Origin of the sequence: Azospirillum humicireducens (assembly GCF_001639105.2) — a bacterium.
GTDB classification, from domain to species: domain Bacteria; phylum Pseudomonadota; class Alphaproteobacteria; order Azospirillales; family Azospirillaceae; genus Azospirillum; species Azospirillum humicireducens.
In genome coordinates this window covers 1,825,115-2,274,170 of the sequence record NZ_CP015285.1, presented here as the reverse complement: position 1 = coordinate 2,274,170, position 449,056 = coordinate 1,825,115, and the positions used below count along the sequence as shown (strand labels likewise).

At 67.8% G+C, this 449,056-nt stretch carries 434 protein-coding genes, 9 tRNA genes and 1 other RNA gene (1 of these 444 only partly in view); 236 read left to right on the top strand and 208 right to left on the bottom strand.

Features of this window, described 5'->3' with window-relative positions:
* From A6A40_RS10605 to A6A40_RS10595, 3 genes are all read right to left on the bottom strand, one after another.
* Positions 1-180, bottom strand: the 5' end (the start) of a protein-coding gene (locus A6A40_RS10605; RefSeq protein WP_082860780.1) for an HAD family hydrolase. 567 nt of this gene lie to the left of the window's left edge; 180 of the gene's 747 nt are visible here — the first part of the coding sequence; the start codon lies at positions 178-180; its stop codon lies beyond the left edge, outside the window.
* A gap of 92 nt (positions 181-272) precedes the next feature.
* A complete protein-coding gene (locus A6A40_RS10600) occupies positions 273-671 on the bottom strand; it encodes a hypothetical protein (protein WP_063635368.1) in 399 nt (132 codons plus the stop codon).
* Between the two features lie 196 nt (positions 672-867).
* Entirely contained in the window at positions 868-1,299 is a 432-nt protein-coding gene (locus A6A40_RS10595; RefSeq protein ID WP_063636226.1) for a Fur family transcriptional regulator, read from the bottom strand.
* Positions 1,300-1,730: 431 nt separating this feature from the next.
* On the opposite strand from A6A40_RS10595, the gene A6A40_RS10590 reads away from it, so the two are divergent.
* Positions 1,731-2,885: a sensor histidine kinase gene (locus tag A6A40_RS10590; RefSeq protein ID WP_236783636.1), complete on the top strand. Its 1,155-nt coding sequence runs from the start codon at positions 1,731-1,733 to the stop codon at positions 2,883-2,885.
* A 65-nt stretch (positions 2,886-2,950) separates the two neighbouring features.
* Here the strand turns inward: A6A40_RS10590 and htpG are convergent, their stop codons facing one another.
* From htpG to A6A40_RS10555, 7 genes are all read right to left on the bottom strand, one after another.
* Positions 2,951-4,834, bottom strand: a complete 1,884-nt coding sequence (htpG, locus tag A6A40_RS10585; protein WP_063635366.1) for a molecular chaperone HtpG — start codon at positions 4,832-4,834, stop codon at positions 2,951-2,953.
* A 164-nt stretch (positions 4,835-4,998) separates the two neighbouring features.
* The gene (locus A6A40_RS10580) at positions 4,999-6,630 is read right to left on the bottom strand and encodes a hypothetical protein (RefSeq protein ID WP_063635365.1); all 1,632 of its coding nucleotides are present in this window, start codon (positions 6,628-6,630) and stop codon (positions 4,999-5,001) included.
* Between the two features lie 95 nt (positions 6,631-6,725).
* On the bottom strand, positions 6,726-7,394 hold the full coding sequence (locus A6A40_RS10575) for a glutathione S-transferase family protein (RefSeq protein WP_063635364.1): 669 nt from the start codon (positions 7,392-7,394) through the stop codon (positions 6,726-6,728).
* 133 nt (positions 7,395-7,527) lie between these two features.
* The gene (locus tag A6A40_RS10570; RefSeq protein WP_063636225.1) at positions 7,528-7,989 is read right to left on the bottom strand and encodes a GNAT family N-acetyltransferase; all 462 of its coding nucleotides are present in this window, start codon (positions 7,987-7,989) and stop codon (positions 7,528-7,530) included.
* A gap of 117 nt (positions 7,990-8,106) precedes the next feature.
* The gene (locus A6A40_RS10565; protein ID WP_236783635.1) at positions 8,107-9,267 is read right to left on the bottom strand and encodes a TAXI family TRAP transporter solute-binding subunit; all 1,161 of its coding nucleotides are present in this window, start codon (positions 9,265-9,267) and stop codon (positions 8,107-8,109) included.
* 180 nt (positions 9,268-9,447) lie between these two features.
* Positions 9,448-9,942, bottom strand: coding sequence for a HupE/UreJ family protein (locus tag A6A40_RS10560; RefSeq protein ID WP_063635362.1), 495 nt, complete (start codon positions 9,940-9,942; stop codon positions 9,448-9,450).
* A 125-nt stretch (positions 9,943-10,067) separates the two neighbouring features.
* Positions 10,068-10,622, bottom strand: coding sequence for a hypothetical protein (locus A6A40_RS10555; RefSeq protein WP_063635361.1), 555 nt, complete (start codon positions 10,620-10,622; stop codon positions 10,068-10,070).
* Between the two features lie 255 nt (positions 10,623-10,877).
* On the opposite strand from A6A40_RS10555, the gene A6A40_RS10550 reads away from it, so the two are divergent.
* Positions 10,878-12,323: a Y-family DNA polymerase gene (locus A6A40_RS10550; protein WP_063635360.1), complete on the top strand. Its 1,446-nt coding sequence runs from the start codon at positions 10,878-10,880 to the stop codon at positions 12,321-12,323.
* Between the two features lie 151 nt (positions 12,324-12,474).
* On the opposite strand, the gene A6A40_RS10545 is transcribed toward A6A40_RS10550, so the two are convergent.
* Entirely contained in the window at positions 12,475-13,431 is a 957-nt protein-coding gene (locus tag A6A40_RS10545) for an acetyl-CoA carboxylase carboxyltransferase subunit alpha (RefSeq protein WP_063635359.1), read from the bottom strand.
* 350 nt (positions 13,432-13,781) lie between these two features.
* On the bottom strand, positions 13,782-14,345 hold the full coding sequence (locus A6A40_RS10535; RefSeq protein ID WP_044550074.1) for an HNH endonuclease: 564 nt from the start codon (positions 14,343-14,345) through the stop codon (positions 13,782-13,784).
* A gap of 423 nt (positions 14,346-14,768) precedes the next feature.
* Between A6A40_RS10535 and A6A40_RS30975 the strand changes: the two genes are divergently transcribed.
* Both A6A40_RS30975 and gluQRS read left to right on the top strand, forming a co-directional pair.
* Complete coding sequence (locus A6A40_RS30975; protein WP_014248815.1) at positions 14,769-14,936, top strand: hypothetical protein; 168 nt, start codon at positions 14,769-14,771, stop codon at positions 14,934-14,936.
* Between the two features lie 60 nt (positions 14,937-14,996).
* Positions 14,997-15,839 carry a tRNA glutamyl-Q(34) synthetase GluQRS gene (gluQRS, locus tag A6A40_RS10530; RefSeq protein ID WP_063635358.1) on the top strand — a complete coding sequence of 281 codons (843 nt, stop codon included), beginning with the start codon at positions 14,997-14,999 and terminating at the stop codon, positions 15,837-15,839.
* A 6-nt stretch (positions 15,840-15,845) separates the two neighbouring features.
* On the opposite strand, the gene A6A40_RS10525 is transcribed toward gluQRS, so the two are convergent.
* The 7 genes from A6A40_RS10525 to A6A40_RS10495 form a co-directional block, all read right to left on the bottom strand.
* Positions 15,846-18,029 (bottom strand): phytoene desaturase family protein, encoded by a 2,184-nt coding sequence (locus A6A40_RS10525; RefSeq protein WP_063635357.1) that lies wholly within the window; start codon positions 18,027-18,029, stop codon positions 15,846-15,848.
* Positions 18,030-18,216: 187 nt separating this feature from the next.
* Positions 18,217-18,810, bottom strand: coding sequence for a recombination mediator RecR (gene recR, locus A6A40_RS10520; protein WP_063635356.1), 594 nt, complete (start codon positions 18,808-18,810; stop codon positions 18,217-18,219).
* A gap of 61 nt (positions 18,811-18,871) precedes the next feature.
* The gene (locus A6A40_RS10515) at positions 18,872-19,195 is read right to left on the bottom strand and encodes a YbaB/EbfC family nucleoid-associated protein (RefSeq protein ID WP_063635355.1); all 324 of its coding nucleotides are present in this window, start codon (positions 19,193-19,195) and stop codon (positions 18,872-18,874) included.
* 3 nt (positions 19,196-19,198) lie between these two features.
* Positions 19,199-21,100 (bottom strand): DNA polymerase III subunit gamma/tau, encoded by a 1,902-nt coding sequence (locus A6A40_RS10510; protein WP_063635354.1) that lies wholly within the window; start codon positions 21,098-21,100, stop codon positions 19,199-19,201.
* Between the two features lie 104 nt (positions 21,101-21,204).
* An RNA gene (ffs, locus tag A6A40_RS10505) (signal recognition particle sRNA small type) lies at positions 21,205-21,302 on the bottom strand.
* A 214-nt stretch (positions 21,303-21,516) separates the two neighbouring features.
* Positions 21,517-21,903 (bottom strand): hypothetical protein, encoded by a 387-nt coding sequence (locus tag A6A40_RS10500; RefSeq protein ID WP_063635353.1) that lies wholly within the window; start codon positions 21,901-21,903, stop codon positions 21,517-21,519.
* A 200-nt stretch (positions 21,904-22,103) separates the two neighbouring features.
* Positions 22,104-23,297: a phosphoglycerate kinase gene (locus A6A40_RS10495; protein WP_063635352.1), complete on the bottom strand. Its 1,194-nt coding sequence runs from the start codon at positions 23,295-23,297 to the stop codon at positions 22,104-22,106.
* A gap of 294 nt (positions 23,298-23,591) precedes the next feature.
* Between A6A40_RS10495 and A6A40_RS10490 the strand changes: the two genes are divergently transcribed.
* On the top strand, positions 23,592-25,196 hold the full coding sequence (locus A6A40_RS10490; RefSeq protein ID WP_063635351.1) for a CYTH and CHAD domain-containing protein: 1,605 nt from the start codon (positions 23,592-23,594) through the stop codon (positions 25,194-25,196).
* A gap of 11 nt (positions 25,197-25,207) precedes the next feature.
* Positions 25,208-25,831: a ParA family protein gene (locus A6A40_RS10485; RefSeq protein WP_063635350.1), complete on the top strand. Its 624-nt coding sequence runs from the start codon at positions 25,208-25,210 to the stop codon at positions 25,829-25,831.
* Between the two features lie 26 nt (positions 25,832-25,857).
* Here A6A40_RS10485 and A6A40_RS10480 read toward each other — a convergent pair whose 3' ends face one another.
* The 3 genes from A6A40_RS10480 to A6A40_RS10470 all read right to left on the bottom strand — a co-directional run bounded on the left by A6A40_RS10480 (position 25,858) and on the right by A6A40_RS10470 (position 28,509).
* Positions 25,858-26,640: a methyltransferase domain-containing protein gene (locus A6A40_RS10480; protein ID WP_063635349.1), complete on the bottom strand. Its 783-nt coding sequence runs from the start codon at positions 26,638-26,640 to the stop codon at positions 25,858-25,860.
* Positions 26,641-26,731: 91 nt separating this feature from the next.
* Positions 26,732-26,920 carry a hypothetical protein gene (locus A6A40_RS10475; RefSeq protein WP_063635348.1) on the bottom strand — a complete coding sequence of 63 codons (189 nt, stop codon included), beginning with the start codon at positions 26,918-26,920 and terminating at the stop codon, positions 26,732-26,734.
* A gap of 119 nt (positions 26,921-27,039) precedes the next feature.
* Positions 27,040-28,509 carry a sensor histidine kinase gene (locus tag A6A40_RS10470; protein WP_063635347.1) on the bottom strand — a complete coding sequence of 490 codons (1,470 nt, stop codon included), beginning with the start codon at positions 28,507-28,509 and terminating at the stop codon, positions 27,040-27,042.
* A gap of 159 nt (positions 28,510-28,668) precedes the next feature.
* Between A6A40_RS10470 and A6A40_RS10465 the strand changes: the two genes are divergently transcribed.
* The 4 genes from A6A40_RS10465 to A6A40_RS10450 all read left to right on the top strand — a co-directional run bounded on the left by A6A40_RS10465 (position 28,669) and on the right by A6A40_RS10450 (position 31,492).
* On the top strand, positions 28,669-29,001 hold the full coding sequence (locus A6A40_RS10465) for a hypothetical protein (protein ID WP_063635346.1): 333 nt from the start codon (positions 28,669-28,671) through the stop codon (positions 28,999-29,001).
* A gap of 86 nt (positions 29,002-29,087) precedes the next feature.
* On the top strand, positions 29,088-30,533 hold the full coding sequence (rfaE1, locus tag A6A40_RS10460) for a D-glycero-beta-D-manno-heptose-7-phosphate kinase (protein WP_063635345.1): 1,446 nt from the start codon (positions 29,088-29,090) through the stop codon (positions 30,531-30,533).
* A 197-nt stretch (positions 30,534-30,730) separates the two neighbouring features.
* Positions 30,731-30,940 carry a cold-shock protein gene (locus A6A40_RS10455; RefSeq protein WP_014248799.1) on the top strand — a complete coding sequence of 70 codons (210 nt, stop codon included), beginning with the start codon at positions 30,731-30,733 and terminating at the stop codon, positions 30,938-30,940.
* 132 nt (positions 30,941-31,072) lie between these two features.
* Positions 31,073-31,492, top strand: coding sequence for a DUF6481 family protein (locus A6A40_RS10450; protein ID WP_236783634.1), 420 nt, complete (start codon positions 31,073-31,075; stop codon positions 31,490-31,492).
* Positions 31,493-31,651: 159 nt separating this feature from the next.
* On the opposite strand, the gene A6A40_RS10445 is transcribed toward A6A40_RS10450, so the two are convergent.
* The gene (locus tag A6A40_RS10445) at positions 31,652-31,810 is read right to left on the bottom strand and encodes an entericidin A/B family lipoprotein (protein ID WP_063635343.1); all 159 of its coding nucleotides are present in this window, start codon (positions 31,808-31,810) and stop codon (positions 31,652-31,654) included.
* 264 nt (positions 31,811-32,074) lie between these two features.
* Between A6A40_RS10445 and lpdA the strand changes: the two genes are divergently transcribed.
* Positions 32,075-33,472, top strand: coding sequence for a dihydrolipoyl dehydrogenase (lpdA, locus tag A6A40_RS10440; protein ID WP_063635342.1), 1,398 nt, complete (start codon positions 32,075-32,077; stop codon positions 33,470-33,472).
* A 103-nt stretch (positions 33,473-33,575) separates the two neighbouring features.
* Here lpdA and A6A40_RS10435 read toward each other — a convergent pair whose 3' ends face one another.
* From A6A40_RS10435 to fsa, 4 genes are all read right to left on the bottom strand, one after another.
* Positions 33,576-35,723, bottom strand: coding sequence for a methyl-accepting chemotaxis protein (locus tag A6A40_RS10435; protein ID WP_472240261.1), 2,148 nt, complete (start codon positions 35,721-35,723; stop codon positions 33,576-33,578).
* A gap of 347 nt (positions 35,724-36,070) precedes the next feature.
* Positions 36,071-37,036, bottom strand: a complete 966-nt coding sequence (locus A6A40_RS10430) for a tyrosine recombinase XerC (RefSeq protein ID WP_063635340.1) — start codon at positions 37,034-37,036, stop codon at positions 36,071-36,073.
* Positions 37,033-37,755, bottom strand: coding sequence for a DUF484 family protein (locus tag A6A40_RS10425; RefSeq protein ID WP_063635339.1), 723 nt, complete (start codon positions 37,753-37,755; stop codon positions 37,033-37,035). The genes A6A40_RS10430 and A6A40_RS10425 overlap by 4 nt, the downstream gene beginning before the upstream one ends.
* A 17-nt stretch (positions 37,756-37,772) precedes the next feature.
* The gene (fsa, locus tag A6A40_RS10420; RefSeq protein WP_063635338.1) at positions 37,773-38,429 is read right to left on the bottom strand and encodes a fructose-6-phosphate aldolase; all 657 of its coding nucleotides are present in this window, start codon (positions 38,427-38,429) and stop codon (positions 37,773-37,775) included.
* A gap of 162 nt (positions 38,430-38,591) precedes the next feature.
* Between fsa and A6A40_RS10415 the strand changes: the two genes are divergently transcribed.
* Together A6A40_RS10415 and A6A40_RS10410 are read left to right on the top strand one after the other, a co-directional pair.
* Positions 38,592-40,841, top strand: a complete 2,250-nt coding sequence (locus A6A40_RS10415) for a primosomal protein N' (RefSeq protein ID WP_236783633.1) — start codon at positions 38,592-38,594, stop codon at positions 40,839-40,841.
* 196 nt (positions 40,842-41,037) lie between these two features.
* Positions 41,038-41,544 (top strand): cache domain-containing protein, encoded by a 507-nt coding sequence (locus tag A6A40_RS10410; RefSeq protein WP_236783632.1) that lies wholly within the window; start codon positions 41,038-41,040, stop codon positions 41,542-41,544.
* A gap of 130 nt (positions 41,545-41,674) precedes the next feature.
* On the opposite strand, the gene A6A40_RS10405 is transcribed toward A6A40_RS10410, so the two are convergent.
* The gene (locus tag A6A40_RS10405) at positions 41,675-42,070 is read right to left on the bottom strand and encodes a hypothetical protein (RefSeq protein WP_063635336.1); all 396 of its coding nucleotides are present in this window, start codon (positions 42,068-42,070) and stop codon (positions 41,675-41,677) included.
* A gap of 383 nt (positions 42,071-42,453) precedes the next feature.
* Here A6A40_RS10405 and A6A40_RS10400 point away from each other — a divergent pair, with 383 nt between their 5' ends.
* The 7 genes from A6A40_RS10400 (at position 42,454) to gstA (ending at position 49,372) form a co-directional block, all read left to right on the top strand.
* Entirely contained in the window at positions 42,454-43,023 is a 570-nt protein-coding gene (locus tag A6A40_RS10400; protein WP_014248785.1) for a F0F1 ATP synthase subunit delta, read from the top strand.
* A complete protein-coding gene (gene atpA / locus A6A40_RS10395) occupies positions 43,023-44,552 on the top strand; it encodes a F0F1 ATP synthase subunit alpha (protein WP_063635335.1) in 1,530 nt (509 codons plus the stop codon). The genes A6A40_RS10400 and atpA overlap by 1 nt, the downstream gene beginning before the upstream one ends.
* Before the next feature lie 87 nt (positions 44,553-44,639).
* Positions 44,640-45,527 (top strand): F0F1 ATP synthase subunit gamma, encoded by an 888-nt coding sequence (locus tag A6A40_RS10390; protein WP_063635334.1) that lies wholly within the window; start codon positions 44,640-44,642, stop codon positions 45,525-45,527.
* Positions 45,528-45,613: 86 nt separating this feature from the next.
* A complete protein-coding gene (gene atpD, locus A6A40_RS10385) occupies positions 45,614-47,035 on the top strand; it encodes a F0F1 ATP synthase subunit beta (RefSeq protein WP_063635333.1) in 1,422 nt (473 codons plus the stop codon).
* A gap of 145 nt (positions 47,036-47,180) precedes the next feature.
* The gene (locus A6A40_RS10380; protein ID WP_063635332.1) at positions 47,181-47,597 is read left to right on the top strand and encodes a F0F1 ATP synthase subunit epsilon; all 417 of its coding nucleotides are present in this window, start codon (positions 47,181-47,183) and stop codon (positions 47,595-47,597) included.
* Between the two features lie 257 nt (positions 47,598-47,854).
* The gene (locus tag A6A40_RS10375) at positions 47,855-48,679 is read left to right on the top strand and encodes an acyl-ACP desaturase (protein ID WP_063635331.1); all 825 of its coding nucleotides are present in this window, start codon (positions 47,855-47,857) and stop codon (positions 48,677-48,679) included.
* Between the two features lie 78 nt (positions 48,680-48,757).
* Entirely contained in the window at positions 48,758-49,372 is a 615-nt protein-coding gene (gene gstA / locus A6A40_RS10370) for a glutathione transferase GstA (RefSeq protein WP_063635330.1), read from the top strand.
* A gap of 85 nt (positions 49,373-49,457) precedes the next feature.
* Here the strand turns inward: gstA and A6A40_RS10365 are convergent, their stop codons facing one another.
* Positions 49,458-50,987, bottom strand: a complete 1,530-nt coding sequence (locus tag A6A40_RS10365) for a DEAD/DEAH box helicase (RefSeq protein ID WP_063635329.1) — start codon at positions 50,985-50,987, stop codon at positions 49,458-49,460.
* Positions 50,988-51,283: 296 nt separating this feature from the next.
* Entirely contained in the window at positions 51,284-51,838 is a 555-nt protein-coding gene (locus A6A40_RS10360) for a superoxide dismutase family protein (RefSeq protein ID WP_063635328.1), read from the bottom strand.
* A 142-nt stretch (positions 51,839-51,980) separates the two neighbouring features.
* Between A6A40_RS10360 and A6A40_RS10355 the strand changes: the two genes are divergently transcribed.
* The 10 genes from A6A40_RS10355 (at position 51,981) to A6A40_RS10310 (ending at position 61,390) form a co-directional block, all read left to right on the top strand.
* Positions 51,981-52,403: a Fur family transcriptional regulator gene (locus tag A6A40_RS10355; RefSeq protein ID WP_063635327.1), complete on the top strand. Its 423-nt coding sequence runs from the start codon at positions 51,981-51,983 to the stop codon at positions 52,401-52,403.
* Positions 52,400-52,624, top strand: a complete 225-nt coding sequence (locus tag A6A40_RS10350) for a hypothetical protein (protein ID WP_063635326.1) — start codon at positions 52,400-52,402, stop codon at positions 52,622-52,624. Before A6A40_RS10355 ends, A6A40_RS10350 begins: the two co-directional genes overlap by 4 nt.
* A gap of 290 nt (positions 52,625-52,914) precedes the next feature.
* A complete protein-coding gene (locus tag A6A40_RS10345; RefSeq protein WP_063635325.1) occupies positions 52,915-53,733 on the top strand; it encodes a phage capsid protein in 819 nt (272 codons plus the stop codon).
* A gap of 73 nt (positions 53,734-53,806) precedes the next feature.
* Positions 53,807-54,079, top strand: coding sequence for a hypothetical protein (locus A6A40_RS10340; protein WP_063635324.1), 273 nt, complete (start codon positions 53,807-53,809; stop codon positions 54,077-54,079).
* Positions 54,080-54,157: 78 nt separating this feature from the next.
* Positions 54,158-54,727, top strand: coding sequence for a phage connector family protein (locus A6A40_RS10335; RefSeq protein ID WP_063635323.1), 570 nt, complete (start codon positions 54,158-54,160; stop codon positions 54,725-54,727).
* A 29-nt stretch (positions 54,728-54,756) separates the two neighbouring features.
* Positions 54,757-56,652, top strand: coding sequence for a phage tail protein (locus A6A40_RS10330; RefSeq protein ID WP_063635322.1), 1,896 nt, complete (start codon positions 54,757-54,759; stop codon positions 56,650-56,652).
* A gap of 20 nt (positions 56,653-56,672) precedes the next feature.
* A complete protein-coding gene (locus A6A40_RS10325; RefSeq protein WP_146191555.1) occupies positions 56,673-57,458 on the top strand; it encodes a hypothetical protein in 786 nt (261 codons plus the stop codon).
* A 30-nt stretch (positions 57,459-57,488) separates the two neighbouring features.
* On the top strand, positions 57,489-59,519 hold the full coding sequence (locus A6A40_RS10320; protein WP_063635320.1) for a glycosyl hydrolase family 28-related protein: 2,031 nt from the start codon (positions 57,489-57,491) through the stop codon (positions 59,517-59,519).
* Entirely contained in the window at positions 59,516-61,036 is a 1,521-nt protein-coding gene (gene terL, locus A6A40_RS10315) for a phage terminase large subunit (RefSeq protein WP_063635319.1), read from the top strand. Before A6A40_RS10320 ends, terL begins: the two co-directional genes overlap by 4 nt.
* 33 nt (positions 61,037-61,069) lie before the next feature.
* Entirely contained in the window at positions 61,070-61,390 is a 321-nt protein-coding gene (locus A6A40_RS10310; protein WP_063635318.1) for a hypothetical protein, read from the top strand.
* Between the two features lie 28 nt (positions 61,391-61,418).
* On the opposite strand, the gene A6A40_RS10305 is transcribed toward A6A40_RS10310, so the two are convergent.
* On the bottom strand, positions 61,419-61,637 hold the full coding sequence (locus tag A6A40_RS10305; RefSeq protein WP_063635317.1) for a hypothetical protein: 219 nt from the start codon (positions 61,635-61,637) through the stop codon (positions 61,419-61,421).
* 356 nt (positions 61,638-61,993) lie between these two features.
* On the opposite strand from A6A40_RS10305, the gene A6A40_RS10300 reads away from it, so the two are divergent.
* The 5 genes from A6A40_RS10300 to infC all read left to right on the top strand — a co-directional run bounded on the left by A6A40_RS10300 (position 61,994) and on the right by infC (position 67,597).
* Positions 61,994-62,368, top strand: coding sequence for a DUF952 domain-containing protein (locus tag A6A40_RS10300; protein ID WP_063635316.1), 375 nt, complete (start codon positions 61,994-61,996; stop codon positions 62,366-62,368).
* Positions 62,365-63,438: a quinone-dependent dihydroorotate dehydrogenase gene (locus tag A6A40_RS10295; protein ID WP_063635315.1), complete on the top strand. Its 1,074-nt coding sequence runs from the start codon at positions 62,365-62,367 to the stop codon at positions 63,436-63,438. The genes A6A40_RS10300 and A6A40_RS10295 overlap by 4 nt, the downstream gene beginning before the upstream one ends.
* Positions 63,439-63,622: 184 nt before the next feature.
* Positions 63,623-64,834 (top strand): EAL domain-containing protein, encoded by a 1,212-nt coding sequence (locus A6A40_RS10290; protein ID WP_236783631.1) that lies wholly within the window; start codon positions 63,623-63,625, stop codon positions 64,832-64,834.
* 186 nt (positions 64,835-65,020) lie between these two features.
* Positions 65,021-66,985 carry a threonine--tRNA ligase gene (thrS, locus tag A6A40_RS10285; RefSeq protein WP_063635314.1) on the top strand — a complete coding sequence of 655 codons (1,965 nt, stop codon included), beginning with the start codon at positions 65,021-65,023 and terminating at the stop codon, positions 66,983-66,985.
* A gap of 84 nt (positions 66,986-67,069) precedes the next feature.
* The gene (gene infC / locus A6A40_RS10280) at positions 67,070-67,597 is read left to right on the top strand and encodes a translation initiation factor IF-3 (RefSeq protein WP_063636222.1); all 528 of its coding nucleotides are present in this window, start codon (positions 67,070-67,072) and stop codon (positions 67,595-67,597) included.
* Positions 67,598-67,688: 91 nt separating this feature from the next.
* Here infC and A6A40_RS10275 read toward each other — a convergent pair whose 3' ends face one another.
* The 3 genes from A6A40_RS10275 to A6A40_RS10265 form a co-directional block, all read right to left on the bottom strand.
* Positions 67,689-69,068 (bottom strand): CocE/NonD family hydrolase, encoded by a 1,380-nt coding sequence (locus tag A6A40_RS10275; RefSeq protein ID WP_063635313.1) that lies wholly within the window; start codon positions 69,066-69,068, stop codon positions 67,689-67,691.
* Between the two features lie 238 nt (positions 69,069-69,306).
* A complete protein-coding gene (locus tag A6A40_RS10270) occupies positions 69,307-69,504 on the bottom strand; it encodes a DUF2783 domain-containing protein (protein WP_063635312.1) in 198 nt (65 codons plus the stop codon).
* Between the two features lie 24 nt (positions 69,505-69,528).
* On the bottom strand, positions 69,529-71,184 hold the full coding sequence (locus tag A6A40_RS10265) for an FAD-dependent oxidoreductase (RefSeq protein ID WP_063635311.1): 1,656 nt from the start codon (positions 71,182-71,184) through the stop codon (positions 69,529-69,531).
* A 235-nt stretch (positions 71,185-71,419) separates the two neighbouring features.
* Here A6A40_RS10265 and A6A40_RS10260 point away from each other — a divergent pair, with 235 nt between their 5' ends.
* Positions 71,420-72,058, top strand: a complete 639-nt coding sequence (locus A6A40_RS10260; RefSeq protein ID WP_063635310.1) for an acyltransferase — start codon at positions 71,420-71,422, stop codon at positions 72,056-72,058.
* Between the two features lie 16 nt (positions 72,059-72,074).
* Here A6A40_RS10260 and A6A40_RS10255 read toward each other — a convergent pair whose 3' ends face one another.
* The gene (locus A6A40_RS10255; RefSeq protein ID WP_063635309.1) at positions 72,075-72,620 is read right to left on the bottom strand and encodes a MarR family winged helix-turn-helix transcriptional regulator; all 546 of its coding nucleotides are present in this window, start codon (positions 72,618-72,620) and stop codon (positions 72,075-72,077) included.
* Positions 72,621-72,779: 159 nt separating this feature from the next.
* Here A6A40_RS10255 and A6A40_RS10250 point away from each other — a divergent pair, with 159 nt between their 5' ends.
* From A6A40_RS10250 to A6A40_RS10240, 3 genes are all read left to right on the top strand, one after another.
* Positions 72,780-73,904 carry a homogentisate 1,2-dioxygenase gene (locus tag A6A40_RS10250; RefSeq protein WP_063635308.1) on the top strand — a complete coding sequence of 375 codons (1,125 nt, stop codon included), beginning with the start codon at positions 72,780-72,782 and terminating at the stop codon, positions 73,902-73,904.
* 78 nt (positions 73,905-73,982) lie between these two features.
* A complete protein-coding gene (locus A6A40_RS10245) occupies positions 73,983-74,999 on the top strand; it encodes a fumarylacetoacetate hydrolase family protein (RefSeq protein ID WP_063635307.1) in 1,017 nt (338 codons plus the stop codon).
* 384 nt (positions 75,000-75,383) lie between these two features.
* Positions 75,384-77,465 (top strand): methyl-accepting chemotaxis protein, encoded by a 2,082-nt coding sequence (locus tag A6A40_RS10240; RefSeq protein ID WP_063635306.1) that lies wholly within the window; start codon positions 75,384-75,386, stop codon positions 77,463-77,465.
* A 16-nt stretch (positions 77,466-77,481) separates the two neighbouring features.
* On the opposite strand, the gene A6A40_RS10235 is transcribed toward A6A40_RS10240, so the two are convergent.
* The 4 genes from A6A40_RS10235 to paaX all read right to left on the bottom strand — a co-directional run bounded on the left by A6A40_RS10235 (position 77,482) and on the right by paaX (position 81,549).
* Entirely contained in the window at positions 77,482-78,534 is a 1,053-nt protein-coding gene (locus A6A40_RS10235) for a 2Fe-2S iron-sulfur cluster-binding protein (RefSeq protein WP_063635305.1), read from the bottom strand.
* Positions 78,535-78,715: 181 nt separating this feature from the next.
* Positions 78,716-79,744: a hypothetical protein gene (locus A6A40_RS10230; protein ID WP_063635304.1), complete on the bottom strand. Its 1,029-nt coding sequence runs from the start codon at positions 79,742-79,744 to the stop codon at positions 78,716-78,718.
* Between the two features lie 250 nt (positions 79,745-79,994).
* Positions 79,995-80,480 (bottom strand): BLUF domain-containing protein, encoded by a 486-nt coding sequence (locus A6A40_RS10225; protein ID WP_063635303.1) that lies wholly within the window; start codon positions 80,478-80,480, stop codon positions 79,995-79,997.
* 124 nt (positions 80,481-80,604) lie between these two features.
* Positions 80,605-81,549 carry a phenylacetic acid degradation operon negative regulatory protein PaaX gene (gene paaX, locus A6A40_RS10220; RefSeq protein ID WP_063635302.1) on the bottom strand — a complete coding sequence of 315 codons (945 nt, stop codon included), beginning with the start codon at positions 81,547-81,549 and terminating at the stop codon, positions 80,605-80,607.
* Positions 81,550-81,995: 446 nt separating this feature from the next.
* On the opposite strand from paaX, the gene A6A40_RS10215 reads away from it, so the two are divergent.
* The 7 genes from A6A40_RS10215 (at position 81,996) to A6A40_RS10185 (ending at position 90,161) form a co-directional block, all read left to right on the top strand.
* Positions 81,996-83,162 carry an ABC transporter substrate-binding protein gene (locus tag A6A40_RS10215; RefSeq protein WP_063635301.1) on the top strand — a complete coding sequence of 389 codons (1,167 nt, stop codon included), beginning with the start codon at positions 81,996-81,998 and terminating at the stop codon, positions 83,160-83,162.
* Between the two features lie 191 nt (positions 83,163-83,353).
* Positions 83,354-84,229, top strand: coding sequence for a branched-chain amino acid ABC transporter permease (locus tag A6A40_RS10210; RefSeq protein ID WP_063635300.1), 876 nt, complete (start codon positions 83,354-83,356; stop codon positions 84,227-84,229).
* A 13-nt stretch (positions 84,230-84,242) separates the two neighbouring features.
* Positions 84,243-85,190, top strand: a complete 948-nt coding sequence (locus A6A40_RS10205) for a branched-chain amino acid ABC transporter permease (protein WP_063635299.1) — start codon at positions 84,243-84,245, stop codon at positions 85,188-85,190.
* Entirely contained in the window at positions 85,187-86,011 is an 825-nt protein-coding gene (locus A6A40_RS10200) for an ABC transporter ATP-binding protein (RefSeq protein ID WP_082860778.1), read from the top strand. Before A6A40_RS10205 ends, A6A40_RS10200 begins: the two co-directional genes overlap by 4 nt.
* Before the next feature lie 12 nt (positions 86,012-86,023).
* Entirely contained in the window at positions 86,024-86,728 is a 705-nt protein-coding gene (locus A6A40_RS10195; RefSeq protein WP_063635298.1) for an ABC transporter ATP-binding protein, read from the top strand.
* Positions 86,729-86,779: 51 nt separating this feature from the next.
* Positions 86,780-87,430 carry a maleylacetoacetate isomerase gene (gene maiA, locus A6A40_RS10190; RefSeq protein WP_063635297.1) on the top strand — a complete coding sequence of 217 codons (651 nt, stop codon included), beginning with the start codon at positions 86,780-86,782 and terminating at the stop codon, positions 87,428-87,430.
* Between the two features lie 148 nt (positions 87,431-87,578).
* A complete protein-coding gene (locus A6A40_RS10185) occupies positions 87,579-90,161 on the top strand; it encodes an ATP-binding protein (RefSeq protein ID WP_063635296.1) in 2,583 nt (860 codons plus the stop codon).
* A 65-nt stretch (positions 90,162-90,226) separates the two neighbouring features.
* On the opposite strand, the gene A6A40_RS10180 is transcribed toward A6A40_RS10185, so the two are convergent.
* On the bottom strand, positions 90,227-91,141 hold the full coding sequence (locus tag A6A40_RS10180) for a solute carrier family 35 transporter (RefSeq protein ID WP_082860777.1): 915 nt from the start codon (positions 91,139-91,141) through the stop codon (positions 90,227-90,229).
* A 247-nt stretch (positions 91,142-91,388) separates the two neighbouring features.
* Between A6A40_RS10180 and A6A40_RS10175 the strand changes: the two genes are divergently transcribed.
* The 3 genes from A6A40_RS10175 to A6A40_RS10165 all read left to right on the top strand — a co-directional run bounded on the left by A6A40_RS10175 (position 91,389) and on the right by A6A40_RS10165 (position 93,144).
* The gene (locus A6A40_RS10175; protein WP_063635294.1) at positions 91,389-91,955 is read left to right on the top strand and encodes a hypothetical protein; all 567 of its coding nucleotides are present in this window, start codon (positions 91,389-91,391) and stop codon (positions 91,953-91,955) included.
* A 55-nt stretch (positions 91,956-92,010) separates the two neighbouring features.
* Positions 92,011-92,208 carry a hypothetical protein gene (locus A6A40_RS10170; protein ID WP_082860776.1) on the top strand — a complete coding sequence of 66 codons (198 nt, stop codon included), beginning with the start codon at positions 92,011-92,013 and terminating at the stop codon, positions 92,206-92,208.
* Between the two features lie 174 nt (positions 92,209-92,382).
* Positions 92,383-93,144: a cold-shock protein gene (locus tag A6A40_RS10165; RefSeq protein WP_063635293.1), complete on the top strand. Its 762-nt coding sequence runs from the start codon at positions 92,383-92,385 to the stop codon at positions 93,142-93,144.
* 18 nt (positions 93,145-93,162) lie between these two features.
* On the opposite strand, the gene A6A40_RS10160 is transcribed toward A6A40_RS10165, so the two are convergent.
* The 3 genes from A6A40_RS10160 to A6A40_RS10150 form a co-directional block, all read right to left on the bottom strand.
* On the bottom strand, positions 93,163-93,429 hold the full coding sequence (locus A6A40_RS10160) for a DUF2934 domain-containing protein (RefSeq protein WP_063635292.1): 267 nt from the start codon (positions 93,427-93,429) through the stop codon (positions 93,163-93,165).
* Positions 93,430-93,464: 35 nt separating this feature from the next.
* Positions 93,465-93,899 carry a CBS domain-containing protein gene (locus A6A40_RS10155; protein WP_063635291.1) on the bottom strand — a complete coding sequence of 145 codons (435 nt, stop codon included), beginning with the start codon at positions 93,897-93,899 and terminating at the stop codon, positions 93,465-93,467.
* Between the two features lie 80 nt (positions 93,900-93,979).
* On the bottom strand, positions 93,980-94,651 hold the full coding sequence (locus tag A6A40_RS10150; RefSeq protein WP_063635290.1) for an NnrU family protein: 672 nt from the start codon (positions 94,649-94,651) through the stop codon (positions 93,980-93,982).
* A 144-nt stretch (positions 94,652-94,795) separates the two neighbouring features.
* Between A6A40_RS10150 and A6A40_RS10145 the strand changes: the two genes are divergently transcribed.
* The 4 genes from A6A40_RS10145 to A6A40_RS10130 all read left to right on the top strand — a co-directional run bounded on the left by A6A40_RS10145 (position 94,796) and on the right by A6A40_RS10130 (position 97,522).
* Positions 94,796-95,434, top strand: a complete 639-nt coding sequence (locus tag A6A40_RS10145; RefSeq protein ID WP_063635289.1) for a DedA family protein — start codon at positions 94,796-94,798, stop codon at positions 95,432-95,434.
* Positions 95,435-95,561: 127 nt separating this feature from the next.
* Positions 95,562-96,119: a DUF4398 domain-containing protein gene (locus A6A40_RS10140; protein ID WP_063635288.1), complete on the top strand. Its 558-nt coding sequence runs from the start codon at positions 95,562-95,564 to the stop codon at positions 96,117-96,119.
* Positions 96,116-96,886 carry an OmpA family protein gene (locus tag A6A40_RS10135; protein WP_063635287.1) on the top strand — a complete coding sequence of 257 codons (771 nt, stop codon included), beginning with the start codon at positions 96,116-96,118 and terminating at the stop codon, positions 96,884-96,886. Before A6A40_RS10140 ends, A6A40_RS10135 begins: the two co-directional genes overlap by 4 nt.
* 210 nt (positions 96,887-97,096) lie before the next feature.
* Positions 97,097-97,522, top strand: a complete 426-nt coding sequence (locus A6A40_RS10130) for a hypothetical protein (protein ID WP_063635286.1) — start codon at positions 97,097-97,099, stop codon at positions 97,520-97,522.
* A 172-nt stretch (positions 97,523-97,694) separates the two neighbouring features.
* On the opposite strand, the gene A6A40_RS10125 is transcribed toward A6A40_RS10130, so the two are convergent.
* Together A6A40_RS10125 and A6A40_RS10120 are read right to left on the bottom strand one after the other, a co-directional pair.
* Positions 97,695-98,471, bottom strand: a complete 777-nt coding sequence (locus A6A40_RS10125) for a gamma-glutamyl-gamma-aminobutyrate hydrolase family protein (protein WP_063635285.1) — start codon at positions 98,469-98,471, stop codon at positions 97,695-97,697.
* Between the two features lie 13 nt (positions 98,472-98,484).
* Positions 98,485-99,507, bottom strand: a complete 1,023-nt coding sequence (locus A6A40_RS10120; protein WP_063635284.1) for an amidoligase family protein — start codon at positions 99,505-99,507, stop codon at positions 98,485-98,487.
* Between the two features lie 340 nt (positions 99,508-99,847).
* Between A6A40_RS10120 and A6A40_RS10115 the strand changes: the two genes are divergently transcribed.
* Complete coding sequence (locus A6A40_RS10115; protein ID WP_063635283.1) at positions 99,848-102,943, top strand: PAS domain-containing protein; 3,096 nt, start codon at positions 99,848-99,850, stop codon at positions 102,941-102,943.
* Positions 102,944-103,028: 85 nt separating this feature from the next.
* Here A6A40_RS10115 and acnA read toward each other — a convergent pair whose 3' ends face one another.
* Both acnA and A6A40_RS10105 read right to left on the bottom strand, forming a co-directional pair.
* Positions 103,029-105,716 carry an aconitate hydratase AcnA gene (gene acnA, locus A6A40_RS10110; protein WP_108546649.1) on the bottom strand — a complete coding sequence of 896 codons (2,688 nt, stop codon included), beginning with the start codon at positions 105,714-105,716 and terminating at the stop codon, positions 103,029-103,031.
* Positions 105,717-106,061: 345 nt separating this feature from the next.
* Positions 106,062-106,922 carry an SAM-dependent methyltransferase gene (locus A6A40_RS10105; RefSeq protein WP_236783630.1) on the bottom strand — a complete coding sequence of 287 codons (861 nt, stop codon included), beginning with the start codon at positions 106,920-106,922 and terminating at the stop codon, positions 106,062-106,064.
* 454 nt (positions 106,923-107,376) lie between these two features.
* Between A6A40_RS10105 and A6A40_RS10100 the strand changes: the two genes are divergently transcribed.
* The 4 genes from A6A40_RS10100 (at position 107,377) to A6A40_RS10085 (ending at position 109,439) form a co-directional block, all read left to right on the top strand.
* Complete coding sequence (locus A6A40_RS10100; protein WP_063635280.1) at positions 107,377-107,979, top strand: NUDIX domain-containing protein; 603 nt, start codon at positions 107,377-107,379, stop codon at positions 107,977-107,979.
* A gap of 22 nt (positions 107,980-108,001) precedes the next feature.
* Complete coding sequence (locus tag A6A40_RS10095; RefSeq protein ID WP_063635279.1) at positions 108,002-108,643, top strand: 3'-5' exonuclease; 642 nt, start codon at positions 108,002-108,004, stop codon at positions 108,641-108,643.
* 74 nt (positions 108,644-108,717) lie between these two features.
* Positions 108,718-109,002 (top strand): YciI family protein, encoded by a 285-nt coding sequence (locus tag A6A40_RS10090; protein ID WP_063635278.1) that lies wholly within the window; start codon positions 108,718-108,720, stop codon positions 109,000-109,002.
* Positions 109,003-109,019: 17 nt separating this feature from the next.
* Entirely contained in the window at positions 109,020-109,439 is a 420-nt protein-coding gene (locus A6A40_RS10085) for an EVE domain-containing protein (protein WP_063635277.1), read from the top strand.
* Positions 109,440-109,526: 87 nt separating this feature from the next.
* On the opposite strand, the gene A6A40_RS10080 is transcribed toward A6A40_RS10085, so the two are convergent.
* Positions 109,527-109,751, bottom strand: coding sequence for a hypothetical protein (locus A6A40_RS10080; RefSeq protein WP_063635276.1), 225 nt, complete (start codon positions 109,749-109,751; stop codon positions 109,527-109,529).
* Between the two features lie 400 nt (positions 109,752-110,151).
* Here A6A40_RS10080 and acs point away from each other — a divergent pair, with 400 nt between their 5' ends.
* Positions 110,152-112,092, top strand: a complete 1,941-nt coding sequence (acs, locus tag A6A40_RS10075) for an acetate--CoA ligase (RefSeq protein WP_063635275.1) — start codon at positions 110,152-110,154, stop codon at positions 112,090-112,092.
* An 87-nt stretch (positions 112,093-112,179) separates the two neighbouring features.
* Here the strand turns inward: acs and A6A40_RS10070 are convergent, their stop codons facing one another.
* The 3 genes from A6A40_RS10070 to A6A40_RS10060 form a co-directional block, all read right to left on the bottom strand.
* Positions 112,180-112,674, bottom strand: coding sequence for a hypothetical protein (locus A6A40_RS10070; RefSeq protein WP_063635274.1), 495 nt, complete (start codon positions 112,672-112,674; stop codon positions 112,180-112,182).
* A complete protein-coding gene (locus A6A40_RS10065; protein ID WP_063635273.1) occupies positions 112,671-113,216 on the bottom strand; it encodes a hypothetical protein in 546 nt (181 codons plus the stop codon). Before A6A40_RS10065 ends, A6A40_RS10070 begins: the two co-directional genes overlap by 4 nt.
* 142 nt (positions 113,217-113,358) lie before the next feature.
* Entirely contained in the window at positions 113,359-114,396 is a 1,038-nt protein-coding gene (locus A6A40_RS10060; protein WP_063635272.1) for a DctP family TRAP transporter solute-binding subunit, read from the bottom strand.
* Between the two features lie 53 nt (positions 114,397-114,449).
* Between A6A40_RS10060 and A6A40_RS10055 the strand changes: the two genes are divergently transcribed.
* The 6 genes from A6A40_RS10055 (at position 114,450) to A6A40_RS10030 (ending at position 120,020) form a co-directional block, all read left to right on the top strand.
* Positions 114,450-115,166: an OmpA family protein gene (locus A6A40_RS10055; RefSeq protein ID WP_063635271.1), complete on the top strand. Its 717-nt coding sequence runs from the start codon at positions 114,450-114,452 to the stop codon at positions 115,164-115,166.
* An 89-nt stretch (positions 115,167-115,255) separates the two neighbouring features.
* The gene (locus A6A40_RS10050; protein ID WP_063635270.1) at positions 115,256-115,720 is read left to right on the top strand and encodes a cupin domain-containing protein; all 465 of its coding nucleotides are present in this window, start codon (positions 115,256-115,258) and stop codon (positions 115,718-115,720) included.
* 94 nt (positions 115,721-115,814) lie between these two features.
* Positions 115,815-116,945: a UDP-3-O-(3-hydroxymyristoyl)glucosamine N-acyltransferase gene (lpxD, locus tag A6A40_RS10045; protein ID WP_063635269.1), complete on the top strand. Its 1,131-nt coding sequence runs from the start codon at positions 115,815-115,817 to the stop codon at positions 116,943-116,945.
* Between the two features lie 157 nt (positions 116,946-117,102).
* Positions 117,103-117,885: an RNA methyltransferase gene (locus tag A6A40_RS10040; RefSeq protein ID WP_063635268.1), complete on the top strand. Its 783-nt coding sequence runs from the start codon at positions 117,103-117,105 to the stop codon at positions 117,883-117,885.
* A gap of 22 nt (positions 117,886-117,907) precedes the next feature.
* Positions 117,908-118,633 carry a LytTR family DNA-binding domain-containing protein gene (locus A6A40_RS10035; RefSeq protein ID WP_063635267.1) on the top strand — a complete coding sequence of 242 codons (726 nt, stop codon included), beginning with the start codon at positions 117,908-117,910 and terminating at the stop codon, positions 118,631-118,633.
* A 79-nt stretch (positions 118,634-118,712) separates the two neighbouring features.
* Complete coding sequence (locus tag A6A40_RS10030; RefSeq protein ID WP_063635266.1) at positions 118,713-120,020, top strand: IS701 family transposase; 1,308 nt, start codon at positions 118,713-118,715, stop codon at positions 120,018-120,020.
* A gap of 268 nt (positions 120,021-120,288) precedes the next feature.
* On the opposite strand, the gene A6A40_RS10025 is transcribed toward A6A40_RS10030, so the two are convergent.
* The gene (locus A6A40_RS10025) at positions 120,289-121,365 is read right to left on the bottom strand and encodes an IS5 family transposase (protein ID WP_063636220.1); all 1,077 of its coding nucleotides are present in this window, start codon (positions 121,363-121,365) and stop codon (positions 120,289-120,291) included.
* 229 nt (positions 121,366-121,594) lie between these two features.
* Here A6A40_RS10025 and cowN point away from each other — a divergent pair, with 229 nt between their 5' ends.
* A complete protein-coding gene (gene cowN / locus A6A40_RS10020; protein ID WP_063635265.1) occupies positions 121,595-121,891 on the top strand; it encodes a N(2)-fixation sustaining protein CowN in 297 nt (98 codons plus the stop codon).
* 28 nt (positions 121,892-121,919) lie between these two features.
* On the opposite strand, the gene A6A40_RS10015 is transcribed toward cowN, so the two are convergent.
* Positions 121,920-123,278 (bottom strand): PQQ-dependent sugar dehydrogenase, encoded by a 1,359-nt coding sequence (locus A6A40_RS10015; RefSeq protein ID WP_063635264.1) that lies wholly within the window; start codon positions 123,276-123,278, stop codon positions 121,920-121,922.
* 269 nt (positions 123,279-123,547) lie between these two features.
* On the opposite strand from A6A40_RS10015, the gene A6A40_RS10010 reads away from it, so the two are divergent.
* From A6A40_RS10010 to A6A40_RS09985, 6 genes are all read left to right on the top strand, one after another.
* On the top strand, positions 123,548-127,441 hold the full coding sequence (locus A6A40_RS10010; protein WP_063635257.1) for a response regulator: 3,894 nt from the start codon (positions 123,548-123,550) through the stop codon (positions 127,439-127,441).
* An 8-nt stretch (positions 127,442-127,449) separates the two neighbouring features.
* On the top strand, positions 127,450-128,367 hold the full coding sequence (locus A6A40_RS10005; protein ID WP_063635255.1) for a diguanylate cyclase domain-containing protein: 918 nt from the start codon (positions 127,450-127,452) through the stop codon (positions 128,365-128,367).
* Entirely contained in the window at positions 128,364-129,551 is a 1,188-nt protein-coding gene (locus A6A40_RS10000; protein ID WP_063635254.1) for a molybdopterin-binding protein, read from the top strand. The genes A6A40_RS10005 and A6A40_RS10000 overlap by 4 nt, the downstream gene beginning before the upstream one ends.
* 24 nt (positions 129,552-129,575) lie before the next feature.
* Positions 129,576-131,552, top strand: coding sequence for a molybdopterin biosynthesis protein (locus A6A40_RS09995; RefSeq protein WP_063635253.1), 1,977 nt, complete (start codon positions 129,576-129,578; stop codon positions 131,550-131,552).
* 237 nt (positions 131,553-131,789) lie between these two features.
* Positions 131,790-132,362 (top strand): sigma-70 family RNA polymerase sigma factor, encoded by a 573-nt coding sequence (locus A6A40_RS09990; RefSeq protein WP_063636219.1) that lies wholly within the window; start codon positions 131,790-131,792, stop codon positions 132,360-132,362.
* A 10-nt stretch (positions 132,363-132,372) separates the two neighbouring features.
* Positions 132,373-133,044: a ChrR family anti-sigma-E factor gene (locus A6A40_RS09985; RefSeq protein WP_063635252.1), complete on the top strand. Its 672-nt coding sequence runs from the start codon at positions 132,373-132,375 to the stop codon at positions 133,042-133,044.
* A gap of 25 nt (positions 133,045-133,069) precedes the next feature.
* Here the strand turns inward: A6A40_RS09985 and mtgA are convergent, their stop codons facing one another.
* The gene (gene mtgA, locus A6A40_RS09980; RefSeq protein WP_063635251.1) at positions 133,070-133,744 is read right to left on the bottom strand and encodes a monofunctional biosynthetic peptidoglycan transglycosylase; all 675 of its coding nucleotides are present in this window, start codon (positions 133,742-133,744) and stop codon (positions 133,070-133,072) included.
* Between the two features lie 111 nt (positions 133,745-133,855).
* On the opposite strand from mtgA, the gene A6A40_RS09975 reads away from it, so the two are divergent.
* Complete coding sequence (locus tag A6A40_RS09975; protein ID WP_063635250.1) at positions 133,856-136,621, top strand: ATP-dependent DNA helicase; 2,766 nt, start codon at positions 133,856-133,858, stop codon at positions 136,619-136,621.
* 3 nt (positions 136,622-136,624) lie between these two features.
* Here the strand turns inward: A6A40_RS09975 and A6A40_RS09970 are convergent, their stop codons facing one another.
* Together A6A40_RS09970 and A6A40_RS09965 are read right to left on the bottom strand one after the other, a co-directional pair.
* On the bottom strand, positions 136,625-138,673 hold the full coding sequence (locus tag A6A40_RS09970) for a putative bifunctional diguanylate cyclase/phosphodiesterase (RefSeq protein WP_236783629.1): 2,049 nt from the start codon (positions 138,671-138,673) through the stop codon (positions 136,625-136,627).
* Positions 138,674-139,326: 653 nt separating this feature from the next.
* Positions 139,327-140,274, bottom strand: coding sequence for an AEC family transporter (locus A6A40_RS09965; protein WP_063635248.1), 948 nt, complete (start codon positions 140,272-140,274; stop codon positions 139,327-139,329).
* 173 nt (positions 140,275-140,447) lie between these two features.
* Between A6A40_RS09965 and A6A40_RS09960 the strand changes: the two genes are divergently transcribed.
* From A6A40_RS09960 to A6A40_RS09935, 6 genes are all read left to right on the top strand, one after another.
* Positions 140,448-140,873: a tellurite resistance TerB family protein gene (locus A6A40_RS09960; protein WP_063635247.1), complete on the top strand. Its 426-nt coding sequence runs from the start codon at positions 140,448-140,450 to the stop codon at positions 140,871-140,873.
* Between the two features lie 49 nt (positions 140,874-140,922).
* Positions 140,923-141,810, top strand: a complete 888-nt coding sequence (locus A6A40_RS09955; RefSeq protein ID WP_063635246.1) for an NAD(P)-dependent oxidoreductase — start codon at positions 140,923-140,925, stop codon at positions 141,808-141,810.
* 207 nt (positions 141,811-142,017) lie between these two features.
* A complete protein-coding gene (gene cimA / locus A6A40_RS09950; RefSeq protein ID WP_063635245.1) occupies positions 142,018-143,619 on the top strand; it encodes a citramalate synthase in 1,602 nt (533 codons plus the stop codon).
* A gap of 162 nt (positions 143,620-143,781) precedes the next feature.
* Positions 143,782-144,249, top strand: coding sequence for a hypothetical protein (locus A6A40_RS09945; protein ID WP_063635244.1), 468 nt, complete (start codon positions 143,782-143,784; stop codon positions 144,247-144,249).
* Positions 144,250-144,372: 123 nt separating this feature from the next.
* Positions 144,373-144,924 carry a flagellar basal body-associated FliL family protein gene (locus A6A40_RS09940; protein WP_063635243.1) on the top strand — a complete coding sequence of 184 codons (552 nt, stop codon included), beginning with the start codon at positions 144,373-144,375 and terminating at the stop codon, positions 144,922-144,924.
* A gap of 293 nt (positions 144,925-145,217) precedes the next feature.
* A complete protein-coding gene (locus A6A40_RS09935) occupies positions 145,218-146,588 on the top strand; it encodes a DEAD/DEAH box helicase (protein ID WP_063635242.1) in 1,371 nt (456 codons plus the stop codon).
* A gap of 110 nt (positions 146,589-146,698) precedes the next feature.
* On the opposite strand, the gene A6A40_RS09930 is transcribed toward A6A40_RS09935, so the two are convergent.
* From A6A40_RS09930 to cobS, 3 genes are read right to left on the bottom strand one after another with little or no spacing between them, the layout of a single operon-like run.
* The gene (locus A6A40_RS09930; protein WP_063635241.1) at positions 146,699-147,235 is read right to left on the bottom strand and encodes a pyridoxamine 5'-phosphate oxidase family protein; all 537 of its coding nucleotides are present in this window, start codon (positions 147,233-147,235) and stop codon (positions 146,699-146,701) included.
* Between the two features lie 53 nt (positions 147,236-147,288).
* A complete protein-coding gene (locus A6A40_RS09925; protein WP_063635240.1) occupies positions 147,289-147,933 on the bottom strand; it encodes a histidine phosphatase family protein in 645 nt (214 codons plus the stop codon).
* A complete protein-coding gene (gene cobS, locus A6A40_RS09920; protein ID WP_063636218.1) occupies positions 147,930-148,730 on the bottom strand; it encodes an adenosylcobinamide-GDP ribazoletransferase in 801 nt (266 codons plus the stop codon). Before cobS ends, A6A40_RS09925 begins: the two co-directional genes overlap by 4 nt.
* A gap of 148 nt (positions 148,731-148,878) precedes the next feature.
* On the opposite strand from cobS, the gene def reads away from it, so the two are divergent.
* The 3 genes from def to truA are packed head-to-tail and all read left to right on the top strand — an operon-like array spanning position 148,879 to position 151,111.
* Entirely contained in the window at positions 148,879-149,391 is a 513-nt protein-coding gene (def, locus tag A6A40_RS09915) for a peptide deformylase (protein ID WP_063635239.1), read from the top strand.
* 32 nt (positions 149,392-149,423) lie between these two features.
* Positions 149,424-150,368, top strand: coding sequence for a methionyl-tRNA formyltransferase (gene fmt, locus A6A40_RS09910; RefSeq protein ID WP_063635238.1), 945 nt, complete (start codon positions 149,424-149,426; stop codon positions 150,366-150,368).
* Positions 150,369-150,373: 5 nt separating this feature from the next.
* Positions 150,374-151,111: a tRNA pseudouridine(38-40) synthase TruA gene (gene truA, locus A6A40_RS09905; RefSeq protein WP_063636217.1), complete on the top strand. Its 738-nt coding sequence runs from the start codon at positions 150,374-150,376 to the stop codon at positions 151,109-151,111.
* Here the strand turns inward: truA and A6A40_RS09900 are convergent.
* Positions 151,105-151,989, bottom strand: coding sequence for a LysR family transcriptional regulator (locus A6A40_RS09900; protein ID WP_063635237.1), 885 nt, complete (start codon positions 151,987-151,989; stop codon positions 151,105-151,107). The two genes, truA and A6A40_RS09900, sit on opposite strands and share 7 nt — an antisense overlap.
* An 85-nt stretch (positions 151,990-152,074) precedes the next feature.
* Between A6A40_RS09900 and A6A40_RS09895 the strand changes: the two genes are divergently transcribed.
* Complete coding sequence (locus A6A40_RS09895) at positions 152,075-152,680, top strand: cysteine hydrolase family protein (protein ID WP_063635236.1); 606 nt, start codon at positions 152,075-152,077, stop codon at positions 152,678-152,680.
* Between the two features lie 35 nt (positions 152,681-152,715).
* On the opposite strand, the gene A6A40_RS09890 is transcribed toward A6A40_RS09895, so the two are convergent.
* Entirely contained in the window at positions 152,716-154,326 is a 1,611-nt protein-coding gene (locus A6A40_RS09890; protein WP_063635235.1) for an ABC transporter substrate-binding protein, read from the bottom strand.
* Positions 154,327-154,541: 215 nt separating this feature from the next.
* On the opposite strand from A6A40_RS09890, the gene A6A40_RS09885 reads away from it, so the two are divergent.
* Both A6A40_RS09885 and A6A40_RS09880 read left to right on the top strand, forming a co-directional pair.
* Positions 154,542-155,561: an aspartate-semialdehyde dehydrogenase gene (locus tag A6A40_RS09885; protein WP_063635234.1), complete on the top strand. Its 1,020-nt coding sequence runs from the start codon at positions 154,542-154,544 to the stop codon at positions 155,559-155,561.
* Between the two features lie 222 nt (positions 155,562-155,783).
* On the top strand, positions 155,784-157,094 hold the full coding sequence (locus tag A6A40_RS09880) for a branched-chain amino acid ABC transporter permease (RefSeq protein WP_082860773.1): 1,311 nt from the start codon (positions 155,784-155,786) through the stop codon (positions 157,092-157,094).
* 137 nt (positions 157,095-157,231) lie between these two features.
* Here the strand turns inward: A6A40_RS09880 and leuC are convergent, their stop codons facing one another.
* The 3 genes from leuC to A6A40_RS09865 form a co-directional block, all read right to left on the bottom strand.
* A complete protein-coding gene (leuC, locus tag A6A40_RS09875; RefSeq protein WP_063635233.1) occupies positions 157,232-158,635 on the bottom strand; it encodes a 3-isopropylmalate dehydratase large subunit in 1,404 nt (467 codons plus the stop codon).
* A 165-nt stretch (positions 158,636-158,800) separates the two neighbouring features.
* A complete protein-coding gene (locus A6A40_RS09870) occupies positions 158,801-160,219 on the bottom strand; it encodes an FAD-binding oxidoreductase (protein ID WP_063635232.1) in 1,419 nt (472 codons plus the stop codon).
* A 110-nt stretch (positions 160,220-160,329) separates the two neighbouring features.
* Entirely contained in the window at positions 160,330-161,325 is a 996-nt protein-coding gene (locus A6A40_RS09865; protein WP_063635231.1) for an L-threonylcarbamoyladenylate synthase, read from the bottom strand.
* Between the two features lie 114 nt (positions 161,326-161,439).
* Between A6A40_RS09865 and parA the strand changes: the two genes are divergently transcribed.
* A complete protein-coding gene (gene parA, locus A6A40_RS09860; RefSeq protein ID WP_063636215.1) occupies positions 161,440-162,084 on the top strand; it encodes a ParA family partition ATPase in 645 nt (214 codons plus the stop codon).
* 37 nt (positions 162,085-162,121) lie between these two features.
* Here parA and bfr (A6A40_RS09855) read toward each other — a convergent pair whose 3' ends face one another.
* Complete coding sequence (gene bfr, locus A6A40_RS09855; protein ID WP_063635230.1) at positions 162,122-162,601, bottom strand: bacterioferritin; 480 nt, start codon at positions 162,599-162,601, stop codon at positions 162,122-162,124.
* A gap of 14 nt (positions 162,602-162,615) precedes the next feature.
* A complete protein-coding gene (bfr, locus tag A6A40_RS09850) occupies positions 162,616-163,098 on the bottom strand; it encodes a bacterioferritin (protein WP_063635229.1) in 483 nt (160 codons plus the stop codon).
* 377 nt (positions 163,099-163,475) lie between these two features.
* Between bfr (A6A40_RS09850) and tyrS the strand changes: the two genes are divergently transcribed.
* Positions 163,476-164,744, top strand: a complete 1,269-nt coding sequence (gene tyrS / locus A6A40_RS09845; protein WP_063635228.1) for a tyrosine--tRNA ligase — start codon at positions 163,476-163,478, stop codon at positions 164,742-164,744.
* A gap of 284 nt (positions 164,745-165,028) precedes the next feature.
* Here the strand turns inward: tyrS and A6A40_RS09840 are convergent, their stop codons facing one another.
* A complete protein-coding gene (locus A6A40_RS09840) occupies positions 165,029-168,742 on the bottom strand; it encodes a YhdP family protein (protein ID WP_063635227.1) in 3,714 nt (1,237 codons plus the stop codon).
* Between the two features lie 105 nt (positions 168,743-168,847).
* Here A6A40_RS09840 and A6A40_RS09835 point away from each other — a divergent pair, with 105 nt between their 5' ends.
* From A6A40_RS09835 to A6A40_RS09820, 4 genes are all read left to right on the top strand, one after another.
* Positions 168,848-171,856: a bifunctional [glutamine synthetase] adenylyltransferase/[glutamine synthetase]-adenylyl-L-tyrosine phosphorylase gene (locus tag A6A40_RS09835; protein ID WP_063635226.1), complete on the top strand. Its 3,009-nt coding sequence runs from the start codon at positions 168,848-168,850 to the stop codon at positions 171,854-171,856.
* A gap of 44 nt (positions 171,857-171,900) precedes the next feature.
* Complete coding sequence (gene bcp, locus A6A40_RS09830) at positions 171,901-172,365, top strand: thioredoxin-dependent thiol peroxidase (RefSeq protein WP_063635225.1); 465 nt, start codon at positions 171,901-171,903, stop codon at positions 172,363-172,365.
* A gap of 217 nt (positions 172,366-172,582) precedes the next feature.
* Positions 172,583-173,446 (top strand): phytanoyl-CoA dioxygenase family protein, encoded by an 864-nt coding sequence (locus tag A6A40_RS09825; protein WP_063635224.1) that lies wholly within the window; start codon positions 172,583-172,585, stop codon positions 173,444-173,446.
* Positions 173,447-173,488: 42 nt separating this feature from the next.
* On the top strand, positions 173,489-174,622 hold the full coding sequence (locus A6A40_RS09820) for an anhydro-N-acetylmuramic acid kinase (RefSeq protein ID WP_063635223.1): 1,134 nt from the start codon (positions 173,489-173,491) through the stop codon (positions 174,620-174,622).
* Between the two features lie 116 nt (positions 174,623-174,738).
* Here the strand turns inward: A6A40_RS09820 and A6A40_RS09815 are convergent, their stop codons facing one another.
* Together A6A40_RS09815 and aat are read right to left on the bottom strand one after the other, a co-directional pair.
* Positions 174,739-176,046, bottom strand: a complete 1,308-nt coding sequence (locus tag A6A40_RS09815) for an IS701-like element ISAzs1 family transposase (RefSeq protein ID WP_063635222.1) — start codon at positions 176,044-176,046, stop codon at positions 174,739-174,741.
* 79 nt (positions 176,047-176,125) lie between these two features.
* A complete protein-coding gene (aat, locus tag A6A40_RS09810) occupies positions 176,126-176,770 on the bottom strand; it encodes a leucyl/phenylalanyl-tRNA--protein transferase (RefSeq protein ID WP_063635221.1) in 645 nt (214 codons plus the stop codon).
* A gap of 167 nt (positions 176,771-176,937) precedes the next feature.
* Here aat and A6A40_RS09805 point away from each other — a divergent pair, with 167 nt between their 5' ends.
* Both A6A40_RS09805 and A6A40_RS31270 read left to right on the top strand, forming a co-directional pair.
* Entirely contained in the window at positions 176,938-177,672 is a 735-nt protein-coding gene (locus A6A40_RS09805) for a ribonuclease T2 family protein (RefSeq protein WP_063635220.1), read from the top strand.
* Between the two features lie 127 nt (positions 177,673-177,799).
* Positions 177,800-178,231: a hypothetical protein gene (locus A6A40_RS31270; RefSeq protein WP_063635219.1), complete on the top strand. Its 432-nt coding sequence runs from the start codon at positions 177,800-177,802 to the stop codon at positions 178,229-178,231.
* Here A6A40_RS31270 and A6A40_RS09795 read toward each other — a convergent pair.
* Positions 178,153-178,917, bottom strand: a complete 765-nt coding sequence (locus tag A6A40_RS09795) for a histidine phosphatase family protein (RefSeq protein WP_063635218.1) — start codon at positions 178,915-178,917, stop codon at positions 178,153-178,155. The two genes, A6A40_RS31270 and A6A40_RS09795, sit on opposite strands and share 79 nt — an antisense overlap.
* Before the next feature lie 193 nt (positions 178,918-179,110).
* Between A6A40_RS09795 and A6A40_RS09790 the strand changes: the two genes are divergently transcribed.
* The 5 genes from A6A40_RS09790 (at position 179,111) to A6A40_RS09770 (ending at position 183,553) form a co-directional block, all read left to right on the top strand.
* Positions 179,111-180,217, top strand: coding sequence for an alkene reductase (locus tag A6A40_RS09790; protein ID WP_063635217.1), 1,107 nt, complete (start codon positions 179,111-179,113; stop codon positions 180,215-180,217).
* Between the two features lie 254 nt (positions 180,218-180,471).
* Entirely contained in the window at positions 180,472-181,035 is a 564-nt protein-coding gene (locus A6A40_RS32270) for a cold-shock protein (RefSeq protein WP_014248651.1), read from the top strand.
* A gap of 380 nt (positions 181,036-181,415) precedes the next feature.
* On the top strand, positions 181,416-182,051 hold the full coding sequence (locus A6A40_RS09780) for a YgjV family protein (protein ID WP_063635216.1): 636 nt from the start codon (positions 181,416-181,418) through the stop codon (positions 182,049-182,051).
* Positions 182,051-182,758: a Crp/Fnr family transcriptional regulator gene (locus A6A40_RS09775; protein WP_063635215.1), complete on the top strand. Its 708-nt coding sequence runs from the start codon at positions 182,051-182,053 to the stop codon at positions 182,756-182,758. The genes A6A40_RS09780 and A6A40_RS09775 overlap by 1 nt, the downstream gene beginning before the upstream one ends.
* 126 nt (positions 182,759-182,884) lie before the next feature.
* Positions 182,885-183,553 carry an MT-A70 family methyltransferase gene (locus A6A40_RS09770; protein ID WP_063635214.1) on the top strand — a complete coding sequence of 223 codons (669 nt, stop codon included), beginning with the start codon at positions 182,885-182,887 and terminating at the stop codon, positions 183,551-183,553.
* 150 nt (positions 183,554-183,703) lie between these two features.
* On the opposite strand, the gene A6A40_RS09760 is transcribed toward A6A40_RS09770, so the two are convergent.
* The 4 genes from A6A40_RS09760 to A6A40_RS09745 form a co-directional block, all read right to left on the bottom strand.
* Entirely contained in the window at positions 183,704-184,333 is a 630-nt protein-coding gene (locus tag A6A40_RS09760) for an HAD family hydrolase (RefSeq protein WP_063635213.1), read from the bottom strand.
* 13 nt (positions 184,334-184,346) lie between these two features.
* Positions 184,347-185,114 carry a DsbA family protein gene (locus A6A40_RS09755; protein ID WP_063635212.1) on the bottom strand — a complete coding sequence of 256 codons (768 nt, stop codon included), beginning with the start codon at positions 185,112-185,114 and terminating at the stop codon, positions 184,347-184,349.
* Between the two features lie 124 nt (positions 185,115-185,238).
* On the bottom strand, positions 185,239-186,657 hold the full coding sequence (locus A6A40_RS09750; RefSeq protein ID WP_063635211.1) for an esterase-like activity of phytase family protein: 1,419 nt from the start codon (positions 186,655-186,657) through the stop codon (positions 185,239-185,241).
* Between the two features lie 159 nt (positions 186,658-186,816).
* On the bottom strand, positions 186,817-188,187 hold the full coding sequence (locus A6A40_RS09745; protein WP_082860871.1) for a M48 family metalloprotease: 1,371 nt from the start codon (positions 188,185-188,187) through the stop codon (positions 186,817-186,819).
* Positions 188,188-188,278: 91 nt separating this feature from the next.
* Here A6A40_RS09745 and A6A40_RS09740 point away from each other — a divergent pair, with 91 nt between their 5' ends.
* Together A6A40_RS09740 and A6A40_RS09735 are read left to right on the top strand one after the other, a co-directional pair.
* Entirely contained in the window at positions 188,279-189,580 is a 1,302-nt protein-coding gene (locus A6A40_RS09740) for a gamma-glutamyltransferase (RefSeq protein ID WP_063635210.1), read from the top strand.
* A gap of 46 nt (positions 189,581-189,626) precedes the next feature.
* Positions 189,627-190,790 (top strand): pyridoxal phosphate-dependent aminotransferase, encoded by a 1,164-nt coding sequence (locus tag A6A40_RS09735; protein WP_063635209.1) that lies wholly within the window; start codon positions 189,627-189,629, stop codon positions 190,788-190,790.
* A gap of 174 nt (positions 190,791-190,964) precedes the next feature.
* On the opposite strand, the gene A6A40_RS09730 is transcribed toward A6A40_RS09735, so the two are convergent.
* Positions 190,965-191,702, bottom strand: coding sequence for an SDR family NAD(P)-dependent oxidoreductase (locus A6A40_RS09730; RefSeq protein ID WP_063636213.1), 738 nt, complete (start codon positions 191,700-191,702; stop codon positions 190,965-190,967).
* A 267-nt stretch (positions 191,703-191,969) separates the two neighbouring features.
* Between A6A40_RS09730 and A6A40_RS09725 the strand changes: the two genes are divergently transcribed.
* Positions 191,970-193,163 carry a ChaN family lipoprotein gene (locus tag A6A40_RS09725; RefSeq protein WP_063635208.1) on the top strand — a complete coding sequence of 398 codons (1,194 nt, stop codon included), beginning with the start codon at positions 191,970-191,972 and terminating at the stop codon, positions 193,161-193,163.
* A gap of 8 nt (positions 193,164-193,171) precedes the next feature.
* On the opposite strand, the gene A6A40_RS09720 is transcribed toward A6A40_RS09725, so the two are convergent.
* Positions 193,172-193,765 (bottom strand): NUDIX hydrolase, encoded by a 594-nt coding sequence (locus tag A6A40_RS09720; RefSeq protein WP_063635207.1) that lies wholly within the window; start codon positions 193,763-193,765, stop codon positions 193,172-193,174.
* Positions 193,766-193,952: 187 nt separating this feature from the next.
* On the opposite strand from A6A40_RS09720, the gene A6A40_RS09715 reads away from it, so the two are divergent.
* The 4 genes from A6A40_RS09715 to A6A40_RS09700 all read left to right on the top strand — a co-directional run bounded on the left by A6A40_RS09715 (position 193,953) and on the right by A6A40_RS09700 (position 198,278).
* Entirely contained in the window at positions 193,953-195,407 is a 1,455-nt protein-coding gene (locus tag A6A40_RS09715) for a DNA recombination protein RmuC (protein WP_236783628.1), read from the top strand.
* Between the two features lie 152 nt (positions 195,408-195,559).
* Positions 195,560-195,748 (top strand): hypothetical protein, encoded by a 189-nt coding sequence (locus A6A40_RS09710; RefSeq protein ID WP_063635206.1) that lies wholly within the window; start codon positions 195,560-195,562, stop codon positions 195,746-195,748.
* A 173-nt stretch (positions 195,749-195,921) separates the two neighbouring features.
* Entirely contained in the window at positions 195,922-197,946 is a 2,025-nt protein-coding gene (locus tag A6A40_RS09705; RefSeq protein ID WP_236783627.1) for a methyl-accepting chemotaxis protein, read from the top strand.
* Between the two features lie 128 nt (positions 197,947-198,074).
* Positions 198,075-198,278, top strand: coding sequence for a hypothetical protein (locus A6A40_RS09700; protein WP_236783626.1), 204 nt, complete (start codon positions 198,075-198,077; stop codon positions 198,276-198,278).
* Positions 198,279-198,305: 27 nt separating this feature from the next.
* Here the strand turns inward: A6A40_RS09700 and A6A40_RS09695 are convergent, their stop codons facing one another.
* From A6A40_RS09695 to A6A40_RS09680, 4 genes are all read right to left on the bottom strand, one after another.
* A complete protein-coding gene (locus tag A6A40_RS09695; protein ID WP_063636210.1) occupies positions 198,306-199,355 on the bottom strand; it encodes a hypothetical protein in 1,050 nt (349 codons plus the stop codon).
* A 275-nt stretch (positions 199,356-199,630) separates the two neighbouring features.
* The gene (locus A6A40_RS09690; protein ID WP_063635204.1) at positions 199,631-199,852 is read right to left on the bottom strand and encodes a DUF1150 family protein; all 222 of its coding nucleotides are present in this window, start codon (positions 199,850-199,852) and stop codon (positions 199,631-199,633) included.
* A gap of 91 nt (positions 199,853-199,943) precedes the next feature.
* Positions 199,944-200,420 carry an Hsp20 family protein gene (locus tag A6A40_RS09685; protein WP_063635203.1) on the bottom strand — a complete coding sequence of 159 codons (477 nt, stop codon included), beginning with the start codon at positions 200,418-200,420 and terminating at the stop codon, positions 199,944-199,946.
* 125 nt (positions 200,421-200,545) lie between these two features.
* Positions 200,546-201,706, bottom strand: coding sequence for an NAD(P)/FAD-dependent oxidoreductase (locus tag A6A40_RS09680; RefSeq protein ID WP_063635202.1), 1,161 nt, complete (start codon positions 201,704-201,706; stop codon positions 200,546-200,548).
* Between the two features lie 254 nt (positions 201,707-201,960).
* Between A6A40_RS09680 and rpsD the strand changes: the two genes are divergently transcribed.
* A complete protein-coding gene (gene rpsD / locus A6A40_RS09675) occupies positions 201,961-202,575 on the top strand; it encodes a 30S ribosomal protein S4 (protein WP_012974917.1) in 615 nt (204 codons plus the stop codon).
* Positions 202,576-202,693: 118 nt separating this feature from the next.
* Here rpsD and A6A40_RS09670 read toward each other — a convergent pair whose 3' ends face one another.
* The 15 genes from A6A40_RS09670 to A6A40_RS09600 form a co-directional block, all read right to left on the bottom strand.
* Positions 202,694-203,896, bottom strand: coding sequence for a PP2C family protein-serine/threonine phosphatase (locus tag A6A40_RS09670; protein ID WP_063635201.1), 1,203 nt, complete (start codon positions 203,894-203,896; stop codon positions 202,694-202,696).
* A gap of 7 nt (positions 203,897-203,903) precedes the next feature.
* A complete protein-coding gene (locus A6A40_RS32265) occupies positions 203,904-205,160 on the bottom strand; it encodes a fused response regulator/phosphatase (RefSeq protein ID WP_063636209.1) in 1,257 nt (418 codons plus the stop codon).
* Between the two features lie 2 nt (positions 205,161-205,162).
* Positions 205,163-206,008, bottom strand: a complete 846-nt coding sequence (locus A6A40_RS09660) for an ATP-binding protein (RefSeq protein ID WP_063635200.1) — start codon at positions 206,006-206,008, stop codon at positions 205,163-205,165.
* 5 nt (positions 206,009-206,013) lie between these two features.
* Positions 206,014-206,319 (bottom strand): STAS domain-containing protein, encoded by a 306-nt coding sequence (locus A6A40_RS09655; RefSeq protein WP_063635199.1) that lies wholly within the window; start codon positions 206,317-206,319, stop codon positions 206,014-206,016.
* Between the two features lie 53 nt (positions 206,320-206,372).
* Positions 206,373-207,533: a methyl-accepting chemotaxis protein gene (locus A6A40_RS09650; protein WP_063635198.1), complete on the bottom strand. Its 1,161-nt coding sequence runs from the start codon at positions 207,531-207,533 to the stop codon at positions 206,373-206,375.
* Between the two features lie 41 nt (positions 207,534-207,574).
* Positions 207,575-208,636: a protein-glutamate methylesterase/protein-glutamine glutaminase gene (locus A6A40_RS09645; RefSeq protein WP_063635197.1), complete on the bottom strand. Its 1,062-nt coding sequence runs from the start codon at positions 208,634-208,636 to the stop codon at positions 207,575-207,577.
* Position 208,637: 1 nt separating this feature from the next.
* Positions 208,638-209,303: a chemotaxis protein gene (locus A6A40_RS09640; RefSeq protein ID WP_063635196.1), complete on the bottom strand. Its 666-nt coding sequence runs from the start codon at positions 209,301-209,303 to the stop codon at positions 208,638-208,640.
* A 3-nt stretch (positions 209,304-209,306) separates the two neighbouring features.
* Positions 209,307-210,248, bottom strand: coding sequence for a CheR family methyltransferase (locus A6A40_RS09635; RefSeq protein WP_236783625.1), 942 nt, complete (start codon positions 210,246-210,248; stop codon positions 209,307-209,309).
* Positions 210,241-212,856, bottom strand: a complete 2,616-nt coding sequence (locus A6A40_RS09630; protein WP_063635195.1) for a methyl-accepting chemotaxis protein — start codon at positions 212,854-212,856, stop codon at positions 210,241-210,243. The genes A6A40_RS09635 and A6A40_RS09630 overlap by 8 nt, the downstream gene beginning before the upstream one ends.
* A gap of 68 nt (positions 212,857-212,924) precedes the next feature.
* Positions 212,925-213,473, bottom strand: coding sequence for a chemotaxis protein CheW (locus tag A6A40_RS09625; protein ID WP_082860771.1), 549 nt, complete (start codon positions 213,471-213,473; stop codon positions 212,925-212,927).
* Positions 213,474-213,482: 9 nt separating this feature from the next.
* Positions 213,483-215,738: a chemotaxis protein CheA gene (locus tag A6A40_RS09620; RefSeq protein WP_063635194.1), complete on the bottom strand. Its 2,256-nt coding sequence runs from the start codon at positions 215,736-215,738 to the stop codon at positions 213,483-213,485.
* 28 nt (positions 215,739-215,766) lie between these two features.
* On the bottom strand, positions 215,767-216,144 hold the full coding sequence (locus A6A40_RS09615; protein WP_063635193.1) for a response regulator: 378 nt from the start codon (positions 216,142-216,144) through the stop codon (positions 215,767-215,769).
* Positions 216,129-216,443 (bottom strand): STAS domain-containing protein, encoded by a 315-nt coding sequence (locus tag A6A40_RS09610; RefSeq protein ID WP_063635192.1) that lies wholly within the window; start codon positions 216,441-216,443, stop codon positions 216,129-216,131. The genes A6A40_RS09615 and A6A40_RS09610 overlap by 16 nt, the downstream gene beginning before the upstream one ends.
* A 177-nt stretch (positions 216,444-216,620) precedes the next feature.
* Positions 216,621-217,112 carry an RNA pyrophosphohydrolase gene (locus A6A40_RS09605; RefSeq protein WP_063635191.1) on the bottom strand — a complete coding sequence of 164 codons (492 nt, stop codon included), beginning with the start codon at positions 217,110-217,112 and terminating at the stop codon, positions 216,621-216,623.
* Between the two features lie 20 nt (positions 217,113-217,132).
* Positions 217,133-217,876: a sulfite exporter TauE/SafE family protein gene (locus A6A40_RS09600; protein WP_063635190.1), complete on the bottom strand. Its 744-nt coding sequence runs from the start codon at positions 217,874-217,876 to the stop codon at positions 217,133-217,135.
* A 165-nt stretch (positions 217,877-218,041) separates the two neighbouring features.
* Here A6A40_RS09600 and A6A40_RS09595 point away from each other — a divergent pair, with 165 nt between their 5' ends.
* The 8 genes from A6A40_RS09595 to A6A40_RS09555 all read left to right on the top strand — a co-directional run bounded on the left by A6A40_RS09595 (position 218,042) and on the right by A6A40_RS09555 (position 226,886).
* The gene (locus tag A6A40_RS09595) at positions 218,042-219,316 is read left to right on the top strand and encodes a glutamate-5-semialdehyde dehydrogenase (protein WP_063635189.1); all 1,275 of its coding nucleotides are present in this window, start codon (positions 218,042-218,044) and stop codon (positions 219,314-219,316) included.
* 262 nt (positions 219,317-219,578) lie between these two features.
* Positions 219,579-220,139, top strand: coding sequence for a nicotinate-nucleotide adenylyltransferase (locus A6A40_RS09585; RefSeq protein WP_063636206.1), 561 nt, complete (start codon positions 219,579-219,581; stop codon positions 220,137-220,139).
* Positions 220,136-220,582 carry a ribosome silencing factor gene (gene rsfS / locus A6A40_RS09580; RefSeq protein WP_063635188.1) on the top strand — a complete coding sequence of 149 codons (447 nt, stop codon included), beginning with the start codon at positions 220,136-220,138 and terminating at the stop codon, positions 220,580-220,582. Before A6A40_RS09585 ends, rsfS begins: the two co-directional genes overlap by 4 nt.
* Before the next feature lie 25 nt (positions 220,583-220,607).
* Positions 220,608-221,066 carry a 23S rRNA (pseudouridine(1915)-N(3))-methyltransferase RlmH gene (gene rlmH, locus A6A40_RS09575; protein WP_063635187.1) on the top strand — a complete coding sequence of 153 codons (459 nt, stop codon included), beginning with the start codon at positions 220,608-220,610 and terminating at the stop codon, positions 221,064-221,066.
* Between the two features lie 90 nt (positions 221,067-221,156).
* Complete coding sequence (gene gpmI, locus A6A40_RS09570; protein ID WP_063635186.1) at positions 221,157-222,719, top strand: 2,3-bisphosphoglycerate-independent phosphoglycerate mutase; 1,563 nt, start codon at positions 221,157-221,159, stop codon at positions 222,717-222,719.
* Positions 222,720-222,920: 201 nt separating this feature from the next.
* Positions 222,921-224,288 carry a murein hydrolase activator EnvC family protein gene (locus A6A40_RS09565; RefSeq protein ID WP_063635185.1) on the top strand — a complete coding sequence of 456 codons (1,368 nt, stop codon included), beginning with the start codon at positions 222,921-222,923 and terminating at the stop codon, positions 224,286-224,288.
* On the top strand, positions 224,289-225,716 hold the full coding sequence (locus tag A6A40_RS09560; protein WP_063635184.1) for a S41 family peptidase: 1,428 nt from the start codon (positions 224,289-224,291) through the stop codon (positions 225,714-225,716).
* 15 nt (positions 225,717-225,731) lie between these two features.
* Complete coding sequence (locus A6A40_RS09555; protein WP_063635183.1) at positions 225,732-226,886, top strand: divergent polysaccharide deacetylase family protein; 1,155 nt, start codon at positions 225,732-225,734, stop codon at positions 226,884-226,886.
* A 31-nt stretch (positions 226,887-226,917) separates the two neighbouring features.
* Here the strand turns inward: A6A40_RS09555 and A6A40_RS09550 are convergent, their stop codons facing one another.
* The 5 genes from A6A40_RS09550 to rplU form a co-directional block, all read right to left on the bottom strand.
* Complete coding sequence (locus A6A40_RS09550) at positions 226,918-227,574, bottom strand: HAD family hydrolase (protein WP_063636205.1); 657 nt, start codon at positions 227,572-227,574, stop codon at positions 226,918-226,920.
* Positions 227,575-227,579: 5 nt separating this feature from the next.
* Positions 227,580-228,719, bottom strand: coding sequence for a glutamate 5-kinase (gene proB / locus A6A40_RS09545; protein WP_063635182.1), 1,140 nt, complete (start codon positions 228,717-228,719; stop codon positions 227,580-227,582).
* Entirely contained in the window at positions 228,709-230,001 is a 1,293-nt protein-coding gene (gene obgE, locus A6A40_RS09540; protein ID WP_063635181.1) for a GTPase ObgE, read from the bottom strand. Before obgE ends, proB begins: the two co-directional genes overlap by 11 nt.
* Before the next feature lie 148 nt (positions 230,002-230,149).
* A complete protein-coding gene (gene rpmA, locus A6A40_RS09535; RefSeq protein ID WP_063635180.1) occupies positions 230,150-230,437 on the bottom strand; it encodes a 50S ribosomal protein L27 in 288 nt (95 codons plus the stop codon).
* Positions 230,438-230,493: 56 nt separating this feature from the next.
* Positions 230,494-230,811, bottom strand: a complete 318-nt coding sequence (gene rplU, locus A6A40_RS09530) for a 50S ribosomal protein L21 (RefSeq protein WP_012974890.1) — start codon at positions 230,809-230,811, stop codon at positions 230,494-230,496.
* Positions 230,812-231,019: 208 nt separating this feature from the next.
* On the opposite strand from rplU, the gene A6A40_RS09525 reads away from it, so the two are divergent.
* Positions 231,020-231,109 (top strand) — tRNA-Ser (locus A6A40_RS09525).
* Positions 231,110-231,307: 198 nt separating this feature from the next.
* Positions 231,308-231,970: a hypothetical protein gene (locus tag A6A40_RS09520; RefSeq protein WP_063635179.1), complete on the top strand. Its 663-nt coding sequence runs from the start codon at positions 231,308-231,310 to the stop codon at positions 231,968-231,970.
* A 91-nt stretch (positions 231,971-232,061) separates the two neighbouring features.
* Here A6A40_RS09520 and A6A40_RS09515 read toward each other — a convergent pair whose 3' ends face one another.
* Positions 232,062-232,550, bottom strand: coding sequence for an Hsp20 family protein (locus A6A40_RS09515; protein WP_063635178.1), 489 nt, complete (start codon positions 232,548-232,550; stop codon positions 232,062-232,064).
* A gap of 264 nt (positions 232,551-232,814) precedes the next feature.
* Between A6A40_RS09515 and A6A40_RS09510 the strand changes: the two genes are divergently transcribed.
* On the top strand, positions 232,815-233,243 hold the full coding sequence (locus A6A40_RS09510; RefSeq protein WP_063635177.1) for a DUF1465 family protein: 429 nt from the start codon (positions 232,815-232,817) through the stop codon (positions 233,241-233,243).
* Between the two features lie 91 nt (positions 233,244-233,334).
* Here A6A40_RS09510 and rpmE read toward each other — a convergent pair whose 3' ends face one another.
* A complete protein-coding gene (rpmE, locus tag A6A40_RS09505; RefSeq protein ID WP_012974887.1) occupies positions 233,335-233,559 on the bottom strand; it encodes a 50S ribosomal protein L31 in 225 nt (74 codons plus the stop codon).
* Between the two features lie 246 nt (positions 233,560-233,805).
* Between rpmE and A6A40_RS09500 the strand changes: the two genes are divergently transcribed.
* The 10 genes from A6A40_RS09500 (at position 233,806) to A6A40_RS09455 (ending at position 243,436) form a co-directional block, all read left to right on the top strand.
* Positions 233,806-234,417: a TetR/AcrR family transcriptional regulator gene (locus A6A40_RS09500; RefSeq protein WP_063635176.1), complete on the top strand. Its 612-nt coding sequence runs from the start codon at positions 233,806-233,808 to the stop codon at positions 234,415-234,417.
* Positions 234,414-235,634, top strand: a complete 1,221-nt coding sequence (locus tag A6A40_RS09495; protein ID WP_063635175.1) for a DUF418 domain-containing protein — start codon at positions 234,414-234,416, stop codon at positions 235,632-235,634. Before A6A40_RS09500 ends, A6A40_RS09495 begins: the two co-directional genes overlap by 4 nt.
* Before the next feature lie 59 nt (positions 235,635-235,693).
* Entirely contained in the window at positions 235,694-237,529 is a 1,836-nt protein-coding gene (locus A6A40_RS09490; RefSeq protein WP_082860869.1) for an ABC transporter transmembrane domain-containing protein, read from the top strand.
* 66 nt (positions 237,530-237,595) lie between these two features.
* Positions 237,596-238,729 carry an ABC transporter permease gene (locus tag A6A40_RS09485; RefSeq protein ID WP_063635174.1) on the top strand — a complete coding sequence of 378 codons (1,134 nt, stop codon included), beginning with the start codon at positions 237,596-237,598 and terminating at the stop codon, positions 238,727-238,729.
* Positions 238,730-238,891: 162 nt separating this feature from the next.
* On the top strand, positions 238,892-239,860 hold the full coding sequence (mepA, locus tag A6A40_RS09480) for a penicillin-insensitive murein endopeptidase (protein ID WP_063635173.1): 969 nt from the start codon (positions 238,892-238,894) through the stop codon (positions 239,858-239,860).
* Positions 239,861-240,060: 200 nt separating this feature from the next.
* Positions 240,061-241,008 (top strand): methyltransferase domain-containing protein, encoded by a 948-nt coding sequence (locus tag A6A40_RS09475; protein ID WP_063635172.1) that lies wholly within the window; start codon positions 240,061-240,063, stop codon positions 241,006-241,008.
* 131 nt (positions 241,009-241,139) lie between these two features.
* A tRNA-Leu gene (locus tag A6A40_RS09470) sits at positions 241,140-241,226 on the top strand.
* Between the two features lie 33 nt (positions 241,227-241,259).
* Positions 241,260-241,335, top strand: a tRNA-Ala gene (locus A6A40_RS09465).
* 208 nt (positions 241,336-241,543) lie between these two features.
* Positions 241,544-241,900: a hypothetical protein gene (locus tag A6A40_RS09460; protein WP_063635171.1), complete on the top strand. Its 357-nt coding sequence runs from the start codon at positions 241,544-241,546 to the stop codon at positions 241,898-241,900.
* A 420-nt stretch (positions 241,901-242,320) separates the two neighbouring features.
* Positions 242,321-243,436: a glutathionylspermidine synthase family protein gene (locus A6A40_RS09455; protein WP_236783786.1), complete on the top strand. Its 1,116-nt coding sequence runs from the start codon at positions 242,321-242,323 to the stop codon at positions 243,434-243,436.
* A 20-nt stretch (positions 243,437-243,456) separates the two neighbouring features.
* Here the strand turns inward: A6A40_RS09455 and A6A40_RS09450 are convergent, their stop codons facing one another.
* Both A6A40_RS09450 and phaR read right to left on the bottom strand, forming a co-directional pair.
* Positions 243,457-243,675, bottom strand: a complete 219-nt coding sequence (locus A6A40_RS09450; RefSeq protein ID WP_063635169.1) for a hypothetical protein — start codon at positions 243,673-243,675, stop codon at positions 243,457-243,459.
* Positions 243,676-243,925: 250 nt separating this feature from the next.
* A complete protein-coding gene (phaR, locus tag A6A40_RS09445; protein ID WP_063635168.1) occupies positions 243,926-244,567 on the bottom strand; it encodes a polyhydroxyalkanoate synthesis repressor PhaR in 642 nt (213 codons plus the stop codon).
* 273 nt (positions 244,568-244,840) lie between these two features.
* On the opposite strand from phaR, the gene A6A40_RS30385 reads away from it, so the two are divergent.
* The 5 genes from A6A40_RS30385 to A6A40_RS09425 all read left to right on the top strand — a co-directional run bounded on the left by A6A40_RS30385 (position 244,841) and on the right by A6A40_RS09425 (position 250,312).
* Positions 244,841-245,230, top strand: a complete 390-nt coding sequence (locus A6A40_RS30385; RefSeq protein WP_146191554.1) for a hypothetical protein — start codon at positions 244,841-244,843, stop codon at positions 245,228-245,230.
* A complete protein-coding gene (locus A6A40_RS09440; protein ID WP_063635166.1) occupies positions 245,200-246,426 on the top strand; it encodes an alpha/beta fold hydrolase in 1,227 nt (408 codons plus the stop codon). Before A6A40_RS30385 ends, A6A40_RS09440 begins: the two co-directional genes overlap by 31 nt.
* A 113-nt stretch (positions 246,427-246,539) precedes the next feature.
* Positions 246,540-247,715, top strand: a complete 1,176-nt coding sequence (locus tag A6A40_RS09435; RefSeq protein WP_063635165.1) for an acetyl-CoA C-acetyltransferase — start codon at positions 246,540-246,542, stop codon at positions 247,713-247,715.
* Positions 247,716-247,865: 150 nt separating this feature from the next.
* Entirely contained in the window at positions 247,866-248,588 is a 723-nt protein-coding gene (gene phbB, locus A6A40_RS09430; RefSeq protein ID WP_063635164.1) for an acetoacetyl-CoA reductase, read from the top strand.
* Positions 248,589-248,785: 197 nt separating this feature from the next.
* Positions 248,786-250,312 carry a UbiD family decarboxylase gene (locus A6A40_RS09425; protein WP_063635163.1) on the top strand — a complete coding sequence of 509 codons (1,527 nt, stop codon included), beginning with the start codon at positions 248,786-248,788 and terminating at the stop codon, positions 250,310-250,312.
* Positions 250,313-250,363: 51 nt separating this feature from the next.
* Here A6A40_RS09425 and A6A40_RS09420 read toward each other — a convergent pair whose 3' ends face one another.
* The 5 genes from A6A40_RS09420 to A6A40_RS09400 form a co-directional block, all read right to left on the bottom strand.
* The gene (locus A6A40_RS09420) at positions 250,364-250,747 is read right to left on the bottom strand and encodes a gamma-butyrobetaine hydroxylase family protein (RefSeq protein WP_063635162.1); all 384 of its coding nucleotides are present in this window, start codon (positions 250,745-250,747) and stop codon (positions 250,364-250,366) included.
* Positions 250,744-250,974, bottom strand: a complete 231-nt coding sequence (locus A6A40_RS09415) for a Trm112 family protein (protein ID WP_014248577.1) — start codon at positions 250,972-250,974, stop codon at positions 250,744-250,746. The genes A6A40_RS09420 and A6A40_RS09415 overlap by 4 nt, the downstream gene beginning before the upstream one ends.
* A 29-nt stretch (positions 250,975-251,003) precedes the next feature.
* Positions 251,004-251,684, bottom strand: a complete 681-nt coding sequence (locus A6A40_RS09410; protein WP_063635161.1) for an LON peptidase substrate-binding domain-containing protein — start codon at positions 251,682-251,684, stop codon at positions 251,004-251,006.
* A 57-nt stretch (positions 251,685-251,741) separates the two neighbouring features.
* Entirely contained in the window at positions 251,742-252,704 is a 963-nt protein-coding gene (locus A6A40_RS09405; RefSeq protein WP_082860767.1) for a thioredoxin family protein, read from the bottom strand.
* Positions 252,705-252,881: 177 nt separating this feature from the next.
* Entirely contained in the window at positions 252,882-253,427 is a 546-nt protein-coding gene (locus tag A6A40_RS09400; RefSeq protein ID WP_082860766.1) for a prolyl-tRNA synthetase associated domain-containing protein, read from the bottom strand.
* Between the two features lie 145 nt (positions 253,428-253,572).
* Between A6A40_RS09400 and A6A40_RS09395 the strand changes: the two genes are divergently transcribed.
* The 4 genes from A6A40_RS09395 (at position 253,573) to A6A40_RS09380 (ending at position 258,462) form a co-directional block, all read left to right on the top strand.
* Positions 253,573-253,647 (top strand) — tRNA-Gly (locus tag A6A40_RS09395).
* Positions 253,648-254,421: 774 nt separating this feature from the next.
* Positions 254,422-255,090 (top strand): RraA family protein, encoded by a 669-nt coding sequence (locus A6A40_RS09390; protein ID WP_063635160.1) that lies wholly within the window; start codon positions 254,422-254,424, stop codon positions 255,088-255,090.
* Between the two features lie 72 nt (positions 255,091-255,162).
* Positions 255,163-256,107: an AEC family transporter gene (locus A6A40_RS09385; RefSeq protein ID WP_063635159.1), complete on the top strand. Its 945-nt coding sequence runs from the start codon at positions 255,163-255,165 to the stop codon at positions 256,105-256,107.
* Between the two features lie 657 nt (positions 256,108-256,764).
* Positions 256,765-258,462 (top strand): methyl-accepting chemotaxis protein, encoded by a 1,698-nt coding sequence (locus A6A40_RS09380; RefSeq protein ID WP_063635158.1) that lies wholly within the window; start codon positions 256,765-256,767, stop codon positions 258,460-258,462.
* A 107-nt stretch (positions 258,463-258,569) separates the two neighbouring features.
* Here the strand turns inward: A6A40_RS09380 and A6A40_RS09375 are convergent, their stop codons facing one another.
* Both A6A40_RS09375 and A6A40_RS09370 read right to left on the bottom strand, forming a co-directional pair.
* The gene (locus tag A6A40_RS09375; RefSeq protein ID WP_063635157.1) at positions 258,570-259,232 is read right to left on the bottom strand and encodes an elongation factor P hydroxylase; all 663 of its coding nucleotides are present in this window, start codon (positions 259,230-259,232) and stop codon (positions 258,570-258,572) included.
* 160 nt (positions 259,233-259,392) lie between these two features.
* Positions 259,393-261,402 (bottom strand): HAMP domain-containing methyl-accepting chemotaxis protein, encoded by a 2,010-nt coding sequence (locus A6A40_RS09370; RefSeq protein ID WP_063635156.1) that lies wholly within the window; start codon positions 261,400-261,402, stop codon positions 259,393-259,395.
* Between the two features lie 578 nt (positions 261,403-261,980).
* On the opposite strand from A6A40_RS09370, the gene A6A40_RS09365 reads away from it, so the two are divergent.
* The 3 genes from A6A40_RS09365 (at position 261,981) to A6A40_RS09355 (ending at position 266,117) form a co-directional block, all read left to right on the top strand.
* Entirely contained in the window at positions 261,981-262,964 is a 984-nt protein-coding gene (locus tag A6A40_RS09365; protein WP_418208610.1) for a glycosyltransferase family 2 protein, read from the top strand.
* Positions 262,961-264,721, top strand: a complete 1,761-nt coding sequence (locus A6A40_RS09360) for a glycosyltransferase family 39 protein (protein ID WP_063635154.1) — start codon at positions 262,961-262,963, stop codon at positions 264,719-264,721. The genes A6A40_RS09365 and A6A40_RS09360 overlap by 4 nt, the downstream gene beginning before the upstream one ends.
* 163 nt (positions 264,722-264,884) lie before the next feature.
* Positions 264,885-266,117, top strand: a complete 1,233-nt coding sequence (locus A6A40_RS09355) for a serine hydrolase domain-containing protein (RefSeq protein ID WP_063635153.1) — start codon at positions 264,885-264,887, stop codon at positions 266,115-266,117.
* Positions 266,118-266,159: 42 nt separating this feature from the next.
* Here the strand turns inward: A6A40_RS09355 and A6A40_RS09350 are convergent, their stop codons facing one another.
* Positions 266,160-266,570: a nuclear transport factor 2 family protein gene (locus tag A6A40_RS09350; RefSeq protein WP_063635152.1), complete on the bottom strand. Its 411-nt coding sequence runs from the start codon at positions 266,568-266,570 to the stop codon at positions 266,160-266,162.
* Positions 266,571-266,724: 154 nt separating this feature from the next.
* The gene (locus tag A6A40_RS09345; RefSeq protein WP_063635151.1) at positions 266,725-267,714 is read right to left on the bottom strand and encodes a hypothetical protein; all 990 of its coding nucleotides are present in this window, start codon (positions 267,712-267,714) and stop codon (positions 266,725-266,727) included.
* Between the two features lie 275 nt (positions 267,715-267,989).
* Between A6A40_RS09345 and nadE the strand changes: the two genes are divergently transcribed.
* Positions 267,990-269,645, top strand: coding sequence for an NAD(+) synthase (nadE, locus tag A6A40_RS09340; RefSeq protein ID WP_063635150.1), 1,656 nt, complete (start codon positions 267,990-267,992; stop codon positions 269,643-269,645).
* A gap of 77 nt (positions 269,646-269,722) precedes the next feature.
* On the opposite strand, the gene A6A40_RS09335 is transcribed toward nadE, so the two are convergent.
* The 3 genes from A6A40_RS09335 to elbB all read right to left on the bottom strand — a co-directional run bounded on the left by A6A40_RS09335 (position 269,723) and on the right by elbB (position 271,448).
* Positions 269,723-269,947: a hypothetical protein gene (locus A6A40_RS09335; RefSeq protein WP_063635149.1), complete on the bottom strand. Its 225-nt coding sequence runs from the start codon at positions 269,945-269,947 to the stop codon at positions 269,723-269,725.
* 127 nt (positions 269,948-270,074) lie between these two features.
* Positions 270,075-270,644 (bottom strand): hypothetical protein, encoded by a 570-nt coding sequence (locus A6A40_RS09330; RefSeq protein WP_063635148.1) that lies wholly within the window; start codon positions 270,642-270,644, stop codon positions 270,075-270,077.
* A 135-nt stretch (positions 270,645-270,779) separates the two neighbouring features.
* Complete coding sequence (elbB, locus tag A6A40_RS09325; RefSeq protein WP_063635147.1) at positions 270,780-271,448, bottom strand: isoprenoid biosynthesis glyoxalase ElbB; 669 nt, start codon at positions 271,446-271,448, stop codon at positions 270,780-270,782.
* Positions 271,449-271,629: 181 nt separating this feature from the next.
* Here elbB and gltX point away from each other — a divergent pair, with 181 nt between their 5' ends.
* The 3 genes from gltX (at position 271,630) to A6A40_RS09310 (ending at position 275,022) form a co-directional block, all read left to right on the top strand.
* Positions 271,630-272,973, top strand: a complete 1,344-nt coding sequence (gene gltX, locus A6A40_RS09320; protein WP_063635146.1) for a glutamate--tRNA ligase — start codon at positions 271,630-271,632, stop codon at positions 272,971-272,973.
* A 46-nt stretch (positions 272,974-273,019) separates the two neighbouring features.
* Positions 273,020-274,396, top strand: coding sequence for a cysteine--tRNA ligase (gene cysS / locus A6A40_RS09315; RefSeq protein ID WP_063635145.1), 1,377 nt, complete (start codon positions 273,020-273,022; stop codon positions 274,394-274,396).
* Positions 274,397-274,587: 191 nt separating this feature from the next.
* Positions 274,588-275,022, top strand: coding sequence for a DoxX family protein (locus A6A40_RS09310; RefSeq protein ID WP_063635144.1), 435 nt, complete (start codon positions 274,588-274,590; stop codon positions 275,020-275,022).
* Between the two features lie 72 nt (positions 275,023-275,094).
* Here the strand turns inward: A6A40_RS09310 and A6A40_RS09305 are convergent, their stop codons facing one another.
* Complete coding sequence (locus A6A40_RS09305; RefSeq protein WP_063636201.1) at positions 275,095-275,721, bottom strand: hypothetical protein; 627 nt, start codon at positions 275,719-275,721, stop codon at positions 275,095-275,097.
* A 5-nt stretch (positions 275,722-275,726) separates the two neighbouring features.
* On the bottom strand, positions 275,727-276,086 hold the full coding sequence (locus tag A6A40_RS09300; protein WP_063635143.1) for a response regulator: 360 nt from the start codon (positions 276,084-276,086) through the stop codon (positions 275,727-275,729).
* 128 nt (positions 276,087-276,214) lie between these two features.
* Here A6A40_RS09300 and A6A40_RS09295 point away from each other — a divergent pair, with 128 nt between their 5' ends.
* The 3 genes from A6A40_RS09295 to A6A40_RS09285 all read left to right on the top strand — a co-directional run bounded on the left by A6A40_RS09295 (position 276,215) and on the right by A6A40_RS09285 (position 278,074).
* Complete coding sequence (locus A6A40_RS09295; RefSeq protein WP_063635142.1) at positions 276,215-276,715, top strand: putative toxin-antitoxin system toxin component, PIN family; 501 nt, start codon at positions 276,215-276,217, stop codon at positions 276,713-276,715.
* A 145-nt stretch (positions 276,716-276,860) separates the two neighbouring features.
* On the top strand, positions 276,861-277,310 hold the full coding sequence (locus tag A6A40_RS09290; RefSeq protein ID WP_063635141.1) for a hypothetical protein: 450 nt from the start codon (positions 276,861-276,863) through the stop codon (positions 277,308-277,310).
* A gap of 176 nt (positions 277,311-277,486) precedes the next feature.
* A complete protein-coding gene (locus tag A6A40_RS09285; protein WP_236783624.1) occupies positions 277,487-278,074 on the top strand; it encodes a DedA family protein in 588 nt (195 codons plus the stop codon).
* Positions 278,075-278,174: 100 nt separating this feature from the next.
* Here A6A40_RS09285 and purL read toward each other — a convergent pair whose 3' ends face one another.
* The 8 genes from purL to A6A40_RS09245 form a co-directional block, all read right to left on the bottom strand.
* Complete coding sequence (purL, locus tag A6A40_RS09280; RefSeq protein ID WP_063635140.1) at positions 278,175-280,400, bottom strand: phosphoribosylformylglycinamidine synthase subunit PurL; 2,226 nt, start codon at positions 280,398-280,400, stop codon at positions 278,175-278,177.
* On the bottom strand, positions 280,397-281,086 hold the full coding sequence (purQ, locus tag A6A40_RS09275; protein WP_014248546.1) for a phosphoribosylformylglycinamidine synthase subunit PurQ: 690 nt from the start codon (positions 281,084-281,086) through the stop codon (positions 280,397-280,399). The genes purL and purQ overlap by 4 nt, the downstream gene beginning before the upstream one ends.
* A gap of 112 nt (positions 281,087-281,198) precedes the next feature.
* Positions 281,199-282,425, bottom strand: coding sequence for an ammonium transporter (locus tag A6A40_RS09270; RefSeq protein ID WP_063635139.1), 1,227 nt, complete (start codon positions 282,423-282,425; stop codon positions 281,199-281,201).
* A 211-nt stretch (positions 282,426-282,636) separates the two neighbouring features.
* The gene (locus A6A40_RS09265; RefSeq protein WP_063635138.1) at positions 282,637-284,007 is read right to left on the bottom strand and encodes a TldD/PmbA family protein; all 1,371 of its coding nucleotides are present in this window, start codon (positions 284,005-284,007) and stop codon (positions 282,637-282,639) included.
* Between the two features lie 167 nt (positions 284,008-284,174).
* Entirely contained in the window at positions 284,175-286,262 is a 2,088-nt protein-coding gene (gene glyS / locus A6A40_RS09260; RefSeq protein WP_063635137.1) for a glycine--tRNA ligase subunit beta, read from the bottom strand.
* A gap of 4 nt (positions 286,263-286,266) precedes the next feature.
* A complete protein-coding gene (locus A6A40_RS09255; RefSeq protein WP_063635136.1) occupies positions 286,267-287,163 on the bottom strand; it encodes a glycine--tRNA ligase subunit alpha in 897 nt (298 codons plus the stop codon).
* 132 nt (positions 287,164-287,295) lie between these two features.
* Positions 287,296-287,577, bottom strand: a complete 282-nt coding sequence (locus A6A40_RS09250) for a hypothetical protein (RefSeq protein WP_063635135.1) — start codon at positions 287,575-287,577, stop codon at positions 287,296-287,298.
* A 116-nt stretch (positions 287,578-287,693) separates the two neighbouring features.
* Positions 287,694-288,128 (bottom strand): hypothetical protein, encoded by a 435-nt coding sequence (locus A6A40_RS09245; RefSeq protein ID WP_236783623.1) that lies wholly within the window; start codon positions 288,126-288,128, stop codon positions 287,694-287,696.
* A 434-nt stretch (positions 288,129-288,562) separates the two neighbouring features.
* Here A6A40_RS09245 and A6A40_RS09240 point away from each other — a divergent pair, with 434 nt between their 5' ends.
* From A6A40_RS09240 to moeB, 7 genes are all read left to right on the top strand, one after another.
* Complete coding sequence (locus A6A40_RS09240) at positions 288,563-289,123, top strand: GNAT family N-acetyltransferase (RefSeq protein ID WP_236783785.1); 561 nt, start codon at positions 288,563-288,565, stop codon at positions 289,121-289,123.
* Between the two features lie 161 nt (positions 289,124-289,284).
* Positions 289,285-289,554, top strand: a complete 270-nt coding sequence (locus tag A6A40_RS09235; RefSeq protein ID WP_063635133.1) for a hypothetical protein — start codon at positions 289,285-289,287, stop codon at positions 289,552-289,554.
* Positions 289,555-289,961: 407 nt separating this feature from the next.
* Complete coding sequence (locus tag A6A40_RS30380; RefSeq protein WP_063635132.1) at positions 289,962-291,248, top strand: hypothetical protein; 1,287 nt, start codon at positions 289,962-289,964, stop codon at positions 291,246-291,248.
* 60 nt (positions 291,249-291,308) lie between these two features.
* Positions 291,309-292,646: a YcaO-like family protein gene (locus tag A6A40_RS09220; protein ID WP_082860764.1), complete on the top strand. Its 1,338-nt coding sequence runs from the start codon at positions 291,309-291,311 to the stop codon at positions 292,644-292,646.
* Complete coding sequence (locus A6A40_RS09215) at positions 292,643-294,082, top strand: TfuA-like protein (RefSeq protein WP_236783622.1); 1,440 nt, start codon at positions 292,643-292,645, stop codon at positions 294,080-294,082. The genes A6A40_RS09220 and A6A40_RS09215 overlap by 4 nt, the downstream gene beginning before the upstream one ends.
* 5 nt (positions 294,083-294,087) lie before the next feature.
* Positions 294,088-294,357, top strand: a complete 270-nt coding sequence (locus A6A40_RS09210; protein WP_063636197.1) for a MoaD/ThiS family protein — start codon at positions 294,088-294,090, stop codon at positions 294,355-294,357.
* A gap of 11 nt (positions 294,358-294,368) precedes the next feature.
* Entirely contained in the window at positions 294,369-295,526 is a 1,158-nt protein-coding gene (gene moeB, locus A6A40_RS09205) for a molybdopterin-synthase adenylyltransferase MoeB (protein ID WP_063635130.1), read from the top strand.
* Between the two features lie 57 nt (positions 295,527-295,583).
* Here moeB and A6A40_RS09200 read toward each other — a convergent pair whose 3' ends face one another.
* The 10 genes from A6A40_RS09200 to A6A40_RS09155 form a co-directional block, all read right to left on the bottom strand.
* Positions 295,584-295,979 (bottom strand): response regulator, encoded by a 396-nt coding sequence (locus A6A40_RS09200; protein ID WP_063635129.1) that lies wholly within the window; start codon positions 295,977-295,979, stop codon positions 295,584-295,586.
* Positions 295,976-297,670: a PAS domain-containing sensor histidine kinase gene (locus A6A40_RS09195; RefSeq protein WP_063635128.1), complete on the bottom strand. Its 1,695-nt coding sequence runs from the start codon at positions 297,668-297,670 to the stop codon at positions 295,976-295,978. The genes A6A40_RS09200 and A6A40_RS09195 overlap by 4 nt, the downstream gene beginning before the upstream one ends.
* A 90-nt stretch (positions 297,671-297,760) precedes the next feature.
* Complete coding sequence (locus A6A40_RS09190; protein WP_063635127.1) at positions 297,761-299,458, bottom strand: response regulator; 1,698 nt, start codon at positions 299,456-299,458, stop codon at positions 297,761-297,763.
* A 274-nt stretch (positions 299,459-299,732) separates the two neighbouring features.
* Positions 299,733-302,501, bottom strand: a complete 2,769-nt coding sequence (locus A6A40_RS09185; protein ID WP_063635126.1) for a sensor histidine kinase — start codon at positions 302,499-302,501, stop codon at positions 299,733-299,735.
* A gap of 13 nt (positions 302,502-302,514) precedes the next feature.
* A complete protein-coding gene (locus A6A40_RS09180) occupies positions 302,515-302,730 on the bottom strand; it encodes a hypothetical protein (RefSeq protein ID WP_063635125.1) in 216 nt (71 codons plus the stop codon).
* Complete coding sequence (locus A6A40_RS09175) at positions 302,727-304,940, bottom strand: 3'-5' exonuclease (protein WP_063635124.1); 2,214 nt, start codon at positions 304,938-304,940, stop codon at positions 302,727-302,729. Before A6A40_RS09175 ends, A6A40_RS09180 begins: the two co-directional genes overlap by 4 nt.
* Positions 304,937-305,335, bottom strand: coding sequence for a response regulator transcription factor (locus A6A40_RS09170; protein ID WP_063635123.1), 399 nt, complete (start codon positions 305,333-305,335; stop codon positions 304,937-304,939). The genes A6A40_RS09175 and A6A40_RS09170 overlap by 4 nt, the downstream gene beginning before the upstream one ends.
* A 266-nt stretch (positions 305,336-305,601) precedes the next feature.
* Entirely contained in the window at positions 305,602-306,717 is a 1,116-nt protein-coding gene (locus A6A40_RS09165) for an SPOR domain-containing protein (protein WP_063635122.1), read from the bottom strand.
* A gap of 196 nt (positions 306,718-306,913) precedes the next feature.
* A complete protein-coding gene (locus tag A6A40_RS09160; protein WP_063635121.1) occupies positions 306,914-307,240 on the bottom strand; it encodes a twin-arginine translocase TatA/TatE family subunit in 327 nt (108 codons plus the stop codon).
* 119 nt (positions 307,241-307,359) lie between these two features.
* Positions 307,360-307,926 carry a septation protein A gene (locus tag A6A40_RS09155; protein WP_063635120.1) on the bottom strand — a complete coding sequence of 189 codons (567 nt, stop codon included), beginning with the start codon at positions 307,924-307,926 and terminating at the stop codon, positions 307,360-307,362.
* A 174-nt stretch (positions 307,927-308,100) separates the two neighbouring features.
* On the opposite strand from A6A40_RS09155, the gene A6A40_RS09150 reads away from it, so the two are divergent.
* On the top strand, positions 308,101-308,745 hold the full coding sequence (locus A6A40_RS09150; protein WP_158279283.1) for a DUF4337 domain-containing protein: 645 nt from the start codon (positions 308,101-308,103) through the stop codon (positions 308,743-308,745).
* A 4-nt stretch (positions 308,746-308,749) separates the two neighbouring features.
* On the opposite strand, the gene A6A40_RS09145 is transcribed toward A6A40_RS09150, so the two are convergent.
* From A6A40_RS09145 to nifA, 14 genes are all read right to left on the bottom strand, one after another.
* The gene (locus tag A6A40_RS09145; RefSeq protein ID WP_063635118.1) at positions 308,750-309,793 is read right to left on the bottom strand and encodes a lipid A deacylase LpxR family protein; all 1,044 of its coding nucleotides are present in this window, start codon (positions 309,791-309,793) and stop codon (positions 308,750-308,752) included.
* A 102-nt stretch (positions 309,794-309,895) separates the two neighbouring features.
* The gene (locus A6A40_RS09140) at positions 309,896-310,783 is read right to left on the bottom strand and encodes an SIR2 family NAD-dependent protein deacylase (protein WP_063635117.1); all 888 of its coding nucleotides are present in this window, start codon (positions 310,781-310,783) and stop codon (positions 309,896-309,898) included.
* Between the two features lie 23 nt (positions 310,784-310,806).
* Positions 310,807-312,033: a DegT/DnrJ/EryC1/StrS family aminotransferase gene (locus A6A40_RS09135; protein ID WP_174718513.1), complete on the bottom strand. Its 1,227-nt coding sequence runs from the start codon at positions 312,031-312,033 to the stop codon at positions 310,807-310,809.
* Positions 312,034-312,318 carry a hypothetical protein gene (locus tag A6A40_RS09130; protein WP_063635116.1) on the bottom strand — a complete coding sequence of 95 codons (285 nt, stop codon included), beginning with the start codon at positions 312,316-312,318 and terminating at the stop codon, positions 312,034-312,036.
* 5 nt (positions 312,319-312,323) lie between these two features.
* Positions 312,324-312,533, bottom strand: a complete 210-nt coding sequence (nifT, locus tag A6A40_RS09125; protein ID WP_014248518.1) for a putative nitrogen fixation protein NifT — start codon at positions 312,531-312,533, stop codon at positions 312,324-312,326.
* 40 nt (positions 312,534-312,573) lie between these two features.
* Positions 312,574-313,725: a cysteine desulfurase family protein gene (locus A6A40_RS09120; protein WP_063635115.1), complete on the bottom strand. Its 1,152-nt coding sequence runs from the start codon at positions 313,723-313,725 to the stop codon at positions 312,574-312,576.
* 14 nt (positions 313,726-313,739) lie between these two features.
* Positions 313,740-314,045: a nitrogen fixation protein NifZ gene (locus A6A40_RS09115; protein WP_063635114.1), complete on the bottom strand. Its 306-nt coding sequence runs from the start codon at positions 314,043-314,045 to the stop codon at positions 313,740-313,742.
* A gap of 31 nt (positions 314,046-314,076) precedes the next feature.
* On the bottom strand, positions 314,077-314,409 hold the full coding sequence (locus A6A40_RS09110) for a nitrogen fixation protein NifZ (RefSeq protein ID WP_063635113.1): 333 nt from the start codon (positions 314,407-314,409) through the stop codon (positions 314,077-314,079).
* 30 nt (positions 314,410-314,439) lie between these two features.
* Positions 314,440-315,264 (bottom strand): 4Fe4S-binding leucine-rich repeat protein, encoded by an 825-nt coding sequence (locus A6A40_RS09105; RefSeq protein WP_063635112.1) that lies wholly within the window; start codon positions 315,262-315,264, stop codon positions 314,440-314,442.
* Positions 315,261-315,797, bottom strand: a complete 537-nt coding sequence (locus tag A6A40_RS09100) for a hypothetical protein (protein WP_236783621.1) — start codon at positions 315,795-315,797, stop codon at positions 315,261-315,263. The genes A6A40_RS09105 and A6A40_RS09100 overlap by 4 nt, the downstream gene beginning before the upstream one ends.
* A 66-nt stretch (positions 315,798-315,863) precedes the next feature.
* Positions 315,864-316,055, bottom strand: coding sequence for a 4Fe-4S dicluster domain-containing protein (locus A6A40_RS09095; RefSeq protein ID WP_014248512.1), 192 nt, complete (start codon positions 316,053-316,055; stop codon positions 315,864-315,866).
* Positions 316,056-316,108: 53 nt separating this feature from the next.
* Positions 316,109-317,674: a nitrogenase cofactor biosynthesis protein NifB gene (gene nifB, locus A6A40_RS09090; protein WP_199275872.1), complete on the bottom strand. Its 1,566-nt coding sequence runs from the start codon at positions 317,672-317,674 to the stop codon at positions 316,109-316,111.
* A 184-nt stretch (positions 317,675-317,858) separates the two neighbouring features.
* Positions 317,859-318,755: an adenylate/guanylate cyclase domain-containing protein gene (locus A6A40_RS09085; protein ID WP_236783620.1), complete on the bottom strand. Its 897-nt coding sequence runs from the start codon at positions 318,753-318,755 to the stop codon at positions 317,859-317,861.
* 134 nt (positions 318,756-318,889) lie between these two features.
* Positions 318,890-320,755, bottom strand: a complete 1,866-nt coding sequence (gene nifA / locus A6A40_RS09080) for a nif-specific transcriptional activator NifA (RefSeq protein WP_063635111.1) — start codon at positions 320,753-320,755, stop codon at positions 318,890-318,892.
* Positions 320,756-321,123: 368 nt separating this feature from the next.
* On the opposite strand from nifA, the gene A6A40_RS09075 reads away from it, so the two are divergent.
* The 3 genes from A6A40_RS09075 to A6A40_RS09065 are packed head-to-tail and all read left to right on the top strand — an operon-like array spanning position 321,124 to position 323,704.
* On the top strand, positions 321,124-321,789 hold the full coding sequence (locus tag A6A40_RS09075; RefSeq protein WP_063635110.1) for a TetR/AcrR family transcriptional regulator: 666 nt from the start codon (positions 321,124-321,126) through the stop codon (positions 321,787-321,789).
* Between the two features lie 2 nt (positions 321,790-321,791).
* Positions 321,792-322,775: an HlyD family secretion protein gene (locus A6A40_RS09070; RefSeq protein WP_063635109.1), complete on the top strand. Its 984-nt coding sequence runs from the start codon at positions 321,792-321,794 to the stop codon at positions 322,773-322,775.
* Positions 322,772-323,704, top strand: a complete 933-nt coding sequence (locus A6A40_RS09065; RefSeq protein WP_063635108.1) for an ABC transporter ATP-binding protein — start codon at positions 322,772-322,774, stop codon at positions 323,702-323,704. The genes A6A40_RS09070 and A6A40_RS09065 overlap by 4 nt, the downstream gene beginning before the upstream one ends.
* A 5-nt stretch (positions 323,705-323,709) precedes the next feature.
* Here the strand turns inward: A6A40_RS09065 and A6A40_RS09060 are convergent, their stop codons facing one another.
* On the bottom strand, positions 323,710-324,078 hold the full coding sequence (locus A6A40_RS09060) for a hypothetical protein (RefSeq protein ID WP_236783619.1): 369 nt from the start codon (positions 324,076-324,078) through the stop codon (positions 323,710-323,712).
* A gap of 424 nt (positions 324,079-324,502) precedes the next feature.
* Here A6A40_RS09060 and A6A40_RS09055 point away from each other — a divergent pair, with 424 nt between their 5' ends.
* A complete protein-coding gene (locus tag A6A40_RS09055; RefSeq protein ID WP_014248504.1) occupies positions 324,503-324,727 on the top strand; it encodes an SMc00767 family acetate metabolism repressor in 225 nt (74 codons plus the stop codon).
* Positions 324,728-324,900: 173 nt separating this feature from the next.
* On the top strand, positions 324,901-325,125 hold the full coding sequence (locus tag A6A40_RS30375; RefSeq protein ID WP_014248503.1) for a hypothetical protein: 225 nt from the start codon (positions 324,901-324,903) through the stop codon (positions 325,123-325,125).
* A gap of 31 nt (positions 325,126-325,156) precedes the next feature.
* On the opposite strand, the gene A6A40_RS09050 is transcribed toward A6A40_RS30375, so the two are convergent.
* Both A6A40_RS09050 and A6A40_RS09045 read right to left on the bottom strand, forming a co-directional pair.
* Positions 325,157-325,570, bottom strand: a complete 414-nt coding sequence (locus A6A40_RS09050) for a response regulator (RefSeq protein WP_063635107.1) — start codon at positions 325,568-325,570, stop codon at positions 325,157-325,159.
* 107 nt (positions 325,571-325,677) lie between these two features.
* Complete coding sequence (locus A6A40_RS09045; protein WP_236783618.1) at positions 325,678-326,433, bottom strand: TorD/DmsD family molecular chaperone; 756 nt, start codon at positions 326,431-326,433, stop codon at positions 325,678-325,680.
* 326 nt (positions 326,434-326,759) lie between these two features.
* Between A6A40_RS09045 and A6A40_RS09040 the strand changes: the two genes are divergently transcribed.
* A complete protein-coding gene (locus tag A6A40_RS09040) occupies positions 326,760-327,149 on the top strand; it encodes a carboxymuconolactone decarboxylase family protein (RefSeq protein ID WP_063635105.1) in 390 nt (129 codons plus the stop codon).
* A gap of 7 nt (positions 327,150-327,156) precedes the next feature.
* Here the strand turns inward: A6A40_RS09040 and A6A40_RS09035 are convergent, their stop codons facing one another.
* On the bottom strand, positions 327,157-327,480 hold the full coding sequence (locus A6A40_RS09035; RefSeq protein WP_063635104.1) for a hypothetical protein: 324 nt from the start codon (positions 327,478-327,480) through the stop codon (positions 327,157-327,159).
* A gap of 118 nt (positions 327,481-327,598) precedes the next feature.
* Positions 327,599-328,258: an XRE family transcriptional regulator gene (locus A6A40_RS09030; protein WP_082860866.1), complete on the bottom strand. Its 660-nt coding sequence runs from the start codon at positions 328,256-328,258 to the stop codon at positions 327,599-327,601.
* A 94-nt stretch (positions 328,259-328,352) separates the two neighbouring features.
* Here A6A40_RS09030 and A6A40_RS09025 point away from each other — a divergent pair, with 94 nt between their 5' ends.
* Positions 328,353-328,553 (top strand): helix-turn-helix domain-containing protein, encoded by a 201-nt coding sequence (locus A6A40_RS09025; protein WP_063635102.1) that lies wholly within the window; start codon positions 328,353-328,355, stop codon positions 328,551-328,553.
* 71 nt (positions 328,554-328,624) lie between these two features.
* Here A6A40_RS09025 and A6A40_RS09020 read toward each other — a convergent pair whose 3' ends face one another.
* From A6A40_RS09020 to A6A40_RS08980, 9 genes are all read right to left on the bottom strand, one after another.
* Positions 328,625-329,560, bottom strand: coding sequence for a ribose-phosphate pyrophosphokinase (locus A6A40_RS09020; protein ID WP_063635101.1), 936 nt, complete (start codon positions 329,558-329,560; stop codon positions 328,625-328,627).
* Between the two features lie 201 nt (positions 329,561-329,761).
* Positions 329,762-330,529, bottom strand: coding sequence for a peptidoglycan editing factor PgeF (gene pgeF / locus A6A40_RS09015; RefSeq protein WP_063635100.1), 768 nt, complete (start codon positions 330,527-330,529; stop codon positions 329,762-329,764).
* A gap of 133 nt (positions 330,530-330,662) precedes the next feature.
* On the bottom strand, positions 330,663-331,799 hold the full coding sequence (locus A6A40_RS09010) for a class I SAM-dependent methyltransferase (protein WP_063635099.1): 1,137 nt from the start codon (positions 331,797-331,799) through the stop codon (positions 330,663-330,665).
* Positions 331,800-331,803: 4 nt separating this feature from the next.
* Positions 331,804-332,625 carry a prolipoprotein diacylglyceryl transferase gene (lgt, locus tag A6A40_RS09005; protein WP_063635098.1) on the bottom strand — a complete coding sequence of 274 codons (822 nt, stop codon included), beginning with the start codon at positions 332,623-332,625 and terminating at the stop codon, positions 331,804-331,806.
* Positions 332,626-332,636: 11 nt separating this feature from the next.
* On the bottom strand, positions 332,637-333,623 hold the full coding sequence (rfaD, locus tag A6A40_RS09000; RefSeq protein WP_063635097.1) for an ADP-glyceromanno-heptose 6-epimerase: 987 nt from the start codon (positions 333,621-333,623) through the stop codon (positions 332,637-332,639).
* A gap of 220 nt (positions 333,624-333,843) precedes the next feature.
* Complete coding sequence (gene leuA, locus A6A40_RS08995) at positions 333,844-335,547, bottom strand: 2-isopropylmalate synthase (protein ID WP_063635096.1); 1,704 nt, start codon at positions 335,545-335,547, stop codon at positions 333,844-333,846.
* A gap of 395 nt (positions 335,548-335,942) precedes the next feature.
* The gene (locus A6A40_RS08990; protein WP_063635095.1) at positions 335,943-336,665 is read right to left on the bottom strand and encodes an LrgB family protein; all 723 of its coding nucleotides are present in this window, start codon (positions 336,663-336,665) and stop codon (positions 335,943-335,945) included.
* Complete coding sequence (locus tag A6A40_RS08985) at positions 336,662-337,057, bottom strand: CidA/LrgA family protein (RefSeq protein WP_063635094.1); 396 nt, start codon at positions 337,055-337,057, stop codon at positions 336,662-336,664. Before A6A40_RS08985 ends, A6A40_RS08990 begins: the two co-directional genes overlap by 4 nt.
* A gap of 122 nt (positions 337,058-337,179) precedes the next feature.
* Positions 337,180-337,629, bottom strand: coding sequence for a hypothetical protein (locus A6A40_RS08980; protein WP_063635093.1), 450 nt, complete (start codon positions 337,627-337,629; stop codon positions 337,180-337,182).
* A 571-nt stretch (positions 337,630-338,200) separates the two neighbouring features.
* Between A6A40_RS08980 and A6A40_RS08975 the strand changes: the two genes are divergently transcribed.
* Entirely contained in the window at positions 338,201-339,634 is a 1,434-nt protein-coding gene (locus tag A6A40_RS08975) for a hypothetical protein (protein ID WP_063635092.1), read from the top strand.
* A gap of 10 nt (positions 339,635-339,644) precedes the next feature.
* Here A6A40_RS08975 and egtB read toward each other — a convergent pair whose 3' ends face one another.
* From egtB to A6A40_RS08925, 10 genes are all read right to left on the bottom strand, one after another.
* Complete coding sequence (egtB, locus tag A6A40_RS08970) at positions 339,645-340,982, bottom strand: ergothioneine biosynthesis protein EgtB (protein WP_082860760.1); 1,338 nt, start codon at positions 340,980-340,982, stop codon at positions 339,645-339,647.
* A gap of 240 nt (positions 340,983-341,222) precedes the next feature.
* A complete protein-coding gene (rpmG, locus tag A6A40_RS08965; RefSeq protein ID WP_012974790.1) occupies positions 341,223-341,390 on the bottom strand; it encodes a 50S ribosomal protein L33 in 168 nt (55 codons plus the stop codon).
* A 158-nt stretch (positions 341,391-341,548) separates the two neighbouring features.
* Positions 341,549-343,129 carry a S41 family peptidase gene (locus A6A40_RS08960; protein WP_063635091.1) on the bottom strand — a complete coding sequence of 527 codons (1,581 nt, stop codon included), beginning with the start codon at positions 343,127-343,129 and terminating at the stop codon, positions 341,549-341,551.
* 357 nt (positions 343,130-343,486) lie between these two features.
* Positions 343,487-345,643, bottom strand: a complete 2,157-nt coding sequence (gene rnr / locus A6A40_RS08955) for a ribonuclease R (RefSeq protein ID WP_063635090.1) — start codon at positions 345,641-345,643, stop codon at positions 343,487-343,489.
* A gap of 48 nt (positions 345,644-345,691) precedes the next feature.
* Positions 345,692-346,276: an invasion associated locus B family protein gene (locus tag A6A40_RS08950; protein ID WP_063635089.1), complete on the bottom strand. Its 585-nt coding sequence runs from the start codon at positions 346,274-346,276 to the stop codon at positions 345,692-345,694.
* A gap of 179 nt (positions 346,277-346,455) precedes the next feature.
* Entirely contained in the window at positions 346,456-347,535 is a 1,080-nt protein-coding gene (gene aroC, locus A6A40_RS08945) for a chorismate synthase (RefSeq protein WP_063635088.1), read from the bottom strand.
* Positions 347,536-347,672: 137 nt separating this feature from the next.
* Positions 347,673-347,747: transfer RNA gene (locus A6A40_RS08940), tRNA-Thr, on the bottom strand.
* 36 nt (positions 347,748-347,783) lie between these two features.
* Positions 347,784-347,858, bottom strand: a tRNA-Thr gene (locus tag A6A40_RS08935).
* Between the two features lie 161 nt (positions 347,859-348,019).
* On the bottom strand, positions 348,020-349,954 hold the full coding sequence (locus A6A40_RS08930) for a polysaccharide biosynthesis protein (RefSeq protein WP_063635087.1): 1,935 nt from the start codon (positions 349,952-349,954) through the stop codon (positions 348,020-348,022).
* 45 nt (positions 349,955-349,999) lie between these two features.
* Positions 350,000-350,944, bottom strand: a complete 945-nt coding sequence (locus tag A6A40_RS08925; protein ID WP_063635086.1) for a UDP-glucose 4-epimerase family protein — start codon at positions 350,942-350,944, stop codon at positions 350,000-350,002.
* A 172-nt stretch (positions 350,945-351,116) separates the two neighbouring features.
* On the opposite strand from A6A40_RS08925, the gene A6A40_RS08920 reads away from it, so the two are divergent.
* On the top strand, positions 351,117-352,166 hold the full coding sequence (locus tag A6A40_RS08920; RefSeq protein WP_063635085.1) for a glycosyltransferase family 2 protein: 1,050 nt from the start codon (positions 351,117-351,119) through the stop codon (positions 352,164-352,166).
* On the opposite strand, the gene A6A40_RS08915 is transcribed toward A6A40_RS08920, so the two are convergent.
* From A6A40_RS08915 to A6A40_RS08905, 3 genes are read right to left on the bottom strand one after another with little or no spacing between them, the layout of a single operon-like run.
* Positions 352,128-352,967: a glycosyltransferase family 2 protein gene (locus A6A40_RS08915; protein ID WP_063635084.1), complete on the bottom strand. Its 840-nt coding sequence runs from the start codon at positions 352,965-352,967 to the stop codon at positions 352,128-352,130. The genes A6A40_RS08920 and A6A40_RS08915 overlap by 39 nt on opposite strands.
* 5 nt (positions 352,968-352,972) lie before the next feature.
* Complete coding sequence (locus tag A6A40_RS08910) at positions 352,973-353,977, bottom strand: MraY family glycosyltransferase (protein WP_063635083.1); 1,005 nt, start codon at positions 353,975-353,977, stop codon at positions 352,973-352,975.
* A 33-nt stretch (positions 353,978-354,010) separates the two neighbouring features.
* Positions 354,011-354,994 (bottom strand): SDR family NAD(P)-dependent oxidoreductase, encoded by a 984-nt coding sequence (locus A6A40_RS08905; RefSeq protein WP_063635082.1) that lies wholly within the window; start codon positions 354,992-354,994, stop codon positions 354,011-354,013.
* A 168-nt stretch (positions 354,995-355,162) separates the two neighbouring features.
* Between A6A40_RS08905 and A6A40_RS08900 the strand changes: the two genes are divergently transcribed.
* Positions 355,163-355,501, top strand: coding sequence for a hypothetical protein (locus tag A6A40_RS08900; RefSeq protein WP_063635081.1), 339 nt, complete (start codon positions 355,163-355,165; stop codon positions 355,499-355,501).
* 35 nt (positions 355,502-355,536) lie between these two features.
* Complete coding sequence (locus A6A40_RS30970; protein WP_167562462.1) at positions 355,537-355,683, top strand: hypothetical protein; 147 nt, start codon at positions 355,537-355,539, stop codon at positions 355,681-355,683.
* Between the two features lie 90 nt (positions 355,684-355,773).
* On the opposite strand, the gene A6A40_RS08895 is transcribed toward A6A40_RS30970, so the two are convergent.
* Positions 355,774-356,205: a GNAT family N-acetyltransferase gene (locus A6A40_RS08895; RefSeq protein ID WP_063635080.1), complete on the bottom strand. Its 432-nt coding sequence runs from the start codon at positions 356,203-356,205 to the stop codon at positions 355,774-355,776.
* A gap of 164 nt (positions 356,206-356,369) precedes the next feature.
* Between A6A40_RS08895 and dcd the strand changes: the two genes are divergently transcribed.
* The 3 genes from dcd (at position 356,370) to A6A40_RS08880 (ending at position 358,814) form a co-directional block, all read left to right on the top strand.
* Positions 356,370-356,924 carry a dCTP deaminase gene (dcd, locus tag A6A40_RS08890; protein WP_014248468.1) on the top strand — a complete coding sequence of 185 codons (555 nt, stop codon included), beginning with the start codon at positions 356,370-356,372 and terminating at the stop codon, positions 356,922-356,924.
* A 53-nt stretch (positions 356,925-356,977) separates the two neighbouring features.
* The gene (gene murA, locus A6A40_RS08885) at positions 356,978-358,270 is read left to right on the top strand and encodes a UDP-N-acetylglucosamine 1-carboxyvinyltransferase (RefSeq protein WP_063635079.1); all 1,293 of its coding nucleotides are present in this window, start codon (positions 356,978-356,980) and stop codon (positions 358,268-358,270) included.
* A 64-nt stretch (positions 358,271-358,334) separates the two neighbouring features.
* Positions 358,335-358,814 (top strand): DUF2948 family protein, encoded by a 480-nt coding sequence (locus A6A40_RS08880; protein WP_063635078.1) that lies wholly within the window; start codon positions 358,335-358,337, stop codon positions 358,812-358,814.
* 28 nt (positions 358,815-358,842) lie between these two features.
* Here the strand turns inward: A6A40_RS08880 and A6A40_RS08875 are convergent, their stop codons facing one another.
* Positions 358,843-359,199, bottom strand: coding sequence for a hypothetical protein (locus tag A6A40_RS08875; protein ID WP_063635077.1), 357 nt, complete (start codon positions 359,197-359,199; stop codon positions 358,843-358,845).
* A 157-nt stretch (positions 359,200-359,356) separates the two neighbouring features.
* Between A6A40_RS08875 and A6A40_RS08870 the strand changes: the two genes are divergently transcribed.
* Positions 359,357-359,929 carry a type 1 glutamine amidotransferase domain-containing protein gene (locus A6A40_RS08870; RefSeq protein ID WP_063636190.1) on the top strand — a complete coding sequence of 191 codons (573 nt, stop codon included), beginning with the start codon at positions 359,357-359,359 and terminating at the stop codon, positions 359,927-359,929.
* 158 nt (positions 359,930-360,087) lie between these two features.
* Here A6A40_RS08870 and A6A40_RS08865 read toward each other — a convergent pair whose 3' ends face one another.
* Positions 360,088-360,756, bottom strand: a complete 669-nt coding sequence (locus tag A6A40_RS08865; RefSeq protein ID WP_063635076.1) for a LuxR C-terminal-related transcriptional regulator — start codon at positions 360,754-360,756, stop codon at positions 360,088-360,090.
* 469 nt (positions 360,757-361,225) lie between these two features.
* On the opposite strand from A6A40_RS08865, the gene A6A40_RS31085 reads away from it, so the two are divergent.
* From A6A40_RS31085 to A6A40_RS08800, 13 genes are all read left to right on the top strand, one after another.
* On the top strand, positions 361,226-361,879 hold the full coding sequence (locus A6A40_RS31085; protein ID WP_236783617.1) for a LuxR C-terminal-related transcriptional regulator: 654 nt from the start codon (positions 361,226-361,228) through the stop codon (positions 361,877-361,879).
* Between the two features lie 95 nt (positions 361,880-361,974).
* Entirely contained in the window at positions 361,975-362,856 is an 882-nt protein-coding gene (locus A6A40_RS08855; protein ID WP_236783784.1) for an urease accessory protein UreD, read from the top strand.
* Between the two features lie 146 nt (positions 362,857-363,002).
* Positions 363,003-363,305 carry an urease subunit gamma gene (locus A6A40_RS08850; RefSeq protein ID WP_014248459.1) on the top strand — a complete coding sequence of 101 codons (303 nt, stop codon included), beginning with the start codon at positions 363,003-363,005 and terminating at the stop codon, positions 363,303-363,305.
* 12 nt (positions 363,306-363,317) lie between these two features.
* Positions 363,318-363,623, top strand: a complete 306-nt coding sequence (locus A6A40_RS08845; RefSeq protein ID WP_063635073.1) for an urease subunit beta — start codon at positions 363,318-363,320, stop codon at positions 363,621-363,623.
* A 25-nt stretch (positions 363,624-363,648) separates the two neighbouring features.
* Positions 363,649-365,358, top strand: a complete 1,710-nt coding sequence (gene ureC, locus A6A40_RS08840) for an urease subunit alpha (RefSeq protein ID WP_063635072.1) — start codon at positions 363,649-363,651, stop codon at positions 365,356-365,358.
* 182 nt (positions 365,359-365,540) lie between these two features.
* Positions 365,541-366,344, top strand: a complete 804-nt coding sequence (locus A6A40_RS08835; RefSeq protein ID WP_236783783.1) for a glutamate racemase — start codon at positions 365,541-365,543, stop codon at positions 366,342-366,344.
* Positions 366,344-366,826, top strand: a complete 483-nt coding sequence (locus A6A40_RS08830) for an urease accessory protein UreE (RefSeq protein ID WP_063635070.1) — start codon at positions 366,344-366,346, stop codon at positions 366,824-366,826. The genes A6A40_RS08835 and A6A40_RS08830 overlap by 1 nt, the downstream gene beginning before the upstream one ends.
* Positions 366,783-367,529, top strand: a complete 747-nt coding sequence (locus tag A6A40_RS08825) for an urease accessory protein UreF (RefSeq protein ID WP_082860759.1) — start codon at positions 366,783-366,785, stop codon at positions 367,527-367,529. The genes A6A40_RS08830 and A6A40_RS08825 overlap by 44 nt, the downstream gene beginning before the upstream one ends.
* On the top strand, positions 367,526-368,170 hold the full coding sequence (gene ureG / locus A6A40_RS08820; protein ID WP_063635068.1) for an urease accessory protein UreG: 645 nt from the start codon (positions 367,526-367,528) through the stop codon (positions 368,168-368,170). The genes A6A40_RS08825 and ureG overlap by 4 nt, the downstream gene beginning before the upstream one ends.
* Before the next feature lie 108 nt (positions 368,171-368,278).
* On the top strand, positions 368,279-369,181 hold the full coding sequence (locus tag A6A40_RS08815; protein ID WP_063636189.1) for a PRC-barrel domain-containing protein: 903 nt from the start codon (positions 368,279-368,281) through the stop codon (positions 369,179-369,181).
* 62 nt (positions 369,182-369,243) lie between these two features.
* Positions 369,244-369,684, top strand: coding sequence for a YgaP family membrane protein (locus A6A40_RS08810; protein ID WP_063635067.1), 441 nt, complete (start codon positions 369,244-369,246; stop codon positions 369,682-369,684).
* 322 nt (positions 369,685-370,006) lie between these two features.
* Complete coding sequence (gene fabI, locus A6A40_RS08805) at positions 370,007-370,792, top strand: enoyl-ACP reductase FabI (protein ID WP_063635066.1); 786 nt, start codon at positions 370,007-370,009, stop codon at positions 370,790-370,792.
* A gap of 183 nt (positions 370,793-370,975) precedes the next feature.
* Positions 370,976-371,386 (top strand): bacteriohemerythrin, encoded by a 411-nt coding sequence (locus tag A6A40_RS08800; RefSeq protein ID WP_063635065.1) that lies wholly within the window; start codon positions 370,976-370,978, stop codon positions 371,384-371,386.
* 18 nt (positions 371,387-371,404) lie between these two features.
* On the opposite strand, the gene serB is transcribed toward A6A40_RS08800, so the two are convergent.
* Positions 371,405-372,298: a phosphoserine phosphatase SerB gene (gene serB, locus A6A40_RS08795; RefSeq protein ID WP_063635064.1), complete on the bottom strand. Its 894-nt coding sequence runs from the start codon at positions 372,296-372,298 to the stop codon at positions 371,405-371,407.
* Positions 372,299-372,454: 156 nt separating this feature from the next.
* On the opposite strand from serB, the gene miaA reads away from it, so the two are divergent.
* The 5 genes from miaA (at position 372,455) to ilvC (ending at position 378,517) form a co-directional block, all read left to right on the top strand.
* Positions 372,455-373,453, top strand: a complete 999-nt coding sequence (miaA, locus tag A6A40_RS08790) for a tRNA (adenosine(37)-N6)-dimethylallyltransferase MiaA (protein WP_063636188.1) — start codon at positions 372,455-372,457, stop codon at positions 373,451-373,453.
* 17 nt (positions 373,454-373,470) lie between these two features.
* A complete protein-coding gene (locus tag A6A40_RS08785) occupies positions 373,471-374,682 on the top strand; it encodes an aminotransferase-like domain-containing protein (protein ID WP_108546645.1) in 1,212 nt (403 codons plus the stop codon).
* 325 nt (positions 374,683-375,007) lie between these two features.
* Positions 375,008-376,771: an acetolactate synthase 3 large subunit gene (locus tag A6A40_RS08780; RefSeq protein ID WP_063635063.1), complete on the top strand. Its 1,764-nt coding sequence runs from the start codon at positions 375,008-375,010 to the stop codon at positions 376,769-376,771.
* Between the two features lie 35 nt (positions 376,772-376,806).
* The gene (gene ilvN, locus A6A40_RS08775) at positions 376,807-377,313 is read left to right on the top strand and encodes an acetolactate synthase small subunit (RefSeq protein WP_063635062.1); all 507 of its coding nucleotides are present in this window, start codon (positions 376,807-376,809) and stop codon (positions 377,311-377,313) included.
* A gap of 184 nt (positions 377,314-377,497) precedes the next feature.
* Positions 377,498-378,517: a ketol-acid reductoisomerase gene (gene ilvC / locus A6A40_RS08770; protein ID WP_063635061.1), complete on the top strand. Its 1,020-nt coding sequence runs from the start codon at positions 377,498-377,500 to the stop codon at positions 378,515-378,517.
* 108 nt (positions 378,518-378,625) lie between these two features.
* Here the strand turns inward: ilvC and mrdA are convergent, their stop codons facing one another.
* The 5 genes from mrdA to A6A40_RS08745 form a co-directional block, all read right to left on the bottom strand.
* Positions 378,626-380,512 (bottom strand): penicillin-binding protein 2, encoded by a 1,887-nt coding sequence (gene mrdA / locus A6A40_RS08765; RefSeq protein ID WP_063635060.1) that lies wholly within the window; start codon positions 380,510-380,512, stop codon positions 378,626-378,628.
* A 17-nt stretch (positions 380,513-380,529) separates the two neighbouring features.
* Positions 380,530-381,042, bottom strand: a complete 513-nt coding sequence (mreD, locus tag A6A40_RS08760) for a rod shape-determining protein MreD (protein WP_063635059.1) — start codon at positions 381,040-381,042, stop codon at positions 380,530-380,532.
* Between the two features lie 37 nt (positions 381,043-381,079).
* On the bottom strand, positions 381,080-381,949 hold the full coding sequence (gene mreC, locus A6A40_RS08755) for a rod shape-determining protein MreC (RefSeq protein WP_063635058.1): 870 nt from the start codon (positions 381,947-381,949) through the stop codon (positions 381,080-381,082).
* Between the two features lie 94 nt (positions 381,950-382,043).
* Positions 382,044-383,084, bottom strand: coding sequence for a rod shape-determining protein (locus A6A40_RS08750; protein WP_012974729.1), 1,041 nt, complete (start codon positions 383,082-383,084; stop codon positions 382,044-382,046).
* A gap of 370 nt (positions 383,085-383,454) precedes the next feature.
* Positions 383,455-383,994: a TIGR00645 family protein gene (locus A6A40_RS08745; RefSeq protein WP_063635057.1), complete on the bottom strand. Its 540-nt coding sequence runs from the start codon at positions 383,992-383,994 to the stop codon at positions 383,455-383,457.
* A gap of 235 nt (positions 383,995-384,229) precedes the next feature.
* Between A6A40_RS08745 and phoU the strand changes: the two genes are divergently transcribed.
* Entirely contained in the window at positions 384,230-384,937 is a 708-nt protein-coding gene (gene phoU, locus A6A40_RS08740; RefSeq protein WP_063636186.1) for a phosphate signaling complex protein PhoU, read from the top strand.
* Between the two features lie 150 nt (positions 384,938-385,087).
* Positions 385,088-385,414: a phosphoribosyl-ATP diphosphatase gene (gene hisE, locus A6A40_RS08735; protein WP_063635056.1), complete on the top strand. Its 327-nt coding sequence runs from the start codon at positions 385,088-385,090 to the stop codon at positions 385,412-385,414.
* 34 nt (positions 385,415-385,448) lie between these two features.
* Here the strand turns inward: hisE and A6A40_RS08730 are convergent, their stop codons facing one another.
* On the bottom strand, positions 385,449-386,978 hold the full coding sequence (locus A6A40_RS08730; RefSeq protein ID WP_063635055.1) for a class I SAM-dependent methyltransferase: 1,530 nt from the start codon (positions 386,976-386,978) through the stop codon (positions 385,449-385,451).
* A gap of 240 nt (positions 386,979-387,218) precedes the next feature.
* On the opposite strand from A6A40_RS08730, the gene A6A40_RS08725 reads away from it, so the two are divergent.
* Positions 387,219-387,294: transfer RNA gene (locus A6A40_RS08725), tRNA-Lys, on the top strand.
* Positions 387,295-387,317: 23 nt separating this feature from the next.
* Positions 387,318-387,393: transfer RNA gene (locus A6A40_RS08720), tRNA-Lys, on the top strand.
* 98 nt (positions 387,394-387,491) lie between these two features.
* Here A6A40_RS08720 and A6A40_RS08715 read toward each other — a convergent pair.
* From A6A40_RS08715 to A6A40_RS08705, 3 genes are all read right to left on the bottom strand, one after another.
* The gene (locus tag A6A40_RS08715) at positions 387,492-387,914 is read right to left on the bottom strand and encodes a bacteriohemerythrin (protein ID WP_063635054.1); all 423 of its coding nucleotides are present in this window, start codon (positions 387,912-387,914) and stop codon (positions 387,492-387,494) included.
* Between the two features lie 107 nt (positions 387,915-388,021).
* Complete coding sequence (locus A6A40_RS08710; RefSeq protein WP_063635053.1) at positions 388,022-389,836, bottom strand: M3 family oligoendopeptidase; 1,815 nt, start codon at positions 389,834-389,836, stop codon at positions 388,022-388,024.
* Positions 389,837-389,896: 60 nt separating this feature from the next.
* Entirely contained in the window at positions 389,897-390,796 is a 900-nt protein-coding gene (locus A6A40_RS08705) for a LysR family transcriptional regulator ArgP (protein WP_063635052.1), read from the bottom strand.
* Positions 390,797-390,892: 96 nt separating this feature from the next.
* Between A6A40_RS08705 and A6A40_RS08700 the strand changes: the two genes are divergently transcribed.
* Positions 390,893-391,534: a LysE/ArgO family amino acid transporter gene (locus A6A40_RS08700; protein WP_063635051.1), complete on the top strand. Its 642-nt coding sequence runs from the start codon at positions 390,893-390,895 to the stop codon at positions 391,532-391,534.
* Here A6A40_RS08700 and A6A40_RS08695 read toward each other — a convergent pair.
* Entirely contained in the window at positions 391,531-392,463 is a 933-nt protein-coding gene (locus tag A6A40_RS08695; protein ID WP_063635050.1) for an NAD(P)/FAD-dependent oxidoreductase, read from the bottom strand. The genes A6A40_RS08700 and A6A40_RS08695 overlap by 4 nt on opposite strands.
* 158 nt (positions 392,464-392,621) lie before the next feature.
* On the opposite strand from A6A40_RS08695, the gene A6A40_RS08690 reads away from it, so the two are divergent.
* Positions 392,622-393,059, top strand: a complete 438-nt coding sequence (locus A6A40_RS08690; protein WP_063635049.1) for an Rrf2 family transcriptional regulator — start codon at positions 392,622-392,624, stop codon at positions 393,057-393,059.
* 9 nt (positions 393,060-393,068) lie between these two features.
* Here the strand turns inward: A6A40_RS08690 and A6A40_RS08685 are convergent, their stop codons facing one another.
* Complete coding sequence (locus A6A40_RS08685; protein WP_063635048.1) at positions 393,069-393,434, bottom strand: hypothetical protein; 366 nt, start codon at positions 393,432-393,434, stop codon at positions 393,069-393,071.
* Positions 393,435-393,539: 105 nt separating this feature from the next.
* Here A6A40_RS08685 and A6A40_RS08680 point away from each other — a divergent pair, with 105 nt between their 5' ends.
* Positions 393,540-394,001 carry a DUF3574 domain-containing protein gene (locus A6A40_RS08680; protein ID WP_063635047.1) on the top strand — a complete coding sequence of 154 codons (462 nt, stop codon included), beginning with the start codon at positions 393,540-393,542 and terminating at the stop codon, positions 393,999-394,001.
* 186 nt (positions 394,002-394,187) lie between these two features.
* Positions 394,188-396,125 (top strand): propionyl-CoA synthetase, encoded by a 1,938-nt coding sequence (locus tag A6A40_RS08675; RefSeq protein WP_063635046.1) that lies wholly within the window; start codon positions 394,188-394,190, stop codon positions 396,123-396,125.
* A gap of 54 nt (positions 396,126-396,179) precedes the next feature.
* On the opposite strand, the gene A6A40_RS08670 is transcribed toward A6A40_RS08675, so the two are convergent.
* Complete coding sequence (locus A6A40_RS08670) at positions 396,180-396,833, bottom strand: DsbA family oxidoreductase (RefSeq protein WP_063635045.1); 654 nt, start codon at positions 396,831-396,833, stop codon at positions 396,180-396,182.
* Between the two features lie 167 nt (positions 396,834-397,000).
* Between A6A40_RS08670 and A6A40_RS08665 the strand changes: the two genes are divergently transcribed.
* A complete protein-coding gene (locus A6A40_RS08665) occupies positions 397,001-397,456 on the top strand; it encodes a hypothetical protein (RefSeq protein WP_063635044.1) in 456 nt (151 codons plus the stop codon).
* A 6-nt stretch (positions 397,457-397,462) separates the two neighbouring features.
* Here the strand turns inward: A6A40_RS08665 and A6A40_RS08660 are convergent, their stop codons facing one another.
* Both A6A40_RS08660 and A6A40_RS08655 read right to left on the bottom strand, forming a co-directional pair.
* A complete protein-coding gene (locus A6A40_RS08660) occupies positions 397,463-397,861 on the bottom strand; it encodes a hypothetical protein (protein ID WP_236783615.1) in 399 nt (132 codons plus the stop codon).
* 142 nt (positions 397,862-398,003) lie between these two features.
* A complete protein-coding gene (locus A6A40_RS08655; RefSeq protein ID WP_236783614.1) occupies positions 398,004-398,291 on the bottom strand; it encodes a hypothetical protein in 288 nt (95 codons plus the stop codon).
* 166 nt (positions 398,292-398,457) lie between these two features.
* On the opposite strand from A6A40_RS08655, the gene A6A40_RS08650 reads away from it, so the two are divergent.
* The 28 genes from A6A40_RS08650 to A6A40_RS08515 all read left to right on the top strand — a co-directional run bounded on the left by A6A40_RS08650 (position 398,458) and on the right by A6A40_RS08515 (position 424,971).
* Positions 398,458-398,685 (top strand): hypothetical protein, encoded by a 228-nt coding sequence (locus A6A40_RS08650; RefSeq protein WP_063635043.1) that lies wholly within the window; start codon positions 398,458-398,460, stop codon positions 398,683-398,685.
* Positions 398,686-398,882: 197 nt separating this feature from the next.
* Positions 398,883-398,959 (top strand) — tRNA-Asp (locus A6A40_RS08645).
* 313 nt (positions 398,960-399,272) lie between these two features.
* Positions 399,273-399,641, top strand: a complete 369-nt coding sequence (locus A6A40_RS08640) for an NADH-quinone oxidoreductase subunit A (protein ID WP_014248419.1) — start codon at positions 399,273-399,275, stop codon at positions 399,639-399,641.
* Positions 399,632-400,177, top strand: coding sequence for a NuoB/complex I 20 kDa subunit family protein (locus A6A40_RS08635; RefSeq protein WP_174470176.1), 546 nt, complete (start codon positions 399,632-399,634; stop codon positions 400,175-400,177). Before A6A40_RS08640 ends, A6A40_RS08635 begins: the two co-directional genes overlap by 10 nt.
* Before the next feature lie 94 nt (positions 400,178-400,271).
* Positions 400,272-400,901, top strand: coding sequence for an NADH-quinone oxidoreductase subunit C (locus A6A40_RS08630; RefSeq protein WP_063635041.1), 630 nt, complete (start codon positions 400,272-400,274; stop codon positions 400,899-400,901).
* 107 nt (positions 400,902-401,008) lie between these two features.
* On the top strand, positions 401,009-402,157 hold the full coding sequence (locus A6A40_RS08625) for an NADH-quinone oxidoreductase subunit D (protein WP_335645184.1): 1,149 nt from the start codon (positions 401,009-401,011) through the stop codon (positions 402,155-402,157).
* Complete coding sequence (gene nuoE / locus A6A40_RS08620; RefSeq protein WP_063635039.1) at positions 402,154-402,801, top strand: NADH-quinone oxidoreductase subunit NuoE; 648 nt, start codon at positions 402,154-402,156, stop codon at positions 402,799-402,801. Before A6A40_RS08625 ends, nuoE begins: the two co-directional genes overlap by 4 nt.
* Positions 402,802-402,817: 16 nt before the next feature.
* Entirely contained in the window at positions 402,818-404,107 is a 1,290-nt protein-coding gene (gene nuoF / locus A6A40_RS08615) for an NADH-quinone oxidoreductase subunit NuoF (RefSeq protein WP_063635038.1), read from the top strand.
* Between the two features lie 15 nt (positions 404,108-404,122).
* Positions 404,123-406,186 (top strand): NADH-quinone oxidoreductase subunit NuoG, encoded by a 2,064-nt coding sequence (nuoG, locus tag A6A40_RS08610; protein ID WP_063635037.1) that lies wholly within the window; start codon positions 404,123-404,125, stop codon positions 406,184-406,186.
* On the top strand, positions 406,179-407,189 hold the full coding sequence (nuoH, locus tag A6A40_RS08605; protein WP_063635036.1) for an NADH-quinone oxidoreductase subunit NuoH: 1,011 nt from the start codon (positions 406,179-406,181) through the stop codon (positions 407,187-407,189). The genes nuoG and nuoH overlap by 8 nt, the downstream gene beginning before the upstream one ends.
* Positions 407,190-407,313: 124 nt before the next feature.
* Positions 407,314-407,802 carry an NADH-quinone oxidoreductase subunit NuoI gene (nuoI, locus tag A6A40_RS08600; protein WP_063635035.1) on the top strand — a complete coding sequence of 163 codons (489 nt, stop codon included), beginning with the start codon at positions 407,314-407,316 and terminating at the stop codon, positions 407,800-407,802.
* Between the two features lie 18 nt (positions 407,803-407,820).
* A complete protein-coding gene (locus A6A40_RS08595) occupies positions 407,821-408,435 on the top strand; it encodes an NADH-quinone oxidoreductase subunit J (RefSeq protein WP_063635034.1) in 615 nt (204 codons plus the stop codon).
* A 2-nt stretch (positions 408,436-408,437) separates the two neighbouring features.
* On the top strand, positions 408,438-408,746 hold the full coding sequence (gene nuoK / locus A6A40_RS08590) for an NADH-quinone oxidoreductase subunit NuoK (RefSeq protein ID WP_014248409.1): 309 nt from the start codon (positions 408,438-408,440) through the stop codon (positions 408,744-408,746).
* A 9-nt stretch (positions 408,747-408,755) separates the two neighbouring features.
* Positions 408,756-410,852 carry an NADH-quinone oxidoreductase subunit L gene (gene nuoL / locus A6A40_RS08585; RefSeq protein WP_063635033.1) on the top strand — a complete coding sequence of 699 codons (2,097 nt, stop codon included), beginning with the start codon at positions 408,756-408,758 and terminating at the stop codon, positions 410,850-410,852.
* A 25-nt stretch (positions 410,853-410,877) separates the two neighbouring features.
* Complete coding sequence (locus A6A40_RS08580; protein ID WP_063635032.1) at positions 410,878-412,404, top strand: NADH-quinone oxidoreductase subunit M; 1,527 nt, start codon at positions 410,878-410,880, stop codon at positions 412,402-412,404.
* Between the two features lie 13 nt (positions 412,405-412,417).
* Positions 412,418-413,866 (top strand): NADH-quinone oxidoreductase subunit NuoN, encoded by a 1,449-nt coding sequence (gene nuoN, locus A6A40_RS08575; RefSeq protein WP_063636183.1) that lies wholly within the window; start codon positions 412,418-412,420, stop codon positions 413,864-413,866.
* A 10-nt stretch (positions 413,867-413,876) separates the two neighbouring features.
* Positions 413,877-414,671, top strand: a complete 795-nt coding sequence (locus A6A40_RS08570; RefSeq protein ID WP_063635031.1) for a biotin--[acetyl-CoA-carboxylase] ligase — start codon at positions 413,877-413,879, stop codon at positions 414,669-414,671.
* Positions 414,672-414,703: 32 nt separating this feature from the next.
* Positions 414,704-415,477, top strand: coding sequence for a type III pantothenate kinase (locus A6A40_RS08565; protein WP_063635030.1), 774 nt, complete (start codon positions 414,704-414,706; stop codon positions 415,475-415,477).
* Positions 415,474-417,189 (top strand): ribonuclease J, encoded by a 1,716-nt coding sequence (locus tag A6A40_RS08560; protein WP_108546644.1) that lies wholly within the window; start codon positions 415,474-415,476, stop codon positions 417,187-417,189. The genes A6A40_RS08565 and A6A40_RS08560 overlap by 4 nt, the downstream gene beginning before the upstream one ends.
* Before the next feature lie 71 nt (positions 417,190-417,260).
* Positions 417,261-417,665, top strand: coding sequence for a methylmalonyl-CoA epimerase (gene mce, locus A6A40_RS08555; protein WP_063635029.1), 405 nt, complete (start codon positions 417,261-417,263; stop codon positions 417,663-417,665).
* Positions 417,666-417,726: 61 nt separating this feature from the next.
* A complete protein-coding gene (locus A6A40_RS08550; protein ID WP_063635028.1) occupies positions 417,727-417,981 on the top strand; it encodes a DUF1467 family protein in 255 nt (84 codons plus the stop codon).
* A gap of 23 nt (positions 417,982-418,004) precedes the next feature.
* Complete coding sequence (locus tag A6A40_RS08545) at positions 418,005-418,580, top strand: DNA-3-methyladenine glycosylase I (RefSeq protein WP_063635027.1); 576 nt, start codon at positions 418,005-418,007, stop codon at positions 418,578-418,580.
* 480 nt (positions 418,581-419,060) lie between these two features.
* Positions 419,061-419,963 carry a hypothetical protein gene (locus A6A40_RS08540; protein ID WP_063635026.1) on the top strand — a complete coding sequence of 301 codons (903 nt, stop codon included), beginning with the start codon at positions 419,061-419,063 and terminating at the stop codon, positions 419,961-419,963.
* Positions 419,964-419,995: 32 nt separating this feature from the next.
* A complete protein-coding gene (locus tag A6A40_RS08535; protein WP_236783613.1) occupies positions 419,996-420,427 on the top strand; it encodes a hypothetical protein in 432 nt (143 codons plus the stop codon).
* Positions 420,428-420,585: 158 nt separating this feature from the next.
* Entirely contained in the window at positions 420,586-421,899 is a 1,314-nt protein-coding gene (gene proS / locus A6A40_RS08530; protein ID WP_063635024.1) for a proline--tRNA ligase, read from the top strand.
* A 125-nt stretch (positions 421,900-422,024) separates the two neighbouring features.
* Positions 422,025-423,272 (top strand): lipoprotein-releasing ABC transporter permease subunit, encoded by a 1,248-nt coding sequence (locus tag A6A40_RS08525; RefSeq protein ID WP_063635023.1) that lies wholly within the window; start codon positions 422,025-422,027, stop codon positions 423,270-423,272.
* Positions 423,265-424,005, top strand: coding sequence for an ABC transporter ATP-binding protein (locus A6A40_RS08520; protein ID WP_063635022.1), 741 nt, complete (start codon positions 423,265-423,267; stop codon positions 424,003-424,005). Before A6A40_RS08525 ends, A6A40_RS08520 begins: the two co-directional genes overlap by 8 nt.
* A gap of 108 nt (positions 424,006-424,113) precedes the next feature.
* Positions 424,114-424,971: a dienelactone hydrolase family protein gene (locus A6A40_RS08515; protein WP_063635021.1), complete on the top strand. Its 858-nt coding sequence runs from the start codon at positions 424,114-424,116 to the stop codon at positions 424,969-424,971.
* Positions 424,972-425,031: 60 nt separating this feature from the next.
* Here the strand turns inward: A6A40_RS08515 and A6A40_RS08510 are convergent, their stop codons facing one another.
* Positions 425,032-425,607 (bottom strand): cysteine hydrolase family protein, encoded by a 576-nt coding sequence (locus A6A40_RS08510; protein ID WP_063636181.1) that lies wholly within the window; start codon positions 425,605-425,607, stop codon positions 425,032-425,034.
* A 109-nt stretch (positions 425,608-425,716) separates the two neighbouring features.
* On the opposite strand from A6A40_RS08510, the gene crcB reads away from it, so the two are divergent.
* Genes crcB through A6A40_RS08490 form a run of 4 tightly spaced genes read left to right on the top strand, consistent with a single transcriptional unit; the run spans position 425,717 to position 428,567 of the window.
* Positions 425,717-426,118, top strand: coding sequence for a fluoride efflux transporter CrcB (crcB, locus tag A6A40_RS08505; protein WP_063635020.1), 402 nt, complete (start codon positions 425,717-425,719; stop codon positions 426,116-426,118).
* On the top strand, positions 426,118-427,182 hold the full coding sequence (locus tag A6A40_RS08500) for an RluA family pseudouridine synthase (RefSeq protein WP_063635019.1): 1,065 nt from the start codon (positions 426,118-426,120) through the stop codon (positions 427,180-427,182). Before crcB ends, A6A40_RS08500 begins: the two co-directional genes overlap by 1 nt.
* The gene (locus tag A6A40_RS08495; protein WP_063635018.1) at positions 427,182-427,868 is read left to right on the top strand and encodes an HAD-IA family hydrolase; all 687 of its coding nucleotides are present in this window, start codon (positions 427,182-427,184) and stop codon (positions 427,866-427,868) included. Before A6A40_RS08500 ends, A6A40_RS08495 begins: the two co-directional genes overlap by 1 nt.
* Positions 427,869-427,871: 3 nt before the next feature.
* Positions 427,872-428,567: an ATP12 family chaperone protein gene (locus A6A40_RS08490; RefSeq protein ID WP_063635017.1), complete on the top strand. Its 696-nt coding sequence runs from the start codon at positions 427,872-427,874 to the stop codon at positions 428,565-428,567.
* 209 nt (positions 428,568-428,776) lie between these two features.
* On the opposite strand, the gene A6A40_RS08485 is transcribed toward A6A40_RS08490, so the two are convergent.
* Together A6A40_RS08485 and ygfZ are read right to left on the bottom strand one after the other, a co-directional pair.
* Positions 428,777-429,355, bottom strand: coding sequence for a PRC-barrel domain-containing protein (locus A6A40_RS08485; protein ID WP_063635016.1), 579 nt, complete (start codon positions 429,353-429,355; stop codon positions 428,777-428,779).
* Between the two features lie 94 nt (positions 429,356-429,449).
* Entirely contained in the window at positions 429,450-430,364 is a 915-nt protein-coding gene (ygfZ, locus tag A6A40_RS08480; protein WP_063635015.1) for a CAF17-like 4Fe-4S cluster assembly/insertion protein YgfZ, read from the bottom strand.
* Between the two features lie 282 nt (positions 430,365-430,646).
* Here ygfZ and A6A40_RS08475 point away from each other — a divergent pair, with 282 nt between their 5' ends.
* The 4 genes from A6A40_RS08475 (at position 430,647) to A6A40_RS08460 (ending at position 435,422) form a co-directional block, all read left to right on the top strand.
* Positions 430,647-432,224 carry an ABC transporter ATP-binding protein gene (locus A6A40_RS08475; RefSeq protein ID WP_063635014.1) on the top strand — a complete coding sequence of 526 codons (1,578 nt, stop codon included), beginning with the start codon at positions 430,647-430,649 and terminating at the stop codon, positions 432,222-432,224.
* A 27-nt stretch (positions 432,225-432,251) separates the two neighbouring features.
* Positions 432,252-433,328 (top strand): ABC transporter permease, encoded by a 1,077-nt coding sequence (locus tag A6A40_RS08470; RefSeq protein WP_063635013.1) that lies wholly within the window; start codon positions 432,252-432,254, stop codon positions 433,326-433,328.
* Positions 433,325-434,254: an ABC transporter permease gene (locus A6A40_RS08465; RefSeq protein ID WP_063635012.1), complete on the top strand. Its 930-nt coding sequence runs from the start codon at positions 433,325-433,327 to the stop codon at positions 434,252-434,254. The genes A6A40_RS08470 and A6A40_RS08465 overlap by 4 nt, the downstream gene beginning before the upstream one ends.
* A gap of 79 nt (positions 434,255-434,333) precedes the next feature.
* Entirely contained in the window at positions 434,334-435,422 is a 1,089-nt protein-coding gene (locus tag A6A40_RS08460) for a BMP family ABC transporter substrate-binding protein (RefSeq protein WP_063635011.1), read from the top strand.
* Between the two features lie 74 nt (positions 435,423-435,496).
* Here the strand turns inward: A6A40_RS08460 and A6A40_RS08455 are convergent, their stop codons facing one another.
* Positions 435,497-435,967: a hypothetical protein gene (locus A6A40_RS08455; RefSeq protein ID WP_063635010.1), complete on the bottom strand. Its 471-nt coding sequence runs from the start codon at positions 435,965-435,967 to the stop codon at positions 435,497-435,499.
* Between the two features lie 131 nt (positions 435,968-436,098).
* Here A6A40_RS08455 and A6A40_RS08450 point away from each other — a divergent pair, with 131 nt between their 5' ends.
* Together A6A40_RS08450 and A6A40_RS08445 are read left to right on the top strand one after the other, a co-directional pair.
* Complete coding sequence (locus A6A40_RS08450; RefSeq protein ID WP_063635009.1) at positions 436,099-436,797, top strand: phosphatidylserine decarboxylase; 699 nt, start codon at positions 436,099-436,101, stop codon at positions 436,795-436,797.
* Positions 436,794-437,717: a CDP-alcohol phosphatidyltransferase family protein gene (locus A6A40_RS08445; RefSeq protein ID WP_063635008.1), complete on the top strand. Its 924-nt coding sequence runs from the start codon at positions 436,794-436,796 to the stop codon at positions 437,715-437,717. Before A6A40_RS08450 ends, A6A40_RS08445 begins: the two co-directional genes overlap by 4 nt.
* A gap of 30 nt (positions 437,718-437,747) precedes the next feature.
* Here the strand turns inward: A6A40_RS08445 and A6A40_RS08440 are convergent, their stop codons facing one another.
* The gene (locus A6A40_RS08440) at positions 437,748-438,083 is read right to left on the bottom strand and encodes a hypothetical protein (protein WP_063635007.1); all 336 of its coding nucleotides are present in this window, start codon (positions 438,081-438,083) and stop codon (positions 437,748-437,750) included.
* Between the two features lie 325 nt (positions 438,084-438,408).
* Here A6A40_RS08440 and A6A40_RS08435 point away from each other — a divergent pair, with 325 nt between their 5' ends.
* Positions 438,409-438,564 (top strand): DUF3309 family protein, encoded by a 156-nt coding sequence (locus A6A40_RS08435; protein WP_082860756.1) that lies wholly within the window; start codon positions 438,409-438,411, stop codon positions 438,562-438,564.
* An 8-nt stretch (positions 438,565-438,572) separates the two neighbouring features.
* On the opposite strand, the gene A6A40_RS08430 is transcribed toward A6A40_RS08435, so the two are convergent.
* A complete protein-coding gene (locus tag A6A40_RS08430; RefSeq protein WP_063635006.1) occupies positions 438,573-438,830 on the bottom strand; it encodes a hypothetical protein in 258 nt (85 codons plus the stop codon).
* Positions 438,831-438,990: 160 nt separating this feature from the next.
* Between A6A40_RS08430 and A6A40_RS08425 the strand changes: the two genes are divergently transcribed.
* Positions 438,991-439,473, top strand: a complete 483-nt coding sequence (locus tag A6A40_RS08425; RefSeq protein ID WP_063635005.1) for a CYTH domain-containing protein — start codon at positions 438,991-438,993, stop codon at positions 439,471-439,473.
* A gap of 93 nt (positions 439,474-439,566) precedes the next feature.
* Here A6A40_RS08425 and A6A40_RS08420 read toward each other — a convergent pair whose 3' ends face one another.
* From A6A40_RS08420 to A6A40_RS08390, 7 genes are all read right to left on the bottom strand, one after another.
* Positions 439,567-441,984 (bottom strand): methyl-accepting chemotaxis protein, encoded by a 2,418-nt coding sequence (locus tag A6A40_RS08420; protein WP_063635004.1) that lies wholly within the window; start codon positions 441,982-441,984, stop codon positions 439,567-439,569.
* Between the two features lie 119 nt (positions 441,985-442,103).
* Positions 442,104-443,309, bottom strand: a complete 1,206-nt coding sequence (locus tag A6A40_RS08415; protein ID WP_082860865.1) for a GNAT family N-acetyltransferase — start codon at positions 443,307-443,309, stop codon at positions 442,104-442,106.
* A gap of 36 nt (positions 443,310-443,345) precedes the next feature.
* The gene (gene queG / locus A6A40_RS08410) at positions 443,346-444,431 is read right to left on the bottom strand and encodes a tRNA epoxyqueuosine(34) reductase QueG (protein WP_063635003.1); all 1,086 of its coding nucleotides are present in this window, start codon (positions 444,429-444,431) and stop codon (positions 443,346-443,348) included.
* The gene (gene queF, locus A6A40_RS08405) at positions 444,418-444,882 is read right to left on the bottom strand and encodes a preQ(1) synthase (RefSeq protein WP_063635002.1); all 465 of its coding nucleotides are present in this window, start codon (positions 444,880-444,882) and stop codon (positions 444,418-444,420) included. Before queF ends, queG begins: the two co-directional genes overlap by 14 nt.
* Positions 444,875-446,089: a tRNA guanosine(34) transglycosylase Tgt gene (gene tgt / locus A6A40_RS08400; protein WP_063635001.1), complete on the bottom strand. Its 1,215-nt coding sequence runs from the start codon at positions 446,087-446,089 to the stop codon at positions 444,875-444,877. Before tgt ends, queF begins: the two co-directional genes overlap by 8 nt.
* Positions 446,086-447,114: a tRNA preQ1(34) S-adenosylmethionine ribosyltransferase-isomerase QueA gene (queA, locus tag A6A40_RS08395; protein WP_063635000.1), complete on the bottom strand. Its 1,029-nt coding sequence runs from the start codon at positions 447,112-447,114 to the stop codon at positions 446,086-446,088. The genes tgt and queA overlap by 4 nt, the downstream gene beginning before the upstream one ends.
* 189 nt (positions 447,115-447,303) lie before the next feature.
* On the bottom strand, positions 447,304-448,650 hold the full coding sequence (locus A6A40_RS08390) for an ABC1 kinase family protein (protein WP_063636179.1): 1,347 nt from the start codon (positions 448,648-448,650) through the stop codon (positions 447,304-447,306).
* Between the last annotated feature and the right edge of the window lie 406 nt (positions 448,651-449,056).

Genomic DNA, 449,056 nt, shown 5'->3' with positions numbered 1-449,056 from the left:
GCTGTCGCCGTGGATCAGCGTGCCGTCGAAGTCGAAGAAGGCGACGCCGGACGGACCGCAGACCAACGGATCGGAGACCGGAGAAGCGGACGTCGGCAATTCGAGATGCTGCGCCGGCAGGAGCGCCGGCGGCGCGAGGCTGGTCCGGGGCGCAGGATCGGGGAGGGGGAAGGTCTGCATGCGCCGTTTATCCGGCCGCCGCGGTATGGCGGGCAAGGTCTTTTACGGCAACCCTGGGAACGGTTCCAGGTCTGCCGCGAGCCGCGGTGCCGTCAATGCAGCATCGTCGGGCCGCTGGGCGTTTCGAACAGCAGGCCGTCCTCCGCCCCATCTTCGCTCCCCGCATCGGCCTCGGCGGCATCCTCGGCGTCCTCAAGCTGTGCGATCAGGTCGCCGGATGCCTCTTCGAGACCGGCCTTGACGGCGATCAGCAGATTTATGATCTCGCCATTGTCCTGCTCCAGGCTGCGGACCCGCTCCTCCAACCGGTCGATGCGGCGCAGCAGCAAGTCGGACAGCCGGTCCAGCCGTTCGAGAACGGGATCCGGGCCAACAGGAGCCGGGCCAACTGAGTTAGGGCTGGAGCCCTGGATTGTGATCGGTTCGGCCCCGGACATGATCGGCGGGCTTTCGTGCCGGGTGTCGGGGCGGTCGTCGTGGCGGTCATCCATGGTGCGGCCGGTTCCGGTCAGTGAGGTTTGCTCCTCGCCTAACCTTGGGCCATCGACCTGCAAGGTCCAGACCGGCACCCGATGCACCCCGCAAGCGATGGCCGCTTGACCCGCCCGTTGCGCGTGTGGCGATTCCGGATGGGGGTAAAGTCAGCAGCCACCTCTTGTGCGCAACGCCGCGGAGTCCGCTATCTAGTTAAGACTCAGATTTATCGGCGCGGCGCTTGCGCGGGACGCCGTACAGTTCAAGCCGATGGCCGATCAGGTCATAGCCCAGTTCGCTGGCAATGCTTTCCTTCAGCCGTTCCATTTCATCATTGGTGAATTCGATGACTTCACCGGAATCGACATCGATCAGATGATGGTGGTGATCGGTTCTCGCTTCTTCGTAGCGAGCGCGGCCATCGCCGAAATCGAGGCGGTCGATCACATGCGCTTCCTCGAACAACCGCATCGTCCGGTAGACGGTGGCGATGGAAATGCGCGGGTCGATGGCCGATGCACGGCGGTGCACCTCCTCCACATCGGGATGGTCCGTCGCCTCCGACAGCACGCGCGAAATCACGCGGCGCTGGTCGGTCATCTTCAATCCCTTCTTCACGCACAATTCTTCGAGGCGCGAGGGCATGGACATCCCCTGTAATCCTGTTCTGTGTGGCGGGCGGCGGATCGCCCCTCCGTGTCTCCCTGATGCCCGGAATGCCGACAGGGAAGGCAGGCCGGACGGACAAGTCCGGTCGGCCGAACGCGGCACCCCGAATACCCGACCATCATACTGTGTTTCGGAGCCATTCTCAAATGCCCAGGTCACAGCCGGACGGCCGAACGTCCAAAAGCCTCTTCTTTCATGGCTATAGGACTTTCGTATAGGGCCGTGTCGGGATGGATGGGCGGATTGGAAACCAATTGCTCATAATCCGCTGCTAGGTTTTCCCGAAAGAGCGCCGCGCATTCCGCGACCGGTGCCGACCGGACAGGAGTAAGCCGGATAGGGAGGGGGGAGATGCCGTGACGCCATTCGATCCGCCGCTTCCCGTACCGGCCGCGCCGGAGGCGCACATGGATGAACCCGCCTTCACCGCCGCCGGGCTGGCGGTTCCGGTGACGCCGCTGGCACCCGCACAGGATTGTGCGGCGGCAACGGCCCGCTTCAACCGCCAACCGGATTTGCCCGCCATTCCGGTTGTCGATGGCGAGGGCTGTGTCGTCGGCCTGCTGGAGCGCAGCCGGCTTCCGGCGGCTGGCGGCAACGATGACGCGGACGTCCCGGTGTCGGCCCTTATGGACCCGGCTCCGCTGCTGGTCGAGGGGACGACTCCGCTGGCGGAGATCGGGCGGCGTCTGGCCCGGCTGAAGCCGGCGGCGCTGGTGACCGGCTTTCTCGTGGTGGACCAGGGCCGCTATCTCGGCGTCGGCACGGTGACCGGGCTGATGGCGCGTTCCGCCGAACAGACCGATCTGCGCGCCCGCCAGCTGGAGGAGGCGCGTCGGCAAGCCGAGCGGGCGATCCGGGCCAAGACGGCCTTCCTCGCCAACATGAGCCACGAGATCCGCACTCCGCTGACCGCGATGATGGGATTCGCCGAGCTGCTGGAGCAGGAGGTGGCGGGACCGCACGCGATTCCGCTCTATCGCGACTATGCCCGCGACATCGCCGAGAGCGGCCGGCACCTGATGGAACTGATCAACGACCTGCTCGACCTGTCCAAGGCCGATGCCGACCGGCTGGAACTGGTGGATGGGACGGTGGATGTGTTGCGGGTGGCGATCGGCACCGCGCGGCTGCTGGCCGAACGGGCGTCGCGCCATGGCGTGCGCATCGTCACCACCGTGCCCACCGACCTGCCGCCCTTGCGCGCGGACGAACGCAAGCTGCGCCAGATGCTGCTGAACCTGCTGTCGAACGCGGTGAAGTTCACGCCGGTCGATGGTGTGGTGACGCTGGGCGCCCGCGTGGCGGCCGGCGGCGCGCTGTGGCTCTCGGTGCATGACACCGGCATCGGCATGACCGGGGAAGAGCTGGCGAAGGCGCTGGAGCCCTGGGGGCAGATCGACAGCGCACTGGCCCGCGCCCAGGTCGGCACCGGGCTGGGCCTTCCCCTGACCAAGCGCCTGATCGAACTGCATGGAGGACGACTGGATGTCGTCAGCCGTCGTGACGAGGGCACGGTCATGTCGCTGGTCTTCCCTGCCGACCGGGTGGGGCGGGGATAAGGAAAAGCCCCCTCCTCCGTGGAGGAGAGGGCCTGTTCATCGCATTGTCCTGCCGACGGCGATCCTTACGCCAGCCCCTTCTCCATCGCGCTCGCCAGACGGCGGGCGAAGGCGGCGGGGTCGGGCAGGGGCTCGCCCTCGACGATGCGGGCCTGGTCCAGCAGCAGCCACGCCGCATCCTCCAGCGCGTCGGTCGCACCGCTGCCCTTGGCCCGCTCGGCCAGCCGCTTGATCAGGGCATGCGAGGGGTTGATCTCCAGGATGCGTTTGCCGGCCTCGCCGTTCAGCTGCTTGTGCTGCTTCAGCAGCCGCTCCAGATGCATGTCCATGTCGTTGTCGTCGGCGACCAGACAGACGGCGCTGTCGGTCAGGCGTTCGGACTTGCGGACATCCTTCACCGCATCGGACAGGGTCAGCTTCAGCAGGGCCAGCAGGTCGGTCAGCTCGCCTTCCGGTGTCTTCTCCTCCTCCGGCTTTTCGGTCTCCCCGCCCTTGATCTTGCCGAGATCGGCGCCGCCGCGGGTCACGGACTTGAAGGGCTTGCCGTCATAGACGCCGACCGACGGCATCCAGAACTCGTCCACCGGATCGGTCAGCAGCAGAACCTCGACGCCCTTGGCCTTGAAGCCTTCCAGCTGCGGGCTGCGCAGCAGGGTGTCGATGTCGTCGCCGCTGATGGTGTAGATGGCGTCCTGGCCTTCCTTCATGCGGGCGACATACTGCTCCAGCGACACCAGTTCCTCGCCGGCGGTGGTGCGGAAGCGCAGCAGCTTCAGCAACTCGTCCCGGTGCTCGTAATCCTCATAGAGGCCTTCCTTCAGCACCGCGCCGAAGTTTTCCCAGAAGCTGTCATATTCGGCCGCGTTCTCCGTGTCCTTGGCCTTCTTCGACAGCTCCGACAGGACGCGCCGGGTGATGCCGGCCTTGATCTTGGCCAGCATCGGGTTGTGCTGCAGCATCTCGCGGCTGATGTTCAGCGGCAGATCCTCGCTGTCGACCACGCCGCGCAGGAAGCGCAGATAGGGCGGGATCAGACCTTCCGCCGCGTCGGTGATGAAGACGCGCTTGACGTACAGCTTCACCCGGTGGGCGCGCTTGGGGTCGAACAGGTCGAACGGCTTGGTCGAGGGCACATAGAGCAGGTTGGTGTATTCCAGCGCCCCTTCGGCCCGCCAGTGCAGGGTCAGCCACGGATCGTCGAAGGCGTGCCCGACATGGTGGTAGAATTCCTTGTACTGGTCGGCGGTGATCTCCGACTTCGACCGGGTCCACAGGGCCGACGCGCTGTTCAGCGCCTTGGCGTCGTCACCCTCGCCGAACAGGATCGGGATGGCGATGTGGTCGGAATATTTGCGGACGATGCCGCCCAGCCGGGCCTCGTCGAGATATTCGTCGTCGCCCTGGCGCAGGTGCAGCACTATCTTCGTGCCGCGCGACAGGCCGTCGGCCTCGGCGATGGTGAACTCGCCCTTGCCGTCGGATTCCCAACGCCAGCCATGGGGTTCGCCGGCCTTGCGGGTCAGGACCGTCACCTTGTCGGCGGCCATGAAGGCGGAATAGAAGCCGACGCCGAACTGGCCGATCAGGTTGACGTCCTTCTTGCCGTCAGCCTTTTCCGCGCCTTCCAGCGACTTCATGAAGGCGGCGGTGCCGGAGCGGGCGATGGTGCCGAGATTCTCGACCAGATCCTCGCGGTTCATGCCGATGCCGTTGTCGGCGACGGTCAGGGTCCGCAAGTCCTTGTCGACCAGCAGGCGGACCTTGAGGTTCGGATCGTCGGCCGAGAGTTCCGGCTGGGTCAGGGCCGCGTAGCGCAGGCGGTCGCAGGCGTCCGACGCGTTGGAGACCAATTCGCGCAGGAAGACTTCCTTCTCGCTGTAGAGCGAGTGGGCGACGATGTCGAGCAGACGGCTGACCTCGGCTTGAAAACTGAGCCGTTCCTCGGTCATGGGGGCACCTTCGTTGGTTTTGCACGGGTGTTGGCGTCAAGACGGCGGAGATATGTGAAAGCGTCCCGGCCGTTCAAGAGGCTTGTGCCGTGCAACCGCGGGAGGTGTGCGGCGGGGTGTCGCGGCGGGGGAGGCGACGATGTCCCCTCCCCCGGACTTTTCCCTTACTTCTTCTTCGGAGCCGGTGCCGGAGCCGGCTCGCTGCCGCCGGCCAGCAAGGCGGTCATGTCTGCACCGTTCAGCAGCAGCTGGCCGGCCTCCGTGACGTCGATCTTGTAGGTGCGGATCTCGGCGCCGCTGTCGTCCTTCCCGGCCTGGCCCAGGGCCTGGACCATCGCCAGACCGGCGAGCAGATCCTGCGTCTCCTTGTCGGGCTTGGTCCCAGGCGCCGGCTGCATCGCCTTCACCGCGGCGTCGATGCCGCGCAGCAGGACGGTGGCGCCGCCGGTGACGCCGAAGGCGGCCGGGGTGGCGACCTTCAGGGCGCCGGTGGCGGTGCCGGCGGTGGCGGGGGTGTCGAGGTTCAGCGCGTCGATGCGCAGCTCGGTCCCGGCCTCGCCCATCGCGGCCATCGTCTGCAGCATGATGACCTCTGGCGACGGCGGCGGCGGCGGGGCCTTGGCGCCCTTCTTCGGCGGCGGGGCCTCTTGCGCCTCGATGGTCTTGGCGTACTCGGTGAAGGCCTTCCACAGGGCGCTGTTCGGCAGCTTGGCGGCCGACAGCTTGATCTCGAAGGCGCGCGGGGTGAAGGCTGCGGGGGCCGGCGACGGCGTCATGGCGAAGTCGCGGGCTTCGATGCCCATGCTGACGGTCGATTGCGGCTGGTCGAGATCGGTCAGGCCGCTGTGGAAGGCGAACTGGCCCAGCGTCACGCTGGTCCCATCCTCCGGTTTGACGAAGGACAGGTTGGACAGGCGAATCGCGGCGGTGACGCTGCCGAAGATGCCCTGCAGATTCGACAACAGCTCGGTCTTGTTCGGGGCCACGCCCATGGCGGCGGTCTGTTTCGACAGCTTCTGCAGGGCGCTGACCTTGGTCAGGTCGACACGGACGTAGGCGGCTTCGGCGGTGGCGCTGCCGAGCTTCATCAACTCCTTGTTCTTGTCGTCGAGTAGCGACAGGCCGCTGAAGGCGAAGGCGGACGGGCCGCTCCACAGGCTGGCGCCGCCGGTGCTGGCCTCCGGCTTCAGGTCCTGGACCATGGTCATGGAGGCGACGGAGAGCTTGCCCTTGCCATCGGCCGCGCTGACCGCGATGTCGTTGTAGGCGGCATCGACCGTCAGCAGCGTCTCCAGCGTGCCAGACCAGGTGCTGGTGAAGGATTGCTTACCGATGGAGATGATCGCAACGTCGACATACTCGTCGTTCTCGTCCAGGTCCTGCACCTTGATCGCGCTGGGCAGCGTGACCGCCAAACCGAACTGGCTGTCATCCTTCGGCGTCACCGACAAGAGGATGGTTCCAACGTCGATCAGCCCGCCTTCGGCGCCCTCCACCGACAGGCGGGGCAGGGCGACGTCGTAATGGTCGCCGGCCGGCTTGACGGTCGGCTCGCCCTGCCATTCGAAGCCGACACCCTCGACAGTCTCGGAGGACGGCGGGTACCAGCGGGGCAGCTCCTTCTTCAGCAACTCGGCGAGTGCCTTGGCACCGGCCTCGTCGACCGCGGGTGCGGCGTGGGCGGCCTGGGAGAGTGGCCAGCCGGCCACCAGCGCCAGCATGCCGCCGGCGATCAGGGCAGGCCGCAGGGAACGGAGCGGCAGGGCCGGGACGGACGAAAGACGGCGCAGGCGCATCGAGGAACAACTCCCAATATACGATTTTGGGAGCACGTTAAACCTGATACGCAAGGCCGGTCCATGCCTCTGATGCGTCTGTTCCTAAGACGGCGTTAAAAATCCAGGTCGGCGTAGTGCCGGGGCGGCGGACAACCGGTGATGTTGTCGGCCAGAAGGGCGCGGAAGCTGGGGCGCGATTTGATCCGGGCGTACCAGTCCTTGGCTTCCGGACTGCGGTCCCATGGTACATTGTCGATATAGTCCAGGCAGGACAGCTGGGCCGCGGCGGCGATGTCGGCCAGCGTGAACACCGACCCCGCCAGCCAGGGCCGCCGTTCCGACAGGAAGGCGATGTAGTCGAGATGGTAGGTGATGTTGGCCAGCCCGGCGCGAATCGCCGGCGCGAAGGGGTGGCCCTGGCCGGACAGCCGCTTTATCAGCTTCTCGCCCACCAGATTTTCGCCCACCTCGCGCTCGAACTTGTGCAGGAACCAGTCGGCGATCCGCCGCACCTCCGCCCGCGCCGCGACCTCCCGCGGCAGCAGGGGCGTGTCGGGATAGGCCTCCTCCAGATATTCGATCACGGCGAGGCCGCCGGCGACGACGGTCCCATCCTCCTCCACCAGCACCGGCACCTCGCCGGCGGGGTTCATCTTCAGGAAATCGGTGCGCCTTTCCCATGGCTTCTCGACCACGGGCTCGAAGGGAAGGCCCTTCTCGGCGAGCATCACGCGCGCGACGCGCGACAGGGGGTGGATCGGGTGATGGTACAGGGTTCGCATGGCGGCGGGACTTTACCGTAACGCGGCACGCGAAAACAGCCCGCGCATCGGCGTCTGCGCGTCTCGTTGGGGGAGGGTCGACGGGGATTCCGGCAAGAGAAGCGGCAATGAAAGGTGGTGGAAAAATGGGGGCTCACCTTGCCGGCGACAGGCGGTAGAGCACCAGCGCATCCCCGTCGTCGGAGGGTGCCGTCACCGGCGTCCAGCCGTTGCGTTCGTAGAAGGCGCGGGCGGCGGCGTTGCGGGCGGCGCAAGCCAGCTCGGCCGGGCGATGGCCTGCGCGCAGCAGGCCTAGAGCCTCGCGCAGCAGGGCGGAACCGATGCCGCGCTTGCACCATCCGGGGTCGATGAACAGGTTGTGGATGATGCAGGCCTGCGGATCGAGGGAGACGAAGCCGACCACCGTCCCGTCCGCTTCGGCGACAAGCACCGCATCCTCGCGCACGCAATCGTAATAATCGTCCAGTCTGAAGCGGTCGGCGGGCTGCCAGGAAAAGGCCTGGCGGCGGCCATGCAGGAATATCTCGGCGCAGCGCGGCGCGTCGGCGCTGCGGATGGAACGGATCGCGACGCCCCTTCCTTCGCCGGCCGGCATGCCTCCTCCCTTCTGTCCGTAGCGGTCGATCGTCTGGATCAACCGGATGGGGAACAGAATATTCCGTCGGCGGGTCGTCCGGGAACGCTCCTTTCGTCTCGTGCCGAGAGCGGAGTCTCAGCGTACCGTCTTCTCTCCAGCCGGTTTGTTCCTGGCGGCTTTGTCGTCGCTGCCGGTGCCGGTGCCGGCGCCGTTGTCGGGCAGGGGTGCGGGCGCGCGGTTTTCCTCGTTGGCGGCATTGCCCAGCAGGCCGGCCTCCCGGTAATAGCGCTCCGCCCCCGGATGCAGGGGGACCGAGACGTTGGCGACCGCGCGGGCGGGGTCGAAGTTGCGGCCCTGCGGATGCCCGTCGGCCAGGATGCGGCGGGTGTTCTCGTGCCACAGCGCCCGGACGATGCCATGGATCAGGTCCGGATCGCGGTCGGCGCGGGTCAGCAACTCCGCCCCCAGGCTCAGCGTCGGGGTGGTGGCGCTGCCGGGATAGGCGTTGGCGGGGATCTCGTCCTCGATATAGAAGCGCTGGGTCCGCAGCAGCCGGGCGGCCGGTTCGCCGTCCAGCGGCACCAGCCGGATCGGCACGCGCGCGGCCACGTCCGCGACCGCCGACACCGGATAGCCGCCCACCATGAAGAAGCCGTCCAGCTCACCCTTCGCCAGCCGGTCGGCCGCCATGCCCGGCTTGAGGTAGTGCGGCGTGATCGTCGTTTCCGACAGGCCATAGGCATCCAGGATCAGCCGGGCTTCCACCAGCGTGCCCGATCCCTCCTCGCCCAGCGAGATGCTGCGGCCCTTCAGGTCGGGCATGCGGTCGATGAAGCCGTCGGAGCGGACGACGATCTGGATCGCCTCCGCATAGAGCATGCCGAGCGAGCGCAGTTCCGCGAAGGGGCGCTTGCCGCTGAAGCTGCCGGTGCCGCTGTAGGCCCAGAAGGCGACGTCGGCCTGGGCGAAGCCGGCCTCCACCGTGCCGGCGCGCAGCAGCTCGATGTTGTCGACGGAACCGTTGCTGGCCTGCGCCACCACGATCAGGCCGGGTATGCCGCAGCTTCCGCCCTTGTCGCAGGGCCTCGATCCCGGCGGGTTGGAGATGGCGTTGGCGATCAGCCCGCCGATCGGGAAATAGGTGCCGGCGGTGGTGCCGGTGCCGATGCGGAAATAGCGCAGATCCTGCGCCGCCGCCGGCTGCGCTCCCCCCAATGCCAGACCGCCGGCGGAGGCAAGCAGCGGCGGCAGCGCCAGCCCGCCCAACAGACGGCCCAGCAGGCACCGTCGGGTCAAGAAGACCGCATCGGAATGCGTCTGAAGCCCCTTCGAGGGGAGCCCCGGCGGAGGGAGGCAGGCTTTGGCGGCTGCGCGGGACACCGGGTCGTTCCGTTCGTCTGGCCCGGTCGATCGGGCTGGGAAGGGGAGTGTCTTCAAAGATTCCCGCGCAACCCCCTCATTTCAAGGCGCAAGCGGTCAAATCACGCCGACGAGGTCGAGAACGCCCGCGACTGCCACCGCACCGCCACACATGCGCACTGCCCTGTCCGATTCGGCCTGCGTCACCGCGATCGACAGACCGAGCCCGCCGCAGGCGACCAGCATCAGCCCGGCGGCGAAGCCGGCCCAATAGAGCGGCGGACCCTGGTGGGCGTGGCCGTGGAACACCGCGGCCACCGCGGCGATCAGCACCGCCAGCACGGCCGGCGCCCGCACCCCCAGCGCCACCAGCGACCCGATCACGATCAGCGAAGCCGCCAGCCCCGGCCCGGCATAGGGCAGCCGCAGCCCCATCTGTGCGGCGAAGCCCGCCACCAGAGCCGCGGTCACGGCGGCGGCCGGCACCTGCCAGACCGCGGTGCCGCCGGCCTGCCCCGCCCATAGGCCGATGCCGAGGATGCCCAGCAGATGCTGCAGCACCCACACCGGCGTGGTCAGCCCGTTGCCGAAGGCCCCCGTCACCGTCGTCATGCGCCTGCATCCTCCGTCCATTCCGAATCACGGGGGCCGGTATGGCGGTTGAGAGAGGGCGTGGTCAAGCCGCCAAGGCGGAGGTTGCCGAGGGAATGCTGCCGGAGGGATGCTGCCGGGGGCGGCTAGCGCGCCAGCGGATCGCCCCATTGGCGCAGGTCGTTTTCGCGCCGCATCAGGTCGCGCTGGCCCAGCGGGTCGAGCCGCCCCATGGCGTCGTCTGTGCGCATGCGGTCCACCTCCGGCCGGATCAGGTCGCGCTTGAAGGCGTCGGTGGCGCTCTGCGACGAGGGCGGGGGCGGCACCGGGATCGGGCGCGGCGGCTGCGGCAAGGCCGCCGGATCGGGCGGGGGTGACGAACTGCCGCGGGGACGTTTGGGCGGCGGCCGGTCGGCGTCTCCCGAGTCGGTGTGCTTGGAGTTGGTGCGGGGTTGCGGTTCCTCGCTCTGCCGTGGCCGGACTGCGCCGCCGGAGTCGGCACGCGACTGTTCCGCCTGGATCCGGCTCCAGGTCCGACGTTCCCCGCCTCCCGGCACGAATGTCTGGTTGTAGACCGGCGGGAAGGCCTGGGCGCGGCCGGGGGCATCGTCGCGCAGTTCCGTCGGCGCGCAGGCGCCCGCTGCCAGCAGGAAAGCCAGCGGAGCGAAGCGGCGGATGAGAGACGGGAGATGCAGGGCCATGAACGGAATGTCGGTACTGCCGGACGTTTCGGCAAGATGACCCTAAAGGAGGGACTCCCCCTGCGGCCAAGCTGGCGCTAGTATGTTCTTTGTTTGTTCCGAACTGTTGGCTCTCGTATGAAGCCCCTCTTCCCACATCCGGACCTATCCCCCTCTCCCCCCGGGGGGGAGAGGGGATTCGGTCGTTGGGGAGGAAGGCGCCGCATCCTCGCCCTGTGGCTGCCTCGGCTGCCCACCGACGCGCGGGAGCGGACCATGCCGCCCGAATTGCGGGGACGTCCCTTCGCCCTGCTGCGGACGGAGCGCCAGCGCCGGATGGTGGTCGCGGTCAACCGGGTGGCGGCATCGGCCGGCATCGGCCCCGGCCATACCCTCAGCGACGCCCGTGCGTTGGAGCCGGGGCTGGAGGTGGCGGAGGCGACGCCGGAGGCCGATGCGGTCCTGCTCGGCCGCATCGCCGACTGGGCGCATCGCTACAGCCCCTGGACAGCGGCGGACGAGCCGGACGGGGTGGTGATCGACATCACCGGCTGCGCCCATCTGTTCGGGAATGAAGCGGCATTGGCCGCCGACCTGACCGGTCGACTGCGCGCCGCCGGCTTTGCCGCCCGCGCCGCCATCGCCGACACCCCGGCCGCCGCCTGGGGGCTGGTGCGGTTCGGCAGTCCGGAGGATCGGCGGCGGGAGCGGCTGGATGGGCTGCCGCTGGCCGCCCTGCGCCTGCCCGCCGAGACGGTCGAGGGGCTGCATGCGCTGGGATTGCGCCGGATCGGCGACCTGCATGCCATGCCGCGGGCCGGGCTGGCGGCGCGGTTCGGGGGCAGGTTGCTGCAACGCTACGATCAGGCATTCGGCCGGCTGGACGAGCCGATCTCTCCGCGCCGGCCGGTGCCTGAGCACCGCGAGCGCCTGACCTTCGCCGAGCCGATCTCCACGCCCGAGTCGATTGCCGGGGCGCTCCGCCATCTGCTGGGCCGGCTGTGCACTGGGCTGGAGGCGGCTGGGCAGGGGGTGCGCCGGCTGCGGTTGGACACCCACCGCACCGACCAGAGGGTGGATGACGAAGCGCAGAGCCTGACGCTCGGCACCAGCCGCCCTACCCGCGACCCGGCGGCGCTGGCGCGGCTGGCCGCCCCGCTGCTCGAGCGGATCGACCCTGGTCCGGGGCTGGAGACACTGGTGCTGTCGGCGACGGAGACGGGGCCGCTCATCGCCATCCAGACCGGCATCGACGGCGAGGGGATTGACGGAGGATTGGCGGAACTGGTCGATCGGCTGGCGTTGCGGCTGGGGGAACGGGCGGTGCTGCGGCTGGTGCCGCGGGAAAGCTGGCTGCCGGAACGCTGCGTCGCCGCGCTGCCGCCGGTGGAGGTCCTGCCGCTGCCGAAGCCCTGGCCGGCTGGCCGGCCGCGGCCTTTGCGCCTGCTGACCCCGCCCGAACCGATCGAGGCCACCGCCCCGCTGCCCGACGACCCGCCGCTGCAGTTCGTCTGGCGCGGCCTGCGCCACCGCGTGAGCCGGGCCGAGGGGCCGGAGCGGATCGAGTGCGAATGGTGGCGTCCGGAAGGATCGCTGGGGTTGGCCGTGCGCGATTATTACCGCGTGGAGGATGGCGCCGGCCGCCGCTTCTGGCTGTTCCGCGCCGGGCTGTACCGGCCGGGGGAATGGCCGCGCTGGTTCCTGCACGGGTTCCTGGGCTGAGGTGCTTTTGCCCCCTCCCTAACCCTCCCCCTCTTCGAGGGAGAGGGGGCAGCCGCTGTACTTTTGCAAAGCTCCCGCCCCCTCCACCGCCGAGGGCGGGGGAGGGATGGGGAGGGGGCATCGGGCATGAGGGGGCACATGGGCCAGGGACTTACCCCAGCCCCTTCTGCCCCATCTCCAGGAACTTCTCGCGGCGCTTGGCGCGGAGCGTGACGCCGTCGAGGCCGTCCAGTTCGCCCAGCGACTCCTCGATGCAGTCGCCCAGCTTCTTGATGGTCTCGGCCGGGTCGCGGTGGGCGCCGCCGATGGGCTCGCTCACCACGCGGTCGATGACGCCCAGTTCCTTCAGGTCCTGGCTGATCAGGCGCAGCGCGATGGCCGCCTCGCCCGCCATGTCGGAGCTGCGCCACAGGATCGACGCGCAGCCTTCCGGCGAGATCACCGAATAGATGGCGTGTTCCAGCATCAGCACGCGGTCGGCGGTGGCGATGGCGATGGCGCCGCCCGATCCGCCTTCGCCGATGACCGAGGCGACCATCGGCACGTTCAGCCGCAGGCAGCGCTCGATGCTCTTGGCGATGGCCTCGGCCTGGCCGCGCTCCTCGGCCTGGACGCCGGGGAAGGCGCCGGCGGTGTCGACCAGCGAGACGACCGGCAGCTTGAAGCGGTCGGCCAGATCCATCAGGCGCTGGGCCTTGCGGTAGCCTTCCGGCTTCGCCATGCCGAAATTGTGGCGGACGCGCGATTCGGTGTCGTTGCCCTTTTCCTGGCCGATCACCACCACCGAGCGGCCGCGGAAGCGACCCAGCCCGCCGATGACCGCGCGGTCCTCGGCGAAATGGCGGTCGCCGGCCAGCGGCGTGAAGTCCTCGATCAGGCCGCGCACATAGTCCAGGCAGTGCGGCCGATTGGGGTGGCGGGCCACCTGAACCTTCTGCGCGGGCGTGAGCTTGGCGTAGGTCTGCCGCAGGAGCTTGTCGACCTTGGCCTGCAGCTTTGCAACCTCGTCGGCGATGTTGATGTCGCCGGCGTTGGTCAGGTGCCGCAACTCCTCGATCTTGCCTTCAAGCTCGGCGATCGGCTTTTCGAATTCCAGGAAGGTCTGCATGCCGGACACGGGTGGTTGGCGGGGCGCACGAAAAAACGCGCGCTTGGTTAGCACGCCCGGCGCGCCTGCGCCACAGCGGAAAGGTGCGGGACGGCCTGGGAAGGGTTCCGCGACGAACCCACAGGGTTTATCCTCATCCGCCGGGGAATTCCAACCCTAATCGTTCAGGAGCGACTCCAGTCCGATGACCTCCTTACAAGGACCATTTCTCCGGGCATGCCGGCGATTACCGCGCCTTCCGGCCGACATATCCGGATGGGCTGGCTGCCGCGCTGGCCGATGACGGTCAGGCTGGGGCGGGGGAGTAGAGTGGAGGCCCGGCCATGCCCCCTCCCGCCCGTATCGTGGCCCTACATCGGGTCCAGTTCCGAGTCCCAATAAAGAAAATCCCGCCAACTCTCGTGAAGGAAGTTTGGCGGGAAGGCGCGTCCGTTCTCCTGCAGCTCGTAGGCGGTGGGCTGGAAGGGCGGACTGAGAGGGATCATGCCGCAGACATGGGGAAGGCGGTCGCCCTTCGCCAGATTGCAGGCCGAACAGGAGGTGATGACGTTTTCCCACGTCGTCCGACCGCCGCGGGACCGCGGGATCACATGGTCGAAGGTCAGATCGTGTGTGGGGAAGGGGCGGCCGCAATATTGGCAGGTGAAGCGGTCGCGCAGGAAGACGTTGAAGCGGGTGAAGGCCGGGCGGCGCGTTGCCGGAATGAACTCTTTCAGAGAGATGACGCTGGGCAACCGGACTTCGAAACTTGGGGATCTGACGACCCGGTCATAGTGCGATACGATGTTGACCCGTTCCAGAAAGACCGCCTTGACCGCTTCCTGCCAGGACCATAGCGACAAGGGGAAGTAACTGAGCGGGCGGAAATCCGCGTTCAGCACCAGAGCCGGACAGTGATCGGGTGGTGGAGCCAATGGCCACTCCCTTGTCTGGAACCGTGTCTGGATCCCGGCACGCGACACCGAGGCGGCTTTGTGCGCGGGGGCGTATCTACTCCGCCCCGGCGGCCGGCCCAACTGCGGGATCGCCGATCCGGGACAACCAGATACATAGTGGATCGGCGGCCCGGACTCAACATCTTGACCCGGTAGGGCCGAATTTCTTCACCGTTGTGTAACCTTTTTCGCGCTGTGGGCATCGCCGGCAGGGGGGAGCGGTTATCCGGCACCACGCGCGGTGGCTGTGACATCGGGAAAAAAGACTCGCGCTTGCCTTGTGCGGTTACCCCTCGTTAACCATAACGGCGCCATGGTGGACCTCGTTGATCCAAGACGACCAGATCGAACACGATCCTGCCGGCCCGATCCGGCCGGAAGCGACCCCGAGGAAACTCCGCCATGACCGCAGTCATCATCGACCTCGCCCAGAAGCGCCGTGAACGCGAGGAGCGTGAACGCCAGATCCGCATCGACGCTTTCGACCGCGAGCTGCGCCGTCGTCTGGCGCTCTATCTGGAGGGCGAAGAGATCCCGGTCGAGCCGATCCGCGACAATCCCTACATCTGAGACCAACCGGATCGTCACATCCCGCGTCCCGTCCGGCGCGCGATCCGCTATAACGCGGGAATGAGCGATCTCGTCACCCGCTTCGCCCCCAGCCCCACCGGGCACCTGCATCTGGGCCATGCCCATTCCGCGCTGTTCGGCTGGACCACAGCCCGCAGCGCCGCCGGCCGTTTCCTGTTGCGGATCGAGGACATCGATCCCAACCGCTGCCGCCCGGACTACGAGCGCGACCTGATCGAGGATTTGTCCTGGCTCGGCCTCGACTGGGACGGTCCGGTCCGGCGCCAGTCCGACCATTTCGACGATTTCCGCGCGGCACTGGCCCGGCTCGAGTCGCTGGGCGTGCTCTATCCCTGTTTCTGCACCCGCAAGGACATCGCCGCGGAGATCGCGCGGGCCGGCGCCGCGCCGCACGGTCCGGACGGCCCGCTCTATCCCGGCACCTGCCGCCATCGCTCGCCCGAGGAGCAGGCTGAGCGGATCGCCCGTGGCGATCCCTGGGCACTGCGGCTGGACGTGGCCGCCGCCTGCCGGCAGACCGGGCCGCTGCGTTGGCACGACCGGGCGCAGGGCTGGCAGGAGGCGACTCCGGAACTGCTGGGCGACGTGGTGCTGGCCCGCAAGGACACGCCGACCAGCTATCACCTCAGCGTCACCGTCGACGACCATCTGCAGGGCGTGACGCTGGTCACGCGCGGCGAGGATCTGTTCTTCGCCACCCATCTGCACCGGCTGCTGCAGGCCCTGCTGGGCTACGATCCGCCCGATTACCACCATCACGGCCTGCTGCGGAACGCGGCGGGCGAGCGGCTGGCCAAGCGCGACCGCGCCCAGACCCTGCGCTCGCTCCGCGACGAAGGCCGCAGCCCGGCGGAGGTCCGGGCGCTGGCGGGGTTTGCGTGATAGGACTCAGCCCAACTGCGTCACCGGCAGGGCAGACGCGCAGGCGGCGCTCCGCCCGGCGGTGTTGCGCAGGGACTCGGGCGCCAGGCTCTCCTTGCCCAGCAGGGATTCGGCGGCCAGCCGGCCGGAGATGACGCAGGCCTCCACGCCGGGTCCGGGGAAGACCCCGGCGCCGGTCAGGCACAGGCCGGGGATCGGGCTGCGGCGGGTCAGCCGCTGCTGGTCGGGAGCGATGCCGTAGATGCTGCCGGCGCTGGTGTGGGCATAGCGGGCGAAGGTGGCGGCGCTGGCCTCCTGCCGGGTGGTGATGTGCCGCTCCAGGCCGGGGATCAGGCGGGACGCGGCGGCGATCATCGCGTCGCCCTCCGCCCGCTTGCGCGCCTTGTAGGCCGGATCGGCGCGGTTCCAGCCGGCATCCGCCGGGGCCAGACGCAGCAGAGCCACCGCGGCATGCCCTTCGGGGGCGAGGCTGCGGTCGTGGATGGAGGGGACGGCGATGGCCATGCCGAAGCCCGTCCCGTCTTGCGGCAGGAAGGTCATCGACGGCAGATCGGGGACGATGTCCAGCCCAAGCGTGACCATGAAGGCAGAGGTGGACGGACGCATCGCCGCGCAGCGGGCGGCATAGGCGGCCGGCAGATGCTCCGCCCCGACCAGTTCCAGCATGGTCCGCCGCACGTCGGCGTTGGAGATCACGGCCGGAGCGCGGATGACGCGGCCATCTGCGGTCTCCACCCCGGCGGCGCGGCCGTCCTCGATCAGGATGCGGGTGACGGGGGTGCGCAGCCGGACCTCACCGCCGTCGGCGCGGATCGACTGGGCCAGCGCATCGGCCAGCGCCTGCGACCCGCCGGCCGGATAGAAGCCGCCGGAGAACCAGTAACCGAAGATCGGCGCCATCTGGCCGACCGTCAGCGCCTCCGCCCGGTCGCTGAGATAGCCGGTCAGCACGGTCAGCAGGCGTTGGCCGGCGCGGTCGGGAATGAAATGGTCCAGCATCTCCTGGAACGGCCGGGCCATCCAGCGCAAGGCGTGCGGGCTCTCCGTCACATAGCGCCGCATCGCCGCCACCGATTGCGGGATGTTGGGCAGGCCGCTGTCGGCGCAGCCGCGATACATGTCGTCATAGACCGCCCGCATCTCCGCCAGGAAGGCGGCGGCCCCGGCGGCGCTGGGCGGGTGGTCGGCGGCGATCTGGGCGGCCAGTCCATCGGCGTCGTCGGCCAGTTGAAGCAGCTTGCCGTCCAGGGCGACGCCGCGGTTCACCGGCTGCCACTCCACCCGGTCCTCGACCCCCAGCGATCGCAGCAGATGATCGACCGGACCGCCGGGCTGGGCGCCGCTGATGTCGTGGACGCCGGCATCGAAGACGTAGCGGAAGGGCTCGGCCCCCGGTTCGCTGCGGTTGCGCGCCTTGACCGTCCAGGAGGTGCAGAATCCACCGGGACGGTCATGCGCCTCCAGAACCGTCACCCGCGCCCCGGCCCGTGCCAGCAGCGCCGCCGCCGTCAGGCCGCCGATGCCGGAGCCGACCACCACCACGTCACGCTCATCTGCGGCGGTACGCGTCCGGTTCAGGATCGCCGGAGCCGGCCAGGGGTGCGGATCGGCCTCGGCCAGCCGACGGTGCATCGCCCGCCCGACGATCCAATCCGGCAGCAGCCGGTTGGCGAGCACACCCAGCGCGGAGGCGCCGATGGAGACCGGGGCTTCCCATCCGGGCAGGGCGGCGAAGCCCAGACCGCCGACCAGGAACAGCACGCTCCAGACCGCAGTCATCAGCCGGTTGACGGCGACGAATTGCGGCAGGTGCCAATAGTCGCGCGGCCAGTCGTCGCGGGCATATTGCAGGGTGAAGGGGCTGCCGGCGGCGATGCTGCCGAAGGCCATGGCGGACAGCGCCAGATGGATGGCGAGGCCGAGATTGTGAAGCGGCCAGTCCCAGCCCAGCGGACCGCAGAGCGGCAGAATGGCGAAGAAGGCGGCGGCCACCAGCTCCGGCGCCTTGAGGGAGCCGCGCAGCCTGTCGAGGGCGCAGAGGGCGAGACTTGCCGCCAGTGCGGTCAGGGAGGCCGGCAGCAATCCGGCGAGCGGCAGGACGGCGCCGAACAGCAGCCAGGGAGAGAAGCCCAGCAGAATGCGGAACGCGATGGGGAGCTTGGCGGGGGGAAGCTTGGCGGGCGTACGCATCGGGATGGTGCCTTCGCGGGTGGTGGAAACTGCGAAGGACCATCGGCGGGAGGCGGGTGTACGTGCCAGCGAGGGTACGTAAGGAGCGGGCTTGGCTTCGTGAACTGCGGCGTACGGCGGTTGGCGATGCGTGAAGTGCGGGGCGTACGGGAGTGTACCTGTGTAGGGATGGGCCGCGTGGCCAAGGCTACAGCGGCCGGCGTGCCTTCAGTGCCGCAGTCAAGGTGCCGTCGTCGAGATAGTCCAACTCGCCGCCGACCGGGACGCCATGCGCCAGACGAGAGACGGACACATCGGACTCGGTCAGGCGGTCTGTCACCACATGGGCGGTGGTCTGGCCGTCGACGGTGGCGTTGAGCGCCAGGATGATCTCGCGCACCGCCGGATCCTTGGCGCGTTCGGCGAGGCCGGCGATGTTCAGGTCGTCGGGACCGACGCCCTGCAGGGCCGACAGCAGGCCGCCCAGCACATGGTAGGTGCCGCGGAAGGCGCGGGTGCGTTCCAGCGCCCACAAATCGCCGGCATCCTCCACCACGCAGATGACCGAGCGGTCGCGGGTGGGGTCGGAGCAGACGGTGCAGGGATCGCGGCTGTCCAGATTGCCGCAGACGGAGCAGGCGCGGATCGACTCGCCGGCCGCCGCCATCGCCTCCGACAAAGGCACCAGCAGGCTGTCCCGCCGCTTCATCAGATGCAGCGCTGCCCGCCGTGCCGACCGGGGACCGAGCCCCGGCAGCTTGGACAGCAACTGGATCAGGCGTTCGATTTCAGGTCCGATCATGGATGTGCAAATCCGCCTCTCCCCTCCGGAGAGAGGGGATTTTCACAGATACTGTAATGGATCAGAACGGCAGCTTGATGCCCGGCGGCAGCTTGAGGCCGCCCATCATCTTCGAGGTCTCCTCGGCGACGTGCTGCTCGACCTTCTTCTTGGCGTCGTTGAAGGCGGCGACGATCAGGTCCTCCAGCACCTCGACGTCCTCGGGATCGACGACGGACTTGTCGAGCTTGACCTTCTTCATCTCGCTCTTGCCGTTGACGGTCACGACGACCATGCCGGCGGCGCTCTGGCCGGTCACTTCGACCTGCTCCAGGCTCGCCTGCATTTCCTGCATCTTGGCCTGCATCTGCTGGGCCTGCTTCATCATGTTGCCGATATTCTTCATCGGTCAGTACTCTCCTTCGTCGTCGAGGGGGTAATAGACCCCGTCGTCCTGCTGCTGAACCATGAAATCGGGTGTCTCGCCGTCATCCGCAACCGCCGCACTCTCCGCCGCGGCAACTTCGGCGAGGTCGCGGATGTCGATGATCTTCGCTCCGGCAAAGGCGTCGAGGACGGCACGCACCACCGGATTGGCCTCTGCCTCCGATAGCGAACGGCGCTTTTCGGCCTGCTCCTGTTCGGCCAGCGTCGCCTGGGCGTGGCCCTCGGACAGGGCGACGATCCAGCGATGGCCGGTCCATTCGGTCAGGAACTGCCCGACCTTGGCCGGCAGCGTCGGCGGGGCGGCGGGGCGGAGCTTCAGCTCCAGCCGGCCCGGCTCCATGCGGACCAGCTGCACCGTCTCCATCAGATAGCCGTAGAGCGCGCCCTCGCGCCGGTCGGAAAACAGCTGCACCAGCGCACGGAAGTCGTGCGGCATCGGCGACAGCTCTTCGCCCGCCTGGACTGCGGCGGGGGCAGCCTGGGCAACCGGAGCGCTCTGCGGCTGGGCCGCGCCCATGGAGCGGGCGACGGCGTGGGTGGCCATGGAGGAGGGTTGGCTGGCGACCGAGACCGGCCCGCCGGCGCCCATGCCTCCGCCACCTGGACCGCGGCCCATCGGCGCGCTGCCTCCGCCATTGGCCTGCTGGGCCTGGAACTGCCGGATCAGCTCGCCCGGCGTCGGCAAATCGGCGGCGTAGGACAGGCGGACGATCACCATCTCCAGCGCCTGCTGCGGCACCGGGGCGGCCTGCACCTCGTTCAGCCCCTTCAGCAGCAATTGCCACGCGCGGGTCAGCGCCGGCATGCCGAGCTTGGAGGACAGAGCGGAGCCGCGCGTGCGTTCGGCCTCCGGCAGGGAGGGGTCGTTGGCGCTGTCGGGCACCACCTTCAGCCGGGTCAGGTTGTGGACGAGGTCGAGCAGGTCCTGCAGGATCACCACCGGATCGGCGCCGACGCGGTGCAGGTCGGCCAGGATGTCCATTGCCTCGGCGGGCTTGGCGGAGACGGCGGCTTCGAACAGGTCGATCACGCGGGTGCGGTCGGCCAGACCCAGCATGTCGCGCACCTGCTGCGCCGTGACGGTGCCGGCAGCCAGCGCGATGGCCTGATCGAGCAGCGACAGTCCGTCGCGCACCGACCCGTCGGCGGCGCGCGCGATCAGGGCGGCGGCATCCCCCTCGATGTCGGCGCCTTCCTGGACGGTGACGCGGGTGAAATGCTCCTTCAGCACCTGGGCATCGACGCGGCGCAGGTCGAATCGCTGGCAGCGCGACAGCACCGTGACCGGGACCTTGCGGATCTCGGTGGTGGCGAAGACGAATTTCACATGGCTCGGCGGTTCCTCCAGCGTCTTCAGGAGCGCGTTGAACGCGCTCTTGGAGAGCATGTGGACCTCGTCGATGATGTAGAGCTTGTAGCGGGCCGAGACGGGCGAGTAGCGCACGCCGTCGATGATCTCGCGGATGTCGTCGACGCCGGTGTGGCTGGCGGCGTCCATCTCCATCACGTCGACGTGGCGATCCTCGGCGATGGCGCGGCAATTGTCGCAGACGCCGCAGGGGCTGATCGTCGGCCCGCCCTTGCCGTCGGTGCCGGTGCAGTTCAGCGCGCGGGCGATGATACGGGCCGTGGTGGTCTTGCCGACACCGCGCACGCCGGTCAGCATGAAGGCCTGGGCGATGCGGCCGGACTGGATGGCGTTGGTCAGGGTTCGGACCAGCGCGTCCTGGCCGATCAGCTCGTCGAAGGTCTTCGGCCGATATTTGCGCGCCAGCACCCGATAGGCCAGCCCGGTGGCGGGAGCCGCGGCGGGGGCGGAAGCGGCGGTGATGTCGGCGCCTGAAAGGGCAGTGGTATCGGTCACGCGGCTGGCCTGTCGAAACGACGGGAGGGGAATTTCGGGCCGCAGGATAGCGTCCCGGCGCCGCGCTGTCGCCGTCTGTTTCGTGCTGGCAATTTTCGGAGAGGGTGGGAGACTGGACGAACGACCCGAGCCGTAACTCGTTGCGGCTGCTTCCTTCCGGACCTGACCGGGTTGGCGAGGGACTCGTCCGACGCCAGCCTCCCGCGGCTGTTATGGGCATTTGCGCGGGCGGATGCAAGGGGAAACGGTTCGTGGGCGGGGGCGGCACTGGGTTATGGGCAATTATTTCCGGGACTATAATTTAGTGTTCCGCCCATAATTGGCCCTAAAGGGGGGCTGGGCACGTTCGGCCGACTCGCGGCTTAAGCGAGGAGAGGTGCCGCAGCACCTCCCCTTTCCGGAAGGCCTGCGCCGGATCACTGGCCGGCGAGGTCGTAGGTCATGTAGAGGCTGTAGAGATAGCCGGCCGACGTGTTGAGGGTGACTGACCAGCCCGCTGGCACATAGAGCGGATTGGGCAGCATCGCCGACCCCGTGATGGTGCTGGAACCGGGCGAACAGGCGACAATCGGCCGGGCGGCGGCGCCCGTGCCGGGGGGAACCACGCTGACCGTCAGGTTCATCGCGCAGCCGGTGGTGATGGTCCGCAGATTGAGGCCGTTGATGTTGGCCGAACCGGCGATCAGGGTCTTGTTCGCCAGGGTGTCAACCGTCGAGAGAAAGGAGCCGCCGATCGGCTCCGCGGCATTGGCGTTGGCGGCGAGGGTCAGCACAGCGACGAAAGCGGCAAAAGCGGTCTTCATGGATGACATCTCCGGTTAGGTTTGACGTCTTTCAGTTACCGCATGCTGAACGTTTTGGGGGAATAATAGGAAAAAAATCCAGGAAGTCATTGACCGATCACGGAGATCCGCCACAGAGGCTTTTGGGCTCCAGGTCCGGGATCAACGAAAAAGGGGGCGCCTTGACGCCCCCTTTGCGAACCTATTGGACCGGGCGAAGCTTACTTCTTCAGCGCCGCGACGCCCGGCAGTTCCTTGCCTTCCAGCCATTCCAGGAAGGCGCCGCCGGCGGCGGAGACGTAGGTGAACTTGTCCTCGACCCCGGCATGGGCCATCGCCGCGACGGTGTCGCCGCCGCCGGCCACCGACAGCAGGCCGCCGGCCTCGGTGCGGGCGGCGACCAGACCGGCCACGGCGTTGGTGCCGGCGTCGAAGGGCTGAATTTCGAAGGCGCCGAGCGGGCCGTTCCACACGACGGTCTTGGCACCCTGCAGCTTCACGCCCAGGAACTCCACCGTCGCCGGGCCGATGTCGAGAGCCATCTCGTCCGCACCGATGGCGTCGAAGGCGACGACGCGGTTGGCGGCGCCGGCCTTGAACTCCTTGGCGACGACGAAGTCCTTCGGCAGCAGGATCTCGCAGTTGGCGTCCTTGGCGGTCGCCATGATGGCGCGGGCCTGGTCGGCCATGTCCTTCTCGCACAGCGAGGCGCCGACGTCGGTGCCCTGGGCGAACAGGAAGGTGTTGGCCATGCCGCCGCCCAGCACCAGCAGGTCCACCTTGCGGACCATGTTGCCGAGCAGCTCCAGCTTGGTCGAGATCTTCGCACCGCCGACGACGGCGGCGACCGGGCGCTCCGGCTTCTCCAGCGCGAGCGTCAGCGCCTTCAGCTCGGCCTCCATCAGGCGGCCGGCGGCGTTCGGCAGCAGGCGGGCGACGCCCTCGGTCGAGGCATGGGCGCGGTGGGCGGCGGAGAAGGCGTCGTTGACGTAGATGTCGCCCAGCGCGGCCATCTCCTTGGCGAAAGCCGGGTCGTTCTTTTCCTCTTCGGCGTGGAAGCGGGTGTTCTCCAGCAGCACGATGGCGCCGTCATGCACCTTGGCGATGGCCTCCTTGGCCTTGTCGCCGACGCAATCCTCGGCGAAGGCGACCTTCTGGCCAACGGCGGCGCTCAGCGCGTCCAGCACGTTGCGCAAGGAGTTCTTGGCGTCCGGGCCGTTCTTCGGGCGACCGAAATGCGACAGGACGACGACCTTGGCGCCCTTGGAGGACAGCTCCTTCAGGGTGGGGGCGAGGCGGTCGATGCGGGTGGTGTCCGACACCTTGCCGTCCTGCATCGGAACGTTCAGGTCGGCGCGGACCAGCACCGTCTTGCCGCTCACCTCGAGGTCGTCGATCGTGTTGAAATCGGTCATCGTCACGCTTCCCTTGAGTAATGGCCGTTTTCCCGTCCGGGAGCGGCCCCAGTCGATTTGGCCGAACCCAAGCACAGCGCCGACCGCATTGCAACGCCTCAGGGGTGGGGTGAATTGGGGCATATTGCCCCTGCAACACGGTCAAAGCGCTGCGAACAAAAGGAAGATGCGGGAATGGAGGGCGCTGCAACCCCAGGCTTCTGCAACATTTCCGTAACTTGACCCTGTCCATAGCCTGTGCAAACACCCAACTGTAGGCCAGTGGGCCGCAAAACGGGGGTTGAAGCGCAGGCGATGGCTGAGGCGGACATCAACCGCGAGACGGAATTGAAGCTGGCGGCGAAGCCGGAAGACTTCGACACGCTGCGTGTCTCTCCCGCCATTGCGGACCGGACGACCGGACCGGCAACGGCGAAGACCCTGGAAAGCACCTACTACGACACCGAAGACCGCCGGCTCGCCGCGCGCAAGGTGACGCTGCGGGTGCGCAAGACCGGCGACGGCTTTGTCCAGACGGTCAAATCGGCCCCGGACGAGGATGGGCTGGGGCGCGGGGAATGGGAATGCGCGGTGACCTCCGCCGCCCCCGACCTGACGCTGATCACCGACGCCGCGGCACTCGAGCTGCTGGGCGCGCTCGGCGAATCGGATTTGCAGCCGGTCTTCACCACGGTCGTCGAGCGCACGATCCAGGACGTGACGCTGGGCGAGGGGGATGACGCCGCCTCCATCGAGGTCGCCTTCGACCGTGGCCGAATCCGGCTGCCCGACGGCCGGTCCAGCGACCTGTGCGAGGTCGAGCTGGAGCTGAAGAGCGGCCCGCCCGCCGCGCTCTACGATCTGGCGCAGGAATTGACGAAGGCGGCACCGCTGCGGCTGGAGATGCGCAGCAAGGCGGAGCGCGGCCACGCGCTGGCGAACGGCGGTGCCGACAAGGCGCTGAAGGCGGAAAAGCTGCTGCTCGACCCCGAGACGACGGTGGAAGGGGCGGTGGCCCGCATCGTCCGCGCCTGTCTCGCCCATATGGTCGCGAACGAGGCGGTGACGCTGGCCGGCGAGGATCCGGAGGGCGTCCACCAGATGCGCGTGGCGCTGCGCCGGCTGCGCTCGGCCATCGCGCTGTTCCGCCCCTTCATCCCGGCCACCCAATATCTGTGGCTGGTCGGCGAGATCAAATGGCTGGCCGGCAGCCTGGGGCCGGCGCGCGACTGGGACGTGTTCGGCGAGGAACTGCTGGCCCCGGTGCGCGACGCCTTCCACAAGGCCGACGGGCATGGCCGCTCGGCGGTCGAGGATCTCGACACGCTGGCGGCGGCGGCCGAGGCGAAGAGGCTGCGTGCCTATGAGGGCGTGCGGGAGGCGATCCGGTCGGATCGCTACACCGCCTTTCTGCTGGGCGTCGGCAGCTGGGTGGAGAAGCGGGGCTGGCGCGACCAGCCGGTCAGCGAGGACTCGGTGCGCCTGTTCCAGCCGGTGATCGGGTTGGCCGACCATCTGTTGAACAAGCGCCACAAGAAGGCCAAGCGGGCCGGGCACGGCTTCGCCCATCTGCCGGTGGCCCAGCGTCACCAGCTGCGCATCGCCCTGAAGAAGCTGCGCTATGCCGTGGAGTTCTTCCGCAGCCTGTATGACGACAAGCCGGTGCGCCGCTATATCCAGCAGATGGCCGCCTTCCAGGACGCGCTGGGGCATCTGAACGACGTGGCGACGGCGACGCGGCTTCTGCACGAACTGCACGACGACGGCAGCCGCTCCGCTCCCGGCGAGCCGCGCGCGGCCGGCATCGTCATCGGCTGGCACGCCCGCGGCGTCGCCGACACCGAAGCGGCGCTGGTGGCCCTGTGGCATGATTTCATCGACACCAAGCATTTCTGGTCGAAGCCGGACGCTGCGGTGTAGAGTCCGCAGCTATGCTCACGATCCTCGTCGCCAACATCAAGGGCGGCTGCGGCAAGACGACCGTCGCCACCCATCTCGCCGCCGCGTCCGCCGCGGCGGGCCTGCCCACCGTGCTGGCCGATGTCGACCGTCAGCACTCCTCGCTCGGCTGGCTGGAGCGCCGGCCGGGACAGGCGCCGGCGCTGGTCGGGCTCGACTGGGCCAAGGACTTCTCCGATGCGCCGCGCGGCACCAAGCGGCTGGTGATCGACGCGCCCGCCGCGCTGAAGACCAAGCAGATCGAGGATCTGGTCAAGATGGCCGACATCGTCGTGCTGCCGGTGCTGCCCGGTGCCTTCGATGAACAGGCGACCCAGCGTTTCCTCACCAAGCTCGACGAACTGAAACGCATCGCGAAGAAGAAGGCCACGGTGGCGGTGGTCGGCAACCGGATGCGCGCCCGCACCAGGGCCGCCGACCGGCTGGACCGCTTCCTCGGCGGTATCGGCCATCAGGTGGTGACCCGCCTGCGCGACAGCCAGATCTATGCCGACGCGGCCGAAAGCGGCCTCAGCCTGTTCGACATGCCGGGCAAGCGCGCCGCCGAGCATCGCGGCGACTGGCAGCCGCTGCTGAGCTACATCGACGGAGTCTGAGGGAGAGGGCCGCAGTGCGGCCTCCCCTACACCCGCACCACCACGAACAGCCATTTGGTCGGGATCAGCGTGTTGCCGCTGGAATGCTCCGGATAGGCGGCCTCCAGGCGGCGGCGATAGGCGGCGAGGAAACCGTCGAGTTCGGAACCGGTCAGGCGGTCCATCACCGGGGCCAGCGCCGCCTGATGCAGCCATTGCACAAGCGGAACGTCGCCGTCGAGGGCGTGGAAATACTCGGTCTCCCACAACTCGATGGACGCTCCTTCCGGGCTGAGCCAGTCGTAATAGTCCTGGGCATCGTAACCCCGGCCCCCGGTCAGCGGAGCCGCGGGCCAGACCCCATCCAGCCGGTCCGCCCAGGGGCCGTCGGCGGCGGTTTCCAGAAGCAGGCTGTGGGTGTCCTGGTCCTGCGGGCGGGGCAGGGCGACGGCCAGCACCCCGCCGGGGCCGAGCGATTGCAGCAGTTCGGGAAACAGCCGGTCATGCCCGGCGACATGCTGAAGCCCGCCGGCCGAGATGACGAGATCCGTCGGCCAGTGCGGGCGCCAGACCGCCGGATCGGCATGGAGATAGCGCACCGATGACGGAGTGTCGCCGGCCCAGCGCAGCATCGCCCGCGACTGGTCGACCGCCAGCACGTCGGCCTGGGGCCAGCGCGCCGCCAGCAGCCGGGACAGTTGCCCGGCGCCGCAGCCGAGATCGACGACCGAGCGCGGTGCGAGGGAGGAGGGAAGCGCCGCCGTCAGGTCGATGACGGGACGGCGGCGCAGGACATCGAGCGTCGCGAAGGCGTCAGGGTCCCATGCCATGCAATGTGTCATGTGGCACCCGCTTTGTTGGGCTTGCGCCCTCCAGCCTTCGCGTCGACCGTCGGGACTCCGCGGATCGGAGCCCGTACGGTCAGTGGGCGGAGCCCATGCGGTCGAAGTAACGGCCGATCGACGCGAAGATGAAAAGCACGCAGCCGAGGAAGACGATCAGGCCACCGATGGCGAACGCATCGTCCGCCGCGCGCGAGGACGCAAGCAGACCGACGAACGCCATGATGCCGGCGAGGATGGAGTTGATCCAGTAGGAGAAGGCTTTCACGTCGCGAAGTCCTTTCAGAACAAGGCGTTGTCAGAGGGAAAGCGCCCGCCTCCCGCCCCGCCGGGCTTCCCGCGAACGCTTCATCATTGAAGGGATTCTGCGGGATGGATCCCGCGGAATCAATGCGACACAAACGACTTGTGCCGTGCAGCATCTACCGGATCGGTTTCCGTGTTGCCTTGCGGTATGTCAAGCGCGAAGACCGTTCCGGTGGCATCGCTGCGCACCAGCCGCAACTCCCCGCCATGGGCGCGCAGCACCTCCCGTGCGATGGCGAGGCCCAGGCCGATGCCGCCGGCCCGTGCCGATCCGGCGAAGGGCTGGAACAGATTTTCCCGCGCCCGCGGGGCAAGGCCCGGACCATCGTCGGCGACCGTCAGGGTCAGCATGCCGGCCGGCTCCGTCCGGGCCGCGATCCGCACCCGGCCGGCGCCGGCCTGCACCGCATTGCGGCCGAGATTGACGAGCGCGCGGCCGATCTGTGCCGTATCCACCGGCGCCAGCGTGCCGGCGGGGATGTCGTTGATCCACTCCGCCTCGACCCGTCCGCCGTCGGGATGGACGGTGGCGAGCACCTCCGCGCCGGCCTCCTCCGCCACACGCTGCAGGTCGACCGGCGCGGGGGACAGCGGCAGGACGCCGTCGCGCGTGAAGGACAGCGTCTGGCCGCACAGCTCCACCGCCCGGTCCAGCGAGGCGACCAGCCGCGGCGTCACCCGCCGCACCTCCGGGTCGGCGCTCTCCGTCAGCCGTTCCGACAGGAGGGAGGCGGTGGACAGGATGCCGCGCAGGTCGTGATTGATCTTCGCCACCGCGGTGCCCAGCGTTGCCAGCCGTTCGCGCTGGCGCAGGGCGGCGCGCACCGTGTCCTGCATGGCGGCAAGCTCGCGCTCCGCCACCCCGATCTCGTCGCGGCGGCGCCCCGGCACCAGCGGCGGGGCGCCGTCGGGGTCGCGGCGGAAGGCGACGACCTCAGCGGTCAGCCGCCGCATCGGCCGAACCAGCAGGGCATGGAGCGTGAGATAGACCAGGATCGCCGCGATCAGCGAGATGGCGACCGAAACCGCCAGGATGCGGCGGGAGAACTCCACCATCGCGTCGATCAGCGGCCGTTCGTCCATCGTCACCTCGACACGCTGGGCGGGGTCGTTGGGCGAGCGGTCGATCACCCGGATCACCCGGTTGCGCGGCGGGCCGAAGGCGCCTTCCAGGGCAAGGCGCAGGGCGTGCCCGGCATCGACGATCTGCATCCCCATGCCGGTCGTGCGCAGGTCGTACACGGCATCGGCCCGTGGCGGCATCGGCCGCGACAGCATGTAGATCCGCGCGCCCGGCTGGATCAGGTCGATGACATGGGTGCCGGTGTAGGCCAGCAGCTTGGCCTGAAGCTCCTTCGTCACCATCAGGTCCGGGGCGGCCTCCACCGACAGGGCCGCGATGTGGGCGGCGGCCAGCCGCTCCTCCAGATAGCTCATGCGGAACCGCGCGATGGAGGGGGTGTAGATCAGCACCTCCGCCAGGAGCACGAACAGGATGGTGAGCAGCAGCAGCTTGGCCGACAGGCTGGACGCGACGGTGGAACGGGGCATGGTGGCTCGCCTTGTGTCGGTTTGCTTGTGCCGGATTGCGTGTGCCGGATTGTGCCTGCGCGGGTAAGCGGGGCTTTCGCGTGATGGCCGTTCTCTAGTACACCAGGATTTCGTCCGCGGCGTGGATGTCGCAGGACGATGAAGCGGTGGGAATCGACAATGCGGGCCTTCCTGAAGTACGAGGCGGTGGTCGCCATCGACCGCAACGCGGCCTTGACCGCGGTCGCCGATGCGCTGGCGGCGGCCGGCGGCTGGATCGTCGATCACACGCTGTTCTCTGACGCCATGGCGACCGTCCGCTTCGAGTTGCCGGGCGACCGGGTCGCCGCCTTCGAGCGCGGGCTGGCCGCCGCCGGACTGGCGGTCGAGCCGGCGTCTGTGGATGGCATGGCGGCGGATAGCGGGACTGCGGCGGAGCTGAAGGGGATGATCACCCTGATCTTCTCCCGCGGGACCGGCGATCTGCGCCGCGATGTCCCGGCTTTTTCCTGACCCGTCACTGTCGGAGTCCCGCCCAAGGCCCGCATGCCAACTTTGTCCACTGGCGTTACCGCTTTGGCGTTGGTAAGACAGGCGTCATGAGCGACCTTGCCCGTCATATCGACACCCTTTCGCGCGCCAACGTTTTGTGTCTTGGCGACGTGATGCTTGACCGTTTCGTCTATGGTTCGGTGGACCGGGTGTCGCCGGAGGCGCCGATCCCGGTCCTGCGCATCCAGCATGAGTTGTTGAAGCTCGGCGGGGCGGGAAATGTTGCCGCCAATCTCGTGGCGCTGGATTCCAAATGCCGCTTCATCTCGGTGGTTGGCGACGATGCGGTCGGCAACCAGTTGCGGGGAATCCTCAACAGCGAACAGATCGGAGACGATACGGTGGTGGTGGAGCCTGGCCGGCAAACCACCGCGAAGACCCGTTTCATCGCCGGACAACAGCAACTGCTTCGTGCGGATCGGGAAACTGTAGCCGCCATAGCGGTGGCGGACGAGGTTCTGGCGCAGGTGCGTCGCGAGCTGACCGGCGTGCAGGCTGTCATCCTGTCCGATTACGGCAAGGGTGTGCTGACCGACGATCTGGTGATGGCGGTGATCGCCGCCGCAAGGCAGGCCGGACGCACGGTGGTGGTCGATCCGAAGGGCCGCGACTACCGCCGCTATCGGGGCGCCGACATCGTGACGCCCAACCGCAAGGAGCTGATGGAGGCCACCGGCCTGCCGGCGCGGACGGACGAGGAGGTGATCGCCGCCGCCCGCCACCTGATCGCCACCTGCGGCATCGGCGCCGTCGTCGCCACCCGCAGCGAGCAGGGCATGTCGGTGGTGACGGCCGCGGACGCCGTGCATCTGCCGGCCGAGGCGCGCGAGGTGTTCGACGTGTCGGGCGCCGGCGACACGGTGGTGGCGACGCTGACCGCCGCGCTGTCGGTCGGGATCGATCTGGTCGATTCGGCCCGGCTGGCCAATCTGGCGGCCGGCATCGTGGTGGGCAAGGTCGGCACTGCGGTCGTCCGCTCCGCCGAACTGCTGGCCGGCCTGCATGAACAGGAGTGGCGCCATGGCGAGGAGAAGGTGGCGAACCGCGACACCGCGGCGGAGCGGGCCGAGCGCTGGCGGCTGCGCGGCAAGCGGGTGGGCTTCACCAATGGCTGCTTCGACCTGCTGCACCCCGGCCACATCTCGCTGCTGAAACAGGCGCGGGCGGCCTGCGACGTGCTGGTGGTCGGGCTGAACAGCGACGACTCGGTGAAGCGGCTGAAGGGCGAAAGCCGGCCGGTGCAGAACGAGACGGCGCGCGCCACGGTGCTGGCGTCGCTCGGCTGCGTCGATCTGGTGGTGGTCTTCGGCGAGGACACGCCGGAAACACTGATCCGCGCGCTGCGCCCGGACGTTCTGGTCAAGGGCGCCGACTATACCATCGCCACGGTGGTCGGAGCGGATTTCGTGCAGAGCTACGGTGGCAAAGTCGTGCTGGCCGAGCTTGTCCAGGGACAGAGCACGACCAACACCATCAAGCGCATGAAGAGTTGAGGCAACCCTGCCGGCCGCCGCCGGGGGGTATCGATTGTCACTTGTAAGCTGCCGATGCGTTCCCCATCTGTGGGCGGTCGACGTTGCTCTGGGCTTTGTCATTCTGATCCGTCACACGGATCTGGGTCTCTTTCCCGAAGTGAATTGATGCGCCTGCGCACCCTCGCGCAGCGCAACGCCAGGAAGGGAACTGACCCATGGCTATCGGTACCGTCAAGTTTTTCAATTCGACCAAGGGCTTTGGCTTCATTCAGCCGGAAGACGGCACGGCCGACGTGTTCGTCCACATCTCCGCGGTCGAGCGCGCCGGGATCGCCAACCTCGGTGAAGGCCAGAAGCTGTCCTTCGATGCAATTCGCGATCCGCGCCGTGGCAAGGTTGCGGCCGAGAACCTGCGCGCGCTCTGAGCGCAACGGGTTCGAAGAGGAAGGGCGGCTCAGGCCGCCCTTTTTCGTACCGGAAATCGGGAGCGCCGCAGCCGGGTTCGCCTGTCCCTGGCGCCGCTTCGCCGCCTTCGGTGGCACTGCCCGATTCAGGACTTGCTTGATGGCCTGCCTGCGGGCACGACCGAATTCACGAAATGGATGGATATGAACGGCTTCAAGAATGCTGGGCTTTCGGAGCGCCTGAGTGCGGCGGCCGGCGCGAAAAAGGCGCTTCTGGAAAAATTCAAGGCGCAACCCGGTGTGAACGATCCGGTTTTCGCCGAGCGCGAAGAGGCACGGCGGGCCGTCCGCGTCGCCCGTGAGGCCCGCGAGGCCGAACGCAATGCGGCGCGCGCAGCCCGCAAGGCCGCCGAACAGGAGGTGTTGCAGGCCGAACAGGCCGAACTGGCCGCCCGCGAGGCGCTGGCGGTTCAGGAATTGGCCGAACAGGCCAAGCGCCAGGTGGCAATGGCAGCGGAGGCGAAAGCCGCCCGCGACGCCCGCTATGCGGCACGTAAAGCCAGGAGCCGCTGAGTCCGGTCGCGCAAATTCGGAAATCGATCTGAGCCGCGAATCCGATCGTTGAAACAGCCCGGAAGCCGCATGCGTTCTGTTCGAACCGCATGCGGCTTCCGGGCTGTATTGTCGTCGGCCTGGGAGTGATGGTTTTCCAAGACCGGCCGGGCTGCGGATTCACATCTTCTTCTGGACGTTGTCGGCGCCACGCTCGATGGCGCGGCCGCCGGCCTGTACGTCCTGACCGGCGCCCTCGACGGTGTTGCAGGCGGCGAGCGTGGTGCCCAGCAGCGCGCCGAGGATGGCGAACAGGGCGAACTTCTTGACGGTGGTCATGGTCGGTCTCCGTTGCGGTGGCGTTGTGATGCCGAGTGGAACGCAAGCGGGGCCGTAAAGGTTTCCGGAATCGAAAGTGGAGGGGGCTTGCGCAAAAGGGGTGCCCTTCGCCTGCGCATCGTCCGAATCCGCAGAGACGAAGTGTCCCGTTGCCACCGGGCGTGAGCGCGGGCATAAATCGCCCCGCGGAAGATCCCGCGTGCCCTCCCCGCTGGATGGGACGGCTTTTGGCAACGAGCAAGAATGGCGAAAGGAAAGCCTCTCATGGCTGAAAGCACTTTTGACGTCGTTGTGATCGGCGGCGGTCCCGGCGGGTATGTCTGCGCGATCCGCGCGGCGCAGCTCGGCTTCAAGGTCGCCTGCGTGGAGAAGCGCGGGACGCTGGGCGGCACCTGCCTGAATGTCGGCTGCATCCCGTCCAAGGCTCTGCTGGCGGCGTCGGAGAAGTTCGAGGAAGCGGCCCACGGCCTCGCCAAGTTCGGCATCAAGGTCGGCGGCGTCGAGCTGGACCTGCCGGGCATGCTGGCCCACAAGGACAAGGTCGTTAAGGACAATGTCGGCGGCATCGAGTTCCTGTTCAAGAAGAACAAGGTCACCTGGCTGAAGGGTGCGGGCAAGATCTCCGCCCCGAACACCGTCGAGGTCGATGGCGTCGGCACCATCACCGCGTCGAAGGCGATCGTCATCGCCACCGGTTCGGACGTGACCCCGCTGCCGGGCATCGCCATCGACGAGAAGCGCGTGGTGTCCTCCACCGGCGCCCTGTCGCTGCCGGAGGTGCCGAAGCATCTGGTCGTCATCGGCGGCGGCGTGATCGGGCTGGAGCTGGGCTCCGTCTGGGGCCGGCTGGGCGCCAAGGTGACGGTGGTCGAGTATCTCGACCGCGTGCTGCCGACCATGGACAACGAGCTGTCCAAGCAGGCCCAGCGCATTTTCGCCAAGCAGGGCATGGACTTCAAGCTGAGCACCAAGGTGACCGGCGCGTCGATGACCGAAACCGGCGTGGCCCTGACGGTCGAGCCCGCCGCCGGCGGCGCGGCGCAGACCATCGAGGCCGACACCGTCCTGGTCGCCATCGGCCGCCGTCCCTACACCGAGGGCCTCGGGCTGGAGGCGGTGGGCGTCGAGCTGGACCGCGGGCGCGTCAAGATCGACCATCATTTCCAAACCAACGTGCCGGGCATCTACGCCATCGGCGACGTGGTGGAAGGCCCGATGCTGGCCCACAAGGCCGAGGAAGAGGGTGTGGCGCTGGCCGAGCAGCTGGCCGGCCAGAAGAGCCACGTCAACCACGACCTGGTTCCCGGCGTCGTCTACACCTGGCCGGAAGTCGCCGCCGTCGGCAAGACCGAGGAGCAGCTGAAGGCCGCGGGCGTCGCCTACAAGACCGGCAAGTTCCCCTTCACCGCCAACGGCCGCGCCCGTGCCGGCGGCAACACCGACGGTTTCGTGAAGATCCTGTCGGATGCCTCCACCGACCAGGTGCTGGGCGTCCACATGATCGGCCCGAACGTGTCGGAGATGATCGGCGAACTGGTGCTGGCCATGGAGTTCAGCGCGTCCGCCGAAGACGTCGCCCGCACCTGCCACGCCCACCCGACTTTGTCGGAAGCGGTCAAGGAAGCGGCGTTGGCGGTGGACGGGCGTCCGCTGCATATCTGATCCTCTTCACATCCGATCTGCAGACCGCGAGGTCCGTAACGACGAAAGGCTCCCCCGCCGTTAGGCGGGGGAGCCTTTTTCGTTGTGGGTTCCGCTCCGGCCGTCAGGCCGCGCGGATGGTCGACAGGAAGCCGTTCACCGCGCTGCGCAGGCGGCCGGCGTCGCCGGCGAGCTGGCCGGAGACCGACAGGACATTCTCGGCGGAATGGCCGGCCTCGACGGCGGCGCTGCGGACATCGGCGATGGTCTTCGTCACCTCCTGGGTGCCGCTGGCGGCCTGCTGGACGTTGCGGGCGATCTCGGCGGTGGCGGAGCCTTGTTCCTCCACCGCGGCGGCGATGGCGGTGGAGATCTCGTCGATCTGGGCGATGATGCCGCCGATGCCCTTGATGGCGTTGGCGGTCTCATTGGTCACGCGCTGCATGCCGCTGACATGTCCGGCGATGTCCTCCGTCGCCTTGGCGGTCTGGCTCGCCAGGCTCTTCACCTCCTGCGCCACCACGGCGAAGCCCTTGCCGGCCTCGCCGGCGCGGGCAGCCTCGATGGTGGCGTTCAGCGCCAGCAGGTTGGTCTGGCTGGCGATGTCCTGGATCAGCTGCACCACGGTGCCGATCTTCTCCGCCGCCTCGGTCAGGCTCAGCACCTGTCCGTTGGCCTGCTGGGCCGCCTCCACCGCCTCGCGGGCGATCTGGGCGGAGCGGTTGACGCGCTCGCCGATTTCCTGGATCGAGGCCGACAGCTCCTCCGTGGCGCTGGCGACGGTCTGCACGTTGCTGCTGGCGTCCTGGGAGGCGCTGGCGACCACGCCGGCCTGCTGGCTGGTCTGGGTCGCGGTGGCGGTCATCGACTGGGCGGTGCCGGTCATCGACTGGGCGGCGCGGTCGACGCCGTCCACCACATTCATCACCTGGGCTTCCAGAGTGTCGGCCAGTTGCAGCATGGCGGTGCGGCGCTCGGCGTCGGCCTTGGCCTGATCCTCCGCCCGCTGGTCGATCATCCGCTTCAGGTCGGCCAGCATCTTGCGCAGGGCGTCGGCCAGGGCGCCGACCTCGTCGGATTGGCGGATGTCGAGCGTCTGGTCGAAGCGGCCGGCCGCGATGCCCTCGGCGAAGCCGACGCTGGCGCGGATCGGCCGGGCGATGCCGCCGGCGACCACCCACATCACCGCGACGGCGCAGAGAGCCACCAGGGCACCGACGGCGACCTGCCACAGGATGTTGGAATTGGCGCGCTCGCCCAGCGCCTCGGACAGGGCCATGCTGTGGGCCAGCACGAGGTCCTTCGGCACCTGGACCAGCACGGCCCACGGCTTCTCGGTGTTGCCCAGTGTGATGGGGGCGAAGGCGCGCAGCATGTTGGTGGTGGCTTCGATATCGACGTGAGCCTTGCCGGCCTGGACATTCGCCAGATCGGACTGCCAGGAGGTGTCGAAGGTGGAGATCGGCTGCCCGATCAGGTCAGGGCGCGCGCTGTGGGCGACGATCAGGCCCATGTTGCTGACGATGACCACCTGGCTGCGGCCGTCGAACACGGCGGCGCTGACCTTGGTCGACAGCTGCTGGACGAAATCGAGGTTGAAGTCGGCGCCGGCCACGCCGCGGAACTTGCCGCCGATCACCACCGGAACCGACAGGGTCGCCAGGAAGACCTGCTTGCCCTGCACGATGTAGGGCAGGGGATCGAGAACGCTCTCACGCCCATGTTCCTGCGGGCCGATGTACCAGCCTCCCTTCATGACGCCATTGGGATGGCGGTCGCGGCTGTCGTATTCGACCAGGGGCTGCATGGCGATGCGGCCGTTCTGGTCGCGATTCCAGTAGGGGATGAAGCGGCCGGTACCGTCGGTTCCGGTTTCGCGGCGGTTGCGGAACTCCTCGTCCCGGCCATCGAGAGCGTTGGGCTCCCATGCCGAATAGGTGCCGTTGAACAGCGGGTTCTGCTTGAGGACCGACAGAAGCACGCCGTTGAGCACCTCGCGCCGCCGCTCCGGCAGGATGTGGCCGGGAGAGGCGTCGTCGGCGAGGCTGGCAAAGCTGCCGGCCATGGTGCGGGCCGCGTTGAGGGCGCTGTCGAACTCCGACCGCAGCAGGCCGGCTTGGGTGGCGGCAAGATTTTGCAGGGACTCCGTTGTTTTGCTCTCGAGGATCCGTTCGACGTTATCGGTCACGAACTCGTCGTTTGAGCGTGTCGATACGATGCCGAAGCCGACGAGCACGGCGACGGTGCCCGCCAGACACATGCCCGCCAGCAAGGCTATTTTCGATTGGATGGATTTTGTTTGCATAGGAGTTCCCCCCGAGTCTTTCACCGGATTTCTGGGAAAGACTTTCGAACTCTAAAATTAACGATGGTTTAACGGGAAATTAGGGGGTGTACGCGCTCCAGTGATACCTAAGTATTATCTTAGTGGATTGCTCGGGATTGTTTTTGAGCGGTTCGATGATTGTTGAGAATATGGGTAATCGTAATCTGACGGTCCTATGGAGCTTCTTTATCGGATCGTTGAGGCAGCCCAACCGGAAGGGAGCGGGCGGCGGCGCAAAGGGCGATGATCTGAATACCTAATTATGTGCAAGGGGTTGGAGAGCCCGAGAGCGGTCAGCCCTTGCGCGCCCGTGGATGGGCGTTGCGGTAGACGTTCATCAACTGCTCGTTCTCCACATCCGTATAACGCTGGGTCGTGGACAGCGACGCGTGGCCGAGCAGGTCCTGGATGGCGCGCAGGTCGCCGCCATCCGCCAACAGGTGGGTTGCGAAACTATGCCGCAGGGCGTGCGGGGTGGCGCTGTCGGGCATCCCCATCAGGGTACGCAGCTTCTGCATTTGGTGTTGGGCGACGCTGGCATTCAGCCGGCCGCCGCGGGTGCCGACGAACAGCGGGCCGTCGGGGACCAGGGTGAAGGGGCAACTGTCGAGATAGGCGCGCACGGCCTCCGTCACCGCCGGCAGAACCGGGATCATGCGGTCCTTGCGGCCCTTGCCGGTGACGCGCAGCGTGTCGCCCAGCGGCGCGTCCTTGCGCGCCAGTCCCAGGGCTTCGGAGATGCGCAGACCGCAGCCGTAGAGCAGGGTGAACAGGGCACGGTCGCGCTTGCCGATCCAGGGCTCCTCGCGGTCGCGTTCGGCCTCCTCCAGCAGGCGGTCGGCGTCGATCACGGTCAGCGGGCGCGGGGCGGGGCGCTTGACCTTCGGGGTCGCCAGCGTTGCGACGGCGGGGTTGTGCAGCCGACCGCTGCGGTCCAGCCAGCGGAACAGGTTGCGCACCGCCGCCAGCTTGCGCGCCCGGCTGGCCCCGACCAGCCCGTCCATCGCCAGCCTGGACATCCAGGCGCGGAAATCCGCCGCCTTCAGGTCGCCCAGATCGTTGAGCGAGGGCGGGGAGCCGCCGCGGAATTCGGTGAGGAAGCGCAGGAACTCGCCCACATCGGCGGTGTAGGCCGACAGGGTGTGGCGGGAGACCGCCTTTTCGCTTTCCATCCAGCGCCGCCAGTGGGCGAGCACGTCCTGGACGTCCGGCTTGGCGGAAAAACCCAAACTTGGCGTGCCGGGAACAGGGTCGGTCACGCCGGCAGTTCCAGCCAGCCGCGGATCACCCGCTCGATCACGCGGGCGAGGAAACCGACCAGTTCGGTGCCCTGGCCGCTGTGAAAGGTGTCGGGTTCGCGGCTGCCGAAGGCGAGCAGCCCGTCGGGCGTCTCGCTGGAGACCTGGATGCGGATCAGCGCCTCCGACCGGACGAGGCCGGCGCCGGGGCCGTAGATCTCGGGATCGCCCTGGATGTCGGTGTTCAGCACCACGTCGGCGCGGCCCAGCCGGTCGGCGATGGCGCCCGGTTCCACCACCCGCACGCCGGAGCGGTGGACATGGGGGATGTCGCTGCCGTTGGATTCGATGACCAGACAGGCGACATCGAGGTCGAGCAGGACCGCGAGGTCGGTGGTGATGGTCTGGATCAGCTGCTCGAAGCTCTGGGCATCGAGCAGGAACAGGACGGCGGCATGGATGCGGTTCTGGCTGTTCAGGTTGGCCCGGCTGGTGCCGATCAGCTCGCGCTGCTGGTCCTTGAGGGTGCGGACCTCGGCGCGCAGCCGGTCGACCATGAAGGCCTGGAGGTCCACCACCCCCCGCCCGCGGTCGAGCGACGGCGGGGTCAGGTGGTGGACCAGATCGGCGTTCTGGGCCAGGAAGTCCGGGTGGCTCCGCAGATAGGCGCGCACATCCTCCGAAGAGAGTGTCGACGTCCGGTGCGGGCTGTGACCCGGTTCGCGGCCCCTGTCGGCCATGATCGCTCCGGCCCGCCTTACAGGATCGACTGGCCGGTCTTCTTCCAGTCCTCGACGAACTGGGAGAGACCCTTGTCGGTCAGCGGGTGGTTGAACAGCTGCTTCAGCACCGACGCCGGGGCGGTCACGACATGGGCGCCCAGGCGGGCGGCCTTGACGATGTGCATCGGGTTGCGGATCGAGGCGACCAGAACCTCGGTCTTGAAGGCGTCGTAATTGTTATAGATCTCGCAGATGTCCTTGATGATGCCCATGCCGTCCTGGCCGATGTCGTCCAGCCGGCCGACGAAGGGCGACACGAAGCTGGCGCCGGCCTTGGCCGCCAGGATCGCCTGGGCGGGGGAGAAGCACAGCGTGACGTTGACCATCGTCCCTTCGGACGAGATGATCTTGCAGACCTTCAGGCCGGCCGGGGTCAGCGGCACCTTCACCGCGACGCGGTGGGAGATCTTGGCGATCTTGTGGGCCTCGGCGAGCATGGTTTCGAAGTCGGTGGACGCCACCTCGGCGCTGACCGGACCGTTGACGACGTCGCAAATCTCGGCCACGAGGTCGAGGAATTGACGGCCGGACTTGGCGATCAGGGAGGGGTTGGTGGTAACACCGTCCAGCAGACCGGTATCGGCCAGATCGCGGATCTCGGCGATGTCGGCGGTGTCGACGAAGAACTTCATGACGAAGGGTCCATGCTTGCTGATGTTGACCGGAACCGGCCGCGCCGGAAAGCTGACCGACGCGCCGTCCCGCCCGGTGCCCGGGACATGAGGCCACTCTAGCCGATGCGTTCGACTTCCGCCAGTTCCGCCCCGGGCCTTCAGGGGGATCTTCTTGGGGACGTGCCCGAAACAGGGCAACCCGAAGGCGATTTTGCGCGCGAAACCGGCGATGTGCCGGCAAAGCCGCAGCTTCGCGGCCCGGACCGCCGCGTCGCCGTTCTGCTGCCGCTGCCCTTGCGCGAGGCTTACGACTACCGCGTTCCGGACGGGATGGAGCTTGTCCCCGGTGACTTCGTCGAGGTGCCGCTGGGGCCGCGCCGGATGATCGGTGTCGTCTGGGGACCGGGCGGCGGGACGCTGGACGCCGGCCGGCTGAAGGCGGTGGTCCGCCGGTTCGACGTGCCGCCGATGACGGAGGTCGGGCGCCGCTTCGTCGACTGGGTCGCCGCCTACACCATGACGCCGCCGGGATTCGTCCTGCGCATGGCGGTCAGCGTGCCGGCGGCGCTGGAGCCGCCCAAGCCGATGCTGGCCTATCTGCGCAAGCAGGGGGCCGAGCCTCCGCCCGGTTTCAAGATGACCGATCCGCGCAAACGCATCCTGGCCTTGCTGGAGGATGGGCCTCCCCGCACGCCTGCCGAATTGGCCGACGAGGCCGGCTGCGGCGTCACCGTGGTGCGCGGGCTGGCGGAGGCCGGGCTGCTGGAGCCGGTGATGCTGCACCCGACGCGGCTCGGCCGGCCGGACTGGCAGCGTCCCGGCCCCACCCTGTCCGCCGACCAGCGGGCGGCGGCCGACGATCTGCGTGAACGGGTCGCGTCGGGCCGCTACTCCACCGTACTGCTCGACGGCGTCACCGGGTCGGGCAAGACGGAGGTGTATTACGAGGCGATCTCCGCGGCGTTGGAACAGGGCAAACAGGCGCTGGTGCTGCTGCCGGAGATCGCGCTGTCGGCGCAATGGCTCGACCGCTTCGCCCGCCGCTTCGGCGCGCCGCCGGCCGAATGGCATTCCGAACTGACCGGGGCGCAGCGGCGCGACACCTGGCGCGCGGTGTCGAAGGGAGAGGTGCCGGTGGTGGTCGGCGCACGCTCTGCCCTGTTCCTGCCCTATCCCGATTTGGGCGTCATCATCGTCGATGAGGAGCACGACTCCGCCTACAAGCAGGAGGAGGGGGCGATCTACCATGCCCGCGACATGGCGGTGGCGCGGGCGCATCTGGGCGGGCTGCCGATCGTGCTGGTCTCCGCCACGCCGTCGCTGGAGACCAAGGTCAACGCCGACAGCCACCGCTATGCCCGCATCGCCCTGCCGGCCCGCCATGGCGGTGCGGTGCTGCCCGATGTCGAGCTGGTCGACCTGCGGCGCGACCGTCCGCCCGCCCGGCACTGGTTGGCGCCCAGCCTGCGCAAGGCGCTGACCGACACGCTGGCCGGCGGCGAGCAGGCGATGCTGTTCCTGAACCGCCGCGGCTATGCCCCGCTGACCCTGTGCCGGGCCTGTGGCCACCGCATGCAATGCCCGAACTGCACGGCGTGGCTGGTCGAGCACCGGCTCGCCCGCAAGCTGCAATGCCATCATTGCGGCCTGCAGCAGCCCTTGCCCCATGCCTGCCCGGAGTGCGGCGAGGAAGGCACGATGGCCGCTTGCGGTCCCGGCGTGGAGCGCATCGCCGAGGAGGTGGCGGAGCTGTTCCCCGAGGCCCGCGCCGCCATCATGGCGTCCGACACCCTGCACGGCCCGCGCGCCATCCAGGAAATGGTGGAGAGCATCGGCCGGCACGAGCTGGACATCATCATCGGCACCCAGGTGATGGCGAAGGGCCACCATTTCCCGATGCTGACCCTGGTCGGGGTGGTCGATGCCGACCTTGGCCTCAACGGCGGCGATTTGCGGGCGGCGGAGCGCACCTATCAGCTGCTGCATCAGGTGGCCGGGCGTGCCGGGCGCGGCGAGCGGCCGGGACGGGTGATGCTGCAGACCTACATGCCCGAGCATCCGGTGATGCAGGCTCTGGCCGCCGGCGACCGCGACGGCTTCTACCAGCTGGAAGCGGAGATGCGGCTGGAGGCCGGCATGCCGCCCTTCGGCCGGCTGGCCGCACTGATCGTGTCGGGTGAGGATCCGACGCTGGTGGAGCGGGTGGCGATGGCGCTGGGCCGTGCCGCCCCGCGCAGCGACGACGTGCATGTGCTGGGGCCGGCACCGGCGCCGCTGGCCCTGCTGCGCGGGCGGCACCGCCGCCGCCTGCTGCTGAAGGCGCCGCGCAGCACCCAGGTGCAGCCCGTGATCGCTGAGTGGCTGGAGCGGGTGGAAATTCCGCCGGCCATCCGGGTGCAGATCGATGTCGACCCCTACAGCTTCCTTTAGACGTCCTTGGTGCAGCCCGGCGAGACTGCGGCGAATTGACACGAAGCGCTCGCCGGGACGGTCGGACATGGCACCTGTGACGTTTGGCCCATTGCGCGGCGGCGGGCATGGTACTACCACGGCCGGGATGGTTCCGAACCGAAGCATCGCTCCCGGACCCCAAAACCACAGGCACTGGTTCAGGCTGATGGCCGGCATGATCTCCAAGCTTCGTCTGCGCGTGCAGCGCCAAACCCTGCTGACCGTGCTGCCGGTTCTGCTGCTGCTGGTGGTCATCGCCTTCGCCGCAGGTGCGCCGGCTTACACCCGCGGCACCGATGCCGAGGCGCTGACCATGATCGACCGCGCCCAGCACATGCTGGAGCGGGTCGGTCCGGAGGGAGCCGCGGAAGCCTTTGCCGGCCATGATAGCGCTTTCATCGACCGCGACCTCTATCCGATGCTGCTCGACGACAAGGGGGTGATGATCGCCCATGGCTGGACCGCGACGCTCAACGGGTCGGACCTCCGGGATTTGCGCGACGTCGACGGCAAGCCCTTCATCCGCGAGGCGCTGGCCGGGGTGGAGCGCGACGGACGCACGGACGTCACCTATCAATGGATCGATCCGCTGAGCGGGCAGGTCGCGCGCAAGACGATGCACGCCCGCCGTCTGGTGCTGAACGGCAAGCCCTACATGTTGGCTGTGGGTGTCTACCGGTAAGGCGGGGACGGATCGGACGGGAGTTGCGGTTCGACCGTGGAACCTGTGCGGCATCCCGCTGCACGTCACTTTTTTACATGGTGGAATTCAGGAGCCTGCCTACGGAGGGGCGGGCCGGGGCATCCGGCGATCACGGAGTCCGCGGGCGGCGCGGGCGCCAGATCGACAGGCATTCGGCGGCGCTGTCGCCGGACCCGATGCCGTACCAGCCGGATCGGTCGTGGAAGGACAGGCTGTAGCGCCCCTTGGCGTCGCGCTCGAAGCGGAAGACCGGACGGTCCACCTCTGGCAGAAGCACCAGCAGGCGGTCATGGTTGCGGCCCGACTCGCGCAGCACGCCGGCCCAGTGACCCTGGCTCAGCTTGGGTTCGGCGACCGCGGCGAAGGCGTCCAGGTCTTCCGGGGTGAAGCGGGCGCGGCAGAACGGGATGATGATCGACCGCCGGGTTCCGGAGTCGGCATCGGCGATCGCAAGGGTGTCGGCACCGTGATCGGCACCAGGATCGGACGTCGGCAGGATGGTCATGGCGGCAGGGCCCCTGGTCTCTCCGGACCGGCCTCCAGCGCGGCGAAACGACCGGAAACGGTGGCGGTTCGGCCGGCTGGGCGGTTCGGTCCGACCGTGGATCAGATTGGTTAACCTTGAATTAAGCCGAGATTGGGGCCACATCGAAGTCACAGCCGGTATGACCAGTCGAGCGCGACTCGAGTCATTGGCGAACGCAGTTGCGACCAATGATTCCGCAGTTGCTCAAAACGCCGCAGTCAAATTGTCCAGACCCCGTTGCGTAGGCGCGATTCCTGTGATATTGGACCGCTCGCTTTCGCGGCCGGGGTGTTTGTGCCTCGGGTTGACACCCTATAAGGCCGCCGAATTCACCGTCTACCGAACTCAATTCGAGGGATCAGGTGGCATCCGAAGGAACAGGCGTATCCGAACTCGCCGCGCGTTATTCCACCGCGCTGTTCGAGCTTGCGGACGAAAACCAGGCGTTGGACACGGTCGCGAGCGATCTGACCACGCTGAAGCAGATCCTGGCCGAGAGCGCTGACCTCCGTCGCCTCGTCCGCAGCCCCGTCATCAGCCGCGCCGATCAGGGCAAGGCCATGGCCGCTGTCCTGGACAGCGCCGGCGTGTCCGATCTGACCAAGCGCTTCATCGGGCTGGTGGCGGCCAACCGCCGCCTGTTCTCGATCGACGGGATGATCGAAGGCTTCCTGGCCGAACTGGCCCGGCGCCGCGGCGAGGTCACGGCGCAGGTCACGACTGCCCAGCCGCTGAACGACGCCCAGCGCGACGCCGTGATCGATGCGCTCAAGGCGTCCATCGGTTCCAAGGTGCTGGTGAACACCTCCGTCGATCCGGAGCTGATCGGCGGCATGATCGTTAAGTTCGGCTCGCGCATGGTCGATACCTCGGTGCGCACGAAGCTGAACAAATTGCAACTCGCCATGAAGGCCTCAGGGGGATCAGTCTGATGGATATCCGCGCCGCAGAAATCTCTGCGATCCTCAAGCAGCAGATCGCGAATTTCGGGACCGAGGCGGATGTCGCCGAGGTTGGTCAGGTTCTGTCGGTGGGTGACGGCGTCGCCCGCGTGCACGGCCTGGACAACGTCCGCGCCGGCGAAATGGTCGAGTTCCCGGGTGGCCTGCAGGGCATGGCGCTGAACCTCGAGACCGACAATGTCGGTATCGTGATCTTCGGCGACGACCGCGGCATCAAGGAAGGCGACACCGTCAAGCGCACCGGCACCATCGTCGACGTTCCGGTCGGCCGTGGCCTGCTGGGCCGCGTCGTGGACGGCCTGGGCAACCCGATCGACGGCAAGGGTCCGCTGGTCAACGTCGAGCGCAAGCGCGTCGAGGTCAAGGCCCCCGGCATCATCCCGCGCAAGTCGGTGCACGAGCCGATGCAGACCGGCCTGAAGGCCGTCGACAGCCTGGTTCCGATCGGGCGCGGCCAGCGCGAGCTGATCATCGGCGACCGTCAGACCGGCAAGACCGCCGTGGTCATCGACACCTTCCTGAACCAGAAGCCGATCAACCAGGGCGACGACGAGAGCAAGAAGCTCTACTGCATCTACGTCGCCGTCGGCCAGAAGCGTTCGACCGTCGCCCAGATCGTCAAGACCCTGGAAGACGCCGGCGCCATGGAATACTCCATCGTCGTCGCCGCCACCGCGTCGGAGCCGGCTCCGCTGCAGTTCCTGGCGCCGTACACCGGCTGCACGATGGGCGAGTATTTCCGTGACAACGGCATGCACGCCCTGATCGTGTACGACGATCTGTCCAAGCAGGCCGTCGCCTACCGTCAGATGTCGCTGCTGCTCCGCCGTCCGCCGGGCCGTGAAGCCTATCCGGGCGACGTGTTCTACCTCCACAGCCGCCTGCTGGAGCGCGCCGCCAAGATGGGCGACGCCCATGGCAACGGCTCGCTGACCGCCCTGCCGGTCATCGAGACCCAGGCCGGCGACGTGTCCGCCTACATCCCGACCAACGTGATCTCGATCACCGACGGTCAGATCTTCCTGGAAACCGGCCTGTTCTATAAGGGCATCCGCCCTGCCATCAACGTCGGTCTGTCGGTGAGCCGCGTCGGCTCCGCCGCCCAGATCAAGGCGATGAAGCAGGTCGCCGGCACCATCAAGATGGAACTCGCGCAGTATCGCGAGATGGCCGCCTTCGCCCAGTTCGCCTCGGACCTCGACGCCTCGACCCAGCGCCTGCTGGCCCGCGGCGCCCGTCTGACCGAGCTGCTGAAGCAGGGCCAGTTCCAGCCGCTGCCGGTTGAAGAGCAGGTCGTGTCGATCTTCGCCGGCGTGAAGGGCTACCTGGACGCCATCAAGGTCGAGGACGTGAACCGCTTCGAGGCCAAGTTCCTGTCGGAAATCCGCGCCAAGGGCGCCGATATCCTGGCGGCGATCCGCACCGACAAGCAGATCACCTCGGCGACCGAAGAGAAGCTGAAGGCTTTCCTCGACGGCTTCGCCAAGGTCTTCGCCTGACCGACCGCGCGCGGGGGCGGGAAACCGTCCCCCACCGTCCTGAAACGACGGTCACGGAACGACCTCGAGCGGAATTGAAGGGCCGGCATGCCTAACCTCAAGGACCTAAAGAACCGGATCTCGAGCGTCCAGTCGACGCGCAAGATCACCTCGGCCATGAAGATGGTCGCGGCCTCCAAGCTGCGCCGCGCTCAGGAGCAGGCGGAAGCCAGCGGTCCCTACGCGGAGCGTATGGGCCGCATGCTGTCGTCGCTGGCCGCCAACGTGCAGGACAGCGGCAACGGCCCGAAGCTGATGACCGGGACGGGCGCCGACAAGGTGCATCTGCTGGTCGTCATCAGCTCCGACCGCGGTCTGTGCGGCGCCTTCAACGGCTCCATCGTCCGTGAGGCCAAGCGTCAGATCACGCGCCTGCAGGGCGAGGGCAAGACCGTCAAGCTGCTGACCGTCGGCCGCAAGGGCCGCGACCAGCTGCGCCGCGAATTCGCCTCGCTGATCGTCGAGAGCTACGAGGATGTCGGTCGCCGCCGGCTCGGCTTCAGCGACGCCGACATGGTGGCGACGAAGGTGCTGGCGATGTTCGACGCCGGCGAGTTCGACGTCTGCTCGGTCATCTTCAACAAGTTCAAGTCGGCGATCTCCCAGATCGTCACGGTTCAGCAGCTCATTCCCTTCGCCGTCGCCACCGAGGCCGCCGAGGCCGCCGGTGCCGAGGCAAAGGCGATGTACGAGTTCGAGCCGGATGAGGAGCAGATCCTCGCCGAACTGCTGCCGCGGAACCTGTCCATCCAGATCTACCGCGCCCTCCTGGAGAGCGCCGCGTCCGAGCAGGGCGCCCGGATGACCGCGATGGACAACGCGACGCGCAACGCCGGCGACATGATCAACAAGCTGACGATCACCTACAACCGGACGCGCCAGGCCTACATCACCAAGGAGCTGATCGAGATCATCTCCGGTGCCGAAGCCCTGTAACGGCCGCATCCGACACGTAGGGCCCAGCCTATTTGCGCCGGCGACGGCATACCGACACTTACCGAGTTCCTAGGGAGCTTTACTCCATGGCCACCACCAATTCTGTCGGCAAGATCACGCAGGTCACGGGCGCCGTCGTGGACGTGCAGTTCGACGGCGACCTGCCGGCGATCCTGAACGCGCTGCACACCCAGAACGACGGCAAGACCCTCGTTCTGGAAGTGGCGCAGCACCTGGGTGAGAGCACGGTCCGCACCATCGCCATGGACAGCACCGACGGTCTGGTGCGTGGCGCCGAGGTGACCGACACCGGCGCGCCGATCGCGGTGCCGGTCGGCCCGGAGACGCTTGGCCGCATCATCAACGTCATCGGCGAGCCGATCGACGAGCGGGGCGCGGTCAACGCCGCCCGCTCGCTGCCGATCCACCGTCAGGCCCCGGACTTCGTCGACCAGTCGACGGACGCCGAAGTGCTGATCACCGGCATCAAGGTCATCGACCTGCTGGCGCCCTACGCCAAGGGCGGCAAGATCGGCCTGTTCGGCGGCGCCGGCGTCGGCAAGACCGTGACGATCATGGAGCTGATCAACAACGTCGCCAAGGCGCACGGCGGCGTGTCGGTGTTCGCCGGCGTGGGTGAGCGTACCCGCGAGGGCAACGACCTCTACCACGAGATGATCGAGTCGGGCGTCATCAAGCTCGACGGCCCGGGCTCCAAGGTGGCCCTGGTGTACGGCCAGATGAACGAGCCGCCGGGCGCCCGCGCCCGCGTCGCGCTGAGCGGCCTGACCCTCGCGGAGTACTTCCGCGACGAGGAAGGCCAGGACGTGCTGTTCTTCGTGGACAACATCTTCCGCTTCACCCAGGCCGGTTCGGAAGTGTCGGCTCTGCTGGGCCGCATCCCGTCGGCGGTGGGTTACCAGCCGACGCTGGGCACCGACATGGGCGCCCTGCAGGAGCGCATCACCTCGACGAAGAAGGGCTCGATCACCTCGGTGCAGGCCATCTACGTGCCCGCCGACGATCTGACCGACCCGGCCCCGGCCGCCTCCTTCGCCCACCTCGACGCCACCACGGTGCTGTCGCGCTCGATCGCCGAAATGGCCATCTTCCCGGCCGTGGACCCGCTCGACTCGACCAGCCGCATCCTCGACCCGCGCGTCGTCGGTGAGGAGCACTACGCGGTCGCCCGTTCGGTGCAGAAGGTTCTGCAGACCTACAAGTCGCTGCAGGACATCATCGCCATCCTGGGCATGGACGAGCTGTCGGAAGAGGACAAGCTGGTCGTCGCCCGCGCCCGCAAGATCCAGCGCTTCCTGTCGCAGCCGTTCCACGTCGCCGAGGTGTTCACCGGCACCCCGGGCGTGCTGGTCCCGCTGGAAGAGACCATCAAGGGCTTCAAGGGCATCGTGAACGGCGACTACGATCACCTGCCGGAGGCCGCCTTCTACATGGTCGGCACCATCGACGAGGCGATCGCCAAGGCCAAGAAGCTGGCCGCTGCCTGATCCCCACCAGGGATCGCGGCATTCCGACCCGACCCCATCGGCCTTGTGACGAGGCGTGAGACGGCCGGGCGGAAATCGACATCAGCACACCCCCTCCCCCCGTCAGCGGGGGAGGGGGTTCCTATGAAGAGGCACCAGGAAACCCATGGCCGATAAAGTCGAATTCGAGCTGGTCTCGCCGGAAAAGCTGCTGAAGTCGCAGCCCGTGGACATGGTCGTGGTGCCGGGTTCGGAAGGCGACTTCGGCGTGCTCGCCGGTCATTCGCCGATGATCTCGACCGTGCGTCCGGGTGTCATCGACGTCTATGAGGGCGACCGCATCGTCGACCGCGTCTTCGTCGCCGGCGGCTTCGCCGAGGTCACCGAGGCCCGCTGCACCGTTCTGGCCGAGGAAGCGGTGGCGCTGACCGACCTGGACCGCGCCGCGGTCGAGAAGCAGATCAAGGATCTGTCCGAGGATCTGGACGACAGCAAGTCGGACGCCGAGCGGGCCGTGGCAGAGTCCAAGCTGGCCGTTGCGCGCGCCAAGCTGGACGCGCTGAGCCAGTCCTCCGCTCACTGAGCGGAAAGGCCTCCGATCCGGGTTCCCCGTGGCGGATGGCGTGCATCTCTTCGGTCGAACGGGCGGCTTGGACTTCCAGGCCGCCCGTTTCCGTTGCGACTTGGTTGCATCGCCGAAAAGACGACTTACATTCGAAGGCCTGAACCGCAAACCCCGCCGCACCCCGACGGCATTGGTGGGGACACGGGAGCAGACCTTACACGATATTGGCCACGGCCGCCGGCAGGGCGGCCCAAAACGAGGCGGCAGAGCGGATCATGGCGCGTGCGCATTGGCGGATCGAAGAGCTTCCCTGGGACCGTTTCGATGCCGGCAGGGTCGATCCCGACCTGGTTCCCCTGATCAAGGCAGCGGCTCTGGTCGAGTTCAACGCAGACGACTACACGGCCTATCTGTGCAACGTCTTCAATGACGATCCGGAATTCCAGGAGGCGGCCCGAGGCTGGGCGGTCGAGGAGGTCCAGCATGGCGAGGCGCTCGGCCGCTGGGCCGAACTGGTCGATCCAACCTTCGATTTCCGCGCCGCGGTCGAGCGCTTCCGTGCCGGCTACCGCGTGCCGATCGACCTGGACGCCTCGGTGCGCGGGTCGCGGACCGGCGAGATGATCGCCCGTTGCATGGTGGAGACCGGCACCAGTTCCTACTATGCCGCCATCGGCGATTCGACCGACGAGCCGGTGCTGAAGGAGATCTGCCGCAACATCGCGGCCGACGAACTGCGCCACTACAAGATCTTTTACACTTATGCCAAGAAGTACCTCGACCGCGAGGGGCTGAACAGGATCCAGCGGCTGAAGGTGGCGCTGTCGCGCATCGGCGAGTCGGAGGATGACGAACTGGCTTACGCCTATTACGCCGCCAACGCCCCGGCCGACGCCCCCTACGAGCACAAGCTCTACAACGCCGCCTACAAGCGCCGTGCTTTCGGCCGGTATCGCCGCAAGCACGTCGACCGTGCCATCGCCATGGTGTTCAAGGCCTGCGGCCTGAAGCCGCACACGCGCCTGTGCAGCGTGGCTTCGCGTGGCGCCTGGTGGTTCATCGACCGACAGGCCCGGAAGCTGGCGGCGCAGGCGGTCTGAGCCATCCGCCAAGCTGGCGGCGGCTCTCCCTTTGGGGTAGCCATTGCGGGATCATAAACCCAAAGAGGGGCCGGAAACATGAAGCTCTATTATAAGCCGGGCGCCTGTTCGCTGTCGCCGCACATCGTTCTGCGCGAGGCCGGGCTGCCTTTCGATCTGGTCAAGGTCGATCTCGTCACCAAGACCCTGCCCGACGGCAGCGACTTCCGCGCGGTGAACCCCAAAGGGCAGGTGCCGACGCTGACGCTCGACGAGGGCGGCATCCTGACCGAGGGGGCGGTGATCGTGCAGTATGTCGCCGACAAGGTGCCGGGCAGCGGTCTGATTCCTGCTGCGGGCACCATCGAGCGCTACCGCGTGCAGGAACTGCTGAACTTCATCGGGTCGGAACTGCACAAGGGTGTCGTCCCGCTGTTTCCGATGCTGAAGGAGGTCGTCTCCGACAACTACCGCGAGTTCGCGGGCAAGGTGCTGGGCGGCAAGCTGGCGGTGCTGAACACGCAGCTGGAGGGCAAGGCCTATCTGACCGGCGACACCTTCACCGTCGCCGATGCTTACGCCTACACGGTGCTGAGCTGGCTGCCGCGGATCGGCTTCGACCTGTCGCCCTTGCCGAATCTGGTTGCCTTCGCCGAGCGGGTTGCCGCCCGTCCTGCGGTGCAGGCGGCCCACGCCGCTGAAGCCCAAGGCTGACAGCCGTCCGTCGGACGAAAAAGGCCCCGTCTCGCTGCGAGACGGGGCCTTTTTCTTGTGGTGTTTCCGGAAAGGCGCTGCCGGGTCAGGCAGCGCTGGGCTTGCGGCGCAGCGGGGTGTTGCCGCCGGGGGTTCCGGCGGCGCGCGGCGCCTGCTTGCCGCTGCCATTGCCCCCATGGTTGTTGCCGTGCGAAACGGCGTGTGGAGCCGGGCGGCGGTCATGCCGGTTCTGGTCGTTGCGGGCGGCGTCAGGCCGCGGCGCCCCGGCCGGCTTGATGGCCTTTTGCGGGGCCTTGGCGGCCGACGCGACCGGCTTTGGCTGCGCCGCCTTGGCGGGGGCCGCCGGCTTCGGCGCTGCGTTGGAAGCGGCGTTTCTGGGGCGGGCCTGCTGCTGGTTGCGGTTGTTCTGGTTGCGGTTGCTGCCCGGCGCCTTGGGGCGGGGCGGCGGCTTGCTGGAGGCGTGGATCTGCGCCACGTCCACCGCGTGATAGGGGTGGTCGGTGTCGGCCGGGATCGGTTGACGGATCGTCTTCTCGATGTCCTTCAGGTAGCCGACCTCTTCATGGTCGCAGAAGGAGACCGCGCTGCCGTCGGTGCCGGCACGCGCTGTCCGGCCGATGCGGTGGACGTAGCTTTCCGGCTCGTTGGGCAGGTCGAAGTTGATGACGTGGCTGATGCCGTCGATGTCGATGCCGCGGGCGGCGATGTCGGTCGCCACCAGCGCCCGCAACTCGCCGGCGCGGAAGCTTTCCAGCGCGCGGACGCGGGCCGACTGCGACTTGTCGCCATGGATGGCGTCGGCGGCGATGCCCGCCTTCTTCAGGTGGTCGGCGATGCGGTCGGCGCCGTGCTTGGTGCGGGCGAAGACGATGGTGCGGGCCATCGCCGAATCCTCGAGCAGGTCGGCCAGCAGGCGGCGCTTGTCGCTGCGCTCCACGAACAGGACGCGCTGGTTGATGCGCTCCACCGTGGTCGATTGCGGCGTCACCTCGATGCGCTCGGCATCGGTCAGGATGCTGTTGGCCAGATCGACCACGGCGTCCGGCATGGTGGCGGAGAACAGCAGGGTCTGCCGTTCCTTCGGCAGCACTGCGACCACCTTCCGCACATCACGGATGAAGCCCATGTCGAGCATGCGGTCGGCTTCGTCCAGTACGAACACCTCGATCTGGTCGAGGCGGACATGGTTCTGCGCCATCAGGTCGAGCAGGCGGCCGGGGGTGGCGATCAGCACCTCCGTCCCGCGGGCGATGGCGGCGACCTGCGGGCTTTGGCCGACGCCGCCATGGATGACGGTGCGGCGGATCGGCAGATGGCGGCCGTAGGTGGTGAAGCTGTCACCGATCTGCAGCGCCAGTTCCCGCGTCGGGGTCAGGATCAGCGTGCGCGGCGACTTGGCGGCCACGCGCTTCTTGTTCTGGAACAGCCGCTGCAGGATGGGCAGCGTGAAGGCTGCGGTCTTGCCGGTGCCGGTCTGGGCCAGGCCCAGAACGTCGCGGCCGGCCAGCAGGAGCGGGATGGCGCCGGCCTGGATCGGCGTGGCCGTGGAGTATCCCTCCTCCGCGACGGCGCGCAGAAGAGGCTCGATCAGGCCGAGGCCGGAGAATTCGGTCATGGAAGCGATGGTCCTGGTCACCAGAATGGGGGCCGCGCCAGGAGGGAGCGGCCGGGCTTGCGCGCTCCGCGGCGGGTTGGCGCGGAGCCGTCGGGCGGCGGGCGATCGGGCGCGCGCAAGTCCTGCGCGGCGCCGGACGCCGTCCGACCCCGGACAGATAGGGCCGGTGGCTTGATTTGGCAAGAAATCTCGGCGCGCGGCAGAAGTGCGTCGTCTGGTTTGGGGAGGGGAGGGGCGCGGACCGGTGCCGCGATGCCGCGGCAAATGGTCGCGCCCCGGAGCCGGACTGGAGGTGCTTACGGCTTCTTGATGACGCCGCAGGCGATGCGGTCGCCGGAGTTGCCGGCGGGCTGGCTGAGATAATCGTCGGGCTGGGCGTGGATGATGATCGAAGTGCCGCCCTGCTTGAACAGGCCGTTCGGTTCGTCGGTCAGTGTGACCATGTGGGTGATCGCCTCGAAGCCGGCCTTGCCGGCCTCGTTGGCCCAGATGTTGGGAAGCTCGCCGTAGTGCATGTGCTGCGCCTCAAGCCCGTGCTTGGAGCCCTGGGCGCCGAAATGGCCGCCGGCCGCCTTGAAGTCGGGCGTGCAGGCGCCGTTCTCGTGGATGTGGATGCCATGCCAGCCCGGCGGCAGCCCTTCCAGCTGGCCATGGACCAGGATGCCGTGCGGGAAGCGGGTGAAGGTGACGGTCCCCAGCGGCTTGCCCTGGGCATCGGCGACGGCGGCCTGGGCGGCGGGAGCGGGAGCCGGGGCCGACTGCTGGGCCAGGGCCGGGGCGGCGAACAGCGACAGGCCGGCGATCAGCAAGGCCTGCGTCGTCGCGATCCGGGGCGGGTGGGCACGGGTCATGCGGGTGAGTCCTCCATCTTGACCGGGCCAGGGGTGGCGCCGGCGGGTTCAGCGACTTTCCGTCGCTGCGAAACCGCTCTGGGATTGCGAACGGTTTTCAGTATGATGGGGGTCTCGGGAAGCAAAGACCAGGGTTGGGGTGATGACGTCGCGTCTGGAAGCGTTGTGTATGGAGAAGGGGCTGAAGATGACCGGGCAGCGCCGTGTCATCTCGCAGGTGTTGTCGGACGCCGACGACCATCCCGATGTGGAGGAGGTGCATCGCCGGGCCGTGCAGATCGACCCGCGCATTTCCATCGCCACGGTGTACCGCACCATGCGGCTGCTGGAGGACGCGCAGGTGATCGAGCGCGTCGACCTGGGCGATGGCCGTGCGCGGTACGAGGAGGCGACGGCCGACCACCACCACCACCTGATCGACACCCGCACCGGGCGGATCATCGAGTTCGCCAGCCCGGAGCTGGAGGCGCTGAAGGAACGCATCGCCCGCGAACTCGGCTACAAGATCGTCGGCCACCGGCTGGAGATCTACGGCGTGCCCCTGGATGAGGAGGAGCGTCCATGACCGATCCCCGTTTTTCCGGGCCGGAGCAGCCGATCGTCGACGCCATCGCCTGCCGCGATGCGGTGCAGCGCTGCTATTCCGGCTTGTGCCGCTGCGGCCAGCCGGAACGTTATGCGCTGGAGGCGGCGGTCACCGTCTACCGCTACCACCATCCGGAAATCCCGCCGGCCCAGGCGGAAACCATCGTCAGCCATTGGGTGGCGGGGCCGGTCCGGCACTGATGTATGAAAATAGTCCTTGATCATCACAGAATAAAATCCTAGAACCGATCTCGTCAAGGCGACAGGTCCGCCCCCGGACCTTGATGCCCGACAGATCCAAAGCTCTCCCCTCGCTTCGGTCCGAAAAGGGCCGGTTGGACACTCGAAAGTCCGGCCGGCCCTTTTTTGTTTTCGCGTTTCGCCCGCGGCCGGCGCTGCGCCTTGCGCGCGGTCCCGACAACCGGGTGGCGGAACGACTCCTCCCGCCACGCCGTCGCGGGATCCGCAGGAACGCGAAAGGAAAAATCCGTATGTCGACCAGCATCGCCCAGGCGTTCGTCAAGCAGTTCGAACGCGAGGTCCACGAGGCCTACCAGCGTATGGGTTCCAAGCTGCGCAACACGGTGCGCAGCAAGAACAACGTGCAGGGCGCCTCCACCGTCTTCCAGAAGGTCGGCAAGGGCGCCGCCTCCACCAAGTCGCGCCACGGCGCGGTCCCGGTGATGAACCTGGACCACACCCCGGTCGAATGCGCGCTGTATGATTTCTATGCCGGCGACTGGGTCGACCGGCTGGACGAACTGAAGACCAACATCGACGAGCGCCAGATCATCGCCAATGCCGGCGCCTATGCGCTGGGGCGCAAGACCGACGAACTTCTGATCGCCGAACTGGACAAATCCGTCAACTATGCCGGCAGCGCCACCGACGGGCTGACCAAGGCCAAGATCCTGGCCGCCTTCGAGATGATGGGCGAGGCTGATGTGCCGGACGACGGCCAGCGCTTCGCCGTCGTCGGCTGGAAGCAGTGGAGCCAGCTGCTGGGCATCGAGGAGTTCGCCAGCTCCGACTATGTCGGTTCCGACGAGCTGCCCTGGCGCGGCACCCAGGCCAAGCGCTGGCTCGGCACGCTGTGGCTGCCGCACTCCGGCCTGACGCTGAGCGGCACTGTCCGACTCTGCCACTGGTATCACAAGACGGCGGTCGGCCACGCGGCGGGCGCCGACGTGAAGACCGACATCACCTGGCACGGCGACCGCGCGGCGCATTTCGTCAACAACATGATGAGCCAGGGCGCCGCGCTGATCGACACCACCGGCGTGGTGACGCTGCGCTGCCTGGAGAGCTGAGAGAGTGTGAGTTTCCCTCTCCCGTCCCGGGAGAGGGCATTTCCCCCCCTCCAAATTCCGGAGTCTGCAATCCATGGCCTATGCGTCCAAGGATTTGAGCGTGCTTGCCTATGCGAACGGCTTCACGCTCTGGCACTACACCACCCGCGACGTGGCGACCGACGTCGACACCGCCGGCTATTTCAATGGGGCGGCCGACCTGTTGCGGGTGGGCGACATGCTGCTGGCGAACTGCGCGGTCGGCGCTGCCGCACCGGCGACCGGCGTCCTGGTGGTGGCGGCTAGCGCCAACGGGGCGGTCGATGTCGCCAACCTGACGCCGTTCGGCAGCGCCAACAGCGACTGATCCGCCGAAGGGGAAAGGCGCCGCACGTCGACCATCGAGGGCGGCGCCTTTCCGAAACCCTGGAAAGGGAGACCGTCCATGGCCCTGACCGCCATCGGCCTGTGCGGCCGCGCGCTGATCAAGCTCGGCGCCACCGCCATCGCCTCCTTCGACGACGGCTCCGCCGAGGCGGAGGTGGCCGCCGCCCTCTATGCGCCGACGCGCGACGCGCTGCTGTCGGCCAATGCCTGGAGCTTCGCCAGCGTCCAGGCGACGCTGCCGCGGCTGGCCGAACCGCCGGTCGCCGATTATGCCTGCGCCTTCCAGTTGCCGGCCGATTTCCTGCGGGCGCTGGGGGCGGGGGGCGACGGGCGGGGGCGCGGCCTGTCCTATCGCATCGTCGGGCGGACGCTGCTCTGCGATGCCGGCGCCGTCACCCTGTCCTACATCGGCCGTCCGGCGGAGGAGCATTTCCCCGCCTTCTTCGATCAGGCGCTGATCGCGCGCCTCGCCGCCGAGTTCTGCCTGCCGCTGACCGAAAGCTCGACGCGGGCGGAGCTGCTGGCCCAGCTGGCCGAAAGCGAGTTCCGCCGTGCCCGCCAGATCGACGCCCAGCAGGACAGCCAGCCCGGCTTCGAGGACTTCACCCTGATCGACGTGAGAGCGTGAAGGGGCGAGAGCATGAAGGGGAGGACGTTATGGGACGGCTGCATCAGGTCAAGACCAACTTCACCGCCGGCGAGGTGTCGCGCCGCCTGCTGGGGCGCGGCGACCTCAAGGCCTATGACAACGGCGCGTTGGCCCTGCGCAACCTGTTCATCGACCCGACCGGCGGGGTGACGCGACGGTCCGGCCTTGCCTTCACCGCGCTGGCCCGCGGCGACGGGCGGCTGGTGGCGTTCGAGCGGAACAGCGAACAGACCTATCTGCTGGTCTTCACCGACCGCTGGATCGACGTGTTCCAGGGCGGGAGCAAGCTGGCGTCGGTTGCCGCGCCCTGGACGTTGACGCAACTGGCGCAGATCACCTGGACGCAGAGCGCCGACACGCTGCTGGTCTGCCATCCCGACCTGCCGCCGCGCAAGCTGACGCGCGGCGACGATGGGGCCTGGACCCTGGCGGAGTGGGCCTTTGCGGTGGAAGGGGAACTGGTGCGGACGCCCTTCCACCGCTTCGGAGACCCGGCGGTGACGGTGACGCCATCGGGGACCGGCGGCGCGATCACCGTCACCGCCTCGGCCCCCGTTTTCGACCCGCGCCACGACGGCACCCGCATCCGCATCAAGGGCAAGCAGTTGCAGGTGACCGGCGTGGTGTCGGCGACGCAGGTCAACGCCACGGTCAAGGAAACGCTGGCCGACACCCAGCCGACGACGGCTTGGGAGGAGCAGGCCTTCTCGGCAATGCGCGGCTGGCCGGTGTCGGCGGCCTTCCACCAGGACCGGCTGGTGATCGGCGGATCGCGCGACCTGCCCAACCGGCTGTGGCTGTCGCGCTCCGCCCAGATCTGGAACTTCGATCTGGGCGAGGGGCTGGACGATCAGGCCATCGAGTTCGGCATCCTGTCCGATCAGGTGAACGCGGTGCGCGCCGTCTTCTCCGGCCGGCATCTGCAGGTCTTCACGTCGGGCGCCGAATATATGGTGACCGGCGACCCGCTGACCCCGCAGAGCATGCAGGTCAACCGGCAGACGCGCATCGGCTCGCCGATGGACCGCGCCATCCCGCCGCGCGACGTGGAGGGGGCGACGCTGTTCGTGCCGCGCAACCGGCGCGAAATCCGCGAGTTCCTCTACACCGACACCGAGGCGGCCTATCAGGCGAACGACCTCGCCCTGCTGGCCCGCCATCTGCTGTCCAGCCCGCGCGACCAGGATTACGACCAGAACCGCCGGCTGCTGTTCGTCGCGATGGAGGACGGCACGCTGGGGGCGCTCACCGCCTACCGGGCGGAGAATGTCACCGCCTGGACCCTGCTGGAGACCGATGGGGCGGTGCGCTCCGTCGCCGCGGTCGGGGACGAGGTCTATACGCTGGTGGAGCGCCGTGGGGTGTGGACCGTCGAGCGGTTCGACGATGCGCTGAACCTGGATGCGGCCATCACCGCCGAGCGCGGTGACGCAACTGCGGTGTGGGGCGGGCTGGCGCATCTGGAGGGACGGACGGTCGCAATCGTCGCCGACGGGGTGGTGCGCAATCCGGCCACGGTCCAGGCCGGCAGCATCACGCTCGATCCGCAGGCGCGCAGGGTCGAGATCGGGCTGCCCTATACCCACCGGATCGTACCGCTGCCGCCCAACCTGCTGGGGCAGGCGACCGGAGCCGACATCGTCCGGCTGGTCGCCGTCACCTTCCGGCTGGAGGAGACGGCGGCGCTGCGCGTCGATCTGGGGCGCGGGTTGCAGGAACTTCCGCTTCACCGGCTGGGGCCGCAACCCACCGGCGGGGTGCCGCCGCGCGTGTCGGGGGACCGCCGGCTGCGGACGCTCGGCTGGCGCCACGACACCAATGTCCCGCTGTGGCGCATCGAACAGGATGCGCCGCTGCCCTTCACGCTGCTTTCCGTGACCATGGAATTGAAGGTGAACGACTGATGGGTGGAATCGCTCCCCTCGTGTCCACGGCACTGCCGCTGGCGAACTCGGTCATCGGTACCGTGCGCAGCGCCAATGCCGGCCAGTCCGGTGCCGCAGCCCAGCAGGCCGCCGCGGCACAGGCTGCTGCCGAACTGGAATACAAGCGCCAGCAGGACGCGGCACAGGCCGCCGCCGCGCAGGCGGCGCTGGAACAGAAATACCGCGAGGAAGCAGCGGCAGCCGAACGCGACGCCCAGGCCGCCGCTGTCGCCCGCCAGCAGCAGGCCCAGCTGGAGGCCGAGGCGCAGGCCCGCCAGTGGGCGCATGACGCCGAGTTGCGTCAACAGGAGCAGGAGCTTCAGCGTCAGAAGGACGAAACCGCGGCTGCTGCTGCGGCGGCGGCGCGGGCCAAGGAGATGGACGATTACCGCGCCACCCAGGAGCAGACGCTGGCCCAGCTGCGCGCCGGCCAGGACGAGGCCGTCCGCGCGAAGGAGGCCGATGCGCAGACCCAGCTCGCCCAGCTGACCGCTGCGGCGGATGCCGCCGAACAGCGGCGGCTGGCGGCACTGCGTCAGGCGGTCAGCAAGACCCGCGCCGGGCTGGGTGCGCGGGGCGTCACCGCGCAGGACGGGTCGGGCGAGGCGATCCTGCTGGGTCTGACCAATTCCAGCGAAACCGAGCGCAAGGACGCCCAGGCGACCGACCAGTTGAAGCGCGCCGCCATCCAGCAGGGGCTGGACGAGGCCAGGCGCCGCAACCTGCTGGAGTTGTCGCAACTGGCCGACCGTCAGCGACTGGAATACATGAGCAAGTTCTTTTGAGGAACGGCTCCATCCTCCGGAGACCACCCGATGTCCACGCCGCTTCTCATCCCGCGCGGAACCCCGCGCGTCCAGTATCTTGCAGACGGCATGCAGCGGGTCTTCACCTACCCGTTTCCGATCTTTGCCGACGAGGATCTCCAGGTCTTCCTGGGCGCGGCGCTCCAGAGCACCGGCTATGCGGTCAGCGGAGCCGGTGCGACGGCCGGCGGGGCGGTGACCTTTGGCGCCGCACCGGCGGAGGGCACGATCGTCCTGCTGCGCCGCCGCCTGCCCATCGAACGGCGCAGCGATTTCGGCGAGAGCGGGCCGCTGCCCGCCGCCGCCCTCAATGGCGAGCTGGACCGGCTGACGGCGATGCTCCAGCAGGTGGCGGGCGATCAGGAGCTGATGCTGCGCTATGGCGACAGCGACCTGCCGGCCTCCCCCCTGCTGCCGGAGCGGGGGTTGCGCCAGGGCAAGCTGCTGGCCTTCGACAGCGCCGGCAACCCGACGATCCGCCCGCCGGTGGACGAGGAGGCGCTGGCGACCTATGTGCCGCCGGGGGCGGGAGCGACCGCCCGGCCGGTGCGCGACAAGCTGGCCGATCTCGTGTCGGTGAAGGATTTCGGCGCGGTGGGCGACGGTCTGGTCGACGACACGCTGGCCTTGCAGGCGGCGTTGACCTCCGCCCGTGCCGTGTTCGTGCCGCCGGGCAGCTACCGCATCGCCAACACGCTGACGCTCGGTTATGGGCAGACGCTGTACGGGGCGGGGCAGGGATCGGTGATCCGCGGGGCGTCCAACGGCTTCGACCTGATCCATCTGCCGGACGGCTACGCCACCCTGTCGGGCCTGCGGCTGGAGCAGGGCAAGGCAGGAGTGCGGCTGTTCGGGCGTGATGGGCCTTGCGTGCAGAACAGCCTGACCGACCTGACGCTGTGGGAGCCGGAGGTCGGGCTGGTCTTCGACGGCTATATCGACCCGAACCTGCCCTGCTATTGGAACAACATCGCCCGCGTGCTGGTGGCGCGGCCGTCGCGCCATGGGGTGTGGCTGACGCGGACGGGGGCGGGCGACACGCCGAACGCCAACCGGTTCCATGCGGTGCGGGTCTATTCGCTGTCGGCACCGATGACCGGCTGCGGTTTCTTCGTGGAGCAGGGGCGCTTCAACAACGCCTTCTTCGACTGCGAGGCCAATCTGTGGCCGGGAGCGGAGGCCTGTTTCCGTGTCGGCGCCGTCACCGACAAGACGCTGATCGTGAATTTCTACGCCGAGTCGCTGGGCGCGCTGCCGAACCTGCAGCTGGATGCCGGGTCGGTGGAGACGGCGGTCGTCAACCTGTTCTCCGCTGCCGCCGGACCGGCGATCCTCGACCGCTCGGGCGGGCAATACACCGCTGTCAATGCCGGCTATCCGGAGAAGAACCGGCTGCAGCGCTGCCGCGTCACCGAGCTGGTGGTGGAGGCGATGCGGTACGACACCGACTATGTCGAGCCGGTCAATGGCGGGGCGGTGGCGCTGGACCTGCGCAGTTCCGTCTATCTGGCCAGCGCCTATGGCGGGCCGGTGGAGTTGCGTCTACCGAAGGCGGAGGACGCCAACGGCCATGCGGTGACGATCAAGCGCACCGATGCCTCGGCCAACCCGCTGACGGTGACGGAGACCGGCGGACCGGGGCCGGACGGGCGGATGCTGTCGCTCGGCAACCGGTACGATTTCGTCACGCTGGTGTCGAACGGGGCCGGCTGGTGGATCGTCGCCGGCAACAGCCAGCCGGGCAACGCCCGCTATCACGATACCCCCGGCCTGTTCGAGCCGGATTTGAACCAGCAGCTCTATCTGGTCAGCGCCTGGAACGGGGCGGTGGAGGTGCGTCTGCCGGCGCCGTCGGCGCCGCATGCAGTGGGGCGGACGGTCACCGTCAAGAAGTCCGACACCGGCGGCAACCGCGTCACCGTCACCCAGTCCGGCGGCGGCGGGCCGGACAGCGAGGCCATTGCGCTGACCGCCCAAGGCCATGCGGTGACGGTGATGTCGAACGGCGCCGGCTGGCACATCCTGGGGCGGAATCCATGAGGGCGGGGAAGGAGGACAGCTTCTTCGGCTTCGTCGACGGCTGGAACAGGATGGTCGAACTGAAGACCCCCGCCCACCATGCGCGGATGACGGGATGGCTGGAGGAGCATATGGCCGGGCAGAACCGGCGCATGCTGCTGATGGCCTTCCGCGGGTCGGGCAAATCCACCCTGGTCGGGCTGTTCGCGGCCTGGCTGCTGCTGCGCGATCCCAACCGCCGGCTGCTGGTGCTGGCCGCCGACATGCGGCTGGCGACGAAGATGGTGCGCAACGTCAAGCGCATCCTGGAACGCCATCCCGGCTGCGCCCACCTGAAGCCGCCGGCCAGGGAGCGCGACCAATGGGCGGCCGACCAGTTCACGGTGGTGCGGCCGATGGAACTGCGCGACCCATCGATGGCGGCGGCCGGCATCGGCGGCAACATCACCGGCAGCCGCGCCGACGTGGTGATCTGCGACGACGTGGAGGTGCCGCGCAATGCCGATACCGGGATCAAGCGTGCAGCGTTGCGCGAGCGTCTGTCGGAACTGGAGTATGTGCTGGTGCCGGGCGGGGCGCAGCTCTATGTCGGCACGCCGCATGCGCAGGACAGCCTCTATGCCGAGGAGACCGACGACGGCAGCCCGCCCTTCCTGGACGGGTTCGAACGGCTGGTCCTGCCGGTCTATACCGAGGACGCCGAGGGAAACCGCACCTACACCTGGAAGGAGCGCTTCGGCGAGGCGCATGTCGCCCGCATCCGCAAGTCCACCGGCCCCAACAAATTCACCAGCCAGATGCTGCTGCGTCCGGTCAGTGCCGCCGACGGCATGCTGGATGTCGCCAAGCTCGGCCGCTACGACGCGGAGCTGGTCTATCGCGAGGCGCTGGGCCGCGCGGTGCTGACGCTGGGCGGAGTGCGGATGGTTTCCGCCTCCTGCTGGTGGGACCCGGCCTTCGCCCGGCTGGAAGCGGACGGCAAGGCGAAAAGCGGTGACGGCAGCGTGGTCGCCGTGGTTTTCGGCGGCGCCGACAAACACTTCTACCTGCACCGGGTGCTGTATCTGACGGTCGATCCCCGGTTGGAAGAGACGGAAGCCGATCAGCAATGCGGGCAGGTCTCCCGCCTGCTCGCCGACAACCACCTGCCGTCGATCCATATCGAGATCAACGGCTTGGGCCGCTTCCTGCCCGGCCTGCTGCGTGAACGGCTGCGCAATGACCGGCTGGCCGTCGGCGTGGTCGAGCAGACCAGCCGCAAGCCCAAGGCCCAGCGGATCGCGGAGGCCTTCAACGCCCTGATGGCCGACCGCCGCCTGCTGGCCCACCGGTCGGTGTGGGACACGCCGCTGATCCGTGAAATGCGCGACTGGCGCCCGGACGGCCGTTACCGCGGACCTGACGACGGCCTGGACGCTGTGGCCGGCTGCCTCGGAGCCGAGCCCTTCCGCTTCGAAGACGTGGCGCCCGCTCCCGAACGCCGCCCCGATTGGCGGGGTGTCGGCACGGTGGTGGCGCCGTCGGATTGGGAGCTTTGAGTCCTTTCCTCACCTCAACCACAGGAGACCCCGATGCACGACACCCTGACCGGAGGCCTGGATCTCGCCTGGTGGATCACCGCCGTCGAACTGCCGGCGATGGGCGGGCTGTTCTGGCTGATCGCGCGTGTGCGCAAGGATGCCGACAGCGCTCTGGACGAGTTGCGCGCGCGGGCGGAGGAGGCTCAGGCGCAGGTGCGCGAGAGTCTCGCCGCCTACAAGCTGGAGGTCGCGAAGACCTATGTCTCCTTCGCGACCCTCAAGGATGTGGAACAGCGCCTGACCGACCATCTGCTGCGGATCGAGACCAAGCTCGATTCGGGCTTCCTGCCGTTCGAGGCCGGACGGCGCTGACCTTCGGCTGCCGCGACGGGCTGACGGGTCAGTCGGCGTGGTGGATCATCGCCTGGTAGATCTTCCAGGCCACCTCGACCGACACGCCGCCGGCCCGCGCGCCCGCCGCCAGCATGGTGGCGCTCGGCTTCAGCGGGACCGCGGTCTGACCCGGCTCGCACAGCGCGCCCATGGCGGTGACCGAGGCGCCCAGGTCCGTGTCGCAGGACTGGGTCTTCTTCATCAGGCTCATGGAAATCGCGTTCATGGCGGGTCCTCCGTTGACTTGCTTCTGTCACAGCAAAAGCGATGCCAACCTGCGAAGGTGGCTTCAGCGCTTGGAATCGCGGGGGTTGAACTGGATGGTCCGCCGTTTCAGCAGGAATGAAGGCGCCGGAAACTCAAAAATACCCGCAAAATGCCGAATAGTTTCGAGTGTGCTTTGCAAAATGCAACGCGCGACGCGTGCGGGATTGCATTCGGTGAATCGATCTTGCGTTGCGGCAGAGGCCCGGCCTGACTGGACCGGGCCGGACACCCCGCACCGCCGGTAACTGCGGCTTTCAGGCTGCGGCTTTGATGTATCTGGCCGGTGGCCGCGCCTTGGGATAGTGTCCGACCATCATGACCGACCGAATCATCCACCACATGTGCCGCGCGGACGAGTGGGACGCCGCCCGCCAGGCCGGCAGCTACCCGGGTTCGTCGCAGGATGTCCAGGACGGCTTCATCCATTTCTCCACCGCCGGACAGGTGGTGGAGAGTGCCGCCAAGCATCGCGCCGGCCAGGACGGCCTGCTGCTGCTGACGGTGGACGCCGACCGGCTGGGTGCCGCCCTGCGTTGGGAACCTTCGCGCGGCGGACAGCTGTTTCCGCATCTGTACGGGCCGTTGCCGGTGGACACCGTGCTGCGGGTCGACCCGCTGCCGCTGGGGCCGGATGGGCGCCACGTCTTCCCCGCCGGCTTTCCCTTCACCCTCCAGGACCTCGTTCCGTGATCGACCTCTATCCGCTTGCCGGGCCGCTGCTGTTCCGCTTCGACCCCGAGACCGCGCATGGCCTGACCATCAAGGCGCTGAAGACCGGGCTGGTCCCGCCGGCCCGTGGCAAGGACGAACCGGCGCTGCACACCCGCGTCTGGGGGCTGGACTTCGCCAACCCGGTCGGGCTCGCCGCCGGCTTCGACAAGAATGCCGAAGTGGTCGACGCCATGCTGAATCTCGGCTTCGGCTTCGTCGAGCCCGGAAGCGTCACCCCGCGGCCCCAGCCCGGCAACCCGCGTCCCCGCCTGTTCCGGCTGGTGGAGCAGCGGGCGGTCATCAACCGCATGGGCTTCAACAACGAAGGGCTCGAAGCCTTCGCCCAGCGGCTGGAACGCCGCCGCGACCTGGGCAAGCAGGCCCCCGGCATCGTCGGCGCCAACCTGGGCAAGAACAAGGACACGGTGGACGCCGCCGACGATTACGTGATCGGCGTGCGCCGGCTGGCGCCGCTGGCCGACTATCTGGTCGTCAACGTCTCGTCCCCCAACACGCCGGGCCTGCGCGCGCTGCAGGGCCGCGACCCGTTGCGCGCCCTGCTGGATCGGGTGCTGGAAGCGCGGGCGTCCTGCGGCCTGACCCGCAATCCGCCGCTGCTGCTGAAGATCGCGCCCGACCTGACGGTGGAGGACAAGAGCGACATCGCCGCGGTGGCGCTGGAGTCCGGCATCGACGGCCTGATCGTCTCCAACACCACCATCGCCCGGCCCGACAGCATCCCGGCGGCGATGCGCAGCGAGGCCGGCGGCCTGTCCGGCCGTCCGCTGTTCGAGCCGTCGACCTCCGTCCTGCGCGAGATCTACGCGCTGACCGGCGGCAAGCTGCCGATCGTCGGGGTGGGCGGCGTGGCGACCGGCGAGGACGCCTATGCCAAGATCCGGGCCGGCGCCTCGCTGGTCCAGCTCTATTCGGCGATGGTCTATGCCGGGCCGGCGGTGGTCCACCGCATCCGTCGCGAGCTGGCGGAGCTGCTGCGCCGCGACGGCTTCAGCTCGGTCGCCGAGGCGGTGGGGGCCGATCTCCGCTGATCCCGCGCAGGGCGGAGCCGGCAGCGGCGTAGCATTAACGGATCGTCAAGCGGGTGCCCCGACAGTGATCGGGGATGTCCGCCCGGTCCGTGCCATGCTCGTGCCGAAGGCTCCGCATCCGATGAAGGCCCTGACCGCCGATCTCCGATCCGGCCCTGCCCTTTTCACCAGTGTGATTCCCGCGATGACCTTGCTGACGCACCTTGTCTATGCGCTGGCTTACCTGATCGCCGGAATTTCGGCCGGCGCCGCCCTGTGGGCGCTACGCCCGGAGGCCGATCCGCTGGTGGCGTGGCTGGCCGGCGCGCTGGTGGTTCTGGCCGGGGCGCTGGTGCATGATGTGGTGACCCGGCTGGAGCGCGAGAGCAAGGCTGCCCGCCGCATTGCCCGGCTGAGCGACCGTGTGGAGGAGCTGGCCCATCTGCTGGAGCAGCGCCCTGCATCGGACCATGGCGCCGCGCCGGAAAGCAGCGCGCGCTACGATGCGGTGATGCAGGAGGTGAAGCTCCTGCAGTCGCTGGTCGCCCGCCTGACCGAGCGGCGCGCTCCGCGCCCGCCGGCGCCCAGCAGCGACCCCGGCGGCACGCCCGGCGGCGCGCGCCGTCCGGCCGCGACGCCGTCCCCCGCTCCACAGCCGGCTCCGCCCGCCGCCGCGCCCATGGACGATGCCGCCGTTCTGGAGGCGGTCCGCGACGCGCTGAAGGCCGACCGCATCGACGTCTATCTCCAGCCCATCGTCAGCCTGCCGCAGCGCAAGCATCGCTTCTACGAGGTGTTCTCGCGCGTGCGGTCGGCCGATGGGCAGCAGATCATGCCCGACCGCTATCTCGACATTGCCGAGCGCGAGGGGCTGATCGCCACCATCGACAATCTCCAGCTGGTGCGCTGCGTCCAGCTGATCCGCGAGACGGAGCGGCGCCAGCACGCCATCGGCTTCTTCGCCAACATCTCTGCCGCGACGCTGGCCGATGCGGAGTTCATGCGCCAGTTCCTGAACATGATGGCGCAGAACCACGCCCTGGTGCCGAAGCTGGTCTTCGAGCTGAGCCAGCATGCCCTGAGCGTCGGCGGGGCGGTGACGATGGGCATCCTGTCGCAACTGGCGCGGCTCGGCTTCCGCTTCTCGATGGATCAGGTGACCGACCTCGGCATCGATTTGGACCGGCTGCTGCGCCACGAGTTCCGTTGCATCAAGCTGGACCGCGCGCTGGTGCTCGACCCCGCCAACGCCGAACGGATCCGTGAGTTGCGCCGCCGTTGCGCCGCCGAGGGCATCGACCTGATCGTCGAGAAGATCGAGACCGAGAACCAGCTGGTCGAGGTGCTCGACACCGGCTTCGACTTCGGCCAGGGCTACCTGTTCGGCGAACCGCGGCTGAGCCGGAAGCCGGAGTGAGAGGGCGTTAGACCCCCCCCTAACCCTCCCCCGCTCAGCGGGGGAGGGTTAGGGTGGGGGCAAGTGCTTGGGCAGCGCTTGCCTTGATTTCCGCCACCGCGCTTGACATTCCCCCACGCGGCGATGGAAATTTCGCGTTCCCGGTCCTGTCCGGGCACCCGATGCGGGTGAGACCAACACTAGTAAATGGTGACTTCGGTGACGTCCAACATCGCCATCACGCTGCCCGACGGCAGCGTGCGGGAGTTCGACCGGCCGGTGACGGGGCTCGAGATTGCCCAGTCCATCGGTTCGCGCCTGGCCAAAGATGCGCTTGCCGTCAAGATCGACGGCACGGTGAAGGACCTCACCACCACCGTCACTACCAACGCCAAGATCGAGATCGTCACGCGCACCCACGCCGACGCTCTCGAGGTCATCCGCCACGACGCCGCCCATGTGCTGGCCGATGCGGTGCAGAAGCTCTATCCCGGCACGCAGGTCACCATCGGCCCGTCGATCGCCACCGGCTTCTATTATGACTTCGCGCGCGACGAGCCGTTCACGCCCGAGGATCTGGAGAAGATCGAGGCGAAGATGCGCGAGATCGTCGGGGCCGACATCCCCATCGTCCGCGAGGTCTGGGACCGCGACGAGGCGGTCGCCTACTTCAAGAATCTCGGCGAGCATTACAAGGCCGAGCTGATCGAGGCGATCCCGCAGGGCGAGCCGGTGTCGATCTACCGCCAGGGCGACTGGCTGGATCTGTGCCGCGGGCCCCATGCCATGACCACCGGCAAGGTCGGGCAGGGCTTCAAGCTGATGAAGGTGGCCGGCGCCTACTGGCGCGGCGACAGCCGCAACCCCATGCTCCAGCGCATCTACGGCACCGCCTGGCGCGACGAGAAGGAGCTGAAGGCCTACCTGCACCAGATCGAGGAGGCGGAGAAGCGCGACCACCGCAAGCTGGGCAAGGAACTCGACCTGTTCCATGTGCAGGAAGAGGCGGTCGGCTCGGTCTTCTGGCATCCGAAGGGCTGGACGCTCTACCGGACGCTGGAAACCTACATCCGCACCAAGCTGAAGGCCGCCGGCTATGTCGAGGTCAAGACGCCGCAGCTGATCGACAGCTCGCTGTTCAAGGCGTCGGGCCACTGGGACATGTATGGCGACAACATGTTCAAGGTGGAGGCTGACGGCGGCGAGAAGCTGCTGGGCATCAAGCCGATGAACTGCCCCGGCCATGTCCAGATCTTCCGCCACGGCCTGCGCTCCTACCGCGACCTGCCGATCCGCATGGCGGAGTTCGGCGCCTGCCACCGCAACGAGCCGTCGGGCGCGCTGCACGGCATCATGCGCGTGCGCGCCTTCACCCAGGACGACGCCCATATCTTCTGCACCGAGGATCAGGTGCAGAGCGAAGCGGCCGAGTATTTCAAGCTGCAGCTCGGCGTCTACAAGGATCTGGGCTTCGACAAGATCTCGGTGAAATTGGCGCTGCGTCCGGACGTCCGCACCGGCGCCGACGAGCTGTGGGACCGCGCCGAAGGGGCGCTGGCCCAGGCGCTGCGCGACGCCGGGCTGGAGTATGAGGAACTGCCGGGCGAGGGCGCCTTCTACGGTCCGAAGGTGGAATTCCACCTGACCGACGCCATCGGCCGGACCTGGCAGTGCGGCACGCTGCAGTACGATCCGAACCTGCCGGAACGCCTCGATGCCAGCTACATCGGCGAGGATGGCGCGCGCCACCGGCCGATCATGCTGCACCGCGCGATCCTGGGGTCGATGGAGCGCTTCATCGGCATGCTGATCGAACATTATGCTGGCAAGTTCCCGCTGTGGCTGTCGCCGGTCCAGGTGACCGTCGCCACCATCACCAGCGAGGCCGATGGTTATGCCGAGGAAGTCGCCGCCCTGCTGAAACGCAAGGGCCTGCGCGTCGAACTCGACACCCGCAACGAGAAGATCAACCTGAAGGTCCGCGAGCACAGCCTGCAGAAGGTGCCGCTGATGCTGGTTGTCGGAAAGCGGGAAGCGGATGAACGGACGGTCGCGCTGCGCGTGCTGGGTGGTAAGGATCAGGAAATTCTTGCCCTTGACGCCGCTGTGGCTAAACTTGTCGAGGAAGCGAGATCGCCTGCCGGCGAGACCGTGACCGATTCGCCGTTTTAACCGACCGCGTGACGCCGCCGGCCGTTCCTCTGGACGGCCGGCTTCCGCGTGGTTTCAGACCATGGAGAAGCGTCCATAGCCAGGATTCCGTCCGAAGCCGCCCCGACCCGCGATGGCCCGCGGGTTAACCGGGAGATCTCGGCTCGTTCCGTTCGTCTCGTCGGTGCCGATGGCGAGATGATCGGGGTGGTGTCGTTGCGCGATGCCTTGCTGGCCGCTGAGGATGCCGGCCTCGACCTGGTCGAGGTGGCTCCCCAGGCGGAACCGCCTGTCTGCAAAATCCTCGACTATGGCAAGTTCAAGTATGAGGCGCAGAAGAAGGCGAACGAAGCCCGCAAGAAGCAGAAGATCATCGAGGTCAAGGAGATCAAGCTCCGGCCCAACATCGATGACAACGACTATGACGTGAAGATGCGCTCGGCGCGCCGTTTCCTTGAGGAAGGCGACAAGGTCAAGGTGACCATGCGCTTCCGCGGCCGTGAAATGGCGCACCAGGATCTGGGTATGAACGTGCTGGTCCGCGTCCGCGACGAGCTGGACGAACTGGCAAAGGTCGAGCAGATGCCGAAGCTCGAAGGCCGCCAGATGGTCATGGTGCTCGCCCCGCGCTGAGGTGGGATCAGGTCACGAAAAAGGCCCGTCCGGTGTGCCGGACGGGCCTTTTCCTTTGCCGGATGCGGCAGTGCGGTTCCCCAACCGGTCCTCACCGCAGCGGCCGGTCGTCGACGATCACGACATAGCAGGTGTGGCGGGTGTATTTGGCGCAATTGTCCAGGGCGCCGCGGCGGGCGGCATCCTCGCTGGACATGCCGGACTTCCAGCCGAAGGCGCCGTCCCGCGACACCGCGAAGGCCTTGCGGCCGGGGGCTTCGACATAGGCGCCGAATTTGGACCGGTTGGCGTCCGACAGTTCGGGCGGCGGCTCCAGCCTGACGGATGTGCCGCGTGGTCCCTCCTGTACGGCGGGTGCCGCCATGTCGGCACCGGCGCCCGCCGGGCGGTCGTTCAGATAGGCGATGCGGCAGCTTTGCCGTGTGTGCATCGCGCAGGTCTCCAAGGCTCCCTTCTGCGCCTCGTCCAGGCTGCGCAGGCCGGATTTCCAGCCATAGGCGCCGTCGGGCGACACGGCGAAGGCCTTGTTGCCGCCGGCCGCGACATAGGCGGGGAACTTGGACCGGTTGGCGGCGGACAGTTCGGGCGGCGGCGGCAGGGCCGGCAGGGTCAGCGCGATGGGCGTCCGGCGCGGCACCAGGCCGTTCTGCGCCAGGAACCGGTCGACCATCGGCGTCCAGTCCTGGATGCCGGCGGTGAAGAAGGAATGTCCGTCCCTGCCATGGGGCGGTGCGGCGATGAACTCGCCCCGGCCGCCCTCGCGGGTGAAGGCCTCCCACAGGCGGCTCGCGAGATCCGGGCCGAAGAACAGGTCGTTCTCCGCATAGACCCACAGGTTCGGAACGGGCGAGCTGCGGCCCAGCGTGCCGAAGGCGGCAACCAGCCGCTCCTCCCGGCAGACCTCATTGTCGGCGATGGAGCCGCGGCCGCCGGCGAAGCTGATCACCGCCCGCAGCCCCGGCGGCGGGTCGGCGCTCAGCGCGACGCTGGCAAGGCCGCCGGCCGACACTCCCACCGCAATGATCCGGCCGGCATCGGCGTAGGGCTGGGCCGACAGATAGCGGACCGCCTGACGCAAATCCTCGGCGCTCTGCCGGGCGGAGTGCAGATAGTCGGGGTTGTTGCAGGAACCGGTCGACTCGCTGTAGGGCCCGTCCGATCCGCCATAGCCGCGCCGCAGCACCACCGCCGTCGCCCAGCCGCGCCGGGCGAATTCACGGGCTTCCGGCAGGAAGCGCAGCGGCGTCAGCTGGGCCCGATCCGCCGGATCGCGCGGCGTGCCATGGCTGATGATCGCGATGGGGTAGGGGCCGGGACCGTCGGGCCGGACCAGCATCGCCTCCAGCGTGGCGGACGTGCCGTCTGGAAAGCGCGCGGGGATCGACAGCGGCGTCTGCACCAGCCCTTCGGCCAGGGCCGGTCCGCACCATGACAGCAAGAACAGCAGGACGATCAGGCGGCGCAGGGTCATGACGGGCGCAGTCTCCGCAAGGCAAGGATCCTGCGCCTTTGTACGCGATCTTGGGCTTGGCGTCAGTGGGGGAGGTGGCGGGGTGTCGGCTGGCGATTGCCCCCTCCCTAGCCCTCCCCCACCTGCGGTGGGAGAGGGAACTGCCGCCGCTCCGCGTTCAACTCCCTCTACCGCCGAAGGCGGGGGAGGGAAGGGGGCCATGCGTCAGCATGGGAAGGGAGGGGGCCGTGCTTCCTCCTCACTCCACCCCCTGCCGCGCCACCCGCAGCGCTTCCGCCAGCACCTCCGGGTCGCCGATATGGTTGGCGAGCAGCAGGATCAGCTTGGCGTTCAGGCGGGTGCTCTGGTCGGGAGTCAGGTCGCGGTGGCTGTCGATCAGCAGTTGATAGGCATCGTCCGGGCTGGCGAAGCGCTGCTCGGTCATCAGTTCGGCCATGGGTGGGCTCCGGGTAATCGGGGGTCAGCGGCCCGTCGCGCGGTCCAGCGCGGCGGACAGGGCTGCGGCGTCGAAGCGGCGCCAGCGGGCGGCGATGTGCTGATCGGGACGGATCAGATAGAGGCTGCCGGGGGTCAGGTCGTAGCGCTCGCGCAGGCGGCCGGCGCTGTCCACCAGTTCCCCGGCGATGCCGCGGCGCCGCTCGGTCACCGCATGCCATGCCAGCGGCAGTGGCCCGGCGGCAAGAGCGTCCAGCGCCTCCGCCACCTCGGCCGGAACCACGCCGTTACCTGCGGCGTAGAGCACGATGAAACGGCCGTCCAGCGCCTCCATCAGCCAGCCGGGCTGGCCCTCGCGTTCCACCGGTGCGTCGGTGGCCGGCGCGCCCGGCACCATCCGTCCGGCGAAGACGTCGGCGTCCGGCGTGTTCAGCGGGCTGTCGCTGTAGGTGGTCGGGGTGGACAGCCGGCCGGAATTGACCAGCGAACGGGCGAAGGGCTGGTCGACCGCCAGTTCCAGCACGGCGTCGCGGAAGACGCGGCTTATATCGCTTTTCGGCGTGATGAAGTCGGTGGAGCGGGTCGAGTTCAGGATGTTCTCCTTCGCAGCCGCCACCCGTTCGTCGCTGTAGCTGTCCAGCAGCGAGTCGGGTGCCTTGCCGTCCAGCACCAGCGCCAGCTTCCACACCAGATTGTCGGCGTCGGGCACGCCGCTGTTGGCGCCGCGCGCGCCGAAGGGCGAGACCTGATGGGCCGAATCGCCGGCGAACAGGATGCGGCCATGGCGGAACCGCTCCAGCCGGCGGCACTGGAAGGTGTAGACCGACACCCATTCCAGCTCGAACGGCGTGTCGGCGCCCAGCATCGCCTGGACGCGCGGGATGACGCGCTCCGGCTTCTTCTCCTCCTCCGGGTCGGCGTCCCAACCCAGCTGGAAATCCAGGCGCCAGACATTGTCGGGCTGCATGTGCAGCAGGGCCGACTGCTTGCGGTGGAAGGGCGGATCGAACCAGAACCAGCGTTCGGCCGGGAAATCCGCCTTCATCACCACGTCGGCGATCAGGAAGCGGTCCTTGAACACCTCGCCCTGGAACTCCAGGCCCAGCATCTTGCGCACCGACGACTTGGCGCCGTCGCAGGCGATGACCCAATCTGCCTCGACCGGGTGGACGCCGTCGGGTGTCTCGACCTGCAGCACGGCATGGTCGGTCTCCTGCTTGGCCGAGATGACGCGCGACAGCCAGCGCAGATCGATCAGGTCGCTCTTGCGCGCTTCCGTGACCAGGAAATCCTCCAGGTAATATTGCTGGAGGTTGATGAAGGCGGGGATCTTGTGGTCCGGCTCGGGCAACAGATCGAACTGGTAGACCATGCGGTCACCGTTGAAGACCTTGCCGATCTTCCAGACGACGCCCTTGTCGATCATGCGCTGGCCGACGCCCAGCCGGTCCCACACCTCCAGCGCCCGCTTGGCATAGCAGACGGCGCGGCTGCCGACGCTGACGGTGTCCTCGGCATCGAGCACCACCACCGGCACGCCCTTGCGGGCGAAGTCGAGGGCTGCGGTCAGCCCGACCGGGCCGGCGCCGACGATCACCACCGGATGGCGCCGGACGGCGCCGGTGCGCTGTTCGTCGGAGGGTGTGAAGCTGTATTTGGGATAGCTGAAGGTCGCGTGCATTGGGCGTTTCCTCCCCCGGAAACCATGATCGGGCGCTTTTGCGCGTCGGCTTGTAACGAACCGCTATGGTTGCCAACGATACAGTTTCATTTGATACTAATCAAGCGCCCAGCGCGACGGATATGGACACGATACAGGGAAAGCTACCATGACTGAATATCAGTATCGTGTATAGGGCGCGGCGGTGTAGCCTTGCGGCAAAAGACCGGAAAGAGACTCCCGAGGAACGCCGACCATGACCGCTCCCGTCGCCACCCCCGCCTTGCCGCGCCCGACCGTCTATGCCATCGACGGAGTCATTCCCGTCATCGATCCGACCGCCTTCGTCCATCCCTCCGCCGTGCTGATCGGCGACGTGGTGGTCGGGCCCGGCTGCTATGTCGGCCCCTGCGCCAGCCTGCGCGGCGATTTCGGCCGGATCCTGCTGCGCCGGGGCAGCAACGTGCAGGACAATTGCACGCTCCACGCCTTCCCCGGCCATGACGCCATCGTCGAGGAGGACGGGCATGTCGGCCATGGCGCGGTGCTGCATGGCTGCATCGTCCGCCGCAACGCGCTGGTCGGCATGAATGTGGTGGTGATGGACGGGGCGGAGATCGGCGAGGAGTCGGTGGTCGCCGCGATGGCCTTCATCAAGGCCGGCTTCGTCGTGCCGCCGCGCACGCTGGTCGCCGGGTTGCCGGGAAAAGTCGTGCGCGACCTGCGGCCGGACGAGATCGCCTGGAAGTCGGAGGGGACCGACGAGTACCAGCGACTGTCCCGTCGCTCACTCGCCACCATGGTCGCCTGCGCGCCGCTGGAGGCGGAGGAACCCGGCCGGGGCCGCGTCGATGCCGGCACCGGCCAGCCGCTGCACAAGGTGAAGGGAGGGTGAGCGGTCCTTTTCAGCCTTACTCCTCCGCCGGTTCCGACTGCGCCGCGACCGGAGCCGGGCGCGCGGCCAGCTGTTCGGCGCGGGCCTGCAACTTCGACAACAGCGTGTCGAGCTGTGCGCGCTCGTCGATCGACAGGGCGTCGGTGACCTCTTGCTCATAGGTCAGGGCCATCGGCACGATCTCGGCATAGATCGCCAGCGCCTTGGGCGTCAGGGTCAGCAGGGCCTTGCGCCGGTCGGTGTCGCCCGATTCGCGCAGGATCAGCGCCGACTCGAGCATGCGGCTGATGGCGCGGCTGACCTGCACCTTGTCCATCGCCGTGCGCTGCGCGATCTCGCCTGCGCTCATCGTCTCGCCACCGCCCAGCACGGCGATGATCCGCCATTCCGGGATGGTGATGCCGAACCGCTTCTCATACAGCTTGGCCAGCGTGTGGCTGACCGTGTTGGCCAGAACCGACAGCCGGTAGGGCAGGAAGCGCGTCAGATGTAGCGCCGGAGGCTCCGCAAGCGCGGCTGTCGAGTTGGGGGATGCGGAGCGGGAACGGCGGGTGGGCGGCATCGGCTGGGCGTCGTCTGTGATGGGGATCGCGGATGATCCCATCCTGCGCTGTAATTTGGCCCTTGCAACAGTTTCAAACGAAACTAAAATGGCGACAACTGAACGAGCCTGCCGGCGTCCGTCGCGGACGGTGCCGGCGGCACAAATGGGGGAAGCGCCATGAAGAACTGGATTTCATTTCCGAAGGTCGAGGGAACCGCATCGCGCCAGGCCCATGTCCGGCTTCCCGCCGGCACCTACGAGCGCGAGATGGGGCGCGAGGGCTTCTTCGGCCCGGCGACCCAGATGCACCATGCCCACCCGCCCACCGGTTGGACCAGCTTCGACGGACCGTTGCGCCCGCGCGCCTTCGACCTGAACCATGTGGACCACATGCCCGACTGCCCCTTGGAGGCGCCGGCCCTGATGGGCAACGGCGCAACCCAGGTCCGGATGTGGCGCTTCAAGGGGAAGATGGACCACCTCGTCCGCAATGCCGACGGCGACGACCTGCTGTTCTTCCACCAGGGCGGCGGCCATCTGTTCTGCGACTACGGCCATCTGGAGGTGCGCGAGGGCGACTATGTCGTGTTGCCGCGCAACACCTGCTGGCGGCTGGAGACGGACGAGGCGGTGATGGTGCTGATGGTGGAGGCCACCGGCGACGCCTACAAGCTGCCGCACAAGGGGCTGGTCGGCACCCATGCCATCTTCGATCCGGCGGTGCTGGACGTCCCGGCGCTGGACGACGCCTTCCAGGCGCAGAAGCACGAGCGCGAAACCCTGGTCCGGGTGAAGAGGCGCGGGCAGCTCTGCGCCATGACCTATCCGTTCAACCCGCTGGACGCGGTGGGCTGGCACGGCGATCTGGCACCGGTGCGGCTGAACTGGCGCGACATCCGGCCGCTGATGAGCCACCGCTACCACCTGCCGCCCTCGGCGCACAGCACCTGGATCGCCAACGGCTTCGTCGTCTGCACCTTCGTGCCGCGACCCATCGAATCGGACCCGGAGGCGCTGAAGCTGCCCTACTACCACTCCAACGAGGATTACGACGAGGTGCTGTTCTATCACCGCGGCCAGTTCTTCTCGCGCGACAACATCCATCCGGGCATGGTGACCTACCACCCCTCGGGTTTCCCGCACGGGCCGCATCCGAAGGCCTACGAGGTGGCGCAGAAGTTCGAGCGCAAGGAGACCGACGAGGTCGCGGTGATGATCGACACCCGCGATCCGCTCGATGTCTATCCGGCGATGGAAGGCGTCGAATGGGGCGGCTACGCCGACAGCTGGAAGGCGAAATGAGCGGCTACACAAAAGCAAGGGGCCGGAAACAAGGGTCAAGGTCGCCGCACGCCGATTTCTGAGGAAGGGAAGAGACGAATGAAGCTGGCAAGTTTGAAGGCGGGTGGGCGCGACGGCACCCTGGTCGTGGTGTCGCGCGATCTGACCCGCGCCATCCCGGTGCCGGAGATCGCGCGCACCCTGCAGGCGGCGCTGGACGGCTGGACGGCGCTGGCGCCCAGGCTGGAGGAGGCCTATCGCGCCCTGAACGCCGATCCGGCGGCCGGTCGGCCCTTCGACCCGGCGGAGGTGTCGTCACCGCTGCCGCGCGCCTACCAGTGGGCGGACGGGTCGGCCTACGTCAACCATGTGGAACTGGTCCGCAAGGCGCGCGGGGCGGAGATGCCGCCCAGCTTCTGGACCGATCCGCTGATGTATCAGGGCTGTTCCGACGGCTTCCTGGCGCCGACCGACCCGATCCCGGCGGCGACCGAGGCCTGGGGCATCGATTTCGAGGCGGAGATCGCCGTTGTCACCGGCGACGTGCCGATGGGCGTCCCGGCGGAGGCGGCGGGCGGCCACATCCGGCTGCTGATGCTGGTCAACGACGTCAGCTTGCGCAACCTGATCCCGGCGGAGCTGGGCAAGGGCTTCGGCTTCTTCCAGTCCAAGCCGGCCTCCAGCTTCTCCCCCGTCGCGGTGACGCCGGACGAGCTGGGCGAGGCCTGGGACGGCGGCAAGCTGCACCGCCCGCTGGTGACGACGCTGAACGGCGAAGCCTTCGGCTGCCCGGATGCCGGGGTCGACATGACCTTCGATTTTCCGACGCTGATCGCGCACGCCGCCAAGACCCGCAATCTGGCGGCCGGCAGCATCGTCGGGTCGGGCACCGTGTCGAACAAGCTGGACGGCGGCCCCGGCAAGCCGGTCGCGGCCGGTGGCGTCGGCTACAGCTGCCTTGCCGAGTTGCGGATGATCGAGACCATCGAGCATGGCGCTCCGAAGACGCCCTTCCTGCGCTTCGGCGACCGGGTGCGGATCGAGCTGTTCGACAAGGACGGCGCCAGCGTGTTCGGCGCCATCGACCAGCAGGTGGTGCGGTACGAGGGACCGTAAGGCCGCGGCCGCCTGGTCTGATACCAGCGGTCATTGATGATGACCGCTGGTATCCGCGCCGACTGGCGCGGCGGCGGCCCATGCCGCCGAAGCTCTTGATCCTGACAGGTCAGGATCAAGAGCCGCTGGTCTGAAAGGTTGGGATGCGGGCATCGGTGGGGTGTGCAAGCATTCCGCCGGCGCCCTTTTCGCGTGTGCAGCATTTCGCCGGGCCGTCGGTATCGCGATTCATGGCCATCCGGGTAATTGAACGAACCGTCATCGAATCGCAAGAATCCGCATGCCAGCTGTTCGTTATCGAATATAAGGTGGCCCCCTTTCCCCATTTGGTGCCGCCTATCCGTTCATTCCGGAACTTTGGGCGGACCGGACGACGGTGTCGCGATGAAGGCCAATTTCCGGACGAAGATCATCATCGGTGTGGCCGCCGTGCTGGCGGCGGGGGCTGCGGCGGTTACGGCGGTGTCGCTGGTTCTGACGCGCGATGCCGCGCACAACGCCGCCGTGCTGCTCGCCGCCGAAACGGCCGACCGCCACGGCGCCAGGGTGGCCGCCGATTTGTCCACCGCCCTGAACGCCGCCCGCGCCACCGCGGCGCTGGTGGAGGTGGAGCGCTCCACCGGAAGCCCGCGGCGTGAAACGGTGAACCGTTTCCTGAGCCGGACGGCGGAGGCCAATCCGCTTTATGCCGGTGTGTGGGTGGACATGGCCGACGACGGGTTCGACGGGCGCGACCGGGATTTCGCCGATCATGACCGGGCAACCGAGATCCTCGGGCTGCCGAAGACAGGGCGGATGAGCCTGCTGTGGCTGCCGGGGGACAAGGGGGTCCAGGCCGACGACAGCGAGGGCTTCCCCTTCTCCGACGTGCAGGAGAAGGATTATTACAAGGCGGCGGCCAACGCGCGGAAAGCTGTGCTGACCGAACCCTATCTCGACGATTTCACCAAGCGGCTGATGACCAGCGCCGCCGCCCCGGTGATGGATGGCGGCAAGGGCGGGCGCGTCATCGGCGTCGCCGGTGTCGATATGGCGCTGACCGGTCTGACCGATCTGGTGCGCGCTGTGAAGCCCTATGGCGACGGTTACGCCGCGGTGCTGACCGGCTCCGGCCTCTATGTCGCCCATCCGGACGGCGGCCGTCTGTCCAAGTCCGCCGACGATCTGCCCGAGGCCGCCCGCCGCGCCGTGGCCGAAGGGCGTGACTTCGACGGGATCCTGCCGCTGAACGGCGCGCCGCATTACCTGCGGCTGACGCCGATCCGCTTCGCCGGTGCCGACGGTGTCTGGTCCTTCATGGTGGCGGCGCCGCAGTCCAGCGTGATGGCAGACGCCAACCGGCTGACCCTGCTGACCGTGCTGGTCAGTCTGGGCTGCGTCGCGCTGGGGTGTTTGGTGGCCTGGAAGGTCGGCGACGGCATTGCCCGTCCGGTGGCGTCGCTGACCGGGGCGATGACCCGGCTGGCGGCCGGCGACCTGGAGACCGCGGTGCCGGGGGCCGACCGCGACGACGAAGCCGGCGGCATGGCCCGCGCGGTCGAGGTGTTCAAGGAAGGGCTGGTCCGCGCCCGCGAACTGGACCGTCAGCAGAAGGCCGACTGGCAGGCCAAGGAGGCCCGCGCCGCGGCGCTCGCCGATCTGCAGAAAGGCTTCGAGGAGCGGGTCGGCGGGCTGACCGGGGCGCTGGCGTCGGCCGCCCAGCAGCTGGAATCGACCGCGCGCGGCCTGACCGGCATCGCCGACCAGAGCCTGGGCCGCTCGGAGCAGGTGGCGGCGTCCGCCCGCGCCGCCGCGGAGAATGTGCAGACCGCCGCCGCCGCGACGGAGGAACTGTCGGCGTCGGTCCAGGACATCGGCCGGCAGGTTGGCGAATCCGCCCGCATCGCCGACGCCGCGGTGACCGACGTCAAGCGGGCCGACGAGGCCGTCGTCGTGCTGGCGGAAAGTGCCGAGCGGATCGGCGCGGTGGTGGAGCTCATCAACTCCATCGCCGGGCAGACCAACCTGCTTGCGCTGAACGCCACCATCGAAGCGGCGCGCGCAGGCGAGGCCGGCAAGGGCTTCGCCGTGGTGGCGTCGGAGGTCAAGAACCTCGCCAACCAGACCGCCAAGGCGACCGAGGACATCGTCGGCCAGATCAAGGGCATCCGCGACGCCACGCAGGAGGCGGTCACCGCCGTTCAGGGCATCAGCGAAACCATCGCCCAGGTCAGCCGCATCGCGTCCGGCATCGCCGCGGCGGTGGACCAGCAGGCGGCGGCGACCCAGGAGATCGCCCGCAGCGTGATCCAGGCCGCCGATGGGGCGCAGGAGGTCAGCGGCGGCATGGGCGACATCCGGGCAGGCGCCGGGGAGACCGGGGCGGCGGCCGATCAGCTTCTTGCCGCCGCCGCCGCGCTTGCCGGCCAATCGAAGGACCTGAGCCGCGAGATCGACGGCTTCATCGCCGGTGTCCGCAAGGCGTGAGGCTGATCCGTCCGTTTCAGCCCACAGACATCAGCCGGTCGGCCGGCAGCGTTTCCGGGATGTGCTGGGAGACATAGCCTTCGCTGTGGATCCGGTCGTCCCGGGCGCCCAGCGCACGGGCGGCGGCGACGCAGGCCTCGACGAAGGCGGGGCTGCCGGCGGTGAAGACGGCGTGGCCGGACAGGTCGGGGAACAGGCCGGGCAGGATCGCGGGGATGCGGCCCTTCAGATGGCCGGCAGCCTCCTCCCGCGTCAGTGTCACCTTGACCTTGAAGTTGCGGTATTTGGCCTGCCAGTAGCTGAGCAGACCCAACTCGTACACATCCGCCCTGGTGCAGGCGGAGAACAGCAGCGTCACCGGCGGGCGGTAGCCGCGGCGCAGCGCCGCGTCGGTCAGCGCCAGGATGGGGGCGAGGCCGGAGCCGGCAGCCATGCACAGCACCGGGCTGTCCACCGACGGGTCGCCGATGAAGGTGCCGTAGGGGCCGGACAGCTTCACCATGCTGCCGACGGTGAGCGTGTCGTGGATCCAGCCGCTGGTCGGGCCGCCGTCGACGCGCGTCACCTGCAGCACGATCTCGCCGTCCGGGCGGGGTGCGTTGGCGATGGAATAGCAGCGCGGCGGCGCGCCGGCCGCGGCATCGCCCAGCATCACATACTGGCCCGGCCAGTAGCGCAGCGGCTGGCCCAGCGGGCGCAGGCGCAGTTCCACGATGCGGGCCGTGCGCCGGATGCGGTCGGTGACGATGAACAGCACATTCTCGCGCGGCGGGAACAGCTTGGGCTGGGCGTCGGCGGTTCCGTATTCGATCACCAGCTCGTCGGAGATCGGCTTGGCCATGCACATCAGGCCATAGCCGTCCTTCCGCTCGCCCTGGGACAGCGCCATGTCCAGCACCATGCCCTGGTCGAACTGGCCGCTGAGGACCTTGACCTTGCATTCGCCGCAGGCGCCGGCGCGGCAGTTGTTGGGCAGGGCGTAGCCGGCCTGTTCCAGCGCCGACAGGACGGTCTCGCCGTCACGGCACTCGACCGTGCGGCCCGAGGGGTGGAGGCGGATGCGGCTCACCGGGGGGATCCTTGTGCGGGGTGGAGGGTGGGCGACGTGATGCCCCCTCCCTAACCCTCCCCCACCTTCGGTGGGAGAGGGGACCGGCGCCGTACTGCAGATCCACCCTCTCCCGCTGAAAGCGGGGGAGGGAGGGGCCCGCGGCGTAGCCGTGGGAGGGAGGGGGCCGCGAGGATGGACCTCAGAACACCGGAATGATCTCGTCCATGTCGACGTCCCGCACTTCCTCGCCGGTGATGCCGACCTCGGGGATCGCCGGGAACGGGATGTTGTAGCGGTCCAGCACGCCCTTCAGGTTCAGCATGGCGTTGCGCCAGTTCTCCTTCTTCGCCTCGTAATCCGGGATGTGGAAGCCGGCGTTGCGGGCGATCGCCTCGGCCTCGCGCTGGGTGGCGATGAAGTCGTCGGGCAGGTCCCAGAACTGGGGCGGCGGTTCGAACAGCACGGCGGACAGGAACAGGTAGCCGGCACGGATCTGCTTGGTGATGACCGACTTGTCCTCCACCGCCAGATGGGGATAGTCGCGCTCCATCACCGACATGCAGATCGCCATATGGCGGCCCTCGTCGCGGCCGATGTTGCGGAAGGCCTCCTTGAACACCGGCTCGCTGCAGCCGGCCGCCATCTGGTGGAAGATGGTCGCCGCCGCGATCTCGCCCATCAGGAAGGAGCTGAACAGCACGGCCAGCGAATATTTCGGAACCGCCTTCTTGTAGCCGTCCCAATAGCGCCCGCCATTGTAGTACAGCCAGTGCGCGTTCTTCTGCAGACGGCGGCCGAGATCGGTCTTCGGCTCGTAGGTCAGCGGGCTGGTGGCCTCCAGCAGCTTGGTGATGGCCAGACCGCACATCTGCTCGTGGTTCTGCTCGTCGCGGGTGACGGAGAAGAAGCAGCGGCGGACGGGGTCCTCCTCATGCACCTCGTAGGTCTTGATCAGCGCATGGGCGAAGACCGGCGGGGCCGACGCGTCGAACACCGACAGGATGGTCCACCAATAGGCGATGGCCTCCCGCTCCTCCCAGCTGTAGCGCGACACGTCGAAGCTGTCCCAGGGCAGCTTTGCCGGATCCCAGTTCTCGCGCTGGGCCGCGGCGTAGACCTCTTCCAGCTTCTTCGTCTGCGACACCCAGGACAGCGGATAGACGTTCGGCTGCGGCGTGGCGGGGGGGAACTCCATCGTGTTGGCGATGGGGGTGTAGTCCTTGGACATGGGGGCGTTTCCTCCGGGGGGCATTCCGCGGGCGCTCACTTTTCCATCGGCGCCCTGTGGTCTTTATATGACACAAAATTTCCGCAGCATCAACGGCATCTGTATCACTTAATCCGGCCCGGAAAATGCGGTCAAGCGTTTGATTTCAAAAACTAATGCGCGATAATGCGCCGAATTGATCCAGATCAATTCGTTCGCAAAGCTGATTTTGTCCAGAGATTGAGTATCGCGATACTGGGCCCCGGCGGGGTCAGGTGGCCTCGAAGCAGGGGATGTTGCCGCGCACCAGATCGCGTGCCGCGGCATCGATTTCGGCGGCGATGCAGGCATGCATGTAGGCCCGCGTCAGCACATCCAGCGCGAAGTCTGCATCGTGCGACCGGCGGCGGAACTCTTCGATCCGAACCGGAGAGCCAAAGACCGCCTGCCAGAAGGTCGGGGTGTCGAGCGGCCCGAAATTCATCGCCCAGAAGGCGAAGTTCGGCTGCCCGGCCGAGGTCTCGCGCAGGAGGAGTTCGACATTGCGGTGGCGCGGGTCGGCGGCTATGCGGGCGTAGAGCGGCTCCACGACATCGGCGTCACCCTCCAGCACCTGCAGGAAGATACCCTCGAACTCCACCAGGAAGCCGGTCACCCCCAACTCCCGGTTCTTGCGGGCGCTGAACAGGCAGATGTCGGCGAGGGCGCTGTAGGGCAGTCGGTCAACGGCCTCGCTGCGGTAGGCGATGGTCAGCATGGCGGCAGTCCGGAGGTGGTCGTTCGGGTGACGATCCCAGCTTACCGCGATAGGTTGTATTTTATGTATGAACTTTAGGCCGAGGAAGCGGCGTTGGCCGGTGCTCTTTGTCGCAGATCGCTGGTCAGCCCACCGGTATGGTCTCCAGCCCGCCGAACCGGCCGTGGAAGGCCGGCTGCGCATCGGGCAGCGGTCCGTTGGCGGTGGTCGCCGCCTGCATCAGGAAGGCTTCCGATGGAGCGGCCAGCCGGCGGTAGAGGTTGCGGGTCAGCATCCGCGATTCCTGACCCGGCCAGTCCGCCGGCAGCAGGTCGGGCGGCAGCATCGGGTCGCGCAGGAGGATGCGGCGGAAATCGTGGATCAACAGCGTGCGCAGGACGAAGCAGACCGCCGGATCCGGCGTATCGGCGGCATCGACCGCCACCCAGACCGGACGGAAGTGATCCAGAAATACCGCATAGTCGTGCTCGAGCTGATCGATATCCCAACAGCCGCGCACCAGATCGCGCAGTGCCCCGAACCCTTCCTGCCGGTCCAGGCTGGCTTTCATGTGGACGATCCTGTCGGCGACCCCCAGTTCCGCCAGCGAGCGGTGCATCGCCGCCTCGTCGCAGTTGGGGTGGGCGTAGACGGTGGCCGACGCGGTGCCGAAACCCTGCCAGGTCAGTTCCCGCCGCAGGGCGTCGCGCGTCTCGGCGTCCAGCGCGTTGGGCGGCACCATCAGCAGATCCCATCCGCGGTCCCATTCGCGGGCCAGCGGCGCGTAAATCCGCCGCTCCGCCGCGGCGAAGCGTTCCTTTCCGCTGTCGGTGACGCGGTAGAAGCTGCGGCGGCCGATCTGGGTGTTGGTCAGCCAATCGTCCTTGCACAGCCGGAAGACGGAGGTGCGGATGATCCGCTCGCTCATCCCGAACAGGCCCATCAGGTCGATCAGGCTGCCCAGCCACAGCGATCCGCCATGCGGCAGCACGGCGTCGCCATAGACGGTGATGATCAGCGACTTCGCCCGCGGCGCGATCGTCTCGGTCAGCTGGGCGGCAAGGTCTTCGGGGCGACGCGGGCGGGCCATGCGGTGGGGACGTCCTTATCGGTACGGCTTGTGGTGCGGGTGGAGCCGGGCTGGTTGGTGCGACGGAGTTGTATACGAAACCTGGCCCCGGTTCTGCCAGTGCCGCGACGGCGCGGACGGCCGGAGACGAAGCGAACCGGCGGCCGATAGGATGTGATCCGGACTTTCCGTTTGACAATCATTAAAGTGATACACTACGGTGGTTCACTAAGGGAAAATTGTGTCATAAAACGAAATGGCGATCCTTTGCGCCGAAGCTGGCGGGATCGGAAAGGGAAACGAAGGCAGCAGGCAACATCCGTACTTCGATTGTGGTCACTGCAGCAGAAAATCTTCTTTCGAAACTGTTTCTTTTGAAACATTATGTGATGCAAATCGTCCCGCCGCGCCGGGATCGGGCCGCCGCCCGGTCCGGTGTCAAGGCGGGCAGCCCAAGGGAGGACATCATGCGCAAACGCTTGTTCGCCACCATCGCCTTCACCGCACTGACCGCCATGACGGCGGTGTCGGGCCTGCTGTCCGGGGCGGCGCAAGCCGCGGACCCGATCAAGGTCGGCGCCTTCGTCTCTGCCACCGGTCCGGCCTCCTTCCTCGGCGATCCGGAAAAGAAGGTGCTGGAACTGTATGCCGACCGCATCAACAAGGCGGGCGGCATCGATGGCCGTCCGGTGCAGCTGACCGTCTATGACGACGGCGGCGCGGCCGACAAGGCGGCCTCCTTCACCAAGCGCCTGATCGAGAGCGACGGCGTCGACGTGATCGTCGGCGGCACCACGACCGCGGCGACCATGGCGGCGGTGCCGCTGGTGGAGCGTGCCGGCGTGCCCTTCATCTCGCTGGCCGGCGCCGTGGTGATCGTCGAGCCGGTGAAGAAATGGGTGTTCAAGACCCCCCACACCGACCGCATGGCCGCGGAAAAGGTGATGGAGGACATGAAGAAGCGCGGACTGACCAAGCTGGCGCTGCTGTCGGAGGATTCCGGTTTCGGCAAGTCGGGCCGCGAGCAGACCATCGCCGTCGCCAAGGAGCGCGGGATCGAACTGGTCGCCGATGAGACCTATGGCGCCAAGGACACCGACGTCACCGCCCAGCTGACCAAGATCAAGAACAACGCCGCCGCGCAGGCGGTGCTGGTGTTCGGCCTGGGCCAGGGCCCCGCGGTGGTGACCAAGAACTACCGCCAGCTCGGCATCTCGCTGCCGCTCTACCAGTCGCACGGCGTGGCGTCGAAGGAGTTCATCCGGCTGGCCGGCGGTGCCGCCGAGGGTGTCCGCCTGCCGGCCGCCGGTCTGGTCGTCGCCGCCCAACTGCCCGACAGCGACCCGCAGAAGAAGGTCGTGACCGAGTTCACCAAGGTCTACGAGGACAGCTTCAACACCGAGGTCTCGACCTTCGCCGGCCATGCCTATGACGGTCTGATGATCGCGCTGGACGCGGTGAAGCGCGCCGGGGGCACCGACAAGGCCAAGCTGCGCGACGCCATCGAGCAGACCAAGGGCTATGTCGGCACCGGCGGCACCGTGACCATGAGCGCCAAGGACCACATGGGCCTGACGCTGGACGCCTTCCACATGGTGGAGGTGAAGCAGGGCGACTGGTCGCTGGTGAAGTGACGAATACGCTCCGTCGCGCGTAGCGTCCCTCTCCCGCCCCGGGAGAGGGAGGGGACCCGCCGAAGGCGGGGAGGGTGAGGGGGAATCCAAGGATTAAGAGCTTGGATCCTTGCCGCACCCTCACCCTTCCCATGCTGCGCATGGGCCCCTTCCCTCTCCCGGGGCGGGAGAGGGAGTTTTGGAACCCAACGATGTTCGCGGAACTGCTGCAATACATGCTGTCAGGGCTGACCATCGGCGCGATCTATGCGCTGGCGGGGCTCGGATTTTCGATCATCTACAACGCCAGCCATGTCATCAACTTCGCCCAGGGCGAGTTCATCATGGTCGGCGGCATGGCGTCGGCCACCCTGACCGCGTCGGGCGTGCCGCTGCCGCTGGCGGTCCTGATCGGCTGCGGCGGCGCCATGCTGGTCGGGGTGCTGGTGGCGAAATTCGCGGTCGAACGCGCCCGCAACGCCTCCACCGTCACCCTCATCATCATCACCATCGGCGCGTCGATCTTCCTGCGCGGCGTCGCCGAGCTGATCTGGGGCAAGGATTTCAAGCGGCTGGACGCCTTCTCCGGCGAAACGCCGATCCAGATCCTGGGCGCCTCGATGCAGCCGCAATCGCTGTGGGTGGTGGGAACGGCCGGCGTGCTGATCGTCGCCATCGGCCTGTTCTTCGCCAAGACGCTGACCGGCAAGGCGATCCTCGCCACCTCGCACAACCGTCTGGCGGCGCAGCTGGTCGGCATCGACGTGAAGCGGGTGGTGTTGGCCTCCTTCGCGCTGTCGGCGGCTCTGGGCGCCATCGGCGGGGCGGTGGTCGCCCCCATCACCTTCTCCTACACCGAGATGGGCATCATGCTGGGGCTGAAGGGATTCACCGCCGCGGTGCTGGGGGGGCTCGGCCACGGGCCGGGTGCGGTGGCCGGCGGGCTGATCGTCGGCATCGCCGAGGCCTTGGGCGCCGGCTACATCTCTTCGGCCTACAAGGATGCGGTGGCCTTCGTCATCATCCTGGCCGTCCTTCTCTTCATGCCGAACGGGCTGTTCGGCAAGCGCGGCACCGAACGGGTGTAAGGACTTAAAGCCGATGAACGCACTCCTTCACGGGCGGCTGACCGGGCTTCTGGCGCTGGGCGCGGTGATCGCGGTCCTGCCGGCCTTCCTGCCCAACAACTTCTATCTCGACATCGCCATCCTGGCCGGCTTCAACGCCGTGGTCTGCGTCGGGCTGAACCTGCTGATCGGCTATGCCGGGCAGATCAGCCTGGGCCATGCCGGCTTCTTCGGCATCGGCGCCTATGCGTCGGGCGTGCTGGTCGGCAGTTACGGCTGGCCGCCGGTGCTGGCGCTGCTGGCCGGTGCCGTCTTCGTCGGGCTGATGGCCTTCCTGGTCGCCAAGCCGATCCTGCGGCTGAAGGGCCATTATCTCGCCATGGCGACTCTCGGCATCGGCATCATCGTGTCGATCGTGCTGCGCACCGAAAGCGGACTGACCGGCGGCCCCGACGGCATGATGGTTGAGCCGTTCAGGATCTTCGGCCTCGAGCTGTATGGCGAGAAGGTCTGGTACTGGGTGGTCGGCGTGTTCCTGCTGGGCGTGGTCTGGCTGTCCTTGAATCTGATCGACAGCCCGATGGGCCGGGCGCTGCGCGCCGTCCATGGGTCGGAAGTGGCGGCCGAGGTGGTCGGCGTCGACACCGCGCGTTTCAAGGTGCTGGTCTTCGTGCTGTCGGCGGTGTTCGCCAGTGTGGCCGGCAGCCTGTTCGCCCATTACACCGGCCTGATCACCCCGGCCAAGGCCGACTTCTTCAAGTCGATCGAGCTGGTGACGATGGTGGTGTTCGGCGGCATGGCGTCGACCTTCGGCGCCGTCGTCGGGGCGGTGGTGCTGACGCTGCTGCCGCAGGCGCTGACCGTCTTCCAGGATTACCAGCAGATCGTGCTGGGCGGCATCCTGATGGCGACGATGGTCTTCATGCCGAAGGGCCTTCTTCCCACCCTGGCGGCGCTGATCCCGGCGCGGAGGCGGGCATGAACATGCTGACCACGACCGATCTCGCCGCCGACATCGCGGCCCAGGCCCGCCGCGTCGGCCCGCCGATCCTGCAGGTGGAGCATCTCAGCCGCGAGTTCGGCGGCGTGCTCGCCGTCGGCGATCTCAGCTTCACCATCGCGGCCGGCGACATCCATTCGATCATCGGTCCGAACGGTGCCGGCAAGACCACGCTGTTCAATCTGGTGACCGGCGTCTACAAGCCGTCGGGCGGCCGGGTGCTGTTCGACGGGGCCGACGTGTCGGGCATGGCGCCCTACAGGCTGGCGGCCCGCGGCATGTCGCGCACCTTCCAGAACCTTCAGATCTTCTTCAACATGACGGCGCTGGAGAACGTCATGGTGGGGCGGCACCTGCACCTGAACACCCGGCTGCTGCCGGCGCTGTTCCGCTTCCCCTCGCTGGTGCGCAAGGACCGCGAGGCGAAGGACCGGGCGGCCCAGCTGATGACCGAGGTCGGGCTGGAGAAGTACATCGACGCCGATGCCGCCTCCATGCCCTACGGCGCGCTGAAGCGGCTTGAGATCGCCCGCGCGCTGGCGTCCGAACCGAAACTGCTGTTGCTGGACGAACCGGCAGCCGGCCTGAACGCCACCGAAAGCCGCGAGATCGACGAGGTGATCAAGACCGTGGCGGGGAGCGGCGTCACTATCGTCCTGGTGGAGCACGACATGAAGATGGTGATGGGCATCTCGCACCGGATCACCGCGCTGAACCAGGGCCGCATGCTGGCCGAAGGCACGCCGCAGGAGGTGGCGGCCAACCCGGACGTCATCGCCGCCTATCTCGGCGCGGCACCGTAAGGAGGGCCACTCATGCTTCTGGAGATCGAGGGCCTCAACAGCCATTACGGCCGCATCCACGCGCTGAAATCGGCCAGCCTGTCGGTGCGGGAGGGCGAACTGGTGGCGCTGGTCGGCGCCAACGGGGCCGGCAAGACGACGCTGCTGCGCACCCTGTCCGGCGTCCATCCCGCCAGCAGCGGGCGCATCACCTTCGACGGCTGCGACATCACCCGGATGAAGGCGTCGCGCCGCGTCGCCGAAGGGGTGGTGCAGGTGCCGGAGGGCCGGCAGCTGTTCGGCCCGCAGAGCGTGGAGGACAATCTCCGCCTCGGCGCCTTCCGCCGCGGCAGCGGCAAGCCCGACGACGACATCGAACGGCTCTATGAGATGTTCCCGGTGCTGAAGGTCAAGCGCGACCAGCCCGCCGGCACCCTGTCGGGCGGCCAGCAGCAGATCGTGGCGCTGGCCCGCGCGCTGATGGCGAAACCGCGCCTGCTCCTGCTCGACGAACCCAGCATGGGGCTGGCGCCGCTGCTGGTCGCGGAGATCTTCGACGCCGTGCAGCGGCTGAAGCGCGAGGGCACGACGATCCTGCTGGTGGAGCAGAACGCCCACGCGGCGCTTGCCATCGCCGACCGCGGCTATGTGATCGAGACCGGCGAGATCGTGCTGAGCGACAGCGGTGCCGCGCTCCTGAGCAACGAGCGGGTGCGGCAGGCGTATCTCGGCCTGTGACAGGCTCCGATGCCGGATCGCCGCCGTAACACCAGAACGGACCAGAACCCCTTGAAACTCCACACCTACTTCCGTTCCTCCGCCGCCTACCGCGTGCGCATCGCCTTGAACCTGAAGGGGCTGGTGCCGGAGCAGGCCTTCGTCCATCTGCGCCGGGGTGAGCAGGCCAAGCCGCCCTATGCCGATCTCAACCCGGAACATCTGGTGCCGGCGCTGGAGGTCGATGGGCCGGACGGTCATCATGTGCTGACCCAGTCGCTCGCCATCATCGAGTATCTGGACGAAACCCATCCCAGCCCGCCGCTGCTGCCGGCCGACGCGCTGGGCCGCGCGCGGGTGCGGGCGCTGGCGCTGGCGCTGGCCTGCGACGTCCATCCGCTGAACAATCTGCGGGTGCTGGGCCGTCTGAAGGCGATGGGGCACAGCCAGGAGGAGGTCGATGGCTGGTATCGTCACTGGATCGCCATCGGGCTGACCGCGCTGGAGGCACAGCTGGCCGGCGATCCGCGCACCGGCCGTTTCTGCCACGGCGATGTGCCGGGGCTGGCCGACATCCTGCTGGTGCCGCAGCTGTTCAATGCCCGCCGGATGGCCTGTCCGCTGGACGGCTGTCCGACGCTGCTGCGGATCGACGAGGCCTGCCGTGTTCTGCCGGCCTTCGCCGCCGCCGCCCCCGACAGCCAGCCCGACGCGGACGCCTGAGGCGTGGGCGTATGGCATCCCGCTGTTGTCCCGTCCAAATCACATCCCATCATTGGTGTTAGCGGTTTCGCGACACCCTTCCGTGGTATAGAGGTAGGGGAAGCGATGTAGGGACGACGGCCGGGCGATGTTGGGCAACTTTTCTTCGATGGCCTACGATCTTGCCGAGAACATCGCGGCAAGCGCCTTCGTCGTCCTCGCCTACACCTTTCTGATCCGCCGGTCCTGCGGCTGGAGCCAGATCACCCGTCAGGTCGTCTTCGGCGTGGTGATGGCGCTGACCGCGCTGTTCTCGATGGTCCACCCGATCCATGTCGGACCGGGCATCTTCATCGATGCGCGGGCCCCGCTGATCGGGCTGTCCGCCCTGTTTGGCGGGCCGATCTCCGCAGCGATGGCGGCGGCGAGCGTGGCCGGCTACCGCTTCTCCCTGGGCGGTGTGGGGATGGAGGCCGGGATCGCCAACGCCGGGCTGTCCTTCCTGGTCGGCATCGGCTTCGCCGCCTGGGTGAAATGGCGCCGGCTCGTGCTGGGTGCGATGTCGCTCCTCTCGTTCGGCCTGCTTCTGGGGCTGGCGTCGCTCTGTACCCTCGTCCTGCTTCCCAACCTGGATCTGGCCTTGCAGGTGGCGGGGCGGACGGCGGCGCCCATGCTGGCGATCGTGCCGCTCGGCACCCTGTTCCTCGGCGGCCTGCTGCTGCGCGAGCAGCGCCATCATGGTTCCGAGCTGCGGCTGGGCGAGAGCGAGGCCCGTTACCGCCTGCTGGCCGACAACGCCACCGACATGATCCTGGAGATCAAGGCGGATGGGGCGGTTCGATACCTGTCGCCATCGGTGCGCGACATCCTGGGCCACGATCCGGCCGACCTCATCGGCCACGCCCCCGCCAACCTGCTGCACCCCGACGACCTGGAAAGCGCGGCGATTGCCTTCGCCGGCATGCTGCCGGGATCGCCGCCCGTCACCTTCACCCACCGGCTGCGCCACCGTGACGGTCATTACCTGTGGGTCGAATCCAGCATGCGGCCGACGGTGGGGGCCGACGGCGTGTTCGTGGTGGTCGGCGTCGTCCGCGACGTGACCGAGCGCAAGCGCTATGAGGAGGAGCTGTCCGCCGCCCGCGCCGAGGCCGAGGCGGCCAACCGCGTGAAGTCGGAATTCCTGGCCTCCATGAGCCACGAGATCCGCACGCCGCTGAACGGCGTCATCGGCTTCGCCGACCTGCTGCTGGGCACCGACCTGACGCCGGAGCAGCGCCAGTATGTCTCGCTTCAGCGCGAGGCCGGCCGTGGGTTGCTGGCGATCATTGGCGACATCCTGGACTATTCGAAGATCGAGGCCGGCAAGCTGGAGCTGGAGGAGCGCGCCTTCGACCTGCACCGGCTGCTGCGCGACTGTCGCGACCTGATGAGCAACGCCGCCTCGCAGAAGGGGCTGCTGCTGCAGCTGTCGCTGGGCGGCACGGTGCCGCGCTTCGTCCGTGGCGACGAGGCGCGTATCCGCCAAATCCTGCTGAACCTCGTCGGCAATGCCGTGAAATTCACCGAACGCGGATCGGTGCTGGTCTCCGTCGGCCTGCTGTCGGGGGAGGCGGACGGCGGCGGAGAGGGGGCGCCGGCCCTGGTCCGCTTCTCGGTCAGCGACACCGGACCCGGCATTCCGGTAGCCGATCTGGCGAACCTGTTCCAGCGCTTCAGCCAGGGTGACCGATCCACCACGCGGCGTTTCGGCGGCACCGGGTTGGGGCTGATCATCTCCAAACAGCTGTCGGAACTGATGGGCGGGCGGATCGGCGTGCAGAGCAGCCCGAGCGTCGGCAGCACCTTCTGGTTCGAACTGCCGCTGCCGGTGGAGGCCGCCCCCGGCCGCGCGGTGGAGCGGCGGACCGAGGGGGCGGCCAAGCGCAGCGCCCGCATCCTGCTGGCCGAGGATGTCCCGATGAACCAGATCGTCACCTCGTCCATCCTGTGCAAGGCAGGCCACACGGTCGAGGTGGCGGAGGACGGCGTGCTGGCGGTGGAGGCGGTGCGCAGCGGAGAATTCGATCTGGTGTTGATGGACATGCAGATGCCCCGGATGGACGGCCTGCAGGCGACCGCGGCGATCCGTCAGCTCGGCGGGCGGCGGGGTGCCGTGCCGATCATCGCGCTGACCGCCAATGCGCTGGCAGATCAGTTGCAGCTCTGCCTGGATGTCGGCATGAACGACCATGTGACCAAACCGATCGAGCGCGACACCCTGCTGTCGGCGGTCGACCGCTGGCTGGAGGCCAAGGCGGATGCCGACGCGAAGGCTGCGGCGGATGCTGTCCAGTCCGGCGGCGACACGGAGGAGGCGGCCGTGCTGGCCGGCGTCGCTCCGGTGTCCGGCAGCACCCCGGTGCTGAACCGCACCACCCTGGACACGCTGGCGGATACGCTGGGAGCCGATGTGCTTCCCCGCTTCGTCACCGGCACGCTGGCGGAACTTGCCCTGCGCTCCGACCGCATCAGCGAGGCGGAGAGCATGAAGGGCGCTGCCGCCGATGCCCATGCCATGGTGTCGCTGGCCGGCAATGTCGGCCTGCTGGAGCTGTCGCGGCTGGCCCGCAAGCTGCAGCATGCCTGCGAACAGGAGCGCTCCGACGTGCCGCTGCTGAAGGCGCAGCTGCGCGAGGCCGTCAACCGCGCCACAGCGGCGCTCCAGGCGGCGCTGCCCACCCTGGGCGTCGCGGTGGAGCGGGCGCGCTGAGGCCCGCATCCATCGGCTGAGGATCGGCGGCTGAGGATGGGCGGCTGAGGATGGGCGCCTGAGGATCAGCGGTTGACGATCAGGGCCACGCCGGCCACGGCGACCGCGGCGCCGGCCCAGGCACCCAGCGACGGGCGCTGGCCGGTCATCAGCCACATCATCGGCAGGATCAGCACCGGGCTGAGGGCCGACAGGGTGGCGACCACCCCGGCATTGCCATGGGCCAGCCCGACCAGCAGAAGCGTCATCCCCAGCCCGACGCCCAGAAGCCCGTTTCCGGCGACCTGAAGGGCCAGCTTCGGCGTCAGGCCCCGCGGCAGCAGCAGGCCGCCGCCGGCCGCCGCGGCATCGCCGCTGCGCAGCGCCGACAGGGCGCCGATGGCGGTGAACATCAGCGCCGCCGTGGTCACCCGCACGGTGGCCGATGCGACCGGATCGGCACCGGCCGCCATCACAGGCTTGGCGATCACCGATCCCACCGCCTGCGCCACCGCCGCCACCAGACAGACACCGACGCCGGCCAGCAGGCTGCCCTGCACCGCTTCCCAATTGTGGGTGGAGCCGGAGCGCAGGGCCACCGCCAGCATCACCCCCAGCGTCACCAGCACGATCCCCAGCGTCGTCCAGGGCCCCAGCGCCTCGCCCAGCAGGGTGTAGCCGAGCAGGGCGGTCAACGGCGCGTTGGCGGCGTAGATCACCACGTTGCGCCGCGGCCCCAGCCGGCTGAGCGACCAGAACAGCGCCATGTCGCCCATCACGATGCCGGCGGCCCCCGACAGGGCCAGCGTCAGGACCGCGCCGGTGTCCAGCGTCTCCCAGCCGCCCAGCAGCGTGGTGGCGACCAGCAGGACCGCGGCGACGATGGTCAGGCGCACGCGGTTGAACGCGATGGAGCCGAGCACCCGCACCGGCCCGATGGCGATCAGGCCGCCCGCGGCCCAGCACAGCGCCGCGCCGAGCGCAGCCATATTGGCGATCATGATGGGATTGTGAACCTTTGGTGGAGGTCGGGGACCGGCACTCTACAGCAACCGCCGACTGCCCGCGAAATGAGCAAGCTGCATGGCCGGACCTCTCTCCCGTCCCGCCACCGGAACCGGCCGCCAGACCTTGGCCGCCAGACCATGGTCATCGGACCTTGGGCAACGGAACCAGGCCCGGCCGGTGGCCGTTGACTCGGTTGACACATGCCGTCCGCGGCAGAGCCAACCGAGGAGGAAGCGACCGATGCGGACAGATTTCACGAGGCTTGGCCCCATCGCCCCCCTCGCGCTTTTGCTGGCGGCCGGGCTTCTGACCGTCCAGCCGGCTGCCGCACAAACCGGATGCGCTGCGATGGTGGAGCAATTCGCCGCCAACCGCGGCCTGTCGACCGAACCGCCGCCGGTCGCCGTCCCCGACGGGACGGCACCCGGCCTGTCCGGTTCGACCCAGCACAACGAGCAGGGCTCCGGTTCCGGCTCGGGCACCGGCAGCGAGCGGCTGGCCCAGTCCGGCGGCATGGTGGCCCCGCCCGCCGTCGGCGACCGGTCGGTGATCGACCCCCCGGCGACCGGCAGCAACATGCCGACCGCCCCCTCCGTCGCTCCGCAGGCCAATTCCCGCGCGATGCCGGACAGCGGCCCCGGCGGGTCCAACGGGTTGATGGGGCAGGCGGCACGCAACGCTCAACTGGAGGCCCTGGTCACGGCGGCCCGCAGCGCCGCACGCGACGGCGACGAGGGCCGCTGCTTGGAAAGCCTGAACGACGCCCGCCGCCTGTCACAGACGGCACCCGGCGGCCAGGGCGGCTGACCCGCCGCGTCCCTTCCAATCGCTGCTGCCCTTCCACCGAAGGAGAACACCGAGCATGAGATTCAGCCTTGGTCCTTTTCCGCCGTCTCCACCGCGCGAGCCGTCCATTCCCCCGGTCGGTCCCGACGAGCCGTTGCCGGTGCCGGGCGATCCCTCCCGTCCGCCTTTGGGTGAGCCGCCGGTCCCGATCCCGGTGCCCCCGCGCGAACCGCCGCCGGTGCCCGACCGACTGATGGACCGCCTGATGGGCTGACGGCTGATGGGGCGATGCTCCGGCTGTGAGATTTTCCAGCCTGTCCGGCCTATTCGGAGCGGTCCCGACTTGCCAAAGCCGCCGCGACGGGCGATGTGTCAGGGGTTGGTGTCCGCCGGTCCGCGTCCGGACCGGTTCGGGCGCCGCTTCTGTTTGCCGGAGTTCGGGTTTCCCATGTACAATCAGCCGCCCCGCAGCCACGTCTATCGTCAGCCCAACGTCGTCGCCACCCAGGTGACGGCCACCGTGAAATGGTTCAACCCCGAACGCGGCTATGGCTTCGTCAAGGTCGGGGACAGCGGCAAGGACGCCCTGCTGCCGGCCTCGCTCGTCGTGCCCGCCGGCCACACCACCCTGCCGGACGGCGCCACCGTCGTCGTCGACATCGTCGAGGACCGCAAGGGCCAGCAGGTCAGCGTCCTGCATTCCGTCGACCTCTCCACCGCCGCCGCTCCGGCCCGTCCGCAGGGTCGCGACCGTGGCTTCGGCGAGCGCAGCTTCGGGGATCGGGGCGGGGATCGGGGCTTTGGCGATCGGGGCGGCGACCGCGGGTTTGGCGCGCGCCGCGATGCCGGCGGTCCGCGTGACCGCAACTTCGGGGATCGGGGCGGGGATCGGGGGGGCTTCCAGGACCGTGGCCCCGGCCGCGGCTTCCAGGATCGGGGCCAGGACCGCGGCGGCTTCCAGGATCGCGGTCCGCGTCGGCCGCAGCAGGACAGCGGCCCGACCAGCGAGATGGGCGCCACCGTGAAGTGGTTCAACGGCGGCAAGGGCTATGGCTTCGCGCAGCCCGACGGCGGCGGGCGCGACGTGTTCATCCCGGCCCGCGCGCTGGAGAGTGCCGGCCTGCGCGGCCTGGACGACGGACAGCGCGTGCGCATGACCGTCCGCCAGACCGAAAAGGGCATGGAAGCGGTCAGCCTCAAAGTCGAGTGACAGCTTCCGCCGCCCGCCCTACCGGTCTGACGGTCCTGTGGACTGCCCCAGATGCTCCGCGGCTTCCCGCTGGTTGCGGGCGGCGGGGTCGTCGGGGACGGCAAGCCCGGCGTCCGGGCTGTTGACGCGGGGACCGCCCGAGTTGCGGCGGTCCTCCTCCTCGATCTCGCGGGCGGCCTGCGCCCAGTGGTCGAGATGGCGGTGTTCGGGCCGCCCCTCCTCTTCCCAAAGCCGATAGGCACGTTCGCGGACCCGTGGGTCGTCAGGACCCAGTGTGTGTTCCATGATTCTCGGTTCCAATCCGAAGGGGTGCGGGCCGGTCAGCTGCGGTCAGGCTGGGACGGGGAGGAGATCCGCTCAAGCGCGCCCTGCACGGCGCGGTCGTTCTTGGCCTCGGTGGCGAGATCGCCCAGCGAGACGATGCCCGTCAGCCGGTCGTTGCGGTCGACCACCGGCACGCGACGGATCTGCTGGCCCGCCATCAGTTCGGTGACGCTGCCGACCGGATCGTCCTCGTAGCAATAGCGGGGATTGGTGGTCATCACCTCGGCCACCTTGCAGCGGTCGGGCTGCTTTCCGGCCGAAATGGCGCGGACGGTGATGTCGCGGTCGGTCACCACGCCGACCAGATCCCGCCCTTCGCAGACGGGCAGGATGCCGACGTTCAACGCGTCCATCAATTGCGCGGCCCGGCGGATGCTGTCGTCGGGCCGGACCGTCTGCACGTCGCGGGTCATGATCTCGCGGATTTTCATGCGGGGGCTTCCTGGCACAGTGGCGGTGAGGCGCGGTACTCCGGTCCCGTCTCAACAGATGCGCCAGCCCGCCGTCGCGCTCAACCTACCCAGTAGAGGGGATCCACCCCGAAGAGCCAGGGGTGCAGCAACAGCATGCCCCCATAAGCGGCCAGCCCCCCTGCCAATCGTGCCGGCCCCATCTCCGCCAGTCCCGTCAGCGCGCCTCGCACCCCCTGGGGTCCGGCCAGCGGCAGCAGCGAGGTTTCCGCCCGGAAGGCGCGGCCGGCCGGACTGCGGCCCAGGACGATCTCGTTCTTCACCAGCGCGAACAGCGCGATGGCCGCCATGGTCCCGAACAGCAGCACGCGGCGTCCGTCGCCGGTGGCGTTCAGATGCGCGCATGCCCACAGCAGCAACGCCAGACTGCCCGGCGCGCGGGTCAGGCGGTAGATGCCGCGGGGCGGGTTGGGCGCGCCCTGGCTGCCGAAGCGGGTGGTTATGCGGGCGACCAGCAGCAGGAAGACCACCGGCATCACCGCCGCGACCAGCGGGGCCGCCCAGCCGAAGGGCGTGAACAGCACCTCCCCGCCGTCGGCGGCGCGGTAGGCCAGCACGAACAGGGTCAGCGTCAGCAGCGAGCCGACCGAGTGCATCGTCACGAAACCGCCGCGGCCGAGCCGGGCGATCAGGGCGGGCCGCACCCCCGGCCAGGACGGCAGGGCATGGCTGAAGAACAGCAGGGCGGCGGCAAGGGCGAGGGATGCGGTCATGATGGAGACACCAAACCGTATACGAACGACCCATGCCTTGACCCGGGTCAAGAGGAGCTTGGGTGCGCAATCGGGGGAACGCCCGCACCGGTCGCGCGGTTCACAGTATCGAAGCCGCACTCCACAGCCAACCCAATCGAGCACATGACCGAGTGGATCATCCAGATCGTCCAGCAGTTCGGCTATCTCGGCATCTTCCTGATGCTGATCCTGGCCCGCGCGCTGCCGCCGATCCCCGCGGAGACGGTGATCCCGCTGGCCGGCATGGGCGCTGCGACGGGGGAGTTCAACCTGCTGCTGGTGGCGCTGGCCGCCGGGCTTGGCTCCGCGGTGGGGGAGCTGGTGTGGTACGCGCCGGCCCACTGGATGGGGCGCGAGCGGTTCGAGGCCTTTCTCGGCCGCCACGGCCATTGGCTGACCGTGAAGCCGGAGCAGGTCCATCGCGCCACCGGATGGTTCTCCCGGCGCGGCGGCCTTGCCGTCCTGCTGTGCCAGCCCCTGCCGGGCCTGCGCACCCTGATCTCCGTTCCCGCCGGGGCCTGCGGGCTGCCGATGGGGGTGTTCCTGCTTTATGCGGCGGCGGGGGCGACGCTGTGGTCGCTGGCGCTGGCCTGCACGGGCTATCTGGTGCGGGTGGGTTTCCCCTGGATCGCCGACCTGATGGTGCCGGCGACTCTGCTGCTGTTCATCGCCCTGATCGGCGCCTATGCGCTGCGGCTGGTCCGTCATCGCCGCGACAGCCGCCGCGCGTCACGGAGCGGTGTGTCGCGCAGCGGCGGATGAGGCGCCATGGAACATTCAGGGCCGCTTGCGCGTTGGAGGCGCGAACCACCCGAACGGACATGGCCTTACGGCCGGCAGAGTCGGCCAGGATTTCCGGTATGAGCCGCTTGCGAAAGGACCCAACGCGATGACCTGCAACTCCGCAACGACGAACCGGTGGCGTGCCGCCGCCGTCCTGTCGGCGGCGCTCGGCATGGCCGCCTGCGCCTCCGACGTGCCGCCGCCCACCGCCCAGCTCGGTGCCGCCTCCCAGGCTGTGCAGGAGGCGGAGCGCGCCAACGCCCTGCAATATGCGCCGGTCGCCCTGCAGAGCGCCCGCGACAAGCTGGCCGCCGCCGACAAGGCGATGCGCGCCGACGAGCGCACCCGCGCCCGCCGCCTGGCCGAGGAGGCCCGCGTCGATGCCGAACTGGCGACGGTGACCTCCCAGCGCGCCGTGACCCAGCAGGCCGCCACCGCGGTCCGCCAGTCCGCCACCCCGACCATGCCGCAGTCGGCGACTTCCCCCACTGCCGCGCCGCGTGCCGCACCGGTCTACAGCGGGTCGTCGCTCGGCACGCTGCCCGCCACCGGTTCCGGCTCCAGTTCCTCCGCGCCATCCGCCGTCCCGCCGGCTCCGGCCGGGTCGCTCGGCACCGGCAGCGGCAACAGCTGGGGCTACAGCTATCCGGAGGTGCGCCAATGAACGCCTTGGCTCCCCGCACCCTACTGGTGCTGGCCGGTCTCGGTCTCGGCCTCGCCGGTTGCGCCACCCAGCCGACCGACAGCGCCGCTCTGACCCAGGCGCGCCAGGACTACAGCCTCGCCGCTGCCAACCCGCAGATCGCCGGCAATGCCCCGCTGCAGCTGCGCGACGCCGAGCAGGCCCTGCGCCGGGCCGAGGCGTTGCGCGACCAGGGCGCCGGTGCCTCCGAGGTCGATCATCAGGCCTACATCGCCACCCGCCGCGTGCAGATCGCGCAGGAGACTGCCGGGGTGAAGGGTGCCCAGACCGTGGTCGCCAACGCCGACACCTACCGCCTCCAGGCCCGCAACACCGAGCTGGAGCAGCAGCTGCGCGACCTTCAGGCCCAGCGCACCGAGCGCGGCCTCGTGATGACGCTCGGCGATATCCTGTTCTCCACCGGCCGGGCGGAATTGACCCCAGGCGCCTATGAGCGCATGGATCGGCTCGCCCAGTTCCTGCAGGCGCATCCGGCCCGCACCGTGCGGATCGAGGGTCATACCGACAACACCGGCAGCGACAGCACCAACCTGCGCCTGTCGGAAGCCCGTGCCCAGGCCGTCCGCGACGCCCTGTCGGCGCGTGGCGTTCCGCCGTCGCGCATCGTCACCCAGGGCATGGGCGAGGCGCAGCCCGTCGCGTCCAACAGCAACGATGCCGGCCGCCAGCAGAACCGCCGTGTCGAGATCATCATCTCCGACGACGGCACGGTGGCGCAGACCCGCTGACGGGGGCACCCGCGCGGATGCGCCTTTGCCGTTGATTTCCGGGAAAAAGCGCATTCACCCACCGAAACCATGACCGGATTGCCTTGTTGAATCAGGTGAAGGAGGCGATGGCCCGGCCGGCAGACGCGATACGCGATGCAGGGTCCGCCATCAGCCCCGATCCGAAAGACGCCCGACTGCGAGGCGTTGCCACCATGAAGGAGTTCGAGGATGCGTACCCTGATGATCGGCGCCGTTTCGGCGGTACTCCTGATGGCTGTTCCGGCCATGGCCCAGACCGCCCAGCAAGGCAGCCCCGGCGCCCTCAAGAGCCCCGGCGCCATGGAAACCGCGCCGACCGGCAGCAGCGGTTACACCGGTCCGGACGGTGTCGTCCGCACCCCGCCGGGCGCCACCACCTCTCCGTCTGCCGGCTCGACGGGCGGCGGTCCGCTGAACGCCCCGGGCACCGCCGGCTCGACCGGCACCTCCAGCGGCAGCATGTCGGGTTCGTCGGTGCCGGGCGTGACCACCGCGCCGTCTGGCATGGGCAACAACACCGGTAGCAACATCCCGCGCGACAACCAGACCGCGACCGGCACCCACTGCCCGCCGGGCACTCCGAACTGCGGCCCGGACCAGGGCAGCAGCCAGTAACGTCCGCATCAAGGCCATGACGACGCGGGCGCTGCCGGAGCCATTCCTCCGGCGGCGCCCGCGGCGTTTTGGACAAGTGTGGCTTCGGGGCCGGGCGTCCTCGATGAGGATGGCGCGGCGGGGCGCGCAGGACAGAGGGGAAATGCGGCGGCTGCCTGGACTTGGGACGGCGTCAGCCCGGCGCCCGCGCCGACCGGCGGGCGGGCCGGGCTTCGGTCCGGCCGGCGCCGGGCTGCGCGGTTCCGGCGATGTCGTCCAGCGGGGCGATGCCCATGGCGGTGGCGACCAGCCGGCGGAACAGACCCTGCTGACGGCTGTCCGTCACCAGATATTCCGGGTGCCACTGAACGCCGATCATGAAGGGCTCGTCAGGCGCCTCGATGCCCTGGACGATGCCGGCGCGCTCGCGGGCAACCACGCGCAGGCCGTCGCCGACATGGTCCACCGACTGGTGATGCAGGGCGTTCACCCGGCATTCGGCGATGCCGAGGATGCGGTACAGCCGGCTGTCGGGCTCGATGCGGATACGCTTGCGCGGCAGCACGGTGCGCATGTGCGGCGCTTCCTCGTACACCTCGTGGATGTCGATGTGCAGCGAACCGCCGCGATGGACGTTGATCATCTGCGACCCGCGGCAGATGCCCAGCACAGGCAGGTCGAGCCTGGCGGCGCAGTCCAGCGCACGCATCTCCAGCCGGTCGCGTTCGGGGTCGATGCGGATATGCGGCCGGGCGGATTCTCCATACAGCGCAGCGTCGATGTCGTCGCCGCCGCCGACCACCAGCGCATCCAGCCTGTCGATGGGGAAGGGCGCCTCGGCCGTGATGCGGACCGATGCGGCGCCGGCCCGCCACAGGGCTAACCGGTTGGCCATGGCGGCGATGCGGCTGCCATGGACGGAGGCGGTGATGCCGACCAGCGGCCGGGGTCTTCCGATGATGGCTGCCATGGCAGGTTCCCTTTCAGCCGGCCTGCCGCAGCGTGTCGCCCGCAGCGCCATCGTCAGCGACAGGAGGGCCGTGGATGGCGGGGTTCGCGGCGAGGAAGCCGTCGATCCGCTCGGCCCAGCGCTCCGGCTCCTGCGTCTCGGCCACCTGCCGGTACTCGGCGCCCAGCCCGTCCAGCAGGGCGCGGTCGGCCGCCAGCCGCTCCACCGCCACCCAGCGGTTCCAGTCGGCGGCGAGCGACCAGTCCGGATCGCTCAGCCTTGCGTTGGGCAGCCGGTAATGGAAGGTCGGGCGCGGGCGGATATGGGGGTCTTCCATCGTCCTGGCCAGCCGGTCGCGGTCAAGATGGGCGAACAGCGGGAACAGGTCCAACTCGCGGTTGCGGGTGGGGTTGTCGGCGAGATAATCGTCGATCAGGCCGCCCAGGTCGGGGCGATAGGCCGGATCGGCCAGCTTGGCGGCATAGGCGGCGGGGAAGGCGGCGATGAAGCCGGACAGGCGGCGGGTCGGATCGACGCGGATCTCCCGCCGCAGCCAGGGCGCCAGGATCAGGAACGCCTTCAGGTGGTCCAGCACATAATCGCCGTCCGTCCGCGCCACCTCCGGATTGAAATGCAGGCCGAAGGCGAAGAGGGGGCTCGCCTCCGTCCCGGCGGCGCCGCGATCGCGCAGGCAGGCGACCAGCCTCTCCAGGTCCGGCATCCGCTCCACCGTCACCGGCGGGGCGGCGATCTCGAACGGCATCACCAGACTGCCGATGTTGCCCCACAGCGGGCGCAAGGGGTCCAGCACCGCGGCCCCTCCCTTGCCTGGATGGGCGGAGCGCATGTCCAGTTCCACCGTGAAATCGCCCAGGCCGGTGCCGGTCACCAGACATCGGTGCGGGTTTTCGACGATGACCGTGCCCCCGAACAGCTCGCGCACGCAGAATGCGGCCGACGGCGCGTCCAGGTCGGCGAATTCGAGTTCCACCCCGACGCGGCGCGGCGTGCCCTGGGGGGTGGTGCGGAGCGGGGGGAGGAGGAAGGGATGGATCATTGCAAGCCATCAACACCCCATTCCCGACGCTGTTCCCATGTCACTGGAAATCCAAATCCGCACCGGCGGTGCGACGGTCAGGTCGCGGCAAGGGGATACCCCTTTTGGAAGTAACCACTCCTTGGGAGTATGTTTTGAATTTTGATGAAAATGCGGCTAACCGATCGGCATTCTAACGCACGCTTCTTGTGTTTTATCAGGTCGATTTTGCGTGTTCTACCCGATCGTTTTTCAAATTAACCGGTACTTAACCATAAGTGCGGTAGCGGTAGGCAAGCGGCATGGTGGCGCGCCTGGTGCGCCATCCGGTCGGCTTCGCGGTGGGAGCCTCGTCTGCGCCATGACCCTTCTGGCACGCCTCTTCATCCTGGTCCTGCTCGCGGTGCTGCCGGCGATCGGCATCCAGATCTACAGCGTGCTCGAACAGCGGGCGGAGCGCGAGGAGGAGGTCACCCTCCAGGCCGAACGGCTGCTGCGTCAGGTGGAGAGCGAACATGTCCGCATCCTGGACAGCGCCCGACTGATGGTCACGGCGGTGACGGAGGCTCCCTTCCTGCGCGGGGGTGAGGTCGCCGGCTGCCAAGCCTATCTGGAGCGATTGTCCGCCCGCTCCGCCGACTACCGCACGCTGTCGGTCACCGATGCCGGCGGCCGCATCAAATGCAGCGCCGACCCATCGCGCATCGGCGCTGCCCTGACCTCCCAGCCGCATTTCCGCCGGGCGATGGCCCAGGGCCGCTTCGTCGTCGGCGAATGGACGATCAGCCAGTCCGGTGTCGCCGGCGGCGAGCTTCCGGTCGCGGTTCCCTACACCGACGCCGACGGCAAGCGGGCCGGCGTGATCGCCCTGTCCGTGGACGTGCCGCGGCTGACCTCCATCTTCGCCACCCGCCCGATGCCGGAGAACACGGCCCTGACGGTCGCCGACCGGTCGGGCACCATCCTGGTCAAGCTGCCGGGCACCCAGAGCCGCGTCGGCGAACGGCTGCCGGACAGTTACCTGCCCCTGCTGTCGGCGACCGACATGGGCGTGACGATGCTGACCGGACTGGACGGTGTGTCCCGCATCCTGGCCTTCTCCCCGCCGACCGCCGGGATCCGCGACCTGTTCATCAGCGTCGGCGTCGACCGCGGTGCGGCGATGGGGGCGGTGGACCGCGCCACCCGCGACGGGCTTCTGATGACGCTGTCCGGCTTCCTGGTCGCCGCCGCCGCCGCCTGGATCGGCGGCACCCTGTTCATCCGCCGCCCGGTCGACGCGCTGGTCTGCGCCGCCCGCGACTGGAGCGATGGCAAGACCGCCACCCGCGTCAAGCTGTCCGACCGCTCGTCGGAGATCGGCCAGCTCGGCCATGCCTTCGACCTGATGGCAGACCGGCTGGAAGCGCGCGAAGCGGCGCTGCGCCAGTCGGAAAGCCACATCCGCGCCGTTCTGGACGCGCTGCCGGCCTATGTCGGCGTGCTGACGCCGGACGGGGCGGTGGCCCAGGTCAACCGTGCCGCCGCGGATGCCGCCGGGCTGCCGGCCGCCCGCATCGTCGGCCGCCCCTTCGACGAGATCTGCTGGCTGTCCTTCGACGATTCCGGCCGGGAACGGCTACGACAGGCGCTGGCTCTGGGAGCGCACGGCCGTTCCTCCCGATTCGATTCCGGGCTGCGTATGGGCGACGGGCGCGAGATGACGGTGGACGTCAACCTGACCCCGATGGTCGATGCCGACGGCCATGTCACCCACCTGATCGCGTCGGGCATCGACATCACCGAGCGCAAGCGCACCGAGGAGGCCCTGCGCGTCGCCGAGGAGCGCGTGCGCACCGGCCTGCGCAATTCCGGCGTGGCGGTGTTCAGCCAGGATCGCGAGCTGCGTTACACCTGGTCCCATTCCGAACTATTGGGCTTCTCGCCGGAGACGATGATCGGCCGCACCGACGCCGATCTGTTCGACCATGGCGAGGAGGCCGACAGCCTGATGGCGCTGAAGCGCCGCGTGATGGAGAGCGGCATCGGCGCGCGGGAGGAGGTCCGCATCCGTTGCAAGGGCGAGGAGCGCTTCTTCGACCTGACCGTCGATCCGCTGCGCGATCCCTCCGGCCGGGTGGAGGGCGTCACCTGCGCCGCGGTCGAGGTCACCGACCGCAAGAAGACCGAAGCCGAACTGCACCGCGCGCGGGAGGAGGCCGACCAGGCCAACGAGGGCAAATCGAAGTTCCTGGCCGCCGCCAGCCACGACCTGCGCCAACCGGTCCAGTCGCTCTATCTCTTCACCGCGGCGATGAGCGACCGGCTGCAGGGGCACCCCGCACTGCCGATCCTGGACAACATCCGCCAGGGGCTGGACACGCTGAAAAGCCTGCTGGACGGCCTGCTCGACATGTCGCGGCTGGAATCCGGCAAGATCGTCGCGACGCCGGTCGAGGTGCGGCTGAACCAGCTGCTTGGCCGGCTGGTTGCCGAATATGGCCCGCGCGTCGCCCAGAAGGGGTTGGAACTGCGCGCCGTACCGACCCGCGCCTGGGTGCGCACCGATCCGGCCCATCTGGAACGCATTCTGCGCAATCTGGTCGAAAACGCCCTGCGCTACACCAGCAGCGGCAAGATCCTGCTGGGCTGCCGCCGCACGCCGTCGGGCTTGCGGGTGGAGGTGTGGGACACTGGCGCCGGCATCCCCGCCGACCGGCTGGAGGACATCTTCGAGGAGTTCACCCAGTTGGGCGAGCGCAGCGAGCGCGGCCTGGGCCTGGGGCTGGCCATCGTGAAGCGGCTGTCGCGGCTGCTCGGACATCCGGTGACGGTGCGCTCGTGGGAGGGCAGGGGCTCGGTCTTCGCGGTGGAACTGCCGCGGGTGATCCTGGGCAATGCCCGTCCCGCCAGCGGCACCGCCGCCGCCGCGGCGACGCTGGCCCGCCGATCCGCCGCCAACGATGCGGCCACTGCCGCGGCCAACGACCGCGGACAGGCGATCAGCGCCATCGCCAGCGCGTTCGGCGGCGGCAAGGGCCGGGGAGCGACGGGGGGCGGCGACATTGCGGTCAAGACGGCGATTCCGCCCAGAAAGGGAGCGGATGCGAAAGGCATGGTGCTGGTGATCGACGACGAGGCGATCATCCTTATGGGCCTGAAGGCGATCCTGGAAGGCTGGGGCTATGACGTGCTGACCGCCAAGTCGGGCGATCAGGCGCTGGAGCGGCTGCGCGCCGACGGGCGCTGTCCCCAGATCGTTCTGGCCGATTACCAGCTCCAGCAGGGCCGCACCGGCCCGGAAGCGGTGGTCGCGGTGCAAAGCATGCTGGGCCGGACCGTTCCCGGCATCATCCTGACCGGCGACACCAGCTCCGAACGCCAGGAGGAGGCCGAACGCCGCGGCTTCGGCCTTCTGCACAAGCCGGTCTTCCCCAACGACCTCCGCCGCATGATGGCGAGCGCCGGAGCGGCGTGAGGGGCGGCTCCCACGACAGCGTCCCAAGAGAAAGGGCCGCTCCTCACCGGGAGGCGGCCCTTTTCCTACTCGCCCTTTGCCCGCCTCACGTCGCCAGATTCCGCAGCACGAAGTTCAGCACGCCGCCGTTCCGGTAATACTCGACCTCGTCCAGCGTATCGATGCGCAGCAGCAGCGGGTAGGTCTCCACCGTGCCGTCGGCGCGGGTCAGGGTCAGGGTGACGTCCTTGCGCGGGCGCAGGTCCTGTTCGATGCCGGCGATGTCGAAGGTCTCCGACCCGTCCAGCTTCAGGTCGGCGCGGGTGAGGCCGTCCTTGAACTGCAGCGGCAGGATGCCCATCCCGACGAGATTGGAACGGTGGATGCGCTCGAAGCTCTCGGCGATCACCGCACGGATGCCCAGAAGCCGGGTGCCCTTCGCCGCCCAGTCACGGCTCGACCCCGTGCCGTATTCCTTGCCGGCGACCACGACCAGCGGCACGCCTTCGTCGGCGTAGCGCATGGCGGCGGTGTAGATCGGCAGTTGCTCGCCCGACGGATAATGCTTCGTCTCGCCGCCTTCGACGCCGGGGATCAGCTCGTTGCGGATGCGGATGTTGGCGAAGGTGCCGCGCATCATGACTTCATGGTTGCCGCGGCGGGCACCGTAGCTGTTGAAGTCCTGTGGACGCACCTGATGGCTCAGAAGATATTCGCCGGCCGGACTGGTCCGCTTGATCGAGCCGGCGGGGGAGATGTGGTCGGTGGTGATGGAATCGCCCAGCACCGCCAGCGCCCGCGCGCCGCGCACGTCCGCCACCGGGTCCGGCGTCCTGGTCAGGCCGCTGAAGAAGGGCGGCAGCTTCACATAGGTGGAGCCGTCCTGCCACTGGTAGGTCTGGCCCTCCGCGGTGGCGATGGCCTGCCATTGCTCCGGGCCCTTGAAGACGTCGGAATAGCGGCTGCGGAACATGTCGGCGGTCAGCGAGGCGTCGATGGCGTCCTGAACCTCGCGGTTGCTCGGCCAGATGTCCTTCAGATAGACCGGCCCGTCGGTGCCCATGCCGATGGGGGCCTTGGTCAGGTCGACGGTCAGGTTGCCGGCCAGCGCATAGGCGACGCACAACGGCGGCGAGGCCAGATAGTTGGCGCGGGTGTGCGGGTTGACGCGGCCTTCGAAGTTGCGGTTGCCCGACAGCACGGCGCCGACCACGAGGTTGCCCTCCTCCACCGCCGCGGCGATGGCGTCCGGCAGCGGGCCGGAATTGCCGATGCAGGTGGTGCAGCCATAACCGACGATGTTGAAGCCGATGCGGTCGAGATAGGGCTGCAGCCCGGCCTTGGCGAGATAGTCGGTGACCACCTGGGAGCCCGGCGCCAGCGAGGTCTTGACCCACGGCTTCTGCGTCAGCCCCTTTTCCACCGCCTTCTTGGCCAGCAGGCCGGCGGCGACCAGCACCGCCGGGTTGGAAGTGTTCGTGCACGACGTGATGGCGGCGATGACGACGGCGCCCTGTTCCAGGCTGTAGTCGGCGCCCTTCACCGGAACCGCCTTGTTGGGGTCGTCGGCCTTGTAGGCCTCGGTCATGTCCTTGGCGAAGCCCTGCGCCACCGCCGACAGCGCGACGCGATCCTGCGGGCGCTTCGGCCCGGCCAGCGACGGCTCCACCGTGCCCATGTCCAGCTCAAGCACGTCGGTGAAGACCGGGTCGGGGCTGTCCGGCTCGCGCCACATGCCCTGGGCCTTGGCATAGGCCTCGACCAGCGCCACCCGGTCGGGATCGCGGCCGGTGAAGGTCAGGTAGCGGATGGTCTCGGCATCGATCGGGAAGATGCCGCAGGTGGCGCCGTACTCCGGGGCCATGTTGCCGATGGTGGCGCGGTCGGGCAGCGTCATGCTGTCCAGGCCCGGCCCGAAGAACTCGACGAACTTGCCGACCACGCCCTTCCTGCGCAGCATCTGGGTGACGGTCAGCACCAGATCGGTGGCGGTCATGCCCTCCCTCAGCCGGCCGGTCAGCTTGAAGCCGACGACCTCGGGGATCAGCATGGAGATCGGCTGGCCCAGCATCGCGGCCTCCGCCTCGATGCCCCCGACGCCCCAGCCCAGCACGGAGAGGCCGTTGACCATGGTGGTGTGGCTGTCGGTGCCGACCAGCGTGTCGGGATAGGCCACCGGCCTGCCCGCCGGGTCGGCGTCGGTCCATACCACCTGGGCCAGATATTCGGTGTTGACCTGGTGGCAGATGCCGGTGCCCGGCGGCACGACGCGGAAATTGTCGAAGGCCTTCTGGCCCCAGCGCAGGAAGGCGTAGCGTTCCAGATTGCGCTCGAACTCCAACTCGACGTTCTTTTCGAAGGCATCGTTGCCGCCGAAGTAATCCACCATCACCGAATGGTCGATGACAAGATCGACCGGTACCAGCGGGTTGATCCTGGCCGGATCGCCGCCCAGCGACGCCATCGCCTCGCGCATCGCCGCCAGATCGCAGACCGCGGGCACGCCGGTGAAATCCTGCATCAGCACGCGCGCAGGCCGATAGGCGATTTCACGGTCGGACCGCTTGTCGACCAGCCATTGGGCCACCGCCTTCACGTCGTCGACGGAGACGGTGCGCCCGTCCTCGAACCGCAGCAGGTTTTCCAGCAGCACCTTCATCGAGAACGGCAGCCGCGACAGATCGCCGAGACCCGCCTCCTCGGCGGCCTTCAGGCTGAAGTAGTCGTAGCTCCTGCCGCCCGCGCTGAGCGAGCGGCGGGTCTTGAGCGAATCTTGACCGGTGAAGGTGGTCACGGGAAGCCTCCTTGGCTTTGGGTCGGGCATGCGCCTTGGGCGGCGCTTGGGAGGGAGCTTCGGTTACGGTCCGGGTGATGACGGTCGAAAGGACGCCGGATGCCGTCCAAAAGACTGGGGCGGCGGCAACGGCGCCCGCGCGTCATGCAGGCAAGATGTAGGGCGTGGTCGGCACAGATCAAACGCATGGTTCGAAGAAAGCGGGAGCATGGGTATGGTCGTAGAGCATCGCACGGACCCAATCCTGCGATCCGGCCCTGGAACGATACCCATCGAACATCCTATGCCGTATTTGCAGGCATCTTCTTTACTCATATGAGCATTGGATGGTTATGCTCAGATGCCTCAAGCCGGCTTCATCGCGACATAGCGGACGAAGCGCAACCCGTTTCCCAGCACCTTCAGCCGCGCCCACCACAGGGCAAGCTCGCGCTTCAGTGCCGCCAGCACCGGCGCTGACGGCACGGCGTTCGTCAGCGTGTCGGCCAGCCTGCGCACGCGGTCGATGATGTGGCGGCGGTGCAGCTGGGTCAGATCCTCCGAAATGCGGAGGTCGAGGTTGCGCTGGGTCAGTTCGTCGGCCATGCGGGTGGCGGTCCAGGGATAGACCTCCATCGGCTCCTCGTCCCGCCAGGCGTTCCAGGCATCCCAGGAGCCGGGGGCGCCGTCGATCACGTAATCGAACAGGGCGATCCCGCCTTTGGGCTTCACGCAGTCGCCGACCCGGTCCAGGAACAGTTCCTTGTCGCGCACCCTGTGGACGATGCGGTCGGCCATGATGAGGTCGAAACTGCCGGCCTGGTTGAAATGTTCCGGGTCGTAGTGGGTGATGGGCGCCTTCTTCGACAGCCCCAGCGCCTTCGACCGGTCCATCGCCAGCTTCGCCAGCAGCGGGGAGGGCTCAAGCCCCGTCACCCAGCTGTCGCTGCTCTCCACCAGGGCGCGGGCTGTCCCGCCGAGACCGGCCGACAGGTCCAGCACGCTCTTGGCCGGGTTCAGCCCGAAGGAGCGGACGGAATCGATCATCCACGCCGCGTCTTCCGGCCCGGTCATGTCCTGGCCCCACAGAAGCTGCGCCCCCTCGCTGCGCGCCGGCGACCAGACGGGTTCGCCATGGCGGTCGAGTTGCATCAAGGCCAGCCGGTCCAGCTCGGGATTGCCGCCGGCGGCCGAGGCGGATGGAAGCGGATCGATCTGGGCGGGCACGGGAGTGGAAAGGTCCCCGCCGACCGCGTTCACCGGTCCATGCCTGCGTCCGTCCGTCACGTTACGCAAGGCAGACCGTTCGGAAATGCGGGGCAACCGGGAGAGGTCATACCCTTCCCACCACGCAGCCAACCGGATGCGCCAATCGGGGTTTCGCCACCGCTCCAAATCCTGTGGACTGAACTGCGGAGCCACGTAGCTGCCCTTTCCAGGTCAATGGGTGGGAAGCCGACCCATCCATTCGGAGTATGACCGCGACCGTTTCCGCCGCGATTTAGAAGTAAGTGCGGTCGATTTGTCTGTCAAGAAACCATTATTTAACGATTTGGACTTCGCTTCCCCTAAATGTTGGAAAATTTTATCGTTTTTTGTCTGTGACTTGTCGCGGCACGGCCATTGCGACCGCGGGGGCGTCTCCCTATACTCCGGTCGCAACCGACGGAGGGGGCCTCGCGTGCCGATCGAAACCGGTGAGTCCACCGGCAATCCCTGGACCGTGCTGACCAGCACGACGAAATACGAGAATGCCTGGATGGAGGTGGTCGAGCATAAGGTTCTGACCCCGAAGGGCGCTCCCGGCATCTATGGCGTGGTCCATCCCCGCAGCCTCGCCACCGGTGTGGTGCCGGTCCACGACGACGGCACCGTGACCCTGGTCGGCCAGTATCGCTTCCCGCTGAAGCAATACAGCTGGGAAATTCCGGAAGGCGGCGGGCGCAAGGGGGTCGAGCCGCAGGAATCGGCAGCGCGGGAGTTGCGCGAGGAAACCGGCCTGACGGCGCGGCGCTGGATGCCGCTGATGACGCTGCACCTGTCCAACTGCATCACCGACGAGGTCGCCCATAGCTTCGTCGCCTGGGGACTGGAGCAGGGCGAGTCCGCTCCCGACGAGACCGAGGTTCTGGCGGTGCGCCGCGTGCCTTTCGCCGAGGTGATCGACATGGTGCTGGCCGGTGCCATCACCGACGCCATGGCGGTCGCCAGCCTGCTGAAGCTGCGGGTGTTGGCGGCCGAAGACGCACTGCCCGAGGATCTCGCCAGCATTCTCCGGCTCTGACCTGCCTGAAAATCGGACATCAATGACCGTCATCTCTGGCCACGCCGTCGCCATCGATTTCGAAACCGCCAACGAGACCCGCACCAGCGCCTGCTCCATCGGCGTCGCCTGGATCGAGAACGGCCGCGTGACCGCGAGGGAGGAACATCTGATCCGTCCGCGCGACTTGCGCTTCAACCCCTTCAACAGCGCCATCCACGGCATCCGGGAAGAGGACGTGGCCAGAGCACCCGAATTCCCGGATGTGTGGGCGGCCTTGCGAGAGCGGGTGCAGGGCCGGCTGATCCTGGCGCACAACGCCGCCTTCGACCTCAGCGTGCTCCGCCATACCCTGACCGATTACGGGCTCGACTGGCCCGCCTGCGACTATCTCTGTACCGTGGTGCTGGCGCGCCGTGCCTGGCCGACGCTGACCGGGCACAGGCTGAACCATCTGGCCGATTTCCTGGACATCGCCTTGGACCACCACCATGCCGGCAGCGATGCCGAAGCCTGCGGCCGCATCGCGCTGGCGGCAATGCGGGAGATGGGGCTGCGCGGCTTCGGCGAGATCGAGGGCACCGGCATCAGCCTGGGCCGCATCGCCCCCGGCGGCTACAGCCCCTGCAAGGGGGGCAAGGTCCGTGGCAAGGCGCTGCCGCAGCGCCGTCCTGTGGTCGCATGAGGCCGCAGCCGGCGCTTTCCCGCCGCCGTCCCCTGCGCTAGGCTCCCGCTCCACCATATGGAGGAGGGGACCGCATGCTGTTCATGTTCCATTGCGTCGACAAGGCGGGTGCCGCCGATGTCCGCGCTGCCAACCGCGCCGACCATCTGGCTTACCTGGAAGCCAACGCCGACCGCATCTTCGCCGCCGGTCCGCTGCTGTCGGACGACCAGAGCGGCATGGTCGGCAGCCTGCTGATCGTCGAGTGCGCCGATGCCGCCGCCGCTGAAGCGTTTGCCGCCAACGATCCCTATGCCAAGGCCGGCCTGTTCGACGGCGTGACGATCCGGCCCTGGCGCCGCGTCTATCCCAAGGCCTGAGCGGGAGAGTACCGGCGATGGCCTATTGGCTGGTGAAATCGGAACCGTTCAAATATTCCTGGGACCGCATGGTCGCCGACGGCCGGACCCATTGGGACGGGGTGCGCAATTACCAGGCATCCAACAATCTGAAGGCGATGGAGGTGGGCGACCGCGCCTTCTTCTACCACTCCAACGAAGGGCTGGAGATCGTCGGCATCGTCGAGATCGTCCGCACCTATTACCCGGATCCCAGCGATGAATCCGGCCGCTTCGGCATGGTCGACGTGGCGCCGGTGATGCCGGTGAAGACGCCGGTGACGCTGAAACAGATCAAGGCCGATCCGCTGCTGCAGTCCATGGCCCTGGTCCGCCAGTCCCGCCTGTCGGTCTGCCCGGTCAGTGAAGAGGAATGGGCACGGGTGTGCGATCTTGCGGGGATCGGGGTTCCGGCGTGATGGGCTGCGGCATGAGGTGAAACTCGCCCCCTAACCCTCCCCCGCCCAGCAGGGGAGGTTGGGTGGGGGGCTAACCCAACCGCAAGATCACTCCGCCGCTTCCTGTATCGCGGCGCGGAAATCGTTGGTCGCCTGCTTCATGCGCCGGGCGATGTCCGCCACGCCGGCGGCGGAGTTGGCGTTGAGGGGGCCGCTCATGGCGCGCAAAGTGGCGTCGATGGCCATCAGGCTTGTGCGGTCGGCCAGACCGGCGAGGCGGTCGCTGCGGTCGCCGGCTTCGGGAAGATCGTCCGCGTTCGTGGTGCTGGGCATTGCGATCCTTGCCGCCGATGATCGTTACCGTAGTGCAGCAACTCTATAGCGGCCACCCGGTTAAGGTCGGGTTAAGCAAGCGAACGTCTGTTACAGGCTGGTCACGATGCAAGGTGCAGCGCGGCGCGGCGGATGGTCGCGGCAAAGGACGGAAATCCTCCCGGCCTGACCGGCACCGGATCGCCAGTTCCTTGTAATACCTCGGTATGCTTTGGGAGGAAACAGTCTCGCGCTGCAAAATCAGCGACACAATCCTCCTTTGGTCGGGGGGCCTGCGGGGGCCGATTTGCTTGTTCGTCCCGCGACATGTGTGGATAATGCCGCTCAATTCCGGGCGGCGGCCCGCCGCCCTCCAATCATCTTCCGGCCAATTCGGAAGCACCACGGGGGAATCGCACTCATGACCGACAACAGCTTCTTTCCGGTGAAGCCCGAGATCGCGGCGACCGCCCACGTGAATGCGGAAGCCTACGCCCGCATGTACGAGCAGTCGGTCAAGGACCCCGAGGCGTTCTGGGGCGAGCAGGGCAAGCGGCTCGACTGGATCAAGCCCTACAGCAAGGTTAAGGACGTCAACTTCAACGACGACGTCCACATCCGCTGGTTCCACGACGGCACGCTGAACGTGTCGGCCAACTGCATCGACCGCCATCTGGCGACCCGCGGCGACCAGACCGCGATCCTGTTCGAAGGCGACGACCCCGGCGTTTCCAAGGCGATCACCTACAAGGAACTGCACGAGAAGGTCTCGCGCCTTGCCAACGTGCTGAAGAAGAACGGCGTCAAGAAGGGCGACCGCGTCACCATCTATCTGCCGATGATCCCGGAGGCCGCCTATGCGATGCTGGCCTGCACCCGCATCGGCGCCATCCACTCCATCGTCTTCGGCGGCTTCTCGCCCGACAGCCTGAAGGACCGCATCGTCGACTGCGACAGCCATTTCGTCATCACCTCCGACGAGGGCCTGCGCGGCGGCCGCAAGGTGCCGCTGAAGGCCAACGCCGACAAGGCGGTGGCCGGCGCGCCGATGGTCCGCCATGTGCTTGTGGTCAAGCACACCGGCGGCGACGTCGCCTGGACCGCGGGCCGCGACCTCTGGTACCACGAGGAGATGGAGAGCGTCTCCGCCGACTGCCCGCCGGAGGAGATGAGCGCCGAGGATCCGCTGTTCATCCTCTACACCTCCGGCTCGACCGGCAAGCCGAAGGGCGTGCTGCACACCACCGGCGGCTATCTCGTCTATGCGTCGATGACCCACCAGTATGTCTTCGACTACAAGGACGGCGAGGTCTACTGGTGCACGGCTGACGTGGGCTGGGTCACCGGCCATAGCTACATCGTCTACGGCCCGCTCGCCAACGGCGCCACCACGCTGATGTTCGAAGGTATCCCGACCTATCCGGACGTCTCGCGTTTCTGGCAGGTGATCGACAAGCACAAGGTCAACATCTTCTACACCGCCCCCACCGCCATCCGCTCGCTGATGCGCGAAGGCGAAGGCCCGGTGAAGAAGACCTCGCGCGCCTCGCTCCGCGTGCTGGGGTCGGTCGGCGAGCCGATCAATCCGGAAGCCTGGCTGTGGTACTACAATGTGGTCGGCGACGCCCGTTGTCCGATCGTCGACACCTGGTGGCAGACGGAGACCGGCGGCATCCTGATCACCCCGCTGGTCGGCGCCATCGGCCAGAAGCCGGGCTCCGCGACCAAGCCCTTCTTCGGCGTGCAGCCGGTCGTCGTCGACAATGAAGGCCAGATCCTGGACGGCGAGACCGAGGGCAACCTCTGCATCGCCGACGCCTGGCCCGGCATGATGCGCACGGTCTATGGCGACCACGAGCGCTTCGTCCAGACCTACTTCTCGACCTTCCCGGGCAAGTACTTCACCGGTGACGGCTGCCGCCGCGACGCCGACGGCTATTACTGGATCACCGGCCGCGTCGATGACGTCATCAACGTGTCCGGCCACCGCATGGGCACCGCCGAGGTCGAAAGCGCGCTGGTCGCCCACCCGAAGGTCGCCGAGGCCGCGGTCGTCGGCTATCCGCACGACCTGAAGGGCCAGGGCATCTACGCCTACGTGACGTTGAATGCCGGCGAGACTCCGACGGAGGAACTGCGCAAGGAGCTGGTCGCCTGGGTCCGCAAGGAGATCGGCCCGATCGCCTCGCCCGACCTGATCCAGTGGGCCCCCGGCCTGCCGAAGACCCGTTCGGGCAAGATCATGCGCCGCATCCTGCGCAAGATCGCCGCGAACGAGCATGACAGCCTGGGCGACACCTCGACGCTCGCCGATCCGGGCGTGGTGACCGACCTGATCGACAACCGCATGAACAACGCTTGACGGCAGGTTCAAGAGAAAGGGGCGCTCCGGTGGGGCGCCCCTTTTTCATTGTTGCGTCGGGTGCTTGCCGCAACGGCACGGCCATCCTCATCGCTCCGGCAGCACCAGCGGGATGGCGGGGGAGATGGTGACGGCGGTGGGGGAGGGGTGGCGCTCGACGATCCGCCTGCGGGCGTCTTCAGCACTTTCGGCGGCGACGGCATAGGTGCGGATGCCGCTCCACGGGGCGGTGGCGTCCAGCGCCTCCACCGCGACATACCACAGCGGGCCGCCGGGCCGGGCGACGCGGTCGACACAATAGAACTCCATCGGCGTCAGGGCGTCGTCACCGGTGGCGGCCGACTGCAGCGACAGGATCTCGCCTTCCACCTCCGCCGCCTCGCGGCGCAGGCCGGCCAGGGTTTCCTCCGCCTCCACCTGGCGGACCGTGGCGAGCTTGGCATAGTTGGCGTAGACGTCCAGCCGCTCCTTCAGCGCGGTCAGCTTCTCCGACTGGCGGCGGGCGCGGATGCCGAGAATCCGCTCGGCCAGAAGGCCGACCGCCAGACTGGCGACGGCTCCCATAACCCAGACGATGCTCATGGTGCGGAGGCCCCGGCTCCCGCAATGGCCTCATCGTCCGCGTCCTCGCTGGAGACGGTGACGCCCACGCCCTCGTGGAAGATGTTGCGGGTCAGCATCTGGGCGGCGGCGAAGTCGGAGGCCCAGACCTGCGCCTCGTTCCCGAAGCGCCAGATGGCGGGATGGACAACCGCCTTGGCATCGGGCCGGGCGGTGAAGCCAGGGGTCATCGCCAGTCGAAAGGTGAAATGGTTGCGCCCCGGCTCCGGCCTGCCGATCTCGTGGATGAAGCGGCGCGCGGCGGCGGTACGTTTGCCGCTGCGGCGGTCGAGCACCAGCTTGTCGGTCGACAGTTCCACCAATTTGGCCTTCGCCGCCGCGATTTCGGCCTGGATGGCCTCAAGCTCGTTGGCCTGGAGTTCCAGCGCGTCGCGTTCGGCGGCCAGGGTTGCCCCGCAGCGGCGGATTTCCCGATCCGTCCGCAGGATCAGGCCGCGGCGGATGCCCAGAAACAGCAGGGTTGCGCCGATGCTGAACAGCGCCAGCAGCATGTCCGACGTCATACGCGCCCGCTCCGCAAACCATTCGGCATTTGGGGAGTTGTAGCGCAATCCGCCTCAGCACGCATCACAAGCAAGTGCTTTGCGGCCATGAAAAACGGCGCTTCGGGGAGCGCCGTTTTTTGTCATGCGGGCGAAGACGCGCTTACTTGCGCTCGGCAATGGCGGTCTGTGCCGCCTTCACCAGATCGGGGCCGATCTGCTTGGCCCATTTGTCGAACACCGGCTGGGTGGCGGTCTGGAAGGCCTTCTGCTGGTCCGGAGTCAGCCGGACGACCTCGACGCCCTGGGCGGCGATGTCCTTCAGCAGGCTGTCGTCCTCGGCGGTGATGCCCTTGCGCGAGAGGGCGACCTCTTCGGCCGCGGCCTGGATTGCGGCGGCGCGCACGGCCTCCTGGTCCTCCTTCGACCAGCTGTTCCAGACCTCCTTGTTGACCACGAAGATCAGCGGGTCGGCGACATAGCCCCACAGCGTCAGGTTCTTCTGGCCCAGCGTCGCCAGCTTGGCGGCGACGAAGATGGTCAGCGGATTCTCCTGGCCGTCGACCGCACCGGTGGACAGCGCCGGCTGCGCGTCGGCCCAGCTCATCTGCGTCGGGTTGGCGCCCAGAGCCGTGAAGGTGTCGAGATAGAGCGGCGAGCCGACGACGCGGATCTTCAGCCCCTTCAGGTCGGCCGGCGTGCGGATCGGGTGCTTGGAGTTGGAGATTTCGCGGAAACCGTTCTCGCCCCAGGCCAGCGGCACCACGTCCTTGGTGGCGAGCAGGTCGAACAGCTTCTTCCCCACCTCGCCCTTGGTCAGGGCATCCAGCGCCTTATGGTCCGGCATCAGGAAGGGCAGGGAGAAAAGGTTCAGCTCCTTCACCTGCGGCGACCAGTTGATGGTGGAGCCGACCGCCATGTCGATGGTGCCCTGGCGGAGCGCGGTGAATTCCTTGGTCTGGTCGCCGTTCACCAGCGAGCTGCCGGGATACATCTTGATGGTGATGCGGCCGTTGGTCTTCTCCTTGACCAGTTCGGCCCAGCGGTCGCCGCCCACACCCCAGGGGAAAGGCTTGCCCAGAACGGTGGAAAGCTTGTACTCCGCCTTGTAGTCGGCAGCGGTCGCAGAACCGGCCAGCACGGCGGGAACCGTCAGCGCGGCCAGCGCGATGCCGGCGAGCAGAGCCTTCAGCGATTTCATGCTTGTTTCCTCCCAAGCGCCCTACACGAAAGATACGGACCGGGATGGTACAGATGCACGCAGGACTGTTCCACGGGCAATGTGACACCACCGTCCGCGGTCCGAACAATGCGGCCATGCGGCTGAGCCGCAATCTGGCCATGCGGCCGAGCCGCGGTGCGGCCACGCAGCTCGGCCCGATTCTCGGCGCTTGCGTCTGGCTGTTTCTGCCGGCGGCGGCCCTTGCCCAGACGATGCCGAACCCGGCCATGCCGATGGGGCCGAACCCCAGCGAATGCGAGATTCAAGCGGCACTGCTCGGCAGCACCGGCCCGAATTGCCCGCCGGTGGCGATGCAGCGCCCCGCGGCACCGCCCCCCGCAGGCGTTGCCGCTCCTCCCGGCCCGGTGACGCTGCCGCGGCTGCCGGGACCGGCCGCGTTGCCGGCGCCCGAACTGCGCGCCGCCTTCCGGGTGGAGTTCGACTTCAACTCCGCCCGCGTCAAGCCGGAGTCGCAGGCGATCCTCGACAAGGTGGCCGCGGTGATGGCGGCGGCGGGCAACACGCGCTTCCGCATCGTTGGCCACACCGACGCCGTCGGCGGCGACGCGGCCAACCTCGCCCTGTCCCGGCGGCGGGCGGCGGCGGTGGTCGAGTATCTGGCGACCCGACACCACATCCGTGGCGACCGTCTGGAGGCGTCGGGCATGGGCGCGCGGGAGCTGCTGCTGCCCGACGACCCGAAGGCGGCGGCCAACCGGCGGGTGGAGATCGTCAATCTGGGCGGCTGATTTTTCGATCCTGCCGGGAACCTTAGAAGGCTTGCGGTGTTGCGCTGGAGCGCCGCCGACACCTCACACCGTCCAGACCGGGAGTGCCGATGCCCGATTTCACCCCCGTGCCGATCGAAAGCCGCCGCATCGCCGATGACGAGATCGGCAAGCCGGCGGTCTTCGGCGCCATCCTGTCCGGCCAGCCGCAGGAGATCCACCGCAACCTGTTCGACGGCGACCATGGCCGCTTCAAATCGGGTGTGTGGCAGTGCACGCCGGGCGTCGTGGCGATGAGGGACTGGCCCTATCACGAGTTCTGCGTCCTGCTGTCCGGCCGCGTCATCATCACGCCGGAGGGGGGAACCCCGCGGGAATACCGGGCCGGCGACGCGCTGGTCCTGCCGATGGGATTCACCGGCACCTGGGAGATCCTGGAGACGGTGCGCAAATACTATGCGGTCCAGGCGCGCCAGCCGCTGCTGCGGCGGGTGAAGGAGCGGGTGAAGGGCTGGCTGCGTCCGGGGAACAAGGGCGGGCAGGCAGCGGATGCGCAGGCCGGAGCCGCGTTCTGACAGCTCGCCATCGCCCGGACGCCCGTGTTAGGGTCCGCCGCGCCGTCTGCCAGGACGGCCCCCGTGCAAGACTCCGACACCGGTGCGTCCCATCATGACCCAGGCCCCCCGTACCCTCACCGAGATCGCCGAAGCGCTGGGCGCCGCGGTCGAAGGCGACGGCTCCATCCTGATCCGCCGCGCCGTCCACCCGTCGGAGGCGGAGGGGCCGGAGGATCTGGCGCTTGCCATGGACAAGGACCTGCTGGCCCTGCTGCCCGGCAGCAAGGCGGTCGCCGCGGTGGTGGCCGAGGGGGTCGAGGTGCCGGACGGCATCGAAAACCGCATCGTGGTGAAGCGCCCGCGCTATGCCATGGCCGGGATGCTCGACCTCTTCGAGAAGCCGGTCCATGCCGAACCGGGGGTGTCGCCGCAGGCCTATGTGGCGCCCGACGCGGTGGTGGCGCCGGATGCCTCCATCGCCCCCTTCGCCTATATCGGACCGCGCGCCCGCATCGGGGCCGGCGCCATCGTCCTGCCGCACGTCACCGTCGGCGCCGATGCGGTGATCGGCGAGGGGTGTCTGCTGCACCCCGGCGCCCGCATCGGCGAACGGGTGGAGATGGGCGTCCGCTGCATCATCCATCCCAACGCCGCCGTGGGCAACGACGGCTTCAGCTTCGTCACGCCGGAACCGGGCAGCGTCGAATCGGCCAAGTCCACCGGCCGCGTCGTCGGCACCAACGTGCTGATCCGCCGGGTGAACTCCATCGGCACGGTGATCCTGGGCGACGACGTCGAGGTCGGGGCCGGCGCCACCATCGACCGCGGCACGGTGACGGCCACCCGCATCGGCAGCGGCACCAAGATCGACAACCTCGTCCAGATCGGCCACAACGTCCAGGTCGGCACCAACTGCATGCTGTGCGGCCATGTCGGCATCGCCGGCAGCACGGTGATCGGCGACCGCGTGGTGCTGGCCGGCAAGGTCGGCGTCGCCGACCATGTGAAGATCGGCAGCGACGCTGTGGTGGCCGCCAATTCCGGCGTCGGCATGGACATCCCGCCGAAGTCGGTGTGGATGGGCTATCCCGCCGTTCCGCGCGCCCGCGCCTTCGAACAATACAAGGGCCTCGCCCGCCTGAAGCGCCTGTTCGCCGACGTCTCCGACCTGAAGAAGCGCCTGACCGCCATCGACGGCGGCCCGGTGAAGGTCGAGGCGGAGAAGGGGGAACAGCAAGAATAGGCGGCGCTCGGGTCCGGATTGCCCCCTCCCCAACCCTCCCCCGCTAACGCGGGAGAGGGAGTTAGTCGCAGAGCGGCGGCAGTTCCCTCTCCCACCGAAGGTGGGGGAGGGTTAGGGAGGGGGCCTCAGCACTTCACCTCAAACGAACTTACGTCCCATGACCTCCGGCCAGAACCCCACGCGTGAGTCCATCCTCGGCGGCCCCGCCGTCATCCTGGTGCAGCCGCAGCTCGGCGAGAACATCGGCGCCTGCGCGCGCGCGATGCTGAATTGCGGGCTGACCGACCTGCGCCTCGTCAAGCCGCGCGACGGCTGGCCGAATCCGAAGGCAAGCGCCGCGGCATCGGGCGCCGACCTCGTCATCGACAACGCGAAGATTTTCGAGACGACGGCCGATGCGGTCGCCGATCTGGAGGCGGTCTACGCCACCACCGTGCGCACCCGCGACATGATCCAGCGCTTCGTCACCCCGCGCGTCGCGGCGGGCGAGATGCGGGAGCGTTATGCCGCCGGGCAGAAGGTCGGGGTGATGTTCGGGCCGGAGCGGACCGGGCTGGTCAACGACGACCTGACCTTCGCCCAGACGCTGGTGACCGTGCCGCTGAATCCCGCCTTTTCCTCGCTCAACCTGGCGCAGGCGGTCCTGCTGATCGGCTACGAGTGGTTCCAGGCCGGCGACCGCACGCCCGACCGCTTCCTGCACACCGGCCAGACCCGCCCGGCGACGATGGCGGAGCGGGTGAACTTCTTCGAGCGGCTGGAGGCGGCGCTGGACCGCACCGGCTTCTTCACCAGCGAGGAGAAGCGCCCCTCAATGGTCCGCACCCTGCGCAACGCCTTCGAGCGCATGGAGATGACCGAGCAGGAGGTGCGCACCTTCCACGGCGTCGTCGCCGCCCTGGTGCAGGGCAGCCGGCGGAAAGGCGAGAACCAGGACTGAATCGCCGCTATAGTGGGCGTCCATGGACTATGCGTTGCAGAACATGGACGTCGGGCTGGTGCTGCTGGACGGTGCCCGGCAGGTGCTGGCCGTGAACCCGGCGGCGGTGCGGCTGCTGGGGGAGCGGGCGACCGGGCTGATCGGCGCCTGTCTGCACGACCTGCACCCGCCCTCGCACCGGGCGAAGGTGGACCTGCTGCTGGCGGCGGCGGGCGATCCGGCCGCACCCGCCTCGGCCTGTTCGATGATGGTGGCGCTGCCCGGCCGGGTTCTGGTGGTGAAGGCGACCGCGCTGGCGCCCGCCGCGACCGTGGCGGACGGGAGTGCCGTCACCGCCCTGATGCTGATGGAGGCGGCGCGTCCCATCACGCCCGACGCGCAGGAATCGCAGCCGCTTTCACGACCGCCGGCCGAGCCGCTGGTCAAGCTGCCGGTGGAAAAGGGGCAGGGCATCGTGCTGCTCGACCCGGCGGATGCCGTCTATCTGCAGGCCGACGGCCACTACACCACGGTCCACACCGCCGACGGCGCCTTCTTCTGCGGACTGCCCCTGTCGGAGCTGGAGGCGCGGCTCGACGCCCGGTCCTTCGTGCGCACCCACCGCGGCTACATCGTCAATCTGCGCCATGCCCGCGCGGTGGAGCGGCAGGACGGCCGTGCCGCCTTCGTCATGGCCGCCCCCGGCGCCCCCCGCGTGCCGGTCAGCCGCAACCGGGCCGACGCGCTGAAGAAGCGGCTGGCGCTTTAGTTCTACTGTGTCATAAAACCTGGAATGGGACAGCGGTTCGTTGTAGTAAGAGGATTCATGCTTCGTTCAGAGAGGCGGTATGGATCCCCTTGGCACCGCAGGCGGCATCGAATCACGGTTCGCGGCGTATGTCGATCGCCTGTCTCCGGCTTTGGGTCACGCTGATCGCGCGGCGCCGTTTCGTGCCTATTGCACCGGATTGATCCTTCCAGGCGACCGCAAGAGTGTCGAGCCGATGGCCGCGCGGGTGGAGCCGGGACGTGTCGGCGCCGCCCATCAGTCCTTGCACCATTTTGTTGCCAAGGCGGCCTGGGAGGATGCCGCAGTGCTGGCCGGGGTGCGCGATCTGGTTTTGCCGGCGCTGTTGGAACGCGGCCCGGTCCGCGCCTGGATCATCGACGACACCGGCATGCCGAAGAAGGGCCGCCACTCCGTTGGCGTGACGCGCCAGTACTGCGGCCAGATCGGCAAGCAGGACAACTGTCAGGTTGCCGTGTCGCTGTCGCTGGCAACCGACTACGCCAGCCTTCCCGTCGCCTTCCGGCTTTACCTACCGGAGACATGGGCCGGCGACGCGGAGCGCCGGGTGCGGACCGGCGTACCGGACGGGGTCCTCTTCCAGACCAAGCCGGCCATCGCGCTGGACCAGATCCGCACGGCCATGGCGGCGGGTCTGCCGCCGGGCGTGGTCCTGATGGACGCGGGCTACGGCAACGACACCGCCCTGCGCGAAGGCGTGACCGCGCTGGGGCTGACCTACGTCGCCGGAGTCCAGTCCTCGCTGACCGTCTGGCCGCCCGGTGTGGAACCGCTGCCGCCCAAGCCGTGGAGCGGCAAGGGGCGGCCGCCAAAGCTCCTGCGCCGCGCCCCTGGACATGAACCGATCTCGGTAAAGGCTCTGGCCGAAGGGTTGGCGCCGGAGGCTTGGCGTTCCGTGACGTGGCGGGAAGGCACGAACGCGCCGCTGGCCTCCCGTTTCGCCGCCGTTCGCGTTCACGCCGCGCACCGCGACGAGGAGCGGGCGGTGCGTCGCCCGGAGGAGTGGCTGCTGATCGAATGGCCCGAGGATGAAGAGAAGCCGACCAAGTACTGGTTGTCGACGCTGCCGGAGACAATGTCGCTCGACGCCTTGGTGGAGACCGCCAAGTTGCGGTGGCGCATCGAACGCGATTACCTCGAACTCAAGCAGGAGCTCGGCCTTGGCCATTATGAGGGCCGGGGCTGGCGCGGATTCCACCATCACGCGACGCTGTGCATCGCCGCCTACGGTTTCCTGATCAGGGAACGGGCGGCGATTCCCCCCTCAGGACCACCTCCCTCCGGGCGCCTCCAAGCGCCTGACCTTCCCGAAAGCTTCCGACCCCGCGGGGCCGCCGCCCCGCCCTGAGCGACACATCCCGACGTCCATCGCCACCCTGCGCATCGCAATCGCCAGAATGCTCGCCAGGACCCTTCAGCGATGTCCATGCTGCCATCAATTGCGAACTTTATGACACAGTAGAATTAGCAGGCTGCGGAAAAACGAACATATTCCGGCTTTTTGCCTCGGCTGAGGCTTGGAAATGGGGTTTCCGACAGCCGTTTTTATCGGAATGGGGTTCCTTTTCGCGCTCTGAGGCTCACAGAGCCGCCGTTCAGGCGGACTCCGGGCGTGATTATGCTGCCACCAGCAGCTTGGGCAGGCGGATCAGGTTGTAGGCGGCAGCGGTCAGCGTGAACATCCAGCCAACACGGGCCGTGCCGCGATGGCGGGTCTTGCGCAACCCGGCCCCCTTGATCCAGCCGAACACCTCCTCGATCCGCTTGCGGATTCGCAAGGACACGGCGTAGCCAGGGTGGCGGGTGGTCCGGCAGTCGATCGCCGAACGGCGGTTGCTCGTGTTCTGCGCGACATGGGGGGCTGCACCCAACTCGCGCAGGTCGGCCACGAAATCCTTGGTGTCGTAAGCCTTGTCGGCGCCCACCGTGACGCGGTGGCGGCCGGGGATGGCCTCGACCATGGACACCGCCGCTTCGCGTTCAGCCAGACCGGTGGCCGCCGTCAGCCGGACATCCACCACCAGGGCGTTTCGGTTCTCCATCAGCGCGTGGCCCATGAAGGCCAGCTTCGCCGGTTGCCCATTTCCCTTGCGGTACAGTCGGGCCTCGGGATCGCTGGTCGAGGCATGGGTCTCGTTGGACCGCTTCTCACCATGGAAGTCGCGGTCGCCGTTGCGCCCCGGCCCCGGCGGCTCGCCGCTGCCATCCTTGGGCCGGAAGCTCTTCACCGACGCCCAGGCTTCGATCAGCGTGCCATCCACCGAGAAATGCTCGTCAGACAGCAGCGCCTTGACCTTCGGCTGGCCCAGCACGGTGGCCAGGAACTTGGCCGCCACGTCGCCGGCCAGCAGACGCTCCCGGTTCTTGGTGAACACGGTGACGTCCCACACCGGGGCGTCCATCGACAAGCCGACGAACCACCGGAACAGCAGGTTGTAGTCGAGCTGTTCCATCAGTTGGCGTTCCGAGCGCACCGAGTAGAAGGCCTGGAGCAGCAAAGCCCGCAGCAGCTTCTCCGGCGGGATCGACGGCCGCCCGATCTTGGAGTACAGCCCCTCGAACGCCGGCGACATAACCTCCAGCGCCTCGTCCACGATGGCACGGATCGACCGCAGCGGATGATCGGCCGGAACCCGAGCCTCGCAGCTCACGTAGCTGAAAAGACCCTCGCTGCGTTCGTCCGATCCCCGCATCATACCCTCACCGGCCGCGTTCTCAACGACCCAAGGGAATCACGACCGAACTGCCGAGAACAGCCCTTTTTCCGCGTCCTGTTAGCCGTCTCCATTCACGCAGCAATGCCACCGTTCGCGCCGGTGGACCGCCGCTTGTGCAGCGCGGCTTGCGGGCAGGGGCGCGGGCAGGGAAGGATCGCCGCCATGTTCCCCACCCCTGGCAACCGGAATGAGGAGGCCCCATCCCGTGGACAGCATCGACTCGCCCGACCGTTACGTCTCGTTCAAGGGAATCGACTGCGAGGGCAACAGCCGCCGCATCGTCGAACGGCTGTACATGCACATCGACGATCCGGCCAAGACCAACGCCTTCTGGGAGCGGTTCCGTGCCAAGCTGGCGGTCGCCGGGGACCCGCTGAAGCGGCAGGCCGACGGACTGTGTCTGCTCTGCGCCAACATCTATTACATCGCCGACCTGTTCGAGGAGCAGGCCGACGAGGAGGGGCTGGCGATGCTGCGCCGGCTGGAGGACGAGTGCTGCTGACGGCGTCGTGGATCGGTCGGGCGCGCGGTCAGGGCTTGACGGCCGGTTCCGGTTCCCGGTCGGCCGCGGCATAGGCCACCCGCCAGACCGTGCCGGAGGCATCCTCGGCGATCAGCAGGGCGCCGTCGGCGGCGACGGCCAGACCGCTCGGCCGGCCCCACACCCGCGGGGTTTCGTCGCCGTCCGACCGGCTGTCGATGCGGAATCCGGTGACGAAGGTCTCATAGGTGCCGGTCGGGCGGTTCCTGTCGAAGGGGGCGGTGTCGAAGGGGACGAAGGCGATGGCGTATCCGGTGGGGCGGGACCTGTTCCAAGAGCCGCGCAGGGCCACGAAGGCGCCCATGCGGTAGCGCTCCGGGAAATGGGTGGCGTCGCCGAAGACCAGGCCGATCGGCGCGGAATGGGCCTGGAACAACAGTCCCGGCACCAGAGCCGCCTTGACCAGATCGGGCCGCCGCCCCGCCAGATCCGGCTGCGGGTTGGCGCCGATGTAGGAATAGGGCCAGCCATAGAAGCCGCCGGGTGCCACCGAGGTCAGGAAATCGGGGACCAACTGGTCGCCCAACCCGTCACGCTCGTTCACCACGGCATAGAGATCGTTGGTGCCCGGCTTGAAGGCGAGGCCGACCGGGTTGCGCAATCCGGCGGCGAACAGGCGCTGGCCGCTGCCGTCGATGCGGAATTCCTGGATGGTGGCGCGCGGCTCCGGCTCCACCCCGATGTTCCCCTCCGACCCGATGCCGACGTAGAAATGCCGGCCGTCCGGCGCCACCGCGACAGAGCGGGTATCGTGGCCGCCGGGTTTGCCGAAGGCGCCCTCCGGGGTCAGCCGCCGCCGCTCGCCCGCCTGCACGGTCCCGGCCGTCCAGGGCAGCCGCCACACCCCGTTCAGGTCGCCGACCAGGACCGAACCGTCATGGAAGGCGAGGCCGAAGGGACGGTCGAATCCCTCCGCCCAGATCCGGGCCATTTCCGCATGGCCGTTGCCGTCGCCGTCGCGCAGCAGGGTCAGGGAGCCGGGCCGCTGCTGGGCCACCAGCACGTCGCCATTCGGCAGGACCAGCAGGTTGCGCGCATTCTCCACCCCGTCTCGGAACAGGCTGACCGTGAAGCCGCGCGGCGCCCGCAGCGGCTGGCCGGCACGGCGCGGCACCAGCACGGCCTCGTTGGCGACGGCGGGCGTGGCGTATGGCTTGGGCAGTGTTTCCATCCGCACATGCACCTCGGCGCCGACCGTCTGCATCGGGTCCGTCCGCACCGGCCCAGTCATCGCCGACTGGGCCGGTGCCGGCGCGGCCGGCAGGGCGCAGACCGCCAGAGCCAACAAGCCGGCGCCCAACAGGCCGGTTGGGAGGAGCTTGACGGGAGCGGGGCGGCGGTCGGCCATCGATCGGGCGCTTTCAACGGGGCGGGAGCGGAAGCGGGCGGCATGACAAATATGGGGCACGATGCCGCTTGACGCTCGCGAAGGCAGGCGGTGCAAGGGGGGCTGTACCGTCGGGGTCCCCCGCAAGCGCCGGATGTCCCCAACGTCACCGTTGCGTCGATCAAGTTGCTTGCGGTCGCCGAGCGCGCCAGATCATACTCCGCCCGATCTAGGCGGAAAGGTCGGCGGTGGGCGCCGGTCGACGGCAGCGGTGCAGCGGCGGTTCGGCAATGATGGACAGAAACGCGATCGACGCCGCGGCACTCGCCCTGTCGCCCGCCCGCCCCCGCCTGCTGCTTGCCGCCGCCTTTTCGCTGATCGCAGTGCTGGGCATCGGTTTCTGGGGCTATGTGGTCTGGGCCGACCGGACGGAGACGCTGCGCCATGCGCAGGAGCGGGCGCAGGCGTCGGCTCGGCTCATGCAGGAGCATGTGCGGCGGACGGTCGCCACCGCCGACCTTGCCATCCGGCGGAGCCAGGACCTCATCGACCGCTACGGCATGCCGGGGTTGGACATCAATCGCGAGGCGTGGATCACCGTCCGCGACATGGTGGACAATCTGCCGGAGATCGCGGCCCTGTGGGTCCATGGCCCCACGGGCGACAGCGTCCTGTCGAGCCGGCAGTTTCCCGTGCCTCCTGGCAATGTCGCCGACCGCCCCTATTTCCAGGCTCACCGCGAAGGCGCCGAATTCCATGTCGGCGAGCGGATCACCGGCCGGTTGAGCGGGGCGCAGTCCTTCACGGTCAGCCGGCCGGTCCTGCGGGACGGCCGTTTCCGCGGCGTCGTCCACGCCAACATCGACCTCGACTATTACAGCCAGCTGTATGAAAGCCTGGATCTCGGCGCCGGTTCGGCGGTTGCGGTCTACCGCTCCGACGGCAAGCCGGTGCTGCGCTTCCCCGACAGCGAGCCGCTGGACGGGCCGGACGGCAGGATCGTGCTGCGCCATGCCGTCGATGCCGCCACCGAGACCTTCGAGGCGGAAGGGCCCGTGCCGGGAGCAATGCGCATCCTGTCCTATCAGCGGGTGCCGACCCTGCCGCTGGTCGTCTTCGTCGCCCTGTCGGAACGGACCGAACTGGCGGGCTGGCGGGAGCGGGCGGTCCGGGGCGGCGTCCTGGTCGGGTTGGCCGTTCTGGCCTGCGCCGGACTGGCCTATGGTGCCCTGCGCAGTCTGGAGCGCGAGGTGGCCGGCCGCCGCCGGCTGGCCGACACCAACGCAGAACTCGATGCCAAGAAGCAGGAGCTGGAGTCCGCCAACGAGGCCTTCGCCAGCGCCAACCGCCGTCTGAACCTGATCCTTCATTCCGCATCGGACAGCATCTGCGGCATCGACCGCCAGGGGCGGATCACCTTCGCCAATCCCGCCACCTCCGTGTTGACCGGCTATGCCAACGAAGAGCTTCTGGGCGGCAACCTGCATGCGCTGATCCATTCCCGCCGCGCCGACGGATCGCCCTTCCCGGCGCTGGAGTGCCCGGTGACTGCGGTGCTGCTGAACGGCGAGGACAGGCGCGGGCTGGAGGACACCTACTGGACCAAGGCCGGAAAGCCCTTCCTGGTGGAATACACCGCCTCGCCCATGCTGGCCGACGGCAAGGTGGAGGGGGCGGTGCTGGTCTTCCACGAGATCGCCGAGCGCAAGCGGGCGGAAGCGGCGATGCAGCGCGCCCGGCTGGCGGCGGAGGCGGCGAGCCGCGCCAAGAGCGAGTTCCTGGCCAACATGAGCCACGAGATCCGCACGCCGATGAACGCGATCCTCGGACTGATCCACCTGCTTCAGCAGACGGAACTGACCGACCGTCAGGCGGACTACGTGCACAAGGTGCGGGTGTCGGCGCAGTCGCTTCTGGGCATCCTGAACGACATCCTCGACTTCTCCAAGGTGGAGGCCGGCAAGCTTGAACTGGAGCGGGTCGATTTCCGCCTGGACGACCTGCTGCAGACGCTTGCGGTGATCGTCGGTTCCGCCGCGCAGGAAAAGGACATCGACGTCCTGTTCTCCGTGGCGCCGGACGTGCCGCTGGACCTGATCGGCGATCCGCTGCGTTTGCAGCAGATCCTGATCAACCTCGCCGGAAATGCCATCAAGTTCACCGAGACCGGCGAGGTGGTGGTGGCGGTCAGGGTCCATTCGCTCTCCAACGACCGCGCCGTGCTGGAGTTTGCCGTGCGCGACACCGGCATCGGCATCGCGCCGGAGCAGCGCGAACGGCTGTTCCAGGCCTTCAGCCAGGCCGACAGTTCCACCACCCGGCGCTTCGGCGGCACCGGGCTGGGGCTGGCCATCTGCGCGCGGCTGGTCCGGCTGATGAACGGCGCCATGGAGGTGGAGAGCGAGTTCGGCAAGGGCAGCGTCTTCCGCTTCCATGCGGAGTTCGGTTGCCATGCCGGAAACGGGGCGGGGATCGGGAGCGGGGCCGGACCGGCCGGACGGCTGCCGCGTCAGGTTCCGCGCGACCTGACGGTTCTGGTGGTGGACGACAACGCCACCGCGCGCGAGGTGCTGAGCGAGATCGCCGCCGCCTTCGGCTGGGCGGTGACCGCCTGTGCCGACGGGCAGGCCGCCATCGACGAGCTGGAGCGGGCGGCGGCGGCCGGCGACCCCTATGACGTCGTGCTGATGGACTGGAAGATGCCGGGAATGGACGGGATCGAGGCGGCGCGCCGCATCCGCGCCGATGCCCGCGCCGGGACCCCGATGATCATCGTCATCAGCGGCTATGGCCGCGACCGGCTGGGCGCCCGGTTCGAGGAAACCGGAGCCGCCGGATTCCTGGTGAAGCCGGTCACCGCCTCCACCCTGCTCGACGCCGTCACCGTCGCCTATGCCCGGACGGAGCCGCAAGGGGAGGGCGTCCGTCTGCCCGCCGCCCTTCCGGCTCCGTCCTTTCCCACGCTTCGATCCGAAGCGGAGGGTGGCGGCCGCGCGGCCGGCGGGCTTTCCGGGGACGCCTGGGATGGCAGCCGGGCGCTGCACGGCCGCCGGCTGCTGCTGGCCGACGACAATGCCATCAGCCAGCAGGTGGCCCGCGAGATCCTGGAGCGGGCAGGGGCGGCCGTCACCGTGGCCGCCACCGGGCGGCAGGCGGTGGACTGCGTGCGTGCGGCCGCCCAGCCCTTCGACGCCGTTCTGCTGGACGTGCAGATGCCGGACATGGACGGATTCGCGGCGACCGCGGCGATCCGTGCGCTGCCGGGCGGGCAGCGTCTGCCGATCATCGCGATGACCGCCAGCGCCCTGCCCGCCGACCGTCAGCGCTGCCTGGACAATGGAATGAATGCCCATGTGCCGAAGCCGCTCGACCTGCCGCAACTGTTCGCCACGCTGACCCGCTGGATCGGGCCGCCGCTGCTGGCGGTCCGGCCTTGCACGCCCTGCGCCCCCGGACCGATCCCGTCGCGCGGCCAGACCATGCTGACCGCCGCGGCCTCCCACGGCGGCTCCAAGCTGACCGTGGCGGTGTCGGACCGTTCGGCAGAGGATTTGCCGAGCGACTTGCCGGGCATCGATCTGGACGACGCGCTCAACCGTCTTGGCGGCGATGTCGGGCTGCTCCACCGCTTCATCGGCCGGTTCGCGTCGGATTACCGCGATGTCGCCGATCGGATCTCTGCGGCCCTGGACAGCGACGACCTGACGGCCGCCAAGGGCGTTGCGCATGAACTGAAAAGCGTCGCCGGCAATGTCGGCGCGGTGCGCCTGTCAGCCGCCGCCGACGCGGTGCAGATCGCCGCGCATTTAGGCGATGCCGGCGCTGCCGGTGCCCAACTGCCGGTGCTGCACGCCGAACTGGCCCTGGTGCTGGAGAGTGCCGCACTGCTGGCGGTGGAGCCGGTGGGCACCGGGAATGCGGGAAACGGCGGCGATTCCGGACGGTCGGCAAAAAGCCGCAAGGAATTGGCGGAAAAGCTGCCGCAGTTCGCAATATTGTTACATGACAGTAACTTCGCAGCGGCGGAAGAGTTCGCTATGCTGGCACCGTTGCTGGCGGATTCGGTCGATCCCTCGACGATGAAGGGGCTCTCATCCGCCATCGACGGTCTGGATTTCATCAGGGCGCTTGGAATCGTGCAGCAGATCGCGCGTGACCTCGGCCTTCCGTTACCGACGGTCTGAACGCTGCCATGGCCGAACTCCGCCCGAAAATCCTGGTGGTGGACGATATCCCGTCCAACGTCCATGTGCTCAGCCGCATCCTGAAGGACGAGTACGACATCTATTTCGCCACGGACGGTGAAAAGGCGCTGGATCTGGTCCAGGTTCGGATGCCCGACCTTGTCCTGCTGGACATCATGATGCCGGGAATGGACGGCTTCGAGGTGTGCCGCCGCATCAAGGGCGACCCCGCCACCCACGACATCCCGGTCATCTTCATCTCCGCCAAGAGCGAGGTGGAGGACGAGACCCGCGGGCTGGAGGTCGGGGCCATCGACTTCATCACCAAGCCGATCAGCCCGCCCATCGTGAAGGCGCGGGTGCGCAACCACCTGCTGCTGAAACGCCAGACCGATCTGCTGCGCAGCCTGTCCTTCCTGGACGGGCTGACCGGCATCGCCAACCGCCGACGCTTCGACGATGCGATGTCCCGCGAATGGCGGCGCTGCGCCCGTGCGCACCTGCCGTTGTCGCTCATCATCCTCGATGTCGATCATTTCAAGGCCTACAACGACCAGTACGGCCATCAGGTCGGCGACGAATGTCTGCGCGTGGTGGCCGAGGTGCTGTCGGAGAGGACGAGGCGGCCGAGCGACCTGGTCGCCCGCTATGGCGGGGAGGAGTTCGTCTGCCTGCTGCCGGAGACCGACGGTCCCGGCGCCACCCGCGTCGCCGAAGACCTCCGGGCCGGCGTGGCCGAACGGCGCATCCCGCATGCCCAGTCCCCCGTCGCCCCCTTCGTCACCATCAGCCTCGGCGTCGCCACGGTGATCCCGTCCGCCGCCGGCAGCCCGGACCGGCTGGCGGAGATTGCCGACCAGCTGCTCTATCGTGCCAAGCGCGCCGGCCGCAACCGCGTGCAGGACGCAACGGTGCCGGCGCTGTGACCGCCCCGCCCTCCGCCACTTCGCCTGCTGCACCGTCGTTCCGCGATGTCCGTGGCCGCGGCTTCTCCCGCCGGTCGACGCTGGACGCCGCCTGGACCTGGATCGATGGCCGGATCGCTCCGCCATCCGCCCGGCCTTTGCCGTTGGCGGAGTGCGGCGCTCTGGTGCTGTCGGAAGCGGTCGCGGCGCTGGGCGATTGGCCGCCGTCCGCCCGCGCCGCGACGGACGGCTATGCCGTGGCGGCGGCCGATACGCTGGGGGCCGGCTCCTACAATCCGGTGCCGCTGGCGGGCGCGCTCGCGGTGGTGGCCGGCGATCCGCTGCCGCCGGGCTGCGACGCGGTGATCCCCTATGAGGCGGCTCAGGCCGCCGGCCCTGTCGTCGAGGCGGTCGATGCCGTGGCACCCGGCAGCGGAGTGGAGCGCCGGGGCGCCTGGATGGCGGCCGGAAGCCCGCTGCTGCCGGCCGGCCGGCGCCTGCGCCCCGCCGACCTCGGGCTGCTTGCCGCCGCCGGGCATCGCATCCTGCCGGTCCTGCCGGCGCCGCGGGTGCGGATCCTGCTGGCCGGCGGTCCCAAGGCCGGTGCGGCGGAGCAGTTGGGGGACATGCTGGCCGCGCTGGTCCGGCGCGACGGCGGCACTGTCGAGGCGGTCGCCCCGCTGCCCGCCGACATCGACGCACTGGCTGACGCCTTCACCCGGCCCGGCGCCGACCTGATCCTGTCGGCTGGCCGCACCGGCACCGGTCCGGACGATGTGGCGCCACCCGCCCTGGCGAAGGCCGGCAGCCTGGATTTTCACGGCATCGCCATGCGGCCGGGCGGCAGTGCCGGGTTGGGACAGGCCGCCGGCGGTCCCGTGCTGCTGATACCGGGCGAACCGATGGCGGCGCTGGCGGCTTACGAGCTGCTGGCCGGGCGGGCGGTGCGGCATGCCGCCGGCTTGCCCGCCGGGCTGCCCCATGCCACCGTTCAGGCGGTGACCGTGCGCAAGCTGGTTTCGGAGATCGGCTGTGTCGACCTGCACCGGGTGCGGCTGGACGATGGGGGCAGGGTGGAACCGGTCGCCTCGCCCGGCTGGCCGGGACTGGCGGCGGCGGCTCGGGCCGATGGCTTCGTCCTGATCGGGGCGGACAGCGAAGGCGTGCCGGACGGCGGCGCGGTCACCATGTATCGTTTCGCCTGATTCGACTCTTCAAGGATTTGCCGCGTGCACAGTTCCGACCGCAGCCGCGAGGACATCCGCCGTTTCGTCGCCCTGGCCGCCCGCCAGGACCAGTTCCTGGAGGTGGTGAGCGGGGAGGAGGCGCGCGCCCGCTTCCATCGCCATCTCGACCTGTCCCCGCGGGGGGAGGAGCGGGTGCCGCTGTCCGCATCCCTCGGCCGCGTGCTGTCGGCCGACGTGGTGGCGGAGGTGGACGTTCCCGGCTTCGACCGCTCGGTGGTGGACGGCTTCGCCGTGCGAGCCGCCGATACGGCGGGTGCGGCGGAGGACGATCCGGTCGCCCTGCGCCTGAACGACGAGGTGCTGGCCGCCGGCCATGCCCCCGACCTGACGGTGGAGCCCGGAACCGCCACGGTGATCGCCACCGGCGGCATGCTGCCGCGCGGCGCCGATGCGGTGGTGATGGTGGAGACGACGGAAGCGGTGGAGCGGCCCGACGGCCTGTTCGTCACGTTGACCCGGCCCGCCACCCCCGGCGCCTTCGTCGCTGCCGCCGGGTCCGACATCGGCCGGGGCGAGGTGGTGCTGCGCCGGGGCCAGACATTGACCTCGCGCGAGATCGGCGTTCTCGCCGCCATCGGGCTGGCGGAGGTCGCCGTGGTGCGCCGCCCGCGCGTCGCCATCCTGTCCACCGGCGACGAGATCGTGGCGCCCGGCCAACCGATCCGCACCGGCGCGGTCTATGACAGCAACGGCGCCATCCTGGCCGCCGCTGTGACCGAGCTGGGGGCCGAGCCGGTGCCGCTGGGCATCGCTCCGGACGAGGACGGGGCGCTGGAGCGGCTGGTTGCCCAAGGGCTGCAGTGCGACGCGCTGCTGCTGTCGGGCGGCACCTCGAAAGGAGCGGGCGACCGCTCCCACCGCATCGTGGCGCAGCTGAAGGATCCCGGCATCGTCGCCCATGGCGTGGCGCTGAAGCCCGGCAAGCCGCTGTGCCTCGCGGTGACCGGCGGCAAGCCGGTGGTCATCCTGCCGGGCTTCCCGACCTCGGCCATGTTCACCTTCCACAGCTTCGTGGCGCCGGTGATCCGCGCCATGGCCGGCCTGCCGCCCGCGACGGCGGAGGAGGTGCCGGCCACCCTGCCGGTGCGGCTGGGATCGGAACGTGGGCGCACCGAATATGTCATGGTTTCGCTGGTCCATGGCGCCGATGGGGACACGCTGGCGGCCTATCCGCTGTCCAAGGGATCGGGCGCCGTCACCGCCTTCAGCCATGCCGATGGCTTCCTCGCCATCGACGCGCAGGCGGAGGCGGTGGAGGCGGGCACGCCGGTGTCCGTCCATCTGCTTGGCCGGGCGGTGGCCCCGGCCGATCTGATCGTGGTGGGCAGCCAGTGCATCGGCCTCAACGCCGTGCTCGGCGGCCTGATCGGGGAAGGGATGACGGTGAAGGCGTTGAATGTCGGCTCGATGGGCGGGCTGGCTTCGGCGCGGCGGGGCGAGTGCGACATCGCGCCGGTCCATCTCATGGATCCCGCCACCGGCACCTACAACATGCCCTTCCTGGCGCCGGGGCTGGAGCTGGTCGCCGGCTACCGCCGGATGCAGGGCATCGTCTTCCGCCGCGGCGATCCGCGTTTCGAGGGCAGGACGGCGGCCGAGGCGGCGGCGGCCGTCGCCGGTCTGGCCGACTGCATCCTGATCAACCGCAATGCCGGCAGCGGCACCCGCATCCTGACCGACCGGCTGCTGGGGCCGGCGCGGCCGACCGGCTACTGGACTCAGGCCAAGTCGCACAATGCCGTCGCCGTTGCGGTGGCGCAGAACCGTGCCGACTGGGGTGTGGCCATCGAGACGGCCGCGACCCTCTACGGACTGGGCTTCCTGCCGCTGCAGGAGGAGCATTACGACTTCGTCGTTCCCGCCGCCCGCCGCGACCGTCCCGCCGTCCGCCGCTTCGTCGAGGCGCTGGATAGGCCGGACGTGGCGGAGGCCCTGCGTGCCATGAGCTTCCTGCGATAGAGTCCGGCGGGCTCGCCCGGCAAATCCGGATAAAATCCTTTGAATTGGAATTCTTCGTGATCCAACGGACGGGTGGTTGCGTACTGCAGATCACGATGCGACATACAGGCTGGCGTGACGCTCGGGGGTGTCAAGGGGTGGCGACGGAGGTCTGAAAACTAGGCCGGTGCCGTGAATTCCGGGAATGGGTGCCATCCCTGGCTTGTGCAGCGGCCGATGTTCCCCTTGAATGGGTCCATGCAGGACCACACCCCCGCGGCCGACATGGCCCCCAGTCTGGAAGACCTGCTCGTCGCCGTCGGGCGCGAGCGGGACCGTCAGGCATTCGGGGTTCTGTTCGACCATTTCGCGCCACGGCTGAAGACGTATCTGCGCCGGTTGGGATGCGATTCCGCCGCCGCTGAAGAACTTGTTCAGGAGGTCATGCTGTTGGTCTGGCGTCGTGCCGAAACCTACGATCCGATCCACGCCTCCGCCGGCACCTGGGTGTTCACCATCGCGCGCAACAAGCGGATCGACGTGTTGCGCCGCGAGCAGCGGCCGGAGATCGATCCCGACGATCCGGCCCTGGTCCCCGAACCCCAGGAGGCCGCCGACCGCCGGATCGAGGCGAAGGAAAGCAGCGGCCGCCTGCGTGCCGCATTGAAGGACCTGCCGCCCGAACAGGCCGAACTGCTGCGCATGGCCTATTTCGAGGACAAGCCGCACAGCGTCATCTCCGCCGAGCACGGCATCCCGTTGGGCACCGTCAAATCGCGCCTGCGTCTGGCGATGGAACGCCTGCGCCGGTCGCTGAGGGATATGGGATGAGGCATTTCCGATGATTCGGCCGAGCCACCATCCGGGGGACACCCTGCTGATCGATTATGCCGGCGGCGCCCTGTGCGAAGGCGCCTCGCTGGCCGTGGCGATCCATCTGGCCTTCTGCCCCGCCTGCCGCCACGGGGTGGCGGAGATGGAGGCGATCGGCGGCGCCCTGCTCGATGAACTGGAGCCGGAACCGCTGTCCAACGGCTGCCTGGAGGCGCTGATGGCCCGTCTGGACCATGAGCGGCCTGCGCCCTGCCGTCCCGTGCCGAAGCCGTCCGCAGAGCAGTCGCGCTATCCCGAGCCATTGCGCAGCTATCTGCGCGGACGTCTCGGCCGCGACGGACGGATCGCGGAAGAGGGCTGGCGCTTTCTGCAGCCGGGCATGCGCGGCCTGGATCTGCTGTCCGGCCCCAACGGGACGACGCGGCTGATCCGCATGAAGGGCGGCGTCGGCGTGCCCCGGCACACCCATGGCGGCATCGAGCTGACCGTGGTGCTGGAGGGCGGCTTCTCCGACGAATTCGGCGCCTTCCTGCCCGGCGACCTCGCCATCGGCGATCCATCGCTGGTCCACCGGCCGGTATCCGACCCGGAGGGCTGCCTCTGCCTCGCCACAACCATCGGCGGCCTGCGGCTGACCGGGCCGGTGGGGCGGCTGTTGAACCGTTTCATCAAGTTCTGAAACGGAGACCGTCCGCGGGCCGTCGCTACCGGGTGCAGTCGGCCAGACCGTCGCGGCGCACCACCGCCATCCGCTGCTCGATCACCCCCGCCCGCCGGGCGACATAGGGGCCGGGGCGGGTGGGCGACCAGTTGCGCGGGCTGGGCAGCACCACGGCCAGCAGCGCCGCCTCGCGCCGGGTCAGCGCCGCGGCGGATTTGCCGAAATGGTGCCGCGCCGCGGCCTCCGCGCCATAGACGCCGTCGTCCCACTCCACGATGTTCAGATAGACCTCCAGAATGCGGCGCTTGGTCCACAGCCCTTCGATCAGCAGGGTGAACCAGGCCTCCGCTCCCTTGCGGGTCCAGCTGCGGTCGGGCCAGAGAAAGGCATTTTTGGCGGTCTGCTGGCTGATGGTGCTGCCGCCGCGCAGGCGCTTGCCCTCCTCGTTGTCCTCGAAGGCGCCCTCGATGGCAGCCCAGTCGAAGCCGCCATGGCCGCAGAAATTGCTGTCTTCCGACGCGATCACCGCATCCACCAGCGAGGGCGAGATGCGCTCCAGCGGTTCCCAGTCGCGGGACAGGCCGGAGCCGCCCAGCGCCCGGATCAGCATCAGCGGCGTTGCCGGCGGCGGTACGATCCGGTAGAGCGCCGCCCATAGGACGGTGAAGGCGACCAGTCCCGCCGCTCCGATCAGCGCCCAGCGCAACAGCGTCCGCATCCCGCACCGTCTCCGCCCTGATTCCGCGACACCCCTCAATGGGGGTGAGGCGGCGGCGGGTCAACAAGCGGCGCTCGCTTTGGGGCGCTTCGCCGCCATATAGTGCCGCCGATGGACCTCACCGCCGACCCCACCCCGATGCACAGCCTGGACGACGCGCCCGCCATGGTGGCCGGCGCGCGCCGCGTCGTGTCGCTGACGCTAGACGGCGAGGTGGAGGAGCTGTCGCTGGCCGCCGCCGCGTCGAAGGTGCGCCGCCAGCCGCCGCTGGTCTGCCATGCCCGCGCCTTCGCCCGCCGGCTGGGCATCGACGGCTTCCCGGCCTTCGATGTGCTGGAGCTGTTCGCCTTCGTCCATCCCGCCCGCTTCTGCGTCCCCACCCCGCGCGGCATCGCCGAGGCGCTCGACCTGCCCACCCCCGATGGGCATGAGGCGGAGGCCCTGGCCCTGCAGCGCGCGGTGCGCCGGCTGCTGGGCGACCTTGGCGCTGCCGGACGGGAGGAATCCTCCGACCCCGTCGCCTTCGCCTGGGAGATGGGACGCGCCGGCTGGCCCTGGGCGCCCGCGGTGCTGGCCGCACTCGGCAAGCCCGATGGGCCGGAGAAGGGGGCCGCCCGCTCGGGCCTGCGCGTCTGGACCCGCATCAAGGAGTGGGAGGAGGGCGCTCCCCCGCCGCCGCCCGCCCAGAACCCGGTGGACCCGGAGGAGGCGCGCCGGCGCCTCGCCGCCATGCTGTCGGCGACTGTGCTGGGCAAGGTGGCGGAGCCGCGGCCGCAGCAGGCCGACTATTCCAGCGCAGTGTCCGCCGCCTTCGCCCCGCGCCAGCTGCCCGACACCCCGAATGTCGTGCTGGCGGAGGCCGGAACCGGCGTCGGCAAGACGCTGGGTTATCTGGCGCCGGCCACGGTGTGGGCGGAGAAGAATGGCGGCACGGTCTGGATTTCCACCTACACCCGCAACCTCCAGCACCAGATCGACGCCGAGCTGGACCGGCTCTATGCCGACCCGGCGACCAAGGCGCGCAAGGTGGTGCTGCGCAAGGGGCGCGAGAACTACCTGTGTCTGCTGAATCTGGAAGAGGCTGTGCGCGCCATGCCCTTCCAGCCGCACAATGCCGTCGGCGTCGGGTTGATGGCGCGCTGGGCGGCGGCGACGCGCGACGGCGACATGACCGGCGGCGACTTCCCCGGCTGGCTGGTCGACATCGCCGGGCGCGGGCCCACCATGGGACTGGCCGACCGCCGCGGCGAGTGCATCTATTCCGCCTGCGACCATTACGCCCGCTGCTACATCGAGAAGAGCGTGCGCCGGGCGCGGCGCGCCGACATCGTCATCGCCAACCACGCGCTGGTGATGGTGCAGGCGGCGCTTGGCGGCGGCGAGGAGCCGACCCTGCCCAGCCGCTATGTCTTCGACGAGGGGCACCATGTCTTCGACGCCGCCGACAGCGCCTTTGCCGGCCATCTGACCGGGCGGGAGACCCAGGAGCTGCGGCGCTGGCTGCTCGGTGCGGAGGAGACCGGGCGCAGCCGCGCCCGCGGCCTGAAACGCCGGCTGGAGGACATTGTCGCCAATGACGAGGAGGCGCTGCGCCATCTCGACGACATCCTGATGGGCGCCCGCGTCCTGCCCGGCGACGGCTGGTCGGCGCGGCTGGCCGCCGACAACCCGCAGGGGCCGACCGAGCGCTTCCTGCTGCTGGCGCGTCAGCAGGTCTATGCCCGCACCGCCGGGCAGGGCGGCCCCTACAGCCTGGAAGCCGACAAGGCCTATCCGGTGGACGGGCTGCTGGAGGCCGCGGCGGAGCTGGAACAGGCGCTGGTCCGCCTGTCCGAACCGGTGGAGGCGCTGGCCCGCCGGCTGGCCCAGCGGTTGGAGGACGAGAGCGCAGAACTCGACTCCGACCAGCGCCGTCGCATCGATGCGCTGTCGCGCAGCCTGCACCGCCGTGGCACCCTGACGGTGGAGGCGTGGCGCGCCATGCTGCGCACCCTGCCGACCGAGACGCCGTCGCATTTCGTCGACTGGTTCGCGGTTGAGCGGATCGACGGGCGCGACATCGATGTCGGGCTGTACCGCCATTGGGTCGATCCGACCGTTCCCTTCGCCGAGGCGCTGGCCGGTCCCGCCCATGGCTTGGTGGTGACCTCCGCCACGCTGACCGACGGCACCGGCGACATCGGCCAGGACTGGCGCGCGGCGGAGGACCGCTGCGGCGCCAGCCATCTGCCGGCCCCGGCGATCCGGGCGCAGGTTCCTTCCCCCTTCGACTATCCGAACCGCACCCGCGTCTTCGTCGTCAACGACGTGCGCAAGGACGATCTGGGGCAGGTGGCGGCGGCCTACAAGTCGCTGTTCCTGGCGGCGGGCGGCGGCGGGCTCGGCCTGTTCACCGCGATCAGCCGCCTGCGCGCGGTGCGCGACCGCATCGCCGAACCGCTGGATCAGGTCGGCATCCCGCTCTATGCCCAGCATGTCGACCCGCTCGACGTCTCCACCCTGATCGACATCTTCCGCAACGAGGAGCATGCCTGCCTGCTCGGCACCGACGCGGTGCGCGACGGGGTGGACGTGCCGGGCCGCAGCTTGCGTCTGATCGTCTTCGACCGCGTGCCCTGGCCGCGCCCCGACATTCTCCACCGCGCCCGGCGCGACGCCTTCGGCCGCCGGCGCTACGAGGACATGATCACCCGCCTGCGCCTGAAGCAGGCCTTCGGCCGGCTGGTCCGCCGCGCCGACGACACCGGCGTGTTCGTCCTGCTCGACTCCATGATGCCGAGCCGGCTGGCCGGCGCCTTTCCGGAGGGGGTGGAAATGCGCCGGGTCGGGTTGAAGCAGGCGGTGGAGGAGACCGCGGAGTTCCTGCGGGGCTGGTGAGGCTCAGCCCGCGCAGGGGGCGGGGGCGGAAGCGTTGCCATCTCCTGCGGCCATTTCCAGCGGTCTTGCCGACGGTGCGTCGGCGGCGGGGAACCGAGCGGCAATCTCGGCCAGCGGGGCTGGCCGGCCCAGCAGATAGCCCTGCATCTGGTCGCAACCCTTCGATTGCAGAAAGCCGAACTGCTCCTCCGTCTCCACCCCCTCGGCGATGGTTTCCAGGCCGAGACCGTGGGCCATCATGATGATGGTCTCGACCAGCCGGGCCGCCGCGGCCCCGTCCGTGGCGTTGGAGACGAAACAGCGGTCGATCTTCAGCATGTCGAAAGGATAGCGCTGCAGATAGCTCAAGCTGGAATAGCCGGTGCCGAAATCGTCGATGGAGAGGCGGACGCCGAGGCCGCACAGCCGGTGAAGCGCGTCAGTCACCTCCGGCGTCTCGTCCATCAGGACGCCTTCGGTGATCTCCAGTTCCAGGCGGTTCGGCGGCAATCCGTGGGCGGCGAGCGCCTCCGTCACGCGGATGACGAAGGACGGGTCGCGCAGTTGCCGGGGCGAGACGTTGACGGCGACCCGCGGCGCCGATGCCTCCCTGCCGAACAGTTGGGCGGTTTCGCGGATCGCGGTCTCGATCACCCAGGCACCGATCTCCCCGATCAGCCCGACCTCTTCCGCCACGCAGATGAAATGCCCTGGCGCCTCCAGCGTGCCGTCGGGCTGGCGCCAGCGCAGCAACGCCTCCAGCGCAACCGGCCGGCGGCCCTCCGCCTGGACGATCGGCTGGTAGTGGAGCTCGAATTCCGACTGCTGAACGGCCAGCCTGAGGCGGCTTTCCAGAGCGATCCGCCGCTGAACGCGCTCGTTGATCTCGGCGGTGAAGAACTCGTAGCGGTTTCGGCCGCGTTCCTTCGCCCGATAGAGGGCAAGGTCGGCGTTGCGAAGAAGCTCCGGTGCGTCGGCCCCGTCCGCCGGATAAAGCGCGATGCCGATGCTGGCCGTCACGAAATGATCGTGGCCGCAGATCCGGAAGGGCGGGGCGAAGGCTTCCAGCACCCGTTCCGCGATGCCACGCGCCGCGACGTTGCCGGCGATGCAGGGCAGCACGACCAGGAACTCGTCACCGCCCATGCGGGCAAGGGTATCGCCCTGCCTGATCGATACCGACAGGCGGTTCGCCGCCTCCCGCAGCAGCGTATCGCCCGCCTCGTGTCCCAGCGTGTCATTGACGTTCTTGAAATTGTCGAGGTCGATGAACAGGAGAGCCGACGGCAGCTGGTTGCGCCGGGAGTTCAGGATCGCCTGCTCCAGCCGGTCGCGGGTCAGCAGGCGGTTGGCCAGCCCGGTCAGCTCGTCGAAATGCGCCTGCCGGTACAGCTGCTCCTCATAGCTGCGGCGAAGGGCGATGTCGTTCTCCAGCGCGGCGTTCGCCCCGGCCAGTTCGCAATTGGCGGCATACAGGTCGCCGGCCAGATCGTTGAAGGACTGGATCAGCTGGTCCAGCTCGTCGGGCTTGTTCGGCGCCGGCCGGTCCAGGGTGAGGAGCGGCGGCGAGGACCGGCGGTCATGCCGGCGCAGGTTGGCGGCGATGGAGATCAGATGGCGCGTCACCAGCCGGTGGCAGATGAACAGGATGAAGCCGGACACCAGGAAGGTCTTGATGCCCTGGCTGATCAGGATCACCTCCGCCGTCGTCAGCAGACGGTGGTACACGTCGTCCAGCGTCGCTTCCACCCGCAGCGTCCCCAATGTCAGGGTCTTCCCCTCCGCCATCCGGGTCAGCGGCATTTCGGCATGGAGGCCGGGCCGCTCCTGTGCCGTGCCGACCGTGAGCACCAGGGGGGACTTCGCGGTCGCGCTGTGCTCTGTCACCTCTGCCATCCGTATGTGCGGCAGGCGGATGATGCCGTTGAGCAGCAGGCGCAGCTGGTCGTGGTCGACCACCCACAGGCTGTTGCTCATGCTGGGAACGGTGCTGAGCCGTATCTCGTCGAACCGCTCTTCGATTCCGCGCAATTCCCGCCGGAAGTCGAAATAGAGCTGCAATGCTGTGGACACCAGCGTTACGAGGGTGCTGAAAAGAAGGATCCAGAACAAAAGACTGACGGCGATCCCGCTGCCGGCCCAAGGAATGGATAATCGTCGCCGCAAGGGTGGCGGGTTTCCATCATTGCCCGGACGGAACGCTATCGCCCGGCTTGGAGCGTTCCCGTCAGACATGGCCGTGCTCCGCACTGTTTTCGGGGGGCAAGGTAGCGGAGAGCCGGCGGGCGCGGACAGTTGGGGCTGATGCTGATCCCGAAGCGTGGAGTCGGACGGCAGATGGGCAAGAGCGCGGTGGGCGGGTTGGTGCCGCTTCAAGGAATAGATGGTGGTTCATGGCGTGTTGCATCGCTTCCGCTCCGCTCCATCCGCACTGGTGCGAGGCTGCCGCTTCCGGTGCTTTGCGCCAACTCCGCGCCTGCCTCTCCAGCCGGGCCTGCTTGCATTCTCCAATATGCATTCTTGCAATCGCCAGATTGCGGAGCAAGAGTTTCATGCGACCGCAACACATTGTTTTATTGAATCCGGAATGACCCGGTCATGGCGGCATGCCGCGGAGATTGGCCCGCTCCCGGCGGCTACGTCCGGTCTTCAAGCCGTGGACACGGAAAGCCGGCGCTGAATCCTTGCGGCGATTTCATTCGTACAGATAACTTTATCGCGCCGCATCATCCCGCCGGTGCGTAGACTGCGAGCAGCGCCGACAGGGTCACGACGCTGAAGACCGTGGACACCAGGATGGCCGAGGAGGTGCGCTCCACATAGGTCTGGTACTGGGTCGCCACCACGAAGGTCAGGGCGCCGGTCGGCAGGGCTGCCAGGATCACGGCGCTGCCGGTCCAGAAGGGGTCCATCGGGAACAGCGTCTGCGTCAGCACCCAGGCCAGCGCCGGATGCACCAGCAGCTTCAGCGCGCTGATCCACCCCGCCTCCGCCAGCCCGGCGGTCAGCCGCTGGGAGGCCAGGAACAGGCCGATGGCGAACAGGGCGCAGGGGCCGGCGGGAGAGCCCATCAATTCGCAGAAGGTGGCGATCGGCTTCGGCACCGCCACGCCGGGCAGCAGCGCCGACCAGGCGAGGCCGGCGGCAGTGGACAGGATCAGCGGATTCTTCGCCAGCGCCCGCCCGACATCGCGCAGAGCCTTGCCCACCCCGTTGCCATGGCTGTTGGCGAACTCCATCCACACCACCGCGATGCCGACCATGATGGCGCTCATGATGACGGTCGCCAGGATGGTGGGAGCCAGACGGTCCGGGCCGAAGGCGGCCAGGAACAGCGGGATTCCCATGTAGCCGGTGTTGGAGAAGGCGGCGTTCAGCCCCTGCATGCACTGGATCTGCGTGCGCTCCCGCCGCAGGAGCCGGCCGACGATCGCCCCCAGCGCATAGACCAGCAGCATCGATCCCAGGAAGGCGCCGATGAAGGGCCCGTTGAAGATTTCCGGGATCGACCGCCGCGCCGTCCCCAGGAACAGAACCGGCGGCAGTGCCATCCAATAGACGAACTTGTTGAGCGCCTCGGACGATGCGGCGCCCAGCAGCTTCGACTTTCCGGACAGGAAGCCGGCCAGAATGATGGCGAATACGGGAAATGCGACATTGAGGACGACGTTCATGATGGGCGACAATAGGCGGAGCCAACCGTCGCGTCGAGCGACCGACCCCTCCGCCGCGAGCATGGCACCCTTGACGCTGCCTGTGCGGTGTCGGACGCCGGGCTTGACGTGGCTGGAGCGGCGTTCGAGATTGCGGCAAGGACACGCGACCGCTCCCTGGGGGAGACCGCCTCATGAGAAAGCCGACAGACGCAATGATCGACCACCACAGCGCCCTCATCTATGTCATGGTCCTGGTATCCGCCTGCGACGCCGATATGACCGACGCGGAACTGGAGGCCATCGGCGAGAATGTGCGCTATCTGCCGATCTTCAAGGATTACAGCGGCGATCAGGTGATGGCCGCCACCCGCGAATGCACCGCCATGCTGTCCGACAATGACGGGTTGGACACGGTGCTGACCATCATCGAGCAGGCGGTTCCGGCCAAGCTGCGCGAGACCGCCTATGCGGTCGCCTGCGACATCGCCGCCGCCGATCCGAAGGCGTCGCAGGAGGAACTGCGCATGCTGGAGATGATCCGCCACCGGCTGGGGGTGGACCGTCTGTGCGCCGCCGCCATCGAACGCGGAGCCCGCGCCCGCCACATGCGCCTCTGACCCTGCCGGACTTCTCCTGAAAGCCCGGAATTCTATCGAAAGCCTGGACATGAGCGAAGAGACCACCCGCCCCGATCTCTCCGGCCGGCGCATCGGCTTCATTGGGCTCGGCCTGATGGGCAAGCCGATGGTTCGCGCCCTGGCCCGTGCCGGTGCGGAGCCCGTGCTGACCAGCCGCAGCCCCGGTCCGGTCGCCGAACTGGCGGCGGAGGGCATGATCGCCGCCACCGGTCCGGCCGCGGTCGCCGGGCAGGCCGACATCATCATCCTGATGCTGACCGACACGGCGGCGGTTGAGGCGGTGGCCGAGGCGCTGCTGCCGGTCCTGCGGCCCGGCCATCTGGTGATCGACATGGGCACCACCGCCGTCGCCGCCACCCGTGCGCTCGCCGAGCGGGTGGCCGCGGCCGGCGCGGACTGGCTCGACGCCCCCGTTTCCGGCGGCACGGTGGCGGCGGAGGCCGCGACCCTGACCATCATGGCCGGCGGCTCCGAGGCAGCCTTCGCCCGCGCCCTTCCGGTGCTGCAGGCGATGGGCCGCCGCATCACCCATGTCGGGGCCAGCGGCGCCGGCCAGATCGCCAAATCGGCCAATCAGGTCATCGTCGCGCTGACCATCGGCGCGGTGGCGGAAGCGCTGGCGCTGGCGCGGGCCGCGGGCGCCGATCCGGCCAAGGTGCGGGATGCCATCCGCGGCGGCTTCGCCGAATCCCGCATCCTCGACCTGCATGGCGGCCGCATGGTCAGCGGCGACTTCACGCCGGGCGGCCGCGTCACCACCCAGGTCAAGGACCTGCGCCAGGCGGAGGAGCTTGCCCAGCAATCCGGCATCGACCTTCCGACGCTGGGCCTGTCGCTGGAACTGTTCGAACTGCTGGTGGAGCAGGGTGACGGCGCCCTGGACCATTCCGCGCTCTACCGCCTGTTCGCGCGCTGAACCGGTCGGGGATGGGGGGCGGTGGATTTTCAACCCGCCGCCTTCCGCGCATCGCCGTCCATTCCCGTCCGTTGCGGCAATGACCTGCTTTCCGCAAGTTTCTTCTCAAAACGGTTGAGCCCAGGCGCCGCATCGTCCATTCTCCCGGCTTTCCACGGGGCGGCGGACCTTCCGCCGTTCCATCGGCTTAAGACGGGTCAGGCGGCGATGACGGGCGAACGCATCTATCTTTACGACACCACGCTGCGCGACGGGGCGCAGACCCAGGACGTGGATTTCTCGGTCGCCGACAAGATTGCGATTGCCAAGGATCTCGACCGGCTGGGCATCGACTATGTCGAGGGCGGCTGGCCGGGCGCCAACCCGACCGACGACCAGTTCTTCGCCGAGGCGCCGCAGCTGACCCGCGCCGTCTTCACCGCCTTCGGCATGACCCGCCGCCCAGGCCGCAGCGCCGCCAACGACCCGCAGCTGACGGCGCTGGCGCAGTCGAGCGCCAAGGCGGTCTGCATGGTCGGCAAGACCTGGGACTTCCATGTCGACGTGGCGCTGAACATCCCGCGCGAGGAGAATCTCGACCTGATCCGCGACAGCATCGCCGCGCTCCACGCCGCCAAGGGCGAGGCGCTGTTCGATGCCGAGCATTTCTTCGACGGCTACAAGCGCAACCCGGCCTACGCCGTCTCCTGCATCAAGGCGGCCTATGAGGCCGGCGCCCGCTGGATCGTGCTGTGCGACACCAACGGCGGCACCCTGCCGCACGAGATCGACGCCATCGTGCGCGAGGTGGTGGAGACGCACGGCATTCCCGGCGACAATCTCGGCATCCACTGCCACAACGACACCGAGAACGCCGTCGCCAATTCGCTGGCGGCGGTGCGGGCCGGCGCGCGCATGGTCCAGGGCACCATCAACGGGCTGGGCGAGCGCTGCGGCAATGCCAATCTTGTTTCGCTGATCCCGACGCTGATGCTGAAGCTGGGTTACGAGACCGGCATCCGGCGCGAGGATCTGCCTCTCCTGACCCAGCTGAGCCGCGCCTTCGACGACCGGCTGAACCGCGCGCCCAACCGGCATGCGCCCTATGTCGGCGCCAGCGCCTTCGCCCACAAGGGCGGGCTGCATGTCTCGGCGGTGGAAAAGGACCCGTCCTCCTACGAGCATGTCGCCCCGGAGGCCATCGGCAACCGCCGCCAGATCGTCATGTCCGACCAGGCCGGGCGCTCCAACCTGATCGTGCGGCTGCGCGACATCGGCATGGCGGTGGATGCGAAGGACGACCGGCTGACCGGCCTGCTCGATCTGGTGAAGCAGCGCGACAGCGACGGCTACGCCTACGACACGGCGGAGGCCAGCTTCGAGCTGCTGGTCCGGCGTGAACTGGGCGAGGTGCCGCGCTTCTTCGAGTTGCTGCGCTTCCACGTCACCGACGAGCGCCGCTACAACGCCGTCGGCAAGCTGGTGGTGGAATCGGAAGCGGTGGTGCGCGTGCGCGTCGGCGACGCCGTCCGGCTGGAGGTGGCGGACGGCAACGGCCCGGTCCACGCGCTGGACGTCGCCATGCGCAAGGCGCTGGAGCCGGTCTATCCGGCGCTGGCGCAGGTCAGCCTGTCCGACTACCGCGTCCGCATCCTGGCCGCCAAGGACGGCACCGGCGCCATGCCCCGCGTGCTGATCCGCAGCGCGCGGACCGACGGCAGCGAATGGTCGACGCTGGGCGTCTCCACCAACATCATCGAGGCGTCGATGGAAGCGCTGGTGGACAGCTACACCTATGCCCTGATGAAGAGCGAGGCGAAGCCGGTCTGAAGGACCGGCCCGAGGTCAGGTGCGAGGTGGCCACGCGGCACCTTCCCAGCATGGCGATGTTCTGTTAGCTAACGCGGTTTCGGGGCGCCCGCATTCACGCGGGGACTGCTCCGGTCACCGGCGCCCGTATTGCCGCGGGTCCGCTCTCGGAGGATCATCGCCATGCTTTGGCTCGCCGCCTATATCGGCAGCATTCTTGCCATCAACTTCGCCTTCAGCCTGTTTCCCCACCTGGATCTGGTCTGGTCCTGCTGGGCCGGCCTGATCTTCATCCTGCGCGACATGGTTCAGGTGCGCTTCGGCCATTGGGCGCTCGCCGCCATGCTGGGCGGCACCGTGCTGTCCTATCTGCTGACCGATCCATTCGTCGCCACCGCCAGCGTCGTCGCCTTCGCGGTGTCGGAGATGATCGACTGGGCGGTCTTCACCATCACCCGCCGGCCCCTGCGCGACCGTCTGTGGATCAGCGCCGCCCTGTCGGTGCCGGTCGACACCGCCATCTTCTTCGGCATGCTGGACATCTGGGATCCCGCCGTCTGGGCGGCCAGCTTCGCGTCCAAGCTGCTGGGCGTGTCGGCGGTCTGGCTGCTGATGCGGGCGCGGGAAGGGCGGATGGCCGTAGCGGCCTGACCGCCGTCCCATGGCCAAGGTGGGGGCCGGCCGCTCCATCGCGGGGTCTCCACCTCCACCGAATCTTAACCGCAACGGCGGTATTCTCCTCCATGCCCCTGTCCGGCCTGGAGGAGGCCGACCATGGCCCCGAACCGAACGCTGCATGGAACGCCGTACCCCGTTTCGTATCCCGCCCCGCCGCCCGGCCCGCTCGGCCACGGCGCGGATCCCCTGGATGCACGCGCGTCGCACCATGCCCCGGCGGAGCAGGCCCATCCCACCCGTCTGCTGATCGTCGTCCTGGTCGCGCTGGCGACCCTGGCAGGGCTTGCCTATGCTGGCGGCATCGCGGTGGACCGCATCCTGGAACAGCGGCGGATCGAGGCGCGGATGGGACCGAAACCCCGCCTCGCGCAACTGCCGGCGATCGAAGTGCCGCTGGGCGGGCTGCGCGCGGTGGAGATGCAGGTCTCGCTGGTGCTGGCGCCGAAGGTGGAGGCCGACCGCGTCCTGCGTTACCAGGACCGCATCGCCGACCGGCTGTTCCAGACCGTCAGCCAGGCGGGCACCGAAACCCTGACCGGCACCGGCTCCGCCGACTTCCTGAAGGCGCGGATCAAGGACGCGGTGAACCGCGAGGCGGGAACCGGCCTGATCCTCGACATCTACATCGAACGCATGGTCGTCAAGTGAACGACGCGGGGCTCGGCCAGCGATGCCCCTTGTCTTGTGCGGCGCAATAGCCTATGTAGGGCGTCTTGATCGCTGGAGGCTCGCGCGTCTCTTGAGCGAGACGCGCTGTGATTGCGCAACGGCAGCCCCCCAGGGGGCAAACGTCCCGGTGTTCTAGGGACGCTCTCGCCGCTGCATCGGATAGACGCCTCTCCCTCTATCGACCTCCTCCCGGCGAGTCCGCCGGTATGTCCCACGCCCGCCATCGGGGCGCGCGGGGCCGTGCCGTGTTGCTTTGAGAAGGTTGTTACGACTTGACGTTTTCCGAACTCGGCCTGCACCCGCTCGTCCTGAAGGCCCTCGAGGCGTTCGAATACACCACCCCGACCCCGGTCCAGCTCGCCGCCATTCCGCCGGCGCTGCAGGGCCGCGACATTCTCGCCACCGCCGAGACCGGCACCGGCAAGACGGCCGCCTTCATGCTGCCGGCGCTGACCCGCACCGCCGAGCTGCCGCTGAACGGCGCCGCCACCCCGCGCGTGCTGGTTCTGGCCCCGACCCGCGAGCTGGCCAAGCAGGTCACCGACGCCGCCCGCAAATACGCGAAGTTCATGAAGTTGAACATCGTGGACGTGGTCGGCGGCATGCCCTACCGCGAGCAGCTGCGCCTGCTGTCGCGTCCGGTCGACGTTCTCGTCTGCACGCCGGGCCGCCTGCTGGACCATGTCGCCCGCCGCCGCATCGCGCTGGACGAGGTCGAGGTGCTGATCCTCGACGAGGCCGACCGCATGCTGGACATGGGCTTCCTCGACGATGTCGAGACCATCGCCAAGTGCTGCCCGCCGACACGCCAGACGCTGCTGTTCACCGCCACGCTGGACCGCCGCATGGCGCAACTGGCCGGCAACCTGCTGCGCAACCCGGAGCGCGTGGCCGTCGAGAGCCAGGCGACCGCGATCAACGTCGAGCAGCGTCTGCACCATGCCGACGATCTCGACCACAAGCGCCGCCTGCTGCAGCATTTCGCCGCCCAGGAAGAGGTCGGCAAGGCGATCATCTTCGCCGCCACCAAGCGTGATGCCGACACGCTGGCCGAGGAGCTGAGCGCCGCCGGCCATGCCGCCGCCGCCCTGCACGGCGACATGGACCAGACCAAGCGCAACCGCACGCTCCAGCGTCTGCGCACCGGTCAGGTCCGCCTGCTGGTCGCCACCGACGTCGCCGCCCGCGGCATCGACGTGCGCGACATCACCCACGTCATCAACTTCGACCTGCCGCGCTCGGCGGAGGACTATGTCCACCGCATCGGCCGCACCGGCCGCGCCGGCGCCTCGGGCGTCGCGATCTCCTTCGCCGCCCGCGCCGACCGCGAGACCCTGGTCCGCATCGAGCGCTACACGAAGGCGACGCTCGAGGTGCATGTGGTGCCCGGACTGGAGCCGACGCGCCCCTTCACCACCGGTGGCGCCGGCCGTCCGGCCGGTCGCAACGGCCGTCCGGGTGGCGGCGCCGGCAAGCCGTGGCACCGCAACGGCGAGTCCAAGGGTCCGCACGCCCCGCGCGGCCCGCGTCCGGATTACGCCCGCAACGACAACCACCGCGGCGACTCCCGCCCGGACCATGCCCATGCCCGCCGTGAAGCCCACGGCAACGGCAAGCCGGCGGCCCGCGCGAAGAGCTGGTAACGGGCAGCGTCCCTGACGCTTCCGAGGTCTGAATGGAAACGCCCTCCCTGCTGGCCTCGCGGTCGGCAGGGAGGGCGTTTCCATGTCAGGCCCGTGCTATCGGACGCAGCTTACTGAAACGCGATCTTCGCGTTGTCGCCAGGATCCGGCGACTGGCCGGTCAGCTTCGCCTTCACATAGCCATAGGCGTAGACCATGGTGCTCGACGGGCTGTCCCAATATTCGGCCTGATCGACCGACACCTTCAGCAGCGCCACCTCGGGATCGTCGGGACCCTGCGGGAACCAGGTGCTCATGATGTCGCGCCACAGGAAACGGATCTTGTCGCGGTCGCGCACGACCTCGGCGATGCCGGAAACTGACACGTAATCCTGCTTGTCGGGATTGGAGTAGGCGAGATTGACGCGCCAATGGCGGTCGATCTCCGCCACCTTCTCGGAATGGGCGCGGGTGAAGAACCACAGGGTGCCGTCTTCGAACCCCGCATGGGACAGCGTCGCCATCGGACGGGAGTTCAGCCGGCCGTTGTCGTCCAGCGTCGTCATCATCGCGACCTGAACGCCCTTCATAATCTCCCAGAGCTTCTTGAGTTCATCCTTGTCGGGGCCCTGGTCGGGGGTGTGGCCGGCGGTGGTGCTATGGACCATGGTCTGCCTCTCGTTCGGTAGCCCAGCGGAGACAGGGGGAACGCCTTTCGCGGTCAGAAAGTTCCGGCCTGCTGGTTCACTCCCCCGACGGACCAGGATCCCGTCCCGGTGTGATGGTGGTCGATCCGGGTCAGCGACCAGGGATCGATCCGCAAACGCAGTGCCGCTTCCGGTGTCAGATCCAGTGCCAGCGCCAGCGCCCCGCGAATGGTGCCGGCGTGGATCACCGCAACCAGATCGCGTCCCGCATGGCTGTCGGTCAGCCGGCGCAGCGCCGCTGCCGTGCGCTCCATCACCGCGGCGAAGCTCTCGCCGCCGGGTGGGGCGTGGCGTGCCGGGTCGCGCCAGAAGCGGGCGGCCGCCTCCGCGTCGCGCATCGCCGCGGTGTCGTGGCTGATGCCTTCCCAGTCGCCGAAATCCTGCTCGGCCAGCGCCGGCTCCACCACCGCCGTGTCGGCAAGGCGGGGGTTGCGGGTCCACAGCGCCTGGGCGGTCTGCCGGCTGCGGCGGAGCGGGCTGGTCAGCCACAGGGCTTCGGCGGGAAGGCTGGCCGCGAGCGCCGCCGCTGCTGCCCGGTTGCCGGTGTCGGCCTCGCGGTCGCTCGACCCGCAGATGACGTTGTCCGGGTTGTGGACCGGCGCATGGCGGATCAGCCACCAGCGGGTGACGGTCAGGGGGGTAAGGCTCACCGCGGTCATGCCGTTGCTCCGATGAGGGCCGACAGCGTCAGCAGGACCGTGGCTTCCGCCACCTGCTGGGCGGCGCCGAAGACGTCGCCTGTCTGCCCGCCGAGATGGCGTTTGGCGAGCGCTCCCACCGCCGCGACCCCCAGAAGGGACGCCGCCAGCGCCGGCAGGGCCAACCCACCGAGAGCCGCCGCCGCAATCGCAATGCCGAAGACGAGCGCCAGCACCACCGTCGCCATCGCCGGCCGTCCCTGCGCCGCCGCCAACCCGTCGCGCCGCGCCGGGGACAGCACGCGCGCCATCGCCGCCAGTCCGCAGCGCGACAGGGCGCCCGCCGCCACCAGCGCCGCACCCGCCGCCGGCACCGGCAGGGCCGCCAGCGCCGCCGCACGGATGCCGACCGAGAAGACCAGCGCCAGAACACCATAGCTGCCGACGCGGCTGTCGCGCATGATCTCCAGCTTGCGCGCCAGATCGCGCCCGCCGCCGAAGCCGTCGGCGACGTCGGCCACGCCATCCTCGTGCAGCCCGCCGGTCAGCCGGACGGTTGCCGCCAAGGCCAGCAGTGCCCCGGCCAGCGGCGGCAGGTGCAGCAGGGCGGCAAGCGCGAACACCGCAGCGCCAACGAGCCCGACCAACGCCCCCACCAGCGGAAACCATCCCATCGCCCGCGCCGATGCGCCTTCGGCCAGCGGTCCGTTGAGCGGGCCGATGGGGGGCAAGGGCAGGCGGGTGAGGAACACCAGCGCCAAGGCGGCATCCTGGGTCCAGCGCGGGGGAGGTGATGGGGCGGTGGTTGCGTCACGCATGATCGGCATCGACTACGCCCAACCGGCGTCCGGCGCAACCCTGCTCGGAGAACGGTTCCGCACCCTTCGCATAGGTCCGATTCCTTGACCGGAACACCCGGTCCGCCTACCTTGTGCGTTTGAACTCACCCATCATCATCGAGCACCCATGGCCCGTCTTCCGATCCTCGTCGCCCCGCATCCGATCCTGAAGCGCAAGGCGCAACCCGTCGCCGAAGTGGATGCGCGCGTCGTCAAGCTGATGGACGACATGGTGGAGACCATGTACGACGCCAACGGCATCGGTCTGGCCGCTCCGCAGGTCGGCGTGCTCGACCGCGTCATCGTCGTCGACGTCCATGAGAAGGGCGAACCGGCGAATCCGATCCGTCTCGCCAACCCGGAAATCGTCTGGTCGTCAGACGAGAAGTCGGTGTGCGAGGAGGGCTGCCTGTCGGTGCCGGAGCAGTATGCCGAGGTCACCCGTCCGCAGCGCATCCGCGTCCGCTATCTGGATGAAAAGAACCAGCAGCAGGAGTTCGAGGCCGACGGGATGCTCGCCACCTGCATCCAGCATGAGATCGACCATCTGAACGGCGTCCTGTTCGTCGATTACCTGTCGATGCTGAAGCGGAACATCCTGCTGAAGAAGGTCCAGAAGCTGCAGAAGGCGACGGCCTGACCAGCCCAAGAACAGAACTGCGATACGATCCGATGACCCCGCTCCGTCTCGTCTTCATGGGCACGCCCGATTTCGCCGTGCCCAGCCTTGCCGCGCTGATCGAGGCGGGGCATCAGGTCGTCTGCGCCTACAGCCAGCCGCCGCGCCCCGCCGGCCGTGGCCAGCAGGTGCAGAAATCGCCCGTCCACCGCTTCGCCGAGGAGCATGGCATCCCCGTGCGCACGCCCAAGAGCCTGCGCACTGCCGAGGCCCAGGCCGAGTTCGCCGATCTCAAGGCCGATGCCGCGGTGGTCGCCGCCTATGGCCTGATCCTGCCGCAGCCGATCCTGGATGCGCCGCGGCTGGGTTGCGTCAACGTGCATGGCTCGCTGCTGCCGCGCTGGCGCGGGGCGGCCCCGATCCAGCGCTCCATCCTGGCCGGCGATGCCGAGACCGGGATCACCATCATGCAGATGGACATCGGGCTCGATACCGGGTCCATGCTGTCGAAAGAGGCGGTGGCGATCACCCCCGCCACCACCGCCAGCAGCCTGCATGACGAACTGGCGGCGCTCGGCGCCCGCATGATCGTCCCGGCGCTGGACGGGTTGGCCGCCGGCACGCTGGCTGCCGTGCCGCAGCCGGAGGAGGGCGTCACCTACGCCGCCAAGCTGACGCGCGAGGATGGCCGTCTCGACTGGACCCAGCCTGCGGATTACGTCGAGCGGCAGGTCCGGGCGCTCACCCCCTGGCCCGGCTGCTGGTTCGATGCCGCCAACGGCGAACGCATCAAGGTTCTGGCCGCCGAACCGGCGACCGGCACGGGCACGCCCGGCACGCTTCTGGACGACCGGCTGACAGTTGCCTGTGCCGGTGGCGCGGTGCGGCTGGTCAAGGTGCAGCGTCCTGGCAAGGCGCCGGTGGATGGCGCTGCCTTCCTGCGCGGCTTCGCGCTGGCGGTCGGGCAGCCTGTCTCTGCCGAAGCCGTCGCGGATTGACCGCCGTGCAGCGCTGGAAACTGACCGTCGAGTATGACGGCCGTCCCTTCGTCGGCTGGCAGCGCCAGGACAATGGCCCCTCCGTCCAGCAGAGCCTGGAGGAGGCGGTGCAGCGCCTGTCTGGCGAGCTGGTGCGGGTCCATGGCTCCGGCCGCACCGATGCCGGGGTGCATGCGCTGGGGCAGGTCTGCCATTTCGACCTGGAGAAGCCCTTCACCGGCCTGAAGCTGCGCGACGCCCTGAACTTCCACCTGAAGCCGGCGCCCATCGCGGTGCTGGAGGTGGAGCCTGTCACCGGGGATTTCCACGCCCGCCTGACCTCGACCGGCCGCGCCTATGTCTACCGCATCGTCAACCGCCGGGCGCCGCTGGCGCTCGACGCCGGCCGGGCGTGGCATGTCACCCGCCCGCTGGATGCGGAGGCGATGCATGAGGCGGCACAGGTTCTGGTCGGTCAGCATGACTTCTCCAGCTTTCGCGCCGCGCTGTGCCAGGCGAAGTCGCCGGTGAAGACGCTGGACCGGCTGGATGTGGAGCGTCAGGGCGACGAAATCCGCGTCCACGCCGCCGCGCGTTCCTTCCTGCACCATCAGGTCCGCAACATGGTCGGCACGCTGGAACTGGTCGGCGCCGGCAAATGGACGGCGGACGATGTGCGCCGTGCGCTGGAGGCCCGCGACCGCGCCAAGGCCGGGCCGACCTGCCCGCCGGATGGGTTGTATTTCATGGCGGCGCGTTACTGAGCGACGGCGCTTCCCGCCAACCGCCGCTTCTCGCCGGTGAAGACCGCCACCAGATGCTCGATCACCGCCCGCACCCGCGGCACCTCGCGGCGGTCGCGGTGGACCAGCAACCAAGCCTCGCGGGTCAGCGGCGGGCCGGACAGTGGCAGGCGTTCCAGCCCCGCCACGCCGTCCGCCAGCATGCAGGGCAGGAAGGCGGTGCCGAAGCCGGCGACTGCCGCCGCGAGTTGACCCTGCACGCTGTTGGAGCGGAAGGCGACGCGCCGGCCGCCGCCATGGCGCTCCAGCCACAGCGCCTCCGGCAGTTCCGCCATCGACTCGTCATAGGCGATCAGCGTATCGGGTGCGTCCGGTGCGGCATAGAGCCCATAGCCCAGCGTCGCCAGCCGCCGTCCGACAAGATCGCCGCGTTGCGGCCGGGCCAGCCGGATCGCCAGATCGGCCTCCCGCCGGGCAAGGCTGAGGGTGCGGTTGTCGACGATGATTTCCAAATCCAGGGCCGGGTTGGCAGCGCGCAAGGGTCCCAGGCGGGGGATCAGGAAGATGTCGGCCAACGCCTGGGTCATCGTCAGCCTGACCGTGCCGGTCAGTCCGGCGTCCTCGCCCTCGCGGCGGCGGATCGCCTGCGCCCGCTCGTCCATCGCTTCGGCGAGGGCGCGGACGCTTTCGCCCTCTTCGGTCAGGACATAGCCGTCGGGACGGCGCTCCATCAGGCTGCGGCAGAGCGCGGCCTCCAGTGCCGCCAGCCGGCGCCCGACCGTGGCATGGCTCAGCCGCAGGCCGCGCGCCGCCGCCGACAGGCTGCCGGCCCGCGCCAGTTCCAGGAAGACGCGAAGATCGTCCCAATCGAGCGGACCTGTGAATTTCTGAACAGTCATCGTGCAAGGATAGCGGATGGCTGCGCATCGGTGAACGGGGCAGCATCGCCGTCATCAACCTTCAGCGAAAGCGGAGCTGCCTGCCATGACAACCCAAACCGCCAAGACCCTGCGCCAGATCGTCGGCGCGCCGAACACGCCCGCCCCACTGGACAAGGCGGTGCTGGTGCTGATCGACCTTCAGCGCGAATACACCGAGGGCGCCCTGCGGCTGTCGGGAGTCGATGCGGCGGTGGGGCGGGCGGCGGAGCTGCTGACCCTTGCCCGCGCCAACGCCGTGCCGGTGATCCACATCGTCCACCACACCGCGGCGGGTGCGCCGGTCTTCGATCCCACCGGGCCGACAGCAGAGATCATCCTGGCCGTCTCCCCGCGCGAAGGCGAGCCGGTGATCGTGAAGAAGCTCGCCAACGCCTTCGCCGGGACCGACCTTCAGGCGGTGGCGCGCGCCACCGGGCGGACCGAGATGATCGTCGCCGGCTTCATGACCCACAACTGTGTCAGCAGCACCGTGCGGTCGGCGGTGGATCATGGCTGGCGGGTGACGGTCGTGGCGTCGGCCACTGCAACTCGCGACCTTCCCGACGGCAAGGGCGGCGTGGTGCCGGCGGCCGACATCCAGCGCGGCGTACTCACCGGCCTGTCCGACAGCCTCGCCGTGGTGGTGGAGGATGCGCGCGCCTGGGGGTGAGAGAAGTGGGGGCGCGGCGAGCGCCCCCCGTATCCTTACTTCTTCTCGGCCTTCCAGTAATAGTTGGTGTCGAAGCTGGGACCCCAGACGAGGCCGGAGACGGTCTTGCGCTCCGCCACCATCTCGGTCTGCTGGAACATGATGACGAAGGGCGAATCGGCCAGGACCGAGCGCTGGAGTTCCTCGTACATCCGGGCGCGCTTGGCGCTGTCGCGCTCCTCGACCGCGGCGGCGGTCTTCTTCGTCAGTTCCGGGATGTCCCAGGCGTTGCGCCAGGCCAGCGGCTTGGACTTGGCATTGTCGCTGTTGTCCGGGTTGGAGGCGAAGGTATCGGCGTTGGAGTTCGGGTCCTGATAGTCGGCGCCCCACTGCTGGATCATCAGCTCATGGTTGCGGGCGCGGTATTTGGTCAGCACCTGCTTGCCGTCGCCGGGGATGATCTCGATCTTCACGCCGGCCTTGGCGGCGCTGGCCTGGATCGCCTGGGCCATGTCCTGGGTCGGGTTGGTGTTGCGGACATCCATGCTGACGGTGAAGCCGTCGGGATAGCCGGCCTTCGCCAGCAGCTCCTTCGCCTTGGCCGGATCGTACTTGTAGGGGTTGTCGTTGACCGCGCCCAGGAAACCCTTGGGCAGGAAGGCCTGATGGACGGCGCCGATGCCGTTCATGATGGTCCCGGCCATGCCGTCATAGTCGACAAGATACTTGAACGCCTCGCGCACCTCGGGCTTGGCCAGGGCGGCGTTCTTCTGGTTCAGGCTCAGATACCACAGCGTGCCCTTGGGCGCCTGGACCAGACGGATGGTGTCGCTGGATTTCAGCGGCTCGAACTGCTCCGGCTTCAGGTTGCGCGCGACATCGACGTCGCCCTTCTCCAGCAGCAGGCGCTGGGTCGCCGGTTCCGGGATGTGGCGGATCAGAACGCGTTTCAGCTTCGGCGCGCCGCGCCAGTATTTCGGGTTGGCGTCGAAGGTCAGCAGCTCGCTCGCCTTCCATTGCTTCAGCACGAAGGGGCCGGAGCCGGCTGAGTTGGTCTTCAGCCAGTTGGCGCCGTAATCGCCGTCCTTCTCCTTGCTCTTCACCAGCTTCGAATCGACGATCGACCCGATGTCGGCGGTCAGGCAGTAGAGCACGAAGGTCGGCGCATAGGCCTTATCGGTGGTGAAGACCAGCGTGCGCGGATCGGTGGCGCGCACCATCTGCTCGACATTGTCCGGCGTCAGGCCGAACTGGGCCAGGATGAAGGCCGGACCCTTGTTCATCTTCACCGCACGGGCAAAGGACCATGCCACGTCGTTCGCCGTCAGCGGGTTGCCGGAATGGAAGGCGATGCCGTCGCGGATCTTGAAGGTGAAGGTCTTGCCGTCTGGCGACACGGTCCAGCTTTCGGCGGCATCGCCCTCGATCCTGCTGACGTCGTTGACGTCGAAATGGACCAGCCGGTCATAGACCTGGGCGCTGTATTCGGCCCCCGACAGCTCGAAGATCTCGGCCGGGTCGAGGCTGACGATGTCGTCGAACTGCCAGGCCATCACCAGCGCGTCCTTCGGCGTGTCGGCGATGGCCGGAGCGGTGAAACCGGCGAGGGCGAGAGCGGCGGCACCAAGAACCGTCTGCGCAACAAGGCTGCGCTTGAAGCTGGTCATCCGTGAGGTCTCCCTGGAGGCCCATTCGGGCGCTGTTGAGGGCGGGCAGAGTCGAAGGAAGAATCTTCCCGCCGCCTTCCATGGCCTGTCAACCCGGCCGGAGGGCAGGTTTCCTGAGGGGACGGGTTGCAATTCGCAGGGAAAGCGCCTAGCTCCTATCGCCTTCCGGCATCATTCTTGTATTCGCGGATATTCGGCAGAAGGACACCACCGTCATGGGCTATACCGTCGCGGTCATCGGCGCCACCGGCAATGTCGGGCGCGAGATCCTGCAAACGCTCGCCGAACGGAAGTTCCCGGCCGACAAGGTCATCGCCCTGGCCTCGGAAAAGTCGATCGGCCAGGAGGTGTCCTATGGCGAGGACGACATCCTGAAGGTCCAGGACCTCAACAAGTTCGACTTCCATGGCGTGGACATCGTGCTGTCGTCGCCCGGCGCCAAGGTGTCGGCCGTCCATGTGCCGCGCGCCGCCGCCGCCGGTGCCATTGTGATCGACAACACCTCGCACTTCCGCATGGACCCCGACGTGCCGCTGGTGGTGCCGGAGGTCAATCCGGAGGCGCTGGCCGGGTATCGCAAGCGCGGCATCATCGCCAACCCCAACTGCTCCACCATCCAGATGGTGGTGGCGCTGAAGCCGCTGCACGACCGCTACAAAATCCGCCGCGTCGTGGTCTCGACCTACCAATCGGTGTCGGGTGCCGGCAAGGAGGCGATGGACGAGCTGTTCACCCAGACCCGCGCCATCTTCGTCAACGACCCCATCGCCAAGAGCGTCTTCCCCAAGCAGATCGCCTTCAACGTCATCCCCCACATCGACGCCTTCATGGAGGACGGCTCCACCAAGGAAGAGTGGAAGATGATGGTGGAGACCAAGAAGATCCTGGATTCGAAGATCAAGGTCGCCGCCACCTGCGTCCGCGTGCCGACCTTCATCGGCCATGCCGAGGCGATCAACATCGAGACGGAGGAGCCGATCAGCGCCGAGGAGGCCCGTGTCATCCTGCGCGCCGCCCCCGGCGTGTCGGTGGTCGACCAGCAGACCGGCGACGGCTATGTCACCCCGGTCGAGGTCGCCGGCGACAACCCAGTCTTCGTCAGCCGCATCCGCGACGACTTCACGGTGGAGAACGGCCTGTCCTTCTGGTGCGTCGCCGACAACCTGCGCAAGGGCGCGGCGTTGAACGCCGTGCAGATCGCCGAGCTGTTGGTGCGGGATTACATGGTGGAGTGAGGGAGCGGGCTGAACTTTTACCCCCTCCCTAACCCTCCCCCGCCTTTGGCGGGAGAGGGAACTCCGCTGCTTTCGCAGTTAAACTACGTTCACGAACATCCTACCCCCTCTCCCGCGAAGCGGGGGAGGGATGGGGAGGGGGCGCAATGCAACCACTCTCCCACCTTCCCACCCTCCCGAATTGCCGTTAGGCTGAACCGTCCCACCTGACCGGGCGGTTCCGTGCTCCGCATCCTGCCGCTGTTGTGCCTCGTCCTGCTGCTGCTCACCGGGTGCGGCATCGATGCCGACCAGGATGTGCTGTGCCGGAAACTGATCCCGGCCTTCGAACCCGGCCCTGTCACCGAGCTGTCCACCCGGACCTATGCCGAGGACCGGCGGGTTCTGCGCATCGACTACCGCAGCGGCGATCAGCGCCACTGGATCGCCTGCCGTTTCGCCGGAACGGGCATGGAGGAGGGGCGTCGGACACTCGTGTCGGTGGCGACCGACCGCGCCGGCTGGCTGACGGACATGCGCTTCGCCATGCTGCAGCAATGGCTGCGCATCAAGCCGCCGCGCGATGCCGTCGCCGGTGCGGCGGAGACCCGGCGGGCGGACCCGACGCGCTGGACGCCCGTCCTGTTCCTGGCCCAGCAGATCGTCAACGCCGCCACCGTCGCCTGCGTCTATGGGCTGCTGGCGCTCGGCTACACGCTGGTCTACGCCATCCTAGGCCAGCTCAATCTGGCGATGGGGGAGTTGACGATGCTCGGCGCGATGCTGACGGCGATGGCGGCGGCCGGGCTGGGCATCGCCGGCTGGGCGACATGGCCGCCGGCTTTGCTGGGCGTGCTGGTGCTGGCGATGGGCTTCACCGCGGTGCAGGGCTGGACGATGGATCGGCTGGTGTTCCGCCGCCTGCGCGGGGTGCGCAGCCACATGCCGCTGATCGTCGCGGTCGGGCTGTCCATCGCCTATCAGGAGGGGGTACGGCTGCTGCACGGTGCGCGCGACTGGTGGCCGTCGCCGGTGCTGACCGGCCGCTACGACCTGTTGAGCGACGGCGCCTTCACCGTCACCGCGCTGACGGCGCAGCTGGCGATCCTGGTGCTGACCGGTGGGCTTTATGCCCTGTTGTGGGGGATCATGCAGTGCACCGCCTTCGGCCGGGCGCATCGTGCCTGCACCGACGACATCGCGGCGGCGGAACTGGTCGGGGTGGATGTCAACCGAACGGTGGCGGCGACCTTCGCCATCGGTGGCGGGCTGGCCGCGGCGGCGGGGGCGGTGATCGCGCTGTATTACGGCGGGGTGAACTTCTTCACCGGCTACCTGATCGGCTTCAAGGCGCTGGCCGCGGCGGTGGTCGGCGGCATCGGCTCGGTGCCGGGGGCTATGCTCGGCGGCGCCCTGCTGGGGTTGGTCGAGACCTTCTGGTCGGCCTACTTCGCGCTCGCCTACAAGGACATCGTGGCGTTCGGGCTGCTGACGCTGTTCCTGATTTTCCGGCCGCAGGGGCTGATGGGGCAGGCGCGGGGGAGGGGGGATTAGGGGCTTCGTAGCGGCTGCCCCCTCCCCCCCGCTTTGCGGGTCCCTCCCTCCCCCGCTTTCGACGGTGGAGGGAAAGAGAGCGGCAGTCCCCTCTCCCACCGCAGGTGGGGGAGGGTTAGGGAGGGGGCAGGCAGCCCTTACAGCGCCCGCACGTCGGCCAGATGCCCCGTCACCGCCGCCGCCACGGCCATCGCCGGGCTGACGAGGTGGGTTCGGCCGCCGCGGCCCTGACGACCTTCGAAGTTGCGGTTCGAGGTCGAGGCGCTGCGCTCGCCGGGAGCCAGACGGTCGGCGTTCATCGCCAGGCACATGGAGCAGCCCGGCTCACGCCACTCGAAGCCGGCCTCGGTGAAGATCTTGTCCAGACCCTCTTCCTCGGCCTGCTCCTTGACCAGACCCGAACCGGGAACCACCAGGGCGCGCACGCCCTCGGCGACCTTGCGGCCCTTGGCGACCTCGGCGGCGGCGCGCAGGTCTTCGATGCGGCCGTTGGTGCAGGAGCCGATGAAGACGGTGTCCACCTTCACCTCGGTCAGCGGCTGGCCGGGGGTCAGGCCCATGTAGGCGAGCGAGCGCTCGACGGCGGCGCGCTTGCCGGCGTCGGCGATCTCCGCCGGGTTCGGCACGGTCGCGGTGATCGGCAGCACGTCTTCCGGGCTGGTGCCCCAGGTGACCTGCGGGACGATGTCGGCGGCGTTCAGCACGACGGTGGCGTCATAGACCGCACCCTCGTCCGACGGCAGCGTCTTCCAGTACTGGACGGCCTGCTCCCAGGCGCCGGCCTTCGGGGCCAGGGCGCGGCCCTTGACGTATTCGAAGGTCTTCTCGTCCGGGGCGATCAGGCCGGCGCGGGCGCCGCCTTCGATCGCCATGTTGCAGACGGTCATGCGGCCTTCCATCGACAGGTCGCGGATGGCTTCGCCCGCGAACTCGATGACATAGCCGGTGCCGCCGGCGGTGCCGATCCTGCCGATGATGGCCAGCACGATGTCCTTGGCGGTGACGCCGGGGTTAACCTTGCCGTCCACGCGGATCAGCATGTTCTTGGCCGGCTTCTGCAGCAGGGTCTGGGTGGCCAGCACATGCTCCACCTCCGACGTGCCGATGCCGAAGGCCAGCGCACCGAAGGCGCCGTGGGTGGCGGTGTGGCTGTCGCCGCAGACGATGGTCGCGCCGGGCAGGGTGAAGCCCTGTTCCGGGCCGACGATGTGGACGATGCCCTGGCGGACGTCGTCCATCGGGAAGTAGCGGACGCCGAAGTCGCGGGCGTTCTTGTCCAGCGTCTCGACCTGGATCCGGCTTTCCTCCTCGGTGATGCCCTTGGAGCGGTCGGTGGTGGGGACGTTGTGGTCGGGCACGGCGAGAGTGGCTTCCGGACGCCGCACCTTGCGGCCGGCGACGCGCAGTCCTTCGAACGCCTGCGGGCTGGTCACCTCATGGACCAGATGGCGGTCGATGTAGAGGATGCAGGTGCCGTCATCCTGGCGGTGCACGACGTGGCTGTCCCAGATCTTGTCGAACAGAGTGCGCGGCTTGGACATCGGAAAAACTCTCTCTCGCGGTACGACAGGCGCAGAAGAATCGGAGGCCGCACCATAGCCTTGTGTCGCGCCGGGGACAAGCGCGGCCATACGTCTTTCGCCGCAAGCCTGTCCCCCGCAATATTATGACACTGACGGCCGGTGATGGGCAGCCGGTGGGGGCGGTCAGGGCAGCATCTTGCCGGGGTTCAGCAGGCCGTTGGGATCGAGGGTCGCCTTGATGGCGCGCAGCATGTCGAACTCCACCGGCCCCTTGATCGCCGGCATCTCGTCCTTCTTGAAGCGGCCGACGCCGTGCTCGGCCGAGATCGAGCCGTCGAGCTTGAAGATCACCTCGTTCACGACGTGGCAGATCTCGTCCCAGCGGTCGAGATAGGCCTTGGTGTCGGCCCCTTCGGGCTGGCTGAGGTTGAAGTGGATGTTGCCGTCGCCGACATGGCCGAAGGGGGTCGGGCGGATGCCGGGGCAGGCCTCTGCCACCGCCGCTTCCGCCAGTTCGATGAACTCGGCGACGCGGGACACCGGGATCGACACGTCGTTCTTGATCGAGCCGCCCTCGAACTTCTGCGCCTCGACGATGGCCTCGCGGATGAACCACAGCTGCTTGGCCTGGGCGTCCGACTGGGCAAGCGTGGCGTCGGTCGCCAGTTCGGCCTCGAACGCCTCGCCCAGCGCGGTCTCCACCGTCTCCTGGAAGGCGTCGGACTTGGTGCCGGCGGTCAGTTCGGTCAGGACATACCAGGGCGACGGCTCCGACAGCGGATCGACGGTGCCGGCGACATGCTTCAGCGCGAAGTCCAGGCACCGGCGCGACATCAACTCGAAGGCCGACACGGCATCGCCCGAGGCGGCGCGCAGGCGGGCCAGCAGTTCGATGGCGGCGGCGGGGCTGGGCACGGCGACGAAGGCGGTGATCGACTGGCGCGGGCGCGGGAACAGCTTCAGCACAGCGGCGGTGACGATGCCCAGCGTGCCCTCGGCGCCGATGAACAGGTTCTTCAGGTCATAGCCGGTGTTGTTCTTGCGCAGCCGGCGCATGCCGTCCCAGACGCGCCCGTCGGCCAGAACCACCTCTAGCCCCAGCACGAGGTCGCGGGTGTTGCCGTAGCGCAGGACGTTGATGCCGCCGGCGTTGGTGGAGATCAGGCCGCCGATCTGCGCCGTGCCCTCCGCCCCCAGGCTCAAGGGGAACAGGCGGTCGGCGTCGGCCGCGGCCTCCTGGATGCTGGTCAGCACCACGCCGGCCTCCACCGTCATGGTGTAGTTCAGCGTGTCGATGTCGCGGATGCGGTTCATGCGCGACAGGCTGAGAACGATCTCGCGGCCTTCCTCGTAGGGAATGGAGCCGCCGACGAGGCTGGTGTTGCCGCCCTGCGGCACGATGGGGATGCCGGCCCCGGCGCAGATCTTGACGACGGCGGCGACTTCTTCGGTGCTGGCCGGGCGGACCACCGCCGGGCTGTTGCCCTTGAAGCGCCCGCGCCACTCCGCGAGGTAGGGAGCCATGTCGGCGGCGTCGGTGAGGATGCCGGACGGGCCGACGATGGCGCGGATCTGGTCGAGAGCGGCGGCGATGTTGGTCATGGCGCTTAGGTCCGGCAGATGGGAGTGTCGCAGTGAGACGCGACACTTCTACAATCTAGCCGCCCCCATTTCCATGCAGCTGTTGCGCAGACCTGCTGCAACGCAGCGGTTCAGCTCCGCGGCGCCGCCGCCCGGCGCAGGCGGTCGTTGATCGCCAGTCCGAGCCCCACCTCCGGGATCGGCATCACGGCGATGCGCTTCGCTCCACTCTGGTCGAGGCTGCGCAGGTGGGAGAACAGGTTGGCCGCGGCCTCGTTCAGGTCGCCTTCCAGGCTCAGGTTCAGCCGGGTGGTGCCGCCGAAGACGAAGCGGTCGGGACCGAAGGTCAGGAAGGCCTCGTCCTCCTCCGCCGAGGAGGCGTTCAGGCGGACAGCGGCGTTGGGGGCGTAGTGGCTTTCCAGCTGGCCGGGCGACTTCGGCGCCGTTGGATCGCCTGCGGACAGGCGGACCGGGCCGATCAGCCGTTCCATCTCGTCGGGCAGGACCGCGCCGGGGCGGAGAAGCACAGCCTCGAGGCCGGTCAGGTCGATGACGGTGGATTCAAGGCCGACCATGCATTTGCCGCCGGTGACGATGGCGTCCACCCGGTCGCCCAGGCTTTCCAGCACATGGTGCGGCGTGGTCGGGCTGACGGCGCCGGACCGGTTGGCGCTGGGCGCGGCGATCGGCTTGCCGGCGGCGCGCAGGATGGCCTGGGCCACCGGGTGGTTGGGCACGCGGATGGCAATGCTGTCCAGCCCGGCGCTGACCAGCAGCGACAGGGCGGAGTTGGCCGGGCGCGGCACGACCATGGTCAGCGGACCGGGCCAGAACTGCGTCGCCAGATCGTGGGCGCGGTCGTCGAACAGGCCCCAGGAGTGGGCGGCGACCAGATCGGGGACATGGACGATCAGCGGATTGAACTGCGGCCTGCCCTTCGCGGCGAAGATGGCGGCGACGGCGCGGTCGTCGGTGGCGTCGGCGCCCAGGCCATAGACCGTCTCGGTCGGGAAGGCGACCAGACGGCCGGCGCGCAGCAGGTCGGCCGCGCGATTGACGCCGGTCGGGGTGGCCGGGATCAGCGCCGGGCGCTTTTCACCGGTATCGGGTGCGGAATGGTCGGTCACGGCGTCTTTCTAGCCCGAGCGGCGCTGGTGTCAATTCGCGCGGTTGCACCGGTGCCATGCCCAAGGTTATGAGGGGAGTGCGCAATCAACCAACACAACATGATGGGTGCCGGCATGACGGGCAAGGTCTTCACCGTGGCGCAGCAGAAGGGCGGCGCCGGCAAGACCACGCTGGCCGCCCATCTCGCCATCGCCTGGGCGCAGCTCGGCTATAGGGTCGCCACCGTCGACATCGATCCGCAGGGCAGCCTGACCCGCTGGCACGCCGTCCGCGCCGAGGCAACAGGCGGGCAGCCCGGCTTCACCCATGTGCAGATCACCGGCTGGCGCACCCAGGCGGAGGTGGAGAAGCTGGCGCGTGGCCATGACATCGTGGTGGTCGACAGCCCGCCCCATGCCCAGACGGAGGCGCGCATCGCCGTCCGTGCCGCCACGCTGGTGGTTGCGCCGGTGCAGCCGAGTCCGATGGATTTGTGGGCGGTCCACCCGACCATCGATCTGGCGGGACAGGAGAAGCGCCGTCTGTTGCTTGTGCTGAACCGCGTGCCGCCGCGCGCCCGCATCGCCGACGAGCTGGTCGCCAAGGTGCATGAGCTGGTCGCGCCGCCGGCGGTTGAGCTGGCGACGGCGCAGATCGGCAACCGCACAGCCTATGCCGGCACGCTGATGACCGGCCTGTCGGTAACGGAGGCCGCGCGCAAGACCCAGGCGGCGGCGGAGATGCAGGCTCTGGCTGAGGAGATTCTGGGGCGGGTTTGAAGGGGAGGGGGCAAGAAGACCTTGCCCCCCAAACCCCTCAGTCCTTGATCTCGCCCATCGCCGACTGGATGTAGTTGGCCAAGCCGATGTCGTCGATCAGGCTCAGCTGGGTTTCCAGATAGTCGATGCGCTCTTCCGACTCTTCCAGCAGCTCGGTCAGCTCATCGCGCGACACGTAATCGGCCTTCTCCTCGCACACGGCGATGGCGGCCGCAATCCGGTCGCGGGCTTCCTGTTCGGCGGCGAGGTCGCTGGAGAGGATTTCCTGCACATTCTCGCCGATGTGCAGTTTGCCGAGATCCTGCAGGTTGGGGATCGCCTCGATGAAGAGGATGCGTTCGATGATCTCGTCCGCGCTCTTCATCACTTCGATGGAGGCGTGATACTCCCACTTGCCCAGCGCCTTGACGCCCCAGTTCTTCAGCATGCGGGCGTGCAGGAAATACTGGTTGATCTGCGTCAGCTGGTCCTTGAGGACGATCTGAAGCTGGGCGATGACGTCGGCGTTGCCCTTCATGGTCCGTCCTCCTCTCAACCAGAAATGCCGCCCATGCCCGACTGCAGGTAATTCTGCAGGCCGAGCATGTCGATCAGGCCGAGCTGCTGCTCCAGCCAGTGGGCGTGGTCTTCCTCGGTGTCGACCAGCAGTTCCAGCAGGATGCGGCGGGTGTCGTAATCCTTCACCTGCTCGCAATAGGCAATGGCCTCCTTCAGGGCGGCGACCACCTCATATTCCAGGTTCAGGTCGTTCCGCATCATCTCCGGCACGGTCTTGCCGATGTGCAGCGGATCGCGGCTGGCGACGTCGGGCGTGCCTTCCAGGAACAGGATGCGCCGGATCAGCTTGTCGGCATGCTCCAGCTCCTCCATCCGCTCGTGGGAGATGCGCTCGCTCAGCGCCTTGAGCCCCATGTCCTCCATGGAGCGCGCGTGGGACAGATACTGGTCGGCAGCGCTCAGCTCACCGGTGAGCAGCTTGTTCAGACGGTCGAGGACGCCTTGATCGCCTTGCATGGTCGATGCTCCTAAGTAGACAATTGGTCGCACCTTCTCACACAGAAAGGATTCGCACAATAAAAAATTCCGCTTTTGGCGAAGATGTATTTGATAGTCACTATCAATTGAAGGGCAGGCGTTCCGCCCAAAATACAGATTTGGTGCGCACCCTATATTGCGAATCAATATCAATTGCGGTGAAGTGCGGCGTGAGCGAATTCCCAGCCTTAAATTATGGGATTTGACTTGTCGTGCCGCGGTGATGCTTGGGCGGGAGAACAGCGGGCAGGCAAGCCGGTTCCATGCCGGCCACCGCATTGAGGCAGGGGCCGTTCCGTGCTAACAGACCGCGGGATTTCTCCGCCCTTCATTTCAACGACAGCCGGACTGCGGCCATGACGACGACCTCCTCCTCGGCTCCCGCCTCGGAGTTCCTGCGCACCCTTCAGGAGCGCGGGTTCATCCACCAGTGCACCGACCTCGCCACGCTGGACGAGCGGGCGCAAAAGGGGCCGATCGTCGCCTATATCGGCTTCGACTGCACCGCGGACAGCCTGCATGTCGGCAGCCTCCTGCCGATCATGATGCTGCGCTGGCTGCAGAAGACCGGCCACAAGCCGATCGTCCTGATGGGCGGCGGCACCACCAAGATCGGCGATCCCTCGGGCAAGGACGAGGCGCGGCAGTTGCTGACCGACGAGGTGATCGCCGGCAACATGGCCGGCATCAAGCGCATCTTCGGCCGATATCTGACCTTCGGGGACGGGCTGACCGATGCGGTGATGGTGAACAACGCCGATTGGCTGGACGAGCTGAAATACATCCCGCTGCTGCGCGACATCGGCCGCCACTTCACCATCAACCGCATGATGACCTTCGATTCGGTCAAGCTGCGGCTGGAGCGCGAGCAGCCGCTGACCTTCCTGGAATTCAACTACATGATCCTCCAGGCCTACGACTTCGTCGAGCTGAAGCGGCGCCATGGCTGCAGCCTTCAGATGGGCGGGTCGGACCAGTGGGGCAACATCGTCAACGGCGTCGAACTCGGCCGCCGCACCGACGGCGCCGAGCTGTTCGGCCTGACCACGCCGCTGCTGACCACCGCGTCCGGTGCCAAGATGGGCAAGACCGCAGCCGGTGCGGTTTGGCTGACCGCCGACAAGCTGAGCAGCTACGATTTCTGGCAATACTGGCGCAACACCGAGGATGCCGACGTCGGCCGCTTCCTGCGCCTCTACACCGAACTGCCGCTGGACGAGGTCGCCCGGCTGGAAAATCTCCATGGCGCCGAGATCAACGAGGCCAAGAAGATCCTCGCCAACGAGGTGACCAGGCTCGCCCACGGCGAGGAGGCCGCGTTGGAGGCCGCCGAGACCGCGCGCCGCGCCTTCGAGGAAGGGGCCGCGGCCGAAGGCCTGCCCAGCATCGAGGTCGCCCGCGCCGAGCTGGAAGCCGGGATGCCGGTGGTGGACCTGCTGGTGTCGGCCGGGCTGGCCGCGTCGAAGGGCGAGGCGCGCCGGCTGATCAAGGGCGGCGGTGCCAAGCTGAACGACGGGCCGATCGCCGACGAGGCGGCAAAGGCGACGACGGCCGACCTGAACGCGGATGGTGTGGTGAAGCTCAGCGCCGGCAAGAAGCGGCACGCGCTGGTGAAGGTGGGGTGAGGGTTTGAGGGGTAATACCAGCGGTCATTGATGATGACCGCTGGTATCCGCGCCGACTGGCGCGGCGGCGGCCCATGCCGCCGAAGCTCTTGATCCTGACAGGTCAGGATCAAGAGCCGCTGGTATAAGGTGCTGTTGCCCCCTCCCTAACCCTCCCCCGCTGGCGCGGGAGAGGGAACTCCGCCGCACTGAACCATCACTTGGTGCAGCCAAGCGTCCTACCCCCTCCACCGCCAAGGGCGGGGGAGGGATGGGGAGGGGGCGCAGCGCCTACCACTTCCCCCTCACCTTGTATGCGCCTCCGGCGGCAGCCGGGTGTCGGGCATCGGCGTGCCGTCGCCGCCCAGGAAGAACAGGTTGCGCAGGAATCCTGGCGCCAGGACCGCCAGCGGATTGACCGACACGTCCGGGTCGGACAGCCGCCCCTGGACATGCCAGGTGGCGGAGAAGATGCCCTGGCCCTCGCCGCCGCTCAGCACGTCGCCCAGAAGCGGGATCTGGCCGATCAGACGGTTCAGGCCATAGACCGGAACGATGGTGCCGCGGAGGTTGGCGGTCTCCGTTTCCAGATCGACCTGTCCTTCCAGCGTCAGGCCGAGTGCGGAGCCCGATGTGCGCAGATCCTTCAGGGTCAGCAGGCGGCCTTCCTTGCGGAACTCCGCCGACATGCGGCCGAAATTGATGCCCTTGCCGCCGTCCAGCAGTTCGGCGAATCCCGACGGCGAGATGGCGTTGAGGATGCGCGCCAGAGCGGGCACGTCGAGCAGCGTGTAGTCGAGGATCTCCGCCTTGCCGACGATGGCGGCATCCGCCCGCGGCTCCACCGACCGGCCGGTCAGGGTCAGCCGGCCGCCGCGCATGCGGTCGTTCAGGTCCATCGCCTGCAGGGCGGAGCCCAGATCGTCGGCGGTGATGGCAAGGTCGTAGACGCCCTGCGCTCCCGGCCGCCACTTCATCGACACGCCGCCGCGGTCGCTGCGCCCGGTGAGGTCCAGCAGGGTCCAGGCCGCGGTGTCGCGCCGCATGGTTCCGGCGACCTGACGCAGCCACCGGCCCTCGCCGAACACCACCGAATCGAACTTGATGGCGACGTCCAGCGGCGTCTTGCGGCCGTCGCCGGAGCGGGCCTTTTGCGGGTCGGGAGTGACGGCGCCTTCGCCGGACGGCGTCTTGCCGGTCAGGCCGCGGGCGTCCAGGCTGCTGCCGGTGATGGTGCCGGCATAGCCGCCGGCCGGACCGCCGGGCTTGGCGGGGGGCAGCACGGTCAGATCGGCGCGCAGGTCTGTCTGGCCCAGCTTGAAGCTGGGCGTCAGGATCCGCGCCACCCGCTTGCCGCCGTCGGCCAGTTCCAGGTTGGTGACGCTCCTCAGCCCGCCGGCATCGACGGTCAGGTTGCTGATGCGGGTCGGGCGGTCCTTGTCGAACTCCAGCGTCAGCTTGCCGATGCCGGGCTTGCCGGGCGGCTTGGCCCAGGCCAGCTCCTCGATGGACAGCCGGGTCTTCTCCAGGTTCAGGTTTGCCGTCAGCGCCAGCTTGCGGCGGCGGTCCACGGTGAACAGGATGTCGGCGCCGAACGGGCCCTGCACCCGGTCCTCCAGGTCGATGCCGTGGGCGCGCAGGTCGTCGGCGGTGGCGTCGCCCTTCACGGCGATGCGGGTGCGCGGGCCCTTGGCCGTGCTGTCGAAGGATTCGTTCCAATCCAAGGTGACGGGGATGCCGTCCAGCTTGGTGGTGCCCTTGATCTGCATGGCCTTGAGGTCGAGCGCCAGCGACAGCTCTCCGTCGGTGGCGTTCAGTCCCGCCGCCACCTTCTCCACCGCCACCTTGTGCAGCTTGCCGGTCACGTCGAGTTCCAGCTGCTCCACCTTCAGGTCGGCAAGCAGCGGGAAGGCGAAGTGAAGCTGGGCCTCCGCCGTGCCCTGGGTCCGTTTCGGGTCCATCTCCAGCTTGGTCGGATAGCCCAGCGGCGGCATGTCGAGCAGGGTCAGGATCGACCGCACCGGCCCCTGGACCGGAATGCGGATGTCCATCGTCTCCTTGCCGGTGTCCAGCCCGCCGATCACCGCCGTGCCGTCACCGATCTCGATGTCGCCCGATTTCGGATCGGCGATTCGCCCGCCCTTGGTCTGGATCGTGAAGGTCTTGCCGTCGGTGGTCGCCTCCACCGCGGCGCCGGTCACCGGGGTCAGATCGTGGAAATAGCGGACGCTGACGTCCTCCCCGGACATGGTCGCCAGGAAGCGCGTCATCTCCGGCTCGGCCTGCCGGTCCAGCGGCAGTGACAGCGCCACCTCGGCCCGCGCCTCCGTCACCGTTCCGCGGGACAGGTTGGTGGTCACCCAGTCCCGTGCGTTGGGGCCCGCGACCTTCGGCCAGTAGCGGCGCAGCTCGTCCAATGCCATGCCGCGCGCGCTCGCCTGCGCCTCAACCGCCATGCGGTCGCCCTGGCGCAGGGCAGTGCCGCTGGCCTCCACCTGCGGCTGCGGCCCGCCGGTATCGCCCAGCACCGCCGTCAGGCCGTCCAGCGCGATGCGGTCGCGGTCGCCATGCAGACGCAGCCGGGCCGACTCGACGGGCAGCGGCCCTTCGAACAGGTCCGGACGGTGGAGATGGCCGGCGCCGGCGGTGAGGTCCGCCTTGCCCGCGGTCGGCTGCAGGGACTGGTCGAAGGCGACCTCCACCGTACCCGACAGCGGCAGGGCGGCGGCCTTCAGCGGTTCCAGCATGGGGGCGATGCCGGCGAGCGCCGCGGGGGAGAGGCCGGTCAGGCGCGCCGCCGCCCGTCCGTCCTTGCCGGGGCCTTGCTGCGCCGACAGCTCCAGCCCGGCAGTCCGGCCGCCGGCGATCAGCGACAGCGTCGCCTGGAGGTCGCGGCCCCGGCCGGTCTCCGTCAGTTCGCCCCGCCCGGTCAGCGCCAGCGGTTCGCCGCCGTCCGCCGCCGCCTTCAGCGCCAGATCCTCCACGCGCAGCCGCCGTCCCGGAACGTCCAGGCTGCCGCGCAAGGCCATGCTCTGCACCGCGAGCGGTTCCGGCCGCAGGGCGGGCAGGGCGACGGTGCCGGCACCGCCGCGCAGGGTCAGGTCGAGCGTCGTCGGCTCGAACCGGGGATCGAGCTTCGCCGTGACCGTGCCGGACAGCGGCAGCTTCACCGCGGCCAGCGGCGCCAGAGCCGGTCCGACCTCCGCCAGCGCCGCCGGCTCCAGGCCATCGACGGACAGGGTCAGGTCGGTGGTCGAATCGACGATGTTGTAGTGACCGGAGGCGGCGACGGTGACCGGACGCCGGTTCGCATCGCCCTGGGCCTGGGAGTCGAGATCGAGGGTCAGGCGGGCGCGGCCCTGGGCGCCTTCGGCATCGCGGGTCAGGATCATGTCCGCGCGCGTGGCGTGCCAGGACAGATCCAGCATGCGGTTCTCGATCCGCAGGTCGGCGCCGACCACCGACAGCCGGCGCAGCAGTCCCAGCGGCCGGTCGATGTCGGGCGGGCGGCGCAGGCTGTCCAGCGCCTCGACCAGCAGGTCGGGGCCGTCGCTTTCCTGATTCTGCACCGACTCCGTGTCGGACCGCACGTCGAAGGCGATGCTGCCGTCCGCCCGCCGCAGCACGCTGAGACGCGGCCGGACCAGATCGAGTCGCGTCGGCGACAGCGTGCCGCGCAGCAGCGCCGGGATCGAGAAGCCGATGCCCATCTCCGGCACCGCCGCCAGCTCCGCCCCGTCGGCGTTCAGCGCCTGCACCCGCCGGGCGCGAAGGTCCAGACGCCGTCCGCCGCCGCTTTCAAGGGCGTCCTCTTCCTCCAGCGACAGCACCAGCTCGCCGATATCGATGCGGAACCGCCCGTCGCGGTCGCCAAGCGCCTTTTCGACATAGGGGATCAGCGGGTCAAGCGCGATCGGCCCCTGCGACAGGCGCCAGGCGAACAGACCGCCCGCCGCCAGCGCCACGGCACCGATCCCGGTCAGCGTCAGGCCGAGAATCTTCGCGGTGCGCCGGATCATCGGGCACCATGACGGGAGGAGGGAGCGCGCGAATCGGCCCGATTGACGTTCCCGTCCGACGCGTGCAGCTTTCTGCACATGTTTTGAGCAGGAAAGACCGTCCCCATGTCCAGCCCCGTTCCGTTCCCCGCCCCCTTGCCGAAGCCCTTCGACGCCGCGCAGGCGGCGTTGGGGATGGAGCGCTGGCGCCAGCAGGCCGCCGTGGCGGAGCCGGAGACGCGGGCCTGGGCCGACGCCTTCGCCGATTCGGACCCCGGCCGTGCGCTGGTCGATGCGGTCTGCGGCAACAGCCCGTATCTGGGCCATATCCTGACGCGGGAACTGCCCTTCGTCCGGCGGGTGATGGAGGAGGGCTTCGACGCCGGCTTCGCCGGGCTGATCGCCTCGCTCCATGCCGAGCATGGCGATGAAAAGTCGATGGACCGGCTGATGGCCGGCCTGCGGGTGGCGAAGCGGCGGGCGGCCCTGCTGATCGCGCTGGCCGACATCGCCGGAGCGTGGCCGCTGTTCCGCGTCACCGGCGCCCTGTCGGAGCTGGCGGAGACGGGGGTGCAGCTGGCCGCGAATTTCCTGCTGCGCCGCGCCGCAGAGGCGGGGACGCTGACGCTGCCGGATCCGCAGCGACCGTGGATCGGCTCAGGTCTGATCGTGTTGGGCATGGGCAAACTTGGCGGGCGCGAACTCAACTATTCCAGCGACATCGACCTGATCGTCCTGTACGACGACGCTGTTGTGCAGACGCCCCAGCCGGACAACCTCGCGCGAACCTTCATCAGGCTCGCACGCGATCTTGTCCGCATTATGGATGAACGCACCAAGGACGGCTACGTCTTCCGCACCGACCTTCGGCTTAGGCCGGACCCCGGCGCCACGCCGCTGGCGGTTTCCGTTTCGGCGGCCGAAATTTATTACGGTAGCGTCGGCCAGAACTGGGAACGCGCGGCGATGATCAAGGCCCGCCCGATCGCCGGCGATCCGGAGGCGGGGGCGTCCTTCATCCGTTTCCTGGAGCCCTTCGTCTGGCGCCGCAACCTGGATTTCGCCGCCATCCAGGACATCCATTCGATCAAGCGCCAGATCAACGCCCACAAGGGCCACCGCGAGGTGACTGTCAACGGCCACGACATCAAGGTCGGCCGCGGCGGCATCCGCGAGATCGAGTTCTTCGCCCAGACCCAGCAGCTGATCTTCGGCGGCCGCGACCCGCGCGTGCGCATCGCCCCGACGCTGCTGGCGAACGAGGCGCTGCGCGATGTCGGCCGCGTGCCGGCCCAGACGGTGGAGGATCTTGCGGGAGCCTATCATTTCCTGCGCCGTGTCGAACATCGCATCCAGATGATCGACGACCAGCAGACCCACCGTATTCCCGCGGACGATGCCGGGGTGGCGCATCTCGCCACATTCCTGGGTTATGACGATCCGGCGGCCTTCCGGACGGAACTGCTGGCGACTCTGGGGCAGGTCGAGGACCGCTATGCCGAACTGTTCGAGGAGGCGCCGTCGCTCTCCGGTCCCGGCAACCTCGTCTTCACCGGAACCGATCCCGATCCCGGCACGATGGAGACGTTGAGCGGCATGGGCTTTGCCGACGCCGCCCGCGTCATCAACGTCGTCTCGGCCTGGCACCGCGGCCGCTACCGCGCCACGCGGTCAGGCCGGGCGCGGGAGTTGCTGACCGAATTGACGCCGGCCCTGCTGAGCGCCCTTGCCAAGACGCCGGCCCCCGATTCGGCGCTGATGAACTTCGACGATTTCCTCGGCAAGCTGCCGGCCGGTGTCGGGCTGTTCTCGCTGTTCGTCGCCAATCCCTGGCTGCTGGAGCTGGTGGCGGAGATCATGGGCATCGCGCCGCAGATGGCGCAAACCCTGTCGCGCAACCCGTCGCTGTTGGACGCCGTGCTGTCGCCGGACTTCTTCGACCCGCTGCCGGGCAGGGAGGACGGTCTGGCCGACGACCATGCCCGCGTGATGGCGGCGGCCCGCGATTTCGAGGATGCGCTGACCCTGTCGCGGCGCTGGACCAACGACCAGCGCTTCCGCGCCGGGGTCCATATCCTGCGCGGCATCACCGACGGCGACCGCTGCGGCGTATTCCTGGCCGACCTCGCCGACATCGTCGTTCCCGACCTCGCCCGCCGGGTGGAGGAGGAGTTCGCCCAGCGCCATGGCCATATTCCCGGCGGCGCCTGGGTGGTGGTGGCGATGGGCAAGCTGGGCAGCCGGCAGCTGACCATCACGTCCGACATCGACCTGATCGTCATCTACGACGTGGCGCCAGGGGACGGTCCCCGTCTTTCGGATGGGGCCAAGCCTCTGTCGCCCAACGAGTATTACATCAAGCTGACCCAGCGCCTGACCAACGCCATCACCGCCCCGATGGGCGACGGCCGGCTCTACGAGGTGGACATGCGGCTGCGCCCCTCCGGCAATGCCGGGCCGCTCGCCACCTCGCTGGACGCCTTCCTGAAATACCAGACCACCGATGCCTGGACCTGGGAGCATATGGCCCTGACCCGCGCACGGGTGATCGGCGGCGACCCTGCTCTCGCCGACCGGGTGGCGGCGGCGATCCGCTCGGTGCTGACGGCGCCGCGCGATGCCGACCGTCTGCTGTGGGACGTCGCCGACATGCGGCGGCGAATCGAGAAGGAATTCGGGACGGCCAATGTCTGGAACGTCAAATACGCCCGCGGCGGCCTGATCGACATCGAGTTCATCGCCCAGTTTCTGCAACTGCGCTTCGGCCACGAACGGCCGGACATCCTGCACATCGGTACCGCCAAGGCCCTGCAATGTGCCGCCCGCACCGGCGCCTTGGACGCGGAGGTGGCGGAGGACCTGGAATCGACGCTGCGGGTCTGGCGGCGGGTGCAGGGCTTCCTGCGGCTGACCACCGCCGGGGTGCTGGACCCCAACCAGGTGTCGCCCAGCCTGCTGGCCGGGCTGGTCCGCGCCGCCTTTCCTGACGAGCGTGAGCCTGGCGCTGTTGACTTCCCCGAACTGGACCACAGAATCCGTGCCGTCGCCGCCCGCGCCCATGGTCATTTCAAGACCCTGGTCGAGGATCCGGCGGGCCGTCTGGCCCCACCCAACACGACCACGCCTCCGGCCTGAGGAATCGCCTCGCCGCCGGCAAGAAGAAGGACATTCGAGCAGCCATGACCGTAGACGTCGGATCGCCCGCCCCGGATTTCACCATGCCGACCGATGGCGGGGGCAGCGTCACCCTGTCGGCCCTGCGCGGCAAGCCGGTGGTTCTGTATTTCTACCCCAAGGACGACACGTCGGGCTGCACGTCGGAGGCCTGCGGCTTCCGCGACCAGCAGCCCGACTTCTCCGCCGTCGATGCGGTGGTGATCGGCGTGTCCAAGGACAGCGTCGCCAGCCACGACAAGTTCAAGGCCAAGCATGAACTGACCTTCACGCTCGCCTCCGACACCGACGGCGCCGTCTGCGAGGCCTATGGCACCTGGGTCGAAAAGAGCATGTACGGCCGCAAGTACATGGGCATCGACCGCGCCACCTTCCTGATCGACAAGGACGGCGTGGTCCGCAACGTCTGGCGCAAGGTGAAGGTGACCGGCCATGTCGCGGCGGTGCTGAAGGCCGTGCAGGCGCTGTAAACTGTCGCGTGAAGGCGGGGCGCCGTTTTCTCCCGGCCTTGAGCCGTAAGGGATGGACGCCCTGCCGCCCCGGCTATTCCTCCGGCGCGAGGGCGTACGCCACAAGGGTATTTTTAGAATCGCCCCAAACCTGCCTACACTCCGTGCATTCCTGCACCAGAGGCCGCGCAACCCACCGCGGTTTTGGTCCTTCGGCTGCCCCAGGGATGCACGACCAATGAACGTTGCGAATATTGCCCGGCGCCTCGTCGCCGGAGAGTTCCACTATGCGCTCGGCCGCTTCGAAACGGTGCGGCGCGGTTACAGTGCCTTGCGCCGTCTGTCCCCCCGCTCGCGGCAGCGTGCGCCGGCAGGACCGCCCGTCGCCCTGCCGACCCTTCCGGTCAGCGTGTTCACCGGCCGGACGGCGGACCGGGCGCTGGCCGACCTGCGGCGCGACTCGATCGCCACCGGCTTCGACCTGCCCCGCGCGATGGTGGAGGAGATGGTGGAGTTCGCCACCCATTCCCCTCTGCAGCGGCGGCTGCGCGACGAGCGGATGTTCCACCGCCATGAGGTGCGCAATGGCCGGCTTGCCGACGCTTCGCCGGCGGTGATGGGCATCGTCCCCGATCCGCTGGACTGTCCGGCGGTCCGACGGGTCTGCCGCGATCCGCTGCTGATGGAATGCGCCGGGGCCTTCCTGGGGTTCCCCGCGACCAAGATCATCCCGCGCCTGTTCTGGAGCTTCGTCACCGACGCCGGCGACGACGAGCGCCGGCAGTCGGGCCAGACCATCGACTGGCATTACGACGTCCACGATTTCCATTTCTGCTCGGCCCAATTCTACCTGACCGACGTCAGCCCCGGTGCGGGGGAGCATGAGCTGGTCCGCGGCAGCCATCACGGCAAGTCGCTGCGCATGCTGCTGGGCTCCGCCAATGCCCGCGACGAGGAGCTGTTCACCCGCTTCGCCCGCGACCGCATCCTGAAGGTGGCGGGGCCGGCGGGCACCGGCTTCCTGGAGGACACCTCCTGCTACCACCGCGCCGTGCCGCCGGCCGACCGTGACCGGCTGATGCTGCAGCTTTGGCTCAGCTAGTCTAGAGTGCGCCCCGTCACGATGACGGTTGCGGAGCGGACGATGGAATGCCGGGACGGGGATGTCGGGGAGGGGCTGCGCACCGTCGTCGGCCTGATGAGCGGCACGTCGATGGACGGCATCGACGCCGCCCTGCTGCGCACCGACGGGCGTGACCGGGTGGAGGCGCTCTCCTTCCTGACCGTCCCCTATGACGACGGCTTCCGTGCGCGGCTGCGCGGTTGCCTCGGGAGGGCCGACAATGGCGGGCCGGTGGCGGAGGTCGAGCGCGAGCTGACCGACGCCCATGCCGATGCGGTGCGCCGCCTGCTGGACCAGGCGGGCGTCGCGGCGGCCGAGGTCGAGCTGATCGGGTTCCACGGCCACACCATCCATCACGATCCCGACCGGCGCCTGACCCGGCAGATCGGCGACGGCGCCCGGCTGGCCGCGGCGACCGGCATCGCCGTGGTCAACGACTTCCGCAGCGCCGACGTGGCCGCTGGCGGGCAGGGGGCGCCGCTGGTCCCGCTGTTCCACCGCGCGCTGGCGCATGGCCTGCCGCGTCCGCTCGCCATCCTCAACATCGGCGGTGTCGCCAACGTCAGCTGGATCGGTTCAGAGACTTCGGACGGCCCAGTGGCGGAGGAAGCGGATGTGGTGGCCTGCGACACCGGGCCGGGCAACGCCCTGATCGACGATTGGGTGCTGCGGCATGGCCTCGGCCGCTTCGACGCCGGCGGGGCGCTGGCGGCGGCCGGGCATGTGGACGGTGCGGCGCTGGCCGCCCTGATGGCCCATCCCTGGTTCGACCGACCGGCGCCCAAGTCGCTGGACCGCGACGCCTTCGACCCTGCGCCCATCGCCGCCCTGTCTCCTGCCGACGGGGCCGCGACCCTGACCGCCTTTACTGCCGACTCGGTCGCCCGCGTGGTGGCCCATCTGCCGGCCCCGCCGGTGCGCTGGCTGGTCTGCGGCGGCGGCCGCCACAATGCCACGCTGATGGCGATGCTGGCCGGCCGGCTGGGGGTGCCCGTCGAGTCGGCCGATCTCGTCGGCTGGGATGGCGACGCGCTGGAGGCCCAGGCATTCGGCTATCTTGCGGTGCGCAGCCGGCTCGGGCTGCCGCTCAGCCTGCCGGCAACCACCGGCGTGCCGGCCCCCCAATGCGGGGGCGTGTTCCACCCGGCCGGCTAATTCTACTGTGTCATAAAGTGCGCAGTTGGTGGCAGCATGGACATCGCTGAAGGGTTCTGGCGAGCATTCTGGCGATTGCGATGCGCAGGGTGGCGATGGACGTCGGGATGTGGCGCTCAGGGCGGGGCGTCGGCCCCGCGGGGTCGGAAGCTTTCGGGAAGGTCAGGCGCTTGGAGGCGCCCGGAGGGAGGTGGTCCTGAGGGGGGAATCGCCGCCCGTTCCCTAATCAGGAAACCGTAGGCGGCGATGCACAGCGTCGCGTGATGGTGGAATCCGCGCCAGCCCCGGCCCTCATAATGGCCAAGGCCGAGCTCCTGCTTGAGTTCGAGGTAATCGCGTTCGATGCGCCACCGCAACTTGGCGGTCTCCACCAAGGCGTCGAGCGACATTGTCTCCGGCAGCGTCGACAACCAGTACTTGGTCGGCTTCTCTTCATCCTCGGGCCATTCGATCAGCAGCCACTCCTCCGGGCGACGCACCGCCCGCTCCTCGTCGCGGTGCGCGGCGTGAACGCGAACGGCGGCGAAACGGGAGGCCAGCGGCGCGTTCGTGCCTTCCCGCCACGTCACGGAACGCCAAGCCTCCGGCGCCAACCCTTCGGCCAGAGCCTTTACCGAGATCGGTTCATGTCCAGGGGCGCGGCGCAGGAGCTTTGGCGGCCGCCCCTTGCCGCTCCACGGCTTGGGCGGCAGCGGTTCCACACCGGGCGGCCAGACGGTCAGCGAGGACTGGACTCCGGCGACGTAGGTCAGCCCCAGCGCGGTCACGCCTTCGCGCAGGGCGGTGTCGTTGCCGTAGCCCGCGTCCATCAGGACCACGCCCGGCGGCAGACCCGCCGCCATGGCCGTGCGGATCTGGTCCAGCGCGATGGCCGGCTTGGTCTGGAAGAGGACCCCGTCCGGGACGCCGGTCCGAGCCCGGCGCTCCACGTCGCCGGCCCATGTCTCCGGCAGGTAAAGCCGGAAGGCGACGGGAAGGCTGGCGTGGTCGGTTGCCAGCGACAGCGAAACGGCGACTTGGCAATTGTCCTGCTTGCCGATTTGGCCGCAGTACTGGCGCGTCACGCCAACGGAATGGCGCCCCTTCTTCGGCATGCCGGTGTCGTCGATGATCCAGGCGCGGATCGGGCCGCGTTCCAACAGCGCCGGCAAAACCAGATCGCGCACCCCGGCCAGCACAGCCGCATCCTCCCAGGCCGCCTTGGCAACAAAATGGTGCAAGGACTGATGGGCGGCGCCGACACGTCCCGGCTCCACCCGCGCGGCCATCGGCTCGACACTCTTGCGGTCGCCTGGAAGGATCAATCCGGTGCAATAGGCACGAAACGGCGCCGCGCGATCAGCGTGACCCAAAGCCGGAGACAGGCGATCGACATACGCCGCGAACCGTGATTCGATGCCGCCTGCGGTGCCAAGGGGATCCATACCGCCTCTCTGAACGAAGCATGAATCCTCTTACTACAACGAACCGCTGTCCCATTCCAGGTTTTATGACACAGTAGAACTAACCTGACGCCGATTCCAGCAAATCCGCCAGCGCCGCCTGCTGGTCCACCACGCGGAAGTCGGTCTTGCGCTCCATGGCGGCGGCAAGGCGGCGGCGGTATTCGGTGCGGGGGATCTCGATGGCGCCGAAGCGGCACAGATGCTCGGTCACGAACTGGGTGTCGAGCAGGGCGAATCCGGCGGCACGCAGGCGGGCGACCAGATGGACGAGCGCCACCTTGCTGGCCCCGGTCTCGCGGCTGAACATGCTTTCGCCGAAATAGGCACCGCCGATCGACACCCCGTAGAGCCCGCCGACCAGCCGGCCGTCGCGCCAGCATTCCACACTGTGGGCGAAGCCGGCGTCGAACAGTTCGCAATAGAGCCGGATGATGTCGTCGTTGATCCAGGTCTTCGGCCGCTCCTCCGTCGATTCGGCGCAGCCCTCGATCACCGCGCGGAAGGCGCTGTCGAAGCGCAGTTCGAACGGGCCGCGGCGCAGGGTCTTGCGCAGGCTTCGCGGCACATGGAAGGAGTCCAGCGGCAGGATGCCGCGGCGTTCCGGATCGAACCAGTGGAGTTCCCGCGACTCCGCGCTTTCGGCCATCGGGAAGATACCGGCGGCATAGGCGCGCAGAAGCATCGGGGCGGACAAGGTGAACATACCGACGACTATACCCGATCAGGGAATGCAGGCGATGGGGTGAAGCACCGATGCCGACGCGCCGGGGCGGAGGTTCGGCGCGAATGATACTGGTGTCGAGACTGCGCGACAGCAACCTCCTTCCATGGTATGCAACGCTGGGAAGCACAGCCGTGGGAAGACTCGTCATGCGCAGAGCCGTTGCCGCAGCCCTGTCCGTAATGGTTGCCGGACTTTTCGCCGCCAGCCCCGCCTGGGCGCAGAGAAAGGCGGAGCCGGGCAACTTCGATTACTACATCCTGTCGCTGTCCTGGTCGCCGACCTACTGCGCCCGCGACAGGAACGGCCCCGATCCCGACCAGTGCGGGGAGCGGAAACACGGCTTCGTCGTCCATGGCCTGTGGCCGCAATACACCGACGGCAGCTATCCCGCAACCTGCACCCGCGACCGCAATGTGCCTAAGGCGGTGGTGGACCAGACCATGACGGTGATGCCCAGCGTCGGGCTGATGATGCACCAGTGGCGCAAGCACGGGACCTGTTCCGGTCTGACCGCCACCGACTATTTCGCCAAGCTGCGCGCCGCCGCCGCCAAGGTCGCGATCCCCGATCCGTTGAAGGCGCCCGGCCCGACCGTGCCTGCCGTCCAGGTCGAGCGCCTGTTCCTGGAGGCCAATCCCGGTCTTACCGCGGAAGGGGTGGCGGTCGTCTGCTCCCGCCGCGACGTGTCGGAGGTCAGGGTCTGCCTGAACAAGGATCTGGGCTTCATGAACTGTGGCCAGAAGGTGGTCGACCGCTGCCGCGACCGCGACGCCGCCTTGTCGGCGGAGGTGGCGCCGGCCCAGCCCCGGACCTTCAACGCCGCTCCCGCCGTCCCGGCCCTGCCGCCGGCTCCGGCCGCGGCGCCCACTCCGCTGCGCTGAGGCGGTCAATCGCTTTCCGGCCCTGTCGCCAGGGCCGCCATCGCTGCCGGGATTTCCGCCAGCAGTTCGCGGGCGAGGAAGCCGAGCGGGCCGATCCCCGGCCTCACCATGCAGATAGACGCCCCAGATGGCGGCCTGCTCCGGGCTGGCGCCCGTCGAGTCACCGGCGGGCTCCAGGCGGGTCAGCAGGTCGGCGGTCAGTTCCGCCATCGCCGCCTCGTCCATCATGCCGGGGCCGATCAGCACGGTGTCGCAGCGCGAAGCCCGCTCGGCCAGCGCCTTGCCCAACTCGGGGGCGATGCCGCCCTCCGCCGATCCCGGCCAGCAGGGCGCCGCCCGGCACCGGCACGCCGCCGGCGATAACCAGAACCCGGCCGCGGGTTTCCTTGTCGCCGTCGCCATCCGGCTGGGGCAGGGGCATGCCGCGCAGCAACTCGGCGGTGACGGGAACTTCTTCGATGCAATCCACGGGCGTGTCTCCTACCGGGCGGCGACGGCGGCGTCCGGCTCGGCTGTCACCGGGGCGCCGGCCTCCTCCAGCGGGGCGACGACGTTGTAGCGGTGCAGGCACAGCCCGCCGCGCGGGCCTGCCTTCGCATCGAACCGGTATTCGGTGACGGAACAGTTGGCGACATCGCCCGCCATGTCGATGGCCAGGATTTCGTCCTCCGTCATGGTCTCCAGCAGGTAGCGAAGGCACAGCACCACCACCTGATGTCCGACGATCAGCACCCGCCGACCGCCGTGATGCAGGCTGATGGTGTCGAGCGCGCTGCGCAGCCGCAGGATCACGTCGCACCAACTCTCGCCCCCCGGCGGGCGGTGGTAGAACTTGCCCAACAGGCGGCGGAATTCGGCCTGTTCCGGAAACTCCTGGCGGATGCCGGCGGTGGTCAGCCGGTCGAGAACGCCGAATTCCTTCTCGCGCAGCCGCTCGTCGATGACGAAGTCGGCCGGGTCGACCGGCAGGCCGCCCGACTGGTGCAGCCGCTCTGCCGTTTGCAGTGCCCGGCGGTAGGGCGAGGTCAGCACCACGTCGGGTCGATCCATCGCCGGCATGGCGGCGAACCAGCGGCCGAGCGCGTCGGACTGCCGCTCGCCGAGTGGGCTGAGCGGCACGTCGATGTCGCGTTCATCGATGTCGATCCGGACGAGGCCGGCCGCGTGCGCCGCATCGCGCGCGACGTTTCCGGCACTCTCGCCATGGCGGACGATCCAGACTCGGTCGGGCCAGCGCTGCTGCATCGGCGATCCCGTTGGCTGTTGGTCGAAACTGTCGGGATTAACCGTCGGAGGAGGCGAAAGGTCCCGCCGCCTGACCGCAGGCAGTATGGCAGCCATGCTGTCCGGTCTTCCGCGGCGTCCAATCGGCACCTTGCCGGTGGCGAAGGCCGGGCCACACTCTTCTGTCCAGTTTCACCATCTGAATGGATCGGACATGACGGACAGCCAGGACGCGGCCCCCCTGTTCCAGCCGGTGACGATCGGGCGCTACAGCCTGCCCAACCGCATCGCCATGGCGCCGCTGACCCGCAGCCGCACCGACAACGCCACCGGCGTGCCGACCGCGATGAATGCCGAATATTACGCCCAGCGCGCCAGTGCCGGCCTGATCATCGCCGAGGCGACCCAGATCTCGCGGCAGGGCAAGGGCTATGCCTACACCCCCGGCATCCACAGCGCCGAACAGGTGGCGGGCTGGAGGCTGGTGACCGACGCCGTCCATGCCAGGGGCGGCCACATCTGCCTGCAGCTCTGGCATGTCGGGCGCATCTCCCATCCCGACCTGCAGCCGGGCGGCATTCTGCCGGTGGCGCCCTCCGCCGTGAAGCCGGAGATCAAGGCCTTCACCGTCGACGGCTTCAAGGACATCCCGGCTCCGCGCGCGCTGGAGATTTCGGAGCTGCCGGGCATCGTCGAGGATTACCGCAAGGCCACCCGCAACGCGCTGGCAGCCGGATTCGACATGGTCGAGGTGCATGCCGCCAACGGCTACCTGATCGACCAGTTCCTGCGTGACGGCACCAACCGGCGCACCGACGCCTATGGCGGCTCTGCCGAGAACCGCGCCCGCTTCCTGTTCGAGGTGCTGGACGCCGTGGTGGCGGAGGCCGGGGCCGACCGGGTCGGCATCCGCCTGTCGCCGCTGAGCCCGGCCAACGATGCGCAGGAAAGCGATCCGGTCGGCACCTTCAGCCCGGTGATCCGCCGGCTGAACGGCTACGGCCTCGCCTACCTCCACATGATCGAAGGCGTGACCCGCGGTCCGCATCCGGGATTCGGCGGCGACCTCGCCGAGCTGCGGGCGCTCTACAAGGGCCACTACATGGCCAACAACGTCTATGACCGTGCCATGGCGATCCAGGCGGCGGCCAGCGGCCATGCCGACATGATCGCCTTCGGCCGGCCCTTCATCGCCAACCCCGATCTGGTGGAGCGGCTGCGCATCGGAGCGCCCCTGGCCGAGCCGGACCAGAAGACCTTCTATGGCGGCGACCGCCACGGCTACACCGATTATCCAACGTTGAGCCAGTCGGCAGCCTGACCACTCGCTGCACGGGAGGCGAGCAGAACGCATCCGAGTCGCCCGCCGATGGCAGGGTGAATGGGCGGGAGACCGGTAGCCGGGTGGCACTTCGGTGCCGTCCGCCTCGGTCCGGAGCGTGGGAGTGGCGGCAAGCGTGAGCCTGGGGTGGGGCATTTAACGGCGATTCGGCCATCTTTCCTTTGGAAGGCTTGACCTGGGACCGGATCCCTGTGACAAAAGACATTCGGCACACTCTATGAGCTTGAAGACACATGTTCGACCGCCCGCCCCGCCAGGGCTTCCGCGCTCCCGAGATCACCAAGTCCAACGTCACCGCCACCGTGAAGTGGTTCAACCCCACCAAGGGGTTCGGCTTCGTGTCGCCTGAGGACGGTTCGCCCGATGCCTTCCTGCACGTCTCTGCGGTTCAGGCCGCCGGCTACGACGCGCTGGACGAAGGCACCACCATCACCTGTGACCTGGCCCGTGGGCCGAAGGGTCCGCAGGTGGCCTCCATCCACACGGTCGATACGTCGACCGCTCAGCGTTCGGCCCGTCCGCGGACCGGCGGCTTCGACCGTGGCGGCTATGACCGCGGCGGCTACGATGCCGGCGGCAGCAGCGGCGGCGAAGAAGTCGACGGCACCGTGAAGTGGTTCAATGCCGACAAGGGCTTTGGCTTCATCACGCCCAGCACCGGTGGCAAGGACGTTTTCGTCCACGTCAACGTGCTGCGCCGTTCGGGCATGCAGACCCTCCAGGAAGGCGATCAGGTGCGCGTCACCGTTCGTCAGGGCCAGAAGGGTCCGGAAGCGGGCAAGGTCGAGTACCTGTAAGGTTCGGGGTATCCCGGACCTCGACCGGACGGCGCCCGTTTTCGGACGCGCGCCGGCTCGGTTGGCTCCGCTCATCTGACAAGCGTATCGAAGGCTTGAACGCTCGTCGTTCCGGTCTTCCCGGTGAAAATCCGGACTTTTTCCGCACGGTGCCTCCCCTCGGGGGCGCGCCGTGCGTTCTTGTCTTTTTCGTTATGGTTTCCTGCGGTCCTGGCTCTTGAGTGATCCGGCCGTGGCCCGGTTCGGCCCGGCTGTGCGTTGCATGTGTCTTCCGCTTTTCCCATTCGGTACTCTGTTCTTTGCGCCGCCCTTCGGGGCGGCCGGCGCCGCTTCCCGCGCCTTGTTTCGCCGCCCTTTTCGTTGCCGGGGGGCTTTCCCGCATGATCGAGATGCTGACAGTCCAGCTTCCGGCCCTTTTTGGCGGCGGAAGCGAGGCGGACATCTGGTGGTCCGTTGCTCAATTGGTCGGCTTGTGCGGCATGCTCGGCGGCATGCTGTGGCCTTTTTTCCGCAGCCGCCGGGCGATGCTTCTGGTGCAATTGGTGCCCTGCCTGGGCTTCGCCTTGCATTTCGCCCTGGTGGGCGCCCCGACCGCGGCGGCGCTGAACGGCCTTGCTGCGCTGCAGGTGCTTGCGGCGCTGGCGCTCGGCGCTTGGCCGGCCTTCCGAATCGTCTATCTGCTGATCCTGCCGGCGATTGCCGCAGTGATGGCCATGACCTGGACCGGCCTGCCGTCCCTCTTCGCCGCCGGCGGCATGGCGCTGATCAGTCTGGCGCGTTACCAGACCCGGGTTGCGGCGTTCCGTGGCACCATGTTGGTGGCGTTGCCCTGTTGGTTCGTGCACAACTGTCTGGTGGGGTCGATTCCGGGAATGGTCTCCGATCTGACCGGAATCGCCGTCAATGCCTGGAGGCTTCTCAGCGACCGAACGGCACCGCACCCACCAACACCAACGGGGCCAACTCCAATGGGCCCAACACCAATGCCGCCAACGGCCAGGGAGGCGAAGCTGTAATGATCACCCACCACAGCAACCTGTCCGCGGAAGATGCCGCCGCGCTGCGTGCGATACCGCTTTTCGCCAAGCTGTCCGACCGAGCGGTTTCGTTGCTGGGCGGTGTCGCCATCGTGCGGCCGGTGCCGCGGGGCACCACCCTGTTCCTGCAGGACGAGCCCGCCGACCGCTTCTTCGTGCTGCTCGATGGCTGGGTGAAGCTGTACCGCCTGACCCGTGACGGGACGGAGGCGGTGGTCCATGTCATCGGTCCCGCCGAGAGCTTCGCCGAGGCCGCCATGTTCGCAGACGGAAAGTTTCCGGTCTGTGCGGAGGCGGTGACCGACGCCCGCGTCATGACCCTGACGGCTGACGGATTCGCCCGCTGTCTGCGCGAGGACGACCGGATCGCCTTCGGTATGCTGGGCTCGCTGTCGGTGCGCCTGCGCCATCTGGTGACACAGATCGAGCAGTTGCAGGTCCAACCGGCGCCGCAGCGGGTCGCCGCCTTTCTGATGCGGGTCTGTCCGCCCGGCGATGGGCCGGCGCAGTTCCAGCTTCCCTTCGACAAAGCGCTGATCGCGCGTCGCCTGGGCATGCAGCCGGAAACCCTGTCGCGGGCACTCGCCAAGCTGCGCGCCTCCGGCGTGGAGACCCAGGGGTTGACCGTCAGCGTGGCCGAGCGCGCCGCCCTGCGCGCCGTGGCCGAGGCGGGCGAGGAGGAGTGACTGACCCGCCCGCCGCCGCTTGTGACAGCGTCGGCGGAACGGCTAGACTGGATTGACGGCGATTGCCGCCGCGTGCGAGTTTGCACCCCTCCCAGTACCGGGTTTGTTCAGGATTTCGAGGCAGCGATGGGCGACAGCAACACGGTGGCGACGGCATCGGATCCGGCGCGGGATCTGGTGGCCTTCGCCGGTGACCGGCGCTTCGCCACCGTGATGGCGGACCCGCCCTGGCGCTTCGTCAACCGCACCGGCAAGATGGCGCCGGAACATCGCCGGCTGTCGCGCTACGGCACCATGACGGTGGAAGACATCTGTGCCCTGCCGGTCGCCGACATCGCCGCCCCCACCGCGCACCTCTATCTCTGGGTCCCCAATGCCTTGCTGCCGGAAGGCCTTCAGGTCATGCGCAGCTGGGGGTTCGAGTACAAGACCAACCTGATCTGGCACAAGGTGCGCAAGGACGGCGGGTCGGACGGTCGCGGGGTGGGGTTCTATTTCCGCAACGTGACCGAACTGATCCTGTTCGGTGTCCGCGGCAAGAAGGCCCGCACGCTGCCCCCCGGCCGCACCCAGGTCAACCTGATCGAAAGCCGCAAGCGCGAGCACAGCCGCAAGCCCGACGAACAGTATGAACTGATCGAGGCCTGCAGCCCCGGCCCCTTTCTGGAAATGTTCGCCCGCGGCGCCCGGCCCAACTGGTCGGTGTGGGGCAACCAGGCCGACGACAGCTATGAGCCGACCTGGAAGACCTACGCCTTCAACTCCGCGAGCGACCGCGAGGCGGCGGCGGAGTAGGGGGAGTACTATCGTCGCGGCCCCCTCCCCATCCCTCCCCCGCTTCGCGGGAGAGGGGGCAGGATCGTTGCGGAGATTCTGCAAAGGAACAGCGGCAGTCCCCTCTCCCGCGTTAGCGGGGGAGGGTTAGGGAGGGGGCAAACACCCCTCTCACAACACCCCCAACGCCACCAGATCGCGCCGCAGCGCCTCGGCGCCCAGGAACAGGTGCGCCGACATGCCCACCGACTTGGCCGCCTCGACATTGTCGGGGTTGTCGTCGATGAAGTAGCAGTGCTTCGGTTCGAGACCGTAACGATCGATCAGCAGCCGGTAGATCGCCGGGTCGGGCTTCACAAGTCGTTCCTGACCCGAAACGATGATGCCGTCGAAGCCGTTCAGGAAGTCGAAGCGCTTGCGCGTCATCTCGAACTTGTCGGCGGAGAAGTTGGTGATGGCGTAGACCGGGACTCCGCGGGCCTTAAGTTCGGCCAGGATGTCCGGCGTGCCGGGGATCGGGCCCGGCACCATGCGTTCCCACATGTCGTCATAGGCGCGGATCAACTCGGCGCAGTCCGGATGCTCTTCGGTCAGCTGGGCGACCGCCTCGCTCCAGGGACGGCCGCGGTCCTGCTCCAGGTTCCAGGCGGGGGTACAGACCCGGTCGAGAAAATCCTCCATCAGGTCTTCATAGCCGTCGAACAGCTCGCGGTAGAGATGCCGCGGATCCCATTCGATCAGCACCTGCCCGACGTCGAAGACGACGACGGTCGGCGTCTGCGGCTCAGTCGTTGCGGTCATGGAACGGCCCGCCTCAGCCCTTGGCCCGGGCGGCTTCGGTCAGCCGCTTCATGTCGTCCAGCTTGATGGCGCCGGGCACCAGCTCGTCGCCGAAGACGAAGGCCGGGGTGCCGCGGATGTTCAGCTTCTCGGCCAGCGCCTGGTTGGCCGCGATCACCTTCAGAACGTCCGGCGAGTCCATGTCCTTCTTCAGCCGGTCGGTGTCGAGACCGACCGACTTGGCCAGCCGCATGATCACCGCCTCGTCCAGTTGGCCGCGCTGGGCCATCAGGGCATTGTGGAATTCCATGTACTTGCCCTGGCCGCGTGAGGCGAGTGCCGCCTTGGAGGCGAGCAGCGACGCCGGCCCCAGGATCGGGAATTCCTTCAGGACGAAACGCAGCTTGGGATCGCCCTTGATCAGTGCCTGGGTGTCGGCCTGCACGGCCTTGCAGTAGCCGCACTGGTAATCGAAGAACTCCACCACCGTCACGTCGCCCTGCGGGTTGCCGGCGACCGGATCGGCGGGGTTGCGGGTCAGTTCCTGCCTGTTCTCGACCAGGGCCTTGCGGGCCTGTTCGGCCTCCGCCGCCTTCTGGCGCTCCTGCATGGCGTCGACGGCCTGCAGGATGACCTCGGGATGCTCCATCAGGTAATCGCGGACGATCTTCTCGATGGCGGCCTTCTGGTTGCCGTCGAAGCTCGCCGACTGCGCATGGGCCGGAGCGGCGGCGGACAGCGCCAACGCCGCAACGGGCAGGGCCAGCAGGGCGGAACGCAGGAACGGCAGGACGGGGCGCATGGTGGGCGGTCTCCGAAACGCAGGGGACATTGGGCCGAAGGCCGCCCACACTGGACCGACAATCCGGTCCGGACAAGTGCAAAGCGCTCGCCCGGACCTCACTCCCGGTTTCACATCTGCGCGATCAGCGGGCGCGCAGAAGCTCGCCCACCGACAGCAGCGCCATCTCGTCGCCGTCGGCCTTGCCGATGGTCCGGCCGGTGGAGTAGGGCAGGTTGTTGTCGTTGACGACCACGATGTGGTCGGCATCGACGATGTTCACCCCTTCCGGCCCCAGATGGGGCATGACGAAGCGGCCTTCCGGCGCCTGTCCGGCGCGGGCCTTGCGGTCCGGATCGGCGATGTCGGTCAGGTCGATGTAGCCGACCTTGCGGACGAAGCCGTCGGCATCGGCTCCGGCGATGTCGATCTTGTAGACCCGCTTGAAGGCGGCCGGCGCGTTGAAGCAGTCGGGCTTCGCCTCGCCCTGGCAGGCCTGGGTCTTCGCACCCTCGCTGCTGTCGTCGCGCTCGATCACCAGGGCGGTGCCGGCGTCGATCATCGCCAGATCGGCGACGACGTTGGCATTGTCCTCCAGCTTGTACTTCCAGGACTTGCCGGTGTAGGTCCGGCTGGCGACGTCGAACTCCAGGATGCGGGTGTACGCGCGGCCGTCCTTGGTCTCGAAGCCGTTGGCGGCGGCGTTCCACAGCGGGCCTTCCAGCGACGGGTACAGCGTCTTGCCGTCCGGCGACACGCCCATCGGCTCGAACCCGCGCGAGCGGCGGACCTCGAAGGCGACGGCGCCCGGCACCGGCGGCAGGATGCCGTTGCGGTAGTGGTCGGGCGAACGGGCCGGCTTGCCGTCGACCATCGTCTCATGCACGGCGATGACCACGCCGTCCCGGCTCAACTCCAGGATATAGGGGCCGAACTCGTCGCCGATGAACAGGCGGTCGGCCTGGACCACCAGCGATTCGGGATCGAAGTCGGCGCCGGTCAGGTAGCGCGCGGTGCTGTTCTCGTTGACGATGGCGAAGGGAACCTTGCGGTCGGGATCGCGCAGGAAAATGGTTTCCAGCCGCTGCAGGGCGCCGCTCTGCCAGTCCGGCTTGACGCGATGGACCATCAGCAGCGCATCGACCGAGTTCACCTTGCTGCCGAAGCCGTTGTCGGTCAGCGCCATGAACTCGCCGTTGCCCTGCGGAACGATGGCTGAGAATCCCTGCACCGCCTGGCCGGCGACCGGCAGCATGATCTCCGTCTGGCGCGGAACCTTGGGGTCGGAGGCGAAGGAGGTGGCGCGGATGCTGCCCACCGTCTCCACGCGCTTGCGGTCGGCGTTGGTGAATTTGCCGGCGGTGGCGAACAGCGGCCCGGCGTCGGCGGGCGCCTGCACCAGCGTGTCGGCCGGAAGCAGGGCATGGCCGGCCAGCGTGGCGGGGTAGCGCTTGGCCTGCTGCTCCTGGGCCTGTGCCGGTACCGCGGCAGCCAGGGCGGCGGACAGCAGGGCGGCGGTGGCGAGCAGGGCGCCGCGCCGGGATTTCGGACGGATGGACGGCATGCGGGAACTCCGTGGACGGAACCGCGCGTCGGGACCGGGGATGCGGAGGACGCGCTCGATGTCCGCGGAATAGCAAGCGGGGATGACGCGGCGGGGACGGTTCGATGACCGTTGCGTTACCGGAAGGATGCTTTCGTCATATGACCCATCCAACCGCGATCAGCGTGGCTTGTCGCCGCCGGTCTGACCGCGGATGTCCTGGGCGCGCAGCCAGCCCGGCGATCCGGCTGGCAGCAGCTTTTCCGCCCTCTCGGCTTGCGCCTTGGCCATCGGCATGTCGCCTCTCGCCAGGGCCTCTTCCGCGGTGGCGTAGGCGACCATGCCGTCGTTCTTCTTCATGCTCCAGGCCTGGGCGGTCAGCCGCCACAGGAAGGCGGACTGCGCCTTGCCCTTCGCCGCGATCTGCAGGTTCTTCAGCGCCTCGTCGGCCAGCCGCGGGTCGCGCTGCTCCAGCAAGGCATGGGCAAGGGAGACGCGGATCGTTCCGGCTTCGGAACCGGCAAGCTCGATGGCCTTGCGGTAGGGAGCGATCGCATCCGGCGCGCGGCCGGTCTGCAGCATCAGGTCGCCCTTCATTTCATGCAGATAGGGGTTCCGCGGCTCGTCTGCGATCAGGCCGTCGACCAGCGGGGTCGCCTGCTTGACGTCGCCCTGGCGGAAATAGGCATAGGCGCGGCCATAGCGGGCGGCGGGCGACGGATCGTTCGCCTTGTAGCGCTGGAGCGCGCCGCGCGGATCGAGATAGCCGTACAGCTTGGCCTGGAGCCGCCGCAGGTCGGACTCCGTCGCCGCCGGCAGCCGGGCGTCGGCATAGCGCGACCGGGCGACGAAGGCCTTCACCGCCTCGATGCGCTCGCGGGTCAGCGGGTGGGTCAGGCGATAGCCGGCGTCGCGGTCGTTCATCAGCGGCTCGCCGACGCCCAGCTTTTCAAGGAAGGCCGCCATCCCCCTGGCGGAGATTCCCGACTGCTCCAGGAAGGACAGGCCGGCCTGATCGGCCGACGCCTCCTGCGTGCGGGAGAAGGACAGGAAGTTCCGCTCCGCCAGATGCTGGCCCAGCATGACGCCCGCCGCACCCGCGCCGGCATTGCCCGAGGCAAGGCCGCCGATGACGCCCAGACCCATGCCGAGCAGCGAGGACAGGAAGGCGTTGTCCATCGCCTCCGCCCCGCGCACCAGATGTCCGCCGGAGATGTGGCCGGTCTCGTGCGCGATGACGCCCAGCAGCTGGTCGGCATCGTCGACGCTCAACAGCAGCCCGGTGTGCAGGAAGATGTTCTGCCCGCCGGCGACGAAGGCGTTCACCGACGGATCGTTGACCAGGAGGATCTGCACCGACTCGGGGTCGATGCCGGCCGCCTGGAAGATTGGCCGGGCCATCTTGCGGATGATATGGTCCGTCTCGGCGTCGCCCAGGATCTGCATGTCCGAGCGGCGCTGCGCACTCGCCGGTGGCGCTCCCCACACCAGCGACACCAGACACATGGACATGATGGCGACGACCGAAACCAGCCTGCTGGGCTTGCGCACCGTGACGACCTCCGGCTTTGAACAGCGGACCCCCGCGCGGAACCGGCGGAACTCCGGACCGCGATACACTCGCCTGCGAATCTGGCGAGGGTTGGGCGCGGTTGCCATAGCTGCATCACTGCTGACCGGCTGCGTCAACACGAAGTTCAAGACCGACGCAACGGTCCAGAGCTTCGTCGTCGCGGACGAACCCTATGCCGCCGGCATCGGCCGGGACATCATCGCCCAGGGCGGCAAGGCCGGCGACGCGGTGGCGGCGATGGCGCTGGCGATGACCGCCAGCCTGCCGTCGCGCGTCGGGCTGACCGGCGGCGGCGTCTGCGTGCTGTTCGACGCCACTTCGAAGAAGGCCCGCACCATCGACTTCCTGCCGCGCTCCGTCGGGTCCGGCGGCGTCGGCATGCCGGCGATGGCGCGCGGCCTGTATGCGGTCCAGGCCTCGGCCGGCGTGATGCGGTGGGAGCAGGTTGTCGCCCCGGCGGAACAGCTGGCCCAATTCTCCCCCGGTCTCAGCCGCGCGCTGGTTCAGGACCTGAGCGCCTTCGGCGGGCGTCTTGCCGCCGATTCGGACGCACGCCGCCGCCTGCTGGGCGCCGGCACGCCGGCGGTCGGCACCATCGCCGCCCAGCCGGAACTCGCCGCGACCCTGTCGGTCCTGCGCCGCCAGGGGGTGGGCGCCTTCTATGCCGGACCGCTCGCCGCCACGGTCGCCCAGGGCATGGGGCTGGACCCGGCGCAGCTGCGCGCGTACCAGCCGCGCGTCGGCGCCACGCTGACGGTGCCCTTCGACATCAGCGACCTGCATGTTCCCGACACGACCGAGCCGGACTCGGGCGCAGCGATTATCCAGGCATGGAAGGCGGTGGCCGCCCTGCCGCCGGCCGAGCGGGCGACCCGGGCCGCCCAGCTGCTGGGCGCCACCGGTGCCGGCGCCACCGCCACCGGTGCCGGGTTGATGGTGATCGATCCGGACGAGAATGGCGCCGCCTGCGCCTTCACCCAGGGGGCGCCCTTCGGCACCGGCCGCGGCATCCCCGGCACCGGCATGCTGGTGGCCCAGGGGGTGGAGCGCGGCGGCTTCGGCACACCGGCCCTGATCGCCAACTCCATCATCGGCCGCACCCTGTTCGCCGGCGTCGGCACCGCGGGGGGGAGCGACGGTCCCGCCGCCGGGCCGGCCGCCCTGCTGTCGGTGGCGCTGCCGGCAGGTCTGGAGGAGAAATCCACTGCGCCGCAGATCCAGGCCGCGCGGCCGCAATCCATTCCCGGACGGGTCAGCTTCATCGGTTGCCGGGTGTCGATTGAGGACGGCATCCGATATTGCCAGACTGCGGCAGACCCGCGCGCCGGCAGCCTGGCGTTGACGGTCGAAAGTGAACGCAAGCGGGAATGAGTTACGAAAATCTGCCCGCCCAAAAGAGAGTTAGAGACGGACGATCATGAGCAAGCAGCCCAAGGTTTCCAAACGGGGCGCCATTCCGCCCTTCTTCGTGATGGAAGTGATGCGCGCCGCGGCAGAGCGCGAGGCCTCGGGGCTTGAGGTCCTGCATATGGAGGTGGGGCAGCCCTCCACCGGTGCGCCGAAGGGCGTGGTGCAGGCGGCGGCCACCGCCGTGGTGGGAAGCGATCCGCTTGGCTATACCGGGGCGTTGGGCATCCCGCCGCTGCGCGCGGCCATCGCCAAGTGGTACAAGGATCGCTATGCGGTCGATGTGCCGGAGCGGCGGGTGGTCGTCACCACCGGGTCGTCGGGCGCCTTTCAGCTGGGCTTCCTCGCCGCCTTCGATCCGGGCGACCGGGTGGCGATGGCGTCGCCCAGCTATCCGGCCTACCGCCACACCCTGACCGCGGCCGGTGTGATCCCGGTGGAACTGCCGACCGGGCCGGAGCACCGGTTCCAGCCGACCATCGAACTGCTGGAGGCGCTTGAGGAACCGGTGCAGGGCCTGATCGTCGCCAGTCCCGCCAACCCGACCGGCACGATGCTGAGCCGGGAGGAACTGACCGCCCTGTCCGACTGGTGTCGGGCCAAAGGCGTCCGCATGGTGTCGGACGAGATCTACCACGGCCTGACCTATGGCACCGACGCGGTCACCGCGGCCGAGGTGAACGATCAGGCGCTGGTGGTCAACAGCTTCTCCAAATATTTCTCGATGACCGGCTGGCGGCTGGGCTGGATGATCGTGCCGGACGATCTGCTCCGTTCGGTCGAGTGCCTGGCGCAGAACCTGTTCATTTCGGCACCGACGCTGAGCCAGGTGTCGGCGGTCGCCGCCTTCGACTGCACCGAGGAACTGGACGGCCACGTTGCCCGCTATGCCCGCAATCGTGCGGTCCTGCTGGAGGAACTGCCGAAGGCGGGCTTCACCCGGATGGCTCCGGCGGACGGCGCCTTCTATATCTATGCCGACGTGTCGGAGATGACCGACGACAGCGAGGCGCTGGCGAAGCAGATCCTGGAGGAGACGGGCATTGCCTGCACCCCCGGCATCGATTTCGACCCCGCCCGCGGCCGGCGTTTCCTGCGCTTCAGCTTCGCCGGCGCGGAGGAGACCATCGCCGAGGCTGCGCGTCGGCTGATCGCCTGGAAGGCGGGGAAGTAGGGTGCGGTTGCGAGGGGGGTGGCTGACGATGCCCCCTCCCTAACCCTCCCCCACCTTGACGGTGGGAGAGGGGACTGCCGTTACTCTGGCATTTACGTCATGCCAACAAGCGTTCTACCCCCTCTCCCTCGAAGAGGGGGAGGGATGGGGAGGGGCACTCGCCTGAAGCACCCCTCAGAACAGATGCTGCCCACCCGTGATGAAGGTCTCCGTCCCCGTCACATAGGCCGAATCCGGGCCGCAGAGATAGAAGATCACCGCGGCGACGTCCTCCGGCGTTCCCATGCGCTTCAGGGGGATGCGCGGGATCAGCACGTCGTATTCGGGGCCGGTCATCGCCGTTTCGATCTCGCCGGGGGCGACGGCGTTGACGCGGACGCCGATCTCCGCGAACTCCACCGCCATCTCGCGGGTCAGGCCGGACAGCGCCGCCTTCGAGGTGGAATAGGCGGAACCGGCGAAGGGGTGCACCGAATGGCCGGCGATGGAGGTGACGTTGACGATCGCCCCCTTGCCCTTCGACAGCGGAGCGGCGAAGCCGCGGGCCAGCACCAGCGCGGCGAAGAAGTTCAGCTCGAACACCCGGTGCCAGCCCTCGATGGAACCGTTCAGGCAGCCCAACCGCTCCTTGATCGGGGTCTTGGGCGAGATGCCGGCATTGTTGATCAGGCCATGCAAGGGGGCGCCGTCCAGCGCCTTGTTCGCCTCCTCCACGAAGGCGGCGCGGCTGGCGGGGTCGGACAGGTCGGCCGGGATGTGGTGGGTCCAGTTGGGATCGCGGCGGCAATGCTCCGGCACATCCTCCCGCGAGCAGGAGATCACGCGCCAGCCCTCATTGCTGAACCGGGTGACGGTGGCGTGTCCGATACCCCGGCTGGCGCCGGTGAGAATGACGGTCTTGCGGTGCGGCATGGCGGCGGTGCGCTTCACGAATGATTGCGGTCGGGCGGGGAAAGCGGACGCCCTGGGAACGGCCTCGGGAGTAACGGATGCGGGTGCGGAAAGCCCCCCATCCGCCGTCTGTCCACCGCCGGCGCCGATCCTACCCGCCGGCGCACCGCCTGTCATCCGCCGCGGCCCCTTGGCGCGGCCGAACGACGCAATCGCTGGCGGTCGCCATTGACCTTGCGCCCGCCAGTTCCAACCTTGACGCAGTGCCTGCGCCGACGGAGCCGAGCCTTGTCCCGCCAGTTCTTCCCTGCTTTTCCCCGCCTCGTTCCGCTGGTCTTCGCGGCGTTGGCCGTGACCGCCGCACCGGACATCCGGGCGGAGGAAGCGGCGCGCGTCGGCTGCGTGCCGCCCGGCGTGTGGGCCGACGGCACCGGGACTGCGCTGGAACCGGTGCCGCTGCTGCGCCGGCTCGCCGACGCGCCGGTCGTGCTGCTGGGGGAACAGCATGACAAGGCGGACCACCACCGCTGGCAGCTCCACACCCTGGCCGGCCTGCATGCGCTGAACCCGGACCTCGCCATCGGGTTGGAGATGCTGCCGCGCCGGCTGCAGCCGGTGCTCGACCGCTGGGTGGCGGGGGAACTGACCGAAAGCGAGTTTCTCAAGGAGACCGACTGGCGTACGGTTTGGGGCTTCGATCCGGGCTTTTACTTGCCGATCCTGCAATTTGCCCGCCTGTACCGTCTGCCGGTGGTGGCGCTGAATGTGGAACGCTCGCTGATCAGCCGCACCGCCCGCAACGGCTGGGCCGCCATCCCGCAGGCGGAGCGCGAGGGCGTCGGCACCCCGGCCGCCCCGACCGAAACCTACAGCCGCCGCCTGACCGAAATGCTGGCGACACACGAGCGGTCTGAATCGCAGGCCGCCGCCCCGACCGATGCGGCCAAGCGCTTCATCGAGGCGCAAGGCGTCTGGGACCGGGCGATGGCGGAGAAGATCGCGGAGACCAGACGCACCACCGGCCGCGCCGTCGTCGGCATCCTGGGGCAGGGCCACGCCCTCTACCGCGACGGCGTCCCCCATCAACTGGCGGACCTCGGGATTCCCGATTCCGCCGTGTTGCTGCCCTGGGATGCCGACCGCGACTGCGGCGAGCTGGACGGACGCATCGCCGATGCGGTCTTCGGGCTGGGACCTGCGCGCGAGGATGCCGAACCGCAGCGGCCGCGGCTGGGCGTGCAGCTCGATCCCGGTCCGGACGGCATCACTGTGGGGGCGGTCAGTGACGGCAGCGTGGCCGCAGCGGCCGGCTTGCGCAGCGGCGACCGCATTCTCAACGCCGCGGGAAGCCCGGTGCGGGCGCCGGCCGATCTGGTCGCCGTCATCCGCCGTCAGGCGCCCGGCACCTGGCTGCCGCTGACCATCCGGCGCGACGGCGCGGAGCAGGAGCTCGTGGCGAAATTCCCGACGGAGCGACGGTAGGCCACCCGCTACAGCATCCGTTCCCAGCGGGCGAGTGCGTCCGGGGTGGGGTTGACCGCGGGGGCGCAATCGTTGCTGCCGAGCCGGTCGCGGTGTTCGCGCAGCGCCCAGACCACGGTGGGGAAGGCAAGCTCGCTCCACGGAATCTCGTCCCAGGCGAACAGTCCGACCTCCAGGCTTTCGGGGCCGGGCTCCACGTCCGGCGACAGCAGGCGCGCGCGGAAGATCATCTGCACCTGACTGATCCGCGGGATGTCGTAAATCGCCAGCAGATGGTCGATGTCAATGCGGGCGCGCGCCTCCTCCCAGGCTTCGCGGGCCGCGCCCTCGCGGGTGCTCTCGCGCTCCTCCATGAAACCGGCGGGCAGGGTCCAGAAGCCCTTGCGCGGTTCGATGGCGCGGCGGCACAGCAGGATGCGGCCATCCTCCCAGGTCGCCACCGCCCCGACGACGATCAGCGGGTTCTGGTAGGCGATGTAGCCGCAATCGGGGCACATCAGCCGCTCGCGGTCCTCGCCGGGCGGAATGGCGCGGACGCGGGGACCGCCGCAGCCGGGGCCGCAGTCTGGAGAATTCGTGTCGGGGGTCTTGTCGTCTGGCATGGCTTCCGATATGGCGCTGCGGTGGCGATAGGGCAAGCGGGGAAAGCGGCAACTGGGCCGTTCTGCATTCTTCCATCTGTTCGCCCCCCGTTCCAATTCGCGTTTCGTTCCGATAGGCTGTGACCGCTCCAGCTGTCGGGCAGGGGCGGGGCAGGGCAGGGGCAGGGGCAGGGGCGGGGGAGCAGGTGTGACGCAGTTCGTGGTGAATGGGATGGTGGCGGACGGAATGTCGCTGGCGATCGGGCTGGCCGCCGGCCTGCTGCTGGGAACCGCCATCGCCTGGGCGGTGATGCGGGCCGCTGCCGGCCGTGTTGAAGCCGCGGCTGCAGCCCTTCATGCGGAACTCGCCACCCGCCTCGACCTCGCCGAGCGGACCGAGGACGACCTGCGCGAGGAGATCGAGGCCCGCGACCACCAGATCGCCCGTCTGCATGGCGAGGTCGCCGACGCCCGCGAACGCCACGCCCAGCTGTCGACCCGGCTGGAGGCCGAACGGACCGCGGCGGCTGAGAAGATGGCTTTGCTGGAGCGCGCCCAGGCGGCCCTGGCCGACAGCTTCAAGGCGCTGTCGGCGGAGGCGCTGCGCCAGAACAACCGCAGCTTCCTCGATCTGGCGCGGGAGACGCTGACGGGATTCCAGGAGCAGGCGAAGGGCGATCTGGACAAGCGCCAGACCGCCATCGCCGCCATCGTCGATCCGGTGCGCCAATCGCTGGAGGCGATGGACCGCCAGATCCGCGAGCTGGAGAACAGCCGTGCCGGCGCCTATGAGGGGCTGAAACAGCAGGTGCTGTCTCTGGTGGAAAGCCAGAGCGCGCTTCGGGCGGAGACCGGAAACCTCGTCCGGGCGTTGCGCACCCCGGCGGCGCGCGGGCGCTGGGGCGAAATCCAGCTGCGCCGGGTCTGCGAGATGGCGGGCATGCTCGACCATTGCGACTTCGTGGAGCAGGTGTCGGTCGACAGCGGCCGGCTGCGCCCCGACCTGATCGTCACGCTGCCCGGCGGCAAGACCATCGTGGTCGATGCCAAGACGCCGTTGGAAGGCTATCTGGACGGCGTCCAGGCGCTGGACGACGGTGCGCGGCGCGACGGCATGGCCCGCCATGCCCGGCATGTGCGCGAGCATATGAAGCAGCTCGGCGCCAAGGGCTATTGGGACCAGTTCGACGACAGCCCGGAATTCGTCGTGCTGTTCCTGCCCGGCGAGAATTTCTTCTCCGCGGCGCTGGAACAGGACCCGGCGCTGATCGAGGCCGGCATCGACCACCGCGTGATCCTGGCCACCCCGACCACGCTGATCGCGTTGCTGCGCGCCGTCGCCTATGGCTGGCGGCAGGAGCGGCTTGCCGACAATGCGCGCGAGATCAGCGCGCTGGGGGCGGAGCTGTACAAGCGGCTGTCCGACCTGGGCGGCCATATGGAGAGGCTGGGCGGGCAGCTGGACAAGGCCGTCGGCTGCTACAACAGCGCGGTCGGGACGCTTGAATCGCGGGTGCTGGTCAGCGCGCGCCGATTCCGCGACCTTCATGCCGCGCCGGAGGGGGCGGAGATGCCGCTGTTGGAGCCTCTGGACCACAGCCCGCGCCGTTTGCAGGCCACCGAACTGCGCGTGCCGCCGGTGGAGTCCTCCGCCGCGGATTGACCGGGCAAAGCTGGCCGGGCACACAGGCCGGGCTGCTGCGACGTTCCGTCCCGTGTGCAACCGTGCCCTCGCGCCTGTCTTCACCGCTGCGATGCAGCGTCGGCCGTGCTATCCATGCGGCCTCACAGGCTTCGACACCATGGAACCCGCCGATGACGGACCAGACCGGAACCGAGCAGATCGTCCGCTGCGACCGCTGCAACCATCGCTATCCTGCCGCCGAGGAGAATTGTCCGCGCTGCCGCTCGATTCGGCGCAGCAATGCGGTGATCGTTGCCCTGCTGGTGATGCTGGTGATCCTCGCCCTGGTCGGCTGGATCGGTACTTTGGTTCTGACCTGAGCCCATGGCCGGCACTTTGGTTGAGCATTGCGCAGACGCTGCACATTCCATATGCAGAACGCTTAATGAAACATCATTTCCGTTTGGCAGGATAATTCAGCAAGTTTTTTGCTTGTCACGTTTCTGACAATCTGAGAAGCAACCCCTTGCCATTGTCTTTGCGCAGGGGGCGCATGATGCTGAAGAATCTCAGGATTGCCGCGCTCACCAACCTGTTCGGCGTGGTGGTCACGCTCGGGTTCCTGGCGGTGGTCCTGACCGGCGCTCTGGCGATCCGCGAGCTGAAGGTGGGCGGCCCGATCTACCAGCGCATCGTGCTGGGCAAGGATCTGATCGCCGATATCCTGCCGCCGCCGGAATATGTGATCGAGGCCTATCTGGAAGCCACGCTGGCGATGAACGACCCGACGTCGGTGGAGCAGCGGCGGGTGCGTCTGGCACAACTGCGCAAGGATTACGACGAGCGGCATGACTATTGGTTGAAGGAGCGCTTCGAGCCGTCGCTGGTCGACCAGCTGACCGGAACCTCCCATGCGCCGGTGATGCGCTTCTGGGACGCAATAGAGGTGAGGTTCCTGCCGGCGCTCGCCCGCAAGGACGAGGCGGCGGCACGCGCCTCCTACGCCGTCATCGCCGAGGCCTATGCCGCCCACCGCGCCGTCGTCGACCGGATCGTCGCGGACACCACCCGCTACAACAGCGAGACGGAGGTCTTCGCCGCCGGCCGCGAAACCCTGTTCATGAGCGCGGTCTGGGGCGTCTCGGCCCTTGTGCTGGCGGTGGTGGTGCTGGGCGTGCTGGGCATCCGGCGCCGGGTGGTACGGCCGGTGATCGAGCTGACCGCCGCCATGCGCAGCCTTGCCCAGGGCAACCTCGCCATCGCCATTCCCGGTTCCGACCGCGGCGACGAGATCGGCGCGATGGCCGGGGCCCTGCGCGTCTTCAAGGAGAATGCCGAGGAAGCCGAACGGCTGCGCCGCCTGCGTGAGGAAGAGAGGGAGCGGTCCGAACGGGAGAAGCAGTCGGCCTTGCAGCGCATGGCCGAGACGGTGGAGACCGAGGCGTCCAATGCCGTCGACGTGGTCGCCAGCCAGACCAGCCAGATGGCCGGCAACGCCACCCGCATGGCTGAATCGGCCCGTGCGGTCAGTGACAACAGCCAGACTGTCGCCGCCGCCGCCACGCAGGCGTTGTCGAACGCGCAGACGGTGGCCGCGGCGTCGGAGCAGCTTAGCGCCTCCATCCGCGAAATCGCCACCCAGATCGGCACCGCCACTTCCATGACCGGCGAAGCGGTCGGCGCCTCGGTTCGGGCGGAGGAGACGATTCAGCGTCTTGCCGAGGCCGTGACCCGCATTGGCGAGGTGACCGACCTGATCAACGACGTCGCCGGTCAGACCAACCTGCTGGCCTTGAACGCCACCATCGAAGCGGCGCGGGCGGGGGAGTCGGGCAAGGGCTTCGCCGTGGTCGCCAGCGAGGTGAAGCAACTGGCCGGACAGACCGCCAAGGCGACCGAAGAGATCGAAAGCCAGATCGCCGCCATCCAGGCCACCACGGCGGAGGCGGTCAGCGCCGTGCGCGCCATCGCCGACCGGGTGCGCGGGGTGGAGACGGTCTCGGCCACCGTCGCCGCCGCCATCGAGGAGCAGGAGGCGGCGACCGGCGAAATCGCCCGCAACGTCGTCCAGACCTCCAACGCGGCGCAGGAGGTGGCGACCCGCATCGCCGCCGTCTCGCAGGAGGCGACGGCCACCGGCGAGCGCGCCAGCGAGGTCAACGCCCTGTCCACCCGCGTCGCTTCCAGCATCGACCAGTTGCGCCGTGTCCTGATCGAGGCGATCCGCACCGCCACGCCGGAGGTGAACCGCCGGGCCGACCCACGCTATCCGCTGAACCGTCCGGGCCGGCTGACCATCGGCGGGCGCGAGGTGCCGGTGACGGTCGACAACGCGTCCGAGGGCGGCGCGCAGATCAGCGGCTTGCCGCGGGAGTCCTGGACCGCCCTGCGGCAAGGGACGGCGTTGAGCGTCGCTTTGCCGGGTCTGGAGCCGGTGCCCGCCACCGTCCGCGCGTTCGACAGTGCGGCGGGCCGTCTGCATGTCACCTTCATCTTGACTGGCGCCGACCGCGAGCGCTTTGCCGGGCAGTTCCGCCGCATCGTCGCCGGCTTGGTTCCGATGGATAGGGCGGCCTGAGCGACCCGCCCGCCACAGGCTTGGCGAAGATGGCAAGATGACAGTGAATTCATGACGTTCTGGTGACGCACCGGTCCAGAATGACGGCAGCTCCACGGCCGCCGGCCCGTTCCGAAAGCCCGTTCGCCATGGTCAACACCACCGCCTGTCCCTATTGCGGCTCCGACTACGGGCATGGTCCCGACGAGTGTCCGCTCTGCCGCTCCGCCCGCCGCACCGATCTGATCGTGCGTTGTTTCATCGGGCTGCTGTTCCTGGTCCCGATCCTGACCCTGGCCGTGACGATCCTGCTGGACAACCGGGCGTTGGCGACGATTCTGTCGATGGATTGACGGCGCCCGCCGGGCTAATCCTGCCGTCTACAGATGCCCCGTCCGCGCCGACTGCTCCAACGCCTTGATGTGGGACAGGCCCGGCAGGATTTCCGATTTCACGAACTCCATGCGCCGGTTGGGGCCGCCGCCGCCGCGGGCGAAGCGGTGCTTCCACAGGGTCATCTTCACCGCCAGACCGCACAGCACCCCGCCGATGGTGACGTGGTGGGACGAGATCAGCTCGCGGATCGTGCGGAAGGTCTCGGCGTTGATGTCGCTCCAGAAATCCTTGGACCGGTTGTCGAAGCTCTCGAAGCGGCCGGTGATGGAGGTGGAGATGTCGGTGAGATCGCGGGCGATCTCATCCAGCAGCCTCATCTGGCGCGAATCGCGCTTCACCTCGGCGGAGTTGCGGATTTCTCCCATCCAGGTGACGAAGCGCTGCACTTCCGGAACGATCTCGTCCAGGCATTTGCGGAAATAGGCGAGCGACAGGAAGATGTCGCCGTATTCCTCCAGGAACTGCGGGATTTCGTTCAGGCCGATGTCCAGCCGGTCGGCCATCATGCGCAGGTTGCGCAGCGCCTCGTCCCGGTTGGGATTGGCGAACAGCTGGATGATGTCGGTGACGTCGGCGACCTGTACCTCTTCCGTGCCATACACATACTCCATCAGCGGCCGGGTGAAGACCCGCATGTAGCTGGTCAGCTCCGCCTTCTTGCGGTCCGACAGGGTCAGCGATTCGACGTTGTTCACGTCGATGTTCAGCCGCCGCAGTTCGATGCGCGAGGAGTAGACGTCGAAGCTGGAGGCGGCGCCGATCTTCTCCAGCTTCACCAGATCGCGTTCGATCTCGTCCTTGTAGGATTCGAAATAGGCGGGCAGATGGCGGGCGGTCACCTGGCCGCTGCCGGTCTGAGCGTCCCGGAACATCTCGACCACGGTCTGCAGCCGGACGTTCTTGATCAGCCGGGCATGCTGCAGGCCGGGGGTTTCCAGCGGAATCGACGACAGCGGCAGAATGTGAAGGGAGTCGCGGGCTTCGTCGTCCCACGCCTTGCGCTGTGCCGTCTCGGCAGCGGTCTTTGCATCCACCGCCGTATCGCTTGCCCCGCCGTCCAACCGACCGTCCCCCGATGCCTTCTCGAGTCTTGTGTCCGTGATTATCGCAGAGCGCACCTTACAACAGGAGTCAGGGCTGACAAGGATCGAGATGCCGCGCCATGCAACGGAAAAGTGACATGGCTGAACCTGGGATTGAAAGTGTTCCGGTGCAACCGGATATGTCGGGCCCGGTGACTCCCGGCGCTATCGCACCTTTTCTGCCGCAAAGCCCGGCTGCCGGGGCTTCGCGGCAGGGCGCTGGGCGGTCAGTGGACGCTGACCGGCTCCATGTCGTTCTGCACGATGGCGGCGAAGGCCAGTTCGCGGTCGGCGACGACGCTCAGCGGCGTGCCGTCGGCGGCGTGGATCGCGAAGGCGGCCGTGCCCTCAAGCTCCACCGGGCGGACATAGGCGACGTCGCCCAGGCCGAAGCTGGCGAAATCCTGGGTCGACAGCTGGCGCAGCTGGCTGTGGGTATCGTTGATCATGGTCGGATCCCCCGGCGGCTCCCCATCATGGGCGGCCGCGCGTGCAGAGTGTCGGGAAGAGGGCAGGTGGAAGGAGTGGGGCGGGGGCGGGTCAGCCGTCCTTGCCGTCGGCGGACACGTCGATGGTGCGCGGCATGGCACCGCCGGCGGATTTCTTCGGCTGCTCGATCTTGATCGTGCGGACCTTCGGTTCCGGCATCGGACGGGTCAGGTCGATGTTGAGCAGCCCGTTGTCGAGCGAGCAGCCCACCACCTCTATCCCTTCGGCCAGGACGAAGCTGCGCTGGAACTGCCGGGCAGCGATGCCGCGATGCAGGTAGACGCGCGATTTGTCGTCGGTCTGGCGGCCGCGGATGACGAGCTGGTTGTCCTCGATCTGCACCGACAGGTCATCGGAGGTGAAGCCGGCCACGGCAAGCGTGATCCGCAGGCCGTCATCGCCGATCTGCTCGATGTTGTAGGGGGGATAGCCTTCGGCCGAATTCTTGGCGATGCGGTCGAGCGTGCGCTCGAACTGGTCGAAGCCGAGAAGCAGCGGGCTGTTGAAGAGCGAAAGGCGAGTCGTCACGACGCATCCTCCTCACGACGGGAGCGAGTTGCGGAAGATGGGCCCGTTTCCGGCGCCCGGCGGGTCGGCGGCCCAGCACATGCCGGCGCCGCCACGCCTATAGATTGGGAGAGCCGGGGCCGCGGTCAAGAACCCTGTGAGCCCCAAGCGCCGCCGATGATCTCGGGAGCCTCGCCCAGCTCCGCCGCCACCGCGTCGGCGATGGCGAGGCAGGAGGTCAGGCCCGGCGATTCGATGCCGAACAGGTTGACCAGACCCTCCACCCCATGGGTGCCCGGCCCCTGGATCAGGAAGTCGGCCTGCGGCTGCCCCGGTCCGCTCAGCTTGGGGCGCACGCCCGAATAGGCCGGCACCAGCGCATGGTCGGGTAGTCCCGGCCAATAGGCGCGCACCGCCCCGTAGAAGGAGTCGGCCCGGACCGGGTCGACGGCATAGTCGATGGGATCGGCGACGTCGCCCAGCCATTCCACGTCGGGGCCGAAGCGGGCCTGTCCGGCGAGGTCCAGCGTCAGGTGGACGCCCAGACCGCCCTCGACCGGCACCGGGTAGACCAGCCGGGAGAAGGGCGAACGGCCGGCGGACAGCGCATAGTAGTTGCCCTTCGCCAGCACCCGCGGCGGCACATGCGCGGCATCCAGCCCCTCCAGCCCGCGCGCGACCGCCCAGGCGCCCAGCCCGGCGGCGTTGACGAGGGTGGAGCAGGCCAGCCGCATCGGCTCCGCCCCGCCGACCTCCAGCTCGAACCCTCCGGCGGTGCGGTGGCAGCGCTCGAGCGGGCTCAGCAGCGCCAGCATCGCGCCGGCATTCTCGGCGTCGCCCAGCAGGGCCAGCATCAACCCGTGGCTGTCGATGATGCCGGTGGAGGGCGACAGCAGGGCGCCGACGGTGCGCAGGTTCGGTTCCCACCGCATCGCGGTGGCGGCATCGATCTCCGTCAGGTCGGTGACGCCGTTGGCGGTGGCCTGGGCACGGATCGCCGCCAGCTTCTGCAGCTGGCTTTCCTCCGTCGCGACGATCAGCTTGCCGATGCGGCGGTGCTCCACGCCATGGGCGGCGCAATAGTCATAGAGCGCGTCGCGGCCGGGCACGCACAGCCGGGCGCGCAGGCTGCCGGTGGGATAATAGATGCCGGCATGGATGACTTCGGAGTTGCGCGAACTGGTGCCGGTGCCGATGGCGTCCGCCGCCTCCAGCACGATGACCTCGCGCCCGGCGCGTGCCAGCCGGCGGGCCACCGCCAGACCGACCACCCCCGCCCCGACGACCACGCACTCAACCCGTTCCATCGCCTTCGCCCTGCCTGCCGCTTGCGGTGCGGGGAAGGGGAGCGCAAAAGGACGGGACAATGCAAGGGGGGAAACCGGGGCGCCGTCAGGCTCGAAGCGTCGAGCTTGACTCCGGCACGCCAATGGGTATTGTGCGCGCCTTCACCTCCTGGGAAAGCGGGCGCGCGCAATCTTTGGCGCCCCGTCCGCCGCCCGAAAGGGCGGCCGGAACTACCGGGACAACATCAACTCGTGTCCAACGAGGCGTGAGAGTCATGAGCAAGCGTCAAGAGTCCAAGTACAAGATCGACCGCCGCCTTGGTGTCAACCTGTGGGGCCGCGCCAAGAGCCCGCTGAACAAGCGCGAGTATGGCCCGGGCCAGCACGGCCAGCGCCGCAAGAAGCCGTCGGACTACGGTCTGCAGCTGATGGCCAAGCAGAAGCTGAAGGGCTACTACGGCAACATCGGCGAGAAGCAGTTCCGTCGCATCTATGCCGAGGCCGTGCGCCGCAAGGGCGACACCGGCGAGAACCTGATCGGCCTGCTGGAGCGCCGTCTGGACGCCGTGGTCTACCGCATGAAGTTTGCGCCGACCCCGTTCGCCGCGCGCCAGCTGATCAACCACGGCCACATCCTGGTCAACGGCCGCCGCCTGAACATCGCGTCGGCCCGCATCAAGGACAACGACACCGTCGAGGTGCGCGCCAAGTCCAAGCAGATGGCGCTGGTCCTGGAAGCCGCTGCTTCCGGCGAGCGTGACATCCCCGATTATCTGGAAGTCGACAGCAGCGCGCTGAAGGGCCGCTTCGTCCGCGCTCCCCTGCTGGCCGACGTTCCGTACCCGGTCCAGATGGAACCGAACCTGGTCATCGAGTTCTACTCGCGCTGATCGGTCGGCTCCCGCCGAACGCGAAAGGCCGCTCCCTTGGGGGCGGCCTTTTTGCTTTGGGCCGATGCCGGCGGATGCGGGGCCGGATTCTCACGCCTTCAACTCCCGTCCCCGGCACTCACTCCCGGCGCGTCAGCAGCAGCGCCGTCAGATCGTCGTCGATGGGCCCCGTGGCGGTGAGGTCGTCGAGCAGGCCGCCGAGCAGCCGGGCGCCGTCGGGCTCATGGAGGCGACGGGAGAGCAGGGCGGCGAGGCCCGATTCGTCCAGGACCTCATGATCGCTCCCGTCGAGCGGAATCTCTATCGCGGCGTCGGAGTAGAAGAACAGCCGGGCGCCGGGCGGCATCGGCAACTGACGGCTGTCATAGGTTGCCGATGCCAGCAAGCCGAGCGGCAGGCCGCTGCCGTCGCCCAGCCGGGGCGCGTCGTCGCCGGGCAGCCACATCATCGGCGTCGTCGATCCGGCCGATGCGTAATGGAAGAGGCCGGCCGCCGGGTCGAACTGGCCGGTCAGCATGGTGGCGAACTGGCCGCAGGGGAGCAGGCTGCAGAGCCGGCGGTTCATGGCGGCCAGGAACTCGGCAGGTGTCAGGTTCATGCAGCCGATCTGGCGGCAGATGGCGTCCAGCCGGAAGGTGTTCAGCGCGGCTCCCACGCCGTGGCCGGAAAAATCGACCATATAGACGGTAATCCGGCCATCCGGCAGCAGGTCGATCCCCCAGAAATCGCCGCCCAGTTCGGACGAAGGGGCGAAATGCGCGTCGATGGCGATGCCGGTCGCCTCCTCCAGTTCGGCCAACCGGTCGGGACTGGGCAGCAGCCGGCTCTGCATGGCGCGGGCCAGCGCCAGTTCGCTCTCCGTCCGGCTGTGATACTGCTCCAGATCGCGCAGCATGGCGCGCTTGCGAAGCTGGATGCGCACGCGGGCCAGCAGCTCCACCGCATTGATCGGCTTGGTGACGTAATCGGTCGCCCCGGCTCGGAAGGCGCGGGCACGGTCCTCCACCCGGTTCAGGCTGGACTGCACCAGCACCGGCAGCGATCTCCAGCGCGGGTCGGCGCGCAGGATCCGGCACATCTCGAACCCGTCCATCTGCGGCATCATCAGGTCGAGCAGGACGAGGTCGGGCTTGAAGCGCTCCATCCGGGCCAGCGCCTCCTGCCCATCCTCCGCCTGTTCGATCAGGGTGATGCCGCCGCGCTCCAGCAAGGCCAGCAGCAGATGGCGGTTGATCCGGTTGTCGTCGACGACCAGCACGCGGGCGCCGGCCAACCCGTCCGCGGAATCGTCCCCTCCGGCAAGCGGGCCGGCTGCCATCATGCCTCCGCTATTCACCTGTCCCCCGCTCGATCCACAGCAGCGTGTGGTCGTCGCCGCTGACCTGTCCCAGTGCAAAGCAAAGCGAGCGCACGACGGCCTCGAAGCCGTCGCCTTCCGCCACCGCGCGGGCGATCATCCAGCCGAGCCCGATTCCGGTCCCGCCGGCATCCAGCGCTTCCAGCACCGCGACGGAGTAGAGCGCCAGCACGGCACCCGGCGGCAGCTCCATAACCTGGGCGCGATAGCGGGTGCCGGGTGCGATGCCGATCGCCAGCCCGGCGGCGGCGCCGAACTCCGATCCGCCGTCGCCGCGCAGGATCATTGGCGGAGCTCCTTCGGCGGAGGCGTGGGTAAAGCGTCCGAGCTCGCCATCGACCACGCCGTAGGTCATGGTCGCCGTCTCTCCCGCTGCCAGCAGACCGGCGGCGCGGTCGTTCAGGGTGCTCAGCAGGGCGGCGGCATCCTCGCCGTGGAGGGGGCCGAGCTCCTGCAGAAGGGTATGCAGGCGGAAGGCGTTCAGCGCCGCCGAGACCCCTTGGCCGGCGACATTCAGCAGATAGACGCCGAAGCGCCGGCCCTGCAATGGCAGGAGTCCCCAGAGATCGCCGCCGAGGTGGGGCGAGATCGCACTGTGGGCGCGGAGCGTGCAGCCGGCCGCCGCCGCCGCCGCGGTGCATTGCGCAGGCGTCGGCAGCAGATGTTCCTGCATCGAGCGGGCGATGGACAGCTCGGCCTCCACCCGCGCGCGGTAGCTTTGCAGCCGGCGGATCAGCACGCGGTCTTCCAGATGGATGCGGACGCGGGCCAGCAGCTCCGTCCGCTCCAACGGCTTCGCCACGAGGTCGGTGGTGCCGGCGGCGAAAGCCCTGTTGCGGTCCTCGCCCGACGACAAGGCGGTCTGCACCAGGATCGGCAGGTCGGCCGTCTCCGGCATGGCGCGCAGGCGGCGGCAGACCTCGTAACCGTCGATCCCCGGCATCATGATGTCGAGGATCAGAAGGTCGGGAACGCCGGCCCCGATCATCGCAAGCGCTTCCATGCCATTGGTGGCGAAGGAGATCCTGCGGAACCCCGCCTCGGCCAGGAAGGTGCCGATCATGGTGCGGTTGAAGGCGGTGTCGTCCACCACCAGGATCGGGCAATCCAGGATCTGGGACTCCTGGACCTGTGATCCGGGGAGCCGCGCGTGCGAAATCTGGAGTTCCGCCTCCGGGCCTTCGGGGCATCGCGGACGGCCGTAGCCGGAGATGTCCTGCTCGGTCATGGTCACAGCCGGAACCTCAGGCGGATGCACCGGCCGCCATCCTCGATCTCCAGCCCGTCGGCGATGCTGCCGATCAGGTCGAGGCCGCGGCCCGACGCACCGGCCTGCTCGTGCCTGCCTGGGACGAAGCCGGCGCCCTGGTCGGTGATCTCGACCGTCGCCAATGCCCGGCGGTTCTCCGCCGCACCATCCGAGGGGCTCCCGGCCGGCCCAGGCCCGGCCGGGGCGGCTTGCGGCGGGTCGATGCGCACGGCGATGGCGATCCGGCGGGCGGCGAGCACCGGGTCGGCAAGCCCGTCGCCCAGATCGCGGGAGAAGCGCTCCAGTTCCTGGGCGCTCAGCTCCTTCATACCGCCGACGCCGAGATTGCCATGCACCAGCGCATTGCTGACCGCCTCGTGCAAGGCCAGCTCGATATCGTCGCGGCGATGCCCGGACAGCGGGTGGCGGGCGCCGATGGCGGTCAGCAGGCGACCGCCCAGATGCAGGTCGTGGGCGGTCGCTGTGGTCAGGTTGACATAGAGATCGGTCCCGGACGCTTCGGCCAGCAATGCGGCAACTCCGCCGCCATCCTCGTCGCCGGCCGCCGGCTCGACCCAGGCGGCGACCGGAGGCAGCCACAGCGAGTCCGCCGCTGCCGTGGTGCCGTCCGTCACAAGCAGCGCCAGCGGTCCGGGGCCGGTCCGCCCATCCGCCGGCCCCCCTGCCGTACCAAGCGCCGATCGCAGGCCCAGCGTCCGCGCCAGCCGGTCGCTGCGCTCGGGCGAAAGCGCTGGCGCGATGAATCCGGCGAAGCGCGTGCGGAGCCCGGAAACGCCGCCACTCGGAAGGGTGGCCCCGTTGGTCAATCGGCTCAGTCCTCGATCGGGACGATTTTGGCGATCTGCGCCACGGTCAGCACCCGCTTCACCTGTCCGGCGGCAGCACGCAGGACGAACTGCTTGTCGGCGCGGTCCATCTCCTCCCGTGCGATCAGCAGCATGCCGATACCGGCCGAGTCGACGAATTCCAGCGACGACAGGTCGAACACCTGACGTCTGGATTTGTTCTGCCCCATCTCACCGATCAGGGTGCGCAGCTTTGCATGGTCGTTGAAGGTCAGGCGGCCTCGCAGGCGGACCACCGCCTCCTGATCGCGCACTTCGATGCCGTAATCCATGGTGCCGTCTTTCAGGATGGATGATCCACTGTATAAGCGCCGGATGTTGCGCGCTAGAAAAGTTCAATGTCCCCACCGGCACTGTTGTCACCTCCGACATCGAGGTCAAGCACGCCGTTCTCGTCCAGCGCTGTGCCTTCGAGCAGCAGCTTGCGCACGAAACGTTCGCGCATCTCGCTCAGCGTGAAACGGCCCATCAGCTGGTTCAGCCATTCCTGCGGCTCCCGCGCGCCGATGCCGGGCGGCACCTGGGCGCGGATGCGGGTCTCCAGTTCGCCCAACCCGGCGCTCATGATCGCGAGGCTGTCGTTGATCGCCTCGATCCGCTGCTTGGTCAGATCCTGGAACTGCATGCCGGTGATGACATGGGCGATGGTGGCGGACATGTCGGTCGACACCGATGCCGCCGTTTCCAGCACCGCCTGGAAATGGGTGGTCTGGGCCACCAGGCTGTCCATCGTCTTGTCGACGCGTTCCTTCGCCAGCATCTGCGGCGACATGTCGGTGTTGGCGATCTGGCGCAGGATGTCGTGGCCGTTGCGCACGCCCTTGACCACCGCGCCCACCTTGCTGCGCATGCGGTCCGCCAGTTCGCCGGTGGTGCGGGAGAGGTGCCGCACCTCCTGCGCGACCACGGCGAAGGTGCGCCCGGCCTCGCCGGCGCGGCTGGCCTCGATGGTGGCGTTCAGCGCCAGGAAATTGGTCTGCCGGTTGATTCCGTCGATGTCGCCGATCGACTTCTCCAGCTCGGCCACGTCCTTCTGAACGTCGTCCAGCAGATAGACCATGCTCATGGCATGGCGCGACAGGGTGACGATGTTGGTCACCATGTCGGTGATCATGTCCTGCATGCCGACGACCAGCGTGTCGAGCGGCATCCGTTCGCCGTCGATGTCCACCGATCCCGCCATGGCGACGATCTGCTCCACCCGCTCCGACTGTTCCAGCGCCTTCTGGGCCAGTTCGCGGAAGCGCTCCGACAGGTCGAGGGTGGAGGTCTCCACATGGTCCGACGTCCGCGTCAGCTCGCTCTGGACGATGTCGAGCGTGCGGCGCTGCACGTCGGCGAAGCCGAGCCAGGTCGACAGAAGCTCTGCCGTGACCGAGACCTTGGCCTCTCCGTCCGAAGGAGGGGCCGCAGGGCGGTCCGTCATCGCCGGAGCGGCATCTCGGGCGGCGAACTGGGCGGCATCTCTGACGGCATGGATAGACATACTGGTACTCCTTGGAAACTCGGCCCGGATGCCCGCCTGGGTCAGGCGGTGCGGGCGCGCTCGCCGACGGCGTCGAAGGCGCGCAGCATTTCGGCGGGGATGTGTGTGAGCGGAAGTTCGGCCGAGACCGCACCGGCCTCCTTGGCGGCACGCGGCATTCCATAGACGACGCAGCTCGATTCCTGTTCACCGATGGTGAAGGCGCCGGCCTCATGCATGGCCTTCATGCCGATGGCGCCGTCGCGGCCCATGCCGGACAGGATGACGCCGACGGCGTTGGCGCCGGCGGCCTTGGCGACGGAGGCGAACAGCACGTCCACCGACGGCCGGTGGCCGCTGACAGGCGGCGTGTCCTGGATGTGGCAGACGAAACCGGCGGTGTCACGGGCGACGGCGAGGTGGCGGTCGCCGGGAGCGATCAGGACCAGCCCCTGGGCCGGCCGGTCGCCATGGACCGCCACCCGCACCGTGGGCGCCGACAGCCGGTCGAGCCGCGCGGCGAAGCTGGGCACATAGCTCGGCCCCATATGCTGGGTGATGACGATGGGCGGACAATCGGCGGGCATCGCGGCCAGGACGTCGCGGATGCGCTCCACCCCGCCGGTCGAAGCGCCGACGGCGATCAGCCGCTTGCCCGACCCGGCGCGGCGCGGCGTCGGCAGGACGCTGTGGGCGGCGGCCGGGCGGCGCATGGTCAGCCGGGCGGTGGCGGCCACCCTGATCTTGGAGACCAGTTCCATCGCCGTCGCCTCGAAGCCCTGGCCGTCGGACCCGCCGGGCTTGGCGACGCAGTCGACCGCCCCCAGCTCCAGCGCGCGGATGGCGGCGTCGGAGCCTTCGCGGGTCAGGGAGGAGACCATGATCACCGGCGTCGGCCGCAGCGTCATGATCTTTTCCAGGAAGGACAGCCCGTCCATCCTGGGCATTTCGACGTCCAGCGTGATGACGTCGGGGTTGGTCGCCTTGATCACGTCGCGGGCCTCGAAGGCGTCGCGGGCGACGCCGGCGACCTCCATCCCCGCTTCGCGGGTCAGGATGTCCTTCAGCATCTCGCGCATCAGGGCGCTGTCATCGACGATGACGACGCGGATCGGTCTGGGCATGTCAGGTCCCTCCCGGATCGCTGGGCCCGAACAGCTCGACCTCGCCCTCCATGGAGGTGCGGGCAAGATGCGTGATGAAGGACCGTTCGCGGGTGACGGTGTCGGCTGCGGCCTCCGGCTGGAGCAGGCGGCGCAGGGCGCGGCCGTTGTGCGGGAAGTAATGCAGCCGCCGGGCCGAGCCGCCGCCCAGATCCTGCGCGGCCAGCATCAGCCCCTCAGCCCGGACATAATCCAGGGCGAAACGGCTGTTCAGACCGCCGATGTCGTAGCTCGACTCGATGACGCTGGCGCCGCCGAACAGCTTGACCTGCAGCCGGCTGCGGTCGGCCCCGGCGGCGAGCAGGGCGTTGATCAACCGTTCCATCGCGACCGACCCGTAGCGTGCGGCTGCGCCGGCCCCCTCCAATTCGCTGGCGGGCAGGTCGGGCAACATGAAGTGGTTCATGCCGCCGATCCCCCGAACCGGATCGTGGATGCAGGCCGCCACGCAGGAACCCAGCGTGGTTGCGATCATCAGGTCGTCCCGGTCGCTGACCGCCTGCTCGCCAAGTGCGATCTTGACCGTCTCCGTCTTGAATTCATGATTGAAATACCGCCCGCTGCCCAAGCGCCGCGCCGGCGCTGCTGCCGGGCCGGGGTCGGAACGGGAGAGGGGGGAGGCATTCATCTCTCACTCCCTCCTGTAGATCGTTGGGCCAGCCTGCCGGAACAGGTTCGACACGCCATACAGGCTTTCCGAGTGACCGAGAAACAAATACCCGCCAGGGCGGAGCATCCGGGCAAAATTCTCTATCACCTGGGTACGGCCGCGGCGGTCGAAATAGATCAGAACGTTGCGGCAAAAAATCGCATCGAACGGGCCGGACATCGGCCAATGCTCCAGAAGATTCAGAGGCTTGACGGTTATCAGCCGCTTGAGATCCTCGCCCATCTCCACCGCCGGCTCGCCGTTCAGCCGGGTGTCGCGGGTGAAGCGCTGGCGGATGGCCGGCGGAATGCCGGTGGCGCCCGACAGCGGGTAGATCCCGCGCCGTGCCGTCTCGACCATGTGGGTGTCGATGTCCGTGGCGAGGATGCGGGCATCCCAGCGGCGCAGGTCCGCTCCCATGGCCGAAACCAGCACCATCGCCATGGTGTAGGGTTCGGGGCCGGAAGAGCAGCCGGCCGACCACAGCCGCAGCCGTGGACGGGAGGCGCCGGCATTCCGCATCCGCAAGTCCGGCAGGACGGTGGAGGCCAGAAAGTCGAAATGGTGCGATTCGCGGTAGAAGCTGGTCAGGTTGGTGGTCAGTGCGTTGACGAGAAAGCCGATTTCGTCCGCGCCCCCGTCGCCTTGCAGCAGGGCGCAATAAGCGTCGAAATCGGGCAGCCGCAACTCGCGCAGGCGGCGCGCCAGCCGGGCATAGACCATCTCCGCCTTGTGCGGCGCCAGCGCGATGCCGGCCAGTTGATAGAGCAGAGCGGCGATCAGGTCGAAATGGTGCCGCTCGAAATGAAACTCGCGCGCGCCGCCGAACACCGCGTCCGGCACCCGGCGTTGCGTCGCAGGCTCCATCGACAGGGTGGAGGAACGGTCGGTCATCGCGATCCCGGCTGAGGCATCGTCAGGCATGGACCTGCTGCCGCCGGATTTCTCCGGCTGCAGAGGCGGCGGCCGGATGGCGCGGCTGGCGTTCCAGGGTGAAGAAGGTCATCTGCTGGCGCATCTGGTCGGCCTGATCCTCCAGCGAGCGGGCGGCGGCGGTGCTTTCCTCCACCAGGGCGGCGTTCTTCTGGGTCATCTCGTCCATCTGGGCGATGGCGATGTTGACCTCGTCGAGGCCGGAGGCCTGTTCGGCGGTCGCCCGCGCGATCTCCGACACCAGATCGGCGACGCGGCCGATGCCCGACACGATCTCCGTCAGGGCGCTGCCGGCGGACCGCACCAGCCCGACGCCCTCGCGCACCTGCCCGCTGCTGTCGAGGATCAGCGCCTTGATCTCCTTGGAGGCCTGGGCGGAACGCTGGGCGAGCTGCCGCACCTCCTGCGCCACCACGGCGAAGCCGCGCCCGGCATCGCCGGCCCGTGCCGCCTCCACTGCAGCATTCAGCGCCAGCAGATTGGTCTGGAAGGCGATCTCGTCGATCACCCCGATGATGTCGGCGATCTTCTGCGACGACTGCTCGATCCGGTGCATGGCCTCCACCGCGCTGGCCGCCACCTCGCCGCCGCGCGACGCGGCGGTGCGCGCCTCGGTGGCATAGCCGTTGACCTGCTGGGCGTTGTCGGCGTTGGAGCGCACGGTGGCGGCAAGCTGTTCCATGCTGGCCGCGGTTTCCTCCAGCGAGGATGCCTGCTGTTCGGTCCGTTCCGACAGGTCCATGCTTCCTTCGGCAACCTCGCGGCTGGCGACGGCGATGGAGCCGGCGGCATCGTCGATGCGGCGGACGATCTCGGACAGGTGGGCCACCGTGCCGTTGACGTCGTCGGTCAGCCGCTGGAACACGCCCTCGTACCGCCTGTCGATCCGACGGGTGAGGTCGCCATGCGACAGCGCCCCCAGCACGGCCGCCAACTCCTCGGTAACGGTGGCGACATTTTCCGACAGGTTGTTGATGCCTTCGCTGACCAGCCGGAAGAAGCCGGTCTTGCCGTCCAGCGCGATGCGCCGGCTGAAGTCGCCGCGCACGGCGTTCTCCACCATGGCGCCGATTTCCGCCTCGATCGCCAGCTCCTCGGTCAGGTCCCGCCATTCGATGACGGTTCCCAGCTTTTCGCCCCGGCGGCTGACCACCGGGTTGGCGATGACCTCGAAGGTCCGGTCGCCGGTCTTGGCCAGCCCGCGATGGGTCTGCGCCAGCGCTTCCAACAGACCGCGCTGGTGGGCGGGATTCTTGTGGAAGACGTCGAAATTCCGGCCGATCAGCTTGTCCGGATCGAAGCCGGGCAGGGAGCCGCGCAGGTCGGCCTCGGCATGGCGGAACATGGCCATGATCGAGTCGTTGGCGTAGAGGATGCGGCCGTCGGTGTCCGCCATCATGATGTTGGCCGACACCCGTTCCAGTGCGATGCGCGAGCGCAGGGCCTCCACCGCTTCGTCCTTGAAGGCGGCAACGGCGCGGGCCATCTCGCCCAGTTCGTCCTTCTGGCCGGTGTGGGGAACCTCGACCGACAGCTTGCCGTCGCAGAGTTCCGCCATCACCCGGCGGATGCCGGTGACCGGCGTGACGATGGAGGCGGCGATGCGGTTGGCGGCGGCGACGCCGATCAGCAGCGACAGCAACCCCAGCCCCAGCGTCAGGCGGACGGTGAAGTCGGCCATGCTTCCGGCCTCCGCCTCCGTCGTCCTGGCGCCGGCAGCGATCCTGTTGACGATTCCGTCGATGGCCGTGTTGACCGCCGTGGCCGCGGCGGCGAGCTGGTCGGCGCGGCGCTTCGCCTCGTCCTCGGCGGCGACGACATCGCGGAAGGCGGCGCGATAGTCGGCCGCACGCGCATCGGCCTGGCGCAGGATCATCGACAGGCCGCCGTCGGCGCGGCTCTCGGCACGCATGGCGGCGGACAGCCGGGCGATGGCGTCGACCATCGCCTTGCCTTCGGCCTGAACCCGCACAGCCGCCGCGGCGTCGCGCAGACCGATGGCACGGTTGGCGTTGAAGCGGGTCATCATCCAGTGCTTCTCGACCTCCTGTGCGGCGAAGGCGGCCTCCCTGTCGGCGGAGGCCCTGGCCGCCGACACCGCCTCCTCCAGCAGCTTCGTCACCTCGGCGCCCAGCGGGTCCATGCGCTCGCGCAGGCTGCGGTCGGCCTGCTCCCGCATCGCGCGCACTGCCTCGAACCGATCGTGGTAGGCGGTGTGCAGGCCGTTCAGTTCGGCGAAGGCCGCGGCCTGGGGCGAGGCCGCCAGCGTCGCCTGCCGCTGCGCCATCGCCGATTCGAACTCCTCGCGCAGCACACGCAGACGGTCCAGAGCCTCGGCCGTGCCCAGATTGATGTATTCGCGGGTCTGCAGCCGCTCCGCGGCCAGACGGCTTTCCAGATCCTTGGCGAAGACGGCGAGGTCGCCCGAGGCGATAACCCCATCGATGCGGCGTTTCAGCCCGTCCAGCCCGAGGATGCCGATGCCTGACTGCGCCGCGATCAGCACCAGCAGAAGGCCGAAGCCCAGCCACAGCCGTTTGGCGATGCGCATGTTGCTGAGGAAGCTGCCGGCTTTGGCGATCGTACCGTCGGTGGCCATCGGTGACGTTTCCTCTTATTTTTGTTTCTCGTTGCAGTGGCGCCGAAGGTTGCCGGGACTTTTTCCGGTCAGGTGGCTTCGAGCGCCGGCGTGCGCGGGCCTGGGTCCTGGTCGGCATGTTCGCCGGCGAACAGCTTCTCGACGTTCAGCAGGGTCACCATCCGGTTCTCGGCGGTGTAGAGGCCGCTCAGATACTCCGCATCGACCAGGCCGCTGTCCACGTCGGGCGGCGGCTTGATCGCATCATGGCCGATGGCCAGGATGTCGGAGATCGCATCGACCAGGATGCCGCGCGTGCGCTCGCCCACCTGCATCACCACCACGACATGGCGCTTGGTCACCTGGGTGGGGCCGCCGCCGAAGCGGGCGCGCAGGTCGAAGATCGGGATGATGATGCCGCGCAGATTGATCACGCCGCGCACATAGTCGGGAAGATTGGGCAAGCGGCTTTCCGGTGTCCAGCCGCGGATTTCCCTGACTGCCAGGATGTTGACGCCATATTCCTCGCTGCCGACCGTGAAGGTGACATATTGCTCCTCCGTCCCGTTGACGGCGGCGCCGGCGGGCTGGATATCGGTGCGGGAATTGACGGTGGCGATTGCGGTGGAACTGCTCATCGCTGGGCCTCAAACCGTTTGGCGTTGACGCTGGTCGGACCTGTCCGCCGGGGCGGGCAGGAATGAGGAGGGCTGGGTGATGGCGCCGTTGCCGGCGCCGTGGCGGCTCATTTCGCGCAGACCGGCCACGTCCAGGATCAGGGCGACCCGGCCGTCGCCCAGGATGGTCGCGGCGGCCACACCGTCCAGACGGCGGAAATTGGCCTCCAGGCTCTTGATGACGACCTGCTGCTGGCCCAGCACCTCGTCGACCACAAGGCCGAGGCGGGAGCCGTCCTCCGTCTCCACCAGCACGACCAGCCCCTTGGTGGCATCGTCGATGGCCTTGGGGATGCCGAACAGCCGGTGCAGGTGGACGAGCCGCACATACTCGCCGCGCGCCATCATCACGTCGCACTTGTTCACCAGCCCATGCAGGTCGGCGGGCTTGGGCCTCAGGCTTTCCACGATGTTGGTCAGCGGCAGGACGAAACGCTCGTCCCCCACCGAGATCACCATGCCGTCCAGCACCGCCAGCGTCAGCGGCAGCGACAGGACGAAGCGCGAGCCCTCGCCCGGCGTCGAATAGACGCCGATGCGCCCGCCCAGGCTGGAGATGTTCCGCCGCACCACGTCCATGCCGACGCCGCGGCCGGACAGGTTCGACACCTGATCGGCGGTGGAGAAGCCGGGCAGGAAGATCAGGTTGTCGATCTCATCGTCCGACAGGCTGGATCCGGGCTGGACCAGCCCCTTCTCGATGGCCTTGGACAGCACCTTGGCCCGGTTGATGCCGCGGCCGTCGTCGGTCACCTCGATCACGATGCGGCCGGAGCGGTGGGCGGCCGACAGATGCACGGTGCCGGCGCGCGGCTTGCCGATCCGTTCCCGTTCCTCGGGGCCTTCCAGCCCATGGTCGATCGAGTTGCGGATCATGTGGGTCAGCGGATCGACGAGGTTCTCGACCACCGTCTTGTCGACCTCCGTCGTCTCGCCCGACGTCACCAGCATCACCTCCTTGCCGGTGGCGGCGGCGCATTCGCGCACCAGCCGCGGCATGCGCGAGAAGACGCTGGAGACCGGCTGGGCGCGGATCGACATCACGCTCTCGCGCAGTTCGCGGGTGTGCTGGGCAAGGCTTTCCAGCCCCTCCAGCAGTTCCTGGAACTGGCCGGGCGGCAGGTCGCGCAGATGCTCCGCGATCATCGCCTGGGTGATGACCATCTCGCCGACCATGTTGACCAGCCGGTCGATCTTGTCGAGGTCGACGCGGATGGTGTGGGTTGTCGGACCGGAATGGTCGCCGCCATTGCCGCGCTTGGCGCCGTCGCCGGTCTTCGCAGCGCCGGGGGAGCCGGGTGTGGTTGCCGGGGTGGGGGCCGCCGGAGGAGAGCCGGGCGCCGCCGGTTCCGGCAGGTTGGCGGCCGGCAGAGGATCAGCCGGCTCGATGATGGCGGGGGGCGGTGCCTCGGCACTGATGCGGATGTCGCAGTCGTCGGCGACGAACTCGAACACGTCGTCGATCTGGGCGCGGTCGATCTGCGGATCGGCCAGCAGCGTCACCGTCCAGGACAGGTGCAGCAGTTCGGCGTCGAGGTCGCGCAGGGAGGGCAGCTTGTCCAGATGGCAGACGACCTCCGCGTCGCCGAGACGGCGCAAGGCGCGCAGCATGTAGGTCGGCTCGTTGCCGGACAGAAGCAGTTCGGCCTTCGGGCGGAAGACGATGGTCCAGCGGAGCTTTCCCTCCGGCACCGGGGCAGACATGACGGTGGCAGGCTGGTCGTCGCGGGCGGCCTGGATGGCGGCCAGTGCATCGCCGAAGATGCCGGCCTCGTCATCCTCGTCGTCGGGATAGAGGGAATCCGCGGGCGCGGAGAGCTGCTCCTCCGCCGGTGCTCCGGTCTTGTCGAGAAAGCGGCGCAGCGCAGTGACGGTCTCGTCGGTGGTGCCGGCCGGCGCATCGGTTTCGTCGGCGGCATGGGCCAGCAGCCGGGCCAGCACGTCGTTGGCGCGGATCAGCGTATCGACCAGCTCGGTGGTGACCGGAATCTCGGCATTGCGCACGCCGTCCATCACCGTCTCGAACTCGTGCGCGAAGGCGACGAGGTCGTTGAAGCCGAAAGCGCCGCCGCCGCCCTTGATCGAATGGACCGCGCGGAAGATCGCGTTCACCTCGTCCATGTCGATCTCGCCGGGGGCGAGGCGCAGCAGCCCTGCCTCGGCGACGGCCAGCAACTCGGCGCTTTCGTCGAAGTAGGTCTGCTTGAAGCGGCTGAGATCGTCCACGGATGTCCTCCTTACCGTCCGCTGCGGTTCAGCCGCAGACCTTCTGCACCACCGACACCAGCTTGTCGGGGTTGAAGGGCTTTACGATCCAGCCGGTGGCTCCGGCCGCCCGGCCCTCCGCCTTCTTGCTCTCGTCCGCTTCGGTGGTCAGCATCAGGATCGGCAGGGTTCGGTGGGCGGGAATGGCGCGCAGCTTGCGGATCAGGGTCAGCCCGTCCATCACCGGCATGTTCAGGTCGGTGATGACCAGATCGACCTTGGTGGCGGCGATGGCGCTCATCGCCTGCTGGCCGTCGGCGGCCTCCACCACGTCATAGCCGGCGCCGCGCAGGGTGAAGGACACCATGTCACGCATGGTCCGCGAGTCGTCCACCGTCATCACTTTCTTCTTCACGCTCGGCTCCATTGCTTCAGCCAGGCGGCGAGACCCAGATCCTCGCACGCTTCGGACAGGACCTCGGACGGGGCGGCCAGGACGAAGGCGGCGCCGCGGTCGGCCGCATCGCGGGCGGCGACGACCAGGGCCTGGATGCAGGCGGCGCTGATCCGCTCCACCGCGTCCGCCTGGATGGTGACGTCCGCTGACGCCTTGAAGGCGGCGCGCAGGCTGTCGAGCAGAGGTTGCGCCATGGGCAGGTCCAGGTCGTTGGGCAAGCCCAGGCGAATCCGTCCGCCATCCTCCTCCGTCCACTTGATCAGCGACACGCCACCCCTCCGTCCACAGCAGGCGCACTCTTGCGCATTGCGGTTGCAGGAGCGACGTTGCCAGAAGGCGTCTCAAGGATTCGTTAAGCCCGAACTGTCCAATGCAAGGCACGGCCTGCGGAAGTTGGGGATAACCGCAATCAATTTTGGGACTTGGGGCGGAACCGCGGCTGCGGCTCAGCCTTTCAGCCGGGCGATCAACGGGCGGAACTCGGCCAGGACCGATTCGTAGACCGGGCGTTTGAAGGCGACGATCAGGCCCGGCAGTTCCTCCGCGTCGATCCATTTCCAGGCATCGAATTCCGGATGGTCGGTGTCGAGCCGGATGTCGGCCTCGTCGCCGGTGAAGCGGGCCAGCATCCACATCTGCTCCTGCCCGCGCCAGCGGCCCTTCCACACCTTGCCCAGCAGGTCGTCGGGCAGGTCGTAGCGGTGGGGAGCGGCGGTCATGGCGATGAAGTCGGCCTTGGCGGTGCCGATCTCCTCCTCCAGCTCGCGGAAGGCGGCGGTGCGGGCGTCCTCGCCCTCGTCGATGCCGCCCTGGGGCATCTGCCAGTCGGCCTCCGACCCGCAGCGCTTCGCGACGAAGACTTGGCCTCGGTCGTTCAGCAGCATGATCCCGACGCAGGGGCGGTAGGGAAGGGTGTCGCGGTCGATGGGGGAGGTCATGCCGGCGGGCTCCGTTCGGGTCAGGCTTTCGTGACGAAGAAATAGACGGTCATCGCCGCCCCCACCAGGATCACCAGCTTGCGCAGGACCGGCGGCGGGATGTGGCGGGCGACCGAGGCGCCGGCATAGCCGCCGGCCATGGCGGCGACCAGCATGATCAGCGCTTCCGTCCAATAGACAGCCCCGCCGGCGACGAAGGCGGCCACCGCCACCGCGTTCAGGCAGCCGGAGACCAGCGACTTCAGCCCGTTCATCGCATGCAGGTCGGTCAGGCCGAAGACGCCGAGCGTCGCCAGGATCAGGATGCCGATGCCGCCGCCGAAATAGCCGCCATAGATCGCGATCAGGAACTGCACCGCCAGCACCGTGCCGTGGCCGATGGTGAAGTTGCGGCGGACCCAGGCTGACGCCGTCGGGCCGATGGCGAACAGCAGGGTCGCGAACAGCAGCAGCCACGGCACGATGACCTCGAAGGTCCGTTGTGGCGTCCACAGCAGCAGAAGCGCGCCCAAAAGCCCGCCGACGAGGCTGATGCCGAGGAAGGAGGGCAGGTGGATGTCGCGGATGCGGCCCAGTTCCCGCCGGTAGCCGAAGGCGCTGGCCAGCGCGCCGGGCGACACCGCGACGGTGCTGGTGGCGTTGGCGTTCAGCGGCGGCACGCCGGCCAGGATCAGCGCCGGGAAGGTCAGGAAGCTGCCGCCCCCGGCCACGGCGTTCAGCACGCCGGCGAAAAAGGCGGAGACGATCAGCAGCAGCGTCAGCATGTCACCTTACCCGAAAACCTTGCTCCGGCGCGGCTGGCGCGTTGCGTTTTGCACACGCCCGCCCATACCGCAACGCCGAAGTCCCACAACCGCGCGGCTTTCGCAACCCCGAACAATTCGTTAAGGTCGTCGTCCCTTCAACGGATAGAGTGTCCGGAGACCTCCATGTCCGCCCTGCTCGATACCACCGACGCCCTGCACGACGAGATGCTGTCCCTCGGCAGCAAGGCCCGCGCCGCCGCGGCCGCGCTGGCGACCGTGCCAGGACCGTCGAAGGACCGGGCGCTGAGGGCGGCTGCGGCGGCCATCCGCGCCCGCGCCGCCGAGATCAAGGCGGCGAATGCCGAGGACATGGCGAACGCCCGCGACCTGTCCGGCCCCATGCGCGAACGGCTGATGCTGGACGACACGCGCATCGAGGCGATGGCCAAGGGCCTGGAGGACATCGCCGATTTCCCCGATCCCATCGGCGGCGTGCTGGCGGAATGGACGCGGCCCAACGGACTGCGCATCCAGCGCGTCCGCGTGCCGCTGGGCGTCGTCGGCATCATCTATGAAAGCCGGCCCAACGTGACGGCGGACGCCGGCGGCATCTGCCTGAAGTCGGGCAACGCCGCCATCCTGCGCGGCGGGTCGGAGAGCATCCGCTCGTCCCGCGCCATCGCGTCCTGTCTGGCCCAGGGCCTGCGTGAGGCCGGATTGCCGGAGGCTGCGATCCAGCTGGTGCCGACCACCGACCGCGCCGCCGTCGGCCACATGCTGACCATGCGGGACTTTATCGACGTCATCATCCCGCGCGGCGGCAAGTCGCTGATCCAGCGCATCGCCGACGAGAGCCGGGTGCCGGTCATCAAGCATCTGGACGGCAACTGCCACGTCTATGTCGATGCCGCCGCCGATCTGGAGACGGCGCGCAAGGTGGTTCTGAACGCCAAGATGCGCCGCACTTCCATCTGCGGTGCCGCCGAGACGCTGCTGGTCGACCGCGCCATCGCCGGCACGGCGCTGCCGGTTCTGGTGAAGGATCTGCTGGATGCCGGCTGCGCCGTGCGTGGTGACGCGGCGGCCCAGGCGGCCGATCCGCGGGTGACGGCTGTGGCGCCGGAGGATTGGGACACCGAATACCTCGACGCCATCATCGCCTGCGGCGTGGTGGACGGGGTGGATGCCGCCATCGACCACATCAACGCCCACAGCTCCCACCACACTGAATCGATCCTGACCGAGGATCCGGCGGCGGCGGAGCGGTTCCTGTCCCGCGTGGACAGCGGCATCGTGCTGTGGAACGCCTCGACCCAGTTCGCCGACGGCGGCGAGTTCGGCATGGGTGCCGAGATCGGCATCTCCACCGACAAGTTCCACGCCCGCGGCCCGGTGGGTGCGGAGCAGCTGACCAGCTACAAGTATGTCGTGCGCGGCGATGGCCAGACGCGGCCTTGAGACCGACCCCCCTCCCTCCCGTGGAACCCTCTCCCCCCCGGGGAGAGGGCAGGGTGAGGGGGATGCCTCGCGAGGAGCGTCCGGCAAACGGAACCCCCTCACCCAACCCTCTCCCCGCTTTCAGCGGACCGAGGGTCCGCCTGTCGCGTCAGCGCAAACGAAGTTTGCGCGAGAGCGGGGGGGAGAGGGCAAAAAGGCGGGAGAGGGACACCGCGCCCCCCAGCTCTATTCCGGCCCGCTCTATGCCGGCCTCACCGTCGGTATTCTCGGCGGGTCGTTCAATCCGGCCCATGCCGGGCACCGGCACATCAGCCTGTTCGCTCTGAAGGCGTTGGGGCTCGACCGGGTCTGGTGGATGGTCAGCCCGCAGAACCCGCTGAAGTCCGCTGCCGGCATGGCGTCTCTGCCCGAACGGCTGGCTGAGGCGCGGGCTGTCGCCGCCCATCCGCGGATCGAGGTGACGGCGCTCGAGACGGCGCTCGGCACCCGCTTCACCGCCGATACGCTGGCGAAGCTTCAACTCCGCTTCCCCAAAACCCGCTTCGTCTGGTTGATGGGAGCGGACAATCTGCGACAAATTCCGCGTTGGAAGCTTTGGACACGAATCTTCGACTCGGTGGCCGTTGCGGTTTTCGCCCGTCCCACCTATTCTCTTAATGCGCTGAGCGGCAAGGCCGCCCAGCGTTTCACCCGTCGGCGGGTGTCCGTGTCGGGGGTAAAAGGGCTGGCGCGCCGCAGGCGGCCGGCCTGGGCGTTCTTACGCAACCCCCTGCATCCGGCCTCGGCGACGGCGATCCGGCAGGCACGGGCCGCCGGGTCGTGAAACCGTTGCAAGAGGTTGGAGCCATCACCACGCACACCGAAACGGCCGCGACCGCTCCGCGGCCAGCCGCCGTTCCCCAGATCCTGGAACCGCAGGACCTGAAGGCGCTCATTCAGGCGTCGCTCGACGCCGATCAGGCGGATGACGTGACCGTCATCGATCTCGCCGGGAAAACCACCTTCGCCGATTACATGGTCGTGGCGTCGGGCCGCAACACGCGGCACATCGCCGCCATGGCGATGAAGCTGGCCGAAAAGCTGAAGCAGGCCGGCGTCCGCGGCGTCGAGATGGAAGGCATGGCCCAGTGCGACTGGGTGCTGGTCGATGCCGGCGACGTGATCGTCCACCTGTTCAAGCCGGAAGTCCGGACCTTCTACAACATCGAGAAGATGTGGGGTCTGGACCTGCCGACGCCGTCGGGCACGGCGCGGCTGAGCGCCTGACGGACCGGAGGCGGAGGGCCGCATCATGCGTTTGTGGCTCGCCGCCGTCGGGCGGTCGCGGGGCGGACCGACCCGCGACCTGTTCGACGAGTATGTCGGCCGGCTCGGCTGGCCCTTTACCCTGAAGGAGGTCGAGGTGAAGAAGCGCCTCTCCTCCGACGAATTGAAGCGGCAGGAGGCCGAGCTGCTGCTCGCCGCCATACCGGCCGGCGCCATCGTCGTGGCGCTGGATGAACGCGGCAAGGCGCTGCCCAGCGAGAGCTTCGCCGCCAAGATCGGCGACTGGCGCGACCGCGGCGCCGGCGACCTTGCCTTCCTGATCGGCGGCGCCGACGGCCATGGCGACGCGGTGCGCGCGCGGGCCGATTTCCTGCTCGCCTTCGGGCCGATGACCTGGCCCCACATGCTGGTGCGCGGCATGCTTGCGGAGCAACTCTATCGCGCCCAACAAATTCTTGCCGGCCATCCCTATCACAGATCCTGATACCGAGCGTCGCATCCGGCGCGCGGAAAAGCGCCGGAGCGGAAGAACACGAAACTCCGAGACCACAACCTTTCGAGAAAGGTAAGCGCGATGACCGAGACCAACCGACCCCGCCCCGTCGTCCTCTGCATCCTGGACGGCTGGGGCTATCGCGAGGAGCGGTCCGACAACGCGATTGCGCTGGGCGATACCCCGAATTGGGACCGTCTGTGGTCGGCCGAACCGACGGCCTTCCTCGACGCCAGCGAGGAGGAGGTCGGCCTGCCCAAGGGTCAGATGGGCAACTCCGAGGTCGGGCACATGAATCTCGGCGCCGGCCGGGTCGTCATGCAGGACCTCGTGATGATCGACCATGCCATCGTCCAGGGCGATCTGGAGCGCAACGCGGCGCTGAACGATCTCGTGAAGACGATGCACAAGACCGGCGGGCGCGTCCATCTGATGGGCCTGCTGTCGCCGGGCGGTGTGCATTCCCACCAGGACCACATCGCGGCGCTGGCCGGCGTGCTGTCGCGCGAGGGCGTGCCGGTGGCGGTCCACGCCTTCACCGACGGCCGCGACGTGCCGCCGCAGAGCGCCAAGGATCAGGTCGCCGAGTTCATGGCCGACGTCTTCGAGCTGCCGGGCGTCGAGGTGGCGACCGTCATCGGCCGCTATTACGCGATGGACCGCGACAAGCGCTGGGACCGCGTCGCCAAGGCCTATGCCGCGATGACCAAGGCGGAGGGCGAGCATGCCGCCGACCCGATCCAGGCGATCGAGCAGAGCTATGCCGCCGACAAGCATGACGAGTTCATCCTGCCGACGGTGATCGGCGGCTATGCCGGCATGAAGGACGGCGACGCCATCCTGATGGCGAATTTCCGCGCCGACCGCGCCCGCGAGATCCTGGCCGCCTATGTCGATGAGGATTTCGACGGCTTCTCCGTCGACGGCGCGCCGAAGCTGGCCGCCGTGGTCGGCATGGTCGAATATTCGTCGTCGCTGGCCAAGCTGATGACCACCATCTTTCCGCCGAAATCCCTGACCAAGGTGCTTGGCGAGGTGGTTTCCGAGGCCGGAATGAAGCAGCTGCGCATCGCCGAGACGGAGAAGTATCCGCACGTCACCTTCTTCTTCAACGGTGGCGAGGAGCGGGTGTATGAGGGCGAGGACCGCATCCTGGTCCCGTCGCCGAAGGTCGCCACCTACGATCTCCAGCCGGAGATGTCGGCTTCGGAAGTGACCGACAAGCTGGTCGGCGCCATCGATTCCGGCAAGTACGACCTGATCGTCGTCAACTTCGCCAACCCCGACATGGTCGGCCACAGCGGCATGCTCGACGCCGCCATCAAGGCGGTGCAGGCGGTCGACGGCAGCCTGGGGCAGGTGGAGGCCGCGGTGCGCCGCGCCGGTGGCACCATGCTGGTCACCGCCGACCATGGCAACTGCGAGCTGATGAAGGACCCGGAGACCGGCGGCCCGCACACCGCCCACACGCTGGACAAGGTTCCGCTGGTGCTGGTCAACGGCCCGGCCGGCGCCCGCATCGAGAGCGGCCGTCTGGCTGACATCGCCCCGACCCTGCTCGACCTGCTGGGCTTGCCCAAGCCGGCCGAGATGACTGGCCGCAACCTGCTGGTCCGCAGCGCCGCGCGCGCGGCGGCGGAGTAACGGATGGCGCGTGGTCCCCGCCAGTCACACCCTCTCCCGCCCCGGGAGAGGGGGGGGACCCATGCGGAGCATGGGGAGGGTGAGGGGTATTCCGAGGAACCATGCGGTTCGGGATTCTTGCACTCCCCCTCACCCTTCCCGCCGCGATGCGGCGGGCCCCTTCCCTCTCCCGGGGCGGGAGAGGGTATCCTCGCCGGCTTCGTGGTCGTCGCCGGCCTGATCCTGGCCCAGCCGGCGAACGCCCAAACCGAAGTCCCCAAGGACACGCTGAAGCGCGTCGAGCAGCAGCTTCAGACCGGCAAGCAGCGCCAGCAGCAGTTGGAACGCCAGTCCCAGGCTCTGCAGTCCGAACTCGAGGACCTGCGCGGTCGCCTGATCGCGCTGGCCGATCAGGCGCGCGGACAGGAAGAGGCGCTCGACCGGCTGGAGGAAACGCTCACTGCGCTCGAGACGGAGGAGCGCGAGCGGTCCGCCGGGCTCGACGCCGAGCGCCAGCAGATCGCCACCCTGCTGGCTGCCCTCCAGCGGCTGGCGCGCATCCCGCCCGAAGCGGCGCTGGCCCGGCCGGAAAGCCCGGTCGATACCCTGCGCTCCGCCCTGCTGCTGCGCGATGCCGTGCCGGCCCTGAAGGCGCGGGCCGATGCGCTGGCTCACGCCCTGACCGCTCTGGCCGATACCCGCGGACGGCTGGTCGATCAGCGCTCCAAGGCGCTGGCGGCGCGGGTGGCGCTGACCGAAAAGCAGGATGAGATGAACCGCCTGATCGCCCGGCGCGAGGAGCTGTCGCGCCTGACGGAGGAGGAGCGCATCCAGGTCGGCCAGCGCATGGCGGAGCTGTCGGGCCAGGCCACCGACCTGCGCCAGCTGATGGAGCGGATCGAGGCCGAACGCCGCGCGGCCATCGAGGCCGCCGCCCGCCGCGAAGCCGAACGGCGCGAAGCGGAGCGCCGGGAAGCGGCCAGGCGTGAAGCGGAGAAGCGTGAGGCCGAACGCCGCCTCGCCGCCCAGAAGGAAGCCGAGCGCAAGGAGGCCGAACGCAAGCTGGCCGAACTGCGCGCCGCCGAGCAGAAGATCGCCGAACAGAAGGCCGCCGAGGAAAAACGGGCAAAGGATGAGGCCGCCAGGGAAGCGGCACGCGAGCGTGAGCTGGCCGCGAAGTCTTCCGGCGGTCCGCCGGCGGTCGCCGGCATGGTGCTGCCCGCCGCCGGCAAGTTGACCACCCGCTTCGGTGAGGCCGACCGCTATGGCGCCACCAGCCGGGGCGTGACGGTCCAGACCCGCGCCGGGGCCGCCGTGGTGGCGCCGCGCGGCGGCACGATCATGTTCGCCGGCCCGTTCAAGGGATATGGCCTCATCTTGATCGTGGAACACGGCAACGGATATCATAGTCTGATTGCGGGTTTGGGCCGGATCGAAACGGCTGTCGGGCGTAAGGTGGCCAGCGGGGAACCGCTGGCGGTCATGCCGCCGGATGGCAATCCGGATCTCTATTTCGAGCTGCGACGAAACGGCCAGCCGATCAATCCGCAACGCGGGTTCGGCGCCCCGGAGGGGAAAGGACAAGGGTAGATGAGGATGATCAAGCGTGCCGCCACGGCGGCAGCTCTGGTGTTTCTGGGAGCCGGCGTCGCCACCGTCACCGCGCAGTCCAGCAATTCGTCGGACACCTACCGGCAGCTGAACCTGTTCGGCGACGTCTTCGAGCGCGTCCGCGCCGAATATGTCGAGCCGGTCACCGACGAACAGCTGATCGAATCGGCGATCAACGGGATGCTGACCTCGCTCGACCCGCATTCGAGCTATCTGAACAAGAAGAGCTTCCAGGACATGCAGGTCCAGACCCGCGGCGAGTTCGGCGGGCTGGGGATCGAGGTGACGATGGAGAACGGCCTGGTGAAGGTCGTGTCGCCCATCGACGACACCCCGGCCTTCCGTGCCGGCCTGCAGCCGGGCGACCTGATCGTCCAACTGAACGGCGAGGCGGTGATGGGCCTCAGCCTGAACGAGGCGGTGGAGAAGATGCGCGGCCCGGTGGGCAGCGAACTGAAGATCACCGTCCGCCGCGGCGAGGCGGGCGAGCCCTTCACCGTGTCGTTGACCCGCGCCGTCATCAAGGTGCAGTCGGTCCGCTACCGCACCGAGGGCGACATCGGCTACATCCGCATCACCAGCTTCAACGAACAGACGCAGAGCGGGCTGGAGAAGGCGATCGCCTCCATCCAGCAGCAGTTGGGCGACAAGCTGAAGGGCTTCGTGCTCGACCTGCGCAACAATCCGGGCGGCCTGCTCGACCAGGCGGTGTCGGTGTCCGATACCTTCCTGGAGAAGGGCGAGATCGTCTCGACCCGTGGCCGCCGGGCGGAGGAGGGTACCCGCTTCAACGCCAAGCCGGGCGACCTGATCAAGGGCATGCCGATGGTGGTGCTGATCAACGGCGGCTCGGCCTCCGCCTCGGAAATCGTCGCCGGCGCGCTGCAGGACCACAAGCGCGCGATCATCATGGGCACCCAGAGCTTCGGCAAGGGATCGGTCCAGACGATCATCCCGCTGCCCGGCCACGGCGCCATGCGGCTGACCACCGCGCGCTACTACACGCCGGCCGGCCGCTCGATCCAGCAGCTGGGCATCACCCCCGACATCGAGGTGCATGTCGCCAAGGTGGAGGATCTGGACAAGAACATCGTCCGCCGCCGTGAGGCCGACCTGAAGGGCGCGCTGGTCAACCCCGACGCCAACAAGACGCCGCGTCCGGCCACCACCAACCCGGCGGCACCCGGAACTCCGGCCGCTCCGAATCCGGCGGGGCCGGGCGCCGGTGCGGCTCCGGCCGCTCCTGGGGCTGCTCCCGCACCGGGGGCTGCTCCCGCACCGGGGGCCGCGCCGGCCGAGGGCGCCGCGGCGGAAGGGGCCGAGCCGCCCTTCGACTTCCAGCTCGCCCGTGCGCTGGACCTGCTGCGCGGCGTCGCCCTGTTCCAGCAGCGCGCCGCGGCGCGCTGACCGGAGCGATCGACGGTGAAGGTTCCCGCTCTGCTCGGTCGTCTGCGGTTCGATGTCCGGGGCCTGCGCCCCGGACTCGGCTGGCTGCGCCGCATTCGCGGCGGGGCGGGATCTCGCAAGCCGCTGTCCAAGCCGCTTCTGGTGGCCGTCGCCCTGGTGGCCGTCGCCTATGCCGGGCTGGGCGGGTGGCTGGCGCTGAACGCCGGCTCGACGCGGGAGGCGTGGCAGGCGTCCATACCCTCGACCACGGCGGCGGTCGATCCGCCGCCGCCGCCGCCCAAGCCGGAGCCGAAGGTCGCAGCGCCGGCGGCACCATTGCCGACCGATGCCGCGCCGCTGCCATTGCCGGGTGCCCAGGCGGCGGCGGTTACGCTGGTCCCGGCGCCGGTGCCGGGGCTGGTGGAAGACAGCCGCAGCGGCCCGCTGCCGCGCATCGCCCAGGACGGGCGCAAGCCCTGGCAGATCTATGCCCGGCCCTTCCCGGCGACCGACAAGCGTCCGCGTGTCGCCATCGTCATGTCGGACCTGGGCCTCAGCGGCGTCACCACCGGCAATGCACTGGCGAAACTGCCGCCCGGCATCACGCTGGCCTTCCTGCCCTATGCCGAGCGGCTGGACGACTGGGTCGAGCGCGCCCGCACCAAGGGGCACGAGGTGATGCTGTCGGTGCCGATGGAGCCGCTGAACTATCCGCGCGACGATCCCGGCCCCAATGCGCTGCTGACCATGCTCGGGCCCGACCGCAATCTGGAACGGCTGGAATGGTCGCTGGGCAAGGCGGTGGGCTATGTCGGCATCACCAGCACCACCGGAAGCAAGTTCACCGCCAATCCGGCGGCGATGCAGCCGGTGATCGATGCGTTGAAGGCGCGTGGCCTGCTTCTGGTCGATGCCCGTGCCAACCCGAAGAGTGTCGCCGGGCCGCTCGCCAATCTGGCCGGCGTGCCGCGGGCGCTGGGAGACCGGATCATCGACCGCGACCTGTCGCGCGGCGCCATCGACGACCAACTGCGTGAGTTGGAAGAGCTTGCAAAGGCCAACGGTGCCGCCGTCGGCTTCGCCTCCCCCTATCCGACGACGATCGAACGCCTCAATCTTTGGCTGACGGCGCTGGCCGACCGCGGCATCGCCCTGGCCCCGGTGTCGGCGGTGGTCAATATCCAGAAATAGCGGACGCGGGGAGGTCGGCTCCCCGTCATCCTCACCCGCAAAGCGCGTCCCAGTCCAGCGAGGCCGGATCCTCCACCAGATGGTCGACGGTGTCGAACACCACGGCTGGATGCTGGGGCCAGGCGATGGTCAGCATGCCGGCGGCCTTGGCGCTGCGGGCGCCGGTGGGGCTGTCCTCGATCACCGCGCAGGCTTCCGGGGCCAAGCCCAGCATCCGCGCGGCCAGCAGGTAGGGCTCCGGGTGGGGCTTGCCGTTGGCCACGTCCTCGCGGGCGATGCTGAAGCGGAAATGCGGGATCGACATGGCGCGCATGTTGGCATCGACGATCATGCGCCCGCCGTTCGACACGCAGGCCTGCGCCAGCCCGCGGGCGGCGAAGGCCTCCACCAGGGCGAAGGCGCCCTCGCGCGGGCGGACCCGATGGACGTTCGCGACATACTGCGCGTTGATCTCGTCGGCCCAGGCGTGCAGGTCGATGGGGAACGGGCGGCGGGCGTGCAGCGCGGCATAGATCTCGCGGAACGCCACCCCGTGCATCGACCGGCAATCCTCGTCGCTCAGCTCATGGCCGTAGCCGCGGCAGACCTCGACGGTGATCTGCTGGTGCCACGGCTCGCTGTCCATCAGCGTGCCGTCGATGTCCCACAGGATGGCGCGGATCGGGCTTGGGATCGGGTTGCGGACCATGCCGATCACCGCACCACCAGATCGTCGCGGTGGATCATCTCGTCGCGTCCCCGATAGCCCAGGATCTCCGGGATCTCGGTGCTCTTGTGGCGCAGGATCTTGCGGGCGTCGTCGGCGCTGTAGGCGACGAGGCCGCGGGCCACCTCGCGGCCTTCCTGGGTGCGGACGATCACCACGTCGCCGCGGTCGAAGTCGCCCTGCACGGCGGCGACGCCGGCCGGCAGCAGGCTGGCGCCATGGGACAGGGCGCGCATGGCGCCGTCATCGACCACCAGCACGCCGGTGGCGTTGACATGGCCGGCGATCCAGGCCTTGCGGGCGCTGGTGGGTTCGGCCGAGGGCAGGAACCAGGTGCAGAGCGCGCCGCCATCCTCCGGCCGCTGCTCCAGCGCCGCCAGCGGGTTCATGCGCTTGCCCTTGGCGATGACCATGCGGCAGCCGGCCGACAGGGCGACGCGCGCCGCGGCGATCTTGGTCACCATGCCGCCGCTGCTGTAGCCAGGGGGCGGCTCGCCGGCCATGCCCTCGATCTCCGGCGTCAACTCGCGCACGGTGGGAATGTGGCGCGCGTCCGGGTCCTTGCGCGGGTCGGCGGTGTAGAGGCCGTCGATGTCCGACAGCAGAACCAGCGTGTCGGCGCTGACCATCTGCGCCACGCGGGCGGCCAGCCGGTCATTGTCGCCGAAGCGGATTTCGGCGGTGGCGACCGTGTCGTTCTCGTTGATGACGGGAACGGCGCCCAGCTTCAGCAGCGTGTCGATGGTGTTGCGGGCGTTCAGGTGGCGCCGACGCTCCTCCGTGTCCTCCAGCGTCACCAGCACCTGGGCGACGGTGACGTCGTGGCGGGCCAGCGTTTCCTGATAGGCGTGGGCAAGGCGGATCTGGCCGGTGGCGGCGGCGGCCTGCTTCTCCTCCAGCTTCAGCGCCCGGCCGACGAGGCCGAGATGCTCGCGCCCGCAGGCGACGGCGCCGGAGGTGACGATCACCACCTCCTGTCCGCGCTTGCGGCAGGCGGCGACGTCGTCGGCCAGTGCGTCGAGCCAATCCCGGCGGATTTGCCGGGTTTCCCCGTCGACCAGAAGGGCCGAGCCGATCTTCACGACCAGCCGGCGGGATTCGAGAAGGGTAGGGGCGTCAAGCGCCATGGCGGGAGGTTCCGTCCGTATCGTCGTCCGAGCCGTCCTCTTCGCCCTCCGGCTCCTCCCCGTCAAGGGCTTCCTCCGAGTCGCCGTCCAACTCCTCATCCTCTTCGAGGCCGTCTTCTTCGAGGTCGTCCTCCTCGAAGTCCTCGTCCTCAAGGTCGCCGTCCTCGCCGCCGACCCATTCGCCGGTCTCGTCGTCCCACTGCATCTCGCCGTCGTCGGGCAGCTTCTGGCCGACCGGCGGGCGCGGGATGGAGCGGGTGGCGGGGGCGTTGATGACCTCGGGGTCTTCTGCCTTGGAGTCCTTGATGACCGTCAGCAGCCGGTACAGCACCTGCTTCACGCCGTCGCCGGTGACGCCGGACAGCACCATCACCTCGGCGCCGGAGGCTTCCTCCAGCGCCTTCTTCTTCTCCTCGATCTCCTCGTCCAGCAGGGCGTCGGACTTGTTCAGCCCGATCACCTCCGGCTTGTCGGCGAGGTTGCCGCCATAGGCCTCCAGCTCGTTCCGGATCGTGCGGTAGGAGGCGACGACGTCGTCGGCCGTGCCGTCGATCAGGTGCAGCAGGATGCGCGAGCGTTCGACATGGCCGAGGAAACGGTCGCCCAGCCCATGGCCCTCGTGCGCGCCCTCGATCAGGCCGGGGATGTCGGCAATGACGAACTCCTCGTCGCCGGCGCGGACGACGCCGAGGTTCGGAGCCAGCGTGGTGAAGGGGTAATCGGCGATCTTCGGCTTGGCCGCGGTGGTCGCCGCCAGGAAGGTCGACTTGCCGGCATTGGGCAAGCCCAGCAGGCCGGCATCGGCGATCAGCTTCAGCCGCAGCCAGACCCATTGCTCCTGTCCCGGCCAGCCGGGGTGGAACTTGCGCGGTGCCCGGTTGGTCGGCGTCTTGAAGTGTGCGTTGCCATGACCGCCGTCGCCGCCGCGCAGGAAGACGCGGCGCTGGCCGGCCTCGGTCAGGTCGCACAGCACGGTCTCCTGGTTCTCGTCCAGGATCTGGGTTCCGACCGGCACGCGCAGGACGACGTCCTCGCCACGCGCGCCGTTGCGGTTGCTGCCCATGCCGTGATGGCCGCGCTGCGCCTTGAAATGCTGCTTGTAGCGGTAGTCGATCAGCGTGTTCAGGCCGTCCGCCGCCTCGATGATCACGTCGCCGCCGCGACCGCCGTCTCCGCCGTCCGGGCCGCCGAACTCGATGAACTTCTCGCGCCGGAACGCCACGGCGCCGGGACCGCCGTCACCGCTCTTCAGGAAGACCTTGGCTTGATCGAGAAACTTCATCGGGGAACCTGCCCGTAAACGGAAGGGAAACCGGCGGTGGGACGGCACCGGACTCAAAACGAAAATCGGGGAGCCGGTCGCCCGGTCCCCCGATCTTATCCCACAAGCGTGCAGGCCTGCGACACAGGCCGCGCAACGGCCTTAGAGGTTACTCGGCAGCGACGGCCGGAACTTCCTGGTCGTTGGCCGGAACGACGTTCACGAAAGTGCGGCCGTTCGAGCTGTGCTTGAAGTAAACCTGGCCATTGGCCATCGCGAACAGGGTGTGGTCGCGGCCGATGCCGACATTCTCGCCCGGGTGGAACTTCGTGCCACGCTGACGGACGATGATGTTGCCGGAGACGACGTTCTCGCCACCGAAACGCTTCACGCCGAGACGGCGGCCGGCGGAGTCACGGCCGTTGCGGGACGAGCCGCCTGCCTTTTTGTGTGCCATGGGGTGTTGCTCCTAATACTGAAGATGCGCCTGGAAGCCAGACCGGAGAACCCGGATCAGGCCGCGCCGTTGATGCCGGTGATGCGCAGGACGGTCAGGTCCTGGCGGTGGCCGTTCTTGCGGCGGTAGTTCTGGCGGCGCTTCTTCTTGAAGACGATGATCTTCGGGCCGCGATCCTGGGCGACGACCTCGGCGACGACCGAGGCGCCGGCCACGGTCGGGGTGCCGATGGTGGTGTTGCCTGCGTCGCCGACCATCAGCACGTCATCGAGCGTGATGGAGGCGCCAGCATCGGCCTCGAGCTTCTCAACACGGATCACGTCGCCATTGGCGACCTTGTACTGCTTGCCGCCGGTGCGGATCACTGCAAACATTGTCGTCACTGCCTATGTCAAAACAAACGGCGGGCTTCTCGCCCACCGTTCGATGCGCAAGCCCGTTCATGGGAGCGACGATCTATACTCAAGGTGGCCCGAGAGTCAACAGGGATGCGGGCCAAGGCCTTCGCATTTTTCTGCAAAAAAGGCTTGCGCAGGCCAAAGCGTTTATATAGGTTCCGCCCACCCCGCCAAACGGGGCAGCGGATGGGTGGCAGAGCGGTTGAATGCACCGCACTCGAAATGCGGCATACCCTCACGGGTATCGGGAGTTCGAATCTCCCCCCATCCGCCATTCTCTCTCAGGAGAGAGTAAATTGGAAGCGCCAGCCCAACCGGCTAGGCGCTTTTTTCTTGTCCGGCCGCTTCTCTCGTCCGGACGGCTGGCCCAGCCGGTCGGGCCTCCCCTTTTTCGCCGCTCGGTCGCGATGGCCGTTCCCCTGGCTGGTTTGTTGGTTGTCTCATCGACCGCGACTGGAAGGGCACCGCCGCCATGACCACGCTCAACCGCCATGATGGGTGCCTGCGCTTCTCCTATGTGGCCGAGGGCGGTCTGCGGGTGGAGGGCATGCATGATCCGGTGGAGCAGGTGCTGATTCTGACGGTGAAGGCTTCGCAGGGGCGGGTGATCCATAAGGATGCGATCCCCTGCGACGATCCCCGCATCATCCTGGCGGCGCTCCGCGAGTGGGGCGAGCCGCCGGAGGAGGTGCGCGACGCGCTGCCCGCACTGGCCGGCAACGCGATCCTGCTGGAAACGCGCTTGGGCGACTCGGTGCGTGCCTCTGTCCGCCGTCATGGCATCAAGGTGGAGGTGGTCTTCATCGATGCCGACGGCCGGCGGCTGGCTGAGTTGCGGGCCGGCAGCCTCGACGCGCTGGACGCCAAGGCCGGCGGGCTGCTGGGCCTGTCACAGCGGACGCGCTCGGTCCTCGGCGCCTGGCTGTCGGCCGAACCGCTGTGGCTGGCGGCTTTCCTGCTGGGCGGGCCGTTCCTGGGCGCTCTGCTGACCGGCCTCGGGGCGCAGGTGTCGCCGGAGCAGGTGTTGGTCACCGCCTATGCCGGAGCGGCCGGGCTGGTCGCCGCCTGTGAGCTGCTGCGCGCCGGCTATGCGGAGTGGGTGCTGGCCCCCCCTGACGGCTGTCCGCGTGCCTGACCCTGACCGGCCGATCAGCAAAACGGCGCCCCGGAAGGTCCGGGGCGCCGTTTTCATGTCCGCGTCATGCGCGGACGGGCCGTGTCAGGCGTCAGGCCGCCTGCCGGGTCAGAGCGGGAGCCGGAGCGGGCGCTTCGACCTGCACCGTGCCGCTGCCGGCGGCGGTGGCGATCGGAATGCTCCGCGGCTTCATCGCTTCGGGTACCTCGCGTGCCAGCTCGATGTGCAGAAGGCCGTTCTGAAGAGACGCGCCGGTAACCTTGATGAAGTCGGCGAGCTGAAAGCGGCGCTCGAACGCGCGGCCGGCGATACCCCGGTAGAGGAATTGGCCGGTCGGCCCATCCTTCCTAGCTTTACCCGTGACGGTCAACGAAGTCTGGTGAGCGACGATGTCGAGGTCGTCGATGCCGAAGCCGGCAACGGCCATGGTGATCCGATACGAATCCTCGCTCAGCTTTTCGATGTTGTAGGGCGGATAGGATGCCGCCTCGTCACCGGTGGTCGCGGTCTCCAGCAGACGCGACAGGCGGTCGAAACCGACGGTGGAACGGAACAGCGGCGAAAGGTCGTAACTGCGCATGACATATCCTCCGAAAGAGCGATACGGCCGTCGAGGACCACGGCGTCGGTCGGTCCTCTCCGGTGGGGTGGTGGCGGACCCCGTATGGGCATCCGCCGGACGAGCGAGAGATAATCGACGCCTTTCCCTGTTCAAGAGGGCGGGTCCGCAATGACCGGTCAATCCCCGCCTGGGGTTGCCGGTCGCCGCCCGGTCACCAATTGTTAATCAGTTGCGGCAAGGCTCACGCTAGGGCCGTAAGCCCGCAGGAGGGGGCCGACGACAATGACTTCGCACACCTTCTTCTTCAACGGTCCCTATGACGAGACGATGGCTCTCTTGATCGAGGCGAGGAATTACATCGCCTATCATGATGCAGCCGAACACCGGAAGCTGCCGTCTCAGGTCCGCCTGCAGATCTCCTACGAATCCATGCGGGTGACGAGCCGCCTGACCCAGGTGATGGCCTGGCTGCTGGCGCAGAAGGCCGTGCATGCCGGCGAGATGACGAAGGAGCAGGCGGCGAGCGACGATTTCGCGCTGTCCGGCGGCGAGATCTGTTCCGATCCCAGCGGCCCCGACAACGAAGACCTTCCCTCCGGCCTGCGCAGCCTGCTGGAGCGCAGCCACAGCCTCTATATGCGTGTCCACCGGCTCGATGCCATGGTCCGTGCCGATGTGGAGCGCGAAGCGGCGGCGGCAGCCGTGGGATAAAGGGCGGACGCAGCGATCCGCACAAACGAAAAGGGCGTCCGAACCGGTCGGACGCCCTTTTCGCATCGGCAGGATAGAAGCGCGGTAACGCTTACTTCTTGAGGCCGAAGTTCGCGAAGCGCTTGTTGAACTTGGCGATCTGCCCGCCGGTGTCCAGCAGCTTCTGCACGCCGGTCCAGGCCGGGTGCGACTTCGGGTCGATGTCGAGGCGCAGCGTATCGCCCGGCTTGCCCATGGTGGAGCGGGTCGTGAACGAGCTGCCGTCGGTCATGACCACGGTGATCTCGTGATAGTCGGGATGGATGTCAGTCTTCATGGCCGGGGTTCCTGCAAAGCGAGCGGCGTCTATATCAAAACGCTCCCCGCGATGCAACCCCGATCCAAGGCCGATCCGCCCCGCCCCGGCAAAAAATCGGCCCTCCCAAATGCCGTCTCCGAATTCTGTCAGGACCATCAGGGCGGCGCATTGCGCGCCCGGCCCTTGCGGCACGGTCGCTGCTCATATATAAACCGAGTACGTGGTTTGTTAATGAGGCGCCGCTCGCGGCGTCGAGGAGAGGGAATGCGTACGGTCGATCCGGACAGGCATGCGGCGCGGCGGGGGGCGATCATGGCCGCCGCCGCGCGCTGTTTCAGCGAGAAGGGGTTCCACCGGACCAGCACGGCGGACATCTGCGCTGCGGCCGGGATCAGTTCCGGCAATCTGTTCCATTACTTTCCCAGCAAGCAGGCCATCATCGCCGCCATCATCGACCGCGAAGCGGAGGAGGTTGCCGCCCTCTTCGCCGGGCTGCGGGAGATGGAGCCGCTGGATGGACTGTCCCGTTTCCTGGATCTGATTCTCGACCTTGCGGCCGATGGCGCCTATGTCCGGTTGGCGCTGGAGATTTCGGCCGAATCCTCCCGTGATCCGGCCGTGGCGGTCCGGGTGGCGCGCGGCGACGGCATTCTGCAGGGCGCCCTGCGCGATCTGCTCGCCTCCGCCGCAGAATCCGGGGCGATCGACCCGACGCTCGATCCGGCGGCGGCGGCGGCCTGGATCGGGGTGGTGGTCGATGGCCTGTTCAACCGGGTGTCGCTCGATCCCGCCTTCCGTCCCCAGGAGCAGGGTGCGATGATTCATCGGCTGGTGATGCGCTTTCTGGCGCCGGCCGCCGGGAAGGTTGCGCCATGAGCGATCCGGTCGCATCCCCTGCCGTTGCGGCTGCCCATCGCATCGCCGATGTCGACGCGCTCCGTGGTGCTGCCCTGTTCGGCATTCTGATCGTCAACATCCAGGCTTTCGCCTCGGCCTTCTACGGCACCGGCGTTGCCGATCCGGCGTTCCAGGCGCTGGGGGACCGGCTGGTCCGTCTGCTGGTCTCCGCACTGGCGGAGATGAAGTTCTACCTGCTGTTCTCCTTTCTGTTCGGATACAGCTTCACCCTGCAGATGGCCGCCGCCGAGCGGGCGGGGGAGCCGCTGGCCGGCCGGATGCTGCGGCGGCAGGCGGGGTTGCTGGTGATCGGCCTTGCCCATGGCGTGCTGCTGTTCCATGGCGACATCCTGACGATCTATGCCCTGCTGGGGTTGGTCCTGCTGGCGATGCGCGGTGGAAGCGATTTCCGGGCGCTGAGGATCGCCGGATGGCTGATCGGGATCAGCGGCTGCCTCTGGCTGGCGCTGGGGTTGTTGCAATGGTGGGCCGGCGGAACCATCGACCGGGCGGCCGTCGTCGCCGAGGCTCTGGCTGTCCAGCGGGACTATCGCGGCGATCCGCTGACCATCATTGTCCGGCGCTGGAACGATCTGACCCAGGTCTGGGTGGCATTGCTGGCGATCCAGGCGCCGTCGGCCCTGGCGATGTTCCTGCTGGGATTCGTCGCCGGCCGGCGGGACCTGTTGCGTTCGGTACAACGCCACGGCCCGTTGTTCCGGCGCATCCTATGGCTGGGCCTGCTGATCGGCCTGCCTGGAATGCTGGCCAAGGAATGGCTGGTTCGCAGTGTGGGAGATGCGGGGGGCGAGGCGATCGGGCTGGGGGTGAGCTTGCTGACGGCGCCGATGCTGAGCGCTGCCTATGGCTCGGCGATTCTGCTCGGCTTCCAGACGGAAGGCGGTCGGATCGTCGCCGGATGGTTGGCGTCGGCCGGCCGGATGGCCCTCACCAATTATCTGAGCCAGTCGCTGGTCTGCGCCCTGCTGTTCACCGGCTACGGCGCCGGCCTGATCGGACGGCTTCCGCCGGCGGCCTGTCTCGGGATTGCCCTGTCGCTGTTCGCCGCACAGCTCGTCTGGAGCCGCTGGTGGCTGGGGCGTTTCGCCTATGGTCCGGTCGAATGGGCGCTTCGGGCCTTGACCATCGCCCGCTGGCCGTCCTGGCGCCGGCCAACCGCCCCGGCCCGATCCTGAAGGTTGGGCCGGGGCACGACGGGGTCGGGCTGCTTGCCGCGTCACGGCCGCATTGCTATATGGCAGCCACCCTTCCAAGCAGCCCGGTTCCCGCCGTGTCCAAATCCTCCGAGTCCGTCGATCCGAAGGCGATGGAGCGTCGTCGCGATCTGTCGCCCCTGCGCCGGCTGGTGCCGTTCCTGCTCCCTTACAAATGGCGCATCCTGGGCGCCATGGTGGCGCTGACCGTGGCCGCCGGCACCGTGCTTGGGCTGGGCCAGGGCATGCGGGTGCTGATCGACCAGGGCTTCGCCGGGGGCGACACCTCGCTGCTCGACCGGGCGCTGCTGGTGCTTTTGGCGGTGATCGCGCTGATGGCGGCCTCGACCTACGGCCGCTTCTATCTGGTCAGCTGGATCGGCGAGCGGGTGGTCGCCGACATACGGCGCGCCGTCTACGACCATGTGCTGACCCTGTCGCCGGGTTTCTTCGAAACGACCAAGACCGGCGAGATCCTGTCGCGCCTGACCACCGACACCACGCTTTTGCAGGTGGTGGTCGGATCGTCGGCCTCCATCGCCTTGCGCAACACGCTGCTGTTCCTGGGCGGCACCGGCATGCTGCTGATCACCTCGCCCAAGCTGACCGGGCTGGTGGCGCTGGTGGTTCCGCTGGTGGTCGCACCCATCGTGTTCTTCGGCCGGCGGGTGCGCAAGCTGTCGCGCGACAGCCAGGACCGCATCGCCGATGTCGGCTCCTTCGTCGAGGAGACGCTGGCCGCCATCCGCACCGTCCAGGCCTACACCCATGAGGCCATCGACCGCGCCCTGTTCGGCAAGCGTGTCGAGGAGGCCTTCGACGTCGCCATCCGCCGCGTGCGGGTGCGGGCGGTGATGACGGTGATCGTCATCGTGCTGGTGTTCGGCGCCGTCGGCATCATCCTGTGGATCGGCGGCCATGACGTGGTGGCCGGGCGGCTGACGCCGGGCGAGCTGTCGGCCTTCGTCATCTACTCCGTGGTCGTCGCCGGATCGGTCGGCGCCATCAGCGAGGTGATCGGCGACCTGCAGCGCGCCGCCGGCGCCACCGAGCGGCTGTTCGGCCTGCTGGCCATCGAGTCGGAGATCCGAGCGCCGGCCGCGCCAAGGCCGCTGCCCAGCCCGGCGGCGGGGGCGCTGTCCTTCGACAATGTCCGCTTCCATTACCCCTCGCGTCCCGACTGGGCGGCGCTTGAGGGCTTCTCCCTGGATGTGAAACCGGGCGAGCGGGTGGCGCTGGTCGGCCCGTCGGGGGCCGGCAAATCGACGGTGTTCCAACTTCTGCTGCGCTATTACGACCCGCAGGCCGGGGCGGTGCGGCTCGACGGCGTCGATGTGCGCGATGCCGATCCGGTGGCGGTGCGTCGCCGGCTGGGCCTCGTGGCGCAGGACCCGGTGGTCTTCTCGGCCAACGCCTGGGAGAACATCCGCTATGGCCGCCCCGACGCGTCGGATGCCGAGGTGCGCGCCGCCGCCGAGGCCGCCCATGCGCTGGACTTCCTCGACGCGCTGCCGGAGGGGTTCGGCACCTTCCTGGGCGAAAAGGGCGTTCGGCTGTCGGGGGGGCAGCGCCAGCGTCTTGCCATCGCCCGCGCCATCCTGCGCGATCCGCCGGTGCTGCTGCTGGACGAGGCGACCAGTGCGCTCGACGCGGAGAGCGAGCGGATGGTGCAGGATGCGCTCGACCGGCTGATGCATGGCCGCACCACCCTGATCGTCGCCCACCGGCTGGCGACGGTGCTCAACGCCGACCGCATCGTGGTGATGGACAAGGGCCGCGTGGTGGAGACCGGCACCCATAGCGAACTGGTGGCACAGGGCGGGCTCTATGCAAGGCTGGCGGCGCTGCAGTTCGACCGGGCGGATTTGGCACTGTAGGGGGAATCGACGCCTTCGCCCGACCGCGCTACCCTCCGCCCACCTCCAGGATTATGAGGCGGTGCGATGGCGCGGATATCGGCGGGCCGCCTGCTGGCGGTGATGGTGAAGGAATTCATCCAGATGCGGCGCGACCGGCTGACCTTCGCCATGATGGTGGGGGTGCCGATCCTGCAGCTGATCCTGTTCGGCTTCGCCATCAACTCGGACCCCAAGGCGCTGCCGACCGCGGTTCTGGTCGCCGACTCCAGCCCCTTCGCCCGCACGCTCGTCGCGGCGATGGAGAACTCCCGCTATTTCGCGATCACCCATGGTGCGAGGTCCGAGGCCGAGATCGACCGGCTGCTGGCGGAGGGGGAGGTGCAGTTCGCCGTCACCATCCCCGCCGGCTTCGCCCGCGACCTGCAACGCGGCACCCGACCGGTTCTGCTGGTGGAAGCGGATGCAACCGATCCGGCGGCGACCAGCAACGCGCTGTCGGCCCTGTCCACCATCGCGCGGCAGGCGCTGAACCCCGACCTGACCGGACCATTGTCGGCCTTGCGCCCCGATCCCGATCCGGTGGAACTGCGCGTCCACCGCCGCTACAACCCGGAAGGCATCACCCAGTACAATGTCGTGCCCGGCCTGATGGGCGTGGTGCTGACCATGACCATGGTGATGATGACGGCGCTGGCCGTCACCCGCGAACGGGAGCGCGGGACCATGGAGACTCTGCTGGCCATGCCGGTGCGGCCGTTCGAGGTGATGCTGGGCAAGATCGTGCCCTTCGTCGCCGTCGGCTATGTCCAGGTGCTGCTGATCGTGGTGGCGGCGCGGCTGCTGTTCGACGTTCCCATCGTCGGCAGCCTCGGCCTGCTGTCCGCCGTGCTGATCCTGTTCATCGCCGCCAACCTTGCCGTCGGCTTCACCTTTTCGACGCTGGCCCGCAACCAGCTGCAGGCGATGCAGATGTCCTTCTTCTTCTTCCTGCCGTCGATGCTGCTGTCGGGCTTCATGTTCCCCTTCCGTGGCATGCCCGGCTGGGCGCAGGCGGTGGGGGAACTGCTGCCGCTGACCCATTTCCTGCGGATCGTCCGCGGCATCCTGTTGAAAGGAAACGGGCTGGCGGAGATCGCGGCGGAGGTGCTGGCGCTTCTCCTGTTCCTGACGGTGGTGACGGTGGTGGCGCTGAAACGCTACCGCCAGACGCTGGACTGAGCGCCGCGAGCCGCAACTTCGGCCAAGGGGCGCACCCCGGATGGCCCGGACCGGAGCCTGACCGTTCGGTTGTGCGGCCTGCATGCATCCTCCATCATTCCTTAACCACGACTCCGCTATAGCCGTAACTGTGGCGGGCTGGCGGCGATGCGGGGAACGGATATGGAATTTCGCGCTTTCGGGGGGCGTGCCTTCAGGGGTGTCCTGTGCGTCGGATTGGCGGTCACCCTGCTGGCGTCAGGTGGGGCCGATGCCAAGCAGCGGAAGAAGAAGCCGGCGCCGATCCCGGCCTATGCCACCAGCGTCGCCTGGGGGGCGGTGTCCGGTCCGTCGCTGGGGGCGGCGCAGTCCATTGGCGGCTATGCCGCGGGATGTGTTGCCGGCGCCCGCGCCCTGCCGCCCGAAGGGGTCGGCTATCAGGTCATCCGCCTGTCGCGCAAGCGCAACTACGGCCATCCGGTTCTGGTCGACATGCTCCGTGATTTCGGTCAGCGGGTGGCGCTCGCCGGGCTTGGCACCGCGCTGATCGGCGACATGGGGCAGGCGCGCGGCGGCCCGATGCCGTCCGGGCATGCCAGCCACCAGATCGGGCTCGATGCCGATGTCTGGCTGCGGCTGGACCTGCCGCCGATGGGGCGTGCCGGCCGTGAGCGGCTGGAAGAGATCAGATACGTCGACTATGACCGGATGAGCGTGACGGAGGACTGGTCGGACCGGCAGGCGAAGATGGTTCAGATCGCTGCCAGCGACGCGCGGGTTTCCCGCATCTTCGTCAGCCCGGCGATCAAGCTGGCGATGTGCCAGCGCAACTGGTCCGACCGCGCTTTCCTGAACAAGCTGCGGCCCTGGCACGGCCATGACGGCCATATGCACATCCGCCTGAACTGTCCGGCCGGCAGCCCGCTGTGCGAGCAGCAGACGGCCCAGCCCGACGGCGATGGCTGCGACGACGAGTTGATGTCCTGGCTGAGCAACGCCTCCCCCGCCATCGAGCGGCCGCCGGGCTACAAGCCGGAACCGCGGGTGGTCCGAAAGATGCCCGCCGCCTGCGCTCCGGTGCTGAACGCGGCGGGCACGCGCATGGCCTCCCTTCCGGAAGCGAATCCGGCGCCAGCCAAGGTTGCGCGCTGACGCCTCACCCGAAAGGCGGCGTTACAGCAGGGAAATTTTTCCACTTGCATGCAATTAGCGTCAGTCTAACCTGAGACTGCGGGGGTTCTTGCGGGTGGTGTGTTTCGATGTGACGAGACAACCGCGGGGATGATGCGCCGTGCGGCGCCGAACGGGAGGATGCCGGCGGCGCATATCGGCCGATGGGATGGACGACGGCGATGACGGACAAGGACGGATCGTCCGGGCACGGACCGAGCCTGAAGACGCGGCTTTATGCCTGGTGGGAAGGCTATGACCTGTCCGGCCTGAAGACCAGGAAGGGTGACGAGCCGCCGCAGGCGTCGGCGGAGCCGCAGCAGTCGAACCCCGGTCCCGGCCCAGGCATGAACCGCTGGGGCAAGCCGCTGTGGACCGCCACCCGCATCGAGGTGGCGGAGAAGATGTGGGGCGAGGGCTTCAACACGCCCGGCGGCGCCGATCATATCCCCTATCTGGTCAAGCCGCTGGGATTGAACCCGGCAATGAGCGTTCTGGACCTTGCCGCCGGGCTGGGGGGAACCAGCCGCACCATGGCGGGCAAGTATGGCTGCTGGGTAACCGGTCTGGAAGCGTCGGAACTGCTGGCGAAGGAAGGCATGGTCCGCTCCTTCAAGCTGGGGCTGGAGAAGAAGGCACCGATCGAGACCTTCAACCCCGAGCATTTCGGCTATCCCAAGCGCGTCGACGCCATCGTCTACAAGGAAGGCCTGTTCTTCGTCCGCGACAAGGAGCAGATGTTCGATGGGATGGAACTGGCGCTGAAGCCGCGCGGCCATCTGCTGATCACCGATTACATCGCCGAAGCGGACGTGATGGCCGCCAAGGCGGTCCAGACCTGGTGCGACAAGGAACCGCTGACCCCGAACCTGTGGCCCAAGGACCGCATGGCGAACGCCTTCGCCCAGCGCAACCTCGATCTCCGCATCGCCGAGGACATCACCGACACCCACCGCGGCCTGATCCTGTCCGCCATCCAGGGGCTGGTCGAGCATCTGGAGAAGTTCCAGCTCGACACCCCCACCAAGCTGGCGGTGATGGAGGAGGTCGAACTCTGGGCCCGCCGCGTCGCCGCCATCGAGGCCGGCGTGCGGGTTTATCGGTTCTACGCGATCAAGCCGGCGGAGTAGGGGCGGGGAGTGTCGGCCGATGATGCGTCTTCCCCCCTGAAAAAACTTTTGCGCGATTGCATTTTTTCTCTTGAGCGCGGCGGTCGGTCTGGGTACATAGAGCGCCCCGCGTGACCCCAAGAAACGCGGACGCGCTTGTGGCGGAACTGGTAGACGCGCTAGGTTCAGGTCCTAGTGGCTGAAAGGCCGTGGGGGTTCGACTCCCTCCAAGCGCACCAACACTGCTTGTGTTGGTCAAGAAGAAATATAGTGGGGCCATAGCTCAGCTGGGAGAGCGCTACAATGGCATTGTAGAGGTCAGGAGTTCGATCCTCCTTGGCTCCACCATTTCTTGCCGCCTGTCTGTGCGGACCATAGCAGACACCTCGAAAATTGATCGCGACGCCGACTGTGGCTTTCCAGCATCACGGAGCCTCAGTCAGGGTGTTACCACCTTGGGGCGCATGGCCGAACGGGTGCCGCGCACGGATAATCCCGTCTGCCGATCCACCGGCATCGATCCGCACGCCATTCCGTTTTATCCGGAGCGCCCGCCATGTCCACACGGATGGAAAACGGGTTGAGGACGCTTGTCCTCGCCCTTTACGATGAAGCTGCATTGACGGCGGCTGCCAAGGGCCTGACCGGGCTCTTGGCCGAACGGGCGGCCCTGTGCGAGGCGGCGAGCCTCGCCGCCGGCCCGGCACGCCGTACCGTGTCCGAAGAAGAGGTGCTGCGCATCATCCTCGCGGCCCGTCGGATCCGGCGCCTTGGCAGCGGCGTGCGCGACGACCTGCCGGCGCTTGTGGCGGCGCCGATCCGACCGGCGGTGGCGATGAAGCCGCGGCGCGGCCGTCTGGCGGTGTGGGCGATGCGTTCGCTCACCCGGCGTCCTTCGGTTGGTCTGGTCTGAGGGGGCTTTTCCAGTCGACATCCATAGAATTGCGGAACTTGACCGCTGCGGCCCTGCGTCGCGGCGGTCCGGTCCGTTTCCGCTGCCCGTCCGATCGGGGGGGAGCCATCGCGGATGCGTGCTGGCGCGCCGCGGCGGGGCGGGTTACATACGCAAGGCGCATGCTTGCGCCGCAGCGATTGCGTCGCGAGCATCCGCGTCTTCTACGGATTGGACTCCCCCGGAGTAGTGCGTTGCCCAGTGGACAGTTGACCAGCCTGCCGCCCGTCATCTCCTCCATGCGCCGAATCGTCGCCGCGTGCCGTCCGGCTCCCCGGTTCTGATACGCAGGGGATCGGAACAATCATGCGCAGGACGACGATGAAACCGCGGGCCGATTGGCGCCCGGGTCTCCGCAAATATCCTTATGGCGTGCGCGCCATGTCGGCCGGGGCCGGCTGGCGGGAGGACACCGTTTATGAATTCACCGCCTCGCAGATCGACCTGATCGAAAGCGTTGCGGACGAACTGCACAGCATGATCGCCGTCGCCGTGCGCCATGTGGTGGAGCACAAGCTGTTCGCCGCGCTCGGTATCCGTGGCGATCTGGCGCGGATGCTGGAAGCGTCCTGGGCCGATTACTGGGCCGGCGGGCGGCGCAACGAGCGGGCGGGCGGGCTCGCCGGCCGGCTGACGCTGGCCTATGACGGGCGCGACAGCATCAAGCTGCTGGGCTGCAATTACGACACCGGCGAGGGGCTGTTCGCCGCCTCCATCATCCAGCGCAACTGGCGGGAGGCGATGGCCCCCGATGCCAACCAGTTCAACGGTCTTCACGAAGCCCTGGTGGAGCGCTGGGAGGAGATGGCGGCGGGCGTGCCCGGCCGCGGGCGCATGCATGCGACCTGCGCCACCCCCGACCCGGTGCGCGAGGGCGAACTGGTCTATCTGGCCGCCACCGCGGCGGAGGCCGGCATCGACACCCGGCTGCTGCCGCTGCATGCCATCGCCTGGGATGGCCGGCGCTTCCTCGACGACGAGGGGCAGGCGATCTCCTGGTTGGCGAAGCTCTATCCCTGGGACGGGTTGGCCGACGACGGGTTCCTGCAGCGGCTGCGCAGCAGCGGCATGAGTGTGCTGTCGCCGCTGTGGTGCTGGCTGTGGTCGAACCATGGCTTGCTGGCGGTGCTGTCCTCGCTGTATCCGCGCCACCCCAACCTGTGCCGTGCGGCGCTGGACCCCAGCGGCATCGACGGGGCGGAGAGGGTGACGGTGCGGGCCTTCCACGGGCTGGACGGCGCGCCAAGCCGCGTCATCGACCATGGCGCGGTGATTGCCGACGACGGGCCGGAGATCGGCGGCGACGTCGCCGCTCACGGGGCGGTGTGGCTGGAAACCCCGTCCTGCTTCCGCGAGGAGGATACCCGCGCCGTCCTGCAGGCCTGGATCGTCGGCGACAAGTGCCTGGGCATGGGGGTGCGGGAATCTGCCGATCCGCGGCTAGGCCTTGGCGGCGGCCCGGATTGGGCGATGGTCCCGCACCTGTTCAGGGGCTGATCGCTCGCGGGATCGGCCCGTCAGGGCGCGAAGGGGTTCTTCAGCGCCGGGCCGAAGGTGGCCTTGCGGGCTGCGCGCCAGATGTTCTCGGTCGCCAGATCGGTGCCGCGGTCGGCGATGGCCAACCCGGCGACGCCCGGCTGATGGTCGAGCCAGTCGCGCAGCATGTCCTCGAACCGCGAAACCTCCCGCGGATCGTCGCTGGCCAGGGTGATGGAGACGGTCAGTTCGGTGGTCATGGTCGGTTCCCTCCTGACGGATGGACGGCCCGAATCCACGCGGCGGAGCCGCCGGACCGGCACCGTGGACGAGAAGGTGCCCTCTGGAGTTCGGCGATCGGAGTCGCGCTTCAAATCGCGTTCGCTCCCACGCGATCCGATCCATGCGTGGCCCGAAGCCTGCGCGCCCGATCCGGCCGGCGCAATGAAAAAGGCGGGGTATGACCCCGCCTTCCGTGCTGACCGTTCTCCGGAACCTGATGCAGACCGGCTACTTCGCGTCAGTCTTGCCTGGCGGCTTTGCGATGCTGGCGATCTGCTTCTGCAGTTCGTCGATCTGCTTCTGCAACTCGTCGAAGGTGGCGCCGGCCGCAACCGGGGCGGGAGACGTCGTGGTGCCCGGCTGGCTGGCCGGACGCTGGACGGCGACATCGTCCGGGGCGCCGGCGACGCCGAAGGGCGTGAACATCCGCATCGCGCGTTCGAACATCGCCATGTTCTGCTTGCTGACCTCGTCCAGGCGGCCGAACGGGAACATGCCGCCCAGCGTGTTCTGGAAGTAATCGCGCATCTGTTCCTGATTGCGGGAGAAGGCCTGCATCGAATATTCCAGATAGCGCGGCACGACCGACTGCATGTTGTCGCCGTAGAAGCCGATCAACTGGCGCAGGAAGCTGATGGGCAGCAGATTCTGTCCCTTGCTCTCCTCCTCCACGATGATCTGGGTCAGGACGGAGCGGGTGATGTCCTCCCCCGTCTTGGCGTCATAGACCACGAAGTCCAGCCCGTCCTTCACCATCTGGCAGAGATGGTCCAGCGTGACATAGCTGCTGGTGGCGGTATTGTAGAGCCGCCGGTTGGCGTACTTCTTGATCGTGATCGGAGCGGACTTCTGGTCTTCCTTGTCGGCCATCGCGGACTCTTTCAAGAAGGGACATATTCCGGAACCATCATATTCCAGAATACGGGGACATTGCGGCGGAAATTGTTCCGTCATTAGGACTACTCGAAGGAATAGCAATTTGTCCAGCGTTGCGCCGCGGCATAGCGCCGCGGTTGCGGTCCGAGGCGCGGCGCGGACGGCGACGAAAGACCCAAGCGGACAGCCTCCGACGATACCCGGAAGGACAGGTGGGGAGGCATGCCGTGCTGGTCAATCCGCCCCTGCAGCCCTTATAATCCGCCCATGGCCGACCCGTCGCAACCAGACCCCCCTTCCGATCCGCCTTCCTATGAATCGCTGGCGCGCCGCTATCTGGACCTGTGGCAGGACCATTGGACGGCGAGCGCCGCCGATCCCGAGATGGCGGACATGATGGCCCGGATGTTCCAGATGATGGGGCAGGGAATAACCGCCGCAGCCCCCTTCGCCTTCGGGCCTGCCGGGTTCGGATTCGGTGGCGGCGGTATCCCCGGCAGCGGTTGGGATCCCCGCCCGGCGTCCTTCTTCCACAACGTCTCTCCCCATTACGGACGGCCTTCCGATGAGCGAGCGCCCACAGGACAGGACGGGGGAAAAGGGGAAGCGGGGGGACGCCCCGCCGCATGGGGCCTCGTCCGCTGGGCCTGCATCTGACGGCGGCACTGGGCAGCTTGCTCAGCTCATCGGCCGCATTGCCGCTCTTGAGGAACGGCTCGCTGCCCTGGAATCCGGCGCTGAGGGAGCGGGCGGCGGCGCTGAGGGAGGACATGTCGCGGGCCGACCGGCTGCAGGGCCACGCAGAGCCGGGCGGCGGCGACCGGCTGGGCCGGGAAGTTGACCGCGAGGTCCGGCACCGCATCGACGCTGTTCTGACCGGGATCGAGCGCTACCGCCGTCACCCCTATGTCCGTGATCTGCCCGACCCGCCGGCGGTCTGGACCGAGGGCGGATCGCGCCTGCTCGATTATGGGGACGGGGACGGCGGTCGGCCGGTTCTGTTCGTGCCGTCGCTGGTCAACCGCGCCTATATCCTCGACCTGTCGCGTGACAAGAGCCTGATGCGCTGGCTGGCGGCGCGCGGCTTCCGCCCGCTTCTGCTGGACTGGGGCAGACCGGGGCCGCTGGAGCGCCGCTTCACCCTGACCGACTACATCGCCGGACGGCTGGAACGTGCGCTGGATGTGGTGGTGGAAGCGGTGGGGCGGCCGGTTCCGGTTGTGGGGTATTGCATGGGCGGGCTGCTGGCCGCGGCGCTGGCGCAGCGCCGGCCGCGCTCGCTCGCCGGGCTCGGTCTGATGGCCACGCCCTGGGATTTCCACGCGGAGGATGCGGCCACCGCCCGCCGGGTGGCGGCCTTCATCCAGCCCTGGGGGCCGGCGTTGGAGCGCTGGGGCGAGTTGCCGACCGATGCGCTGCAGGCGCTGTTCGCCCAACTCGACCCGCTGCTGGCCCTGAAGAAGTTCAGCAGCTTCGCCCGCATGGCGCCGGAGTCACGCGCCGCCGCGGCCTTCGTCGCGCTGGAGGACTGGCTGAACGATGGGGTGCCGCTGGTGGCCGGGGTGGCGCGCGACGCCCTGGCCGGCTGGTACGGGCGCAACGACACGGTGGCGGGGGCCTGGATGGTCGCCGGCCTGCCGGTCGATCCCGCCTCCATCCGCGTGCCCACGCTCGCCCTGATCCCGGAGCGCGACCGCATCGTTCCGCCCGCATCCGCCCTTGCGCTGCCCGCGGCCATCCCTGCCGCCCGGACTTTGCGTCCGCCGCTCGGCCATATCGGAATGGTGGTGAGTGCCGGCGCCGAGAGCGGAGTGTGGAGTCCGCTGGCCGAATGGCTTGCTGCGACAGGTTAGCGCCGCGACCTTCAGCCAGCTTGCACCCGTCACAGTCCTCGACTTAAGGTAACCACCACTCCGAGCGTCCCACCAGCGCTATAATAAAACTGTCCTATTTCGAGGAGCGTTCAATGACCGAAGTTGTCATCGCCGGTGCCGCCCGTACGCCCATCGGCAGCTTCAACGGTGCCCTCAGCGCCGTTCCCGCCCACGTTCTGGGCGAGGTCGCGATCCGCGAAGCGCTGGCCCGCGCCAAGACCGACGCGGCGGAAGTGAACGAGGTCATCTTTGGCCAGATCCTGACCGCCGGCCAGGGCCAGAACCCGGCCCGCCAAGCTGCCGTCAACGCCGGCATCCCGGTGGAGGCGACCGCCATCGGCGTCAACCAGCTCTGCGGTTCCGGTCTGCGCACCGTGGCGCTCGGCTATCAGGCGATCAAGAACGGCGACGCCCACATCCTGGTCGTCGGCGGCCAGGAGAGCATGAGCATGGCGCCGCACGTCATGCACCTGCGCAACGGCACCAAGATGGGTTCCGCCGAACTGCTCGATACCATGCTGCGCGACGGCCTGACCGACGCCTTCCATGGCTATCACATGGGCAACACCGCTGAAAACATCGCCCAGAAGTGGCAGCTGACCCGCGAGGAGCAGGACGCCTTCGCTGCGGCCAGCCAGCAGAAGGCCGAGGCCGCCCAGAAGTCGGGCCGCTTCAAGGACGAGATCGTCCCGGTCACCATCAAGGGCCGCAAGGGCGACGTCGTCGTGTCGGAAGACGAGTATCCGAAGCACGGCACCACGGTGGAATCCCTGGCCAAGCTGCGCCCGGCCTTCTCGAAGGACGGCACGGTGACCGCCGGCAACGCCTCCGGCATCAACGACGGCGCCGCCGCCCTGGTGCTGATGACGGCGGAGAACGCGGCCAAGCGCGGCGTCACCCCGCTGGCCCGCATCGTCTCCTGGGCGACCGCCGGCGTCGATCCGGCGATCATGGGCACCGGCCCGATCCCGGCCTCGCGCAAGGCGCTGGAAAAGGCCGGCTGGACCGTTGACGACCTCGACCTGATCGAGGCGAACGAGGCATTCGCCGCCCAGGCGCTGTCGGTCAACAAGGATCTCGGCTGGGACACCAGCAAGGTCAACGTCAATGGCGGCGCCATCGCGCTCGGCCATCCGGTCGGTGCCTCGGGCGCCCGCGTGCTGACCACGCTGCTGTTCGAAATGCAGAAGCGTGACGCGAAGAAGGGTCTCGCCACCCTGTGCATCGGCGGCGGCATGGGCATCGCCCTCTGCGTCCAGCGCGATTGAGATACCGAACGGACCGCTTTCCGATCCGGCAAGCGGTCCGCTTCGCTTGAAGGTTTGGAACACCCGCCGGACCTGCGGGGGGTGTCCCATGCCCAACAACAAAAATTCAAAGAAACCAACCAATCATCACAAAATCTGGGGAGAAGAACTATGGCTCGTGTTGCAGTCGTCACTGGTGGCACCCGCGGCATCGGCGAGGCGGTTGCCGTCGCCCTGAAGAATGCCGGTTACAAGGTCGCCGCCAACTATGCCGGCAACGATCAGGCGGCCGAGGAGTTCACCGCCCGCACCGGCATCCCGACCTACAAGTTCGACGTCGCGGACTTCGACGCCTGCAAGAAGGGGATCGCCGCGATCGAGTCCGACCTGGGCCCGGTCGACGTGCTCATCAACAACGCCGGCATCACCCGTGACGGCGTGATGCACCGCATGACCTACGACCAGTGGGAGAAGGTGATCCACACCAACCTGTCCTCCTGCTTCAACATGTGCCGCAACGTGATCGACGGCATGCGCGAGCGCGGTTTCGGCCGCATCGTCAACATCGGCTCGGTCAACGGCCAGGCCGGCCAGTACGGTCAGGTCAACTACGCCGCGGCGAAGTCCGGCATCCATGGCTTCACCAAGGCGCTGGCGCAGGAGAGCGCGGCCAAGGGCATCACCGTCAACGCCATCGCTCCCGGCTACATCGACACCGACATGGTGCGCGCGGTGCCGGCCAACGTGCTGGAGAAGATCGTCGCCCGCATCCCGGTCGGCCGCCTGGGCCGCGCGTCGGAGATCGCCAAGGCCGTGCTGTACCTTGTTGACGACGACAACGGCTTCATGACCGGCTCGACCCTGTCGGTCAACGGCGGCCAGCACATGTACTGATCCCGCGTCGGGTCTCGCACCCCGGTTCGTGAATCATGACGAAGCCCCTTTCCCGCGCCCGGCCGGACCCTTGGTCCGCCGGGGGGCGGGGAAGGGGTTTTTGTTTTTGAAACAGCCCCCGCCGCACTTGACGGACCGGCCGCCGAGTTGAAGGTTATCGTCCGTTTCGGATGCACCACCACATTGGACACCCTGCGATGCCCTACACCTCGTTGCGCGACTTCATCGACCGGCTGGAGAAGACGGGGCGGCTGGTGGTGGTGAAGGAGCCGGTGTCTAGCGTGCTGGAGATGACGGAGATCCAGACCCGCCTGTTGGCCGAAAACGGCCCGGCGGTGCTGTTCGAGAATGTCATCAAGGCCGACGGCACGCGCTCGGAGATGCCGGTGCTGGTCAACCTGTTCGGCACGGTGGAGCGGGTCGCCTGGGGCATGGACCGCGAGCCGCACCAGCTGCGCGCCGTCGGCGAGACGCTGGCCTTCCTCAAGCAGCCGGAGCCGCCGGGCGGCTTCCGCGAGGCGCTGGAGCTGATCCCGCTCGCCAAGACCGTGCTGTCGATGAAGCCGAAGACGGTCGGCTCGGCCCCCTGCCAGGAGGTGGTGCTGACCGGCGACGACATCGACCTCGGCCGCCTCCCGGTGCAGGGCTGCTGGCCGGGCGAACCGGCACCGCTGATCACATGGCCGCTGGTGGTGACCAAGGGGCCGACGGGCAAGCGCGAGGACGACTTCAACCTCGGCATCTACCGCATGCAGGTGCTGGGCAGGAACAAGACCATCATGCGCTGGCTGAAGCACCGCGGCGGCGCCCAGCATCATCACCGCTGGGCCGCCCATCAAGAAAAGAAGGGCGGCAAGCGCGAGCCGCTGCCCTGCGCCGTCGTGCTGGGGGCCGATCCGGGCACCATCCTGGCCGCGGTGACACCGGTGCCCGACACCCTGTCGGAATACCAGTTCGCCGGCCTGCTGCGCGGCAAGAAGGTGGAGCTGGTGGAGTGCAAGACGGTGCCGCTGAAGGTGCCGGCCCAGGCGGAAATCGTCCTGGAAGGCCATGTCAGCCTCGACGAATACGCCGATGAGGGGCCCTACGGCGATCACACCGGCTATTACAACTCGGTCGAGCCCTTCCCGGTCTTCACCGTCACCGCCATGACGATGCGGCGCAAGCCGATCTATCTCTCGACCTTCACCGGCCGTCCGCCCGACGAACCGTCGGTGCTGGGCGAGGCGCTGAACGAGGTCTTCATCCCGCTGCTGGTCCAGCAGTTCCCGGAGATCGTCGATTTCTGGCTGCCGCCGGAAGGCTGTTCCTACCGCATCGCGGTGGTCAGCATGAAGAAAGCCTATCCCGGCCACGCCAAGCGGGTGATGATGGGTGTCTGGTCCTTCCTGCGCCAGTTCATGTACACGAAATGGGTGATCGTCGTGGACGACGACATCGACGCGCGGAACTGGAAGGATGTGATGTGGGCGATCTCGACCCGCATGGATCCGGCCCGCGACATCACGGTGATCGAAGGAACGCCGATCGACTATCTCGACTTCGCCAGCCCGGAATCGGGCCTGGGCGGCAAGGTCGGCCTGGACGCCACCAACAAATGGCCGCCGGAGACCAAGCGCGAATGGGGCGAGAAGCTCCACATGACCGACGATGTCGTGGAGAAGGTCAGCCGGAAGTGGGACCTCTACGGCCTGCCGGGCAGCGGGAAACCGATCTGGAAATGAGGTGACGATGACCACCCTCTCCCGACCAGGGTCGGGAGAGGGGCCTGTACACTACCGCCGCGGGTCGCGGCTGAGGCCCTTGGCCTGCAGTTCCTCCAGATACTCGTTCCACAGGCTCTCCTGCCCGGTGCCGATCTCGTAGAGGTATTTCCAGGTGTAGATGCCGCTGTCGTGCAGGTCGTCGAAGACGATGCGGACGGCGTAGTTGCCGACCGGTTCCACCCGCATGATGCCGACATGACGGCGGCCGGCGACGGTCTGCTTCTGGCTGGGGTTGTGACCCTGCACCTCGGCGGACGGGCTGACGACGCGCAGGAACTCCGCCGGGTAGGAGAAGGTGCCGCCATCGTCGAAATCGACCTCCAGCCGCTTCTCCTCCTTCTTCAGGCGGATCTCGGTCGGCCAGTGGACCGTTCCGAAGTCATCGCCAGTCATCGCGACGCCCCCGCCTTGTCCAGGCTGCGGGCCTCGTCGATCAGCATGATCGGAATGCCGTCGCGAATCGGGTAGGCCAGCCCGGCGCGCTCGCTGACCAGCTCGCCGCGTTCGGCGTCGTAGCGCAGCGGGCCCTTGGTCAGCGGACAGACCAGGATTTCCAGCAGCTTCGGGTCGACCCGCGCGCTGGTTTTCGATTCGCTGCTCTTGTCCTCGGGCGTCGCCATGTCGTGTCTCGCAATCGTCAAGGTAAGGATCAATGCCTGGGCGGCGGACCGTCCCCGTCATGGCTGTCGAGAATGGCCATCTCCACCAGTCCGATCAAGAGCTTCCCGCGCTCCGCCAGGGTCGGGGCCTCGAGCAGCGCCTGTTTCTCGCCGGGCGTGAAGGGGCAGATCATGGCGAGCGAGTTGACCAGCCGTTCGTCCAGCGTCGATTCGATGGACTTCCAGTCGACCGACAGGCCCTGGACGCGGAAATAGCTCTTCAGCGCGCCGAGCAGACGGTTGCGGTCGATGTCGCCGCAGGCCTCGGGCTCCAGGTCGGCGCGGAAGGGGCGCCAGTCGGGCACCACCCGGCGGTAGCCGCGCGCACCCTCCACCTCCCGCCCGATCTCGAAGCGGGAGATACCGGTCAGGGTGATGAGGAAACGGCCGTCGTCGGTCTCGGCGAAGCTGGTGATGCGGCCGGCACAGCCGCAGTCATACACGGCAGGCTCGCGCTCCCGCCCCGCGGGGTCGAGCGGCTGGACCATGCCGATCATGCGGCCGTTGCCCAGCGCGTCCTCGACCATTGCGAGATAGCGCGGCTCGAAGATGTTCAGCGGCAGCCTTGCCCGCGGCAGCAACAGGACGCCTGCCAGCGGGAAGATCGGCAGCATCCCCGGAAGCTGGGCGAAATCCGGGTCGAAGGGGTTTCTGGTGGGGTTCCTGGTCATGCCAATCAGATAGAACCCCTTCGCCGGTGGAACAGCCGTCCGGTGTCCTGAAAAACGTCAGCTGAACATCATGGTCGACAGCCGGCGGCGGGTCTTCACCGTCAGCGGGTCGGTCTGGCCGAACGCCTCGAAGAACTTCACCAGCTGCTTGCGGGCGCCATCCTCGTTCCAGTTGCGGTCACGTTTGAAGATTTCCAGCAGTTCGTCCACCGCCGCTTCCCGCTTGCCGGCGGCAAACAGCGCCATGGCGAGGTCGAAGCGCGAAGCATGGTCGTTCGGATCGTGGGCGACCTTTTCCATCAGTTCCGGGATCGGGCCGGCGTTGGCGGCCTGCTCCGCCACCTCCAGCGAGGCGCGGACGTTGGCCAGCTCCTTGTCCTTGGCGATGGCTTCCGGGGCCTGGGCCAGCATCTGCTTGGCATTCTCCAGGTCGCCGGCGGCGATCAGGCAGCGGACGATGCCGGCGTAGGCCTGGGCGTTCTCCGGCTCCGCCTGCATGATCTGGCTGTAGAGGTCGAGCGCGCCCTGCAGGTCGCCGCCCTCCATCAGTTCCTTGGCCTGGGCGAAGGCCTCCTCCAGCAGGTCACCGGCCCCGCCGCCGGCGCCGGCCTGCTTGGCCAGCGCCACCAGCTTGTCGACGAAAGCCTTCACCTGCGATTCGGGCAGGGCGCCCATGAAGCCATCGACCGGACGACCCTGGAAGAAGGCGTAGACCGCCGGGATCGACTGCACGCGCAGCTGCGAGGCGATCATCGGGTTGGCGTCGGTGTCGATCTTCACCAGGCGCACCGCGCCCTTGGCGGCGCGGACCACCTTTTCGATGATCGGACCCAGCTGCTTGCAGGGGCCGCACCAGGGCGCCCAGAAATCGACGATCACCGGAACGTCGCGCGAGGCCTCGATCACGTCGGCCATGAAGGCGCGGTCGCTGCTGTCCTTGACGACGTCAGCGGCACCGGCGGCGGCACCGGCGGCGGGAGCGGCGGGCTTGGACCCGTTGGCGGGGGGCATGGAGAACATGGCGTGTTTCGGTCCCGTTGGTGATGCCTGGCCCAGTAGGACATCCCGGTGGGCCATGGTGTTGCCGATCCGGCCGTTGCCGGTCCGGATCCTGATCGTTGCCGACATATGTGAGCGTGCAAGGCGGCTCAAGCAAGCATTGCGTGGGCAAGCATTGAGTGGAACCGCCGGAGCCGGTCAATCCCCAGTGCGGCCGAACTCGACGATCGCCGGCTCGTGCCCGCAGGCATGGATGAAGCGCAGCAGATCATCGCGCCGGATCGCCGTGGTACGGTCGTTCAACAGGGGATGATAGTTCAGCAGGTCATGCTCCATCATCGCCTTCTGCAGGACGACGCGTACCTTGTGCCCGGTGTCGTTGATCAGGGCGAAGGGCGTGACCGATCCCGGCCGGATGCCGAGGACGCGCCACAACCTGTCGGCCGAGGCGAAGGACAGACGCGCCGAGCCGATCGCCTTGTCCAGCCGGTTCAGGTCGACCCTCGCATCCTCCAGCGCCACCACCAGCCAATGCTGGTCCTTCTTGTCCTTCAGGAACAGGTTCTTGCAATGGCCGCCGGGCAGAGCGCCGCGCAGGGCCTTGCTCTCTTCCACCGTGTGCAGCGGCGGGTGGCTGTGCGTGGTTGCCTGGATGCCCAGCGCGTCGAGCCGCGCCAGCAGTTGGTCCGGCGAGGTCGGCAGCGGCGCCGCCTGATCCGGAAGGGAGGTCGATGCGGTGTCCATGACAGCCCTTGTACCGGGCGTGCGGAAAATCGTCCAGCCGGTGAAGAAAACTGAAACAAGGCGCTTGCAAAGCGTCGGCCGATGAGTATAGTCCGCCGCACACCGCCGGACGGCAGACACTGGCTGCCGAATGACGGTGCGGAGCGCGGGCGTAGCTCAGGGGTAGAGCACAACCTTGCCAAGGTTGGGGTCGAGGGTTCGAATCCCTTCGCCCGCTCCAATTTCCTCCAGCTTTTCTGCTGGGGCATGCGATCTCAAAAGGCCGGACCTTCGGGTGCCGGCCTTTCGCATTTTGGCATTTGCATTTGCCCGCCTGCCATCTTCGGCCAGCCGTCCCTCCCTGCCGTCTCGATACTTCTGCACTTTCCTCCGACCTTGAGCCTTGTGCCGGCAACCTGTTTCTCGGGTCGAATGAACGGCCTATATTGGCAATCAAAAATTGCGCAACGACAAACTCTCGGCGTCATACAATCGTAGGCCTGCGCGCCGGCTAAGGCGTGGGCGCCTTTTTGTACATTTCTCCCAATGCCCAAGGTTGGCAACAGCAGTTGTGAAGCGTCGAAACATAGCTGGTGATTGCCTCGCAATCTCCCGCCTGAGGCGCGCATTGCTTGAAAACGACTATCGATACGGGATAAAAATTTCCTATGACGTATTTACAGATTGTCAACCTCCTTGCGTATGACGGCTTATGCGGGTACACTTCAAAATCTAAACAAATAGCGCCAAAATCTCCGGGGGTTGTGCCGCTCGCTGAAGTTCCGCGAAGGATCGCGCCGAAGTCCCGCTCATTCCCGTATAAGGACGCCCTGATCGCTTGACGCGTGCGCCCGTGCCGGTCATCCGGCGGCATGGCGGACGGGTCAGGCATGTCGGGGTTGCCTTGTCGGGGCTGCCGCCTTTGGGATTGGCCTGCGCCGGAACCGTCACCGCCCTCACGCCCCCTCCGAAGCCGATCCAGACACGAAGACCAGACCGAAGAAAGGACCCCGCCATGGCCATGCAACGCTATCTCGTCGACTATCGCCGGCTGTCGACCGACACCCTCGCCAAATGGTCGTCGGTGCCCAGCAGCGTCGCCTCCGACGCGCTGAACCGCTGCCAGAGCATGGATTCGCGGATCAAGCCGATGGTGCCGGGCATGCGCATCTGCGGTCAGGCCCGCACTGTCGTCACCATGCCCGGAGACAACAGCATGGTTCATCATGCAGTCAGTCTGGCCGAGCCGGGCGACGTCGTCGTCGTGGCTGGCGGCGGTCTGGACGATGTGGCGCTGGCGGGCGAATGGGTGGTGCGCTGCTGCAAGCGCCGGGCGCTGGGTGGGCTGGTGGTCGACGGCTCCGTCCGCGACCTGCACGAAATCCGCGGACTCGGCCTGCCGGTGTTCGCCAAGGGAGCGGTTGCCCGCGGCCCGCACAAGAATTTCGGCGGCAAGATGGACGTCACCGCGGCCATCGGCGGCGTGCCGGTCAATCCCGGCGACCTGATCCTGGGCGACGAGGACGGCGTGGTGGTGGTGCCGCTGGCCTTCGCCGATGCCGCTCTGGCCCAGAGCCTGGCCCTGCTGGAACGCGAGCGCCAGTGGACCGAGCAGATCGAGGCCGGCGCCACCCTGGTGGACGTGCTGGGGGTCCCGCCGCTGGAGATCGTTCCCGCCGAATGAGCGGGTCGGTGTAAGGAAAGCCCCCGCATCGTCGGCCCGCCCGGCCGACCCCGCCCACATGGTGCCGTGTCCATGTCGCTGATTTTCCAGATCGTCCTGCCGATGTTCGGCTTGATCGCCCTTGGCTATTGGGCGGCACGCTACCGCGGGTTCAGCAATGCGATGGTCCAGGGGCTTTCCCGTTTCCTCGGCATCTATGCCCTGCCGGCGCTGCTGTTTTCCAACATGGCGCGGGCGGACATTCCCGATCCTCTGGAATGGGCGGTGCTGGGGTCCTTCTACATTGCGGCTGTGGCGGTCTTCCTGGTGGGCGGGCTGTGGATGCGGATGGCGGGCCGGCGGGAGCAGATCGCCCCCATCGGCCTCGCCAGTTCCTTTTCCAACATCGCGCTTCTCGGCTCTCCCATCATCATGGAGGCCTATGGGCCGACGGTGGCGGTGCCGGTGATGCTGCTGATCGTCTTCCAGTCGCCCTTGCTGTTCACTTCCGCAACCATGCTGGCGGAGACTCAACGGTCGGCGCGCGGCGGCCGGTCCGGGCGACCGGTCCAGGCGACGCTGGGGGCGGCCAAGGCGACGCTGACCAGCCCGCTGGTGATGTCGGTCATCCTAGGGCTGGCCGCCAACCTGATTCATCTGCCGATTCCGCCCATGGTGATGAAGAGTTTCACCATGATGGCCCAGACGGTGCTTCCCTGTGCCTGCTTCACCTTGGGTGCGTCTCTGGCGCTCAGCCCGGCTTCAGGCGCGGTGCTGCCCGCGACGGTCGTGGCCCTGCTGAAGACCGGGCTCCATCCGCTGCTGACCTGGCTCCTGGCCACACATGTCTTCGACCTGCCTCCGGTGTGGGTCGCCCCGGCCGTGACCGCCGCAGCCCTGCCGATCGGCATCAACGCCTATGTCTTCGCCGAACGATACAATGCCGGGCGGGACGTGGTGTCGATGTCGCTGCTGATCTCCACGCTGCTCTCGCCGGTGTCGATCTCCATTGCCTTCATGGTTTCGGCCGCGGGCTGAGTCGGCCTTCCAAGGCTGAGCGTCTACTTATCATATCTTTGTAAATTCAAAGAAGTGACTTTGGGGTTCCAGGCGGTGCGCCTGGCGGGCATGGATGGGTGTCTACGCCTGCATGCGGCAGTATGACCCCGATTCACGCCATTGATGCGAGAGTAAAATCCTGTTAGCCTCTAATTGTATGAGTTGTGAAGCATACATACTGCGTTATGGCTGCGTGCTGATCGGAAAAAGCAAGGAAACGGGGAATTCGCCGTAGGTGAGGTGGTGGTCAGCCGGGTTCGGACTGGGCAAGACAAATCCATCAAACCTTTGCGCATATGCCAGTATGTCAGAGAATTGCATGCAGAAATATGTCAACGGGACGGCAAATGATTATGACAGATCAAATATTCCGATTAAAGAAATCCCGTTAATCATTGAAAAAGATTTCCGGGGTGATATGGCGCGGTGGTGGTCGTGCCGGCGGGCTGGCCGCCCCGAAAGCGAACCCGCACAGGGTTCACGTTCCAACCACGTATCGCAGAGCGGTCCGGCGATGGCGGAACGCAGGGCGGCTCCTATCGTGCCGTCGGCGTCGCGCGACTGCTGCCCGTTCCTCCGCCCCAATGCCATGCCGGATGGTTCGCACCACGGACCGGCGGCCGACGCAGGTGCCCCATGACCCTCCTCAACAACTTCCACATCCCCGTCAAGATGGCCATTCCGGCGACGACGGCGATCATCGGCATGCTGGTGATCGCGCTGCTCGGCTGGTCGGCGATCACCCAGCAGTCGACGCTGCTCGACACGCTGTTCAACCGCTCCTTTACCCGGGAGGCGGAGATCCAGGGGCTGACCGACACCTTGACGGTGGCCCACGCCGGCATGTACCGGACCGTGATCCTCAGCAGTGCGAACGCCTCGCCCAAGGCGGTGGAAGAGGAGATGAAGGCCCTCAACGCACAGCTCGACAAGCTGAAGGGCCAATCGGAGGCATTGAAGGGCGCCACCGCCGAGACCGACGAGGAAGCAAAGTATTTCGAGCGGTTCGGCAGCGACGCCGCGACTTATCTTGCAAAGGTGGGAAGTTTCCTCGATCTGCTTAAGATGGGTGTCGATCCGCTGGACTTCCTGCAGGAGGTTCAATCGGCTTACACCCGTCTTCAGAGCACCAGTCGCGACTATCTGAATTACAAGCGCAAGGTCTCCACGGACGCCTACACCCAGGTCAACGCGTCGGTCGACAACACGACCCAGGCCTTCATGCTGGTGGCGGGAGGCGCACTGCTGGTGACGGTCGGCGTGGCCCTGTTCATCGGCATGAACATCGCCCGGCCCATCGTGCGCCTGACCGACGTGATGGAACGGCTGGCCCGCGGCAACCTGGAGGCCGACATCCCCGCCGCGGACCGGGGCGACGAGATCGGTCAGATGGCTCGTACCGTCCAGGTGTTCAAGGAGAATGCCGTCCGGGTGCAGGAACTGTCCCGCGAGCAGGAGGCGATGCGCGTCCGCAACGACCAGGAGCGGCGTCAGGCGATGTCGGCGCTCGCCAACGACCTGGAGGCTTCGGTCAAGGCGATGATGGGCGAGGTGGTGCGGTCCGCCACGTCGATGCGCAACGAAGCCAATTCGATGCTCGACAATGCCAAGCAGACCAGCCACCACAGCGACAGCGTCGCCCATTCCGTGCAGGAAGCGACCAGCGAGGTCGAGAGCGTGGCGGCCGGCGCCGAGCAGCTGCGTGCGTCGATCGACGAGATCACCCGCTCCATCAGCCAGTCGGCGCAGCTCGCCCGCGGTGCGGTGGAGGAAGCCGGCCGCACCGACAGCATCGTCCAGGGCCTGAGCGAGGCCAGCCGCAAGATCGAGGAGGTGGTCGGTCTCATTCAGTCGATCGCCGGCCAGACCAACCTGCTTGCGCTGAACGCCACCATCGAGGCGGCACGGGCGGGCGAGGCCGGCAAGGGCTTCGCCGTCGTTGCGCAGGAGGTGAAGAGCCTGGCCAACCAGACCGCCAAGGCGACCGAGGAAATCGGTGCGGAGATCGCCGCGGTCCAGGCCGCCACCCATGCCGCGGTCGGCGCCATCCGTGCCATCGTCGGCACCATCCGTCAGGTCGACGAATCGCTCGGCACCGTCGCCGCCGCGGTGGAGGAGCAGGATGCCGCCACCCGCGACATCAGCGCCCGGTCCCAGCGCGCCGCCGTCGACACCATGGCGGTGATGCAGGAAATGCGTCTGGTCCAGCAGGCTGCTGAAACCACCGGCCATTCCGCCGGCTCGGTGCAGAACACCACGGAAGAGCTGTCACGCAGCTTCAACCGCCTGGACCACGAGATCGAAGCCTTCATCGCCCGCATCACTGCGGCGTGACGGTGGAATGAGACGACGACGCCCTCTCCTGTGATGTACAGGGGAGGGCGTTTCTTTTTGGGGCGGTGGTTTTTAGGAACAATCGGCTGCGATCGGAAGCCGACGCCTTACCCCACCAGCACGCCCTTGCGCGCATCCGCCCACTCCCGCGCAGTCGTCGGGCGGCCGCCAGCGTCGATCAGGCCGCGGGTGAACAGTTCCTCGGCGTGGCGGATGAAGAAGGCGGCGGTGCTCGGCCGCTCCCAATGCTCCATCCAGTTCTGTTCCAGGAAGGCCAGGATTCCCGGCTGGTCCAGTTCCACCTCCCACAGCACGCCCAGCAGCGAAGTCTGCTGCTCCTCATGCATGCAGTCCTCGAAGCACAGGCGCTTGTCGGCGCGGGCTTCCTTGCGGGCGGTGGTCTCCGGGCCGGGGCCCAGACCGTAATCGATCAGCGTCCGCCGCTCCGGCGCTGCGCACAGCCAGTGCGCCACCTCATGCACGATCACCGTCGCCTCGACATCGGTGCGGATCACCTGCCCGTCCCACATGAAGGAGCGGCTGGGCGGCTCGTCCAGCGTGTCGATGCCATGGGCATGGGCCAGCCGCACCGCCTCGGCCCGCTGGGCCGGCGTGTTGACACCGCCGCCGGGTTCGGCCTCCGGCCGCACGGGCCAGGTTGCGGCGATCCGGCGGAAGGCGGCCCGCGCTTGGGCATGGCCGTCCAGATGGGCGTCGAAGGCCGCGATGGCCTTCGGCATGTCGTCGATGGCGATGGGGGTCAGGATCATGGCGCCTATGTGCCCAAGGGGGCGTTCGGGCGCAAGAGGAATGTAACGCGGCAAAAGAGCAGGGCTGCCCGCCAGAAGAAGGGCGCCGGCAAGACCCGATCTGTTGGGGGTCTGCCGGCGCCACATCTGTAACGACTGCGCCGAAGTTCGATGGTGTTTCTTACGCAGCCCGCATATCGGTCAGGAAGCGCGACACGAAGCCGCGCAAGTCGGTCGCCTCATGGTTCAGCCCATCGGCAGCTGTCAACACCTCGCGCGAGGCGTCACCGGTGGATGCCGCGGCCTCCGACACGCCGGCGATGTTGCCGGACACCTGCTGTGTGCCGCGCGCCGCCTGCTGGACGTTGCGGCTGATTTCCTTGGTGGCGGCACCCTGCTCCTCCACTGCAGCCGCGATGGTGGTGGAGATGTGGTTGATCTCGGCGATCACCCGGCCGATTTCGGCGATGGCCCCGGCTGCCTGCCGGCTGATCTCCTGGATGCCGGAAATCTGGTTGCCAATCTCCTCCGTCGCCTTGGCGGTCTGGCTTGCGAGGTTCTTGACCTCCGACGCCACCACGGCAAAGCCCTTGCCTGCCTCGCCCGCCCGTGCCGCCTCGATGGTGGCGTTCAGCGCCAGAAGATTGGTCTGGCTGGCGATGTCGGTGATCAACTGCACCACCTCGCCGATGCGCTGGGCGGCATCGACCAGCCCGCGGACGGTGTCGTCGGTCTTCTCGGCGGTGGCGACCGCCTGCCCGGCGATGCGTGTGCTCTCGGCCACCTGCCGGCCGATCTCGGCGATGGAGGCGGTCAGCTCCTCGGTCGCTGCGGCCACCGTTTCCACATTGCCGGTGGCTTCATGGGAGGCGCTGGCGACGGCGTCGGCCTGCCGGGTGGTCTGCTCGGCGGTGGCGGACATGGTCTGGGCGGTCGCCTGCAGCTGCGTCGCCGCCGCCGAAACCCGGCCCAGCGCCGCCAGGACCAGCCGGTCGAATTCCTGGGTCAGCCGGTCGATCCGCTCACCGCGGTTCCGGCGCGCCTCGTGGTCGGCACGTTGAACCTCGGCCAGCCGGTCGCTCTCGATCAGCCTGTCCTTGAAGACCTGCAGGGCCCTGGCCATGCCGCCGATCTCGTCGGCACGGTCCCGGCCGGGGATGTCGACGCTGCGGTCGCCACCGGCCAGCCGGGTCATCCGGTCGGTGATCGCCACCACCGGGCGCGACAGCCCTCGCCCGATCAGCAGCGCAGTGGCCAGCCCCAGGACCACCGCGACCAGAGACGCGACGATCATCACCGTGAGCGCCTTGGTGATGAAGGCGCCGGTTTCCTCGCCCAGGTGTTTCTGATGCTCGACGCTGGCGACGGTCAGCTGTTCCGCCTCGGTGGCGATGGAGTCGCCGACGGGGATCAGCACCTCGGTCACCAGCCGGTCGCGCTCGGTCGTCGCCTTGACCACGGCATTGAAGCCGGTGGTGTAGACGCGCAGCATCGCGGTGTAGGACATCGCCATCTTGCGCCGTTCCAGGTCGGTCAGCCTCGCCATCATCGCCCCGCCGCGGCTGGCGGCGTCGGTGAATTGCGAGCGGGTCTGGCTTGCCAGCGCCGGGGAGCCGTCGACGTTGTAGCGCGTGGCCGAGATGCGGGCGGACAGCATGTGGCGCAGGGCCATGCCCGCAAGATAGGCGGCATCGGTGTCGCCGGCGGAACTGGCGCTGTCCATGATCTTGTCCAGTGCGCTTTCCAGCCGGGGTCCGATCTCGTCCAACTCGGCGATGGCCTTGCTGCGCTCCGCCTGCAACTCCATCGTCGCGGCGAAGGCCTCCTGATATTGCGCGATCTCCTGCGACATGTGGTTGACGGTCTGCAGCAGGGCCGGGTCGGCGAACAGGCTGCGGGCCTTGTCGATGGCCTGCGCCGCCTCGCCGGCAAGGCGGCGGACAGTTGCGCCGACCTCCGGCTCGCCGGTCAGCAGGAATCGGGTGGATTGCTGGCGCATCTCCAGCATCAGGGCCTGGATACGCCCGGCCTCGTTGGTCTGCTGGCCGAGCCGCCGGTAGGTTTCCACCGCGCCGCCGGCATCGGACAGGCCCACCACGCCGATGCCGCCGATCAGCACCAGGAACACCAGGATGCCGGCGCTGGCCGCCGTGATCTTGGAACCCACGGAAAAGCGATTGAAAAGGCTCATGGTCGAGGCCTCCGTCGGCACAGGGTCGCTGCTCAGCGCTTGGTCAGGGCGACCAGGAAAAGGTCAGCCTCCACGACCGGTTTCAGGAAGTGTGCCACATTCCCCGGTATGGTCAGCCTTCAGGAGCTTGCAGCCCGAGGGTCCCCCGGGATCCCCCGGCTGACGCAGGGGAAAGCGACGGGCGGCGGGTGTGGAATAATCGCAGGCCTTGCATGTTTGCCCGTTGCGTGGGGCCGTGGGCTGCCGTCCCTTGGTCACTTTCACGGGCGGAAAGACCATTTTTTGTGCCGCGGCGGTCACAGGAGAGGCATTTTGAACATCCACTGCTATCGTGGTATATGCCAAAGGGCGCAGCGGCCGTCCGGGGTCGTCGCCGATCCCTCATCCTCCCGGTCTCTGACGCTTTGACCCGACGGCTGGCCATGTCCATTCCCGACGCGCCCATTTCCGCGGCCTCTTCGGATGTTCGCACCCCTTCCGCACGCCATACCGGCGATTCCCGGCCACCGGCCGGCCGCTCCACGACTGGCCGGCCCACGACTGATCGGTTGTGTCGCCCACGACACGGACGATTGTCGGTGGTCATCCCCTTCTACAACGAAGGTCCCAACATCGACGCCCTGTTCGCCCGGCTCACCCCGGTGCTGGACGGGTTGGGCATGGATTGGGAGGTGGTCTGCGTCAACGACGGCAGCCGCGACGACACCGTCGACCGGCTGCTGGACGTCCATGACCGCGAGCCGCGGGTGAAGGTGGTCGACCTGTCGCGCAACTTCGGCAAGGAACTGGCGCTGTCCGCCGGGCTCAGCCACACCACCGGCGATGCCGTGGTGCCGATGGATGCCGACCTGCAGCATCCGCCGGAGCTGTTGCCGGCCTTCATCGCCAAGTGGCGGGAGGGCTTCGACGTGGTGGTCGCCGTGCGGCACGCCCGTGTCGGGCAGAGCCTGAAGCACCGGCTGTTCGCCAAGCTGTTCTACTGGGTCTTCGACCATCTGTCGGAGATCAAGCTGCCGCGCGAGGTCGGCGATTTCCGCCTGATGGACCGCCGTGTGGTCGAGGTCATCAACCGGATGCCGGAGCGCACCCGTTTCATGAAGGGCATCTTCGCCTGGGTCGGCTTCCGGCAGGCCGCCATCCCCTATGAACAGGGGGAGCGCGCCGGCGGTGACACCAAGTGGGGTTTCGTCAAGCTTCTGCGCCTGTCCTTGGACGGTCTGACCGCCTTCTCCACCTTCCCCCTGCGGGTGTGGAGCCTGGTCGGCATGGCCGTGTCGGGCGTCGCCTTCATCTACATCCTGATCCGGCTGGTCCGCACGCTGATCCATGGGGTCGACGTGCCCGGCTATGAATCGCTGCTGGTCGCGGTGCTGTTCCTGGGCGGAATCCAGCTCATCACGCTTGGGATCATCGGCGACTATCTGGGCCGCGTCTTCGCCGAGGTGAAGGGCAGGCCGCTGTTCATCGTGCGCTCCGCCCACGGCTTCGGCGCGGCGGACGAGGAGCACGGGCACGGATTCGATCCGGTCGGCGATCCCGCGGCTCAGGAGCCGCAGCGATGAGCATCGAGACCCGCCCGCGCACCGGCGACGAAGACGCCGGTGACGGGACTCCCGCCGCTCGCCGCCCTTCCGGAACCGCCGCATCATCCTCGGCCGCCGGGAGGCCCGCCAGCGCCTCCGGCTTTGCGCTGCAACACGGTGAGGCCGCACTGTGGGACGGGCTGTCGCGCGCGCTGTTGCTGGGGCTGCTGATCCTCGCCGCCCTGACCTTCCTCAGCTACGGCATCAGCACGGACGAGGAGGTGCAGCACATCTACGGCAAGAAGCTGCTGTCCTACTACACCAGCTTCTTCCAGGATCGGTCCGCCTTTCATTTCAAGGATCTGGCCTATTACGGCGGCCTGTTCGATCTCGTCACCGCCGTCATCGTGCCCTTTTCCCCCTTCGAGGAGTACGAGACGCGGCATCTGCTCTGCGCGCTGGTCGGCGTTCTCGGCATTGCCGGGACATGGCGCTACACCCGGCTGCTCGCCGGCCCGCGCGCCGGCTTCATCGCCGCGGCGCTGCTCTCGCTGAGCGGCGTCTATTACGGAGCCATGTTCAACAACACCAAGGACGTGCCCTTCGCGGCCGGCATGGTGTGGACGCTCTATTTCGCCACCCGCATCCTGAAGCAGTTGCCGCGGCCCAGCCGCAGCGCGGTGCTGAAGTTCGGTCTGGTGTTGGGCCTGACGCTGGCGATCCGCGTCGGCGGTGTGCTGGCTGGCTTCTATCTGGCGGTCGCCATGGCGCTGCATTTCGCGCTGGTGACGCAGCAGGAAGGGCATCGCTGGGCGCTCGTCGATGCGCGCCGCGCCTTCCTGTCCTTGTGGCCGGCGATTCCCGTCGCCTACGCGATCATGGCCGTGTTCTGGCCCTGGGTGGTGCAGAGGCCGCTGCGCAATCCGCTGGAGGCGCTGCGCGTCGTCTCGCACTTTCCCATCGACATCCAGACCCTGTTCATGGGCGAACTGGTCCATTCCAACGACCCGCCCGCCCTGTACCTTCCGGTCTATCTGGCGGTGAAGCTGCCGGAAGCGGTGGTGATCGGCGTCGCCGCGGCGGTGGTGCTGGCCGCGATCTGGCTTGCCCGCGGCGGCTGGCGGCGGACCGGCGCCTTCACGCTGGTGCGCTACACCCCGCTGGCGCTGGCGGGATTCCTGCCGATTCTGCTGTTCATCCTGATGCGGCCGTCGGTCTACAACGGCATCCGCCATTTCCTGTTCCTGGTGCCGCCCTTCGTGGTGATGGCCGCCATCGCCACCGACCGGCTGTGGACGCTGTGCCAGCGCGGCGGACGGGCTCTCGGGCAGGGCTTCGCCGCCGCGATGACCGTGGTCGCGGTGGTGTACGCGTGGCAGCTGGGCGCCATGCACCCGAACCAGTACGTGTACTACAACCAGTTCGTCGGGGGCGTACGGGGCGCCGACGGCAAGTTCGAACTGGACTACTGGGGCAACTCCCTGCATGAGGCGCTTCAGGAGTTGATCGAGTATGTCGAGCGCGAGAATGACGGCCGCCCGCCGCCGCGGCAGTACACCCTGACCGTCTGCGGCAACACGCTGGCGGTGCGGTTTGAACTGCCGCCCTGGCTGCGTCTGGTCAATGGGATCGAGCCGGATTGGCGCAAGGCCGATTTCTTCCTGGCCTTCACCCAGGTCAAGCGCTGTCCGTCGCTGCTGGACGGCCACCCGATCCTTGAGATCGCAGCCGACGATGTGCCGCTGTCCATCGTCAAGGACCGCCGCCCGCCCAAGGCCGACGTTCCTACCGAGTGACTGCCCGACCGGATGACCGGGCGAGTATGGGGAGTGCGGCCGGGGAGTACCCCCGACCGCGCCGCCGCCGTCTTTAGCCGGATCACCCTTCGCGGCCCTGTCCGCCGGCCGGACCTCCCCCCACTCTCCGAACCTGCGATTCGGAGGCCGGGCGGAGGCGGGGATGCGGCGCAGGCTGCTGTCGGGTGTTCTATGTCTGCTGCTGTGGGGTGTTCCTTTCAGCCCGACCGGGGCCATCGGACTGGACCGATCAAGTGATCGGATTGGCGATCCGCTGGCAGACCTGGTGACCCGTGCGGTGGAGAACCTCCAGCCGCCGGCCGGGGCGGGCAGTCTGGTCGTCGGCGTGATCCGCGACGGCCGGTCGCTGGTGGTTGGGCGCGGCGGCGCCGGGCGTGCGGACGGCGGTCCGGCGGACGGGCGCACGCTGTTCCAGATCGCCTCCCTCACCAAGCCCTTCACCGGCACCATCATGGCGGAACTCGTGCGGGAGGGACGCCTGGCAGCCGACGATCCGCTGGAGCGGCATCTGCGGCGTGTCGGCCCGGTGCAGATCGCCCATGTGCCGGACCATGACGGCCTGCGCATCCGCCTGCGCGACCTCGCCACCCACACCGCCGGCCTGCCCAGCGTGCCGGAGACCCCGCGCTTCAACTGGAACAGGCTCGAGGATCCCCGCAACCCCTACAAGCCGCTGTCGCGTGCCGAACTGGGTCTATGGTTGTCCGGCTATCGGCTCTCTGTGCCGCCGGGCGGGCGTTTCAGCTACTCCAATGCCGGGATGGCGGTGCTGGGGGAGGCGTTGTCCGCCGCAGCCGGCCAATCCTATGAAGTCCTGCTGAAGCGGGTGGTGACCGACCGTTTCGGCTTGCGCGACACCACCCTGCAACCGACGGCGGAGCAGCGGGCGCGCAAGGCGGCCGGCCATGCCCGCGGGCGGACCGTGCCCGACTGGGAGGCGCCGGCGATGCTACCGGCCTTCGGTCTCTATTCTTCTGCCGACGACATGCTGCGATGGCTGTCTGCCAACCTGGGCGATTGCCCCGGTCGCGGCGCCGGTCCCGATGGGCAGGGCTGCGCCCCGGCGGTGTCGGCGACCCTGGCGCTGGCGCAGGCGGTGCAGGTCGATGGCCGGACCCTTGCCGATCCGGGAAGCCTGGGGGCCGGGGCCATGGCGCTCGGCTGGTTCGTCGCCCGGGCGGGGGATGGAACGCCGATCCACTGGCATTCCGGCTCGACCGGCGGGTTCAACGCCTACATTGCCTTTTCGAAGGCTCATCGCTGGGGCGTGGTGGCGCTGACCAACAGCGATCCCGAGCAGGTAACCGCCGACCGGGTCGTGATCGACCTCGTCCGCCATCTGGAGACCCGGCCGGAGGTGGCAGGCCTGCCCTGACCGGGGCTGCCGCGGGGCGGCCTGCCCTGGCTGCGCAGGGAATCAATGCAGGCGGCGGGGTGCCTTGGCGGGGATCTCCACATCGGCGCGCGCCTGGGCGATCGGACCGGCCTGATGGTGGGCAAGCCGCCAACCGCCGTTTTCCCGCGCGAACAGGTTGGTGGCAGCCAGAACGGCACCGCCCAGCGTCTCCTCGCAGACCACCAGGGCGGTGTCCCCATGCAGGGTGACGCGCTCGTTCCGCGCCTCGACCGTGATGCCGCTTGGAGCCCGCAGAACATCGCGCCAGCTGGTCAGCACGGCATCGCGGCCGAACAGGGCGGTCCAGCCGGGATGGATGCAGGACACGGGCAACGTCTCCGCCCACAGCGCTTCCATCGCGGCGGTGTCGCGGTTGGTGAAGGCGCGGTAGAAAGCCTGATTGAGGGCCAGCAGCGTGTCGCGGTCGGTCATGACTTCTGTCCGGGCGATGGTTCCGGGAACGGGTGAGGCACGGCTGGCTGGCCGGCGTCAGTCCGCTTGTAATGAAGCCATCCGGCATGGGCAAGCGCCGGTCCAGTGGGGTTCGGACCGGCGCTGTGACAAGTTGGCTGCTCGAAACCCCGCTTCAGGCGGTCAGGTTGACGCTCTGCGGCTTGGCGGTCGAGGACGAACTGGTGCTCGCAGCAGCCTCCTTCACCGCCGCGCCGTCCGTGCCGCCGGACAGTCCGGGCACCGGGGCGGACAGGTCGAGCGTCAGGTGGGTGACGCCGTTCTTGGAGGTCGTCGGCTTCAGCACCGCCAGCCCCTTCATCCCGTCGCCGCCAGCCTTGGAGGCCATGTCGTTCAGCTTGCCCAGGATGTCCTTGATCTCGTCGTCGCTGAAGCCTTCGGAGCGGACGATCATGCCGGTGGACTTGCCGGTGGCCGTGGTGGTCATGCCGGTGGCGCTCAACGCCATATCTCCGCCCTTGCCCAGCGAGGCCTGGAGCCGCTGGTCGTCGCGGCGGAAGTCCAGCGTCGACTTGGCGAAGGAGATGCGGACGCTGCGGTCGCCGTCCTGGATCTCCAGTTCGATCCCATGGGATTCGATCGACCATTGCGACTGGGTGGCCTGCATGTCCACCGACAGGTCGCTGAGGTTCATGCCGTCCAGCTTGGACTTCAGCTTGTCGCCGAAGCCGCTGACCGCGTCGTCGATGCGGTTCTTCGGAACGCCCAGCATGCTCAGCGTGTCGCCGAGCCCCTGCTTCAGCGCGTCGATGCCCTTGCCGAACATGCCGGCCAGGTCGTTGCCGTGGTCCAGCGCCGACTGCATCAGTGACTGCGCCTGCTTGGCGCGGTCGACGCCGCTGTTGCCTGCCGACAGGGCGCCGCCGCCCGCCGCCTGGGCGCCGCCCTTGCCGGTCATGCTGTCCAGCAGCGATTCCATCGACTGGCTGATGGTGTAGGCCGGCGACTGGCTCTTCTTTTCCGCCTTGTCGGCATCGACCGATTTCGCGTCCGATTTGGCCAGCGCGTCCTTCGCCGTGCCGACCGTCTTTGACGAGCCGTTCTGCACAGCCGTGGACAGCACCGACGGTTTGCCGTTCGGGCCGCTGAGCTCCGCGTAATACATGGATGCCCCCGCATCGCGTAGTTTGTCTGCAAGAGGAAGCATGACGCCGACAACCTTTACCATTTGTTAATTTCGGACATTTCTTCGAAAGTTCCAGGCAACTTCCTTAGCTAACTAAGTATCAAAGACTTTCTGTTTCTGCCTCTACGCTTTAGACCATTGTTCAGCCACTTGTTCCGACTGCGTGACGACCTGCGGCGAAGGGCGGCTTTCGCCTGGCCAGGGGGACTGCTACCCTGATGGCAGAAGGACCCGCGAGAAGGGAACCTGCCATCATGACCGACCGCCTTTCCATCGCGCTCGCCCAGGCCGGTCCGGCTGCGGGCAACCTCGCCGCCAACGCCGACCTCATCCGCGCCACCCGGGCGGAGGCCGCGGCCCGCGGCGCCGACCTCGTCGCTTGTCCGGCCGGCGCGCTGTCTGGCCTTCCTCTGCTGGATTTGATCGCTCAGCCCGCCTTCCTCGATGCCGTGGAGGCGACGGCACAGGCGCTGGCGGCGGATACAGCCGATGGTGGACCGGCCTTGCTGATCGGTGCCCCGTGGCGTGACGGCACCAAGCGGCACAATGCAGCCTTGTTGTTGGATGCGGGCAGGATCGCAGCAGTTCGTTACCAAGCCGAAACGGATCGCGGCGAGATCGGTTCGACCGAGGATGATCGTTTCGATAATGGTCCAATGCCGGGACCGGTGAATGTTCGGGGGGTGCGTATCGGTCTGCTGGTCGGCGGCGATCTGGCAAGCGCCGACGTGGCGGAAACGCTGGCCGAAAGCGGCGCCGAATTGCTGGTCGCGCTGCTGGCCAGCCCCTTCGCCCCTGGCCGTGCCGACGAGCGGGTGCAGGCCGCCGTGGCGCGGGTGGTGGAGTGCGGCTTGCCCCTGGTCGCCGTGAATGCGGTTGGCGGCGAGGATGAGCGGGTGTTCGACGGCGGCAGCTTCGCACTCGCACCGGGCGGCCGGCTGGTCGCCCAGGCACCGCTGTTTGCCGAACATCTGCTGTTGTCCCGCTGGGAACGTGGCGACGACGAGTCCTGGAGCAGTTCCGAAGCCGAAATGATTGCGCCGGCCGAGGGAGACGAGGCGCTCTACAGCGCGCTGATGCTGGGGCTGCGCGACGCGGTGGCGAAAGGCGGTGTACCGGGTGTGGTGGTCGGCCTGACCGGCGGCCTCGACTCGGCGCTGACCGCGGCCATCGCCGTCGATGCGCTCGGGCCGGAGCGGGTGCTGACGGTCCGCGCCCCGCTGCCGGGCGGCGAGGGCGAAGCGCTGGCGGACAGCCTGGACGATGCGGCCGAGATCGTGGAGTTGCTGGGATGTCGCCTGGACAATGTTGCACTCGCTCCGGTGCTGAAGGCGGCCGACTCGCTGCTGGCCCCCGCCTTTGCCGGGCGCGACTCGGCCGCGGCTGCGGACCGGCTGCACGCTCGTCTGCGCGCCGCGACCCTGGCGGCGCTGGCTGAGCGGATGGGCGCGCTGCTTCTGTCGACCGCCGACCGCACCGACCGGCTGCTTGTCCTCGTGCCCGAGGAGTCGGGTTGCGGCTATGCTGTGCTGGCCGATGTGCCGAAGGCGTTGGTGCTGGACTTGGCCCGCTGGCGCAACGGGAACCAACCGGCGGGATCGCGCGGGCCGGCCGGCCGGGTGATTCCGGAACGGGTGCTTGCGCGCAGGCTGAAGGCCGCGACGCCGGTCGGGCTGCCGCCGGTGGAGGCGCTGGACGATCTGCTGGGCGGTCTGCTCGACGATGGCCTTTCGCCGGGCGATCTCGTCGCGCGCGGGCATGCGGCCGGAACGGTGGAGTCCGTCTGGCGGATGGTGGTCCGGGCGGAAGCGGACCGCCGTCGGGCGCCACCGGGACCGCGTGTTTCGCGGCGGACCGCTGCGCGCCTGCGGCGCCTACCGGTCGGCGGCGGTGTCATCGATCTGGCTTGAGGTGAGGGGCGGGGAGGGGGAGCGCAGGGTCCCCCGTCACCCTTTCCTTCTGCCGGTTCCTTCTGCCGGGCCGGGCGTCAGCCGCGGGTCAGCTTGATGATCGTGGCGATCATGCCGAAGCTCCACAGCACGGCCGGCAGCACGATCCAGGTCGGATGGAAGAGGATCGCCAGCGGCATGATGAAAATCAGCAGCATGGCCGGGAAGACGAGATAGGGAGAGTTGCCCCAGTTGTTCAGCAACCCGGCCGGGTTCTCGTCTTCACCGAAATAAGCATCGGCGGTAACCGCTTGGTCCGTCATCTCTATCACCCAAGATTTTTGTGGTTATTATCCATCCCGCACTGCGGCAGGACATTGGTTCATACGCCACGATGCTTTGGATGACCAGAGCCCAGCCTTGGCCTCTGCTTTCGACTTTGGTCGAAGGTTATGCAGCTTCGGTGAGCGCCAATTGTGGGCGGCGCAGGCCGGACTGGATGGTGAAGGGTGCGCGGACGCCGCCGTTGAACAGTTCGGCACATTCCAGGGCCTTCAGCACGCGCTCCTCCGGCGGTTGCCCGGCGGTCGAGGCGAGCGAGCCCAGCGCATAGTCGGAGCCGCAGCCGATGGCGTGATAACCGCGCACCGCCTCGCCGACCTGATAGTCGGACTGCACGGTGAACAGGCGGCCTTCCAGCCCCACCATGAAGGTGCCGCCGGTCTCGACATCGTTGGAGCGGTGGGCGTATCCGCCGTCCTTCAGGCAGCCGCGGACGGCATCGACGAAGTCAACCACCATGTAACGGAACAGGTCGACATCGCCGTCACGCGACGGCACTTCCAAACGGTAATGCAGCAGTTGGCCCATGCGGAAGGAACTGGTGAAGCCGATCAGGCAATCGCCATTGCGGAACACCTTGGTGTCGGCGCGCACCGTGATGTCCAGGCCGTTCACCCCGGCGCTGTCGCCGCCCATCCACACCCGGTCACCGTCCACCAATCCCACAATGCAGGTCATCGCCAGCCCTCGCCCGATAGATACAAAACCGAGGCAAAGGGTGTGTGAAGCCGGTTAATGAATTATTGCCCGGCTTTGTGACATTGTGGATGAAAAAGGAGGTATCTCTACCCCCTCTGTCATCGTTTCTCTTTGTCACTTCGCCAAATCGACCAGAGCCTTGACCGTATTCTCTGCGCCCTCGGCGATCTGGAGCAGATTGGCATCCAGCATGTAGCAGGGGGAGGTGACGATCTTCAGCCCCGGATCGACCACGATCTCGCCATGGGTGGTGGTGCGGTGGATGGCGCCCATGGTCTCCAGTGCGGTGGCGGTGCCTGGATCGTTGCCGATGGTCAGTTCCACCCCCTGTTGGCCCAGGATTTTGGCGAGGATGGCCGGCGCGATGCACAGTGCGCCGATCGGCTTCCCTGCCGCGCGCATCGCGGCGACGGCGGCGACCACCTGCGGATTGACCGAGCAATCGGCCCCCTTGAAGGCGAAGTCGCTGAGATTCTTGGCGGCGCCGAATCCGCCGGGGAAGATCAGCGCATCGACATCGCCGGCCGAGAATTCGCTGAGCGCGGTGATCTTGCCGCGGGCGATGCGGGCCGATTCGACCAGCACATTGCGGCTCTCTCCGGTCTCCTTGCCGGTCAGGTGGTTGACGACATGGGCCTGCGTGATGTCGGGGGCATAGCACACCGCGACCGCGCCGACCCTGGCGATTGCCAGCAGGGTGCAGACCGCCTCGTGGATCTCCGCGCCGTCATACACGCCGCAACCCGACAGCACGACGCCGATGCGCAAGCTCTTGTCCGCCATAGGATGCCTCCGAGATTGGATTTGCCGCCAAGCTAACGCAGGCGGACGGCCGCGCCTACCATGCCAACCGACGCGAGGCCCCACCTGTTGCGCGGATGCATCGGTCTCGCACCGCTTTCGGAAGGCGCGCCGGCCGTGCTAGGACTGCCCGCCTGTCCCGTCCGCAGATCGAGTCCAGCCAATGTCCACCGCTGTCCGTTTCGCTCCCAGCCCGACCGGCCGCATCCATGTCGGCAATGTGCGCCAGGCGCTCGTCAACTGGCTGTTCGCGCGCAAGACCGGCGGCACCTTCATGTTCCGGCTGGACGACACCGACGAGGAGCGCTCCACCCAGGAATTCGCCGACGCCATTGCCGCCGACCTGACCTGGCTCGGTCTCACCTGGGATCGTTTCGCCCGCGAAAGCGACCGCTACCCGCGTTATGACGAGGTTGCGGCCACGCTGAAGGCCGCCGGGCGGCTCTATCCCTGCTACGAGACACCGGAAGAGCTCAACCTCAAGCGCGCCAGTCTGGTGTCGCAGGGACGCCCGCCGATCTACGACCGCGCGGCGCTCCGCCTGACCGACGAGGACCGCGCCCGCCTGGAAGGGGAGGGGCGCAAAGCCCATTGGCGCTTCAAGCTGAACCCGACTCCGGTGGAATGGACCGACCTCGTCCGCGGGCCGGTGCGCTTCGAGGGCACGGCGCTGAGCGACCCGGTGCTGATCCGCGAGGATGGCCGGCCGCTCTACACCCTGACCAGCGTGGTGGACGACGCCGATTTCGCCATCACCCACATCATCCGCGGCGAGGACCATGTTGCCAACACCGCGGTGCAGATCCAGATCTTCGAGGCGCTCGGTGCCGTGGTGCCGGCTTTCGCCCATCTGCCGCTGCTGACCGATGCCGGCGGACAGGGGCTGTCGAAGCGGCTGGGCAGCCTGTCGGTCGGCAGCCTGCGCGACGAGGACGGCATCGAGCCGATGGCGGTGAACAGCCTGCTGTCGAAGCTCGGCACCTCCGACCCGATTGAAGCCCGTCTGACGCTTGACGAACTCGTTGCGGAGTTCGACCTGTCGAAGGTCGCCCGCGGCACGCCGAAGTTCGATCCGGAGGAGTTGGGGCGGTTGAATGCCCGCATCCTGCACCTGACACCCTTCGACGCCGTGGCCGACCGGCTGGAGGCGCTGGGTCTGACCGGCGCCGATGCCGCCTTCTGGGAGGCGGTGCGGCCCAATCTGGCGCGGCTGAATGACGCGTGCGACTGGTGGGCGGTGACCCACGCGCCGGTGACGCCGCTGGTCGAGGATGCCGGCTTCCTGGCCCAGGCGGCGGCGCTGCTGCCGGATGAGCCGTGGGACCTCGGCACCTGGAGCGCCTGGACCAACGCGGTGAAGGGGGCGACCGGTCGCAAGGGCAAGGAGCTGTTCCTTCCTCTGCGCCGGGCGCTGACCGGGCGCGACCATGGACCGGAATTGAAGAACCTGCTACCCCTGATCGGACGGGCGCGCAGCCTCCGGCGACTGGCCGGCGAAACCGCCTGAAGCCATTCTTAATCCTGACATCTCTTATTTATCGGGAGTTCGGACCGTGCCGTTGGACCTCTACAACACGCTGACCCGCCGTAAGGAGCGCTTCGAGCCGCTTCGCCCGGACCATGTCGGCATGTATGTCTGTGGTCCGACCGTCTATGACACCGCCCATATCGGCAATGCCCGGCCGGTGGTGGTGTTCGACCTGCTGTTCCGGCTGCTGTCGCGGCTCCATCCGGCGGTGACCTATGTCCGCAACATCACCGATGTGGACGACAAGATCATCGACCGCGCCCGCGACAGCGGCGAGCCGATCGACGCGCTGACCGCGCGCACCACCGAGCTGTTCCATGCCGACATGGATGCGCTGAACGCGCTGCGCCCGACCATCGAGCCGCGGGCGACCCAGCATATCGGCCAGATGATCGCGCTGATCGCCACGCTGATCGAACGCGGCAACGCCTATGCGGCGGAAGGGCATGTGCTGTTCTCCGTCCCGTCGATGCCCAGCTACGGCCAACTGTCCCGCCGCTCGCTGGAGGACATGATCGCCGGGGCGCGGGTGGAGGTGGCTCCCTACAAGCGCGACGCCTCCGACTTCGTTCTGTGGAAGCCCAGCACGCCGGACCAGCCCGGCTGGGACAGCCCCTGGGGCCGTGGCCGTCCGGGCTGGCACATCGAATGCTCCGCCATGGCGAAGGAGCATCTGGGGGCCACCTTCGACATCCATGGCGGCGGGCTGGACCTGATCTTCCCGCACCATGAGAACGAGATTGCGCAGAGCTGCTGCGCCAACGGCACCGATCGGCTGGCCCGTACCTGGGTTCACAACGGTTTCGTGACGGTCGAAGGCGAGAAGATGTCGAAGTCCCTCGGCAACTTCTTCACCGTTCATGACCTGCTGGACGAGTTCCCTGGCGAGGCGATCCGCCTGACCCTGCTGAGCGCCCACTACCGCCAGCCGCTGGATTTCACCCGCGAGGGCATCCGGCAGGCCAAGGGCGCGCTCGACCGCTGGTATCAGGCCCTGCGCGGCGAGCCTGCACCGGCGGCGGCGGACCTGCCCTTCGACGTGCTGGCCGCGTTGGAGGACGACCTGAACAGCCCGCTCGCCATCGCGCATCTGCACGAACTGGCCACCGCGGTGAACAAGGCGAAGAGCGATGCCGAGAAGGCCGCGGCCAAGGGCGCGCTGCTGGCGGCGGGGCAACAGCTCGGCCTGCTGCAGCAGGACCCGGAGGCATGGTTCCGCTGGGCACCGACCGGTGGGGCCGGGGGGCTGAGCGACGCCGATGTCGAACAGTTGATCGTCGACCGCAAGTCGGCCCGTGCGGCGAAGAACTTCGCCGAGGCCGACCGCATCCGCAAGGAACTGGCCGACAAGGGCATCGTTCTGGAGGATGGCCCGCAGGGCACGACCTGGAAGCGGGGGTGAACCGGTGAACGCCCCCCTCTCCCCCGTGGAGAGGGTTACAAAGCCGGGAGAGTGTCCTCCCTCCCCATTGTTGCTGTGGGCGCAACAAACCTTCATCAACTCGGCGGATTATCGCGCACATCGATCCGGCTAATCTCCTCTTCAGACGAAACGCGGCCCAAACCGACCGCCTGACAGAGGAGACCTTCCCCATGATCGACACTCGCACCGCTCCCTACGCCGCTTTCCTGCTGCGCGTCGGCCTCGGCCTGCTGTTCCTTGCCCACGGCCTGGTACTGAAGGTGATGACCTTCACCATTCCCGGCACCGTCGGCTTTTTCGAGAGCATCGGTTATCCCGGCGTCTTCGCCTATCTCGTGATCCTGGGCGAAATCGGCGGCGGGCTTCTGCTGATCGCCGGTGTCTATACCCGCTGGATAGCGCTGGCCCTGCTGCCGATCATGATCGGCGCCACGTTGCAGCATGCCGGCAATGGCTGGGTGTTCAGCGCGCAGGGTGGCGGCTGGGAGTTTCCGGCCTTCTGGACGGTTCTGCTGGTCGTTCAGTCGCTTCTGGGTGATGGCGTTTTCGCGGTGAAGGTTCCGGCGCTGGGCACCCCCGCCGCCGGCCGGCACGAACCGGCCTGATCAGCGAACGCGGACGAAACCCGACGATGAGCGGAATGGGGGAGGGGGCGCAGTGCCGCCGCCCCCTTTTCGTTACAGATCTGCCAATGCCCGGCGGATTGCTTCGCGGAAGGCATCCAGCGACGCGATGTCCAGCAGGAACAGCGCATGCCCGCGGGCGTCGCCCGCCGCCAGCGCCATGTCGATGCGGACGAACAGCACGGGATCTGCGGCTGAGCCGATGACCGTCGCGGGGGCGCCCGCGCCATAGCCCGGAACCGCGCCCGACAATTCGCCGCCGATCAGGTTCGACAGGCTGGCGAGGCAGCCGTTCAAAATGATGTTGCCGATCTCGGTCAGCGCATCCTGCTCCATCTCGCCCGGCGCTTCGGCGGCGGGATCGACGGGGACCAGCCGACCGACGAGAGCCAGCGTGCCGCGTTCCGGGAAGATCAGCATCGCTTCCCCGGTGAAGGGGCCGGTGAAGGCGCCGCGGACCGCACAGACCGGCTGGTCGCCCTCCAGATCGCCGCTCACCTCCTGGGTGATGCAGGCTCGGGTCGACACGGCGAAGGACGGCACCGACAGAAGCACCTCCTCCCCCAGCATGGAACTGAGAGCGGCGGCCGGTTCGCCCATGCCGATGTTGAACAGTTCGGCGATGGCGTCGGCTTCGTCGGCGTCCAGGCGAAAGGGATCCCCCGATGCGGGCATTGCCATCGGCGTCACTGCCCGGCCGCGGCGAGGAAGTCGCGGATCTTGTCCGAGGTGATCGGCTTTGCGATGAAACGGACGCCCAGCGCCTCGGCCTTGCGCCGCAGCGCGTCCTGGACGTTGGCGGTCAGCAGGCCGATGGTAAGTCCGGTGAAGCGCTCCTTCAGCAGTTCGGCGAGCGCCAGACCATCCATGCCCGGCATGTTGTAGTCGACGATGGCGGCAGCCGGCGGCACAGTCCCGACGATCTCCAGAGCCTCTTCACCGCTTGCGGCCGTGACGATGGCCCAGTCGGGCCGCAGCGAAGCGATGACGCTGGAAACCATGTTGCGCGCCAGTCGGCTGTCGTCGACGACGAGGATGCTGGTCATGCCGATGATTCCGTCCTAAAGATTCCGTTCAGACCTCGCGGGCTTCTTACCGCAAACCGTTGCGGCCCACAACAGAGGCCTCGCAAAGGGCCTGAGTTCTTCAACCTTTACAGAATTCCAATATATCAATGTTCACCTGCAGCAACGCAAATCCAGCGCTGGTTCGCCCGCCGAACTCCGCCCGGGTCTCCGCCCCGGTCCGTGCCGTTCTCGATACCAACATCCTGGTGGCCTATGCGTTGCTGGGCGACACCGCGATCCGGCGTCAGGATGCGATCCGCCGCTGTGTGGAGCGGGTGCGTGGGGATGGCGGGCTGACCGGCAGCCGCGAAACGCTGGCGGAACTGGAAGAGGTGCTGATGCGACCCACCTTCGACCGTTACCGCTCCTCATCCGATCGCCGCGCCTTCTTAGACCGGATCAGGGCGGAGACCGTTCTGGTGGTGCCGGCGGCGGTCGGCCGCCTGTGCCGTGACCCGGAGGACGACATGTTCCTGGCCGCGGCCGTCGGCGGGTCCGTGCCCTGGCTGGTGACCGTCGACCGTCAGCTGCTGTCGGTGCGCCGGGCCGGGGAAACGAAAGTGCTGCGGCCCGAACGGTTCCTGGATGCCCTGGACGAGGTGCGCTGATCGGTCACTCCACAGAATCCACTCGACAAACCGGATGCTCTTCCTAGAATGAAAAGGGAACACATCGCAAACTGCGAGTGAACAGGAATGGCTGCGGCGATGGTGACGCCGCACCGACGGTTGAGTGCAGGGAGCATCTGCAGCGATGAGCGTCCAACGGCTTCTGTTCGACGATCTGCCGGCGACGGAACCGGCGCGAAAGCCGCGCCGCAGCCGGCCGGCCGGCGTCGCGGCGACCATGGCCGCCCAGGTGGCGGTCGACATGGTGCGGGAAGCCGCCCCTCTGCCCAGGGCTGCGGTTCTCGCCGCCGGGGTCGCCACCCTGCCGCTCGCCCCGCCTGCCCCGCCTCCCCCCCCCCCGCCATTCGATCCGGCCGCGCTCTCCAATCCGGAATTGCGGGCGCTGGTGCAGGCGTTGCCTGACCAGCGGCTGGCGCATCTGCTGATCGAGGCTGCGCGGGAATTGAAACGCCGTGCGGCACCCGACCGCAGCGATCCGGACGGGGATGACGGCGATATGCCGCAGGAGCCGAATCCGGCTTTGCTGCGTGCCGCAAGACAGGCGGTTGGTGAGCTGTCGGGGGACGATTTCTGATCGGAAGGGCGTCCCTGGGGCCACTCCTTAGTCAAGAAAGTTTCCGAGACAAACGACGCGCCTTTATGTCATGATCGTCCTCAGCCCGCGTTTTATCTGCCGCATCGCACAATATAGCGGTCGCTGAACGCCCTTGGGCCCGCCGAACCCACAAGCGACGTCTCCCGGAGGGGGCTTTGGACTGGATCACTTGGTTGCAGGAATGGGGGAACGCCTTTTACCCGCTGGCCTTTGTCTGGGCCTTTTTTGAAGGTGAAACATTTGTAATCTTTGGCGGGATGGGTGCAAAGCTCGGGATCTTCAATCTGTATTGGTTGGTTGGAACCGTCTGGATCGGCAGCTTCCTGGGCGATCAGCTCTGGTTCTGGCTTGGTCGCCGCTGGGGCAACCAGGCGCTTGCGCGCTTCCCGTCGGCCGAGGTCCATGCCAGCCGTGTGCTGCGCTGGCTCGAAAAATATGGCGTCGCCTTCATTCTGGTCTTCCGCTTCCTTTACGGCGTGCGGAACATCGCGTCGGTCGCCATCGGCACCTCGCGCATGCCGTGGTCGCGCTTCCTGTTCTGGAACTTCATCGCTGCCGGCATCTGGGCCTGGAGCTTCGCCGGTGCCGGTTACCTGTTTGGCGAAGCTGCCGGCGCCATCGGCGAGGATGGTCCGAAGATCCTGGTGCTCTCTGCTCTGGGCATCGGCGCCCTGGTGATTGCCGTCAAGAGCATCCTGTGGGTCCGCCGACGTGCTCTGGCGGCTACCAACCCGGCAGAGTGAAACGTCCTAGCCGGAGAAGGTTGGGGGCGTCCATCAGAGGTTCCAAAAAGATCCGCGAATCGAAAGGGGCTGCTTCATCCGAAGCAGCCCCTTTCTGGTCTTACAGCTCGGCGGCCATGTAATCGGGCAGCCAACGTTCGTTGGCGTCGCGCAGGCGCTTCAGCGACACGATGTCGCCGCCGCGGCCCGACAGCGCCGTGCCGCGGGTCTCGCCCAGCACGGTGACCGGAACGCCGGCCGCCTTGGCCTTCTCCTGCACCGCCGCGGCGACATCCGGACGGACCGCCAGGACGTAGCGGCCCTGGTCCTCGCCGAACAGCACGCGCGGGGACGCGCCGTCGAAGCCGGTCAGATAGGCGCCGACGCCTCCGGCCAGCGCCATCTCGGCGATGGTGACGATCAGGCCGCCATCGGCCACATCGTGGCTCGACACCACCAGACCCTCACGGATCAGGCCGCGGACGAAGTCGCCGTTGCGGCGCTCCACCGCCAGATCGACCGGCGGGGGAGCCCCCTCTTCGCGGCCGAGGATCTCGCGCAGGAAGATCGACTGGCCGAGATGGCCTTTCGTCTCGCCGACGCCGAGGATCACGTCTCCTTCACCTCGGAAGGCGATGCCGACGGCGATCATCGCGTCCGGCATGATGCCGACGCCGCCGATGGCGGGAGTCGGCAGGATCGCTTCGCCGTTCGTCTCGTTGTAGAGCGAGACGTTGCCCGACACGACCGGGAAGTCCAGCGCCTTGCAGGCCTCGCCGATGCCTTGGACGGCGCCGACGAACTGGCCCATGATCCGCGGCTTCTCGGGGTTGCCGAAGTTCATGTTGTCGGTGATGGCGAGCGGCAGGGCGCCCACCGCCGACAGGTTGCGCCACGCCTCGGCCACGGCCTGCTTGCCGCCTTCGACGGGATCGGCGAGGCAGTAGCGCGGGGTGCAGTCGGTGGTGATGGCGACCGCCTTGGTCTGGCCCGGCACGCGGACGACCGCGGCGTCGGCCTGACCCGACATGAAGCGGGTGTCGCCGCCGACGAGGCTGTCATACTGCTCCCAAATCCAGCGCTTGGACGCGAGATCGGGGCAGCCGAACAGCGTGGCCAGCGTGTCGCCGAGGTCGGCGGCATAGCCGGCCAGCACACCGTCGTCGACATCCGAAGACTTCGGCGTCGGCTCCCACGGGCGGTTGTATTCCGGGGCGGCGTTGGAGACCGGGGCGATCGGCATGTCGCACCAGGTCTCGCCATACATCTTGATGACGAGGTTGCCGGTGTCGGTCAGGTGGCCGATGACGGCGAAGTCCAGCTCCCACTTGTCGAAGATGGCCTTCGCCACCTCCTCGCGGCCGGGCTTCAGGATGATCAGCATGCGCTCCTGGCTTTCGGAGAGCATGATCTCATAGGGCGTCATCGCCTGTTCGCGCATCGGCAGGGTGTCGAGCGTCAGCTCGATGCCCAGGCCGCCCTTGCCGGCCATCTCGACCGAGGAGGAGGTCAGGCCGGCGGCACCCATGTCCTGGATGGCGACGATGGCGTCCGTCTCCATCAACTCCAGGCAGGCTTCGATCAGCAGCTTCTCGGTGAAGGGGTCGCCGACCTGCACGGTCGGGCGCTTCTCCTCCGAATCCTCGGTGAACTCGGCCGACGCCATGGTGGCGCCGTGGATGCCGTCGCGGCCGGTCTTGGAGCCGACATAGACGACCGGGTTGCCGATGCCGGCGGCGGCCGAATAGAAGATCTTGTCGGTCTTGGCGACACCCACGGTCATGGCGTTGACCAGGATGTTGCCGTTGAAGGCCGGGTGGAAGTTGGTCTCGCCGCCCACGGTCGGCACGCCGACGCAGTTGCCGTAATGGGCAATGCCGGCGACCACGCCCGACACCAGATGGCGGGTCTTGGAATGGTCGGGCGAGCCGAAGCGCAGGGCGTTCATGTTGGCGATGGGCCGGGCGCCCATGGTGAACACGTCGCGCAGGATGCCGCCGACGCCCGTCGCCGCGCCCTGGAAGGGCTCGATGTAGGACGGGTGGTTGTGGCTTTCCATCTTGAAGATGACGGCGTCGCCGTCGCCGATGTCGACCACGCCGGCATTCTCGCCGGGGCCGCAGATCACCTGCGGGCCGGTGGTCGGCAGCGTCTTCAGCCACACCTTGGACGACTTGTAGGAGCAATGCTCCGACCACATGACCGAGATGATGCCCAGCTCGGTGAAGGTCGGGGTGCGGCCCAGGATGTCCAGGGCGTTCCGGTATTCCTCGGCGGACAGGCCGAACTCCTTGGCGAGCTCGACGGTGACCGGACGCTCCTGCGCCTTGGTAGCTTCAGCGCTCACGACAGGGCCTCCACCAGACCTTCGAACATGGGCTTGCCGTCGGTGTTGCCGTGCAGGGCCTCCACCGCGTCCTCGGGGTGCGGCATCAGGCCCAGCACGGTGCGCTTGGCGTTGAAGATGCCGGCGATGTCCGTGACCGAACCGTTGGGATTGCCGCGCGGATCGGCGCGGGTCTCGTCGGCGATGTAGCGGAAGGCCACCTGGCCCTCGCCGTCCAGACGCTTCACCGTTTCGGCGTCAGTCCAATAGTTGCCGTCGCCATGGGCGATCGGGTAACGGACGACCTGACCCTTGGCGTATTTCGCCGTGAAGGGGCTGTCGGTGTTCTCCACCCGCAGATGCTGGACGCGGCAAATGAACTTCAGTCCGCCGTTGCGCATCAGCGCGCCGGGCAGCAGACCGGCCTCGGTGATGATCTGAAAGCCGTTGCAGATGCCGAGCACCCGCACGCCCTGATCGGCCCGCGCCTTCACCTCGCGCATGATCGGCGAATGCGCCGCCATGGCGCCGGAGCGCAGGTAATCGCCATAGGAGAAGCCGCCGGGCACGACGATCAGGTCGACCTTGGGCAGTTCGGTGTCGCGGTGCCAGACCAGATGCGGCTTGGTCCCGCTGACGGCCTCCAGCGCGGCGACGGCGTCGCGTTCGCGGTTGGAGCCGGGGAAAACGACGATGGCGGCCTTCATGGGGCGGTCAAAATCCGGCGTCGTGAGGGGGAGGAGTTCGCGCCGGACACTAAAGCCGCCGCCCCGGCAAAGCAAGAGTCGGCCAAGGGGCGGCGGAGTTGTGCGCCGCGCATTACATACCCGGCGCATCCTCTTCCGGGTAGGCGGTGATGTGGTGCAACGACAGGTCGGCGCCTTTGTACTCCTGTTCGGGGTCGAGGCGGATGCCGACGGTGACGCGCAGCAGGCCGTAGACCGCCAGACCGGCGGCGAATCCGAAGCCGGCGCCGCCCAGCGTCCCGACGATCTGGCTGAGGATCGACACCCCGCCCAGGCCGCCCAGCGCCTCCTGCCCGAACACGCCGGCCAGCAGGCCGCCGGTCAGGCCGCACAGCCCGTGCAGCGGCCAGACACCCAGAACGTCGTCGATCTTCCAGTCGATCTGGCACTTGTTGAAGGCCCAGACGAACAGCAGGCCGGCGACGCCGCCGGTGATCAGAGCGCCCAGCGGGTGCATGACATCGGAGCCGGCGCAGACCGCCACCAGACCGGCCAGCGCGCCGTTGTGGACGAAGCCGGGGTCGGTGCGGCTGATGACCAGCGAGGTGACGATGCCGCCGACCATTGCCATCAGCGAATTCAGCGCGACCAGACCGGTCACGCCGTCCAACACCTGCGCGCTCATCACGTTGAAGCCGAACCAGCCCACGCACAGCACCCAGGCGCCCAGCGCCAGGAAGGGGATGTTCGACGGCGGAATGGCGACCAGCGACCCGTTGGCACGGTAACGGCCGCGGCGGTTGCCGAGATTCAGCACGGCACCCAGCGCCACCCAGCCGCCGAAGGCATGGACCACCACCGATCCGGCGAAGTCGTGGAAGGGCTGGCCGAAGGTCGCCGTCATCCAGCTTTGCAGGCCGAAACGGGTTCCCCACACCGTGCCTTCCATCAGCGGATAGAACAGCGCGATCAGCGCCAGCGTTGCTCCGGCCTGCGGCCAGAAGCGGGCACGCTCGGCGATGCCGCCCGACACGATGGCCGGCACCGCGGCGGCGAAGGTCGCCAGGAAGAAGAACTTCACCAGATCGTAGCCGTAGGCCGCGAATCCGCCGCTTCCCTTGCCGACCAGCGTGTGGGCGTCGGTGAAGAAGTCGATGCCGTAGGCGACGGTGTAGCCGATGAAGAAATAGGCGATGGTCGACATGGCGAAGTCCGACAGGATCTTCACCAGCGCGTTGACCTGATTCTTGCGCCGGACCGTCCCGACCTCCAGCAGGGCGAAGCCACAGTGCATCGCCAGCACCATCACCGCGCCCATCAGCACGAAAAGGACGTCGCCACCCGTCTTTGTCGCATCCATTTGCATAAACCTTCAGCAAGCCGCCCAAAAAAGCGGCAAATTGCTATCAGATTGGGCGGATATGCGCAAGGGCGTGGCTGACGTTTGGGTAGGCGTCGTGGCGGAAATGCAGCACAAAAAGCGGGCGAACCCGCCTTGGGTTGCCCGCTGTCTGCGCAAGAACGATGCCAAGTGATGAAGAGGCGGGCGGAGATATTCTCCGCCCGGCCGTTTACATGCCCGCGATGGTCATGCCGTCGATGCGCACGGTCGGCGCATCCATGCCGAAGCGCAGCTCCAGGTCGTCGGCGGCCTCCATGTTCAGGAACATGTCCTTGAGGTTGCCGGCGATGGTGATCTCGTTGACCGGATAGGCGAGCTGGCCATTCTCGATCCAGAAACCGCCTGCACCGCGGCTGTAATCGCCGGTCACGCCGTTGACGCCCATGCCCATCAGGTCGGTGACGTAGAAGCCGTCCTTGATCTCCGCCAGCATGTCGGCGCGGCTGCGCTTGCCGGCGGCCATATAGACGTTGGCCGGGGCCGGGCCGGGCGGGCCGGAGGTGCCGCGGGCGGCGTGGCCGGTGGTCTGCAGGCCGAGTTGCCGGGCCGACCGCAAATCGAGCAGCCAGGTGGTCAGCACGCCGTCCTCGATCAGGGTGCGGCGCGTCACCTCGACGCCTTCCGCATCGAAGGGGCGGGAGCGCAGGCCGCGCTTCACATGCGGATCGTCGATGATGGTGATGGAGGGCGCGAAGATGCGCTGCCCCATCTTGTCCTTCAGGAAGCTGGTGCCCCGCGCGATGCTGGGGCCGCTGATGGCGCCGGTCAGGTGGCCGAGCAGGCCGCGCGACACCCGCGGGTCGAAGAACACCGGCACCTTGCAGCTTTTGACCCGCCGCGGGTTCAGGCGGCGGACGGCACGCTCGCCGGCCTCGCGGCCGATCTCGGCGGCATCGCGCAGGTCGGCGCCATAGACCTTGCTGTCATAATCATAGTCGCGCTCCATCCCCGTCCCGGTCCCGACGATGACCGAGGCCGACAGTGATTGGCGCGACACGCCATAGCTGCCGGCGAAGCCGTTGGACGCGGCAATCGCGATGGTCGAGCGGCTCCAGCTGGCATCGGCGCCTTCGGAATTGGTGACGCCCTCGACCGCCATCGCCGCCTCTTCGGCGATGCGGGCGCGCTCGATCAGCGTTTCCGAGGACGGTTCCTCGGTGTCGCAGATGTCGAGGTCGGGCCAGCTGCGGGACAGCTGTTCGGGATCGGCGATGCCGGCGAAGCCGTCTTCCGGCACGACGCGGGCCATGGCGATGGCGCGCTCGACCAGTTCGCCCAGCGCCTTGGCGCTGCGGTCGGTGGAAGAGACGATGGCCTGCCGCTTGCCGACGAACACCCGAAGGCCGAGGTCGCCGGATTCGGACCGCTCCAGCTTTTCGGTCTTGCCCAGCCGCTGGGCGAGGGACACGGACGCGCTGTCGAACAGCACGGCGTCGGCGGCATCCGCCCCGGCGGCGCGCGCCTTGGCGATCAGGTCGTCCAGCAGGTTCAGGACCCCGGACGGATCCGTCCGGTGCTGGTCGTTCGGCGAAACGGTCATCAGGCTCTCCGGTTGGTCTCCTGTCTGTCTAGCAAATGGGAGGGCAACGCGGAACGGGGAAGAGGTTAAATGGCCGCCCGCCTGTATCGGCGGCCTTGTGACGCACGCATTTGTGCGGATTTGCCGGCGCAAACGGGCAGAAGGGGGCGCGAGCGCCCCCTCCGCACTCAGCCCTCGATCTTCGAGAAGTCGGCGACCGCGTTCAGAGTCGTGCGGATCTGCGTCAGCAGGCGCAGGCGGTTGGCGCGCAGGTCCTTGTCCTCCGCATTCACCGTGACCTTGTCGAAGAAGGCGTCGACCGGACCGCGCAGCTTCGCCAGCGCCGCCATGGTGCCGGTGAAGTCCTCCGCGTCCAGCAGCGGCTTGGCGGCGGCCGAGGCCTCGTTCAGCGCGGCGAACAGCGCCTTTTCCTCGTCCTGGGCCAGACGGGCGGCATCGACCGGTTGATCGAAGCTCGCGCCGTCCTTCTTCTCCTCGATGCGGACGATGTTGGAGGCGCGCTTGTAGGCCGCTGCCAGGTTGGCGCCCTCGTCGGAGCCGACGAAGGCTTGCAGAGCCTTCACGCGGGCCAGCAGCCGCACCAGATCGTCCTCGCCGCCGAGCGCGAACACGGCATCCACCAGATCGTGACGGACGCCCTGCTCGCGCAGCACCACCTTCAGGCGGTCGGCGAAGAAGGACATCAGGTCGCCGCCGACGCTGCCGGCCGGGGCGAAGCCGCTGACCGTGTAGGCGCCGTGAGCCGCTGCAAACACCTCGGAGAGCTTTACCCGCAGGCCGTTCTCCAGCACCAGCCGGATCACGCCCAGCGCGGCGCGGCGCAGCGCGTAGGGGTCCTTCGAGCCCGTCGGCTTCTCGTCGATGGCGAAGAAGCCGACCAGCGTGTCGATCTTGTCGGCCAGCGCCACCGCCACCGAAACCGGGGCGGTCGGGCAGCTGTCCGACGGACCCAGCGGCTTGTAGTGGTCGGCAATCGCGTTGGCGACGTCGGCGCTCTCGCCCTGGCCCAGCGCATAGTAGCGGCCCATGATCCCCTGCACCTCGGGGAACTCGCCGACCACCTCGGTCACCAGATCGGCCTTGCAGAGCAGGGCGGCGCGGCTGGCGGCGTCGCTGTCGGCGCCGATGGCGCGGGCGATCTCGGCGGCCAGCAGCTGCACGCGTGTGACCTTCTCGGCCACCGTGCCCAGCTTGGCGTGGAAAGTGATCTTCTCCAGCGCCGGGACGCGGGCTTCCAGCTTGGTCTTGCGGTCCTGGTCCCAGAAGAACTTGGCGTCGGACAGGCGGGCGCGCAGAACGCGCTCGTTGCCGGCGACGACGGCCTTGCCGCCGTCCAGCGTCTCGGTGTTCGCCACGACGATGAAGCGCGGCGCCATCTTGCCGGCGGCGTCCAGCACGGCGAAATACTTCTGGTGGGTGCGCATGGAGGTGATGAGGACCTCCGACGGCACGTCCATGAAGCTCTCGTCGATGCCGCCCATCAGCACGACCGGCCATTCGACGAGGCCGGCGACCTCCTCCAGCAGCGCGTCGTCGGGCGACAGGGTCAGGCCCTGCGCGGCGGCCAACGCCTCGGCATCGGCCTTGATCTTTGCCTTGCGCTCCTCGCGGTCGAGCACGACCTTGGCGGCGCGCAGCTTCTCCTTGTAGTCGGCGAAGCTCTCCACCGTGAAGGCGTCGGGCGCCAGGAAGCGGTGGCCGCGGGTGGCGTTGCCGAAGGCGATGCGGCCCTGGGTGCCGCCGATGTCATAGCCGCCGTCGAGCACGCGCCCGCCGAACAGGGCGATGATCGAGTGCAGCGGACGGACCCAGCGCACGGTGCCGGTGCCCCAGCGCATCGATTTCGGCCAGGGCAGCTCGGCCATGGCGGCGGGGATGATCTCCGCCAGCACCTCGGCGGTCTCGCGGCCCTTCTTCTCGGTCACCGCGAAGTAGAAGACGCCCTTGCCGGTGTCGCGCTGCTCGCACTGGTCGAGGCTGTCGAGGCCGGCCGACTTCAGGAAGCCGGCGACCGCCTGCTCCGGCGAGCCGACGCGCGGACCCTTCTTCTCCTCGCGCACGTCGGCGGTGCGTTCCGGCAGCCCGTCGACCACCAGCGCCAGACGGCGCGGGGTGGAATGGGCATTGGCCGTCGTGAAGGTCAGGCCGTTCGCCGCCAGCTTGTCGGTGACGAGGCGCTTCAGGTCGTCGGCGGCCCGCGCCTGCATGCGGGCGGGGATTTCTTCTGAGAAGAATTCGATCAGGAGTTCGGTCATGGGATTACTTCGCCCCCGTCCAGGCTTCACAGCAGGCCTTGGCCAGCGTGCGCACGCGGCCGATATAGGCGGCGCGCTCGACAACGCTGATCACGCCGCGGGCGTCCAGCAGGTTGAACAGATGCGACGCCTTGATGCACTGGTCATAGGCGGGCAGCGCAAGGTTCTGCGCCACCAGCGCCTGACACTCGGCCTCGGCGTCCTTGAAATGCTGGAGCAGCATGTCGGTGTTGGCGAACTCGAAATTATGCTTCGAGTATTCGATCTCGGCGCGCTTGAACACGTCGCCGTACTTCACGCCCTGGCCGTTGAAGTCGAGGTCGTAGACATTCTCCACGCCCTGCACATACATGGCGAGGCGTTCCAGACCATAGGTCAGCTCGACCGCGATCGGATCGCATTCGATGCCGCCGACTTGCTGGAAATAGGTGTACTGCGTCACCTCCATGCCGTCGCACCACACTTCCCAGCCCAGGCCCCAGGCGCCCAGCGTCGGGCTTTCCCAGTCGTCCTCGACGAAGCGGATGTCGTGCAGCGCCGGGTCGATGCCGATGGCGCGCAGGCTGTCCAGGTAAAGCTCCTGCGCGTTGGCCGGCGAGGGCTTCATGATGACCTGATACTGGTAATAATGCTGCAGGCGGTTCGGGTTCTCGCCATAGCGGCCGTCCTTCGGCCGGCGCGATGGCTGGACATAGGCCGCCTTCCAGGCATCGGGCCCCAGCGCGCGCAGCGTGGTCGCGGGGTGGAAGGTGCCGGCGCCGACCTCCATGTCGTAGGGCTGCAGGATCACGCAACCCTTCTCCGACCAGAACTGGTGGAGCGTGAGGATCAGGGCCTGGAACGACAGGCCGCGGCGGTCGGCGGAATTCCCGCCGTCGGAAGTCCCGATCTGGGAGGCCATGGACGGTCCACAATAGAAATGTTGAAAACGCGCCGCACGATAGGCGGGCGTCACCGTCAAATCAAGCCGCAGCGCGGCAAATCGCGCCGCGGCGGCGTCGTGTCGGGGACCAGGGGAGAGCGCGTGCCGCCGTCAGCGGCCGTAGGGGCAGGCCGGGCGGCCGCAGGACACGGCGGAGCGCGGGGCGACATAGGCGCCGCATTCCGGGCACTTCTCCATATCCTCCGCCTCAGCGGCGGCGGAAGTCCGGGTTTCGCGCGGCGACGGGCCGGCGGCGGCGTCGCGGCGGCCCTCCGTCCGGCGGGGGGCGGTGCGGGCGCGGCCGATGGCCTGGACGCGGTTGATCCAGCGCCAGCCGAACCACACGACGCCGATCACCAGCGCAAGGAGAAGAATCTTGGACAAGGATATCATCGCCGGCTACCCGTCTGCTTTGCGCGCATTCAGCCCGCGGGCGACGGGAAGTCAAGGGAATAGGGAAGGGGAGGGCCGCCGTCCCCGATGGGGCGGCGGCCCGTCGGACCCGCCGCTTACTTCGCGGCGACGGCCGGGCGCCAGCTGTAGACCGGGGTGACGCCATAGGTGCGGGTCATGTCGGCCTGACGCAGGCTGCGCACGAGAACTTCCGCTCCGGTGGCGACGCGCACGTCGGTGCCCAGCAGGCCGCAATCCTCCGGCAGGATGTTGACGCACTGGCTGGCATCGACACGGGTCAGCACGATGTCGAAGGGCAGGCCGTTGCGGGCATAGACGCCGAGCAGGCCGGGGGCGGAGGTCGCCGTGCGCAGGGTGACCACGCCGGCCGGCAGCGCGCGGTCGCTTGCCGCGGTCGGGCGCTGGTTGTGGCTTTCGTCCCACACCGGCTGGCCCGAGGAATCCAGCTTGGACTGGGCTGCGGCCCCGCCGCTGAAGCCGGAGAGGGCGAGGGTTGCACCGCTCACCGCCGCCAGGGCCAGGATGGCCATCCGAAACCGCAACATCTTCATACTCCGTTCTTGTGACTTGTCTTTCGGGCGTATGGTCGGCAAACGAAACCGACGAAAGGGCCTCGCGTCCATCCTTCCGCCGCGATCGATCGCTCCACTCGCGTTCAAGCCATATAGTGTCTAAGGGGCCGGGTTGCCTTAGGCCAGACCGGCTAGAGAGTTCGAGCTAAACCCTGTCGAATGGAATTGGCAACCAATCCATCGTTTCCGAATCGGCGAGCATTTCTCGGTGTTAGCTCCCTTTTCCTGGTGGATGTGGTTGGATGGCTCCCGTTTTTGTCCTTGGAGATCCGATGAAACATTTCTCTAAGGTAGGCGGTCCATCATTATCTGGCTATATCAGTGACCGTCCCTTCGCGTTGCGGAAGGTCGTCGGCGGGTTCGAATGTAGAAGGGCAATATAGTTGTCGACGGTGCAGCAGAACATACGGTCGGTCGCGGACCCGATCCTGGAAACCCCTCGGTTGCTCCTGCGTCCGACCAGGGCGGAAGATTTCGAACCCTGGGCCGTCATGATGGCGGACGAGGAGGTGACGAGGCATATCGGCGGCGCGCAGTCGCGTCCCATCGCCTGGCGTGGATTCGTCGCAGTCGCCGGAGCCTGGATGATCCAGGGCTTTTCCATGTTTTCCGTGATCGAGAAATCCACCGGCCTTTGGGTGGGGCGAGTCGGCCCCTGGGTTCCGGAAGGTTGGCCCGGAAATGAGGTCGGCTGGGCGATCTTGCGCAGTCATTGGGGGCGAGGTTATGCCGTGGAGGCGGCAACCGCAGCCATCGATTGGGCCTTCGATACGCTTGGCTGGAAGGATGTGCTTCACACGATCAACCCGCAAAATCTCGCATCCAAGGCGGTTGCGCGGCGGCTGGGCGGGCATATGAGCGGCCTTGCGCCGTTGCCCGAACCCATGGCCCAGCCGATGGCGGAATTCTGGCGTCAAACGCGGGATGAGTGGCGTAGCCATCCGCGATCTTGAAAGGGAAGGTGAGCTTCCCAAGGAGCGGCATTACGCTGGGTTTCACGTTTTGCGGGTTGTAATTGGCGACAAGTTCTCTTGTTAGAATCCCGGATTATCGGCTATCATAATGCATCGAGAGTAGTATGTTTCCCATATCGTCAATTGATTGAGATTTTCTTATGGCTGCGACCAGTGCGATCAAGCTGATCAAGCGTCTTGCCACCGATCCATCTTTTCGGGGCGTGCTCGGAGGCCGCGATATGGGTGCGAAACGCGATGTGCTCGCCCGTCACGGATTCGATAAGGTCACGGTCGCCGATCTGCGCGCGATGGCGCAATCGTCCTCCACTGAAAACACTGTGATGCAGGCCGACCATTCCGCAGTCGACCGGGCGGCGAATTCGTCTGCCGGCATCTCCACGGCCGCCGTTTCGCGAGTCGCCATGTGAAGGACCTGCTTGCGATCGGTTGAGGATACGACCTCCTTCCGCTTCATAAGGTTGAGTGACGGTGTGCGGCAGGGCGAAATCGCCTTCTTCAGGCTGGCTTTCCAAATACATAGGGGATCGGGAATCGCCGCTTCCGAGATCATGGCGAGTTTTTGGCTGCGATTGGCATTCTTATACGGAAGACCTCTCAAGTTCTTCGAGGGTCTTTCGTATGCATATTTTTATTTTGGAAATCAGCTGCCACTCCAACCTGAGGGAGCGGATTGCGTAATCGAAATTAAATAATCTATTCTCAAGTCGATTAATGCGATTTTCGGGTAGCATTTTTTCGGATTGCCTATGTTATTGGTCGAAGCAGTCATATGATTCAGACGCAATCGAATTTGCAGACAGCATAGGAGAGGCAGATGGCCAACGAGAAGGCGCTCGACCTGATTAAGAGCCTTGCTACTGACAGTGCTTTCCGGGACCGGCTTAACGGCGCGGACGCTGCCGGCAAGCAGGCGATCCTCGCTCAAAGCGGCTACGGCGATGTCACGGCGGAAGATGTGCGCTCCGTCGCCGCCCAGGCATTCGGCGCGCTTGCCGGAAATGGCGAGGTGAATTCGGGTCTGGCCGCCGAGTCGATCGCAATGGCCGCCTCCTCGGTGGCTGCGGCTCCGGCCGCCGTTGCCTCGCTGCAAATCCATCCGGCTGCGGTTGCGAGCCTGTCGTCGCTGTTCGCGGTTCCGGCCGCTGCGCAGGCGGCTTCGCTGTTCACGGCACCAGCCAGTCCGTCTGTTCCGTCCGCGCCTGCGTCCTGCGCCTCGCTGCAGGCACATCCGGCTGCGGTTGCGAGCCTGTCGTCGCTGTTCGCGGTTCCTGCCGCGGCGCAGGCGGCCTCGCTGTTCACGGCGCCGGCCAGTCCGTCTGTTCCGTCCGCGCCTGCGGCCGACGCCTCGCTGCAAATCCATCCGGCTGCGGTTGCGAGCCTGTCGTCGCTGTTCGCGGTTCCCGCCGCGGCGCAGGCGGCCTCGCTGTTCACGGCGCCGGCCAGCCCGTCTGCTCCGTCCGCGCCTGCGGCCTGCGCCTCGCTGCAGGCACATCCGGCTGCGGTTGCGAGCCTGTCGTCGCTGTTCGCGGTTCCGGCCACCGCTCAGGCGGCCTCGCTGTTCACGGCCCCGGCCAGCCCGTCTGCTCCGTCCGCGCCTGCGGCCTGCGCCTCGCTGCAGGCACATCCGGCTGCGGTTGCGAGCCTGTCGTCGCTGTTCGCGGTTCCGGCCACCGCTCAGACGGCCTCGCTGTTCACGGCGCCGGCCAGCCCGTCTGCTCCGTCCGCGCCTGCGGCCTGCGCCTCGCTGCAGGCACATCCGGCTGCGGTTGCGAGCCTGTCGTCGCTGTTCGCGGTTCCTGCCGCTGCGCAGGCGGCCTCGCTGTTCACGGCACCTGCCGCTCCGTCTGCTCCGTCCGCGCCTGCGTCCGGCGCCTCGCTGCAGGCACATCCGGCTGCGGTTGCAAGCCTGTCGTCGCTGTTCGCGGTTCCGGCCACCGCTCAGACGGCTTCGCTGTTCTCGGTTCCCGCCGCCGTCGCCAGCCTGTCTTCCTTGTTCGGCGTCCCGGCATCCGCGGCTCCGTCGGTTGAGGCGACTTCGTCTTCGGAGACGCAGGCCGATGCGGGGCCGGCGGCCGATGCTGGCAAGGACACCATCGCCTGATTTGCGTCAGGGCCGGTCTCCCGCGAGGCCGGCCCCACTGCAATTTTTTGGAAGCTGAGGATGCAGGCCTCGACACACCCGGCAGTGCCCGGTCAAACCGACCCGCTTTCCGCCGATCCGCCGCGTTCGGCAGTTGGCATCAGGTTGGGGGATACCATCCACACCGCTGCGAAGAAGTTTTTCACCGGCACCCACCGCACGGCGACGCCGGAAGAGACGCTGGCGCGCATCACTCCTCATCTGGGGCGCTGCGGGATCACCAGGCTGGCCGATGTGACGGGTCTGGACCGGGTCGGCATCCACACCGTGCTCGGCCATCGTCCGAACAGTTCAACCCTGGCGGGAAGCGCCGGAAAGGGCTTCAGTCTCGTGGCTGCCACAGTGTCGGCTGCGATGGAGGGCATCGAATGCTACCATGCGGAGACGATGCGTCTGCCGCATATTGAAGCCGCCTGGAACGACCTGCCTGAAGACGGGCGCATTCCGTCCGACCGGCTTCAGGGCAGTAAGGACTGTGCGTTTCAACCGGACAGGCCGGAATTCTGGACCTGGGGTTGGGATTTGATCGGCGGCCGTTCGGTTGCTGCTCCCTGGACCGCTGTGGGACTGCACAGCGTCGCGGGCGCCAGACCGGGGCCGCGCAGCTTCTATTCTGCGGACACCAATGGCTTAGCCAGCGGCAATCACATCCTCGAAGCCGTTGCCTCCGGACTTTGCGAAGTGATGGAGCGCGATGCGGTTTCTTGTTGGAGCAGGGCCTGCGACGAGTTGCAGATACCGACTCCGCAGGTCGATCTGTCCACCATCGAGTATCCGACGGTCCGTGACCTCCTGCGCCGCTTCGATGAGGCCGGGGTCCGCCCGCTGCTGTTCGACGTCACCAACGATCTCGGCCTGCCCACCTACATGGCGCTGGTTTACGATCGCGATGTGCGGAACATGGGCATGAGCCGCGGTTACGGCAGCCACCTGGAACCGGCCGTCGCGATGTGCCGCGCTCTGACCGAGGCGGTTCAAGCCCGGTTGGTGATGATCGCCGGCTCCCGCGACGATTTTTTCCGGCGGGACATGATCCGCAACCAGAATGCCGATGGAGCGTCCGGAATCGCGGCTCTGGAAGCTCAGCCGGCCGTTGTCGATGGGCGTCGTCATTCCGATCTGTCCACACCGACATTCGAGGGCGACATCGCCGTGCTGCTGGGAATGCTGCAACGGGCGGGACTGTCGCAGGTTCTTGTCTTCGATCTGACCCAGGCCGAAATCGGGATACCGGTTGTCCGGGTTATCGTTCCCGGCCTGGAAGGCTATCGTTCCGATTTCTACGCGCCGGGATCGCGCTCGCACAGCTTTGCCGAAGCGGTCAGAATGCGGATGGCCGCCGGTGGGGGCACGGCATGACAGGGGCTTCGGGCAAGGGCGGGCGTATGAAGATATGTGTTTTCCTTGGTCCGACCATGGCCGTCGAGGACGCCAGAGTGATCCTGCCGGATGCGGTGTATCTGCCTCCGGCCGCTCAGGCCGACATCCTCAGCGCCATGACCATTCACCGGCCGGATGTGATCGCCCTGATCGACGGCGTCTTCGGCCAGTCGCTGTCGGTCTGGCACAAGGAGATCCTGTTCGCGCTCTCCAGGGGGGTCGCGGTCTATGGCGCATCCAGCATGGGTGCGCTGAGGGCGGCTGAATGCCATGGCTTCGGCATGATTCCGGTTGGCGAGGTCGCGCGGCAGTACATCGATGGACGCCTGACCGGCGACGACGAGGTGGCGCTGGCCCATGCCGGCCCTGAGGACGGCTATCTCCCGCTGTCCGAACCGCTGGTGAATCTGCGTGCCAGCCTGGCGGCGGCCCTGGGTGCCGGAGTCATCACTGCGGAACTGCACGACCGGGTGATCGCGGCCGCCAAACGCTGCTATTTTCCCGAACGGACGCGCGACCGGATTTGGACCGAGGCCTCGCTGGCTGTCGCGGAAATCGAGCGGCTGGAGGATTTTCTTGCCGCCGGCGCGGTCGATCAGAAGCGCCGCGATGCGGAATCGCTGCTTGGCCATCTGGCAAGTCTGGTCACTCCGTCGCGCCCGGCGCCCTTCGTCTTCAACGCGTCGCATTATTTCGACGTGCTGTATGAACGCGATCGTCGGGTGGAGCATGGCGACAACACCGTTCCGTTGTCGGACATCGCCCTACATGCCGCCCTGCACCGGCCGGATTTCGCCGAGATCAACAATGCCGCGCTTGGCCGTCTGCTGGCGCTGCAACTGGCCGAAGCCGTCGGGGTGAAGGCGGATGCCGAAGCCATCGCCGCCGAGGCCCGGCGCTTCTGCGTGGCCCGTGGCATCAGCTCCACGGAGGCCTTGCTGCGCTGGTGCCGCAGCAACGATCTGACGGAGGAGGAGTTCGACGCGCTGATCGCCGAGTTGGCCACCGAGCGGGCGATGCGTCACTGGATGATTTCCCGGCGTTTCCTTGCACGGACGACGAAGCCCGTCTTGAATGAACTGCGGTTGCGTGGCCTCTATCAGACAATCGCGGAGGAGGCCGCCTTCATGCAACGTGTGTCGGACCTGCATTTCGGCGGGACCGCCCAGCAATCGCAGGAGACGACCGAAGAGTTGATCCTGGATCACCTCGCTCACACCCCCTGCCGGATCGATGCTCCGCTCGACGTCTGGGCTTATGAATTCGGGTTCAAGGATGTCCTGGATCTCAGGATCGACCTGGTTCGGGCCAAGAAGGTGCGCGACCTCGTCCGCGACCTCGCCGCGGAAGCCGAGTCGGCGCTGCGCGAGGTTGCAGCCAGCCATTCCGCGCTTGAAGAGGAGATGAAGGATTGACCGACGTGACAATCCGTTTGCCGACCCCGCTGCGTGGCTTCGTCGGCGGGCGGGATCAGGTGGCGGTGCCCGGCGGTACGGTGCGCGAGGTTTTGCTGGCGTTGACCGCCGGTCAGGATGCGTTCCACGAGCGCCTGTTCGCCGCCGACGGTGAATTGCGGCGCTTCGTGAACGTCTATCTCGGGCGTGACGATGTGCGCCGGTTGGGCGGACTTGAAACGGCCTTGCCGGCCGGCGCCACCCTGACGGTGATGGTTGCCCTGGCGGGTGGTTGAGGAGACGGTGCATGAGCTTGAAGGACCAGAGGCTGAGCGAGTTGCGTGCCCGGATTCCGGAGATCGCCGTGTCCGACGTCCTCGGCCTGCAGCAGAGCGGTGCCATTCTGATCGACGTGCGGGAGGAAGAGGAGACGGCGGTCGGCATTCCTGCCGGGGCGTTGCGTTTGCCGCGCGGCTTTCTGGAACTGCGCATCGAGGAGCATGTGCCCGATCCGGCGCGTCCGCTCCTTCTGATCTGTGCCGGTGGAACGCGCTCCTTGCTGGCGGCCGAAGACCTGCTGCATTTGGGATATGCCGATGTGCGGTCGGTCAGCGGAGGCTTTTCCGCCTGGAAGGCCGCCGGGTTGCCGGTGGAGGTGCCGCCCCGCCTGGATGCCGGCCAGCGCGAACGTTACCGTCGTCATCTGACGATGCCGGAGGTCGGCGAAGCCGGTCAGCATCGCCTGCTGAGAAGCAGCGTGGCCTTGATCGGCGCCGGCGGATTGGGGTCGCCGGTCGCCCTGTATCTCGCCGCCGCCGGTGTGGGACGCCTGACGCTGATCGATGACGACCGGGTGGAGCGCAGCAATCTGCAGCGCCAGATCCTTCATGCGGAAAGCCGTCTGGGTCAGGACAAGGTGGAGAGCGGACGCATGGCGCTGCTCGACCTCAATCCGACCATCGAGGTTCAGACGCGGAAGCAACGCGTGGAGGCTGCCAACGTGCTCGATCTCCTGGCAGGGCATGATGTGGTGGTCGATGGCTCCGACAACCTGCCCACGCGCTATCTGGTGAACGACGCCTGCCTGCGCCTGGGAATCCCTGTCGTCTATGGCGCGATCTTCCGGTTCGAGGGACAGGTTTCCGTGTTCGGAGGGGCTGCCGCGCCGGGGGAGCGTCCCTGTTATCGCTGTCTGTTTCCGGAACCGCCGCCGTCGGAATATGCACCGTCCTGCGCCGAAGCCGGAGTTCTGGGAATTTTGCCGGGAGTCATCGGGACAATCATGGCCGCGGAGACGATCAAGCTTCTGCTCACTCTCGGGACTTCGCTGTCGGGGCGTCTGCTGATGTATGACGGGTTGCGCGGCGAATTCAACGAGCTTGCGGTGCCGGTGGATCCCGATTGTCCGTGCTGTTCCGGCGTTAATCCCGAACTGCGCGATCTGTCCGCCGTCTGTGGCGCATGAGAGGGCGGGGCGCCAGCACCGGGTGGGATTTGGCGTATGATCGCGGCCCGACGGGGTTCAGGCCGCGAATTTCTGTTCGATCACGCTGCTGACCAGCTTTTTCAGGGCAACGAAGTCGACGGGTTTGGTGACCAGTTCGGTCGCGCCGATGTCCAGGGCGCGTCGGCGGTTTTCCGCATCCCCATAGGCCGTTACCACGATCACCGGAACTTGCGGCAGGTTGGCTTTCACATGCTGCAAGAACTCAAGTCCGCTCATTCCGGGCATGTTGATGTCGCTCAGAACAAGCACGGCCTCAGGCTGCAGCCCTTCGTTAAGGTTGCGCAGGGCCTGTTCCGCCGAAACCGCAAAGTGCAACACCAGTTCGCCCCTGCGCAGTTCCGCACGGAAACGTTGACGAAACAGATCCTCGACATCCGGCTCATCGTCTACAACGAGAATTCCCAATGTCATGGTTTGCGCCGCTCCCCTGGATTGGCCGCCACGGATTTGCGCGGCAGCGAAATCACAAACTCGCTGTATTGGTTTTCGATGCTGGACACATCGAAATGACCCCTGTGTTGATGTACCACGATGTCATAACTCAGGGAAAGACCCAAACCTGTCCCTTCGCCGGCGGGCTTTGTGGTGAAGAATGGCGTAAATATTTTCTCAATCAAAGAGGGCGGGATTCCAATTCCATTGTCTCTAATCCTGATTTCTGCGTCGTCGCTGCGTCCCTGGGTGGCAACTTTCAGTGTGGGAGAATATTGCGGGTCGCCGCAGATGAGCTGCCGACGTCGGAGAGCATAAAAAGAGTTGGTGTACAAATTCACCAGAACACGGGAAATGTCCTGAGGCACCAGGTCCAGTTCCCCCAATGTCGGATCGAAGTCCCGCTCAAGCGTTGCATTGAAACTGGAATCCTGGGTTCTGCTTGCCTGATAGGAAAGCATAAGAGCTTCGTCGACCAAGGCGTTGAGATCGACGGATTGCCATTCGCCGCCGCCACCACGGGAATGATCGAGCATGCTCTTGACGATGCGGTCGGCCCGTTTGCCGTGCTCTCCGATCTTGCGCAGATTGCTTTGCAGATCCTTGATTAGGGCATCCACCTCGATCCCGGCTTCGGAAGGAAGACCTGATTTCAGCGGATTCAGGAAGGCGAGAAGTTCATCGAGAAGCTCGCCGCTCAAGTCGGCGAAATTATTGACGAAATTCAGCGGGTTCTTTAGTTCGTGTGCGATTCCGGCCGTGAGCTGGCCAAGAGAGGCCATTTTCTCCTGAACGATCAACTGCTGCTGGGTTTCCCGCAGTTCCCGCAGGATCGACTCTGCTCTTTCCTTGGCTTCACGCAGCTCGGTTTCGATCCGCTTCCGATCGGTGATGTCATATTGAGTGATGACGTACCCGCCGTCGGCGCGTGGAGCGGTTCGGATATCCAGAGTTCGACCGTTCGGCACCTCCCGCTCGGCATTGGCCACGCCCTTGACGCGCAGCTTCGCGCACAGGGCCTGGATCGTTTCATGTCGGGGAACGTCGCCATAATCTCCCCGGCTGTGGTTGTAGTCCAGAGTCGCGGATACTGGCGTGCCCGGAGGGAACATTCCCGGAGGATAGTCCCAAAGTCTGAAATATTCGCTGTTTGCACCCTCCAGCCGCAAATCCTTGTCCAGCATCAGGACGCCGTTGGGCATGGCGTCGATCGCGGCCTGAAGCAATTGCCCCTGGCGCGGCAGATCGGCGTTCGCCGGATGGGGACGCATCTGGGTCAGCATTTCCATGATCGCCGGACCGTCTGCCCACTCCACCGTTTCCAGCAGCTGGTCGAACCACTGTAGGCTGGAATCGGCGCGGTAACGCTTTACCCGACGGGCCTCCAGCCGCAGCTGGCCGCCAAGGCATCGGGCATAGGCCTTTTCTTCGGCATGGAGCGCGTCCTCCGGCACGATGGACAGCACGTTCGACAATGCCAGGATTTCGCGTGTCGTCGGATAACCGAGAAGATTGGCCAGCGCGGTGTTGCAATAGAGCACGCGGCCGTTGCGGTGAACGATCAGGCCCGGCATCGTCTCGATCAGCAATGCGCGGTAGCGATGGGCATTGTCCAATGCCTCATCCACCGACTGGGGAGGGGGAATCGGCCGATCGTTAAGCTCGTCCATGCTGCATGTTTCCGCTTCACCGGTTCGAATGCCCGCGCGCCAATGCCTGCCGACGGCGGGAGCGGACGGCAGGCACCATGACAGAGCCGGTCAGGGAGCGTCCAGCGGCAGACGCAGGACAACGGTCGTGCCGTGTCCGGGAGCGCTGTCGATGTCGATCTCGCCGCCCAGCTTGCCGGTGACGAGGTTGAATACCGCATAGAGCCCCAACCCCATGCTGCCCGATCCACGCCGGCTGGTGGCGAAGGGCTGGAACAGCCGTGGCTGGATGTCAGCCGGGATGCCGCGGCCGTTGTCGGACACGGACAGCTCGACCCGCTCATTGCCAAGCAGCCGGACCGACACCATGACCCGACCCCGGCGGTTCGAACCGTCATCCGGCCCATCTTCCGGACCATCGACTCCGCCACCGGCCATGGCACCGGCGCCGACGCCATCCATGGCGGCCATGGAGGCGGGCTCCGGCTCGAAGGCATGGGCGAAGGCGTTGGTCAGCAGCGCCAGAAGCACCTCGGTCAAGGCACCTGGATAGGTGTCGAGCGCCAGCCCGTCCGGGCAGTCCAGCACAAGCTCGTGCCCGGCGGCGGCCGGCTGCACCTGCACCGCCAGCACAATGTCCGACAGGTAGTCGCGCAAGCCGACGCGGCTGCGCGGCGAACTGGCCTTGCCCTCCGTCACCAGCTTCAGGCTCTGGATCAGCGCTGCGGCGCGCTCGATGTTGGCGACCAGCAGGGTGGAAACCTCGCTGGCGGTGCCGACATAGTCCTGGAAATCGCTCTTGCGCAGCTGTCCGCCGTTGAAGGTCGTGATGATCGCTTCCGACGCCGCCTGCAGATGGGTGGCGGCGGTCAGCGCGATGCCGACGGGGGTGTTGATCTCGTGCGCGACCGCGGCGATCAGCTGGGCGATCACCGTCATCTTCTCCGCCCGGATCAGATGGGACTGCATGCGCTCCAGGTCGGCCAGGGCCTGTTCGGCCGATTCCTTGGCGCTGCGCAGCGCCTCCGCCTGCACCTTGCGCTCGGTGATGTCGTATAACCAGACGATGAAGACCGGCTGGTTTTCGTAAGAGGTGCGGTCGACGGACATCGCCATCCACACCGTCCGCCCATCCTCGCGCACATAGTGGATTTCGTCCGACGGCGCCACTGATCCCGGCGCCCGGTCCGGCAGCCTTTCCAGCACATGGCGGAACAGGGTGGGGGAGCAGCGCTGCTGCATCGCCTCCGCCGGCACGCCGAACAGCTCGACGCAACGCTGGTTGCAGTAGAGCAGCTCCCCGGCTTCGGTGATGATCGACACGCCGATGGGGCTGCCGTCCAGCACCCGGCGCAGGCGGGCGGCCTGGGCGCGCGATGCCGCTTCGGCCGTCCGCGTCTCCTGCAAGGCGTCGCGCAGCCGCCGCACGGCGCGGCAGGCCTCCAGCGTCTTGTGGATGGTGGCTTCCAGGTCGCTGAAATCGATCGGCTTGATGATGAAGTCGAAGGCGCCGCGGTTCATCGCCGCCCGCACATTGCCGAGATCGCCATAGGCCGAGACCATCACCGCACGGATGTCGGCATTCACCTGGGGCAGATGATCGAGCAGAGTCAGCCCGTCCATCCCCGGCATGTTGATGTCGCTCAGCACCATGTCGATGTCGGGCCGGGCGCGCAGTGTCTCCAGCGCCTCCTGCCCGTCATGGGCAAACAGGAACTCCAGTTCACCGGCGCGGACGGCGCGACGGAAACGCTGCATGATCAGCGTTTCGACGTCCCTCTCGTCGTCGACAACCAGAATCTTTCCCATCCCGCCTTCCTACCGACAACCCGCCCGACCCGCGCCGCTACCGGATCCGGGCGCTACACCATAAGCGCGGATCGCCCGAACGGGAAGCACCGTGGCGTACGGTGCCCCATCGGTTGTATGGCACTGTGGCCGCATCCTCGGATCGGGCCGCAAGACGGGCATCCCCCCTATCGATCATCGTACGCGGTGATGGGGCAGGATAACACGGGATTGCAGCGCGGGGAGATGGTTGTGATTGAAACATTGCCAGTCAACCGCCGCCTCCGCGTTGTGCCTACGCTTCGGACTTCGCGTTGAACGGCTGCGCGGAATGCGGTCCCACAAACGGCAGGGTGAACCAGAAGGCGGCTCCCTTGCCCGATTCGGCGCTCAATCCGGCGGTGGCGTCCTCCACCCCGATTCTGCCGCCCAGATGCTCGATGATGCGCTTGGCGATGGCGAGTCCCAGCCCGGTGCCGGCCGGCTTGCCGGTCAGCATGTCGCCGGCCTGGCGGAAACGCTCGAACACGATGTCGCGGTCCTTGGGCAAGACGCCGGGCCCGCTGTCGATCACCGCGATTCGCAGCATGTCTCCGTCCGGCTTGGCCTCCAGCCGGGTCCGCCCACCGGTGGGCGTGAACTTCGCGGCGTTGGACAGCAGGTTCACCACCACCTGGATCACCCGGTCCTCGTCGCCGCGCACCGGTGGCAGGTTGCCCGGGATGTCCACCGAGAGCGCGATGCCGCGTTCCAGGAACAGCGCCTCGGTCGCCGCCACGGCCTGGGCCAGCAGGGCGGCCGGATCGATACGCTCGATCCGCCAGTCGAGCGCGCCGGCCTCGATCTTCGCCATGTCGAGCACCTGGTTGATCAGGCGGGTCAGCCGCTCGCTCTCCTTGATGATGACGGCCAGGAACTCCTGCCGCTGTTCGGGTTCCAGCTCACGATCGTCATGCAGGATTTCGCTGAGGGCGCGAATCGAGGTCAGCGGCGTGCGCAGCTCGTGCGTCACGGTGGACAGGAACTCGTCCTTCAGCCTGTCCAGCTCGGTCAGCTGCTCGTTGGCGGCGCGCAGCGCGTCGGTGGCGCGCTCCAGCTCCGCCGTCTTCAACTCCAGCTGGCGGCTGTGGGCGATGACGTCGCTGGTCTCGTCCAGCATGCGCAGAAGCTCCGCCGCCTCCACCGCCCCCGCCGAGACAGACGAGGCGAGCGCCACCCGCGCCGAGGCCCCGCCGATGGCGCCGGCCAGCAGCCGTTCGGCGAGCCGGAGACGCTCCGGTCCCGCCGGCTCGTCCGGGTCGGCACCGGCGAAGGCCTGCTCGGCACGCTGCAGCCCGAGGAAGCGGGCGACCACGCGGGCGAGGTCGCCGACACTGGCGGCGTTGCGCCAGTCCGCGGGCGATATGGGCGGCATGGCGGCGGGCGTCGGTTCGAACACATCGACGAAGGCCGCCGCCTGGGCCCGCTCCACCGCGCCGGGCCGGTCGAACAGCGACAGCCCGACATAGGCGCCGATGTTGGCAAGGGCGCTCCAGAACAGGGCATGGGCCAGCGGATCCCAGCCCTCCAACCCGAACAGCGCATAGGGCCGCAGCGCCGCGATGCTCCAAGGCCCGTCGGCGATGAAGCTGGCCGGCAGCCAGCCCGACCGCGCGAAGCTGGGCAGCAGCAGCGTATAGGCCCAGACCAGCGTGCCGGCCGCCACCCCGGCGATGGCGCCGCGCCTGGTCGCCCCGCGCCAGTGGAGCCCGCCGATCAGGGCCGGGGCGAACTGTGCCACCGCCGCGAAGGAGATCAGTCCGATCGACACCAGCGCATAGGCCGATCCCGCCAGCCGGTAATAGCCGTAGCCGAACAGCAGGATCGCGACGATGGCGACCCGCCGGACCATCAGCAGCACCGGCGCCGGATCGGCCGAGCGCGCAAGCACCGCCGGCCGGACGCGCAGCAGAACCGGCACCACGAGGTTGTTGCACAGCATGGTCGACAGCGCGACCGTCTCGACCACGATCATCCCCGCCGCCGCCGACAGTCCGCCAAGGAAGGCCAGCAGGGCCAGCCACTCCGCCCCGCCATGCAGGGGCAGGGCGACCACGAACAGGTCGGGGTCCACCCGTCCGCCGAAGGTCAGCAGTCCCGACAGCGCCACCGGCAGCACGAACAGGTTGATCAGCAGCAGATAGAGCGGGAACAGCCAGACGGCGCGGTCCAGCTGGCGTTCGTCCACCGATTCGATGACCATCACCTGGAACTGGCGCGGCAGGCACAGCATTGCCGCTGCCGACAGGATGGTGGTGGTCACCCACACGCCCGAGGCGGCTCCCTCCAGCGCGATGTCGCCGCCGAACAGCCGGGCAAGGTCGGGGACGGCGCTTGCCGCGGAGAACAGGTTGTCCAGGCCGCCATGCAGGCCCCAGACCACGAAGATCCCCACGGCCAGGAAGGCAACCAGCTTCACCAGCGATTCCAGAGCGATGGCCGCGACCAGACCGGGGTGATGCTCCGCCGCGTCGATCTGGCGGGCGCCGAAGACGATGGCGAACAGCGCCATCACCGCGGCGATCAGGAATCCCTGGTCCAGGAAGGGGGCCGGGGACGCCTCCAGCCCGCCGCCGGTCAGCGCGTCGAAGCTGACGGCGACCGCTTTCAGCTGCAGGGCGATGTAGGGGGTGACGCCGACGGTGGCGGTCAACGCCACCAGCCCGCCCAGCAGGGGACTGTGGCCGTAGCGGCTTGCCAGGAAATCGGCGATGGAGGTGATGCGCTGCGCCTTGGCGATGCGCAGGACCTTGCGCAGCAGCAGCGGGGCCAGCAGCATCAGCAGGGTGGGGCCGAGATAGACCGGCAGGAAGCCGATCCCCAGCGTCGCCGCCCGCCCGACCGAGCCGTAGAAGGTCCAGGTCGTGCAGTAGACCGCCAGCGACAGGGCGAAGATGGTGGGCGACGCGATGACGCTGCGTCCCGCCGCTTCCCGCCGGTCGGCCCAATGGGCGATGGCGAACAGGGCGGACAGATAGGTCAGCGCCACGACCAGGATCGTGCCCCAATCGAGTCCGACGCCCATACCGCTCCCTTTCCTATCGGGTCCGGCCGGCGAGCGCCGCCAGCAGGATCACCGCCGCCCAGACGCCGAAGACCCCGGCATAGAGGGCCGGGATCCCGAAAATCGTGGCCTCCACCCCGAACAGGCCGAGCAGCGGCGGGCTGAACAGGACGGCGGCCAGCAGGAACAGCCCGGCCATGCGCTCGCGGCGGCGGAGGGCCGGCGGTTCGTCGCGGTCCGGCGCGCTCAAAAGGCGCGTTCCCTTGCGGCGAGTTCGACCAGGATGTTGGCGCCGCGGATGGCGTCGTCCAACGTCCGCACGTCGCGGTCGCGCAGCATCTCGATCATCCGCAGGAAGACCGCGGCGGTGACCAGGCTGTCGCCCAGCGCGGTGTGGCGGTCGACCACCTCGATGCCCAGCCGCTCGGCGATGCCGTCCAGCGTGTGGTCGCCGTCATTGCCCAGCAGCATGCGCGACAGCAGCATGGTGTCCAGCACCGGACAATCGAAGGTCACGCCCGCCGCCCGTTCCTTCATCTTCAGGAATTTCAGGTCGAAAGCGGCGTTGTGCGCCACCAGCACCGCACCGGAGACGAAGCCGCGGAACTGCGGCAGCACGGCGTCGATGGTCGGCTTGCCGGTCACCATGCCGTCGGTGATGCCGTGGAAGGGGACCGACTCCGGCGGGATCGGCCGCTTGGGGTCGACCAGCGTGTTGAAGGTCTCCCCCGTCAGGATGCGCCCGCCGACGACGCGCACGGCGGCGATCTGGATGATCTCGTCGCCGGTGCTGGGCGACAGGCCGGTGGTCTCGGTGTCGAACACCACGTAATGCAGGCGGTCGAGTGGCGTGCGGCCGAGTTCGCTGGTCGCCAGCGGCTGGTGCAGCAGCCCGAAATCGAAGAATTCCGGCCGGGCGCTGGCCCGCGGCCGCGGCTGGGCCGAGCGCGGCGACTGAGCCGGCGGCAGCGGCACGCGCAGCCGCGCCCGCTTGGCAGCGCCATCGGCGCCCCCATCGGCGCCGCCGTCGGCGGACGGCAGCGGCTCGCTCCAGGCGGTGCTGCGGTGGTGCTGCAGCACGTCGCCGGCGCTCAAGCCCCCGAGCCCGCCCGGCAGCGTCCGGTCCAGCCAACCGTCCAGCGTGGCGCTGGGCACGGCCGGCCCTTCCCACACCAGATCCAGATAGACCCAGCGGTCGCCGTCCTGCGGCCCGGCGGCTTCCAGGTCGAAGGCGGCGGCTCCGGTCAGGCCATGCACCTTCTCGATCAGATAGGCGAACAGCAGGACCAGCCCGTGGCTGTCGCCATGCACCCATTGCGGCAGGCCGGTCAGCGTGACGGTGACGGAGGACGCGCTCCCCACCCGGTGGGCCACGAGGCCGATCAGGTTGTTGGAATGGATGTCGCTCATCGGCCAGCTGCCGGTGACGACGCTGCGGTAGGCGGCGGTCACCTGCTCCAGTCGCCGTGACAGGCTGTCGCAGGAGTCCAGCATCGCACTTTCGAAGGCCGCACGGTCGCGGGGACCGAGGTCCGGCGCGTCGTACAGGGTTTCCACGGCGGCGCGCAGATTGGCGATCGGCGCGCGGAACCCCTCGGTCGCCTCGCGCAGCAGGGCGTCGCGCTGGCCCAGCGCAGCCAGCTCGCTGGTGGCGTCGGACAGGGTCAGCACATATCCGGTGATGGCCGGCGGCTCGTCCGATCCCGGTTCCGGCTCCTGCAGGATGGCGCTCATCCGGCCTTCCAGCAGGATGCGGCCGTCGGTGGTGGCGCCGACGAACTGAGCGGTGGTGCCGTGCTCGTGATTGACGTGCCGGCCTTCGCGCACGCGCAAGGAGAGCCGTTCCAGCGTGTGGGTCAGCGGCTCCGCCACCACGAAATGCAGCATGGAGCGGCCCAGCCCCAGTTCCCCCGTCAGATGCAGGATGTCGAGGGCGGTCTGGTTGTAGAGCAGGATCTGGTGCCGGGTGTTGCAGACCAGGACGCCTTCATGCAGATCCCGCAGCACCGCGGCGAGCTGGGTCTTCTGCTCCTCCGCCTTGGCGGTCGAGTCCGCGACGGTGCGGGCGATGTCGCGGCGGACCTGGGCCAGCTTGTCCGAGAGGTCGTTGACCGCGCGGGCGATCGGCAGCAGGTCGCCGTAGCGCGCCAGCGGCACCCGTCCGCCAACCGCGCCCTCCGCATTGCCGTGGGCGATCAGCCCGGCCTCGCGGCTCAGCGTTTCGGCGGCGCGCAGCAGGTAGCGGTCGACCGCCAGCCACAGCCCCCACACCGCCGCCGCGCAGGCGGCCGTCATCGCCACGGCATAGGTCAGCAGCGGATCCGCCGCGTCCGATCCGCGCACCGCCATCGCAAGTCCGACCGACAGTGCCACCAGACCCAAGCCGGCGGCGCGGAAGGCCAGCGGGACGATCCGCCGGGGCGAAGGGGCTGTCGCGGCTGTGGTCTTGGGCGCTGTCACCGCGCCGGCTCCACGCCGCCGATGGCCGGCAGGCCCAGGTGGCGGCGGACGGTGGTCAGCAGGTCGCGGGTCGAGAAGGGTTTGGTGATGTAGTCGGTGGCGCCCAGTGCCAGCCCCTTCTGCCGTTCGACGTCGCGGCTGCGTGCCGTCAGCATGATGATGGGCAGGGATTTCCAGGCCGGGTTGGTCCGCAGGGTCTGGCAGACGTCGAAGCCGTCGCGCTTCGGCATCATCGCGTCGAGCAGGATCAGGTCGGGGGTATAGTCCTCCACCGAGCGCAGCGCCTCGTCCCCGTCGCGGGCGATGCGCACATCGAACCCGGCGCGCTGCAGGAGAACCTGGAGCGACAGGACGATGCTGGGTTCGTCGTCGGCGACCAGGATGGTCGGCTTCATGGCGGGGCGTCCTCCGGTGCGCCGGTCTGCTGCCGGCTTCCCAAATTTGTGGCCGGGGCGATGCGTTCGTGCCCTGGAATGTCCATGGTACGAGCAAAGACAAGCGGGGATCAAGCGGCACTCCCGGCTCCCCGACCAAAGAACGGGGGTAGACGGCGCAAGAAAAAGCCCGGCCGCGACCAAATGTCGCCGCCGGGCTATCGCTTGCATGACAGGTTGTCGCAGGGGAAGGACCGGCGGCGTGCCTCCACCGGTCCGGCAGGGGATCAGCGGGCGGTGATCACGACCGGGTTGAGCCCCATCTTCGTTTTCAACTGCTCCGCTTCGCGCCTGGCCGCGGACTGATCGGCAAATCCGCCGACGCGAACCGCCCGCCAGGACCGGTTGGAACTGTCGGTCCAATCCACCGTATAGGCCTGGAAGCCACCGCCTTGCAGCCGCTGCGCCAGCGAATCGGCATTCGCCGTCACCGAGAAGGTGCCGACCTGTACGGTGTAGCGCCCGGCCGGTGCGGACGCCGGTGGCGTGGCTGCCTTGGCCGGAGGCTTCGCGTCGCCGGTGGCGGACGGGGGAGGCGGCGGGGCGGACGGGGGCGCGGCGGGGGCGGCGCCGGCCGGTGGACGCTTGGCGGCCTCCTTCGGCGGGGCCAGCATCGCCTGGAGCGAGCCGGTGTCGGCTGGCTCGCCGGCTGCCGGATGCTCGGGCTTGGCGGTTTCCGGCTTGGTCGCTTCCGGCTTCTGGGCAGCCGGCGGCGGTGCGCCTTCTGCCGGGACCGTGGCGCGCGGCTTGGGTGCGGCGGCCGGGGCCGTGGCCGGAACGGGCGGCGGTTCGGGCATCTTCAGCACCGGCGGCGGGCTGGCGGGAAGGGCGGCGACCGGCGGCGGGGGTGCGGAGGACGCCGTTGGCGGCTGCGCCGGAGACGTCTGGGCGGGGGGCAACTGTGCCGGCGGCGTGACGGCCGCGCTCGGGGCGCTGCCGGTCGCCGTGCCGGACGGTGCCGGATTCGACGGCGCTCCGTTCTGCGGCGCGCGGGTGATGGCCGGCGCCGGCACCATCGGCGAGGAGCTGTTGGCCGCAGTCGTCACCGGCTCCGGATCGCCCGATCCGAGATAGACGACGCCGACGGCGATGCCGCCCGCCGCCAGCAGGGCAAGCGCGATCTTGCCCAGCGGCAGCCCACGGCTTGCCGGTTCTTCCTCGTCGTCCTCGATCTCGTCCTGCTGATCCGCGTGCAGATCCTCGTTCAAGGCACGAAGCAGCTTGGCGATGTCCTCATTCTCCGGCGGCGGAGGATCGGAAGGTTTGCCGTTTGCTTTCATCTCGTCCTTGAACGTCGGTGTCGACAGGGTGGGAGCCTGCCGGTGCGGTGGCTTGAGCGTCACGGTCGACCTGCGCTTGCCCGCCTTGGCGGGCCGGCTGAAAACAACGAGGGGCCTTCCGGCCGCCGGTCCGCGGAAAACGGACCGGCGTCGGAAAGCCCCTTCTCCTTATCGTATTTTGCCGCTCCATCAAACCGCCAAGCGGTCGCGCCCGGCGCACGGGCGACGCGAAGAAGGGGGTGCCGTCCCGGTATGCCGGTCAGCCCTGAGTCGGCTTGGCCGGGTCGACCGGATGCGGCTGGGCTGATGTGGGAGACGTCGGGGAAGCGGTCGGGGGCACCGGAGCCTGCGTGACGGGCTGGGCGGCCGGCTGGGCGGGCGTCGGGTTGATCGCGGCGGGAGGGGCCTGGGCGGCGGTTTGGGCGGGAGCCGCCTGCGTCTCCTCCTCCTCGTCCTTCAGGCCGGACTTGAAGGCCTTCACACCCTTGGCGATGTCGCCCATCACGCTGGGCAGCTTGCCGGCGCCGAACAGGAGAAGCACGATGACCAGAACGATCAACCAGTGCCAGATGCTGAAACTGCCCATCGATCAATACCTCTGCAAATCGGTCGGAGCGGACGACGTCGCGGTCGCCACCAATGTGAGTGCCCCTTCCGCGCCGCACAAGAGGCCGGCGCCGAAGGAAGCGGATTAACGCGGGGCCTTCAGGCCGCCGGCCCGCTTTCCGCCGGCTCGTCCGGCAGCTGGTGGCGCATGATCAGCGGCGCCTGGAAGGCGCTGAAGACCAGGGTCAGCGGCATGATGCCGAACACCTTGAAGTTGACCCACATGTCGGTGGAGAAGTTCCGCCACACGACCTCGTTCAGCACGGCCAGGACCAGGAAGAACCAGGCCCAGCGGATGCCCAGCGTCCGCCATCCCTCGTCCGAAAGGTTCAGCACGGTGCCCAGCAGCCGCTTCATCACGTTCCGGCGCATCGCATGGGCGACGAACAGCACGGCGGCGAACAGCAGGTTGACCAGGGTCGGCTTGATCTTGATGAACAGGTCGTCCTGCAGCCACAGGGTCAGGCCGCCGAACAGCAGCACGAAGCCTGCGCCGACCACCGGCATGATCGGGATGCGGCGTTCCAGCCGCCAGGACACCGCGACCGCGATGCTGATGGCGACCATGAAGACAGCGGTGCCGGTCATGATGCCGGCCTGGGAATTGGCGACGAAGAAGGCGGCCAGCGGGCCGGCCTCGATCGCCAAGCGTGCGAACTGGTTCATATCCCTCACATAGCCCGAACCGGCCGCCCGTGAAAGGGGCGAATGGCGGTGCGGCGGTAACAACGCATTCCGGCGGCGCCGGCACTCATGCCGGGGCTTTTCTCCGAACTTGTGCTTCTCTACGACTTTCCGCATCCGCCTTTCGGCGGGGAACCGGCAGAGGACAAGGCAGCGATGGAAGCAACCGAGGTCAAGGATCTGATCGACGAAGCCCACGAACGGGAAAAGGCAAAGCGCCACGCGGCGGCACCGCGCCATCCCGACGGCAGGGAGGAGGGTGGTCATGGCGTGAAGACCTCCACCGCCATCTACATCTCGCTGCTGGCGGCGGTGCTCGCCATCGTCAGCGTCGCCGGTTCCAATGCCGGCAAGGAGCTGATCGCCAGCGCCATCGAATCGTCGGACAGCTTCGCCTATTACCAGGCCAAGACCCAGCGCCAGATCAGCCTGCGCCTTGCCGCCGACGAGATCGAGCTGCTGTCCGCCGGCATGCCGGCCGAGGCCCAGGCGAAGGCTCTGCAGCGTTCGGCCGAATACCGCCAGGCGGCCGAGCGCATGGAGGCCGATGAAGGCAAGAACAGTCGCAAGGATCTGCTTGCCAAGGCCAAGGCGGCGGAGGTCCGGCGCGACCATGCTGCAGCCCAGGACCCTTATTTCGACTTTGCCGAGGGCATGCTGCAGCTCGCCATCGTTCTGGCGTCGGTCTTCGCCATCACCGACAAGGTCTTCATCCTGTGGATCAGCCGCGCCCTTGCGCTGGCGGGACTGCTGATGGCGGTCGACGGCTTCACCCTGATCCTGCCGCTGCCCTTCCTCTGACCCGTCAGAACTGCGCCGACAGCCGGAGCGAGCCGTAATTGGTCAGCGATTTCTGGCCGCGGAACTCCGGCGTCTGCAGGGTCTGGGCGTAGGTCAGGCCATAGCGGCCATAGCGCAGCGTCAATCCGGCCTGCATGCTGCCGACGAAGGGATGCTTGTCGACCGACCGGCTGTCCCGGACGCTGTTGCCGTCCAGGAAGATGTTGCGTGCCACCGCCCGTCCCTCGGCGCTGGCGTAGACGTACCAGGAAAAGCGCCCCGGCCGTTCCGAATAGGGGGAGTCCTGATAGGGGATGCTGGAGGTGGGGCGCGTCACCAGGGCGCCCACCGGCGGCGGCATGTTGCCGCCCAGCCGGACCGAGCTCCCCACCGCGGCGAAGGTCAGCACATTGCCCAGGCTGCCGGCGACATGGGGGCTGAAATCCCATTCCAATGGCCCCAGCCTGTTCGGCTTCTCGCCGCGCCAGACATGCTCATAGCTCAGCATCACGCCCGGCTCGTCGCGCAGCTGGTGGTCCCATCCCTCCGGGTAGGTGGCGCCGCTGACGATCCTGTGCACCGTCTTCTGCGTCGGTTCGGCCAGCGAGGACGGTCCGACGATGCCGAGGTCGAGGTCGAGGCGGTCGACCGCCGTCGGCGCCTCGTTCAGCACCGAAATCCGGCCATAGAGCCAGCCGGCATAGGGCCGGTCGGTGGGGTCCGGATCGCGGGCCTTGAGGTTGCTGGGCGTGTAGATGTTCTGGCCGAAGGCAAAGCCGTAGCGCCGCACCCCGCCGGGCTCGATCCAGGGAACGAGGTTCGCCAGCCAGTCGATGTTTCCGTAGGTCGGCCGCGCACCGGAGAAATAATAGAACTGGAAGCCGTTCGAGTAGTAGCGGTCGGTCCCGCCGCCGAACAGGTCGTTGTCGATCCAGAAGCCGATGGCGGGACCGGAGGCCGCCGGCGCGTCGCCCGGTGGTGGGGTGGTTTCCTGGGCGCTTGTCCCCGTCGCCGTCAGCAGCAGGGTCGCAAATGCTGCGGCCAAGGTGGGGCCGCTGTTCGTCGCCATTCCGGCACGCTCCATCCGTTTTGCAGGGTAACGGATGGAGAGGGAGTGTGTTGCGATGCAGTGCAGCCTCTTTGGTGGTAGGGGAGTTGGTTGAGGTTGCCTTCACACCCGTGCCTGCAGCCCCTCCACCGCCTCCTCCAGCGTCATGTCGATGCGCTTGATCCCGTGCAGCGCCAGGAAACGCGATTCGTTCTTCGACATCTCGCCGGGGATCACCGCCCAATGGCTGTCCGAAGAACGCTTGGCGATCTGGCGGGCGAAGGTGCGCTGGATCTCATGGTCGAAGCGGCAGCCCAGGAACAGGAAATGGCGTCCCGCGCGGCGCTCCTTCACGACGGCAGGGATCGGGGTCTGGATGTCGATCTCCGTCAGGATCTCGACATAGTCGCTGTCGGAGATCAGGTAGTTGCCGGCCGGCGTCACCGCGCCCGACGGCTTGTACAGCACGGTATCCCAACCGGCGGCAGCCTCCGCCGTCGTCTCGGCGCCATCGGGGTCGTAGAAGCGCACCCATTCGCCGGTCGATTGCGGGTGCGACACCCCCTGGATCTGGCCCCAGCTCCGGTCGGCGGCGGCGCTCAGCAAACCGTCGAGCACATTGTCGTACCAGACGTCCACCAGCAGGGGCGGAGCCGGGATCGCGGCAAGCAGCGTATGGACGGGGGTGGCCGGCACCGTCTGGCGGAAGATCTCGTTGAGGATGGCCTCCAGCGTCTTGCGGTGCTTGCGCGTCTCGATGAACTGGGCGACCGCGGTCAGGTTGGAGCGGATGCGGCCGGGCGCGGCGACCTTGGCGTTCAGGCGCTGCACCAGCTCGGCCGAATTGCGCGGGATCGGGCACTGGTCGGGCGGCAGCAGGGCGAAGGCGCCGGGGCCGAGATAGGGCACCACCTGCCGCGCCCCCAGCGCCGCGGCGATGTCGGCCAGCGCCGCCGCGGCGTCCGGAACCGTGACGGAGTCGGATTCGGGTGCAAGCGTGGTGACGGTCATGGGTGCCTCTTCCCTCTTGGTCTTCACAGATAGATCGCGGCGCCGGCGCCGGTGTTGACGCTGGCGTCCTTCAGCGTTTCGACGATGAAGGCGACCTGATCGCGGGTGATCTTGCGGTGCAGCGGCAGGGCGAGCACGCGGTCGGCCGTCTTGGTGCAGACCGGGCAGGCGCCGCGGCCGGCCCGCTCCTCGCCGAGCGCTTCGATGTAATATTGCTGGGTGTGCAGCGGCTGGCCGTAGTCGCTGGCGTCGATGTCGTGGGTGTCCAGATCCTCGATGATCGACCGGCGCCCCGACGCGCTGAAGCGGGTGCCGAGATGGACGCAATAGACCATCGGGTTGACCACCTCCGCCCCCGGCCCGCGATAGGGCGGCTTGATGCCTTCGAAGCTCGCCATCGCCGCGTCGTAATAGGCGATGACCAGATTGCGGCGGGTCAGGATCTCCGGCAGGCGTTTCAGTTGGACCAGGGCCAGCGCGGCGTTCAGGTCGCTCATCCCCGCCTGCCAGGGCAGGGTGCGGGTGATGACCACCGTGTTGCGATGCTCCGTCTCGCGTCGGCGCATGTAGCGCAGCCGGTGGGCGAGGTCGCGGTCGTCGGTGACGATCATGCCGCCTTGACCGGCCAGCAGGATGCCGGGTTCGGAAAAGTCGAAGACCGCGGCGTCGCCGAAGGTGCCGACCATCTGCCCCTTGTAGGTCGAGCCGATGGCCTCGGTCGAATCCTCCAGCAGAATCAGATCTTTGGCATCGGCCAGAGCGCGCAGCTCGTCCCAATGGGCGGGGTGGCCGTTGACGTTGGCGGCCAGGATCGCCTTCGTTTTCGGCGTGACCAGCGCCGCGGCCTTCTCCGGGTTGATGGTGTGCTGCCAATAGTCGATATCGACCAGCACCGGCGTGGCGCCGGACAGCGCCACCGCATGCTGGACCTGGTGCCAGCCGAAGGGGCTGCACAGCACCTCGTCGCCCTCGCCGATGCCACAGCCCTTCAGCATCAGCAGCGTCGCCATCGTGCCGCTGGACACCGCCACCGCATGGTCGCGGCCGACATAGGCGGCGAAGGCATCTTCGAACGCCCGCACCATCCGCCCGTCGCTCAAGGCCCCGGAGGACAGCAGGCGGCCGAGCATTTCGACCTCCGCGCCGGAGATGTCGGGGTCGGTCAACGGGATGTAGTCGTCCAGCTCATCGTCATCGGCAGGGGCTGGGGCGGGGGAGGTCTGGTGCAGAACCGCGGCGGCCTCGCTCATTCACTCGTCCTCGTCCCGTTGGGCGATCACGACGCCGGTGGCAAGCTCCGGCTTGTCGGTGATGAGCCAGCAGTGGTTGTTGCCGTCCACCAGATGCAGGTCGAAGCCCGCCTCCTCCCGGAAGGGATCCTCGGCCATCACCGCGGCCATGGCGCCGGTGACGGTCTTCAGGTCCGGGTTGGCCTCGCGCACACCGCGGACCACGGCGTCGAGCTTGCCGCCACCGGCGAACAGCCGGCCGGCCAGCGTGGCGATGCTGTCGATGCGCTCGGGAGACAGGGTCATGGGCGTCACTCCGTTCCGCGTTTCTTGGCGTCTACGGTGATCGGCAGGCGGGTGTCCGCCGGCATCTCCGGCAGGTCGAGCGTCCAGCCATTGGCGACCTTGATCCAGCCGCCCCACAGGTCCGGCTTCTCCATCTCGACGATGGGTTCCTCCAGATCCTTCTTGGCGACGTAGATCGTATATTGCTCGGACGCCTTGCGGATCATCACCTTCATCACGGACACTCCAGCCTGTTGTTATCATTGATGCTTTTTCTCAAGCCGCGACCAGCCGGGCATGGAGGGCCGGCAGTTCCGACAGGACGGCATCCACCTCCGCCGCGGTGGTGGTGCGGCTCAGCGAAAAGCGCAGGCTGGCGGCGGCCTGGGTGCCGCTCAGCCCCATGGCGGTCAGCACATGGCTCGGCTCGTTGCCGCCGGAGGAGCAGGCCGCCCCCATCGACACGGCGATGCCGGCGCGGTCGAGCCGCATCAGCAATTCCTCCGCATCCACCGGATGGCCGCGGCCGTCGGCGAAGCGGATGTTGCTGGTGTTGGGCAGTCGGGCGGCGCCGGCCCCATTCACCACTGCGCCGGGCCAGCGGGCGAGGATGCCCTGCTCCAAGCGGTCGCGAAGGAAGGCGATCAGGTCCGCCTCGTCGAGCCAGAGCGACGCCAGCGACGCGGCGGCGCCGAAGCCGACGATGCCCGGCACATTTTCCGTTCCGCCCCTGCGGCGGCGCTCCTGATGGCCGTGGATCAGCGCGTGGAAGGGGGCGCCCTTGCGGACATAGAGCGCGCCGACCCCCTTCGGCCCGTGCATCTTGTGGGCGGACAAGGTCAGGTAATCGGCGATGCCGCAATCGACCGGCACCCGGCCGGCGGCCTGCACCGCGTCGCTGTGGAACAGTGCGCCATGGGCGTGGGCGATGGCGGAGGCACCTTCCACCGGCATCAGAACGCCGGTCTCGTTGTTGGCCCACATCATGGAAACCAGCGCCGTCGCCTCCGTCACCACGGCGGCGAGATCGACCAGCGAGGGCAGACCGTCGCGGTTCACCGGCAGGATGGTGACGCGCCAGCCGCGCTGGCGCAGGTCGTCGAACAATGCCAGCGTCGCCGGATGTTCCACCGCGGTGGTGACGATGTGGTCGCGGCGGTGGTCGGTTTCCTCGATGACGCGGAGCGCGCCGAGGATGGCGGCATGCGTCGCCTCGGTGGCGCTGCCGGTCATCACCAGATCGGCGGGCTTGGCGCCGATCAAGGCCGCGACCTGGGATTTCGCTTCACTGACCGCTCGCCGGGCGGCCATGCCGGCGGAATGCGGGCTGGAGGGGTTGGCGAACTCGCCGAACAGGTGCGGCATCATTGCGTCACGCACTTCCGCAGCCAGGGCGGTGGTGGCGTTGTTGTCGAGGTAGATGGTCATCGCATCACTCCCCATCACATCACGCCGGGCACGCCGCGCCGCGACCCGTCGGCCGGGACGATCTCCTCCTCCAGGCAGCCGACGACGGTGCCGCCGGGGAACTCCACCAGATAAACCGGCAGGCTGCCTTCCTCGGTACGGCCGACGCGGACGATCACGCCCGGCGTGCCCTTCGGCGCCAGCAGCGCGCCGTCCGGCACCTGCGGGTGGCTGCCGTCGTTGAACAGATCCTCCTGCACCGTGACCCGCAGGCCCCAGTCGTACAGCGGTTCGCGCGGCGGGATGAAACCGGGCTTGGCGGCGGCTTCGACGTCGGACATCGCGAGGCTCCTTATCGGTGGGACGGGCTGCTTACTGAGGGTCGTTGCAATGGGCGTCGATCACCTCCAGCTCGCGCGCACGCATGCCGACGACGACCCGTTTTTCATAAAAATCAACAGCATAGATGTAGTACATCTGCAGATAGGTCCCGATGGAGATGACGTAGCCGACATCGCCCTCGCGGATCAGGAAGTCGCCGACCGGCCGGCCGGGATAGGTCCCGTCGTTGCGCACGTCGCGCAGGGCCTTGACCTTGAAGCCCTGTTCCAGCACCGGCGGGCCGACCAGCTCGTTGGCGTCCTCGGCGCTGCGGGCGCGCTCGCGGCGATACGGGGCGGCAGTCTCGGTTTCGGTGTCGGTCATGGCGCTGGCGCTCCGTCGGTTCAGGGGCCGCTACAGGGGCGGAAGGTCGTTGGCGATGGTGAGCCCGGCGGCGAGACCGGCGGCGCGCTGGCGGGCGATGGCGCGCACCTCCTCCTCCGGGTCGTCGAGCAGGGGGCCGAGTTGCCCGGCGTCGATCCGCCCGGCGACGGCGAGGCGGACCATCCAGTCGCCATCCGGCAGCAGCACATGCAGCTTCGAGGTCGGCAGCCGCTGAGCCACCACCAGCCGCACCCGTGGGCTGTCGTCCCAGGCGAGGCTGGGCAGCCAATCCATGGAAAGGCGGCGGGCGACTTCCACCCGCACCTCCGGGTCCTCGTCATGCATCATCGCCGGCAGCATGCCGTCGGGGATCCGCCGCACCACCCGCAGCCGCACCGAACAATCGGGATCGCGCATCAGCGGGGCGAGGTCGGCATCCTCCAGCCGGGTAGCGACGGCGATCCGCACCTCGCGGTCGGGGTCGTCGCGCAGCTTCAGCAGCAGCCGGCGCGGCAGGCGGCGGGCCAGGACGGAGCGCACAGTCTCGTCCGGGTCGTTCATCAGCCGGGGAATCTGGAAGATCGGGGCGAAGCGCGCGGCGTTCGCCCGCACTTCGAAATAGGGATGGTCGAGATGGCCGGCGGACAGATCCGGATTCCATTCGAAGAAGCGCTGGATGCGCTTGGCGTAGCGGTCCTGCACGCAGGCCTTCAACAGCAGGCAGTGTCCGGTCAGCTTGCCGCCCGCGGGAAGGGCGGCGGTATCCGGGTCGAGCCGGCGCTCCTTGTGGGCGCAGGCGGTGCAGTCCACCGGTTCGCCGCGCCAATCCAGGGATTCGAGGATGTCGTCGCTCATGCGCCGGCCTCCTCACGCTCATGCTGGTCGGCAATGGCGATCAGGCGGGATGCGCCGAAGCGGTCGTCGGGGTCGAGGTTGCGCACCTTGCCCAACGCCTCCCGCCCGGCATCGAGCCGGCCGGTGCGCAGAAGCAGGTAGCCGATGGCGACCAGGGCGAACAGGAACAGGCGGGGCGCCGGCTCCAGCCCGCGGAAATCGGCGGTGGCCGGGGTGACGGCGCGCCAGTCGGTGTGGTTGACGCCGAGCGCAGCCATGGCGTGGCCGATCATGCGCTCGCCATAGACCAGCGCCCGGTCGAGGTTCGCCTTGTAGAAGTGGAACTTGTAATGGCCGAGATCGACGAGGCGATGACCGGGAGCAACCTCCGCCGCGCGGGCGAGATGGGCGAGCGCCGCCCCGCTGTCGGCATAGCTGGCGGCGGCCAGATGCAGGCAGCGTTCCGCCTCGGGCGGAAGATCCCCGCCGTAGTAGCGGCGGGCGAGCCAGTCCTCATCCACCTCGTCCAGCATGGCGCGGTGCTCCTGGTTCAAGCCTTCATCCGATATCCTCCCCCTCTCCTCGGGGGGAGGGAGAGGGGATACCGCGGGGCTTTCACATCACGCCGGGACGCAGCAGTCGGCCGGGCAGACGGCGGCGCATTGCGGGCTGTCGAACTGGCCCTGGCATTCGGTGCATTTGGCCGGGTCGATGACGTAGGTGCCCTTCTTCAGGCTGATGGCGATGTTCGGGCACTCGGCCTCGCAGGCGCCGCAGACGGTGCATTCGGCGGACTTGATCTTGTAGGCCATGGCTCTCTCCTTCGGTGTGGGATGGCTGTGGAAGGGGGAAGGGGAACGGGAGGTCAGGCGCGCCGCGCGGTCAGCGCTCCGGTGCGGATCACCGCATCCTGGCCGGCGCGGGACTGGACGACGCCCTGGCCGAGCCGCTCGGCATAGTCCTTGAAGTAGGCGAGCGCCGATTCCTCGATGTAGTCGAAGGCGAAGCGGTCGACCGGCTCGATCCCGGCCTCGGCCAGCGACTTGGACGGGCAGCCGCCGATCTTGGCGACGAACACCGCGGTGCAGTCGTTGATCGCCGCCAGCACGCCGTCCAGCGTGTCGACGTCGCCGGAACCGCCCTCGCAATACTGGTCGACGCGGCGGTGGCCGACGAACTTGGCGCCGTTGGGGCCGACCTCGTAGATCTGGAATTCCTTGGCGTGGCCGAAATGCTCGTTGATGCGCTCGCCGCCCTTGGTGGCGACGGCGATCAGGATCGGATCGGCTGCGGTGCCGACGCTGTCGCGCACATCGGCCTGGGCGGCGGCCTTGGACGCGTGGCGGCCGGCGCGTTCGGCCTCCACATGCTCGCGGTAGCTGCGGCGGGCCTCGTCGTCATAGTCGATGGCGCCCATCGCCTCGATCTTGTCGGCGGTGAACTCCTCGCCGCGGTCCTCGCCCAGCAGGCCGACCGCATCGGCGCGGCACTGGCGGCAGTGGCGCATCAGCTTGGCGCCGCCCTCGCAGGCGTCCTGCACCACCTTCAGTTCCTGCGCGGTGGGGCCGCGCTGGCCGTTCAGACCGAAATAGGTGCCGTGGGCGGGGTCGGAGATCAGCGGCATGATGTTGTGCAGGAAAGCGCCGCGGCTCTTCACCGCCTTGTTCACCTCCAGCAGGTGCTCGTCGTTGATCCCCGGGATCATGACGGAGTTCACCTTCACCAGGATGCCGCGCGAGGTCAGCATCTCCAGCCCCAGCATCTGCTGCTCATGCAGGATCTTGGCGGCGTCCAGTCCGGTCCAACGCTTGTGCTTGTAGAAGATCCACGGGTAGATCTGCGCGCCGACCTCCGGATCGACCATGTTGATGGTGATGGTGACGTGGTCGATGTTGTATTGCGCGATGCTGTCCACATGGTCGGGCAGGGCCAGACCGTTGGTGGACAGGCACAGCTTCAGGTCCGGCGCCTTCTTCTGCAGCATCTCGAAGGTGGCGAAGGTGTTCTTGCCGGCGGCCGCCAGGCTGTCGCCGGGGCCGGCGATGCCGATCACCGACAGCTGCGGGATTTCCTGGGCGACCGCGAGGATCTTCTTGAGCGCCTGATCGGGTGTCAGCTTTTCGGAGACCACGCCCGGCCGGCTCTCGTTCGAGCAATCGTATTTGCGGTTGCAGTAATTGCACTGGATGTTGCAGGCCGGGGCGACCGCGACATGCATGCGGGCGAAATAGTGATGCGCCTCTTCCGAATAGCAGGGGTGGTTCTTCACCTTCTCCCACACTGCCGGGTCCATGTCGGCCGGACCGTCGGATGAGCCGCAGGACGACGACGAACAGCCGGACGCCGCCTCGGGCGCTGCCGGCATCGTCAAGGGCGGGGCCAGTTCCCCCAGCCCGAAGATGCTGTCGAGCGAAACCACGTTGCCCATCATCCACTCCTTCCCTGCCGTGCCGGACGACACCGTTGGACGAGGTGGAGAAAAGCAAGTTCGGGGCCAGAGGTGGAAATGAAGTTCTTACAAAGGCTTGCGGGGAATTGTCGGCATCGCGGACGCTGTCGTCATTGCGACAATGGCGGGACGGGCAGGGGGCTTTGTCGGGGTGCCGACAAAGCGGTCAGGCCAGTTCGCCGCGGAAGGCGACGACATGGTCCTGGCCCTCGTCCAGCGCCTCCGCCCCGAAGCCGATCAGGCCGCTGCCGACCAGCTTGGTCGAATCGCGGCGCAGCACCAGCGGCGGCGACCCGCCGCTGCGGATGAAGGTGCCGTTGGTGGAATGGTCGGTCAGCAGGAAGCTCTCGCGGGTGAAGTCGATCACCGCATGCTGGCGCGAGGTCTGGCGCGAGGCGATGCGCAGACCGCTGCTGTCCTCCCGCCCGATGGTGACGCGGGGCAGCGCGCGGCTCATCGTGATGTCCTGTCCGCGGTAGGACAGATGCAGCGTCACCATGGCATCGCCGGCCTCCGTCACCATGGAGAAGCCGAGCGTGGTGCTTTCGACGGCGTCGTCGGCGTCGTCGGCGCTGCGGACCCGATGGACGCGGATCGGTGCCGCCTTGCCCTTCATCGCGACGTTGCTCAGCGGTTTGGTCCGGTCGCGCAGGTTGGGCGACAGGCCGTCCACCAATGCCTGGGTCACCAGGATTTCACCCTGGCGCGCGATCTGCTGCACCCGCGCTGCGACGTTGCAGGCGTCGCCGTACAGGTCGCCCACCCCTTCGATCACCGTGCCGTAATGGATGCCGACGCGCAGCCGCAGGCCATAGCGGTCCTGACTGTCGATCATGGCGCAGGCGGCGCGGACGCTGTCGTCGCAGGCCGGAAATGCGGCCAGCAGCCCATCGCCCAGGCTCTTGATCACGCCGCCGCTGTGCTCCTCGACCAGCTGCCGCAGGTGTGCCAGCACCCGCTGCGTCAGCGCCGCGGCGGTGGCGTTGCCGATGCGCTCGTACAACATCGTGCTGTCCGCGATGTCGACGAACATCAGGGCGAGGGGCTTCTCAAGCGAGGGCAAGACCGGAAATCCGTTCGATCGGAAAGAGGCCATCGAACCGAAGGCGCGGCAGGGTAGCACGAAACCGCGGCGGGGCGCGACGGCAGTGGTCGCGGCCCGCGAAGTGCCGGAGTGGCATCCGTCAGGCGAGCGCCCTAGAACCTCTTGATTTCGATGTTGTACTTGCGCAGCGCGTAGCTGACCTGGCGGGTTGTCATGCCCAGCAGGCGGGCGGCCTTGGCCTGCACCCAGCCGGTGCGCTCCATCGCCCACACCAGACGGTCGCGCAGGGGACCCGACTCCGGCTCGTCCAGCGGCAGGTCGGGGGTATCGGCGGGCTGTGGTGCCGGGGCGGAGGGAACCGCGGGGGCGACGGCCGCCGGCTGGGGAGCCGGCAGGGGGGCGATGGCGGTCGGCGGCAGCGGTTTGGACGCGCCGCAGACCGGCGCCGGACCGGCGGAACAGCCCGACGCGCAGGCCGGCCATTGTGTTCCATTCGCCGCCCCGTTCGCCGGTGCCGGCACCGCAGGCGGCATGCCGGCGATGGCCGGCTGCTGCGGGCGTCCCAAAGCCGGGTTGGTTGCGGTGCCGCTCATCGACGGAGCCAGCCCGCCGACCGCCGCCCCCATGGTGCGGTATTGGAACAGCACCGACGAGTTGCAGAGATTCATGCTGCAGGACAGGTCGGGCACGCGGATGGTCCCGTTGCGGCATTGGGTCGCAGCGCGTTCGATGCAGTTTTCCAACTCGCGCACGTTGCCGGGCCAGGTGCAGCGGTTCAGCACCTCCAGCGCATCATGGTCGATGTCCAGGGTAAGGCCGTTGTCGCGGGCGAATTTCGCGATGAAATGCTTGGCCAGCATGGCGATGTCGCCGCGCCGTTCGCGCAGCGGCGGCAGGTGGATCGTCACCACGTTGATGCGGAAGTAAAGATCGGCGCGGAACTTGCCGTGGCCGACCGCCTCCTCCAGGTTCAGGTTGGTGGCGCAGATCAGGCGCACGTCGGTCTTGATCGTCTTCGACCCGCCGACCCGTTCGAACTCCTGTTCCTGCAGCACGCGCAGCAGCTTGGCCTGGAAGTTGGAGGAGATGTCGCCGATCTCGTCCAGGAACAGCGTGCCGCCGGACGCCAGTTCGAACCGGCCCTTGTGGTCCTTCTGGGCGCCGGTGAAGGATCCCTTCTCGTGGCCGAACAGTTCTGACTCCAGCAGCGATTCCGGCAGGGCGGCGCAGTTGACCCGGATGAAGGGGGCGTCCTTGCGCGGCGACAGGTTGTGGATGGCCCGAGCGATCAGTTCCTTGCCGGTGCCGCTCTCGCCGCGGATCAGCACGGTGGATTTGAAGGGCGCCACCCGGTGCACCTGGGCCAGAACGTCCACCATGTTGGGGCTGGTGCAGACCACGTCGTTGACCGGAGCCACCACCGGCCGCAGTTCCTTCTGGACGCGGAAGGTCTCGCGCATCATGAAGCGCCGCTCCTCCGCCACCGTCCGGTGCAGGCGCACGGTCTGGCCGATCAGATTGGCGACCATGGTCAGGAAGCGGACGTCGGAGCCGAAATGGCCGCTGGGGCCGTCGTCGGAAATGCGGTCGATGGTCAGCACGCCGACGACGGTGCCGGCCGCCTTGATCGGAACCCCGACCAGCGACGCCACCTGTTCGTCCAGGTCGTCGCGCCCGCCGGAACGGTTGTTGAACAGCGGCTCCTCGGCGAGATTGGGGACGACGGCGGGCATGCCGGTCTTCAGGATGCGGCCGCTGATGCCTTCGCCCTGGCTGTAGTCGATCTCCTGGGCGGTCGACTCCCTCGGCAGCCCCAGTGCCGCGACCAGACGAAGCGCATTGTCCTCCCCCTGGAGGTAGACGCGACCGCGGTGCATCTGCAGTTGGTAGGACAAGGCGCGCAGCACCTCGCGCAGTGTCTGTTCCAAATCCAGCGACGATCCGAGGATCTTGCTGACCTCATAGATCGTCAGCAGCTCGAGGCTGGAAGAGGACGCGGACTGGGCAGCTCTCGGCATGATCGATCCCCTCGCTCGGCTTGCGACCCCGCCATGCGCCGGATGGAACGATCCGGACATCGCAATGCATCGGGTCCTGGCGTCAGCGCCTTGATCCGTCCCTCCGGGAAAACCGCGGCGGCCGTTGGTCCGGCCGCGCTGTTCGTGTCCTGATTTCCTGACGCCCGATTCTTGATGTCCGTTCACCGGACCGGGCTTGGCTGACACCCGTTCGTACGCTGTCGGCCGGTGGAAAGTGTCCGTGACTACTCGCCGAAAGGCAAGACTTTTTGCATAGATTCTGTTGCGCTGCACAATGGGCTTAGCCATTGGGGGCAAAGCGAATCCGTGTTAATAACCGACTGGTCAGTTATGAAGAGGGCGATGCAATGCCCGGCCGCGGTCCCCGCCCCGAATCGGAATCCCCGCCACGCTGGCGCCGCCGCAAGGACGCCCGCCCGCAGGAGATCGTCGCCGCGGCGATGGATGTCTTCGTCGAACGCGGATTTGCCGCCGCGAAGCTGGAGGAGGTGGCGGCACGCGCCGGCGTCAGCAAAGGCACGCTCTACCTCTACTTCCCCAGCAAGGACGAGCTGTTCAAGGCGGTGATCCGCTCCGCCATCCTGCCAAATCTGGAACAGGCCGAAACCCTGGCCGCCGCCGGCGGCGGGCCATGCTTTCCTGTTCTGGAGCGGCTGCTGCGCATGGTGGCGCATCTGGTCGCGACCACGCGGGCGGCCGCCATTCCACGGCTGGTGATGGCCGAGGCGGGCAATTTCCCCGATCTTGCCGCCTTCTACCACCGCGAGGTGATCCGCCGCGCCTTCGGCCTGCTGGCCTCCCTGTTGCGGCGGGGGATCGCGGGCGGAGAGTTCCGTCCGGTGACTGTCGATGCCACAGTCCGCCTGATCGTCGCCCCGCTGCTGATGAGCGCGGTCTGGCGCAGCTCCTTCGACGGGCTGGACGGCGACGCGCCGCTGGACGTACCGGCGCTGGTGGAGACGCATATCGACAACCTGCGCCGGGTGCTGCTGCGCGGTGCGGGGGAGAAATGACCATGAGCGGACTCCTGGCCGGTCTTGCGGATGGGCTGGCGGCCTTCGCGCTGGCACTCGGGCTTCCCTTCGGTGCCGGCGGGCCGCCGCCGCTCGCCCACGGCTATGTCGAAGGGGAATATCTGCGCATCGCCGCCCCCAGCGCCGGAACCCTGGAAAGCCTGTCGGTGGTCCGCGGCGCGCAGGTGGCGGCCGGGGCGCCGCTGTTCGCCACCGACCGAACCACGGCCCTCGCGGAGCGCGACCGTTTGGCCGCGGCACTGGCCCAGGCGCGGGCTCAGCGTGCCGACCTCGCCACCGGAAAGCGGCCGCAGGAGGTGGCCGTGCTGGCCGCACAGAAGGCGCGGGCGGAGGCGGCCTTGCGCTATTCCACCGCCGAACTGGCCCGCCAGCAGGAACTGGTCGCCCGCAAGGTCACATCGCCCGACAAGCTCGATCAGGCGCGCGCCGCCTACGACCGCGACCGCGGCCAACTGGCGGAAGCCGACGCGCAGATGACGGTCGCGGCACTGCCGGCCCGGCCGGAGCAACTGCGCGCCGCCGCCGAAGCGGTGTCCCAGGCCGAAGCGGCGCTGGTCCAGGCGGAGCGCCGGCTTGCCGAACTGGCGCCGACCGCTCCGGTCGCGGCGTTGGTCGAGGACACGCTCTACAACCCAGGCGAATGGGTTCCGGCCGGTTCGCCGGTGGTATCGCTGCTGCCGCCCGAGCGGGTGAAGCTGGTGCTGTTCATCCCGGAGCCCGCCATGGCGGCGGTGGCGCCGGGAACGGCGTTGTCGGTGGGCTGCGACGGCTGCCCGCCCGGCCTGTCGGCGCGGGTCACGCGCATCGCCTCGCAGGCGGAATACACCCCGCCGGTGATCTACAGCGTCGGCAGCCGCGAAAAGCTGGTCTTTCGGGTGGAGGCGGTGCCGGATCGCCCACTGAACCCCGGACTGCCGGTGGATGTCTGGCCCGCGGGTGTCGGGCCGATGGCGAGGCCGCAATGACGTCGGAAACCCCTCCCGCCATCGACGTGCGCGGGCTGGTGAAGCGGTTCGGCACCAAGACCGTGGTCGACGATGTGTCGATTCGGGTGGAGACCGGTGAGATCTATGGGTTTCTCGGCCCGAACGGGTCTGGCAAGACCACGACGATCCGCCTGCTGTGCGGGCTGCTGACCGCCGATGCGGGGGAGGGGACCTGCCTCGGGCTCGACATCCGGCGGCAGAGTGCGGAGATCAAGCGGCAGGTCGGCTACATGACCCAGAAGTTCAGCTTCTGGGAGGATCTGAGCATCGCCGAGAATCTTGACTTCGTCGCCCGCATGTACGGCCTGCCCGACCGGCGGCGGCGGGTGGCCGGGGCCCTGGACCGGCTGGGGCTGTCCAACCGCCGCACGCAGTTGGCAGGCGAATTGTCGGGGGGCTGGAAACAGCGCCTCGCACTGGCTGCCTGCATCCTGCACGAGCCTAGGCTTCTGCTTCTCGACGAGCCGACCGCTGGCGTCGATCCCAAGGCGCGGCGGGAGTTCTGGGACGAAATCCACCGGCTGGCCGGGGAAGGACTGACCGTGCTGGTCAGCACCCATTACATGGACGAGGCGGAACGCTGCCACCGCATTGCCTACATCGCCTATGGCACGTTGATGGCCCATGGCACGGTGGAGCAGGTCATCGCCGATTCGGGCCTGCACACCCGTCTGGTGGCGGGCGAAGGCCTGCACCGGATCGCCGCGACGCTGGAAGGCCAGCCGGGGGTGGAGATGGTGGCCGTCTTCGGCAGTCGCCTGCATGTCAGCGGCACCGATGCCGCCGCCCTCGACCTGGCACTCGCCCCCTGGGTCGGACGGCCGGAGCTGCGGATCACCGGGACGGACCCGACGCTGGAAGACGTCTTCATCCACCTGATGAACCGCAGCACCGACAATTTCCGCTGAGAAGTTTACTCGGTCTGGGCCGAGGTGACGCCGGTGTTCTTGTTCCACTTCAGCGTCAGCTTGGAGATCTGGCACAGGTTCAGCCCGTCCCAAACCGCCGATTCGCCATCGTCATAGACGACCTTCATGTCCCACTTGCAGGTCTTCTCGGCCTTGGCAAAGGAAACCTCAAAGTACTCGCCGTCGTTCAGCACGTCACGGCCAAGGATATCCTCGTCCCAGCTGTTGTTGTTATTCTCCGAAACGTAGATGTGCTTCAGCGGGTAGCCGGTCTTGTTGACGATCGTAAAGTCCTGCTGGCCAGCGAGCGCCGCACCATGCATCAGGAACAGCGAGGACGCAACCAACAGAGCCTTGGCGGCGATGTTCTTCAAGATAATCTCCGTGGAGGAAACAAGTTTATAGCTAATTGTGTGCATTGCAATCGACAGCCGTCAACAGCCGAGTTAACCCAAAAGTTATGTAAGGGGCTGAACGAAATCTTCTTTTGCAAACTGGAAACAAAACGCGGCAGATCCTTGATCGCATCCTGACGGCAGCGGCCGGCAACCGCTCATTGCTGCAGAGGAGGGCTTTTGAACGTCCGGCGCATCGTCGGACTGCTGGTGGCGCGGTGCCTTTTGCCGGTTGCAAGAGGCCAATGGTCGCAAGCGTTTGGCGCGTCGGGAACTTTGTCGCGGCGCACACGATATGGTACATGATGAAAACCGGCATCGGACGCCGGGCAAGATCATGACCAAGTTCTGGACCGCTGCCGGTCCCGCCGGGGCGGTCCCAATCCAGGGGAAGGAACAACGCATGTCGGGATTCAAGGACGCGCCGCCGGATGACCGTTCGGAGATGACTCCGGAGCAGGAAAGCGCCATCCGCATCGTCGCCAACAACCTGCACCGTCTGAACGACGCCGTCGTCAAGGCGGTCGAGGCCGGCGTGACGGTGGAGCTGATGCGCACCGCCCGTTATCACAACGAAGCCGGCAACTGGGGCGACCAGCTCACCCCGGTGATCCGTCCCGGCAAGTGAGCGCATCCGGCCCATCCGGCCGGATCGCGTGCGAAAAGGCCCCATCCGTCCAGCGGGTGGCGGCCTTTTTTCGTATGCCGATAAAATTTCACCGATGACGGAAGAAAGGGTGGCCGGCAGCGGTGGCGGGCACAAGTTTGCTGGGCATTCCGCCATCGATGCGAGGCCCAGCCATGCCGTCACGCGACCCCGACCGGCGCGCAGCCGCAAGCCGTGAACCCACCAGCCCCCCCAACGCCGCGGATGACGCCACCCCGACGCCCGGCGACGTGAACGCGATGTGGAAGCTGCACCGCCTGGAACAGCCGACCTTCGACGACTTCACCCGCGGCCTGTGCCTGGGCCTCGTCTGGTGCATGGCGATGTGGACGCCGATGTTCGTCAGCGCCCTGACCTGATCCAGGCGGCCGCAGCATCGCAGAATCGGCCCTACGCGCCGGACAGCGCCCTGATGCGCGCGACCAGCTGGTCGGGTGTGAAGGGCTTGGCAAGCACCGAGGCGGTATCCGCCCCCATGGTCGCCAGCGACTCCGGGCTGTAGCCGGATGCCAGCAGGACGCGCAACTGCGGCCAGCGTTCGCGGATGTGCCGTGCCAGGTCGATGCCCGACACGCCGCGCGGCATGACCACGTCCGACACGACCAGGTCGAAGTCGCGGTCGGTTTCCAGCAGTTCCAGGGCCGCCACGCCGTCTTCGGCGGTCTCCTGGGTCTCCCTCCGCTCGCGCCACCCGATGCCGGCGAACAGCACAAGCGGCAAGGCCGCCGACACCGCCAGCAGCAGGCGAAGCAGCCGCAGGGAACCCCTGCGATCGGTCCGGCTATCGGGGCTGCGAAAGGGCATTGCCATCCAACGCTGGAAATGGGCGGGACGGCCACGGGGGCGCCGCCCCCGTCACCTTGGACGATGCACCGGAGCCGGGGCAACTCCGACTTCCGGTGGGGCCGGCCTTACGATTCGCAGGTGCAGGCGCGCGGAAACCGCCCTTCCGTCCAGCGTCGGCGGCGGACATCGTCCTCCTCCTGGCCCGGACGCGGCATGTTGCAGGCGGCGCCCAGCCGGTCGCGCAGATGGTCGAGATGGGCGTTGGTCAGGATGGCGATGCCGGCGAAGAAGGGTTCCCGGCAACGGGTGGCGATCCGGCTGCAGAAACTGGGCACCCAGCGCAACGGATGGCGGTCGAGGAACCGGACCGAATCGGCGGCCCTGCCGCGGTCGAGCAGGGTGGCCAGCAATGCCAGTTCCACCGCGACATGGTCGTCGGGCAGCCGGTCGAACGGCGGGCGTCGCAGGTCCGTCTCCAACCCGATCCGCCAGCGTTGGAGCGAGGCTGCGGCCTCGGCCCTGACCCGTTCGTCCAACCACGCTCCCTCCGTCGGGCAGGCGCGCAACTCGCCACTGTGGTGAATGGCGGTAAAATCGGCTGCCAGCGCGGCGAGACAACGGCGGGTGATCCGCTCGGGCAGGTCGCTCACCACCTCGTCCACCAAGGCGGCGGCTTGCAGGGCGTCGTCACGGTCAAGCGCCAGCGGACCGCAGCCGGCCGGACTCTGGCGCAACCCGGTCAACAGGGCCGGCGTCGGCTCCTCCGCATGGAAACGAGCAAGGCGGCGCAGGGCCTCGGCCGAGTCGCGAAATCCAATGTCATCCGGGGGAGTGGCAGGGGATTTGGCCGCTCCAGGACGCTCGGCCGTTCCGAGAACCATGCTCTCCACGCTGTTCCTCCCGGCTGTCGGGCCTGACCGGGCATGTGCCGGAACCGGGCCGCATGGGAACGTTGCACGAACTGGCTTCGTGTCCTGTCGAGGTCTTGGTTTGATGGTCGCCGGCTGGCGATCCGAACGTTTGCGCGATCTGGTTTACCATCTCTACTACCAGGGGGACGACCCATGGTCAACGCGGCCAATGGGCTTGGACATGGGCTTGGACATGGGCTTGGACATGGGCCTGGTCCGCCGGTTGCCTTGCGGCGCGGTGTCCGGCCATATCGCTGTATCGAATCCTCCCCTCACCGTGCAGGAGCCCGTCCGCCATGCCGCTTCCCCCCATCGAACAGGCCGATGCCGCACCGGAGGTGCGCGCCGTCTACGACGACATCAAGGCGACGCGCAACGTCCCGGACGTGAACAATTTCTGGAAGATGATCGCCCACCACCCGCCGACGCTGGCACGGACCTGGGACAGCCTGAAGGAGGTGATGGCTCCCGGCGCGCTGGATCCGCTGGTGAAGGAAATGATCTTCGTCGCCGTCAGCGTGACCAACAACTGCCAATACTGCATCCGCTCGCACGAGGCGGCGGCGCGCCGGCTGGGCATGACCGACGCGCAGTTCGGCGAACTGATGGCGGTGGTGGGAATGGCCAACGAGACCAACCGCCTCGCCGTCGGTTATCAGGTGGAACTGGACGAGCGGCTGAAGTGAAGCGGCGTCAGGCGGCCCGCTTCTGCGGCCGGGCCGCCACCTCGTCCGGTCGCTGCCCAACCTGCCGTTCGATGAACTGTCTCGAGCGTTGCTCCAGACGACGTTGAGGCAGGCCGTTGATCAGGTCGCTGCGGACAGCGAAGTGGGCGATGCTGCGCCCATCCCCCAGTTCTTCGCTGGCGATGCGCTCCACCCGCACCTCCACATCCCAGCCGATCCTGGCCCAGGCCTCGCGGATGCGGCGGGCCAATTCGCGGGCGCCACGCTCGCTGAAGCCGTCGAGCCGCCCACCGGACGGGCCGGGATGGAAGCGGGGATAGAGCTGGGGCATGACCGTTTCTCCTTGGCTGGGGCGGTGCACCGGGCATGTCCGGCGATCCGCGCAGCGAAGGAATAATCCGATATGGATTATAAGAGCCACTGAATACCGATACCGGATCGGTATGGGCTCAGGGCTCCTGCAGCCCGACCACAGTGTGCAGGGTGTCGAGCTCCTCCAGCGGAACGGCGAACTCGCGGTCCGCCGGCTGATATTCACGCAGCACGACCGCCTCGGGGCCGCGGCGCACGAACTCCTTCACCAGCACTGCCTTGTTGCGTTTGACCACCACCACCCCGGCTCCGGCTGCCGGCGGCTTGTGCGGGTTGACGTGCAGCAGCTGCGCCGGCCGAAAGCGCGGCATCATGGATTCGCCGACGACATACATGGCGTAGGGATCGCGGGCATTCTTCAGATAGTCGGGACGCGCGATCCAGTCGATCGGACCATCCTCCAGGAACATCTCCTGGTCCACCCCGCCGCGCGCCGCCGCCCGCACCGGCATGGATGCCGCTGCCTGGCCCTGCTGCCCCCCCGGCGGTGTGCGTAGCAGCGGCGTCATCGGCGGCCGTGCCGGGCGGGGCGCCGCGGGGGCGGCCGGCAGGTCGAGGCCGAGCAGCACCGCCGGTTCCACGCCCAAAGGCCGGGCGAGCTTGACCGCCCAATCGACGGTCATCTTGCGCTGGCCGGTTTCCAGCTTGTTGATCTGGGGCTGGGAGGTGCCGGCCAGTTCGGCCAGCTTCTCCTGGCTCAGCCCGGCGGCCTGCCGCAGTTCGCGCATGGTGGTCATGGGCTCGTTCATACCAAAACGGCTTTGGAAAGTCCAACGTCGCGGAATAAATCCAGTTGCGCGCAGAAACCCGCTTGGTCTAAACCATTGCGGTATGACGCTCGATGACTGGCTCACCCGGACCGCAACCAAGGAAGAGGCCTTCGCCGCCCTGATCGGGACGAGCCAGGCCACGGTCAACCGCTACCGTCATGGCCGCCGGGTTCCCCGTCCGGCGGTGATGGCACGCATCGCCGCCGCAACTTGCGGGCAGGTGACGGCGAACGACTTCCATGGGCTGGCTGCGGAGGGGTAGGGCAGAAACCAGCGCAACAAAAAAGGCCCTTTCCCATCGGGAAAGGGCCTGTTCCGTGAAACTGCCGCTCTTTACGAGAACAGGCTCGACACCGACCGCTCTTCGCTGATGCGCATGATCGCTTCGGCGAGCAGGGGGGCGATGGTCAGCTGGCGGATGTTGCGCGACACGCGGACCGCCTCGGTCGCCTGGATGCTGTCGGTGGTGACCAGCTGTTCCAGTGGCGACACGGCGACGCGGGCGACCGCGCCGCCGGACAGGACGCCGTGGGTGCAGAAGGCATGGACGGACTTTGCGCCGGCTTCCATCAGCGCCACGGCGGCGTTGCACAGCGTGCCGCCCGAGTCGACGATGTCGTCGATGAGGATGCAGCGGCGGCCATTGGCGTCGCCGATGATGTTCATCACCTCCGACACGCCGGCGCGTTCACGCCGCTTGTCGATGATTGCCAGATCGGCATCCAGGCGCTTGGCGAGGGCGCGGGCGCGGACCACGCCACCGACGTCCGGCGACACGATGGTGATCTCGTCGATGCTCTCGAAGGACTGGCGGATGTCCTTCTCGAAGACCGGGGCGGCCATCAGGTTGTCGGTGGGGATGTCGAAGAAGCCCTGGATCTGGCCGGCGTGCAGGTCCATCGTCAGCACGCGGTTGGCGCCGGCCTGGGTGATCAGGTTGGCGACCAGCTTGGCCGAGATCGGCGTGCGCGGGCCGGTCTTGCGATCCTGCCGGGCATAGCCGTAATAGGGAATGACCGCCGTGATGCGCCGGGCCGACCCGCGCCGAAGCGCGTCGATCGTCACCAGCAGTTCCATCAGGTTGTCGTTGGCCGGGAACGAGGTCGACTGGACGACGAACACGTCCTCGCCGCGCACGTTCTCCAGGATCTCGACGAAAACCTCCATGTCGGAGAAACGGCGCACGCTCGCTTTCGTCAGCGGCACGCCGAGACAGGTGGAGATCGCCTCGGCCAGCGGACGGTTGCTGTTGCCGGCAAGCACCTTCATCGGGGTCGGCTCTCTTTGCAGGGATACGGCTCAAGGCACGTTCGCCGCTTGCGCGCCGGCGCCCCTTGAAAACGGGGCGGACCATAACAAAGGGTCGTGCCCATGTAAACGTTCGATGACGGTGGGGTCTTTCCCCATTGGGGAATGCCGCCCTGCGCGGGCGGCATGACCGCGGCGCGACGATCACCCGGTCGGGCCGGTTCAGTTCTGAAGGACGATGGCCGAAAGGCCGCGCCCGTAATCCGGCTCACCCCGAAGGCAGGAGCGGCGGTAGCTGAAAAAGCGGTCCTCCTCCGCCACCGTATCGTTGGGGCAGCGCTGGATCACCGTGACGCCGGAGTCGCCCAGCCGCCGGGTGACGTAGGCGGCCAGATCGAACAGGAAATGGCCGGGCTTCCGGGCGGGAGCGAAATAGTCGCGGTTGCGCGGGTCTTCCTCCTCGAACGGGGCGGGGAATTCCGGTCCCACCTCGTAGGAGCGTTGGGCGATGCAGGGACCGATGCAGGCGACGATGCGGTTGGGCTTGGCGCCCAGTTCCACCATTCGGGCGACGGTGGCCTCGATGACGCCGCCCTTGGCGCCTTTCCAGCCGGAATGGGCCGCGCCGATCACGCGGGCCTTGCTGTCGGCGAACAGCACGGGGGCACAGTCGGCTGTGAGGATGCCCAGTGCGATGCCCGGCCGGCGGGTGGCCATGGCGTCGGCCTTGGGCGCCATCTCCGGCGACCACGGTTCCTCCACCACGACGCAGGTCGGGCTGTGGACCTGATGGCAGGTGACGAGGTTCTCGGGCGCCACCTCCATGCGTGCCGCGGCGCGGGCGCGGTTCTCTTGCACCGCCGCCGGTTCGTCTTTCGATCCCCGCCCGCAATTCAGCGAAGCGTACAGTCCGGTGGACACTCCGCCGGTGCGGGTGAAAAAGGCGTGGCGGATATGGGTGATATCGTTCAGCGCGCCGAGTGTGATCACGAACGCCGTCCTTCCCTGTTCTATGGCTCCCGCATGCCCGACAGGGCAGGGGCGCGCGATGCACGGTCCGCCCGGCTTGTGGTTGTGGCGGTTCCGGCGCTCTTGTCTCCCACCGGTCGTCTGCGCTCGGCCCTCAGAAGCCCGCCGGCGGAGAGGTGTCGGCGAAGGTTCCGGGAGTGGCCAGTGCGACCAGCTTGAACAGCCTGCCCATTTGCGCAGGATCGATCAAGCGGTCCATCGCGCTTCGGATATCCTTGGCCTGGGCCGGTGTGGCCTTGGCCATCAGGGCGGACGCCCGTTGGTGGATGCCGAGGCGGGTCAGCCATTCCCCCTGCTCGACCGGGCCGAAGGATTGGGCTCCCCCTTCCCGCGCCGCGGCGGCGATGCTGGCGAAATCGACGTGCGCGGTCAGGTCGGCCTCGCCCGGCGCCTCCAGCACGGGGGCATAGGCGTGTCGGCGCATCGCCTGGAGCGTGTCCCCGACCGCCGGACCCTGGGCATACCCGTAATCGATGACCAGCGCCGCGCCGGGGGCCTCGGCCAGTCGGCTGCCGATCAGCCGCGCCACCGCCTGCGAGGCGGGCGAGACCTCCACCACGCTGCCGTCCGGCGCATCGCGGAGGGCATCAGGCACCAGCCGGCTGCCGGAACTGCCGAAGGCCTCCAGGACGAACCGGAAGCGTGGATCATCCTTGCTGCTGTCGGGCTCGACATCGACCAGACGTTCGAACCAGCCATGGCCGGTCTTCTGCACCTGACGGATCGGCAGGGCGTCGAAGAATTCGTTGGCGATCAGGATGGTCGGGCCGTCGGGCACATCCTCCAGCCGGTCGTGCCACTGGATGGCATCGCCGAGGATGGGCTGCAGCGTCCGGCACTGGCGCTCGCGCAGGGCCGGGCTGGTCTCCACCAGATGAACCGTCGCGTTGTCGCGGAACAGCGGCAGCACGGCTGCCGCCCGCAGCACGTCCGCCATCAGCGTGCCACGGCCGGGGCCGAGCTCCACCAGATGGAAGGGGCCGGGGCCGCCGAGCCGCATCCAGCTGTCGACGCACCACAGACCGACCAGTTCGCCGAACATCTGGCTGATCTCCGGCGCGGTCGTGAAGTCGCCGTCGCTGCCGAACGGGTCCTGGCGGATGTAATAGCCGAGCCGCGGGTGCCCCAGCGCTTCCGCCATGAAGGCGCCGACGCTGATCGGGCTGTCCACCAGGATGCGGCGGGCCAGCAGATGGGCCAGTGTGTCCGAACCGGCGCTTTCGTCTGCCATGGCGTCAGGCCGGGATGGCGTGACGCCGGCCGCGCAGGACCAGCCACAGGCCGGCCGCGACCATCGGCAGCGACAGCAGCTGTCCCATCGTGGCGCCGGCGAACAGGAAGCCCAGCTGCGGATCGGGTTCGCGGAAGAACTCCACGATGATGCGCGACAGGCCGTAGCCGATCAGGAACAGCCCGCCGACCGTGCCGGGCCGGTTGCGCAGCGCCGGGCTGCGGATGGCGATCGCCAGCAGGATGAACAGAACCACGCCCTCCAGTGCCGCCTCGTAGAGCTGGCTCGGATGGCGCGGCACCTGGAGCGGATCGCGCGGAAACACCATGGCATAGGCGAAGTCGGGCGCAGCCCGGCCATACAGTTCGCCATTGATGAAGTTGGCGATGCGGCCGAAGAACAGGCCGATGGGCGCGCAGGCGGCGATGATGTCGCCGAAGACGAAGGGCGAGATGCCGCGCCGCCAGCAGAACAGCCCGATGGCGGTCAGCACGCCGACCATGCCGCCATGGAAGGACATGCCGCCATGCCAGACCTGCAAGGCGTCCAGCGGATTTTCGATATAGTAGGGCAGGTTGTAGAACAGCACATAGCCGAGCCGCCCGCCCAGGATGGTGCCGATCACCGCCCAGGTCAGGAAGTCGTCGAACTCCTCAGGCTTCGGCCGGCGGTCGGCATCGAGCCGCGCCAGCCCCAGGCAATAGCGCCAGCCCAGCACGAAGCCGGCCAGATAGGCCAACGCATACCAGCGGACGACGACCGGGCCGACGGCGAAGGCGACCGGGTCGATGGTGGGGAAGGCCACGACAGGCAGGGCGGCAAACATGGGAACTCCGGTCAGCGATACGGGTCGGGCTGCGACAGGAATTCCTGCACATAGCGCCGGACACCCTCTTCCAGCTCGGTGAAGGGCTGGTCGAACCCGGCGGCGCGCAGGCGATCCGTCGTCGCCTGCGTGAAATATTGGTATTTGCCGCGCAGATGCTCGGGCATGTCGAAGTACTCAATCCGGGGGGGCAGCCCCAGGGCCGAGAAGGTCGCCAGCGCCAGATCCTTGAAGCTGCGCGCCTTGCCGGTGCCGACGTTGAACAGGCCGCTGACCTCCGGATGGTCGTACAGCCACAGCATCACCGCTATGCAATCGTCGACGTGGATGAAGTCGCGCAGCTGGCCGCCATCTTCGAAGCCGTCCTTGTGCGACTTGAACAGGCGTGCCGGATTGCCGGCCGTCAGCTGCGGATGCAGCTTGGCGACCACGCTCATCATGTCGCCCTTGTGCGCCTCGTTGGGGCCGTAGACGTTGAAGAACTTCAGCCCGGCCCATTGCGGCGGCACGAGGTCGCCGGTGGCGACGGCGCGGGCGATGCGGCGGTCGACCAGATGCTTGGACCAGCCATAGGCGTTGAGCGGCCGCAGCCGCGCCAGCCCGTCGCAGGATCCATCGTCGTCGAAACCGGCGGAGCCGTCGCCATAGGTGGCGGCGGAGGAGGCGTAGATCAGCCGGCAGCCGCGCCAGGAACACCAGCGCCACAGGTCCAACGTCAGCGCCACGTTGTTGGCGACGATCTTGTCGACGTCCCGCTCGGTGGTGGCGGAGATGGCGCCGAGATGGAAGACGGCGTCGATTTCCGCCGCATGCTGGTCGAGGAAGGCCAGCGTCTGTTCCGGCGGAACCAGGGTCGCGACCTCGCGCTTGGCAAGGTTCTGCCACTTCTCGCCGTCGCGGAAGCGGTCGACGACCGCCACGTCGGTGATGCCGCGCGCGGCCAATGCCGCGACAAGGTTGGACCCGATGAAGCCGGCCCCGCCGGTGACCACGATCATAGCGCTGTCCGCTGTTGCTCGACGCGTTTCGTGGGGACTTATAGGCGGGCAGGCGCGTGGGGGCAAGGTTGGGGGAGTGCGGGCGGGCGATGCCCCCTCCCTCCCGCTCTTGCGAGCGGGCCCCTCCCTCCCCCGCTTTCAGCGGTGGAGGGTAAGGTCGCGGCAGTCCCCTCTCCCGCAAAGCGGGGGAGGGTTAGGGAGGGGGCCGCAGTCCGACCCCTTACCGCGCCGCGCGGTTGGCAGCACTCACCAGCGCCCGCAGGCTTGCCGTCACGATGTCGGCATCGATGCCCACGCCGAACAGGGTCTTGTCGCCGGCCTTCACCTCGACATAGGCGCAGGCCTGGGCGTCCTCGCCGGAGCCGATGGCGTGCTCGCGGTAGTCGACGACATGCATGTCGGTGCCGCAGCCCTGGCGCAGGGCGTCCAGGAAGGCGTCGATCGGGCCGTTGCCCTTGCCCTTGGTGGTGACGATCTCGCCGTTGCGGCGCATCACCACGCTCATGACGCGGGCGCCGGAGTTCGGGCCGCGCGGCTCGGTCGAATGCTCCACCAGTTCCAGCGGGCTGTCGGCGTCCAGATACTCGGCCTTGAAGGCGGCGTGGATGTCGGCGGGCGACAGCTCCTTGCCGGTCTCGTCGGCCACGCGCTGGACGACCTTTGAGAACTCGATCTGCAGGCGGCGCGGGATCTGCAGGCCGTAATCCTTCTCCAGCACATAGGCGATGCCGCCCTTGCCGGATTGGCTGTTGATGCGGATCACCGCCTCGTAGCTGCGGCCCAGATCCTGCGGGTCGATGGGCAGATACGGGACCTCCCACTTGCCGGTGTTGGACTTGGTCAGCGCCTTCAGCCCCTTGTTGATGGCGTCCTGGTGCGAGCCCGAGAAGGCGGTGAACACCAGCTCGCCGGCATAGGGGTGGCGCGGATGGACCGGCAGCTGCGTGCAGTATTCGGAAACGCGGACGATCTCGTTGATGTCGTCGATGTTCAGTTCTGGATCGACGCCCTGGGTGAACATGTTCAGCGCCAGCGTGACGACATCGACGTTGCCGGTGCGCTCGCCGTTGCCGAACAGGGTGCCCTCGACGCGGTCGGCACCGGCCAGCAGGCCCAGCTCGGCCGCAGCGACGCCGGTGCCGCGGTCGTTGTGCGGGTGCAGCGAGATGATCGCCGACTCGCGGTTCTTCAGGGTGCGGCAGAACCACTCGATCTGGTCGGCATGCACGTTCGGCATCGACATCTCGACCGTGGCCGGCAGGTTCAGGATGACCTTGTTGGTCGGCGAGGCGCCCCAGGTCTCCATCACCGCCTCGCAGATCTCGACCGCGAAGTCCAATTCGGTGCCGGTGAAGCTCTCCGGCGAGTATTGCAGGACGATCTCGGTTTCCGGCGTCTCGGCGGCCAGCTGCTTGATCAGCTTGGTGCCGGCGACGGCGATGTCGATGATGCCCTGGCGGTCCAGCCCGAACACCACGCGGCGCTGCAGTTCCGAGGTGGAGTTGTACAGGTGGACGATGGCGCGCTTGGCGCCCTTGATGCCGTCGAAGGTGCGGCGGATCAGCTCCTCACGCGACTGGGTCAGCACCTGGATGGTGACGCCGTCGGGAATCTTGCCCTGCTCGATCACCTCGCGGCAGAAGTCGAAATCGGTCTGCGACGCGGCGGGGAAGCCGACCTCGATCTCCTTGAAGCCCATGCGCAGCAGCAGCTCGTACATCGCGCGCTTGCGGTCCGGCCCCATCGGCTCGATCAGCGCCTGGTTGCCGTCGCGCAGGTCGACCGAGCACCACATCGGCGCCTTGTCCAGGGTGCGCGACGGCCATTGGCGGTCGGTCAGCTTCACCTGGGGGAAGGGAGCGTATTTGGACGGGGACTTCGGCAGGGTCGGGATGCCAGCGTTCGTTTGGGTCGCGGTGCTCATGACGTCGTTCGGCTCCAGTGGCGGCCCCGAGGCTCTATTGATGGCCGGGGGCGGCGGATCGGATTTTGAAAGGCGGGGGGACCGGCGAGGGGTACGGCCGCAGAGCCGCCGGATGTGGCTCAGCGACCGTCGGTAAGTCGCAGTCCCGGCCCCGGCCGGGCGACGCCGATACCGGCGCCTTTGCAAACGTAGCTCATGGAACAGACACTTCGACCGATGGAAATGGTGTGCGAACGCGACAAACCCGGACGCTTAAAGCGCCGGGCCGAGAAGTCGAAGAAGGGCGTTCTGGCGGTCGATGGTGGTCATGGGCCGCACTGTGCGCAGGTGCGGCATGGCTGTCAAGCCCGGATTGGCGGGAAACTGACTGCGGGACGGGCGAACCATAGCCGTGCTCAGCCCCAAATCAGGTGATAGAGCGTCGGCAGCAGCAGCGCCGTCGCCAGCCCGTTCAGCCCCATGCCCAGCCCGGCGAAGGCGCCCGCCACCTCGTTGACCTGCAGGGCGCGGGCGGTGCCGATGCCGTGCGCCGCCACCCCCATGCCGAATCCGCGGGCGCGCCAGTCCTTCACCCGCACCAGGTTCAGCACCCAGGTGCCGAAGCTGGCCGCCACGATGCCGGTGATGATGACGAACACCGCGGTCAAGGACGGCAGGCCGCCGATCTGCTCCGACACGCCCATGGCGATGGGGGAGGTGACGGATTTGGGCGCCATCGACAGGATCGTCACCGCCGATCCTCCGAAGGCCCAGACCAGCGCCACCGCGCTCAGCGCCGAGGCGGCCGACCCCACCAGCAGCGCCACCACCAGCGCCAGAGCCGAGCGGCGCACCTCCTGGAACTGGTTGTAGAGCGGGATGGCCAGCGCCACGGTGGCCGGACCCAGCAGGAAATGGACGAACTGCGCGCCGTCGAAATAGGTGCGGTAATCGATGCCCGACAGGCTCAGAACCCCGGCGATCAGGACAACTGCGATCAGCACCGGGTTCAGCACCGGGCGCCGACCCAGCTTCTCGAACAGCCAAAGCCCGCATTGGTAGGCGACCAGGGTCAGGGTCAGTCCGGCCAACGGGTTTGCCGACAGATAGACCCAGATTTGATGAAGGTCGTCGCTCATGCCCGGTCCCCTTCCGCCGAATTTCCCGTTGCCGGCTCGTCCTGCAGCCGCGGATCGGTGCGGCTCAGCAGGAAGGCCATCAGCTTCGCCGTCACCGCGATGCCGAACAGCGTGCTGCCGAACAGCGCGACGACGATGGGCAACGCCTCCGTCTCCAGGCGGGTGACATGGACCATCACGCCGACGCCGGCCGGAACGAACAGCAGGGACAGGTGCCGCAGCAGCCCGCCGGCCGTTTCCTGCACCGCTGCCGGAACCCCGCCACGGAGCAGCAGCCCGCCGAACAGCAGGATCATACCCAACACGGGGCCGGGGACCGGCAGGTGCAGCAGGCGGGCGGCCAGTTCGCCCGCCAGTTGGCAAAGCAGGAGAAGCGTCAGGGTTCCGAGCATCGCGGACTCCGGTGGAAGGGGCGCTGTCCGTCCTTCTACCGCAGTGGCGAAGCCGCCGGGCTGCATTCCGCGAATGCGAGCGTCGCGAATCGGCGAGGTGGTGGTAAGGGCTTGGAGGGTGCTTACTGGAGCTTGCTGCGGGCGTGGTGACCGCGGCGGACGATGGATTGCGCCTCCACCATCACTTCCTTCTTGCCGAACAGGCGCAGAAAGATGGCGTTGACGGTGGCGTGGGCGCTGACGGTGAGGGTGCCGGCCGCCGCGTCCTCCGCGATTGTCAGGGGCGACAAGTCGGATCCCAGGAACCCTCTGGGGAAAGCCTTGTCGAAGAAGCTGCGGATATGTCCGTCACGCTGTGAGTCGAACATCACCCGCCCACCGGCCAGGGCGGCGGCGTCGACCGCCTGCGCCAGCCGGGCCTCCACCGCATAGCTGCGCAGAGCGTCGACGGTGCAGCCGGCACCGAGCACGGTCGGAATGGCAAGAATCAGGGCCACCGCCAGAAGCAGATGGCGGCCTGTCCGCCGGTCTTCGTGCCCGCCATAGGGCAGGGGACGATAGACCATGGTCATTGCCGGCCTCCCAAGGAATCGCCTATGCGGAAAGGAGTGTTGTCGCTGGATCGCCTACCTTTAGCATCATCCGGCAAGCAGGCAAACCAGGAAATGCAACAGAGCGATAGCAAAAGAGCGGTCGGGAGTTGCCATGTATTTTACGCAAAGGCGGTAATCCGGGATTGCGGGGCCGGCGGCAAAGGGTAACTCGACCGGTATGAAGCTGAAAGCGTCGTCTCGACTTTGAGAAATGTGCCTAAAACGCGATTCTCCGGTGTCAAAATCAGGTCAAGCCGCCTCATTCCCACTCTGTTAAGCATTCGTTGAGGCTTTCGGCCGGTAGGCCGGCGCCGTCCGTCCATTCTTCCGCAATCAACCGATCCGATCCGTTCCTGACCATGCGCTGGCCGTCGCGCTGGAAGCGTTGCTGGTGCTCCGCCTGTCGGGCGAGCTCAGGGGCGCGTCGATCGGCCTGATCGAGCAGATGGAGGTGGGCGGGTCACATTGCTTGCGCGCGGAACACGCGCGTCGCTTCTCCGAGTCCGTCCCGCCCGCTAGAGTTGGGGTACAACGAGGGGGAGGCGGCCCGATGAAGGGCGGCGTTTGGCGCGTGGCGATGCTGGGGCTGGTGGTGGCGGCGGCCACGCTGGTCTTTCTGGGCGTGGAGATCACGCAGCTGGCGGCGGCGGACCGGACCGCCTTCACGCGCGACCTGATGGTCTGCGGAATCGGCCTGCTGGCGGTTTGGTTCGTCTTCTCCCGTCTGACCCGCCATTTCAGCGATTTGGAGCGTCTGGCCGACCGGCTGTCCGGCGGGCGCACCCGCATCGACCTCGAACCCTGGTCGGGCGGACGCGGCGGCGAGGTCGGGCGTCTGGCCGAAGCGGCCGCGGGGTTGATCCGTGGCGGGGAGCGGAGTCCGGGAGCTGGCGCGTCGGCCGATGCCCCGGTCGCCGATGGTCAATCGGGCCTCGGGCCTCTCGGGCTTGGGCCGTTGGGCGGCGGCCGCATGGACCGGGCGGTTCGCGCGGCTTTGGTGCTCGCCGACGACCCGGTGCTGATCATCGACGAACTGGGACGGGTGGAGCGGCTGAACCCTGCCGCCGTGCGGCTGCTGGAGGTGGAGGAGGGCGCCGACATTGGCAAGGCCCTGCTGCGCGACGATCTGGCCCGTGCCATCGAACGGGCACGCGGCGGCGGAGCGCCCGTCTCCGCGGTGCTGCGCCGGACGGAGGAGGGCGAGCTGTCGGCGCGGCTCGTCGATCTCGGCCTGAATTCGGGAGTGATGCTGTCCTTTCCCGCCCGTGGCATGGCCAACGGCGCCGGGTTGACCGGCAAGCGAGCGCTCACCCTTCGACAGGCCCAGTCCGCCGCCCCCTTGGGTGACGACGAGCCGCTGGCCGCACTGCCGTTCGTTGCGCTGTGGGTGGCGACCGCGGGCGCGGAGCCAGACAGCGGAGCGGTCATCGCGGTCGGCACGGTGCGGTTGGCCGGGGCGCGCATTTTCCCGACCGTGTCGCTTGCCCTTCTGATCGACCCCATCGATCCGGTGCCGGAGGAGGCGACGGCCCGCCACGGCATCGGCACCGCCATGGTGGCGGGCGAGCGTCCCTTCGCGGCGGTCTGGCCGTCGATTCAGGATGCCCTGCACAACTGCATCGCCGTCGGCATCGGCATCGACCCTGCGCTCGCCGCCCTGGCCCGTTCGGCTGTGTTGGCTGGCGTCTCCGACCCGGCCCTGCCGCAGGGACTGGACCTTGGCGTTCTGGCGGCGGCGCTCGACCCTGCGCTGGCCGGCGCACCGCCCGACCGGCTTGCCGCCGCGTTCGGCCTGCCCAGCCGCCCGCGCAACGGCCCTCAGGGGGAGGCCCTGGCCGTGGCGGAACTGGCCGCCGCGCTGTTCACCCGACTGACCGAACGCGGCATCCTGACCCAGGGTCAGGCGCGGGCGCTGGTGGCCGGGAAAATCGCCACAGACGGGGACATCGCCACGGATATGGCTGGGGCGTCCGGACCTTCCTAAGGCATATCCCTTAGGCCGCATCCTCCGCCAGCCGGAAGCCGCTCACCGACAGGCGGGTCTCCGGTCGCAGGCAATGCCGCGTCCAGGGGCCGGCATGGTCGAAGGGGGTCAGGCAACTGCCGCCGCGCAGCACCATGCGGTTGCCGGCGAGACGGCCGTTGACCGCCTCGTCCGGACCATCGGGCCGGCGGTAGCCGGGATATGTTGCGAAGGCGTCGGCGGTCCATTCCCACACGTCGCCGCACATCTGCCAGGGACCGGTGCCGTGACAGGTGCCGGCGCGCGGGTGACGATGGCCGGTGCCCAGCAGATTGCCCATGCTGTCGCAGCCGGCGGCGACCGTCTCCCATTCCGCTTCGCGGGGCAGGCGCTTGCCGGCCCAGCGGGCATAGGCGTCGGCCTCGTACCAGCTGGCATGGCAGACCGGCTCGTCCGGGTCGAGCGGCTGCATGCCGTAGAGGGTGAAGACCTGCCATCCGGAACCGACGTCCTTCCCGCCGCTGCCGCGCTCCCAATAGAGGGGGGCGCTCCAGCCTTCCGCCAGCGCGGTCTCCCAGCCGTCGGATAGCCAGAGCGAGCGGTCGCTGTAGCCGCCGGCTTCGATGAAGGCCAGAAATTCGCCACAGGTGACCGGACGGGCGGCCAGGCGATAGGGCTCCAGCCAGACGCGATGGCGTGGCCCCTCATGGTCGAATCCGGGCAGCGGCGCGGGGCGCCCGATCTCGACCAGTCCGCCAGCCTGCTCAACCCAGCCGTCGGGCGGGGCCCCCAGATGGGGGTGGTCGGGCGCCGGCTCATAGGCGGGGCGCAGCGGGTTGGACCACAGGGCGTGCTTGATGTGCAGGAGCATGCGCTCCTGGTGGCGGCGTTCGTGGGCGACGGACATCACCAGCGCCGGTTCCACCGCGTCCCACAGACCGTCTTCGGCCTGCTCGATCAGATGCAGCACCGCGGCGTTGATCTGGTCACGGTGGCGCATGATCTCCGCGACACCCGGTCGGGACAGCACGCGGGGCGGCGCGGCAAAGCGCTCGCCGCGGCCTGAGAACAGGTCGAGGAAGACGGGATCGCAAGGACGGTAGCCGGGGCTGAAGGGGATCAGCACCGCCGCCTCGAACAGCCAGCTGGTATGGGCGAGGTGCCATTTCGCCGGGGCGCCGTCGGCTACGGTCTGGACCATCAGGTCTTCCGGCGACAGGGTGGCGACCAGTTCAGCCGTGCGGGAGCGTGCCTTCTGGAAACGGGTGGCGAGAGCCTGCCGCCGGTCGCCGTCCGGCATGGTCGCGCCGGAGTCGGCAAGCGGGCCGGTGGGCGGGCCGGCGGGCGGAATGAGATGCGTGTCGGGCATGATCGGTCCCTCCGGAGACGGTTGCCGTCCGAAGACTGTCCGCCTGAACTGCCCTATTTGGAATGCATGCATCCGTGGTGTGGCGGCCACCGCAAATAGCGGCAGCGACCGGGTGCCGCACCGGCCCTGGTGCGGAAAATGCAGTGCTTTGACCTGAAAAGGAGAGGGGCTTGGAAAACGAAAAGGCCGCCAGATAGGCGGCCTTGTTCATTCGAAGCACAGCTCAGTGTCGGACAAGACTTACTTGATCTTGGCTTCCTTGAACTCGACGTGCTTGCGCGCCACCGGGTCGTACTTGCGGAACGACAGCTTCTCGGTGGTCTTCTTGGGGTTCTTCTTCTTCACGTAGAAGAAACCGGTGTCAGCCGTGCTCACCAGCTTGATGAGGACGGTGTTCTGCTTGGCCATGATCTCGATCCCGACAAAAAATCCGTGCCCCGCCGGCCCGGCGGGGCGGCGTCGTAGCGGCGGAAAATACCGTCTGACGCCGCAATGTCAAGCCTTATGGGCAGTGAAATCGGTGTCCGACTTCGATTGCCACAGGCCGGCCTTTCCCCCGGCGGGATTCAGCGCTCCGCCACCGTGTTGACGACGGCGCTGGCGACCGCGCGCTGGTACAGCGCCGGTTCGGCCAGCAGCCGCATGGCGACCTTCAGGTCCAGCTCCGGTTCATGCTCCTTCCAGGGGCAGGCCTCGCGCAGGGCACTCAGCGCCTTCTCGTCGTCGGCGGCCTTGGACCGCCAACTGGCGATCTGTGCCGGGCGCAGGCGGCCTTCGCGCAGGTCGGAGAGCAGGGCGTCCGGATCGGTCTGGCCGGCGCGGCTGGTGCAGACGGTGGGCTGCACGCCCTGGCGGTGCAGGGTGTAACCGGCCGGCGTGTAGATGCGGCTCCAGGTCAGGAACAGCTCGCCGTCGTTGGGCAGGCGGGTGACGGTCTGGACGCTGCCCTTGCCGTAGCTGGACGCGCCCACCACCACCGCACGGCCGGAGTCCTGCAGCGCCGCCGCCACCACCTCCGCCGAGGAGGCGGAGCGGCCGTCGACCAGCACCACCAGCGGCAGCCCCTCCAGCAGATCGTCGGGATTGGCGTCGAAGCGCTGGCGGCTTTCGGGGTTGCGGCCTTCGGTGGAGATGATTCGGCCGCGGCGCATGAACAGGTCCGCCACCGCGACCGCCTGGTCCAGCAGTCCGCCCGGATTGCCGCGCAGATCCAGTACCATCCCGCCCAGCGTCGGGCCGGCGGTCTGGCGGATGGTGTTGACCGCGGTCCTCAGGCTGGAGGCCGTGGTGGCGTTGAAGCGGTCGAGCTTCACGATGCCGACGTCGCCTGACAGCGAATAGGTGATGGTGTTGGGCACCACCCGCTCCCGCCGCAGCGGCAGGCGGCGCGGGGCGCCGTTGTCGCGGGCGACGGTCAGCGTGACCAGGGTGCCCGTCGGGCCGCGCAGCCGGTCGCGCATCTCGGCCGGGGTCATCCGCGTCGTCAGTTCGCCGTCGATCGCCAGAAGCTGTTCGCCGTCGGTGAGGCCGGCGCGTTCGGCCGGGCTGTGCGGCATGATGCCATGCACGGTCACGCGGCCGGTGGCAGTGCTCTCCAGCGAGATGCCGACACCGCCATAGCCTTCGCGCTGCGCCCGCTCGTTGGTCGCACGCTGGACCCCGGTGTAGCGGGAGTAACCGTCGAGATCGGCGGTGATGCCGTCGAATACCACCTGGTACAGCCGTTCCGGCGTCGCCTTCGACAGGACGGGGGAGTGGTTGCGCGCGCGGTCGATGACGCGGGTGGTCAGCGCCGCCCAGCCGCCGGCGTCGGTGTCCGGCGCAGCCCCGTACTCCGCCGCGAGCGTGCCTGACACGTACAGGCGTACGGTGCCGCCGGCGCGCTCCACCGTCACGGCGGGATCGAGGGCGCTCAGCCCCTTCAGCCCGTCCATTCCCAGGCGGTTGAAGGACACGGTGTCCAGATAGACTTCGGCGATCTTGCCGAAGCCGACGGCGAAGACCTGCTCGGTGACGGGCGGCGGCGCGCTGGCCGGAAGGTATTGGGCGGGAGCCGCGACGGCGGTGGAGGCGAGCAGCGCCGAGACGGACAACTGTAGAGCGGAATGGCGAATGGAGCGGCGCAGCCGGTGCGCCATGCTCGACATCGCGGGGATCCGAAACGGCGACACGCGTGACGGCACGGTGTGATCGCACGCGCTCTGATCGCAATTGGCCATGGGGGGAACCGCGGCCTCCCTTTCCTGCAACCGGACCGGACGAGGATGGTGCCGGTCCCGGATGGGGGATAGATACACCTTCGTTCAGGAGGGCGTGCGGGACAAAATTGCGGACCGATTCGCAATGTTGCGGATTGTCCCGAGCTGTGTCGCCAAGGTCACGCTTGTATGGTGCGGCACTGTTGCGGCAAGGGGGAACCCGTGGATTTGTCTCGGGTCCGCCATCGGTTCGCCACACTGCTTAAGCGTTGCCGTGGCGCAACGGTTCCGGAAGGAGACCTGGAGTCAGTCCGGGTCGGCCAGCCGGAAGAGCATGCTGCCGCTGACCGGGTCGGCTTCCGTCAAGACCACCTTGACCGGGCTGCTGAGGCGGTAGGTTCGCCCTGTACGCTGCCCCACCAGGGCGTGCGCCGTCTCGTCATGGTCGTACCTGTCGTCGGGCAGGGTGCTGGCGGGGATCAGCCCATCGGCGCCGCTCTCATCCAGCCGCACGAACAGCCCGAAACGGCTGACGCCGGCAATGCGGCCGCTGAAGCGCTCGCCGACCCGGTCGGCCAGGAAGGCGGCGGTGTAGCGGTCGACCGCGTCGCGTTCGGCGGCGGCGGCGCGGCGTTCGGTTCCTGACAGATGCTCCCCGATCTCCGCCAGCCGGCCCAGCGTCTCGTCGTCCAGCCCGCCGACGCCCAGCCCCAGCGTGCGGATCAGCGCCCGGTGGACGATCAGGTCGGCATAGCGGCGGATCGGGGAGGTGAAATGGGCGTAGCGGTGCAGGGCCAGCCCGAAATGGCCGATGTTGTCCGGGCTGTAGGCGGCTTGGGCCTGCGCGCGCAGGATCACCTCGCTGACCAGCGGCGCGTGCGAGGTGCCCTCCACCTTGCGCAGGATGCGGGTGAAATGGCTGGGCGTCATGTCGGCGCTCTTGCCCAGAGGGTGGCCGATCTCCGCCAGGAAGCCGCGCAACGCCTCCATCTTGTCCATCGAAGGGCGGTCGTGGATGCGATAGAGGCCGGGCATGGTGCGCTGTTCCAGCACCTCGGCCGCCGCGACGTTGGCGGCGATCATGAACTCCTCGATCATCCGGTGGCTGTCGTGGCGTTCGCGCACCGCGATCTCGGCGACCCGGCCGCGCTCGTCGATGCGGACGCGGCGTTCCGGCAGGTCCAGTTCCAGCGTGCCGCGCTTGGCACGGGCGGCGGCCAACCGGGCGTACGCGCCGAACAGCGGGGAGATCACGCTGTCTGCCAGCGGCGCCGTCACCTCGTCCGGCCGGCCGTCGTGGCATTCCTGCACCTGGTCATAGGTCAGCCGCGCCGCCGACCGCATGAGTCCGCGGACCAGCCGATGCCGGATCAACACACCGTTGCGGTCGATCCACAGGTGGAAGGCCAGACAGGCGCGGTCCTCCCCCGGACGCAGCGAACACAGCCCGTTCGACAGCGCCTCCGGCAGCATCGGCACGGCTCGGTCGGGGAAGTACACGGAGTTGCCGCGCTCGTACGCTGCCCGGTCGAGTGCCGATCCGGGACGCACATAGTAGGACACGTCGGCGATGGCGACGATCAGGTGCCAGCCGTCCGGATTCTCCGGGTCGCCGTCCGGTTCGGCCCAGACGGCGTCGTCGAAATCGCGGGCGTCGGCGCCGTCGATCGTCACCAGCGGGATTTCACGCAGATCCTCACGCTGCATCAGCGCCGGCACCGCCGCCAGTTCGGCCTCGCGCAGGGCGGCATGCGGGAAGACGGTGGGGATGCCGTGGGCGTGGATGGCGATCAAACTGAAGGCGCGCGGCTCGTCGGTGGAGCCCAGCCGCTCGATTACGCGGGCCTGCGGTTGACCGGCGCGCCCGGCAGGCAGGACGTCGGCGAAGACGAGGTCGCCGGCCTCCGCGTCGCCGCGGTTGGGCGGCAGCACCAGGAACTCGGTCTTGTGGCGGCGGTCGGTGGGGAGGAGGCGCCCGCCGTCGGCGCTCGGCCGGTAGACGCCGAGGATGCGGCCCTCACGTTCGCCATCGATTCGGCGGATGACGCGGGCCTCGTAGAGGCGGTCGTTGATGCGGGCGAGCTTCGCCAGCAGCGTGTCGCCGACCGCCAGAGGCTTGTTCTCTCCCCGCGATTTCTTTTCCGGCAGCAGGAAGATGCGCGGCGGGTCGCCCTCGCCGGTCCAGGTCAGCGGACGGGCCGACAATTCGCCGTCGGCATCCACGCCGGTGACCAGCAGCACGGCGACGGCCGGCAGCGCCTGCGGCGGGGCCATGCGCTTGTTGCGGCCACGCTCCACCGCGCCGTCGGCCTCCAACTCGCGCAGCAGCTCCTTCAGCATCTCGCGGTCGGCCGAACCGGACAGCTTGAAGGCGCGGGCGATCTCGCGCTTGCCGACTGGGGTGGTGCTGGACCGGATGAAGGCGAGAATGGCGTCCTTGCCGGGAAAATGGCTGTCGGTCACGGGGCGGGGAGTCCGTCGGTTCTTGTCGCTGGGATGGCTATATAAGGATCAATCGCCATCGGGGCGGGTCGCCCATGGTCTGCCCGCCATCGCGCGGATGGCGTCGCTGCGCTCCACCGCCTCGCGGAAGCCGGCGAGCGGGAACCGCACCTCCGTCTTCTCGCCGGCCGGCGACTGGCCGACGATGGAAACCTCGGGTGCCGGGACGATCCGTTCCACCATGCGGCGGTTGATGTCGGGATCGGTCACCGCACAGGTGTTGGTCTCGAACCGGTAGGGCTTGCAGGGCGAGTCGGGTTTGAACACCGCCCGGTCCGACCAGACCCGCACCAGCTTGTCGAGATCCAGCAATTCGGCGGATACGCGGAAGCGCAGCCCCTCGCGCCATTTCTCGGTCGAGCGCAGCCAGACCAGCCGCGCGGTTCGGTCGTTGGTGCCCCGCGCGGTCAGTTCGCATTCCACCTGACGGGTGGCTGTCCAGAGCTGGCAGTAGAGCTTCCAGGACTTGAAGGTCTCGTCGAATTCCTGGAAGGGCCTGTTGTCCGGCTGGGCCGCATGGGATGCGCCAGCAGAGATGGCGGCCACCATCGCCAGGGCAAGGATCAGACGCTGTCCGTGGCGGCGGGCGGGCATGGGGCGGTCCTGTGGTGTGATGGTGCGTTGGATGGCAAAGAGTTCTGCCCCCTCCCTAACCCTCCCCCGCGTTCCGCGGGAGAGGGAACTCCGCCGCTCCTTTGCGTGACCTCTGCAAGCATCCTGCCCCCTCTCCCGCGAAGCGGGGGAGGGATGGGGAGGGGGCAACGTCGGAGTCCTCACTCCCGCCGTTCCGCCCGCCGGCGCAGCAGATGGTCGGCCAGGACGCAGGCCATCATCGCCTCGCCCACCGGCACGGCGCGGATGCCGACGCAGGGATCGTGACGGCCCTTGGTCAGGATGTCGGTGTCGTTGCCGGCGATGTCCACCGTCTGGCGCGGCGTCAGGATCGAGCTGGTCGGCTTCACCGCGAAGCGGACGACGATGTCCTGTCCGGTGGAGATGCCGCCCAGGATGCCGCCGGCATTGTTGGTCAGGAATTGCGGCTGGCCGTCGGCGCCCATGCGCATCTGGTCGGCATTGTCCTCGCCGGTCAGTTCGGCGGCGGCGAAGCCGTTGCCGATTTCGACTCCCTTCACCGCGTTGATCGTCATCATCGCGCAGGCGAGGTCGCTGTCCAGCTTGTCGTAGAGCGGGTCGCCCAGCCCCACCGGCACGCCGGAGGCCACCAGCTCGACCACCGCGCCGACCGACGAGCCGCTCTTGCGGATGCCGTCGAGATACTCGGCCCACTGGGTGGCGGCGACCGGGTCGGGGCAGAAGAAGGGGTTGTTGTCGATCTCCGCCCAGTCCCAGCGGCTGCGGTCGATCTTGTGCGGGCCGACCTGCACCAGGGCGCCCCGCACCTGGATGGCGGACCCCAGCACCTTGCGCGCCACCGCACCGGCGGCGACCCGGCAGGCGGTCTCCCGCGCCGAGGAGCGGCCGCCGCCGCGGTAATCGCGGATGCCGTATTTCTGCCAGTAGGTGTAGTCGGCATGGCCGGGGCGGAACTTGCCGGCGATGTCGCTGTAGTCCTTGGAGCGCTGGTCGGTGTTCTCGATCAGCAGCGAGATCGGCGTGCCGGTGGTCTTGCCCTCGAACACGCCGGACAGGATTTTCACCTGATCGGGTTCCTGGCGCTGGGTGGTGTAGCGCGACTGGCCGGGCCGGCGCTTGTCCATCCAGGGCTGGATGTCGGTTTCCGCGACAAGGTCGAGCAGCGACGGGCAGCCGTCGACGACGACGCCGATGGCCGGACCGTGGCTTTCGCCCCAGGTGGTGAAGCGGAAAAGCGTGCCGAAGCTGTTGCCGGCCATGGTGACATCCTCCCGAAACGAACCCGCGCCTAAGACTTCTCATGATGCGAAGAAGTGCAGGTTTCTTGCGGCCTTTCGGCGGCAAGGTCAAGGAAGCGATGAACCGATTTTTAAGGGGGGGTTTTAAAGGAGAAGGATGGTGCTGCCAGAGAGGATTGAACTCTCGACCTCTCCCTTACCAAGGGAGTGCTCTACCACTGAGCTACGGCAGCGCCAATTGCAGGCGCCTGATGGCGGGATCGGGGGAATGGTGCTGCCAGAGAGGATTGAACTCTCGACCTCTCCCTTACCAAGGGAGTGCTCTACCACTGAGCTACGGCAGCCCCGATAACCGATCATCGCGGAGGCGATGCGTCCGGGTGAGGCGTTCAGGCTTGACCGCCCCCCGAAGTGGCGCGGGTTATGCCACAGGCCTTTTGGGGATGCAAGCGCTTAAAATCACCTCGTCACTCACTTTTTTCCGCGACCGGAACCAGCCCCGAAATCACGCTTGCGTGGCGGCGGGCGGAAGCACCGCTTCGGCGCGGAAATCGGGCACGACGGTGCCGAGGATGGACAGCACACGGTCGCCGTCGCCGGCCCGCGCCGCCGCCTCCAGCTCGCCCACCGCGCGGTTGATCAGCGCATAGTCGATCAGCCGCGGAGAGGCGAGGAAGACGCCGTCGGCCTCGGTGCGGCTGGGCGCTTCGGCGGCGGTCAGGATTTCCTCGAACAGCTTCTCGCCGGGACGCAGGCCGGTGAAGGCGATCTCGATGTCCACGCCCGGCCGGTAGCCGGCCAGCCGGATCATCTGGCGGGCGAGGTCGGCGATCTTCACCGGTTCTCCCATGTCCAGCACCAGGATCTTGCCGCGGTCCTCGGCTCGGGTGGCACCATGGGCGGAGGCCTGGAGCACCAGCTCCACCGCCTCGCGCACGGTCATGAAATAGCGGCGCATGTCGGGATGGGTGACGGTCAGCGGCCCGCCCTGCGCCAACTGCCGGGTGAACAGCGGCACGACGGAGCCGGAGGAACCCAGCACATTGCCGAAGCGCACGGTCATGTAGCGGGTGGCCTGCTCCGTGCCGTCGCGCGGCGGCAGCACGTCCAGCGCCTGGCAATAGGTCTCGGCGAAGCGCTTGGCGGCGCCCATCACGCTGGTCGGGCGGATTGCCTTGTCGGTGGAGATCAGCACCATGGCGAGGCAGCCGGCGCCGCGCGCCGCGTCGGCCACGTTGCGGGTGCCGACCACGTTGGTCAGGGCGCCCTCGCACGGGTTGGCCTCCACCAGCGGCACATGCTTGAGCGCCGCGGCATGGAAGACCAGGGCGGGGCGCTCGTCCTGGAACAGGCGCAGGATGCGGTCTCGGTCGCGGACGTCGGCGATCACCGCGCGGGTGTCGAGGCCGGGGAACTTCTCCCGCACCTCCATCTCGATGCTGTAGAGGTTGAACTCCCCGGCATCGAGCAGGATCAGCCGCTCCGGCCCCAGCGCCGCGATCTGGCGGACCAGCTCGCTGCCGATGGTGCCTCCGGCGCCGGTGACGATCACCCGCCGCCCGCCGACCAGACCGGATATGGCGCCGCGGTCCAGCACCGCCTGCGGCCGGCCCAGCAGATCCTCCAGCGCGATGGGGCGCACCTCCACGCCCTTGCCTTCGCCGAGCGCCGATTTGAACTCGGTCAGGCTGGGCAGGCGGGACATGACCAGCCCCAGGGCCTCCGCCCGGTCGAGCATGCTGCGCAGGGTCGACCCCTTCAGCTCGGCATTGCCCTTGGTGACGATCAGCCGCTGCGGCCGCTCGCCCTTGCGCTCCAGCGTCTGGACCACCTGCTCGAGATCGTCGGGGCCGCCCAGCACCGGCACGCCGCGCACGGCATGGCCGACGCGCCGGCCCTTGTCGTCGAGGATGCCGACCACGCGATAGGCCGACTGCCCCGGCTGGTCGAGCGAGCGGATGAACAGCTCCGCCGCGTCGCCGACGCCCAGCAGCAGGACGGGGATGCGCGGGACGCCCTCCACCGCCTCGGCCCAGCTGAAGCGGCGGTCCTTCAGGAAGCGGTAGGCGAAGCGCGGTCCGCCCAGCAAAAGCATCTGCACCAGCCACAGGATCGGCGGCAGCGAGCGCGGCAGCAGTTCGGCCCGCGTCAGCAGGAACATCGCCAGCACGAAGCACAGCACAGCCACCGTGACGGCGCGCACCACCTGCATCAGGTCGGGGATGGAGGCATAGCGCCAGATGCCGCGGTACAGACCGAACAGCAGGAAGACTGCCGCCGAAACACCGACCAGCACCGGCAACGCGATGGCCAGAGCGTCGGAATAGAGACTGAAGGCGGAACCGCCCACCCGCAGATAGAGGGCCACGACCAGGGCTACCCCGGTCATCACCAGATCATGCAGGAACACCAGGGATGCCCGTGCGGACGGGATGCGCATGCCGCTAAACCTTGTTCATTCGTTCGGCGTGTTTCGACTTTGCGATCAGCCGCGGGTAGCTTTGAACCATTCCGCGGTGGCGCGCAACCCGGTCGCTAGGTCATGGGGCGGGCGCCAGCCCAGCCTGTTGCGGATGGGGCCGTCATCCACCGTCAGCGTGCCGGCCAGACGGTCGAACACAGCCCGCGTCCCGGTCAGCGCCGCGGCCAGCGCCATCAGACCCTGGGGCACCGGAATCAGCCGGGCCGGCCGGTCGAGCGCGGCGGCGATGGCGCGAACCAGATCGGCGGTCGACAGCGGCTCGCCATCCTGGACCAGGAAGGTCTGTCCTGCAGCGTCGGGATGCTCCAGCACCGTCACCACCGCGTCGGCGAGGTTGCCGACATAGATCAGGCTGCGCCGGTTGCGGATGCCGCCCAGTGGCAGCGGCAGGCCGGTCGCCACCAGTTTCAGCAGGGCGCGCATGTTGCCGGCGGCGCCGGGGCCGTAGACCAGCGGCGGGCGGATCACCGCGACCTCCATGCCGGTGCGGGCGGCGATCTCCGCCAGCGCGCGTTCGGCCTCCAGCTTCGACAGGCCGTAGGGGCTGTGCGGGTCGGGCGCTGTTGCCGCATCCAGCGGAGCGGGGCGGCTTTCATCCACCATCGCCTTGATGCTGCTGAGGAAGACGAAGCGCTTCACCCCGGCCGCAGCGGCCTGCTCCGCCAGCCGGACGGTGCCGGCGCTGTTGACGCGGCGGAACTCGGCCAGCGGGTCTGCGGCGGTGTCGCGCATGACATGGACGCGGGCCGCCATGTGGATCACGGCGTCGACGCCGGCGAGTGCGGCGGTCCAGTCGGTGCCGGGGCCGATGTCGCCGACGACCGCCGGCTCCCACGGTCCTTCCGAGGCGGTGCGCAGTGCCGCGCGCACCCGGTGTCCGTGGGCGGCCAGCAGCGGGAGGGTGTGGCGGCCGACGAAGCCGGTGGCGCCGGTCAGGAGAACGCGCATGTGCTGGATGGTCCGGACTTGGTTCGGATGATGGATTGAGCGGCGATTTATTATCCGGTTTGGCCAGGGTGCGCCATGGCGCAAAGTCCCACGTCCCTTTTCCGGCTTTCGGTCGATGCAAGGAATGGCTATAAGCTGGAAAGGGACGCGTGAATAAGGACGCTACCAAGACATGTCACATCTCGTGGACGATGCGAATGATCGGCACAGCCGAATCATCATCGTCAGCTTTAATTGCGCCGACTTCGTCAATCGCGTCATTGGCTGTCTGCTCGACCAGACCGATCCCGCTTTCGAGGTGGTGATCGTCGATAACGCCTCGAAGGACGTCGACGCCATCGCTTTGCCTGCCGATCCGCGATTCCGCATGATCCGGTCGGACACGAATGTGGGGTTCGCCAAGGCCAACAATGTCGGCGCCGCCAGTGCCACCGTTCCCTGGATCGTCACGCTGAACCCCGACGCCTTTCCGCGCCGCGACTGGATGGAGCGGCTGCAGGCTGCCGCCCGCGCGCAGCCCGACGTGGCGATGTTCGGCTCGACCCAGCTCTTCTCGCACGATCCCCGCATGATCGACGGCGAGGGCGACCAGTATTCCATCTTCGGCTTCGCCTGGCGGGTCAATTACCGCCGCATTCTGAAGCCGCCCTATTACAGCGGGACGGTCTTCTCACCCTGTGCCGCCGCCGCCATGTACCGGCGCGATTATTTCGAGTCCGTCGGCGGTTTCGACGAGGATTTCTTCTGCTATTGCGAAGATGTCGATCTCGGCTTCCGCATCCGGCTCTGCGGCGGTCCGGCCGTGCAGGCCGGCGACGCGGTGGTGGAGCATGTCAGCAGCGGCGTGTCCAAGCAGTACGGCACCTTCGCCCAGTATCACGGCGTCCGCAATCTGGTGTGGACCATGGTGAAGAACATGCCGCTGCCGCTGCTGCCGCTGGCCTTCGTCGGCCATGCGCTGCTGGTGGTCTATCTGGTGGTGCGCAGCCTGGGCAGCGGGCGCACAGGCGCCATCGGCCGCGGCATCCGCGACGCGCTGTGCGGCCTGCCGCGCATGATCGCCAAGCGCCGAGTCATCCAGCGCGGCCGCAAGGCCACGCTGTGGCAGGTCGCCCGCATGATCGCCTGGAACCCGCTGCTGCTGAAGACCCGCGGCCGTCCGGGATTGCGGAAGTCGCACAGCTCAGACCAGCCGCCATCCGTGGGTGTTGAAAAAGCGTAGGGCGGAGCGGGCGAACATCCGGATGTGCGCGCCGCCCTTGCGCGCCGCCTTGCCGCCGAAATGCACCATGCGCACCTCGGGAACATAGGCGATCTCGCCCAGAGCCATTGCCCGGCGGGACAGGTCGAAATCCTCGAAATACAGGAAATAGCCGTCGTCGAAGCCGCCCAGCCGGGTCAGCGCCTCGCGCCGGAACAGCATGAAGGCGCCGCTGACCTGCTCCAGCCCGGTGACGATGGCGTCGCGGGTCACGTCGCGCATCTCGTAGCGGTCGAGCCGTGCGGCGAACATCCGCTTGAGCGGGGCAGGGGCGAAGGCGCGCAGGCCGAGGTCCAGCACCGTGGGGCGGCGCTTGCACAGGAATTCCTGCTCGCCCGACGGGCCGAACACCTTGGGCGTCAGCAGGACCGTGCGCGGGTGCGCCTCCATGTAACGCCAGCCGGCCAGCAGGGCGTCGGATTCCAGCAGGATGTCGTAGTTCAGGATCAGATGATAGGGCGCATCGCCCTGCCGGATCGCCAGATTGTGACCGGCGCCATAGCCGACATTGCCGTGCCCGGCGATCAGTGCCACCGGTGGCCGGCCGGCCTCCGCATAGCGGTCGAGCAGCGGCCGGAGCGGACTGGATGCCGTATCGCTGCCCTCCGGCGCACCATTGTCGACGATCCACAGGCGCGTTTGCACGCCTGCCCCTTCAGCCAGCCGGTCGGCGGCAGCACCGATGGTGTCGAGGGAGCGGGCCAGCAGCTCCGGATCGGGATGGAAGAGGACGACCGACAGGTCGAGGAAGGAGGAAGTCATCGGAATCAGGCTTTCGACATCCGCGTCAGCGTCACCAGCAACAGAGCGACGGTCACGGCTCCGGGCACGAGCGTCCAGGCGCCGAAGCTGCCGGCGGCCAGTGCCGCGGCGACAAGGGCGAGACTGTAGCCGACGATGGTCAACACCACCCGGTCATGCCGGCCGACGCCCTTGGCGGCCTTCTGATAGAAGTGTTCGCGGTGGGCCTTCCAGATCTTTTCGCCGCGCAGCAGCCGGCGCAGCAGCGTGATGGTGGCGTCGGTGAGGTAGTAGGCAGGCAGGATCAGCGCCGCCGCCCAATCGCCGCGCGCTGCCAGCGAGGTCAGCAGGAAGGCCAGGATATGGCCGAGCGGGATGCTGCCGACATCGCCCATGAACATGCGCGCCGGCCGCCAATTGTGGGTCAGGAACCCCGCCGCCGCCCCGGCCAGCGCCGCCCCGGCGACTCCGGTCAGCCCGAAATCGCCCATCACCAGCGACACCAGCGCGACGCCGCTGCCGATCAGGATGGTCTCGCTGCCGGCCAGCCCGTCGATTCCGTCCATGAAATTGTAGAGGTTGACGAACCACAGCCACAGGAAGGCGGTCGCCGCCCGGTCGAGCCCCCAGGGCAGCCAGCCCTGCCACACCAACTGGTTGGAGGGCAGCGCCAGCAGCCCGAACGCCACCGCCAGCGCCTGCACCCCCAGACGCAGCAGAGGCGACAGCTCGCGCCGGTCATCCATCCACGACACCCCCATCAGCGCCAGCGTCCCCAGCAGCACCGCCCCCGTCTCCAGCGGCCGGCCGAAGACGATCCCGGCGACGGCGAAGACCGGCACCACCGTCAGCATCACCGCCCAGCCGCCGCCGCGCGGGGTGGGAGCCTGGTGGCTCGACCGCTCGTTCGGGATGTCCATGATGCTGCTGGCGAGCAGATAGCGCAGGACCCGCGTCGACAGGTACCAGCCGACGGCCAGACACAGCAGGAAGACGGCGATCAGCGCGGAGGAATAAGCGGTGGACGTCATGGTGACTCGGGTGGTGGAGAGGCAGGGGGACGGTCAGAGCTTGTGATAGCCCTTGTACCACTCCACGAAGCGGGGCAGGCCGATCTCGATGGGGGTCTTCGGCTCGAAGCCCAGAATCTGGCGGCTCAACCCGATGTCGGCGGCGGTTTCCTGCACGTCGCCGGCCTGCATCGGCTCCATCACCTTCACGGCCTCGCGGCCGAACGCCTGCTCCAGCACGGTGATGAAGCGCATCAACTCCTCGCACCGGTTGTTGCCGAGGTTGAAGACGCGGTGCGGGGCGCCGGTCTCCGCATCGACCGGGGCGGGGCGGTCGAGGGCGGCCAGCACGCCGGCGACGATGTCGTCGATGTAGGTGAAGTCGCGCTTCATCTTGCCGCCGTTGAAGACGCGGATCGGCCGGCCGGCGGTGATGGCGTCGGCGAACAGCCAGGTCGCCATGTCCGGCCGGCTCCACGGACCGTAGACCGTGAAGAATCGCAAGCCGGTCATTGGCAGCTGATAGAGGTGGCTGTAGGTGAAGGCCAGCATTTCCGCCGCCTTCTTGGTGGCGGCATAGACCGACACCGGGCTGTCCACCCGGTCCTCCACCGAGAAGGGCATCTTGCGGTTGGCGCCGTAGACGGACGAGGTCGAGGCATAGACGAAATGCCGCAAGGCCGGCATGCGCCGCGCCGACTCCAACAGCGTCACCTGACCGGTGACGTTGGCGTCGACATAGGCGTAGGGATTCTCGATGGAATAGCGCACGCCCGGCTGAGCCGCCAGATGGACCACGCCCGTCACGTCGGCGAACTGCGGCCACAGCCCTTCCACCGTCGCACGGTCGGAGATGTCGGCCTTGATGAAGCGGAAGCCGGGCCGGCCGGTCAGCCCGGCCAGCCGCGCCTCCTTCAAGGCGACCGCATAATAGTCGCTCATGTTGTCGAGGCCCAGCACGCTTTCCCCGCGGTCCAGCAGAGCCGCGGCGACATGCGATCCGATGAAGCCGGCGGCACCGGTGACGAGGATGGTCATGGTCTCAAGGTCCTTATGACGATGGTCCGACGGACTTATGCCCCAGCGGCGACCGGGGCGCCAGCCTGCATCCATGTCGGTCCGCCGAGCGGTTCGCATGCTTGACAGCCGATCCGCCCTACCGGTCTACTGCGCGACCGCGACACATCAGGACCGATGGGACAATCGATGCCCCCGAAGAAGAATCCGCTGAACCTGAACCCGCTGCAGCTGCGCACCCTGACCTTGCTGCAGGAGCTCGCCCGACTGGAGAACAAGCCGGCCGAGGACGAGGAGGGTGGCTTCCAGATCACCGCCCTGCCGCATGCCCACGGCAACCATTTCCATCTCGGCCATTCCGTCGTCGCCGCCAAGGACGCCACCGGCCTGCAGAACGATGCGGTCTGGACCATCCTGGAGCGCAAGGGCATCGTGAAGCGCACCCCTGGCGCCGCGATCCTGACCGCGACCGGCGTCGGGTACGACACCGGCCTGCGCGACCAGATCCTGCACCAGTCCAACCACTGAGGCTGGCCATTGAGGCCGGCTGCGGAGCCGCTCCGATGGACGACACCGCCGAGACGATGAAGGAACCGCCGGCCTCGGTGAAGCCGAAGCCGGCGGCAAAGGGGCGCGACGAACGCCTCGCCGCCCGCCTGCGCGAGAACCTGCGCAAGCGCAAGGAACAGGCCCGGCAGCGGGGAGAGTGAGCGGGGCGCAAGGCGTCCGTGCCCCCCGCCCAACCTTCCCCGCTGGGCGCGGGAGGTTAGGCGGGAGGGTAGCGCTGCTAGATATGCCTGCTAAGCCAGATCCTTCCTGAACCAGATCTGCCTGTGCCCCGGCGGATAGCCCTCCATCTCCGCCCACACCTGATAACCCTGCTTCGGATAGAAGCCCGGCGCCTGGAAGTCGTAGGTGTAAAGCCGCGACCAGCGGCAGCCGCGGACTTTCGCCTCCGTCTCCGCCGCAGCCATCAACCGACCGCCGAGACCGCTGCCGCGCGTGGAGTCATCCACCCACAGCAGGTCGACATACAGCCAGTCCCAGTTGGTGTAGCCGACCAGCCCGCCCTTCAGCGTGCCGTCCGCGTCGCGGGCGACCACCACGAGGTCGCGGCGATCATAGGCGCGGCCGAGCGACGCCTCGTTGTAGGCGCGCAGGCCGTCGAAGACTCCGGCCAGATCGGCCGGGGCGGGGGTGTCCGTCACGGACAGGGTGAAGTTTCTGATCATGGTTGGGAGCTTAGACGCCGCCGCGCGCAAGACCAGCGCCGTGATAAAGAACCGTCCATGCGCGCCAAGCGGCCTCGCTTTCCTTGAGCGCCGCCGCGTGCTCGGCTACAAACCAGCCTTCACGACCCCTCCATCCAAACGATACGCCAAGGAGTACCCCCGCGATGGGCATCATGCCGGACAGCTGGATCCGCGAGATGGCCGAGACCAAGGGCATGATCGAGCCCTTCGTCGAGACCCAGAAGCGCGAAGGCGTGATTTCCTACGGCGTGTCGTCCTACGGCTACGACGCCCGGGTCGCCGACGAATTCAAGATCTTCACCAACGTCGACAATGCCATCGTCGACCCGAAGCGTTTCGACGATTCGAGCTTTGTCGACCGCAAGACCGACGTCTGCATCATTCCGCCGAACAGTTTCGCGCTGGCCCGTACGGTTGAGTATTTCCGCATCCCGCGCGACGTTCTGGTCATCTGCCTGGGCAAGAGCACCTATGCCCGCTGCGGGCTGATCGTGAACGTCACCCCGCTGGAGCCGGAGTGGGAAGGCCACGTCACTCTGGAAATCTCCAACACCACCCCGCTGCCCGCCAAGGTCTATGCGAACGAGGGACTGTGCCAGTTCCTGTTCCTGAAGGGCGACAGCGTCTGCGAGGTGTCCTACGCCGACAAGTCCGGCAAATACATGGGGCAGAAGGGCGTCACGCTGCCCCGGCTCTGAGCACTCCTAACTCCGATCGCTCGTTAGAGCGTATCCGCGAAAGAAACAGGTCCATGGACAAGATCCGCATCCGCGGCGGCCGCCCGCTGAACGGCTCCATCACCGTTGGTGGCGCCAAGAACGCCGCCCTGCCGCTGATGACGGCGTCGCTGCTCACCGACGAGACGCTGACGCTGACCAACCTGCCGATCCTGGCCGACATCAACACGCTGTGCAATCTGCTGCTGCAGCACGGCGTGGCGATCCACATGGCCGGTGCCGGCGGTGACTGCGCCGGCCGCGCCGTGGACTTCACCGCGCGCGACATCACCAACACCACCGCCCCCTACGATCTGGTCCGCAAGATGCGCGCCAGCGTGCTGGTGCTGGGACCGCTGCTGGCCCGCTGCGGCGAGGCCAAGGTGTCGCTGCCCGGCGGCTGCGCCATCGGCGCGCGTCCGGTGGACCTGCACATCAAGGGTCTGGAGGCGATGGGCGCCGACATCCGGATCGAGGCGGGATACATCGTCGCCAAGGCCCCGGCCGGCGGCCTGCGCGGTGCGGAATACGTCTTCCCCAAGGTGTCGGTCGGCGCGACCGAGAATCTGCTGATGGCCGCCACGCTGGCCAAGGGCACCACCATCCTGGTCAACGCCGCGCGCGAGCCGGAGGTCACCGACCTCGCCGAATGCCTGGTCAAGATGGGGGCGAGGATCACCGGCATCGGCAGCGACCGGCTGGTGATCGAGGGTGTGGACCGGTTGCATGCCGCCCGCCACATGGTGGTGGCCGACCGCATCGAGACCGGCACCTACGCCATCGCCGCGGCGATCACCGGTGGCCGTCTTGACATCATGAACACCCGTCTCGATTTGATCAAAGCAGCGGTCAAGGCGCTGGCTCCGGCCGGCGTCGCCTTCGAGGAGATCGAGAACGGGATCCGCGTTTCGCGCGCCAACGGCGAACTGCACGGCGTCGATGTGATGACCGAGCCGTTCCCCGGTTTTCCCACCGACCTTCAGGCCCAGATGATGGCCCTGATGTGCACGGCGAAGGGGGCGGCGATGATCACGGAGACGATCTTCGAGAACCGCTTCATGCACGCACCGGAACTGACGCGCATGGGCGCGCGGATCACGGTCCACGGCTCGTCGGCCCTGGTGCGCGGTGTGGAGCGCCTGACCGGTGCGCCCGTGATGGCGACGGACCTGCGCGCTTCGGTGTCGCTGGTGCTCGCCGGGCTGGCGGCGGAGGGGGAGACGATGGTCAACCGCGTCTATCACCTCGACCGCGGCTATGAGCGGGTGGAGGAGAAGCTGGCGGCCTGCGGTGCGGAGATCGAGCGCATCCACGGCGGCGACGAGTAAGCGGCGGGGGTGCCCCTCCCGCCTTCCCCTTGAGGTTGGCCTTTCCCGAGAGGTGCCCCCGATTATGACGGCCATCACCCCGATCCGCCTGCGTGCCGAGGATGAGGAAGACCTGAAGGTCGTCTCCGCCTGCCTTCAGGACGCCATCCTGCCGATTGGCGACATGTGCTTCCAGCCCGACGAGAAGCGGTTCGTCATGGTCGTCAACCGCTTCCGCTGGGAGTCCGCCGACCGGCCCCGGCCCGGCCCCACCGCCGACGACGACGATCTGGCTCCCTACGAGCGGGTCCATTGCGGCTTGCGGGTGGAGGGGGTGACCGGGGCCAAGCTGCGCGGATTCGACCTGAAGGACCGCGGCCGGATGCTGGAACTGCTGTCGATGGAGACGGTGGAGGGCGGCGTCGCCCTGCAATTCGCCGGCGGCGGCTGCGTTCGCCTGGATGCGCCGTCCTGGCGCATGGTGGTGGAGGATCTGGGCGAGCCCTGGCCCACCGGCTGCAAACCTTGCCATCCCGACGAGCCCGAACAGAGCCAGATCGCCTGAGTGACCAGGCGGCCGGCGGAGCGCCGGTTCAGCGCTCCGCGACCTGGGTGTCGTTGTGCAGGCGGCGGATCACCTCCTGCGCGGTCTTCCTGTAGGTGACGGTGTCCTCGGCCTCGCCCGGCGTCAATTGCGAGCGGTGGACGGTGAAGAATCGGTGGCCGACGTCCAGCATCCCGCTGGCCTCGACCAGGACGCTGTCGTCCTTGCCGCTGGAGGCCGGGGAAACGGAAACGATCTGGCCCAGCTCTTCGCCCAGCAGGCCGGTCACCTCGACGCCGACGAGGTCATCACCGCCGCGCGGATCGGCGGCCAGCGCCGACTCGGCGTGGGCAATGGATAGGGTCGCCGTAAGCGCAAGGCCGGTCAACAGGGTCTGGAACCGCATGGATCGGGCTCCCTTCACTGATGTGTGTCTCGTATGTCACAATCAACATAGGAATTGAGGAACGGTTCCCAGGGAACCATCCAGGGGTAATCCGGTTGCTGCGGGATAGGCCAACGCAATGGCCTTCAACGCGATGCACAGCGAAGGAGACCCCTCCATGGCTCAGAAACTCGACGGCAAGACCGTCGCCGTCCTCGCCACCGACGGCTTCGAACAGGTGGAACTGACCGAACCGGTGAAGGCGCTCCGCGACGCCGGCGCCACCGTGCATGTGGTCGCGCCCAAGGCCGGGCAGATCCAGGGCTGGAATCACCATGACCGCGGCGACATGGTCGATGTGGACGTCACGCTCGACCAGGCCGATGCCGGCCTCTATGATGCACTGCTGCTGCCGGGGGGCGTGATCAACCCGGATGCGCTGAGGCTGGAGCCCAAGGCGATCGATTTCGTGAAGAGCTTCGTCACGTCCGGGCGGCCCATCGCGGCGATCTGCCATGGCCCCTGGACGCTGATCGATGCCGATGGTGTGCGCGGCAAGCGCATGACCAGCTGGCCGTCGCTGCAGGCCGACCTGCGCAACGCGGGCGTCAACTGGGTGGACGAGCAGGTGGTGACCGACCGCGGGCTTGTCACCTCGCGCAAGCCAGACGACATCCCGGCCTTCTGCCGCAAAATGATCGAGGAGTTCTGCGAAGGCCGGCACACGGGCCATCGTCACGCGGCGGAGTAGGGGCGCTTTTGCCCCCTCCCTAACCCTCCCCCGCTTCGCGGGAGAGGGGACTGCCGCCGCCCTGCGCTACACTCCCTCTACCGCCGAAGGCGGGGGAGGGAAGGGGCCCATGCGCAAGCATGGGAAGGGAGGGGGCACCCCCCACCAACACCTCCCCCCTACGCCGTCACCAGCGGCGACAACCCGTTCTGGATCGCCCACACCGCGGCCTGGGTGCGGTTCTGCGCGTTGATCTTCCGCATCACGTTCTTGAAATGCATCTTCACGGTCGATTCCGTGATGTGCAGGTTGCGCGCGATGGCCTTGTTCGACTGGCCGGCCAGAAGGCAGCGCAGGATCTGCACCTCGCGCTTCGACAGGTCGCCACTGGGCGGCATGGCGATGGGCGTCGGCGTGTGCTGCGGGCGCTCGTTCGCCGCGGCCATCAGCAGGCCGGCGACATGGGTGGGATAGACCACCTCGCCCAGCATCACCAGCCGAAGGGAGCGCAGCAGGCTCTCGCTCGACATGCTCTTGTTCAGATAGGCGTCGGCGCCTGCCTTCAGCGACTGCGACAGGCTGCGGTCGGCGATGGTGTCGGCCAGCACGACGATCCGCGCCGACGTGCCTTCGCGCAGGCGGCGGATGCCGGCGATCTCCTCGGGCATGCCGTCCTGAAGCGCCAGCACGATCATGTCGGGCTGGTCGCCGTCGGCAATCAGGTCGAGCGCGTCGTCGGCGCTGGCTGCGTGGGCGCTGACCCGGAAGGGGCCGCCGCCGATCAGCGTTGCCAGGGCCGCCGAAAACAGCCGGTCATGGTCGACCAGCATCACAGTCCATGTCTTCATCGATCATCCTCCGCTGGGCCGCCCTTTGCCGGGCGGCGGCGATCCCGCCTTTGTCTGCATCCCCTGGCCCGCGGTCAGAAGACCAGGGCGAAGGACCGAGCCGTCCGATCCGGTCCAGGCAGACTCCGAACATGAAAAATTAGAACAATATTGTTCGGAACAGCGGGCTTTACGCTTCGTGCTGCGATGATTTATACGGTTCATTAACCAACGGCGCAAGATGAGACCAGGAAAGTCACAGCCAATAGATCGGATTTGCCCGGAAATTGAACGGAGATCCGTTCATTCGATATTGAGAGGTAGGCGCGTCATAGAGCGGCGCGAATGAACCGCTTTCCCAATGGGGCCTTTCTGGTGTTCTTGGCCCTTCCGAAATGCGGTCCGCTGAGCATAAGGGGACACGATGGAGTTCGAGCTTCAAGCGCGCGGCAGTTCGCGTAGCGCGGGCAATCCGACGCGGATCTTTCTGGTGGTCGACGAGCAGCCGATGGTCCGCCACGGCTTCGCCCTGTCCATCGGCGAGATCTGTCCCGGAACGCGCGTGCTGGAGGCCGGGTCGTTGGATGAAGCGCTGGACATCGGCCGCAAGACTCCCGAACTGGCCCTGGTCCTGTACGATCCGGGTCCACAGCGCGGGGAAGAGGCGGAGGCGAGCGGCGGCGCCATTGTCGGCCTGCGCCGCCTGAAGGAGACGCTGGGCGAGGTGCCCGTGCTGATCCTGACCAACTCCGACGAGGTGGCCGACATCGTCGACAGCGTCCGCATGGGCGCCCGCGGCTATGTGCTGAAGACCAGCCCGCCGGAGGTGCTGGAGCATGCCATCTCGCTGGCGCTCAGCGGCGACGTCTTCCTGCCGCTGCCGCGCGCCGTGCTGAACGGGGCGCTGAGCGAGGGGCCGCGCGGCAACGACGACATTCTGGACCGGCTGACCGACCGCCAGCGCGACGTGTTCGAACTGCTGCTGGCCGGTCATTCGAACAAGGAGATCGCCCGCGGCCTCGGCGTGCTGGAAGGCACGGTGAAGGTGCATGTCCGCGCCATCATGCAGAAGCTGGGCGTGCGCAACCGCACCCAGGTCGCGGTGGTTGCCGCCCGCAACGGCTGTTTCAACGGCGAAGGCTGAGCGGGGCGGGGTGTCCGTCCGCATTGCCTGAACGGCTCCGCTTCCGGCAGACTGGCGCCCGCAACATCCAGGGTGGGAGCGGGCGCTTGGTTCAGGTGGCGGTGGCCGACAGGCCGGAAGACTCTGCGCGTGGGGAGCATGCGCGTGAGGAAAAGAAGGTCGCCGTCCATGGCGCCGCCACCGTCCGGTTCGAACATCGGCACGGTGAAACGCGGCTGGCGACGCTCTATCACCACGACCCGTTGCGGGTGCTGATGCCGACGCCGCGCCGCGGCGACCTTCCCATCGCGGTGCTCGCCACCACGTCCGGCGGCATGGTCGGCGGCGACCGCATGGACATCGCCCTCGCGGTTGGGCCGGGGGCGAAGGCCCTGATCACCACCCAGGCGGCCGAGAAGGTCTATCGCTCCACCGGGGCCGACTGCCGCATCGACACCGCTCTGTCGGTGGAGGATGGCGCGTGGCTGGAATGGATGCCGCAGGAAGCCATCGTCTTCGAAGGCTCCCGCCTGCGCCGCCTGACGCGGATCGACCTGTCGGGCGACGGCCGCGCCATCGCCGGCGAGATGCTGGTCTTCGGCCGCGCCGCCTTCGGTGAGACCGTCACCCGCGGCCTGATCCGCGACGCCTGGGAGGTCGCCCGCGACGGCCGTCTGATCTGGGTCGACGCCCTGCATCTCGACGACGACATCGCCGAGGCGCTGGCCCATCCCGCCGGCTTCGGCGGGGCCGCTGCCTGCGCCACCCTTCTCCATGCCGCTGCCGACGCCGCCCGCCATCTCGATGCGATCCGGGCGCTGGCCGAGCCGCTTGAGGGCGCCCGCATCGGCGTCACCGCGCTGGACGGCTTGCTGATCGTCCGCATCCTCGGTGGAGACGCCCGTGCGGTGCGTGGCGCCTATGCGGCGCTGTGGTCCGGCCTGCGCGCCGAGGCTGCCGGGCTGCCGACCCGTCTGCCGCGGCTGTGGGAGGTCTGACGGTCGCGCCCAAGCCGCACCACCAGCACTTTCAACCCCCTACGTCATACGACGCACTTGGCGCACCGCATCATCGTGGCATAATCGCTGCCAACTGGCCGGCAGCGATCCGGTGACGAACAGGGCGGCGAAAGGGCAATCCCCCGATGAACCTGACAGGGCGCGAGAAGGACAAGCTGCTCGTCGCGATGGCGGCGATGGTGGCGCGGCGGCGGTTGGAGCGCGGCGTCAAGCTGAACCATCCGGAGGCGGTCGCCCTCATCACCGATTACGTGGTCGAAGGCGCCCGTGACGGCCGCACGGTGGCCGAACTGATGCGCGACGGGGCGACCGTCCTGACCCGCGATCAGGTGATGGAGGGCATCCCCGAGATGATCCACGACATCCAGGTCGAGGCGACCTTCCCCGACGGCACCAAGCTCGTCACCGTCCACCAGCCGATCCGTTGAGGGGGATGCCCGATGAAACCCGGTGAAATCTTTCCGGCGGCCGGCGAGATCGTGCTGAATGACGGGCGCGCCACCGTCGAACTCGACGTCGCCAATGCCGGCGACCGGCCGATCCAGGTCGGCTCGCACTTCCACTTCTACGAAACCAACAGCGCGCTGACCTTCGACCGCGAGAAGGCGCGCGGCTTCCGGCTCGACATTCCCGCCGGGACGGCGGTGCGCTTCGAGCCCGGCCAGACCCGTCCTGTGAAGCTCGTCGCCTATGGCGGCGACCGGGTGGTGATCGGCTTCAACCGCAAGGTCAACGGCGCCCTCTGACGGGCCGACAGGAAGGGCGAAGGAAATGGCGCACCGCATCGACCGGGCCGAATATGCGGCCCTCTACGGCCCGACCACCGGCGACCGTGTCCGGCTGGCCGACACCGACCTGATCGTGGAAGTCGAACGCGACCACACCGTCTATGGCGAAGAGGTGAAATTCGGCGGCGGCAAGGTGATCCGCGACGGCATGGGCCAAAGCCAGCGCTCGCGCCACCAGGGGGCGGTCGACACCGTCATCACCAACGCGCTGATCATCGACCATTGGGGCATCGTCAAGGCCGACATCGGCATCACCGGCGGGCGCATCGCCGCCATCGGCAAGGCCGGCAACCCCGACATCCAGCCAGGCGTCGACATCATCGTCGGTCCGGGCACCGAGGTGATCGCGGGTGAGGGCAAGATCGTCACCGCCGGCGGGATCGACGCCCACATCCATTTCATCTGCCCGCAGCAGGTGGACGAGGCGCTGAACAGCGGCGTCACCACCATGCTGGGCGGCGGCACCGGCCCGGCCGCCGGCACCTCGGCCACCACCTGCACGCCGGGGCCGTGGCATATGGAGCGGATGCTCCAGGCCGCCGAAGGTCTGCCGATCAACCTGGGCTTCTTCGGCAAGGGCAACGCCAGCCGTCCCGACGCGCTGCTGGAGCAGATCGCCGCCGGCGCCTGCGGCCTGAAGCTGCATGAGGATTGGGGCACCACGCCCGACGCCATCGACACCTGCCTGACGGTGGCCGACCAGCTCGACGTCCAGGTGGCGATCCACACCGACACGCTGAACGAATCCGGCTTCGTCGAGGACACCATCGCGGCGTTCAAGGGCCGCACCATCCACACCTTCCACACCGAAGGGGCGGGCGGCGGCCATGCGCCGGACATCATCCGGGTGGCCAGCCTCGGCAACGTGCTGCCCAGCTCGACCAACCCGACGCGGCCCTTCACCATCAACACGGTGGACGAGCATCTCGACATGCTGATGGTGTGCCATCACCTCAGCCCGCGCATCCCGGAGGATGTCGCCTTCGCCGAAAGCCGCATCCGGCGCGAGACCATCGCGGCGGAGGACATCCTGCACGACCTGGGCGTCTTCTCCATGATCTCGTCGGACAGCCAGGCGATGGGCCGGCTGGGCGAGGTGATCATCCGCACCTGGCAGACCGCCCACAAGATGAAGCTCCAGCGCGGCCGGCTGCCGCAGGAGACCGGCGACAACGACAATTTCCGGGTCAAGCGCTACATCGCCAAATACACCATCAACCCGGCGCTGTCGCACGGCATCGGCCATGTCGTCGGCTCGGTCGAGGTCGGCAAGCTGGCCGATCTGGTGGTGTGGTCGCCGGCCTTCTTCGGTGTGAAGCCGGACATGGTCATCAAGTGCGGCACCATCGCCGCTGCGCTGATGGGCGATCCCAACGCCTCGATCCCGACGCCGCAGCCGGTGCACTACCGCCCGATGTTCGGCGCCTTCGGCCGGGCGATGCAGGCCAGCAGCGTCACCTTCGTCAGCGCCAAGGCGCTGGAACTGGAGGTCGGCCGGCAACTCGGCCTGCACCGCGAGCTGATCGCCGTCCGTGGCACCCGCAGCGTCGGCAAGAAGGACATGATCCACAACGACGCCACCCCGCACATCGAGGTGGACCCGGAAACCTACGAGGTGCGGGCGGACGGGCAGCTGCTGACCTGCGAACCGGCCGACGTCCTGCCGATGGCGCAGCGGTATTTCCTGTTCTGAGGCATTTTTTGATTCCCTCTCCCCCCTGGGGAGAGGGTTAGGGTGAGGGGGATGCGCGGCAGGGGTTCCTCGGTTGCGCCGCCCCCCTCATCCCGACCTTCTCCCCTGGGGGGAGAAGGAGTTCTTGGCAGGGCTCAGATACGTTGATCGGTGTATTCGATTCAGGACATGGCGGATTGACGGTGCTGCGCGCCCTGGTGGACGCGGCGCCCAACCGGCCCTTCGTCTATCTCGGCGATCATGCCGCCGCTCCCTACGGCCCGCGCAGCGAGGACGACATCTACCGGCTGACCGTGGCCGGAATGGACCGGCTGTTCGCCCAGGGTTGCCGGCTGGTCATCATCGCCTGCAACACGGCGGCGGCAGTGGCGCTGCGCCGGCTGCAGCAGGAATGGCTGCCGTCGGCCCATCCCGGCCGCAACGTGCTGGGCGTGCTGGTTCCGATGGTGGAGGCGATCACCCGTGTTCCCTGGTTGATCGACACCGTTCCGCCCGACCATCTCGCCGAGCCGCACAGCGTCGGAATCTTCGCCACCCTGGCGACGGTCAATTCCGGCTCCTTCTTGCGGGAGATCGGCAAGCGTGCATCGTCCATCCGCGTCGTGCAGCAGGCCTGCCCCGACCTCGTGCCGCTGATCGAGCGCGGTGCGTCGGATGACGAAATCGAACCGGCGGTCGCCGGCTATGTCCGCGTGCTGCTGGACAAGATGGGCGGGCAACCGCTGGATACGGTGGTGCTGGGCTGCACCCACTACCCGCTGGTCAGCCACCTGTTCGCCCGCGCGCTGCCGCCGGGGGTGGAGGTGCTGTGTCAGCCGACTCTGACCGCCCGCTCGCTGGATCAGTATCTCGACCGCCATCCCGAGTATCGGCCCGAACCGGCCGAGCGGGGACTGCGGTTCTTCACCACCGGGGACGCGGCGCTGGTCAGCGAACTGGCCGGCCGCTTCTTCGGCCACCCGACCCCCTTCGAACGGCTTCGCTGATGACCGACCCCGCCCGTCGCGCCACCCGAGTCCATGCCCGCGGCCATTGGCCCGCCGAGCAGGCGGACGGCACCGTGACTCTCGCCTTCGATGACCGCTTCCGCCGCCGCATGGCGATGACCGACGATGCCGGCGGCGGCTTCCTGCTCGACCTGCCGCGGGCGGTGGCGCTGGACGACGGGGACGGGCTGGAGTTGACCGACGGCAGTTTCCTGCGCGTGGTCGCAGCACCCGAGGAACTGATGGAGGTCCGTGTGCCCGGCCCGGTGGAGGCTTTCGCGCGGGTCGCCTGGCATCTCGGCAACCGTCACCTGCCGGTGCAGATCGTCGGCGACAGCATCCGCCTTCGCCGCGACCATGTGATCGAGGACATGCTGAAAGGGCTGGGCGCCGAGGTGCGCGACGTGACGGCCCCCTTCATGCCGGAAGGCGGCGCCTATGGCGGGCATTCGCATGGCGGCGGGCATGGGCATTCGCACTGAGGTGAACGATAGCGTCTCCACCCACGCGCTGACGCGTCTGCTGGCGTGGCTGTCGCCCAGCTTTCCGGTCGGCGGCTTCTCCTACAGCCATGGCATCGAGGCGGCGGTGGAGCAGGGTCTGGTGCGGGACCGGGCGACGATGATCGTCTGGCTCGACGGCATCCTGCGCCATGGCGCCGGGCGGACCGACGGCATCCTGTTCGCCGCCGCCCACCGTGCCGTGCTGGCCGGTGACGAGGCCGGTTTCGCCTGGGCGGTGGAACGGGCCGACATCCTGCGCGCGTCGGCCGAAACGGCGCTCGAATCGCGGGCGCAGGGGCAGGCCTTCCTGCTGGCGATCCGCGCCGCCTGGCCGCTCGACGGGCTGGCGCGCTGGGACGCGGTGGTCGCCGCCGCCGGCCGGCCCGTCGCCTATTCGGTGGCGGTGGCGCTGGCCGCTGCGCTGATCGGCGTGGCGGCGGGACCGGCGCTGACCGCCTATCTGCACGCTTTTGCCGCCAACCTCGTTTCGGCCGGCGTCCGGCTGGTTCCGCTGGGCCAGACCGACGGGCAGCGGGCGCTGGCCGCCCTCGACCCCATCACCCACCGGGCGGCGGAGGCGGCGCTGGCGGCTCCGCTCGACGATCTCGGCGGCCGGGCGATGGCTGTCGACTGGACCTCGATGATCCACGAAACCCAATATACGAGGCTGTTCCGCTCATGAGCGCTCTCCCCGCTATCGAAAAGAGCCACGCCGGTCCGCTTCGCGTCGGCATCGGCGGCCCCGTCGGCTCGGGCAAGACCGCGCTGACCGACGCGCTGTGCAAGCGCATGCGCGACGATTGGGAGGTCGCGGCGATCACCAACGACATCTACACCAAGGAGGATGCGGAGTTCCTCACCCGCTCCGGCGCACTGAAGCCGGAACGGATCATGGGGGTGGAGACCGGCGGCTGCCCGCACACGGCGATCCGCGAGGATGCCTCGATCAACCTCGCCGCCGTCGACCAGATGAACGCGAAGTTCCCCGACCTCGACCTGATCTTCATCGAATCGGGCGGCGACAACCTCGCGGCGACCTTCTCACCCGAATTGGCGGACATCACCATCTACGTGATCGACGTTTCGGCCGGCGACAAGATCCCGCGCAAGGGCGGGCCGGGCATCACCCGGTCGGATCTGCTGGTCATCAACAAGACCGATCTCGCCCCGATGGTCGGCGCCAGCCTGGAGGTGATGGACCGCGACGCCCGCAAGATGCGCGGCGACCGTCCCTTCGTGTTCGCCAACGTCAAGGCGGGCGAGGGGCTGGACGCCATCCAGTCCTTCATCGTCCAGCGCGGTGGCCTGCCCTTGCCGGGTTGAGAGTCTTACGACCGAAGACTTGACCGCGGGACGACCGGGGTACGGGAACCTCCGGCTTGACCATGCTGTCCATGCAGCATGAGACGATTCAAGCCGGAGGATGCCCTGATGACGCGCCCGCCCCCTGCAACGGTTTTGGGCACCGCGCTGCTGCTGGCCGCGCTGGGACCCATCGCCGCTCCCGCCCTTGCCGCCGATGACTGCGCGGCCGGGCTCGACCGGCTGGGACAGCAGGCGGCGGCCCTCGATGCCGCGGCACCCAACACTCCGGCGCCCGTGACCCAACAGGAGATGGCGCAGCTGCGTGCTCTGCAGCAGGCGGCGCAGTCCGCAGCTCAGAAGGGCAATGCACAGGCCTGTCAGGCCATCCTGGGCGAGGCGGCGGCACTGCAGGACTCCATTGCCCACCCCCGCGCGATTGCCGCCGACGACCTCGAGGAGGCCAAGCTGCGCAGTCCGGACGGCAAGGATCTGGGCAGCATCACCGAGTTGGTGATCGATCCGGCGACCGGCCGCATCGCCTATGCGGTGGTCGAGCTGGGCGGCTTCCTCGGCATCGGCGACAGCGACTTTCCCGTGCCGTGGGCATTGTTCCAGCCGTCCGGCGACGGCTACGTCCTGAATGTGCCGAAGGACAAGCTGACGAACGCCCCGCGTTTCGACGACAGGAACCGCCCGAACATGAACGATCGCCAATGGGCGATGGCGGTGCACACCTATTATGGCATCGCTCCCTATTGGATGCGGCAGTCGGCGACGTTGGCCGCCATCGCCGGCTCGACGGCCGGCGGCAACGACGCCGCCGCACCGCTGCGGCAGGAGGTCCAGCGCCTGTCCCAGGAGGTGGCGCGGTTGAACCGGGAACTGCAGCAGGCGCGGGCATCCGGCTCCAGCGCCGCGCCGGCCGATGGCGCAAGCGGGCAGGGCGGTACGGCCGGCGGTGCAACCCAGGCAACGCCTCAGGCGCCGTCGGGGAACGACAGCCCCCAGCCGCCGGTTTCCCAGCAGTGACACGATAACGATCCGATCGCGGGCGCTTCCGGATCAGGAGCCCCGCATCCAGGAGGACCGACATGGAACTCTCATCCATCACCGAGACAGCCCGGCGCGGCCTGCGCGGCGTCAACGACCGCATCCTTGGCCCCGGCGGCGGCTACACCATCAATGTCGGGCATGGCGAACGGCTGGCCTCGCTGGCCGGCGGCGTGGCGCTGGCGGTGCTTGGCCTGCGCCGGCCGAACTGGACCGGCGCCGCCATGGCGCTGGCCGGGGGAGTCCTGGTGGCGCGGGGGCTCACCGGCTTCTGTCCCGGCAAATCGATGCTGGCCGATTGGACGCGCGGCGACCGTGCGGCCATTCCGGCGCAGGATGTGGAACACGGCATCGACCGCTATTCCCGCCATCCCGGCGACATCTATCAGGATGCCTCCGGGGAGGAGATCGTCGACGAGGCGTCGCAGGAATCCTTCCCTGCCAGCGATCCGCCGTCCTTCTCGCCCGGAGTTGCCCGCTAAGAAGTTGGCCGGATAAACAGCTTCCGCTGCATAACAAAAATTTCATCAAGAAACGGCCTTCCGGCCCAGCGCCGGAGGGCCGCTTTGATATGGATCATTGAAACGGTGTGGACGCTGAACTTCGGTTTTTACTGAGCGGGCTTGGAGCAATGCTGCACGATGATTGGAATGCAGGTGCGAATTGCCTTCATTACATGTTGCGGGTCCGCTGCGATCGGTTTATGGTGCACTGCACAAGGAACGCCGCGCGCCCTTGCCCGGCGAAAAGGCCGCCAGCGTTGCGGCCGCTCCTCCCGTCACACCGACCGCAGGACCGTCCGCCATGACCACGATCATTCCCGCCGCCGCCACGCTTGAAGGCAAGAAGGGGCTCGTCCTTGGCATCGCCAACGACCAGTCGATCGCCTGGGGCTGCGCCCGCGCCTTCCGCGCGCTGGGCGCCGACCTCGCGGTCAGCTATCTGAACGACAAGGCCAAGCGCTTCGTCGAGCCGCTGGCCCAGCAACTGGAAGCCGAGATCTTCGAACCGGTGGACGTCACCGGCGAAGGCCAGCTGAAGGCCATGTTCGACAAGATCGGCGAAAAGTGGGGCAAGCTGGACTTCGCGCTGCACAGCATCGCCTTCGCACCGAAGGAGGATCTGCACGGCCGCGTCGTCGATTGCTCGCGCGAGGGCTTCCAGCAGGCGATGGACGTCTCCTGCCATTCCTTCATCCGCATGGCCAAGTATGCGGAGCCGCTGATGAAGGACGGCGGCTCGCTGTTCACCATGTCCTATTTCGGCGCCAACCGCGTCATCGACAATTACGGCGTCATGGGTCCGGTCAAGGCCGCGCTGGAAGCCAGCGTGCGCTATCTGGCGGCTGAACTCGGCCCGAAGGGCATCCGTGTCCACGCCATCTCCCCCGGCCCGATCAAGACCCGCGCCGCCTCCGGCATCGCCCATTTCGACGAGCTGATGGACAAGGCCGCCGAGCGCGCGCCGGAAGGCCGTCTGGTGACCATCGAGGAGGTCGGCTACACCACGGCCTTCCTCGCCACCGACGGCGCCAAGGGCATCACCGGCGACACCACCTATGTCGATTGCGGTTATTCCATCATCGGCTGAGGCCGGCGGATTTACGGTTGAAGAACGGGGCGGGTGCGGCGACGCATCCGCCCCGATCCGTTTGGAACGCCTCTCCAAGGTGCGTCAAATTGCCGTGTGACGTCCCGACTGTTTGGGTGCGGTGGTAGCACCAGCCATAATCCGCCGAAACGGGGTGCCGGTACTGGGGGAGGCGGCAAGGTCATGGGCGCCATCACATGGCGACGGCAGTTGAGCGTCGGCCAGCCGGCCATCGACGACGATCACAAGCATCTGATCGAGTATCTGAATGAACTCGACGCAGCGCTGGCCGCCCCGCGGTTCCAGCCGGTTCGCGTTGCGAAGATTCTGGTCAAGCTGCTGGAATACACCAAGGAGCATTTCGCCCGAGAGGAGCGGATCATGCAGATCGTGCATTACCCGAAATTCGAGGAGCACGTCGCCATGCACCGCGCGGCGGTCAAGATGGTCAGCGAATTGTCCAACCGTTTCTCCATCGAACCCACCCACGAGAACGCAGAGAAGCTGTACAAATTCACCGCCGACTGGCTGGTCCGCCACATCATCCTGATGGACACGCAGCTCACGCCTTATGTGCGCGGAGTCTGGGCGTGAGCGGATAGGGGCGGGCGCTTATCCAACGAACTCCGTCGCCCGATAGCCCTGGGCGTAGAGCAGGGCGGTCAGGTCGCCGTGGTCGACGCGGGCGCGGGCTTCGGCGGCGACGACCGCCTTGGCATGGAAGGCGACGCCGAGCCCGGCGGACAGCAGCATCGGCAGGTCGTTGGCACCGTCGCCGACGGCCATGGTCTCCGCCATCGGCACGCGGTGTTCGCCGGCATAGGCCATCAGCGCCTGCAGCTTGCTGTCCTTGTCCAGGATCGGCTCGATCACAGCGCCGGTCATCACGCCGTCGACCACCTCCAGATCGTTGCCGCGGTCGTCGTCGAAGCCGATCCAGCTGCGCACCCGGCCGGTGAAGCAGCGGAAGCCGCCAGACACCAGGACGCAGACGGCGCCGTTGGCCCGCATGGTGCCGACCAGCTGGGCCGCCCCCGGCATCAGGGTGGCGCGTTGCCACACCTCGTCGATCACCGTTTCCTTGAGACCCTTCAGCAGGGCGACGCGCTCGCGCACCGCGTCCTTGAAGTCGATCTCGCCATTCATGGCGCGGGCGGTGATGGCGGCGATGTGGTCCTTCAGCCCGACATAGTCGCCGAGTTCATCCAGCATCTCCTGCTCGATGATCGTCGATTCCATGTCGGCGACCAGCAGCCGCTTGCGCCGGGTCACCGCCGGTTGGGCGACGATGTCCAGCGTTACGCCTGTCAGCGCATGGCGGATCGCCGCTTCCGCCTGTTCCGGAGCGAGGTTGCCGAAGGGCAGGTCGCAGGCGGTGCCGGGGGCCAGCCAATCCGGCGCCCCCGCATCGGCGCCCAGCCCGACAAGCGCCGCCTTGGCGGTCTGGACGGCGGACTCGTCGAGCGTGGCGGTGCGGGGGGCGATCAGCGTGGCGACGGCGTTCATCGGCGGGCATCCCGAGGAGAAGAGGGCCTTTGCGCGCTGCCTACCACAGGCGGGGAGCCGGGTCCAACGAAGCTTCGGCGCAGGCGCGCGCTTGGGTGTTGCAATGTGGACGCCGGGACGCCATGCAAGGGGGCAATGCGCAGGGAAACGATCAGCATGGCGCCAACTTCCATCACCGACGTCATCGTCATCGGCGGCCCGACTGCGTCGGGCAAGTCGGGACTGGCGCTCGCCGTCGCCGAGGCGTTCGACGGCACCGTCATCAACGCCGACAGCATGCAGCTCTACGCCGATCTGGACGTGCTGACCGCCCGCCCGCCGGCCGAGGATCTGGCGCGGGCGCCGCACCGTCTCTATGGCGTGCTGCCGGCGGCGGAGCGCGGGTCGGCGGCGCGCTGGCGCGACCTGGCGCTGGCGGAGATCGATGCGGCCAAGGCAGAGGGGCGGCTGCCCGTGGTGGTCGGCGGAACCGGTCTCTATCTGCGCGCGCTGATGCAGGGCTTGAGCGAGGTGCCGCCGATCGCGGACGAGGTTCGCGCCGCCGCCCATGCCCGGCTGGCCTCGATCGGCGGCGACGCATTCCGTGCCGAGCTGGTCGCCCGCGACCCGGCATCGGCCAAGCTGAGCCCCGGCGACACCACCCGACTGACCCGCGCCTGGGAGGTGCTGGAGGCCACCGGCCATCCGCTGTCCCACTGGCAGAGCCAGACCGCCCAGGGGGCGCCGGAGGAACTGCGCTTCACCGTCATCGTTCTCGACCCGCCGCGGGCAGACCTCTATGCCCAGTGCGACAGGCGTTTCGATCGGATGATGGAGCAGGGTGCGTTGGAGGAGGTGCGGCGATTGGACGCCCTCGCCCGAGAGCAGGGGCTCGCCGCCGACCTGCCGGTGCTGAAGGCCTTGGGAGTGCCCGAACTGCGCCGTGTCCTGCACGGCGAAATCCCGCTGGACGAGGCCGTCGCGCTGGCCCAGCAATCGACCCGCCGCTATGCCAAACGGCAGGTTACGTGGTTCCGTCATCAGATTGTTGGCAAAACACCCGATATGCTGGTAAGTCATACAGGACAGCATAGCTGCCATACCATCGATCTGCCTTGTTCGCTTGCGGTACGAAATGCAATGCTCGACCGCCTGAGAACGATACTAAATTACTGATCCGAAGGAGAAGCACCGTGTCGGTTGATTGGGGTCATGTGTTCGCGGGCCGCGTGGGCGGCATGACGGCGTCCGAAATCCGGGAACTGCTGAAGCTGATCGACCGTCCGGAGATCATCTCCTTCGCCGGTGGTATTCCCGACCCGGATCTGTTCCCGAATGCGGCCATCGCGCGGGCCTATGAGAAGATCTTCCAGTCCAATTCCGGTGCCGGCGCCGCCCTGCAATATTCCATCACCGAAGGCTACACGCCGCTGCGGGAATGGATCTGCGACTATATGGGCGGCAAGGGCGTCAACATCGGGCTGGACGGCGTTCTCATCACCAATGGTTCGCAGCAGGTGCTGGAGTTCGTCGGCAAGTTGCTGATCGGCCCCGGCGACAAGATCGTCGTGACCCGTCCGACCTATCTCGGCGCGCTCCAGGCCTTCTCGCCCTATGAGCCGACCTATCTCTCGATCCCGATGGACGAGGAAGGGCCGGAGATGACGGCGCTGACCGAGGCGCTGGCGCAGAAGCCGAAGTTCTTCTATCTCGTTCCCGACTTCCAGAACCCGAACGGCACCACGGTGACGCTGGCCCGCCGTCACGCCATCCTGGACGCCTGCGAGGCGGCCGGCGTGCCGGTGATCGAGGACACCGCCTATTGCGAGCTGCGCTATGACGGCGAACAACTGCCGCTGCTGGCGGCGCTGGATTGCGAGCGCAACGGCGGCAAGCTGACCAACGTCATCTTCGGCGGCACCTTCTCCAAGACGATGGTGCCGGCGATGCGCGTCGGCTGGGTCAATGCCGCGCCCGAGGTGGTGAACCGGCTGGTGCTGATGAAGCAGGCCGCCGACCTGCATGCCAGCACGATCAACCAGATCGTCATGCACGACGTCGTTTCGCAGATCTTCGACAGCCACATCAAGCTGCTGCGCACCCAGTACAAGGAGCGCCGCGACGCCATGCTGGCGGCACTGGATGAGTTCGCCCCGCCGGGCGTCACCTGGACCAAGCCGGAAGGCGGACTGTTCGTCTGGATCGAGGCGCCGGAGGGCGTCGACGGCACCGAACTGCTGGCCCGCGCCATCAAGGAGGCCAATGTCGCCTTTGTCCCCGGCTCGGCCTTCCATGCCGACCGGTCGGGCAAGAACACGCTGCGCCTCGCTTTCTCCGTCACCAAGCCGGCCCAGATCCGCGAGGGCATCCGCCGGCTGTGCGGCCTGTTGAAGACCGCTGCCTGACGGTTCGTCCTTCCCAGTCGTCGTTTCTTCCGAACGGCGGCCGCGCTTCGGTGCGGCCGCCGTTCACGTTTGCGGCAGGCTGAAACCGGACAGGATCGCCACCTCCAACGGGCGCGCAACAATTGGAAAAACTGCGGCAAAAAAACTTTGCGAACATTCGCGAATTGGGTTGACCTATGACGGATGAATTGACTAATTTGCCGCTCCCAGCACACGCCATCGGGGCTAAGCCGTTGTTCTGAACGGCATCCCCACCCGGCAAGGTTGGTGTTCCCAAGGAACCGGGTGCCCTAGAGGAGGCGCCCACATGAGAAGGTCGTGAGCGATGTCCGAACAGAAGCTGACCGGCGCCCAGATCGTCATCAAGGCCCTGAAGGATCAGGGCGTTGACATCATCTTCGGCTATCCCGGCGGCGCCGTACTTCCCATCTACGACGCGCTGTTCCAGCAGAACGACCTGAAGCATGTCCTTGTACGCCACGAGCAGGCCGCGGTTCACGCGGCCGAGGGCTATGCGCGCTCGACCGGCAAGGTCGGCTGCGTGCTGGTGACCTCCGGCCCCGGCGCCACCAACGCGGTGACCGGCCTGCTGGATGCGCTGTGCGACAGCATTCCGCTCGTCTGCCTGTCGGGGCAGGTGCCGACCCACCTGATCGGCAACGACGCCTTCCAGGAAGCCGACACCACTGGCATCACCCGTCCCTGCACCAAGCACAATTATCTGGTGAAGGACGTCGACAATCTGGCCCGCACCCTGCACGAGGCCTTCTATGTCGCGCGCAGCGGCCGTCCCGGCCCGGTGCTGGTCGACATCCCGAAGGATGTGCAGTTCGCCGACGGCACCTATGTCCCGCCGGCGGAGGTCAAGCACAAGACCTACCGTCCGCAGGTGAAGCCGGAGATGGCCCGCATCGAAGAGGCGGTGGAGCTGATCGCCAACGCCAAGCGGCCTGTCTTCTACACCGGCGGCGGTGTCATCAACGCCGGCCCCTTTGCGGCGAAGCTGCTGACCCAGTTCGTCAAGGCCACCGGATTTCCGATCACCTCCACCCTGATGGGGCTTGGCGCCTTCCCCGCGTCCGAAAGCCAGTGGCTCGGCATGCTCGGCATGCACGGCACGTACGAGGCGAACCTCGCCATGTACGAATGCGACGTCATGATCAACATCGGCGCCCGCTTCGACGACCGCGTCACCGGCAAGCTGTCGGCCTTCTCGCCGGGATCCAAGAAGATCCATGTCGACATCGACCCGAGCTCGATCAACAAAAACGTTGCGGTCGACATCCCCATCGTCGGCGACTGCGGCGCGGTGCTGGAAGACATGTTGCGCATCTGGAAGGCGCGCGCCAAGTCGCCGGACAAGGCCGCGCTGAAGGAGTGGTGGGGCAGGATCGACGGCTGGCGCGCCCGCAACTGCCTGAACTACAACCGCACCGAATCGGTCATCAAGCCGCAGTACGCGCTGGAGCGCCTGCGCGAGGCTCTGCGCGGCAAGGATCACTACATCACGACGGAAGTCGGCCAGCACCAGATGTGGGCCGCGCAGTTCCTGCCCTTCGACCAGCCGAACCGCTGGCTGACCTCGGGCGGGCTCGGCACCATGGGCTACGGCCTGCCGGCCGCCATCGGCGCCCAGCTGGCCCACCCGGACGCCATCGTGGTGGACGTGTCGGGCGAGGCCAGCTTCCTGATGAACATGCAGGAGATCGGCACCGCCGTGCAGTACCGCGCGCCGGTCAAGATCTTCATCCTGAACAACCAGTATATGGGCATGGTGCGCCAGTGGCAGGAACTGCTGCATGGCTCGCGCTATTCCCAGAGCTACTCGGAAGCCCTGCCGGACTTCGTGAAGCTGGCGGAATCCTGGGGCTGCGTGGGCTTGCGCGCCACCACGGTGGCCGAGGTCGATCAGGTGATCGAGAAGATGCTGACGGTCACCGACCGTCCCTGCATCATCGACATCGCCGTCGATCCGAAGGAGAACTGCTTCCCGATGATTCCGGGCGGCAAGGCCCACAACGAGATCCTGTTCGGTCCGGACGACAGCCCGTCCGACGCCACGCCGGAAGACGGCATGGTGCTGGTCTGATCGGCTGACGACGAACGAACGGGGAGACGGGTCTCATGGAAAACGCGATCGAAAAGCACACCATCGCCGTGCTGGTGGACAACGAGCCGGGCGTCCTTGCCCGCGTCATCGGATTGTTCTCTGGCCGCGGCTACAACATCGAAAGCCTGACGGTGGCGGAGGTGAACAACGCCGACCACCTGTCGCGCATCACGCTGGTCACCTCCGGCACCCGGATGATCATCGAGCAGATCAAGGCGCAGCTGGGCCGGCTGGTTCCGGTCCACCGGGTCCATGACCTGACCGACGAAGGTCCGTCGGTGGAGCGCGAACTGGCTCTGGTCAAGGTGGCCGGCACCGGCGACAAGCGAATCGAGGCGCTGCGCCTCGCCGACATCTTCAAGGCGAAGGTGGTGGACGCGACGCTCACCAGCTTTGTTTTCGAGCTGACCGGGACCACCGAACAGGTCGACGATTTTGTTGGTTTGATGACCCAGCTCGGCCTGGTGGAAGCCAGCCGCACCGGCGTCGTCGCCATGTCGAAGGGGCCGGCGGCGTTCTGAAGCCGCCAGGCCCTTAGAAACTCATACTGAGCAAGATTGGGGCGGCAAAAACGCAAGGATGCTTTGCATTTTGCCGCTCCATCGAGCGATTGTTTCCCTTGACGGGCGGCTTTGCTCAATGGAGTAATCCGCCGCAGGAAACGCAGTCTGTCTTCGTTCGTTGCGAATTCAAGGAACCATCTCCATGCGCGTCTATTACGATCGTGATGCCGACGTCAACCTGATCAAGGGCAAGAAGGTCGTCATCGTCGGCTACGGCAGCCAGGGCCACGCCCACGCTCACAACCTGCGTGACAGCGGCGTGAAGGACGTGCGGATCGCGCTCCGCCCGGGTTCGGCCACCATCAAGAAGGCCGAGACCGCCGGCTTCACCGTGATGACCCCGGCCGAAGCCGCCGCCTGGGCCGACGTCGTGATGGTTCTGACCCCGGACGAGCTGCAGGCCGACCTGTACAAGGACGATCTGGCCCCGAACATGAAGCAGGGCGCCGCCCTGGCCTTCGCCCACGGCCTGAACGTCCACTTCAACCTGATCGAGCCGCGCGCCGACCTCGACGTGTTCATGATCGCGCCGAAGGGCCCCGGCCACACCGTGCGCAGCGAATACCAGCGTGGCGGCGGCGTGCCGTCGCTGGTCGCCGTTCACCAGAACGCCTCGGGCAACGCGCTGGACATCGCCCTGTCCTACGCCTCGGCCAATGGCGGCGGCCGCGCCGGCATCATCGAGACCACCTTCAAGGAAGAGTGCGAGACCGACCTGTTCGGTGAGCAGGCCGTGCTCTGCGGCGGCCTGACCGAGCTGATCCGCGCCGGCTACGAGACGCTGGTCGAAGCGGGCTACGCCCCTGAGATGGCCTACTTCGAGTGCCTGCACGAAGTGAAGCTGATCGTCGACCTGATGTACGAGGGCGGCATGGCCAACATGCGCTACTCGATCTCCAACACGGCCGAATACGGCGACTACCGCACCGGCCCGCGCATCATCACCGCCGAGACCAAGGCCGAGATGAAGCGCGTCCTGACCGACATCCAGGAAGGCCGCTTCGTCCGCGACTGGATGCTGGAGTGCAAGGCCGGCCAGCCGTCCTTCAAGGCGATCCGCCGCCGCAACGCCGAGCATGAGATCGAGAAGGTCGGCGAGAAGCTCCGCGCCATGATGCCGTGGATTGCCGAGCGCCGTCTGGTCGACAAGTCGAAGAACTGATCCGGCGAAAGCCAGGCCGGTTTGTTGGAAAGCGCGTCCCTTCGGGGGCGCGCTTTTCTTTTGGGAAGCGGTCGGAGGGACGGGGAAGGGGGGAACCACAGGGGAAGCCTACCCCCGCGGCTCCCCAAGATTGGTCGGCGGGGTTTCGGCGACGGCGGCGCGGCCAGGGTCGCGCTTCTGGGTTTCCAGCAGGATGTCGCGGGCGATCGGCGCCGCCGCTGTGGATCCGCCGCCGCCATGCTCGACGAAGACTGCGCAGGCATAGCGCGGCGCCTGAACCGGGGCGAAGGCGACGAACAGGGCGTGGTCACGTTCGCGCCAGGGCAGATCCTCGTTCTTTTTCACGCCGGAGGTGCGCTCCGCCATGGTGATGCGGCGGACCTGGGCGGAGCCGGTCTTGCCGGCCATCTCGTAGCCGACCTCGGTGATGCGCGACTTGAAGGCGGTGCCGTTGGGCGCGTTGGTCACCTCGTTCATGCCGCGCAGGACGATGTCGAGATTCTCCTTCTTCACGCCGATGCTGGGCCAGGCGGTCTGTTCGCCGCTGACGGTCTTGATCTGCTTGGTCAGGTGCGGCTTGACCGCATAGCCGCCATTGGCAAGCCGACAGGTCATTACCGCCAGCTGAAGCGGTGTCGCCAGCACATAACCCTGGCCGATGGAGGCGACCAGCGTCTCGCCCATGTCCCAACCCTTGCCCAGCGTCGCCTTCTTCCAGGCGATGGAGGGCATCAGCCCGGCGCGCTCGTGCGGCAGGTCGATTCCGGTACGGGCGCCCAGGCCGAAACGGTTGGACATCTCGGCGATGCGGTCGATGCCGATGCGGCGCGACACATCGTAGAAGAAGACGTCGCAGGAATGACGCAGTGCGCCGACGAAATCGACCGTGCCATGGCCGCCGCGCTTCCAGCAATGGAAGCGATGGTCGCCCAGCTCCATGTGGCCGGGGCAGAAGACGGTGTGCCGGCTGCTGACGAGCCCCGACTCCAGAGCCGCCAGAGCGGCCATCATCTTGAAGGTGGAGCCCGGCGGATATTGGCCGACCACGGCCTTGTTGTTCAGCGGCGTCGCCTGGTTGGACAGCAGCTCCTCCCACAGCTCGGCGCTGATGCCCATGGTGAACTGGTTGGGATCGTAGCTGGGATGGGAACTCAGCGCATAGATGCCGCCGGTGTGCACGTCCATCACCACCGCCGACGCACTGACCTCCTTCGACAGGCGTTCCTGCACGAAGCGTTGCAGCGTCATGTCGATGGTCAGCTGGATCTCGCGGCCCGACTGCCCCTCGTCGCGCGACAGTTCGCGGATGACGCGGCCGACCGCGTTGACCTCCAACTGGCTGGTGCCGGCAGTGCCGCGCAGAACCTTCTCGTGATACCTCTCGATGCCGGCCTTGCCGATGCGGAAGCCGGGAAGGGACAGCACCGGATCGCTGTTGCCGCTGAGCTCCGCTTCCGACACTGCGCCGACATAGCCCAGGATATGGGCGGTCGCCTCCGCCTGCGGGTAATGGCGCAACTCGCCCACCTCGATCGACACGCCGGGCAGATCGGGGGTGTTGGTCTCCAGCGTCGCCACCTGCTCCCAGGTCAGGTTCTCGCGCACCGTGACCGGCACGAAGCGGCGCTTGCGGTGCAGTTCGCGCAGCACCCGGCGGCGGTCGCCGTCGGTCAACGGCACGATGCGGGAGATTTTGTCGAGCGTCTCCTGGATGTTGTGGGTGCGCTCCGATACCACGACGACCCGGTAGTTCTGCTGGTTCACCGCCAGCGGCACGCCGAAGCGGTCGACGATGGTGCCGCGCGACGGGGCGATCAGCCGCAGGCTGATGCGGTTCTCTTCCGCCAGCATGGTGTAGCGCGCCGACTCGACGACCTGCAGGTAATAGAGTCGACCGACCAGCGCGGACAGGCCGGCCAGCTTGATTCCGCCCAGCACCAGGGCGCGGCGCGCCAGCAGGCGGGAGCGGTCGGTGTCGCGATCGATCGAACTCATGAAACCGCCGGGACCCTTTACCCGTTCAAGAACGCGCGGTGGACGCGGATCAGCAGCCAACCCACCGCAGGAAACACCGCCACCGTCAGCAAGCCCTGGAACAGCGCCGGCAGGATCGACAACGCCGCCGCATCCAGCGCGGAGAAGGCAAGCCATTGCAGGATCACCGCGCCGGCCATCACCAGGGTAAAGCCGAACCACAGCAGCGCGAAGGTGCTGGCCAGGAACACCCGGCGCTGGTTCAGCATCGCCCACTGCACCACGACAAGCAGCAGCGCATTGACGCCCAGCGGACCGCCGATCAGGAAATCCTGCAGCAGCCCGATCAGAAAGGCCACCCCCGGACGCATCAGGTCAGGTCTGTGGATGGTCCAGTAATAGACGGAGAGCAGCGTCAGGTTCGGCGCGACCGGAGCGTAGCCCGGCACCGGCACCGGGATCATGCCGACCAGCACCATCATGACGGTGACGGCGAAGGGCGCCAGGTTGCGTCCCGCCTTGTCGACCCGTTGCCAGAAGGTGGCCGTCATGCCGGCGGCCTTTCCGCCGGGACGCTGTCGGACCTGCTCACTTCCACTCCGGCGACGGGTCCAGGTCGGTGCCGGGCAGTCCGAAATCCACCAGGCGCAGATGCTCGATCCGCGACAGGTCGGCGCTGGGCAGCACGCGCACACCGCGCTCGCTGACCGCGGTCACCACGCCGACCGGGAGGCCGGAGGGGAAGAGGCCGCCGTCGCCCGAGGTCACCACCTGCTCGCCGACCTGGATCGGCGACTCCGGCGGCAGATAGAGAAGCTTGGCCTGGTCGGAATTGTCGCCGGCCAGGATGGCGCGCTGGCGCGTGTTGGCCAGCACCACCGGGACACGGGCATTGATGTCGGTCAGCAGCAGGATGCGGGACGACCATTCGCCGACCTCGATCACCCGGCCCACCAGACCGGCGCCTGCCAGCGCCGCCTGTCCCTTGCGCACCCCGTCGCGCTTGCCGGCGGTCACAACCAGCGTGCGGACGAAGGAACTTCCGGGAGTCGCGATGACGCGGGCGGCGATGTAGTTGACGGAAGGCTCCGGACGGACGCGCAGCAGGCTGCGCAGGCTGTTGTTCTCCGCCTCCAGCCGCAAGGCCGCCTGCTTCCACTGCAGCAGCCGGGCATTCTCGGCCTTCAGCCGCTGGTTCTCGTCGAAGGCGTTCTCAACCTCCACCACCGACTCGACAACGCGGGCGGCGGTCGCGGCAGGGCGGGAAATGGCGTCGAGGATCGGGGCGAAGGCGTCTGTCACGCGGGCGCGGGCACTGTCCACCGACACCGATTCGATCTTACCGACCATCATCAGCGCGATGGAGGCCAGGACGAGCAGGAGGAAGGAGAAACGCTGCGCGAGGGCCCGCAAAGGTGCGGCAAGGCGGATGACGGAGCCGGATGAGCGTGACTTCACAGGAAATTCCCGTCCAGATACGCGGTCCGTCTCCGGCCCTCACCGCCCCGAAGGGGGGCGCGGACCGGAGGCCTTCCAATCAGGGATACACCAATCAGTAAGCGCTGACCAAGACGTTTCGCAGCGTCTTCATCTCCTCAAGCGCGCGGCCGGTGCCGAGCGCCACGCAGGAGAGAGGATCGTCTGCGATCGACACGGGCAGGCCGGTGGCATGGCGCAGGACGAAGTCCAGGTTGCCCAGCAGGGCGCCGCCGCCGGTCAGCACGATGCCCTTGTCGACGATGTCGGCGGCCAGTTCCGGAGCGGTGTGCTCCAGCGCCACCTTCACCGCCTCGACGATGGCCGAAACGGGTTCGGCCAGCGACTCGGCGATCTGCCGTTCGGAGATGATCAGTTCCTTGGGCACGCCGTTCATCAGGTCGCGGCCCTTGATCTCGAGGATGCGGCCCTCGCCGTCCTCGGGCGGGCAGGCGGAGCCGATTTCCTTCTTGATCCGCTCGGCCGAGCCTTCGCCGACCAGCAGATTGTGGCTGCGGCGGATGTAGCCGATGATGGCCTCGTCCATCTTGTCGCCGCCGACGCGAACCGACCGCGAATAGACGATGCCGCCCAGCGACAGCACGGCCACCTCGGTGGTGCCGCCGCCGATGTCGACGACCATCGAACCCGTCGGCTCCGTCACCGGAAGCCCGGCGCCGATCGCGGCGGCCATCGGCTCCTCGATCAGGAAGACGCGGCGGGCGCCTGCGGCCTCCGCCGATTCCTGGATCGCACGGCGTTCCACCGCAGTCGAGCCCGACGGCACGCAGATGATGACCTGCGGGCTGGCGAAGCTGCGGCGGTTGTGAACCTTGCGGATGAAATGCTTGATCATTTCCTCCGCGACTTCGAAATCGGCGATGACGCCGTCGCGGAGCGGCCGGATGGCCTGGATGTTGCCTGGGGTTCGGCCGAGCATCATCTTCGCCTCGTCACCGACGGCGAGAACCTGCTTCTTGCCGCGGACGTTGGCGATGGCCACGACCGACGGCTCGTTCAGGACGATGCCGCGACCCTTGACATAGACCAGGGTGTTGGCCGTCCCCAGATCGATCGCCATGTCGGCGGACAGAACGCCCAGCAGTTTGGAGAGCATGGAGCTGACGAACTCTATCAAAGCGGTTGAGACGGCCGAACCGGCGGAGACTGGCATAGCATGCCCGCCGACGGTTCCATAGTCGAATGCGTCCGCACGCTCAAGCGGAGAGTGCGCCCGGCAGGCGTGACCCGTGTCGCGAAAGCGGGCTCCGGTGGCCGGCGCCCGCCGCCTCTTGCGGTGTCTGTTGATGGCGAAACTGGCGGATCAGGGTTAATTTTCCGTCAACGACCGAGCTCTTGCGGTCCGGTCCCTGCGGTCAACTTCATCCTGATCTGCCGATAGCCTGTCCACCGGTTTGACCATTCAGTGTCTAGTCCGAAGCATGTTGCGCTGCAACGGGCAATTGGCCGCCAATCCGTGGAGATTTTCAGTGATGCCCGCCTTCGGGCATGCCGGTCGGCTTGGCCGCGGGGGTGTGGTGGCCCTCCAACCGGTCCATGAAAGCCAGCAGGACGCCTGACAACACGAAGGTCATGTGGATGATGACCAGCCACATCAGCTCCTCCTTCGAGGTCTGGGCCAGATTCATGAAGGCCTTCAGCAGATGAATTCCGGATATGGCGACGATTGAGGCGATCAGTTTCAGCTTCAATCCGCCGAAATCCACCTTTCCCATCCAGTCCGGCCGGTCTTCGTGATTGGCCACGTCGATCTTCGAGACGAAGTTCTCGTATCCGGCGAAGATCACCATCAGCAGAAGATTGCCGGCGAAGGACAGGTCGATCAGCGTCAGTACGGCCAGAAGCACGTCTTTCTCGCTCATGTCGAGCACATGCGGAATGATGTGCAGGATTTCCTGGGTGAACTTCACCAGAAGGGCCCCCAGCGAGACCACGAGCCCGAGATAGAACGGGGCAAGCAGCCAGCGGCTGGCAAAGATGATCTGTTCGAAGCGGCGTTCGATCATGGCAGGGTCGGCACGTTGTTGATTGGGGAAAAGGCGGAGACGGTGGATGTGTCGCAATGCTGCGCCGCAAAATCAATCGGGCATTTCATTCGTCGTGCGGAGAGGGGCGGAACATCCGGTCGTCATGGGCCCAGTCGTCATAGGCCCAGTCGTCATAGGCATTGTCATCTTACCGTAACGTCCGGGCGCTATGGTGCCGTCTTGTGATGAGACCGCCGGGAAGGGTATGGCGACCATGAAGACCTCCGCTCCGCACATCGTGTCCGCGTTCGAGGACGCGCTGAAGCGGATGAAATCCGCCATCGTGCAGATGGCCGGCGCTGCGGAGACGCAGATCGACCAGGCAATGACCTGTCTGGCCCAGCGCAATCCCGATCTGGCGCGCGAAATCGTCGAGTCGGATGCGCGACTCGACTCCTTCGAGCACGACATCGAAGCGCACTGCATGCGCCTGCTGGCCCTGCGCCAGCCGGTTGCCGACGATCTGCGGGAAGTCGTGGCGGCGCTGAAGATCGCCGGCAATCTGGAGCGGATCGGCGACCATGCCGCCAACACGGCCAAGCGCGCGGCCGCCATCTTCAGCCTGGGCGACACTGCCTCCGTGTCGGGTCTCCCGCAGCTCGGCCGTCTGGTGCGGGAGCGGCTGAGCTCCGTGGTCGACGCCTATGTCGACAGCGACAGCGAGGCGGCCCTGCGCATCTGGCGCAGCGACGACGAGGTGGATGCGCTGTACACCAGCCTTGTTGCGGAAGTGGAACGGTCTGCCCTGGCGGCGCCGGACCGGTTCATGGCGCACATGCACCTGATGATGATCGCCAAGAACCTGGAACGCATCGGCGACCACGCCACCAACATCGCCGAGGTCGTGTATTTCGTCAGCACCGGCCAGACCCTGCTGGAGGAACGTCCGAAGGCGGACCATTCCTATGATCCCGCCGGCTGAGGTCCTGATCTGAGGCCAGGGGGCGTCGCCGCAAGGCGTAAGGCGATCGTTCGGCCTGGAGCCGGGCCGATGGGGGATGGTATTTCCGTTGCGGAGAGATCACGTTAACGGGATGCCGTTCCCTCCCGTAGACGAGACATAGCCTTCCTGATGACCGACGATCTGATCCGCCTCTATGCCGCCATCCTCGACCGCCAGCAGATGGACCCGGCGGAATCCAAGACCGCCCGGCTGATCGCCGCCGGTCCGAAGAAGATTGCCAAGAAGGTCGGCGAGGAGGCGGTGGAGGTGGCGCTGGACGCCATGAACGAGGATCGCCAGGGGGTCATCAACGAAAGTGCCGACCTGCTGTACAACCTGTCCGTCCTCTGGGCGACCCTGAACATCCACCCGGACGACGTGTTCGCCGAAATCCGGCGGCGCGAAGCGCTCTACGGCATCGCCGAGAAGCTGCCGAAAGCGGTCGCAGAGCGCTGAGTGTGTGCCGGGGGAGTCGATCCGGGCCAGTTCTTCAAGCCACGCCCAACCTCTTCAGCAGCGGCAGCCGCCGCTGCGCGAAGGCTGCATGCCGGCGGTCCAACTCCGCCCGGTTGGCCTCGTCGCCCTCGAATCGCTCACCGTCGCGGCCAAGCCTGAGTCCGTCGGCGGAGAGGTGGCGCCAGGCGAAGGCGGCAGGTTCCTCCTCCAACCGGGCGGCCAGCAGGAACAGCGCCTCGATCCTGGACACCGGAACCCCCGCCCCCAGAAGTGCCGAAGCGAGCTGACCCGGCGTGTCGCCGAAACGGTGGCGGTCCAGAACCGCGGCATTGAAGCGGTCGCTGGAGGCCTGGCGTTCGGACAATCCGTCTTCCGGCATGATCGGCGCCGCCAGAGACAGGCTGGTCAGCAGGGTCAGCGCACGCAGCACCGCCTCCTCGCCCTGCGCCGCCAGCGCCGGGCAGGCGAGCAAAGCGTCGAGGCTCTGCGGTCTTTCGGCCAGCGCCTCACCCAGCGGCCGATACAGCGCCCGCGGGAAGGGCAGGCGGCCCACGGGAGTGGAGGCGACCTCCGGCAGGTCGTCGGCGGCCACCAGAAGTGTGAAGCGCGTTCCACCCAGCAACATACGCCGTTCCGCCCGGCCCAGCCGTTCGCCGCCCTTCACGAACAGGTCACGGCGGAAGCTGCGGTTCGTCATCACGTCACGCAGGGTCTCCTCCTGTGCGGGATCCTGCGACTCCGCCGCCAGCGCCTGTTGGGCCGGGGACAGGCTGAGGTCGTGCAATTGCTCCATCGGCACGGCCGCGCCGGCGAATTCCAGCTTGGCGGCGGCCAGTTCGCGCGCCACGTCGGCATGGTAGAAGGCCGTCCAGTCGCCGTTCAGATATTCGTGGGCGATGTAGTTCGGCGATTTGTGGCGGAGTTGCTCGATCCGCTCCACCACGCCGTCGGTGGCTCCGAACCAGCCACCACCCTGCGCCGCCATCCGCGATGCGAACTCGACCGCCCGCGCGATCCGGTCGGGCAGGGGGCCGTCGCCGTCGGCGCAGCGTTCCACCAGCAGGCGGCGCAGCGGCATGTGGACCAGCGTGCCGGGCAGGGCATTGTAGCTGACGAACACGACTCCGCCCGGTGCCAGCCGGCGGCGCAACGTGTCGAGCAGGACCGCCCGGTTCTCGGCGCTCACCCAGGACCAGACCCCATGCAGGGCAACCACGTCCAGCATCGGCCCCTCGCGCCGCGCATACTCAGCGAAGCTCTCCTCCAGGAACGTGGCGTTGGCGAGCCCGGCATCGTCGGCCAGCCGCCGCACGCCGACGATGTGCGAGGGGTTGAAGTCCATCGCCTCGAACCGCGCCGCCGGAAGGGCGCCGGCCAGCAGTGCGCTGGTCAATCCGTGGCCGCATCCCGGTTCCGCCATGGTGAAGCAACCGCGACGCAGCGCCTCCGGCGGACGCCAACCGCGCAGCGTCAGGGCGAAGCAGAGCATGGCCGGCGACCAGTCGCGATAGACGGCGCGGATATAGTCGATGCCGCCGACATAGCCTTCGGTCCAGCCGCCCATCCTGATCCCCCGTTCCCGATACGCCGTTTCGACAGCGCCGGTGTAGCCGCCGGGGGCTGAGTCCGGCCACCGAAAAGCGCGCGCCAAAAAATTCACATGGGGTGCGATTTTGCTATCGACAGGTCAAATGGCCTTCGTTATAAACCGCGCCACACCGGCCGGGACAACGGCTTGGCCGGGGCGATGAACAGTCGGCTGGTTTCGGAAAAGATATCAGTCACGTTCGCCGCAGCAAGAGATGGGCGCATAGCTCAGTTGGTAGAGCAGCTGACTCTTAATCAGCGGGTCCAAGGTTCGAGTCCTTGTGCGCCCACCATCTCTTGAAAACTTCCTACGGATGGGCGCATAGCTCAGTTGGTAGAGCAGCTGACTCTTAATCAGCGGGTCCAAGGTTCGAGTCCTTGTGCGCCCACCATCCATAAGGGGCTGGAACCGAGCAGGTTCCGGCCCCTTTCCAGTTTTGGGCTTCTGTTGGATGGCGAGGCGTTTCGCGTGGCGCCCGCTCCCTAACCCTCACCCCACCGCCTGCGCCAGGAAATCCGCGGTCACCCGGTCCATCGTCGCCAGATGGGTATGGAACCAGTCGGGGAAATGCTCGGTCACATACAGGCGGGCGCGGTCCTCCTTGCCTTCTGCCAGTTCCGCTTCCATGGCTGCGACCACGTTCAGGACGCGGGCGTGCTCGTCCATGTGGCAATGCAGGGCGAAGAAGCCGTGCTGGGTCATCAGTGCGTTCTCGCGGGCGAAATGCTCGCGCAGATGCTTGGCGAAGGCGGCGAAGGGCGCCTGGAGTTCGCCGGCCGGTGCGGCGCAGGCCACCTGCAGCAGGGTGACGGAATCGACATGGTCGCGGTCCATGACCGCATGGCCGAGCATGGGGACATCGCTGGCGGGGACATCGCTGATGGCGGCGGCGGGCGTGGCGGTTGCAAGCATGGCGGGGCTTCCTGAAACGAAGATGGCCTTCGGAGACGACGCTCCGAAGGCCACCATACCCGCACGGCTGTCATGGTCTCTTGACGCCGATCAAGACACCCGGATCGTCAGCCCGTCGCCTCGCCGGCCTCCAACTCGTCGATGAAGCCGCGGATGACGCCGAGACCCTTCTGCCAGAAGGCCGGGTCGGAGGCATCCAACCCGAAGGGGGCCAGCAGTTCCTTGTGGCGCAGCGTGCCGCCGGCCGACAGCATTGCCAGATACTTCTCGGCGAAGCCCTTCTCCGCGTCCTGATAAACCGCGTAGAGCGAGTTCACCAGGCAGTCGCCGAAGGCATAGGCGTAGACATAGAAGGGCGAGTGGATGAAGTGCGGGATGTAGGACCAATAGTGCCGGTATCCCTCGTCGAAGCGCAGCGCCGGGCCGAGGCTTTCGGTCTGCACCGCCATCCAGATCTCGCCGATCCGGTCCGAGGTCAGTTCGCCCTCGCGCCGCTCGGTATGGACGCGGCGTTCGAAATCGAAGAAGGCGATCTGGCGGACCACCGTGTTCAGCATGTCCTCGACCTTGCCGGCCAGCATGATGCGGCGGCGCTTCGGATCGGTCTCCGCCGCCAGCAGGGCGCGGAAGGTCAGCATCTCGCCGAAAACCGACGCGGTTTCCGCCAGCGTCAGCGGGGTGTCCGACAGGAAATGCCCCTGCTTGCCGGCCAGGATCTGGTGGACGCCATGCCCCAACTCATGGGCCAGAGTCATCACGTCGCGGGTCTTGCCCTGATAGTTGACCAGCAGATAGGGATGGACGCTGGGCACGGTCGGGTGGGCAAAGGCACCCGGCGCCTTGCCGGGGCGGACCGGCGCGTCGATCCAGGGATTGTCGAAGAAGCGCTTGCCCAGGCTGGCGAGGTCGGGGGAGAAGCGGCCATAGGCGCCGAGCACGATGTCGCGCGCCTCCTCCCACGGGATGCTGCGGTCGGCATCCTCCGGCAGGGGGGCGTTGCGGTCCCAGTAATCCAGATGGTCCTGGCCGAACCATTTGGCCTTCATCGCATAATAGCGGTGGGACAGGTCCGGATAGGCGCCCTTGACGGCGGAGACCAGCGCGTCGACGACTTCATCCTCGACCCGGTTGGACAGGTTGCGGGCGGAGGTCGGCGTCGGGTAGTTGCGCCAGTCGTCCTCGATCTCCTTGTCCTTGGCCAGCGTGTTGGTGACCAGCGCGAACAGCCGCGCATTCTCGCCCAGCACCTTGCCCACCACCTCGCCGGCCTCGCGGCGGATCGCGGGGTTGCGGTCGGACAGGCGGTTCAGCGCCTCCGCACAGGTCAGGTCCTTTCCACCCATGGGGAAGCGCAGGCTGGCGATGGTCTCGTCGAACAGGCGGTTCCAGGCGGCGCGGCCGACGACATGCTTTTCGTGCAGCAGCCGCTCGATCTCATCGGACAGCTGGTGGTCGCGGTAAAGGCGGACGTCGCGCAGCCACGGCTCGTAATGGCGCAGCGCCAGGGACGCCGTCTGCTTGGCCGCCAGATCGGCCTCGTCCAGGCGGTTGATCTCCAGCGTGAAGAAGATCAGGTGGGCGGAGATGTCGTTCACCCGCTCCTGTGCGGACTGATAGAACTTGGCGATGGTCGGGTCGACCATGTTGCCGTTGTAGACCAGCCCGGCATAGGACATGACGCGCGACAGCGTCTCGTCGATCTCTTCATAGCTGCGGATCGCGGCGGCCAGATCGTCGCCCTTCAGCGCGGCCAGCTTGCCGGCGTAGCGTTCGCGGAAAGCCTTGCACTCCCGCTCCATCCGGTCGAGGTCGGCCTTCAGCTCCGGCGAGTCCATGCCGGGATACAGGTCGCTCAGGTCCCAGGTGGGAAGCGCACCCAGTTCGGGGGTGTCGTTTGCGGCCATGGCGGCGCTGCTGGTCATCGAATCCCTCCAGAGATTGGTTGGATCCATATAAGCGCGCACGCGCCGCGGGCAAAGTCCTCATGCGGAGTCCTGCAGCGCCCGCCGGCCGGCGCGCAGCACGGCACGCGACAGCTCGGCCAGCGCGGTTCCGGCGATGCGGCTCTGCTGCCAATGGAGCGGCACGTCCAACGGATGGCCCGGCACCAGCTCCACCAGCCGGCCGGCGGCGAGATGGTCGGCCACCAGCGGGTCGGGATTCATGCCCCATCCCAGCCCGGCCAGCGCCCCGTCGACGAAGGCGTGGGTGGAGGGCAGCCAATGGGTGGGCGGAGTCGGCGTTTGCGAATCGCGGTCGCCCAGCACCGTGCGCAGCCATTGCGCCTGCAGCCGGTCCTTGCGGTTGAAGGTCAGGCAGGGCGCGCGGGACAGGGCGTCGGCCGTCACGCCGTCCGGAAAATGACGGCGCATGTAGTCGGGGCTTGCGGTGGCGCGGTAGCGCAGCGCGCCCAGCGGATGGCTGTTGCAGCCGGGGACCGGTGCCGCGCTGGCGGTGACGGCGGCCAGCACCTCGCCCTTGCGCAGCCATTCGGCGCTGTGGTCCTGGTCGTCCAGAACCAGATCGAACAGGCAATCGGGCAGTTCGGCCATCGCCGCGACGAACCAGGTGGCGAGGCTGTCGGCGTTCACCGCGATGCGCAGGGTGGTCGGCCCCTCCGCCGGACTCAGTCCGGGCAGGGCGCCGCGCAGTTCGCTTTCCAGCAGGGCAACCCGCTCCACATGCTGGCACAGGCGTTGGCCGGCGGCCGTCCCGGTGCAGGGTTGCCCGCGGACCACCAGGACGCTGCCCAACCGTTCCTCCAGCAGCTTGACCCGCTGCGACACCGCCGACGGCGTGACGTGCAATTGCTGGGCGGCGCGTTCGAAGCTGCCGGTGCGGATCACGGCGGCCAGTGCCGCCAGCAGCGGATAGTCCAGCATGGATTAGCTCTGCTTAATCTAGGCAAGGAGTGTTAAGTAGGGCAAGGGGCGGCCCGATGGTAGCGGATTGGCATCCACCGACTCCGGAACCGTGCCATGACCGACCCCTTCGCCGCCTCCCTGCAGCCCTCCGCCCTGCTCACCGCCTTTCTGCCGGGCCTGTTCCTGGGCTTCAGCCTGATCGTCGCCATCGGGGCGCAGAACGCCTTCGTGCTGCGCCAGGGCCTGCGCAACGAGCATGTGCTGGCGATCTGCGCCACCTGTGCCCTGTCCGACGCGGTGCTGATCCTGATCGGGGTGAACGGGTTCGCCACGGCCGGCGCGCGTTGGCCATGGCTGGAGCCGCTGATGCGCTATGCCGGAGCGGCGTTCCTGCTGGTCTATGGCCTGCGCAGCGCCAGGTCGGCCCTGCGCAGCGGAACCGGGCTGACGCCGGCTGACCGGGAGTCGGCGGGGCTGCTGCCGGCGCTGCTGACCTGTCTGGCGCTGACCTGGCTGAACCCGCATGTCTATCTGGACACGGTGGTGCTGGTCGGCTCCGTTTCCGCCCGCTTCGCCGACGCGCGGGGAGCCTTCGCGCTGGGGGCGATGACGGCGTCCTTCCTGTTCTTCTTCGCGCTCGGCTATGGCGCCCGCCTGCTGCGCCCGCTGTTCGCCCGGCCGGCGTCCTGGCGGGTGATGGACGGCGTCATCGCCCTGGTGATGTGGGCCATCGCCGCCGGATTGCTGATCGGTTAGCGGCGGGCGAACAGGGCCTCGTCCTCGCAGAACAGCAGCGACCGGTGCAGCGCGGTCCCGGCCATCGTGCCGGCACCGACGGCCAGCGCCACCGATCCCGCCGCCCGTGCCGCGTCGCCGCAGGCGAAGACGCCGGGGACGCTGGTCTCCTGCATCGCATCGACCCGGATGTGGGTGCCGAGCGGCCCGTCCTCGGTTGCGCATCCCAGCTGGGCGGCGAGTGGACTTCCGATGCGGCTTCGCGGCAGCACGAACAGGCCGGCGAAGGGCAGAACCCGCCCGTCGGTAAGCCTGACCTCCGCCGGATCGCCGGCGATCCCGGTGATGCTGCCGGTCTCGACGGCGACTCCGCGCCGCGCCAGATGGGCCGACTGGTCGGCGTCGGGCTCGAACGTCCCGTTCAGAAGCAGTGTCGTCGGTCCCCAGTCCGGCAGCATCAGAGCATGGTGCATCGACTGTCCGGATACGGCGATGACGCCGATCCGCCCCTGCATCAGTTCGTAGCCGTGGCAGTAGGGGCAATGGAAGACGGAGCGGCCCCAACGGTCCTGCAGGCCGGGGATCGCCGGCAACTCGTCGACCACGCCGACGGCCAGCAGCAGCCGGCGTGCCCGGTGTCCGATGCCGTCCGAATCGATGATCTGAAATCCCCCGGTCGTCCGTGCGGCATCCTCGGCCCTGCCGGTCTTCCAGGTGACAGTTGGGTAACGCATCAGCTGTCCGCGGGCCTCGGCGGCGATGTCTCCCGGCGGACGGCCGTCCTGGCCGAGGAAGCCGTGCGAGTGGGCGGCGAAGCGGTTGCGCCGCACCCCCTCGTCGATCACCAGCACCCGACGCCGGGCGCGGACCAGCTGAAGCGCGGCGGCGATGCCGGCATAGCTGCCGCCGATGACGATGGCGTCGTAGGTCGTCCTGTCGTTTCCGTTCATGACCGTGCCTTTCCTCGCATTGGCCGGGCGCACCGTCCGCGCCCAGTCACGACACACGATAAGTTACATGAAAGGCTGCGGTCAATGTGCCATGTAACTTCTGAAGTGGCCTGATTTGACCGGCCACCCGACGCGTCACTGGAAGGAACCGAGCAGCGATGCGACAGGACAGCCGCCTTTCCCGCATGCTGCATGTGCTGATCCACATGGACCGGCATGAGGGCGCCCTGACGTCGGAGGCGATCGCCGTGATGCTGAACACGAATCCGGTGGTCATCCGCCGGACCATGGCGGGGCTGCGCGATGCCGGCCATGTCCGGTCGGAAAAGGGCCATGGCGGCGGCTGGCGGCTGGCGCAGCCGCTTGGCGCGATCACCCTGCTCGATATCCACCGCGCATTGGGGGAACCGGGGATCTTCGCCATCGGCCCGACGGCGGACGAGCCGAGCTGTCTGGTGGAGCAGGCCGTCAATGCCGCCCTGGACGGGGCGCTGCGCGAGGCCGAGGCGGTTCTTGTCCGCCACCTGGGCCAGGTGACGCTTGCCGACCTCGCCGCCGATTTCGACAGGCGGATGACGGCGCTGGGGAAACGGTGAGCCTGGTTCCTACGCCCTTCCAGGCATTTCCGACTCCTGCGCCCGCCGGATCGCCGCCTCGACGCATTGCAGGTGCAGTTTCTTGCGGGCGAGCTGGCGGGCGCGGCGTTCCTCCAGGTCGGTGGTCGCCATCGCTTCGATGCTGCAGCCGCGCCAGCCATTGGCGTCCAGCGCGCGGGCGACCTCCGCATAGCCGAAATAGCCCTTCTCCGGCTGCTCCCACGGTGCGCGGAAGTCGGCTCGGCGCAGGACGAAGCGGTTGGACTGGCTGCCGCCGCCCAGGTTGGTGAGGCGGGCCACGATCAGGCGCTCGCCGTTGCCGTGGACGACGGTCAGGATCGGGCGAATCCCGGTGATGGGTGGATCGATGGCCATGATCCATGCATAACGGTCCGGGGGCGTCCTGACCAGTGCATCGCTGATCCTCGCACCACCCGCCTGACTTGACGCGCCATCCCTCACCCGAACGGAGACTCGCCGATGCGTCCCGTCCCGATTCTGCCGTCCGTTCTTCTCCCGCTCCTGCTGCTGAGCGTGCCGGCCGCGGCACAGCTGGCCCCCACGCAGCCCGCCTTCGCTCCGGCCGCGGCTCCGCTCGCGTGCGAAGCCTATTCCGCCGCCCCGATGATCGAGGCGCAGCTGTTCTTCGGCCGCAACATCGGTGCGGATGTCGGTGTCAGCGAGCGCGACTGGGCCGATTTCCTGGATGGGGAGGTGACGCCGCGCTTTCCCAACGGCCTGACCGTCATCGACGCCTCCGGCCATTGGCGCGACAGCGAGTCCGGCCGGCTGATCCGGGAGCCGAGCAAGGTGCTGACCCTGCTGGCCGAAGGAGGACCGGCGACGCTGTCGCTCATCCGCGAAATCGTCGAATCGTACAAGGAGCGTTTCCACCAGCAGTCGGTCGGACTCGCCATAAGGCCGGTCTGCGTATCCTTTTGAATTCCAGGTTTCGGAACGGCGTTTCACGAACGGGGAATGCGACAGCTCGCCGCACCCCCGACCTTCAGACATTTGCCTGCACTTATGCTTTTGTCGCAGATTGTGGAGGCTGCGGAACTGATCGTTTCGCGGCCGAGAGGAAATGCGCACCGAATAGTACCAAAATAGAATGAGGGACGCCCTGCCATGAGCCCGACCGCCAGCACCACGACTGCAGAGCTTTTCGACCAGATGCATGCCCGTTCCCTGTCGGACCCTGCCGGGTTCTGGGGCGAGGCGGCGAAGGACATCTCCTGGTTCAAGCCGTGGGACAAGGTGCTGGACGACAGCAACGCGCCCTTCTACCGCTGGTTCACCGGCGGCGAGCTGAACACCTGCTACAACGCGGTGGACCGCCATGTGGAAGACGGGCGCGGCGCCCAGGCGGCGATCATCTATGACAGCCCGGTCACCCAGACCGTCCAGACCATCACCTATGCCGAACTGCAGGACCAGGTCGCCCGCTTCGCCGGCGCGCTGCGCGCCCAGGGCGTGGAGAAGGGCGACCGCGTCCTCCTCTACATGCCGATGATCCCGCAATCGGTCGTCGCCATGCTGGCCTGCGCCCGTCTGGGTGCCGTCCATTCCGTGGTGTTCGGCGGCTTCGCCCCGCATGAGCTGGCGACCCGCATCGACGACGCCAAACCGAAGGCCATCGTCTCGGCCTCCTGCGGCATCGAGCCGAACCGCATCGTCAAGTACAAGCCGATGCTGGACGCCGCCATCGAACAGTCGGCGCACAAGCCCGCCAGCGTCATCGTCTGGCAGCGCCCGCAGGAGACCGCGACGCTGATCGCCGGCCGCGACGTCGACTGGATGGAAGCCGTGGCGAAGGCCGAGCCGGCGGAATGCGTGCCCGTCAAGGCCACCGATCCACTCTACATCCTCTACACCTCCGGCACGACCGGCCAGCCCAAGGGCGTGGTGCGCGACAATGGCGGCCATGCGGTGGCGCTGCGCTGGACCATGACCAACATCTACAACGTCAAGCCCGGCGAAGTGTATTGGGCGGCGTCGGACGTGGGCTGGGTCGTCGGCCATTCCTACATCGTGTATGCGCCGCTGCTGACCGGCTGCACCACTGTGGTGTTCGAAGGCAAGCCGGTCGGCACCCCCGATCCCGGCACCTTCTGGCGCGTGATCGAGCAGCACAAGATCGGCACGCTGTTCACCGCCCCCACCGCCTTCCGCGCCATCAAGCGCGAGGATCCGGACGCCAATCACCTGAAGAAGTACGACCTGTCGCATTTCCGCGCCCTGTTCCTGGCCGGCGAACGGTCGGATCCGGACACCCTGCACTGGGCGGAGGACAATCTGAAGGTTCCGGTGATCGACCACTGGTGGCAGACGGAGACCGGCTGGGCGATCTCCGGCAACCCGCTGGGCGTTCACCTGTTCCCGATCAAGTACGGCTCAGCCACCCGTCCGATGCCGGGCTGGGACGTGCGGGTTCTGAACGCCGAGCTGAAGGAGGTTCCGCGCGGCGACATCGGCGCCATCTGCGTCAAGCTGCCGCTTCCTCCCGGCACGCTGCCGACCTTGTGGAACGCCGACGAGCGCTTCAAGAAGTCCTACCTCGCCGATTACCCCGGCTATTACCAGACCGGCGATGCCGGCTTCATCGACGATGACGGCTATGTCTATGTCATGGCCCGCACCGACGACATCATCAACGTCGCTGGCCACCGCCTGTCCACCGGCGCCATGGAAGAGGTTCTGTCGAGCCACAAGGACGTCGCCGAATGCGCGGTGATCGGCGTCGCCGACGACCTGAAGGGGCAGGTGCCGCTTGGCTTCGTCTGCCTGAAGGCCGGAGTCACCCGCCCGCATGAGGAGATCGTCAAGGAGGTTGTCCAGCTGGTGCGCGAGCAGATCGGGCCGGTCGCCGACTTCAAGCGGGCCCTGGTGGTCGACCGCCTGCCGAAGACCCGGTCGGGCAAGATCCTGCGCGGCACCATGCAGAAGATCGCCGACAGCCAGGACTACAAGATGCCGGCGACCATCGACGATCCGGGCATCCTGCCGGAAATCGCCGACGCGCTGAAGACTCTGGGCTACGCCAAGACCAGCAGCACGCCGGCCTGATTGGGTGGACAGGGGAAGGGCGGCTTACGGGCCGCCCTTTCTCATTCCAGGGCCTCAGCCGGAAACGACCGACAGGTTCTCCGGCTCCTCGCTGCCGAGGTCGAGCAGCGGCAGGAAACTCGCCGGCTCCTGCGCGCCGGACAGCGCGTAGCGGCGGTTGAAGATATAGCAGGGCACGGCCTGCAGCCCCATCTGGCGGGCCAGTGCGTCGGCGGCATGCACGGAAGCCGATTCGGCGTCGGTGGACAGCTGGCGCCGTGTCTCGGCGAAATCCAATCCCAGCCCGGCGGCGACGCTTGCCAGCGCATCGCGGTCGCCGATGTCGACCCCCTCGACGAAATAGGCGGTGAACAGCGCATCGGCCATGGCGTTGCCCATCCCCTGGCGCCCGGCGATCCGGACCAGTCGGTGCGCGTCGAAGCTGTTGGGCGTTCGCCGGATGCGGTCGAGCGCCAGCGGCAGCCCGTCGCGCGCCGCCGTATCCTCCACCACCCGGTGAATCTGCCGGGCCCGTTCGCCGCCGCCGAACTTGGCGGCCAGATAATCGTCGCGCGACATCCCGCTCCCCGGCATGTCCGGGTTCAACTGGAACGGTTGCCAGCGGAGTTCCGGGCGCAGGCCCGGCCGCTGCATCAGCGCGCGGTCTAGCCGACGTTTGCCGATGTAGCACCAGGGGCAGATCAGGTCGGCGAAGGTTTCGATCAGCATCCCGCCACTATCCGCGCCTCTCCGGCCGGCGGCAACCGCTTCTTCGATCCCTTCCGCAAAGCGCAAAGGGAGCTGCAACCGTTTGTTAACCGAGTTGGTCCGACAGTCCAGCGTGGCTCCGGCGGTCCCGACGCGGCTGGCGGACATATCCCGGTGGACGGATCCCGATGAGCAATTCCTACGTCGACGGCAAGGTCCGCGAAGCGATCCTGGCGGCCAAGGGCAGCCGGATGAACGCACAGAAGATCCTGATGGCCTGGGCCGTCGAGGATCCCGACCTGCTGCGCGGGATCGCCCAGCCCTTCCTGAAGGCCATCGCCGCCGCCGCGATCGAGCGTGCCGGCCGTCCGCCCAGCCGAAGCCCGGCTGCGCGTCCGGCTGCCGGCGGTGGCACAGGGGGAGGGCGGCCGTCCGCCTCAGGCCTCAGCCGGGACGCGCTTGAGAATCTGCTGAACCAGCTGGGCCGCGATTCAGGAGACCCGGTTCCCCAGCGCGCAGCCCCCGCCGGCAAGGCCGCCGCGGTGAAGGGCGCCACCGTTCATGAAGCTCCGGCCGGCGGTCCTTCGCACGAGAAGGCGATGATGGCCATCGCCAAGGCCTTCGTCGCCAAGAAGGTGCGCTGAGGTCCCTCAGGTCCCGTTGTTCGCCATATAGGGCGTGGCGTCGTCGAACCAGCCCTTTTTGCGCGGCACCGTCCGGACGTCCGGCGGCGGGCTGGCGAGTGCGGTGTTGCCATTGCGGTAGGGGTCGGGGATATGGTGGCACTCGACATCGGCCAGCGTGCGGTAGCAATAGACCCGCGAGCGGTCGATCTCGACCTTGTCCGGACAGTAATCGCCGCTCTGCTCAAAGCTGATGATCGAACAGTCGCGTCCGGTCGCGGCCGACACCAGATGATCGCCGATGGTCTTCCTGGTGGCGTTGAGCGTCACCACATCGGCGCCGGCTGCCGCCAGCCCGAGCGGCGAGGTGCAGCCGGCCAACGCCATCGTCGATGCCGCCACTGCAATGGCCAGCCACCTCCGCATCGCTGCCGTCCGTTCCGTCCCCATCGTCATCCGGCCCCTGTTGCCATGTGCACACCGGCCCCGATCCGCCGCATCCCGCAATTGCGCGCGACCGCAGTTAACAAGCGGTGAATTCACCCATACGGCTCGACCTTGGCAGCTCTCAGCGCGCCAGCGCACAGATGCGCGACCGGCACTGTACGACGACGAAGGCGTCCTTGTCCTCGCTGCAGCCGATCTTGAAGGTCGTCGACCCCTCGCGCCCGACGGTATAGCGCAGCACCTCGACCTTGGCCGGGGTGCAGTTGCCCATCGATTTGGCGATTTCCTTCGCCTCGGCCTGTGCGGCGGAGACGTTCGAGGCGGCCAGCGACGGTCCTGACGCCATGACGATGCCGGCGGTCAGCAGACGGACGATGGGACGGCTGCGGGATGGAACAGGGAACGGCATGGCCGGATTATCGCATGGGGTGGACCGGAAGCGGAAGAGGTGCCTCCGAAATGTCGCAGCGTGCGATTCCCGCCGCTCCGCCGCAGCGAACCTGCTATTCTGCGCATTCAAGCCAAGCAAGGGCGGCCGATGGCCGGCCGCATAAATTCACGGGCTGGGGAAACGCATGACATCGAACGACCGGCGGCTCGGCGACCGCATCCTCGCCGCACTCGAACTGGCGCTCGAACAAAAGCATCTGGACGTTGCCGAGCATCTGGCCCGCGCCCTGGAAGAAACGCTGACCCGCTTCGGCGGCCCCGATGCCGTCGATCACCGTGAGCTGTCGGCGGGCATGATCCAGGGCTTCGACCGCCTGGAAGCCCTGCGCCGGGAAGCGCATCGCCTGCCTTGAGCCGGGTGGCGGAACCGCCTGAATTCGAGACGCCGGCTCGACATTAATTTTTTGCAATTTGGTGGTTGACAGGCAGCCTCCCAGGCGACTACAAACCGCCCACCGAACGACAGGGCCTCGACAGCCCGGCGGAAAACGGTAGGCGGTTCAAAGCGTTGTCTTTAGAACTTGCCGATGTTGAAGCCAAGTCGCTCAGCGCGGGTGTAGCTCAGTTGGTTAGAGCGCCGGCCTGTCACGCCGGAGGCCGCGGGTTCAAGTCCCGTCACTCGCGCCACTTCTTCTTTGAAAAATTCTGTCATTCGCCAGTATGGCCCAAGGACTCGCCGATCGCGGGTCCTTTTTTGCATGCGAATAGTCTCCCCTTTGTCCGTTTTTAAAAACGTGGTATTACCAAGTTCTGGCGCAGGGGACGGCTTGTCCTTCCGCGTAGTGAAAAGCGATTCAAAGCGCTTTCCTTGCCCACGGTCTCGGCATATATTCCGGCCCGTCTGATGGGCTAATCCAAGGCATGGCTGCCACGGCTTTGCGCTTCCGCCGATTTCCGGCTGGAACGGCGCCCGTGGTCGTGGGCTTATGGGAGGAACGCGGTGTCGACTCCGCTGATCATTGAGTATCTTCCGATCCTGGTGTTTCTGCTGATCGGCATCGCGCTGGCCGCGGTGATGGTTGGGGCATCCTACGTCATCAGCCCGAAGAACCCGGACGCCGAGAAGGTCTCCCCCTACGAATGCGGCTTTGAGCCGTTCGAGGACGCGCGCACCAAGTTCGACGTGCGGTTCTATCTGGTCTCGATCCTGTTCATCATCTTCGACCTGGAAGTCGCCTTCCTGTTCCCGTGGGCGATCGCCCTCGGCGACATCGGGCTGTTCGGCTTCTGGTCGATGATGCTGTTCCTGGGCATCCTGACCATCGGCTTCATTTATGAGTGGAAGAAAGGAGCTCTGGAATGGGAGTAGAGGTCGCCAAGCCGCTGGCGCCGATTCCGCCCGGACCGGAACAGGACGCCTACATCCGCGCGGTCTCCGACGAGATCCAGGACAAGGGCTTCGTGCTGGCGAAGTACGAGGATCTGCTGGCCTGGGCCCGGACCGGTTCGCTGTGGCCGATGACCTTCGGTCTGGCCTGCTGCGCGGTGGAGATGATCCACGCCTATATGAGCCGGTATGACCTGGACCGTTTCGGCGTGATCCCGCGTCCCAGCCCGCGCCAGTCCGACTGCATGATCGTTGCCGGCACCCTGACCAACAAGATGGCCCCCGCGCTCCGCAAGGTCTACGACCAGATGCCGGAGCCGCGCTGGGTGATCTCCATGGGGTCCTGCGCCAACGGCGGCGGTTACTATCACTATTCCTATGCCGTGGTTCGTGGCTGCGACCGGATCGTTCCGGTCGATATCTATGTTCCCGGCTGCCCGCCGACAGCGGAGGCGCTGATCTACGGCATCCTCCAGCTCCAGAAGAAGATCAAGCGCGGCAACCGCATCGCCCGCTGACCATGGCGTACCGTTCCCGCCAGCAGCCATGCCGCTGCCGGGCGGGACGAACGACAAGCGCGCTGAAGACAAGTAGGAAGGCAGGGTCCCACCCATGTCCGAACAGGCGTTGAAGGAACTCGGGGACGTCATCGCGGCCAAGCTCGGCGGCGACGTCCTGAAGGTCGAGGTGAGGATCGGCGAGCTGATGGTGACGGTCAAACGGCCGGCCATCCTGACGGTGCTGACCGCGCTGCGCGACGATCCGGCCATCCGGTTCGAGCAGCTGACCGACATCACCGCTGTCGATTACCCGGATCGCGTCGAGCGGTTCGAGGTCGTCTATCAGCTGCTCAGCTACACCCACAACCGGCGCATGCGCGTGAAGCTGGCCACCGACGAGGACACGCCCGTCCCGTCGGCCGTGTCCGTCTTCAGCGCGGCCAACTGGTTCGAGCGCGAGGTGTGGGACCTGTTCGGCATCTTCTTCGAGAATCACCCGGACCTGCGCCGCATCCTCACCGACTACGGGTTCGAGGGGCACCCCTTCCGCAAGGACTTCCCGCTGACCGGCTATGTCGAAGCCCGGTACGACGAGGACCAGAAGCGCGTGATCTACGAGCCGGTCCGTCTGACCCAGGATTTCCGCGCCTTCGACTTCCTCAGCCCGTGGGAAGGCATGACCAACGTCATGCTGCCCGGCGATGAGAAGGCGGCCCTCCAGGACGGGAGCAAGAAGCCGTGAGCATGACCGTTTCGACCGAATCGGCGACCGGCGTCGTCACGACTGGTCCCAGCGGGCCGATCAGCGCGTCGGGTCCCGAGACCAAGACGCAGATCAAGCCCTACACGATGAATTTCGGGCCGCAGCACCCGGCCGCCCACGGCGTGCTCCGTCTGGTGATGGAGCTGAACGGCGAGGTGGTGGAGCGCTGCGATCCGCACATCGGCCTCCTGCACCGCGGCACCGAAAAGCTGATCGAGTACAAGACCTACGTCCAGGCCGTGCCGTATTTCGACCGCCTGGACTATGTCAGCCCGATGTGCATGGAGCACGCCTATGTGCTCGGCATCGAGAACCTGCTGCAGATCAAGGCGCCGCTGCGCGCCCAGTACATCCGCGTGCTGTTCTCCGAGATCACGCGCATCCTGAACCACATCCTGTCGATCACGACGGGCGCGCTCGACGTCGGCGCCATCACGCCGGCCCTGTGGGGCTTCGAGGAACGCGAAATCCTCATGGAGTTCTACGAGCGCGTGTCGGGTGCCCGCCTGCACGCCAACTATTTCCGGCCGGGCGGCGTCGCCTGGGACCTGCCGGACGGCCTGCTGGACGACATCTGGGCCTTCACCGAGCGTTATCCGAAGTTCATGGACGACCTCGAAAGCCTGCTGACCGAGAACCGCATCTTCAAGCAGCGCACGGTCGACATCGGCATCGTCACCAAGGAGCAGGCGCTCGACTGGGCCTTCACCGGCCCGATGCTGCGTGGCTCCGGCGTGGCGTGGGACCTGCGCAAGTCGCAGCCCTACGAGGTCTATGACCGCATGGAGTTCGACGTCCCGGTCGGCCTGACCGGCGACTGCTGGGCGCGCTACCTCGTGCGCATGGAGGAGATGCGCCAGTCGCTGCGCATCATCCGCCAGTGCTGCAAGGAGATGCCGGCCGGCCCCTACAAGATCGAGGACCGGAAGGTGTCGCCGCCGCCGCGCGGTGAGATGAAGCGCTCGATGGAAGCGCTGATCCACCACTTCAAGCTCTTCACCGAGGGCTTCCACGTCCCCGCCGGCGAGACCTACACCGCAATCGAAGCGCCCAAGGGCGAGTTCGGCGTGTATCTGGTGTCCGACGGCACCAACAAGCCCTACCGCTGCAAGATCCGCGCGCCGGGCTTCGCCCATCTTCAGGGCCTGGACTTCATGTCGAAGGGTCACATGCTGGCCGACGCCGTCGCCAACATCGCCTCGATGGACATCGTTTTCGGAGAAATCGATCGATGAGCGCGCCCGCTTCCGATCACGGCCACGCCGAGCCGACCAGCTTCACCTTCACTCCGGAAAATCTGGAGCTGGCGAAGCGAATTATCGCCAAGTATCCGCAGGGCAAGCAGGCCAGCGCCTGCATGCCGCTGCTGGATGTCGCCCAGCGCCAGAATGGCGGCTGGCTGCCGCGCGTCGCCATGGACGCCGTGGCCGACCTGCTCGGCATGCCCCGCATCCGCGTGTATGAGGTCGCGACCTTCTACACGATGTACAACAAGAACCCGGTCGGTAAGCACCACATCCAGGTCTGCACCACCACGCCCTGCTGGCTGCGCGGGTCGGACGATATCGTCCACACCTGCAAGAAGAAGCTCGGCATCGAGGTGGGCGAGACCACGGCCGACGGCCAGTTCACGCTGGGCGAGGTCGAGTGTTCGGGCGCCTGCGTCAACGCGCCGGTTGTGCAGATCGGTGACGATTACTACGAAGACGTGGCCCCGGAGCATATGGAGCGCATCCTCGACGCGCTGGCGCGCGGCGAGACGCCGAAGCCCGGTTCGCAGACCGGCCGTCAGTCCTCGGAGCCGGTCGGCGGCCCGACGACGCTGAAGGCCTTTACCACCGCGCAAGCGGACGCCACTGCCGCGCAAGCGGACGATTGAGGGGGAGGGGACAGCGATGCTTCGCGATGAGGACCGCATCTTCACCAACCTCTACGGCTACCAGGACTTCGGTCTCGAGGCGGCCCGCAAGCGCGGTGACTGGGACAACACGGCATCCTTCCTGGCCAATGGCCGGGACTGGATCATCGAGCAGGTGAAGGAATCGGGGCTGCGCGGCCGCGGCGGCGCCGGCTTCTCGACCGGCATGAAGTGGTCCTTCATGCCGAAGAACGTGACCGACAAGCCCGTCTACCTCGTCATCAACGCCGACGAGGGCGAGCCCGGCACCTGCAAGGACCGCGACATCCTGCGCCACGATCCGCACAAGCTGATCGAGGGCTGCCTGATCGCCGGTTTCGCCATCGGCGCCAGCGCCTGCTACATCTACATCCGCGGCGAGTTCTACAACGAGGGCTCCAACGTCCAGCGCGCCATCGATGAGGCGTATGCGGCGGGGCTGATCGGCAAGAACGCCTGCGGCACCGGCTACAGCTACGACGTCTACATCCACCGCGGTGCGGGCGCGTACATTTGTGGCGAGGAAACCGCGCTCATCGAGTCGATCGAGGGCAAGAAGGGGCAGCCGCGCAACAAGCCGCCGTTCCCTGCCCAGGCCGGTCTCTATTCCTGCCCGACCACGGTGAACAACGTCGAATCCATCGCCGTCGTTCCCACCATCCTGCGCCGCGGCGCCTCCTGGTTCGCCGGCCTCGGCCGTCCGAAGAACTCGGGCACCAAGCTCTTCTGCATCTCCGGGCACGTCAACAACCCGTGCAACGTGGAAGAGGAGATGGGCATCCCGTTGAAGGAGCTGATCGAGAAGCATGCCGGCGGCGTGCGCGGCGGCTGGGACAACCTGCTGGGCATCATCCCCGGCGGCTCGTCGGTTCCGGTCCTGCCGAAATCGATCTGCGACACCGTCCTGATGGACTTCGACAGCCTGCGCGAAGTGCAGTCCGGCCTCGGCACCGCCGCGGTGATCGTGATGGACAAGTCCACCGACATCGTGAAGGCCATCGCCCGCCTGTCGCAGTTCTACGCCCATGAGTCCTGTGGCCAGTGCACGCCGTGCCGCGAGGGCACCGGCTGGATGAACCGCGTCATGCAGCGCATGGTCACCGGCAACGCGCGCATGGAAGAGATCGACATGCTGCTGCAGGTCACCAAGCAGGTCGAAGGCCACACCATCTGCGCGCTCGGCGACGCCGCCGCCTGGCCGATCCAGGGCCTGTTCCGCCACTTCCGTCCGGAAGTCGAGCGGCGCATCCAGGCCTACCGCAACAGCGCCCCGCTGGCGGCCGAGTAAGGAGTTCCCGTTCCCATGCCGAAACTGACCATCGACGGGATCGAGATCGAGGTCGAGCCGGGCACCTCGATCCTCCAGGCTTGCGAGCAGCTGGGGATCGAGATTCCGCGCTTCTGCTACCACGAGCGCCTGAGCGTGCCGGCCAACTGCCGCATGTGTCTGGTGGAGATGGAGCGCGCGCCCAAGCCGGTCGCGTCCTGCGCCATGCCCTGCGGCGACGGAATGGTCGTCAAGACCAACAGCGAGACCGTCCTGAAGGCCCGCAAGGGCGTGATGGAGTTCCTGCTGATCAACCACCCGCTGGATTGCCCGATCTGCGACCAGGGCGGCGAGTGCGATCTGCAGGACCAGGCCATGGCCTACGGTTTCGACCGCGGCCGCTATGGCGAGAACAAGCGCGCGGTCAAGGACAAGTATATGGGTCCGGTCATCAAGACCATCATGACCCGTTGCATCCACTGCACCCGCTGCGTCCGCTTCATCAACGAAGTGGCCGGTGTTCCCGATGTCGGCGCCGTCTATCGCGGCGAGCATATGGAGATCACCACCTTCGTCGAGAAGGCCATCGGCTCGGAGCTGTCGGGCAATCTTGCCGACGTCTGCCCGGTCGGCGCCCTGACCCACAAGCCCTACGCCTTCACGGCTCGCCCGTGGGAGCTGCGCAAGACCGAGACCATCGACGTCCTCGACGCCGTGGGTTCGAACATCCGCGTCGACTCCCGTGGGGCCGAAGTGATGCGCGTCCTGCCGCGCGTGAACGACGACATCAACGAGGAGTGGCTGAGCGACAAGAGCCGCTACTCCTATGACGGTCTGAAGCGCCAGCGCCTGGATCGCCCCTACATTCGTCAGAACGGCAAGCTGGTCCCGGCCAGCTGGGCCGATGCCTTCACCGCCATCGCGGCGCGCCTGAAGGGCCTGCCCGGCAACCGCATCGCCGCCATCTCCGGCGATCTGGTCGATGTCGAGGCGCAGTTCGCGCTTAAGGAACTGCTGTCGCGTCTGGGTTCTACGAACCTGGATTGCCGTCAGGACGGTGCGCGCTTCGACACCTCGGTGCGCGCCGGCTATCTGTTCAACTCGGGCATCGCCGGCATCGAGAAGGCCGACGTCATCCTGCTGGTCGGCACCAACCCGCGCTGGGAAGGCACGCTGGTCAACGCCCGCATCCGCAAGCGCTATCTGGCCGGCGGCGTGACCATCGCCTCCATCGGCGAGCAGCGTGACCTGACCTATCCCTACAGCGTGATCGGCTCCGGTCCGGAGACTCTTCAGCAGCTGGTCGACGGCAGCCACCCGTTCTCCGAGACCCTGCGGGCCGCCAAGAACCCGATGATCATCGTCGGCATGGGCGCCTTCCAGCGCACCGACGGTCTCGCGGTGCAGGCCGCTGCCCGTCTGGTCGGCGAAGCCTACGGCATGTTCCGCGACGACTGGAGCGGCTTCAACGTGCTGCACACTGCTGCTGCGCGGGTCGGCGGCATCGAGGCCGGCTTCCTGCCGGGCGAGGGCGGCCGCGATCTCCACGGCATCCTCGACGGCGCGTCGAAGGGCGAGATCGACGTGGTCTACCTGCTGGGTGCCGACGAGATCGATACGGCGAAGCTGGGCAACGCCTTCGTCGTCTATCAGGGCCATCATGGCGATGCCGGCGCCCACCGCGCCGACGTCATCCTGCCGGGTGCCGCCTACACCGAGAAGAACGCGGTCTACGTCAACACCGAAGGCCGTCCGCAGCTCGCCCGCCTGGCGGTCTTCCCGCCCGGCGAAGCGCGCGAGGACTGGAAGATCGTCCGCGCCCTGTCGGAAGTCCTGGGCACCACGCTGCCCTTCGACACCCACGGCCAGCTGCGCCAGCGGCTGATGGCGGCCAACCCGATCTTCGGTGCGATCGGCGAGATGACCCCGGCCGCCTGGGCGCCCTTCGGCGCGCAGGGCTCGGTCGACGCCGCTCCCTTCGTGACGCCGATCACCAACTTCTACATGACCGACCCGATCAGCCGGGCATCGGTGACGATGGCCAACTGCACGGAAGCGCTGGTGGGCCCTGCTCAGGAGAGGACTGGCACCCATGGCTGAGTTCTGGAGCGGCTTCCTCCTGCCGCTGATCATTATGGTCCTGCAAATCCTGGCGATCACCGTGCCTCTGCTGGTGGCGGTCGCCTTCATGACCTATGCCGAGCGCAAGATCATGGGTGCGATGCAGCTGCGTCAGGGTCCGGCCATCGTCGGTCCCTTCGGCCTGATGCAGCCCTTCGCCGACGGCCTGAAGCTGTTCGCGAAGGAGCAGGTCCTGCCGGAAGGCGCCAACCGCGTCGTGTTCTACATCGCGCCAATGATTACCTTCTTCCTGGCGCTGATCGCCTGGGCGGTCATCCCGTTCGACTACGGGGTGGTGCTGTCCAACATCAACGTCGGGGTGCTGTACCTGTTCGCGATCTCGTCGCTGGGCGTGTACGGCATCGTGATGGCCGGCTGGGCGTCGAACTCGCGCTACGCCTTCCTGGGCGCGCTCCGTTCCGCGGCGCAGATGGTGTCCTACGAGGTCTCGATGGGCCTCATCATCATCACCGTGCTGCTGTGCGTCGGCTCGCTGAACCTGACCGACATCGTGAAGGCGCAGGAAACGGTGTGGTTCGCCATCCCGCTGCTGCCGATGTTCGTGATGTTCTTCATCTCGGCGCTGGCCGAAACCAACCGCGCCCCCTTCGACCTGCCGGAAGGCGAGTCGGAGCTGGTCGCCGGCTTCATGGTGGAATACAGCTCCGCTCCGTTCGCGCTCTTCTTCCTTGGCGAATACGCCAACATGATCCTGATGAGCGCGATGACGAGCATCCTGTTCCTCGGTGGCTGGCTGCCCCCGCTGCCCTTCGCGCCCTTCACCTGGGTGCCGGGCATCGTGTGGTTCGCGCTGAAGATCGCGCTGTGCCTGTTCACCTTTGTCTGGGTTCGCGCCACCATGCCGCGCTACCGCTACGACCAGCTGATGCGGCTGGGCTGGAAGGTCTTCCTGCCCTTCTCGCTGTTCTGGGTCGTGCTGACCGCCGGCGTCCTGGTGACCTTCGGCTGGCTTCCCAAGTGATCCGGTCCTGAGATCGGCTTAGACAAGCCAGCCTGCACCGAACCCACCATCGTGTGTCGATTTGAGTGCCGGCGAGCCGTCCACGAAACGGGCGACCGCCGGCGAGGAAGGAGACGAAGAGGCCATGGCGTTCCTCGACCGCGCGGCGCGCAGCCTGTTCCTGACCGAGCTGCTGGGCGGCATGGCGCTGACCTTGCGCTACATGTTCAAGCCCAAGGTCACGATCAACTATCCCTATGAGAAGGGCCCCATCAGCTCGCGCTTCCGCGGCGAGCATGTGCTCCGCCGCTATGCGAGCGGCGAGGAGCGCTGCATCGCGTGCAAGCTCTGCGAGGCGGTGTGCCCGGCTCTCGCCATCACCATCGAAGCCGAACCGCGTGACGACGGCAGCCGCCGCACCACGCGCTACGACATCGACATGACCAAGTGCATCTACTGCGGCCTGTGCCAGGAGGCCTGCCCGGTCGACGCCGTGGTCATGGGGCCGAACTTCGAGTTCTCCACCGAATCCCGTGAAGAGCTCTTCTACAACAAGCAGAAGCTGCTGGCGAACGGCGACCGCTGGGAGGCGGAAATCGCCCAGAACCTCGCGGCCGAGGCTCCTTACCGGTAAGCGGAAGCGAGAAATACGATGATAGTCCAAGGCATCGCCTTCTACGTGTTCGCCGCGCTGCTGGTGGCCTCCGGTGTGATGGTCATCTCGGCGCGGAATCCCGTTCATTCGGTCCTTTTCCTGATCCTCGCCTTTTTCCAGGCGGCCGGACTCTGCGTCCTGATGGGCGCCGAGTTCATCGCGATGATCCTCGTCATCGTCTATGTCGGCGCCGTCGCCGTGCTGTTCCTGTTCGTGGTGATGATGCTCGACATCAACTTCCGTGAACTGCGCAAGGGTGCAATGGAAGCGCTGCCGCTGGGCGCGCTCGTCGGGCTGATCCTGCTGGCGGAACTGGCGGCCGTGCTTGGCGGCTGGATCGTCGCTCCGAACGTGGCGACTGTCGCCGGTGCGCCGACGCCGGCGCTCGATCAGGTGACGAACACCCATGCGCTGGGCCGGCTGATGTACACGCAGTACGTCTACCTGTTCCAGGCGTCGGGCATCGTCCTGCTGATCGCCATGATCGGCGCCATCGTGCTGACGCTGCGGCATCGTCCGGGCGTGCGCAAACAGAATGTCGGCGCCCAGATCTCCCGTCGCCGGGAAGACGTGGTCGTCATTCGCAAGGTCACGACCGGGGAGGGCGTGTGATCATGGAGATCGGTCTCGGACATTACCTGACGGTCTCGGCCATCATCTTCACGCTGGGTGTGCTGGGAATCTTCCTGAACCGGAAGAACGTCATCATCATCCTGATGTCGATCGAGATGATGCTGCTGGCGGTCAACCTGAACCTCGTCGCCTTCTCGACCTTCCTGCACGATCTGGTCGGCCAGATCTTCGCCATGATCATCCTGACCGTCGCCGCCGCCGAGGCGGCCATCGGCCTCGCCATCCTGGTGGTCTACTTCCGCAACCGCGGCTCGATCCGAGTCGAAGACATCAACATGATGAAGGGCTGAGGCGGCGCCATGGAAGTGCTAGTCGTATTCCTTCCGCTCCTGGCGTTCCTCGTCGCCGGATCGATCGCGCTGTTCGGCGGGCCGAAGGCCGAGCCGGCGGCAGCAGGTCACGGAAGCCACGGTCAGGGCCATGACGATCACGGGCACGCCCAGATCGCCCACGCCCATGACGACCATTCCCACGACGATCATGGCCACGACGACGGGCATGACGACCATCATGCCGTCGCCGGCCCACCGACCGTCGGCGACCGCGTCGCGCAGTTCGTGACCGCCGGTGCCGTGCTGGTCTCGGCGATCCTGTCCTGGGTGCTCTTCTTCGACGTCGCCGTCGGCGGTCATCCGCGCACCATCGAGCTGATGACCTGGATCCAGAGCGGCACGCTGGATGTGAAGTGGGCGCTGCGCGTCGACCAGCTCACCGCGGTGATGCTGATCGTCGTCAACACCGTCTCGGCCTGCGTGCATGTCTACTCCATCGGCTACATGGCCGAGGATCCGCAGAAGCCGCGCTTCATGGGCTACCTGTCGCTGTTCACCTTCGCCATGCTGATGCTGGTGACTGCCGACAATCTGGTCCAGCTGTTCTTCGGCTGGGAGGGCGTCGGTCTCGCCTCCTACCTGCTGATCAACTTCTGGTACGAGAAGCCGTCGGCCAACGCCGCCGCCATGAAGGCCTTCCTGGTCAACCGCGTCGGCGACTTCGGCTTCGCGCTCGGCATCTTCGCGATCTTCGTGCTGACCGGCTCGGTCCAGTTCGATGCGATCTTCGCCAAGGCCCCGACGCTGACCGGCGAGACGCTGCATTTCCTCAGCTGGGACTTCAACGGCCTCACCATCGCCTGCCTGCTGCTGTTCATGGGTGCGATGGGCAAGTCGGCGCAGCTCGGCCTGCACACCTGGCTGCCGGACGCCATGGAAGGCCCGACCCCGGTGTCGGCCCTCATCCACGCGGCCACCATGGTGACCGCCGGCGTCTTCATGCTCTGCCGCCTGTCGCCGGTGTTCGAGTACGCGCCGACGGCGCTGGAAGTCGTCGCCGTCGTTGGCGGCCTGACCGCCTTCGTCGCGGCGACCATCGGCTTCACCCAGTTCGATATCAAGCGGGTCATCGCCTATTCGACGATGTCCCAGCTCGGCTACATGTTCTTCGCCATCGGCGTGTCGGCCTATGGCGCCGCCATGTTCCACCTGTTCACCCACGCTTTCTTCAAGGCGTTGCTGTTCCTTGGCGCCGGCTCGGTCATCCATGCCCTGCACCATGAACAGGACATGCGCAAGATGGGCGGCGTGTGGCGCAAGATCCCCTTCACCTATGCGGTGATGTGGATCGGCAATCTGGCGCTCGCCGGTCTGCCCTTCTTCGCCGGCTTCTATTCCAAGGACATGATCCTGGAGGCCGCCTTCGCTTCGGGCAGCGGGGTTGGACGCTTCGCCTTCGCGCTCGGCATTGCCGCCGCGTTGCTGACCGCCTTCTACTCCTGGCGCCTGCTGTTCATGACCTTCCATGGCACGCCGCGCATGGACAAGCAGGTCTACGACCACGCGCACGAGTCGCCGGTCGTCATGCTGGTGCCGCTGGCGGTTCTCACGCTCGGCGCGCTGTTCGCCGGCGTCGGCTTCCACGAGTGGTTCATCGGTCACGACCGCGCCGAGTTCTGGGGCAAGGCCCTGATGGTTCTGCACGACCACGACACCATCGAGGCCGCGCACCATCACACTCCGGGCTGGGTCAAGCTGGCTCCGCTGGTGGTCGGTCTTCTCGGCATTGCCATGGCCTATGTCGGCTACATCATGATGCCTGGCCTGCCGGGCAAGATCGCCGGCACCTTCCGCGGCATCCACCAGTTCCTCTACAACAAGTGGTACTTCGACGAGCTGTATGACGCGCTGTTCACCCGTCCGGCCAAGGCCCTGGGCTATGGGCTGTGGAAGGCGGGCGACGGTGCGGTGATCGATGGCGTCGGTCCCGACGGTGTTGCCGCAGCCACCCGCGATGTCGCGGCGCGCGCCAGCCGTCTGCAGTCCGGTTACGTCTATCACTACGCCTTTGCCATGGTGATCGGGGTCGTCCTGTTCGTCGCCTGGCTGTCGGTCTTCGGCTGAGCGGTATCGAAGGAGAACAACAACAATGGCTAGCTGGCCGATCCTGTCGTTCGCGACCTTCCTGCCGCTCGTGGGCGTCGCGCTGATCCTGCTGTTCTGCCGGGGCAACTCCCCGGATGTGCAGCGGAACGTGCGGTACATCGCACTGTGGACGACGCTCGTCACCTTCGTCCTGACCCTGCTCGTCTGGGCCAACTTCGATCCGCGCAATCCCGGCTACCAGATGGTCGAGAAGGCCGCCTGGATCCCGGAGTTCGGCATCAACTACCACATGGGCGTCGACGGCATTTCGGTGCTGTTCGTCGTCCTGTCCGGCTTCCTGATGCCGCTGTGCATCCTGGCGAGCTGGGAGTCGGTGCAGGTCCGGCTCAAGGAATACATGATTGCCTTCCTCGCGCTGGAAACCCTGATGATCGGGATGTTCTGCGCGCTGGACTTCGTGCTGTTCTACATGTTCTTCGAAGGTGTCCTGATCCCGATGTTCCTGATCATCGGTGTCTGGGGCGGTCCGCGCCGCGTCTATGCCGCCTTCAAGTTCTTCCTGTACACGCTGCTCGGCTCGGTCCTGATGCTGCTGGCGATCCTGGCCATGTATTTCGTGGCCGGCACCACCGACATCCCGACCATCACCGCCACCCAGTTCCCGCGCAACATGCAGCTGTGGCTGTGGCTGGCCTTCTTCGCCTCCTTCGCCGTGAAGGTGCCGATGTGGCCGGTCCACACCTGGCTGCCGGACGCCCACGTCGAGGCCCCGACCGCCGGGTCGGTGATCCTGGCCGGCGTGCTGCTGAAGATGGGCGGCTACGGCTTCCTGCGCTTCAACATTCCGATCCTGCCGGAAGCCACCGAGTATTTCGCGCCGCTGATCTACACCCTGTCGGTCGTCGCCGTGATCTACACCTCGCTGGTCGCTCTCGCCCAGGAGGACATGAAGAAGCTGATCGCCTACTCGTCGGTCGCCCACATGGGCTTCGTCACCATCGGCATGTTCGCGCTGAACCAGCAGGGCATCGAGGGCTCGATCTTCCAGATGCTGTCGCACGGCATCGTGTCGGGCGCCTTGTTCCTGTGCGTCGGCGTCGTCTATGACCGGCTGCACACCCGCGAGATCGCGCGCTACGGCGGTCTGGTGAAGAACATGCCGAAATACGCGGTGATCTTCCTGTTCATGACCATGGCCTCGGTCGGCCTGCCGGGCACCGCCGGTTTCGTCGGCGAGTTCCTGGTGCTGCTCGGCGTCTTCCGCGACAACACCTGGGTCGCCGCCCTGGCCGCCACCGGTATGGTTCTGGGCGCCGCCTACGCATTGTGGCTGTATCGCCGCATCGTCTACGGCAAGCTGGTGAAGCCGGACGTCAAGGCGATGTTCGACATAACCCCGCGCGAGATCGCGGTGTTCCTGCCGCTGGTCGCCGTCGTCCTGTGGATGGGCGTCTATCCCAGCAGCTTCCTGAACGTCACCTCGGCATCGGTCGAGCAGCTGATCCAGACCTACCAGACCAAGCTGGCCGCGTCGCATGCCGCGTCCGGTGTCTCGGTCGCCGCTCGGTAAGGGGTTCTTCGACATGACCGCAGTGTTTCCCGACCTCTGGCCGGCCCTGCCGGAGATCTTCCTGGCATTGTCGGGCGTCGCCCTTCTGATGCTGGGCGTGTTCCGCGGCGACGGCTTCACCCGTCCCGTCTCCTATCTGGCGATCGTCTGCATGCTGCTCGCCGCCGTCCTGGCGATGGGCTACGGCAGCGGCCGCGTCGTCACCTTCAACGGCATGTTCGTGATGGATGCCTTCGGCGTCTTCATGAAGGTGCTGGTGCTGGTCTCGGCGGCCTTCGCGGTCATCCTGTCGCTCGGCTTCAACGAGCGGGAGCAGATGGCCCGCTTCGAGTTCCCGGTGCTGATGATCTTCGCGACCCTCGGCATGCTGATGATGATCTCGGCCAACGATTTCATCTCTCTGTATGTCGGCCTGGAGACGCAGAGCCTCGCGCTCTACGTCATCGCGGCTTTCCGCCGCGACAGCGCCAAGTCGTCGGAAGCCGGCCTGAAGTATTTCGTCCTCGGCTCGCTCTCCTCCGGCATGCTGCTGTACGGCGCTTCGCTGGTCTATGGCTTTGCCGGCACGACCTCCTTCGACAAGGTGGCGGCTTTGTTCGCCGGCGGCGCCCATGTCTCGCCGGGTCTGGTGATCGGTCTCGTCTTCGTCATGGCCGGCCTGGCCTTCAAGATTTCCGCGGCCCCGTTCCACATGTGGACCCCGGACGTCTATGAGGGCGCTCCGACCCCGGTCACCGCTTTCTTCGCGGCGGCTCCGAAGGTCGCGGCCATCGCTCTGCTGACCCGCGTTGTGATCGAGCCCTTCGGCCACCTCGCCGCCCAGTGGCATCAGGTGCTGGTCGCCGCCGCCGTGCTGTCGATGGTGATCGGCTCCTTCGTCGCCATCATGCAGACCAACATCAAGCGCCTGATGGCCTACAGCTCCATCGGCCATGTCGGTTACGCGCTGGTCGGCCTGACCACCGGGACCCAGGACGGCGTGCGCGGCGTGCTGATCTACATGGCGCTCTACATCGCCATGAACATCGGCGCCTTCGCGGTCATCCTCAGTATGAAGGCCAAGGGCCAGATGCTGGAGGAGATCAAGGACTTCGCCGGCCTGTCGAAGACCAACCCGATGCTGGCCGCCACCATGGCGATCTTCATGTTCTCCATGGCCGGCATCCCGCCGATGGCCGGCTTCTTCGGCAAGCTCTACGTCTTCCTCGCCGCCGTCGCGGCGCAGGAATACACGCTGGCGGTGATCGGCGTGCTGACCAGCGTCGTCGGCGCCTTCTACTACCTGCGCATCATCAAGATCATGTATTTCGATGAGCCTGCGGTGGTGGTCGACAAGGTGGACGACGACGGCATGACCGGCGTCCTGGTCGTCACCAGCCTGTTCACCCTGCTGTTCTTCGTCGCCCCGGCGCCGATCCTGAACGGTGCGGCGGCTGCCGCGGCGGCCCTGTTCGCCGGCTGATGGCGGACCGATGACGGTATCGCTCGAAGCGGAGGCGGCGCGTCTGCGCCTGCCTCCGGGCTTCCAGGTCAAGGCCTTCGACTCCGTCGGCAGCACGAACGACGAAGCGAAGGCCTTGTCGCGTTCGGGGGCAGCGGAAGGCACCATCGTCTGGGCCCGCCGGCAGGAAAGCGGGCGGGGCCGGCGCGGCCGCGCCTGGACCTCTCCTGAAGGCAATCTCTACAGCACGACGATCCTGCGGCCCGGCCTGCCGCCGGCTGAGGCGGCCCAGCTGTCCTTCGTCGCCGCGCTTGCCATCGCCGAAACCGCCGAATCGGTGTTGCCCGATCCCGGCGGCGTGCGTTGCAAATGGCCCAACGACGTGCTGGTGCATGACCGCAAGCTGTCCGGCATCCTTCTCGAGTCGGAGCCGGCGGCCGACGGCACGGTCGCCTGGGTGGCGCTGGGCGTCGGCATCAACCTGCGGCATTTTCCCGCGACCGTCGACTACGGCGCGACATCGCTTGCCGCCGAAGGGGCGCCGGCGATGGGTGCGGGCGCGCTGCTGGAGGTCTTTGCCGACCATCTGGCGGCTTGGTATGGCCGTTGGCGCGCCCATGGTTTCGGCCCGGTGCGGGAGGCGTGGCTGTCTCGCGCCCGCGGGCTCGGCGGTCCGATCATCGTCAGGCTGGCCGACCGGACGATCCCCGGCACCTTCGCCGATCTGGACAGCGACGGCGTTCTGTTGCTTGATCCAACGGACGGGGGGCCGCGTCAGCGGATCGCCGCCGGAGACGTGTTCTTCACGCCGCCAGCCGAAAGCTGATTCCAAGCGACCAGAGCCTTCAGGACCACGCCATGCTGCTTGCCATCGACGCCGGAAACACGAACGTGGTCTTCGCCATTTATGACGGCGACCGCCAACGCGGCATCTGGCGCACGGCGACCGACCCCAAACGCACGTCCGACGAATACATGGTGTGGCTGACGCACCTGATGGCGTTGAAGGGGCTGAAGCCGGTCGACATCCATGGCGCCATCATCGCCAGCGTCGTGCCGGGAGCGACCTTCAACCTCAAGCGGCTGTGCAAGGACCATTTCGGCTGCGAGCCGGTGATCGTCGGTCAGCCCGGCGTCGATCTGGGCGCAAAGGCGCTGGTCGACCGGCCTGAGGAGGTCGGGGCCGACCGGCTTGTCAACACGGTGGCCGCCGCCGCAACCTACAAGACCCCGCTGATCGTCATCGATTTCGGTACGGCGACGACCTTCGACGTGGTGGATGCCGACGGCAATTATTGCGGCGGCGTGATCGCGCCGGGGCTGAACCTCTCGCTGGAGGCGCTGCAGATGGCCGCCTCCAAGCTGCCGCGGGTGGAAATCCAGCCGCCGGCCGAGGTGATCGGCCGGAACACCATCGCCTGCATGCAGTCTGGCATCTTCTGGGGGTATGTCGGCCTCATCGAAGGGCTGGTGGCCCGCATCCGGGCGGAGTACGGCGAACCGATGCGGGTTGTCGCCACCGGCGGGTTGGCTGTTCTTTTCGCCAAGGCGACCCATGTGATCGAACACACCGACAATGAGCTGACGCTCCGCGGTCTCCTCCTGATCCACAAGCGCAACACGGTCCAATGACACAATCCTCCAAGACAGCCGCCGGAACCCCTGCAGCCCCGGCGGACACCTTCGTTCCGGAGGATGACGCTCTGTATTTCCTCCCGCTCGGCGGGTCCGGCGAGATCGGGATGAACCTCAATCTCTATGGCCACCGTGGCAAATGGCTGATGGTGGATCTCGGCATCTCCTTTGCCGACGACACCATGCCCGGTCTGGACGTGATCATGCCCGACCCGGCCTTCATCGCCGAGCGGCGGGCGGATCTGGTCGGGCTGGTGCTGACCCACGCGCATGAGGACCATCTCGGCGCCGTGCAGCATCTATGGCCGGAGCTGCGCTGCCCGGTCTACTGCACACCCTTCACCGCGGCCTTCCTGCGGGCGAAGCTGCACGAGAAGGGGCTGAGCGCAACGGTTCCGATCCATGAGATCCCGTTGGGCGGCACGGTGGAGATCGGTCCCTTTTCCGTCGAATACGTCACCATGACGCATTCGATCCCGGAACCGAACGCACTCGCCATCCGCACCTCCGCCGGAACCGTCCTGCACACCGGCGACTGGAAGCTCGACCCCGATCCGCTGGTCGGCGACATCGCCGACGAAGCGCGGCTCCGCGCAATCGGCGACGAGGGTGTGCTGGCTCTGGTCGGCGACAGCACGAACGCCTTGGTTCCAGGCTCCGCGGGATCGGAGGCGACGGTCCGCGCCACGCTGATGGAGCTGTTCGGGCGCTATCGCGACTCGCGGATCGCCGTCAGTTGCTTCGCCACCAACGTGGCGCGGCTGGAGAGCATCGCCGCCGCCGCCGCCGCCCACGACCGGCATGTGGCGCTGGTCGGCCGCTCGCTCTGGCGCATCAACGAGGCGGCGCGGGCCACCGGTTATCTTGCGGACGTGCCGAAATTCCTGTCGGAGCATGACGCCAGCTACCTGCCGCGGGAAAAGCTGGTCTTGATCTGCACCGGCAGCCAGGGGGAGCCACGGTCCGCCCTTGCCCGGATCGCCGCCCACGATCATCCGCAGGTGACTCTGTCGCGCGGCGACGTGGTGATCTTCTCCTCCCGCGAGATTCCCGGCAACGAGCGCGCCATCGGCCGCATGCAGAATCAGTTGGTTGCCCAGGGGGTGGAACTGGTCACGGCCGACGAGGCCGCCGTCCATGTCTCCGGTCATCCGGCGCGGGACGAGCTGGTGCGCATGTACCAGTGGGTGCGTCCGCGCATCGCCGTGCCGGTCCATGGCGAGCAGCGCCACCAGCAGGCCCACGCCGCGCTGGCGGAGGATTGCCAGGTCGCCCACAGCATCGTGCCGGCCAACGGCGAGCTGATCCGGCTGGACGGGGCGGAGGGTGCGCAGGTGGTGGCCCATGTGCGGGCCGGCCGCATGGCGGTGGACGGCAAGCGGCTGGTGCCGCTCGACACCGGCATGATGCGGGCGCGCAACCGCATGGTGAACAACGGCGCCGCCGTGGTGACGCTGGTGATGACCGGGACCGGCGAATTGCTGACCGCGCCGCAGGTGGCGGTGATGGGGTTGATCGACGAGGCGACCGACCGGGATCTGGTGTTGGATGTGATCGACGCGGTGCGCGAATCGGTGGCGATGCTTCCCAGATCGGCGCGGGCCGACGATGCCCAGGTCAAGGAGGCGGCGCGGATCGCCGTCCGCCGCTGTTTCAACGCATCCCATGGCAAGAAGCCGGTGACGGAGGTCCATCTGGTCCGCGTCTGACGGAAAATGTGTATAACAGGCTTATCAGAGCCCGCTAACGGGCCGAACGGACAGCCAACGAGAGGACACGCATGATCGGGAAGCTCAACCATGTCGCCATCGTCGTGCCGGACCTGCCGGCGGCGACGGCGCTCTACCGCGACACGCTGGGGGCCGCAGTGTCGCAGCCGGTGGATCTCCCGCCGCATGGCGTGACCGTGGTTTTCGTCACCCTGCCCAACACCAAGATCGAGCTGTTGCACCCGTTCGGCGAGAAATCTCCCATCGCCGGTTTCCTGGAGAAGAACCCGTCCGGCGGCATCCATCACATCTGCTACGAGGTGGACGACATTCTTGCCGCCCGCGACCGGCTGAAGGAGCAGGGCGCCCGGGTGCTCGGCGATGGCGAGCCCAAGATTGGCGCCCACGACAAGCCCGTGCTGTTCCTGCATCCCAAGGACTTCTGCGGAACGCTGGTGGAGTTGGAACAGGCCTGATCCCGCCGGCCATCCGGCGGCACGCGAACGGGACAGGCCAAGAGGAACGGCGGAGAGGGCGATGGACAACTGGGTGACTGCGGTCTTCGTCTACATCGTCGTGTGGTGGGTGGTGCTGTTCGCGGTGCTGCCCTGGGGAGTCAGGACACCGGACGAACCCGAACCCGGCATGGCCTCGTCCGCCCCCGTCGAGCCGCGCATTCTGCGCAAATTCATGATCACCTCTGTGGTTTCCCTGCTGGTGTGGCTGGTGATCTTCGGAATCGAACGGTCCGGGATGATCTCCTTCCGTGAGATGGCGCGCCATATGTATTGACCGACCGGACAGGAGAGGGCGGGTTGAGCCTGACCTATTGCGCGGCCGCATCCGGCCATCCCCACCACGGCCCCTACCATGACGGCGAGTATGGTTTCCCGAACAGCGACGACCGGGTCTTGTTCGAGCGGCTGGTGCTGGAGATCAACCAGGCCGGGCTGTCCTGGCTGACCATCCTGAAGAAGCGCACGGCGTTCCGCGCTGCCTTCGACGATTTCGACGTCGACCGGGTCGCCGCCTATGGCGAAGCGGAGCGCGCGCGGCTTCTGGCCGACGCCGGCATCGTCCGCAACCGGCTGAAGGTCGACGCGGTTATCGAGAATGCCCGTCGCATCGTTGCCCTGCGCGAGACCCATGGCTCGTTCGACGGCTGGCTGCGTGCTCACCATCCGCTGACCAAGGCGGAATGGGTGACGCTGTTCGGTCGGACCTTTCGTTTCACCGGCGGCGAAATCGTCGGGGAGTTCCTGATGAGCCTGGGTTATTTGCCGGGGGCTCATCAACCGGACTGCCCGGTCCACGTTGCGGTTCTGGCGCAGGCGCCGCCCTGGAAGTCCGCCATCGACAGAGGCTATGGCGGATATGAGCCCATGAAATAGGCAAGGGCGCGGTCAGAACAGAGGCAATCGCTGAATGGGTGGGCAAAAATGCAAAAACTTTGAGCATCATGGGGTTCTGCCAAAGTTTTAGGCTTGCCATGGGGGCGGTGCGGGTCCACACTTTTGCTGTGACGAGGGAGGTTCTTCCTCCCTTTCCGACGCCTGGTGGCGATTCCTCCCTAAACTCGACAGGCCGCGCCGCATCCGCCGCGCGGCCTTTCTTTATCCGCCACGCGGATCAATCGGCTGCGGACAGGATATTTCCGCCGCCGGTCCAGAAAACGTTAACGGTTTACTTGTTAGCGTTGCTCGGGCCAACATCGGTCCTGGGGTTTCCCCCAACCCGGCTGGAATGGCCGGAAAACCACCGCCGGGAGGCATAGCGCCACCCGGAGGGCTGTTCGCATTTGCCGGTCGGGGGCAGCCGATCATGTCCCCGCTCCGGCGGGAACCAGAGGAAGGACGACAGTCGAGGCGCCGATGGCCGCGAACGAAAACGAACGGTTCGATCAGTTCGCCGCGGTTCTGACGACCGAACTGTTGGAGCGGACCAGGAAAAACATGGAGTTGCTGGCGCCGGATCAGCAGCCCTGCTCCATGCTGCCCTTCATCCAGACGCCGTCCTTCGTCGAGTTCTATCAGGATCTGGTGCGTGTCGGCATTCTGCCGGTCGTGCTCAGCCGCCGGCCGGTGCGCACCATCGTCGGCGATGTCGATTGGGCAAGGGAGGGCCGTGAATATCTGCTGACCGTTCTCGACGACCGGTCGAACGCCGTCTTCACCGCTTGGGAATATGCCTGGGACTCGCTGTGGGACGAGCGCAAGGTCGGGCAGGACAGCGGCGGAGCGGGTGGCGGCACCAAGCAGAAAAAGGGTTTTTTCAGCGCCCTGTTCAGCCGCAAGCGCCCGGAAAAGGCAGACAGCGGACATGCTGGCGGCGCCGAGGGCGGCGTGATGGCCGGGTTGCACATCATGCTGACCGAACTTGCCGAAAAGCGCGGCTTCCTGCCGTTGTTCCACGAGGATGTCCGCATCCTGAAGGCGCTGCCGCGGCTGAAGCCCGGCCGGGTCGCCCAGGCGTGGAAGGAGATCGTGCAGTACCACCACCAGGAATTCTACCTGCCGGAACCGGAACAGGCGAAGCCCGGCGTGACCTCCGACTGCCTGCAGAAATGGCACTACAACCTGCCGGACAAGATCGGCGAATTCCTGGTGCTGAAAGCCGCAGTCGACCTGGAGCATGTGAACAAGCCCTTCATCGGCAAATACATCCGCCAGTCGGCGCGGACCCAGGAGGAGGCGGAGAAAGGGATGCCCTACCTGTCGCTCTATTGGAAAGCCATGCGCAACCCGGCCCCGGTGGCCGAGCGGCACACGCTGTGACGGCGCGGAGGTCCCTGGGCGCTGGCCTGGCCGTGTGTCTGCTGGTCCTGACGGGCGGTTCGGCTTTGGCGCAGTCGCAGCCGCAGTTGCCCGGACCGATCCCTCTGAACCCCGGTCCCGCCCGCGATCGGCCGGTGATCGATCTGTCTCTGTGCCAGCGGCTGACCCGCCATGTGCCGGCCGCCGACGTGGAACACCGTCCCGGCATCGATGTGAACGGCCGCCCGGTGGCGCCGGCAGACCTGCCGGGCACCGCGGGCGCGCAGCCGCCCATTCCCATCGACCTGCCGCTGTCGGTCGATCTTGCGCGGAGGATGGGCATCGCCCTCCCATCGGTGCCGGTCCTGCCCGACGACGTGACGGCGGTCTGGCTCAGCGTCGTCGGCGACCAGCTCTATCTCAACGGCCAGCCGATCGATCCGGGGGCGGAGGACCGCCTCTACGCCTATTGCCGAACCCGATAGTCGAGGGCAGGCCGGGGGCACCGGCCGGGGGGCTTACAGTGGACAAGTGCGGGCGACCTTCCTAAAGTCGCTCACCCGCCGCCCGAATCCGCCCTTTCCCTGCAAGGGGGGCATGTCCGCGCGGCCTTGTCGAACACCTCGCACACGAGAGCAGAGCCATGCGGCTGTCCAGCTTCTTCATGCCGACCCTCAAGGAGACCCCGACCGAGGCGCAGATCGTCTCGCACCGCCTGATGCTGCGGGCCGGGATGATCCGCCAGACCAGCGCCGGCATCTATGCCTGGCTGCCGCTGGGCTATCGGGTTCTGCGCAAGATCGAGCAGATCGTCCGCGAGGAGCAGGACGCTGCCGGCGCGCAGGAATTGCTGATGCCGACGATCCAGTCGGCCGAGCTGTGGCGCGAGAGCGGCCGCTACGACGATTACGGCAAGGAGATGCTGCGCATCACCGACCGCCACGACCGCGAGATGCTGTTCGGCCCGACGAACGAGGAGATGATCACCGACATCTTCCGCTCCTTCGTCAAGAGCTACCGCCAGCTGCCGCTGAACCTCTACCACATCCAGTGGAAGTTCCGTGACGAGATCCGCCCGCGCTTCGGCGTGATGCGCGGGCGCGAATTCCTGATGAAGGACGCCTATTCCTTCGACATCGACGCGGCCGGCGCCCGTCGCTCCTACCAGAAGATGTTCCTGGCCTATCTGCGCACCTTCGCCCGCATCGGGCTGAAGGCGATTCCGATGCGTGCCGACACCGGCCCCATCGGCGGCGACCTGAGCCACGAGTTCATCATCCTGGCCGAGACCGGCGAGAGCGGCGTCTTCTGCCACAAGGACTGGATGAACCTGGATGTGCTGAAGGACGCTCCCGGCATGGAGGACGACCTGCAGCCCTTCTTCGACCGCATCACCTCCATTTATGCGGCGACGGATGAGAAGCACGACCCGGCCAACAGCCCGGTGCCGGAGTCGGATCTGGTGTCGGCGCGCGGCATCGAGGTCGGGCACATCTTCAACTTCGGCACCAAATATTCCAAGCCGATGAATGCGGTTGTCGCCGGCCCGAACGGCGAGTCGGTCCCGGTGGAGATGGGCAGCTACGGCATCGGCGTATCGCGTCTGATGGGCGCCATCATCGAGGCCAGCCACGACGACAATGGCATCATCTGGCCGGACGCCGTTGCGCCCTTCAACGTCGGCCTGATCAACCTGAAGTCCGGCGACGCCGAGACCGACCGCGTTTGCGCCGAGCTGTATGCGAAGCTGGAGGCTGCCGGCCTGGAGGTCGCCTATGACGACCGCGACGAGCGTCCTGGCGCCAAGTTCGCCGACATGGACCTGATCGGCGTTCCCTGGCAGCTGGTCGTCGGCCCGCGCGGCCTGAAGAACGGCGTGGTCGAGCTGAAGCGCCGTGCCACCGGCGAAAAAGAGGAGCTGCCGGTAGAGGCGGCGCTGGCGAAGCTGCTGGGCTGATCGGGTTACCCCGTGAGGAGGCCCGGATCGCCGTGTAGCCGGCGATCCGGGCTTTGCCCTTTTTCCGCCACGCTCACGTTCCCATGTAGGGCATCGTTTCCGCCCACCCACAGGACCCCAGCCGCATGATCTTCACCGCCTTCGAACGCATGGTCGCGATGCGTTACCTCCGGGCGCGCCGCCAGGAAGGGTTCATCTCGGTCATCGCGGGGTTCTCGCTGCTGGGCATTGCGCTCGGCGTGGCGACGCTCATCATCGTGATGGCGGTGATGAACGGCTTCCGGGCGGAGCTGCTGGGCCGCGTGCTCGGCCTCAACGGGCACCTCAACGTCTACAACATGCGCGGCGGGCCGCTGCCGGACTTCGATATCCTGGCCGGCAAGCTGCGCAACACGCCCGGCGTCAGCAACGTCACCCCGACGGTGGAGGGGCAGGCGCTGGTGTCGGTGCGCGGCGTCGCCTCGGGCGCCGTCATCCGCGGTGTGCGGGCAGAGGATTTCCGGGCGCGGCCGACGCTGGCCAACAACGTCATCCGCGGTTCGGCCGAGGAGTTCGGGGAGGACCGCATCGCCATCGGCTCGCGCATGGCGCAGCGGCTTGGCCTCAGCGTCGGCGACCAGATCACGCTGATCGCGCCGCAGGGCAACGTCACCGCCTTCGGCACCGTGCCGCGGATGCGCAGCTATCCCATCGGTGCGATCTTCGATGTCGGCATGTTCGAGTACGACAACAGCTTCATCTTCCTGCCGCTGGCGGAGGCGCAGGCCTTCTTCCGCACCGGTGACGCCGTGACCTCGCTGGAGGTCTTCGTGAACGACCCGATGCAGATCGTTGCCGCGCGTGCCGCCGTACAGTCGGCAGTGGCCGGGGATGGGCGGGTGGTCGACTGGCAGCAGTCGAACGCCAGCTTCTTCACCGCCCTTCAGGTCGAACGCAACGTGATGTTCCTGATCCTGTCGCTGATCATCATGGTCGCGGCCTTCAACATCATCTCCAGCCTGATCATGCTGGTGAAGGACAAGGGGCGCGACATCGCCATCCTGCGCACCATGGGGGCGACGCGCGGCATGGTCATGCGCATCTTCTTCCTGTCCGGCGCCAGCGTCGGCGTGACGGGGACCCTGCTGGGCCTGGCGCTGGGCGTGTCCTTCGCGCTGAACATCGAGAGCATCCGGCAGGTGATCCAGGGCTTGACCGGCACCAACCTGTTCAACGCCGAAATTTATTTCCTCTCCCACCTGCCGGCCAAGATCGACTGGAGCGAGGTGGTGCAGGTGACGCTGATGGCGCTCGGCCTGTCCTTCGCCGCCACCATCTACCCGTCCTGGCGCGCGGCCCGGCTCGATCCGGTGGAGGCACTGCGCTATGAGTGACGCGCCCATGAAGCCGATGCTGGAACTGAAGGGCATCGTCCGCCGCTTCGAACAGGGGGGCGAGACGCTGGAGGTGCTGCGCGGGGTCGATCTGACCGTCGGCGCCGGGGAACTGGTGGCGCTGGTCGGCCCGTCGGGTGCCGGCAAATCGACGCTGCTGCACATCGCCGGCCTGCTGGAACGGCCCACCGGCGGCACGGTTCGCATCGCCGGCACCGACGTGTCTAATCTCGACGACGGCAAGCGGACCGAGGTGCGGCGTCGCTCCATCGGATTCGTCTACCAGTTCCACCATCTGCTGCCGGAATTCTCGGCGCGGGAGAACATCGTCCTGCCGCAGATGATCGCCGCCGTGCCGAAGTCCGTCGCCCGCCAGCGCGCGGACGAGCTTCTGCGCATGGTCGGGCTGGAGCAGCGGGGCACCCACCGTCCGGCCCGCCTGTCCGGTGGCGAGCAGCAGCGGGTCGCCATCGCCCGCGCGTTGGCCAACGCGCCGTCGCTGCTGATCGCCGACGAGCCGACCGGCAACCTGGATCCGCACACGGCGGAGCATGTCTTCGCCATGCTGTCGGCCATCGTCCGGCAGGCCAAGGTCGGCGCCCTGGTGGCCACCCACAATCTGGATCTCGCCCGCCGCATGGACCGGGTTCTGGAGATGCGGGACGGGCGGCTGGTCGAATACCAGCCGTCGGACCTGGTCCCACTGGCCGAAGCGGTGCCGGACGCGTCATAGGCCGAAAGCGCGTCATCCCCCCGGTTGCCAAGCCGGCGCCGCGCACCCACTCTCAAGCGCGACCGCACCGGCTGAGTTGCGGCATAGGCAAGACAGGGGGCATCGGGGATGGACCAGCGTATCATCGACCTTTATGACGAATATACCCATGCGCCGCTGCCGCGCCGCGTCTTTCTGGAACGCTTGGCGGCACTGGCCGGCAGTGCGGCGGCGATTCCGGCCATCCTGTCGGCGATCGAGCCGAACTACGCCCGCGCGGCCATCGTCGGCGAGGACGACACCCGTCTCGCCGCGGAAAAGGTGAGCTTCCAGGGGGCGACCGGTGACGTGGCCGGTTATCTCGCCCGGCCGAAGCTGGCGGACAAGGCCCCGGCGGTGATCGTCATCCACGAGAATCGCGGCCTGAACGCCTATGTCGAGGACGTCACCCGCCGGCTCGCGACCGAAGGCTTCGTGGCGCTGGCGCCGGACCTGCTGTCGCCGCTGGGCGGCACGCCGCAGGACCCCGACAAGGCCCGCGAATTGATCGGCCAGCTCGACGGCGACAAGACGGTGAACAACCTGATCGCGGCCATGAGCTACCTGATGGCCTACCGCTACTCCTCGGCCAAGGTCGGCGCCGTCGGCTTCTGCTGGGGCGGCGGCATGGTCAACCGGCTGGCGCTGAAGGCTCCCGATCTGAAGGCCGGCGTCGCCTTCTACGGCCCGACGCCGGACCCGGCGCTGGTCACCACCGTCAAGGCGCCGCTGATGCTGCATTATGCCGGGCTCGACCAGCGCATCAACGCAGGGATTCCCGCCTATGACGAGGCGCTGAAGAAGGCCGGTGTCGAACACCAGATCCACATGTACGAGGGCGTCAACCATGCCTTCCACAACGACACCTCGGCCGAGCGCTACAACAAGGAGGCCGCCGATCTGGCCTGGAAGCGCACGGTGGAGTTCCTGAAGACGAAACTGGCGTAGTCGCGGCGTTAGACTTCCACCCCCCCTTTCCGGCTGATGCGGGGAAGGGGGGTGAGGGCATCACCGCAACACTTCTCCCAAAACCTCCGCCGTCTCCACCACCGTGGCATATTCGCCGTCCATGTTGGCGAGCGACAGGTCGTGAACCTCATCCGCGGTGCGCAATCGCCCTGACCGGTCCAGACGGGCGAAGGTGAAGCAGGCGTCCGCCACCAGGCGCACGTCGTAGCCAAGGTTGCCAGCCGTCCGCACCGTCGCTTCGACGCTGTTGTTGGTGATGACACCGGCCACCACCAGCGCACCAATGCCACGGTTGTGCAGCCACTCGTCCAGGTCGGTGCCGATGAAGGCGCTGTTCACCCGCTTGCCGATCACCATCTCGCCCGGAAGCGGCACGGCCTCCGCCTTGAAGGCATGGCCAGGGCCGCCGGGGCGGTAGGTGGAGTCGGGTTCCACCGAATCATGGCGGATATGGACGATGGGCCGTCCGTCCCGCCGCCACACGGCCAGCAAGGTGGCGACGTTGGCCTCCGCCTGCGGGTTGTTGCGCGGGCCGATGCGGCTCCAGCGCGGGTCGTCGATGGCCTTCTGCAGGTCGACGATCAGCAGGGCGGCGTTGTGGGGGAGCGTTTCCATGCAGACGATCCTGCCGCGATTGTCCATCGCGTGACAAGTGGCGCGGTTTCTGGCTCTAATCCGGCGCTCGTCCCCCATTTCCCACTTTCCGCGCTGAACCGGAGGCGCCGTGCTCGCATCCCCGCTTTCCTTGCTTGCCGTCGCCGTCGGTGGTGCCGCCGGATCGGTGGCGCGCTACCTGATGCTGACGATGGTCATGCAATGGGCCGGCACCCGCTTTCCGGTGGGGACGATCATCGTCAACGTGATCGGCTGCACGGTGATGGGGGTATTGTCCGAGTTGGCGGCGCTGGCGTGGTCTCCGTCGCCGGAACTGCGCGCCTTCCTGCTGGTCGGGGTTCTGGGCGGCTTCACCACCTTCTCCTCCTTCACGCTGGACATCGGCCTCCTCGTCGCCCGCGACGAGTTCATGGCGGCTGCAGGTTACTTCCTCGCCTCGACGCTGCTCAGCGTGGTGGGCTTCTTTGCCGGCCTGTGGGCCGTGCGTTCTCTTGTTTCGGTGTCCCTCTGATGACTGACTCTCCCAAGCCCGCTGCCGATCGCGCCGATACCGCGTCGACCGAAGCCAAAAGCGACAGCAAGGTCGAAACCCGCATCGTCACCGCCGACGAGGCCGACATGCGGCTCGACCGCTGGTTCAAGCGTCATTTCCCCGACGTGAACCACAGCTACCTGCAGAAGCTGCTGCGCACCGGCCAGGTCCGCATCGACGGCAAGCGGGCGGAGACGTCGTCGCGGCTGGCGGCCGGGCAGGGCGTGCGCATCCCGCCGCTGGCCGCCTGGGCCGCTCCGGTCAAGGGGCCGAACCAGGCGCCGGGCAAGCCCAAGGGCATGTCCGACAAGCAGATCGCCGAGTTGCAGGCGCTGGTTCTCTACCGCGACGCCGACGTGATCGCCATCAACAAGCCGGCCGGTCTGGCGGTGCAGGGCGGCACCGGCACCTCCAAGCATCTCGACGCCATGCTCGACGCCTTGCGCTTCGACGGCAAGGAGCGGCCGAAGCTGGTCCACCGGCTGGACAAGGATACCTCCGGTGTCCTGCTGCTCGCCCGCACCACCTTCGCCGCCAGCAAGCTGACGGAGCTGTTCCGCGGCAGCGCGGTGCGCAAGATCTACTGGGCCGTCACCGTCGGCGTCCCGACGCCCTATCAGGGCAAGATCGACCTCGCGCTGGCCAAGGAAGGCGGTCCGCATGGCGAGCGGGTGGCGGAGAACAAGGAAGAGGGCAAGCGCGCCGTCACCGTCTATTCGGTGCAGGAGAATGTCGGCAAGCAGGCGGCCTTCGTCGCCATGTGGCCGCTGACCGGCCGCACCCACCAGCTGCGCGTCCATATGGCCGCCGTCGGCACGCCGATCCTCGGCGACGGCAAATATGCCGGGCAGGGTGCCTTCCTGGCCGGGGCGGAGGTGGCGAAGAAGCTGCACCTGCATGCCCGCCGGCTGATCCTGCCTCACCCGCGCGGCGGCAAGACCATTGACGTCACCGCCCCGCTGCCCGATCACATGCAGGCGACCTGGAAGTATTTCGGCTTCAGCCCGAACCTGCGCGACGACCCGTTCGAGGATTTCGAGTGATGACGGTTCCAGGAAGACCGCCGCTGCGTTTGGCCCTGTTCGATTGCGACGGCACGCTGGTCGACAGCCAGTTCGCGATCATCGACGCCATGACCCAAGCCTGGGCCGAGCATGGGCTTGGCGAGCCCGATCCGATGGAGGTCCGCCGCATGGTCGGGCTGTCGCTGGTGGAGGCGGTCTCCCTGCTGCTGCCGGCGCATGACGCCGAGGTCCATGTCGCCGTTGCTGAAAGCTACAAGCGCGCCTTCTCAAGCGCCCGCAGCCGCGGCGAGGTGGACGAGCCGCTTTTCCCCGGCATCGTCGATACGCTGGCTGCGCTGGAGAAGGCGGGCGTCCTGCTGGGCGTCGCGACCGGGAAATCACGCCGCGGGCTGGATGCTGTGCTGAAGGGCCATGGACTGACCGGCCGCTTCGTCACGCTGCAGACCGCCGACGTCGGTCCCGGCAAGCCGAACCCGCATATGGTCCAGCGCGCGCTGGCGGAAACCGGCGTGGAAGAGGCAGGAACGGTTGTGATCGGCGATACCACCTACGACATTCAAATGGCCCGAAACGCGCGGGTGCGGTCGGTCGGCGTCTCCTGGGGCTATCATGCGGTGCCGGAGCTGGAGAGGGCCGGGGCGGACCGCATCGTCCACCGCGGACGCGACGTCGCCACCGCGGTGCTGGAGCTTTTGGAAGGGTAAGCGATGAAGCGTTTCTACAAGGCGGCCGGGGTCGGCGAGACCGAGGGCGGCTTCCGGGTCGAGCTGGACGGCCGCCCGGTGCGAAGCCCGGCCAAGGCGCCGCTGGTTTTCCCCAGCCGGCCGTTGGCGCAGGGCGTGGCAGAGGAATGGGACGCGCAGGGCGACCAGATCGATGCCCACTCCATGCCCTTGATGCAGCTGTCCAGCACCGCTGTCGACCTGATCCCGGCCAAGCGGCCGGACATCGTCCATGCAATCAGCGCCTATGCCGGCACCGATCTGCTTTGCTACCGCGCAGAGCATCCCCAGCCGCTGGTGGACCGTCAGGCGCAGCTGTGGCAGCCGCTGTTGGACTGGGCGGCGCTGACCTACGACGCACCGCTGCATGTCTGTGCCGGACTGATGCCCAAGCCGCAGCCGGAGGAGGCGCTTGCCGCCCTGCGCAGGGTGGTGGAGAGGACGGACGACTGGTATCTGTCGGCGTTGCAGACATCGACCGGCGTCTGCGGCTCGATCGTCGTGGCGCTCGCCCTGCTGGAGGGCCGGCTCAGCGCGGAGGAAGCCTTCGAGGTCTCGCAATTGGACGAGACCTACCAGATCGAACAATGGGGCGAAGACGCCGAGGCCACCAAGCGCCGCACCAACGTGCGTGCGGAGATCGTGGCCTGTCGGCGCTTCGTGGATCTGCTGCGGGGGTGAGGTGCTGGGATAGATGCCCCCTCCCACCCACGGCTCCGCCGCGGGTCCCTCCCTCCCCCGCCTACGGCAGGAGAGGGGGGATTTCCGATTGCGGCGGCAGTCCCCTCTCCCTCGAAGCTCTCGCACAAAGCTAGCTTTGTGCTGATGCGACAGGCGGACCGTAGGTCCGCTGAGAGTGGGCGAGGGTTAGGGAGGGGGCGAAGTCGGCGTTACTGCGCCGTGCTGCCGCCGGTGGTGCCGGTCCCGGTCGTCCCGGTGGTGCCCATCGAGCCGCCCGTCGGAGCGGCGCCCGGCGCCGTCGTTCCGGTTTCGGCCGGCTTCCGGTTCTTGTTCAGCGACGTCATGGTGTCGTCGTACTTGAACTCCGGCATCGCCTTCACGTCGTCCCGGCTCATGCCGGCGAGGTTCAGGCGGTTGTTCTGCGAATCCCAGTTGGCGGCGGTGTAATCGACCGCGACCTGCTTCTCGCCGATGCCGAGGAAGCCGCCGGAGCTGACCACCAGCTGCCTGGCCTGGCCATTGGCGTCGAGGATGACGTCGTCGACCTCACCGATCTTCTCGTTGTCGCGGCCGTAGACAGTCTTGCCGATCAGTTCGTCGGCGCTGGCCAACTGGCCGCCGGTGGCAGCGGCCGTGTTTCCGGTGGTGGCGCTGTCCGGCGACGCGCTGTTCGACATGCTGGAGGTCGACGAGGACGGGTTGCCCACGGTCGGCGAGATGGTCTGCGCGACGGCGGCACCGGAGAGCAAAGCCAGCGTGGCTGCGGTGGCGATCAGGGTGCGACGCATGGGGTGGCTCCTTTGTCGTTGTGTCGAAAGACACCGGTACAACAGGCCCAAGCCCCGTTTGATCTCGCCTTCCGTGAACTCTTTCGGTGTGGGGCTAGCCCTTCGTGGTAAGGTCCCACGCCGGCTCCGAGGGCGTCAGCGTTGCCGGACCGGCCTGGAAGGAAAGCCCGTTCTCGGCGGCGCGTCGCACCTCCTCCAGCCGCAGCAGGGCGAGTGCCGAACTGCCGCGCACGCTGCGGATTTCCCCGGCGTCCTTGCCGTCCAGCGTCACCGGGGTGCCGGGCTCCGGCGCCGGACCGTCGATGGCGGCGGGAAACAGCTTTTTCTTGATCAGGGCGCGGTATTTGGTGCGGGCGGTCAGCTCCTGCCCCATGTAGCAGCCCTTGTCCCAGGAAATGGCGTTCAGCGCATCCATGCGATTCTCCAGGGGAATCGACTTCTCCGGAATCAGCTCGCCGGTGCCGTCGGGTACGCCGAGCGACAGGCGGAGGCTGTCGTATTGCGCGGCATCCTGTCGCGCCAGCCCGGCCGCCTCCAGCGCCGCGATGCCCTCCGCCGGGAGGAACAGGCGGGCGCCCAGAGCCGGCAGGCGGGGGTCGGTGAAGGCGATCCCGCCGCCGAAGGGCCGTGCCGCCCCCGGCTCGGCCGGCAGTCCAAGCGCCGCCAGCGCGTCGTCTCCGAAGGCCACAACGACGCGCAACGCCTCGGCACGGTCCTCCAACGCGATCTTCGAGCGCAGCTTGTACATCTTCAGCCGGCGCAGCAGGTCGGCGCGGCGGTCCGTCTCCGGATCGAGCAGAAGTGCCGCGGCGGCATCCGCACCCGACTCGACCACACTGAAATCATGCAGGAACTTGCCCTGCGGGGTCAGGAACAGGGCATAGGCGGCATGATCGGGGCTGACGCGCAGCATGTCGTTGGACACCAGCCCCTGCAGGAAGGCCTTGCGGTCCTCCCCCGTCACCGCCACCACGCTCCGCCGGTCCAGCACCGCGTAACCCGCCGACATCCTTGCCTCCACCCTATCCGATCGGCCGAACTGCCGACTGTCCGGAGTGTTGGTCCGAACGGGCGGTCTGGCAAGTGTCTGCCGCATCGCAACAGCCCTCCGGGAGAAGGGCTGGGTTGCCGCCGCGGACTGTGGCATGATGACCAAAGCGGCAAATGCATTGCGTATAGGCAGAGGATCGGCTGTTGACGGCCGGTGGTGCCACCGGATTACTCTGTTGGTAGCGGTGGCACGGCTTTGGCATTGCCATACAGGTTTGACCTTATCCCGGATTTCCCCTCCTTGCCTTCGCACGCCGAGACCTTTCCCCCGGACGCTCCGCCGCCCCGCCTGGAGCTGCGCGGCATCACCAAGCGATTCCCCGGATGCCTCGCCAACGACCATGTCGATCTCGTCCTTCAGCCGGGCGAGATCCATGCGCTGCTGGGTGAGAACGGCGCCGGCAAGTCCACCCTGGTCAAGATGATCTACGGGGTGCTGCACCCCGATTCCGGAACCATGCTGTGGCAGGGGGTGGAGACCAGCGTCCCCGACCCGGCCGGCGCCCGGCGGCTGGGCATCGGCATGGTGTTCCAGCATTTCTCGCTGTTCGACACGCTGACGGTGACGGAGAACATCGCGCTCGGCCTGGACGATGCCGGCCGGATGGACGAACTGGCCGACCGCATCCGCAGCGTGTCCGAACGCTACGGCCTTGCGCTCGACCCCGAACGCCATGTCTTCCACCTGTCGGTCGGCGAGCGGCAGCGGGTGGAGATCGTGCGCTGCCTGCTGCAGGATCCGAAGCTGCTGATCATGGATGAACCGACCTCGGTCCTGACGCCGCAGGAGGCCGCCAAGCTGTTCGAGACGCTGCGCGTCCTGGCGGCGGAGGGCTGCACGATCCTCTACATCTCGCACAAGCTGGAGGAAATCCGCGCGCTGTGCAGCCGCGCCACCGTTCTGCGCGCCGGCAAGGTGGTTGGCGCTGCAGATCCGCGGCAGGAAACCGCGCGCAGCCTCGCCGAGATGATGATGGGGGCGGAGCTGTCCACCCCCGAACGGTCGCCGCAAGGTGCTGCCGGAGCCGCGCGCCTGTCGGTGCGCCACCTGTCCACCACCTCCGACAACCCCTTCGCCACCAACCTGAAGGACGTCAGTTTCGAGGTGCGGGCCGGCGAGATCCTGGGCATTGCCGGGGTGGCCGGCAACGGGCAGGCGGAGCTGATGGCCGCGCTCAGCGGTGAGATGCTGGTCGCCGACGCCGAATCCGTGGTGATCGAGGGCACGTCGGCCGGACATCTCGGGCCACGCGCGCGCCGCGCGCTCGGGCTCGCCTTCGTGCCGGAGGAGCGGCTGGGCCGCGGTGCCGTGCCGGAACTGAGTTTGTCGGAGAATGCGCTGCTGTCGGGCTATGCCCGCGAGCCGCTGGTACGGGGCGGCATGGTCCATTTCGGCCGGGCGCGGGCCTATGCCGAGACGATCATCCGCGGCTTCAATGTGGTTGCCCACGGCCACCGGGCGGAGGCGCGGTCCCTGTCGGGCGGCAATCTGCAGAAATTCATCATCGGCCGCGAGATCCTGCAGAAGCCCAAGCTGCTGGTGGTCGGCCAGCCGACCTGGGGCGTCGATGCCGGCGCCGCGGCGGCGATCCACAAGGCGCTGATCGGGCTGGCGCGCTCGGGCGCCGCGGTTCTGGTGATCAGCCAGGATCTGGACGAGCTGTTCGTGCTGAGCGACCGGATTTCCGTGCTGTTCCATGGCCGCCTGTCCGACAGCCGGCCGACGCACGAGACGACGGTGGAACGCATCGGCCTGCTGATGGGCGGGCTGTTCGGCACGCCGCCGGACGAAGACGGGGAGATCACGCGTGCGGTCTGATGGTTTCGCGATTGCCGGAGACGCCGCATGAGCCTCATCCGTTTGGAACCCCGCGGGCAGGCGTCGAAGACCATGGTCTATGCCACGCCGCTGCTGGCGGTGGCGCTGACCCTGCTCAGCGGCTTCGTCCTGTTCCTGGCGATGGGATTCGATCCCGTCAAGGCGCTCCATGCCTTTTTCATCGCGCCGCTGACCTCGGTGCGCGGGCTGGGAGAATTGGTGGTGAAGGCCACCCCGCTGGTTCTCTGCGCCGTCGGTCTCGCCATCGGTTTCCGCGCCAATGTCTGGAACATCGGCGCCGAAGGGCAGCTGACTCTGGGCGCCATCACCGGCGGCGGGCTGGCGCTGGCCTTCTATGGCGAGGGCGGCTGGTGGCTGCTGCCGCTGATGGTGATCGGCGGGGCGGTCGGCGGTGCGGTCTGGGCTGCGGTTCCGGCCTTCCTGCGGCTGCGCTTCAACGCCAGCGAGATCCTGACCAGCCTGATGCTGAACTATGTGGCCCTGCTGCTGCTGAACTATCTGGTCCATGGCCCCTACCGCGACCCCGACGGCTTCGCCTTCCCGGAGTCCCGCCTGTTCGAGGCCGACGCCGTGCTGCCGATCCTGTGGGCGGGCACCCGCGTCCATCTGGGCGCGCTGTTCGCCTTGCTGGCGGTCGCGGGCGGCTGGCTGCTGATCGCGCGGACCTTCATCGGTTTCCAGATCAAGGTGATCGGCCTGACCCCGGCCGCCGCCGGCTATGCCGGTTTCGACCAGAAGCGGATCGTCTGGCTGGCTCTGCTGCTGTCGGGCGCGCTGGCCGGCATCGCCGGCATGGGCGAGGTCGCCGGCCCGATCGGGCAGGTCACCGCCGGCATTTCGCCGGGCTACGGCTATACCGCCATCATCGTCGCCTTCCTGGGGCGCCTGCATCCGGTCGGCATCCTGCTGGCGGCGCTGCTGATGGCGTTGTCCTTCATCGGCGGCGAGGCGGCGCAGATCGCCATGGGCCTGCCCAAGGCCATCACCGGAGTGTTCCAGGGCATGCTTTTGTTCTTCCTGCTGGCGAGCGACGTGCTGATCCGCTACCGGGTCCGCTTCGGGGCGCGGAGGGCCGTGGCATGAACGACTTCGCCCTGATCGGCCCGATCCTGGCCGCCATGTTCGCCGCGGCGACGCCGCTGCTGTTCGCGGCTTTGGGCGAACTGGTGGTCGAGAAGTCCGGCGTTCTCAATCTGGGGGTCGAAGGCATGATGCTGGTGGGCGCCGTCTGCGGCTTCGCCGTGACGATCCAGACCGGCAGCGCCGTCACCGGCTTTCTCGTCGCGGCGCTGGCCGGTGCCGCCACCGCCTCGCTGTTCGCCGTGCTGACCCTGTTCCTGCTGGCCAACCAGGTGGCGACCGGTCTTGCGCTCACCCTGTTCGGCGTCGGCCTGTCGGCGCTGATCGGGCAGGGCTTCGTCGGCATTCCACTGGAGGGTCTGCCCAAGCTGTACATCCCCGGCCTGACCGACCTGCCGGTGGTTGGACAGGCGCTGTTCGGCCAGGACATCATGGTCTATCTGGCGATCGCCGCTGTGCCGCTGGTCCACCTGTTCCTTTACCGCACCCGCGCCGGTCTGGTGCTGCGCGCGGTGGGGGAGAACCACACGGCCGCCCACGCCCTGGGCTACAAGGTGCTGCGCATCCGCTTCCTCGCCGTGCTGTTCGGCGGCGCCATGGCCGGGCTTGGCGGCGCCTTCCTGTCGATGGACTACACGCCGATGTGGGCGGAGAACATGACGTCGGGCCGCGGCTGGATCGCGCTGGCGCTGGTGGTCTTCGCCACCTGGAAGCCGGTGCGCGCCATGCTGGGCGCCTGGCTGTTCGGCGGCGTCACCATCCTGCAACTGCACGTTCAGGGGCTGGGCATCGACGTGCCCTCGCAGCTCTTGTCGATGCTGCCGTATCTGGCTACCGTTCTGGTCCTGGTGCTGATTTCGCGGGACATCGCCCGCATCCGCCTGAACGCGCCGGCCTGTCTGGGAAAACTGTTTCATCCCGATGCTTGACGCGTCGTTTTGAAATCGAAACAAAGCCCATATCGCTGAGATATCAAGAACAAGGAGCTTCGACGTGAACAGAAGGACGATGGGCAAGGCGGTGCTGGGTCTGGCCGGCGCCGCCATCGCGCTGAGCGTGGGCATGGGCGCGGGGATTGGCTCGGCCCTGGCGCAGGACAAGCTGAAGGTGGGCTTCGTCTATGTCGGCCCGGTCAGCGACCACGGCTACAGCTACCAGCACGACCAGGGCCGTCTGGCCGTGGAGAAGGCGCTGGGCGACAAAGTCACCACCACCTTCGTCGAGAATGTGCCGGAAGGCGCCGACGCCGAGCGCGTGATCGAGCAGCTGGCCGCCAGCGGCCACAAGCTGATCTTCACCACCTCCTTCGGCTTCATGAACCCGACGCTGAAGGTGGCCAAGCGCTACCCCGACGTGAAGTTCGAGCACGCCACCGGCTACAAGCGCGCCGAGAACGTCGCGACCTACTCCGGCCGCTTCTATGAAGGCCGTACGGTCATCGGCGCCATCGCCGGCAAGATGACCAAGTCGAACATCATCGGTTATGTCGGTTCCTATCCGATTCCCGAGGTGGTCGGCGGCATCAACGCCTTCACCATCGCGCTGCGCGAGCAGAACCCGAAGGCCGAGGTCCGCGTGGTCTGGGTCAACAGCTGGTACGATCCCGGCAAGGAGGCCGAGGCGGCCAAGGCGCTGATCGACCAGGGCGCCGACGTCATCGTCCAGCACACCGACAGTCCGGCCCCGATCCAGACCGCGCAGGAGCGTGGGCTGTGGTCGGTCGGCCAGTCGTCCGACATGACCCGCTTCGGTCCGAAGTCGCACCTGACCGCGATCGTCGAGGACTGGAACGGCTACTATGTCCAGCGCGTCAAGGCGGTGCTGGACGGCAGCTGGAAGCCGATCGACACCTGGGGCGGCATCGGCACCGGCATGGTCGAACTGGCCCCCTACAACCCGGCCATCCCGGCCGACGTCGTGAAGATGGCCGACCAGCTCAAGGCCGACATCGTGTCGGGCAAGCGCCACTCCTTCCAGGGCCCGGTCAAGGACCAGGCCGGCAAGGTCGTGATCCCGGAAGGCAAGACCGCCACCGACGAGCAGATCCTGAAGATGGACTGGTATGTCGAGGGCGTGCAGGGCAAGGTTCCGAAGTAAGCACTGCGATGCGCGGGCGGCGGACCGGGGGCGGGTGCCTCCGGCCTGCCGCCGGCGCGTTTCGGCGATGCCCCTTACAGATACTCGCCCAGCAGCCGCAGGAACGGGCGTGCTTCCTGCAGGACCAGGGTGGTCTGGTGGAACAGATCCTCGGGCGCGGCGTGGTGTTCCAGCCTGATTTCCGAGAACAGGATGATCTTCTGCCCGCCCTGGACGATGAAGCGGACGGTGGGCAGTCCCTCGATCCCGCGCAGGACCGCCAGCAGGGCGCGGCGGCGCTCCGGCGCCTGGGCGGTGTAGGGCACATGGCCGACATCGGCCCAGATCTGGCAGATCGACCCGCCGCCGTCCTCCTCGCTCTCATGCCGGACGGCGACGTTGAAGGGCAGGCCGTCGGCCATGAAGGTCAGCTTGCAGGGGCGCGGCGGCTTGGCGATCCCCAGCACGCCTTCCGACGTCATCTCGATGGAACCGGGGCTGATCGGGAGGGCGCCGTCGGGCACCTCGGCCAGCGATTGAATGGTTTTCAGATCGGGAACGGACAAGGCGGCATGCTCGGCTTCAGGGGCGATTGGGACGACAGCATGGGCTCCGCCAGCTAAAATTCTGTAAAGGCTCGGAGCGCGCGTCTAGAATGGCTGTTCGCTGTGGTCTGAAAATACGAAGAAAGCAGGCGATGTCCGCCATCGATACCGTCGTCGTCCCCATCCACCGTGCCGGCTGGCCCTTCATCGCCGGTTTCGCCGTGGTCTCCCTGGTTCTCGGTCTCGCCGTCTGGGCGCCGCTCGGCTGGATCGGGCTGGTTCTCACGCTCTGGTGCGCCTATTTCTTCCGCGATCCCGACCGGGTGACGCCGACCCGGCCCGGCTTGCTGGTCAGCCCGGCCGACGGGCGCGTGACCATGATCGTCCGGGCCGTGCCGCCCAAGGAACTGGGCATGGGCGACAAGCCGCTGACCCGGATCAGCGTCTTCCTCAACGTCTTCAACGTCCACGTCAACCGCGTGCCGGCCGACGGCACCATCGTGGCGGCCGAATACCACAAGGGCACCTTCGTCAACGCCGCGCTCGACAAGGCAAGCGACGAGAACGAGCGGATGGCCTTCCGCCATCGCCTGCCCGACGGGCGCGAGATCGCCTATGTCCAGATCGCCGGGCTGGTGGCACGCCGCATCCTGTGGTGGGTCAAGGCGGGGCAGGAGGTGAAGGCGGGCGAGCGGTTCGGCCTGATCCGATTCGGCAGCCGCACCGACATCTACCTGCCGGACGGCGTCGCCCCGCTGGTCTGCGTCGGCCAGACCGCCATCGGCGGCGAGACGATCCTGGCCGACCTGGACGGGACGGAAGCGCAACGGCAGGGGGATGTGCGTCGATGAAACGGCCGCCCGTCTTCCGCCAGCAGATCTTCCGCCCGAACCGGGCGCGCCGCCCCGGCCGGCCGCATCCGCGGCTGAAGGGCCTGTCGATCAACCACCTGCTGCCGAACGTGCTGACGGTGCTGGCGCTCTGCTCCGGCCTGACCGCGATCCGATTCGCCATGCAGGGGCGGTGGGAGCCGGCGGTCATCGCCATCGTCATCGCCGCCATCCTGGACGCGCTCGACGGCCGGATCGCCCGCCTGCTGAACGGCCAGAGCAAGTTCGGCGAGGAGTTGGACAGCCTGTCCGACGCCATCAGCTTCGGCGTCGCGCCCGCCTTCATGATGTATCTGTGGGGGCTGAACGGCGCGGGCAGCCTGGGCTGGATCGCCTCCATGGCCTATGCCGTGTGCTGCGCGCTGCGTCTCGCGCGATTCAATTCGCGACTCGGCGTGGTCGATCTGCCGCCCTGGGCCTACAACTACTTCACCGGGGTTCCGGCTCCGGCCGGTGCCGGTCTCGTCTTGCTGCCGATGATCCTGGGGTTCGAGATCGGCCCCGAGTTCCTCGGCCATCCGGCGGTGATCGTGCCCTGGACCCTGCTGATCGGCGGGTTGATGGTCAGCACCCTGCCGACCTTCTCCTTCAAGGGTGCCCGCGTGCCGGCGCAATGGGTGGTTCCGGCGCTGGCCGGCGTCGGCCTGCTTGCGGCGATGCTGGTCAGCCAGCCCTGGTGGACTCTGTCCATCCTTGGATTGGCCTATCTGTCGATGCTGCCCTTCTCCGTCCTCCAGTTCCGCAAGCTGCAGAGTGCCGCGGAACTGATGCGAACGGAGATCACGGAACCGGGGGCGGACGCGGGGGCCGAACCCGCAGCGGGCGCGCAGCCGTCGGAGGACGTCGCAGCGCCTGGAGAAGAGCCGCGGAAGCCGGTCTGACCGGTCTTCCGCCTGCACCGATTGCTGCCGCTATTCCGCCGCCACCAGTTCCGCAGCCGATGCGGTGGCTGCAAGCTCCGCAACCGTGACCCGCGCCACCATCGGGATCTGTCCCAGGCAACGGCCGATATGGTCGGTCTCCGCCTGGGGCAGGTCGCCCACCTCCATGGCGATGGCGAGCGTATCGTCGGTCAGGCGGCTGTGCAGGGCCAGCGGGACCAATCCGCGCTTTGCAACGAATTCCAGAATGCGGGGCAGGGTGCCGGGATCGGCATCGGCGACAAGGGTAAAGGCGACCCGGCGGCCGGGCGCAGTGTCGCGCGCATCCGGCGCGGATGCAGGGGGGGGCTTCACAGTGTGGGACATGGCGTGATCGGGCCTTCAGACGGTTCTGCGGAATGGACGAGCGAAATCCCCGGCTCTCAAAGGAGAACCGGGCCGCTAATTCGCAGAATGCCGTCGAAGCGATGCGTGATCATGAGTTCAGCCTAAGCTGCCGCAGCCGCTCCGTCAACAGGGGTCGATCTGCCGGAAGCCCGCGGGTGTCGCGTTCGGGGGAGCATCGGAGGAGCCGAATTCCCCCTTGGTGGTGGTGAAATGTCACGTTCGAGCCGGACAGGAACAATGTCCACGGCCGCCCGTTCCGGTCCCGCTTGTCCGTCACGAAAGCGTCACCAGAAGGGAGAAGGCCATGCTCGGCACGATTCTGCTCATCATCCTGATTCTGTTGCTTCTCGGTGCCGTCCCGGCCTGGCCGCACAGCCGCGGCTGGGGTTATGGTCCCAGCGGCATCCTCGGCGTGCTGCTGATCGTCCTGATCGTTCTGCTGCTGATGGGCCGGATCTGATCCGCAGCCTATCGGGCAGTCTGTCGGTTCGATGCAGGGCGGGGCCGGCGGACGGCGAACATCAGCCAGCCGACCGGCCCCAGCATCAGCACCATCACCAGCCAGCCGGCGCGCGGGCCGAAGGGGCAGCGCGATCCGGCAGGCGGACGCCATCCGCCCCCGCGGCGCGACAGCGCCACATGAAGCAGCGGCAGCCCATAGAAGGCGAACAGGACCAGCCATGGAATGGCGGCCCAGAGACCGGTGGCGGAGGGTTCGGCGTTCATCGCTCCAGAATAGCATCGAAGCCGGAGCATTTGCGACCGATCGTCACGGCATAGTACGGCCGCATGCAGTCTCGGTTGCGTCGCACACAGGGCAGCGAGGTTGAAGGCGGGCGCGGCTTTCGGCTAGGGTCGTCGGCGAACTCGTCCGAAAGGCCCGGTCATGGCACTGGAAATCGAGCGACGATTCCTGGTCCGCAAGGACGTCCGGCATCTCTGCCGGGATGGCGTGCGAATCGTCCAGGGATATCTGCCGTCCGACGGCATCAGCACGGTCCGCGTCCGCATCGCCGACGACCGTGCGACACTCACCATCAAATCCTTGAAACAGGGAGCCTGCCGCGAGGAAGTGGAACATCCCCTGTCGCTGGAGTTCGCCCGCTGCCTGATGCTCCATGGCTGTGGGGCGCGGGTGATCCACAAGACGCGCTACCGTCATTGCCAGGATGGCCTGTGCTGGGAAATCGACGTCTTCCATGGTGAGAACAGCGGTCTGATCATCGCAGAGGTCGAACTGGAAGACCCTGAGCAGACCGTTCCGCTGCCTGACTGGATCGGGGCGGAGATCACCACGCTTCGAGCCTACGGCAACTCATCCCTGTCCCGCGCGCCCATCCAACGCTGGCCGTCGCCGGCGGCCGCCTAGCGGATATGTGCCGTTTCGGCTGCCGGCTCCCCTCGCCACCGAATTGGCGGGAGGAACCGGAGAAACCGCATCGAGCCTCAGTCCCTGTAAAAGCTATGCCGTCCGTACCTTGTCGAGGAAGCCCTGCACCTCGCCGCGCAGGCGGTCGGCCTGGGCGGTCAGCGTGCGGCTGGCATTCAGAACCGCGTCCGCGGCGCCGCCGGTCTTGGTGGCGGCGGTGGTCACCTCGGCGATGTTGCGCATCACCTGCTGGGTGCCTTCGGCCGCCTGCTGGACATTCTGGGCGATCTCGCGGGTGGCGCTGCCCTGTTGTTCCATCTCATGGGCGATGTCGGTGACGGTGCCGCTGATGGCGGTCACCGCGTCGGAGATGGTCCGGATGGCCTCCACGGCGCTGGAGGTGGCGGTCTGCATTTCCGCGACCTGGGCGGAGATTTCCTCCGTCGCCTTGGCGGTCTGGCCAGCGAGATTCTTCACCTCGGTCGCCACCACGGCGAAGCCCTTGCCGGCCTCTCCGGCGCGGGCCGCCTCGATGGTCGCGTTGAGCGCCAGCAGGTTGGTCTGCTCGGCGATCTCGCCGATCAGCCCGACCACCTGACCGATCCGCTCGGCGGCAAGCGACAGGCCTTCGACGATGCTGTTGGTCTGCACCGCCTTGTCGGCGGCGCCGGATGCGGTGGCGGAACTGGCGTTCAACTGGCGGGAAATCTCGGCGATGGAGGCGGACAGATGCTCCGCGGCCGCGGCGACGGTCTGGACATTCGCCGTCGCCTGTTGCGAGGCGGTGGCGACGGCGGTGGATTTGGCGGTTGTCAGCGCCGCATCGGACGACATTTCCTGCGCGTCGCGACCCAGCGATCCAGCCGATTCGGTCAGCGACATCACCACGCCGGACACCGCCTGCTCGAAGCCGTTGGCGAACTCGTTCATGGTGCGGCGGCGGTCGGCATCGATCTGGATGCGCATCTCCTCGCGTTCGCGCTCCATCCGCTGCATCTCCAGGGCGTTGTCCTTGAAGATGGTCATGGCATCGGCCATGTGGCGCATCTCGTCCTTGCGGTCGCCGCCGGGAATTTCGACCGTCAGGTCGCCTTCGGCCAGCCGGCCCATGGCACCGGTCATGGCGTGCAACGGGTGGGTGATCGCACGGTCGATGATCCAGGCCATGAGCGCGCCCAGCAGCAGGGCGACCGCCGCACCGACGGCGATCACCATGCCGGCGCTGGCGCGGCCAGCCTCGCGGTCCTCCCGCTGGAGGGTGACCAGCCGGCCGACCTGTCCGCTGACCGCGGCGGACGCTTGGGCCATGGAGGCCGACGCCTGATGCTGTTTGGCGGCGGCGGCCGATAGCGCTGCGAATTCCGAATCGAAAGCGCGGGCGGCGTCGGTGATGGCGGCGATCAGTGCGCGTCCGTCCTGGTCGACCAGCACGGCCCCAGCCTGTCCGGCAATGTCGAGGATCTCCTTGACCGCAGCGGCGACCGCCGCTTTCGCGCCGGACGTGGCGTCCGGCGTGCCGGACAGCAGAAAGTCGCGCTGGCCCAGCATCGCAGCCTGGGCTCCTTGCACCAGGCGCATGGCCAGACCGCGCAGCATCACCGCCTCGTTCACCTCGCTCTGGGCGAATTTGGAGGCTTCGCGCAACGCTTCGGTCACGATGGCCTGGTTCTGCTGAAGCTCCACGGCCCGTTCCTGCACACCGCGCGCGGCCTCATCCAGTCCGGCGGCCACACCGGCATCAACCAGCGCCGCGGCTCCCTTGCCGCGGACGGCCTTCACCGCGTCGCGGTAGGCGCGGGTGTCCTCGGCGATCCGTGCGGCCAGCGCCTCGTCGTTGGTCCCGACAAGGTCCTTGGCGACGGTGTCGGTGGTCTGCACCAGTTCGTCCAGCGCCTCCACGATCTGGGCGGCCAGCGCCTCCTCGGGGCTGCGCCGCAGTTCGCTCTGCCGGCGGCGGACCTCCAGAACCCGTTCGATCACGCGGTTGGCGCGCTCGGCGGTGTCCATGGCATGGCGCAGTTCGGCATCGGCGTCGCGCTTGCTGGCCATGTTCAGGTCATAGCGCTCCGACTGCTGGGCGCCGATCTTCTCCGCGATCTCGCGCAGGGCGCGCGCGCGCGTCTCCATGCTGGCGGTGCGGGCGTGCGCCTCGGCGTCCTGGGCGACGAAATTGGTGAAGGCGGCGCGATAGCCGTCGATGCCGGACCGCACCTCGTCCAGCAGGCGCCGGCCCTCTCCCTCGGCGAGCGCGGCGCGGGTCTGCTGCGCTTCGGCCTGCAGGGCATCCAGCATGCCCGGAACGTTGGCTGCGGCCTTGGCGTCGCGTTCGGTCACGAATCGCGCCTCTTCCAGCCGCACCGACTTCAGCCGCGTGTCGAGATCGGCGGTGTGGGCCGCCAGATCGACACGCTCGGCATAGGTGCTGAGGCTGTTCCAGCCGACGAACGCCACGCCAACCGTCAGAAGCAGCACGGTGGCGAAGCCGAGCGCGATCCGCGTTCCGATCGTCATGAATGGTGGACTCCCAGCTGGCGCCGCCTTTCCGGAGACGCTTCTCTCCCGATCATTGTCCGATTGAACCACAGGTCGGTTAACGCCCGGTTTGATTCAGGTCAGGAAACCGTTTTATTTCAGAAGCGGTCGGGCATCCAGGGCGCCGGGCACCAAAATATGCGCTGCAGCCTGTTGATCATCTTTTCTTCACCAAGAAGCAAACCCGCTCGCCACAATGCGCGAGCGCTTGCATGTCCGGTGAACAGACTGGCGAAGGTGCCGATCTCCATACTGGCTGGCGCTTCAACAACTTGCTCGATTTTGGACGCATTTCCCCTGGATCGGGCAACCTCGAGATGGTATCGCCCGCAATTGCCGTAAATTAAGGAATCTTTTATCTCAAAAGTAGCCGATTCAGTGAGACCTGCCGGATACCCGCGTCTTTCCAACGTCGCCACAACGTCCAGCGGGCGGACCAGCCATTCTTCCCGTGCGTCCAGCCGCAAGCCGTCGCCAGCGATGAGCGCCAGAGGGTCCTCCGGTCCGCCGGACCAGGTCACCCGCTCCACCTGGGCGCGAAAGCCCGCCAGCAAGCTCATCGCCCCGCCCAGCGTTGCGCCGGCGGGCAGGCAGTGGTCGGCGACCGCAAGCCGCCGATCCCGTGGCGGCAGGATGGCGATGTATCCGCCATCGTCGCGGAAAAGGTCGGCCGGTTCGCCGTCCGGACAGAGGGCAAGCGTCCACAGCGCCTCCGTCCGGTCCGGCAACCCGTTCCCGTCGGCCAGCAATGGACGGCGGAGCAGCGCCAGCGGGGCGGCGTCGAGCGGATCCGCCGGCCGGAGGACCGAAGCGATTGACGGCGGCTTGGCGAAGGCGATGGGCGGTGCGCTCCACTGGCAGGTGACGCCGCCGCACCCGTACCCCAGTCCGCGATAGAAGGGCAGGGTGGCGGGGCAGAGGACCGACAGGACGGCTCCGGCGGCACGGGCCTCCATCAGCAGAGACCGCATCATCGCCTTGCCATGGCCGGCGCCTCGCCGGGTCGGATCGACCGCCACCATGGCGACCGCCTGCACCGGAACCGGCCGCCCGCCGAACCATTGCTCCATCATCCAATGCGCGGCACAGGCCACCGGACTGGTGCCGGCGCCTTGCGGACGTCTCAGCACGCGGATGCTGTCGGGGCCGAACAGGGCCGCATAACGGTCGAACAGATCGCGCGACAGCCCGAAGCCAAGTCGGGCCAGCCGGGCGACCGCCCCCAGCTCCTCCGGGCGTGCCGGGCCGTAGTCAGGCGATGCTGGCGGGATGGGAATGGCTGTCCTCCACCGGTTCGGCCTCATGCGGCGGGACCGGACCATAGCACAAGGGTCTCGTCCTCATATGGGCGTGCGTGCCGTCGCGGCCAGCCGCGCCGCAGCCCATCCCGCCGCTTCGCGCACCACGTCGCTGTCGTCCTGGCGCAGCCTTTCCGCGACCGCAATCAGGGCCGGATCGCCACTGTTGCCGATGGCGACCAGCACGTTGCGGACGAAGCGGTCACGCCCGATGCGCTTGATCGGGGAGCCGCTGAACACCTGCCGGAAGCCGGCATCGTCCAGCTGGGCCAGATCAGCCAGCCGCGGCGCCGTCAGTTCGGCACGCGGCAGGAAGGCCGGCTCGGCCGTCGCGCGGGCGAACTTGTTCCAAGGGCAGGCGGCGAGGCAATCGTCGCAGCCATAGATGCGGTTGCCCATCAGCGGCTTGAGCTCGTCGGGGATCGGCCCCTTGTGTTCGATGGTCAGGTAGCTGATGCAGCGCCGGGCGTCGATCTGGTAGGGCGCCGGGAAGGCCTCGGTCGGGCAGGCGACCTGACAGCGGTCGCAGGAGCCGCAGCGGTCGCGCGCCGGCGGGTCGGGCGGCAGCTCCAGCGTCGTGTAGATCTCACCCAGGAACAGCCAGGAGCCATGGTCGCGCGATACCAGATTGGTGTGCTTGCCCTGCCATCCCAACCCGGCCTGCGCCGCCAGCGGCTTTTCCATCACCGGTGCGGTGTCGACGAACACCTTCACCCCGGCCTTTGTCTGGTGGGCCAGCCATTGCGCCAGGGTCTTCAGCCGTCCCTTGATCAGGTCATGGTAGTCGCGGTTGCGGGCATAGACGGAGACGATGCCGCGGTCGGGATGCTCCGCCAGCCGGCGCGGGTCGTCGTGGGGGGCGTAGCTGGTGCCGAGCGCGATGACGGTGCGCGCCTCGTCCCATAGGGATTGCGGATGGCTGCGCTGGTCGCTGCGCTCGGCCATCCATCCCATGTCGCCGTGCCGGCCCTCGGCGACGAAGCGGGCGAGCCGTTCGCGGGCCTCCGGCCCCAGCGCGGCGGGGGCGAAACCGACCGCGTCGAAGCCGATCCTCAGCGCGCGGTCGCGGATTGCCTCCCGCAGGCGCGACGGGTCGGATTGGACGGTGGCGGGTTTAGCCGCGGCCACGGTAGGTCGGAACGTCCTGCGACGGAATCCAGACGCCCTTCGGCGGCTCTCCGGTCTGGAAGAAGACGTCGATGGGGATGCCGCCGCGCGGATACCAATAGCCGCCGATGCGCAGCCAGACCGGCGACAACTCGTCCACCAGCCGCTTGCCGATGCCGACGGTGCAGGCCTCGTGGAAGGCGCCGTGGTTGCGGAAGCTGGTCAGGAACAGCTTCAGCGACTTCGATTCGACCAGCCAGTCGCCCGGCACATAGTCGATGACCAGATGGGCGAAGTCCGGCTGGCCGGTGATCGGGCAGAGCGAGGTGAATTCCGGCGCGGTGAAGCGCACGCAGTAGGGATCGCCGGGGTTCGGGTTCGGCACCCGCTCCAGCACCGCTTCTTCCGGAGTCTTGGGCTGGACGGTGGAGCCGCCGAGCTGGGTCAGGCCGGCATAGATGTTTTCAGTCATCGGTCTTGTCCTCCGCCACCCGGTCCTTCTTCGGCGGGCGGCCCTGCTTCGGCGGTTTGCCGGGCTTGGCAATGGGGTCCACGGTCGCTTCGATGTCGCCCTCGTTCAGGCGGGCCTCCATCGCGCCGGCCACCTCCTCGAAATTGCCGTCGGCGATGGCCTGCCGCATCGTTCGCATCAGGTCCTGGTAGTAATGCAGATTGTGCCAGGTCAACAGCATCGGCCCCAGCATCTCGTCCGCCTTGAACAGATGATGCAGATAGCCCCGGCTGTAGCTGCGGCAAGCGGGGCAGCCGCATTCGGAATCGAGCGGGCGCTCGTCATGGGCATGGCGGGCGTTGCGGATGTTGATGGTGCCGCGGCGGACGAAGGCCTGTCCGGTGCGGCCCGAGCGGGTCGGCATCACGCAGTCGAACATGTCGACGCCGCGCCGCACCGCGCCGATCAGGTCGCTCGGCCGGCCGACGCCCATCAGGTAGCGCGGGCGGTCCTTGACCATCAGCGGCTCGGTGAAGTCCAGCACGCGGAACATGGTTTCCTGACCCTCGCCGACCGCCAGCCCGCCGATGGCGTAGCCGTCGAAGCCGATGTCGGTCAGGGCGGCGACGCTCTCCGCCCGCTGTTCCGGATAGATGCCGCCCTGGACGATGCCGAACAGGCCGTAGCCGGGCCGCTCGACGAAGGCGTCCTTGCTGCGCCGGGCCCAGCGCATCGACAGGCGCATGGAGGATTCCGCCTGCGCCTCGGTCGCCGGGAAGGGCGTGCACTCGTCCAGGCACATGGTGATGTTGCTGTCCAGCATGTGCTGGATCTGGATCGAGCGTTCCGGCGTCAGGTGGTGCCGGCTGCCGTCCAGGTGCGATTTGAAGGTGACGCCTTCCTCCGACATGGTGCGCAGGTCGGACAGGCTCATCACCTGGAATCCGCCGCTGTCGGTCAGGATCGGCTTGTCCCAGTTCATGAAGCGGTGGAGCCCGCCCAACTGGGCCACCCGCTCCGCCGTCGGGCGCAGCATCAGGTGGTAGGTGTTGCCCAGCAGGATCTCCGCACCGGTCGAGGCCACCGCGTCGGTGGTCATCGCCTTCACCGTCGCCGCGGTGCCGACCGGCATGAAGGCCGGCGTCTCGATGGTGCCGTGGGCGGTGGTCACGCGGCCGCGCCGCGCCCGCCCGTCGGTCGCCAGAAGGTCAAAGCCGATGCCGGTCATGATGGGTCCGTCCTGTGCAGCAGCGAGGCGTCGCCGTAGCTGAAGAAGCGATAGTTGCGGTCGATGGCGTGCCCATAGGCCGCCCGCATGCGGTCATAGCCGGCGAAGGCGCAGACCAGCATGAACAGGGTCGATTTCGGCAGGTGGAAGTTGGTCCACAAGAGATCGACGATGCGGAAGCGGTAACCGGGAGTGATGAAGATGTCGGTGTCGCCGCTGAAGGGAACCAGCGTCCCGTCCGGCTGCCCCGCCGTCTCCAGGATGCGCAGCGCGGTGGTGCCGACCGAGACGATCCGGCCGCCGGCCTTGCGCGTCTCGTTCACCGCCGCGGCGGTCTCCGGGCAGATCTCTCCCCATTCGCTGTGCATCTTGTGGTCGGCGATATCGTCGACCTTCACCGGCAGGAAGGTGCCGGCGCCGACATGCAGCGTCACCGGCACCCGCCGCACCCCGCGCGCATCGAGCGCTGCCAGCAGGTCGGGCGTGAAGTGCAGCCCGGCGGTGGGGGCGGCGACGGCGCCTTCGCGGGCGGCGAAGACGGTCTGGTAATCGGCGTTGTCGCCCTCATCCGCCTTGCGGCGGATGTAGGGCGGCAGCGGCATCCGGCCATGGCGGTGCAGCGCCTCCATCAGCTCCGCCCCACTGGCGGAGAAGCGCAGCCGCACCTCCATCCCGTCCTTGGCGATCACCTCGGCGCTGAAACCGTCTGCGATGTCGATGGTGTCGCCGGGCTTCAACCGCTTGCCCGGCTTGGAGAAGGTCGCCCATTCCCGCTCGCCCAGCCGCTTGTGCAGCGTGATTTCCACCGCCACCTCGCCGCGCCGGCCGTCGAGCCGGGCGGGGATGACGCGGGTGTCGTTGACGACCATCAGGTCGCCCGGCTGCAGCAGCGCCGGCAGGTCCCGCACGATCAAGTCGCGCAAGGTGGAACCCACCTCCAGCAGGCGGGCGGCGTCACGCGGCCGGACGGGATGCTCGGCGATCCGGTCGGGCGGCAGGTCGAAGTCGAAATCGGCGGTCTTCATGGGAGGCGCAAGCTATAGACCGAAGTGTGGGCGGATGGGAAGGGTTTGGGGAGGTTCCGCCTCATGCCCCCTCCCTAACCCTCCCCCGCTTTCAGCGGTGGAGGGAACTGCCGCCGCGTTCCCGTGAGGCACCCTCTCCCGCGAAGCGGGGGAGGGTCGGGGAGGGGGCACCCGCAGCGACAAACCCCCTCACTCCGCCTGCGGCAACCCCTGCGCCGCCAGCGCCGCGCTCTGCCGCGCCGTCAGCGCATCGACGTCGAAGTCGCGGATCAGCCCCTGGAACATCTGGTACCAGTTCAGTTCCGCCTTCAGATGCAGGAAGACCGAGCCAAGGCCCACCGCGGCGCGGTCCATGAAGACGAACTCGCGCGGGATCTCGACTCCGCCGACGCGGCGCAGCTCGGCATGGACCTTGGTGGCGGTCTCCCGGCCGTAATGGCCGCCGTTCGTCTCCTCGATCTTGCGCTGGCGGTCTTCCATGATCGGGGCATAGACGAAGCGCGCCCAGATGTTCAGCACGTCGACCAGCTCGTTCGACGGGTTGACGAAGCCCCAGGTGCGGTAGGCCTCCACCGCCTGCTCGCGGTTTTCGGTGCGCAGCGCGTTGTAGAGATCGATCACGCCCTTGACGAAGCTGGGCTTGAAGACGCGGATGCAGCCGAAATCCAGCAGGTTGATCGAGCGGTCGGGCCGGACCGTGTAGTTGCCCAGATGCGGATCCCCATGGATGACGCCGTAATTGTAGAAGGGCACATACCAGGCGCGGAACATGTTGATCGCCAGCTCGTCGCGCGCCTCTGGATGTTCGGCGACGAAGTCGAGGATCTTGCGGCCATGGACCCAGCCCATGGTCAGAAGCCGTTTGGTCGACAGCTCCGGCACCACGTCCGGCACATGGACGCCCTCTGTGTCGGACAGCATCGACCGGTAGAGGCGGGCCTGCTTCGCTTCGCGTTCGTAGTCCAGCTCCTCGCGCAGGCGGGCGCCGATCTCCGCCTGGATCTGGCGCGTGGAGATGGCGCTGTCCGTACGCTCGAAGATCGCGAAGATCAGGCCCAGCTGCCGAAGGTCGGCCTCCACCGCCGAAGCCATGTCGGGATATTGCAGCTTGCAGGCAAGCTCCCGCCCGTCCGGTCCGATGGCCTTGTGGACCTGACCCAGCGACGCGGCGGCGGCGGCTGTGCGCTCGAAGCTCTGGAACCGCGACTGCCAGTTGGGGCCGAGTTCGCTCGCCATCCGCCGCTTGACGAAGGGCCAGCCCATCGACGGCGCGTCGGCCTGAAGCTGCGTCAGTTCCTGGGTGTATTCCTTCGGCAGGGCGTCGGGGATGGTGGACAGGATCTGCGCCACCTTCATCAAAGGCCCTTTCAGCCCGCCGAGCGCCGCCCGCAGTTCCGCCGCATGGCGTTCCCGCTCGATGCGGATTCCCAGCACGCGCTCGCCCGCCAGCCGCGCGGCCAGCCCGCCAACGGCGGTGCCGACCCGCGCATACCGCGCGACCCGTCCGCCCCATGTGTTCTCATCGTGTTCCGGCATGCCCACAAGGTGGTGCGCCGGCGGCAAAAGGCCAGCCCTCCGCCGGTCGGAGACTGCCGGCCGATGCTCCCCGAATGATGCTGCGCCGCAATGTGCGATTTTCTTGACAGCCTTCGGAAAGAGGAGCAGGCTTCGTCTTACAGTAATCGACATCGAGGTGAAGTGAGCGAAGTTCGGAAACGCCTAACCGCACAAGCGGATGGCTTGGGCGGAGCAGTAAAAACCGATACCAGGGAGGGTGAGTAAGATCATGACTCCACCGGCGCTTACGTGATCATGCCGATTTGGTCGGCCAAGACAACTGAGATTTCAGTTCCGAATTCATTCGCCTGACTGGCGCCATCATGCGGGCCGTAGATGCCCGATGCGAAAACCCTCGCTCCACATCGGAGCGAGGGTTTTTGTT

Excerpts from the sequence above, each read along its gene's own strand:
- A6A40_RS09265 (WP_063635138.1), bottom strand. The coding sequence starts at position 284,007 with ATGACCGTTTCGCCGAACGACCAGCACCGGACGGATCCGTCCGGGGTC.
- A6A40_RS09220 (WP_082860764.1), top strand. The coding sequence starts at position 291,309 with ATGCAGGCCTCGACACACCCGGCAGTGCCCGGTCAAACCGACCCGCTT.
- A6A40_RS09930 (WP_063635241.1), bottom strand. The coding sequence starts at position 147,235 with ATGGTCCATAGCACCACCGCCGGCCACACCCCCGACCAGGGCCCCGAC.
- A6A40_RS09040 (WP_063635105.1), top strand. The coding sequence starts at position 326,760 with ATGCCGCTTCCCCCCATCGAACAGGCCGATGCCGCACCGGAGGTGCGC.
- def (WP_063635239.1), top strand. The coding sequence starts at position 148,879 with ATGGCCCGTCTTCCGATCCTCGTCGCCCCGCATCCGATCCTGAAGCGC.
- A6A40_RS08525 (WP_063635023.1), top strand. The coding sequence starts at position 422,025 with ATGATCTTCACCGCCTTCGAACGCATGGTCGCGATGCGTTACCTCCGG.
- A6A40_RS09120 (WP_063635115.1), bottom strand. The coding sequence starts at position 313,725 with ATGACCATCTACCTCGACAACAACGCCACCACCGCCCTGGCTGCGGAA.
- proS (WP_063635024.1), top strand. The coding sequence starts at position 420,586 with ATGCGGCTGTCCAGCTTCTTCATGCCGACCCTCAAGGAGACCCCGACC.
- A6A40_RS09700 (WP_236783626.1), top strand. The coding sequence starts at position 198,075 with ATGGTCAACACCACCGCCTGTCCCTATTGCGGCTCCGACTACGGGCAT.
- A6A40_RS08515 (WP_063635021.1), top strand. The coding sequence starts at position 424,114 with ATGGACCAGCGTATCATCGACCTTTATGACGAATATACCCATGCGCCG.
- A6A40_RS10380 (WP_063635332.1), top strand. The coding sequence starts at position 47,181 with ATGGCCGATAAAGTCGAATTCGAGCTGGTCTCGCCGGAAAAGCTGCTG.
- A6A40_RS08825 (WP_082860759.1), top strand. The coding sequence starts at position 366,783 with ATGGCGGGCATTCGCATGGCGGCGGGCATGGGCATTCGCACTGAGGTG.
- A6A40_RS09515 (WP_063635178.1), bottom strand. The coding sequence starts at position 232,550 with ATGCGCAGTTACGACCTTTCGCCGCTGTTCCGTTCCACCGTCGGTTTC.
- A6A40_RS08745 (WP_063635057.1), bottom strand. The coding sequence starts at position 383,994 with ATGATCGAACGCCGCTTCGAACAGATCATCTTTGCCAGCCGCTGGCTG.
- A6A40_RS10555 (WP_063635361.1), bottom strand. The coding sequence starts at position 10,622 with ATGGCCCTGCATCTCCCGTCTCTCATCCGCCGCTTCGCTCCGCTGGCT.
- A6A40_RS09770 (WP_063635214.1), top strand. The coding sequence starts at position 182,885 with ATGGGCGACAGCAACACGGTGGCGACGGCATCGGATCCGGCGCGGGAT.
- A6A40_RS10150 (WP_063635290.1), bottom strand. The coding sequence starts at position 94,651 with ATGACCGCATCCCTCGCCCTTGCCGCCGCCCTGCTGTTCTTCAGCCAT.
- A6A40_RS10525 (WP_063635357.1), bottom strand. The coding sequence starts at position 18,029 with ATGCGTACGCCCGCCAAGCTTCCCCCCGCCAAGCTCCCCATCGCGTTC.
- ilvN (WP_063635062.1), top strand. The coding sequence starts at position 376,807 with ATGGAAAACGCGATCGAAAAGCACACCATCGCCGTGCTGGTGGACAAC.
- A6A40_RS10230 (WP_063635304.1), bottom strand. The coding sequence starts at position 79,744 with ATGTCCAAGGACTACACCCCCATCGCCAACACGATGGAGTTCCCCCCC.
- A6A40_RS09400 (WP_082860766.1), bottom strand. The coding sequence starts at position 253,427 with ATGGACACCGCATCGACCTCCCTTCCGGATCAGGCGGCGCCGCTGCCG.
- A6A40_RS10495 (WP_063635352.1), bottom strand. The coding sequence starts at position 23,297 with ATGACCGATTTCAACACGATCGACGACCTCGAGGTGAGCGGCAAGACG.
- obgE (WP_063635181.1), bottom strand. The coding sequence starts at position 230,001 with ATGAAGTTTCTCGATCAAGCCAAGGTCTTCCTGAAGAGCGGTGACGGC.
- rpmG (WP_012974790.1), bottom strand. The coding sequence starts at position 341,390 with ATGGCCAAGCAGAACACCGTCCTCATCAAGCTGGTGAGCACGGCTGAC.
- A6A40_RS10065 (WP_063635273.1), bottom strand. The coding sequence starts at position 113,216 with ATGACGTCGGACATGCTGCTGGCGCTGTTCAGCATCGGCGCAACCCTG.
- A6A40_RS08690 (WP_063635049.1), top strand. The coding sequence starts at position 392,622 with ATGCGACAGGACAGCCGCCTTTCCCGCATGCTGCATGTGCTGATCCAC.
- A6A40_RS10130 (WP_063635286.1), top strand. The coding sequence starts at position 97,097 with ATGCGTACCCTGATGATCGGCGCCGTTTCGGCGGTACTCCTGATGGCT.
- A6A40_RS09385 (WP_063635159.1), top strand. The coding sequence starts at position 255,163 with ATGTCGCTGATTTTCCAGATCGTCCTGCCGATGTTCGGCTTGATCGCC.
- A6A40_RS08550 (WP_063635028.1), top strand. The coding sequence starts at position 417,727 with ATGGACAACTGGGTGACTGCGGTCTTCGTCTACATCGTCGTGTGGTGG.
- A6A40_RS09425 (WP_063635163.1), top strand. The coding sequence starts at position 248,786 with ATGCCCTACACCTCGTTGCGCGACTTCATCGACCGGCTGGAGAAGACG.
- moeB (WP_063635130.1), top strand. The coding sequence starts at position 294,369 with ATGAGCTTGAAGGACCAGAGGCTGAGCGAGTTGCGTGCCCGGATTCCG.
- A6A40_RS10205 (WP_063635299.1), top strand. The coding sequence starts at position 84,243 with ATGAACGCACTCCTTCACGGGCGGCTGACCGGGCTTCTGGCGCTGGGC.
- A6A40_RS09135 (WP_174718513.1), bottom strand. The coding sequence starts at position 312,033 with ATGAGCGAGGCCGCCGCGGTTCTGCACCAGACCTCCCCCGCCCCAGCC.
- nuoE (WP_063635039.1), top strand. The coding sequence starts at position 402,154 with ATGAGCGCGCCCGCTTCCGATCACGGCCACGCCGAGCCGACCAGCTTC.
- A6A40_RS09170 (WP_063635123.1), bottom strand. The coding sequence starts at position 305,335 with ATGAAGCCGACCATCCTGGTCGCCGACGACGAACCCAGCATCGTCCTG.
- A6A40_RS09605 (WP_063635191.1), bottom strand. The coding sequence starts at position 217,112 with ATGACCTCCCCCATCGACCGCGACACCCTTCCCTACCGCCCCTGCGTC.
- A6A40_RS09650 (WP_063635198.1), bottom strand. The coding sequence starts at position 207,533 with ATGTCTATCCATGCCGTCAGAGATGCCGCCCAGTTCGCCGCCCGAGAT.
- A6A40_RS09705 (WP_236783627.1), top strand. The coding sequence starts at position 195,922 with ATGATGCTGAAGAATCTCAGGATTGCCGCGCTCACCAACCTGTTCGGC.
- A6A40_RS30380 (WP_063635132.1), top strand. The coding sequence starts at position 289,962 with ATGGCCAACGAGAAGGCGCTCGACCTGATTAAGAGCCTTGCTACTGAC.
- rfaE1 (WP_063635345.1), top strand. The coding sequence starts at position 29,088 with ATGAGCGACCTTGCCCGTCATATCGACACCCTTTCGCGCGCCAACGTT.
- A6A40_RS10040 (WP_063635268.1), top strand. The coding sequence starts at position 117,103 with ATGACCTCCGGCCAGAACCCCACGCGTGAGTCCATCCTCGGCGGCCCC.
- A6A40_RS09955 (WP_063635246.1), top strand. The coding sequence starts at position 140,923 with ATGAGCGAAGAGACCACCCGCCCCGATCTCTCCGGCCGGCGCATCGGC.
- A6A40_RS09895 (WP_063635236.1), top strand. The coding sequence starts at position 152,075 with ATGACAACCCAAACCGCCAAGACCCTGCGCCAGATCGTCGGCGCGCCG.
- bcp (WP_063635225.1), top strand. The coding sequence starts at position 171,901 with ATGACCGTAGACGTCGGATCGCCCGCCCCGGATTTCACCATGCCGACC.
- A6A40_RS09460 (WP_063635171.1), top strand. The coding sequence starts at position 241,544 with ATGTCCACACGGATGGAAAACGGGTTGAGGACGCTTGTCCTCGCCCTT.
- A6A40_RS09985 (WP_063635252.1), top strand. The coding sequence starts at position 132,373 with ATGATTCGGCCGAGCCACCATCCGGGGGACACCCTGCTGATCGATTAT.
- leuC (WP_063635233.1), bottom strand. The coding sequence starts at position 158,635 with ATGTCCAAGCCGCGCACTCTGTTCGACAAGATCTGGGACAGCCACGTC.
- A6A40_RS09825 (WP_063635224.1), top strand. The coding sequence starts at position 172,583 with ATGAACGTTGCGAATATTGCCCGGCGCCTCGTCGCCGGAGAGTTCCAC.
- A6A40_RS08520 (WP_063635022.1), top strand. The coding sequence starts at position 423,265 with ATGAGTGACGCGCCCATGAAGCCGATGCTGGAACTGAAGGGCATCGTC.
- A6A40_RS09070 (WP_063635109.1), top strand. The coding sequence starts at position 321,792 with ATGAGCGGACTCCTGGCCGGTCTTGCGGATGGGCTGGCGGCCTTCGCG.
- A6A40_RS09290 (WP_063635141.1), top strand. The coding sequence starts at position 276,861 with ATGAGCGTCCAACGGCTTCTGTTCGACGATCTGCCGGCGACGGAACCG.
- A6A40_RS10050 (WP_063635270.1), top strand. The coding sequence starts at position 115,256 with ATGCCCGATTTCACCCCCGTGCCGATCGAAAGCCGCCGCATCGCCGAT.
- A6A40_RS09130 (WP_063635116.1), bottom strand. The coding sequence starts at position 312,318 with ATGACCCTGTCTCCCGAGCGCATCGACAGCATCGCCACGCTGGCCGGC.
- A6A40_RS10195 (WP_063635298.1), top strand. The coding sequence starts at position 86,024 with ATGCTTCTGGAGATCGAGGGCCTCAACAGCCATTACGGCCGCATCCAC.
- A6A40_RS09615 (WP_063635193.1), bottom strand. The coding sequence starts at position 216,144 with ATGGAGCCGAGCGTGAAGAAGAAAGTGATGACGGTGGACGACTCGCGG.
- A6A40_RS10355 (WP_063635327.1), top strand. The coding sequence starts at position 51,981 with ATGACGTCGCGTCTGGAAGCGTTGTGTATGGAGAAGGGGCTGAAGATG.
- A6A40_RS10180 (WP_082860777.1), bottom strand. The coding sequence starts at position 91,141 with ATGATCGCCAATATGGCTGCGCTCGGCGCGGCGCTGTGCTGGGCCGCG.
- A6A40_RS08665 (WP_063635044.1), top strand. The coding sequence starts at position 397,001 with ATGAGCAATTCCTACGTCGACGGCAAGGTCCGCGAAGCGATCCTGGCG.
- A6A40_RS10015 (WP_063635264.1), bottom strand. The coding sequence starts at position 123,278 with ATGGCCGACCGCCGCCCCGCTCCCGTCAAGCTCCTCCCAACCGGCCTG.
- purQ (WP_014248546.1), bottom strand. The coding sequence starts at position 281,086 with ATGAAGGCCGCCATCGTCGTTTTCCCCGGCTCCAACCGCGAACGCGAC.
- A6A40_RS08815 (WP_063636189.1), top strand. The coding sequence starts at position 368,279 with ATGACGCGCCCGCCCCCTGCAACGGTTTTGGGCACCGCGCTGCTGCTG.
- A6A40_RS10010 (WP_063635257.1), top strand. The coding sequence starts at position 123,548 with ATGATGGACAGAAACGCGATCGACGCCGCGGCACTCGCCCTGTCGCCC.
- nifT (WP_014248518.1), bottom strand. The coding sequence starts at position 312,533 with ATGAAGGTGATGATCCGCAAGGCGTCCGAGCAATATACGATCTACGTC.
- nadE (WP_063635150.1), top strand. The coding sequence starts at position 267,990 with ATGACCGACCGCCTTTCCATCGCGCTCGCCCAGGCCGGTCCGGCTGCG.
- A6A40_RS08870 (WP_063636190.1), top strand. The coding sequence starts at position 359,357 with ATGGCTCAGAAACTCGACGGCAAGACCGTCGCCGTCCTCGCCACCGAC.
- A6A40_RS10470 (WP_063635347.1), bottom strand. The coding sequence starts at position 28,509 with ATGCCCCGTTCCACCGTCGCGTCCAGCCTGTCGGCCAAGCTGCTGCTG.
- rpsD (WP_012974917.1), top strand. The coding sequence starts at position 201,961 with ATGAGCAAGCGTCAAGAGTCCAAGTACAAGATCGACCGCCGCCTTGGT.
- A6A40_RS08430 (WP_063635006.1), bottom strand. The coding sequence starts at position 438,830 with ATGAACGCCGAACCCTCCGCCACCGGTCTCTGGGCCGCCATTCCATGG.
- lpdA (WP_063635342.1), top strand. The coding sequence starts at position 32,075 with ATGGCTGAAAGCACTTTTGACGTCGTTGTGATCGGCGGCGGTCCCGGC.
- A6A40_RS10575 (WP_063635364.1), bottom strand. The coding sequence starts at position 7,394 with ATGCGAACCCTGTACCATCACCCGATCCACCCCCTGTCGCGCGTCGCG.
- nuoK (WP_014248409.1), top strand. The coding sequence starts at position 408,438 with ATGGAGATCGGTCTCGGACATTACCTGACGGTCTCGGCCATCATCTTC.
- A6A40_RS10340 (WP_063635324.1), top strand. The coding sequence starts at position 53,807 with ATGGCCTATGCGTCCAAGGATTTGAGCGTGCTTGCCTATGCGAACGGC.
- A6A40_RS09760 (WP_063635213.1), bottom strand. The coding sequence starts at position 184,333 with ATGACCGCAACGACTGAGCCGCAGACGCCGACCGTCGTCGTCTTCGAC.
- A6A40_RS10115 (WP_063635283.1), top strand. The coding sequence starts at position 99,848 with ATGACCCTTCTGGCACGCCTCTTCATCCTGGTCCTGCTCGCGGTGCTG.
- A6A40_RS09045 (WP_236783618.1), bottom strand. The coding sequence starts at position 326,433 with ATGGTTCTCGGAACGGCCGAGCGTCCTGGAGCGGCCAAATCCCCTGCC.
- nuoI (WP_063635035.1), top strand. The coding sequence starts at position 407,314 with ATGGCGTTCCTCGACCGCGCGGCGCGCAGCCTGTTCCTGACCGAGCTG.
- A6A40_RS09625 (WP_082860771.1), bottom strand. The coding sequence starts at position 213,473 with ATGAGCAGTTCCACCGCAATCGCCACCGTCAATTCCCGCACCGATATC.
- A6A40_RS10215 (WP_063635301.1), top strand. The coding sequence starts at position 81,996 with ATGCGCAAACGCTTGTTCGCCACCATCGCCTTCACCGCACTGACCGCC.
- A6A40_RS08925 (WP_063635086.1), bottom strand. The coding sequence starts at position 350,944 with ATGCGCGTTCTCCTGACCGGCGCCACCGGCTTCGTCGGCCGCCACACC.
- A6A40_RS10455 (WP_014248799.1), top strand. The coding sequence starts at position 30,731 with ATGGCTATCGGTACCGTCAAGTTTTTCAATTCGACCAAGGGCTTTGGC.
- recR (WP_063635356.1), bottom strand. The coding sequence starts at position 18,810 with ATGATCGGACCTGAAATCGAACGCCTGATCCAGTTGCTGTCCAAGCTG.
- dcd (WP_014248468.1), top strand. The coding sequence starts at position 356,370 with ATGGGCATCATGCCGGACAGCTGGATCCGCGAGATGGCCGAGACCAAG.
- A6A40_RS10080 (WP_063635276.1), bottom strand. The coding sequence starts at position 109,751 with ATGCCCAGCACCACGAACGCGGACGATCTTCCCGAAGCCGGCGACCGC.
- A6A40_RS30375 (WP_014248503.1), top strand. The coding sequence starts at position 324,901 with ATGCCGTCACGCGACCCCGACCGGCGCGCAGCCGCAAGCCGTGAACCC.
- A6A40_RS08630 (WP_063635041.1), top strand. The coding sequence starts at position 400,272 with ATGTCCGAACAGGCGTTGAAGGAACTCGGGGACGTCATCGCGGCCAAG.
- gstA (WP_063635330.1), top strand. The coding sequence starts at position 48,758 with ATGAAGCTCTATTATAAGCCGGGCGCCTGTTCGCTGTCGCCGCACATC.
- A6A40_RS08810 (WP_063635067.1), top strand. The coding sequence starts at position 369,244 with ATGGAACTCTCATCCATCACCGAGACAGCCCGGCGCGGCCTGCGCGGC.
- A6A40_RS09415 (WP_014248577.1), bottom strand. The coding sequence starts at position 250,974 with ATGGCGACGCCCGAGGACAAGAGCAGCGAATCGAAAACCAGCGCGCGG.
- A6A40_RS08435 (WP_082860756.1), top strand. The coding sequence starts at position 438,409 with ATGCTCGGCACGATTCTGCTCATCATCCTGATTCTGTTGCTTCTCGGT.
- A6A40_RS08685 (WP_063635048.1), bottom strand. The coding sequence starts at position 393,434 with ATGGCCATCGATCCACCCATCACCGGGATTCGCCCGATCCTGACCGTC.
- A6A40_RS10405 (WP_063635336.1), bottom strand. The coding sequence starts at position 42,070 with ATGACCATCCTGCCGACGTCCGATCCTGGTGCCGATCACGGTGCCGAC.
- A6A40_RS08780 (WP_063635063.1), top strand. The coding sequence starts at position 375,008 with ATGTCCGAACAGAAGCTGACCGGCGCCCAGATCGTCATCAAGGCCCTG.
- A6A40_RS10260 (WP_063635310.1), top strand. The coding sequence starts at position 71,420 with ATGACCGCTCCCGTCGCCACCCCCGCCTTGCCGCGCCCGACCGTCTAT.
- A6A40_RS10250 (WP_063635308.1), top strand. The coding sequence starts at position 72,780 with ATGAAGAACTGGATTTCATTTCCGAAGGTCGAGGGAACCGCATCGCGC.
- A6A40_RS09795 (WP_063635218.1), bottom strand. The coding sequence starts at position 178,917 with ATGCAGCAGCGCTGGCCCGACCGAGTCTGGATCGTCCGCCATGGCGAG.
- A6A40_RS10275 (WP_063635313.1), bottom strand. The coding sequence starts at position 69,068 with ATGACCCTGCGCCGCCTGATCGTCCTGCTGTTCTTGCTGTCATGGTGC.
- A6A40_RS09900 (WP_063635237.1), bottom strand. The coding sequence starts at position 151,989 with ATGACTGTTCAGAAATTCACAGGTCCGCTCGATTGGGACGATCTTCGC.
- A6A40_RS09440 (WP_063635166.1), top strand. The coding sequence starts at position 245,200 with ATGGGGCCTCGTCCGCTGGGCCTGCATCTGACGGCGGCACTGGGCAGC.
- A6A40_RS08695 (WP_063635050.1), bottom strand. The coding sequence starts at position 392,463 with ATGAACGGAAACGACAGGACGACCTACGACGCCATCGTCATCGGCGGC.
- bfr (WP_063635229.1), bottom strand. The coding sequence starts at position 163,098 with ATGCAAGGCGATCAAGGCGTCCTCGACCGTCTGAACAAGCTGCTCACC.
- A6A40_RS09010 (WP_063635099.1), bottom strand. The coding sequence starts at position 331,799 with ATGGCAGACGAAAGCGCCGGTTCGGACACACTGGCCCATCTGCTGGCC.
- A6A40_RS09035 (WP_063635104.1), bottom strand. The coding sequence starts at position 327,480 with ATGCCCCAGCTCTATCCCCGCTTCCATCCCGGCCCGTCCGGTGGGCGG.
- A6A40_RS09490 (WP_082860869.1), top strand. The coding sequence starts at position 235,694 with ATGGCAGCCACCCTTCCAAGCAGCCCGGTTCCCGCCGTGTCCAAATCC.
- A6A40_RS09520 (WP_063635179.1), top strand. The coding sequence starts at position 231,308 with ATGACCACGCTCAACCGCCATGATGGGTGCCTGCGCTTCTCCTATGTG.
- cimA (WP_063635245.1), top strand. The coding sequence starts at position 142,018 with ATGACGGGCGAACGCATCTATCTTTACGACACCACGCTGCGCGACGGG.
- atpA (WP_063635335.1), top strand. The coding sequence starts at position 43,023 with ATGGATATCCGCGCCGCAGAAATCTCTGCGATCCTCAAGCAGCAGATC.
- queA (WP_063635000.1), bottom strand. The coding sequence starts at position 447,114 with ATGAAGACCGCCGATTTCGACTTCGACCTGCCGCCCGACCGGATCGCC.
- A6A40_RS10490 (WP_063635351.1), top strand. The coding sequence starts at position 23,592 with ATGGCTGAGGCGGACATCAACCGCGAGACGGAATTGAAGCTGGCGGCG.
- A6A40_RS09835 (WP_063635226.1), top strand. The coding sequence starts at position 168,848 with ATGTCCAGCCCCGTTCCGTTCCCCGCCCCCTTGCCGAAGCCCTTCGAC.
- A6A40_RS10425 (WP_063635339.1), bottom strand. The coding sequence starts at position 37,755 with ATGGCCGACAGGGGCCGCGAACCGGGTCACAGCCCGCACCGGACGTCG.
- A6A40_RS08660 (WP_236783615.1), bottom strand. The coding sequence starts at position 397,861 with ATGCGGAGGTGGCTGGCCATTGCAGTGGCGGCATCGACGATGGCGTTG.
- A6A40_RS10085 (WP_063635277.1), top strand. The coding sequence starts at position 109,020 with ATGGCCTATTGGCTGGTGAAATCGGAACCGTTCAAATATTCCTGGGAC.
- A6A40_RS09050 (WP_063635107.1), bottom strand. The coding sequence starts at position 325,570 with ATGCCCTTTCGCAGCCCCGATAGCCGGACCGATCGCAGGGGTTCCCTG.
- A6A40_RS08715 (WP_063635054.1), bottom strand. The coding sequence starts at position 387,914 with ATGCTTGCAACCGCCACGCCCGCCGCCGCCATCAGCGATGTCCCCGCC.
- A6A40_RS09550 (WP_063636205.1), bottom strand. The coding sequence starts at position 227,574 with ATGGTCCGCAACCCGATCCCAAGCCCGATCCGCGCCATCCTGTGGGAC.
- A6A40_RS32270 (WP_014248651.1), top strand. The coding sequence starts at position 180,472 with ATGTTCGACCGCCCGCCCCGCCAGGGCTTCCGCGCTCCCGAGATCACC.
- A6A40_RS09345 (WP_063635151.1), bottom strand. The coding sequence starts at position 267,714 with ATGTATTACGCGGAGCTCAGCGGCCCGAACGGCAAACCGTCGGTGCTG.
- A6A40_RS10570 (WP_063636225.1), bottom strand. The coding sequence starts at position 7,989 with ATGCCGGCCGGCGAAGGAAGGGGCGTCGCGATCCGTTCCATCCGCAGC.
- A6A40_RS08895 (WP_063635080.1), bottom strand. The coding sequence starts at position 356,205 with ATGATCAGAAACTTCACCCTGTCCGTGACGGACACCCCCGCCCCGGCC.
- queF (WP_063635002.1), bottom strand. The coding sequence starts at position 444,882 with ATGACTGAAAACATCTATGCCGGCCTGACCCAGCTCGGCGGCTCCACC.
- A6A40_RS09255 (WP_063635136.1), bottom strand. The coding sequence starts at position 287,163 with ATGGCCTCCCAGATCGGGACTTCCGACGGCGGGAATTCCGCCGACCGC.
- A6A40_RS10225 (WP_063635303.1), bottom strand. The coding sequence starts at position 80,480 with ATGCTGACCATCGCCTACCGCAGCGAGGCCGTTGACCGACTGCCCTAC.
- A6A40_RS08920 (WP_063635085.1), top strand. The coding sequence starts at position 351,117 with ATGTCACATCTCGTGGACGATGCGAATGATCGGCACAGCCGAATCATC.
- A6A40_RS10055 (WP_063635271.1), top strand. The coding sequence starts at position 114,450 with ATGCACGCAGGACTGTTCCACGGGCAATGTGACACCACCGTCCGCGGT.
- A6A40_RS09450 (WP_063635169.1), bottom strand. The coding sequence starts at position 243,675 with ATGACCACCGAACTGACCGTCTCCATCACCCTGGCCAGCGACGATCCG.
- A6A40_RS10515 (WP_063635355.1), bottom strand. The coding sequence starts at position 19,195 with ATGAAGAATATCGGCAACATGATGAAGCAGGCCCAGCAGATGCAGGCC.
- A6A40_RS09355 (WP_063635153.1), top strand. The coding sequence starts at position 264,885 with ATGCGGCGCAGGCTGCTGTCGGGTGTTCTATGTCTGCTGCTGTGGGGT.
- A6A40_RS09975 (WP_063635250.1), top strand. The coding sequence starts at position 133,856 with ATGGACCTCACCGCCGACCCCACCCCGATGCACAGCCTGGACGACGCG.
- A6A40_RS09020 (WP_063635101.1), bottom strand. The coding sequence starts at position 329,560 with ATGAAGGTGCTTGCCGGCAACAGCAACCGTCCGCTGGCCGAGGCGATC.
- A6A40_RS10060 (WP_063635272.1), bottom strand. The coding sequence starts at position 114,396 with ATGAAATCGCTGAAGGCTCTGCTCGCCGGCATCGCGCTGGCCGCGCTG.
- A6A40_RS08910 (WP_063635083.1), bottom strand. The coding sequence starts at position 353,977 with ATGACGTCCACCGCTTATTCCTCCGCGCTGATCGCCGTCTTCCTGCTG.
- A6A40_RS08560 (WP_108546644.1), top strand. The coding sequence starts at position 415,474 with ATGACACAATCCTCCAAGACAGCCGCCGGAACCCCTGCAGCCCCGGCG.
- A6A40_RS10305 (WP_063635317.1), bottom strand. The coding sequence starts at position 61,637 with ATGAACGCGATTTCCATGAGCCTGATGAAGAAGACCCAGTCCTGCGAC.
- A6A40_RS10445 (WP_063635343.1), bottom strand. The coding sequence starts at position 31,810 with ATGACCACCGTCAAGAAGTTCGCCCTGTTCGCCATCCTCGGCGCGCTG.
- A6A40_RS09110 (WP_063635113.1), bottom strand. The coding sequence starts at position 314,409 with ATGACCGACACCGAAACCGAGACTGCCGCCCCGTATCGCCGCGAGCGC.
- A6A40_RS10210 (WP_063635300.1), top strand. The coding sequence starts at position 83,354 with ATGTTCGCGGAACTGCTGCAATACATGCTGTCAGGGCTGACCATCGGC.
- A6A40_RS09595 (WP_063635189.1), top strand. The coding sequence starts at position 218,042 with ATGTCCGCCCTGCTCGATACCACCGACGCCCTGCACGACGAGATGCTG.
- phaR (WP_063635168.1), bottom strand. The coding sequence starts at position 244,567 with ATGGCCGACAAGGAAGACCAGAAGTCCGCTCCGATCACGATCAAGAAG.
- A6A40_RS10480 (WP_063635349.1), bottom strand. The coding sequence starts at position 26,640 with ATGGCATGGGACCCTGACGCCTTCGCGACGCTCGATGTCCTGCGCCGC.
- mepA (WP_063635173.1), top strand. The coding sequence starts at position 238,892 with ATGGAATTTCGCGCTTTCGGGGGGCGTGCCTTCAGGGGTGTCCTGTGC.
- A6A40_RS09235 (WP_063635133.1), top strand. The coding sequence starts at position 289,285 with ATGGCTGCGACCAGTGCGATCAAGCTGATCAAGCGTCTTGCCACCGAT.
- A6A40_RS08415 (WP_082860865.1), bottom strand. The coding sequence starts at position 443,309 with ATGAGGCCGAACCGGTGGAGGACAGCCATTCCCATCCCGCCAGCATCG.
- A6A40_RS09310 (WP_063635144.1), top strand. The coding sequence starts at position 274,588 with ATGATCGACACTCGCACCGCTCCCTACGCCGCTTTCCTGCTGCGCGTC.
- A6A40_RS08390 (WP_063636179.1), bottom strand. The coding sequence starts at position 448,650 with ATGCCGGAACACGATGAGAACACATGGGGCGGACGGGTCGCGCGGTAT.
- A6A40_RS09805 (WP_063635220.1), top strand. The coding sequence starts at position 176,938 with ATGCGCAGAGCCGTTGCCGCAGCCCTGTCCGTAATGGTTGCCGGACTT.
- A6A40_RS08830 (WP_063635070.1), top strand. The coding sequence starts at position 366,344 with ATGACCGACCCCGCCCGTCGCGCCACCCGAGTCCATGCCCGCGGCCAT.
- A6A40_RS09075 (WP_063635110.1), top strand. The coding sequence starts at position 321,124 with ATGCCCGGCCGCGGTCCCCGCCCCGAATCGGAATCCCCGCCACGCTGG.
- htpG (WP_063635366.1), bottom strand. The coding sequence starts at position 4,834 with ATGACCGAGGAACGGCTCAGTTTTCAAGCCGAGGTCAGCCGTCTGCTC.
- A6A40_RS08500 (WP_063635019.1), top strand. The coding sequence starts at position 426,118 with ATGACTGACTCTCCCAAGCCCGCTGCCGATCGCGCCGATACCGCGTCG.
- A6A40_RS10500 (WP_063635353.1), bottom strand. The coding sequence starts at position 21,903 with ATGAAGACCGCTTTTGCCGCTTTCGTCGCTGTGCTGACCCTCGCCGCC.
- murA (WP_063635079.1), top strand. The coding sequence starts at position 356,978 with ATGGACAAGATCCGCATCCGCGGCGGCCGCCCGCTGAACGGCTCCATC.
- A6A40_RS09375 (WP_063635157.1), bottom strand. The coding sequence starts at position 259,232 with ATGATCCTGACCCCCATCGCCATCGACGACATGCCGAAGGCCATCGCG.
- A6A40_RS08710 (WP_063635053.1), bottom strand. The coding sequence starts at position 389,836 with ATGACCAGCAGCGCCGCCATGGCCGCAAACGACACCCCCGAACTGGGT.
- A6A40_RS08875 (WP_063635077.1), bottom strand. The coding sequence starts at position 359,199 with ATGCGGTTCCAGACCCTGTTGACCGGCCTTGCGCTTACGGCGACCCTA.
- A6A40_RS10310 (WP_063635318.1), top strand. The coding sequence starts at position 61,070 with ATGCACGACACCCTGACCGGAGGCCTGGATCTCGCCTGGTGGATCACC.
- A6A40_RS09775 (WP_063635215.1), top strand. The coding sequence starts at position 182,051 with ATGATCACCCACCACAGCAACCTGTCCGCGGAAGATGCCGCCGCGCTG.
- A6A40_RS09780 (WP_063635216.1), top strand. The coding sequence starts at position 181,416 with ATGATCGAGATGCTGACAGTCCAGCTTCCGGCCCTTTTTGGCGGCGGA.
- hisE (WP_063635056.1), top strand. The coding sequence starts at position 385,088 with ATGACCGACGATCTGATCCGCCTCTATGCCGCCATCCTCGACCGCCAG.
- A6A40_RS09350 (WP_063635152.1), bottom strand. The coding sequence starts at position 266,570 with ATGACCGACCGCGACACGCTGCTGGCCCTCAATCAGGCTTTCTACCGC.
- A6A40_RS09215 (WP_236783622.1), top strand. The coding sequence starts at position 292,643 with ATGACAGGGGCTTCGGGCAAGGGCGGGCGTATGAAGATATGTGTTTTC.
- A6A40_RS08680 (WP_063635047.1), top strand. The coding sequence starts at position 393,540 with ATGCGTCCCGTCCCGATTCTGCCGTCCGTTCTTCTCCCGCTCCTGCTG.
- A6A40_RS08465 (WP_063635012.1), top strand. The coding sequence starts at position 433,325 with ATGAACGACTTCGCCCTGATCGGCCCGATCCTGGCCGCCATGTTCGCC.
- A6A40_RS09145 (WP_063635118.1), bottom strand. The coding sequence starts at position 309,793 with ATGGCGACGAACAGCGGCCCCACCTTGGCCGCAGCATTTGCGACCCTG.
- A6A40_RS08540 (WP_063635026.1), top strand. The coding sequence starts at position 419,061 with ATGGCCGCGAACGAAAACGAACGGTTCGATCAGTTCGCCGCGGTTCTG.
- A6A40_RS09870 (WP_063635232.1), bottom strand. The coding sequence starts at position 160,219 with ATGACCAACATCGCCGCCGCTCTCGACCAGATCCGCGCCATCGTCGGC.
- A6A40_RS08730 (WP_063635055.1), bottom strand. The coding sequence starts at position 386,978 with ATGGGCGGCTGGACCGAAGGCTATGTCGGCGGCATCGACTATATCCGC.
- A6A40_RS09370 (WP_063635156.1), bottom strand. The coding sequence starts at position 261,402 with ATGAGCCTTTTCAATCGCTTTTCCGTGGGTTCCAAGATCACGGCGGCC.
- A6A40_RS31270 (WP_063635219.1), top strand. The coding sequence starts at position 177,800 with ATGGCGGCCTGCTCCGGGCTGGCGCCCGTCGAGTCACCGGCGGGCTCC.
- A6A40_RS10320 (WP_063635320.1), top strand. The coding sequence starts at position 57,489 with ATGTCCACGCCGCTTCTCATCCCGCGCGGAACCCCGCGCGTCCAGTAT.
- fsa (WP_063635338.1), bottom strand. The coding sequence starts at position 38,429 with ATGAAGTTCTTCGTCGACACCGCCGACATCGCCGAGATCCGCGATCTG.
- A6A40_RS09295 (WP_063635142.1), top strand. The coding sequence starts at position 276,215 with ATGTTCACCTGCAGCAACGCAAATCCAGCGCTGGTTCGCCCGCCGAAC.
- A6A40_RS09730 (WP_063636213.1), bottom strand. The coding sequence starts at position 191,702 with ATGCCGCACCGCAAGACCGTCATTCTCACCGGCGCCAGCCGGGGTATC.
- miaA (WP_063636188.1), top strand. The coding sequence starts at position 372,455 with ATGGCGCCAACTTCCATCACCGACGTCATCGTCATCGGCGGCCCGACT.
- A6A40_RS10600 (WP_063635368.1), bottom strand. The coding sequence starts at position 671 with ATGGATGACCGCCACGACGACCGCCCCGACACCCGGCACGAAAGCCCG.
- A6A40_RS10365 (WP_063635329.1), bottom strand. The coding sequence starts at position 50,987 with ATGACCGAATTCTCCGGCCTCGGCCTGATCGAGCCTCTTCTGCGCGCC.
- A6A40_RS08460 (WP_063635011.1), top strand. The coding sequence starts at position 434,334 with ATGGGCAAGGCGGTGCTGGGTCTGGCCGGCGCCGCCATCGCGCTGAGC.
- aat (WP_063635221.1), bottom strand. The coding sequence starts at position 176,770 with ATGTTCACCTTGTCCGCCCCGATGCTTCTGCGCGCCTATGCCGCCGGT.
- A6A40_RS09360 (WP_063635154.1), top strand. The coding sequence starts at position 262,961 with ATGAGCATCGAGACCCGCCCGCGCACCGGCGACGAAGACGCCGGTGAC.
- A6A40_RS10135 (WP_063635287.1), top strand. The coding sequence starts at position 96,116 with ATGAACGCCTTGGCTCCCCGCACCCTACTGGTGCTGGCCGGTCTCGGT.
- ilvC (WP_063635061.1), top strand. The coding sequence starts at position 377,498 with ATGCGCGTCTATTACGATCGTGATGCCGACGTCAACCTGATCAAGGGC.
- tyrS (WP_063635228.1), top strand. The coding sequence starts at position 163,476 with ATGACGACGACCTCCTCCTCGGCTCCCGCCTCGGAGTTCCTGCGCACC.
- A6A40_RS08440 (WP_063635007.1), bottom strand. The coding sequence starts at position 438,083 with ATGTCCCACACTGTGAAGCCCCCCCCTGCATCCGCGCCGGATGCGCGC.
- A6A40_RS09600 (WP_063635190.1), bottom strand. The coding sequence starts at position 217,876 with ATGCTGACGCTGCTGCTGATCGTCTCCGCCTTTTTCGCCGGCGTGCTG.
- A6A40_RS10590 (WP_236783636.1), top strand. The coding sequence starts at position 1,731 with ATGGATGAACCCGCCTTCACCGCCGCCGGGCTGGCGGTTCCGGTGACG.
- A6A40_RS09270 (WP_063635139.1), bottom strand. The coding sequence starts at position 282,425 with ATGGATGCGACAAAGACGGGTGGCGACGTCCTTTTCGTGCTGATGGGC.
- A6A40_RS08950 (WP_063635089.1), bottom strand. The coding sequence starts at position 346,276 with ATGCCCGCCCGCCGCCACGGACAGCGTCTGATCCTTGCCCTGGCGATG.
- A6A40_RS09500 (WP_063635176.1), top strand. The coding sequence starts at position 233,806 with ATGCGTACGGTCGATCCGGACAGGCATGCGGCGCGGCGGGGGGCGATC.
- A6A40_RS08580 (WP_063635032.1), top strand. The coding sequence starts at position 410,878 with ATGGCTAGCTGGCCGATCCTGTCGTTCGCGACCTTCCTGCCGCTCGTG.
- A6A40_RS09390 (WP_063635160.1), top strand. The coding sequence starts at position 254,422 with ATGGCCATGCAACGCTATCTCGTCGACTATCGCCGGCTGTCGACCGAC.
- A6A40_RS08655 (WP_236783614.1), bottom strand. The coding sequence starts at position 398,291 with ATGCCGTTCCCTGTTCCATCCCGCAGCCGTCCCATCGTCCGTCTGCTG.
- A6A40_RS08930 (WP_063635087.1), bottom strand. The coding sequence starts at position 349,954 with ATGCGCATCCCGTCCGCACGGGCATCCCTGGTGTTCCTGCATGATCTG.
- A6A40_RS09195 (WP_063635128.1), bottom strand. The coding sequence starts at position 297,670 with ATGGACGAGCTTAACGATCGGCCGATTCCCCCTCCCCAGTCGGTGGAT.
- mreD (WP_063635059.1), bottom strand. The coding sequence starts at position 381,042 with ATGACGGCCACCTTCTGGCAACGGGTCGACAAGGCGGGACGCAACCTG.
- A6A40_RS09965 (WP_063635248.1), bottom strand. The coding sequence starts at position 140,274 with ATGAACGTCGTCCTCAATGTCGCATTTCCCGTATTCGCCATCATTCTG.
- A6A40_RS08915 (WP_063635084.1), bottom strand. The coding sequence starts at position 352,967 with ATGACTTCCTCCTTCCTCGACCTGTCGGTCGTCCTCTTCCATCCCGAT.
- A6A40_RS09655 (WP_063635199.1), bottom strand. The coding sequence starts at position 206,319 with ATGGATTACGGCATCGAAGTGCGCGATCAGGAGGCGGTGGTCCGCCTG.
- ygfZ (WP_063635015.1), bottom strand. The coding sequence starts at position 430,364 with ATGTCGGCGGGTTACGCGGTGCTGGACCGGCGGAGCGTGGTGGCGGTG.
- A6A40_RS10145 (WP_063635289.1), top strand. The coding sequence starts at position 94,796 with ATGACCGAGTGGATCATCCAGATCGTCCAGCAGTTCGGCTATCTCGGC.
- phbB (WP_063635164.1), top strand. The coding sequence starts at position 247,866 with ATGGCTCGTGTTGCAGTCGTCACTGGTGGCACCCGCGGCATCGGCGAG.
- A6A40_RS10240 (WP_063635306.1), top strand. The coding sequence starts at position 75,384 with ATGAAGGCCAATTTCCGGACGAAGATCATCATCGGTGTGGCCGCCGTG.
- A6A40_RS08670 (WP_063635045.1), bottom strand. The coding sequence starts at position 396,833 with ATGCTGATCGAAACCTTCGCCGACCTGATCTGCCCCTGGTGCTACATC.
- acs (WP_063635275.1), top strand. The coding sequence starts at position 110,152 with ATGACCGACAACAGCTTCTTTCCGGTGAAGCCCGAGATCGCGGCGACC.
- A6A40_RS09670 (WP_063635201.1), bottom strand. The coding sequence starts at position 203,896 with ATGATGGCAGCCGGCCCGCTTGCCGGAGGGGACGATTCCGCGGACGGG.
- A6A40_RS08850 (WP_014248459.1), top strand. The coding sequence starts at position 363,003 with ATGAACCTGACAGGGCGCGAGAAGGACAAGCTGCTCGTCGCGATGGCG.
- A6A40_RS08495 (WP_063635018.1), top strand. The coding sequence starts at position 427,182 with ATGACGGTTCCAGGAAGACCGCCGCTGCGTTTGGCCCTGTTCGATTGC.
- A6A40_RS09710 (WP_063635206.1), top strand. The coding sequence starts at position 195,560 with ATGACGGACCAGACCGGAACCGAGCAGATCGTCCGCTGCGACCGCTGC.
- gluQRS (WP_063635358.1), top strand. The coding sequence starts at position 14,997 with ATGAGCGATCTCGTCACCCGCTTCGCCCCCAGCCCCACCGGGCACCTG.
- A6A40_RS10550 (WP_063635360.1), top strand. The coding sequence starts at position 10,878 with ATGCCGCCCGAATTGCGGGGACGTCCCTTCGCCCTGCTGCGGACGGAG.
- A6A40_RS09815 (WP_063635222.1), bottom strand. The coding sequence starts at position 176,046 with ATGGATCCCCTTGGCACCGCAGGCGGCATCGAATCACGGTTCGCGGCG.
- A6A40_RS09030 (WP_082860866.1), bottom strand. The coding sequence starts at position 328,258 with ATGACCACCATGCGCGAACTGCGGCAGGCCGCCGGGCTGAGCCAGGAG.
- A6A40_RS10595 (WP_063636226.1), bottom strand. The coding sequence starts at position 1,299 with ATGCCCTCGCGCCTCGAAGAATTGTGCGTGAAGAAGGGATTGAAGATG.
- paaX (WP_063635302.1), bottom strand. The coding sequence starts at position 81,549 with ATGGCCCGCCCGCGTCGCCCCGAAGACCTTGCCGCCCAGCTGACCGAG.
- A6A40_RS09185 (WP_063635126.1), bottom strand. The coding sequence starts at position 302,501 with ATGGGCGTCGGACTCGATTGGGGCACGATCCTGGTCGTGGCGCTGACC.
- A6A40_RS09405 (WP_082860767.1), bottom strand. The coding sequence starts at position 252,704 with ATGTTCTCCATGCCCCCCGCCAACGGGTCCAAGCCCGCCGCTCCCGCC.
- aroC (WP_063635088.1), bottom strand. The coding sequence starts at position 347,535 with ATGGCCGGCAACAGCTTCGGCACGCTTTTCCGCTTCACCACCTGGGGC.
- A6A40_RS09645 (WP_063635197.1), bottom strand. The coding sequence starts at position 208,636 with ATGCCCAGACCGATCCGCGTCGTCATCGTCGATGACAGCGCCCTGATG.
- tgt (WP_063635001.1), bottom strand. The coding sequence starts at position 446,089 with ATGACCGGCATCGGCTTTGACCTTCTGGCGACCGACGGGCGGGCGCGG.
- A6A40_RS09140 (WP_063635117.1), bottom strand. The coding sequence starts at position 310,783 with ATGACCGTCACCACGCTTGCACCCGAATCCGACTCCGTCACGGTTCCG.
- lgt (WP_063635098.1), bottom strand. The coding sequence starts at position 332,625 with ATGTTTGCCGCCCTGCCTGTCGTGGCCTTCCCCACCATCGACCCGGTC.
- A6A40_RS08865 (WP_063635076.1), bottom strand. The coding sequence starts at position 360,756 with ATGAAGACATGGACTGTGATGCTGGTCGACCATGACCGGCTGTTTTCG.
- ureG (WP_063635068.1), top strand. The coding sequence starts at position 367,526 with ATGAGCGCTCTCCCCGCTATCGAAAAGAGCCACGCCGGTCCGCTTCGC.
- gpmI (WP_063635186.1), top strand. The coding sequence starts at position 221,157 with ATGACCGAGACCAACCGACCCCGCCCCGTCGTCCTCTGCATCCTGGAC.
- A6A40_RS09410 (WP_063635161.1), bottom strand. The coding sequence starts at position 251,684 with ATGACCAGGAACCCCACCAGAAACCCCTTCGACCCGGATTTCGCCCAG.
- A6A40_RS08905 (WP_063635082.1), bottom strand. The coding sequence starts at position 354,994 with ATGACCATCCTCGTCACCGGTGCCGCCGGCTTCATCGGATCGCATGTC.
- A6A40_RS09940 (WP_063635243.1), top strand. The coding sequence starts at position 144,373 with ATGGCCCCGAACCGAACGCTGCATGGAACGCCGTACCCCGTTTCGTAT.
- nuoL (WP_063635033.1), top strand. The coding sequence starts at position 408,756 with ATGGAAGTGCTAGTCGTATTCCTTCCGCTCCTGGCGTTCCTCGTCGCC.
- A6A40_RS09115 (WP_063635114.1), bottom strand. The coding sequence starts at position 314,045 with ATGTCCGACGTCGAAGCCGCCGCCAAGCCCGGTTTCATCCCGCCGCGC.
- A6A40_RS10175 (WP_063635294.1), top strand. The coding sequence starts at position 91,389 with ATGCGGACAGATTTCACGAGGCTTGGCCCCATCGCCCCCCTCGCGCTT.
- A6A40_RS10360 (WP_063635328.1), bottom strand. The coding sequence starts at position 51,838 with ATGACCCGTGCCCACCCGCCCCGGATCGCGACGACGCAGGCCTTGCTG.
- rlmH (WP_063635187.1), top strand. The coding sequence starts at position 220,608 with ATGCGTTTGTGGCTCGCCGCCGTCGGGCGGTCGCGGGGCGGACCGACC.
- A6A40_RS10270 (WP_063635312.1), bottom strand. The coding sequence starts at position 69,504 with ATGGCCGAACTGATGACCGAGCAGCGCTTCGCCAGCCCGGACGATGCC.
- phoU (WP_063636186.1), top strand. The coding sequence starts at position 384,230 with ATGAAGACCTCCGCTCCGCACATCGTGTCCGCGTTCGAGGACGCGCTG.
- A6A40_RS09380 (WP_063635158.1), top strand. The coding sequence starts at position 256,765 with ATGACCCTCCTCAACAACTTCCACATCCCCGTCAAGATGGCCATTCCG.
- A6A40_RS08450 (WP_063635009.1), top strand. The coding sequence starts at position 436,099 with ATGTCCGCCATCGATACCGTCGTCGTCCCCATCCACCGTGCCGGCTGG.
- A6A40_RS10290 (WP_236783631.1), top strand. The coding sequence starts at position 63,623 with ATGACCTTGCTGACGCACCTTGTCTATGCGCTGGCTTACCTGATCGCC.
- A6A40_RS09945 (WP_063635244.1), top strand. The coding sequence starts at position 143,782 with ATGCTTTGGCTCGCCGCCTATATCGGCAGCATTCTTGCCATCAACTTC.
- A6A40_RS09105 (WP_063635112.1), bottom strand. The coding sequence starts at position 315,264 with ATGAGCGACGACATCCTCGAATCCCTGGATTGGCGCGGCGAACCGGTG.
- A6A40_RS08980 (WP_063635093.1), bottom strand. The coding sequence starts at position 337,629 with ATGACCATGGTCTATCGTCCCCTGCCCTATGGCGGGCACGAAGACCGG.
- lpxD (WP_063635269.1), top strand. The coding sequence starts at position 115,815 with ATGACCCAGGCCCCCCGTACCCTCACCGAGATCGCCGAAGCGCTGGGC.
- leuA (WP_063635096.1), bottom strand. The coding sequence starts at position 335,547 with ATGAGCACCGCGACCCAAACGAACGCTGGCATCCCGACCCTGCCGAAG.
- A6A40_RS09820 (WP_063635223.1), top strand. The coding sequence starts at position 173,489 with ATGGAATGCCGGGACGGGGATGTCGGGGAGGGGCTGCGCACCGTCGTC.
- A6A40_RS09640 (WP_063635196.1), bottom strand. The coding sequence starts at position 209,303 with ATGAATGCCTCCCCCCTCTCCCGTTCCGACCCCGGCCCGGCAGCAGCG.
- A6A40_RS30975 (WP_014248815.1), top strand. The coding sequence starts at position 14,769 with ATGACCGCAGTCATCATCGACCTCGCCCAGAAGCGCCGTGAACGCGAG.
- A6A40_RS09630 (WP_063635195.1), bottom strand. The coding sequence starts at position 212,856 with ATGGCCACCGACGGTACGATCGCCAAAGCCGGCAGCTTCCTCAGCAAC.
- A6A40_RS09065 (WP_063635108.1), top strand. The coding sequence starts at position 322,772 with ATGACGTCGGAAACCCCTCCCGCCATCGACGTGCGCGGGCTGGTGAAG.
- A6A40_RS08485 (WP_063635016.1), bottom strand. The coding sequence starts at position 429,355 with ATGCGTCGCACCCTGATCGCCACCGCAGCCACGCTGGCTTTGCTCTCC.
- A6A40_RS09305 (WP_063636201.1), bottom strand. The coding sequence starts at position 275,721 with ATGGCAATGCCCGCATCGGGGGATCCCTTTCGCCTGGACGCCGACGAA.
- fmt (WP_063635238.1), top strand. The coding sequence starts at position 149,424 with ATGACCCCGCTCCGTCTCGTCTTCATGGGCACGCCCGATTTCGCCGTG.
- A6A40_RS09160 (WP_063635121.1), bottom strand. The coding sequence starts at position 307,240 with ATGGGCAGTTTCAGCATCTGGCACTGGTTGATCGTTCTGGTCATCGTG.
- A6A40_RS09190 (WP_063635127.1), bottom strand. The coding sequence starts at position 299,458 with ATGGGAAAGATTCTGGTTGTCGACGACGAGAGGGACGTCGAAACGCTG.
- A6A40_RS08470 (WP_063635013.1), top strand. The coding sequence starts at position 432,252 with ATGAGCCTCATCCGTTTGGAACCCCGCGGGCAGGCGTCGAAGACCATG.
- A6A40_RS10165 (WP_063635293.1), top strand. The coding sequence starts at position 92,383 with ATGTACAATCAGCCGCCCCGCAGCCACGTCTATCGTCAGCCCAACGTC.
- A6A40_RS09560 (WP_063635184.1), top strand. The coding sequence starts at position 224,289 with ATGAGGATGATCAAGCGTGCCGCCACGGCGGCAGCTCTGGTGTTTCTG.
- A6A40_RS10155 (WP_063635291.1), bottom strand. The coding sequence starts at position 93,899 with ATGAAAATCCGCGAGATCATGACCCGCGACGTGCAGACGGTCCGGCCC.
- A6A40_RS10255 (WP_063635309.1), bottom strand. The coding sequence starts at position 72,620 with ATGCCGCCCACCCGCCGTTCCCGCTCCGCATCCCCCAACTCGACAGCC.
- A6A40_RS10545 (WP_063635359.1), bottom strand. The coding sequence starts at position 13,431 with ATGCAGACCTTCCTGGAATTCGAAAAGCCGATCGCCGAGCTTGAAGGC.
- A6A40_RS09755 (WP_063635212.1), bottom strand. The coding sequence starts at position 185,114 with ATGCGCCCCGTCCTGCCGTTCCTGCGTTCCGCCCTGCTGGCCCTGCCC.
- A6A40_RS10005 (WP_063635255.1), top strand. The coding sequence starts at position 127,450 with ATGGCCGAACTCCGCCCGAAAATCCTGGTGGTGGACGATATCCCGTCC.
- A6A40_RS10160 (WP_063635292.1), bottom strand. The coding sequence starts at position 93,429 with ATGGAACACACACTGGGTCCTGACGACCCACGGGTCCGCGAACGTGCC.
- A6A40_RS10300 (WP_063635316.1), top strand. The coding sequence starts at position 61,994 with ATGACCGACCGAATCATCCACCACATGTGCCGCGCGGACGAGTGGGAC.
- A6A40_RS30385 (WP_146191554.1), top strand. The coding sequence starts at position 244,841 with ATGGCCGACCCGTCGCAACCAGACCCCCCTTCCGATCCGCCTTCCTAT.
- A6A40_RS10125 (WP_063635285.1), bottom strand. The coding sequence starts at position 98,471 with ATGGCAGCCATCATCGGAAGACCCCGGCCGCTGGTCGGCATCACCGCC.
- mce (WP_063635029.1), top strand. The coding sequence starts at position 417,261 with ATGATCGGGAAGCTCAACCATGTCGCCATCGTCGTGCCGGACCTGCCG.
- A6A40_RS30970 (WP_167562462.1), top strand. The coding sequence starts at position 355,537 with ATGGACGACACCGCCGAGACGATGAAGGAACCGCCGGCCTCGGTGAAG.
- thrS (WP_063635314.1), top strand. The coding sequence starts at position 65,021 with ATGGTGACTTCGGTGACGTCCAACATCGCCATCACGCTGCCCGACGGC.
- A6A40_RS08800 (WP_063635065.1), top strand. The coding sequence starts at position 370,976 with ATGGGCGCCATCACATGGCGACGGCAGTTGAGCGTCGGCCAGCCGGCC.
- A6A40_RS10390 (WP_063635334.1), top strand. The coding sequence starts at position 44,640 with ATGCCTAACCTCAAGGACCTAAAGAACCGGATCTCGAGCGTCCAGTCG.
- glyS (WP_063635137.1), bottom strand. The coding sequence starts at position 286,262 with ATGACCGAACTCCTGATCGAATTCTTCTCAGAAGAAATCCCCGCCCGC.
- A6A40_RS08420 (WP_063635004.1), bottom strand. The coding sequence starts at position 441,984 with ATGACGATCGGAACGCGGATCGCGCTCGGCTTCGCCACCGTGCTGCTT.
- elbB (WP_063635147.1), bottom strand. The coding sequence starts at position 271,448 with ATGGCGGACAAGAGCTTGCGCATCGGCGTCGTGCTGTCGGGTTGCGGC.
- A6A40_RS09885 (WP_063635234.1), top strand. The coding sequence starts at position 154,542 with ATGGGCTATACCGTCGCGGTCATCGGCGCCACCGGCAATGTCGGGCGC.
- egtB (WP_082860760.1), bottom strand. The coding sequence starts at position 340,982 with ATGCCCGACACGCATCTCATTCCGCCCGCCGGCCCGCCCACCGGCCCG.
- A6A40_RS32265 (WP_063636209.1), bottom strand. The coding sequence starts at position 205,160 with ATGACCGAGCAGGACATCTCCGGCTACGGCCGTCCGCGATGCCCCGAA.
- nuoN (WP_063636183.1), top strand. The coding sequence starts at position 412,418 with ATGACCGCAGTGTTTCCCGACCTCTGGCCGGCCCTGCCGGAGATCTTC.
- A6A40_RS10245 (WP_063635307.1), top strand. The coding sequence starts at position 73,983 with ATGAAGCTGGCAAGTTTGAAGGCGGGTGGGCGCGACGGCACCCTGGTC.
- A6A40_RS10485 (WP_063635350.1), top strand. The coding sequence starts at position 25,208 with ATGCTCACGATCCTCGTCGCCAACATCAAGGGCGGCTGCGGCAAGACG.
- A6A40_RS09680 (WP_063635202.1), bottom strand. The coding sequence starts at position 201,706 with ATGGAACGGGTTGAGTGCGTGGTCGTCGGGGCGGGGGTGGTCGGTCTG.
- A6A40_RS08595 (WP_063635034.1), top strand. The coding sequence starts at position 407,821 with ATGATAGTCCAAGGCATCGCCTTCTACGTGTTCGCCGCGCTGCTGGTG.
- ureC (WP_063635072.1), top strand. The coding sequence starts at position 363,649 with ATGGCGCACCGCATCGACCGGGCCGAATATGCGGCCCTCTACGGCCCG.
- A6A40_RS10265 (WP_063635311.1), bottom strand. The coding sequence starts at position 71,184 with ATGCACGCGACCTTCAGCTATCCCAAATACAGCTTCACACCCTCCGAC.
- A6A40_RS08425 (WP_063635005.1), top strand. The coding sequence starts at position 438,991 with ATGGCACTGGAAATCGAGCGACGATTCCTGGTCCGCAAGGACGTCCGG.
- rfaD (WP_063635097.1), bottom strand. The coding sequence starts at position 333,623 with ATGATCGTGGTCACCGGCGGGGCCGGCTTCATCGGGTCCAACCTTGTC.
- rplU (WP_012974890.1), bottom strand. The coding sequence starts at position 230,811 with ATGTTTGCAGTGATCCGCACCGGCGGCAAGCAGTACAAGGTCGCCAAT.
- A6A40_RS10350 (WP_063635326.1), top strand. The coding sequence starts at position 52,400 with ATGACCGATCCCCGTTTTTCCGGGCCGGAGCAGCCGATCGTCGACGCC.
- A6A40_RS09150 (WP_158279283.1), top strand. The coding sequence starts at position 308,101 with ATGGAAGCAACCGAGGTCAAGGATCTGATCGACGAAGCCCACGAACGG.
- parA (WP_063636215.1), top strand. The coding sequence starts at position 161,440 with ATGACGGGCAAGGTCTTCACCGTGGCGCAGCAGAAGGGCGGCGCCGGC.
- A6A40_RS10410 (WP_236783632.1), top strand. The coding sequence starts at position 41,038 with ATGATCTCCAAGCTTCGTCTGCGCGTGCAGCGCCAAACCCTGCTGACC.
- A6A40_RS09095 (WP_014248512.1), bottom strand. The coding sequence starts at position 316,055 with ATGGCCTACAAGATCAAGTCCGCCGAATGCACCGTCTGCGGCGCCTGC.
- A6A40_RS09925 (WP_063635240.1), bottom strand. The coding sequence starts at position 147,933 with ATGACCGCGGTGAGCCTTACCCCCCTGACCGTCACCCGCTGGTGGCTG.
- A6A40_RS09025 (WP_063635102.1), top strand. The coding sequence starts at position 328,353 with ATGACGCTCGATGACTGGCTCACCCGGACCGCAACCAAGGAAGAGGCC.
- A6A40_RS10330 (WP_063635322.1), top strand. The coding sequence starts at position 54,757 with ATGGGACGGCTGCATCAGGTCAAGACCAACTTCACCGCCGGCGAGGTG.
- A6A40_RS10345 (WP_063635325.1), top strand. The coding sequence starts at position 52,915 with ATGTCGACCAGCATCGCCCAGGCGTTCGTCAAGCAGTTCGAACGCGAG.
- A6A40_RS10580 (WP_063635365.1), bottom strand. The coding sequence starts at position 6,630 with ATGCGCCTGCGCCGTCTTTCGTCCGTCCCGGCCCTGCCGCTCCGTTCC.
- A6A40_RS10025 (WP_063636220.1), bottom strand. The coding sequence starts at position 121,365 with ATGCGGGGATCGGACGAACGCAGCGAGGGTCTTTTCAGCTACGTGAGC.
- A6A40_RS08990 (WP_063635095.1), bottom strand. The coding sequence starts at position 336,665 with ATGAGCGACGACCTTCATCAAATCTGGGTCTATCTGTCGGCAAACCCG.
- A6A40_RS09840 (WP_063635227.1), bottom strand. The coding sequence starts at position 168,742 with ATGATCCGGCGCACCGCGAAGATTCTCGGCCTGACGCTGACCGGGATC.
- rpmE (WP_012974887.1), bottom strand. The coding sequence starts at position 233,559 with ATGAAGACTGACATCCATCCCGACTATCACGAGATCACCGTGGTCATG.
- A6A40_RS09245 (WP_236783623.1), bottom strand. The coding sequence starts at position 288,128 with ATGGCCATCCTGGCCCTGGCGGCGGTGAGCGGTGCAACCCTCGCCCTC.
- A6A40_RS09735 (WP_063635209.1), top strand. The coding sequence starts at position 189,627 with ATGAGCAAGCAGCCCAAGGTTTCCAAACGGGGCGCCATTCCGCCCTTC.
- A6A40_RS08750 (WP_012974729.1), bottom strand. The coding sequence starts at position 383,084 with ATGCTCTCCAAACTGCTGGGCGTTCTGTCCGCCGACATGGCGATCGAT.
- A6A40_RS09455 (WP_236783786.1), top strand. The coding sequence starts at position 242,321 with ATGTCGGCCGGGGCCGGCTGGCGGGAGGACACCGTTTATGAATTCACC.
- A6A40_RS08975 (WP_063635092.1), top strand. The coding sequence starts at position 338,201 with ATGAAGGGCGGCGTTTGGCGCGTGGCGATGCTGGGGCTGGTGGTGGCG.
- A6A40_RS08570 (WP_063635031.1), top strand. The coding sequence starts at position 413,877 with ATGACGGTATCGCTCGAAGCGGAGGCGGCGCGTCTGCGCCTGCCTCCG.
- rpmA (WP_063635180.1), bottom strand. The coding sequence starts at position 230,437 with ATGGCACACAAAAAGGCAGGCGGCTCGTCCCGCAACGGCCGTGACTCC.
- A6A40_RS09690 (WP_063635204.1), bottom strand. The coding sequence starts at position 199,852 with ATGATCAACGATACCCACAGCCAGCTGCGCCAGCTGTCGACCCAGGAT.
- A6A40_RS09960 (WP_063635247.1), top strand. The coding sequence starts at position 140,448 with ATGAGAAAGCCGACAGACGCAATGATCGACCACCACAGCGCCCTCATC.
- A6A40_RS09155 (WP_063635120.1), bottom strand. The coding sequence starts at position 307,926 with ATGAACCAGTTCGCACGCTTGGCGATCGAGGCCGGCCCGCTGGCCGCC.
- A6A40_RS09720 (WP_063635207.1), bottom strand. The coding sequence starts at position 193,765 with ATGCCAGACGACAAGACCCCCGACACGAATTCTCCAGACTGCGGCCCC.
- terL (WP_063635319.1), top strand. The coding sequence starts at position 59,516 with ATGAGGGCGGGGAAGGAGGACAGCTTCTTCGGCTTCGTCGACGGCTGG.
- A6A40_RS08565 (WP_063635030.1), top strand. The coding sequence starts at position 414,704 with ATGCTGCTTGCCATCGACGCCGGAAACACGAACGTGGTCTTCGCCATT.
- A6A40_RS09485 (WP_063635174.1), top strand. The coding sequence starts at position 237,596 with ATGGCGCGGATATCGGCGGGCCGCCTGCTGGCGGTGATGGTGAAGGAA.
- nuoG (WP_063635037.1), top strand. The coding sequence starts at position 404,123 with ATGCCGAAACTGACCATCGACGGGATCGAGATCGAGGTCGAGCCGGGC.
- A6A40_RS08650 (WP_063635043.1), top strand. The coding sequence starts at position 398,458 with ATGACATCGAACGACCGGCGGCTCGGCGACCGCATCCTCGCCGCACTC.
- A6A40_RS09635 (WP_236783625.1), bottom strand. The coding sequence starts at position 210,248 with ATGCCTGACGATGCCTCAGCCGGGATCGCGATGACCGACCGTTCCTCC.
- A6A40_RS08880 (WP_063635078.1), top strand. The coding sequence starts at position 358,335 with ATGACGGCCATCACCCCGATCCGCCTGCGTGCCGAGGATGAGGAAGAC.
- A6A40_RS09330 (WP_063635148.1), bottom strand. The coding sequence starts at position 270,644 with ATGACCTGCATTGTGGGATTGGTGGACGGTGACCGGGTGTGGATGGGC.
- A6A40_RS10335 (WP_063635323.1), top strand. The coding sequence starts at position 54,158 with ATGGCCCTGACCGCCATCGGCCTGTGCGGCCGCGCGCTGATCAAGCTC.
- bfr (WP_063635230.1), bottom strand. The coding sequence starts at position 162,601 with ATGAAGGGCAACGCCGACGTCATCGCCCAGCTTCAGATCGTCCTCAAG.
- A6A40_RS09055 (WP_014248504.1), top strand. The coding sequence starts at position 324,503 with ATGTCGGGATTCAAGGACGCGCCGCCGGATGACCGTTCGGAGATGACT.
- A6A40_RS10170 (WP_082860776.1), top strand. The coding sequence starts at position 92,011 with ATGAGATTCAGCCTTGGTCCTTTTCCGCCGTCTCCACCGCGCGAGCCG.
- nuoF (WP_063635038.1), top strand. The coding sequence starts at position 402,818 with ATGCTTCGCGATGAGGACCGCATCTTCACCAACCTCTACGGCTACCAG.
- A6A40_RS09790 (WP_063635217.1), top strand. The coding sequence starts at position 179,111 with ATGACGGACAGCCAGGACGCGGCCCCCCTGTTCCAGCCGGTGACGATC.
- A6A40_RS08960 (WP_063635091.1), bottom strand. The coding sequence starts at position 343,129 with ATGTCGAGCATGGCGCACCGGCTGCGCCGCTCCATTCGCCATTCCGCT.
- nifB (WP_199275872.1), bottom strand. The coding sequence starts at position 317,674 with ATGATGGGCAACGTGGTTTCGCTCGACAGCATCTTCGGGCTGGGGGAA.
- A6A40_RS09420 (WP_063635162.1), bottom strand. The coding sequence starts at position 250,747 with ATGACTGGCGATGACTTCGGAACGGTCCACTGGCCGACCGAGATCCGC.
- A6A40_RS08510 (WP_063636181.1), bottom strand. The coding sequence starts at position 425,607 with ATGGAAACGCTCCCCCACAACGCCGCCCTGCTGATCGTCGACCTGCAG.
- nuoH (WP_063635036.1), top strand. The coding sequence starts at position 406,179 with ATGGCTGAGTTCTGGAGCGGCTTCCTCCTGCCGCTGATCATTATGGTC.
- A6A40_RS10095 (WP_063635279.1), top strand. The coding sequence starts at position 108,002 with ATGACCGTCATCTCTGGCCACGCCGTCGCCATCGATTTCGAAACCGCC.
- A6A40_RS08675 (WP_063635046.1), top strand. The coding sequence starts at position 394,188 with ATGAGCCCGACCGCCAGCACCACGACTGCAGAGCTTTTCGACCAGATG.
- A6A40_RS08900 (WP_063635081.1), top strand. The coding sequence starts at position 355,163 with ATGCCCCCGAAGAAGAATCCGCTGAACCTGAACCCGCTGCAGCTGCGC.
- A6A40_RS10120 (WP_063635284.1), bottom strand. The coding sequence starts at position 99,507 with ATGATCCATCCCTTCCTCCTCCCCCCGCTCCGCACCACCCCCCAGGGC.
- A6A40_RS10560 (WP_063635362.1), bottom strand. The coding sequence starts at position 9,942 with ATGACGACGGTGACGGGGGCCTTCGGCAACGGGCTGACCACGCCGGTG.
- A6A40_RS10090 (WP_063635278.1), top strand. The coding sequence starts at position 108,718 with ATGCTGTTCATGTTCCATTGCGTCGACAAGGCGGGTGCCGCCGATGTC.
- serB (WP_063635064.1), bottom strand. The coding sequence starts at position 372,298 with ATGAACGCCGTCGCCACGCTGATCGCCCCCCGCACCGCCACGCTCGAC.
- A6A40_RS10140 (WP_063635288.1), top strand. The coding sequence starts at position 95,562 with ATGACCTGCAACTCCGCAACGACGAACCGGTGGCGTGCCGCCGCCGTC.
- A6A40_RS09435 (WP_063635165.1), top strand. The coding sequence starts at position 246,540 with ATGACCGAAGTTGTCATCGCCGGTGCCGCCCGTACGCCCATCGGCAGC.
- A6A40_RS09200 (WP_063635129.1), bottom strand. The coding sequence starts at position 295,979 with ATGACATTGGGAATTCTCGTTGTAGACGATGAGCCGGATGTCGAGGAT.
- cobS (WP_063636218.1), bottom strand. The coding sequence starts at position 148,730 with ATGCGTGACGCAACCACCGCCCCATCACCTCCCCCGCGCTGGACCCAG.
- A6A40_RS08490 (WP_063635017.1), top strand. The coding sequence starts at position 427,872 with ATGAAGCGTTTCTACAAGGCGGCCGGGGTCGGCGAGACCGAGGGCGGC.
- A6A40_RS08635 (WP_174470176.1), top strand. The coding sequence starts at position 399,632 with ATGGGAGTAGAGGTCGCCAAGCCGCTGGCGCCGATTCCGCCCGGACCG.
- A6A40_RS09250 (WP_063635135.1), bottom strand. The coding sequence starts at position 287,577 with ATGATATCCTTGTCCAAGATTCTTCTCCTTGCGCTGGTGATCGGCGTC.
- A6A40_RS08845 (WP_063635073.1), top strand. The coding sequence starts at position 363,318 with ATGAAACCCGGTGAAATCTTTCCGGCGGCCGGCGAGATCGTGCTGAAT.
- gltX (WP_063635146.1), top strand. The coding sequence starts at position 271,630 with ATGTCCACCGCTGTCCGTTTCGCTCCCAGCCCGACCGGCCGCATCCAT.
- A6A40_RS09890 (WP_063635235.1), bottom strand. The coding sequence starts at position 154,326 with ATGACCAGCTTCAAGCGCAGCCTTGTTGCGCAGACGGTTCTTGGTGCC.
- A6A40_RS08625 (WP_335645184.1), top strand. The coding sequence starts at position 401,009 with ATGAATTTCGGGCCGCAGCACCCGGCCGCCCACGGCGTGCTCCGTCTG.
- A6A40_RS10070 (WP_063635274.1), bottom strand. The coding sequence starts at position 112,674 with ATGAGCATCGTCTGGGTTATGGGAGCCGTCGCCAGTCTGGCGGTCGGC.
- A6A40_RS09750 (WP_063635211.1), bottom strand. The coding sequence starts at position 186,657 with ATGCCGTCCATCCGTCCGAAATCCCGGCGCGGCGCCCTGCTCGCCACC.
- A6A40_RS09300 (WP_063635143.1), bottom strand. The coding sequence starts at position 276,086 with ATGACCAGCATCCTCGTCGTCGACGACAGCCGACTGGCGCGCAACATG.
- A6A40_RS10035 (WP_063635267.1), top strand. The coding sequence starts at position 117,908 with ATGGACTATGCGTTGCAGAACATGGACGTCGGGCTGGTGCTGCTGGAC.
- A6A40_RS08985 (WP_063635094.1), bottom strand. The coding sequence starts at position 337,057 with ATGCTCGGAACCCTGACGCTTCTCCTGCTTTGCCAACTGGCGGGCGAA.
- nifA (WP_063635111.1), bottom strand. The coding sequence starts at position 320,755 with ATGCCGAGAGCTGCCCAGTCCGCGTCCTCTTCCAGCCTCGAGCTGCTG.
- A6A40_RS08445 (WP_063635008.1), top strand. The coding sequence starts at position 436,794 with ATGAAACGGCCGCCCGTCTTCCGCCAGCAGATCTTCCGCCCGAACCGG.
- A6A40_RS09475 (WP_063635172.1), top strand. The coding sequence starts at position 240,061 with ATGACGGACAAGGACGGATCGTCCGGGCACGGACCGAGCCTGAAGACG.
- A6A40_RS10185 (WP_063635296.1), top strand. The coding sequence starts at position 87,579 with ATGGCCTACGATCTTGCCGAGAACATCGCGGCAAGCGCCTTCGTCGTC.
- A6A40_RS09495 (WP_063635175.1), top strand. The coding sequence starts at position 234,414 with ATGAGCGATCCGGTCGCATCCCCTGCCGTTGCGGCTGCCCATCGCATC.
- A6A40_RS09510 (WP_063635177.1), top strand. The coding sequence starts at position 232,815 with ATGACTTCGCACACCTTCTTCTTCAACGGTCCCTATGACGAGACGATG.
- A6A40_RS10030 (WP_063635266.1), top strand. The coding sequence starts at position 118,713 with ATGGATCCCCTTGGCACCGCAGGCGGCATCGAATCACGGTTCGCGGCG.
- A6A40_RS10465 (WP_063635346.1), top strand. The coding sequence starts at position 28,669 with ATGCGGGCCTTCCTGAAGTACGAGGCGGTGGTCGCCATCGACCGCAAC.
- A6A40_RS10375 (WP_063635331.1), top strand. The coding sequence starts at position 47,855 with ATGGCGCGTGCGCATTGGCGGATCGAAGAGCTTCCCTGGGACCGTTTC.
- A6A40_RS08700 (WP_063635051.1), top strand. The coding sequence starts at position 390,893 with ATGACCGACCCCTTCGCCGCCTCCCTGCAGCCCTCCGCCCTGCTCACC.
- fabI (WP_063635066.1), top strand. The coding sequence starts at position 370,007 with ATGACCACGATCATTCCCGCCGCCGCCACGCTTGAAGGCAAGAAGGGG.
- A6A40_RS10200 (WP_082860778.1), top strand. The coding sequence starts at position 85,187 with ATGAACATGCTGACCACGACCGATCTCGCCGCCGACATCGCGGCCCAG.
- A6A40_RS09990 (WP_063636219.1), top strand. The coding sequence starts at position 131,790 with ATGCAGGACCACACCCCCGCGGCCGACATGGCCCCCAGTCTGGAAGAC.
- A6A40_RS08705 (WP_063635052.1), bottom strand. The coding sequence starts at position 390,796 with ATGCTGGACTATCCGCTGCTGGCGGCACTGGCCGCCGTGATCCGCACC.
- mtgA (WP_063635251.1), bottom strand. The coding sequence starts at position 133,744 with ATGCGGACGCTGTTGCGCTGGGCGCTGATCGGAGCGGCGGGACTGGTC.
- A6A40_RS09335 (WP_063635149.1), bottom strand. The coding sequence starts at position 269,947 with ATGACGGACCAAGCGGTTACCGCCGATGCTTATTTCGGTGAAGACGAG.
- mrdA (WP_063635060.1), bottom strand. The coding sequence starts at position 380,512 with ATGAGTTCGATCGATCGCGACACCGACCGCTCCCGCCTGCTGGCGCGC.
- atpD (WP_063635333.1), top strand. The coding sequence starts at position 45,614 with ATGGCCACCACCAATTCTGTCGGCAAGATCACGCAGGTCACGGGCGCC.
- proB (WP_063635182.1), bottom strand. The coding sequence starts at position 228,719 with ATGGCGCTTGACGCCCCTACCCTTCTCGAATCCCGCCGGCTGGTCGTG.